General features: G+C 63.9%; 425 protein-coding genes, 4 tRNA genes, 3 rRNA genes, 1 other RNA gene and 6 pseudogenes (1 of these 439 only partly in view). 259 read left to right on the forward strand and 180 right to left on the reverse strand.

Annotated features, from left to right (window positions below):
• From eccCa to OLW90_RS02005, 9 genes are all read left to right on the forward strand, one after another.
• A protein-coding gene (eccCa, locus tag OLW90_RS01965) for a type VII secretion protein EccCa (RefSeq protein ID WP_319650799.1) crosses the window boundary here: on the forward strand, positions 1–225 show its final stretch. It extends 3294 nt beyond the left edge of the window; 225 of the gene's 3519 nt are visible here — the last part of the coding sequence; the start codon falls outside the window, past its left edge; its stop codon occupies positions 223–225.
• Positions 222–1361: a type VII secretion-associated protein gene (locus OLW90_RS01970; protein WP_319650803.1), complete on the forward strand. Its 1140-nt coding sequence runs from the start codon at positions 222–224 to the stop codon at positions 1359–1361. The genes eccCa and OLW90_RS01970 overlap by 4 nt, the downstream gene beginning before the upstream one ends.
• 174 nt (positions 1362–1535) lie before the next feature.
• Positions 1536–1853: a WXG100 family type VII secretion target gene (locus OLW90_RS01975; protein WP_319650808.1), complete on the forward strand. Its 318-nt coding sequence runs from the start codon at positions 1536–1538 to the stop codon at positions 1851–1853.
• A gap of 48 nt (positions 1854–1901) precedes the next feature.
• On the forward strand, positions 1902–2189 hold the full coding sequence (locus OLW90_RS01980) for a WXG100 family type VII secretion target (protein ID WP_319650811.1): 288 nt from the start codon (positions 1902–1904) through the stop codon (positions 2187–2189).
• Between the two features lie 261 nt (positions 2190–2450).
• Positions 2451–2894 (forward strand): 50S ribosomal protein L13, encoded by a 444-nt coding sequence (gene rplM, locus OLW90_RS01985; protein ID WP_319650812.1) that lies wholly within the window; start codon positions 2451–2453, stop codon positions 2892–2894.
• Positions 2891–3430, forward strand: coding sequence for a 30S ribosomal protein S9 (gene rpsI / locus OLW90_RS01990; protein WP_319650814.1), 540 nt, complete (start codon positions 2891–2893; stop codon positions 3428–3430). The genes rplM and rpsI overlap by 4 nt, the downstream gene beginning before the upstream one ends.
• A 104-nt stretch (positions 3431–3534) precedes the next feature.
• Positions 3535–4878: a phosphoglucosamine mutase gene (glmM, locus tag OLW90_RS01995; protein WP_319650816.1), complete on the forward strand. Its 1344-nt coding sequence runs from the start codon at positions 3535–3537 to the stop codon at positions 4876–4878.
• 89 nt (positions 4879–4967) lie between these two features.
• Entirely contained in the window at positions 4968–5282 is a 315-nt protein-coding gene (locus OLW90_RS02000; protein ID WP_319650821.1) for a hypothetical protein, read from the forward strand.
• Entirely contained in the window at positions 5279–7135 is a 1857-nt protein-coding gene (locus OLW90_RS02005) for a hypothetical protein (protein ID WP_319650824.1), read from the forward strand. The genes OLW90_RS02000 and OLW90_RS02005 overlap by 4 nt, the downstream gene beginning before the upstream one ends.
• Positions 7136–7510: 375 nt before the next feature.
• Here OLW90_RS02005 and OLW90_RS02010 read toward each other — a convergent pair whose 3' ends face one another.
• Positions 7511–8356, reverse strand: coding sequence for a dienelactone hydrolase family protein (locus tag OLW90_RS02010; RefSeq protein WP_319650827.1), 846 nt, complete (start codon positions 8354–8356; stop codon positions 7511–7513).
• A gap of 184 nt (positions 8357–8540) precedes the next feature.
• On the opposite strand from OLW90_RS02010, the gene glmS reads away from it, so the two are divergent.
• From glmS to OLW90_RS02065, 11 genes are all read left to right on the forward strand, one after another.
• A complete protein-coding gene (gene glmS, locus OLW90_RS02015; RefSeq protein WP_319650829.1) occupies positions 8541–10403 on the forward strand; it encodes a glutamine--fructose-6-phosphate transaminase (isomerizing) in 1863 nt (620 codons plus the stop codon).
• A gap of 158 nt (positions 10404–10561) precedes the next feature.
• Entirely contained in the window at positions 10562–11689 is a 1128-nt protein-coding gene (alr, locus tag OLW90_RS02020) for an alanine racemase (protein ID WP_319651805.1), read from the forward strand.
• The gene (tsaE, locus tag OLW90_RS02025; protein WP_319650834.1) at positions 11686–12186 is read left to right on the forward strand and encodes a tRNA (adenosine(37)-N6)-threonylcarbamoyltransferase complex ATPase subunit type 1 TsaE; all 501 of its coding nucleotides are present in this window, start codon (positions 11686–11688) and stop codon (positions 12184–12186) included. Before alr ends, tsaE begins: the two co-directional genes overlap by 4 nt.
• Before the next feature lie 74 nt (positions 12187–12260).
• The gene (locus tag OLW90_RS02030) at positions 12261–12881 is read left to right on the forward strand and encodes a vitamin K epoxide reductase family protein (RefSeq protein WP_319650835.1); all 621 of its coding nucleotides are present in this window, start codon (positions 12261–12263) and stop codon (positions 12879–12881) included.
• 216 nt (positions 12882–13097) lie between these two features.
• Positions 13098–13952, forward strand: a complete 855-nt coding sequence (gene efeU / locus OLW90_RS02035) for an iron uptake transporter permease EfeU (RefSeq protein WP_319650837.1) — start codon at positions 13098–13100, stop codon at positions 13950–13952.
• 17 nt (positions 13953–13969) lie between these two features.
• Positions 13970–15148 carry an iron uptake system protein EfeO gene (gene efeO, locus OLW90_RS02040; RefSeq protein WP_319650842.1) on the forward strand — a complete coding sequence of 393 codons (1179 nt, stop codon included), beginning with the start codon at positions 13970–13972 and terminating at the stop codon, positions 15146–15148.
• The gene (gene efeB, locus OLW90_RS02045; protein ID WP_319650845.1) at positions 15148–16365 is read left to right on the forward strand and encodes an iron uptake transporter deferrochelatase/peroxidase subunit; all 1218 of its coding nucleotides are present in this window, start codon (positions 15148–15150) and stop codon (positions 16363–16365) included. The genes efeO and efeB overlap by 1 nt, the downstream gene beginning before the upstream one ends.
• A 24-nt stretch (positions 16366–16389) precedes the next feature.
• Complete coding sequence (gene tsaB / locus OLW90_RS02050) at positions 16390–17076, forward strand: tRNA (adenosine(37)-N6)-threonylcarbamoyltransferase complex dimerization subunit type 1 TsaB (protein ID WP_319650853.1); 687 nt, start codon at positions 16390–16392, stop codon at positions 17074–17076.
• Entirely contained in the window at positions 17055–17522 is a 468-nt protein-coding gene (gene rimI / locus OLW90_RS02055) for a ribosomal protein S18-alanine N-acetyltransferase (RefSeq protein WP_319650855.1), read from the forward strand. The genes tsaB and rimI overlap by 22 nt, the downstream gene beginning before the upstream one ends.
• The gene (tsaD, locus tag OLW90_RS02060) at positions 17519–18562 is read left to right on the forward strand and encodes a tRNA (adenosine(37)-N6)-threonylcarbamoyltransferase complex transferase subunit TsaD (RefSeq protein ID WP_319650857.1); all 1044 of its coding nucleotides are present in this window, start codon (positions 17519–17521) and stop codon (positions 18560–18562) included. Before rimI ends, tsaD begins: the two co-directional genes overlap by 4 nt.
• Before the next feature lie 39 nt (positions 18563–18601).
• The gene (locus OLW90_RS02065; protein WP_319650861.1) at positions 18602–19573 is read left to right on the forward strand and encodes an ABC transporter ATP-binding protein; all 972 of its coding nucleotides are present in this window, start codon (positions 18602–18604) and stop codon (positions 19571–19573) included.
• A gap of 506 nt (positions 19574–20079) precedes the next feature.
• Here the strand turns inward: OLW90_RS02065 and OLW90_RS02070 are convergent.
• Positions 20080–20382 carry a hypothetical protein gene (locus tag OLW90_RS02070; protein WP_319650863.1) on the reverse strand — a complete coding sequence of 101 codons (303 nt, stop codon included), beginning with the start codon at positions 20380–20382 and terminating at the stop codon, positions 20080–20082.
• On the opposite strand from OLW90_RS02070, the gene OLW90_RS02075 reads away from it, so the two are divergent.
• From OLW90_RS02075 to OLW90_RS02085, 3 genes are all read left to right on the forward strand, one after another.
• A complete protein-coding gene (locus OLW90_RS02075; protein ID WP_319650866.1) occupies positions 20381–21079 on the forward strand; it encodes an ABC transporter permease in 699 nt (232 codons plus the stop codon). The two genes, OLW90_RS02070 and OLW90_RS02075, sit on opposite strands and share 2 nt — an antisense overlap.
• A 123-nt stretch (positions 21080–21202) precedes the next feature.
• A complete protein-coding gene (locus tag OLW90_RS02080) occupies positions 21203–21583 on the forward strand; it encodes a hypothetical protein (protein WP_319650870.1) in 381 nt (126 codons plus the stop codon).
• Positions 21584–21835: 252 nt separating this feature from the next.
• Complete coding sequence (locus tag OLW90_RS02085; protein ID WP_319650874.1) at positions 21836–22375, forward strand: GNAT family N-acetyltransferase; 540 nt, start codon at positions 21836–21838, stop codon at positions 22373–22375.
• Between the two features lie 133 nt (positions 22376–22508).
• Here the strand turns inward: OLW90_RS02085 and OLW90_RS02090 are convergent, their stop codons facing one another.
• A complete protein-coding gene (locus OLW90_RS02090; RefSeq protein ID WP_319651806.1) occupies positions 22509–23885 on the reverse strand; it encodes an amino acid permease in 1377 nt (458 codons plus the stop codon).
• A 221-nt stretch (positions 23886–24106) separates the two neighbouring features.
• Between OLW90_RS02090 and groES the strand changes: the two genes are divergently transcribed.
• The 3 genes from groES (at position 24107) to OLW90_RS02105 (ending at position 26532) form a co-directional block, all read left to right on the forward strand.
• Positions 24107–24406 carry a co-chaperone GroES gene (gene groES, locus OLW90_RS02095; protein ID WP_055175727.1) on the forward strand — a complete coding sequence of 100 codons (300 nt, stop codon included), beginning with the start codon at positions 24107–24109 and terminating at the stop codon, positions 24404–24406.
• Positions 24407–24416: 10 nt separating this feature from the next.
• Entirely contained in the window at positions 24417–26030 is a 1614-nt protein-coding gene (groL, locus tag OLW90_RS02100; RefSeq protein ID WP_319650879.1) for a chaperonin GroEL, read from the forward strand.
• Positions 26031–26196: 166 nt separating this feature from the next.
• Positions 26197–26532, forward strand: a complete 336-nt coding sequence (locus tag OLW90_RS02105) for a pentapeptide repeat-containing protein (RefSeq protein WP_319650881.1) — start codon at positions 26197–26199, stop codon at positions 26530–26532.
• Positions 26533–26588: 56 nt separating this feature from the next.
• Here the strand turns inward: OLW90_RS02105 and OLW90_RS02110 are convergent, their stop codons facing one another.
• Both OLW90_RS02110 and OLW90_RS02115 read right to left on the reverse strand, forming a co-directional pair.
• The gene (locus tag OLW90_RS02110) at positions 26589–27362 is read right to left on the reverse strand and encodes a MurR/RpiR family transcriptional regulator (protein WP_319650883.1); all 774 of its coding nucleotides are present in this window, start codon (positions 27360–27362) and stop codon (positions 26589–26591) included.
• Positions 27363–27433: 71 nt separating this feature from the next.
• A complete protein-coding gene (locus tag OLW90_RS02115) occupies positions 27434–29086 on the reverse strand; it encodes an alpha-glucoside-specific PTS transporter subunit IIBC (protein WP_319650887.1) in 1653 nt (550 codons plus the stop codon).
• A 300-nt stretch (positions 29087–29386) separates the two neighbouring features.
• On the opposite strand from OLW90_RS02115, the gene OLW90_RS02120 reads away from it, so the two are divergent.
• On the forward strand, positions 29387–30214 hold the full coding sequence (locus OLW90_RS02120) for an endonuclease/exonuclease/phosphatase family protein (RefSeq protein WP_319650891.1): 828 nt from the start codon (positions 29387–29389) through the stop codon (positions 30212–30214).
• A 5-nt stretch (positions 30215–30219) separates the two neighbouring features.
• Positions 30220–31989, forward strand: coding sequence for an alpha-glucosidase (locus OLW90_RS02125; protein ID WP_319650895.1), 1770 nt, complete (start codon positions 30220–30222; stop codon positions 31987–31989).
• Here the strand turns inward: OLW90_RS02125 and OLW90_RS02130 are convergent.
• Positions 31911–32270, reverse strand: coding sequence for a WhiB family transcriptional regulator (locus OLW90_RS02130; protein ID WP_319650899.1), 360 nt, complete (start codon positions 32268–32270; stop codon positions 31911–31913). The genes OLW90_RS02125 and OLW90_RS02130 overlap by 79 nt on opposite strands.
• 264 nt (positions 32271–32534) lie before the next feature.
• Between OLW90_RS02130 and OLW90_RS02135 the strand changes: the two genes are divergently transcribed.
• The 3 genes from OLW90_RS02135 to OLW90_RS02145 are packed head-to-tail and all read left to right on the forward strand — an operon-like array spanning position 32535 to position 33975.
• Positions 32535–33098, forward strand: a complete 564-nt coding sequence (locus OLW90_RS02135) for a sigma-70 family RNA polymerase sigma factor (protein ID WP_319650900.1) — start codon at positions 32535–32537, stop codon at positions 33096–33098.
• On the forward strand, positions 33098–33346 hold the full coding sequence (locus tag OLW90_RS02140) for a hypothetical protein (RefSeq protein ID WP_319650903.1): 249 nt from the start codon (positions 33098–33100) through the stop codon (positions 33344–33346). Before OLW90_RS02135 ends, OLW90_RS02140 begins: the two co-directional genes overlap by 1 nt.
• Positions 33343–33975 (forward strand): hypothetical protein, encoded by a 633-nt coding sequence (locus tag OLW90_RS02145; RefSeq protein WP_319650907.1) that lies wholly within the window; start codon positions 33343–33345, stop codon positions 33973–33975. The genes OLW90_RS02140 and OLW90_RS02145 overlap by 4 nt, the downstream gene beginning before the upstream one ends.
• A 23-nt stretch (positions 33976–33998) precedes the next feature.
• On the opposite strand, the gene OLW90_RS02150 is transcribed toward OLW90_RS02145, so the two are convergent.
• Positions 33999–34370 (reverse strand): DUF5319 domain-containing protein, encoded by a 372-nt coding sequence (locus OLW90_RS02150; RefSeq protein ID WP_319650911.1) that lies wholly within the window; start codon positions 34368–34370, stop codon positions 33999–34001.
• Positions 34371–34516: 146 nt separating this feature from the next.
• Between OLW90_RS02150 and guaB the strand changes: the two genes are divergently transcribed.
• The 8 genes from guaB (at position 34517) to OLW90_RS02190 (ending at position 41462) form a co-directional block, all read left to right on the forward strand.
• Positions 34517–36034 (forward strand): IMP dehydrogenase, encoded by a 1518-nt coding sequence (gene guaB / locus OLW90_RS02155; RefSeq protein ID WP_319650915.1) that lies wholly within the window; start codon positions 34517–34519, stop codon positions 36032–36034.
• Positions 36035–36058: 24 nt separating this feature from the next.
• Positions 36059–37201 (forward strand): GuaB3 family IMP dehydrogenase-related protein, encoded by a 1143-nt coding sequence (locus tag OLW90_RS02160; RefSeq protein ID WP_319650918.1) that lies wholly within the window; start codon positions 36059–36061, stop codon positions 37199–37201.
• A gap of 877 nt (positions 37202–38078) precedes the next feature.
• On the forward strand, positions 38079–38264 hold the full coding sequence (locus OLW90_RS02165; protein WP_319650922.1) for a hypothetical protein: 186 nt from the start codon (positions 38079–38081) through the stop codon (positions 38262–38264).
• A 30-nt stretch (positions 38265–38294) separates the two neighbouring features.
• Complete coding sequence (guaA, locus tag OLW90_RS02170) at positions 38295–39863, forward strand: glutamine-hydrolyzing GMP synthase (RefSeq protein WP_319650932.1); 1569 nt, start codon at positions 38295–38297, stop codon at positions 39861–39863.
• Between the two features lie 3 nt (positions 39864–39866).
• Complete coding sequence (locus OLW90_RS02175) at positions 39867–40328, forward strand: DIP1984 family protein (protein ID WP_319650935.1); 462 nt, start codon at positions 39867–39869, stop codon at positions 40326–40328.
• A 258-nt stretch (positions 40329–40586) separates the two neighbouring features.
• A complete protein-coding gene (locus tag OLW90_RS02180; RefSeq protein ID WP_319650939.1) occupies positions 40587–41003 on the forward strand; it encodes an imm68 putative immunity domain-containing protein in 417 nt (138 codons plus the stop codon).
• A 1-nt stretch (position 41004) separates the two neighbouring features.
• Entirely contained in the window at positions 41005–41205 is a 201-nt protein-coding gene (locus OLW90_RS02185) for a hypothetical protein (protein ID WP_319650941.1), read from the forward strand.
• On the forward strand, positions 41202–41462 hold the full coding sequence (locus tag OLW90_RS02190) for a hypothetical protein (protein ID WP_319650947.1): 261 nt from the start codon (positions 41202–41204) through the stop codon (positions 41460–41462). The genes OLW90_RS02185 and OLW90_RS02190 overlap by 4 nt, the downstream gene beginning before the upstream one ends.
• Positions 41463–41885: 423 nt before the next feature.
• On the opposite strand, the gene OLW90_RS02195 is transcribed toward OLW90_RS02190, so the two are convergent.
• Together OLW90_RS02195 and OLW90_RS02200 are read right to left on the reverse strand one after the other, a co-directional pair.
• Entirely contained in the window at positions 41886–42320 is a 435-nt protein-coding gene (locus OLW90_RS02195; protein ID WP_319650951.1) for a hypothetical protein, read from the reverse strand.
• 18 nt (positions 42321–42338) lie between these two features.
• Positions 42339–42980 carry a hypothetical protein gene (locus tag OLW90_RS02200; protein ID WP_319650954.1) on the reverse strand — a complete coding sequence of 214 codons (642 nt, stop codon included), beginning with the start codon at positions 42978–42980 and terminating at the stop codon, positions 42339–42341.
• 74 nt (positions 42981–43054) lie between these two features.
• On the opposite strand from OLW90_RS02200, the gene OLW90_RS02205 reads away from it, so the two are divergent.
• The 3 genes from OLW90_RS02205 to OLW90_RS02215 are packed head-to-tail and all read left to right on the forward strand — an operon-like array spanning position 43055 to position 45684.
• On the forward strand, positions 43055–43624 hold the full coding sequence (locus OLW90_RS02205; protein ID WP_319650960.1) for an ATP-binding cassette domain-containing protein: 570 nt from the start codon (positions 43055–43057) through the stop codon (positions 43622–43624).
• Positions 43625–44716: a hypothetical protein gene (locus OLW90_RS02210; protein WP_319650962.1), complete on the forward strand. Its 1092-nt coding sequence runs from the start codon at positions 43625–43627 to the stop codon at positions 44714–44716.
• 56 nt (positions 44717–44772) lie between these two features.
• Positions 44773–45684 (forward strand): sucrase ferredoxin, encoded by a 912-nt coding sequence (locus OLW90_RS02215; RefSeq protein ID WP_319650965.1) that lies wholly within the window; start codon positions 44773–44775, stop codon positions 45682–45684.
• Here OLW90_RS02215 and OLW90_RS02220 read toward each other — a convergent pair.
• From OLW90_RS02220 to OLW90_RS02255, 8 genes are all read right to left on the reverse strand, one after another.
• Positions 45658–46302 carry an ABC transporter ATP-binding protein gene (locus OLW90_RS02220; protein WP_319650967.1) on the reverse strand — a complete coding sequence of 215 codons (645 nt, stop codon included), beginning with the start codon at positions 46300–46302 and terminating at the stop codon, positions 45658–45660. The two genes, OLW90_RS02215 and OLW90_RS02220, sit on opposite strands and share 27 nt — an antisense overlap.
• Positions 46303–46314: 12 nt before the next feature.
• Positions 46315–48300 carry a hypothetical protein gene (locus tag OLW90_RS02225; protein WP_319650969.1) on the reverse strand — a complete coding sequence of 662 codons (1986 nt, stop codon included), beginning with the start codon at positions 48298–48300 and terminating at the stop codon, positions 46315–46317.
• A gap of 73 nt (positions 48301–48373) precedes the next feature.
• Positions 48374–48673, reverse strand: coding sequence for a lactococcin 972 family bacteriocin (locus tag OLW90_RS02230; RefSeq protein WP_319650973.1), 300 nt, complete (start codon positions 48671–48673; stop codon positions 48374–48376).
• Between the two features lie 182 nt (positions 48674–48855).
• Positions 48856–49533, reverse strand: coding sequence for a methionine ABC transporter permease (locus tag OLW90_RS02235; RefSeq protein WP_319650977.1), 678 nt, complete (start codon positions 49531–49533; stop codon positions 48856–48858).
• Positions 49530–50606, reverse strand: a complete 1077-nt coding sequence (locus OLW90_RS02240; protein WP_319650984.1) for a methionine ABC transporter ATP-binding protein — start codon at positions 50604–50606, stop codon at positions 49530–49532. Before OLW90_RS02240 ends, OLW90_RS02235 begins: the two co-directional genes overlap by 4 nt.
• Before the next feature lie 131 nt (positions 50607–50737).
• Positions 50738–51598, reverse strand: a complete 861-nt coding sequence (locus OLW90_RS02245) for a MetQ/NlpA family ABC transporter substrate-binding protein (RefSeq protein ID WP_319650987.1) — start codon at positions 51596–51598, stop codon at positions 50738–50740.
• 177 nt (positions 51599–51775) lie between these two features.
• Positions 51776–53086, reverse strand: coding sequence for an alpha/beta fold hydrolase (locus OLW90_RS02250; protein ID WP_319650991.1), 1311 nt, complete (start codon positions 53084–53086; stop codon positions 51776–51778).
• Between the two features lie 90 nt (positions 53087–53176).
• The gene (locus OLW90_RS02255) at positions 53177–53650 is read right to left on the reverse strand and encodes a tRNA (cytidine(34)-2'-O)-methyltransferase (RefSeq protein WP_319650993.1); all 474 of its coding nucleotides are present in this window, start codon (positions 53648–53650) and stop codon (positions 53177–53179) included.
• 34 nt (positions 53651–53684) lie between these two features.
• Here OLW90_RS02255 and OLW90_RS02260 point away from each other — a divergent pair, with 34 nt between their 5' ends.
• Both OLW90_RS02260 and OLW90_RS02265 read left to right on the forward strand, forming a co-directional pair.
• Positions 53685–54542, forward strand: a complete 858-nt coding sequence (locus OLW90_RS02260; protein WP_319650997.1) for a bifunctional methylenetetrahydrofolate dehydrogenase/methenyltetrahydrofolate cyclohydrolase — start codon at positions 53685–53687, stop codon at positions 54540–54542.
• Positions 54532–54858 carry a DUF3017 domain-containing protein gene (locus OLW90_RS02265; protein WP_319651001.1) on the forward strand — a complete coding sequence of 109 codons (327 nt, stop codon included), beginning with the start codon at positions 54532–54534 and terminating at the stop codon, positions 54856–54858. Before OLW90_RS02260 ends, OLW90_RS02265 begins: the two co-directional genes overlap by 11 nt.
• On the opposite strand, the gene metX is transcribed toward OLW90_RS02265, so the two are convergent.
• The 3 genes from metX to OLW90_RS02280 form a co-directional block, all read right to left on the reverse strand.
• Positions 54855–56036, reverse strand: a complete 1182-nt coding sequence (gene metX, locus OLW90_RS02270; protein ID WP_319651003.1) for a homoserine O-acetyltransferase MetX — start codon at positions 56034–56036, stop codon at positions 54855–54857. The two genes, OLW90_RS02265 and metX, sit on opposite strands and share 4 nt — an antisense overlap.
• An 84-nt stretch (positions 56037–56120) precedes the next feature.
• Complete coding sequence (locus OLW90_RS02275; protein WP_319651007.1) at positions 56121–56570, reverse strand: PaaI family thioesterase; 450 nt, start codon at positions 56568–56570, stop codon at positions 56121–56123.
• A gap of 129 nt (positions 56571–56699) precedes the next feature.
• The gene (locus OLW90_RS02280; RefSeq protein WP_319651011.1) at positions 56700–58016 is read right to left on the reverse strand and encodes an O-acetylhomoserine/O-acetylserine sulfhydrylase; all 1317 of its coding nucleotides are present in this window, start codon (positions 58014–58016) and stop codon (positions 56700–56702) included.
• A gap of 164 nt (positions 58017–58180) precedes the next feature.
• Here OLW90_RS02280 and OLW90_RS02285 point away from each other — a divergent pair.
• From OLW90_RS02285 to OLW90_RS02300, 4 genes and pseudogenes are all read left to right on the forward strand, one after another.
• Positions 58181–60378 (forward strand): annotated as a pseudogene (locus OLW90_RS02285) (carbon starvation CstA family protein).
• A complete protein-coding gene (locus OLW90_RS02290; RefSeq protein WP_319651013.1) occupies positions 60375–60557 on the forward strand; it encodes a YbdD/YjiX family protein in 183 nt (60 codons plus the stop codon). The pseudogene OLW90_RS02285 and the gene OLW90_RS02290 overlap by 4 nt, the downstream one beginning before the upstream one ends.
• A 59-nt stretch (positions 60558–60616) precedes the next feature.
• The gene (locus OLW90_RS02295) at positions 60617–60859 is read left to right on the forward strand and encodes a type II toxin-antitoxin system Phd/YefM family antitoxin (RefSeq protein WP_319651015.1); all 243 of its coding nucleotides are present in this window, start codon (positions 60617–60619) and stop codon (positions 60857–60859) included.
• On the forward strand, positions 60853–61125 hold the full coding sequence (locus OLW90_RS02300) for a Txe/YoeB family addiction module toxin (protein ID WP_319651017.1): 273 nt from the start codon (positions 60853–60855) through the stop codon (positions 61123–61125). The genes OLW90_RS02295 and OLW90_RS02300 overlap by 7 nt, the downstream gene beginning before the upstream one ends.
• 63 nt (positions 61126–61188) lie before the next feature.
• Here the strand turns inward: OLW90_RS02300 and OLW90_RS02305 are convergent, their stop codons facing one another.
• Positions 61189–63408 (reverse strand): NADP-dependent isocitrate dehydrogenase, encoded by a 2220-nt coding sequence (locus OLW90_RS02305; RefSeq protein ID WP_319651021.1) that lies wholly within the window; start codon positions 63406–63408, stop codon positions 61189–61191.
• Between the two features lie 83 nt (positions 63409–63491).
• A complete protein-coding gene (locus OLW90_RS02310; RefSeq protein ID WP_319651025.1) occupies positions 63492–64430 on the reverse strand; it encodes a siderophore-interacting protein in 939 nt (312 codons plus the stop codon).
• A 102-nt stretch (positions 64431–64532) separates the two neighbouring features.
• On the opposite strand from OLW90_RS02310, the gene OLW90_RS02315 reads away from it, so the two are divergent.
• From OLW90_RS02315 to OLW90_RS02325, 3 genes are all read left to right on the forward strand, one after another.
• Positions 64533–65444: an exodeoxyribonuclease III gene (locus OLW90_RS02315; RefSeq protein WP_319651032.1), complete on the forward strand. Its 912-nt coding sequence runs from the start codon at positions 64533–64535 to the stop codon at positions 65442–65444.
• The gene (locus tag OLW90_RS02320; protein WP_319651047.1) at positions 65444–66322 is read left to right on the forward strand and encodes a trimeric intracellular cation channel family protein; all 879 of its coding nucleotides are present in this window, start codon (positions 65444–65446) and stop codon (positions 66320–66322) included. Before OLW90_RS02315 ends, OLW90_RS02320 begins: the two co-directional genes overlap by 1 nt.
• A gap of 72 nt (positions 66323–66394) precedes the next feature.
• On the forward strand, positions 66395–66571 hold the full coding sequence (locus tag OLW90_RS02325; protein ID WP_319651050.1) for a hypothetical protein: 177 nt from the start codon (positions 66395–66397) through the stop codon (positions 66569–66571).
• A gap of 68 nt (positions 66572–66639) precedes the next feature.
• Here the strand turns inward: OLW90_RS02325 and OLW90_RS02330 are convergent, their stop codons facing one another.
• Genes OLW90_RS02330 through OLW90_RS02340 form a run of 3 tightly spaced genes read right to left on the reverse strand, consistent with a single transcriptional unit; the run spans position 66640 to position 68496 of the window.
• Positions 66640–67284: a hypothetical protein gene (locus OLW90_RS02330; protein ID WP_319651055.1), complete on the reverse strand. Its 645-nt coding sequence runs from the start codon at positions 67282–67284 to the stop codon at positions 66640–66642.
• Positions 67284–68093: an ATP-binding cassette domain-containing protein gene (locus tag OLW90_RS02335; RefSeq protein ID WP_319651057.1), complete on the reverse strand. Its 810-nt coding sequence runs from the start codon at positions 68091–68093 to the stop codon at positions 67284–67286. The genes OLW90_RS02330 and OLW90_RS02335 overlap by 1 nt, the downstream gene beginning before the upstream one ends.
• Entirely contained in the window at positions 68068–68496 is a 429-nt protein-coding gene (locus tag OLW90_RS02340; protein ID WP_319651059.1) for a GntR family transcriptional regulator, read from the reverse strand. The genes OLW90_RS02335 and OLW90_RS02340 overlap by 26 nt, the downstream gene beginning before the upstream one ends.
• 123 nt (positions 68497–68619) lie before the next feature.
• On the opposite strand from OLW90_RS02340, the gene OLW90_RS02345 reads away from it, so the two are divergent.
• The 3 genes from OLW90_RS02345 to OLW90_RS02355 all read left to right on the forward strand — a co-directional run bounded on the left by OLW90_RS02345 (position 68620) and on the right by OLW90_RS02355 (position 71323).
• Positions 68620–68967, forward strand: coding sequence for a hypothetical protein (locus tag OLW90_RS02345; RefSeq protein ID WP_319651060.1), 348 nt, complete (start codon positions 68620–68622; stop codon positions 68965–68967).
• 80 nt (positions 68968–69047) lie between these two features.
• Positions 69048–70100 (forward strand): tryptophan--tRNA ligase, encoded by a 1053-nt coding sequence (gene trpS, locus OLW90_RS02350; protein WP_319651062.1) that lies wholly within the window; start codon positions 69048–69050, stop codon positions 70098–70100.
• Positions 70101–70252: 152 nt separating this feature from the next.
• A complete protein-coding gene (locus tag OLW90_RS02355; RefSeq protein WP_319651063.1) occupies positions 70253–71323 on the forward strand; it encodes a YhjD/YihY/BrkB family envelope integrity protein in 1071 nt (356 codons plus the stop codon).
• Positions 71324–71327: 4 nt separating this feature from the next.
• Here OLW90_RS02355 and OLW90_RS02360 read toward each other — a convergent pair whose 3' ends face one another.
• The 4 genes from OLW90_RS02360 to OLW90_RS02375 all read right to left on the reverse strand — a co-directional run bounded on the left by OLW90_RS02360 (position 71328) and on the right by OLW90_RS02375 (position 75191).
• Entirely contained in the window at positions 71328–72668 is a 1341-nt protein-coding gene (locus tag OLW90_RS02360; protein WP_319651064.1) for a D-alanyl-D-alanine carboxypeptidase family protein, read from the reverse strand.
• 78 nt (positions 72669–72746) lie between these two features.
• The gene (locus OLW90_RS02365; protein ID WP_319651065.1) at positions 72747–73976 is read right to left on the reverse strand and encodes a hypothetical protein; all 1230 of its coding nucleotides are present in this window, start codon (positions 73974–73976) and stop codon (positions 72747–72749) included.
• 10 nt (positions 73977–73986) lie between these two features.
• Positions 73987–74904 carry a C40 family peptidase gene (locus OLW90_RS02370; RefSeq protein WP_319651067.1) on the reverse strand — a complete coding sequence of 306 codons (918 nt, stop codon included), beginning with the start codon at positions 74902–74904 and terminating at the stop codon, positions 73987–73989.
• On the reverse strand, positions 74901–75191 hold the full coding sequence (locus OLW90_RS02375) for a hypothetical protein (RefSeq protein WP_319651072.1): 291 nt from the start codon (positions 75189–75191) through the stop codon (positions 74901–74903). Before OLW90_RS02375 ends, OLW90_RS02370 begins: the two co-directional genes overlap by 4 nt.
• Positions 75192–75311: 120 nt before the next feature.
• On the opposite strand from OLW90_RS02375, the gene upp reads away from it, so the two are divergent.
• The 10 genes from upp to OLW90_RS02425 all read left to right on the forward strand — a co-directional run bounded on the left by upp (position 75312) and on the right by OLW90_RS02425 (position 87958).
• Positions 75312–75947 carry a uracil phosphoribosyltransferase gene (upp, locus tag OLW90_RS02380; protein ID WP_319651075.1) on the forward strand — a complete coding sequence of 212 codons (636 nt, stop codon included), beginning with the start codon at positions 75312–75314 and terminating at the stop codon, positions 75945–75947.
• Between the two features lie 166 nt (positions 75948–76113).
• Positions 76114–76548 (forward strand): helix-turn-helix transcriptional regulator, encoded by a 435-nt coding sequence (locus OLW90_RS02385; protein WP_319651079.1) that lies wholly within the window; start codon positions 76114–76116, stop codon positions 76546–76548.
• A gap of 120 nt (positions 76549–76668) precedes the next feature.
• Entirely contained in the window at positions 76669–77853 is a 1185-nt protein-coding gene (locus OLW90_RS02390) for an amidohydrolase (RefSeq protein ID WP_319651082.1), read from the forward strand.
• A gap of 111 nt (positions 77854–77964) precedes the next feature.
• A complete protein-coding gene (locus tag OLW90_RS02395; protein WP_319651088.1) occupies positions 77965–79404 on the forward strand; it encodes an NAD(P)H-quinone dehydrogenase in 1440 nt (479 codons plus the stop codon).
• A 122-nt stretch (positions 79405–79526) separates the two neighbouring features.
• Positions 79527–81041: a 2-methylcitrate dehydratase PrpD gene (gene prpD, locus OLW90_RS02400; protein WP_319651092.1), complete on the forward strand. Its 1515-nt coding sequence runs from the start codon at positions 79527–79529 to the stop codon at positions 81039–81041.
• Positions 81042–81968 carry a methylisocitrate lyase gene (gene prpB / locus OLW90_RS02405; protein ID WP_319651095.1) on the forward strand — a complete coding sequence of 309 codons (927 nt, stop codon included), beginning with the start codon at positions 81042–81044 and terminating at the stop codon, positions 81966–81968. It begins immediately after the preceding gene.
• 8 nt (positions 81969–81976) lie between these two features.
• Positions 81977–83119 carry a bifunctional 2-methylcitrate synthase/citrate synthase gene (locus OLW90_RS02410; protein WP_319651096.1) on the forward strand — a complete coding sequence of 381 codons (1143 nt, stop codon included), beginning with the start codon at positions 81977–81979 and terminating at the stop codon, positions 83117–83119.
• Between the two features lie 205 nt (positions 83120–83324).
• Positions 83325–86735, forward strand: coding sequence for a pyruvate carboxylase (locus tag OLW90_RS02415; protein WP_319651098.1), 3411 nt, complete (start codon positions 83325–83327; stop codon positions 86733–86735).
• A 75-nt stretch (positions 86736–86810) separates the two neighbouring features.
• On the forward strand, positions 86811–87098 hold the full coding sequence (locus tag OLW90_RS02420) for a helix-turn-helix domain-containing protein (protein ID WP_055122159.1): 288 nt from the start codon (positions 86811–86813) through the stop codon (positions 87096–87098).
• Positions 87099–87238: 140 nt separating this feature from the next.
• A complete protein-coding gene (locus tag OLW90_RS02425) occupies positions 87239–87958 on the forward strand; it encodes an NYN domain-containing protein (RefSeq protein WP_319651100.1) in 720 nt (239 codons plus the stop codon).
• Here OLW90_RS02425 and OLW90_RS02430 read toward each other — a convergent pair.
• Complete coding sequence (locus tag OLW90_RS02430) at positions 87951–89705, reverse strand: acetyl/propionyl/methylcrotonyl-CoA carboxylase subunit alpha (protein WP_319651102.1); 1755 nt, start codon at positions 89703–89705, stop codon at positions 87951–87953. The genes OLW90_RS02425 and OLW90_RS02430 overlap by 8 nt on opposite strands.
• Positions 89706–89908: 203 nt before the next feature.
• Entirely contained in the window at positions 89909–90796 is an 888-nt protein-coding gene (locus OLW90_RS02435; RefSeq protein WP_319651103.1) for a sulfurtransferase, read from the reverse strand.
• A 281-nt stretch (positions 90797–91077) separates the two neighbouring features.
• On the opposite strand from OLW90_RS02435, the gene OLW90_RS02440 reads away from it, so the two are divergent.
• A complete protein-coding gene (locus tag OLW90_RS02440) occupies positions 91078–92142 on the forward strand; it encodes a Cj0069 family protein (RefSeq protein ID WP_319651105.1) in 1065 nt (354 codons plus the stop codon).
• 11 nt (positions 92143–92153) lie between these two features.
• The gene (locus OLW90_RS02445; RefSeq protein ID WP_319651107.1) at positions 92154–92771 is read left to right on the forward strand and encodes an alpha-ketoglutarate-dependent dioxygenase AlkB; all 618 of its coding nucleotides are present in this window, start codon (positions 92154–92156) and stop codon (positions 92769–92771) included.
• A gap of 12 nt (positions 92772–92783) precedes the next feature.
• Here the strand turns inward: OLW90_RS02445 and OLW90_RS02450 are convergent, their stop codons facing one another.
• From OLW90_RS02450 to OLW90_RS02470, 5 genes are read right to left on the reverse strand one after another with little or no spacing between them, the layout of a single operon-like run.
• Positions 92784–93194, reverse strand: a complete 411-nt coding sequence (locus tag OLW90_RS02450) for a DUF3151 domain-containing protein (RefSeq protein WP_319651109.1) — start codon at positions 93192–93194, stop codon at positions 92784–92786.
• Between the two features lie 10 nt (positions 93195–93204).
• Positions 93205–94425 carry a DUF418 domain-containing protein gene (locus OLW90_RS02455; RefSeq protein WP_319651110.1) on the reverse strand — a complete coding sequence of 407 codons (1221 nt, stop codon included), beginning with the start codon at positions 94423–94425 and terminating at the stop codon, positions 93205–93207.
• An 8-nt stretch (positions 94426–94433) separates the two neighbouring features.
• Positions 94434–95033 carry a nucleoside triphosphate pyrophosphatase gene (locus OLW90_RS02460; RefSeq protein ID WP_319651111.1) on the reverse strand — a complete coding sequence of 200 codons (600 nt, stop codon included), beginning with the start codon at positions 95031–95033 and terminating at the stop codon, positions 94434–94436.
• 33 nt (positions 95034–95066) lie between these two features.
• A complete protein-coding gene (locus OLW90_RS02465) occupies positions 95067–95276 on the reverse strand; it encodes an acyl-CoA carboxylase epsilon subunit (protein ID WP_319651113.1) in 210 nt (69 codons plus the stop codon).
• Between the two features lie 9 nt (positions 95277–95285).
• A complete protein-coding gene (locus OLW90_RS02470) occupies positions 95286–96884 on the reverse strand; it encodes an acyl-CoA carboxylase subunit beta (protein WP_319651115.1) in 1599 nt (532 codons plus the stop codon).
• 115 nt (positions 96885–96999) lie between these two features.
• On the opposite strand from OLW90_RS02470, the gene OLW90_RS02475 reads away from it, so the two are divergent.
• Together OLW90_RS02475 and OLW90_RS02480 are read left to right on the forward strand one after the other, a co-directional pair.
• Entirely contained in the window at positions 97000–97755 is a 756-nt protein-coding gene (locus OLW90_RS02475; protein WP_319651117.1) for a biotin--[acetyl-CoA-carboxylase] ligase, read from the forward strand.
• A 12-nt stretch (positions 97756–97767) separates the two neighbouring features.
• Complete coding sequence (locus tag OLW90_RS02480) at positions 97768–98226, forward strand: hypothetical protein (RefSeq protein ID WP_319651120.1); 459 nt, start codon at positions 97768–97770, stop codon at positions 98224–98226.
• A gap of 31 nt (positions 98227–98257) precedes the next feature.
• On the opposite strand, the gene OLW90_RS02485 is transcribed toward OLW90_RS02480, so the two are convergent.
• Together OLW90_RS02485 and OLW90_RS02490 are read right to left on the reverse strand one after the other, a co-directional pair.
• Positions 98258–100228: an ABC transporter ATP-binding protein gene (locus tag OLW90_RS02485; protein ID WP_319651125.1), complete on the reverse strand. Its 1971-nt coding sequence runs from the start codon at positions 100226–100228 to the stop codon at positions 98258–98260.
• Between the two features lie 2 nt (positions 100229–100230).
• Positions 100231–102012, reverse strand: a pseudogene (locus tag OLW90_RS02490) (ABC transporter ATP-binding protein).
• Positions 102013–102106: 94 nt separating this feature from the next.
• On the opposite strand from OLW90_RS02490, the gene OLW90_RS02495 reads away from it, so the two are divergent.
• From OLW90_RS02495 to OLW90_RS02505, 3 genes are read left to right on the forward strand one after another with little or no spacing between them, the layout of a single operon-like run.
• Positions 102107–103351 (forward strand): 5-(carboxyamino)imidazole ribonucleotide synthase, encoded by a 1245-nt coding sequence (locus OLW90_RS02495; protein ID WP_319651130.1) that lies wholly within the window; start codon positions 102107–102109, stop codon positions 103349–103351.
• 40 nt (positions 103352–103391) lie between these two features.
• Entirely contained in the window at positions 103392–103892 is a 501-nt protein-coding gene (gene purE / locus OLW90_RS02500) for a 5-(carboxyamino)imidazole ribonucleotide mutase (RefSeq protein ID WP_319651136.1), read from the forward strand.
• Positions 103893–103899: 7 nt separating this feature from the next.
• A complete protein-coding gene (locus OLW90_RS02505; RefSeq protein ID WP_319651142.1) occupies positions 103900–104373 on the forward strand; it encodes a YdcF family protein in 474 nt (157 codons plus the stop codon).
• A 113-nt stretch (positions 104374–104486) separates the two neighbouring features.
• On the opposite strand, the gene OLW90_RS02510 is transcribed toward OLW90_RS02505, so the two are convergent.
• On the reverse strand, positions 104487–105140 hold the full coding sequence (locus tag OLW90_RS02510) for a TIGR03089 family protein (protein ID WP_319651146.1): 654 nt from the start codon (positions 105138–105140) through the stop codon (positions 104487–104489).
• Between the two features lie 21 nt (positions 105141–105161).
• The gene (locus OLW90_RS02515; protein ID WP_319651152.1) at positions 105162–106847 is read right to left on the reverse strand and encodes an LCP family protein; all 1686 of its coding nucleotides are present in this window, start codon (positions 106845–106847) and stop codon (positions 105162–105164) included.
• A 139-nt stretch (positions 106848–106986) separates the two neighbouring features.
• Here OLW90_RS02515 and rfbD point away from each other — a divergent pair, with 139 nt between their 5' ends.
• The 4 genes from rfbD to OLW90_RS02535 all read left to right on the forward strand — a co-directional run bounded on the left by rfbD (position 106987) and on the right by OLW90_RS02535 (position 110592).
• Positions 106987–107850 (forward strand): dTDP-4-dehydrorhamnose reductase, encoded by an 864-nt coding sequence (rfbD, locus tag OLW90_RS02520; protein ID WP_319651157.1) that lies wholly within the window; start codon positions 106987–106989, stop codon positions 107848–107850.
• Positions 107847–108764 carry a glycosyltransferase family 2 protein gene (locus OLW90_RS02525; RefSeq protein WP_319651162.1) on the forward strand — a complete coding sequence of 306 codons (918 nt, stop codon included), beginning with the start codon at positions 107847–107849 and terminating at the stop codon, positions 108762–108764. The genes rfbD and OLW90_RS02525 overlap by 4 nt, the downstream gene beginning before the upstream one ends.
• Positions 108765–108903: 139 nt before the next feature.
• Positions 108904–109983, forward strand: coding sequence for an NDP-sugar synthase (locus OLW90_RS02530; protein WP_319651169.1), 1080 nt, complete (start codon positions 108904–108906; stop codon positions 109981–109983).
• 318 nt (positions 109984–110301) lie between these two features.
• Positions 110302–110592 (forward strand): WhiB family transcriptional regulator, encoded by a 291-nt coding sequence (locus tag OLW90_RS02535; protein ID WP_413464497.1) that lies wholly within the window; start codon positions 110302–110304, stop codon positions 110590–110592.
• 75 nt (positions 110593–110667) lie between these two features.
• Here the strand turns inward: OLW90_RS02535 and OLW90_RS02540 are convergent, their stop codons facing one another.
• Complete coding sequence (locus OLW90_RS02540) at positions 110668–111186, reverse strand: hypothetical protein (RefSeq protein WP_319651180.1); 519 nt, start codon at positions 111184–111186, stop codon at positions 110668–110670.
• Positions 111180–111635, reverse strand: coding sequence for a metallopeptidase family protein (locus OLW90_RS02545; protein ID WP_319651184.1), 456 nt, complete (start codon positions 111633–111635; stop codon positions 111180–111182). Before OLW90_RS02545 ends, OLW90_RS02540 begins: the two co-directional genes overlap by 7 nt.
• A gap of 85 nt (positions 111636–111720) precedes the next feature.
• Here OLW90_RS02545 and OLW90_RS02550 point away from each other — a divergent pair, with 85 nt between their 5' ends.
• The 4 genes from OLW90_RS02550 to manA all read left to right on the forward strand — a co-directional run bounded on the left by OLW90_RS02550 (position 111721) and on the right by manA (position 115924).
• Entirely contained in the window at positions 111721–112161 is a 441-nt protein-coding gene (locus OLW90_RS02550; protein ID WP_319651188.1) for a DUF3499 domain-containing protein, read from the forward strand.
• 225 nt (positions 112162–112386) lie between these two features.
• Positions 112387–113760, forward strand: a complete 1374-nt coding sequence (locus tag OLW90_RS02555) for a phosphomannomutase/phosphoglucomutase (protein ID WP_319651194.1) — start codon at positions 112387–112389, stop codon at positions 113758–113760.
• Between the two features lie 19 nt (positions 113761–113779).
• Complete coding sequence (locus tag OLW90_RS02560) at positions 113780–114715, forward strand: hypothetical protein (RefSeq protein WP_319651199.1); 936 nt, start codon at positions 113780–113782, stop codon at positions 114713–114715.
• Positions 114716–114745: 30 nt separating this feature from the next.
• Positions 114746–115924, forward strand: a complete 1179-nt coding sequence (manA, locus tag OLW90_RS02565; RefSeq protein WP_319651204.1) for a mannose-6-phosphate isomerase, class I — start codon at positions 114746–114748, stop codon at positions 115922–115924.
• A gap of 5 nt (positions 115925–115929) precedes the next feature.
• On the opposite strand, the gene OLW90_RS02570 is transcribed toward manA, so the two are convergent.
• Positions 115930–116910: a hypothetical protein gene (locus OLW90_RS02570; RefSeq protein WP_319651208.1), complete on the reverse strand. Its 981-nt coding sequence runs from the start codon at positions 116908–116910 to the stop codon at positions 115930–115932.
• Between the two features lie 254 nt (positions 116911–117164).
• Here OLW90_RS02570 and OLW90_RS02575 point away from each other — a divergent pair, with 254 nt between their 5' ends.
• The 9 genes from OLW90_RS02575 to secA all read left to right on the forward strand — a co-directional run bounded on the left by OLW90_RS02575 (position 117165) and on the right by secA (position 128006).
• Positions 117165–117518: a DUF4259 domain-containing protein gene (locus OLW90_RS02575; RefSeq protein WP_319651211.1), complete on the forward strand. Its 354-nt coding sequence runs from the start codon at positions 117165–117167 to the stop codon at positions 117516–117518.
• Between the two features lie 88 nt (positions 117519–117606).
• A complete protein-coding gene (gene ahcY / locus OLW90_RS02580; protein ID WP_319651217.1) occupies positions 117607–119046 on the forward strand; it encodes an adenosylhomocysteinase in 1440 nt (479 codons plus the stop codon).
• Positions 119046–119669 (forward strand): dTMP kinase, encoded by a 624-nt coding sequence (locus OLW90_RS02585; protein ID WP_319651219.1) that lies wholly within the window; start codon positions 119046–119048, stop codon positions 119667–119669. The genes ahcY and OLW90_RS02585 overlap by 1 nt, the downstream gene beginning before the upstream one ends.
• A 4-nt stretch (positions 119670–119673) precedes the next feature.
• On the forward strand, positions 119674–120354 hold the full coding sequence (gene mtrA / locus OLW90_RS02590; RefSeq protein WP_319651220.1) for an MtrAB system response regulator MtrA: 681 nt from the start codon (positions 119674–119676) through the stop codon (positions 120352–120354).
• Positions 120355–120363: 9 nt separating this feature from the next.
• Positions 120364–121911: an MtrAB system histidine kinase MtrB gene (mtrB, locus tag OLW90_RS02595; protein ID WP_319651807.1), complete on the forward strand. Its 1548-nt coding sequence runs from the start codon at positions 120364–120366 to the stop codon at positions 121909–121911.
• Positions 121908–123815 (forward strand): LpqB family beta-propeller domain-containing protein, encoded by a 1908-nt coding sequence (locus OLW90_RS02600; protein WP_319651221.1) that lies wholly within the window; start codon positions 121908–121910, stop codon positions 123813–123815. The genes mtrB and OLW90_RS02600 overlap by 4 nt, the downstream gene beginning before the upstream one ends.
• A gap of 2 nt (positions 123816–123817) precedes the next feature.
• A complete protein-coding gene (locus tag OLW90_RS02605) occupies positions 123818–124423 on the forward strand; it encodes a ComF family protein (protein WP_319651222.1) in 606 nt (201 codons plus the stop codon).
• A gap of 160 nt (positions 124424–124583) precedes the next feature.
• Positions 124584–125255 carry a ribosome hibernation-promoting factor, HPF/YfiA family gene (hpf, locus tag OLW90_RS02610; protein ID WP_319651223.1) on the forward strand — a complete coding sequence of 224 codons (672 nt, stop codon included), beginning with the start codon at positions 124584–124586 and terminating at the stop codon, positions 125253–125255.
• 177 nt (positions 125256–125432) lie between these two features.
• Positions 125433–128006, forward strand: a complete 2574-nt coding sequence (gene secA, locus OLW90_RS02615; RefSeq protein WP_319651224.1) for a preprotein translocase subunit SecA — start codon at positions 125433–125435, stop codon at positions 128004–128006.
• Positions 128007–128075: 69 nt separating this feature from the next.
• Here the strand turns inward: secA and OLW90_RS02620 are convergent, their stop codons facing one another.
• Entirely contained in the window at positions 128076–128480 is a 405-nt protein-coding gene (locus OLW90_RS02620; RefSeq protein WP_319651225.1) for a hypothetical protein, read from the reverse strand.
• A 98-nt stretch (positions 128481–128578) separates the two neighbouring features.
• Here OLW90_RS02620 and OLW90_RS02625 point away from each other — a divergent pair, with 98 nt between their 5' ends.
• Both OLW90_RS02625 and OLW90_RS02630 read left to right on the forward strand, forming a co-directional pair.
• Positions 128579–128989: an HAD-IA family hydrolase gene (locus OLW90_RS02625; protein WP_319651226.1), complete on the forward strand. Its 411-nt coding sequence runs from the start codon at positions 128579–128581 to the stop codon at positions 128987–128989.
• Between the two features lie 4 nt (positions 128990–128993).
• Positions 128994–129500 carry a DUF6912 family protein gene (locus tag OLW90_RS02630; RefSeq protein WP_319651227.1) on the forward strand — a complete coding sequence of 169 codons (507 nt, stop codon included), beginning with the start codon at positions 128994–128996 and terminating at the stop codon, positions 129498–129500.
• On the opposite strand, the gene rsgA is transcribed toward OLW90_RS02630, so the two are convergent.
• Complete coding sequence (rsgA, locus tag OLW90_RS02635) at positions 129497–130492, reverse strand: ribosome small subunit-dependent GTPase A (protein WP_319651228.1); 996 nt, start codon at positions 130490–130492, stop codon at positions 129497–129499. The genes OLW90_RS02630 and rsgA overlap by 4 nt on opposite strands.
• Positions 130485–131777: a 3-phosphoshikimate 1-carboxyvinyltransferase gene (aroA, locus tag OLW90_RS02640; protein WP_319651229.1), complete on the reverse strand. Its 1293-nt coding sequence runs from the start codon at positions 131775–131777 to the stop codon at positions 130485–130487. The genes rsgA and aroA overlap by 8 nt, the downstream gene beginning before the upstream one ends.
• Positions 131778–131856: 79 nt before the next feature.
• Here aroA and OLW90_RS02645 point away from each other — a divergent pair, with 79 nt between their 5' ends.
• Both OLW90_RS02645 and OLW90_RS02650 read left to right on the forward strand, forming a co-directional pair.
• Positions 131857–132471, forward strand: a complete 615-nt coding sequence (locus tag OLW90_RS02645) for a sigma-70 family RNA polymerase sigma factor (RefSeq protein WP_319651230.1) — start codon at positions 131857–131859, stop codon at positions 132469–132471.
• Positions 132468–132725, forward strand: a complete 258-nt coding sequence (locus OLW90_RS02650; protein ID WP_319651231.1) for an anti-sigma factor — start codon at positions 132468–132470, stop codon at positions 132723–132725. Before OLW90_RS02645 ends, OLW90_RS02650 begins: the two co-directional genes overlap by 4 nt.
• Before the next feature lie 88 nt (positions 132726–132813).
• Here the strand turns inward: OLW90_RS02650 and OLW90_RS11630 are convergent, their stop codons facing one another.
• Together OLW90_RS11630 and OLW90_RS02655 are read right to left on the reverse strand one after the other, a co-directional pair.
• Entirely contained in the window at positions 132814–132888 is a 75-nt protein-coding gene (locus OLW90_RS11630; RefSeq protein WP_370513925.1) for a 50S ribosomal protein bL37, read from the reverse strand.
• A 123-nt stretch (positions 132889–133011) separates the two neighbouring features.
• Positions 133012–133269 (reverse strand): WhiB family transcriptional regulator, encoded by a 258-nt coding sequence (locus OLW90_RS02655; protein ID WP_055122122.1) that lies wholly within the window; start codon positions 133267–133269, stop codon positions 133012–133014.
• Positions 133270–133932: 663 nt separating this feature from the next.
• Between OLW90_RS02655 and OLW90_RS02660 the strand changes: the two genes are divergently transcribed.
• Positions 133933–134346 (forward strand): hypothetical protein, encoded by a 414-nt coding sequence (locus OLW90_RS02660; protein WP_319651232.1) that lies wholly within the window; start codon positions 133933–133935, stop codon positions 134344–134346.
• A 36-nt stretch (positions 134347–134382) separates the two neighbouring features.
• On the opposite strand, the gene OLW90_RS02665 is transcribed toward OLW90_RS02660, so the two are convergent.
• Together OLW90_RS02665 and OLW90_RS02670 are read right to left on the reverse strand one after the other, a co-directional pair.
• On the reverse strand, positions 134383–135621 hold the full coding sequence (locus tag OLW90_RS02665) for a hypothetical protein (protein WP_319651233.1): 1239 nt from the start codon (positions 135619–135621) through the stop codon (positions 134383–134385).
• Positions 135618–137036 (reverse strand): DEAD/DEAH box helicase, encoded by a 1419-nt coding sequence (locus OLW90_RS02670; protein WP_319651234.1) that lies wholly within the window; start codon positions 137034–137036, stop codon positions 135618–135620. Before OLW90_RS02670 ends, OLW90_RS02665 begins: the two co-directional genes overlap by 4 nt.
• A 150-nt stretch (positions 137037–137186) precedes the next feature.
• Here OLW90_RS02670 and OLW90_RS02675 point away from each other — a divergent pair, with 150 nt between their 5' ends.
• The 7 genes from OLW90_RS02675 (at position 137187) to OLW90_RS02705 (ending at position 148820) form a co-directional block, all read left to right on the forward strand.
• Positions 137187–137414, forward strand: a complete 228-nt coding sequence (locus tag OLW90_RS02675) for a DUF3107 domain-containing protein (RefSeq protein WP_319651235.1) — start codon at positions 137187–137189, stop codon at positions 137412–137414.
• Positions 137415–138290, forward strand: a complete 876-nt coding sequence (locus tag OLW90_RS02680) for a DUF3152 domain-containing protein (RefSeq protein WP_319651236.1) — start codon at positions 137415–137417, stop codon at positions 138288–138290. It begins immediately after the preceding gene.
• The gene (locus OLW90_RS02685) at positions 138287–139153 is read left to right on the forward strand and encodes a TIGR02569 family protein (RefSeq protein WP_319651237.1); all 867 of its coding nucleotides are present in this window, start codon (positions 138287–138289) and stop codon (positions 139151–139153) included. Before OLW90_RS02680 ends, OLW90_RS02685 begins: the two co-directional genes overlap by 4 nt.
• A 2-nt stretch (positions 139154–139155) precedes the next feature.
• On the forward strand, positions 139156–142242 hold the full coding sequence (locus OLW90_RS02690) for an ATP-dependent DNA helicase (protein WP_319651238.1): 3087 nt from the start codon (positions 139156–139158) through the stop codon (positions 142240–142242).
• On the forward strand, positions 142232–145618 hold the full coding sequence (locus OLW90_RS02695) for an ATP-dependent helicase (RefSeq protein WP_319651239.1): 3387 nt from the start codon (positions 142232–142234) through the stop codon (positions 145616–145618). Before OLW90_RS02690 ends, OLW90_RS02695 begins: the two co-directional genes overlap by 11 nt.
• Before the next feature lie 131 nt (positions 145619–145749).
• Positions 145750–146775: a potassium channel family protein gene (locus OLW90_RS02700; RefSeq protein WP_319651808.1), complete on the forward strand. Its 1026-nt coding sequence runs from the start codon at positions 145750–145752 to the stop codon at positions 146773–146775.
• Entirely contained in the window at positions 146772–148820 is a 2049-nt protein-coding gene (locus tag OLW90_RS02705; RefSeq protein ID WP_319651240.1) for an ATP-dependent DNA helicase UvrD2, read from the forward strand. Before OLW90_RS02700 ends, OLW90_RS02705 begins: the two co-directional genes overlap by 4 nt.
• Here the strand turns inward: OLW90_RS02705 and OLW90_RS02710 are convergent.
• Complete coding sequence (locus OLW90_RS02710; RefSeq protein ID WP_319651241.1) at positions 148817–149659, reverse strand: hypothetical protein; 843 nt, start codon at positions 149657–149659, stop codon at positions 148817–148819. The two genes, OLW90_RS02705 and OLW90_RS02710, sit on opposite strands and share 4 nt — an antisense overlap.
• A 67-nt stretch (positions 149660–149726) precedes the next feature.
• On the opposite strand from OLW90_RS02710, the gene OLW90_RS02715 reads away from it, so the two are divergent.
• Complete coding sequence (locus OLW90_RS02715; RefSeq protein WP_319651242.1) at positions 149727–150245, forward strand: M48 family metallopeptidase; 519 nt, start codon at positions 149727–149729, stop codon at positions 150243–150245.
• Positions 150246–150248: 3 nt separating this feature from the next.
• Complete coding sequence (gene mmuM / locus OLW90_RS02720) at positions 150249–151151, forward strand: homocysteine S-methyltransferase (RefSeq protein WP_319651243.1); 903 nt, start codon at positions 150249–150251, stop codon at positions 151149–151151.
• Here the strand turns inward: mmuM and OLW90_RS02725 are convergent.
• Positions 151148–152524, reverse strand: a complete 1377-nt coding sequence (locus OLW90_RS02725; RefSeq protein WP_319651244.1) for a zinc-dependent metalloprotease — start codon at positions 152522–152524, stop codon at positions 151148–151150. The genes mmuM and OLW90_RS02725 overlap by 4 nt on opposite strands.
• An 81-nt stretch (positions 152525–152605) precedes the next feature.
• Here OLW90_RS02725 and OLW90_RS02730 point away from each other — a divergent pair, with 81 nt between their 5' ends.
• Entirely contained in the window at positions 152606–153658 is a 1053-nt protein-coding gene (locus tag OLW90_RS02730) for a PDZ domain-containing protein (protein ID WP_319651245.1), read from the forward strand.
• Between the two features lie 52 nt (positions 153659–153710).
• On the opposite strand, the gene OLW90_RS02735 is transcribed toward OLW90_RS02730, so the two are convergent.
• The gene (locus OLW90_RS02735) at positions 153711–154373 is read right to left on the reverse strand and encodes a hypothetical protein (RefSeq protein WP_319651246.1); all 663 of its coding nucleotides are present in this window, start codon (positions 154371–154373) and stop codon (positions 153711–153713) included.
• A gap of 58 nt (positions 154374–154431) precedes the next feature.
• Positions 154432–154953 (reverse strand): PPA1309 family protein, encoded by a 522-nt coding sequence (locus tag OLW90_RS02740; protein WP_319651247.1) that lies wholly within the window; start codon positions 154951–154953, stop codon positions 154432–154434.
• A 181-nt stretch (positions 154954–155134) separates the two neighbouring features.
• On the opposite strand from OLW90_RS02740, the gene OLW90_RS02745 reads away from it, so the two are divergent.
• The 5 genes from OLW90_RS02745 to OLW90_RS02765 all read left to right on the forward strand — a co-directional run bounded on the left by OLW90_RS02745 (position 155135) and on the right by OLW90_RS02765 (position 163175).
• Positions 155135–158101, forward strand: coding sequence for a UPF0182 family protein (locus OLW90_RS02745; protein WP_319651248.1), 2967 nt, complete (start codon positions 155135–155137; stop codon positions 158099–158101).
• 124 nt (positions 158102–158225) lie between these two features.
• Positions 158226–158302 (forward strand) — tRNA-Met (locus OLW90_RS02750).
• Between the two features lie 745 nt (positions 158303–159047).
• On the forward strand, positions 159048–159632 hold the full coding sequence (locus OLW90_RS02755; protein ID WP_319651249.1) for a hypothetical protein: 585 nt from the start codon (positions 159048–159050) through the stop codon (positions 159630–159632).
• Between the two features lie 828 nt (positions 159633–160460).
• Positions 160461–161876: a helix-turn-helix domain-containing protein gene (locus tag OLW90_RS02760; RefSeq protein WP_319651250.1), complete on the forward strand. Its 1416-nt coding sequence runs from the start codon at positions 160461–160463 to the stop codon at positions 161874–161876.
• 783 nt (positions 161877–162659) lie between these two features.
• Entirely contained in the window at positions 162660–163175 is a 516-nt protein-coding gene (locus OLW90_RS02765; protein ID WP_319651251.1) for an HNH endonuclease family protein, read from the forward strand.
• Positions 163176–163657: 482 nt separating this feature from the next.
• On the opposite strand, the gene OLW90_RS11635 is transcribed toward OLW90_RS02765, so the two are convergent.
• Together OLW90_RS11635 and OLW90_RS02770 are read right to left on the reverse strand one after the other, a co-directional pair.
• The gene (locus OLW90_RS11635; protein WP_413464483.1) at positions 163658–164023 is read right to left on the reverse strand and encodes a ribbon-helix-helix protein, CopG family; all 366 of its coding nucleotides are present in this window, start codon (positions 164021–164023) and stop codon (positions 163658–163660) included.
• Positions 164024–164633: 610 nt separating this feature from the next.
• Positions 164634–165065: a pyridoxamine 5'-phosphate oxidase family protein gene (locus OLW90_RS02770; RefSeq protein ID WP_319651252.1), complete on the reverse strand. Its 432-nt coding sequence runs from the start codon at positions 165063–165065 to the stop codon at positions 164634–164636.
• A gap of 163 nt (positions 165066–165228) precedes the next feature.
• On the opposite strand from OLW90_RS02770, the gene OLW90_RS02775 reads away from it, so the two are divergent.
• The 6 genes from OLW90_RS02775 to OLW90_RS02800 all read left to right on the forward strand — a co-directional run bounded on the left by OLW90_RS02775 (position 165229) and on the right by OLW90_RS02800 (position 173099).
• Positions 165229–166137 (forward strand): TIGR01777 family oxidoreductase, encoded by a 909-nt coding sequence (locus tag OLW90_RS02775; RefSeq protein WP_319651253.1) that lies wholly within the window; start codon positions 165229–165231, stop codon positions 166135–166137.
• A 15-nt stretch (positions 166138–166152) separates the two neighbouring features.
• Positions 166153–166611, forward strand: a complete 459-nt coding sequence (locus OLW90_RS02780) for a pyrimidine dimer DNA glycosylase/endonuclease V (protein WP_319651809.1) — start codon at positions 166153–166155, stop codon at positions 166609–166611.
• Positions 166612–167136: 525 nt separating this feature from the next.
• Positions 167137–167787: a DUF3710 domain-containing protein gene (locus OLW90_RS02785; protein ID WP_082422172.1), complete on the forward strand. Its 651-nt coding sequence runs from the start codon at positions 167137–167139 to the stop codon at positions 167785–167787.
• Positions 167784–170915, forward strand: a complete 3132-nt coding sequence (locus OLW90_RS02790) for a hypothetical protein (protein WP_319651254.1) — start codon at positions 167784–167786, stop codon at positions 170913–170915. Before OLW90_RS02785 ends, OLW90_RS02790 begins: the two co-directional genes overlap by 4 nt.
• Before the next feature lie 90 nt (positions 170916–171005).
• The gene (locus OLW90_RS02795; RefSeq protein ID WP_319651255.1) at positions 171006–171932 is read left to right on the forward strand and encodes a cutinase family protein; all 927 of its coding nucleotides are present in this window, start codon (positions 171006–171008) and stop codon (positions 171930–171932) included.
• An 870-nt stretch (positions 171933–172802) separates the two neighbouring features.
• Entirely contained in the window at positions 172803–173099 is a 297-nt protein-coding gene (locus tag OLW90_RS02800) for a hypothetical protein (protein WP_082422215.1), read from the forward strand.
• Positions 173100–173152: 53 nt separating this feature from the next.
• On the opposite strand, the gene OLW90_RS02805 is transcribed toward OLW90_RS02800, so the two are convergent.
• On the reverse strand, positions 173153–173446 hold the full coding sequence (locus OLW90_RS02805) for a hypothetical protein (RefSeq protein ID WP_319651256.1): 294 nt from the start codon (positions 173444–173446) through the stop codon (positions 173153–173155).
• 468 nt (positions 173447–173914) lie between these two features.
• On the opposite strand from OLW90_RS02805, the gene OLW90_RS02810 reads away from it, so the two are divergent.
• A complete protein-coding gene (locus tag OLW90_RS02810) occupies positions 173915–174238 on the forward strand; it encodes a hypothetical protein (RefSeq protein WP_319651257.1) in 324 nt (107 codons plus the stop codon).
• 361 nt (positions 174239–174599) lie between these two features.
• Positions 174600–175313 (forward strand): BglII/BstYI family type II restriction endonuclease, encoded by a 714-nt coding sequence (locus OLW90_RS02815; RefSeq protein ID WP_319651258.1) that lies wholly within the window; start codon positions 174600–174602, stop codon positions 175311–175313.
• On the opposite strand, the gene OLW90_RS02820 is transcribed toward OLW90_RS02815, so the two are convergent.
• A complete protein-coding gene (locus OLW90_RS02820) occupies positions 175285–176139 on the reverse strand; it encodes an MT-A70 family methyltransferase (RefSeq protein WP_319651259.1) in 855 nt (284 codons plus the stop codon). The two genes, OLW90_RS02815 and OLW90_RS02820, sit on opposite strands and share 29 nt — an antisense overlap.
• 694 nt (positions 176140–176833) lie before the next feature.
• On the opposite strand from OLW90_RS02820, the gene OLW90_RS02825 reads away from it, so the two are divergent.
• The 5 genes from OLW90_RS02825 (at position 176834) to OLW90_RS02845 (ending at position 180364) form a co-directional block, all read left to right on the forward strand.
• Positions 176834–177457 (forward strand): hypothetical protein, encoded by a 624-nt coding sequence (locus OLW90_RS02825; protein WP_319651260.1) that lies wholly within the window; start codon positions 176834–176836, stop codon positions 177455–177457.
• Between the two features lie 317 nt (positions 177458–177774).
• Positions 177775–178005 carry a hypothetical protein gene (locus tag OLW90_RS02830; RefSeq protein ID WP_319651261.1) on the forward strand — a complete coding sequence of 77 codons (231 nt, stop codon included), beginning with the start codon at positions 177775–177777 and terminating at the stop codon, positions 178003–178005.
• A 38-nt stretch (positions 178006–178043) separates the two neighbouring features.
• Complete coding sequence (locus OLW90_RS02835) at positions 178044–178475, forward strand: hypothetical protein (RefSeq protein WP_319651262.1); 432 nt, start codon at positions 178044–178046, stop codon at positions 178473–178475.
• Positions 178476–178780: 305 nt separating this feature from the next.
• Positions 178781–179962: a hypothetical protein gene (locus OLW90_RS02840; protein WP_319651263.1), complete on the forward strand. Its 1182-nt coding sequence runs from the start codon at positions 178781–178783 to the stop codon at positions 179960–179962.
• Positions 179963–180025: 63 nt separating this feature from the next.
• Positions 180026–180364: an Lsr2 family protein gene (locus OLW90_RS02845; RefSeq protein WP_319651264.1), complete on the forward strand. Its 339-nt coding sequence runs from the start codon at positions 180026–180028 to the stop codon at positions 180362–180364.
• A gap of 56 nt (positions 180365–180420) precedes the next feature.
• On the opposite strand, the gene OLW90_RS02850 is transcribed toward OLW90_RS02845, so the two are convergent.
• From OLW90_RS02850 to OLW90_RS02870, 5 genes are all read right to left on the reverse strand, one after another.
• Positions 180421–181062: a trypsin-like serine protease gene (locus tag OLW90_RS02850; RefSeq protein WP_319651265.1), complete on the reverse strand. Its 642-nt coding sequence runs from the start codon at positions 181060–181062 to the stop codon at positions 180421–180423.
• A gap of 90 nt (positions 181063–181152) precedes the next feature.
• Positions 181153–181857, reverse strand: coding sequence for a halocin C8-like domain-containing protein (locus OLW90_RS02855; RefSeq protein WP_319651266.1), 705 nt, complete (start codon positions 181855–181857; stop codon positions 181153–181155).
• Between the two features lie 261 nt (positions 181858–182118).
• A complete protein-coding gene (locus tag OLW90_RS02860; RefSeq protein WP_319651267.1) occupies positions 182119–182325 on the reverse strand; it encodes a hypothetical protein in 207 nt (68 codons plus the stop codon).
• A 2-nt stretch (positions 182326–182327) separates the two neighbouring features.
• Positions 182328–183077, reverse strand: coding sequence for a class E sortase (locus tag OLW90_RS02865; RefSeq protein WP_319651268.1), 750 nt, complete (start codon positions 183075–183077; stop codon positions 182328–182330).
• A gap of 915 nt (positions 183078–183992) precedes the next feature.
• Positions 183993–184799, reverse strand: coding sequence for a helix-turn-helix transcriptional regulator (locus OLW90_RS02870; RefSeq protein WP_319651269.1), 807 nt, complete (start codon positions 184797–184799; stop codon positions 183993–183995).
• A 234-nt stretch (positions 184800–185033) separates the two neighbouring features.
• Between OLW90_RS02870 and OLW90_RS02875 the strand changes: the two genes are divergently transcribed.
• From OLW90_RS02875 to OLW90_RS02900, 6 genes are all read left to right on the forward strand, one after another.
• Positions 185034–185663 carry a hypothetical protein gene (locus tag OLW90_RS02875; protein ID WP_319651270.1) on the forward strand — a complete coding sequence of 210 codons (630 nt, stop codon included), beginning with the start codon at positions 185034–185036 and terminating at the stop codon, positions 185661–185663.
• A 140-nt stretch (positions 185664–185803) separates the two neighbouring features.
• Positions 185804–187657: a cutinase family protein gene (locus OLW90_RS02880; protein ID WP_319651271.1), complete on the forward strand. Its 1854-nt coding sequence runs from the start codon at positions 185804–185806 to the stop codon at positions 187655–187657.
• A gap of 46 nt (positions 187658–187703) precedes the next feature.
• The gene (locus OLW90_RS02885) at positions 187704–188345 is read left to right on the forward strand and encodes a DUF6668 family protein (protein WP_319651272.1); all 642 of its coding nucleotides are present in this window, start codon (positions 187704–187706) and stop codon (positions 188343–188345) included.
• A gap of 44 nt (positions 188346–188389) precedes the next feature.
• Positions 188390–188698: a hypothetical protein gene (locus OLW90_RS02890; RefSeq protein ID WP_319651273.1), complete on the forward strand. Its 309-nt coding sequence runs from the start codon at positions 188390–188392 to the stop codon at positions 188696–188698.
• 517 nt (positions 188699–189215) lie between these two features.
• Positions 189216–189929 carry a DNA methyltransferase gene (locus OLW90_RS02895; RefSeq protein WP_319651274.1) on the forward strand — a complete coding sequence of 238 codons (714 nt, stop codon included), beginning with the start codon at positions 189216–189218 and terminating at the stop codon, positions 189927–189929.
• Positions 189929–192565: a DEAD/DEAH box helicase family protein gene (locus OLW90_RS02900; RefSeq protein WP_319651275.1), complete on the forward strand. Its 2637-nt coding sequence runs from the start codon at positions 189929–189931 to the stop codon at positions 192563–192565. Before OLW90_RS02895 ends, OLW90_RS02900 begins: the two co-directional genes overlap by 1 nt.
• Positions 192566–193084: 519 nt before the next feature.
• Here the strand turns inward: OLW90_RS02900 and OLW90_RS02905 are convergent.
• The 4 genes from OLW90_RS02905 to OLW90_RS02920 all read right to left on the reverse strand — a co-directional run bounded on the left by OLW90_RS02905 (position 193085) and on the right by OLW90_RS02920 (position 196401).
• Positions 193085–193594 carry an IS1595 family transposase gene (locus tag OLW90_RS02905; protein WP_319651276.1) on the reverse strand — a complete coding sequence of 170 codons (510 nt, stop codon included), beginning with the start codon at positions 193592–193594 and terminating at the stop codon, positions 193085–193087.
• 261 nt (positions 193595–193855) lie between these two features.
• A complete protein-coding gene (locus OLW90_RS02910) occupies positions 193856–194197 on the reverse strand; it encodes an Lsr2 family protein (protein ID WP_319651277.1) in 342 nt (113 codons plus the stop codon).
• Positions 194198–194360: 163 nt separating this feature from the next.
• Positions 194361–195047 carry a TrkA family potassium uptake protein gene (locus tag OLW90_RS02915; protein ID WP_319651278.1) on the reverse strand — a complete coding sequence of 229 codons (687 nt, stop codon included), beginning with the start codon at positions 195045–195047 and terminating at the stop codon, positions 194361–194363.
• Positions 195040–196401: a TrkH family potassium uptake protein gene (locus tag OLW90_RS02920; protein WP_319651279.1), complete on the reverse strand. Its 1362-nt coding sequence runs from the start codon at positions 196399–196401 to the stop codon at positions 195040–195042. The genes OLW90_RS02915 and OLW90_RS02920 overlap by 8 nt, the downstream gene beginning before the upstream one ends.
• 323 nt (positions 196402–196724) lie before the next feature.
• Between OLW90_RS02920 and OLW90_RS02925 the strand changes: the two genes are divergently transcribed.
• On the forward strand, positions 196725–197417 hold the full coding sequence (locus OLW90_RS02925) for a S1 family peptidase (protein ID WP_319651280.1): 693 nt from the start codon (positions 196725–196727) through the stop codon (positions 197415–197417).
• A gap of 200 nt (positions 197418–197617) precedes the next feature.
• The gene (locus OLW90_RS02930) at positions 197618–198724 is read left to right on the forward strand and encodes an esterase/lipase family protein (protein ID WP_319651281.1); all 1107 of its coding nucleotides are present in this window, start codon (positions 197618–197620) and stop codon (positions 198722–198724) included.
• Between the two features lie 111 nt (positions 198725–198835).
• Here the strand turns inward: OLW90_RS02930 and OLW90_RS02935 are convergent, their stop codons facing one another.
• The 4 genes from OLW90_RS02935 to OLW90_RS02950 are packed head-to-tail and all read right to left on the reverse strand — an operon-like array spanning position 198836 to position 200954.
• Entirely contained in the window at positions 198836–199177 is a 342-nt protein-coding gene (locus tag OLW90_RS02935) for a hypothetical protein (RefSeq protein ID WP_319651282.1), read from the reverse strand.
• A 39-nt stretch (positions 199178–199216) separates the two neighbouring features.
• Positions 199217–199468, reverse strand: a complete 252-nt coding sequence (locus OLW90_RS02940; protein WP_150114358.1) for a hypothetical protein — start codon at positions 199466–199468, stop codon at positions 199217–199219.
• A 2-nt stretch (positions 199469–199470) separates the two neighbouring features.
• Entirely contained in the window at positions 199471–200073 is a 603-nt protein-coding gene (locus OLW90_RS02945; protein WP_319651283.1) for an AAA family ATPase, read from the reverse strand.
• Entirely contained in the window at positions 200070–200954 is an 885-nt protein-coding gene (locus OLW90_RS02950) for a tyrosine-type recombinase/integrase (RefSeq protein WP_319651284.1), read from the reverse strand. The genes OLW90_RS02945 and OLW90_RS02950 overlap by 4 nt, the downstream gene beginning before the upstream one ends.
• A 362-nt stretch (positions 200955–201316) precedes the next feature.
• On the opposite strand from OLW90_RS02950, the gene OLW90_RS02955 reads away from it, so the two are divergent.
• On the forward strand, positions 201317–202381 hold the full coding sequence (locus tag OLW90_RS02955) for an AAA family ATPase (RefSeq protein ID WP_319651285.1): 1065 nt from the start codon (positions 201317–201319) through the stop codon (positions 202379–202381).
• Here OLW90_RS02955 and OLW90_RS02960 read toward each other — a convergent pair.
• The 4 genes and pseudogenes from OLW90_RS02960 to OLW90_RS02975 form a co-directional block, all read right to left on the reverse strand.
• Positions 202378–202731: a GNAT family N-acetyltransferase gene (locus OLW90_RS02960; RefSeq protein ID WP_319651286.1), complete on the reverse strand. Its 354-nt coding sequence runs from the start codon at positions 202729–202731 to the stop codon at positions 202378–202380. The genes OLW90_RS02955 and OLW90_RS02960 overlap by 4 nt on opposite strands.
• A pseudogene (locus OLW90_RS02965) lies at positions 202731–203767 on the reverse strand (pirin family protein). The gene OLW90_RS02960 and the pseudogene OLW90_RS02965 overlap by 1 nt, the downstream one beginning before the upstream one ends.
• 82 nt (positions 203768–203849) lie before the next feature.
• Entirely contained in the window at positions 203850–205460 is a 1611-nt protein-coding gene (locus tag OLW90_RS02970; protein WP_319651287.1) for an inorganic phosphate transporter, read from the reverse strand.
• A 121-nt stretch (positions 205461–205581) separates the two neighbouring features.
• Complete coding sequence (locus OLW90_RS02975; RefSeq protein WP_319651288.1) at positions 205582–205764, reverse strand: hypothetical protein; 183 nt, start codon at positions 205762–205764, stop codon at positions 205582–205584.
• Between the two features lie 160 nt (positions 205765–205924).
• On the opposite strand from OLW90_RS02975, the gene OLW90_RS02980 reads away from it, so the two are divergent.
• Entirely contained in the window at positions 205925–206803 is an 879-nt protein-coding gene (locus OLW90_RS02980) for a GDSL-type esterase/lipase family protein (RefSeq protein WP_319651289.1), read from the forward strand.
• 4 nt (positions 206804–206807) lie between these two features.
• Here OLW90_RS02980 and hisN read toward each other — a convergent pair whose 3' ends face one another.
• Together hisN and OLW90_RS02990 are read right to left on the reverse strand one after the other, a co-directional pair.
• A complete protein-coding gene (hisN, locus tag OLW90_RS02985) occupies positions 206808–207581 on the reverse strand; it encodes a histidinol-phosphatase (protein ID WP_319651290.1) in 774 nt (257 codons plus the stop codon).
• Positions 207574–208464 (reverse strand): inositol monophosphatase family protein, encoded by an 891-nt coding sequence (locus OLW90_RS02990; protein WP_319651291.1) that lies wholly within the window; start codon positions 208462–208464, stop codon positions 207574–207576. The genes hisN and OLW90_RS02990 overlap by 8 nt, the downstream gene beginning before the upstream one ends.
• Before the next feature lie 289 nt (positions 208465–208753).
• Here OLW90_RS02990 and OLW90_RS02995 point away from each other — a divergent pair, with 289 nt between their 5' ends.
• From OLW90_RS02995 to ssrA, 7 genes are all read left to right on the forward strand, one after another.
• Entirely contained in the window at positions 208754–209281 is a 528-nt protein-coding gene (locus tag OLW90_RS02995; protein ID WP_319651292.1) for a hypothetical protein, read from the forward strand.
• Between the two features lie 130 nt (positions 209282–209411).
• Positions 209412–210509 carry a peptide chain release factor 2 gene (gene prfB / locus OLW90_RS03000; RefSeq protein ID WP_319651293.1) on the forward strand — a complete coding sequence of 366 codons (1098 nt, stop codon included), beginning with the start codon at positions 209412–209414 and terminating at the stop codon, positions 210507–210509.
• Between the two features lie 176 nt (positions 210510–210685).
• Positions 210686–211375 (forward strand): cell division ATP-binding protein FtsE, encoded by a 690-nt coding sequence (gene ftsE, locus OLW90_RS03005; RefSeq protein ID WP_319651294.1) that lies wholly within the window; start codon positions 210686–210688, stop codon positions 211373–211375.
• A 24-nt stretch (positions 211376–211399) separates the two neighbouring features.
• A complete protein-coding gene (ftsX, locus tag OLW90_RS03010; protein ID WP_319651295.1) occupies positions 211400–212302 on the forward strand; it encodes a permease-like cell division protein FtsX in 903 nt (300 codons plus the stop codon).
• Between the two features lie 26 nt (positions 212303–212328).
• The gene (smpB, locus tag OLW90_RS03015; RefSeq protein ID WP_319651810.1) at positions 212329–212826 is read left to right on the forward strand and encodes an SsrA-binding protein SmpB; all 498 of its coding nucleotides are present in this window, start codon (positions 212329–212331) and stop codon (positions 212824–212826) included.
• Positions 212823–213215 (forward strand): DUF488 domain-containing protein, encoded by a 393-nt coding sequence (locus tag OLW90_RS03020; RefSeq protein WP_319651296.1) that lies wholly within the window; start codon positions 212823–212825, stop codon positions 213213–213215. Before smpB ends, OLW90_RS03020 begins: the two co-directional genes overlap by 4 nt.
• 39 nt (positions 213216–213254) lie before the next feature.
• Positions 213255–213632: a transfer-messenger RNA gene (gene ssrA / locus OLW90_RS03025) on the forward strand.
• 168 nt (positions 213633–213800) lie between these two features.
• Here ssrA and OLW90_RS03030 read toward each other — a convergent pair.
• Entirely contained in the window at positions 213801–214178 is a 378-nt protein-coding gene (locus OLW90_RS03030; protein WP_319651297.1) for a helix-turn-helix domain-containing protein, read from the reverse strand.
• A 62-nt stretch (positions 214179–214240) separates the two neighbouring features.
• Between OLW90_RS03030 and OLW90_RS03035 the strand changes: the two genes are divergently transcribed.
• From OLW90_RS03035 to OLW90_RS03080, 10 genes are all read left to right on the forward strand, one after another.
• Positions 214241–214588 carry an alcohol dehydrogenase catalytic domain-containing protein gene (locus tag OLW90_RS03035; RefSeq protein WP_319651298.1) on the forward strand — a complete coding sequence of 116 codons (348 nt, stop codon included), beginning with the start codon at positions 214241–214243 and terminating at the stop codon, positions 214586–214588.
• Positions 214578–215243 carry an NADP-dependent oxidoreductase gene (locus OLW90_RS03040; protein ID WP_319651299.1) on the forward strand — a complete coding sequence of 222 codons (666 nt, stop codon included), beginning with the start codon at positions 214578–214580 and terminating at the stop codon, positions 215241–215243. The genes OLW90_RS03035 and OLW90_RS03040 overlap by 11 nt, the downstream gene beginning before the upstream one ends.
• Positions 215244–215342: 99 nt before the next feature.
• Complete coding sequence (locus tag OLW90_RS03045) at positions 215343–216353, forward strand: siderophore ABC transporter substrate-binding protein (RefSeq protein WP_319651300.1); 1011 nt, start codon at positions 215343–215345, stop codon at positions 216351–216353.
• Between the two features lie 71 nt (positions 216354–216424).
• Positions 216425–217360: an iron chelate uptake ABC transporter family permease subunit gene (locus tag OLW90_RS03050; RefSeq protein WP_319651301.1), complete on the forward strand. Its 936-nt coding sequence runs from the start codon at positions 216425–216427 to the stop codon at positions 217358–217360.
• The gene (locus tag OLW90_RS03055; RefSeq protein ID WP_319651302.1) at positions 217357–218346 is read left to right on the forward strand and encodes an iron chelate uptake ABC transporter family permease subunit; all 990 of its coding nucleotides are present in this window, start codon (positions 217357–217359) and stop codon (positions 218344–218346) included. The genes OLW90_RS03050 and OLW90_RS03055 overlap by 4 nt, the downstream gene beginning before the upstream one ends.
• The gene (locus OLW90_RS03060; protein ID WP_319651303.1) at positions 218343–219098 is read left to right on the forward strand and encodes an ABC transporter ATP-binding protein; all 756 of its coding nucleotides are present in this window, start codon (positions 218343–218345) and stop codon (positions 219096–219098) included. The genes OLW90_RS03055 and OLW90_RS03060 overlap by 4 nt, the downstream gene beginning before the upstream one ends.
• 419 nt (positions 219099–219517) lie before the next feature.
• A 16S ribosomal RNA gene (locus tag OLW90_RS03065) occupies positions 219518–221041 on the forward strand.
• A gap of 249 nt (positions 221042–221290) precedes the next feature.
• Positions 221291–224363 (forward strand): 23S ribosomal RNA (locus OLW90_RS03070).
• 94 nt (positions 224364–224457) lie between these two features.
• Positions 224458–224576: ribosomal RNA gene (rrf, locus tag OLW90_RS03075) — 5S ribosomal RNA — on the forward strand.
• Together the 16S, 23S and 5S rRNA genes form the textbook arrangement of a ribosomal RNA operon.
• A 91-nt stretch (positions 224577–224667) precedes the next feature.
• Positions 224668–225795 carry an aminotransferase class I/II-fold pyridoxal phosphate-dependent enzyme gene (locus OLW90_RS03080; protein ID WP_319651304.1) on the forward strand — a complete coding sequence of 376 codons (1128 nt, stop codon included), beginning with the start codon at positions 224668–224670 and terminating at the stop codon, positions 225793–225795.
• A 32-nt stretch (positions 225796–225827) separates the two neighbouring features.
• Here OLW90_RS03080 and OLW90_RS03085 read toward each other — a convergent pair whose 3' ends face one another.
• The 3 genes from OLW90_RS03085 to OLW90_RS03095 are packed head-to-tail and all read right to left on the reverse strand — an operon-like array spanning position 225828 to position 230314.
• Positions 225828–226463, reverse strand: a complete 636-nt coding sequence (locus tag OLW90_RS03085; protein ID WP_319651305.1) for a DUF3239 domain-containing protein — start codon at positions 226461–226463, stop codon at positions 225828–225830.
• Positions 226464–226473: 10 nt separating this feature from the next.
• On the reverse strand, positions 226474–228105 hold the full coding sequence (locus OLW90_RS03090) for a DNA repair helicase XPB (RefSeq protein WP_319651306.1): 1632 nt from the start codon (positions 228103–228105) through the stop codon (positions 226474–226476).
• 40 nt (positions 228106–228145) lie between these two features.
• Positions 228146–230314 (reverse strand): helicase-associated domain-containing protein, encoded by a 2169-nt coding sequence (locus tag OLW90_RS03095; protein ID WP_319651307.1) that lies wholly within the window; start codon positions 230312–230314, stop codon positions 228146–228148.
• Between the two features lie 61 nt (positions 230315–230375).
• On the opposite strand from OLW90_RS03095, the gene OLW90_RS03100 reads away from it, so the two are divergent.
• Positions 230376–230567 (forward strand): hypothetical protein, encoded by a 192-nt coding sequence (locus OLW90_RS03100; RefSeq protein WP_319651308.1) that lies wholly within the window; start codon positions 230376–230378, stop codon positions 230565–230567.
• A gap of 57 nt (positions 230568–230624) precedes the next feature.
• Here the strand turns inward: OLW90_RS03100 and OLW90_RS03105 are convergent, their stop codons facing one another.
• Positions 230625–231377, reverse strand: coding sequence for a resuscitation-promoting factor Rpf1 domain-containing protein (locus OLW90_RS03105; protein ID WP_319651309.1), 753 nt, complete (start codon positions 231375–231377; stop codon positions 230625–230627).
• A gap of 343 nt (positions 231378–231720) precedes the next feature.
• Here OLW90_RS03105 and OLW90_RS03110 point away from each other — a divergent pair, with 343 nt between their 5' ends.
• The gene (locus OLW90_RS03110) at positions 231721–232101 is read left to right on the forward strand and encodes a cold-shock protein (protein ID WP_319651310.1); all 381 of its coding nucleotides are present in this window, start codon (positions 231721–231723) and stop codon (positions 232099–232101) included.
• Here OLW90_RS03110 and OLW90_RS03115 read toward each other — a convergent pair.
• Positions 232098–232637, reverse strand: a complete 540-nt coding sequence (locus tag OLW90_RS03115; RefSeq protein WP_319651311.1) for a DUF2771 domain-containing protein — start codon at positions 232635–232637, stop codon at positions 232098–232100. The genes OLW90_RS03110 and OLW90_RS03115 overlap by 4 nt on opposite strands.
• A gap of 44 nt (positions 232638–232681) precedes the next feature.
• Between OLW90_RS03115 and OLW90_RS03120 the strand changes: the two genes are divergently transcribed.
• The 3 genes from OLW90_RS03120 to OLW90_RS03130 are packed head-to-tail and all read left to right on the forward strand — an operon-like array spanning position 232682 to position 235608.
• The gene (locus OLW90_RS03120) at positions 232682–233380 is read left to right on the forward strand and encodes a DUF3027 domain-containing protein (protein ID WP_413464484.1); all 699 of its coding nucleotides are present in this window, start codon (positions 232682–232684) and stop codon (positions 233378–233380) included.
• Between the two features lie 26 nt (positions 233381–233406).
• Positions 233407–234816 carry an NCS2 family permease gene (locus tag OLW90_RS03125; RefSeq protein ID WP_319651313.1) on the forward strand — a complete coding sequence of 470 codons (1410 nt, stop codon included), beginning with the start codon at positions 233407–233409 and terminating at the stop codon, positions 234814–234816.
• 3 nt (positions 234817–234819) lie between these two features.
• On the forward strand, positions 234820–235608 hold the full coding sequence (locus OLW90_RS03130; RefSeq protein WP_319651314.1) for an RNA methyltransferase: 789 nt from the start codon (positions 234820–234822) through the stop codon (positions 235606–235608).
• On the opposite strand, the gene OLW90_RS03135 is transcribed toward OLW90_RS03130, so the two are convergent.
• From OLW90_RS03135 to serC, 6 genes are all read right to left on the reverse strand, one after another.
• Entirely contained in the window at positions 235553–237682 is a 2130-nt protein-coding gene (locus OLW90_RS03135) for an FtsX-like permease family protein (protein ID WP_319651315.1), read from the reverse strand. The genes OLW90_RS03130 and OLW90_RS03135 overlap by 56 nt on opposite strands.
• 3 nt (positions 237683–237685) lie before the next feature.
• Positions 237686–238366, reverse strand: a complete 681-nt coding sequence (locus OLW90_RS03140; protein WP_319651316.1) for an ABC transporter ATP-binding protein — start codon at positions 238364–238366, stop codon at positions 237686–237688.
• On the reverse strand, positions 238363–238866 hold the full coding sequence (locus OLW90_RS03145) for a PadR family transcriptional regulator (RefSeq protein WP_319651317.1): 504 nt from the start codon (positions 238864–238866) through the stop codon (positions 238363–238365). Before OLW90_RS03145 ends, OLW90_RS03140 begins: the two co-directional genes overlap by 4 nt.
• Positions 238867–238953: 87 nt before the next feature.
• Positions 238954–239751 (reverse strand): DUF6928 family protein, encoded by a 798-nt coding sequence (locus tag OLW90_RS03150; protein WP_319651318.1) that lies wholly within the window; start codon positions 239749–239751, stop codon positions 238954–238956.
• Positions 239748–240455: a septation protein SepH gene (gene sepH / locus OLW90_RS03155; protein WP_319651319.1), complete on the reverse strand. Its 708-nt coding sequence runs from the start codon at positions 240453–240455 to the stop codon at positions 239748–239750. Before sepH ends, OLW90_RS03150 begins: the two co-directional genes overlap by 4 nt.
• A 41-nt stretch (positions 240456–240496) precedes the next feature.
• Positions 240497–241597 (reverse strand): phosphoserine transaminase, encoded by a 1101-nt coding sequence (serC, locus tag OLW90_RS03160; protein WP_319651320.1) that lies wholly within the window; start codon positions 241595–241597, stop codon positions 240497–240499.
• A 165-nt stretch (positions 241598–241762) separates the two neighbouring features.
• Here serC and OLW90_RS03165 point away from each other — a divergent pair, with 165 nt between their 5' ends.
• Together OLW90_RS03165 and OLW90_RS03170 are read left to right on the forward strand one after the other, a co-directional pair.
• Positions 241763–243058 carry a citrate synthase gene (locus OLW90_RS03165; protein ID WP_319651321.1) on the forward strand — a complete coding sequence of 432 codons (1296 nt, stop codon included), beginning with the start codon at positions 241763–241765 and terminating at the stop codon, positions 243056–243058.
• Positions 243059–243179: 121 nt separating this feature from the next.
• Entirely contained in the window at positions 243180–243539 is a 360-nt protein-coding gene (locus OLW90_RS03170) for an FKBP-type peptidyl-prolyl cis-trans isomerase (protein WP_319651322.1), read from the forward strand.
• 10 nt (positions 243540–243549) lie between these two features.
• Here the strand turns inward: OLW90_RS03170 and OLW90_RS03175 are convergent.
• Positions 243550–244221, reverse strand: a pseudogene (locus tag OLW90_RS03175) (DUF1906 domain-containing protein); the annotation flags it as partial.
• Between the two features lie 40 nt (positions 244222–244261).
• Here OLW90_RS03175 and OLW90_RS03180 point away from each other — a divergent pair.
• The 3 genes from OLW90_RS03180 to OLW90_RS03190 all read left to right on the forward strand — a co-directional run bounded on the left by OLW90_RS03180 (position 244262) and on the right by OLW90_RS03190 (position 245610).
• Positions 244262–245062 carry a thymidylate synthase gene (locus tag OLW90_RS03180; protein WP_319651323.1) on the forward strand — a complete coding sequence of 267 codons (801 nt, stop codon included), beginning with the start codon at positions 244262–244264 and terminating at the stop codon, positions 245060–245062.
• Positions 245062–245517: a dihydrofolate reductase gene (locus OLW90_RS03185; protein WP_319651324.1), complete on the forward strand. Its 456-nt coding sequence runs from the start codon at positions 245062–245064 to the stop codon at positions 245515–245517. Before OLW90_RS03180 ends, OLW90_RS03185 begins: the two co-directional genes overlap by 1 nt.
• A 17-nt stretch (positions 245518–245534) precedes the next feature.
• Positions 245535–245610: transfer RNA gene (locus OLW90_RS03190), tRNA-Arg, on the forward strand.
• 7 nt (positions 245611–245617) lie between these two features.
• On the opposite strand, the gene OLW90_RS03195 is transcribed toward OLW90_RS03190, so the two are convergent.
• Positions 245618–247105 carry an MFS transporter gene (locus tag OLW90_RS03195; protein WP_319651325.1) on the reverse strand — a complete coding sequence of 496 codons (1488 nt, stop codon included), beginning with the start codon at positions 247103–247105 and terminating at the stop codon, positions 245618–245620.
• A 330-nt stretch (positions 247106–247435) separates the two neighbouring features.
• On the opposite strand from OLW90_RS03195, the gene OLW90_RS03200 reads away from it, so the two are divergent.
• From OLW90_RS03200 to OLW90_RS03235, 8 genes are read left to right on the forward strand one after another with little or no spacing between them, the layout of a single operon-like run.
• Positions 247436–259531 (forward strand): non-ribosomal peptide synthetase, encoded by a 12096-nt coding sequence (locus tag OLW90_RS03200; protein ID WP_319651326.1) that lies wholly within the window; start codon positions 247436–247438, stop codon positions 259529–259531.
• Complete coding sequence (locus OLW90_RS03205; protein ID WP_319651327.1) at positions 259528–261615, forward strand: Gfo/Idh/MocA family oxidoreductase; 2088 nt, start codon at positions 259528–259530, stop codon at positions 261613–261615. Before OLW90_RS03200 ends, OLW90_RS03205 begins: the two co-directional genes overlap by 4 nt.
• Positions 261615–262373 carry a thioesterase II family protein gene (locus OLW90_RS03210; protein ID WP_319651328.1) on the forward strand — a complete coding sequence of 253 codons (759 nt, stop codon included), beginning with the start codon at positions 261615–261617 and terminating at the stop codon, positions 262371–262373. The genes OLW90_RS03205 and OLW90_RS03210 overlap by 1 nt, the downstream gene beginning before the upstream one ends.
• 2 nt (positions 262374–262375) lie before the next feature.
• Positions 262376–264100, forward strand: coding sequence for an ABC transporter ATP-binding protein (locus OLW90_RS03215; RefSeq protein WP_319651329.1), 1725 nt, complete (start codon positions 262376–262378; stop codon positions 264098–264100).
• Complete coding sequence (locus tag OLW90_RS03220; RefSeq protein ID WP_319651330.1) at positions 264097–265833, forward strand: ABC transporter ATP-binding protein; 1737 nt, start codon at positions 264097–264099, stop codon at positions 265831–265833. Before OLW90_RS03215 ends, OLW90_RS03220 begins: the two co-directional genes overlap by 4 nt.
• Positions 265834–265853: 20 nt before the next feature.
• Complete coding sequence (locus tag OLW90_RS03225) at positions 265854–266435, forward strand: MptD family putative ECF transporter S component (RefSeq protein ID WP_319651331.1); 582 nt, start codon at positions 265854–265856, stop codon at positions 266433–266435.
• A complete protein-coding gene (locus tag OLW90_RS03230) occupies positions 266422–267087 on the forward strand; it encodes an energy-coupling factor transporter transmembrane component T (protein WP_319651332.1) in 666 nt (221 codons plus the stop codon). The genes OLW90_RS03225 and OLW90_RS03230 overlap by 14 nt, the downstream gene beginning before the upstream one ends.
• A gap of 3 nt (positions 267088–267090) precedes the next feature.
• The gene (locus OLW90_RS03235) at positions 267091–268449 is read left to right on the forward strand and encodes an ABC transporter ATP-binding protein (protein WP_319651333.1); all 1359 of its coding nucleotides are present in this window, start codon (positions 267091–267093) and stop codon (positions 268447–268449) included.
• On the opposite strand, the gene OLW90_RS03240 is transcribed toward OLW90_RS03235, so the two are convergent.
• The 3 genes from OLW90_RS03240 to OLW90_RS03250 form a co-directional block, all read right to left on the reverse strand.
• Complete coding sequence (locus OLW90_RS03240; RefSeq protein WP_319651334.1) at positions 268406–268549, reverse strand: hypothetical protein; 144 nt, start codon at positions 268547–268549, stop codon at positions 268406–268408. The two genes, OLW90_RS03235 and OLW90_RS03240, sit on opposite strands and share 44 nt — an antisense overlap.
• Before the next feature lie 38 nt (positions 268550–268587).
• Entirely contained in the window at positions 268588–268824 is a 237-nt protein-coding gene (locus OLW90_RS03245; protein ID WP_319651335.1) for a hypothetical protein, read from the reverse strand.
• Between the two features lie 190 nt (positions 268825–269014).
• A complete protein-coding gene (locus OLW90_RS03250; protein ID WP_319651336.1) occupies positions 269015–269752 on the reverse strand; it encodes a 3'(2'),5'-bisphosphate nucleotidase CysQ in 738 nt (245 codons plus the stop codon).
• Between the two features lie 34 nt (positions 269753–269786).
• Between OLW90_RS03250 and OLW90_RS03255 the strand changes: the two genes are divergently transcribed.
• Together OLW90_RS03255 and OLW90_RS03260 are read left to right on the forward strand one after the other, a co-directional pair.
• Positions 269787–273704, forward strand: coding sequence for a DEAD/DEAH box helicase (locus tag OLW90_RS03255; RefSeq protein WP_319651337.1), 3918 nt, complete (start codon positions 269787–269789; stop codon positions 273702–273704).
• A gap of 1022 nt (positions 273705–274726) precedes the next feature.
• Positions 274727–274966 (forward strand): annotated as a pseudogene (locus tag OLW90_RS03260) (HNH endonuclease signature motif containing protein); the annotation flags it as partial.
• 152 nt (positions 274967–275118) lie between these two features.
• On the opposite strand, the gene pgi reads toward OLW90_RS03260, so the two are convergent.
• Positions 275119–276678 carry a glucose-6-phosphate isomerase gene (gene pgi, locus OLW90_RS03265; RefSeq protein WP_319651338.1) on the reverse strand — a complete coding sequence of 520 codons (1560 nt, stop codon included), beginning with the start codon at positions 276676–276678 and terminating at the stop codon, positions 275119–275121.
• Positions 276679–276683: 5 nt separating this feature from the next.
• On the reverse strand, positions 276684–276935 hold the full coding sequence (locus OLW90_RS03270; RefSeq protein ID WP_055122710.1) for a chorismate mutase: 252 nt from the start codon (positions 276933–276935) through the stop codon (positions 276684–276686).
• A gap of 42 nt (positions 276936–276977) precedes the next feature.
• Between OLW90_RS03270 and OLW90_RS03275 the strand changes: the two genes are divergently transcribed.
• The gene (locus tag OLW90_RS03275) at positions 276978–279092 is read left to right on the forward strand and encodes a UvrD-helicase domain-containing protein (protein WP_319651339.1); all 2115 of its coding nucleotides are present in this window, start codon (positions 276978–276980) and stop codon (positions 279090–279092) included.
• On the opposite strand, the gene OLW90_RS03280 is transcribed toward OLW90_RS03275, so the two are convergent.
• Positions 279087–279845 (reverse strand): M23 family metallopeptidase, encoded by a 759-nt coding sequence (locus tag OLW90_RS03280; RefSeq protein WP_319651340.1) that lies wholly within the window; start codon positions 279843–279845, stop codon positions 279087–279089. The genes OLW90_RS03275 and OLW90_RS03280 overlap by 6 nt on opposite strands.
• Before the next feature lie 122 nt (positions 279846–279967).
• Here OLW90_RS03280 and OLW90_RS03285 point away from each other — a divergent pair, with 122 nt between their 5' ends.
• From OLW90_RS03285 to purH, 3 genes are read left to right on the forward strand one after another with little or no spacing between them, the layout of a single operon-like run.
• Positions 279968–281026 carry a DUF6350 family protein gene (locus tag OLW90_RS03285; protein ID WP_319651341.1) on the forward strand — a complete coding sequence of 353 codons (1059 nt, stop codon included), beginning with the start codon at positions 279968–279970 and terminating at the stop codon, positions 281024–281026.
• Positions 281023–281574, forward strand: coding sequence for a phosphoribosylglycinamide formyltransferase (gene purN, locus OLW90_RS03290; RefSeq protein WP_319651342.1), 552 nt, complete (start codon positions 281023–281025; stop codon positions 281572–281574). Before OLW90_RS03285 ends, purN begins: the two co-directional genes overlap by 4 nt.
• Positions 281571–283103 (forward strand): bifunctional phosphoribosylaminoimidazolecarboxamide formyltransferase/IMP cyclohydrolase, encoded by a 1533-nt coding sequence (gene purH / locus OLW90_RS03295; protein ID WP_319651343.1) that lies wholly within the window; start codon positions 281571–281573, stop codon positions 283101–283103. The genes purN and purH overlap by 4 nt, the downstream gene beginning before the upstream one ends.
• On the opposite strand, the gene OLW90_RS03300 is transcribed toward purH, so the two are convergent.
• From OLW90_RS03300 to OLW90_RS03335, 8 genes are all read right to left on the reverse strand, one after another.
• Positions 283075–283746: a helix-turn-helix domain-containing protein gene (locus tag OLW90_RS03300; RefSeq protein WP_319651344.1), complete on the reverse strand. Its 672-nt coding sequence runs from the start codon at positions 283744–283746 to the stop codon at positions 283075–283077. The genes purH and OLW90_RS03300 overlap by 29 nt on opposite strands.
• 12 nt (positions 283747–283758) lie before the next feature.
• Entirely contained in the window at positions 283759–284451 is a 693-nt protein-coding gene (locus OLW90_RS03305) for a hypothetical protein (RefSeq protein ID WP_319651345.1), read from the reverse strand.
• Between the two features lie 76 nt (positions 284452–284527).
• Positions 284528–284776 (reverse strand): 30S ribosomal protein S18, encoded by a 249-nt coding sequence (gene rpsR, locus OLW90_RS03310; RefSeq protein WP_018119127.1) that lies wholly within the window; start codon positions 284774–284776, stop codon positions 284528–284530.
• Between the two features lie 13 nt (positions 284777–284789).
• A complete protein-coding gene (rpsN, locus tag OLW90_RS03315) occupies positions 284790–285095 on the reverse strand; it encodes a 30S ribosomal protein S14 (protein ID WP_319651346.1) in 306 nt (101 codons plus the stop codon).
• Between the two features lie 3 nt (positions 285096–285098).
• Positions 285099–285263, reverse strand: coding sequence for a 50S ribosomal protein L33 (gene rpmG / locus OLW90_RS03320; RefSeq protein ID WP_055122719.1), 165 nt, complete (start codon positions 285261–285263; stop codon positions 285099–285101).
• Positions 285264–285265: 2 nt separating this feature from the next.
• A complete protein-coding gene (rpmB, locus tag OLW90_RS03325; protein WP_018119125.1) occupies positions 285266–285502 on the reverse strand; it encodes a 50S ribosomal protein L28 in 237 nt (78 codons plus the stop codon).
• A gap of 95 nt (positions 285503–285597) precedes the next feature.
• Positions 285598–286200, reverse strand: a complete 603-nt coding sequence (locus tag OLW90_RS03330; RefSeq protein WP_319651347.1) for a response regulator transcription factor — start codon at positions 286198–286200, stop codon at positions 285598–285600.
• Positions 286181–287215 carry a sensor histidine kinase gene (locus tag OLW90_RS03335; protein WP_319651348.1) on the reverse strand — a complete coding sequence of 345 codons (1035 nt, stop codon included), beginning with the start codon at positions 287213–287215 and terminating at the stop codon, positions 286181–286183. Before OLW90_RS03335 ends, OLW90_RS03330 begins: the two co-directional genes overlap by 20 nt.
• A gap of 96 nt (positions 287216–287311) precedes the next feature.
• Between OLW90_RS03335 and OLW90_RS03340 the strand changes: the two genes are divergently transcribed.
• The 5 genes from OLW90_RS03340 (at position 287312) to OLW90_RS03360 (ending at position 290675) form a co-directional block, all read left to right on the forward strand.
• Positions 287312–288199, forward strand: coding sequence for a CPBP family intramembrane glutamic endopeptidase (locus OLW90_RS03340; RefSeq protein ID WP_319651349.1), 888 nt, complete (start codon positions 287312–287314; stop codon positions 288197–288199).
• A gap of 83 nt (positions 288200–288282) precedes the next feature.
• Positions 288283–288555, forward strand: coding sequence for a type B 50S ribosomal protein L31 (locus OLW90_RS03345; RefSeq protein ID WP_152822718.1), 273 nt, complete (start codon positions 288283–288285; stop codon positions 288553–288555).
• Positions 288556–288575: 20 nt separating this feature from the next.
• Positions 288576–288749 carry a 50S ribosomal protein L32 gene (rpmF, locus tag OLW90_RS03350; protein WP_055122723.1) on the forward strand — a complete coding sequence of 58 codons (174 nt, stop codon included), beginning with the start codon at positions 288576–288578 and terminating at the stop codon, positions 288747–288749.
• A gap of 146 nt (positions 288750–288895) precedes the next feature.
• A complete protein-coding gene (locus OLW90_RS03355; RefSeq protein WP_319651350.1) occupies positions 288896–290116 on the forward strand; it encodes a S1C family serine protease in 1221 nt (406 codons plus the stop codon).
• Positions 290117–290147: 31 nt separating this feature from the next.
• On the forward strand, positions 290148–290675 hold the full coding sequence (locus tag OLW90_RS03360; RefSeq protein ID WP_319651351.1) for a MogA/MoaB family molybdenum cofactor biosynthesis protein: 528 nt from the start codon (positions 290148–290150) through the stop codon (positions 290673–290675).
• Positions 290676–290806: 131 nt separating this feature from the next.
• Here OLW90_RS03360 and mscL read toward each other — a convergent pair whose 3' ends face one another.
• Genes mscL through OLW90_RS03375 form a run of 3 tightly spaced genes read right to left on the reverse strand, consistent with a single transcriptional unit; the run spans position 290807 to position 292426 of the window.
• Entirely contained in the window at positions 290807–291244 is a 438-nt protein-coding gene (gene mscL / locus OLW90_RS03365) for a large-conductance mechanosensitive channel protein MscL (protein WP_319651352.1), read from the reverse strand.
• Between the two features lie 25 nt (positions 291245–291269).
• Positions 291270–291860 carry an SAF domain-containing protein gene (locus tag OLW90_RS03370; protein WP_319651353.1) on the reverse strand — a complete coding sequence of 197 codons (591 nt, stop codon included), beginning with the start codon at positions 291858–291860 and terminating at the stop codon, positions 291270–291272.
• Positions 291839–292426 carry a 5-formyltetrahydrofolate cyclo-ligase gene (locus OLW90_RS03375; RefSeq protein ID WP_319651354.1) on the reverse strand — a complete coding sequence of 196 codons (588 nt, stop codon included), beginning with the start codon at positions 292424–292426 and terminating at the stop codon, positions 291839–291841. Before OLW90_RS03375 ends, OLW90_RS03370 begins: the two co-directional genes overlap by 22 nt.
• Before the next feature lie 61 nt (positions 292427–292487).
• Between OLW90_RS03375 and OLW90_RS03380 the strand changes: the two genes are divergently transcribed.
• From OLW90_RS03380 to OLW90_RS03405, 6 genes are all read left to right on the forward strand, one after another.
• The gene (locus OLW90_RS03380; RefSeq protein WP_319651355.1) at positions 292488–293399 is read left to right on the forward strand and encodes a UTP--glucose-1-phosphate uridylyltransferase; all 912 of its coding nucleotides are present in this window, start codon (positions 292488–292490) and stop codon (positions 293397–293399) included.
• A gap of 117 nt (positions 293400–293516) precedes the next feature.
• Complete coding sequence (gene glp, locus OLW90_RS03385) at positions 293517–294779, forward strand: gephyrin-like molybdotransferase Glp (RefSeq protein WP_319651356.1); 1263 nt, start codon at positions 293517–293519, stop codon at positions 294777–294779.
• On the forward strand, positions 294776–295375 hold the full coding sequence (locus OLW90_RS03390) for a GNAT family protein (protein WP_319651357.1): 600 nt from the start codon (positions 294776–294778) through the stop codon (positions 295373–295375). Before glp ends, OLW90_RS03390 begins: the two co-directional genes overlap by 4 nt.
• Before the next feature lie 114 nt (positions 295376–295489).
• Positions 295490–296530: a gephyrin-like molybdotransferase receptor GlpR gene (gene glpR, locus OLW90_RS03395; RefSeq protein WP_319651358.1), complete on the forward strand. Its 1041-nt coding sequence runs from the start codon at positions 295490–295492 to the stop codon at positions 296528–296530.
• 54 nt (positions 296531–296584) lie between these two features.
• A tRNA-Ala gene (locus OLW90_RS03400) sits at positions 296585–296657 on the forward strand.
• A 140-nt stretch (positions 296658–296797) separates the two neighbouring features.
• The gene (locus OLW90_RS03405) at positions 296798–298219 is read left to right on the forward strand and encodes a RelA/SpoT domain-containing protein (RefSeq protein WP_319651359.1); all 1422 of its coding nucleotides are present in this window, start codon (positions 296798–296800) and stop codon (positions 298217–298219) included.
• 363 nt (positions 298220–298582) lie between these two features.
• On the opposite strand, the gene OLW90_RS03410 is transcribed toward OLW90_RS03405, so the two are convergent.
• Positions 298583–298912 carry a hypothetical protein gene (locus OLW90_RS03410; protein ID WP_319651360.1) on the reverse strand — a complete coding sequence of 110 codons (330 nt, stop codon included), beginning with the start codon at positions 298910–298912 and terminating at the stop codon, positions 298583–298585.
• 4 nt (positions 298913–298916) lie between these two features.
• Positions 298917–299483 (reverse strand): hypothetical protein, encoded by a 567-nt coding sequence (locus OLW90_RS03415; RefSeq protein WP_319651361.1) that lies wholly within the window; start codon positions 299481–299483, stop codon positions 298917–298919.
• A gap of 83 nt (positions 299484–299566) precedes the next feature.
• Here OLW90_RS03415 and OLW90_RS03420 point away from each other — a divergent pair, with 83 nt between their 5' ends.
• Positions 299567–299902 carry a hypothetical protein gene (locus tag OLW90_RS03420; protein WP_319651362.1) on the forward strand — a complete coding sequence of 112 codons (336 nt, stop codon included), beginning with the start codon at positions 299567–299569 and terminating at the stop codon, positions 299900–299902.
• A gap of 12 nt (positions 299903–299914) precedes the next feature.
• Here the strand turns inward: OLW90_RS03420 and OLW90_RS03425 are convergent, their stop codons facing one another.
• Positions 299915–300520, reverse strand: a complete 606-nt coding sequence (locus OLW90_RS03425) for a DNA-3-methyladenine glycosylase I (protein ID WP_319651363.1) — start codon at positions 300518–300520, stop codon at positions 299915–299917.
• Between the two features lie 83 nt (positions 300521–300603).
• On the opposite strand from OLW90_RS03425, the gene OLW90_RS03430 reads away from it, so the two are divergent.
• Genes OLW90_RS03430 through OLW90_RS03440 form a run of 3 tightly spaced genes read left to right on the forward strand, consistent with a single transcriptional unit; the run spans position 300604 to position 302867 of the window.
• Positions 300604–301803 carry an MFS transporter gene (locus OLW90_RS03430; RefSeq protein ID WP_319651364.1) on the forward strand — a complete coding sequence of 400 codons (1200 nt, stop codon included), beginning with the start codon at positions 300604–300606 and terminating at the stop codon, positions 301801–301803.
• Between the two features lie 3 nt (positions 301804–301806).
• Positions 301807–302199: a DoxX family protein gene (locus tag OLW90_RS03435; protein ID WP_319651365.1), complete on the forward strand. Its 393-nt coding sequence runs from the start codon at positions 301807–301809 to the stop codon at positions 302197–302199.
• Positions 302196–302867 (forward strand): zf-HC2 domain-containing protein, encoded by a 672-nt coding sequence (locus tag OLW90_RS03440; protein WP_319651366.1) that lies wholly within the window; start codon positions 302196–302198, stop codon positions 302865–302867. The genes OLW90_RS03435 and OLW90_RS03440 overlap by 4 nt, the downstream gene beginning before the upstream one ends.
• An 85-nt stretch (positions 302868–302952) precedes the next feature.
• Here OLW90_RS03440 and OLW90_RS03445 read toward each other — a convergent pair whose 3' ends face one another.
• Positions 302953–304515 carry a dolichyl-phosphate-mannose--protein mannosyltransferase gene (locus OLW90_RS03445; protein WP_413464498.1) on the reverse strand — a complete coding sequence of 521 codons (1563 nt, stop codon included), beginning with the start codon at positions 304513–304515 and terminating at the stop codon, positions 302953–302955.
• A gap of 56 nt (positions 304516–304571) precedes the next feature.
• Here OLW90_RS03445 and rsmI point away from each other — a divergent pair, with 56 nt between their 5' ends.
• The 8 genes from rsmI to OLW90_RS03485 all read left to right on the forward strand — a co-directional run bounded on the left by rsmI (position 304572) and on the right by OLW90_RS03485 (position 314187).
• The gene (gene rsmI, locus OLW90_RS03450) at positions 304572–305459 is read left to right on the forward strand and encodes a 16S rRNA (cytidine(1402)-2'-O)-methyltransferase (RefSeq protein WP_413464485.1); all 888 of its coding nucleotides are present in this window, start codon (positions 304572–304574) and stop codon (positions 305457–305459) included.
• A 190-nt stretch (positions 305460–305649) separates the two neighbouring features.
• Positions 305650–307473: a BCCT family transporter gene (locus tag OLW90_RS03455; RefSeq protein WP_319651368.1), complete on the forward strand. Its 1824-nt coding sequence runs from the start codon at positions 305650–305652 to the stop codon at positions 307471–307473.
• 5 nt (positions 307474–307478) lie between these two features.
• Complete coding sequence (gene metG / locus OLW90_RS03460; RefSeq protein WP_319651369.1) at positions 307479–309317, forward strand: methionine--tRNA ligase; 1839 nt, start codon at positions 307479–307481, stop codon at positions 309315–309317.
• A gap of 338 nt (positions 309318–309655) precedes the next feature.
• Positions 309656–310093 (forward strand): CAP domain-containing protein, encoded by a 438-nt coding sequence (locus tag OLW90_RS03465; protein ID WP_319651370.1) that lies wholly within the window; start codon positions 309656–309658, stop codon positions 310091–310093.
• Positions 310094–310144: 51 nt separating this feature from the next.
• Entirely contained in the window at positions 310145–310984 is an 840-nt protein-coding gene (locus tag OLW90_RS03470) for a TatD family hydrolase (RefSeq protein WP_319651371.1), read from the forward strand.
• A 247-nt stretch (positions 310985–311231) separates the two neighbouring features.
• Entirely contained in the window at positions 311232–312362 is a 1131-nt protein-coding gene (locus OLW90_RS03475; protein WP_319651813.1) for a transglycosylase family protein, read from the forward strand.
• Between the two features lie 2 nt (positions 312363–312364).
• Positions 312365–313231 (forward strand): 16S rRNA (adenine(1518)-N(6)/adenine(1519)-N(6))-dimethyltransferase RsmA, encoded by an 867-nt coding sequence (gene rsmA, locus OLW90_RS03480; protein WP_319651372.1) that lies wholly within the window; start codon positions 312365–312367, stop codon positions 313229–313231.
• Positions 313228–314187, forward strand: a complete 960-nt coding sequence (locus OLW90_RS03485) for a 4-(cytidine 5'-diphospho)-2-C-methyl-D-erythritol kinase (RefSeq protein ID WP_319651373.1) — start codon at positions 313228–313230, stop codon at positions 314185–314187. The genes rsmA and OLW90_RS03485 overlap by 4 nt, the downstream gene beginning before the upstream one ends.
• Here the strand turns inward: OLW90_RS03485 and OLW90_RS03490 are convergent.
• The 3 genes from OLW90_RS03490 to OLW90_RS03500 all read right to left on the reverse strand — a co-directional run bounded on the left by OLW90_RS03490 (position 314184) and on the right by OLW90_RS03500 (position 318304).
• Positions 314184–314795 (reverse strand): ABC transporter ATP-binding protein, encoded by a 612-nt coding sequence (locus OLW90_RS03490; protein ID WP_319651374.1) that lies wholly within the window; start codon positions 314793–314795, stop codon positions 314184–314186. The two genes, OLW90_RS03485 and OLW90_RS03490, sit on opposite strands and share 4 nt — an antisense overlap.
• An 8-nt stretch (positions 314796–314803) precedes the next feature.
• Entirely contained in the window at positions 314804–316798 is a 1995-nt protein-coding gene (locus tag OLW90_RS03495) for a hypothetical protein (protein WP_319651375.1), read from the reverse strand.
• Positions 316799–317044: 246 nt separating this feature from the next.
• Complete coding sequence (locus tag OLW90_RS03500) at positions 317045–318304, reverse strand: hypothetical protein (RefSeq protein ID WP_319651376.1); 1260 nt, start codon at positions 318302–318304, stop codon at positions 317045–317047.
• A gap of 78 nt (positions 318305–318382) precedes the next feature.
• Here OLW90_RS03500 and OLW90_RS03505 point away from each other — a divergent pair, with 78 nt between their 5' ends.
• From OLW90_RS03505 to ppk2, 5 genes are all read left to right on the forward strand, one after another.
• A complete protein-coding gene (locus OLW90_RS03505; protein ID WP_319651377.1) occupies positions 318383–320242 on the forward strand; it encodes an ABC-F family ATP-binding cassette domain-containing protein in 1860 nt (619 codons plus the stop codon).
• Entirely contained in the window at positions 320242–321927 is a 1686-nt protein-coding gene (locus OLW90_RS03510) for an alpha/beta hydrolase (protein ID WP_319651378.1), read from the forward strand. Before OLW90_RS03505 ends, OLW90_RS03510 begins: the two co-directional genes overlap by 1 nt.
• 65 nt (positions 321928–321992) lie before the next feature.
• Positions 321993–322469, forward strand: a complete 477-nt coding sequence (locus tag OLW90_RS03515) for a Panacea domain-containing protein (protein ID WP_319651379.1) — start codon at positions 321993–321995, stop codon at positions 322467–322469.
• 46 nt (positions 322470–322515) lie between these two features.
• A complete protein-coding gene (locus tag OLW90_RS03520) occupies positions 322516–322839 on the forward strand; it encodes a putative quinol monooxygenase (protein WP_319651380.1) in 324 nt (107 codons plus the stop codon).
• A gap of 32 nt (positions 322840–322871) precedes the next feature.
• On the forward strand, positions 322872–323723 hold the full coding sequence (ppk2, locus tag OLW90_RS03525) for a polyphosphate kinase 2 (protein WP_319651381.1): 852 nt from the start codon (positions 322872–322874) through the stop codon (positions 323721–323723).
• Here the strand turns inward: ppk2 and OLW90_RS03530 are convergent.
• Positions 323710–325029 carry a PTS transporter subunit EIIC gene (locus OLW90_RS03530; RefSeq protein WP_319651382.1) on the reverse strand — a complete coding sequence of 440 codons (1320 nt, stop codon included), beginning with the start codon at positions 325027–325029 and terminating at the stop codon, positions 323710–323712. The two genes, ppk2 and OLW90_RS03530, sit on opposite strands and share 14 nt — an antisense overlap.
• Positions 325030–325127: 98 nt before the next feature.
• On the opposite strand from OLW90_RS03530, the gene OLW90_RS03535 reads away from it, so the two are divergent.
• Both OLW90_RS03535 and OLW90_RS03540 read left to right on the forward strand, forming a co-directional pair.
• Entirely contained in the window at positions 325128–325364 is a 237-nt protein-coding gene (locus OLW90_RS03535; RefSeq protein WP_319651383.1) for a glucose PTS transporter subunit EIIB, read from the forward strand.
• On the forward strand, positions 325361–325804 hold the full coding sequence (locus OLW90_RS03540; RefSeq protein ID WP_319651384.1) for a PTS glucose transporter subunit IIA: 444 nt from the start codon (positions 325361–325363) through the stop codon (positions 325802–325804). Before OLW90_RS03535 ends, OLW90_RS03540 begins: the two co-directional genes overlap by 4 nt.
• Here OLW90_RS03540 and OLW90_RS03545 read toward each other — a convergent pair.
• Entirely contained in the window at positions 325801–326586 is a 786-nt protein-coding gene (locus OLW90_RS03545) for a Cof-type HAD-IIB family hydrolase (RefSeq protein ID WP_319651385.1), read from the reverse strand. The two genes, OLW90_RS03540 and OLW90_RS03545, sit on opposite strands and share 4 nt — an antisense overlap.
• Positions 326587–326634: 48 nt before the next feature.
• Between OLW90_RS03545 and OLW90_RS03550 the strand changes: the two genes are divergently transcribed.
• Positions 326635–327666, forward strand: coding sequence for a 3-hydroxyisobutyryl-CoA hydrolase (locus OLW90_RS03550; RefSeq protein ID WP_319651386.1), 1032 nt, complete (start codon positions 326635–326637; stop codon positions 327664–327666).
• 15 nt (positions 327667–327681) lie between these two features.
• Here OLW90_RS03550 and OLW90_RS03555 read toward each other — a convergent pair whose 3' ends face one another.
• The 5 genes and pseudogenes from OLW90_RS03555 to OLW90_RS03575 all read right to left on the reverse strand — a co-directional run bounded on the left by OLW90_RS03555 (position 327682) and on the right by OLW90_RS03575 (position 332839).
• Positions 327682–327996, reverse strand: coding sequence for a DNA glycosylase AlkZ-like family protein (locus OLW90_RS03555; protein ID WP_319651387.1), 315 nt, complete (start codon positions 327994–327996; stop codon positions 327682–327684).
• Positions 327997–328072: 76 nt separating this feature from the next.
• Positions 328073–328654 (reverse strand): annotated as a pseudogene (locus tag OLW90_RS03560) (DNA glycosylase AlkZ-like family protein); the annotation flags it as partial.
• Positions 328655–329716: a DUF6882 domain-containing protein gene (locus OLW90_RS03565; RefSeq protein WP_319651388.1), complete on the reverse strand. Its 1062-nt coding sequence runs from the start codon at positions 329714–329716 to the stop codon at positions 328655–328657.
• A 33-nt stretch (positions 329717–329749) separates the two neighbouring features.
• On the reverse strand, positions 329750–330334 hold the full coding sequence (locus tag OLW90_RS03570; RefSeq protein WP_319651389.1) for a TetR/AcrR family transcriptional regulator: 585 nt from the start codon (positions 330332–330334) through the stop codon (positions 329750–329752).
• Between the two features lie 12 nt (positions 330335–330346).
• Positions 330347–332839 (reverse strand): MMPL family transporter, encoded by a 2493-nt coding sequence (locus tag OLW90_RS03575; protein ID WP_319651390.1) that lies wholly within the window; start codon positions 332837–332839, stop codon positions 330347–330349.
• Positions 332840–333056: 217 nt separating this feature from the next.
• On the opposite strand from OLW90_RS03575, the gene OLW90_RS03580 reads away from it, so the two are divergent.
• Positions 333057–333746, forward strand: coding sequence for a hypothetical protein (locus OLW90_RS03580; protein WP_319651391.1), 690 nt, complete (start codon positions 333057–333059; stop codon positions 333744–333746).
• Here OLW90_RS03580 and OLW90_RS03585 read toward each other — a convergent pair.
• On the reverse strand, positions 333716–334291 hold the full coding sequence (locus OLW90_RS03585; protein WP_319651392.1) for a TetR/AcrR family transcriptional regulator: 576 nt from the start codon (positions 334289–334291) through the stop codon (positions 333716–333718). The genes OLW90_RS03580 and OLW90_RS03585 overlap by 31 nt on opposite strands.
• A 26-nt stretch (positions 334292–334317) precedes the next feature.
• On the reverse strand, positions 334318–335808 hold the full coding sequence (locus OLW90_RS03590; protein ID WP_319651393.1) for an MFS transporter: 1491 nt from the start codon (positions 335806–335808) through the stop codon (positions 334318–334320).
• A 137-nt stretch (positions 335809–335945) separates the two neighbouring features.
• Between OLW90_RS03590 and OLW90_RS03595 the strand changes: the two genes are divergently transcribed.
• Positions 335946–337205 carry an NRAMP family divalent metal transporter gene (locus OLW90_RS03595; protein ID WP_319651394.1) on the forward strand — a complete coding sequence of 420 codons (1260 nt, stop codon included), beginning with the start codon at positions 335946–335948 and terminating at the stop codon, positions 337203–337205.
• A gap of 11 nt (positions 337206–337216) precedes the next feature.
• Here the strand turns inward: OLW90_RS03595 and OLW90_RS03600 are convergent, their stop codons facing one another.
• From OLW90_RS03600 to OLW90_RS03615, 4 genes are read right to left on the reverse strand one after another with little or no spacing between them, the layout of a single operon-like run.
• Positions 337217–337834 carry a GntR family transcriptional regulator gene (locus OLW90_RS03600; protein ID WP_319651395.1) on the reverse strand — a complete coding sequence of 206 codons (618 nt, stop codon included), beginning with the start codon at positions 337832–337834 and terminating at the stop codon, positions 337217–337219.
• 7 nt (positions 337835–337841) lie between these two features.
• Positions 337842–339599 carry an acetyl/propionyl/methylcrotonyl-CoA carboxylase subunit alpha gene (locus OLW90_RS03605; RefSeq protein ID WP_319651396.1) on the reverse strand — a complete coding sequence of 586 codons (1758 nt, stop codon included), beginning with the start codon at positions 339597–339599 and terminating at the stop codon, positions 337842–337844.
• On the reverse strand, positions 339592–341175 hold the full coding sequence (locus OLW90_RS03610; protein ID WP_319651397.1) for a carboxyltransferase domain-containing protein: 1584 nt from the start codon (positions 341173–341175) through the stop codon (positions 339592–339594). The genes OLW90_RS03605 and OLW90_RS03610 overlap by 8 nt, the downstream gene beginning before the upstream one ends.
• Before the next feature lie 10 nt (positions 341176–341185).
• Positions 341186–341941: a 5-oxoprolinase subunit PxpA gene (locus tag OLW90_RS03615; protein WP_319651398.1), complete on the reverse strand. Its 756-nt coding sequence runs from the start codon at positions 341939–341941 to the stop codon at positions 341186–341188.
• A 211-nt stretch (positions 341942–342152) separates the two neighbouring features.
• Here OLW90_RS03615 and OLW90_RS03620 point away from each other — a divergent pair, with 211 nt between their 5' ends.
• The gene (locus OLW90_RS03620) at positions 342153–342620 is read left to right on the forward strand and encodes a CAP domain-containing protein (protein WP_319651399.1); all 468 of its coding nucleotides are present in this window, start codon (positions 342153–342155) and stop codon (positions 342618–342620) included.
• Positions 342621–342684: 64 nt separating this feature from the next.
• On the opposite strand, the gene OLW90_RS03625 is transcribed toward OLW90_RS03620, so the two are convergent.
• Together OLW90_RS03625 and OLW90_RS03630 are read right to left on the reverse strand one after the other, a co-directional pair.
• Positions 342685–343044, reverse strand: coding sequence for a hypothetical protein (locus tag OLW90_RS03625; RefSeq protein ID WP_319651400.1), 360 nt, complete (start codon positions 343042–343044; stop codon positions 342685–342687).
• 2 nt (positions 343045–343046) lie between these two features.
• A complete protein-coding gene (locus tag OLW90_RS03630; RefSeq protein ID WP_319651401.1) occupies positions 343047–344681 on the reverse strand; it encodes a peptide chain release factor 3 in 1635 nt (544 codons plus the stop codon).
• A gap of 282 nt (positions 344682–344963) precedes the next feature.
• On the opposite strand from OLW90_RS03630, the gene OLW90_RS03635 reads away from it, so the two are divergent.
• The 4 genes from OLW90_RS03635 (at position 344964) to OLW90_RS03650 (ending at position 348523) form a co-directional block, all read left to right on the forward strand.
• Positions 344964–345665, forward strand: a complete 702-nt coding sequence (locus OLW90_RS03635) for an ABC transporter ATP-binding protein (protein ID WP_319651402.1) — start codon at positions 344964–344966, stop codon at positions 345663–345665.
• The gene (locus OLW90_RS03640; protein WP_319651403.1) at positions 345662–346903 is read left to right on the forward strand and encodes a hypothetical protein; all 1242 of its coding nucleotides are present in this window, start codon (positions 345662–345664) and stop codon (positions 346901–346903) included. The genes OLW90_RS03635 and OLW90_RS03640 overlap by 4 nt, the downstream gene beginning before the upstream one ends.
• Before the next feature lie 44 nt (positions 346904–346947).
• On the forward strand, positions 346948–347520 hold the full coding sequence (locus tag OLW90_RS03645) for a hypothetical protein (RefSeq protein WP_319651404.1): 573 nt from the start codon (positions 346948–346950) through the stop codon (positions 347518–347520).
• A 106-nt stretch (positions 347521–347626) separates the two neighbouring features.
• The gene (locus tag OLW90_RS03650) at positions 347627–348523 is read left to right on the forward strand and encodes a GDSL-type esterase/lipase family protein (RefSeq protein WP_319651405.1); all 897 of its coding nucleotides are present in this window, start codon (positions 347627–347629) and stop codon (positions 348521–348523) included.
• Between the two features lie 13 nt (positions 348524–348536).
• Here the strand turns inward: OLW90_RS03650 and OLW90_RS03655 are convergent, their stop codons facing one another.
• The 3 genes from OLW90_RS03655 to OLW90_RS03665 are packed head-to-tail and all read right to left on the reverse strand — an operon-like array spanning position 348537 to position 350970.
• The gene (locus OLW90_RS03655) at positions 348537–349145 is read right to left on the reverse strand and encodes a hypothetical protein (RefSeq protein ID WP_319651406.1); all 609 of its coding nucleotides are present in this window, start codon (positions 349143–349145) and stop codon (positions 348537–348539) included.
• Between the two features lie 3 nt (positions 349146–349148).
• Positions 349149–349943: an ABC transporter ATP-binding protein gene (locus tag OLW90_RS03660; protein ID WP_319651407.1), complete on the reverse strand. Its 795-nt coding sequence runs from the start codon at positions 349941–349943 to the stop codon at positions 349149–349151.
• The gene (locus OLW90_RS03665; RefSeq protein WP_319651408.1) at positions 349936–350970 is read right to left on the reverse strand and encodes a hypothetical protein; all 1035 of its coding nucleotides are present in this window, start codon (positions 350968–350970) and stop codon (positions 349936–349938) included. The genes OLW90_RS03660 and OLW90_RS03665 overlap by 8 nt, the downstream gene beginning before the upstream one ends.
• An 812-nt stretch (positions 350971–351782) precedes the next feature.
• Here OLW90_RS03665 and OLW90_RS03670 point away from each other — a divergent pair.
• Positions 351783–352358: an NAD(P)H-dependent oxidoreductase gene (locus OLW90_RS03670; RefSeq protein WP_319651409.1), complete on the forward strand. Its 576-nt coding sequence runs from the start codon at positions 351783–351785 to the stop codon at positions 352356–352358.
• A gap of 26 nt (positions 352359–352384) precedes the next feature.
• Here OLW90_RS03670 and pth (OLW90_RS03675) read toward each other — a convergent pair whose 3' ends face one another.
• Positions 352385–352993 (reverse strand): aminoacyl-tRNA hydrolase, encoded by a 609-nt coding sequence (pth, locus tag OLW90_RS03675; RefSeq protein WP_319651814.1) that lies wholly within the window; start codon positions 352991–352993, stop codon positions 352385–352387.
• A gap of 52 nt (positions 352994–353045) precedes the next feature.
• Here pth (OLW90_RS03675) and OLW90_RS03680 point away from each other — a divergent pair, with 52 nt between their 5' ends.
• A complete protein-coding gene (locus OLW90_RS03680; RefSeq protein ID WP_319651410.1) occupies positions 353046–354071 on the forward strand; it encodes a nitronate monooxygenase family protein in 1026 nt (341 codons plus the stop codon).
• A gap of 62 nt (positions 354072–354133) precedes the next feature.
• Positions 354134–355213 (forward strand): 3,4-dioxygenase subunit beta, encoded by a 1080-nt coding sequence (locus OLW90_RS03685; protein WP_319651411.1) that lies wholly within the window; start codon positions 354134–354136, stop codon positions 355211–355213.
• On the opposite strand, the gene OLW90_RS03690 is transcribed toward OLW90_RS03685, so the two are convergent.
• The 5 genes from OLW90_RS03690 to OLW90_RS03710 form a co-directional block, all read right to left on the reverse strand.
• Positions 355170–355586 carry a hypothetical protein gene (locus OLW90_RS03690; protein WP_319651412.1) on the reverse strand — a complete coding sequence of 139 codons (417 nt, stop codon included), beginning with the start codon at positions 355584–355586 and terminating at the stop codon, positions 355170–355172. The two genes, OLW90_RS03685 and OLW90_RS03690, sit on opposite strands and share 44 nt — an antisense overlap.
• Positions 355587–355589: 3 nt before the next feature.
• Complete coding sequence (locus OLW90_RS03695; protein ID WP_319651413.1) at positions 355590–355982, reverse strand: hypothetical protein; 393 nt, start codon at positions 355980–355982, stop codon at positions 355590–355592.
• Complete coding sequence (locus tag OLW90_RS03700) at positions 355982–356821, reverse strand: fumarylacetoacetate hydrolase family protein (RefSeq protein ID WP_319651414.1); 840 nt, start codon at positions 356819–356821, stop codon at positions 355982–355984. Before OLW90_RS03700 ends, OLW90_RS03695 begins: the two co-directional genes overlap by 1 nt.
• 6 nt (positions 356822–356827) lie before the next feature.
• On the reverse strand, positions 356828–357352 hold the full coding sequence (gene pth / locus OLW90_RS03705; protein WP_319651415.1) for an aminoacyl-tRNA hydrolase: 525 nt from the start codon (positions 357350–357352) through the stop codon (positions 356828–356830).
• A 71-nt stretch (positions 357353–357423) separates the two neighbouring features.
• On the reverse strand, positions 357424–358068 hold the full coding sequence (locus OLW90_RS03710) for a 50S ribosomal protein L25/general stress protein Ctc (RefSeq protein WP_319651416.1): 645 nt from the start codon (positions 358066–358068) through the stop codon (positions 357424–357426).
• Positions 358069–358355: 287 nt separating this feature from the next.
• Between OLW90_RS03710 and OLW90_RS03715 the strand changes: the two genes are divergently transcribed.
• A complete protein-coding gene (locus OLW90_RS03715; protein WP_319651417.1) occupies positions 358356–359177 on the forward strand; it encodes a hypothetical protein in 822 nt (273 codons plus the stop codon).
• Positions 359178–359240: 63 nt separating this feature from the next.
• On the opposite strand, the gene OLW90_RS03720 is transcribed toward OLW90_RS03715, so the two are convergent.
• Both OLW90_RS03720 and glmU read right to left on the reverse strand, forming a co-directional pair.
• The gene (locus OLW90_RS03720; protein ID WP_319651418.1) at positions 359241–360218 is read right to left on the reverse strand and encodes a ribose-phosphate diphosphokinase; all 978 of its coding nucleotides are present in this window, start codon (positions 360216–360218) and stop codon (positions 359241–359243) included.
• A gap of 11 nt (positions 360219–360229) precedes the next feature.
• Positions 360230–361720, reverse strand: coding sequence for a bifunctional UDP-N-acetylglucosamine diphosphorylase/glucosamine-1-phosphate N-acetyltransferase GlmU (gene glmU, locus OLW90_RS03725; RefSeq protein WP_319651419.1), 1491 nt, complete (start codon positions 361718–361720; stop codon positions 360230–360232).
• A 101-nt stretch (positions 361721–361821) separates the two neighbouring features.
• Between glmU and OLW90_RS03730 the strand changes: the two genes are divergently transcribed.
• Both OLW90_RS03730 and OLW90_RS03735 read left to right on the forward strand, forming a co-directional pair.
• On the forward strand, positions 361822–363348 hold the full coding sequence (locus tag OLW90_RS03730) for a multicopper oxidase family protein (RefSeq protein WP_319651420.1): 1527 nt from the start codon (positions 361822–361824) through the stop codon (positions 363346–363348).
• Positions 363349–363845: 497 nt separating this feature from the next.
• Positions 363846–364172 (forward strand): hypothetical protein, encoded by a 327-nt coding sequence (locus OLW90_RS03735; protein WP_319651421.1) that lies wholly within the window; start codon positions 363846–363848, stop codon positions 364170–364172.
• A 32-nt stretch (positions 364173–364204) separates the two neighbouring features.
• On the opposite strand, the gene OLW90_RS03740 is transcribed toward OLW90_RS03735, so the two are convergent.
• The 8 genes from OLW90_RS03740 to OLW90_RS03775 form a co-directional block, all read right to left on the reverse strand.
• Positions 364205–364600, reverse strand: a complete 396-nt coding sequence (locus OLW90_RS03740; protein WP_319651422.1) for a hypothetical protein — start codon at positions 364598–364600, stop codon at positions 364205–364207.
• Between the two features lie 1747 nt (positions 364601–366347).
• Positions 366348–367034 carry an ABC transporter ATP-binding protein gene (locus OLW90_RS03745; protein ID WP_319651423.1) on the reverse strand — a complete coding sequence of 229 codons (687 nt, stop codon included), beginning with the start codon at positions 367032–367034 and terminating at the stop codon, positions 366348–366350.
• Positions 367034–367408: a hypothetical protein gene (locus OLW90_RS03750; protein WP_319651424.1), complete on the reverse strand. Its 375-nt coding sequence runs from the start codon at positions 367406–367408 to the stop codon at positions 367034–367036. Before OLW90_RS03750 ends, OLW90_RS03745 begins: the two co-directional genes overlap by 1 nt.
• A gap of 168 nt (positions 367409–367576) precedes the next feature.
• Complete coding sequence (locus tag OLW90_RS03755) at positions 367577–370114, reverse strand: acyl-CoA reductase (protein WP_319651425.1); 2538 nt, start codon at positions 370112–370114, stop codon at positions 367577–367579.
• The gene (locus tag OLW90_RS03760) at positions 370111–371295 is read right to left on the reverse strand and encodes an acyl-protein synthase (protein ID WP_319651426.1); all 1185 of its coding nucleotides are present in this window, start codon (positions 371293–371295) and stop codon (positions 370111–370113) included. Before OLW90_RS03760 ends, OLW90_RS03755 begins: the two co-directional genes overlap by 4 nt.
• Positions 371292–372320, reverse strand: a complete 1029-nt coding sequence (locus OLW90_RS03765) for a GNAT family N-acetyltransferase (RefSeq protein WP_319651427.1) — start codon at positions 372318–372320, stop codon at positions 371292–371294. The genes OLW90_RS03760 and OLW90_RS03765 overlap by 4 nt, the downstream gene beginning before the upstream one ends.
• The gene (locus OLW90_RS03770) at positions 372317–373528 is read right to left on the reverse strand and encodes an MFS transporter (protein ID WP_319651428.1); all 1212 of its coding nucleotides are present in this window, start codon (positions 373526–373528) and stop codon (positions 372317–372319) included. The genes OLW90_RS03765 and OLW90_RS03770 overlap by 4 nt, the downstream gene beginning before the upstream one ends.
• Positions 373525–374787 (reverse strand): AMP-binding protein, encoded by a 1263-nt coding sequence (locus tag OLW90_RS03775; protein WP_319651429.1) that lies wholly within the window; start codon positions 374785–374787, stop codon positions 373525–373527. The genes OLW90_RS03770 and OLW90_RS03775 overlap by 4 nt, the downstream gene beginning before the upstream one ends.
• Positions 374788–375416: 629 nt before the next feature.
• On the opposite strand from OLW90_RS03775, the gene OLW90_RS03780 reads away from it, so the two are divergent.
• The 11 genes from OLW90_RS03780 (at position 375417) to OLW90_RS03830 (ending at position 389867) form a co-directional block, all read left to right on the forward strand.
• The gene (locus OLW90_RS03780; RefSeq protein WP_319651430.1) at positions 375417–376079 is read left to right on the forward strand and encodes a trypsin-like serine protease; all 663 of its coding nucleotides are present in this window, start codon (positions 375417–375419) and stop codon (positions 376077–376079) included.
• 119 nt (positions 376080–376198) lie between these two features.
• Positions 376199–376420, forward strand: coding sequence for a hypothetical protein (locus tag OLW90_RS03785; protein ID WP_319651431.1), 222 nt, complete (start codon positions 376199–376201; stop codon positions 376418–376420).
• Positions 376421–377714: 1294 nt separating this feature from the next.
• Positions 377715–381290, forward strand: coding sequence for a transcription-repair coupling factor (mfd, locus tag OLW90_RS03790; RefSeq protein ID WP_319651815.1), 3576 nt, complete (start codon positions 377715–377717; stop codon positions 381288–381290).
• Between the two features lie 246 nt (positions 381291–381536).
• Positions 381537–382979 (forward strand): arginine-ornithine antiporter, encoded by a 1443-nt coding sequence (gene arcD, locus OLW90_RS03795; protein WP_319651432.1) that lies wholly within the window; start codon positions 381537–381539, stop codon positions 382977–382979.
• Positions 382980–383025: 46 nt separating this feature from the next.
• A complete protein-coding gene (locus OLW90_RS03800) occupies positions 383026–384276 on the forward strand; it encodes an arginine deiminase (RefSeq protein ID WP_319651433.1) in 1251 nt (416 codons plus the stop codon).
• A 35-nt stretch (positions 384277–384311) separates the two neighbouring features.
• The gene (gene argF / locus OLW90_RS03805) at positions 384312–385310 is read left to right on the forward strand and encodes an ornithine carbamoyltransferase (protein ID WP_319651434.1); all 999 of its coding nucleotides are present in this window, start codon (positions 384312–384314) and stop codon (positions 385308–385310) included.
• A 23-nt stretch (positions 385311–385333) separates the two neighbouring features.
• Complete coding sequence (gene arcC, locus OLW90_RS03810; RefSeq protein ID WP_319651435.1) at positions 385334–386272, forward strand: carbamate kinase; 939 nt, start codon at positions 385334–385336, stop codon at positions 386270–386272.
• 102 nt (positions 386273–386374) lie between these two features.
• Positions 386375–386842, forward strand: a complete 468-nt coding sequence (locus OLW90_RS03815; RefSeq protein ID WP_319651436.1) for an arginine repressor — start codon at positions 386375–386377, stop codon at positions 386840–386842.
• A 138-nt stretch (positions 386843–386980) separates the two neighbouring features.
• A complete protein-coding gene (pyrR, locus tag OLW90_RS03820; protein WP_319651437.1) occupies positions 386981–387601 on the forward strand; it encodes a bifunctional pyr operon transcriptional regulator/uracil phosphoribosyltransferase PyrR in 621 nt (206 codons plus the stop codon).
• Positions 387601–388527 (forward strand): aspartate carbamoyltransferase catalytic subunit, encoded by a 927-nt coding sequence (locus tag OLW90_RS03825; protein WP_319651438.1) that lies wholly within the window; start codon positions 387601–387603, stop codon positions 388525–388527. Before pyrR ends, OLW90_RS03825 begins: the two co-directional genes overlap by 1 nt.
• 20 nt (positions 388528–388547) lie before the next feature.
• A complete protein-coding gene (locus tag OLW90_RS03830; protein ID WP_319651439.1) occupies positions 388548–389867 on the forward strand; it encodes a dihydroorotase in 1320 nt (439 codons plus the stop codon).
• A gap of 4 nt (positions 389868–389871) precedes the next feature.
• On the opposite strand, the gene OLW90_RS03835 is transcribed toward OLW90_RS03830, so the two are convergent.
• Together OLW90_RS03835 and OLW90_RS03840 are read right to left on the reverse strand one after the other, a co-directional pair.
• Positions 389872–390372, reverse strand: coding sequence for a hypothetical protein (locus tag OLW90_RS03835; protein WP_319651440.1), 501 nt, complete (start codon positions 390370–390372; stop codon positions 389872–389874).
• An 83-nt stretch (positions 390373–390455) separates the two neighbouring features.
• Positions 390456–391940 (reverse strand): amino acid permease, encoded by a 1485-nt coding sequence (locus OLW90_RS03840; protein WP_319651441.1) that lies wholly within the window; start codon positions 391938–391940, stop codon positions 390456–390458.
• Between the two features lie 106 nt (positions 391941–392046).
• Between OLW90_RS03840 and OLW90_RS03845 the strand changes: the two genes are divergently transcribed.
• The 5 genes from OLW90_RS03845 (at position 392047) to OLW90_RS03865 (ending at position 395996) form a co-directional block, all read left to right on the forward strand.
• Positions 392047–392247 carry an antitoxin gene (locus OLW90_RS03845; RefSeq protein WP_319651442.1) on the forward strand — a complete coding sequence of 67 codons (201 nt, stop codon included), beginning with the start codon at positions 392047–392049 and terminating at the stop codon, positions 392245–392247.
• A 5-nt stretch (positions 392248–392252) separates the two neighbouring features.
• The gene (locus tag OLW90_RS03850; RefSeq protein WP_319651443.1) at positions 392253–392861 is read left to right on the forward strand and encodes a MazG nucleotide pyrophosphohydrolase domain-containing protein; all 609 of its coding nucleotides are present in this window, start codon (positions 392253–392255) and stop codon (positions 392859–392861) included.
• Positions 392851–393636, forward strand: a complete 786-nt coding sequence (locus tag OLW90_RS03855; protein WP_319651444.1) for a lytic transglycosylase domain-containing protein — start codon at positions 392851–392853, stop codon at positions 393634–393636. The genes OLW90_RS03850 and OLW90_RS03855 overlap by 11 nt, the downstream gene beginning before the upstream one ends.
• A gap of 159 nt (positions 393637–393795) precedes the next feature.
• Positions 393796–395073, forward strand: a complete 1278-nt coding sequence (eno, locus tag OLW90_RS03860; protein WP_319651445.1) for a phosphopyruvate hydratase — start codon at positions 393796–393798, stop codon at positions 395071–395073.
• A gap of 302 nt (positions 395074–395375) precedes the next feature.
• Positions 395376–395996 (forward strand): trypsin-like peptidase domain-containing protein, encoded by a 621-nt coding sequence (locus OLW90_RS03865; RefSeq protein WP_319651446.1) that lies wholly within the window; start codon positions 395376–395378, stop codon positions 395994–395996.
• A gap of 103 nt (positions 395997–396099) precedes the next feature.
• On the opposite strand, the gene OLW90_RS03870 is transcribed toward OLW90_RS03865, so the two are convergent.
• Entirely contained in the window at positions 396100–397467 is a 1368-nt protein-coding gene (locus OLW90_RS03870; RefSeq protein WP_319651447.1) for a lipase family protein, read from the reverse strand.
• On the opposite strand from OLW90_RS03870, the gene OLW90_RS03875 reads away from it, so the two are divergent.
• The 7 genes from OLW90_RS03875 (at position 397466) to OLW90_RS03905 (ending at position 401917) form a co-directional block, all read left to right on the forward strand.
• Complete coding sequence (locus OLW90_RS03875) at positions 397466–398128, forward strand: metal-dependent transcriptional regulator (protein WP_319651448.1); 663 nt, start codon at positions 397466–397468, stop codon at positions 398126–398128. The two genes, OLW90_RS03870 and OLW90_RS03875, sit on opposite strands and share 2 nt — an antisense overlap.
• 7 nt (positions 398129–398135) lie before the next feature.
• Complete coding sequence (locus OLW90_RS03880; RefSeq protein WP_319651449.1) at positions 398136–398681, forward strand: septum formation initiator family protein; 546 nt, start codon at positions 398136–398138, stop codon at positions 398679–398681.
• A gap of 10 nt (positions 398682–398691) precedes the next feature.
• Positions 398692–399237, forward strand: a complete 546-nt coding sequence (locus OLW90_RS03885) for a DUF501 domain-containing protein (RefSeq protein ID WP_319651450.1) — start codon at positions 398692–398694, stop codon at positions 399235–399237.
• Between the two features lie 13 nt (positions 399238–399250).
• Positions 399251–400195 carry a Ppx/GppA phosphatase family protein gene (locus tag OLW90_RS03890; protein WP_319651451.1) on the forward strand — a complete coding sequence of 315 codons (945 nt, stop codon included), beginning with the start codon at positions 399251–399253 and terminating at the stop codon, positions 400193–400195.
• A 136-nt stretch (positions 400196–400331) separates the two neighbouring features.
• Positions 400332–400405, forward strand: a tRNA-Leu gene (locus tag OLW90_RS03895).
• Between the two features lie 367 nt (positions 400406–400772).
• Complete coding sequence (locus OLW90_RS03900; protein ID WP_319651452.1) at positions 400773–401630, forward strand: ATP-binding protein; 858 nt, start codon at positions 400773–400775, stop codon at positions 401628–401630.
• An 89-nt stretch (positions 401631–401719) separates the two neighbouring features.
• Entirely contained in the window at positions 401720–401917 is a 198-nt protein-coding gene (locus OLW90_RS03905; RefSeq protein ID WP_319651453.1) for a hypothetical protein, read from the forward strand.
• Here OLW90_RS03905 and OLW90_RS03910 read toward each other — a convergent pair.
• Both OLW90_RS03910 and OLW90_RS03915 read right to left on the reverse strand, forming a co-directional pair.
• The gene (locus tag OLW90_RS03910; protein WP_319651454.1) at positions 401897–402652 is read right to left on the reverse strand and encodes a lipase/acyltransferase domain-containing protein; all 756 of its coding nucleotides are present in this window, start codon (positions 402650–402652) and stop codon (positions 401897–401899) included. The genes OLW90_RS03905 and OLW90_RS03910 overlap by 21 nt on opposite strands.
• Before the next feature lie 128 nt (positions 402653–402780).
• Positions 402781–404022, reverse strand: a complete 1242-nt coding sequence (locus OLW90_RS03915; protein ID WP_319651455.1) for an Nramp family divalent metal transporter — start codon at positions 404020–404022, stop codon at positions 402781–402783.
• A 158-nt stretch (positions 404023–404180) separates the two neighbouring features.
• On the opposite strand from OLW90_RS03915, the gene OLW90_RS03920 reads away from it, so the two are divergent.
• Complete coding sequence (locus OLW90_RS03920) at positions 404181–404975, forward strand: Bax inhibitor-1/YccA family membrane protein (protein WP_319651456.1); 795 nt, start codon at positions 404181–404183, stop codon at positions 404973–404975.
• A 96-nt stretch (positions 404976–405071) separates the two neighbouring features.
• On the opposite strand, the gene OLW90_RS03925 is transcribed toward OLW90_RS03920, so the two are convergent.
• The 3 genes from OLW90_RS03925 to OLW90_RS03935 are packed head-to-tail and all read right to left on the reverse strand — an operon-like array spanning position 405072 to position 406577.
• Positions 405072–405557: a hypothetical protein gene (locus tag OLW90_RS03925; protein ID WP_319651457.1), complete on the reverse strand. Its 486-nt coding sequence runs from the start codon at positions 405555–405557 to the stop codon at positions 405072–405074.
• 30 nt (positions 405558–405587) lie between these two features.
• Positions 405588–406112 carry a transcription elongation factor GreA gene (gene greA / locus OLW90_RS03930; RefSeq protein ID WP_319651458.1) on the reverse strand — a complete coding sequence of 175 codons (525 nt, stop codon included), beginning with the start codon at positions 406110–406112 and terminating at the stop codon, positions 405588–405590.
• A 24-nt stretch (positions 406113–406136) separates the two neighbouring features.
• Positions 406137–406577: a DUF4307 domain-containing protein gene (locus tag OLW90_RS03935; RefSeq protein ID WP_319651459.1), complete on the reverse strand. Its 441-nt coding sequence runs from the start codon at positions 406575–406577 to the stop codon at positions 406137–406139.
• Between the two features lie 171 nt (positions 406578–406748).
• On the opposite strand from OLW90_RS03935, the gene mca reads away from it, so the two are divergent.
• From mca to OLW90_RS03955, 4 genes are read left to right on the forward strand one after another with little or no spacing between them, the layout of a single operon-like run.
• Positions 406749–407627, forward strand: a complete 879-nt coding sequence (gene mca, locus OLW90_RS03940) for a mycothiol conjugate amidase Mca (protein WP_319651816.1) — start codon at positions 406749–406751, stop codon at positions 407625–407627.
• Positions 407628–407671: 44 nt separating this feature from the next.
• Positions 407672–407968, forward strand: a complete 297-nt coding sequence (locus OLW90_RS03945) for a hypothetical protein (protein ID WP_413464499.1) — start codon at positions 407672–407674, stop codon at positions 407966–407968.
• Positions 407969–408022: 54 nt separating this feature from the next.
• A complete protein-coding gene (locus OLW90_RS03950) occupies positions 408023–408796 on the forward strand; it encodes an isoprenyl transferase (RefSeq protein ID WP_319651460.1) in 774 nt (257 codons plus the stop codon).
• A gap of 11 nt (positions 408797–408807) precedes the next feature.
• Positions 408808–409341 carry a flavodoxin domain-containing protein gene (locus OLW90_RS03955; RefSeq protein ID WP_319651461.1) on the forward strand — a complete coding sequence of 178 codons (534 nt, stop codon included), beginning with the start codon at positions 408808–408810 and terminating at the stop codon, positions 409339–409341.
• Between the two features lie 23 nt (positions 409342–409364).
• On the opposite strand, the gene OLW90_RS03960 is transcribed toward OLW90_RS03955, so the two are convergent.
• The 3 genes from OLW90_RS03960 to coaA all read right to left on the reverse strand — a co-directional run bounded on the left by OLW90_RS03960 (position 409365) and on the right by coaA (position 411467).
• Positions 409365–409913: a PIN domain-containing protein gene (locus OLW90_RS03960; protein ID WP_319651462.1), complete on the reverse strand. Its 549-nt coding sequence runs from the start codon at positions 409911–409913 to the stop codon at positions 409365–409367.
• 6 nt (positions 409914–409919) lie between these two features.
• Entirely contained in the window at positions 409920–410408 is a 489-nt protein-coding gene (locus OLW90_RS03965) for a helix-turn-helix domain-containing protein (RefSeq protein WP_319651463.1), read from the reverse strand.
• A 114-nt stretch (positions 410409–410522) separates the two neighbouring features.
• Positions 410523–411467, reverse strand: coding sequence for a type I pantothenate kinase (gene coaA / locus OLW90_RS03970; RefSeq protein WP_319651464.1), 945 nt, complete (start codon positions 411465–411467; stop codon positions 410523–410525).
• A gap of 107 nt (positions 411468–411574) precedes the next feature.
• On the opposite strand from coaA, the gene glyA reads away from it, so the two are divergent.
• Positions 411575–412867, forward strand: coding sequence for a serine hydroxymethyltransferase (gene glyA / locus OLW90_RS03975; RefSeq protein WP_319651465.1), 1293 nt, complete (start codon positions 411575–411577; stop codon positions 412865–412867).
• Positions 412868–413036: 169 nt separating this feature from the next.
• Here glyA and OLW90_RS03980 read toward each other — a convergent pair whose 3' ends face one another.
• Positions 413037–413444, reverse strand: a complete 408-nt coding sequence (locus OLW90_RS03980) for a DUF5997 family protein (RefSeq protein ID WP_319651466.1) — start codon at positions 413442–413444, stop codon at positions 413037–413039.
• Positions 413445–413469: 25 nt separating this feature from the next.
• Between OLW90_RS03980 and OLW90_RS03985 the strand changes: the two genes are divergently transcribed.
• The 4 genes from OLW90_RS03985 to OLW90_RS04000 all read left to right on the forward strand — a co-directional run bounded on the left by OLW90_RS03985 (position 413470) and on the right by OLW90_RS04000 (position 416783).
• On the forward strand, positions 413470–414153 hold the full coding sequence (locus OLW90_RS03985) for a LysR family transcriptional regulator substrate-binding protein (RefSeq protein WP_319651467.1): 684 nt from the start codon (positions 413470–413472) through the stop codon (positions 414151–414153).
• Positions 414150–414671, forward strand: coding sequence for a hypothetical protein (locus OLW90_RS03990; RefSeq protein ID WP_319651468.1), 522 nt, complete (start codon positions 414150–414152; stop codon positions 414669–414671). Before OLW90_RS03985 ends, OLW90_RS03990 begins: the two co-directional genes overlap by 4 nt.
• A 187-nt stretch (positions 414672–414858) precedes the next feature.
• Positions 414859–416175, forward strand: coding sequence for a PhoH family protein (locus OLW90_RS03995; RefSeq protein WP_319651469.1), 1317 nt, complete (start codon positions 414859–414861; stop codon positions 416173–416175).
• Between the two features lie 56 nt (positions 416176–416231).
• Positions 416232–416783 (forward strand): GNAT family N-acetyltransferase, encoded by a 552-nt coding sequence (locus OLW90_RS04000; protein WP_319651470.1) that lies wholly within the window; start codon positions 416232–416234, stop codon positions 416781–416783.
• A gap of 656 nt (positions 416784–417439) precedes the next feature.
• Here OLW90_RS04000 and OLW90_RS04005 read toward each other — a convergent pair.
• From OLW90_RS04005 to OLW90_RS04015, 3 genes are read right to left on the reverse strand one after another with little or no spacing between them, the layout of a single operon-like run.
• Complete coding sequence (locus OLW90_RS04005) at positions 417440–417805, reverse strand: hypothetical protein (RefSeq protein ID WP_319651471.1); 366 nt, start codon at positions 417803–417805, stop codon at positions 417440–417442.
• A 1-nt stretch (position 417806) separates the two neighbouring features.
• Complete coding sequence (locus OLW90_RS04010) at positions 417807–419309, reverse strand: MDR family MFS transporter (protein ID WP_413464500.1); 1503 nt, start codon at positions 419307–419309, stop codon at positions 417807–417809.
• Positions 419309–419932 (reverse strand): helix-turn-helix domain-containing protein, encoded by a 624-nt coding sequence (locus OLW90_RS04015; RefSeq protein ID WP_319651473.1) that lies wholly within the window; start codon positions 419930–419932, stop codon positions 419309–419311. Before OLW90_RS04015 ends, OLW90_RS04010 begins: the two co-directional genes overlap by 1 nt.
• Positions 419933–420039: 107 nt before the next feature.
• Between OLW90_RS04015 and OLW90_RS04020 the strand changes: the two genes are divergently transcribed.
• The gene (locus tag OLW90_RS04020) at positions 420040–421467 is read left to right on the forward strand and encodes an aldehyde dehydrogenase family protein (RefSeq protein WP_319651474.1); all 1428 of its coding nucleotides are present in this window, start codon (positions 420040–420042) and stop codon (positions 421465–421467) included.
• A gap of 81 nt (positions 421468–421548) precedes the next feature.
• On the opposite strand, the gene OLW90_RS04025 is transcribed toward OLW90_RS04020, so the two are convergent.
• Both OLW90_RS04025 and glpX read right to left on the reverse strand, forming a co-directional pair.
• Complete coding sequence (locus OLW90_RS04025) at positions 421549–422949, reverse strand: class II fumarate hydratase (protein ID WP_319651475.1); 1401 nt, start codon at positions 422947–422949, stop codon at positions 421549–421551.
• A gap of 111 nt (positions 422950–423060) precedes the next feature.
• The gene (gene glpX, locus OLW90_RS04030) at positions 423061–424092 is read right to left on the reverse strand and encodes a class II fructose-bisphosphatase (RefSeq protein ID WP_319651476.1); all 1032 of its coding nucleotides are present in this window, start codon (positions 424090–424092) and stop codon (positions 423061–423063) included.
• A 199-nt stretch (positions 424093–424291) separates the two neighbouring features.
• Between glpX and OLW90_RS04035 the strand changes: the two genes are divergently transcribed.
• Positions 424292–424921 carry a DUF4245 domain-containing protein gene (locus OLW90_RS04035; RefSeq protein WP_319651477.1) on the forward strand — a complete coding sequence of 210 codons (630 nt, stop codon included), beginning with the start codon at positions 424292–424294 and terminating at the stop codon, positions 424919–424921.
• On the opposite strand, the gene OLW90_RS04040 is transcribed toward OLW90_RS04035, so the two are convergent.
• Complete coding sequence (locus tag OLW90_RS04040) at positions 424837–425151, reverse strand: exodeoxyribonuclease VII small subunit (RefSeq protein WP_319651478.1); 315 nt, start codon at positions 425149–425151, stop codon at positions 424837–424839. The genes OLW90_RS04035 and OLW90_RS04040 overlap by 85 nt on opposite strands.
• 10 nt (positions 425152–425161) lie before the next feature.
• Positions 425162–426403 carry an exodeoxyribonuclease VII large subunit gene (gene xseA, locus OLW90_RS04045; protein WP_319651479.1) on the reverse strand — a complete coding sequence of 414 codons (1242 nt, stop codon included), beginning with the start codon at positions 426401–426403 and terminating at the stop codon, positions 425162–425164.
• An 88-nt stretch (positions 426404–426491) separates the two neighbouring features.
• On the opposite strand from xseA, the gene OLW90_RS04050 reads away from it, so the two are divergent.
• The gene (locus OLW90_RS04050) at positions 426492–427445 is read left to right on the forward strand and encodes a 4-hydroxy-3-methylbut-2-enyl diphosphate reductase (RefSeq protein ID WP_413464538.1); all 954 of its coding nucleotides are present in this window, start codon (positions 426492–426494) and stop codon (positions 427443–427445) included.
• Positions 427446–427696: 251 nt separating this feature from the next.
• Here OLW90_RS04050 and OLW90_RS04055 read toward each other — a convergent pair whose 3' ends face one another.
• From OLW90_RS04055 to OLW90_RS04065, 3 genes are all read right to left on the reverse strand, one after another.
• On the reverse strand, positions 427697–428503 hold the full coding sequence (locus OLW90_RS04055) for a DUF6542 domain-containing protein (protein WP_319651819.1): 807 nt from the start codon (positions 428501–428503) through the stop codon (positions 427697–427699).
• 20 nt (positions 428504–428523) lie between these two features.
• Positions 428524–429861: an AI-2E family transporter gene (locus tag OLW90_RS04060; RefSeq protein ID WP_319651480.1), complete on the reverse strand. Its 1338-nt coding sequence runs from the start codon at positions 429859–429861 to the stop codon at positions 428524–428526.
• A gap of 107 nt (positions 429862–429968) precedes the next feature.
• Positions 429969–430340, reverse strand: a complete 372-nt coding sequence (locus tag OLW90_RS04065) for a hypothetical protein (protein ID WP_319651481.1) — start codon at positions 430338–430340, stop codon at positions 429969–429971.
• Between the two features lie 48 nt (positions 430341–430388).
• On the opposite strand from OLW90_RS04065, the gene OLW90_RS04070 reads away from it, so the two are divergent.
• The 4 genes from OLW90_RS04070 to OLW90_RS04085 all read left to right on the forward strand — a co-directional run bounded on the left by OLW90_RS04070 (position 430389) and on the right by OLW90_RS04085 (position 433289).
• The gene (locus OLW90_RS04070) at positions 430389–431057 is read left to right on the forward strand and encodes a hypothetical protein (protein ID WP_319651482.1); all 669 of its coding nucleotides are present in this window, start codon (positions 430389–430391) and stop codon (positions 431055–431057) included.
• Positions 431054–431359: a hypothetical protein gene (locus OLW90_RS04075; RefSeq protein WP_319651483.1), complete on the forward strand. Its 306-nt coding sequence runs from the start codon at positions 431054–431056 to the stop codon at positions 431357–431359. Before OLW90_RS04070 ends, OLW90_RS04075 begins: the two co-directional genes overlap by 4 nt.
• Before the next feature lie 25 nt (positions 431360–431384).
• Positions 431385–432470 carry a redox-regulated ATPase YchF gene (ychF, locus tag OLW90_RS04080; RefSeq protein WP_319651484.1) on the forward strand — a complete coding sequence of 362 codons (1086 nt, stop codon included), beginning with the start codon at positions 431385–431387 and terminating at the stop codon, positions 432468–432470.
• A gap of 231 nt (positions 432471–432701) precedes the next feature.
• Entirely contained in the window at positions 432702–433289 is a 588-nt protein-coding gene (locus tag OLW90_RS04085; RefSeq protein WP_319651485.1) for a hypothetical protein, read from the forward strand.
• A 281-nt stretch (positions 433290–433570) separates the two neighbouring features.
• Here OLW90_RS04085 and OLW90_RS04090 read toward each other — a convergent pair whose 3' ends face one another.
• Together OLW90_RS04090 and OLW90_RS04095 are read right to left on the reverse strand one after the other, a co-directional pair.
• Complete coding sequence (locus OLW90_RS04090) at positions 433571–435121, reverse strand: PTS ascorbate transporter subunit IIC (RefSeq protein WP_319651486.1); 1551 nt, start codon at positions 435119–435121, stop codon at positions 433571–433573.
• Positions 435122–435134: 13 nt separating this feature from the next.
• Complete coding sequence (locus OLW90_RS04095; protein WP_319651487.1) at positions 435135–435944, reverse strand: PTS sugar transporter subunit IIA; 810 nt, start codon at positions 435942–435944, stop codon at positions 435135–435137.
• A 575-nt stretch (positions 435945–436519) separates the two neighbouring features.
• Between OLW90_RS04095 and OLW90_RS04100 the strand changes: the two genes are divergently transcribed.
• Both OLW90_RS04100 and OLW90_RS04105 read left to right on the forward strand, forming a co-directional pair.
• Positions 436520–440341 (forward strand): hypothetical protein, encoded by a 3822-nt coding sequence (locus OLW90_RS04100; RefSeq protein WP_319651488.1) that lies wholly within the window; start codon positions 436520–436522, stop codon positions 440339–440341.
• Between the two features lie 268 nt (positions 440342–440609).
• Entirely contained in the window at positions 440610–441062 is a 453-nt protein-coding gene (locus tag OLW90_RS04105) for a VOC family protein (RefSeq protein ID WP_319651489.1), read from the forward strand.
• A gap of 106 nt (positions 441063–441168) precedes the next feature.
• On the opposite strand, the gene OLW90_RS04110 is transcribed toward OLW90_RS04105, so the two are convergent.
• The 4 genes from OLW90_RS04110 to betT form a co-directional block, all read right to left on the reverse strand.
• Positions 441169–441705, reverse strand: a complete 537-nt coding sequence (locus tag OLW90_RS04110; RefSeq protein WP_319651490.1) for a GyrI-like domain-containing protein — start codon at positions 441703–441705, stop codon at positions 441169–441171.
• 117 nt (positions 441706–441822) lie between these two features.
• On the reverse strand, positions 441823–443388 hold the full coding sequence (locus OLW90_RS04115; protein WP_319651491.1) for a GMC family oxidoreductase: 1566 nt from the start codon (positions 443386–443388) through the stop codon (positions 441823–441825).
• A 1-nt stretch (position 443389) separates the two neighbouring features.
• Positions 443390–444868, reverse strand: a complete 1479-nt coding sequence (locus OLW90_RS04120; RefSeq protein ID WP_319651492.1) for an aldehyde dehydrogenase family protein — start codon at positions 444866–444868, stop codon at positions 443390–443392.
• Positions 444865–446937 carry a choline BCCT transporter BetT gene (betT, locus tag OLW90_RS04125; protein WP_319651493.1) on the reverse strand — a complete coding sequence of 691 codons (2073 nt, stop codon included), beginning with the start codon at positions 446935–446937 and terminating at the stop codon, positions 444865–444867. Before betT ends, OLW90_RS04120 begins: the two co-directional genes overlap by 4 nt.
• 178 nt (positions 446938–447115) lie before the next feature.
• On the opposite strand from betT, the gene OLW90_RS04130 reads away from it, so the two are divergent.
• Positions 447116–448393, forward strand: coding sequence for an ATP-binding protein (locus OLW90_RS04130; protein WP_319651494.1), 1278 nt, complete (start codon positions 447116–447118; stop codon positions 448391–448393).
• A gap of 7 nt (positions 448394–448400) precedes the next feature.
• Here the strand turns inward: OLW90_RS04130 and OLW90_RS04135 are convergent, their stop codons facing one another.
• From OLW90_RS04135 to OLW90_RS04145, 3 genes are all read right to left on the reverse strand, one after another.
• On the reverse strand, positions 448401–449462 hold the full coding sequence (locus tag OLW90_RS04135) for a lipoyl protein ligase domain-containing protein (protein ID WP_413464535.1): 1062 nt from the start codon (positions 449460–449462) through the stop codon (positions 448401–448403).
• Between the two features lie 197 nt (positions 449463–449659).
• Positions 449660–451111, reverse strand: a complete 1452-nt coding sequence (locus OLW90_RS04140) for a hypothetical protein (protein WP_319651496.1) — start codon at positions 451109–451111, stop codon at positions 449660–449662.
• Positions 451111–451824, reverse strand: coding sequence for an ABC transporter ATP-binding protein (locus OLW90_RS04145; protein WP_319651497.1), 714 nt, complete (start codon positions 451822–451824; stop codon positions 451111–451113). The genes OLW90_RS04140 and OLW90_RS04145 overlap by 1 nt, the downstream gene beginning before the upstream one ends.
• Positions 451825–451890 lie beyond the last annotated feature (66 nt).

The following is a 451890-nucleotide window of genomic DNA, read 5'->3' on the forward strand; positions in this document are numbered from 1 at the left end:
TCCGGGGGCATCAATAGGGCGCTGTACCAGCCCTTCCTTGCCGCGCTGCGGGATCAGATTCCCACCGTGCTCCTCTTGGACGCGGATAAGGAAGAAGGCGCTATCTGCGGGATGAAGCCAGTGGCGCAGCCTCCCGGGCGGGGGAGATGGCTAGAGCAAGGGGCCGAGCCAATAACAATGCAGGTGGCCTGCGTGGAGAGGCACGGGGACGAGGGGGAGATGTGAGCAGTTTGGTTATCACGATTCTGGAGGAAGCCACCGTCTTTGAGGGCGCGGATACCGTGTACCGCTATGACCTGGTGCCGCCGGTGCTTACCGAACCGTGGGCCTTGACCGCGGTGGTGGAACAAGCCCAGGCGGTGTTGCCCGAGGATGGGGAGCCGGTGGAGGTGCGGGTAACCATGGAACTCGCCCCGGACGCCCCGGACGCGCCGGGACGGGAGGAGGCGGGCCTGGCGGTGGAGGCGGTGCAGGCGGCGTTACGGGCCGGGTTACCGACTGCATTACCGGAAGCCGTGCAGGAAGTGGGGTTGGGGGTGCGGGAGGGGGAACCAGTGGTCGAACCGGGGGACGTTGGGGACTCAGGGGACGCTGGGTACGCGGAGCGCCCTGAGCCCACGGAGATTCTTTACCCCTCTCTGCCGTCGCGGACATCGCCGGTTAATGGATCGTCGGCCAGTGGGCGGGACGCCCTTGCCTTGATGAAAGGGAGAACCGGGAAGCATACGCGCGGGGGTGATGAGCCGCTGTGGCGACGTTTTACCTGGATACACCTGGCGATGGTGGGGATTATCGCTGCCGTGGTGGGGTTATCGTGGTGGACGATGGGGAGGAGCACGACTCTGGGCACAGAGCCCAAGGCGCAGGGGATCGTGGGGAGTCCCGTGCCCGTAGCGGCGGAGGAGTCTGAGGGGGCGGCGGCAAGCCCGCAAGGGCCAGCGTCTTCCTCGCCACCCATCGTGGTGCACGAAATCGGACGGGTGCGGGCCTCCACCACTGCCGGTTTCCGGGGAGATATGGAGGGGGAGGATGTGGTTTTCCGGGGTGAGGATGAGGCACTGAGGATAAGGGTGTCCGCCGATCCGGTGTTCGGGGTGCCGGCGGAAGCGGTGTTGCGGGAGGTAATGGAAACGGTGGAACACGATCCCACGTTGAGCGGGGTGGAACCGGGTGCGCCTCCCCAGGGAGAAAAGGAAAAGGTGCGATACCGGGAGGAACCGGGTGATGGCTCGGTGGTGGAGTGGGTGACGTGGGTGGAGGCGGGGCACCACGTAAGCGTGGGGTGCCATACCCGGGAAGCCTCTACCGTGGTGCAGCGGGCTGCGTGTCGCATTGTGGAGGAGTCCACGGGGGTGCTGTAGGCGCGGGTGGTAGTCGGTCCTCGGGGTGCTTAGCGACGGTGGCGGCAACAAACTTTTATCCGCGAGGGAACCGATGGAGCGCGGGAGCAGTCAAAGATAAGTGGAAGGTTCCACCACGGTGGGACTTTCCGCTCTAGGACTATTTGTTGCCGATCTTTTCAAGAAGGGGGAGAGATGTCAGGAATGTTCAGAACGGAAGCTGACGTCATGGTCGCCACCGCAGGCCGCGTGGACGATACCAATAGCCAGGTGCAATCGGAATTGACCAGATTGCAGGGCGTGGTGGACGGGGTACGAGGCTCCTGGGCGGGTAACGCACAGGTGAGTTTTGACAACCTCATGGAGAGGTGGAACACCTCGGCCCGGGAGTTGCGTGAGGCGCTGGGATCTATCAGTGAGAATATTCGGTCCAATGCCCATCACTTTGAGGACATGGAAGCGCAGAATGCCCAGGCCTTTAGCGCCGTGGGCGGATCGGGTCTTGCCCTGTAGCGGGGTGGGGTCAGACCAGGAAGAATAAAGAAAAAAGGGGGTTTAACGATGGATCACATTAAGTATTCGTTCGGGGCCATTGAGGCTGCCGCCGGTGATATTCACGCCACCTCGGGCAGAATCAATGGGTTGCTGGGCGAACTCAAGGCGCTGCTGCAACCGATGGTGGCGGCGTGGGAAGGTGATTCCGCAACGGCGTATCAGGCCGCGCAGGAAAAATGGGATCGCTCCGCTGAGGATTTGAATCAGATCCTTGACACCATTTCACGCACGGTTACCCAGGGCAATGACCGCATGGCGGATGTCAATCGCGCCGCAGCGGCCTCGTGGGGATAGCACGTCGTTAGGGCACTGAGCCGCTGAGGCGCAGATCACGGTGATGGGGGTGCGTGTCATCGCAGGATGGACACGGGCGCGATGGGGCAGCGCTTCTATCACCGTGGTTTTTGCTTTGTGGGTGGAACGGCGTAAAGTTAAACGCCTGTGTGTCACACGTATGTATGGCCGATCCCGGGTCTCCACCGGCCGCCGCGATCGCCGTGGGACGCGCTTGTTGGCCGGCAGTCCTGTAGATAAGACCTCCAAGGAGTCACTTAAGTGTCTACTTATCACCCGAAGAGCGGTGACATCACCCGCAAGTGGTATGTCATCGACGCCACTGACGTGGTTCTGGGTCGTCTTGCCACCCACGCTGCAAACCTGCTGCGCGGAAAGGGTAAGCCCCAGTTCGCCCCCAACGTTGATTGTGGCGATCACGTCATCATCATCAACGCTGACAAGGTTGCTGTCAGCTCCAACAAGCGCGAGCGTGAAATGCGCTACCGTCACTCGGGCTACCCCGGTGGCCTCAAGACCATGACCCTGGGCCGCGCGCTTGCCGATCACCCGGCACGCACCGTGGAGGAGTCCATCCGGGGCATGATGCCGCACAACAAGTTGTCCAACGCTTCCATCAAGAAGCTGCATGTTTACGCTGGCGCTGAGCACCCGCACGCTGGCCAGAAGCCGGAGAACTACGAGATCAAGGTGGTGGCACAGTGACCGAGCCGAACAACAACATCGAGAACAACGTCGCAGACGCCGAGGACTTGGCTGCCGCTGCGGCCGCCACCGAGGAGTTCACCAACACCATCGGTGACCACCTGGTTTCTGAGACCGAGGTTGAGGTCGAGGTGGAGCAGGCTGGCGTCGAGGGTCCCATTCAGACCGTGGGCCGCCGTAAGCGTGCCATCGTGCGCGTGCGCCTGGTTCCGGGCTCCGGCGAGTTCGTGTGCAATGGCCGCACGCTGGAGGACTACTTCCCGAACAAGATTCACCAGCAGACCGTGAAGTCCCCGCTGGTGCTTCTGGATCGTGAAGGCCAGTTCGACATTCAGGCAAACCTGAAGGGTGGTGGCCCCACCGGCCAGGCCGGTGCTTTCCGCCTGGCCATTGCCCGTGCGCTTAACGCCTACGCTCCGGCGGATCGCGCGGCGCTGAAGAAGGCTGGCTTCCTCACCCGTGACGCTCGTGCCGTCGAGCGCAAGAAGGCCGGTCTGCACAAGGCACGTCGTGCCCCGCAGTACTCCAAGCGCTAAATCTTTTATTGCGCGCCTGCGCCGCTCCTGGTTTTCCAGGAGCGGCGTTTGCCGTTGTGGGGCGCCTCCCCGGTGGCGGGGCCTAGGCGGGCATAATGGAGCGCATGACTCGACTTTTTGGCACTGATGGTGTGCGCGGCTTGGCAAACGAGGCTTTGACGGCCTCCCTGGCATTGAGGTTGGGGGCGGCGGCAGCGCAGGTGCTCACGGCTGAGAAGCAATCCTCCAAGCGTCGCCCGCTCGCTATCGTGGGCCGTGATCCGAGGGTATCGGGGGAGATGCTGGCGGCGGCGCTGGCGGCGGGCATGGCGTCGAGAGGCGTCGATGTGCTGCGCGTGGGGGTGCTGCCCACGCCCGCCGTGGCTTTCCTGACCGATGATTATGGTGCGGATATGGGCGTGATGATCTCCGCCTCGCACAATCCCATGCCGGATAATGGCATCAAGTTTTTCTCCGCCGGTGGGCGCAAACTTCCGGATACCGTGGAGGATGAGATTGAGGCCGTGATGGCTCAATTGAAGGAGGAGGGACCCACGGGGCACGGCGTGGGGCGCGTGATCGAGGAGGCCACGGACGCCCACGAGCGCTATCTGGCTCATCTCAAGGAGGCGGTGAAGGCCGATCTCACGGGGCTGCGAGTGGTGGTGGACGCCGCTAACGGTGCGGCCGCAGAGATCGCCCCGGAGGCTTATCGGCGCGCCGGTGCCGAGGTCATTGCTATTCATAATGAGCCGAACGCCTATAACATCAACGATAACTGCGGTTCTACGCACATCGAGCAGACCCAGCGCGCGGTGCTGGAACACGGTGCCGACCTGGGATTGGCACACGACGGCGACGCGGATCGCTGCCTGGCGGTGGACGCGCAGGGGCGGGTGGTCGATGGGGATCAGATCATGGCGATTCTGGCGGTGGCCATGCGGGATAACAACGAGTTGAAGAAGAACACCCTCGTGGCCACCGTGATGAGCAACCTGGGGCTTCGCCTGGCGATGGAGGAGCAAGGGATCACCGTGGTACCCACCAAGGTGGGGGATCGCTACGTACTGGAGGAGATTAACGCCTCGGGCTTTAGCCTGGGCGGTGAGCAATCGGGACACATCATTATCCCCGAATATGGCACCACCGGCGATGGGGTTTTGACGGGACTCAGCCTCATGGCGCGCATGGCGGAAAAGGGTGAATCCCTGGCGGATCTGGCCTCCGTGATGACGGTTCTGCCCCAGGTGCTCATCAACGTGCCCGTTTCCAATAAGAGCGTGATCGCCCAGAATGATCAGGTGATCGCGGCTATCGAGGAAGCGGAGGCGGAGCTGGGGGAGACGGGCCGGGTGTTGCTGCGGCCCTCGGGGACGGAGGAGTTATTCCGCGTGATGGTGGAGGCCGCGGAAGAGGAGCAGGCCCGCAAGGTGGCTGGAAAGCTCGCCGCGGTGGTGGCCGCAGTATAAGCGGCAATCTTTTTGGGGTTCGGGGGAACCGGCGGGGTGGTGATCCGAGTCAAAGAGAAAGAGCATCGTTTTCTTTGATTTGGATCAGCATGAGGGGGATCAGCGTGGAGGACATCTCTATCGCCCCGCAAGCCATTCGCGCCATGGTCAAGCGGGGGCTTGAGGAATTAGAAGAGCGGATAGGCGCGCACGGCGCGGCACCGCCAGCCTTGCCGACGCACGCCGTGGGCCAGGCATTCCGCGAACAGGCGGTGCGGCTTTCCGAGGTGTACCGGAGCATGCACGCGGAGGAGATAACAAGAATGCAGCGCCTTTCTGCGTTATTGCGCGACGTATTGCGCGATATTGACCGCGTGGAGGACACGGATCGGGAGCACGCGCGGGATATGGAGCGATGGGGATGACGAGCGTTCAGCATTACGACGACGCCGTGGCCGAACTCCGAGAGGCCGCGAGAGGGCGCTACGCGGGGCCGACGGTTCCAACGGCAGACCTGGCTCAGGCGGTAGATGGTATCGAGGGCTTAGACACCCAGGAGATTGCTCATCACATGAAGCGCGCCTTGGGCTCCACGGATACCGCTGGGTTGAGTAAGGTTTGGCTCGGTGGCCTGCTGCAATTGCTCAAACACCTTGCCTTTGGCCTCATCGGAGACACCGTGGCGGAGGGAATACGGGGGTGGTGGCGGAACCGCGATGACGCCAAGGAGTTAGGCACCCAAACCGGGCAGGCCACGGAGGCTCTTGATGATATAGCCCGTACCTCCGATACCGCCGTGATGGAGATTCTCTCCGCGCTCTCGCAGAGCGTGGCGGCCTTGAGCGCCCATCTCCGGTGTCTTGATCCACAGGCAAGCCCGGAGCATGAGGCGGCGTTTCAATCCTCTTTAGGTTCAGCCGCCGCCCTGGTGGATCAGGCGGCGCAATCCGTGACGCAACTGTGTCAGGAACGGGATCAGGCGGTGCGCGGGTGCGTGGCAGAATTGGAAAGGCGGGCCGTGTCCATGTGTGAGGGGGATCAGCCACGGGTACCCGCGGCCGTGATGGACTCGTCCTGCGCCTCGGAGACTACCCGTGCCGCGCGAGCCACCCAGGTTTCCCCCAGTGCGCCCGGGCAAGGACCGTCGGAGGCTCCCGCCCCACCGCAAGGCGAGCAACCGGGAACCACCGCAGCGCCCTCTGCGCCGTCGGTTTCTCAGCCGACTGCGAAAGCCCCGGTCGCGGGAGTACCCACTGTGGCCACGACCGCGCAGTGTGCTCCCCAGGAGGCACCGGCCTCGGAAGCGGGGCGCGCAGCGGAACGGCCCGCCGCGCAGCAGGTGCCCACGGGAGGGGCGGAGTCACCCACCCCGCAAAAACCGTCCTCCCAGCCGTGTGAATCCGGGAGGGGCGGCGCGGTGGGGCCAGTGGCGAGCGCGGATACGTCCCTCACACCTCAAGGGGAGGCTCCGCCGGAGACGTCGTGCGCGGATCTCCCAGCGCCCCATAAGGCACCTGTGGCGAGCTCACCCATCACCGATGAGTGCTCCCCGGTGCAGACGATCGCGGCGCAGGCCACGGCGGCGGGCCTAGAGGCGGTGAAGCAGGGGCTGGGGTTGGCCCAGCAGGTGAGCGCAGGCGTGACCGAGGCCGCCGGTGCTTTCTTGGAGTCCCTGACAGAGGAGGTGGGGTCTACGGAGACGGGTGTGAAATTAGGGGAGAAGCCCGTGTGCGAGAGCACATGCGAACAACCACAGCAGGAGGCCCAGCCGTGCCCGCCCCCAGAAGCGGAAACACCTGCCCCGGAGCCGGTGCCCACGGAACCAGCGAGGGCAGCAAAAGTGGAGGAATGCCCCGTACAAGAGCCCGTGAGCGCTGAACAACCGACCCAGGAATGTCCGCCGCCTGAACCATCGGAGCCACCGGAGCCACCAGAATGCCCGGAGACAGCGCCTCAACCCCCAGCGGAGACGCTCACCAATGAGCCCCTACCCGAACCCGCACTACCCGAACCACCAGTGGAGGACTTGGCCCGAGTACCGGAGCCGGAGCCACCGGCGGAGAAGTTAGCGCACATGAATGAGGCTGCGGCCGTGCCGCCCGCTGCTAGCGGGGAAGGCACGGACCACACGGTGAGCACGGACAGCAGAGAAACATCAACTACGGGTGAGTCAAAGGAAATGGAGGAGGCCGCCGCCCAGCAGGAATCTGCACCGGAACAATCAGAGCAGCCGGAAGAGACACAACCAAGCGGTGCGAGAAAGGCAGGTGCGTGGTAAATGGAGTTTGAGGAGTTTGCCCGGCGATTTAGGGAACGCGCGGCGAAGAGAATGTTGGAGTTCGAGGTGGCTCTGGAACAAAGCCGCCGCGATCTAGAAAAGGCCGCAGAAAAGAAACCGGAAACGCCGCACGGTGGATCGACACGGCCCGCAGCGCAGAGTGAGACTTGGGGAGCGTGGGAGACGCGGCCTGCGGCACCCGGTGTGACGGCTATACCGCCGACCACCCTGTCATCCCTAGAGCAAACGGAAGGGGCAGGTCATCGGAGGGTACCGGAGCACCGGCCTCCCCGTGGGCCGGTGCAGGGGGTGTTAAAGAGAAACTGATAAGCGTGAGGATTCCGGCGAGGCGGCCTCGGGAAAGCCTAAAGCCCGCTACAGCGGGAGAGATACCTTGCGGTGCACGTTGGCCTTGTCCTCGATCTCTTCCGGGGTAAAGGACAATACCTTTTTTGCCGTGGCGTCCGGCTCGGAGAACCCGGAGTATTTCTTTTCCCCGGCCAATTGGTGGAGTAGAAACCCGGTGATAAGCCCGCGCGCGGTTTCCTTGGCGGAATGCTGAGGGCCGCTGGCTCCCACGAGGAGCTTGCGCATGGTGTCCTCGCTGAACCCGTGTTGGGTGCCGTTTTCTAATTCTCGGTAGGCCACTTCGCCTTTCCAATTGTGCGCCACTCGCGCGGGATTCCCGGATTCCAGGAGGCTATCGCGTCCCGAGGCCAGAACAAGCCCGGGGGCCGCCACCGCGCGGGCCGCTTCCTCCGAGGAGGGGGAGGTAACGGCGGGGTAGGCGCAGGCGAGGGCGCGAACCTTGTCCTCGTTGGCGGAGGCGAGGATCGCGGCACCGGCTCCCATGCCGTGCCCCACGAGGCCGAGTTTCCCCGGGGAGACGGTGACATTTCCATGCCCCAGCTTCACCCCGGCGAGGATCTGCATGCAGGTGTTGAGGTCGGCGGCGAGGCTGCGATGGTCGGGATTAAAGCCGGTCTGGGTATCCGGGGCCGCCACGGCGATGCCCCAACTGGCCAGGTGGCGCAGGGTGACGCGGTATGCCTTGATGCCGGTAAACCAGTCGTGGCCAAAGGCCACGGCGGGAATGCCATTGCCCTCGGCGGGGGTGTACACCTTGCCGGGCAGTCCGGCATAAGCGAGGTCGCCCACCAGGACGCGGTGGGGGCCGCGCTTGGAAAGCTTGGAGAGGTGCTTGTTCAGATTCTCAGACACGCCTACAGGATAGTAAATAGGACAGCGCCGTTGTGTTTCCTCCGTCGGCCAGCGAGCATAAAGGCCGGGGAATCCCGTGGCGAATCCTGCTGCGTGCGGGAGGGGCGGCGTCGATAAGCGGGCGATGAACTGCGCAAACGGGGGGTTATGGTGCCTGGTTGATCCGTACACTATCCTGGCGGCTATGTGTGGAATTGTAGGATACGTCGGTAACCGCCAGGGCCTGGGTGTGGCCCTCGATGCGCTGCGCCGCATGGAATATCGGGGTTATGATTCGGCGGGTATCGCCGTGGTGGATTCCGGCGAGCTGAACTTTGCCAAGCGCGCCGGGAAGCTGGCCAACCTCGAAGATAAGATCGCGGAGATCGGTGAGTCCAGCATGGCGGGCACCACGGCCATCGGGCACACTCGGTGGGCCACGCACGGTCGCCCCACGGACGAAAACGCGCACCCGCACCTTTCTTATGACGGCAAGGTGGCTATTGTCCACAACGGGATTATTGAGAACTTTGCCCCGCTGCGCCAGGAGATTGAGGCGCGGGGAATTGAGATGGCCTCGGAAACGGATTCGGAGACCGCCGCGCACCTCATCGCCCTGGCCTATAACGAGGGCGATACGGCGGGCGATATTCGTGCCAGCGCACTGAAGGTGCTGCGCCGCCTGGAGGGTGCGTTTACCCTGCTGGTGCTGCATGCGGATCACCCGGATCAGATTATTGCCGCTCGTCGCTCCACCCCGCTGATCGTGGGCGTGGGCGAGGGGGAGATGTTCCTGGGCTCCGATGTGGCGGCCTTTATCGAGTACACCAAGAATGCGGTGGAACTCAATCAGGATAACGTGGTGGTGATTACCAAGGACGATTATGAGATTTTGAACTTTGATGGTTCACAGGCTCAGGGGCGTCCTTTTACCATTGATTGGGATTTGGAGGCTGCGGAAAAGGGCGGTTATAGCTCCTTCATGATGAAGGAGATTCACGAGCAGCCCGCCGCCGTGCGCGATACCCTGGCCGGGCACTTCCGGGACGGGCGCATCGTGCTCGATGAGCAGAATCTCTCCGATGAGGATCTGCGCGCCGTGGATCAGATCTTTGTGGTAGCCTGCGGCTCCGCCTATCACTCCGGCCTGCTGGCCAAGTACGCCATCGAGCACTGGGTGCGTATCCCGGTGCAGATCGAGGTGGCCAGCGAGTTCCGTTACCGCGATCCGGTGCTCGGCGCGCGCACGCTGGTGGTGGCCGTCTCCCAGTCCGGGGAGACGGCGGACACCCTGGAGGCGGTGCGCTATGCCAAGGCCCAGGGGGCCAAGGTGCTGGCGGTGTGCAACACCAATGGCTCGCAGATTCCGCGCGAGTCGGACGCCGTGCTGTACACCCACGCCGGCCCGGAGATCGGCGTGGCCTCCACCAAGGCCTTCCTGGCGCAGGTGGCGGCCAATTACATCGTGGGCCTGGCGCTGGCGCAAGCCAAAGGCACCAAGTACCCGGATGAGATCAAGGAGATCTGGGAGGCTTTGGAGTCGATCCCGGCCAAGGTGGAAACCCTGCTGCCCGCTGCGGAACAGTGCCGCAGCATCGCCAGCACGCTGGGGGCCATTCCCACGATGCTCTTCCTCGGGCGCGGTGTGGGCTTCCCGGTGGCGTTGGAGGGCGCGCTCAAGCTCAAGGAGCTGGCCTATATTCACGCCGAGGGCTTCCCGGCGGGCGAACTCAAGCACGGTCCCATTGCCCTGATCGAGGACGATCTTCCGGTGGTGGTCGTGGTGCCCAGCCCCCGAGGCGTGAAGTTGCTGCACTCCAAGGTGGTGTCCAATATCCAGGAGATTCGCGCGCGCGGGGCCAAGACCATCGTGATCGCGGAGGAGGGCGATACCGCCGTGGAGCCCTTTGCCAACTGGCTCATTCGCCTGCCGGAGGCCTCCACCCTCATGCAGCCGCTGCTGGCCACGGTTCCCCTGCAATTCCTGGCGGCCTATATCGCCCAGGAGTGCGGTAACGAGGACATTGATAAGCCGCGTAACCTCGCCAAGTCCGTGACCGTGGAGTAATACGCGGAGTTGAGGCAGGCGGGGAGTGGGCGCGCGGCTGGGAAAGGAGTGGCCGGGGAAAGGATCGGCTGGGTGGAGGCGAGGTGAAGGCGGGTGGGGCGTCGATAAGCCCCCGCGCAGCCGAGCCCGTGCGGTACGAGGTGGCACAATGGGGCTTCATGGACCTGCTCACCGCCCGCATTGATCTGGGGGCCATTGCGCATAACACCCGCGAGATGGCGCGCCGGGTGGCCCCCGCCCGGCTCATGGCCGTGGTCAAGGCCGATGGTTATAACCACGGAGCCGTGGAGGTGGCGCGCACCGCGCTGCGCCACGGCGCGAGGGAACTCGGCGTGGCCACCCTGGACGAGGCGTTGCACCTGCGCGAGCAGGGAATTGTTGCCCCGATCACGGCGTGGCTGTGGTCGCCGGAGCAGGACATCGCAGAGCCTTTGCGCCAAGGCGTGCGCCTGGCGGTGACCTCCCCGGTGCATGCGAGGGCGCTCATTCACGTTGCCCAGGCTCTCCCACGGCGGGGGGCCGCGATGCCCCCGTGCGAGGTCACGGTCAAGGTGGAAACGGGTATGCACCGCAGCGGCGTGGACCCCCGGGATTGGGCGGAGGTTTTTGATTTGCTGGCGGCCTGCCCCGCCGTGCGCGTCACGGGTTTGATGAGTCACCTCTCCTGCGCCGATGAGCCGGATAACCCGGCCACGGACGCGCAGGCCGCGCAGTTTGGCCGCGCCATCGCCTGCGCTCGGGAACGCGGCCTGGAGGTGCCCGTTAATCACCTGTGCAATTCCCCCGGTGCGCTCACCCGTCCGGATCTGCACCATGAGATGGTGCGCGTGGGGGTGGCCCTCTACGGCCTGGAGCCGGTGCCGGGCCGGGAGCACGGGCTCATGCCCGCGATGACCTGGCAGGCTAGCGTGCTGCTGGTCAAGCCGGTGCGCGCGGGTGAGGCTACCTCCTATGGCCTGACGTGGAGCGCGCCGAGCGATGGCTTCTTGGCGGTGATACCTGCCGGATACGCGGACGGATTGCCGCGCGCGGCGCAGGGCCATCTGGAGGTGACCATCAGGGGGCACCGATACCCGCAGGTGGGGCGCGTGTGCATGGATCAGTGTCTGGTGTGGCTGGGGGAGAACCCACGGGGAATCGCTCCGGGCGATGAGGCGATTCTCTTTGGCCAGGGCGGCATGAGCGCCACGGAGTTGGCGCAGCGCAGCGGCACGATCAATTACGAGGTGGTGTGCGCCCCCCGGCGACGCACCCGCAGGCAATACGTGGAGGAGACGGCGGAATGAGGGAGAGTTTTCCCCAGCAGGGCTCGCGGCGGTGCGAGTTCTTGGAGGATACCCAGGGCCTTGGCGCGGAGTTAGGCGCAGCGCTGGAGGCCGGGGACGTGGTGCTTCTCGACGGCCCCCTGGGCGCGGGCAAGACCGCGCTGACCCAGGGGATCGCGCGGGGCATGGGAGTGCGCGGCCGGGTGACCTCCCCGACGTTCATCATCGCCAGGGAACACCGCCACCCGGAAGGCGGCCCCACGCTCATTCACGTGGACGCCTATCGCCTCCTGGGAGAGGGGGGAGAGAACGCCGCCGATCCGGTGGGCGCCCTGGACTCGCTGGATCTGGACTCCGCCTTGGCGGAGGCCGTGGTGGTGGCGGAATGGGGCGGTGGCCTGGTGGAGCAGATCGCCGGGGAGTACCTCTTTGTGCACGTGGATCGCACCACCGCGGTAGCGGAGGACCCGGACTCTGAGGCCAGGATCATATCGTGGCAACTTCGGGCCGGGGCATGAGGGGAGCCTAGTATGGGAGGGGATGAAAAGCGCACGCGCTGCGCACGGCCGGAAGTACATTAAGGGACGGGAAAATGGTGGACGCGCAGGCAAGCACCACGGCAGAGGAGAACCGGGGTGCGGCCCCCTCGGTGGGGTGGGGGTGGTTGTTTGTCCTGGGCGGGATCATCGGCATCGTGCTGTCCGGGATCATCATGGTGGAAAAGATGAAGTTGGCGGAGGATCCCTCCTACACCACCACCTGCGATCTCAGCGCGGTGGTGTCCTGCGGCAACGTCATGCGCTCGGTGCAGGCGGCGGCCTTTGGGATTCCCAACCCCCTGATCGGCCTGGTGGGCTTTGGCATGGTGGCCCTCATCGGGGCGGCGGTGGCGGCCGGGGGGCGTTTTGCCGGGTGGTTTTGGTTTGGTGCCCAGGCGGGAATGACCTTTGCCCTGGTATTTGTGCACTGGCTGTTTTTCCAGGCGGTGTACGTGATTAATGCCCTGTGTCCCTACTGCATGGGGGTGTGGGCGGTGGTAATCGTGCTCTTCGTGTACGTCACGGCCTTTAACCTGCGCACCTATGGCGATTCCGGGCAGGGCGCGGGCTCGGCGGCGATCCGCGCGTGGGACCGCTGGAAGTTCCTCATCGCGGCGGCGTGGATCGCGGTGATCGGGGTGGCGATCCTGGTGGAGTTCTGGTCGTACTTCTAAGGAGATAGCGCGTCCCCGGCGGGTGGAGGGGTTGCCCGCCGGGATTATTGCGCGGCTGTGAAAAATAACTCACTCGGGGGTGAATAGTGGGGTTATCCCATTGACCCTTCAGGCAAGCCAAGGCTAATTTTCGGGGTGGAGAGGGAATGTCGTTCCCCCTCGTCACCTGGTCATCTGGGGTCCGTTACCTGGGCCTGGAAGGGGCGGAATGGGATCGTGTTTCTTGCCAATTTTTTGATCGCCCTGCGCGAGGGGGTGGAGGCCTGCCTCATCGTGGGAATCCTGGTGGCGAGCCTGGTGAAGATGAACCGCCGGGACATGCTGCCGCACCTGTGGCTGGGGGTGGGCCTGGCCGCCGTGGTGCCCCTGGTGGCGGGAGCGGCGATGACGTGGGGGCCGTACACGCTCACGTTCCAGGCCCAGGAGATCGTGGGCGGGGTTTTATCTCTGGTGGCCGCGGCCATGATTACCTGGATGATCCTGTGGATGTCGCAGCACGCGGGGCACCTCAGCGCGGATTTGCGCGCCCAGACGGCCACCGCCGTGGAGAACTCCTCGGCCTGGGCGCTCGTGTGGCTCGCCGCGCTGAGCGTGGGCCGCGAGGGGCTGGAAACGGCGGTATTCGTGTGGGCCACGGTGCGCGCCACGGCCGATGGCGGGTTGTGGCAGCCCACGCTGGGCGTGGTCTCCGGGCTCGCGGTGGCGGTGGTGATCGGTTGGTTGATCTATCGCGGCACCGCGCGGATTAACCTGGGCAGATTCTTCACCGTCACCGGCTATCTCCTGGTCCTCGTGGCGGCGGGCATTGTGTCCTATGGCCTGGGCGATCTCCAGGAGGCCGGGGTGATCCCGGGCTGGGGCGTGAGCGCCTATGACCTCTCCGGTTATTTCGATGGGCATATCCCCGGTGTGCACCCTGGCGCGTGGTGGTTCGTGCTGGCGGAAGCCATGTTCAACGTGAATCTCGCGCCCACGGTGGTGCAGGTGGTGGGGTGGGTGTCCTACCTCCTGGTGGTGCTGCCGCTGTTGTGGCGGCAGCGGCGCCGTACCCAGAAGCGGTATCAAAAGTAAAGAGAGGGCTTAAAGCCATGAAGTTTGCTCGTATTGTTCCCGTCCTTGTGCCCGCCGTGGCGCTGAGCGCCTGCGTGGCGAATAACCCCGAGGGGGCGTCGGAAGCCCAGGGCGCGGGTGATCCCATCGAGGTACGCATCACCGACGATACGTGCGAGGTATCTTCCGCCGAGGTTCCCTCCGGGCGGGTGACCTTCCACCTGAAGAACGAGGGCACGGTGCGCAATGAGTTCGAGATCCTCGCGGAGGATCGTCTGCGCATCGTGGGCGAGCGGGAGAACCTGGGTCCCGGCACCACCACGGATTACACGGTGCTGCTGGAACCGGGAAGCTACGTCACCGCCTGCAAGAAGAACATGGTGGGCGCGCTCGTGGACGCGAGGGACTTCACCGTCACCCAGGGCGAGGAGGTGGAGGTCTCCGCCGATGAGCGGGAGCTTATCGACGCCGCCGTGACCAACTACACCGCATACGTGCGCGATCAGGTGGGCCAACTGCTCGCCGCCACCGAGGACTTTGCCGATCTCTATCGCAACGGCGATGAGCAGGCCGCGCGGGCCGCCTATGCCCCCAGCCGCATGTTCTTCGAGCGGATCGAGCCCACCGCCGAGGCCTTTGGTGACCTCGATCCCGCCCTGGACGAGCGCGAGGCGGATTACCAGGCCTCCGAGGAGGCCGACACCCGCCCGTGGACGGGTTGGCACCGCATTGAAAAGGATCTGTGGCGGCCCGAGGGCACCCCGGCGGCCGGCACGGAGGAGCGCACTGACCTGGCCAAGCAATTGGTGGACGATACGCAGGAACTCTATGACCTGGTGTATTCCGCTGACTTCTCGGTGAGCATCGCGGATATTTCCAACGGTGCCATCGGCCTACTGGAGGAGGTGGCCACCACTAAGATCACCGGCGAGGAGGAAGCCTTTAGCCACACCGATCTCTACGATTTCCAGGGCAACCTGGAGGGCGCGAGGGTGGCCTACGGCACGGTGGAGGCGCTGGCCAAGCGTAACGATGAGGAATTGGCCAAGACCATTACCTCCCGCTTCGAGGCCCTGCAAGAAGCCCTGAACAAGCACCGGGAGGGCGAGGGTTTTGTGTCCTACGATTCCCTGGACGATAAGGCCCGCCGCGAACTCTCCGATCGCGTGGACGCGCTGCGTGTGCCCCTGGCCACGCTCACCGAGGCGATCGTGTAATGACCACGCGGATTAGCCGCCGGGCCATGCTCCTTGGCACCGGCGTGAGCGCGGGCACCGCCCTGGGCGGATTTGCCCTGGGCCGGGGAACGGCTCCCGAGGGTGCTGCCGCCGGGGAGACGGTGGAGTTCCGCGGGGAACACCAATCCGGGATCATCACGCCCGCGCAGCAGCAGATGCTGATGGTGGCCTTTGATATGGTGGCCGCGCGCCGGGAGGACCTGGTGGCGCTGCTGGAAAAGTGGACCCTGGCGGCGGAGCGAATGCAGGCGGGGGAGCCGGTGAACGCGCCCAAGGCCCGTGATGATGTTCCCCCGGACGATACCGGCGAGGCGATGGGCCTGGGTGCCGCCCGGTTGAGCATCACCTTTGGCTTTGGGGCCAGTCTTTTTAGGGACGAGTTCGGCCTGAGCGAGCGCTGCCCGGAGGCCCTGCGCCGGGGGATTCCGCGCATGGCTGCGGAGAAGATCGACGAAGAGCGCTCGCACGGCGATCTGGTCATTCAGATCTGCGCGGAGGACCCAATGGTGGTGCTGCACGCCATGCACCAGTTCAAGCGCCTGGCCTTTGGCACGGCGTCGGTGCGCTGGATGCAGGTGGGTTATGGCCGCACGGCCTCCACCTCCACGGAGCAGGAAACCCCGCGCAACCTCTTTGGCTTCAAGGACGGCACCGCCAATATCAAGGCTGAGGAGCCCGCAGCGGAGTTGAACAAGCACCTGTGGATTCAGCCCAAGGACGAGGCCGGGGATTGGGCCGCCGGTGGCACCTACCTGTGCATGCGCAAGATCCACATGATGATGGAGGTGTGGGACGAACTGGTCCTGTCCGAGCAGCAGCGGATCATCGGGCGGGAGAAGGTGCAGGGCGCGCCGATGTCCGGCGGCGGGGAGTTTACCGCGCCGGACTTTGGGGATAGCCGCATTGATGCGCACTCGCACCTCTCCACGGTGCACCCCGATCACAACCAGGGGGCGCGCATGCTGCGCCGGGGCTATAACTACACCGAGGGGCTAACGGAACTGGGCCGCTTGCAGGCGGGGCTATTCTTCATCGCCTACGTGCGCGATCCCGGCACCCACTTCATTCCGGTGCTCTCCCGCATGGCCGATGATCTGCTCACGGAGTACTTGCAGCACATCGCCACGGGGCTGTACCTGATCCCGCCGGGCATCCGGGAGGGGGAGTCCTACGTGGGGCAGCGTCTGCTGGGCTAGGAACCTGGGGTTATCCTGGTGAGCGTGTTAGTTCTTGCCATTGATACCGCCACGGCGGACCTCGTGACGGGCATTGTGGATACCGCCACGGGAGACGCGGTGGCGGAACGCATTGTGCGCGGAACCCGCTCCCATAACGAGCTCTTGGTGCCCACGATTCGGCAGATGCTGCGCGAGCAGGGACTGAGCCTGGTGGATATTCAGGCGATGGTGGTGGGCTGCGGCCCCGGCCCCTTTACCGGTTTGCGGGTGGGCATGGTGACCGCGGAGTCCCTGGGACATTCCCTGGGCCTGCCGGTGCACGGGGTGTGCTCCCTGGACGCCATCGGGTACCAACTCCGCGAGTACCCCGTGGCCCTGGTGACCACGGACGCGCGGCGGCGCGAGGTCTATTGGGCCACGTACCGCCACGGCGAGCGGGGGGAGGGGCCGGATGTGGTGGCCCCGGCGTCGTTAAGCCCCCGCGAGGCGCCGCTGCACCTGAGCGTGCCGGAGCACCTGGTGGAAAAACTCCCCGCGAGCCTGGCCGATATTCCGCGCAGCCACCTCGGCCCCACGCCTGCCTCCCTGGTGGCGGTGGCGGACATGGATTCCACCCCGGAGCCGCTGCGCCCCCTCTACCTGCGCCGTCCCGACGCCGCCGAGCCCAAGCCGGTGCCGCGTTCTCCCGCGATCCCGGAGGTGAACAAATGGTGGGGCTGCGGAGGCTAACCACGGCGGACGCCGCGCGCTGCGCGGAATTGGAGCAGGTGCTGTTTCCGGGGGATAGCCCCTGGCCACGGCAGGCCTTTGAAAAGGAGATCGCGCACCCCTCGTCCTTTTATGTGGGGGCGCAGGACGGCGATCTGTTGGTGGGCTACGCGGGCCTGGTGGTGCTGGGGCCCAGCGATAGCCCGGAGTGCGAGGTCTACACGATCGGCGTGGACCCCGCCTACCAGGGCCGGGGGCTGGGCCGGGAGTTGCTGGAACAACTCCTGCACACCGCCGACCTCCTGGAGGCCCCGGTATTCCTGGAGGTGCGCACGGATAACGCCCCGGCGATAGGCCTTTACGAGAGCAAGGGATTCACCATCACCGGCACCCGCCGCAACTACTACCAGCCCTCCGGGGCCGATGCGTACACCATGATGCGCGAGGCTACTGTTAAACCATCATGATTATCCTTGGGATTGAAAGTTCCTGCGATGAAACCGGCGTGGGCATCGTGCGGCTGCACGAGGACGGCCGCGTGGAGGAGATGGCCAACGTGGTGGCCTCCTCGATGGAGCAGCACGCGCGCTTCGGCGGGGTAGTACCGGAGATTGCCTCCCGCGCGCACCTGGAGGCGATGGTGCCGGTCATGCGCGAGGCCCTGGCTCAGGCGGGCATCGAGAGTGCCGACGCCGTGGCCGCCACCGTGGGACCCGGCCTGGCCGGGGCGCTGCTGGTGGGGGCCTCGGCGGCCAAGGGCTACGCCGCCGGGTGGGACGTGCCCTTCTACGGCGTGAATCACCTGGGCGGACACGTGGCCGTGGCAAACTTGGAGGGCGATCCGCTGCCGCACTCCGTGGCGCTGCTGGTATCCGGCGGGCACACTCAATTGCTTGAGGTGGAGGCCGTGGGCAAACCCATGCGGGAGCTGGGCTCCACGCTTGACGACGCCGCCGGCGAGGCCTACGACAAGGTTTCCCGCCTGCTGGGGCTGGGATACCCCGGCGGCCCGGTGATTGATCGCCTGGCCAGCTGGGGCAACCCGGCGGCCATCGCCTTCCCGCGCGGACTGACCAAGCGGGTGGATGAGGAACGCGGGCACCGGCACAACTTCTCCTTCTCCGGGCTCAAGACCTCCGTGGCGCGCTACGTGGAGGCCGCCGAGCGCGAGGGGAGGGTGATCTCCGTGGAGGACGTCTGTGCCTCCTTCCAGGAAGCCGTGTGCGACGTGCTCACCATGAAGGCCGTGCGCGCCTGCCGGGATACCGGCGCGGGGGTGCTGCTGCTGGGTGGCGGGGTGGCCGCTAACTCGCGCCTGCGGGAACTGGCGCAGGAGCGCTGCGCGGCGGAGGGGATAGAACTGCGCGTGCCCAGCTCCGCCCTGTGCACGGACAATGGGCTGATGATTGCGACGGTGGCCGCGCAACTTATCTACGAGGGCGCACAGCCCTCCGGGTTGGACGCGGGTACCGATCCCTCCCTGGAGGTGGAGATTCCGCTAGTGTAGCCCTTGATTGTGAGAGGTGGATCACTATATGGTTCCTCTATGGGCTCTCATTCCGTATTGCGCGTTGATTCCTTGACCAGGGATTTCTCTGATGGGGCGCGCCGGGTTCTGGATGGGGTGAGTTTTACCGTTGCGGCCGGGGAGATCGTTGGCTTGCTCGGCCCCAATGGCGCGGGGAAAACCACCACCGTGCGGGTGTGCTCCACGCTGCTTAAACCGACGTCGGGAACCGTGGAGGTATGCGGCATCGATGCCGTTCGATTCCCGCGACGGGCGCGCCGCCACATCGGTGTGGTGCTGGGCGGGGAACGCGGCTTTTACCTGCGGGCCACGGCGCGGGATAATCTGCTCTTCTTTGCCGATATTCTGGGCGTTCCCGGCGCTCGGCGCAGGCAGCGGGTGGATTGGGCGCTGGATATGGTGGGGCTGAAAGATAGGCAGCGCGATCTCGTGGAAAACTATTCCAGGGGAATGCGGCAGCGCCTGCACATTGCGCGGGGTCTGCTGAATGAGCCGGATCTGCTTCTCCTCGATGAGCCCACCAATGGCGTTGATCCCGATGTAGCCGAGGGGATCATCGCCCTTATTGATTCCCTCGCCCATGAACACGGCACGGCGATTCTGCTCACCACACACCTGCTCGGGGAGATGGAAAAACTGGCGGATCGTATTCACGTCTTGCTCGATGGCACCCTGGGCGTTTCGGGCTCCGTGCGGGAAATAGCGCAGGCCGCCGGGGTACAAAGCATCTCCACCTTTAGCCTGAACGCGGGGGTAGGGGAGCGGCGGTGCCTCCGCCTGCGGGAAAACCTGGAGACGATGGATAGCGTGCTTCAAGCTCGTTTCCGCAGGGTAGACGCCCGCTTTCTCTTCTCCGTCTCATGGGCGGATGCGGCCTCGGAAGATCACCTGGCGGGGACTGCCCGGGCGCAGGGCCTTGATCTGGATGATATGGTCACCCGCCCGCCGAGCTTGGAAGAGGGGTATTTGGCTCTGGTGAGGCAGCGATGATGGCTATGGCGCGGGCGCTTCTTTTTCATCTTCGTCTTTTTGCCCGGACCTCGTATTTTGTGCAATTGGCGGTCACCTCTACCCTGTCCATTTACGCCCTGCAATCCCTGGGGGCGCGGTATGCGGGCGGCGCGGAGGATGACATATGGTTGCGCTCCGCGCTGGTGGGGGTATGGACGGTGAGCACGGTTTCCGCGGGGATCATTGGCTTTCAGCGCTTTCAGGGAACGCTGGCCTACCTACTATTGGGGCCCGGCCATCCGATGAAGGCGATCCTCCCCCTGGTGGCGGCTAGTTCCACCTTTGGCCTGGTGTCTTTCCCGCTGGCTTGGATATGTGCTCTCATTGCTGGCTCCGGGGTGACATATCCCAGCGGCGCGGTGGCGCTTGGCGTTATGGTGTATTGGATTTCCTGCGTGTCGGTGAGCCTGGTTATTGCTCCCCTCTTTGTGCTTACCCCGCACGCCATTACCTATGAGCCGCTGCTCAATATCCCCGTGGTGCTTTTAAGCGGGATTCTTGGATACGGTGCGGTTTCCGGCGAATTTGCCCATGCGGGCAAGATAATTCCCATCTTTTGGGCCGCCCGGGCGGTGCTGCATGGATACCGCCGCCGTGCCAATAGCCTGCGTGGTGGCGGCGGTATGGGGAGCGGGAGCCATGTTGTTGCTCCGCTTCATGGTCCACCGGGCTACCGTGCGCGCTTCCCTGGAGGTGGTGGGGTAAATGGAGTGGAGAGAATCTCCTGTGGCCGTGGCATTGCGGGTAGCGCGCGTGAGCGCTCCTTCCATGCGAAGCGCCGGAACCATGCTCACCACCCTGGCCTTTGTTCCGCTCCTGGAGGTGGCGCTCTTGGTGACGGTGGCGCGCTCCTTTGCGGTGCCGGAGGCGGCCACGGTGGCTTACGCGGGCTTTATCGTCTCCGCCCTGGCCCTGGTGGTGGCCCAGGTGGTGGGGGCCGTGGTGCGCGATCGCGGCATAGGGGTGCTGGAGGAGACTTTGGCGGTATCTCCTTGGTCGGCGGTGTATTGGGGTGGGAAACTCCTGTTCCCGGCGGCCACGGCTCTGGTTACCTCCGCGCTGGGCTGCGTGGTGGTGTGGGCGGTGGAACCTGCCCATAACGCGGATCTACTAGGAATGGCGCTGCTGGGGATCCTGATGGCTGTCCTCGTGGGGTGCTGCGTGGGATTGGGGTGCTCGGTAGCGGCCGTGGCGGGCCGCGATCCTTTCTTCGCGGCCAACGTGCTCACCGCGCTGCTTCCAGTCACGGCTGGGGTGATCGCCCCGCTATCTGCTTACCCGGCTTGGTTGCAGCCGGTTAGTGCGGTGCTTCCGGGAACGTGGTTGGTGCACTGGCTGCGGGAATCTGGTGCCGGACAATTCAGTGGCTGGCCGTTGCTCCTTGAGGGGCTGATCACCGCCGCGTGGGCCTGCGGTGGAGTGGTGGGGCTGCGTATGGCGTGGGGGCGTATGCGCTCGGGCAGCGGTAGCGCTGAGGTGCTGTGATCTTTGTTGGCGTGCGGTGGAGGCCGGGCACGGTCATGCCTTTGGTGCACGGGAAGTAAACGGTAAATGAAATTTTGGTGGAAACTCTGGTGCGGGTAACGCACAGCCTTTAATCTCACAAGCGTGACGCAAGGAATCCTCATCACCCCGCACTTCACCCTCCGCGACGTGACGGTGGACACCCACCAACTCCGGCCGTCGGAGGCCATTCCCGTGGCCTTTGGTGATTCCCTCGATTACCTGGGCTATCCCGTGGAGGACGATGGCACGCCTAACCCGGCGGCCTCCCTGGCGCGTAATCAGAAAGCCACCGGCAACCCGGCCTTTTTTGCCGACCCCACCTCGGCGGTGCGGGGAGACGTGGTGTGCGTGCGCGCCGATGGCGCAGACCTTACGGGAGAGGATCGCGCCGCCGCCGAGGAAACCGTGCGGGCAGCAAAGGTGTACTGCGAGGACTACCCGGAGGAGTATGCGCTTTGGCACAGCGCGGCGGGGTGGAGGTGAGAATATGGCGGAAGAATACATCGGAGGAATCCCGCAAGAACTCTGGGACGAGGGGGAACTGCAATCGGGGCCTTATGCTTGGTGCCTTGAGGTTTTGACTGAGGAACAGTTCCGAGAGATAGCGGAGCGTGCCCGGAGGGAGGGGCGTAGCTTTGATCGGATGCTTGACGAGGTGGCGAGGGGATTACCTGGAAGATAACTAACCCTGCGGTGCTTGCCCGCTACCAGTATTTTCCCTTACGATAATTCTGCATGATTCTGAAAACGGAAAGATTGTTGCTTCGCCCCTGGGCGGAATCCGATAGCGCCGATTTATTCTGCTATGCCTCCGATCTGAGGGTGGGCCCCAGCGCCGGTTGGCCCGTTCACGAGAGCGAACAGGACAGTAAGGACAGCATCTCCGGTGTGCTCAGTACCCCGGAGACTTATGCGATGGTTCTGTGGGAAAGTAATGCCGCCATCGGTTCGATCGGCCTGAAGATGGGGGACTCTACCCAGCTGACGCAGCGCAGTGATGAGTGCGAACTGGGGTATTGGGTGGGCGTTCCGTATTGGGGCCGGGGATTTGTGATGGAGGCTGCGCGGGAACTTCTGCGCCATGCCTTTGGGAATCTGGGCATGAACGCGGTGTGGTGCAGTTCCGCCGAGCAGAACGTGCAATCTCAGCGGGTGCAGGAAAAACTTGGTTTTTCTTTCCATCACACCCGCGAGGATGTGTTGGTGCCGCTATTGGGCGAGTATCGGAATATTCGGGTGACTAAGTTAGAGCGGCCTGGGGCCGCTTGCGGTTAGCCGGGTTAGGCCGCTAGGCCGGGCGGCCCGGTTTCCTCGGTGCTTTGCGCCTGCCGTCCCCGGGGCAGGGGCTTCTCACCGGCCCTACCGTCCCTCACCGCCCCCGACCCGGCGGTGTCGATACGCGATTGCCCTAGGCGCGCTTCCTATCGCGCATGATTCCCACGGCGCAGATCCCGGCTACCCACACGAGCGCCGCGATCAAGCCGCCGCGGGTATCCGCCGCTAGGGAGAGGGCCACGCACATGAGGGCGAAGAATACGAGCAGGCCGATCGCAGCGGTGCTGCCGCCGGGGGTGGGGAAGTGGGAGCGCTCGTGTGCCTGGGGCTCGCGGCGGCGATACACCAGGTAGGAGCAGATGATGGCCGTCCACACGGCGAGGAAGAGCGTGGCGGACATGGAGGTGACCATGGTGAAGGCTTCTAGCACGCCGTCGCCAGTGGCCATGAGGATGAGCGCGGAGAGCAGGAAGATGCAGGAGAGCGTGAGCGCATTGCGCGGCACCTGGCGCGGGGAGAGTTTGGCAAAGACGCGGTGGGCGTCGCCGCTTTGGGCCAGGCCGTAGACCATGCGGGAGGTGGAGTAGATGCCGGAGTTGGCGGAGGAGGCCGCCGAGGTAATTACCACGAGGTTCACGATGGTGGCTGCGGCGGGCAGGCCGGTGAGCGCGAACATGGTGACAAAGGGGGAGTTCTCCGGCACGATCTCGTTCCAGGGGGTGACCATCATGATGACGGCCAGGGAGCCGATGTAGAACAGTCCGATGCGCAGCGGAATGGAATTAACGGCCTTGGGCAATACCTTTTCCGGGTCCTTGGTCTCGGCCACGGTGGTGCCCACGAGTTCCACCCCCACAAAGGCAAAGAGCGCGATCTGGAAGCCGGTGACAAAGCCGCTGAAGCCGTTGGGGAAGATGCCGCCGTGCTCCCAGAGGTTGCTCACGGCGGCGGTGGAGCCGGAGTTATTGGTAGCACCAAGGCACACCAGCACGATTCCCACCACGATGAGGGCCACGATGGCGATAATCTTGATGAGGGCGAACCAGAACTCCGTTTCCCCGAAGGCCTTAACGGTGAGCGCGTTGAGCACAAAGAGCAGGGCGATGGTGCCCAGAATGGGGATCCAACTGGGCAGGTCCGGCCACCAGAAGCGGAAGTATCCGGTGATGGCGATGAGGTCGGCCACGCCGGTGACGATCCAGCACAACCAGTACGTCCAACTCATGGCAAAGCGCGCCCAGTTTCCCAGGTACTTTTCCGCGATGTCGGAAAAGGAGTGGAAGTGGGGATTGGCCAGCAGGAGTTCGCCCATGCAGCGCATGAAGAGGAAGAGCGCCGCGCCAATGATGGCGTACACCAGCAGGATGGAAGGGCCGGCCAGGGCGATGGTCTTTCCCGAGCCCATGAACAGGCCGGTGCCGATGGCTCCGCCGATGGCGATGAGCTGAATATGGCGGTTGGTGAGTTGCCGCTGTAGTTCGCGCGGCTGGCTTGGTGGGGAGGCGGTCATGGCGTAGCCGTTTCTATCAGGCAAATGGTTTTTTCAAACTCTAGCGCATGGGGGTGAGGTGCGTGTCAAAAATGGGGTGGGAATGGTTGAATGCTGGCACTCGCGGGGGTAGAGTGCCAGTCAGGTTGTGAGACACACAGTTGTTCACCCGCGACGACGGCTGTGCTGGATAGCAGCAACCGGCACAATCAAGTAAGCACTTATCCAATGGAGGAATAACAGTGGCAAACGTCAATATCACCCCGCTTGAGGACCGTATCTTGGTGCAGATCGTCGAGGCGGAGACCACCACCGCTTCCGGCCTGGTGATCCCGGACTCCGCCAAGGAGAAGCCGCAGGAGGCCACCGTCATCGCCGTGGGCGCGGGCCGCTTTGATGAGAAGGGCGAGCGCATTCCGGTAGACGTCAAGGAGGGCGATACCGTGATCTTCTCCCGTTACGGCGGCACCGAGATCAAGTACGAGGGCCAGGAGTACCTGATCCTTTCCGCGCGCGACGTCCTCGCCGTCGTAAGCAAGTAGGGGATAACGCATGGCAAAGCTGATTGCATTTGACCAGGAATCCCGCGAGGGTATCCTGCGCGGCGTCGATACGCTTGCCGACGCCGTGAAGGTCACCCTGGGCCCGCGCGGCCGCAACGTGGTGCTGGACAAGGCCTTTGGTGGCCCCACCGTCACCAACGACGGCGTGACCATCGCCCGCGACATCGACGTTGAGGACCCCTTTGAGAACCTGGGTGCCCAGTTGGTGAAGTCCGTGGCGATCAAGACCAACGACATCGCCGGTGACGGCACCACCACCGCCACGCTGCTGGCGCAGGCGCTCATCACTGAGGGTCTGCGCAACGTGGCCGCCGGTGCCAACCCCATCGAGCTGAACCGGGGCATCGCCGCAGGTGTGGAAAAGGTGGTGGAAGAACTCAAGGCTCGCGCCACCGAGGTTTCCGCCGCCAAGGACGTGGCCAACGTGGCCACCGTTTCCTCCCGCGACGAGATCATCGGTGAGATGGTTTCCGGCGCGATGGAGAAGGTGGGCAAGGACGGCGTGGTCACGGTGGAGGAGTCCACCTCCATCGAGTCCTCCCTGGACGTGACCGAGGGTGTGTCCTTTGACAAGGGCTTCCTCTCCCCGTACTTCATCACCGACACCGAGGCTCAGCAGGCGATCCTTGAGGACGCCGTGGTGCTGCTGGTGCGCAACAAGATCTCCTCCCTGCCGGACTTCCTGCCGATCCTGGAAAAGATCGCGGAATCCGGCAAGCAGGCGCTCATCATCGCCGAGGACATCGAGGGCGAGCCCTTGCAAGCCCTGGTGGTGAACTCCATCCGCAAGACCCTCAAGGTCGCCGCCGTGAAGTCCCCGTACTTTGGGGAGCGCCGCAAGGCCTTCATGGACGACCTCGCCGTGGTCACCGGGGCCACCGTGGTGGACCCGGAGGTAGGCGTGAACCTCTCCGAATCCGGCACCGAGGTGCTGGGCGGGGCGCGCCGCGTGACCATCACCAAGGATCAGACCGTGATCGTGGACGGCGCCGGAACCGCCGAGGCCCTGGATAACCGCCGCGAGCAGATCCGCCGGGAGATCGAGAACACCGATTCCTCCTGGGACAAGGAAAAGGCCGAGGAGCGCCTGGCCAAGCTCTCCGGCGGCGTGGCAGTGATCAAGGTGGGCGCCGCTACCGAGACCGAGGTGGGCGAGCGCAAACTGCGCGTGGAGGACGCCATCAACGCCGCCCGGGCCGCCGTGCAAGAGGGCATTATTGCTGGTGGTGGCTCCGTGCTGGTGCAGATCGCTCACGAACTGGAGGCCTTTGCCGATCAGTTCGAGGGCGAGGCCAAGACCGGTGTGCTGGCACTCTCCCGCGCCCTGGTGAAGCCGGCCTTCTGGATCGCGGAAAACGCCGGTCTGGACGGTGCCGTGGTGGTGGCTCGCACCGCCGAGCGGGCCAATGGCGAGGGCTTCAACGCCGCCACCCTGGAGTACGGCAACCTCATCGAGCAGGGCATCATTGACCCCGTGAAGGTGACCCACTCCGCCGTGGTCAATGCCGCCTCCGTGGCGCGCATGGTTCTCACCACGGAGGCCTCCGTGGTGGAGAAGCCCAAGGAGGAGGAGCCCGCCGCTGGTGGGCATCACCACCACTAGGGTGGCTGTAGCGTGAGCCTCCTATAGGGGAGAAGGCTCCCTCACACCGCCATGAGCGGTGTGAGGGAGCCTTTGTGGTTCAAAGGGTGGGCGGGCGTGGGGTTTCGGGGTACTATAGTTTTCACTGAATAAGCGTGAGATAATTTTATTTCTTGTGGGGTGACGTATGACTGTACCGCTCATTGAAAATGTCAATATGCATAATATTGATTTTTCGGGACAGCAGCTTGAGGGGCTGAACGTGTATTGGTCGAACTTCTGGAATGTGAGCTTCGAGGGGGCAAAACTGGCAGGGGCGGAATTTATTGAGGATGAATTGCACAATGTCTCATTCGCGTACGCAGACCTGCGGGGCGCGAGGTTTTATGTCTCAACCATCTTTGCTTGCGATTGTCGCGGCGCGGATCTTCGCGGGGCCGCGCTGCCTGGCTCGTATGAGGAGCATTATGCCCATCAAGAGGGGATGATTTGTGATAACACTACTAGGTTCGAAGTGTGGTAAAAGATCGGGTTAATATCCGGTCAGTGTCAGGGAAGGGTAAATCCCCACTATTATCCCTACCCCTCGGCGCTCTCTTCTCCCAGGCGATACTCCATGTACGCCCGGATCACGTAGTCCAGCGCCACGTTCAACCCGATGAGCGAATGATACTCGCCCACGTGCCAGGAGGGGTGCAGCGCGGTGGAGCAGTAATGGATATTCCACCGTGAGGCCGCCGCCAGGGGATTGCTGCTTAACCGGGTCACCGCCAGGGTGGGCACCCCACGCAGCGAGGCGGCTCGGGGAATCTCCGCAAAGTCCGGGTTGGTGCCGCCCAGGGAGATGATGACGAGGGTGTCTCTGGGGCCCATCATGGGCAGGCTAACTTTCATCTCGGTGAGGTCGGTAATCACCGTGGCCTGCTTGCCATTGGCCATGAGAGATTTGGCGAACTCCGAGGCCGCCAGGCGCTGCGAGGAGCCGGTGCCCAGGCAATACACGGCCCGAGACTCGTAGAGCCGGGAGACGATGGGCTCCACGGCGGTGGCTTCTAAGTGGTCGAGAGTGGCGAGGAGGTCGTGGCGTTGCGCCGCCACGGGGTCGGGGGTATCGCGCTCTGCCGCCTCCCGCAGCGAGGTGCGGATAAAGTACTTCATCTCCGCGAATCCGGAAAAACCCAGCCTCTTGGCCAGCCGCATGACGGACGAGGTGGAGGTGTAGGTGCGCTGCGCGATCTGCTGCACGGAGGAATCTGCGGCCTCGGCCTGATGGGCAAGCAGGTAGGTCAAAATATCGCGCTCGGTATCGTTCCAGGTGCCCTGCGTGGAGGCCACGATACTGTCCAGGTTCACCGTTCCTCCCAAAAGCGCGGCGTTATTATGCCTGGTTAGCATAGCAACGCCGCGTTTATCCGGGGAATTGGTTAAGAGGAAGCCCCCATGAGGTTTTCAAACTTATCGCGCACCTGGGGCACGTCCATGCCCACGATCACCTGGATCGCGGTGCCCTTATTCACCAGGCCTAGCGCGCCCGCCTCCTGGAACTCATCGGCGCTGGCTACCTTCTCCGGCTCGGCTACGGAGACGCGCAGGCGGGTGGCACAGTTGTTCACGGAGGTGATGTTCTCCGCCCCGCCGAGGAGCACGAGGAAAACGGTGGCGCGCTGGATATAGGGGTCGGTAGGCTCCGCGATGGCTACCGACGCCTCCGGGGCCTCCTCGGCGCTGGCCTCCGCCGTCGGTGCGGCAGGGGAGGCGTCGTTAGTAGAAGCCTTTTTGGCTTCCCGGTATTCCTGCTTGGAGTACAGTTTGACGTCCTTGGCGTCCTCGCGGCCGGGGGTTTTCAGGTTGAGTTTGAGAATGAGGAAGCGGAAGAGCACAAAGTAGATCACGGTAAAGCACAGGCCCACGCCGATCTGCATGATGTAGGTGGCGTGGTGCTGCGCCCACAGCGGCACCCAGTTTTGGGCGATGAAGTCGATGAGCCCGCCGCCCATGTTTCCGGCTAGGCCGAGTTGGTACATGATGGCCGTCATCAGGCCGGAGAGCACGGCATGCACCGTGAACAGTAGCGGGGCCACGAAGAGGAAGGTGAACTCCAGGGGTTCGGTAATGCCGGTGAGCATGGCGGTGAGCACCACGGGGATAAGGAGTGCCAGGGTGGCCTTGCGCTTTTCCGGCTTGGCGGTGGTGTAAAAGGCGGCGGCGATTCCCAGGGGAGCAAAGACCTTGGGGTTGCCGTGTAGGGCAAAGCCGCCTCCGGGGAATTGCTCGTTGAGCGGGGCGCTGGATTCCGCGTACGTGGTGAGGTTATTGACCCAGTGTGCCTGGCTTCCTTCCGGCACCACGGCGGGGCCGAACACAAAGGGCGAGTACACAAAGTGGTGCAGGCCGGTGGGAATGAGAATACGCTCCAGGAACGTATAAAGCCCCACTCCGATGGAACCGGAGGTCATCAAAATGCCCTGGAGGGAGGAAATACCCAGTTGCACCTGGGGCCACACGAAGCACACGATCAGCGCCAGGGGCATCATGAGGAAGAGGCCCACGATGTACACGAATTGGCTACCTTGGAAGATACCTAGGAACTCCGGGAGTTTCTTTTCAAAGTAGCGGTTATGAATCCACACGGCCACGGCGGAGATGAAGATGGCGCCCAGAATACCGGTGTCCAGGGTCTTGATCCCCGCGATCATCTTTAGCCCGGAATTGCCACCGGGCTCGGCGGCGTAATCAATGCCAAAGGAGGAACCAAAGACCTCCAGGAAGCCCGCCACGAAGTAATTGAACGTGAGGTAGAGCAGCGCGGCCTCGAGGACCGCGCGGGCATTGGCCATCTTGGCCAGGGCGATGGGTAGACCCAGCACAAAGAGCAGTTCCATCTGGTTGAACACGGTCCATGCGCCGGATTCCCAGACCTTCCAGAAGTTGCTCCACCAGGTTCCGGGGGCCGCCAAGTCCCCCATGAGTTGCTGGTTTTGCGCGATGATGGCCAGGGCTACGGCCAGGCCGGCCACGGCGAAGAGCAGCACCGGGGCGAGCATGGCGCTGCCGAACCTCTGCACTTTTTCCATCATGGTTCACGTACCTTTTCTTCTCTCACGATCTTCCTCGTGGCCCCTCCCACGAGAAGCGGGATAGGGGCGCTGCGATCACTCTAAGCCCGCTGCCAGCGAACAATGCCCTCCTCGGGGTATTGCGGCATAAGTTCCGCGCTTTTGGCACAGATTCCGCGCCTTGGTGGCTCGTGTGCCGGGGAAAGCGGCGGCCCAGAACCTAGGCTTGGAACGCGCGGCTAGCGCTGAGAAAGCGATGGCCAAGAAAGCGATGATCGCCCTATGCGCCCAAACCCACGCGCCCCAAGGAGGAGACCCGCCGTGAAAGTTCTGAGCCTCAACGCGCACAGTTGGTGCGAGTCGGATCAGATAGCCAAGATCAGGGATACCGCGCGGCTCATCGTGGATGAGGGAGTGGACGTGGTGGCGGTGCAGGAAGCCAATCAACTCCAAGGCGGGATACCCTGGCGCTCCGAGAGGTACGGTGGCCCGAGCGCCCTGCCGGTGGGAGCGGATAACTACGTGCAGGTATTAGCGGAGATGTGCGCGCACCTGGGCGCGGAGTACCGCTGCTATTGGGCGGAGGCTCACCAGGGATTTGGCAAATATGACGAGGGTGTGGGCCTGCTGGCACGGGCGGATTCCGTGACGGAGACGCACCCCCTGGTTCTGGCGGATTATCCCTATACTGACGTGCGCCGTCGGGTGGCACTGGCGGCGAGGATACGCGGCTGGGGCTGGGTGATCTCGGGGCATTTCTCCTGGTGGGAGGTGGAGGGCCAGCGGCTTTTTGAGGGGGAGTGGGGAGCGATCGAGCGCTTTGTGCGGGAGCACCCCGGTGAGCGGGTCTGCGTGGCGGGTGACCTGAATAATCCGGCCACCGTGGTCGGGGAGGGGTACAGCTTGATCCGGGAGCGTGGTTGGTGGGATACCCGCGATCTGGCGCGGCGAGCCGAGGGGCATGACACCATCGCAGGCAAGATCTCCGGCTGGGAGAAGGCACGGGGTGGTGCGCGGATTGATTATGTACTGATAAACCAGCGGGTGTGGGTATCCGAGCACCGGGTGGTGTTCACGGGGGAGGAATCGCCGGTGGTTTCGGATCATTATGGAGTGCTGGCCCACGTGGGCGAAGCGGAAGGAGAATAAGGATCATGCAGAAGAATGAACGCCAGTGGTGGCATGACGCGGTGGTGTACCAGATTTATCCGCGCAGTTTCCGCGATTCCAATGGCGATGGCATAGGCGATATTCCGGGGATCATGCAGCAGTTGCCCTACCTCAAGGAATTGGGGGTGGACGTGATATGGCTGTGCCCGGTGTATCGCTCGCCCAATGACGATAATGGCTACGATATTTCCGATTATCGGGACATCATGACGGAGTTTGGCACCCTCGATGATTTTGATGCGCTGCTTGCCGCCGCCCACGATCAGGGCTTGAGGATCATGATGGACCTGGTGGTCAATCACACCTCGGACGAGCACGAGTGGTTCCTGCACTCCCGGGAAAGCAGGGATAACCCCTACCGGGATTACTACATCTGGAAGGACCCGGCCGGATACGCGGAGGACGACACGCCGCTGCCGCCGAATAATTGGGGCTCGGAGTTCGGTGGTTCCGCTTGGGAATGGGACGCGCACACGGGGCAGTTTTACCTGCACATGTTCTCCCGCAAGCAGCCGGATTTGAATTGGGAAAACCCGGCGGTGCGCGAGGAGATCTTTGAGATGATCCGCTGGTGGCAGGATCGCGGCGTAGACGGCTGGCGGGTGGATGCCATTGGTACGGCGGATAAGCCCGAGGGTTTCCCCGATGATCCCTACCAGGAGCCGGGTCGGGTGACCTCCTCCATGCGCTTTGTGAACAACCGGCCTAAGGTGCACACCTGGCTGCACATGATGAACCGTGAGGCTTGGTCGCGCGGCGGAAGCGCAGGAGAGGCGTCGATAAGCAACACCGGAATCGTGACCGTGGGGGAACTTGCCGGGCCCACCCCGGAGGACGGCGTGCTGTACACCGCCCCGGAGCGAGAGGAACTCAGCCAGATCATTCACTTTGAGCACGTGAGCCTGGGCAACGATCCGCGCTTTGATAAGTGGAGCCTTCAGCGCCCCGGCCTGGTGGAGCTAAAGCGGGTGCTGGATTCCTGGCAGCGGGGGCTGCACGGTAAGGGCTGGAACGCCCTGTACTGGGATAATCACGATCAGCCCCGCGCGGTTTCCCGCTTTGGCGACGATCGCCCGGAGTTCCGGGAGGCATCCGCCAAGGCCCTGGCCACGGCGCTGTACCTCCAGCAGGGCACGCCGTACATTTATCAGGGCCAGGAACTGGGCATGACCAACGTGGAGTTCCCGAGCATAGAGGATTATCGTGACCTCGATAGCGTGAATTGGTACCGCACCGTGGTGGAGGAGCGCGGGGAACTCAGTGCCGAGGAGGCATTGGCCCGCGTGCACGCCCGGGGGCGGGATAACGCGCGCACGCCCATGCAGTGGAACGCGCAGCCGCAGGCGGGGTTCAGCGGGGAGGTTCCGCAGGTGCAGCCGTGGATCGCGGTGAATCCCCGGTACCCGGAGATCAACGCCGCAGCCCAGCAGGACGATCCGGCCTCGGTGCTGAATTACTATCGACGCCTCCTGCGCCTGCGCAAGGGCACCCTGCGCGAGGTGGTGCGCGAGGGATCCTATGAGCCCCTGGCAGCCGACGACCCCCGGGTGTACGCCTACCAGCGCGTGTGGGGAGGGAAACGGCTGGTGGTGGCGGTGAACTTCACCTCGCGGGAGGCGGCGTGCCCGCCCGAGGTACACGCCGCCCTGGGGGAGGATGAGGCGCTGCTGAGCAACTACGAGGAGGCCGCTACGACCTCTGCCCTGCGCCCCTGGGAGGCGCGGGTGGTGCTGCGCGAGGCACGCGAGGTGTAGGAGGGGCGATTCTTGCGCAGCAACGTCATGCGCTCGGACTCGCTCATGCCGCCCCAGATTCCGTAGGGCTCTGCCGCGCGCAGCGCGTGGTCGCGGCAGAGGTCCATCACGGGACAGGTCTGGCAGATGGCCTTGGCCTTGTTCTCGCGCAGGGTGCGAGCGCGGCCGCGCTCACCATCGGGGTGATAGAACATCTCGGAGTTCTTTCCGCGGCAGGCTCCGTGGAGCTGCCAATCCCATAGGTCTGCGTTGGGGCCAGGGAGAAGGTGCGGCTGGGACATGAAAAAGATCTCCTTGAGCAGCGGATCAATGGTCAGCAGCGAGTGTGAACCTTCTAGGTGAACAAAAAGTAGACGGCGGGTTACGGGGATATGGATTCTCGGTATGCAAAACGGAAACAGCGAGGTTATTGCGCATTTTTTGGCGGATGAAAACCCGGGAGAACGCGGGGTTGCTGCGTATGTCCGGCACCTAGACCATGAGTGCCCTATGGCTTAAAGTATGCTGAATCCGGTATCCCATCACCGCGAGGAAAAGAGCAGGAAGTGAGCGAAGCTGAACAAGAATTACAGGCGCTCGTACCCGCTGCGGTGACGGGGGATCGCGCCGCCTTGCAGCGAATCCTGGAGATCATTCACCCGCTTGTGCTGCGGTACGTGCGGGCCCGGATCAGCAACGGGCGCATCCCCGGGGCCGATGACATCGCTCAGGACGCCTGCCTGGCGGTGGTCCATTCCATCGAGCGGTACACCGATCGCGGGCGGCCCTTCATGGCCTACGTGTACGGGGTGGTCAGTAACAAGGTCGCGGACGCGCGCCGTGCTTATGTCCGCGATCAATCCCACCTCACCGACGAGGTCCCCGATTCCGCATCCAGGGAGGCGAATCCCGAGGAAGAAGCGCTGGTCACGGACGGTAGTAACAGAGTGCGCCGACTTCTCGATTCACTTAGCGAGAGATCACGCGAGATCATTACTTTGCGCGTGCTCGTGGGACTATCAGCAGAGGAAACCGCAGACATGGTAGGCAGCACCCCCGGTGCCGTGCGGGTGGCGCAGCACCGGGCACTGGCGAGCCTGCGCAAGGCAGTAGAAGAAGGAGAGCGATAATGAGCGAGCCTCGTGAACAGCGCGAGCTAGAGTTCAGCGATGCCCTCCTCACGGAACTGTCGCAGGGGATCGACCGCAGCGGGGGCACCGACCCCCTGGCCGGGATGCTGCTGGAACTGCGTAGCGACGTCGATAAGCCCATGCCCGAACCCCCGCTTCTACAAGCGCAGGTGATAGACATGCGCTCCCGACGCCGCGTGGGCCCCTCTTTGCCGGTTTGGTGGGTGCGGCCGCCGCGACGCTCGTGATCGCGGGTAGCGGCGCGGTGCTGCTCAACGCCGGGCCTGATTCCCCTCTGTACGGGCTTTCCACCACGCTGTTCCCCCGTCAGGATTCTGCGCCCGATGTGGTGGAACTGGCCGGAACCTTAGAGGAGATGAACAGCCTGGCCGAGCGCGGGGACATGGACGGCGTGCGCCTGCTCATTGAACAGGCGCGGCTCATGGCCAAGGATATGGAGGTGGCTTCCCGCGCGGCCAGCAACGGCGCGCCGGTGGGAGACTCCGCTTCCTCGTCTGGTAACGCCGCGCGCGGGACTAAGGAAACGACAGTGACGGTGACCACCACCGTTCCGGGTGCTCCGCAACCGGCCCCGGGACAGGAGGGCCAGCAGGCTCCCCATGCCCCGGCCGCTAACCACAGCGAGCGCCCCGCAGCAGATCCCCAGGCCACGATCACGGAGACCCAAACGGTGACGGTGACCGCCACCGTCACCGTCGTCCAGGAGCAGGGCACCGGCGGCCCCGTGGAGGCCGGGACGGGGGTGCCGTATTCCGAGCCCACGGCCGCCGCCGTGAATCCCGCGCAGGAGAGCCCCACGCTGGCAGGGTTGGTGCAGGAAGATAGCGGTGCGCAGGCGGAGGGCGCGGGGGAGTAGCCCCGAGTTTTTGCTACCTCTCTTTACCGCTCTCGCAACCCGTCGAGATAGCCCAGGGCGTAGTCCCACGGCACGTAGGCATGGACGTCGGGCGCGGCACCGGGCTCGTGCACGGGGCTGAGGGTGTTTTCCAGGGTGGCGCGCATGTTGGCGGCCAGGATGTCCCAACTGAAGTAGTGGTTTTCCTCGCAGTCCTCGCAGAAGAAAAAGATTCCCAGGATTCCCTTGGGGCCGAGCACGGCCTTGAACTCCTGCACCAGTGCGAGGTCGCGTTCGATGCCGGCGCGTTCTTCGTCGGTCAGCGGCGGCATGGGTTCGTCTCCACCGAGGAACGAGGCGGGGTCGTTCGGATCATCGGCAAAGGGATCAAGCGGCATCTGAGAGTCGAAGTTCACACCGCCGATCCTATGATTAGCCCCCACATGCTGGCAATTCTTCCCCGTTACCCTGGCGTGGAAGATCTGGTTAGAGTAGGTGGTTAAAGTAAGGGAAAGGCGTACACCCTGCGGGGCAGGCACATCAACAGTGAGGAGAGTTTTACATGGTGCAGCAGGTATCTACTGGTGGGGACGATCCTAATAAGGTACTGCTGCGAGGCTTGACTTTCGACGACGTGCTTTTGCTGCCCGCCGAGTCAAACGTGGTGCCCAGCGATGTGGACACCTCCTCGCAGTTCACCCGCAACATCCGCTTGGGCCTGCCGATCGCCTCGGCTGCCATGGATACCGTCACCGAGGCGCGCATGGCGATTGCGATGGCGCGCCAGGGCGGGATCGGTGTTCTGCACCGCAACCTCTCCGCCACCGAGCAGTCCGAGCAGGTGGAGATCGTTAAGCGCTCCGAGTCCGGCATGGTGACCGATCCCGTGACCTGTAGCCCGGAAATGACGATCGCGGAGGTGGACGCGCTGTGCGCTCGCTTCCGCATCTCCGGCCTGCCGGTGGTGGACGAGCAGGGCGTGCTGGTGGGCATTTGCACCAACCGCGATATGCGCTTTGAGCCGGACACCAACCGCCGCGTGAGCGAGGTAATGACCCCCATGCCGCTGGTGATCGCGGAGGAGGGTGTGACCAAGGAGCAGGCCCTGGAACTGCTCAGCGCCAACAAGGTGGAGAAGCTGCCCATCGTGGATAAGCAGGGCAAGCTGGTGGGCCTCATCACCGTGAAGGACTTTGTGAAGTCCGAGCAGTACCCCAACGCTTCCAAGGATGCCTCCGGCCGCCTGCTGGTGGCGGCGGGCATCGGCACCGGCCAGGATTCCTACGATCGCGCCGGGTTGCTCGTGGAGGCTGGGGTGGACGTGCTGATCGTGGACTCCGCCCACGCGCACAACAACCGCGTGCTGGAGATGGTCTCCCGCGTGCAAAAGGACTTTGGCGATCGCGTGGACGTAGTGGGCGGCAACCTAGCCACCCGCGAGGCCGCGCAGGCGATGGTGGACGCGGGCGCGGACGGTATCAAGGTGGGCATCGGGCCGGGTTCGATCTGCACCACGCGCGTGGTGGCGGGCGTGGGGGCTCCCCAGATCACCGCCATCCTGGAGGCCAGCGCGGCGGCCGCTCCCGCAGGCGTGCCGATCATTGCCGATGGTGGCATGCAGTTCTCCGGCGACGTCGCTAAGGCCCTGGCCGCCGGTGCCAGCACCGTCATGCTCGGCTCCATGCTCGCGGGCACCACCGAGGCCCCCGGCGACATCGTGGTGGTGGGCGGTAAGCAGTACAAGCGCTACCGCGGCATGGGCTCGATGGGGGCCATGCAGGGGCGCGGCCTGACCGGTGAGAAGCGTTCCTACTCCAAGGATCGTTACTTCCAAGCGGACGTGAAGAGCGAGGATAAGTTGGTGCCGGAGGGAATCGAGGGGCGCGTGCCCTTCCGTGGTTCCATCGACACCATCACCCACCAGATCGTGGGTGGCCTGCGCGCGGCGATGGGCTACACCGGCTCCGCGACGATCCCCGACCTGCAAAAGGCGCGCTTTGTGCAGATCACCACGGCGGGACTGAAGGAAAGCCACCCGCACGACATCACCCAGACCGTCGAGGCCCCGAACTACCACTAAGCATCAGGAGATCTGAGTACCCCCATGCGCGATTACGTTGAGATTGGTATTGGGCGCGAGGCGCGCCGCACGTACCGCCTAGAGGACGTATCCATCATTCCCTCGCGGCGCACCCGCTCCTCCAAGAACGTGGACACCACCTGGAATATCGACGCCTATACGTTTGATATTCCGGTGATGTCTCACCCCACGGACGCTCTGGCTACCCCGGAGTTCGTGATGGAGATGAGCCGCCAGGGGGGCATGGGGGTTATCAACGCCGAGGGGCTGTGGGGCCGCCACGCTGATCTGGAGGGCGCGATCCAGCGCGTGATCGACGCCGCCGATAATGACGCCGGGCTGGTCTCCGCCGAGGCCACCCGCGTGCTCCAGGAACTCCACGCCGCGCCGGTGGACGAGGATCTGCTCACCGAGCGAATCCGGGCCGTGCGCGCGGAGGGAGCCACGGTGGCGGTGCGGGTTTCCCCCCAAAACGCCCGTGAACTCGCCCCCACGGTGATCGCCGCCGGGGCGGAACTCCTCATCATTCAGGGCACCATGATCTCCGCCGAGCACGTGGCCGAGGGTGGGGAACCGCTGAACCTCAAGGACTTCATCGGTTCCCTCGATGTGCCCGTTATCGCGGGCGGCGTGACGGACTACACTACCGCCATGCACCTCATGCGCACGGGAGCGGCCGGGATCATCGTGGGCGGTGGGGTGAATACCAACGGCCTGGCGCTGGGAATCGAATCCGCCATGGCCACCGCCATCGCGGACGTGGCCGCCGCACGCCGGGACTACCTGGATGAAACGGGCGGGCGCTACGTGCACATTCTGGCCGATGGGGAACTGGAAACCTCCGGCGATGTGGTCAAGGCCATCGCCTGTGGCGCGGATGCGGTAGTGCTGGGCACGCTGCTCGCCCCGGCCGCGGAGGCGGGGGGCAAGGGCTACTTCTGGCCACCCACGGCCGCGCACCCGCGCTTCCCCCGTGGTTTTGTGGCCGAGGCCTACGAGTTTTCCTCCAGCGAGGAGCGGCCGAGCCTGGCGGAGATCCTGCACGGTCCCTCCCGGGAGGCGATGGGGCTGCACAACATCGTGGGTGGTTTGTGCCGGGCGATGGCCAAGTGCGGATACACCGATCTGAAGTCCTTTCAAAAGGTGGGGCTCTCCGTAGCGGGGTAGCGAGAAACTAAGGGGGATAGTGATAGTTCAGGGGGAGAGGATGGTTCTGCCGGAGCCATCCTTTTTGCGGAAAATCGCGGGGATAAGGCCCGTGTGGGTGGAATTGCTCGGGGTGCTGGGGAGCGTTTTGCTGGCGGCGGCCTCCTTTGTACAGGGAGGTTGGCGAACGGGGTTCTTTGGGTTGGGGGTGGTGTGCGTTGTGGGGAGTGTGATACTCCGTGCTTACCAGGAATCTCGGAAGAGGCGTGAACGCGAATTGTGGGATAAAACTCAGATGGATCGATCTAAGAACCTGATGAGTAATCTAAATATGGTGGTGATTCGGGTAAATGCGGCGATGAATGTTGCGGGGAAGCGGGAACGTCAAGAGCATTTGCATGGGGTGCGCATGATGATATTAGGGCTGGCGGGGAACTTGATAGGAGGAGATCAAGGGGTGCGGGTAAGTTACTTTCAGGTAGAGAGTCCCGGGGTGCGGCGCTTGGTGGCGCCGGAGTGGGGCGTTATGGGGAATGTGGCGAGGCCTTCTAGGAGAGTGTTTACCATTCGGGATAAGAGTTTAATCTTGGCTTTGAGAGGGGAGGGAAGATTGGTGGGCGATACACAGAGTCTGTCCGATGATGAGGGAAATCAGTTGAGGTATGGCACTTTTGCAGTGGCTCCGGTTTTGCGGGTAATTGTCTTTACGGTTTGCTGACTGTTGATGCTGAGGCTCCGGGAAGCCTCAGTCAAGTAGACCAAGAGGTCTTGGTTAATTTAGCTTCTGCCTTGGCCGTGACGTTTGTAGGGCAGAAGGAGGTCGCCTGTGTGGATATGACCTAGGTGTCCTGTTCCGGGTAGGGTTGGCTGAGGAACGAGGGATTTGGAGGGGATCCGCATGATCAGTGAAACCGCCGTGAACAGAACTTTTGACGCTACATACTCGGAGCGCTTCCGCCTGCTTGAGTCCGATCCTGAGCGGTATTTTCGTGAGTATCCGGTGAAGCCGCTGCGGGCCGCCGGGGCTGTTGAAAAAACGGGGAAGAAGCGGGGGCTTCGGCGCTTGTTTCCCGGGCTGGGATAACCCGCTACCCCTCGGGTAGGCTTGTGGGCTGTGACTGAAGCGCAGCAGACTCATCTTCCCAGCCCTGTCCTCGTCGTTGATTTCGGTGCTCAGTACGCGCAGCTCATCGCGCGGCGCGTGCGCGAGGCCCGCATGTACTCCGAGGTGGTGCCGCACACCATCACGGCGCAGGAGGTGCGGGAAAAGAACCCGGCTGCCCTTATTCTTTCCGGTGGTCCTTCCTCCGTGTACGCGGAGGGGGCGCCCTCCCTTGATCCCGAGGTGTTTGACCTGGGCCTGCCGGTCTTTGGTATTTGCTACGGCTTCCAGTTGATGACCAACGCCCTGGGCGGCGAGGTGGCCGCCACGGGGCAGCGCGAGTATGGCCGCACGGACATGCAGGTATCCGGGGGTTCCCTGCACCGCGAGTTTGAGGCCACGCATAAGGTATGGATGAGCCACGGCGATTCCGTCTCCCAGGCCCCGGAGGGCTTCGAGGTCACCGCCACCACGGCGGGTGCCCCGGTGGCGGCCTTTGAGAACTCGACCAAGCGCATGGCCGGTGTGCAGTACCACCCGGAGGTGCTGCATTCCCCGCACGGGCAGGAGGTGCTCACGCGCTTCCTCACGGAGATCGCCGGGTTGCCGCAGAACTGGACGCCGGAGAACATCGCGGAGCAGTTGATTGACTCCGTGCGTGAGCAGGTTGGCCCCGAGGGTCGTGCGATCTGCGGCCTTTCCGGTGGTGTGGATTCCGCCGTGGCCGCGGCCTTGGTGCAGCGCGCCATCGGGGATCGCTTGACCTGCATCTTTGTGGATCACGGCCTGCTGCGCCAGGGTGAGCGCGAGCAGGTGGAAAAGGACTTCGTGGCCTCCACCGGGGCGCGCCTGGTCACGATGGACGAGCGCGCGGCCTTCCTGGATAAGTTGTCTGGGGTGAGCGAGCCGGAGGCCAAGCGCAAGGCGATTGGCGCGGAGTTCATTCGTTCCTTCGAGCGCGCCGTGGCCGGTGTGCTGGAGGGCGAGCAGGTGGACTTCCTGGTGCAGGGCACCCTGTACCCGGACGTGGTGGAGTCCGGTGGCGGCACCGGCACGGCCAATATCAAGAGCCACCACAACGTGGGCGGGCTTCCTGACGACGTGGAGTTCACCCTGGTGGAGCCCCTGCGGCTCCTTTTCAAGGACGAGGTGCGCGCGGTGGGCCGGGAGTTGGGCCTGCCGGAGGAGATCGTGAATCGCCAGCCCTTCCCCGGCCCCGGCCTGGGCATCCGCATCATCGGTGAGGTCACCCAGGAGCGCCTGGATATTCTGCGCGCCGCGGACGCAATCGCCCGCGAGGAACTCACCAAGGCGGGGCTAGATGAGCAGATCTGGCAGTGCCCGGTGGTTTTGCTTGCCGACGTCCGCTCGGTGGGCGTGCAGGGCGACGGCCGCACCTATGGTCACCCCATCGTGCTGCGTCCGGTGGCCTCCGAGGACGCCATGACGGCGGACTGGGTGCGTGTACCCTATGAGGTGTTGGAAGTGATCTCCACGCGAATCACCAACGAGGTGGCGGAGGTTAATCGCGTGGTTCTGGATGTGACCTCCAAGCCACCGGCAACGATTGAGTGGGAGTAAACCATGAAGTTGGCGGAAGCCCTGGCGGAACGGGCCGAGGCGCAGCGCCGGTACTTTCAGTTGAAGGAACGCCTTTCCCTCGTGGCACGAGTGCAGGAGGGGGAGGAACCCGATGAGAATCCGGTGGAGTTGCTGGCTGAGGCCGAGCAACTCATGGATCGCCTCACCTGGTTGATCCGCAGGATCAACGCCACCAATACGGCCACCGCCTTTGATGGGGAGAACACACTGACCGACGCCATTGCGCGCCGGGACGCGGCCTTTGCCCGCCGCGATTTATACGCGGACTTGGCTAAGGCGGCGAGCACCCGCCAGGATCGCTATTCCCGCAGCGAGATCCGCTACGTGTCCAGCATGAGCGTGGTGGAGTTGCGGAAGAAGATGGACGAGGCGGCTAAGGAATACCGCCAGTGGGATACCGCTATTCAGCAGTTGAACTGGAGCACGGATTTGATAGAGCGCTAAAGCCGGAAGCAGGTAGCTTAATTCCGGAAGCGCCAGCGAGTATCATGGCTGTGGCCGCGCAGCCTCATCAACGCGGCACTCTCAGTGGCAACCCAAGGGGCATATGGGAATCCGGTTCGAGTCCGGCTATACGGATCAGGCCCACCATAGTGCACAGGGGTACGCTTCACGGAGAATTGAGTATTACCGGATACTGGGGCGCTTCCAGGGAATGAGTGAGGGCGGGTTAGGGGATCTTCTGGCGTAGGGTGGGGTGCTATGAGCGCATCTTTGCAAGACACAGAGGAAATGCGGGCCGTGGTGGGATGGCTGAGCGAACATGCGGCGGCTCCCGTGGGACTCGCGCAGGTATTTGCGGAACTGGGTTTGGAGGAACTCGGCGGGAATTACACCGATACCGAGCTTCCGCATGGTGACGCCTTTTTGCTCGCCGCCGCAGTGGCGGCGGTGGCGGCCAGGGCAAAGAAGAATAGCGATACAGTAGATCTCTCCGAGTGGAATTATTCCGTACAGGTCACGCTGCACAGTGACGTTCCTCGGCTCACGCAACTGGCCACGGCGATGAAGTACTTTGCCCTTGATCCCGAGGAACACCGGGTGGCCCAGCGCTGGGGCGAAGATACCGTGACCGCCCTGGCCGATGAGGCGGAAGCCCTGCGGGGACGGCTGGATTAGGATGAAGAAATTTCAGGTGGAGCCAGGGCGGGCCGTGCTCTTTTCCTTCATCTTTAGCGTCATCGTTATCTTGCAGGGGTCCGTGTCATGGGGATGGTGGTTGCCTTTGATCGTGGGCAGCGCGGGACTCTTCTATGCGGGCAACGTGTTTTACGTGTGGGCGAATAATAAGATTCGCCATCTTGTTCAGGGAGAGCGATGAATACGGTAAAGGTTGTTGCCGCTTATAGTGGGGGTCTTGTGCTGGGATTGCTCTGCGCGTGGCTTTCCTTGCTTTTGGGTCTACGGACTTTCCTGCCGGTGGGATTGGTGGTGTGCGCCGCGGCGATTGTTGGGCTGAGTATCGGGGTATATAAATTATCTGCTCGTAGCGTTGTTATTTCATGGTTCTGCGGCGTGATGACCGCCGGGCTTATTGCGGTGTGGTGGGTTATGTTTGTTCTCGTTCCCTTTGTGTAGTCGATGCGGGATTCATAAATTTGCGGAGCGCCGGACAAAATCGGCAAAGCCGGGGGCGGTGAACTCTAAATAGCCGTGTTGGGGAGAGTCTACGAGTCCCTTGTTCATAAGGGAACGCCGAGCCATGCTGATGTCGGTGGTGTGAGCGCCCAGTGTGGTGGCAATGTCTTTGCGTCGGATGGGGCCGTCGCCAAGCTGTGACATGGCGAGCATGATGTCAATTTCTCGATCCGTAGCCTTCGCCCACCGCGATCGGAATAGGGCTTCCTGGAGCACTCCAAATGCGTCCTTCAAAACGAGGATACGTGGCCAACATGGCGAGGTGCCGCTGAATCGCGGTGAGGTGCTTGTCCCGCCCGATGACCTCGCGGGCCACCGCGCCAGGGGTGTACGGACTCGGCTGCATGGTCTCTTTATAAATCTTTAGTATGAGTTCGGGGCGGGAAGTGCGTAGGCGAGCGCCCGGGTGCCGTCGATATGCGGGAAGGTGAGGTGCAGCCAACCCGCAGCGGCGAGCAGAAGAAGAACGCTAGTCCACAGCGGCGCGGGGGCGAGCAGGGGAGCGAGCATGATGGCGATCCAGAGGAAGAAAAGCGGCAGGAATTGCCAGACCTGGGGCTGGAACGGCACCTGGTGCTCGCGACGGTATTCCCGAATACGGTGGCGGTAAGGGTGGACGAAGGGGAGTACCAGGGCTATGAGGAGAAAGAGGAACGCCAAGATCACCTGGTGCGGCCGGGAGAGATCGGTGCTGAGCATCGCCACGGCGGCCCCGCCGAGGAACGAACTGCTCAGGCGCACCACCGGCGGGGTGGGAATCGGGGTGAGATGGGAGCGCATGGTGGCGTAGGCATTCATGCGCTCCAGGGTAGGGGTTTAGGGGACGAGGTCGATGACGAGGCGGGTGGGATCGTGCAGAACCTGCACGGAATAAGGCACCTTTTTATTTAATCCGATGATGAATTGGGAGCGGCCCTCGAAGGTGCCCACGCTAATCACGTCGGTGATGTTGCCGCCGTCGGAGGGGGTGAGGCGATTGAGGTGAGGTTCCTCAAGCCCGAGTTCAAAGGGATACACGGTGCCGTCGATATTCATCGTGAGGGCGGTGGCACCGTGATACTCGATGGGGTTGCCGGAACCCTGCTGGGAGGGGTGATCCGTGTAGTCCGCGTACCAGCCGGGATCGCCCTGGCCCTTCATTTCAAAGACCACGCGGTCAAATCCCTCGTGGGAGCCGGTGCGCATTTCCGTGACCACCAGTTCGGAGGGTTCGCTGGGGCGCATGGTCTTCATGGTGATGTCCGCGCTGCCCAGAGGAGTCAAGCCTGCGCCGTTCTTCGCCGAGGTAGCGGCGGAATCGGACGCGCTGTGCGAGGCGGGCACGGAGCCCTGAGAGGGGGCAGGCTGAGTGGTATCGTCTCCCGTGCTACAGGAGGCGAGCAGCAGGGTACCCGCCGTGAGCACCGCCGCCACGGTGCGGTGGCGTGGGGAGCGAGGGGCGTCGATAAGCGCTGACATACCCACACCGTATATCGTGCGGGGAAACCTTGTGAAATGTATATGGCAAATTGAGTCCAATTTGTGAGGAAACCGTGACTCTGCGCGTGAATTGCACCTACGGACACACCGCTGCGCTGGGCAGCATGAGCCGGGACTTCCCGCCGGGTATGGTCGCTGCGGTGGCCGGGCCCAATGGGTGCGGGAAATCGACGCTGCTTGCCACCATCGCGGGGGAGATTGCCCCGGTCGAGGGCGAGGTCACGGTGGACGGCACCCCCACCCGAGCGGGCACCACCGGCACGCTCCTGATCGCGGAGCCCGTATTCCTCCCGGATCTCACGGTGGGGGAGCACCTCGATCTATTACGGGTAAACCGGGACGAGGTGGTGGAGGCCTGGGCCCTGCATAACCTCCTCCAGGCACCCCAGTGGGTGCTGTCCTCCGGGCAGCGCCAACGGGCCTACCTTGGTATGCAACTGGCACTGGAGGCCCCGATCATGCTTATCGACGAGCCCGAGCGCCACCTTGACGAGCAATGGACGGACTTCCTTATCTTTCAACTTCATGAGGCCGCCGCGCGGGGGATAAGTATTGTGGTGGCCACACATTCGGCGCGGGTGATCTCAGGGTGCGATGAGGTAGTGCGCTTGGGGGAGAGATAGATGTTTGCGCTGATAGATAAACTGAGCGATTATGTGTATGGGCTTTTCCTCACCGCGCTGGGGGCGGCTTTAGGCGCGGGGGTGATGGTGCGTGCGATGAACCCCCTCGAACCGTATGCCGTGCCTGCTTCCTGGCGGTGGGCGGCGGCGGTGAGTATCGGGGCCGTGCTGGTGGTGCTTGCGGAGCGCCTCACTCCGCTGCGGGGAATCTCACGGGAAAGATGGGTGTGGCGCTATCGACTGGCCCGGCGTTTACCCGGGATAGATCGGGCGGTGATGGTGCAGGGTGCAGCGAGCGCCGTGGTGGGAGCGTTTTTAGGAGCGGTGACGGGATACAGTTTCCTCGCGGTGATAGGCGCCTCCGCAGGATTCATGGTGACGCGCCTGGTGGTGGGGTGGGCGCGTGGGCGTGGCAGCGATCTTCCCGGATTACTCGAGGCGGGGCGCACCCGTTCCCTGGTGGAGAATCTGGCCGGTTTGCAGGATACGGAGTTGGTTTCCGATCTCATGGTGATGAATTGGCTGCGTGGGCGTTCCCGGGCGGGGCGTGAGAAAGACAGGAGAGCGGGCGCGGAGCCAGTGGCCTTGGGGGCTCCGAGGCGGAGGGCACTGGGGTTACTGGGCGTGTTAGGAATACTGGGCGCGCGGCGGCTATGGCGGCGGGGATACGTGCTTTCTTTTGCCGGAGTGGTTGTGGCTTGGCAGGTGGCATTGGCCCAGGCTTATGGGGCGTGGGGCCGTTTGATCACGGTGGTGGCCTGGGGGATCGTGTGTGCAGCGGTGTATCGGGCCACGAACTTTAGCCGGGTGACCCGGGCCCTTGTCACCCCGTGGGGGTACATGCTGGCGTGCGTGGGCTTGGGGATAGCAGTGTATGCAGCATGGGCGGAGAGCGCGGCGGAGGTAGCGGCCGTGGCGGTGATATGGGGATACATGGGGTGGAAACGCGGAAAACCGGCTGCGGAGTATCGCATGTCCTATTTTGATTCCGGCATGGGAGTGAGTTTTTCTCCCGAAATCATGCGGTACTATCTGCGCGGCCTGTGGCCGGTAGCCGTGGCCGCACTCCTCATCGGCAAGGGATATATCTGAATACCCGGTTGAACTAAACCCGGATGGGCACGAGCGGAGCGCTAAAATAACGCCCTATGGCCAGCACACTCACGCGCGATGCCCCACTGTGTTCCGATGTACGTTCCGATCCACACGGGGAACCCCTGGCGGGTACGGCCAAACGCGGTGAGGTCTACGTGCTCTTTGAGTGGCCGGGCGGGTGGTCGCGCGACGTGCTCGATGGCGGTACCTTTGGCCCCGAACTCAGCGCCCGGCTCAAGCGATTCTTCAAGGGCACGGCCAGCCTCCAACTCATTCGCAGGCCGGGCCGCGCGGGCCGCGACGTGGGCCACAAGCACCGCTGCTACCTGGTGTGGGCGCGCACCGCGCGGATGGAACTGGTGCTTCTCGACGCCCCGGAGGACCTACTTCGCCTCGATCTCACCGGCCCCGGTCGCAACGGTGGGGAGGAGATCACCGCCCCCGTGGTGCTGGTATGTACGCATGGCCGCCGCGATCGGTGCTGCGCGATCAAGGGCCGTCCGCTGGCCGCGCGGTTACAGGAGGAGTTTCCCGGCTCGCTGATCTGGGAATCCTCGCACACCAAGGGACACCGCTTTGCCCCCGCCGTTTTGCTCATGCCCTGGGGATACTCCTTTGGTCACCTCAACATCGAGGCCGCGCGCGACCTCACCCGGCACGCCCTGGACGGCCGTTACTTTTATCCTGCAAATCGTGGCAGCGGCCTCTACGGCTCGCGCGGGCAGGTGGCGGAACTGCACGTAGCCCGCATGCTTATCGACGCCGGAGAAACCCTGCACTACGGCGACCTGACCACGGATGATGCCCCGGAGGGCTCCGTGGCCGTTCGCCACCGGGACGGCCGTGCCTGGGCGGTACCCCTAACGCGGCGCACCGTGGAGGGGGTGGTGGCCTCCTGCGGCGGTTCCCCCAAGGCCGCCAAGGTGTGGGTGCCTGATTTAAGCGGGGACGAGGAACCGGCCTAGATCAATGTGCTGATCGGCGGCGTCGCGCACCTCGGCGGCGTGGGTGGCGATCACCACCGTGGCTCCCTGATTGGCCAGGTCACGGAGTTGCTCCACCACATTGTGGCCATTGCGTGGATCGAGCGCCCCGGTGGGCTCATCGGCCAGAATGATCTCCGGCTGTCGGGCCAAGATACGGGCCAGCGCCACGCGCTGCTGCTCACCACCGGAGAGTTCGTGCACCACGCGCTTGCGGTATCCACTTAATCCCACGGTTTCCAGGGCGGTATCAATGCGCGCCTTTTGCTGCTTATTCACCGTGGCGAGGAGGATATTGTATTCCACGGACTTATCGGGAATCAGGGCGTAATCCTGGAACAGGAAACCCAGGTTATTCTTGCGGAACGCTCGACGCTTGCTGCTGGAGAGTTCCTGGATATTCTTTCCCGCCGCCATGATCGTGCCAGAATCGGCGGTATCCAGGGTGCCTATGCAGTTGAGCAGGGTGGACTTGCCGCTGCCGGATGGGCCGGTGAGCGCGGTGATGCTGCCCTGCGGGCAGGAAAACTCTACGTCGCGCCACAGGGTACGGGAACCGAATGTCTTGGCGAGGCCTTGAACGGTGATGGTGGGGGACATGGGGAACCTCCTTTAGCGCGCGGGGGTGCGCGAGTAGATACGGCCAAAACGAGCGGACATAGCCAGGCAGGTGAGTGCCCACAGCAGGGAAATGCCGAGGGTGACGGCCACGAGTTCCGGGGTGACGGCCATGGTGCGCAGAACGTCCCGGGGCATAGCGGTGAGCGCGGCCGCCTCATAATTGCTCTGGCGGTGCCACAGCCATGCGGCGGGAATGAGCAGGAATACCGCCTCGATGAGCAGCAGACCGGCGCGCGCTCGCCAGGGGGAGCGCCCCATGAGATCCGTGACGGTGAGGCGTTGCCGGTGTCGCGCCTGGTACACGGCGGCGGAGCCCACCACGTAGGCAGTGACCACGAGGATAAGAATCGCTAGGTTGATCGCCTGGGAGCGGAACACGGATTGGGCTTTAGCGTATGTTTGCTCCCAATGAGAGAATGCAGTGAAATGCCCGGCGATATAGGGGCCAACTGAGGGATCGGCAATCAGTTTTTCCATAGCTTCCCTATTGGTGGCGAGTACTTTTAGTTGTGTGGTGGGGGCCACGAGATTTTTATCTGCTAGCGTTTCCAAACCACGAGGAAGTACCACGATGGGAATCCCGCTCACCGTGGTCTTAGGGAGAGTAAAACCAAACGAGGGGGCGTAGGTGAACACCTCAGTATCGCCAGCAATGATTTTTTCCCGGATGGTGGGTGTTGGGATACCAGCGTATTCGGCCTCGAAGAGAATCTTTTGATGGGCCATGTCAATGTATTCGGCCCGGGTGCCTTCGGGGATAAGGATCAAGGCTTCGCCAGATTGGGGAGCCTCGTTGGCAGACAGGGACACTTCTTGCTCGGCAAAGAGGGAATTGACAAGGAGCACACTTGGCGTGAAGGAAATATCCTCTGAAACTACGGAGAGCAGAATTTCGCCTCTTCTATCGGCTTCTCGCAGCGCGGGTGCGATGTCACTATCCGTGTCTCCGGTTCGGGTAGAAATGTTGAAGGCCTCTGCCTCTCCATGAGCGCGCCATAGATCTCGTTGAGACTTGTGGAGTTGCATTTCCAGGGCGGTGGAAACCGTCGCCCCTACTGCGGTGAGGGCCACGGTGAGGGCACAGAGTCGCAGAGCATAGGTGCCAAGGGAGACAGGGGCACCTGGAATCTTCCCACTGAGTGCGGGAATGAGTGAAATCAGATGAAGGATAGCCACGCCAATGAGGAGACTCAGGAAGAAAATGAGTCCAGCGGCAAGGAGGAGTGCTGCGCAACATTGTAAGTAGAGTCTCACCATGCTCAGGCCATTGTAGAGATAGAGCGCCAGGGCACTGATTACTCCGAGGATAAGGAAAGAAGAGAGCGCGGTGGGTATAAGATCGCGCAGTTCCTTAACGATGATCCCCCAAAATCCATGTCCGTGAATGCGTTGAATGGAATAGTCTCGTGCTCTTAACAATACCCCGCCCAGGGTGAGAGTGGCGATGAGCAGCAGCATAGCCACGATGGTGATGGTGATGGGATCAGTGAGAAAGTAATCCCAATTAATCTTGTAATCGGTGATCGTAAACCCTAATTCTTCTATATGCCGTTGGAGCGCCTCTTTATTGGTGGAACTCCCAGAAAGGTGGTATACGCCTCCCGCATCTGTGATTGGGGCCTCGGATAAGGGGCTTACGGTGATGTTTACCGTAGGGTCAAATCCGGCGTATCCGGTGCGTAGCCATGTGGCCATGATGGAAGAATTTTCTCCGGCGGCCACGTAGAGGTGGTGAGTAGTGCCTGCGGCGGTGGTCTCAAAGTGCTCAAGTCCTACTGTGATTTTATGGTTCTTGGCGTAGAGAACCAGATCGTCGCGGAATTCGGTGGGGGAGGTTTGTCCGGAGGACTCCGTGATAAGAAAGGCATGGTTGCCAGCGGAACCAAGATCGTCATCAAAGAGATGGGCAAGAGGGAAAGCGACGATAAAACTTAAAAAAATGAGTGCGCCGCTGGAAACACGTAATAGGTGTGGCATAGGAGAGGCTCCTGGCGAAAAGTGCCCCGCCCATGGTGTGAAAATATTGGGCGGGGCGTGAGGGGGTGGGGAATCAGCAGAGGCGGTAGTAGGACTGGTTTCCACGCCACTTCTTTGGAGCGCTGGCATAGGAGGTCAGGCCGGGGTTTACGCAACCGCTATTGGCGGTGATGGTTCCCACGGCAGTGGAACCGTGCCTGGCGGTGGGGTGATAGTAGTTGGAATAGACTTGACCTCCATCGGTCCCATAAGTCCAGATACCGCCACCGACATTGACCTGAGCCGCCAGGGCCGCTGCCGCGCCGCCCGCTACCAGTGCGCCGGAAAGCGCGGTGGCGGCTAGGCCGCGAGAGATCTTCTTACTGAATGGCATGGACTACCTCCTTGAACTGGTGTGAGGGAAGGAACATTTTGTTCCTGACGTAGACCATAGCCATTGACCATCCTCTTGTCTAGACCTTCCTCAAACTTTTTATTGAAGCGGGGGTAAAGGAATACCCCCACCGCAGGGAATCTCTCCCAGGTGCGGTAGGGGCGGCGTCGATAAGCGGGGATTTAGCGCCTCATGATCTTCTTGGACAGCCAGTTACCCAGGAACTGCGCGGCCTGCACCAGAATCACGATGACGATCACGGCCACGTACATGGTTTCCTTATCAAAGGCCCGGTAGCCGTACACAATGGCGAAGTCCGCCAGACCACCGCCGCCGATATAACCCACCATCGCGGACATATCCACGATGGCGATAAAGATAAAGGTATAACCCAGTACCAATGGACCCAGGGCCTCGGGAATAATCACCGAGGTAATGATCTTCCAGGGGCTCGCGCCCATAGAACGCGCGGCCTCGATCACGCCGGGATCAATGGCCACGAGGTTTTGCTCCACAATGCGGGCCACGGTGAAGGTGGCGGCAATAACCATCACGAAGATACCGGCGTCGCGCCCCACGGAGGTACCCATCGCGGCCACGGTGAGGGGTTGCAGGGCCGCGATGAGAATGATGAACGGAATGGGGCGAATGAAGTTCACCAGCACGTTCAGCACGGCATACACCACGGGGTTTTTGAGGATGCCGCCGGAGCGGGTGGTGTAGAGCAGCACGCCCACGGCCAGGCCCAGCAGGCCGGAGAGCAGCATGGTCACGGAGACCATGATGAGGGTATCGGCAATGGCTTCGCGGAAGGTATCGCCCAGGCGGTCCCAGTCTGCGGCGAGAACGGTGGTGGTCATCGGGTGATCTCCTGGATGGTGGTGGTCTGCGCCAAGGTATCGCGGAACGTTTCTACCGCGTCCGTCGGGCCGCTGAGCCGGACGGTCATCTTGCCAAAGCTGTGCTTTTGCAGGGTGGTCACGCCGCCGTGCACGATGGCGATGCGCACCCCGGCGGTGCGCGCGGTGGCGGCGGCAAAGAATCCGGATTCCTCGGTGAGTTCGATGGTGAACAGGCGGCCCTCGTGGGCGAGCAGGTCCGCGGCCTCCACGTTGTCCGGGGTATTGCGTAGCGACGTCGCCACGAAGCGCGCGGCCACCGCCGTGCGGGGCTGGGAGAATACCTCGTACACGCTGCCGTACTCCACCACGCGGCCGCTCTCCATCACGGCCACCTTGTCCGCGATGGCGCGCACCACCTCCATCTCGTGTGTGATGACCACGATGGTAATGCCCAGTTCCTTGTTCACCCGGCGTAGAAGTTCCAGCACGTCATGTGTGGTATCCGGGTCCAGTGCGGAGGTGGCCTCATCGGCCAGCAGCAGGGAGGGGTTGGTGGCCAGCGCGCGGGCGATGCCCACGCGCTGCTTCTGCCCGCCGGAGAGTTGCTCGGGGTAGTTCTGGCCCTTATCGGCCAGGCCCACAAAGCTCAGCAATTCCGCCACGCGGCGCTTGCGCTCCTCTTTGGGTACCCCGGCGAGTTTGAGCGGGTATTCGATATTGCCCGCCGCCGTGCGGGAGGTAAACAGGTTGAACTGCTGGAAGATCATGCCGATCTTGCTGCGCACGCCGCGCAGTTGGCGCTCGGACATTCCCACGATGTCGGTGCCGTCGAGAAGCAACTGTCCGGAGGAGGCCTGGTCGAGGCCGTTAATCAGGCGTACCAGGGTGGATTTACCCGCCCCGGAATAACCGATCACGCCGAGGATTTCCCCCGGTTCCACGGTGAAGGTCACGTTATCCACGGCGGTGGTTTCCTTGGCCTGGTTGCGGGCCTTGGCGGGGAACACCTTGGTGGTATTGCGGAACTCGATCCGGGTTCCGGTTCCGGGGGAGGTGCCGGTGGGGTGGGCGGCGGTGGAGGGATCAGCCATGAGGTTTGTACCTTAATTCTTCCTCGGGATGGGCCAGGGGCCAGGCAACGGGGCGCGACGTGATCCGTTGCGCCCCGTTGCTGGGTCTATTGGTGTTGCCGTGTGGGCTGCTAGCCGCGGTGGTGCGCCCGCTACTTGGCAGCGCGCAGATCATCTTCCAGTTTGTCCAGAACACCCTGGAGTTCCTCGGCGGGGCGCTTCACGGGAACGGAGGTGCCCTTGGAATCCTCCTGCACGGCGGCCTGCACCTCGGGGTCGTGCCAGATCTCCACGAGCTTGGCGATGTCCTCGTTATCCTTATCCTCCGCCTTGGTGACAAAGACGTTGATGTAGGGCTCGGCCAGCTTGTTCTTGGGATCGTCCTGGTAGATGGCGCTGTGGGGATCAATGCCCGCGCGGTCCAGGAAGTTGTTATTGATGATGGAGGGGCGGCCCTCGCCGTAGGTGACGGAGGTCTGGGCGGCGTCCACGGTGGTGACGCTCACCTTGGAGGCGGCCTCATCAATATCGGCCGGGGTGGGATCGAGCAGTTCCTGGGACTTCAGGGTGAGCAGCCCGGCCTGCACCAGCACGTTGATGGCGCGGCCCTGGTTCACGGTGTCATTTGGAATGGCGATGGTCTGGCCCTCGATGCCGGTGAGGGAGGAGTGATCCTTCCAGAACAGCGCCAGCGGCACGATCTCCGTGGAACCGATGGGGGTGAGATCCTGATCCGCGCCCACGTTGTAATTGGCCAGGAACTTTAGGTGCTGGAAGAGATTGACGTCCAGCTCGCCCTGGGCCAGGGCATCATTGGGAGTGCTGTAATCGCCAAACTCGGTGGTCTTGAGGTTGATTCCGGCGTCGGCGGCCTTATCCTCAAAGACCTTCCATGCTCCGCGTGCGGAATCGGTGGTGCCGATGCGGATGGCATCGGAGCTTGAGCAGGCGGCCAGGCCGGTGGTGGCGAGCGTGGCTACCACGCCGGCGGCGATCATGCGGCGAAGCTTCATGGGGCGAGGTCCTTTCCTCGTGTTCCTGAAATGTCTCATAGCACGATAGCAGCCACCGTACCGCTTAGTCTATTAAGGGCAAGGTATGCGGTCTACCAGGAGTGACGAGGGGAAAGGGAAAGGCCCACCGCGCGATCGTGAGGGGCGCGGTGGGCCTGCTATAGGGGGAATCTGCGGTTAAAAAGCGCCGCAGTTGCTGGTGGTGGGAGCGCCGTTGAAGCGATCCTTGATCCAGCTAAAGGACTCCGGTGCGCGGAGATACATGGGGATTCCGTGATTAATTCCGGTGCCCGTGAGGATCGCGGGAGTGCCCTCCGCGCGGAACTCCACATCGCCACCCAGTGCGCAGTAATCCTGCGCCATGCGGCGGGCCTGGCCCACCGGCACGATGTCATCGGCATCATCGTTGATCACAAGCATGGGGGCATTGAGGTTGCGGTGCCCGCGCTCCTGGGCCTCGTAGAACTCGCGGATGATCGGGTCGCGCTGGGCGATCTCCGTGAAGCTCTCCCCGGTGGTGGTCCAATTGCGGGAATCGCGGAAGCCCTGGGTGACCACGCTATCCACGGCGCAGGCATTCAGGCCGTTTTCCACGGCCGCGCGGCCCTGCTCGTTGAGGTAGCCCAGGAATGCCTCGTACGCCTGGGGATTATCCTCCACGGCACCCGCCACCAGGTAGGTTTGCAGGCCGCTGAGCAGGGTTCGGTCAAAGGCCTCCATCGTCTCGATCAGGCCGCTGGTGGGAGCGCCGGCGTAGGTGCCCTTGACGTTGAGCTCGGGGGCGTATTCCGCCGCGTACTCCGCGGCAGCGGCGGCGGAACCGCCACCCTGGGAATAGCCGTAGAAGGCGATGGGGGAGGTGGGCTCCACACCGGCGAAGGCCAGGGTGGCGCGGGCGGCGTCCAGCATGGCGTAGGCCTCGGGCTGATTGTTGAGGTAACGCTGCTGCCCCTCGGTGCCCATGCCCATGTGATCGGTCATGACCACGCGCATTCCCTGGGCCACGGCGGCGTACATGAGCGGAAGCTCGTAGTTCACGGCCACGGAATCGTTTTGGGGGTCAATGGCCGCCAACATGCCCGGCCCCAGGGAGGGGGCGCAGGCGCGTCCCTCGCCGCGGGTACCCGGTCCCATCACCAGGGTGGGGGTGGGGCCCTCCCCGCGCCACGGGGTGAGCGGCTCGATGACCACGCCGGAAACCACGGCGGGGGCGCCGCTGGGGGCGGTGGAGGAGTAGAGAATACGGTGAGCCTTGCCCGGCAGGTTCGGGGTGGGAAGTCCCAGGTAGGCGGCGGTGGAATCCGCGAGGTTGAGCGCGTGCGGGGCGATCTCGCTGCGGATCACGGTGCCCGGTTGCGCGGGAATCTCCGCGGGTGCCTGGTAGAAGGGCTCGGCGGGGTTGAAGATGGGGCTGTTGGCCCCAGGGGTGGGGAAGGGATTCTCGGCAGCCGTGGCGGGGATCGAAGAAACGGACAAAACGGTGGTCATACAGGCCGCGGTTGCACAGGCCAGCTTTGCTCGTAGGTTCATGGTCTACACCATATATAAAAGGAGAAGTATCAACAATTTTTAAGGTTGCTATACGGCCCCGGGGAATCCCACCTGCCGCCAGGCCTCGAAAACGGCGATCGAGGCGGAGTTGGAGAGGTTCATGGAGCGCCGCGCGGGCAGCATGGGAATCCGCACCCGTTGGGTGACCCTCGGGTGCGCCATGTGCTCCTCCGGCAACCCCGTGGGCTCGGTGCCGAAGAGGAGGGCGTCGCCAGGCAGGTAGGACACCGAGGTGTGCCACGTAGACGACGCCGAGGTAAAGGCGAACACGCGCGAATCCGGCAGCGCCGCGAGGCAGGCGTCCAGGGTGGGGTGAATGCGCACGTCCGCGAGGTCGTGATAATCCAGGCCTGCGCGCTTGAGGTGCTTATCGTCAAAATTAAAGCCCAACGGCTCCACCAGGTGCAGCCGCGCGCCGGTATTGGCGCACAGGCGAATGGCATTGCCGGTATTGCCGGGGATCACCGGATTATCAAAGATGATGTGAAAGGGCGCGGGCATGGCGCTCATTCTACGGGGAGGCATAATAGGTGCCGTGACTGCGATCAAACTGGATGGAAAACTCTACCGCGCCGAGCTTATCGACGCCCTGCGCCAGCGCGTGGACGCCCTGCGCGCCAAGGGCATCACCCCCGGCCTGGCCACCGTGCTGGTGGGCGAGGACCCCGGCAGCCAGAACTACGTGCGCATGAAGCACAAGGACTGCGAGGAGGTGGGCATTACCTCCATTCGCCGCGACCTGCCCGAGGAGACCACGCAGGAAGAACTCGAAGCGGTGATCGACGAACTCAACAATGATCCCGCCTGTACCGGCTACATCGTGCAACTTCCCCTGCCCAAGCACCTGGACGAAAATGCCATCCTGGAGCGCATTGACCCCGCCAAGGACGCCGATGGCCTCCACCCCGTGAACCTGGGCAAACTGGTGCTGAACGAGCCCGCGCCCCTGCCGTGCACCCCCAACGGCTCCATTCAACTGCTGCGCCGCTTTGGCGTGGAACTCGACGGCGCCAAGGTGGTGGTGATCGGGCGCGGGGTGACCGTGGGCCGCCCCATCGGCCTCATGCTCACCCGCCGCTCGGAGAACGCCACCGTCACCCTTTGCCACACCGGCACCAAGGACCTGGCTGCGGAAACCCGCACCGCGGACGTTATCATCGCGGCCGCCGGGCAGCCGCACATGCTCACCGCAGACATGATTAAGCCCGGTGCGGCGCTCCTGGACGTGGGCGTTTCCCGCGTGGACGGCAAGACCACCGGCGATGTCCACCCGGACTGCTGGGAGGTGGCCGGGGCGATCTCCCCCAACCCCGGGGGCGTGGGCCCCATGACGCGCACCTTCCTCATGGCCAACATCGTGGAGCGGGCGGAACGCCTGGCCGATGAATCCTAGCGATTACCTGGATAATCCCCACGACGTCGCCCTGCGTCCCTCGCGGCTACCGCTCTGGGCGCAGCGGACCATGATGGGGATTTTTCTGCTTGCGTTAGCCGCCAGCGCGCTTTTTGCCTTCACCGAGCACTGGCGGCGCGCCACCTTTAGCCTGGGTAGCGCGCTGGTGTGGCTGGCCGTGGTGCGCCTGCTGTGCGATTCCCGCCTGGTGGGGATCTTCGCGGTGCGCTCCCGGCGCTTTGACACGCTCTTTAGCACGCTTCTTGGCGGAAGCATGGCCTTTTTGGCGCTTTCGGTGGATTCCCTGGGGAGTTAGGGCAGCGCTTCTGCTTCCGTGTGGTGGGCTGCTGCGCTGTGGGTCGTCGTGCTGTGGGATCCTGTGCTGTGGGCCGCCGCGCGGCCGAGGAAACTCCGAATGATCCGATCCATCTGACGAGTCTCCGCCAGGAAGGCATCGTGCCCCACCGGGGAGACGATCTTGGCCATGCCCAGCAGGTTGCCCAGGTTGCGCGAAAGGTGCTCCTGCTGGTGGTAGGGGTAGAGAATATCTGTGTCCACCCCGGCCACAAAGGTGGGCGTGCCAATTGCCGCCAGTGCCTTGTTCAGCCCGCCCCGCCCCCGGCCGATGTCATGCCGATTCAGTGCGTCCGTGAGCGTCACGTAGGAACCCGCGTCAAAGCGCCGGGCCAGTTTATCCGCCTGATAATCCAGGTAACTCTCCACGGCAAAGCGTTGCTGTGGGCTGCGGAACGCTCCGCAGGGATTCTCCCCCTCCTGAGCGGAGGTGCCAAAACGCTCGTCCAGTTCCAACTCACCCCGGTAAGTGAGGTGCGCGATGCGTCGCGCGGTGGCAAGTCCCCCAAGGGGGGCCGTGCCGGTGGAATAGTAATCCCCGCCGTGCCAGTGGGGATCATTTTCCACCGCCGCGATCTGGGCGGACTGAATACCGATCTGCCAGGCGCTCGCGCGGGCGGACACGGCGAACACGCCCGCAGCGCTGAGGCGTTCCGGGTAAAGAGCAGCCCACTCTAGGGTGCGCGCCCCGCCCATCGAGCCGCCGAGTACGGCGTGCACGCGGTTGATGCCTAGGGCACGCAGGAAAAGGCGTTCCGCGTGCACCTGATCCCTAATAGAGAGGGCGGGAAAACGCGAGCCCCAGGCGGTAGCGGTGGCTTGCGACGCCGGTAGCGGGTTCGGGTGCGGGGAGGAGGGACCGGTGGAACCCTGGCAGCCGCCCAGCACGTTGGTGCTGATCACGCAGTAGCGGCGGGTATCCAGCGCCCGGCCTGGTCCTAAGAGGTCCCCCCACCACTGATCCACCCGGGAATCCCCGGTGAGGGCGTGCTCCACCAGCAGCACGTTGGAGTGATCCGGGGCGGGGGTGCCCCAGCGCTGGTAGGCGATCTGCGCGCCGGGAATGGTGGCCCCGGCTTCCGTGGTGAACGTGCCGATGGGCACGGTGGCGAGGACGCCCTCGGCGGCGAGGTGACTCATGGTGGGGCCTTCCGCTAGACGAATGGTGATAGACAACTCGGTATAGACAGCTTGGTTCGCCATCGTAGCGGAAGGGCGCGCGGGTTAGTGCTTTTTCTTTCGGTAGTACACCTGGCGGCGAATGTGGGCCACCACGTCGCCTTCCTCGTCAATGAGGTCCAGGTCAAACCAGTGTAGATACTTGGAGCCGTCCGCCGTCTTTTCCTTGATGAGGGCGATGGTGGCGTCATCGATGGAAATATCCGCGCTGATTCTGCCGCGCCCCGGCTTGACGAACTTGGCCTCCACGCCCACGTCCCAGATGTAATAGTCCGACCCCAACTGGTACATGGACACCAGCATGAAGAAGGGGTCCGTCATAGACAGCATGGTGCCGCCAAAGGCGGTGCCCACCGCGTTGCAGGTGAGTTTGTTGGGCTTGTAGGTGACCAGGAAGCGGGAGCCGTCCGGGGCGTATTCCTTGATCTTCACCCCGGCCCCCAGAAAGGGGGGCCAAAACGGCATGAAGCGGGCGAGGGTGCGGGGAGAGTACATGGCGGGCCTTTGCTATTCGACGAAAATGTGATCTGGGTCAAGATGATAGCAAGGCGGGTGCGCTATTTTCCCTGCCACTGTGGGGTTGGTGGGGTGCATGGGCTTCACGCAGTGGCAGGGAAAAGTACGTTAGAGCGCCTGGAAGCCGAGGTCGAGGTCGGCCAGAATGTCCTCGATGTGCTCGATCCCCACGGAAAGCCGGATCGTGGCGGGTGAGATCCCCGCGCGGGTCAGACCGTGCTCGTCGGACTGTGAGTGCGTGGTGGTGGCGGGGTGTGCCACCAGGGAGCGCACGTCCCCGATGTTGGCGAGGTTGGAGTGCAGGCGCAGGGCGTCGATAAAGCGCCACGCCTCCTCCTTACCTCCCGCAACGTCAAAGGAAAGTACCGAGCCGGTGTGCGCCAGCCCCAGGCGCTCCTTGACCGGGTACCAGGGGGAATCCGGCAGGCCCGCGTAATTGATCTTGGTCACGGCGCTTTGGCTGGCCAGGTACTCGGCCACCGCGCGGGCGTTGGCGTTGTGCCGCTCCACGCGCAGGCTCAGGGTGTCCAGTCCCTGCAAGGTGATCCAGGCGTTGAAGGGGGAGAGGGCGGCACCCGTATCGCGCAGCAGGCCCGCGCGGGCCTTGAGTCCAAAGGCGACGTCGCCAAGATCGACGTAGCGCAGGCCGTGATAGGCGGGATCGGGGGTGACAAAGTAGGGGAATACCGGCTGGCCATCGCGCTCCACCGTCCAGTCGAAGGAACCGCCGTCCACCAGGATTCCGCCGATCCCGGAGCCGTTGCCGGTGTAGAACTTTGTGAGCGAGGCCACCACCACGTCCGCGCCCAGTTCCAGCGGGCGTACCAGGGCGGCGGTGGCGATGGTGTTATCCACGATCAGCGGCACCTGGTGGGCGTGCGCCACCTCGGCCACGGCGGGAATATCCAGCACATCGGCCTGGGGGTTGGCAAAGGTCTCGCCGTAGAAGGCCTTGGTGTTGGGCTTGACGGCGGCGGCCCAGGAGGTAGGATCATCCGGGTTTTCCACGAAAGTGACCTCGATGCCCAGGCGGGCCAGGGTGGATTGAAAGAGCGTTTCCGTGCCGCCGTAGAGGCGCGGGGAGGTGACGATGTGATCGCCCGCGGCCGCGAGGTTCAAGATCGCGGCGGTTTCCGCCGCCTGGCCGGAGGCAAAGGCCACGGCGTGCGTGCCGCCCTCCAGGGAGGCCAGGCGATTTTCCAGGGCCTCCGTGGTGGGGTTGGTGAGCCGGGAATAGATGGGCCCGGCGTCCTCCAGGGCAAAGCGCTGCTTGGCGTGCTCGGCGGAGTCGAACACGTAGGAACTGGTGAGGTGAATGGGTTGGTTGCGCGAGGCGGTATCGGAGTCCACGGACTGTCCGGCGTGAATGGAGCGGGTTTCAAAGTTCCACCGCGCGGCCTGGGAATTATCGTACTTGGGGGCCATGATCGTGCCTTTCTTTAAGCGGAAGTGTGATTGGCAACCCACCCTAGTGAACCGCTCTGTCTATGTGGAAGATTTATATTCAGCCACGCCCACCCTGTATCTTCGATTGCGATTTGCAGGCAGGGTTAGACGCCTCACACAAGGGGCGGCGGAAGGGAGCGGCGATGGAGGTTCTGCGAAACGAGGCCACGGGGCAACCCGTGGGCGTGGTGGGGCAGCGGCCCTCGGCGGCGTCGAAAGTAATCATGCTGGTCATCGCCATCGTTGCCGCCGTGGGCTGGGCGATAATCGCGCTCCATCGCGGGGAGACCATCAACTCCGTGTGGCTGGTGGCCGCCGCCGTGGGCTCCTACTTCATCGCCTACACCCTGTATTCGCGGCTGATCGCGTACAAGGTGGTGCGGCCCCGCGACGATCGCGCCACCCCCGCCGAGCAGCACGCCGACGGCTGCCCACCGATCGCCGCGTGCTCTTTGGGCATCACTTCGCTGCCATCGCGGGCGCGGGTCCGTTGGTGGGGCCGGTGATGGCGGCCCAGATGGGCTACCTGCCCTCCACCTTGTGGATCGTGCTCGGCGTGATCTTTGCCGGGGCGGTGCAGGATTACCTGGTGCTGTGGGTGTCCACGCGGCGTCGGGGGCGCTCCCTGGGGCAGATGGTGCGCGATGAGATGGGCCGCGTGGGCGGTGCCGCCGGAATCGTGGCGGTGATCGCCATCATGATCATCATCATCGCGGTGCTGGCGCTGATCGTGGTCAATGCCCTGGCGCACAGCCCCTGGGGCGTGTTCTCCATCGCCATGACCATTCCGATCGCGTTATTCATGGGCGTGTACATGCGCTACCTGCGCCCGGGCCGGATCGTGGAGGTCTCCGCCATCGGCGTGGTGCTCCTGCTCGCCGCCATCGTGGCCGGCGGTTGGGTGGCGGAAACCTCCTGGGGTGCGGAGTGGTTCACCCTCTCCCCGGTGGTGCTGGCCTGGTGCCTGATCGCCTACGGCGTGGTGGCGGCCCTGTTGCCGGTGTGGCTGCTGCTGGCCCCGCGCGATTACCTCTCCACCTTCATGAAGATCGGCGTGATCGCCCTGCTCGCGGTGGGAATCATCATCGTGCGCCCCGAGGTGCAGATGCCCGCGATCACGCACTTTGCCCGCGAGGGCGGCGGCCCGGTGTTCTCCGGCTCGCTCTTCCCCTTCCTCTTCATTACCATCGCCTGCGGCGCGCTCTCCGGGTTCCACGCCCTGATTTCCTCCGGCACCACGCCCAAACTGGTGGAAAAGGAATCCCAGATGCGCATGATCGGCTACGGCGGCATGCTCATGGAATCCTTTGTGGCGATCATGGCGCTGATCGCCGCCGTGGTGATCGACCGCCACATGTACTTTGTGATGAACGCCCCCGCCACACTCACCGGCGGCGCGGCGGACAGCGCTGCCACCTGGGTGAACTCCCTGGGGCTGCCCGGAGCCGACCTCAGCGCCCAGCAGCTTAACGACGCCGCCGTGGCCGTGGGGGAGGAGACCATCATCTCCCGCACGGGCGGCGCGCCTACCCTGGCCTACGGCATGTCCGAGATCCTTACCGATGTGTTCGGCAACGCCGCCTTGCAGGCGTTCTGGTACCACTTTGCGATCATGTTCGAGGCGCTGTTCATCCTCACCACCGTGGACGCGGGCACCCGCGTGGCCCGCTTCATGATGACAGACACCCTGGCCGCCGTGCCCGGCTTGGGCCGCTTCCGCGATCCCTCCTGGGCCCCGGGAAGCTGGATCGCCACTTTCCTGGTGTGCGGGCTGTGGGGCTCCATTTTGCTCATGGGCGTGAGCGATCCCCTGGGTGGCATCAACGTGCTCTTCCCGCTCTTTGGCATCGCCAATCAGTTATTGGCCGCCATTGCGCTCTCCCTGGTGCTCGTGGTGGTGATGAAAAAGGGCCTGTACAAGTGGGCCTGGATTCCCGGCCTGCCCCTGGCCTGGGACCTGGTGGTGACCATGACGGCCTCCTGGCACAAGATCTTCTCCTCCGACCCCGCGATTGGCTACTGGGCCCAGCACCGCCGCTTCCGCGATGCCTTCGATCAGGGCCTGGACTCCTTTGGCAGCGCCACCTCGCGGGAGGCGATGGAGGCCGTGGTGCGCAACACCGCCGTGCAGGGCGTGCTCTCCATCGTGTTTGCGGTGCTGGTGATCGTGGTGATCGCCGCCGCCGTGGTGGCCTGCCTGCGGGCGGTGCGGCAGCGTTCGGAGGGGGAGGAGCCGCAGAGCAGCGAGGAACCCTTTGCGCCCTCCAACCTGTTCGCCCCCGCCGGGCTGGTGGCCACGGCGGCGGAGAAGGAGATTGAAAAGGAGGCGCTGCGCTCATGAGGGGCTTGCTACGGAAAGCGTACTGGTACGTGGCGGAAATGCTGGGGGAGAACGCTTACCGGCACTACGTGGAGCACCTGCGCGCCCACCACCCGGAGGCCTCGGTGCCCAGCGAGCGGGAGTTCTGGAAGGAAACCTGGGCGGAGCGGGGGGCTAATCCGGGGGCGCGGTGTTGTTGAGGGACGTTCGAGTGTGAGTGGATTGCCGATGCGAACGTTATTCCGTACGCTTCAGTGTCATGGCAAGCACCACGTCCACCGCCGCCCGAGCTAACTTGTACCGCCTTATTGATGAGGTGAACGAACATTCGGATCCGCTCCTCATCACGGGACAGCGCCACAACGCGGTACTCGTGGGGGAGGAGGATTGGCGGGCCATCCAGGAGACCCTGTACCTGACCTCCATTCCCGGCATGGTGGGATCCCTGCGAGAGGCTGAGGCCGAGGGCGTCAAGGGAGGATCCACGGAGCTGGAATGGTAAGCCAGGAATGGCGGATTGTGTACTCAAAGCCTGCGCAAAAGGACGCTCGGAACCTTTCCGCTGCGGGGTTAAAACCTAAAGCACAGGTTTTACTTCGACTCTTAGAGCGCGACCCTCTGGCCACTCCTCCGCCTTGTGAGAAACTGGTGGGTAATCTTGCCGGGTACTTCTCCCGCAGAATCAATATCCAACACCGGCTGGTGTATAAGGTCCTTGAGGAGGAGAAAACCGTGCTGGTGCTGCGCATGTGGAGCCATTACGAATGAGGCATGAATAAAAGGAGGGCACCCCGAGCGGGTGCCCTCCTTTATCGGGAAAAGAGGAATTGCTTAAGCCTTAATCCCATCAATGATCTCATTGAACGCCGCAGACGGACGCATGATGGCGGTGGTCTTGGCCTCGTCCGGCCAGTAGTAGCCGCCGAGGTCGGCGGGCTGGCCTTGGGCCGCAATCAGTTCGGCGTCGATCTGCTCGGCCTTGTCCGCCAGGGCCTTGGCCACGGGGCCAAAGACCTCGGCCAGGGCGGCGTCCTCGGTCTGCTCCGCCAGGGCGCGCGCCCAGTAGAGGGAGAGCCAGAAGTGGGAGCCGCGGTCGTCGATCTCGCCCACCTTGCGGGAGGGGGACTTGCCCTCGTCGAGAAGCGTCTCGGTGGCGGTGTCCAGGGCCGCAGCCAGCACGGCGGCGCGTTCGTTGTCCCCGCCGCCCTGGGCGAAGTGGCGCAGGGACTCGGCCAGGGCCAGGTACTCGCCCAGGGAATCCCAGCGCAGGTGGTTTTCCTCCTGCACCTGCTGGACGTGCTTGGGGGCGGAGCCTCCCGCGCCGGTCTCAAAGAGGCCGCCACCGGCCATGAGCGGCACGATGGAGAGCATCTTGGCGGAGGTGCCCAGTTCGAGGATGGGGAAGAGGTCGGTGTTGTAATCGCGCAGCACGTTACCGGTCACGGAGATGGTGTCCTCGCCTCGGCGCAGGCGCTCCACGCTGACCTTGGTGGCCTCCACGGGGGAGAGGATCTGAATGTCTAGGCCCTCGGTATCGTGCTCGGCCAGGTACTTGTTCACCAGGTCGGTGAGGTTGCGGTCGTGGGCGCGCTCCGGGTCCAGCCAGAAGATGGCGGGCGTGCCGGAGAGGCGGGCGCGCTTGACGGCCAGCTTCACCCAGTCGCGGATGGGGGCGTCCTTGGTCTGGCAGGCGCGCCAGATGTCCCCGGCCTCCACCTCGTGGGAGATGAGCACCTCGCCGGCGGAGTTGCGCACCTCCACCCGGCCCGCGGCGGGGATCTTGAAGGTCTTGTTGTGGGAGCCGTACTCCTCGGCCTTCTGCGCCATGAGGCCTACGTTGGGCACGGTGCCCATCGTGGTGGGGTCGAAGGCGCCGTTGGCCTTGCAGTCCTCGATCACGGCCTGGTACACCCCGGCGTAGGAGGAGTCGGGGATCACGGCCAGGGTGTCCTGCTCCTGATCGTCCTTGTTCCACATGTGGCCGGAGGTGCGGATCATGGCGGGCATGGAGGCGTCGATGATGACGTCCGAGGGCACGTGCAGGTTGGTGATCCCCTTGTGGGAGTTCACCATCGCCAGATCGGGGCCCTCCTCCAGGGCCTTATCAAAGGCGGCGCGGATCTCTGCGCCGCCCTCCAGGTTCTCCAGGCCGGTGAAGATGGCGGCCAGGCCGTTCTCGCCGTTGAGGCCCGCCTCCTCCAGCACCTCGCCGTACTGATCGAATACGTCCTTGAAGTAGGCGCGTACCACGTGGCCGAAGATGATGGGATCGGAAACCTTCATCATGGTGGCCTTGAGGTGCGCGGAGAAGAGCACGCCCTCCTCCTTGGCGCGGGCCACCTGGGCGATGAGGAACTCATCAAGAGCCTTGGCGGAGAGCACGGTGCCGTCAATGACCTCGCCGGCCAGCACCGGCAGGGCCTTCTTCAGGGTGATCTGGTGATCGTCCGCGCCCACGTGAACGATGGAGAGGGTGTCCTCGGCGGGCATAATCACGGACTTCTCGTTGTGGCGGAAATCGTGATCGCTCATGGTGGCCACGGTGGTCTTGGAATCCGTGCTCCACGCGCCCATCGAGTGCGGGCGCTTGCGGGCAAAGTTCTTCACGGCCTTGGGTGCGCGGCGATCGGAGTTGCCCTCGCGCAGCACGGGGTTCACGGCGGAGCCCTTGACGGCGTCGTACTTGGCGCGTACCTCGCGCTGCTCCTCCGTGGAGGTCTCCTCCGGGTAATCGGGAATATCAAAGCCTGCGGCCTGCAATTCCGCGATGGCGCGCTTGAGCTGCGGCAGGGAGGCGGAGATATTGGGGAGCTTAATGATGTTCGCCTCGGGCGTCTTGGCGAGGTCGCCCAGCTCGGCCAGGGCGTCGTCGATACGCTGCTCGGGGCGAAGTCGCTCCGGGAACTGCGCGAGGATACGTCCGGCCAGGGAAATATCCCGCGTTTCCACCTCAATGCCCGCGGTGGAGGCGAAGGCCTCCACGATGGGCTTGAGGGAATACGTTGCCAGCAATGGCGCTTCATCGGTGCGGGTCCACATGATCTTGGCCATGATTACTCCTCGTCCTTGGGGTTCTCGGTCATCTCAACGGCTATCCAGGGTACCCCTAACCAGCGCGCCAGGTGTGCGGAAACTCAGCTCATGGACACGCCCCGGCGCCAGTAGCCCATAAACGCCACCTGCGAGCGCGCCACGCCCACCTCGCGCACCAGGTATCGTCGCAGGTCTTGCACCACGCCGGACTCCCCGGCGATCCAGAAGTATTCCCCCTCCCCGGTGGCCTCGGGCACCTCCCAGAGTAACTGTGCCTTATCACCCACCAGGTGCGGCTCGGGCACCTTGTGCTTATCGACGCCCCCTTTACCCCGCAGGTGCTCCCGCAGGGATTGACGAAGCAGATCGCCCAGTGGCGCGCCCTCGCGCGGCAGCCAGGTGATAGGGGCGGGGCTGGCGATAGGGAGACAATCCGCGCGGGTGGGTACCTCGATATAGGCGCGGGCGCTGAGATCGGGGTGATGGTGGTGAAGATCCTCCAGGATCCGGGCGATGGCGGGGGCGGCCGTCTCATCGCCGCACAGGGTGATGGACTGCGCGGCTCCCGGGCGGAACTCGATGCCGGAACCGCTATCGACCCCCGCGCGCGGCCCCACCACCAACACCTCCGCGCCGGGGGTGGCCTGGGCGGCCCACTGGGCGGCCGGCCCGGTGGCGGCGGGATCGAGGTGCAGCACGAAGTCCACGATGAGTTCGGGGGCGTCGGTAGTGGACGCGGCGGGGCGCAGTTCCCTGATGGAGTAGGTGCGCATGTCCCCACGTCGATCCTCCGGGAGCGCCAACCAATCCTGGTACCAATTCTGCGAGCCCGCGAGGTCCGGGAGCGCGCCCGTGGCGCGCGGCGGGAAGATGAGCTTAATGCGCTGGTCATACACGGGATTGCCGGTATTGCCGATCTCCGCCATGCCCGGCCCGCCCAGGGTGACGCGCACAAAGTGCGGGGAGAGGCGCTCGGCCCGGATCACCTGGGCGCGGGCCACCGCGTAGGGCGGGCGCGCGGTTTCCTGCTGGCTGCTCATGGTGTGCTCCTCTCCGGGGATAGTTCACCCTAACCTACGTGAAGTTCCCGGAGCGGTGGGGGAGTATTGGCCTGGCTCCCATCGGTGTCTATTGTGGTGCGCATGACGCTGACCATTACCTCCGTGAATGTCAATGGCGTGCGCGCCGCCACCAAAAAACGCAGCGAGGAAAACCTCGGCATGAACGCCTGGCTGGAACAAAACCAGCCGGACGTGGTGCTCCTGCAAGAGGTACGCGCCAGCATCGAGCAGACCCACGCGGCCCTGGCCCCCGCGCTGGAAGCCGGGTGGCACTACGAGGGCGCTCCCGCCGCCGCCAAGGGGCGCGCCGGGGTGGGGATCCTCAGCCGCACCCCGCTGCACGACGTCTCCGTGGGCTTCGGTTCCTTTACCGATTCCGGCCGGTGGATCGAGGCCACGGTGGAGGCGGACTTTGGCCCGGTGCGCGTGGCCTCCCTGTACCTGCCGTCTGGTTCCGAGAATACGGAGAAGCAGGACGAGAAGTACCGATTCTTCGACGAGTTCGACGAGGTACTGGCCCAGCGCGCGCAAGAGCATAAGAATATGGTGATCGGCGGAGACTGGAATATCTGCCACCGCCGCGAGGACCTGAAGAACTGGAAGGGCAACATGAAGAAGTCCGGCTTCCTGCCGGACGAGCGGGCCTTTATGGACTCCCTCTTTGGCACCTTCCCGGACGAGGCCACGCAGGTGGAATCCGGTGTAGGTGAGTTCTTAGGCGCCGTGGACTATACCGGAGGGCGGGCGCGCGCGGCGGCCCAGGAGCCGCAGTGGTTTGACGTGAACCGCCGCCTCAACCCGGAGGGGCCGGGGCCGTACACCTGGTGGACGTACCGGGGCCAGGCCTTTAATAACGACGCCGGGTGGCGCATTGATTACCAGGCCGCCACCGCCGCCATGATGGAACGAGCTCAGAAAACCTGGGTGGACAAGGCGGAGGCGGTGGAACTTCGCTGGTCCGACCACTCGCCGCTCAACGTCGTGTACGCATAATGCTGCTTTCCGTTCTTTACGTAGTAGGCATTACGGCGGAGTCTGTCACCGCCGCGCTCTCCGCGGGGCGGCAAAAGATGGACGTGTTTGGCGTGGTCATGGTGGCCTGCATGACGGCCCTGGGCGGGGGAGTGGTGCGCGATGTGCTGCTCAATAATTACCCCCTGACCTGGGTGGAGCAGCCAATTTACCTCATCATCGTGATCGTGGCGGCGCTGATTACCATCTCGCTGTCCTTCCTCATGTACTACTTCCGGGTGCTCTTCCTGGTGCTCGACGCGGTGGGCCTGGCCACGTTCTCCGTGTTGGGCACCCGGATCGCCCTGGAATTAGGCCACGGCTTTGTCATCGCCACCGTTTCCTCCGTGGCCACCGGCGTGGCCGGAGGCGTGCTGCGCGATCTCATGTCCGACCGCATGCCCCTGGTGTTTGCCAAGGAACTCTATGCCTCCATCTCCGTGCTGGTGACCATCACGTACATGGGGCTCTTGCAGGTGGGGCTATCCGAGCACTGGGTGGTGATTGTGGCGCTGGTGGTGGGCTTTGGTGCCCGGTGCCTGGCGATCTATTACGACAAGGGCCTGCCGGTATTCGAGTACCTGGGGCGCGATCAACCCATCGACCCGCGCGTGCGGCTCTCCTATCACCTGCTGCGGCGGGGCTGGCGCAGCGCCAGGCGACGCTCCGGCTACGACGCCGCCCGCTATGCGCTGCTCAACCGGCAGGCGGGGCGCCACCACAGGAAGCCAAAAAACGAGGACATTCAGTGGTCGCTCACCGTGGAGCTGGATAACAAGAAGCGACGCAAGCACGCCAGGGATAAGGTTCAGGCGTGGTCGCCCAAGAAGGGGAAGCGGGCCGCCCCCGGTGGAGAATAACTGTGGACGTGTCTTATACTTCAACCCGATAAGGCACTTCCCGTTTGATTGGATCTATATATGGTTGCGATAGTGTTATTCGTTCTCGGGCTCGCCGGTGTGGTCGGCGGGTTCCTCTGGGCCGCGGCCGCCGGGCATAGCATCGCCGCGATCCTGGCCGCGCTGGTGATCGCGGTGGGTGGCTCCTTGCTGACCGCCGCCTGGGCCGTGGTGGCGGACAAGATCAGCCCCACCTCCAAGAAGCTCTAAAGGGCGAATAGCGCTAGTAGACCAGCCCCCTTCCGTCACGGGAGGGGGCTGGTCTTATTTTTGTGGGATTAGAGGCCGCGTCGGGCGCTCCAGGCGGTGACGGCGATGGCGGCAAGAAGCGGCGGGAGGGTGAAAATGTACACGCCGGGGACGGGGGCGTGAATGGTGAGATCCGAGGGATATATCTCGGAGGAAACCGCGTACATGAAAGCTAATCCGCCGAACACGCTGAGAGAAATAATCGCGATCATGATCGAACTGAGTCTTTGCGACATGAGAGCGCCGAACATGGTGCCTAGGGCCGCAGCGGTGCCGATCAGACAGAAAAAGATCGTGAACGTGAGCGCGAGGCTGCTCGCGGGGCTGATCGTGGGTTCGATGGTGAATGTGGAGGGGATGGAACGTACCATGAGGGAGCTATGGGGATTGCCGATATAGGCGGTGACGGCCCCGATGGCGGAAAGAGGGATGGTGAAACCGGCGATGGTGAGCAGGTTGCTGCCAAACCACTTCTGCCAGGGAACGCCGAGGGAGAGGTGGGCCCGAAGATCGGTGGCGGCCGCCCAGAACAGGGCAAAGGTGGCGGGGAGGAGAAGCATATTCCACGTATCGGCATCGGGGAAAAAGCGGTTGCTCAGTCCTAGCACGAGAGCGATGAGCGCGGTGCCGATGAGGAAGAGGCGCTGGGAGGAGCGATAAAACACTTTCCACATTAGGAGCGATTCCTTTCCTGATAGACCAGGGTGTCGATAGCGGCGGCGTCCTCGGGGTATTCCACGGTGACCCCATGGGGGACGTGTGCGGGCGTGCCGCTAAGGGTGAGGCGGGTGAGATTGCCGAGGGTTTGCTCGCGCAGAACGGGTAGGGAACCGGCGGCCTGCCGAACCTCCGTGGTGGGCCCGCTGAGAATGGGGAAGCGGGCGCGAAGATCGTCGAGGGAATACGTGCCGCCCAGGTGGCCTCGATGGATTGGGGTGGCGTCCTCCACCAGGCCTGCGAGGTCCTCGGCGCGGTGCGAGGTGATGATGATCGTAAGTAGCGGGCTTCCCTGAATGAGGCCCAGCAGCGCGGCGCGCAGGCCCTCGCGCGCGGTGACGTCGAGGCCGGTGAAGGGTTCGTCGAGAAGCATGAGCGGGGCGCGGCTGGCCAGCGTGGTGGACACCGCCGCGAGTTGCCTCCCGCCCACGCTGAGTTTGCGGGTGGAACTGTGTGGGGTGAGGTCGAGGGGTTCGAGGAGCCTTTCTGCCAGCGCGTGATCGAACTCTGGGTGCACGAGCGCGGCGGCGGAAAAGTGATGGTACAGGCGCTCCCCGGCAAAGGAAATATCATTGCCCGTCATGGACATGGCGGCGGCACTCACATCCCGGCTACCGGAGCGTAGTGGAGTGAGGCCCGCGATGGTGCGCAGCAGCGTGGTCTTGCCGGAACCATTGGGGCCGATGAGGCCGTGCACGCCGGGTTCTAGTTCCCACGTGGTGGGGGCGAGGAAACCTCGCCTATCCACGGCTTGGTGAATCTTCATGGTTATTCCTTTCTTGCTCGGTGGCTGCGTGTTCAGTGGTCTCGCGCTCGATGGCCTCGTGCTTAATGGTGGCGATGAGATCGCTGAGGCTAAGCCCCAGAGCTGACGCCTCGCGCAGAAGCGGGCGAATGTAATCGCGGGCTAGGTGTGCGCGCCGCTGCTCGAGGATTTGCTCGCGGGCCGTGGGGGTGACGAACATGCCTAGCCCGCGCCGCTTTTCCACCAGGCCCTCCTGATGAAGGGCGGTGAGCGCCTTGGCGGCGGTGGTGGGATTGACGGAGTGGAAGGCGGAGAGTTCGTTGGTGGAGGGGGCGCGTTCCCCTTCCTTGAGGGTGCCGGCGGCGATGTGATCGCGGAGTTCATCGGCTATGCGCTGGTAGAGGGGTCGGGGATCGGTGCTCATGTCATGGGTACCTCCTTCGGTGGGTGAGTTTACCACTTATGTGGGTAACCATGTAGGTGGTGTGGAATGGTGGGGTAGCGTGGGGCGCAGCATATCCGCAGAAATACCGCTCAAGGAGGGACAATGGGACTCTTGCGTGGCCCGATATGGGAGATGAGGGACACGGGGAGCGCTGACACTGACAGCACCTTTATCCGAATCCGGCTCTGCGGCGACGTCGCCGTGGCCGAGTTCTTCCTCACGGAGTTATGCAGTTTTTTCGGAATTGACGGGCTTGATTGTCTGCAAAGGCAATTCCGCGTTTGGTACGAGGAAGAGTGCTTTTCCTGGGACCCGGTGGAGAAAATCCATGTGGAGCAGAGGCCCTTTTCCCACTACTTCCCCTCCACCAGGGTTCCGGGCTGTTATGCCCCGCAGCCGCTCCCCGAGGCCATCGACGGGAAGATCATGTGGGGAATGGCAAAGGAATAAGTCCCAGGGGCAAGGTGGGGTACCAGCACAGGGCAGGCTCCCCGCCAGCCCCCGTGGGGAAACCTCTACACTGATAAGGCATGAGCGAAGAGCACGGCGTATCCCCGGCGACCCCCGCCGATGGCACCCCCCAGCGCGTCCTTTCCGGTATTCAGCCCACCGCGGATTCCTACCACCTGGGCAATTACCTCGGAGCGCTGAAGCAGTGGATTGACCTCCAAGACGGCTACGATGCCTTCTACTTCATTCCCGATCTCCATGCGATCACCGTGGAACAGGATCCCGAGGAGTTGCGCGCTCGCACCCTGGCGGGTGCCGCCCAACTCTTAGCCCTGGGGATTGACCCGGAAAAGTCCACGCTCTTTGTGCAGTCGCAGGTGCCCGCTCACGCGGAACTCACCTGGGTGCTCACCTGCCTCACCGGCTTTGGGGAGGCTTCCCGCATGACGCAGTTCAAGGACAAGTCCGCCAAGCAGGGCTCCGAGCGCACCTCGGCGGGCCTTTTTGCCTACCCCATGCTCATGGCGGCCGATATTCTCCTGTACCGCCCGCACCTGGTGCCGGTGGGAGAGGATCAGCGTCAGCACCTGGAACTCACCCGCAACCTCGCGGAGCGCTTTAACCACCGCTACGGATCCACCTTTGTGGTGCCGGAGGGCTTCATTCCCGAGGGGTCGGCCAAGATCTACGATCTGCAAGACCCCACCTCCAAGATGTCCAAGTCCGGCGCTAACCCCAAGGGCCTGGTGAATCTCCTGGACGATCCCAAGACGTCTGCCAAGCGAATCCGCTCCGCCGTGACGGACAACGACGGCGTGATCGCCTATGACCGGGAGAACAAGCCCGGTGTGTCCAACCTCCTGGGTATCCAATCCGCGCTCACCGGCACCCCCATCGCGGACCTGGTGGCTTCTTATGAGGGCAAAGGCTACGGCGTGCTCAAGGTGGACACCGCCGAGGCATTGGAGGCCTTTACCACTCCGCTGCGGGCGCGGTACGAGGAGTTCATGGGGGATCGCGCTGAATTGGAGAATATCCTGGCCAAGGGGGCGCAGCGCGCCTCCGAGGAGGCCGCGCCGCTGTTGGCCGAGGTGTATGACAAGATGGGCTTCCTGCCGCCGCGTTCCGCCTAGCTGGAGGGGGACGGTAGACGTGCGGGGACGTCGATAAGCGTCACCTTAAGTGTGGAATCGTAGGCGCGGACACGGGCATGGTTTACTGTGGTGTCGGTGGGCACCACACGCGCCCGCGCAACCGCTAACCGCCTACGAGAGGAGCCTGTACCGTGGCCACCGTCACCAGCGCCGATAAGCGCGATACGGATGAATACGGCATTGAACGTATCCGCACTGACGAGCCAGGCTTGATTGATAAGCTCCGCGAAAAGTGGGGATGGTTCGATCACGTCATGCTCATGCAGGAGCGCTACAGTCTGATGGGCGGTAACCAGTACTCCGCGGGTATTACGTACTTCTCCGTGCTGGCGATGTTCCCGATCCTCATGCTCAGCGTGGCCATCGCGGCCACCGTGCTGGCGGCCAACCCGGATCAATTGGAGCGTCTCCAGGACCAGATCGCCGGGAATCTGGACGGCCAGATGGGCGATATGGTCAATGAGATTTTGGATACCGCCATCGCCCAGCGCGGTACTGTGGCCGGAATCGGTGCGGTGACCGCCTTGTGGTCCGGGCTGGGGTGGATGAACAACCTGCGCTACGGCGTGTCCAAGATGTGGAGGGTAGATCCCACGGACGGCAACTTTGCCGTGAAAAAGGCCTTTGACCTGGTGGGCCTGTTGGGTCTGCTGCTTTCCTTCGCCGTGGCCTTTGGCATGACCGCCGTGGGCTCCTCCGGGGTGACCACGAGGCTTCTGGAGATGGCCGGGATTGATGACGCCCCCGGCATGCAGTACGTGATTCAGGCCGTGGCGCTCCTGGTGGGCCTGCTGGCGAACTTCCTGGTCATGGCCTGGATGATTATTTTCCTGCCGCGCACGCACGTGCCGCGCCGTTCCGGGCTCAAGGCGGCGGTGATCGGCGCTGTGGCCTTTGAGATCATCAAGCAACTGGGTTCGGTCTTTGCCTCCAACGCGCTGAATAACCCCGCCGGTGCCACCTTTGGCCCGATCATCGGCCTCATGGTGATCATGTATCTGATCTGGCGCGTGGTGCTCTATGTTTCCGCATGGGCGGCCACAACGGAGGAATCCCTGGCCGAGACCCCCGTCCCCGCGCCGGAACCCGCGGTGATCCGGGTGCGCAACGAGATCCGCGAGGAGACGTTCTCGCCTAAGGTCCTGGGGGCGGGCGCGGCGCTGGGGGCCACCGCCGCGTGGCTGCTGCGTCGCCGCAAGTAACTGCTTATCGACGCCGCCGCAGGCTCAGCAGCGCGAGAACGGCCGCGGCGGCCAGCACGATTCCCGCCACGACGGTGCCGATGAGGGCGCCGCGCTGCGCGATCGAGGAGGACTCGGGACTATCGCCCGGCTGCGGAGCTGGGGAGGGGGCGGCGGAGGATTCCGTCTTGTTTGGTTGCTGATCCAGGTTGCCTACGTTTGCCCCGCGCGGCAGCGCGTAGGCGGCGTGGAGAAGCTTCTGGGCCTGCTCCCACGGGCGGCCCTTATCAATGGTGGTATCCAGCAGCACGGCGGCCAAGCGGCGGCCCCCGCGATCCATCGCGCCCACGAAGGTGTGGTTGGCGTCATCGGTATAGCCGGTCTTGCCACCAATGCCATCGGGGTCGTTGAGGAAGAGCCCGTTATCGTTCCACACCTCGTAGCCGGGATATTCGTCATATCCGGGGAGATTCCAGAACTCCGTGTTCACAATCGCCGCAAAGGCCGGATTCCGCCACGCATAGCGATACATCTTGGCCAGGTCGGTCACGGAGGTCATTTGCCCGGCGGCATCCAGCCCGGTGACCGAACCCACGTGGGTGTCGGTGGCCCCGATCTGGGCGGCCAGGTCATTGACCTTGCGCAGCGCCACGGCGTCCCCACCCAGGGCCTCCGCGAGCGCCTGAGCGGCGTCATTTCCGGAGGCCAGCAGGAGGCCGTGCAGCAGATCCTCCGTGGTGTACCGCCCCGTGGTGCCGATCCCCACGGCGGAGCCCTCCATTCCGGCGGCCCGCTCACTCACGGGGATCACGGCGTGATAGTTCAGGTCGCGCAGGGCCACCAGGGCCAGCAGCACCTTGATCACGCTGGCGGGGCGGTATCGCCCGTGCGGATCCTTTTGTGCGACTACCTCGCCGGTATCCAGGTCAAATACGAGCCACGAACTCGCGGTTTGCTCCTGGGGAACCTGGTACCCCAGCGCTGCGGTAATGCCGCAGGAACCCTGGTACGTCACCGGGGGTGGGGTGGGGGCCGTTTGTCCGGGGGCCAGGACCTCCGAGGTGGTGATGGGATCACCCGGGCGCAGCGCATGGGGGCAGGACTGAGTATCGGGGGCCGCCGTGCGGGTGGGGGTGGGGGCGTCCGACTCGGAGGCGTTATCCTCGGCATGATCCGCCGAACTATCGACGCCCTCTGGACCCGGAACCGTCGCGCCGGGGACGCCAAGACCGGGATTCGTGGCACCGGGGGTGGCCGGAGGGAGCGGCGGGCTGACCTGCGCTGCGGCGGGGAGAGCCACGCCACAATGAAGCGGAATGAGCATGCAGGTGGCTGCCAGAACGCGACGAGAGGTAAAAGATAACATCGCGGTATATGTTAGACGGCCAACGCCACGTTCCCGGTATCACCACGGCGTGTGCGGCCAGCAAAAATTATGCGCCGATTAGGTGCGTGAGAAGCGCTTGACCAGCATTTGTTCCATTTCCTTCCAATCATTGGAGTGCTGGGTAAACGGAGCGGAGGGCACATATCCCACGGTCTCGGAGGAGCCGAGCATGTAGGAGATGTAATCCTGCATGCGCGGGTGTGCAAGGAAGAAGGAGTTGAGGGAATCGTCTCCGGCCCAGTCGGCGGCATCGGCAAGCAACTCGTAGCAGCGAGCCATCTGAGCCGTGTCCACGGCGTCCACGCTCTTGGCGATGGCGCGCTCCATGCCGTTGAAGGAGTACACGTTGTCCGCGTGCACGGTGACCTCTAGTTCCCCGGCGTTGGCGGCGGAGAGCACGTCCTCCCAGGTGGAGACGGTGGCGAGATCGTGGGTGTCATTGGCGATGAGCCACCGCACCAGGGCCTTGCGGTTATTGAAGGTGAAGATCTCCCCGTAGCGGCCCAGGAACACCGGAACGCCGCGCAGGTAGGTGCGCAGGGTATAGAGCGTGCTGCCGTCGATGGAAATCTTGATGGGGTCAATGCCCGCGGCGGCCCACACGGTGGAGTCATAGGGATCGGCGGCCTCCTTGGCTTCCTTCTCCCGTTCCTCCTCCTGGCGGCGGCTCTCCGCGGCGGCGCTCACGGCGGCGTCGAGGCGCTCCTTGGCGCCGGATACCGCGCTTTCCTTCGGCTGTACCACCTCAAAAATACCGTCGAGGCTGTGCACCACCTGCTGCCAGTTGTGCAACACCACGCGCCCCACGCCGGACCACTCCTGCTCGCCGTGCTCGCCCCGGTAGTGCTCGATGCCGCGTTCCAGGTTGCTCAGGATGGAGTGGGAGCCAAAGAACCCGGCGGCCTCCTGCGCGCCGCCGACCTCCGCGAGGGCGCGCGCCACCCGCATGGTGGCGGCCACGGTGGAAACGTGATCGTAGGAGGGGCGCTCGGCCAGGGTGGCGGGCATGCCGATGATGTCAAAGTACTCGCGCTCGGAGGGCTCCACGCGGTTTTCCGGCAATGCGGCAAAGGCCTGCCAGCGCGGGTGATCGAGCAAATCGTGCTGCGTGCCGGATTCTAAGAACGCCAGCATGGCGGCGGTGGATTCAAAGAAATAGAGCTTCTCCCCGGCACCGAGGAAGCCCTGCCACTTGGCGCCGTGCTCGCGCCACTCGGGGGCCCACAAGGTGTAATAATCGCCCTCGGTCAGGGATAACTTCACGGGGAGGATGGCTCTCATGCTCATGGCGGGGATTCTACCCGAGCGCCTCACCCGTGGGGCGGTAGAACCCCTTAAAGGTCATGCCCATGTTTGACGTGCGCAGCGGGTTCTCCTGCACGGGGTCCCCGGCCTCGATGAGCATTCCGTCCCCGGCGTACATCGCCACATGGCCGTCCCACACCGCGAGGTCTCCTGGTTGCAATTCCTCGGCGCTCACGGGAGTGCCCACCGTTTGATCCTGGGCCAGGCGCGGCAGTTCCACACCCGCTTGCCGCCAGGCCCACTGAGTGAGTCCGGAGCAATCGAATCCCTGCGGGGTGGTGCCGCCCCAGGAATACGGAGTGCCGATGGCGCTGCGCGCGGCAGCCACGGCCTGCTGCCCGGCCGTGTTATCGGAAGCGCCCGCGGGGTTTTCCTCCGTTGGCTGGGGCGCGGCCTCCGCGCTGGGCGGAGGGGGAGGCGGAGTGTTTCCGCTTTCCGGCCCTGCGCTCGTTGTGGGAGTCGCGGCCAGTGTGCCCTCGGCTTCCGGGGGCGGTAACTGGGCGGCGGCGCGTTCCAGGTCTGACTCCAGCTCCGCGCTGCGGCGCTGGGCCTGCGCCAGCGCCTCTCCGCCCCATAGATGTGCTTGAGCGATCAGGGCGGGCCAGGCGGTGGGATTGGTGGCTTGCGCGAATCCCTGGTGAACCCGGTGCAGGAGGTTGAGGGAAATCTGGTGAAAATCCTGGCTCGCCGCGCCGATCATGCCATTGGCGGTGCCCGTGGCCAGGAGGGTCCGCGCGTGATCCTGGGCCAGGCGCTGGGCACGATCGGCAAGGGAGACGGGATCGGGCCGGAAGTATCGCCCCAGCCGATCCGCCGCGTGGACATCGGGAATCTCGCGCAGGGGAGGCGGGGTAATGGGGGCGGGAACGAGCCGCGCGATGGCGAGAAGATAAGGGACGAGGGGAATCATGGCCGTGCTTCCGTGGAACCAAGACCGGCGGCGAGGCGGGAATCCGCCTCCTCGATTGCGGATACGGAGGCTAGCGAATCCTCCGCGAGGCGGTAACCGAGGGCCGCGAGGGCGTCGTGACGCTGATGGAGCGCGGAGACGCTGCCGCGAAGCCGCTCGTGGAAAGCCGCGGTGGCGGGGACGTCCTGCTGCGGTGGAACCTCGGGCGCGGGGCTGGGTGCGCAGCAGCGCGCTAACTCCGCGGCGAGGAGGCGGGCGTGGGAACAGTCAATGTGAAGATCCGTCATACGTGTATTGGACTGCGCGCGCCGGGGTTTGGTTCCCGCTTTGCTTCCTCGGGGGCCTGCGAAGCGGAGCCGTGAGGCGGCACGCAGGAAAACACACAGAAGCTGCTTAGGATAGAACTCATGGATATTACCGTGATCGACCACCCGCTCGCCGCCTCCCGCCTGACCATCATGCGCGATCGTCGCAGCGATAACGCCGCCTTCCGCGCCGCCCTGGCGGACCTGGGCGCCATGCTCATCTACGAGGCCTCCCGGGCTCTGCCGGTGGAGCACTTTGATACCGAGACTCCGGTGGCCACCGCACGCGGTACTCGCCTGGAAAACCCACCGATCATCGTCCCCGTGATTCGCGCGGGCCTGGGAATGGTCGATCCGGCGCTTTCCATGATTCCCGACGCCCAGGTGGGGTTCATCGGCCTGGCCCGCGACGAAAAGACGCACGAGCCCGTGCCGTACCTGGAGGCACTGCCGGAGGACCTCAGCGGCAGGGCGGTATTTGTGGTCGATCCCATGCTGGCCACGGGTGGCTCCCTGCTGCACTCCGTGCGGTTACTCGCGGAGCGCGGAGCCACGGATATTACGGCGGTGTGCATGGTGTCCTCCCAGGTAGGAGTGGATGCGCTGGCGGATTCGGGGCTGCCGGTGCGGCTGGTCACGGCCACGATTGATCCCGGTTTGAACGAGGACGCCTACATCGTGCCGGGCCTGGGCGACGCGGGTGACCGGCTCTATGGCCCTCGAAACATTGACCTCTGAGTGTGGCGGGTCGCTTCGGCGGCGTTGCGACACCGACGCCTTGGCCCGGGAAACGCCGGGGCTTGGGAGATCGAGGAACGCTCCTGGGTGACCAAAATGCTACGGAAAGGAGCCTGCACAATATATTTGGCGGCTCATTCCCGGTGTAGTGGGCAGGGTGGTCGCTATGAGCAGCGATCAGAACTGGGTCCAATGGGCGAGTTACGGGCACGCCCTGGCCCGCAACCTCAAGGATTTGCGGTTCATGCGTGGACTTAGTCAGCAAGACCTCGCGGATTTGGCTGGGATCAGCAGAAACCAGGTGAGCAACCTGGAACGCAATGAGAACACCAGCACCAAGTCCTCCGACCCGGTGCTATCCACCGTGTACAAGCTGGCTCGTGCTTTGCAGGTACCGCCCGCAGTGTTGCTCCCCGGCGTTGGGCATAACGTGGACATTATCTGTCACCCGCGTCAAGGAATCGAGGTGAGCTTTGAATGGCCCGCCACCGAGGAGGACACGATGGCCTTCCAGCCGCGCGAGTTGATGGGCAGGTGGCAGGGCGAGGCTCCGCAATGGCACGCCGCGCAGCGCTCGCGCCGGGAGCAGGGCAAGCGATAACGCAGGGCAGGGGATAAAAGCCAGGTTGAGGTTCGAGTCCTGGTGGGGAAGAACGGGGCGGTACTATAGCGAGAAGATATTTTCTGCCGCGTACCTCATGTAAGGAGGCTCGGGATACCCGTGCGCATTGTGGATCACGTGAACACATGGCTGGCCGCTCACCGCAGCGAGGTCGTGGGGTGGCGGCGTCACCTGCACTCCCACCCCGAGGTGGCCCACAGTGAACACGCCACCACGTCCTTCCTGGCAGAGGTGCTGCGCAAATACGGCCTGAGTCCCCGGCTGTTGCCCGGGACGGGCTTGACCGTGGACATCGGCGCGGACGATCCGCTGCGCCCGCGCCTGGCGTTCCGCGCCGATATTGATGCCCTCCACGTCGCGGAGGCCACCAACCTGCCCTTTTCCTCCACCGTGCCGGGAATCTCGCACGCCTGCGGGCACGACGTTCACACCACCATCGCGGTGGCTCTGGCCTGCGCCCTGGCCGATCTCCTCGCGGAACAGGGGGAGAAACTGCCGCCGGTGCGCGTGATCTTCCAGCCCGCCGAGGAAGTGCTCTCCGGCGGGGCCTCCGAGGTGATTGAGGCCGGTGCCCTGGAGGGGGTGGGCTCTATTTACGCCCTGCACGTGGAACCGAAGTTGCCGGTGGGCAAGGTGGGGCTGCGTAACGGGGCGATCACCTCGGCCACGGACCTTTTGACTATCGACGTCTCCGGGCCCGGCGGGCACAGTTCCCGCCCGCACCTTTCCGCCGACGTGGTGTACGCCCTGGGCAAACTGGCTACCGATCTTCCCGGGCTGCTCTCGCGCCGGGTGGACCCGCGCACGGGGACGGTGCTGGTTTTTGGTTCCATCGAGGCCGGCGATGCCGCCAACGCCATTCCGCAGTCCGGCCGGATTCGTGGAACGTTGCGCACCGCGGACATGGGGGTATGGCACGGGGCCGAGGTGCTCATCAAGGAACTGGTGAGCCAGGTGCTGGCCCCCACGGGGTGCGCGCACCACCTGGACTATCTGCGCGGCGTACCGCCGGTGTTCAACGACACCGCCGCCACGGCCATTCTGGCGGAGGGGGCCAAGGTGCTGGGCAAGGAACCCGTGGTGGAGGCCCCGCAGTCCTCGGGCGGCGAGGACTTCTCCTGGTACTTGCAGGAGGTGCCGGGCTCGATGGCGCGCCTGGGCTGCTGGTCAGGGCAGGGCGATCCACAGGATCTGCACCAGGGCGATCTGCGGGTGGACGAGCGCGCGCTGGACATGGGGGTACGGCTTTTCGCCTCGGTGGTGGAGCAACACGCGCGCGGGTAGGCGTGGTGGGGGACGGGGGCGTCGATAAGCAGCGGAGCCGGTTACCGGGAGGGATAGCGCCCCGGTGGGTTAGACTTGCAGGCGCACTGTGACTCTGTGAAATACCCGAGAATGACAACAAATAACTGTGGAGGTTTCCCCTTGTCCAAGCGTATCGTCATCATCGGCGGCGGCCCGGCGGGCTACGAGGCAGCCCTGGCGGGAGCGAAGTACGGCGCGGAGATCACGCTGGTGGAAAGCGAGGGGCCCGGCGGCTCCGCGGTGATCCATGACTGCGTGCCCTCCAAGTCCTTCATCGCCGGTGCCAACATTAAGACCGATCTGCGTCGCGCGGACGCGATGGGTCTGGGCAAGGACGTCACCGAGGCCCTGCTCGACGTGGACGCGCTGAACAAGCGCGTGCGCTCCCTGGCGGGGGATCAGTCCACCGACATCCGAGCCCAACTGGAGCGCATCGGCGTGCGGGTGATTGACGGCCTGGCGCGCTTCGACGATTACAAGCCCAAGCAGACCACGCACTACATCAAGGCCACCCATGCCGCGGACGGCACCGAGGAGATCCTGGAGTGCGACCTCGTGCTGCTGGCCACCGGCGCGCACCCGCGCGTGCTGCCTGGTGCCCGCCCGGACGGCGAGCGCATCTTCACCTGGCAGCAGATCTACGATCTGGAAGCCCTGCCCGAGCACCTGATCGTGGTGGGCTCCGGCGTGACCGGCGCGGAATTCGTCTCCGCCTTTGCCGAGCTGGGCGTGCAGGTGACGATGGTGGCCTCCCGTGACCGCATTTTGCCTCACGACGACGCCGACGCCGCCGACGTGCTGGAAACGGTGTTGGCCGAGCGCGGCGTGAAACTGGTGAAGCACGCCCGCGTGGACGAGGTGGTCAATACTGGCTCCGGGGTGCTGGTGCGCACCGCCGACGGCCGCGAGATCGAGGGCTCGCACGCCCTGATGACGGTGGGCTCGGTGCCGCGCACCAAGAAGCTGGGCTTGGAGAGCGTGGGCGTGGAGGTGACCCCCTCCGGGCATATTCATGTGGATCGCGTCTCGCGCACCAACGTGGCGGGCATCTATGCCGCCGGTGACTGCACCGACCTCTTCCCCCTGGCCTCCGTGGCGGCCATGCAGGGGCGCATTGCCATGTATCACGCCCTGGGCGAGGGAGTGTCCCCGCTGCGCCTCAAGACGGTGGCCACGGCGGTGTTTACCCGACCGGAGATCGCCTCCGTGGGCGTGACGCAGCACCAGATCGAATCCGGTGAGGTACGGGCGCGCAGCATTACGCTGCCCTTGCAGACCAATCCGCGCGCCAAGATGCGCTCGCTGCGCCACGGCTTTGTCAAACTGTTCTGCCGCGAGCACTCCGGCATCATCATCGGCGGGGCCGTGGTGGCCCCCACGGCCTCGGAGCTGATCCTGCCCATTTCCGTGGCGGTGAATAACAACCTCACGGTGAACGCCTTGGCGGACTCCTTCGCGGTCTACCCCTCCCTCTCCGGTTCCATCACGGAGGCGGCGCGCCGCTTGGTTTCTCACGACGATCTCGGCTAGTCACGGCCCCGCTCCTCCCCTGAATGGGGGTGGCGGGGCCTTTGTGTGATCGTGGGCATACTTTTTCTCTTACTATGGTGCATGGCTCATAATCTTTCGCACTGTTAGGAGATGTGTCTGCGATGATCCAGCACACTGTGAGGTCCCGTCGCTCCGCCGAGGAGTTCCCCCAAACCGAGCACCTGGCCTATAAGGTCGCCGCCGTGGCCGCCGATGAGGTGGAGGTGCCGCAGGATACCGCCGAGATGATCGTGAACCGGATCATCGATAACGCCGCCGTATCCGCAGCCTCGGTGCTGCGCCGCCCGGTGAGCGTGGCTCGCGCCCAGGCGCTGGCACACCCGGTGAGCAAGGGAGGCGCCGCAGTCTTTGGCGTGCCGGGCCAGTTCTCCGCCGAGTGGGCGGCCCTGGCCAACGGCACGGCGGTGCGCGAACTCGATTTCCACGACACCTTCCTGGCCGCCGAGTACTCCCACCCCGGCGATAACATCCCGCCGATCGTGGCGGTGGCCCAGCACCGAGGCTCCACGGGTAAGGATCTGATCCGTGGCATTGCCACCGGTTACGAGATCCAGGTGAACCTCACCCGTGGCATGTGCCTGCACGAGCACAAGATCGACCACGTGGCCCACCTCGGCCCCTCGGTGGCGGCGGGCCTGGGTTCCCTCCTGCACCTGGACGTGGAGACCATTTATCAGGCGGTGGGCCAGGCCCTGCACACCACCACGGCCACCCGCCAGTCCCGCAAGGGCCTGATCTCCTCCTGGAAGGCCTTTGCCCCGGCCTTCGCCGGGAAGATGGCCATTGAGTCCGTGGATCGCGCCATGCGCGGCGAGGGCGCGCCGGCCCCGATCTGGGAGGGCGAGGACGGCGTGATCGCCTGGCTGCTCGGCGGCCCGGAGGCCAGCTACACCATTCCGCTGCCGGAACCGGGCGAGGGCAAGCGCGCGATCCTGGATACCTTCACCAAGGAGCACTCCGCCGAGTATCAGTCCCAAGCCCCCATCGACCTCGCCCGCCGCATGCGCGAGCGCGTGCTGGAGGCCACCGGCGGCGATCTGGGCAAGATCGAGTCCATCGTGCTGCACACCAGCCACCACACCCACTACGTGATCGGTACTGGCTCGCAGGACCCGCAGAAGTTTGACCCGGATTCCTCCCGTGAGACGCTGGATCACTCCATCATGTACATCTTCGCGGTGGCCCTGGAGGACGGCACCTGGCACCACGAGGATTCCTACGCCCCCGAGCGCGCCCACCGCCCGGAGACCGTGGCCCTGTGGCGCAAGGTCTCCACCACGGAGGACCCGGAGTGGACGCGCCGCTACCACTCCACCGATCCCGAGGAAAAGGCCTTTGGCGCTCGCGCGGAGATCACGCTGGCCGATGGCACCGTGATCGTCGATGAGCTGGCCGTGGCCGATGCGCACCCGCTGGGCGCGCGTCCCTTCGGGCGCGAGAACTACATCGAGAAGTTCCGCACCCTGGCCGAGGGCGTGGTTTCCGAGGCCGAGCAGGAGCGGTTCTTGCAGGCCGCGCAGTCCCTGCCGGACCTCGATGACCTGAACGAACTCAACATCGAGCTGGAGGCCGATGTGCTGGAGCGAGCCCCGAAGCTGCCGGAGGGGTTGTTCTAAATGGGTGACCTCTATTCCAGCGCGGTGACCCCCACGCAGCGTCGAGAGGCATTCCGCGAGGGCCTGAACTCCGGGACGATCCAGCGCCTGCCGGGAGCCTTCTCCCCGCTGTGCGCCAGGGCGATCCAGGAGGCGGGCTTTGAGGGCGTGTATGTCTCCGGCGCGGTGGTCGCCGCCGACCTCGCCCTGCCGGACATCGGCCTGACCACGCTGACGGAGGTGGCGGGGCGCTCGCGGCAGATCGCGCGGGTGACCGACCTGCCGGTGCTCGTGGACGCCGATACCGGCTTTGGCGAGCCGATGTCCGCCGCCCGCACCGTCTCTGAACTGGAGGACGCGGGAGTTGCTGGGTGCCATCTGGAGGATCAGATGAACCCCAAGCGCTGCGGGCACCTGGACGGCAAGGAAGTGGTGCCCACGGACGTCATGCTGCGGCGCATTAGCGCGGCGGTGGGGCAGCGGCGCGATCCCTCCTTTGTGATTTCCGCGCGCACCGACGCCGCCGGGGTCGAGGGCATGGACTCCGCGATTAACCGGGCCAAGGCCTACGCGGATGCCGGTGCGGACCTCATCTTCGTGGAGGCCCTGCACACCCCGGAGGACTTCGAGCGCTTCCGCAAGGCCGTTCCGGAGGTGCCGCTGCTGGCGAACATGACGGAGTTTGGCAAGACGGAACTTCTACCCGCCCACGTTTTACAAGACCTCGGCTATAACGCGGTGATCTACCCCGTGACCACCCTGCGCGTGGCGATGGGCCAGGTGGAATCCGCGCTCAAGGAGATCGCGGAGACCGGCACACAGACCGGCTGGGTGGATCGCATGCAGCACCGCTCCCGGCTCTATGAGTTGCTGCGCTATTCCGAATACAACTCCTTTGACCAAAAAGTATTTACCTACTCGGTGGACAACTACGATCCCCGCTCCTAGGAGGAATCATGACTGATCAAACCGTGTACAAGGGCCTTGCCGGGGTGGTGGCGGATTACACCGCCGTGTCCAAGGTGATGCCGGAGACCAACTCTTTGACCTACCGAGGCTATCCCGTCCAGGAGCTCGCCAGGTATTGCACCTTTGAGGAGGTGGCGTACCTGCTGTGGAACGAGGAACTGCCCACCCCGGACGAGTTGCGCCGCTTCTCCGTGCGGGAAAAGGCGCTGCGCCACATCGACCGTGGCCTCATCGACTTGGTGCGCTCCATGCCGCTGTCCTGTCACCCGATGGACGTGCTGCGCAGCGCCGTGAGTTATATCGGCGCCCAGGATCCCGAGTCCTACACCCGCGACTCCGATCACCTGCGCCGCAGTTCCCTGGAGCTCATGGCCAAACTGCCCACCGTGGTGGCCCTGGATATTCGCCGCCGCAAGGGGCAGGACTACATCGAGCCCTCCGTGAAGAAGGGCTTTGCGGAGAACTTCCTCTACATGGTCTTTGGCGATGGCCCGGAGTCCCCGGCTTCCAACCGCGCGGACGTGGAGGCCTTTGATACCTCGCTCATTCTCTATGCCGAGCACTCCTTCAATGCCTCCACCTTCACCGCTCGCGTGGTCACCTCCACGATGTCGGACGCCTATTCCGCCGTCACCGCCGCGATCGGCGCGCTCAAGGGCCCGCTGCACGGCGGCGCGAACGAGGCCGTAATGCACGCCATGCTGGAGATTGACGATCCCGCTCGTGCCCGCGACTGGGTGAACGAGAAGCTCGATTCCAAGCAGCTCATCATGGGCTTCGGGCACCGCGTGTACAAGAACGGCGATTCCCGCGTGCCCACGATGGAGGCGGCGTTCAAGGAACTGGCGGCGCAGCACGATGGCCAGCGCTGGGCGCAGATGTATGACGAGATGGCGGACGCCATGACCAGCCGCACGGGAATCAAGCCCAACCTGGACTTCCCGGCGGGCCCGGCTTATCACATCCTGGGCTTTGACGTGGAGTTTTTTACCCCCATCTTCGTGATGGCGCGGATCACCGGGTGGACGGCGCACATCATCGAGCAGAATGAGAATAACTCCCTCATTCGCCCGCTTTCCGCCTACAACGGCAGCGAGCAGCGCGCGGTGCCCACGCAGTCGCTGGAGTAAATCTGGGGAGTAGGTCGGGGAGGACTCGTGTCGCCCCGGGGCTTGTGACCCGGGGCGGCTTTCGACGGCTCCCGGTTACGGTTGCCCGCTTACGGGGTGTGGAGGCCTCTGGTTGAACCTTTGCGAGGGCGCGTCCCGGTGGTGAGTTACACTGCATGTGTCTCGTAATACCGCTCACATTCAACCTGTGAGGAAGGAACACACCGTGGTAGCACCAACCCTGCCCACCTTTGAGAAGATCCTCGTGGCCAACCGAGGAGAAATTGCCGTGAGGGCTTTCCGTGCCGCCTACGAGGTGGGCGCGGAAACCGTGGCGGTGTACCCCGCCGAGGATCGCAACTCTTTCCACCGCTCCTTTGCCTCCGAGGCCGTGCGCATCGGGGCCGGGGATTCCCCGGTCAAGGCGTACCTCAACATTGATGAGGTCATTCGCGCGGCGAAGCAGACGGGAGCGGATGCCATTTACCCCGGTTATGGCTTCCTTTCGGAGAACGCCACGCTGGCGCGGCGCTGCGCGGAAAATGGGCTGACCTTCATCGGCCCGCCGCCGGAGGTGCTGGACCTCACCGGCGATAAGGCCGCCGCGGTGGAGGCCGCGCGTCAGGCGGGGCTACCAATCCTGGATGATTCCGAGCCCTCCGAGGACATCAACGAACTCGTGGAGATGTCCAAGGGACGGGACTTCCCGATCTTCGTCAAAGCCGTGGCCGGCGGCGGTGGGCGCGGTATGCGCTTTGTGGGCTCCCCGGAGGAACTGCCCGCTCTGGCCGCAGAGGCCTCCCGCGAGGCGGCCGCCGCCTTTGGCGATGGTCGCGTGTACCTGGAGCGCGCCGTGGTCAATCCCCAGCACATCGAGGTGCAGATTCTGGGTGACGCCGCGGGCAACGTGATCCACCTCTACGAGCGCGATTGCTCCTTGCAGCGCCGCCACCAAAAGGTGGTGGAGATCGCCCCCGCGCAGCACCTGAGCGAGGAACTGCGCGAGCGCATCTGCGCGGACGCGGTGGCCTTTGCCGAGCACATCGGCTACCAGGGCGCGGGCACGGTGGAGTTCCTGGTGGATGATCAGGCCAACCACGTGTTCATCGAGATGAATCCCCGTATCCAGGTGGAGCACACGGTGACCGAGGAGGTCACCCAGGTGGATCTGGTGAAAACCCAGCTGCGCCTGGCGGCCGGGGCCACCCTGGCCGATCTGGGGCTGAGCCAGGAGGTCATCACCACGCACGGGGCGGCCCTGCAATGCCGCATTACCACCGAGGACCCCAATAACGGCTTCCGCCCGGATACCGGCACGATCACCGCCTACCGCAGCCCCGGCGGAGCGGGCGTGCGCCTGGACGGAGCGGCCATGCTGGGCGGCGAGATCACCCCGAACTTCGATTCCATGCTGGTGAAGATGACCTGCCGTGGTTCGGACTTTGCCACCGCCGTGGCCCGAGCGCAGCGCGCCCTGGCGGAGTTCACCGTTTCCGGCGTGGCCACCAATATCGGCTTCCTGCGCGCGCTGCTGCGCGAGGAGGACTTCCAACACAAGCGCATCGCCACCTCCTTCATCGCGGATCACCCCTGGTTGTTGCAGGCCCCGCCCGCCGACGATGAGCCCTCGCGGATTCTGGATTACCTGGCGGACGTGACCGTCAATAAGCCGCACGGCGCACGCCCCACGGACCTCAACCCGCTGGATAAGTTGCCCGAGCTATCCGATGAGCCCTTGCAGCGCGGTTCCCGCGACGAGTTGCTGCACTTAGGCCCGCAGCGCTTTGCGGAGAAGTTGCGTGCGCAGGACGCCCTGGCGGTCACGGACACCACGTTCCGCGACGCGCACCAGTCGCTGCTGGCCACCCGCGTGCGCAGTTCCGCCCTGGTTCCAGCGGCCAAGGCCGTGGCGCGGCTGACCCCGCAACTGTTCTCGGTGGAGGCCTGGGGTGGTGCCACCTATGACGTCGCCATGCGCTTCCTGCACGAGGACCCCTGGGCACGCCTGGATGCCCTGCGCGAGGCCATGCCCAATGTGAATATCCAAATGCTGCTGCGCGGGCGTAATGCGGTGGGGTACATGCCCTACCCGGATTCCGTGTGCCGTTCCTTTGTCCGCGAGGCGGCCTCCTCCGGCGTGGACATCTTCCGCATCTTCGATGCCCTCAACGACGTCAGCCAGATGCGCCCGGCTATCGACGCCGTCCTGGAAACCAACACCGCCGTGGCCGAGGTGGCGATGGCCTACTCCGGCGATCTGAGCAACCCTGCGGAGGACCTCTACACCCTGGATTACTATCTGCGCCTGGCCGAGCAGATCGTGGAGTCCGGGGCGCACATTCTGGCGATCAAGGACATGGCGGGCCTGCTGCGGCCATCGGCGGCAAAGAAACTGGTGGGGGCGCTGCGCAAGGAGTTCGACCTGCCCGTGCACGTGCATACGCACGATACCGCCGGTGGGCAGCTGGCCACCTATCTGGCGGCGGCTGAGGCCGGGGCGGACGCCGTGGACGGCGCCTCCGCGCCGATGTCCGGCACGACCTCGCAGCCCTCGCTCTCGGCCATCGTGGCCGCCTTTGCCCACACCTACCGGGACACCGGGATCTCCCTGGACTCGGTGGGGGACATGGAGCCCTACTGGGAGGCCGTGCGCTCCCTCTACGCACCGTTCGAGTCCGGTATTCCCGGCCCCACCGGGCGCGTGTACCACCACGAGATTCCCGGCGGTCAGCTTTCCAACCTGCGCACCCAGGCCACCGCGCTGGGACTGGGCGATCGTTTTGAACTCATCGAGAACACCTACGCGGATGTCAATGCCATGCTGGGGCGGCCCACCAAGGTCACCCCCTCCTCCAAGGTGGTGGGCGACCTCGCTCTTTCCTTGGTGGGCACCGGCGTGACGGCCGAGGAGTTCGCGGCCGACCCTCGCGCCTACGACATTCCCGATTCCGTGATCGCCTTCCTGCGCGGCGAACTGGGCACGCCCCCCGGTGGCTGGCCGGAGGAGCTGCGCGATAAAGCCCTGGCGGGGCGCACGACCGGCCAGGGCGACCACGCCGAGGTTCCCGCCGAGCAGCAGGAACGGCTGGAATCCAAGGACCGAGCGGATCGCCGCTTGGCCCTGGATTCGCTGATGTTCCCCAAGCCCGCCGCCGAGTTCGAGGAGCACCGCCGCCGCTTCGGCGACGTCTCCGAGCTGGGCGACCGCGAATTCTTCTACGGCCTCGTGGAGGGCGAGGAGGTCTCCATCTCCCTGCCGGGTTCCGCGCGGAACATGCTGGTGCGTCTCGACGCCGTGGGCGAGCCCGACGATAAGGGCCTGCGTTCCGTGGTGGCCACGGTCAATGGTCAGGTGCGCCCCATGCGCGTGCGCGATCGCTCCGTGGAATCCGTGACGGCCTCCGCGGAAAAGGCCGATCCCTCGGTGGCGGGGCAGGTGGCCGCGCCGTTCTCCGGGGTGGTGACGGTGAACGTGGCCGAGGGAGACGAGGTCAGCGCCGGGGACCCGGTGGCGGTGATTGAAGCGATGAAGATGGAGGCCACCATCTCCGCCACGATCGACGGAGTGATCTCCCGCGTGGTGCTCACCCAGCCCACCAAGGTGGAGGGTGGCGATCTCATCGTCGAGGTGAGCTAGTTTTACTGTGACGAGCGGGTTCGTCACATTGTGGTGATGTGACGAACCCGCTCGTCATAGGTATTGTGGGGGATCATGGTGGGATACCGGATTAATCGCCAACTCACGGAACTGGGGGAGCACGTGCGGGGATGGCGCATGGTGCTGGGGCTGACCGCACAGCAGGTATCCGAGCGGGCCGGGATTACCCGGGATACCCTCCGCAAGATCGAGACGGGCAACCCGAACGTGCATTTCACCAGCGTGGCCCAGGTGCTGCGGGCGCTGGGGCTGCTTGACCGGGTGGTGGACACCGTGGACCCGCTCAACAGCGATATTGGGCGGTTACGGGCCGGGCGGCTGGAGAAGAAGCGGGCGAGGTGAGGCTGCCGCATTAGGCCTTGACGATTGTTTGGTCTGAGGTGTAATATACTTTCAATAAGTCTTTGCCGTTGACCCTCCGGGATAGGGAGAGTGCCGATGACAAGGACTTATATCATTAGTGTTTACGGGGTGGGGAAATTATGCGGTCTGTGGTGACGGCAATTCTTATCGATGGTGGCTTCTATCGTAAACGGGCGCGGGTTCTATTTGGTGAGAAATCTCCAGAGAGGCGCGCCGATGAACTTATACAGTACAGTCGCAGGCATATCGAGCGGGCAGGCTCAAGCCTCTATCGTATTTTTTATTATGACTGCGCGCCCTCGGAGCGGGTGGTGTATCACCCGCTGACCCAGCGGCACATTGACCTGGGAAAGAGCGATCAGTATGAGTGGATGAAGCGCTTTTTAAAGGAATTGATTAGTAAACGGAAAGTGGCTCTCCGCAGGGGAGAGGAACTGGCTACCCAGGGTGGTTATGTATTGCAGGGGAGGGGGTTGAAACGATTGTGCCGTGGGGAGATAGGCGTGGCGGAGTTATCGGAGGGAGATTTTCGCCTGGACATCGTGCAGAAGGGGGTGGACATGAAAATTGGTCTGGATATTGCGGCGTTATCGGAGAGCAGGGTGGTCAATCAGATCATCATGATCTCCGGGGACAGTGATTTTGTTCCAGCGGCCAAGCATGCGCGCCGTTGCGGCATTGATTTTATTCTTGATCCAATGTGGTCGCCTATTGCGGAGAGTCTCAAAGAGCATGTTGATGGTTGTTGGGAATGCGTGGCGCAGCCGCCGGGGAATGAGGAGGATCCCCTTTATGCTCCTCAAACCCTGATCAGCGGTGAAAAGGCAACCGCTACTTAATCTCCAGCATCTGCTCACCCTTGGTCACGCCCGCCCCGGCGGACACGGAAAGGCCCGTGACCACGCCGGATTTGTGCGCTTTCACCGGGTTCTCCATCTTCATGGCCTCCAGGATCACCACGATCTCTCCCTCGGAGACTTCCTGGCCGTCCTCGACCTCGACCTTGATGACGGTTCCCTGCATGGGGGCGGTCACGGCGTCGCCAGATACCGCCGCCGCGGCGCCCCTGCTACGGCGACGCTTCGTGCGCTTCTTAGCGCCGCCCAAGCTAAAATTTGCGGGAAGCGCGACCTCCACGCGGCGGCCGTCGATCTCTACGGTCATGCGGTTGCGGGGGGTGGGCTCGGCGGGGTCGGCGGCCTCGGAGTCGTCGAAGGGTTCCACGGGGTTATCCCAGGCCTCCTCGATCCATTTGGTGTACACCTCAAAGCCGGTTCCGGTGCCGATGAATGCCGGGTCCTCCACGATGGCGCGGTGGAAGGGGAGCACGGTGGGCATTCCCTCCACGGCGAACTCCGCCAGGGCGCGTCGGGAGCGGGCCAGGGCCTGCTCGCGGTCCTGGCCGTGGACGATGAGCTTGGCGAGCATGGAATCAAATTGCCCGCCGATCACGCTGCCCTCGCGGATACCGGAGTCCACGCGCACGCCGGGGCCACCGGCCTCGCGGTATCGGGTGATGGTGCCGGGGGCGGGCATGAAGTTGGCCCCGGCGTCCTCGCCGTTGATGCGGAACTCAAAGGCGTGGCCCTGGGGGGCGGGGTCCTCGGTGAGGCTCAGGGGCTCGCCCGCGGCGATGCGGAACTGTTCCTGCACGAGGTCGATTCCGGTGGTGACCTCCGTGACGGGGTGCTCCACCTGGAGCCGGGTATTGACCTCGAGGAAGGAGATCAGGCCATCCGCGCCCACCAGGTATTCCACGGTACCCGCGCCGTAGTACCCGGCCTCCTTGCAGATGGCCTTGGCGGAGGAGTGAATGGCGTAGCGCTGCTCATCGCTGAGGTAGGGGGCCGGGGCCTCCTCCACGAGCTTTTGGAAGCGGCGTTGCAGGGTGCAGTCGCGGGTGCCCACCACCACCACGTTGCCGTGCTTATCCGCGAGCACCTGGGCCTCCACGTGGCGGGCCTTATCCAGGTAGCGCTCCACGAAGCATTCGCCCCGGCCGAAGGCGGAAACGGCCTCGCGGGTGGCGGACTCATAAAGATCCGCCACCTCCTCCTTGGTGTAGGCCACCTTCATGCCGCGCCCGCCGCCGCCAAAGGCCGCCTTGATAGCGATGGGCAGGCCATGCTCCTCGGCAAAGGCCAGCACCTCCTCGGGGCTGGATACCGGATCCTTGGTGCCGGGGGCCATCGGGGCGCCGGCGCGCACGGCGATGTGGCGGGCGGTGACCTTATCGCCCAGCGCCGCGATGGCCTCGGGGGATGGGCCCACCCAGGTCAGCCCGGCGTCGATGACGGCCTGGGCGAAGTCCGCGTTTTCGGAGAGGAAGCCGTAACCGGGGTGTACGGTATCGGCCCCGGCCTTGTGGGCGGCGTCGATAAGCTTGGGGATATTGAGGTAGCTCTCCGCGGAGGTTTGCCCGCCCAGGGCGAAGGCCTCATCGGCTAGTTCCACGAAGGGGGCATCCGCGTCCGGTTCGGCGTAGACCGCCACGGTGGAGTAGCCGGCTTCGCGGGCCCCGCGGATGATGCGCACCGCGATCTCGCCGCGGTTGGCCACGAGCACCTTGGATATTTCTCCTGCCACTTGGGTCTAAGCCTCCTGATTAGCGGGTTCTGCGTATTGTCGGATACATCGGCGCCACGCCGCGCAATGTTTCAGCACCTGTTTTAGGCAGGCGAAATGATGTGCGGCGTGAGCGCGCACAGGGGAACATGCTACACACCCGGCGGGGCGAAATGGGAAGTAAAAGAAAAATAAGGTACGAAAGACCCCGTTGTCCCAAGGGGCTAGGATTCGCCGCCGATGGTGATGGGCATGCGGATCATGTTGCCCCACTCGGCCCAGGAGCCGTCATAGTTGCGCACGTTCTGGAAGCCCAGCAGGTACTTGAGCACGAACCAGGTGTGCGCGGAGCGGTCGCCCAGGTGGCTGTAAATGATCGTGGGCTGGGCCGGATCGAGGGAATGGTACTGGCGCTCCAGCTCCGCGCGACCCCGGAAGTTGTTATTGGGGTAGATGGCGTTTTCCCAGGCGATGTTGATGGCCGTGGGAATGTGGCCTGCGCGCAGCGCGGATTTCTCCGCAGGGTTGTGGGTGGGGAGCTGGCGGATCTCGCCGGTGTAGTGATCGATGCCACGGACGTCGATGAGCGTGGTCTTGGTGCTGCATGCGGACCCCAGCACTTCCTCGACGAAGGCGCGCCCGGAGGCGTCGTTACGCTCCACCACGGGGTAGTCCGAGGGCGGGTAGGAAGGCACGGTGAAAGAGGTATCGCGCTCCTCGGCCATCCAAGCGTCGCGCCCGCCGTCGAGGAGGCGGACGTCCTTATGGCCAAAGAGCTGGAATACCCACAGCGTATAGGCGGCCCAGCCGTTGGACTTATCGCCGTAGATCACCACGGTATCGTCGCGGGAGATGCCCTTGCTGCGCATGAGGGCGGCAAAGCCCGCGCCGTCGATGAAGTCTCGGGTGATGGGATCGTTGAGATCGCGCTGCCAGTCGATGCGCACGGCGGTGGGGATATGGCCGATGTCGTAGAGGAGGGAGTCCTCGTCCGACTCCACGATCCGCAGTCCGGGAACGCCGATGCGGGCGGAGAGCCAGGAGGCGGATACCACGCGCTCGGGGTGGGCATAATCCTGGAACGCTGGGTGGGGATCTGCGGGGACGGGCATGGTGATTCCTCTGCTTTCTGGTGCCATGTGGGCAATAGATTTGTGGGGGTACTAGCGGAATACACAATCATAGTGTCTGTGCCGAATCATCACCACCGGGGGGAGATTGTGGCATTGGATACATTGGCCTCGCTGTGGGTGAGGCGATCACGCCACGGGCCTAGACTGGCTGGTGGGGCTGGAACAATACAGTCCCGCGTCACCTGCGGTTGGCCGGGTATCTGATCGGCTGGTGCTGCCGGTGATGGTTCCCCGTAGCGGCTCAGAAAGGGTTTTCCTCCGTGCATAAGGCAATTGTGGTTTTTGAGGTCGAAGGCGGCTCCGACAAATACTTCGATGGACACCGCAAGGACACCATGCCCATCGTCAAGGCAATCCAGAACGCTGGGTGGCGCTCCGAGGTGGTGTACTTCCGCCCGGAGTGGGCGGAGGATCTGTTTGAGTATGTGTCCCAGAACTTTGATGCCTATATCTCCCGCGTGAACCCCGGCAATATCCCCGGCGGGGAAAAGGGATACTTTGACCTCCTGACCAAGCTCTCCGGTGCAGGCCTGGTGGGCATGTCCACCCCGGAGGAGATGATGGCCTACGGCGCCAAGGACGCCCTGGTCAAGCTCAACGATACGGACCTGGTGCCCTCCGATACCGCCGCCTACTACGACGTGGAATCCTTCCACCAGACCTTCCCCACCTCCCTTTCCTACGGCGAGCGCGTGCTCAAGCAAAACCGTGGCTCCACCGGTTCCGGCATCTGGCGCGTGCGCATCGCGGACGACGCCGTGGCCAACTCCGTCACCCCCGGCACCGCCCTGCCGCTGGACACCAAGCTCAAGTGCACCGAGGCCGTGGATAACCACACCGAGGAGCGCGAACTGGGCGAGTTCATGGACTTCTGCGACCAGTACATCGTGGGCGATAACGGCATGTTGGTGGACATGCGCTTTATGCCGCGCATCGTGGAGGGGGAGATCCGTATTCTGCTGGTGGGCCCGGACCCCGTGTTCGTGGTGCACAAGAAGCCCGCCGAGGGCGGCGAGAACTTCTCCGCCACGCTCTTCTCCGGCGCCAAGTACACCTACGATTCCCCGGAGGCGTGGCAGGAACTGGTGGACCTCTTTGCCGAGGTGCGCCCCGTGATCGCGGAAAAGCTCGGCGGCGATAATATCCCGCTGATCTGGACGGCGGACTTCATGCTCGATACCGCCGAGGACGGCAGCGACACCTACGTGCTGGGCGAGATCAACTGCTCCTGCGTGGGCTTTACCTCGGAGCTGGACATGGGTATCCAGGAGAAGGTGGCCCGCGAGGCTATCTCCCGGGTAGAGGCTGTAGAGTCTAAGGCCTAAAATCCACCGCGATGATTGACATACCCATTGGGGATTGCTCGGTGATCCTCGGCGGAGCCATCTGGGCCACCGACGCCCAGATGGGTGCCCTCATCGCGGGGGTGGTGCGGCAGGTACCCTTCCGACACCAGATCACCCTGGGCGGAAAGAAAATGTCCGTGGCCATGACCAGCTGCGGGGATTATGGCTGGTGCACCGGGCCGCAGGGGTACCACTACGCCTCGCGTGATCCCCACACGGGCAGGCCCTGGCCGCCCATACCGGATCTGTGGAAAGAGATGGCGGATCACTTCTCCCGCCGCGCCGGACTTGGCCCCTTTATCCCGGACTCCTGCCTCATCAATAGGTATTCCAGGCAGGCCTCCATGTCCCTGCACCAGGACCGCGATGAGGCCACCTTTGACTGGCCCATTGTTTCCCTCTCCCTGGGGCTGAGCGCGCGCTTTGCCTTTGGGGGATTCGACCGTGCGGATAAACCACAGCGCCATGACCTACACAGCGGGGACGTGGTGGTGTGGGGTGGGTCGGATCGGCTCCGCTACCACGGAATCGAGAGCATCAAGGGCCCGGCGGATCCCACGTTCCGAGCGTTTCGCTATAACCTGACGTTCCGCCGCGCCGGGGACTAGTCAAGCAAGGGACTAGCCGAGCAGGGCGGCGACGGAGGCCGGGTCGGCGTCGGAAAGCATCTGACGGCAGCGGTCGTACTCGTTATCCTCCCCGATGGCCCGGGCCGCCAGGGCCAGCGCGGCGATGGCGCGCAGCACCCCCTGGTTGGGCTCGTGGGAAAAGGGCACCGGGCCCCAACCCTTCCAACCGTGGGCGCGCAGGCGGTCGAGGCTGCGGTGATACCCGGTGCGGGCAAAGGCGTAGGCCACCAGGCGGTCGGGATCGCTCGCGGCCTGGGCAAGGGCCTCCTCCGCGCGCACGGCCCACACCAGGGGACTATCCGGGTGGTGGAGGGCGGTGGCGGTGGCGTGGGGATCGGCCCCCTGGGCGGGGTCCTCCGGGAGCTTCACCGGCGGGGGAGCGAGCATGTCATTCATGTTCATGCGTACCACTCTAACGTCGGTGCCGAGTCCGGGGCGCGGGAAGCGAGGATACGCGAGAGAGGGGCTTCAACGCCCAGTACATGAGTTGCTCGATGGGGCCACGGCGGAAGAGCCGGAACCAGATCATGGCAAAGACGATGGGGCCGAGCAGGTTGGCCAGGGCGTATTGGGGTTCCGCCATGTTGTGACCGTTGGCGTTGAGGTACCCGATGGCGAGGATGTGGCCCACGTAGGCCGTCAGCGGCATCTTGCCCAGATCGCGCAGCGGATAGACCAGATCGTTAAAGAGCACGTTGCGGCAGGCGATCAGGCACAGGCCGATGATAAAGAGCGCCAGGCCGGTGGAGGAGAGGATCTCCGCGATGGAACCGGAATGCGGCACGTACAGGAATAGCCAGGTGTACCAGTCCGTGGGCGTGACGCCGGGGGCGTTATTGAGCAGATAATCCGTGGCCTCCGCACCATCGGGATGGAAGGCGCTGTAGCGCTCGTGGAAATCGCTGAGGTGGAGGTAGAGCCAGGAACCGCCGTAGCCGAGGAGGAACAGCGGGGCACCGATGACCACCAGCCACCGGGCAGCCTGATCCGTGGCAAAGAGGAACTTGCCCGCCGCCACCCCGGCAAGGAACACGGGAATCCAGGACATCAGCGGGAAAAGCCCGGTGATAAAGAGATACTGCCAGAACTCCGACCACTGCCCGTTCTCAATGTGACCGAGCGTGGGAATAGCACCAAAGCCTGGGGGATCGGGCAGCATCCGGCGTATCTCGAAGGAGAACAGCGGCAAGAACAGCGCCGAGGCCGCCGCCGCGATGGTGATGCTGAAGAGATTCAGCCGGAACACCAGGGGGGCGACGAGAATATAGAGGAAGCCGTACGTCACCAAAATGACGATGGGCCCCACCGAATCCAGGGAAATGGCCAGGCCGATCAGCACCAGAATGATGCCGCGTCCCACCAATTGCAGCACCGAGGTGAGCGTATCGCGGGACTTGGTGAGCAGTACCACCGAGACGCCCGCGAGCACGGCGAAAAGAATGGAGGAGCGGCCGTCAAAGGCGTTGCGCAGGAGATTATCACCCCACAGGTGCCCCCAGGTGTGCATATAGAACATGCCGATGATGGCCAGCGCGCGGGCGAGGTCAATACCGTCGAGGCGGTGTGACTTGGGGCGGCTGAGCCGGGTGCGATACGTAAAACGGGGGCGGGTAAGCGCGTGTGTGGGGGACATAGGTGGTTTTAAGATTCCCAGAAGTTGGAGACGGTCAAGCCGAAAGAATAAAGGGCGCGGCGCACGAATGGAAGCGAGAGCCCGATGACGGAGGAAGGATCGCCCTCGATGCGGTCAATAAACCACCCGCCCAGGGCCTCCAGGGTGAAGGCCCCGGCGCATTCCCAGGGCTCCCCGGTGGCGGCGTAGGCGGCGATGTCCGCCTCCGAGGCCCGGGCGAAAGAGATGGTGGTGCGGGTGGCCTCCACCACGGATTTCCCCTGCGGGCCGATCACGCAGTGGCCGGTGAGCAGTTCCGCCGTGCGGCCCGCCTGGGCGCGCCAGCGGCGTATCGTTTCCGCCTCCGTGTGGGGCTTTCCTTGTAGCTGCCCATCGAGCAGCAGCATGGAATCGCAGCCCACCACTACCTCGCCGGGATAGTGCTCGGCCACGGCCTGGGCCTTGGCCTTAGCCAGCGCGCAGACCACCTCCGCCGGGGTGGAATCCTCGGGGAGGGAGGCGCGCACGGCCTCCTCGTCCACGTGCGCGGGGTGCAGCACGGGTTCCACGCCCGCCGAGCGCAAGATGGCGCGGCGGGAGGGGGATTGCGAGGCCAAGATCAGGCGCATGGGCGGGGCTCCTAGCGGGGCAAGCGGCATGGATTAGTGGTAAGGCACCGCGCTAAAGGCGCGGGGATTGAAGGGGCGCGGGGAGAAGTAATCGTCCGGGCGGCCCCAACGGTCGGCGTCGATAGTGCTCTTGAGGTGTTCCTTGCGGGCGAGTTCGCCCAGCGCCTGGCGCAGGGCCTCAATTTCTACCTCGTCCGGTGCCCCGGAGAGAACCCGCAGGCGGGGGGTGAAAGCGTCAGCCATGAATCCTCCTTAGAGCGCGATATTGCCGTGCTTCTTGGCGGGCGGGTAGGTGACCTTGCGATCCAGCAAGCGCAGGCCCTCCACCAACTGACCACGGGTGTGCTCCGGGGGAATCACCGCGTCCACCATGCCGCGCTCGGCGGCCTGATAGGGGGAAAGATGGCGCTCGTTGTACTCGGCGGCGAACTTCTCCCGCAGGGCCTCCACGTCCTTCCCCTTGCGCTGGGCCTTGGCCAGTTCCGCGGCGTGAATCTCCGGCACGGCCGTCTCGGCGTGCATGGCGGCGATTTGCGCGGTGGGCCAGGCGAACACCAGGTCCGCGCCGAGATCCTTGGCGCCCATGACCACGCTGGCCGCGCCGATGGCGTGGCGAGTGATCACGGTGAGGGTGCCCACGGAGGCCTCCGCGTAGGCATAGGCGAGCTTGGACACGCTGCGCACCGCGCCGCCGAGTTCCTCGGACGTGCCGGGAACAAAGCCCGGCACGTCCACGAAGGAGATCACGGGGATATTAAAGGCATCGCAGGTGCGGATGAAGCGCGCGGCCTTGGTGGCGGCGCGGGAATCCACCCGCCCGGAATCCTGGGTAGGCTGATTGGCCACGATTCCCACCGCGCGGCCCTCGATGCGGGCAAAGCCGGTGAGGATATTGGTGGCGTACCGGGATTGGGTTTCCAGGAACTGCTGGCCGTCCACCACGCGGGTGATGACCTCGCGCATGTCGTAGGGGGCCTGGGGATCGTCCGGTATCAGGGCGTTGAGCTGGGTATCCGTGGCGGAGATATTCTCCGCGATGGAGCCGGTGATTCGGGCCTCCACCGGGCGGGGAGCCTCGGCGCGGTTATTGGAGGGCAGGTAACCCAGCAATTCGCGCAGAGCCTCGATGGCCTGGGCATCGGACTCGGCCACCAGGTGTGCGGTGCAGGAGTGCTCGGCGTGGGCCTCCGCACCCAGGGGCTCCTCCCCGGAATCTGCGGAGGCTGCGTCGGCGGAGGCAGTATTGGCGGTAGCGGTGAGCCGCAGGTGGGCCTGGCCCGCCACCATGAGGGTGAGGTCGGCTGCACCCGCGAGCAGGGCGTGCGGGCCGGTGACCTCCCCGGTGAGCACCGCGAGGTGCGGGATCACGCCGGAGGCCTGCGTGGCCTCCGCGAGAATGCGGGCGTAAAAGGACAGCGCGGCGGTGCCCTCGGCGGCGCGCGCCCCGGCGCCTTCGATGAAGGCGATCACCGGCACGCCGGTCTTGATGGCCAGGCGGTAGATTTTGAGGATCTTTTCGCCGTAGACCTCGCCCAGGCGGCCGTCGAAAATGCTGGCGTCCTGCGCGTACACGCAGACCTTGCGCCCGGCCACGGTGCCGTAGCCCGCCACCACGCCGTCGGTGGTGGGGCGGGTGGAATCCAGCCCGTACTCGGAGACGCGGTGGCGGGCCAGGGCATCGACCTCGACGAAGGAAGAGGCGTCGAGAAGCGCGCCGATGCGCTCGCGGGCGGTGAGCCGCCCGGCCTCGTGGGCCTCCGCAATGGCGCGATCGCCCACCGGGGCCTGCGCCTCGGTGAGGCGGGCGGTGAGGTCTGCCAACTTTCCGGCAGTGGTGGAAAGATCAGTCATGGTTGTTCATTCTAGGGGGTGCCCGTGGCGGACAGTCGCGCGCGGCTCCGCTGCCGCGCAGCGAGGGGCCGAAAGTGGGGTGGGCGGCGCACCCCCGGTGGGTATGGTGGTGGGCATGGATGAAACAGTGCTCCGGGAACGCCTGGGCGAGCGGGCAGGAATCTACCCCCAGATACGGGTGGTGGCGCAGACGGGTTCCACCAACGCGGACCTCCTCGCGCAGGGCGATACCCCCGATCGCGCCGTGCTCATCGCGCGTCATCAGACCGCCGGGCGGGGTCGCCTGCACCGGCACTGGGAGGGCGCACCGGACAAGCAACTGGCCCTATCTGTGCTGTATAGGCCGGGGAAAAGGCTCGTGGAGCGGCTGGGGCTGCTGCCCCTGGCCGTGGGGCTGGCGGTGGTGGATACCGTGCCCCGGGCGGAGTTGAAGTGGCCCAATGACGTCCTCATCGGGGGGCATAAGGTCTGCGGAATCCTCGTGGAGGCGGCCGACCTCGACGCCGATCCGCGCGTGGTGGTGGGCTGCGGGGTGAACCTCAGCCTGGAACGCGAGGAACTTCCCGTGGCACACGCCACTTCCCTGGCGTTGGAGGGAATTGCCCACGATCCGGCGGATATTGCGGCCGGGCTTCTCGACGCCCTGGAGCGCCGCGTGCAGCAATGGGCCTGCGCCGACCCCGCGCTGCTGGGCGACTACCGCGCCAAATGCACCACCCTGGGGGCCGAGGTGCGGGTGGAGCGCTGGGAGGAAATTATCGAGGGCACGGCGGTGGACGTGACCCCCACGGGCTCTCTGATCGTGGACACCGAGCGCGGGCGTCAGGAGTTTTCCGCCGGAGACGTCACCCACCTGCGGCGCGCCGCCTAAGCCCCCGCGATCATGGGAACCTTTCGCCCCGGCTCCAGGGAACGAGTGGTGGTGGACGTCTCCGCACCGCTGAGCACACTGATCTTCCCCGCGCTGGAAGCGATCCTGCTCACCGGCGTGGCCTGGATCGTCATCGGCTACGTGGATCGCCCCGAGGTATCCGTGAGCATGAACCTCCGCAATGCCCTGGTGGGAGTGTGGGCGCTGGGCGTGGTGTGGCGGCTGCTGCTGCCGATCCTGCGGGCGCGCCGCCAGCGCTTCATGGTGACCACCCAGCGTATCGTGGTGCGCGGGCCGGGCCTGGGGGCGCGCACCGATGAGATCTCGCTGCGGCAGGTGCGCGGTGCCCGGAAGTATGGCCGTGGGCGGGTGGCCCTGGGGCTGATCGGCTATGACCGTCCCGTGGTATTTGCTCGGCTGCCCCGGCCCAAAAAGGTGGCCCAGGCGATCACCGGGCTAGTGCGGTGGTAAGCGCCTGGGCCACCTGGGTGGGAACGATCCCTTAGGATTCCTCGCCAAACTGCGCCGCGTTGAGCCGCGCGTAGGCCCCGCCCCGGGCCACGAGTTCCTCGTGGGAACCCTGCTCCACGATGTCCCCGTCCTCCATCACCAGGATCACGTCCGCGTCCCGGATCGTGGAGAGGCGGTGCGCGATCACAAAGGAAGTGCGCTCCGCGCGCAGGGCGTTCATGGCCTCCTGCACCAGCACCTCGGTGCGGGTGTCCACGGAGGAGGTGGCCTCATCGAGGATGAGCAGCGCGGGCTGGGAGAGGAAGGCCCGCGCGATGGTGATGAGCTGGCGCTCTCCGGCAGAAAGCGCCCCGCCCTCGCCGTCGATGCGGGTGCGGTAGCCCTCGGGGAGGGTACGCACAAAGCGATCCACGTAGGTGGCCTTAGCGGCGGCGATGACCTCCTCGTCCGTGGCGTCCAGGCGGCCGTAGCGGATATTGTCCGCGATGGTGCCCTCAAAGAGCACTGCGTCCTGCAACACCATGCCCACCTGGGAGCGGAGATCCTGGCGGGAGAGTTCCCGAATATCCGTGCCGTCCAGGGTGATCCGCCCGGAATCAATCTCATAAAAGCGCATGATGAGGTTCACCAGGGTGGTCTTGCCCGCCCCGGTGGGCCCCACGATGGCGGCGGTCTGCCCCGGGGTCACGCGCAGGTTCAACCCCGTGATCAGCGGCTTTTCCGGGGTATAGCCAAAGGCTACGTCCTCAAACTCCACCAGTCCGCGCGCCCGGCCCGCCACCTGGGCGGTGGGGCGATCGGGGTCCTGTTCGGGGGCGTCGAGAAGCTCAAACACGCGCTCCGCGGAGGCCACGCCGGACTGCAACATCTGCATCATGCTGCCGAGTTCCCCGAGCGGCTGGTTGAACTGGCGCGAGTACTGGATAAAGGCGGTGGCATCGCCCAGCGTCATGGAGCCGGAGGCCACCCGCAACCCGCCGAGCACGGCGATTCCCACGTAGGAGAGGTAGGAGATGAACTGCATGATCGGCATCATCATGCCGGAGAGGAACTGCGCGGTGGAACTGGAACGGAAGAGCTCCTCATTGCGCTCCTCGAACTCCGCCACGGCGGCGTCCGTGCGGCCGAAGATCCGCAGCACCTCGTGCCCGGAGAAGGTCTCCTCCACGTGCCCGTTGAGCAGGCCCGTGGAGCGCCACTGGGTGGTGAACTGCTTTTGGGAGCGGGAGCCGATCACCGCGAGTACGATGCCCGTCAGCGGCAGGGAGAGCAGGGCCACCAGGGCGAGTTGCCAGGACACCCAGAACATCATCGCGGTAATGCCGATGACGGTGAGCAGGGCGTTGAGCGCCTGTGCCAGGGCCTGTTGCAGGGCCTGCTGGATATTATCGACGTCGTTGGTGGTGCGCGAGAGCACGTCGCCGCGCTTGCTGGTGTCGAAGTAGGACAGCGGCAGACGATTGATCTTGGCCTCCACGTCCCGGCGCAGGCCATAGACCGCGCGCATGACCAGGCGGTTGAGGATGAACCCCTCCAACCACATGAACACCGAGGCAGCCAAGTACAGGCCCAAGATCGCGGCGATCAGCCAGCCCAGGCGGGAGAAGTCGATGCCCGCGCCGGGGGTGACGTCCATGCGGGTCAGCATGTCCGCAAAGGTGTCATTCCCCTCCGCGCGCAGCCCGGTGATGATCTGATCCTTGGGCACCCCGCCTGGCAACTGGGAGCCGATGGCCCCGGAGAAGATCACGTCCATGGCGTAGCCGGTGACGCGCGGGGCGTACACGTTGAGTGCCACGGAGAGGGCCACCAGGCCAAAGACCAGGGCGAGTTGAGCCTTGTAGGGGGAGAGCAGGCCGAGTAGGCGCGCGGCCCCGGCTCGGAAATTCTTGGCCTGGCGCGGTGCGGAGCCGGACCAGTCATCCACGCCCACCTTTTCCTGGAGATCGAGGAGTTCCTGCTCGGAAAGGTCGGCGGTAGGGGTGGTATCTTTCTGGGCCATGATTAGCGCACCTCCTCGGTGTTGCTCGGGGTGGATGGGGCAGGGGTTTCTTCGGCCGTGGCCTGGGAACGGACGATCTCGCGGTACGTCTCGGAGGAATCCAGCAATTCCTCATGGGTGCCACGGGCCACGATCTCCCCGGCCTCCATCACCAGAATCTGATCGGCCTCCCGGATGGAACTCACCCGCTGGGCCACCACGATCATCGTGGACTGCGCCACCTCCGGGGCCAGGGCTGCGCGCAGGCGTGCGTCCGTGGTCATATCCAGGGCGGAGAAGGAATCATCAAACAGATACACCGCGGGCTTGGCCACGAGCATGCGGGCGATGGAGAGGCGCTGGCGCTGCCCGCCAGAGACGTTGGTGCCGCCCTGGGCGATGGGCATGTCCAGGTCCTGCACAAAGTCCGCCTGGGCGGTGCGCAGCGCCGCCCACATCTCCTCCTCGTTGGCCCGGGGATTACCCATCGCCAGATTGGAGCACACGGTGCCGGAAAAGAGGTAGGGCTTCTGCGGCACCATGCTCACCCGCTCCACTATGTCCTCCTAGGCCATCGCGGTGATGTCGGTGGCGTCGATAAGCACCCTGCCCTCGGTGGCCGTGTACAGGCGGGGGATCAGGCCCAGCAGCGTGGTCTTGCCGGAGCCGGTGGCACCGATGATGGCGGTGACTTGGCCGGGGCGGGCGGTGAAGGAAATATCGCGCAGCACGGGGGCCTCCGCGCCGGGGTAGGAGAAGCTCACCCGATCAAACTCCACGGTGCCGGGGTTGCCGGGGCCGTCGAGAGCCTCAAATGAAGCGGGGCGCTGCGGCTGGGCGGGCTCGCTAATGGAGGGGGTGTGTTCTAGGACCTCGGTGATGCGGCCCGCGCAGACCAGGGCGCGCGGCAGCATCATGGCCATGAACGCGCCCATCATCACGGCGGTGAGGATCTGCATGAGGTATTGCAGGAAGGCGGTGAGCGCGCCCACCTCCACGGCCCCGGCATCCACGCGCTGCCCGCCGAACCACATCACCGCGCCGGTGGCCAGGTTCAGGATCAGCATGATGACGGGGAAGAGCAGCACAAAGAGGTTACCGATCTTCACCGAGAGGGCGGCGAGTTCCGTGTTGGCACGGTCGAAGCGCTCGGCCTCGTGCTCCTCGCGGGTAAAGGCGCGCACCACCCGGATGCCGGTGATCTGCTCGCGCAGCACGCCATTGATGGCGTCGATCTTGTGCTGCTGGCCGGTAAACAGCGGCATGAGGCGGGCGATGAGGAAGGCCACGGCGGCAAAGAGCACCAGCACGCTGACCACCACCAGCCAGGACATGCCGGGGTCCTCGCGCACGGCCATGATGATTCCGCCCACCATCATGATGGGGGCGGGGGCCATGAAGTTCAGCATCATCATGTACGTCATCTGCACCTGCTGGACGTCGTTTGTCCCACGGGTAATCAGAGTGGCCGAGCCAAAGCGGCTGACGTCCTCCGCGGAGAAGCGCGCCACGCGGCGGAACACGTCCCCGCGAATGTCGCGCCCCGTGCCCATCGAGGTGCGCGCGCCGAACCACACGGCGATGCACGCCGAGATCACCTGCACGAACGCCACACCCAGCATGATCGCGCCGAGCCGCCAGATAAGGTCCACGTCCCCGCGCGAGACGCCCTCATCAATGATGCGGGCATTGAGCGAGGGGAGGTACAGGGTGGCCAGGGTCGAGATGGTTTGCAGGATAAGAATGGCAATGAGGGCACCGGAGTAGGGGCGCGCCCGCGATCCGATGAGGCGTAAAAAGTTCACTCGGCAAGGCTAGCAGCGTTTTATCGTGGTTTCCTTGGGAAATGGTCTTGGGAAACAGCTTTGGGAAACCGGGCGCATACTATAGTTGGGCAGCGTGACGGACACCGAGAAGAACACCCACGGAAACCCCGCCGCCCACGCCCCCGGACAACCCGTGGTGGCCGTGATCGGAGACGGGCAATTGGCCCGCATGATGCAGACCGCCGCGATTGAACTAGGACAATCCGTGCGCCTGCTCGCCGGCGCCCCCGAGGCCTCCGCCGCCCAGGTGGCCGCCGACGTTCTCCTTGGGGATTACCGCGACCTTGACGCCCTGCGCGCCGCCGCCGAGGGGGCGAGCGCGGTGACCTTCGATCACGAGCACGTCCCCAGCGAGCACCTGCGCGCGCTTATCGACGCCGGCGTGAGCGTACAGCCGCGCCCCGAGGCGCTGCTGTACGCCCAGGACAAGCTGGAACAGCGGCGGCGGTTACGGGAACTGGGCTTCCCGGTGCCGCGCTTTAGCGCCGTGACCTCCGTGGCCGAGGCCTTGGCCTTCGAGCAGGAGGTGGCGGGCCAGGTGTGCCTCAAGGCCTGCCGGGGTGGTTATGACGGGCACGGGGTGTGGTTCCCTGCCGATCGCGCCGAGCTGGAGGAACTGGTGGCCGATCTCCTGGATAAGGGGGTGGGCCTCATGGCGGAGGAAAAGGTGCGCTTTGACCGCGAACTCTCCGCGATGGTGGCGCGCACCCCCTCCGGGGAGGTGACGGCCTGGCCGGTGGTGGAATCGGAGCAAAAGGACGGCATTTGCCACCGAGCCATCGCCCCGGCCCCCGGCATGAGTGCCGAGGACGACTCAGCCCTGCGTACCCTGGCCGAGGAAATCGCGCAGCGCCTGGGCGTGACCGGAGTGCTGGCCGTGGAACTCTTTGACCAGGGCGGCCAGTACTGGATCAACGAACTAGCCATGCGCCCCCACAACACCGGCCACTGGACCCAGGACGGCTCCACCACCAGCCAATTCGAGCAGCACCTGCGCGCCGTGCTCGATATGCCGCTGGGGGACACCAGCCCCATCGCGCCGGTGACCGTGATGGTCAATACCCTGGGCGCACCCGAGGAACCCGCCGAGCCGGTACCCAGCCGCATGAGGCAGGTGTGGCGGCGCTTCCCCGGAGCCAAGATCCACCTCTACGGCAAGGATCACCGCCCCGGGCGCAAACTCGGCCACATCAACCTCGTCGGCTCGGACGTCTCCGCCACCGTGCGGGAGGCCGATCTGGCCGCGCACTACCTGGTGCACGGGCGCTGGGCCGATGGTTGGGCGCCCGTCGAGGACGCGGCCGCGCAGCCCAAATAAGAGGTAGCCCCAATAAAAGACGGAAAGGATTGACACACACATGACCCCCCTCGTTGGCCTCATCATGGGCTCCGATTCCGACTGGGACACCGTGGCCCCCGCCGCCGAGGTGCTCGCGGAGTTCGGCGTGCCCTTTGAAGTGGGCGTGGTATCCGCCCACCGCACCCCGGAGCGCATGCTCTCCTACGCCAAGAACGCCCACCACCAGGGCATCAAGGCGATCATCGCCTGCGCCGGGGGAGCCGCGCACCTGCCGGGCATGGTGGCGGCGGCCACCCCGCTGCCGGTGATCGGCGTGCCGCGCGCGCTCAAGGACCTCGACGGCATGGATTCCCTGCTCTCCATCGTGCAGATGCCCGCTGGGGTGCCGGTGGCCACCGTCTCCATCGGCGGGGCCAAGAACGCCGGCCTGCTGGCCGTGCGGATTCTCTCCGCCGGGGATGACTCCCTGCGCGAGAAGATGGTGGCCTACCAGGAGAATATGGCCGCCGAGGTGGAGCGCAAGGACGCCGCCCTCAAGCAACGCCTCATGGGGGAATAGCCCACTCATGCCGGTGTTGGTGCTGGGTGCGCGCCTACGCAAGGGGGCCGTGGGGCCGATGCTGGAGGCGCGCCTGCGGGCGGCGTTGGCCCGGTACGAGGCCGCAGCACCGGGAAGCAAACCCATCGTGGTGGTCAGCGGCAAGGGGGAGGCCCCCGCTATGGCGCGGTGGTTGGCGGAGCGCGGCGTGGCCTCGGAGCACCTCGTAGCGGAGGAGCGGGCGGAATCTACCAATGAGAACCTGGAAAACGCCCACGCCCTCATTCCCCACGCCGGACGGTGGGTGGTGGTGACCAATGGCTTTCACGTATGGCGCACCCGCCTGTGGGTCTGGCACCTGCGGCTGCCCATGCGGGTGGTGGCAGCCCCCACCGTGGGGCGGAGAAGGCCGGTGACCTACGCCCGGGAGGTGGCGGCCGTGGTTCACTCCTCCGCGCGGATTGCGTGGCGGCGGGCGGTGCGGCGCTGGGCACGCCGGTGATACCGTGCGGGTGATCTCGCGCCGGTTACTTTCCCCGCCACTGTGTGACGGGTGTGATTACCGTGCGTCCCGGAGAGCCCCTTAGAAGCGCAACTTCGGAGCTTCTCAGAGCCTCAGAGCCGCAGGGTGGTCTTTTCCATCTCCGCGATGGTGCCGAGCCGTTCCTCGGCGACCATGCCGGAGACCACCACGGCGGAGCCGCCCACCGCCAGGGGCTCGAGAACGGTGCGATGGAAGCCGGGGGTGTCGATCCAGCCGGTGGAGAGCACGCGCGCTTCGGCGGGAAGATCGCTGCGCGCGGCGAGGTCCGCCAGGCGCGGGGTGGGGGAGAGGAATTGCTCCCCATAAAAGCGCACGGTGGGGCCAAAATCCACGGTGCCCGGGGGCAGGGTGCCCCCGGTTTCCACCACGCCCCGGCCAAAGGGGTCGTCGGTGACCACCACCAGGTCGCCCACGGGGTTATCCGGCACGCGGTCTATGGTGCAGAACTCCACCTCGGCGTCGGTGGCGTCGCCAAAGGCGTAGTCCACCCCGGCGGTGATCGCGCCCAGGGCGATCACGCAGGATTGCCAGCCGCAGGGCAGCGAGATGTTGATCTGGGAGCCGGGGGCGAGGTCTAACTCCTCATAAAGCATGTTGCCCACCTTGGCCGCCCAGTTGTCCAGGGTCTGGGCGGAAAAGTCGAGGCGGGACTGGGTGTGCTCGTCGTAGACGGTGAACCGGGGGCGCGCGGGGTCCGCCGTTAAGAGGTGGGCGAGGAGTTCCATGCCCACGATGGTAGGCGAACTCTAATTCACGCAGCGCGGCCCGGTGCCGCCGGCGTCGATCTCCGGGGCCACCTCGGCGGTGCCAAAGTCCGCGCCGGGTTGACCCACGGCGTCCTCCTCGCGGGGTGCTGTGGCCTGGGTGGTGGCCCCGGTGCTTGGGGTGGCCTCCGTGGAATCGGCGGAGTCGGCGGAATCGTCCCGGGGGCCCGCGTAGTCCTCGGCGGTGACCACGATGAGGGTGCCGGGGCTGAGAGTCTCGTTCACCACGATGGGCATATCGCCCAGTTTGCGGGAGAGTTCCAGGGCGGCCTCATCCTCCGTGTGCGGGGCCACGATCTGGCTGGTGGTATAAACCCCCGGCACCGCATTGGTGGTTTCCGCCACGGTGTATCCGGCGGAGGTGAGGTAGGAGGAGACGGAACCGGCCAGGCCAGCGATGGTACCGGCGTTGAGCACGGTGAGGGTGGCGGGGTGCTCGGGCGCGGAGGAGTCGGAAGAATCAGCCTCCGAGGTATCGGGCTCGTCCGTGGCGTGCCCGGCAGAGTCGGGATCGTCCTCTCCGAGGAGGGTGCGCATGAAGGCGTGAACCTGCGGGGGATCCACGGTGACGATGGATTCGCCGTAGTCGCCCACGCCGTCGATGGAGGTCACCGGAATGGTGTTGAACACCACGTTGCCCCCGGCCAGGTTGGAGAGCTGGGTGGCAAAGCTCATGATGTCCATGCTCTCGTCGAGCACCACGGAGCGTTCCACGGCCTGGCTCATGTCGCCCAGGCGGGCGGGATTGGTGAGGGTACCTGCGGAGAGCACCTTATTGACCATCGAGGCCATGAAGGCCTGCTGGCGCACCACTCGGTCGAGGTCGCCGCGCGGCAGGCCGTGGCGCTGGCGCACAAAGGCCAGCGCCTGGTGGCCGTCGAGGGTTTGCCGCCCGGCGTGGAAGTTGGCGCCGGAGAACTCGTCATTGACGGCCTCGTTGAGGCATACCTCCACGCCGCCCACGGCGTCGGTAAGCAGCACGAAGCCCAGCAGACCAACCTCGGCGTAATGATCCACCTCGATGCCGGTGAGGTCGGAGACGGCGGAGATGAGCCCGGCGCGCCCTGCCTCGGTGGATTGCTTGTCAATGCGCTTCTCGTCGGTCATGCCCTCGGCGCGCAGTTCGTCCTCCTCGGCGGTCTTATAGCTGCTGAATACGCCGTTGATCTTGAGGTTGCCGTAGGAGTCATCGTGAATATAGGTATCGCGGGGGATGGACACGGCGGTGGCGGAGGTGCCGTCGTTGGGCACGCGGATGAGCATGATGGTGTCCGTGTTGTAGGCGCCGTCCTCCACGCCGGCGCGCAGGGCGTCGAGTTCCTCCCGGCTCAGTGGTTTGCCCTGGGCGTCGGTGCGCGAGTCTGAGCCCACCAGGAGGATGTCGGTGGCGCCGTCGGGTGCGGAGCCCTTGGAGGTGTTGCCGCCCAGGTGGAGGTTTCCGGCAGAGGCCAGCTGGGAGCCCAGGCGGCCCACGGCAAAGTACCCCAGGGCGGAGATGAGCAGCACGAGCGCGGAGAGCACCGCGAGGGTGGTCTTGACCGGCCGCGAGCCCGCCTGCGCGAGGTTGATCCGGGTGCGCGGGGGTGCCTGGATATTGCGCGAGGGGCGCGGCGAGGACGCCCTTGATGAGGAGGACGAGGACGGTTGCGGCCAGGAATGTTTAGTCACTGCTCACGCTCCAAGGTGCTCCGGGGGACGGGTGGGGCCGGTGCGCGGGGGTTGAGGCCGGTGCGCAGCGGCGGCGCCGACGGAGTATAAGATCCGAGGCATATTCCCATAAGAATCTACTCCCAAGGAGTCTATCGCCGTGAAGGTGGTTGTCACAGGAGCAGCGGGGCAACTGGGGCGCTGCCTCCGGCTGAGCGCGCCGCGCACGGCCCGGGTGACCTGGTGCGACCGGGGGCTTCTCGACGTCACGGACCCCCGGCAGGTGGCGGACTCCCCGCTGCTGAGCGGCGCGGACGTGGTGATCAACACCGCCGCCTTTACCGCCGTGGACGCCGCGGAGGAGCAGCGCGAGGCCGCCACCGCGCTCAATGCCCTGGCTCCGGAGTACCTGGCGCGGCGCTGCGTGCGGGAGGGGGCGCACCTGGTGCACGTCTCCACCGATTACGTCTTTGGGGCCGCGCGCGCCGGGCGGGCGCTGATCCCGGCCGATCCGGTGTGTCCCACGAGCGTTTACGGCTCCACCAAGGCGGCGGGGGAGGCGGCTATCGACGCCGTGGCCACCGCCAATCCGCAGTGGCGCGGCTACACGGTGGCGCGCACGGCCTGGCTCTTTAGCGGCCGCCTGCTGCCGGAACACCGGGACTTTGTGAGCACCATGCTGCGTCTGGCGCAGGAGGGGGTGAACCCGAGGGTGGTCAGTGATCAGACCGGCAGCCCCACCTTTGCCCTGGATCTGGCGCGCGCCCTGTGGGAGGTGGTGGGGGCGACCCCGGCGGGGATCGTGCACCTGGCCGGTTCCGGCCGGGCCACCTGGTACGACCTCGCGCGCGCCACCTTTGAGCTGGCGGGGCATGATCCTGAGCGGGTGCGACCGGTGAGCACGGCGGAGTATCCCACGGCGGCGCGGCGGCCGGAGTGGTCCGTCCTGGCCTCGCAGAAGGAATTACCCGAGTGGCGCGATGGGGTGGCGCGCGCCCTCGCCGCTACACTTTTGGCACCATGAGCCCCACCACGCCCGCCCCCACGCAGGACTCTGCCCCGCTCGCGGTGATGACCGTGACCTTCTCCCCGGGGCGGCACCTGCCCGCTCTGCTGGATTCCCTGGAGCCCGCCACGCGCCAGGCCACGCGCGTGGTCATGGCGGATAACGGCTCCACCGATGGTGCCCCGCAGGCTGCCGTGGCGCCGGGGGTGGAATTGCTGCCCACCGGGGGAAACCTCGGTTATGGCCGGGCAATCAACGCGGCGGCACGCCACCTCATGCCGCTGCGGGAGCGCGGCGAGATCAACGGGGAGTTCTTCCTGGTGGTCAATCCCGACGTGGAGTTCACCCCCGGTGCCATTGATGAACTCCTCGCGTGCGCGCGCCGCTGGCCGGAGGCGGGGGCCGTGGGGCCCCTGATTAGGCAGGCTGATGGCAGCGCCTATCCCTCGGCGCGGGCCGTGCCCTCCCTGCGCACCGGGATCGGGCACGCGCTCCTTGGCGGCGTGTGGCCGAATAACCCGTGGACGCGGGCCTATAAGGCGGGGGCGGACATGTCCACGGAGCGCCCCGCCGGGTGGCTTTCCGGTTCCTGCCTGCTGCTGAGGTGGGCGGATTTTGAGGCCCTGGGCGGGTTCGATGAGCGTTACTTCATGTACATGGAGGACGTGGACTTGGGCGATCGCCTGGGGCGTGCCGGGCGGCTCAACGTGCTGTGCCCCACGGCGGTGATCGAGCACGATCAGGGGCACGTGGCCCGGCGCTACTCCGCGGTGACGGTGCCCGCGCACCACGCCAGTGCCTATCGCTTCCTCGCGGATCGGCTGCCGGGGTGGTGGCGCGCGCCGGTGCGCGCGGCGCTGTGGGCGGGGCTGCGCGCGCGGGCGGAGATGCTGCGGTGGGGCGCGGCGGTGGGGTCGCGGCGGCGTCGATAGGCGTTTTGCTTGGGTGAATCGGCGTGTCCCGTCACATGAGAGGGGGGCGGGCCGTGCGAAAATAATCCCCGTTGTGTCCCGCCGATCGTGGTAGGGCGCGTGATGTCGTTGTAGTAATAAGGAACCACAAAGTAGCGCTATGCCGAATCCCAAGCAGACCGACGCCGTGATCCTCGTGGGGGGCAAGGGCACCCGCCTGCGCCCGCTGACCACGAGTACCCCGAAGCCCATGCTGCCCACGGCCGGGTTCCCCTTCCTGGAGCACCTGTTGGCGCGGATTCGCGCCGCCGGAATCGAGCACGTGGTGCTGGGCACCTCGTACCGCGCGGAGGTCTTTGAGGATTACTTTGGCGATGGCTCGGACTTTGGCCTGGACATCGAGTACGTTGTGGAGGAGCAGGCCCTGGGCACCGGCGGCGGCATCCGCAACGTCTACGAGCGGCTGCGCCATGATACCGCGATGGTCTTTAACGGCGACGTGCTCAGCGGCATGGATCTGGCGGCCCTGCTGCGCACGCACGAGGAGCGCGAGGCGGATCTCACCCTGCACTTGGTGCGCGTAGCCGACCCCAGCGCCTTTGGCTGCGTGCCCACCGACGAGCAGGGGCGGGTGCAGGCCTTCTTAGAAAAGACGGAGGACCCGCCCACCAATCAGATCAACGCGGGCTGCTACGTGTTCCGCCGCGAGTTGATCGAGCAGATTCCGGCTGGCCGGGTGGTGTCCGTGGAGCGCGAGACCTTCCCCGGCCTGTTGGCGGAGGGCAAGCGGGTATTCGGCCACGTGGACGCCGCCTACTGGCGGGATATGGGCCGCCCCGATGACTTCGTGCGCGGTTCCTCCGATCTGGTGCGCGGGATCGCCCCCTCGCCGCTGCTGGCGGGGCGCACCGGAGAGCACCTGGTGGACCCGTCCGCGGGAGTGCGCGATGGCGTGATCCTGGTGGGCGGCACCGTGGTGGGACGCGGCAGCGAGATCGGCGCGGGATCGCGCATTGATGATTCCGTGATCTTTGACGGCGTGACCGTGGAACCGGGGGCGGTGATCGAGGATTCCATCATCGCCTCCGGCGCGCGGGTGGGGGCCAACGCCCGGATTAAGGGCTGCGTGATCGGGGAGGGCGCGCAGATTGGGGCGCGCTGCGAGCTTCTCGACGGCATGCGGGTGTGGCCCGGCGTGGTGATCCCCGACGGCGGGATTCGCTTCTCCACGGACGCCTGAGATGGGCTTTGAGGCTTGGGTGGTGGCCGATAGTCCGCCGCCCGCTGTCACGCCGCATGTCTGATATTTCAGTCGTAGGCTAGTTTTCTGTGGGTAGTGCACAGAAAACTAGCCACCACTACATGTAGTACCCCTGGCGGCCACCCCCTGCGTGTAAATGCTGTGACTAATGTGGTTAATGGTGTTGCTGACGTGCCCGAATGGAAAAGGGGTGGCAAAAAGGCGGCATATGGCTTGACGATATGTAGTGACGTGGTGTTGAATCTCAACGTTGTAAGCAACTGTTGGGTACGGAGAAGGGACCGTGGCGTGGAAGACATGGCCGATGACGCCACACTCCGTGGCGGAACCACCGCCAAGCTCACTCTTGATGATCTTTTCGGGGCGGTAGAGCAGGAATGGCAGGATCAGGCGCTGTGTGCGCAGACCGATCCCGAGGCGTTTTTCCCGGAAAAGGGCGGTTCCACGCGGGAGGCAAAGCGCATTTGCCGTGCCTGCGGGGTGCGCGATGAATGTCTGGAATATGCCCTGGAGCATGACGAGCGCTTTGGTATCTGGGGCGGGCTTTCTGACCGCGAGCGCCGCCGCCTAAGGCGTGAGATTTCCTGAGTAAAAATAGGGTGTGAGAAAACGCCGTCCCCGCCGCATTATGCGGTAGCGGGGACGGCGTTATTTTCTTGCGCTTTATTTATCGGCCCGCTGATTGGCCCGCTGATTGGCCCCTGCGCGGCGGGCCAGATACATGGCCGGAATGCATCCCAGGAAAAGGGGCACGCCGCACAGTACCCAGGTGACTATGATCCCGGCCAGCCAGAAGCCATCGGGATCGTGATAAGAACTCCCGGTCATAAAGAAGATCGGGTTGTACAGGCTCACCCCCAAGGTTGCGCCCAGGGCGGCGGCGAGCGGCCCGCCGATGGTGCGCCGGGCCAGTCGCGCGGTGCCCAGCAGGGCAGCGAGCAGGATCAGCGCGACGTAGAGGAAGGGGTGTGGCCAGGGGAGGAAGTTAAAGACCGCGATGCCGGTGACCAGTCCCGCCAGCGTGCCGTATATTCCCAGCAATGGGGAGGAAACCGTGCCGCGCGCGGAAACGGCCCGGGGAGTCTTGGCCTCCACCCGGGCGATGAGGGAGCCGAGAATAACGCCGGGAATCACGGTGAGAATGAGGGAACCGAGGGCGGGGGCGAGGCCGGAAATTACCATTGGAATCCGGGGTCAATATCGCGTGGGTCAATGTTGAGGTACCCGGCCACGAGCGCGGTGAGAATGGTGGAAAGGAGTTCCTGCAATTCCTCGGTGCTTTCCACCCGGTGCTCGATGGGCATGCGAAATAGCACGATCCGGGAGCGGGTGGGGTTGCCCGCCGCGTCCACCCCGGCGGGAATGATCCGGCCCAGGGGAACCGGGCCGTCGGCCACGATCTCGGGGGGCAGCACCGTGAGGTCGGGGCGCAATTGCATGCGCGGCACGGTGTCCACGGCCACGTCGAGGTTGGCTAGTTGCTCGTAGAACTGGGTGGCGAGGGGGGCATAGGCTTCGAGCACGGCGGCGTCGAAAAGCTGCCCCCTGCGGCGGTAACGCGGCAGGGTGGAGGGAAGCAACGGGCCGCGCAACCCCCGGTCGCGGCGATCCCGGAAGGCCCTGGTGTACATGGGCGCAAGCCTACGTGGGACGCGCGGGGATGTGGCCGGGGCGCGCCGGTGGGGTATTCAAATCTCAAGTTGAGGTCTAGACTCTATGGGCGTGAATCAATTTCGTCGCTGTTCCCGCCCCGGCTGCGGCAAACCTGCGGTAGCCACGCTTACCTATGCCTACGCGGAATCCACGGCGGTGGTGGGGCCCCTGGCGCCCTCCTCGGAGCCGCATAGCTGGGATCTGTGCGCGCACCATTCCGAGCGGATTACCGCCCCCCTGGGCTGGGAGATGCTGCGGGTGGAGGGAATCGAGATGGACGAGGACGAGGACCTCACGGCCCTGGCCGAGGCGGTGCGCGAGGCGGGGCGCTTTTCCACCGGGCTGGTGGGTGGGCACGATCCGCGCGGCGAGGAGGCCGCCGATCACGCGCTGCGTCCGGACACCTCGGTGCACCCGGTGCATCGCTCCAAGCGGCTGGCGGAGGAAAAGCAGCGACGGCGCGCCCACCTGCGGGTGGTGCGTGATGACGAAGTGCCGGAGTAAATAGGGACTGAACGTATCGGAGGTATCGGCGCGCGGCGTGATGGCCGGCGCGGTGCGCGGCGCGGCGCCGGGGCAGGGGGCTCGGGAGGGGATGCCGCTACACTTGAGGCGGTATGGCAATGCGCACCGCTGCGCTAAGCAGGGCCTGGGCGAGGGCCCGGCCGGGCGGGTGCGCCAGATAAACCAGGGAAAACACCAATAACTTCCAGGAGGAATCCCCTTATTATGCGCACCCGTGAATCCGTGACCGCTGTGATTAAGGCCTATGACATTCGAGGCGTGGTGGGGAGCGATATTGACGCGGAGTTCGTCCGCGATGCCGGTGCGGCCTTTGCCCACCTGCTGCGCGAGGAGGGGGAGACCACCCTGGCAGTGGGGCACGATATGCGCCCCTCCTCCCCGGAATTGGCGCGGGCCTTTGCGGAGGGGGCCACCAGCCAGGGCCTCAACGTGGTGCTGCTGGGCCTGACCTCCACCGACGAACTCTACTTCGCCTCCGGCTCCCAGGAATGCGCGGGCGCGATGTTTACCGCCAGCCACAATCCGGCGGAATATAACGGAATCAAGCTGTGCCGCCGGGGCGCGCGCCCCGTGGGGCAGGATACCGGCCTGGCCGAGATCACCGAGGCTCTGGTAAACGGCGTGCCGGAGTACGCGGGGGAGCGCGGCACCGTCTCCGAGCGCGACGTGCTGGGGGAGTACGGGGCCTACCTGCGTTCCCTGGTGGATCTGAGCCAGATCAAGCCGCTGGTGGTGGCGGTGGACGCCGCAAATGGCATGGGTGGGCTGACGGTTCCGGCGGTGTTTGAGGGCCTGCCCCTGGATATTCGCCCCCTGTACTTTGAGCTGGACGGCACCTTCCCCAATCATGAGGCTAACCCCCTGGAGCCGAAGAACCTGGTGGACTTGCAGCGCTTTGTGGTGGAGCAGAAGGCGGACATCGGCCTGGCCTTTGATGGGGATGCGGATCGGTGCTTTGTGGTCGATGAGCAGGGCAATCCCGTCTCCCCCTCCGCGATCTGCGCGCTAGTGGCCCAGCGCTACCTGGGCGAGAACCAGGGAGCCACGATCATTCACAATCTGATCACCTCGCGCACCGTGCCGGAGGTCATCGAGGAAAATGGTGGCACCGCCGTGCGCACCCGCGTGGGGCACTCCTTCATCAAGGCGTCGATGGCGGAGCACGGGGCGGTATTCGGCGGCGAGCACTCCGCGCACTACTACTTCACGGAGTTCTTCAACGCGGACTCGGGTATCCTGGCGGCCATGCACGTCCTGGTGGCCCTGGGCGCGCAGGAGGCGGGACAGCCACTTTCCGAGTTGATGGCCCAGTACAGCCGCTACGCCGCTTCCGGGGAGATCAATTCCACGGTGGCCGATCAGCAGGCCGCCACGCAGGCCGTGGTGGAGGCGTTCAAGGACCGCACCGAGTCCATCGACACCCTCGACGGCGTGACCATTCAGCTTTCCGGCACCCCCGCCTGGTTCAACGTGCGCGCCTCGAATACCGAGCCGCTGCTGCGCCTCAACCTTGAGGCCCCCACCCAGGCAGAGGTGGATACCCTCGTGGCGGAGATTCTGGACATCATTCGGGCCTAAGCGCGCTATCTTGGAGGGCATGACCACGCCGTCCGCCGAGACCATGCGCTTTACCAGGGTGGCCTACGAGGGTGCCCAGGTGCGCACCGCCGCCCAACTCGTCAGCGTTCCCGATCTCCTCGGCGCGCGGCCCCGCAGCGTGGTGGTGCTGGCTACCGACACCATCGCCCAAGCCAGCGCCCGGCTCCTCGTGGCGCTCAGGGAACCCCTGCGCGTGCCGGTGGTGATCGTCCACGAACTCCCCGGTTACCTGGGCGCGCTGGATACCCTCGTGGTGGTGGGCAGCCGTCCCGAGGACGAGCGGGCCGCCCGCGCCATGTCCGTGGCCACCCAGCGCGGGGCCACGGTGATCTACGCCGGGCCCGCCGAGGGGCCGCTGCGCACGGAAGCACCCGAGCGCGCGGTGCTTCTCGACGCCCCGCAGGCCGCCCCCGCGCTCTCCCCGGCGCGCACCATCGCCGCGCTCTCTGCCGTCCTGGATCTCACCGAGGACGATCCCCGCCTGGTGGCCTCCCGGATGGAGCACCTGGCGGACACGATGGATGAGGAGATCGCCCGCGTCCACCCGGATCGGGACGAATCCGTGAACCCGGCGCGCAACCTCCGCTCCTGGGTAGAGGGGGCGCGGGTCATGCATACCGGCTATGGCGCGGTGCCCCTGGCCTTAGCCGAGGTGGTGGCGCGCTCGTGGAGCGCCTATGAGATTCCCGGCGGGGTGGCCGAGCCGCAGGACGTGGCCGGTGCGGTGGCGCAGCGCGATCTGTTCTTTGACCCCCTCCTCGACGGAGAGGGGGAAATGCTACCTTTGAAGGTCGTTGTGTGGGCGGCGGAGGAGGCCCACTTTCCGGGCGGGTTGGCGCAGTCCGCGCCCGCCGTGGCGCACGGCCCCGTTGCGGAGGCGCTGTGCCTGATCGTGCGCGCGCTCGCGGCCACGGTGCCGCTGGGCGCGGCGTAGACCAAGCAAATTGATGGAGGAGAAAACCGCATGGACAAGCTCAACGGGGTGATTCGCGCCTATCCCTGGGGATCGCGCACCCTGATCCCCGGCCTGCGCGGTGAGCCAGTGCCCTCCACGAACCCCCAGGCGGAACTCTGGTACGGGGCGCACCCGGCTTCCCCCTCCACGCTGGTTGCCACCCAGGAGGCCCTCGACGCCGCCATCGCGGCCGACCCGGAATCTCACCTGGGCCCCCGGGTGCGCGGGGCATTCGGGGATCGGCTGCCCTTCCTGCTCAAACTACTGGCGGCCGCAGAACCTCTCTCCCTTCAGGCTCACCCCTCCAAGGAGCAGGCGGAGGAGGGCTTTGCCCGGGAAAACGCCGAGGGCATCGCCCTGGAGGCGGCAAACCGCAACTACAAGGACGATAATCACAAGCCGGAACTCATCGTGGCGCTCACAGAGTTCACCGCGATGGCGGGGTTCCGGCCGCTGGCGCGCACCCTGGAACTCTTCGCGGTCCTGGATTGCCCGGAGGTGGAGCGCTACCTCACCATGCTCGATCCCCAGGGCGATGAGGCGGTGAATCTGCGCGCGCTTTTCACCACGTGGATCACCATTCCCCATGCGGTGCGCACGGCGTTGATCCAGGCGATCGTGGAGCGCGCCCGGGCTGTGGCGGGGCGCGGGGATTGGATTGGCGATGTGCTGGCCACCGTCCTGGACTTGCAGGAGCGCTATCCCGGCGATATTGGCGTGCTGGGGGCCCTGCTGCTCAATCACATCCACCTGGAACCCGGCCAGGCGATTTACCTGGACGCGGGCCAGTTGCACGCCTACGTCAAGGGCATGGGCGTAGAGATCATGGCGAACTCCGATAACGTGCTGCGCGGCGGGCTGACTTCCAAGTACGTGGACGTGCCGGAATTGGTGCGGCTGCTTACCTTTGATTCCCTGGCCGAGCCCACCGTGGAGTGCGATTCCCAGGGGTATTATGCGGTGCCCTGCGCGGAGTTTCACCTCAGCCGCCACCGGATCGAGCCGGGTGACTCGGGCATGGTGGTGGAGCACGATGGTCCCTCCATCGTGATGTGCACGGGGGGGCAGGTGCGAGTGGGGGAGCAGACCATCGCGGCCGGGGAGGCCGCGTGGATTCCGGCCTGCGAGCCTGCCGTGTGGTGCAGCGTGGAGGGTGGCGCGGCCGAGGTGTTCTGGGCGCGCGTGTAAGTTTCTTAGGAACCCGGCGTGCTGGTGGGGGTGGCCTGGGCGGTCCGGGCGGGGGCCTCGGCAGCGGGCTCGGCTGGCTGCTCGGCCGTGGGGTGCGGTTCCGCGCTGGCCTGATCCTGGTTGGTCTTTTCCTGGGCGTTCTTTTCCCAGGTGGCCTGATCCGCGTCCCCGCGATCGGCATCCCCGTGATCCGCGCGGCGGGGTGCCATGTCCTCGCTCGGTTCCGCGTCCTCCGCACCGGCGGGGTCCACGGGCTCCTGGGTGGCGGGAGCGGCGGTATCCTCCGGCTCGGCCGAGCCCTCTGGTTCCTCCGTCCGGGTTTCCTCATCGAGGGGGAGGAGGGAGGCCCCGGGAAGCTGGGAGAGTTCCTCCTGGGCGTGCTCTAGAGCCTCGGAGATTTCAGGGATGACCGGGAGGTTATTGCGCCGTCCGTCCTCGGTGGGGTTCGCGGTGCCGTCCTGTGCGGCGGAGGCGGTATCGGTGGGGCTTGGGGAGGCCGGGGCCACCGCCTCGGCGCCCGCGCGGGGATTATTCACCGGGGTACTTGCGGTGGGCACGGCGTCGGTGCCTCCCCGCGCGCCCTGGGCCAAGAGGGTATCGGCGGCCTGATCGGTGTTCTCGGCGCGCTGCGCGGAGACGCTATCGGGGCGGTAGATCTTTGTGGGCTCCGCGCGCAGCACCGTGGGGGATTCCGCCAGCGCCTCCTCGGGTTGGCGCTGGTGCCCTCCGCGACGCTGCGCGGCGGCGAGCGTTGCCGGGGCGTCGTCCGCGTCGGCGTTCCCCTCGGTGTCCTCGTGTTCCTCGCGGGTTTTCTCCGAGGAGGTGGGGGTGAGGGAGGTGGCATCGGCGGCGGCCGAGTGCCGGGGCTGCGCCTGGGGGGCGGGGCCGGAGGGAATGGAGACGCGCCACACGAGGAAGCCGATGGCCGCCGCGGCGAGTATGCCCACGGCGATGAAAGCCATCACCTTGCGTGTATCCTTGCTCACCTTGCGTGCGCCTCTTCCCGCGGTGTCGGTATGGGGGTAATCTTCGGACGTGGATATGGCGGGTGCGCTACCGCCCCGCCGGGTATAGGTATAACCTCAACCTCGTAATGTCACAACCTGGTAACGAACTTATCAGAACTAGGTATGAAAGCAAGGGCATATTATTCCCTCGCGGGTGGTCAGGGGGTACGGCGCGGTATCCCGGCACCGGGCGCGCGGGGAACACAGCCCGGTAACGGAAAGGCGGCACGATCGTGGGCGCATGGGACATCGCTATTTTTGCGCAGCAGGAAAACGAGGACTTCCTGGAGGAACTGGGAAACCTGGAGGGGCAGGAGGTGGTGGAGGCCATTCGTGATGCCTGCGTGCTGGCGCAGGGGGAGGGTGTGGTGAGCGAGGAGGAGCGCCTCAACGGCCTGGCTGCCGCCACGGTGGCGGCGATCTGGGCGGGTGCGCCGTTTTCTGCGGGGGACGTGGCGGACGCGCACCCCTTCCTGCGCGATCTCATCGGTTCCGGGGACGAGGAACTGCGCGAGGCGGCCGCGGACCTGCTGGAAAACGCGGACGTGGAGGAGGATCTAGAGGTGTACGTGGAGGCGTTATCCTAGCGTTCCCGCGCTAAGGTGGTGTCCGTGGGGCAGCGCTCTGCGGGCCTGCCTTAATCGACGTTCCCATGAACCCAAGGAGAAGCCTCCCGTGAGCACCCCTTTGACCCATAAGGTGGCGGACCTCAGCCTGGCGGAGGCCGGCCGCCACCAGATTCGCCTGGCCGAGCACGAGATGCCGGGCCTGATGGCCCTGCGCCGCGAGTACGCCGAGGAGCAGCCCCTGCGCGGCGCGCGCATCGCCGGTTCCATTCACATGACCGTGCAGACGGCGGTGCTCATCGAGACGCTCACGGCCCTGGGCGCGCAGGTGCGCTGGTCCTCCTGCAACATCTTCTCCACTGACGACGCCGCCGCAGCCGCCGTGGTCGTGGGCACCGGCACTCCGGAGGACCCTCAGGGCCCGGCGGTATTCGCCTGGAAGGGCGAGACGCTGGAGGAATACTGGTGGTGCCTGGATCAGATCTTCGACTGGGGTGAGGGCCAGGCCCCGAACATGATCCTGGACGATGGCGGCGACGCCACGATGGCCGTGATCAAGGGCAGCGAGTACGAGCGCGCGGGCGCGGTGCCGGAGGACCTCCCCGGTGACTCGGACGAGGAGATTGCCTTCCGTGCCATGCTGCGCCGGGTGCTGGCCCAGGACGCACGCAAGTGGAGCCGCACGGCGGAGACCGTGCGCGGCGTCACCGAGGAGACCACCACCGGGGTGCACCGCCTCTATCACTTTGCCCAGCAGGGTTCCTTGCCGTTCCCGGCGATGAACGTGAACGACGCCGTAACCAAGTCGAAGTTCGACAATAAATACGGCACCCGGCACAGCCTGATCGACGGCCTCAACCGCGCCACGGACATGCTCATGGGCGGAAAGAACGTGCTCATCTGCGGCTACGGGGACGTGGGAAAGGGCTGCGCGGAGGCGATGAAGGGCCAGGGCGCGCGGGTGAAGGTCACGGAGGTGGACCCGATCAACGCGCTCCAGGCCCTCATGGAGGGCTTCCCCGTGGTTACGGTGGAGGAGGCCATCGCGGAGGCGGACATCGTGATTACCGCCACCGGCAACCTGGGCATTATCACCTTCGAGCACATGCTGGAGATGAAGGATCACGCGGTGCTGGGCAACATCGGGCACTTTGACAATGAGATTGACATGGCCTCCCTCCTGCACCGGGAGGACGTGACCCGGCAAAACATCAAGCCGCAGGTGGACGAGTTCACTCTGCCCAATGGGCGTTCCATCATCGTGCTCTCGGAGGGGCGCCTGCTCAACCTGGGCAACGCCACCGGGCACCCCAGCTTTGTGATGTCCAACTCCTTTGCGGATCAGACCATCGCCCAGATCGAGCTATTCCAGAACGCGGAGAACTATCAGAAGCAGGTGTATCGCCTGCCCAAGATCCTGGACGAGAAGGTGGCCCGGATTCACGTGGAGGCCCTGGGCGGTGCGCTGACGGAACTGACCAAGGAGCAGGCCGATTACATCGGCGTGGACGTGGCGGGTCCCTTCAAGCCGGAGCACTACCGCTACTGATGATTATCTCCATCGAGGGCATCGACGGCGCGGGGAAGAACACCCTGGTGGGGGCGATCCGCGCGGAACTAGGAGCCGAGGTACTGGCCTTTCCCCGCTATGAGCAGTCCGTGCACGCGCGCCTCGCCCAGCGCGCCCTGCACGGAGAGATGGGTGATCTGGTGGATTCCGTCTACGGCATGGCCACCCTCTTTGCCCTGGATCGGCGCGGCGCGGCGGCGGAGTTACGCCCCTACCAAAGCGGTGGGATCGTGGTACTGGATCGCTACGTCGCCTCCAACGCGGCCTACTCGGCGGCCCGCCTGGCCGCCGATCCGCGGCGCTCGGAGGAGGTGGTGAAGTGGGTGCGGGAACTGGAGTTTGAGCAGTTCGGTCTGCCCGTGCCGGACCTCCAGGTGCTGCTGGATACGCCGCCGGGGGAGGCGTCGGCACGCGCCCAGGCGCGGGAGCAGCGCGACACCTCCCGTACCCGCGACCGCTACGAGCGCGACGGTGGCTTGCAGGAGCGCACCTACGCCGCCTACCGGGAGCTGGCGCGGCGGCAGTGGGCGGGGCCGTGGCTGGTAGCCTCAGAGCCACAAGAGGTAGTCCAAGCAGTGCGCGATCTCGCGGAGGAAAGATAAAAACATGGTGCCCAAGATCCTGGTGGTGGACGATGATCCCGCGATCTCCGAGATGCTCACCCTGGTGCTAGAGGGAGAGGGCTTTGACACCGTGGCGGTGATGGACGGCGTGGAGGCCGTGCCCACCGCCCAGCGCGAGGCACCCGACCTCATTCTGCTGGACCTCATGCTTCCCGGCATGAACGGCGTGGATATCTGCCGGGCGATTCGGCAGGAATCCACCGTGCCGATCGTCATGCTCACCGCCAAGACGGACACGGTGGACGTGGTGCTGGGCCTGGAATCGGGGGCCGATGATTACATCACCAAGCCCTTCAAGCCCAAGGAACTGGTGGCCCGGATCCGCGCCCGCCTGCGCCGCACGGAGAACGAACCCAGCGAGGTCCTGGAGGTGGGTTCCGTGGTGATCGACGTCCCCCGGCACTCCGTGCGCCGCGACGGCGAGGAGGTATCCCTCACCCCCATCGAGTTCGACCTGCTGGTGGAGATGGCCCGCAAGCCCGGCCAGGCCTTTAGCCGCGATGAACTCTTAGAGCGGGTGTGGGGCTACCGACAGTCCGCCGATAGTCGCGTGGTGAACGTGCATGTGCAGCGCCTGCGCTCCAAGATCGAAAAGGATCCGGAGAACCCCACCATCATTCTCACCGTGCGGGGAGTGGGGTATAAGACGGGCTCGGGGGAGTAACGCGGCTTGTTGAGGCAAAAACTCGCGCGGTGGCAGGAATCCATCGCGGAATCCTGGCGCACCTCGCTTCAGGTGCGGGTGATCGGCTCCATGCTGGTGTCCACCTCCGTGGTCATGCTCATCCTGGGCCTGGCGATGATCTCGATTGTCACCCAGCGCCTGGTGGACAGCAAGATCAACACCGCGGACTCGGAGATCGAGCGCGTGCGCCTGGCCGTGGAGCAGCAGATCGCGGCCACCTCGCCCAATAATTCCGTGCAGGTGCGCCTCAACTCCGCGCGCGCCGCGCTGACCAACCGCGCCAGCGCGGAGGCCGATACCTCCCCCTATGAGCCGGTGCTCGTGGTGGCTCACCACGAGGAGGCGCAAGTTTCCGCCCCCCAGGGCTTTGACATTCCCTCCGGGCTGCAAAAGTTCGTCAGCGAGGGGCAGGTGTCCACCCAGTTTCACGAGGTGGGCCGCAGCGACGGCACGCACTATAACGCCCTGATCATCGGCAGCCCCACCAGCTCCGATATTCCCGGCTTGCAGGTGTATCTGGTGCTCTCCATGGAGGACGACGAGGAGACGATGGCCCTGATACGTGGCCTGATCTCCGCGGCCGCCGTGATCGTGGTGGTGCTGCTCATTGGCATCGCCTGGCTGCTGGCCCAGCAGGTGATTACCCCGGTGCGCTCGGCCTCCCGGATCGCGGAGCGCTTGGCTGCGGGCCACCTGCGCGAGCGCATGTCCGTGGAGGGCGAGGACGAGATGGCGCGCCTGGCCATGAGCTTTAACTCCATGGCGGAATCCCTGTCCAAGCAGATTCAGCAACTCAAGGAATACGGCGACCTCCAGCGCCAGTTCACCTCGGACGTCTCCCACGAGTTGCGCACCCCCCTCACCACGGTGCGCATGGCGGCGGACATGATCGCCATGCACGCCGACGAGTTCGATCCCGGCACCCGCCGCGCCACGGAACTGATGATCAGCGAGCTGGATCGCTTCGAGGATCTGCTCACCGACCTGCTGGAAATCTCCCGGCACGACGCCGGCGTGGCGGACCTCAGCGAGTCCCGCCTGGACATCCGCATGTGCGTGAACGAGGCCTGGCAGCAGGTGGAGCACCTGGCCGCGGAGATCGGCGTGGAGGTGAATATCCACACCCCGGAGGAGCCGCTGTATCTCACGGCGGATTCGCGCCGGGTGGAGCGCGTGCTGCGCAACCTGCTGGCCAATGCCATCGACCACTCGGAGGGGAACCCGGTGGAGGTGCGCCTGGCGGGCAACGAGGAGGCCGTGGCGGTGACGGTGACCGATCACGGCGTGGGCCTGCGCGAGGGCCAGGAGGAATTGGTGTTCAACCGCTTCTGGCGGGCCGACCCCTCCCGCAAGCGCCACTCCGGGGGCACCGGCCTGGGGCTGGCCATTGCCCAGGAGGACATCGTCTTGCACGGCGGGATTCTCGACGCCGCCGGAACCGAGGGCGTGGGCTCCCAGTTCCGCGTGGTGCTGCCGCGTAGCCCGAAGGCGAAGGTGGACAACAGCCCCTTGGAATTGGAGGCACCGCAGGCATGATTTCCCGGAAGAACCCCCAGGCCGTGCTCGGCCCGCACACCCGTCAGTCCGGCCAGCCTTGGCAGAACCCGCAGGTTCCGCGAGGTCGTCGCAAAGCATGGCGCACCGGAGTGGCCATCGTGTGCTGCGCGAGCCTGCTGGGTGCGTGCAGCACCTTGCCGCGTAACTCCGAGCCCCGAGCCCTGCGCGCCTTTAGTTCCGCACCGCAGGAGCCGGAGCAGACCGTGGTGCCGGAGCATGACGCCGACCCCGGCGTGCTGCTGCGCGATTTCTTCCAGGCCTCGGCCAATCCCTCGCAGAACTATCAGTCCGCGCGCGCCTTCCTCTCCTCCGATGTGGCCCCCTCCTGGCCCAAGCAGCAGAGCATCCGCGTGATCGAGGGCATGGAGACCAGCACGGAGCCGGGTTCCACCGATTCCAAGCACACCCTGCGCATCAGGGCCAACGTGATCGGGGAGATGGACTCGGAGGGTTCCTTTGTGCCGCTCAACGAGCGCATGGAAACCTCCGTGGTGTTCGAGCGCAACGAGGACGATCAGTGGCGCATGACCACCCTGCCCGGCGTGGTGATCATCGAGCGCACGGATCTGCGCAACCACTACGAGCCGCGCACCCTGTACTTCCCGAGCAAGAACGGCAAGAATCTGGTGGGTGATCGCCGCTGGGTGTATCGCGGCCAGGAGGATATGCGCGATACCCTGCTGGGCATGCTGCTCCACGGGCCCAGCGAGACGATCCGCCCCGCTGTGCGCAGCGATATTCCGCAGAATGCCTCCCTTTCCGTGAGCACCAGCGGCATGCTGCGCTTTGCCGGAATGAGTGGCCTGGATAGGGAACAGCGCATTGCCTTTGCCGCGCAGGTGGTGTGGACGCTGGCCGGGGCCAACATTGGCGGGCCTTATTCCATCGAGGTCGATGGCGCCCCCGTGGAGGAGGGCCTGGAGGAGATCACCACTGATGACGTGGCGGATTATAACCCCGAGGTGGGCTCGACCACCGTCACCCCGCTGTACGCCATATCCGAGGACGGCGCGCTGGTGACCGTCTCCGCGAACATGGCCGAGCCGGTGCCGGGCCCCCTGGGCTCTGCGGGTTCGATGGAGCAGGCGGACATCACCGCGGACGGCCACATTGCGCTCACCCGCGAATCCGGGGAGCACACCCGGCTGTACCTGGGCAAGATCGACGGGGGAGTGGAGGAGGCCTTAGAGGCGGGGACCGTCACCCGGCCCTCCTTCGAGCAGGGCACCTCGGCGGCTTGGTCGGTCATCGACGGCTCCGAGGTGGTGCGCGTGGTGCGCTCGTCGAGCACGGGAGAGTTGGTGCACACCACCGTGAATACCTCGGCGCTTTCCGCATTGCGGCGGGAGGAATCGGCCAATACGGACTCCGAGGCCGGAAGCGCGAGCGCAGGGGCCAGCGAGGCGGCGGCCACCAGTACCCACAACACCCCGGAACCGCCCCGGGCGCCCATGACGGAACTGCGCCTTTCCCCCTCCGGGGCTCGCGCCGCCATGATTATTGATTCCCGCGTGTACGTGGGCATCGTGGACAAGGGCGAGGCGGGTGGTCGGGCCATCGTGAACCCGATGGAGGTTTCCCCGCAGTTGGCGGGCCGGGTGACCGCCGTGGATTGGGGCACCGATGGTTCCCTGTTGGTGGGCACCAACGAGGCCGGAAGCCCGCTCTTTAGGGTGGAACAGGATGGCTCGGAGACGGCCGCCATCGCCTCCTCCACGATCTCGGCCCCGGTGATCGCCGTGGCGGACTCCGGGGACAAGCTCTACCTCACGGACTCCCTGGCCATGCGCATGATGCCGGACGCCCCCTCGGGCGAGGAGGGCTACTGGCGCGAGGTACCCGGCCTGCAAGGCACCCGCGCCACCCCCATCGTGGTGCACTAGCGGTGGAACTGCTGCTGCCCCGGCGCTGCGCGGGGTGCGGGGTGGCCGGGGAGGTGCTGTGCCCCCGGTGTCGGCTGGTGTGGGCGCAGCCGCCGCAGCGCGTCACCGCCTCCTTGGACCCGCTGGTGCCGGTGTGGTCAATGGGCGTTTATGGCGGCCCGCGCCAGCGCACGATCGTCAGCCTCAAGGAACGCGGCAACCGGGCGGTGGCCGGTCACATCGGCGCGGCCCTGGCGGCGGGCCTCGAATATCTGCGGGCGCGGGGCGAATTGCCCGAGGAGGCCGTGGCGCTGCCCGCCCCCACCCGCGCGCGCTCGGCGCGGCTGCGCGGCGGGGATCACGTCACCGCCTGCTGCCGGGCCGCCGGTATCCCGGTGGCGGCGGGCAGGCTGCGTTACCGGGGCGGGGTGCACGATTCCGTGGGGCTCAGCGCCCAGGAGCGGCGCCGCAACGTGGCCGGGGCGGTGCGGATTGGCGGGGTGCTGCCGCCCCGGGTGGTGCTTATCGACGACGTCCTGACCACCGGCGCGACCATCGGCGCGGCGGCCGCACTGCTGCTGGCCCAGGGGATCGAGGTGGATGGGGCCGTGGTGTGGGCGCATGCTTAGGCGATGGATGATTCTTGGATTGATTCTTGGACGCTGTGTGCCGGAGAGTAACCGCAACGTAAACATCGGGTAAACAAAGTCCCTCCGGCAGGTGCTGGATCCGCGTATCATGGGCGGCGGACGCATGATGTCCACCGCCTATGTCTAGGGAGGTAAGAAGATGTCCACTGATGTCAATGGCCACGAGTCCTTGAGCCCGGAGGCGCAAGTTTCCATCACCGGGCGCAACGTGGAGGTTCCCGAGCACTTTGCCGAGCGCGTGAACGCCAAGCTCGCCAAGATCGAAAAGCTCGATCCCACGCTCACCTCGTTCCACGTGGAATTGCAGCACGAGCCCAATCCGCGCCGCGAGGCCCAGAGCGATCGTATTCAGATCACCGCCTCGGGAAAGGGGCACATCGCCCGCGCGGAGGCCAAGGAAGATAGCTTCTACGCTGCCTTAGAGACGGCCCTTGCCCGCATGCAGCGCTCCCTGCGCAAGGTTAAGGCGCGTCGCTCGATCTCCCGCTCCGGGCACCGCGCGCCCAAGGGAGTGGGCGAGGTGGCCGCCGATCTGGTGGCCCAGGCCGATAAGGCCAAGCAGGAACAGGGCCGCTTTGACGTGGACCCGTATGCGGATTCCGTGGAGGACGTGCTGCCGGGCCAGGTGGTGCGCACCAAGGAGCACCCGGCCACGCCGATGTCGGTGGATGATGCCCTCTCGGAGATGGAGCTGGTGGGCCATGATTTCTATCTCTTCGTCGATGAGGAGACCGGCCGCCCCTCGGTGGTGTATCGCCGCCACGCCTTTGATTACGGCCTGATCTCGCTCACGGAGGCTACCCAGGATTAAGGGCGTTCCGCCCCGCGCGTGCCCGCCTGGCGCGCGCCGAGGGGCGTCGAAAAGCACCCCATGCACCGCCGTCCGTCACCCCGACGGGCGGCGGTGTTACACGTCCTGCCAGTCCCGCGTACACTGTCTGAGGATATTTCTATAAAACCGCCCTCTTCAGAGTAAGGACTGTGGGAAGTGCTAGGACTGTCGAAGTTGCTCCGCGCCGGTGAAGGCCGCACCGTGAAGCGTCTGGCAAAGATCGCTGACGACGTTATTGCCCTGGAGGACACGTATGCGGCGCTCAGTGACGAGGAACTCAAGGCAAAGACCGCCGAGTTCCAGGGTCGCCTGGAGGAGGGCGCGAGCCCGGACGATATTCTGCTCGACGCCTTTGCGGTGGCCCGCGAGGCCTCCTGGCGCGTGCTGGGCCAAAAGCACTTCCGCGTGCAGATCATGGGCGGTACCGCCCTGCACTTTGGCAACGTGGCCGAGATGCGCACGGGTGAGGGCAAGACACTGACCTGTGTGCTCCCGGCGTACCTCAACGCCCTGTCCGGCAAGGGCGTACACGTGGTCACGGTGAACGATTACCTGGCCAAGCGCGACGCCGAGTGGATGGGCCGCGTGCACCGCTTCCTGGGCCTGGAGGTGGGCGTGATCCTCTCCGAGATGCGCCCGGAGGAGCGCAGGCAGGCCTACGGCGCGGACATCACCTACGGCACGAACAACGAGTTCGGCTTTGATTACCTGCGCGATAACATGGTGCGCTCCCTGGAAGAGGTGGTGCAGCGTGGCCACCACTACGCCATCGTGGACGAGGTGGACTCCATCCTCATCGACGAGGCCCGCACGCCGCTGATTATCTCCGGCCCGGTCAATGGCACCTCCCAGTACTTCAACGTCTTTGCACAGCTCACCCCGCGCATGCGCGAGGGGATTCACTACGAGGTGGATCACCGCAAGCGCACCGTGGGTGTGCTGGAAGAGGGCGTGGAGTTCGTGGAGGATCAGCTGGGCATTGAGAATCTCTATGCCCCGGAGCACTCCCAGCTGGTGAGTTACCTCAATAACGCCATCAAGGCCAAGGAACTCTTTGAGCGCGATAAGGATTACATCGTGCGCAGCGGGGAAATCCTCATCGTGGATTCCTTCACCGGCCGCGTGCTTTCCGGCCGCCGCTACAACGAGGGCATGCACCAGGCCATCGAGGCCAAGGAGGGCGTGGAGATCAAGAATGAGAACCAGACCCTGGCCACGGTGACACTGCAAAACTACTTCCGCCTCTATGACAAGTTGGCGGGCATGACGGGTACCGCCGAGACCGAGGCCGCGGAACTCAACCAGATCTACAAGCTCAACGTGGTGCCCATTCCCACCAACCGTGAGAACGCGCGCGTGGATCACTCCGACCGCATCTACAAGACGCAGGAGGCCAAGTTCGCCGCCGTGGCGGAGGACATCGCCCAGCGCCAGGCGGCGGGCCAGCCGGTGCTGGTGGGTACCACCTCGGTGGAGCGCTCCGAGTACCTCTCTCAGCTGCTTCAGGCCAAGGGCATCAAGCACAACGTGCTCAACGCCAAGCACCACGAGCAGGAGGCGGAGATCGTGGCCCAGGCCGGGCTGCCGGGCGCGGTGACGGTGGCCACCAACATGGCCGGCCGCGGCACGGACATCGTGCTGGGTGGCAACCCGGATATTCTGCTGGACATTCAGCTGCGCGAGCGCGGCCTCGATCCGGTGGACAACGAGGAGGAGTACCAGGAGGCCTGGGAGCGCGAGTTGCCCAAGGTCAAGGAGCGCTCCCAGGAGCTTGGCGACGCAGTCCGCGAGGCCGGTGGCCTCTACGTGCTGGGCACCGAGCGCCACGAGTCCCGCCGCATCGATAATCAGCTGCGTGGTCGTTCCGCGCGTCAGGGTGATCCGGGCGAGACGCGCTTCTACCTCTCCATGCGCGATGAACTCATGGTGCGCTTTGTGGGGCAAACCATGGAGAACATGATGAATCGCCTTAACGTGCCGGACGATGTGCCCATCGAGGCCAAGATGGTGACCAACTCCATCAAGGGCGCGCAGGCGCAGGTGGAGAACCAGAACTTTGAGATGCGCAAGAACGTGCTCAAGTATGACGAGGTGCTCAACGAGCAGCGCAAGGTGATCTACCGCGAGCGCCACGACATCCTGGAGTCCTCGGACATCAGCGAGCACATCCAGTCCATGATCGACGAGACCATCGGGGCCTACGTGGAGGGTGCCACCGCCCAGGGTTATGTGGAGGATTGGGATCTCACCGCCCTGTGGCACGCCCTGGAATCCCTCTATGGCCCCACGATCAGCGCCGAGGATCTGGTGCAGGGCACCGAGTACGGCTCCGCCGGGGAACTCACCGCCAGCCAGTTGCGCGAGGCACTGCTTGCCGACGCCCACGCGCAGTACGCCGACCTGGAGCAGAAGGTGACGGAGGTCAGCGGCGAGACCCAGATGCGCGACCTGGAGCGCATGGTGATCCTCCCGGTGATCGACCAGAAGTGGCGCGAGCACCTCTACGAGATGGATTACCTCAAGGAGGGCATCGGCCTGCGCGCGATGGCGCAGCGCGACCCGCTGGTGGAGTACCAGAAGGAGGGCGGCGAGATGTTCCAGGCCATGAATGACGCGATCAAGGAAGAAACCGTGCGTCAGCTCTTCATGCTGCGCAAGCAGTTCCTGGGGGCCCAGGAGGAGGCCGCGCAGGGGGAGGCCGTGCAGGAAGCCTCGCAGGAAACCGAGTAACGCTCGGGGCCAAGCGGGCGGTGGGTGTTTTTAAGGTACCCCGCCCGCTTTTTCTATTTCCCTGTGGTCCTAGCGCAGGACCTTAAAGCCCGCTATCTTCCCCTTGCTTACCCAGCCGGTGAAGCCGTAGCGCTCGCCACCGATCTCGCAGGTGCCGTAGAACTCCGGGTGATCGTGGTGGCGATCCCGCAGGTGCAGGGAGCGCAACCGCACGGCCTGCGGCCCGGTGCGGGGAAAGCCAGCCTGGGCGATCACGGCCGGGGCGTAGGCGAGCGGGCTGAGTTGGCGCGGCGGGCGCTGCCTGCACAGCACCTCCAAGAGGACGAGCACGCGGGCGCGCAACCGCTGCGGCGCGTTCTGCTCGTCCTGTGGGAGGGGAAGCGCGGCATTATCCGGTTGCGGAGCGTGGTCGGGGTCGCCTGGGCCTCCGACGTGGACTTTCAGGTGGCTGTATCCGGGTACGGGAATGAGCATGGCGATCTGGCCTCTCTGGTGCGAGGGCGCAGGACAGACACGGACGGGGCTGAGTATCATTGTGGCACGAAAGCGATACCGAGAGAAGGGAAGAGGGCGTGCGAGGGCTCATTGTTGATTACGCGGGTGTGTTAGACGGCTCCGAGGACGATCAGCGCCGCTGGCGCAATCTTTTTGCGGCGGCGAAGAAGAACGGCGTGGCCACGGCCATTTTGTCCAACGATCCGGGCGGCCCCGGCGCGGAGCCGATCCGCGAGTGGGAGTATCGCGGCATCGTGGACGCGGTGCTGCTCTCCGGGGAGATCGGCGCGGAGAAGCCCGACGAGCGCGCCCTGAGCATCGCAGCGGACACCCTGGAGTTGCCCATGCGCGACTGCGTGCTCATTGATGATTCCATCGTGAACGTGCGCGCCGCCGTGGAGGCGGGCCTGGTGGGCGTGCTCTACCAGTCCTTTGATCGCACCGTGGTGGAGATCGTGGGTCTCTTTGACATCGAGGGGGAGTTTTAGGCCCATGCGCGTGTATATCCCCGCCACCTTTAGCACCCTGCGCGGGCTCAACGAGTCCCGCGTGGTCACCGCGCGTTCGGGTTGGGCCTTTGCGGTGACTCCGGCCCTGCGCGAGTTCTACACGGAGGGCGATGAGGAGGAGATCGCGCACGCGGCCTTTCAGGACGCCGCCGAGGCCTCCCTGCGCCTGCTGGCGGTGGGGGATGAGGAGGATTTTCCGCACCGTCGCGTGGTGATCTCCGCCGACGTGCCCGATCACCACGCCACCACCACCCCGGAGAACGGGGAATCGGTGGTGAAGCTGAACCCGGCCCAGATCAATCTGGTAGACGTGGCGGCCATTCACGTGGACGTGCCGGAGTCCGAGGAGGCCACGGCCAAGGCCATCGCGGCTATCGACGCCGCCGACCTCGGTGACGAGGACGCCGAGCTCACCGTGGGGGACGCCCTGGATAACTTCCTGGCCTGGTATGACCCCAGCGAACTCCCGGTGCTGGTGGAGTTGCTTTAATCCCAATCCACGTTGGTGCGCAGCGCCGTGAGCAGGGCGCGCACGGCCTGGGTGCGGCGCGCACTGGCCCCGTCGAGGGTATCCAGGGCGCACTCGGGATCGGCGGGTGGGCCCATGTGGGTGCAGCCGCGGGGGCAGTCCTGGGCCACCTCCGCGAGGTCCTCAAACACCCCCACCACGGTATCGGCCTCCACGTGGGCCAGGCCAAAGGAGCGAATACCGGGGGTATCAATGATCCAACCGTCGGCATCTCCCGGCAGCCGCAGCGCCACGGACTGCGTGGAGGTGTGGCGGCCCTTGCCCACCTCGGAGACCTCCCCGGTGGCGCGCTCGGCCTGGGGTACTAGGCGATTGACCAGGGTGGATTTGCCCACCCCGGAGTGCCCGATCACGGCGCTGGTGTGTCCGCCGATGGTGTCGAGGAGTTCGTCCAGGGAATCGTCCACCCCGCAGGTGAGCACGGGCACGTGGAGGTCCGCGAACTCTGCGGCAAAGGCCCGATGATCCGCGAGGTCCGTCTTGGTCAGGCACAGCACCGGGCGCAGCCCGCCCACGAAGGCCGCGATGAGGCTGCGCTCTACAAACCCCGCGCGCGGCGGGGGATCGGCCACGGCGCACACGATGAGCAGGAGTTCGGCATTGGCCACCACGATCCGCTCGTAGGGGTCGGTGTCATCGGCGGTGCGGCGCAGCACGGAGGAGCGCTCGGTGAGTTTCACGATGCGGGCCAGGGTTCCGGGCGCGCCGCTGGTATCGCCCACCACGCCCACGCGGTCGCCCACCTCGATGGGGGTGCGGCCCAGTTCCCTGGCCCGCATGCACACCACGGGGGCATCGGTGCCGTCGAGTACCACGCCCCAGCGGCCGCGATCCTTGGTCACCACCATGCCAAAGAGGGCGTCGCGGTGCTCGGGGCGATTCTTGGTGCGCGGGCGCGAGCCCTTGCCGGGGCGCACGCGCACGTCGGACTCGTCGTAGCGCCGCCTAGCCACGCACCATCGCCTCCCACATCCGGGCAAAGCCAGGCAGCGTCTTGGCGGTGGTGTCCACGTCATCCACGATCACGCCCGGTACCCGCAGGCCGATGATTGCCCCGGCGGTGGCCATGCGGTGATCGTCATAGGCACGCCAGGGCCCGCCGTGGAGTTCCTCTGTGGGGCGAATGTGCAGGCCATCGGGGGTTTCGGTGCAGTTACCGCCCAGGGCGTTGATCTCGGCGGCCAGGGCGGCCAGCCGGTCGGTCTCGTGCCCGCGCAGGTGGGCGATGCCACGCAGGTGGGAATCCGTCTCGGCCAGGGCGGCCAGGGCGGCCACGGTGGGGGTGAGTTCCCCGATCTCGGACATGTCCAGATCCAGGCCCTGCAACCTCCCGGTGGCCGGGCCGGTGATGGCCAGGGACTCGGGGGTGCTCATCACGGTGCCGCCCATCTGGGTGGCGATGCGGCGGAAGGCGTCGCCCGCCTGGGTGGTGGCGGCGGGCCAGTCGGGAATCCGCACCGTGCCCCCGGCCACGAGCGCGGCGGCCAGGAAGGGGGTGGCGTTGGAAAGATCCGGCTCGATCTCCCAGGTGCCCCCGGCGATGGGGCCGGGGTGTACCGTCCACTCCTCGTGGCCCGCCTCCACCGTCACCCCGGCGCGGCGCAGCATGTCCACGGTCATCTCGATGTGGGGCAGGCTGGGCAGGACGCCGCCTCGATGCCGCACGGTGATCCCGTGCTCAAAGCGCGGGGCGCTGAGCAGCAGACCGGAGACGAACTGGGAGGAACCCGAGGCATCCACCTCCACGGTGCCGCCCTCCGGGGTGCCGGTGCTCTCCACGCGGAAGGGGAGGGCCTGGCCGGTGATGTGCACGCCGAGGGTGCGGAGGGCGTCGAGAAGCGGGCGCATGGGGCGCTGGCGGGCGCGGGGGTCGCCGTCGAAAGCCACCGGCTGCGCGGCGAGCGCGGCCACGGGTGGGAGGAACCGCATGACGGTGCCCGCCAGCCCGCAATCCACCTCGGTGCCGTGGAGGGGCGCGGGGGTGAGGCGGATGGTGGTGGGATCGTCCTTTTCGATGGCGATGTGGGTGCCCATTGCGCGCAGCGCGGCGCACATGAGATCGGCGTCGCGGGAACGCAGCGCCCCGCGCAGGGTGGAGGGGCCCTCCGCGAGGGCGGCGAGCACGAGCGCCCGGTTAGTCATGGACTTGGAGCCGGGGACGCGCTGCGTCCAGTCCAGGGGGCCGGTGGCGGTGGGCGCGTGCCACGGGGCGGGCGAGGAGGGGTTTGTATCACGCACACTCCCATCATAGAGATGGCGCGGGGCTTACAATAGGGAGCGTTATCCGCACGACCGATGGAAAGGCCGCACCCTGATTATGGCGGACGCTGAGTTACGCGAGCTTCACCAGCGCTTTGAGGAGGAAGCCCTGCCGCTGCTGGATCAGCTCTACGGCGGCGCGCTGAAAATGACCCGGAACCCCGCCGACGCGGAGGACCTGGTGCAGGAGACGTACATGAAGGCCTTTCAGGCCTTTGATCGCTTCCAGCCCGGCACCAATCTCAAGGCCTGGCTGTACCGGATCATGACCAATACCTACATCAACTCCTACCGCAAGAAGCAGCGCCAACCCGCCCAAACGCCCACCGAGGAGATCACGGACTACCAGCTTTATACCACCTCCTCCCACGATTCCACGGGCCTGCTCTCCGCCGAGGTGGAGGCGCTGAAGAGAATGCCCAACCAGCAGATTATCGACGCCCTCGATCAACTGCGGGAGGATTACCGCATGGTGGTGTACTACTCCGACGTGGAGGGGCTGGCCTATAAGGAGATCGCGGAGATCATGGATACCCCGCTGGGCACGGTGATGAGCCGCCTGCACCGAGGAAGAAAACAACTGCGCGGGTTGTTAAAGGAAGTGGCACAGGAACAGGGGATCGGCCTCGACCACCCTGAGAACAGCAAAGACGCTCAGAAGGTGAAGAAATGACGTCCGAAAAAGAACCATGCGGCTGCCAGCGCGATACCATCGAACAGGCGCTTGCCACGCTCTTTGATAATCCCCGAACGGCGGAGGAGTGCGCGGCGCTGAGGGAGCAGATCGCGCGCTGCCCGGAGTGTTTCTCCCGCCTAGAGCGCGAGGAGGCCATGCGGGCCCTCATGCGAGGGTGTTGCGGCACGGACTCCGCCCCGATGGTGCTGCGCAGTAGGATCAGCGCGCAGCTTCGCATCATTCGGGAGTAAGCCCGCGAGAAAAGGCGGTGCCCGGTAGCGAAACCTCTCAGAGAGGCGCTACCGGGCACCGCCTTGGTGCGTAAGAGAACTGCCTTATTTAGGAGTTCGGACGCTTGCCGTGGTTAGCGGACTTCTTACGACGATCCTTGCGCTTGCGACCACGCTTGCTCATGATGACTCCTTGGGGTCGTATCGGTGTATTGAGGATAACCCCGCCGATTTTAGTGGCGGGGCGGCGGGGGAGGAAATTGGCTCCCCGTCCAGCCGCTCCGTTCCGGAGCCGGATGGGGAAACCTTAGACGGTCATGCGCACGCGGCGGCCGCGGTTGTTGCGGCGCTTGAGCGCGCGGCGCTCGTCCTCGGAGAGGCCGCCCCACACGCCGGCGTCCTGGCCGGTTTCCAGGGCCCAGCGCAGGCACTGGGAGGTGACGGGGCAGCGGTTGCAGACGATCTTGGCCTTGGCGATCTGAGCGAGGGCGGGGCCGGAGTTGCCCACGGGGAAGAACAGCTCGGGGTCCTCGTCGCGGCAAACGGCTTCATGGCGCCAATCCATAATGGTTCTCCTTACATACGTTTTGTGGTGGTCCGCAGGGGCGTGCGGGCGGTGGAGCGATGAGGGCACACCAGAAGAAACCCGTGAAGGTTCAAAAAGAGTGGGGTAGCGCGGTCACCCGGGTGGGCGGCTGCGGTGTTCACGCCGCCTTAACCTGCCGGTGACCTCACGTTCACGCTCCATTAACGAGCTAGTCGTTTTGGTTACCTGGAGATAATGGCACGCATCAACAATCTTGGCTAGGGTTACGGGGCAAAAAGTAACATATATCACATATTTTCGTGGATATTTCACCCCTGGCGGCGCGCTGACGGGGTGTTCATTTTAGTGAGCCTACCCTTATTTTTATCGCTGTGCTGGGCTTTTAGGGGGAAGCGAAAGAAACTGCGGGGAACATATAAGTCAAATCACTCACCCGGTGCGTAGCCCCATTCGTTGCTCCTCGCTGCCTTGGTTTGCTCATTTAGTTTGTCCCCCCCCGGAGTTCCCCCGGAGTGTGGCTTGAGGTGGGGTGCAAAGTGGGGTTCGGAGTAGGCCCCGGAGCGGTGCGAGGGCCGCACCAGGAACGGGTACCCGGAACAAGACCTGCGCGGGTACTTAAAACTCAGGCCTCCGGCGGCGTAAGGCCGAGGGATCGGACGCGATAGAATTGCCTCCGTGAGCATGACACCGCCTCCCCCCGTCCGCTGGTCCGCCATTATTTCCCTGCTGCAATCCCTCATCGGGATCGGCTACGCCCTCCTGCTCATCGTGCGCCAGGTCAGCGGCGAGCGCGATGCGGCCATCGTCAGCGAGAGCGCCAACGCCTCCTGGGTGGGGTTGGGCACCGCCGTCTTTTTCCTCATCATCTTCGGCACCGTGCTCGCCGGGGGAATCGCGGTGCTGCGCTCTCGTGGACGCTGGGGGCGCGGGCCGGTGATTATGCTCAATCTGATCCTGCTGCCCATCTCTTTTAGCATGTGCGGCGCGGGGGCGTGGCTGATGGGCATTGCCACGGGGCTCTCCGCCGTCGCGGTGCTGGCCATGATGTTTAGCCCCCGCGCGGTGGCCTGGGCCAGCCGCATGTATGAGGGCTAATCGGGGCGTCGATAAGCGGCAGATAAGCCGGAGCCGTTAGGGGGTGGCGCGCAGCCCCACGAGGTTCCCGTCGCGTCGCTCCACCACGGTATCGCCCACCACGGCCAGCGCGATCACGGAAGCCTCCTGCGGGCGGGCCACCTCCACGGTGCGCTCGGTGTGGGTGCCCTCGGCGTCGGCAATGGCGATGCCTGCGGCGGTGGGGTAAAGCAATCGTTCCGCCAGTGCGGCCCCGGTACCTATGGCGTCCTCGATCACCTGGGAGACGGAGAGGTCGTTGGGGTGGAAGAGGTAGAGCCGCTGGCCATCAAACCAGCTCATGCGCGAGGGGAGGTCGGCCGTGCGGGGGGAGAAAATCTCCTCCGCCGGGGCCTCCTCGATCAGCGGGGAGGGCTCCACCTCGCGGGAGGCGAGCTCCACCCCCGCCGTGTCAAAGGAGGCAATGCGCGGGCGTTGCCCGGGGATATACACCGCCGCCGCGCTCTCGCCCACGGACACCAGCCGCACGCCCTCCTCCGGGAGCAGCACCTCGCCGGTGATCTCCGGCTCGCGGGAGGACTCCGGGGTGGCCTCCTGCATGCGCAGCCAGGTGCCCTCCTCACCGGGGCAGACCTCGGTGACGGCCAGCACGTCCTTGCGGGTCAGCGCCGAGGTGATCGAGCACTCCTCGTGGGGCTGCAACTCCGGCTCCTGCTTGGCTTCCACATCGCCGTACTCCACCGTGCGCACCAGATCCGAGCGCCACAGTTCCACCCGCTCCGGGCTCACGGTGCCGATCCGATCGTTCGAGGCCACGGCGGCGGTGTCCGCGCTGTTCAGCGCGGAACGGGTGTGCTCGTACTCGCCGGTCTTGGCGTCCAGCGCCACCGCATCTCCGCACCCCCCGCCGTTGCGATAGGTGATCACCACCGAGCCCCAGGCGGTGCCCAGGGAGCAAATCTCGTGATCGTCGCGGCCATAACTCCACAGCACCTCGCCGCGATGATCCCGGGCATACACCGTGTGATCGTCGCGGCTAAAGGTCAGCCCGTAGGCGTACAGCGGGCGGTTCACCCCCGGCGTGGGCACATCGGGGGCCTCCCACTCCTCGACGAAGGCGGCGGGTACCGCGTCTAAGGAGGGGGGCGCGGAATACTCGCCCGCGTAAGGGTTTGGGTGGGCGCTGCGGATCGGGGAGGTCAGCGCCACCCCCGTCACTGCGGCGATCCCCAGCACCGCCAGGGCCGCCGTGGCTATCAGATCGCGCCGGGTGCGGCGCAGAGGAGGCCTGCTCACCGTTCGCGCCGCCTCCCTCGCGTGCTTTTCGACGCCCCCGCGCGGCCGTGGGGCTCGCGCCTGCCGGTATCGCGCCGCTCTGAGCCGCGCCGCCCGGTGCGTCGTGGTTCGGCCCCGCGAGGTTCGGCTCCGCGCCGGGGCGTGGCGCGCCGTCGCCCGGCCTGCTGTGCGGCGGGCCCGCCGAATACGCGGCGCGGGGTGCCCACGGTGTCTCCCACCTGCGGGGAGAGGTCAAAGGCCTCGCTGAGTTCCGGGGAGGTGGAAAACCACTGCGGAGGTTCGGAGAAGCCCAGGGAGTGCTCCTCGTCGATGATCTTCCACTTATTCACCTCGTCGTATCCCACCAGGGTCACGGCGGTGCCGCTGTGGCCCGCGCGCCCGGTGCGGCCGATCCGGTGAATATAGGTCATGGGATCATCGGGAACCTGATAGTTGATCACGTGGGTGACGTCATCGACGTCGATGCCGCGCGCCGCCACGTCCGTGGCCACCAGGATCTCAAAGCGGCGATCCCGGAACGCCTGGAGCGACTCCTCGCGCAGCACCTGCGGCAGATCGCCGTGTACCGCCCCCACCGTGAATCCCGCCTGGGCCAGGTCCTCGGCCAGCGTGGCCGCCGCGCGCTTGGTGCGGCTAAAGATGATGGTGCGGCCCCGGCCCGGTGCTTGCAGGATCCGGGCGGTCACGGCAAGTTTATCCATGCGGTGCGCCTGGAATACCACCTGGCGAATCCGATCGTGGGTGGGCTTATCCTCGTCCATCTCCGCGCGAATATGCAGGGGCTGATCCATGAAGCCGCGCGCGAGCGCCAGGATCGCGCCGGGCATGGTGGCGGAAAAGAGCATGGTCTGGTGCGCGTGGGTGAGCGCGGCCATGATTTTTTCCACGTCGGGTAAAAAGCCCAGGTCCAGCATCTCGTCCGCCTCGTCTAGCACCAAGATGGCCACGCGGCTGAGATCCAGGGAGCCGGAGGAATGGAGATCGAGCAGGCGGCCGGGGGTGCCCACCACCACGTCCGCACCGTTTTTCAGGGCTGCTATTTGCTCCTCGTAGCCGCGCCCGCCCACGATGGTGGTCACCGTCAGTGGGAGGTGAGTGGCGGCCAGGCGCAGGTCCTCGCCCACCTGATCGGCCAACTCCCGGGTGGGGGCCACCACCAGGGCGCGGGGGGAGCCGTCGAGTTCGGGAATGTCTGCGGAGTCAAAGACGCGGTCGAGGAGGGGAACGCCGTACCCGTATGTCTTGCCCATGCCGGTGCGCGCCTGGCCGATGATGTCGCGGCCGTCGAGAGCACGCGGCAGGGTGTATTCCTGAATGGCAAAGGTGCGCTCGATGCCGTGCTGTTTTAGCGCGTCCGTGATCTCCACGGCCACGCCGAGTTCTGCGAAGGTTGGGCTGTTGTTTCCTACAGACACACCTTAGATACTATCGACACCTGACTATGATGGTTCCATGACCGTCGGGACCGCCGGGCCGCTCGGCATGGATCGCGGTGGACGGTGGCGGAACATGGTCGCAAGAATTGAGAAAGCACGCACGCGAACGAGGATTTAAAGGCAGACGCTATGGACATCAAGATTGGCTTTCAGGATTCCCCGCGCGAACTGGTAGTGCACGTGGCGGAGGATAACGCCGAGCTGAAGGAGCGGATCGCGCAGAATCTGAGCAGCGGCGAGGGCGTGCTGGAATTGCAGGACGCCAAGGGGCGCACGTACCTGGTGCGCAACGCCACCATCGCCTACGTGGACATGGGCACCGCCGCGCCCCGTGCCGTGGGCTTTGCCGGGGCCTAAATGGCCTCTCATCAAGGCTCGGAAGGCGCGTTGGTGCGCTTTGCCCGCGATTACGGCTGGCGCGCTTATGCCATTCCCGTGCTCGCGGTGATCACGGTGTGGGTGCTGTGGGACATGGTGGCGGCCCCCTCCGGGGAGAACACCACCGCGCGGGAAACCACGGCGAGCAGCACGCACACCGAGGACGGGAAGCGCGGCCCGGTGCCCTCCGACGAGGAACTCACCACGGCAACCGATGAACTTCCCGCCGGTGGGGCCTATACCGAGCGCGGAAACGGCAAGTACCGAGTGATCGGCACCCCCGGCATGACGGCGGGGGAGGGGCGGGAAAAGGTGGTGCGCTACGTGATCGAGGTGGAAGGCGGCGTGGATACCGCCAGCCTGGGCGGCGATGACGCCCTGGCCTCCATGATCGACGCCACCTTGTCCAATCCCAAGGGCTGGACGCACGATCCCGCGTACCGCTTCGAGCACGTCTCCGTCTCGGATAACCCCACCATGCGCATTCAACTCACCTCCGTGGGCACCACGCACGAGTTGTGTGGGACAAACCTGGCGATGGAGACCAGTTGCTTTTATTCCGAGGGCAACCGCGTGGTGGTTAATGAATCCCGCTGGGTGCGCGGGGCCACCCCGTTCCAGGGCGACCTGGGCAGCTACCGCCAGTACCTCATCAATCACGAGGTGGGGCACGGCCTGGGCTTTGCCGAGCACGAGCCCTGCGGGGGCGAGGGTGAACTAGCCCCGGTGATGATGCAGCAGACGCTGAGCTTGAATAATTCCCAACTCGCTGGCTTCGATCCAAGCGAGGTCTACCAGGACGATAACGCCACGTGCATGTACAACCCGTGGCCCTACCCCAAGGTGGCACCGTGAATAAGGCTATGAAAACAGCACAGTCCGCACAGTCCTCCCCGTTTGCGCCGCGCCCGGAGCACCTCCCCGATCAGGTGGCGGCGGTCTTTCATGCGGACGACGGCGCGCCGGTAGCCCTGGGCAGCGCCTGGGATCACGGCTGGCGCATTGGCGACGTCGCCCTCTCCCGCGCCGTGGGCCCGCACGTGGCCTGGTCGGCGCGGGTGCGCGACCGGCTCACCGTTCCCGGCCTGGCGGTGGCGCGCCCGGTGCGCTCCACCGACGGGCGCTTTGTGGCTGGTGGATGGCGCGCCTCCACCTTTGCGGAGGGTTCCCTGGTGCAGCGCGTGGACGAGACGGTGGTGGCCGCCCTGCGCCTGGAGACGGCCCTGGCGGGGGTGGAGGAACAGCCCGATACCAGCGGCGACGATATTTTCTCCGTGGCGGATCGGTGCGCGTGGTCGCCGGACGTGGGCGCGGTGGATATGGGGCTCAAGGACGCGCGCCTGCGCGAGGTCATCCAGTCTCTGCGCGCCGCGCGCGAGGATATTACCTCGCCCGCGGGAATCGGGCACGCGGACATGTTGGGCACCACCGTGTACGCGGAGGGCTCGGGCCCGGTGCTCACCGATCTGGTGGGGGTGGTGCGCCCGCACGGCTACACGGCGGCGCAGGTAATGGTGGACGCCCTGCTGATCGAGGCCACCGACGAGGGAATCTTTGAGCGCTTTAGCCACATTCCCGATCTGGAGCAGTTGGCGGTGCGCGCGGTGCTGTACCGGGCCTACGTGTGTGCCCAGGTGGAAGGCGTGGAACCGAACATAATTTCGAATGTGGAGAGGGTTGCTCGCCTGGTACTGTCCCGGCTATCTGCCACAATGTGAGCATGGAGGAAACATACGGCCTTGCTCCCACGCCCGAGGTGGTGCTGACCTCACCGCAGCGGGGGATGGGGGAGCGAAACTGGGATTTCTTAGCGGGGGGATTGCCGCAGCGGGGGAACTGGCGGGTGACGGGGCCCGCTGGCTCGGGGGTCAGTTCCTTGCTGGTGGACATCGCGGTGGAATCCATAGACCGCCACCGGCGTTCCTCGGGCGTCCTGGTGATTACCGCCGCCAAGGATTCCGCCGGGCGCCTGCGCCGCGAGATTCATGATCGCCTACTGAGCCGGGGGGAAAGATACGCCACGGAGGAACCCGTGGCGCGCTCCCTGCACTCCTTGGCCTTTGCCCTGCTGCGCCGGGTGAGCGCGGAGAAGATTCGGCTCATCACGGGAGCGGAGCAGGATGCGGTGATCCGGGAACTCCTGGCGGGCCATGCCGAGGAGGGGCGTGGACCCTGGCCCGCCGAGCACGTTCCGGCGCTGGAATTGGTGGGGTTTGCGCGGCAACTGCGAGATTTCCTGTTGCGCGCCGCCGAGCGCGGGGTGGGCGCGCAGCGTCTGGAGGAACTGGGGGAGGCGTATAAGCGCCCCGCCTGGGGTGCGGCGGGCACCTTCCTGCGTGAGTACGAGCAAACGATGGCTCTCAGTGGGGCGCACTCCTATAGCGCCTCCGAGCTGGTGAACGTGGCGCTGCGGGCCCTGTGCCAAGACCCTTCGGTGCTCGATGGCCTCTGGCACACCGTGATCGTGGACGATGCCCAGCACCTCGACCCCCTCTCCGGGGAATTGGTGGAATTGGTGGCGCAGCGCGCTGATCTGGCCGTGGTGGGGGGAGACCCCGAGCAGTCCATCTTTCATTTTCGCGGGGCCTCCCCGGAATTTCTGCGGAGCTTTCCCGCAGATGGTGAGGTGGTCTTGCCCGCCACCCGGCGCGTGCCGCGCGCCAGCGCATACATCGCGGACTCCCCGGTGGCGGAACAGGCCCGTTACACGGACGCTATTCGCCGCGCGCACCTGCTTGGCGGCGTGCCGTGGAGCCAGATCGCGGTGATCGTGCGTTCCTCCGGCATGATCGACCCCGTGCGGCGCGTGCTCCTGAGCGCGGGGGTACCCGTGCACATCGAGGCCACGGATACGGTTTTGGCTCAACAACCCCTGGTGGCCGGAATCATCTTGGGCGTGCGGGCACTCAGCGAGGACCTGAGCGCCCACGAGTGGGAGGCCCTGCTGCTGGGGCCGGTGGGTGGCGCCGATCCCGTCACGCTGCGCCGCCTGCTGCGCGGTTTGCGCCGCAGCGACATGAGCACGCGCGCGATGGTCACGCTCAGCCGTCTCATTGACCCCGCGCGAGCCGTGGACGAGGAGGAGGAAGCGCGGCTGCGTGAGATTTTGACCGAGCGCGAGTGGGACATTCTTGATCGCATGCGCTCGGTGCTCAGCGCGGCGCTGCGGGCCAAGGAGGCCGGGGGCTCGGTGGAGGAGGTGCTGTGGGAGTTGTGGAACGCCACGGGGCTGGCAGATCGCCTCTCCGCGGCGGCCCTGCGCGGCGGGGCCGCAGGCTCCCAGGCGGATCGAGATTTGGACGCCATGATGACGCTTTTCGACGCCGCCGGGGATTACGTGGAGCGCCGCCCCCACGCCAGCGTGGATTCCTTTATCCGCCACATCGAGGAACAGGAACTCCCCACCGGGGTGCGCGATCGCCGCTCGGCGGCGCCCGAGGCAGTGACGGTTCTCACCGCGCACGGCGCGGCGGGTCGCCAGTGGCACACGGTGGTGGCGGCCGGGGTGCAGGACGATACCTGGCCTGCCCTGGGGGAGACGGGCACGCTCTTTGAGCAGGAGGAATTCATCGACCTGGTGGATTCCGGCATCGACCCTGATCTGATTATCGGCCGCACCAAGGAAAAGGTGGCCGAGGAACGCCGCCTATTCCACGTGGCCACCACCCGGGCCACCGGCCGCCTCCTAGTCACCGCCGTGGCGGAGGAGGCCGATGAGGTGCGCGAGCCCTCGCGCTTTATCGAGCAGTGGGTGACGGAACAGGAGATCACCAGGGAGGCCGCCGAGGTGGCGGGGGAGACGGTGGAAGCCGAAGCGGACCTACCGGAGGCACGCCCGCGCTTTGCGGTGCTTTCCGCTCCGGCGGCGGTGGCGGAACTGCGCCGCGCGGTGTGCGGGGCGCAGACCCCGGAGGCCACGCGGCGCCAGGCCGCCCGTCAACTCGCTCGCCTGGCCCAGGCCGGGGTGCCGGGTGCGGACCCCGATCAGTGGTGGGGCGCGCGCGGCCCCTCCACGGAGGAACAACTAGTGGCTACGGAGCGCGTGCATGTTTCTCCCTCCAATATCGAAAAACTCCACGAGTGCCCCCTGCGGGCGGTGGGAGAGAGGTTCCTCACCAGCGAGGAATCCCCGCACATGCTCAAGGGAACCCTGGTGCACGCCTACGCGGAGGCCCTGGATCGTGGCGTGGCGGAGGAAAGAGCCAGGGAGATCGTCACCCGAGCGTGGACGGAACACCACGCGGTGCCCCAGTGGCGGCAGGAACAGGACTCCGCAGAGTGGGAGCGCGTGCTCGATCGCACCCGCTCGTGGATTGAGGCCAGGGGCAAGGCTGTGGGTGTGGAGATGAAGATTCAGGTGCCTATTGGGGACGAGGTGACGATTACCGGGCGGGTGGATCGCCTGGATAAGGACGCCGCGGGCGATCACTACATCGTGGACTTCAAGACCGGCACCTCGGTGCCCACGCAGCAGGCGGCGCAGGAGAACATGCAGCTGCGGGCCTATCAACTCGCCCTATCCCGGGGGGAAATTCACGGCGAGGCCGTGGTGGCAGGGGAAAACCACCCGCGCCTGGGCGGGGCGGTGCTGGTGTATCCGGCCAGCGCGAGCAAGAAGGTCGCCAGCAGGGAGCAGGCCGCTCTGACCCCGGAGGAGCAGGAGGAGGTGGCTGCCCTGCTGCCCGTGCTTGCCACGGAACTGCGCGGCCCGAGCCTGCTCGCGCGGGTCAATTCCGGCTGCGATACCTGCGCGCTACGGAGCGTGTGCCCGGTGCAACCAGAAGGGAAGGCCACCATTGAGTGCTAATCAGATCAGCCCCAAGAGGCTCGCCGCGCTGCTTGGTAAACCCGGCCCCACCGCCCAGCAGGCGGAGGTGATTGCCGCCCCGCCCGGCCCCATGCTGGTGGTGGCCGGGGCGGGCGCGGGCAAGACGGAAACGATGGCCTCGCGCGCGGTGTGGCTGGTGGTCAATGGGCTGGTGCAGCCGGATCAGATCCTGGGCCTTACCTTTACCCGCAAGGCGGCGCAGCAGTTGCGCCAGCGGATCAGGGATCGCCTGCGCTACCTGGCCCTTAGCCCCGCGCTGCGGGAGGTGGACCCCAGCGGGGAACTGGCCCGCAGCCTGGATAACGCCCAGCCCACGGTGCTTACCTATGACGCCTATGCCGGGCGCCTGGTGCAGGAGTACGGCCTGCTCGCTCCCGTGGAGCCGCACGCGCGGCGCATCACGGAGACGGAACTGTACACCATCGCCGCACAGATCGTGGCGGATTATCAGGGCCGCCTGGACGTGGAGAGCGCCCCGGACACGGTGATGGATAACCTCCTGGCCTTGCACGGTGACATGCTCAACCACCAGGTCACTCCCCAGCAGATCAGGGAGGAAACACAGCCCTTGGTCAGCCTCATGCAGGAACTTCCCCCGGGCAAGAGGCAGAGCAAGGAACTCAATCAGACCATGCGGAAGTGGTTGAATGCCCAGGAACACCGCCTGCATTACCTGCCGCTAGTGGAGGAACTGCGCGGAGAACTCTCGCGCCGGGCGGTGGCGACCTTTGCCGATCACATGTCCGTGGCCGCGCACCTGGCCAGCACCCACGCGGCGGTGGGAGCCACACAGCGGCGCAGATACCGGGTGGTCATGCTGGACGAATACCAGGACACCAGCCATTCCCAGCGCGTGCTGCTGCGGGAACTCTACGGCAAGGGGCGCGACCCGGAACTCACTGTCAATGCCGTGGGCGATCCCATGCAGGCCATCTACGGGTGGCGCGGGGCCACGGCGGCCAACCTTGAGGCGTTCCGTGAGGATTTCCCGCAGGGAGAAAGGCCAGCGCCTAAGAAGGAACTCACGGTGAGTTTCCGCAACCCCTCGGGGGTGCTGGCCCTGGCCAACGCCGTGTCCACCACGGTGCTGGGCCCGCCGGAGAACCCCCAGCGTACGGTGGCCCCCCTGAGCGCCTTTGGGGAGGAACAAGGCTCGGTGGCGCTTTCCTGGCGGGCCACCATCGAGGAGGAGCGCGCCTGGGTGGCCGATCAGATGGCGGCCTACTACGAGGAGGCGCAGCGCGCGCAACGTTCCTTTACCGCCGCGATCCTCGTGCGCGCCAATAAGCACAGTGCCCCGCTCGCGGTGGAATTAGCCGCGCGCGGTGTGCCCTGCGAGATCGTGGGCCTGGGTGGGCTGGTGGATGTTCCCGAGGTAGCCGATGTGCTTGCCGTGGCGCGCCTGCTCATTCGTCCCGCCGAGGATCAGGCCGCGATCCGCCTGCTCATCGGCCCCGCCGTTGGACTGGGCTGGGCGGACGTGCGGGCGCTCTCGCGCCGGGCGCGCAACCTCGCGGGCCGGGCCCGCACGGAACGCGAGGAGCCGCAGGGGGAGCAAGACCCGGAGGAGAAACTGCGCCGCACCGTTGCCGAGGCGCTTCCGGTGGACCAGGAACAGATCGCGGGCCTTGGCGACGCCGTAGCGGACCTGGGCGAGGGTGCCGATCTGAGCGAGGAGGGGCGGCGTCGCATAGCAGCCTTTGCCGGCGTACTCCGGCGTTTGCGTACCCGCAGCCTGGGAAAGCCCCTGGTGGAGATCCTCAGCGATATTGAGCGGGAACTGGGCGTGCGCACGGAGGTGCTGGTGCGCCAGAACCCCTTTGCGGAGGGAGCCGTGGGCACGGTGCACCTGGATCGCCTGCTGGAGGAGGCGGCGGGCTTTGCCGCCGTGCCGGGTGCCACGCTGGGCGGCTTCCTGGATTACTGCGACCTCGCGCGGAAGCGGGATCGCGGCCTGGAGCCGGGGACGGTGACGGTGCGCAGCGATCGCGTGCAGATCATGACGGTGCACAAGTCCAAGGGCCTGGAATGGGAATACGTGGCGGTGCCGCACGCGGACGAGGGCACCTGGAAAGTGCAGGCGGAGACCTTTCTCACCCAGGTCAAGCGGATTCCCGCCACCCTACGCGGCGAGGTGCAGGAGGCCACGAGCGCGAGCGAGGATAGCCCCGTGTTTCTCCCGGAGGCGGCGGAGGATCGCAAGCAATTCGAGGACGAGGCCAAGGATTATATTTCCCGCGTGCGGGAGGCGGAGGCCGAGGAGGCCACCCGCCTGTTTTATGTGGCGCTGACCCGCACGGAGCGGGTGCTCATGGTCAGCGGCAGCGCTCTGCGGGGCGAGACTAAGCCCGTGGCTCCCTATGAGCACCTGGAAGCGCTCAAGGCGCTGGCCCCCGATGCCGTGGCCCACTGGTATGGGGAAAACGGCGCGGGGGGAGAAACCCCGGAGGATCTCCCCGCCAGCCCCCCGCCAGCTCAGGCGTGCTTCCCCCAGGCTGAGGCGCCTGCCAACCTGGCGGACGGGGCGCAGCGGGTGCGCGAGGCCCTTGCCGATCTCCCCCCGGTGGCGGAGGGGGAACTCTTTAGCCAATGGGAGGCCGATGCCACGGCTCTGTGCGAGGAGCAACGCGCCCTGGACACCCCGGTGGTGGAGGTGGAGTTGCCCGGCGAACTCACCGCGAGCGATCTGGTGAATATCAAAAAGGACCCGGTGCAGTTTGCCCGCCGCCAGCGCCGTCCCGTGCCCTTCAAGCCCAATTCCTATGCCAAGCGTGGCACGGCCTTCCACGAGTGGTTGGAGGAGCGCTTTGGCGGCCAGGCGCTCCTGGACGAGGATGAACTGCCGGGCCTGGGCGAGCCGGAGGTGAGCGCCGCCGATCTGGATAGGCTCAAAGAAGCATTCCTGGAAAGCCCCTGGGCGGAGCGCACACCCGTGTACGTGGAACACCCCTTCGAGGTCACTCTTGGGGAGGCGGTGGTGCGCGGCCGCGTGGACGCGATCTTCCGCGACCCGGACACGGGCGGCTGGATCATCGTGGACTGGAAAACAGGCGCCCCGCCCGTGGGCCCGGAGCGGCGCGCGGCGGAGATTCAATTGGCGGTGTACCGGGTGGCGCTGAGCGATCTGCTGGGGGAGAGCGATGTGCGCGCGGTGTTCCATTACGTCGCCTGGAATCGGACGCTGGAGCCGGAGCAGTTGCCGGGGCGGAAGGAACTGGCGCGGTTGATCGCGCGCTCCACTCAGGATAGTTCGACACAGGGCGGTTCGCCCCAGCACAATTCCACTCAGCGTAATTCGAACCAGGTACGCCCCGCCCAAGCTCAGCCACCCGAGGGACACCGGCAGGGAGACTAAGGTGTCGGGGACTAAGGTGTCATGGGGCAATGCCACGGGTGAGAACCAGGGCAGGAATATAACGCACGAAGGAGAAGGCCGTGGCTAAGAGGTTTCGGGAGCGCTTCCGCGCCGAAGGGCAACTCAACGCCATGCCGGTGCACGCGCTGCTCGGTGTGATCTCCATTCCGGGCAAGCCGCGCAGCAGCCCCTGGGTGCTCATCGGCACTCGGGTGGGGTACGCGCTCTTGCTTCTGCTCCTGGTGGCGATCATCGTGTACCTGGACAAGGACGGTTATTCGGAGCCGCTGACGTTCATCGACGCCCTTTATTACTCGGCTGTCTCGCTGTCCACCACCGGGTACGGGGACATCACCCCGGTCACCCAGGGCGCGCGCGTGGTCAATATCCTGCTCATCACCCCCATGCGCATCGCCTTCCTTATCATCTTGGTGGGCACCACGCTCTCGGTGCTCACGGAGGAATCCCGCAAATCACTGCAAATACAGCGTTGGAGGAATCGCGTGCGCAATCACACCATCGTCGTGGGCTACGGCACCAAGGGGCGCTCCGCCGTGGCGGCCCTGCTTGCCGACGGCGTCCCGGCGAATCAGATCGTGGTGATTGATACGGACAAGGTGGCGCTCAGCCGCGCCGAGAACCAGGGCCTGGTCACGGTGCATGGTTCCGCAACCAAGGCGGACGTGCTCAAGATCGCCGGGGTCAATCGCGCCCGCTCCGTGGTGGTGGCCCCCAATCTGGACGATACGGCGGTGCTGGTCACGCTCTCGGTGCGGGAGTTGGCCCCCAGCGCCATGATCGTGGCCAGCGTGCGGGAATCGGAAAACCAGCACCTCCTGGAGCAATCCGGCGCGGACTCGGTGGTGATCTCCTCGGAGACGGCGGGCCGCATGTTGGGCCTGGCCACGGTCACTCCCTCGGTGGTGGAGATGATGGAGGATCTGCTTTCCCCGGATGAGGGCTTTTCCGTGGCGGAGCGCCCCGTGGCGGAGGACGAGGTGGGCGCGCACCCGCGCCACTTGGCCGATATTGTGCTGGGCGTGGTGCGCTCCGGCGAGTTGTACCGCATCGATTCCCCGGAGGCGGAGGCCGTGGAGCCGGGAGATCGCCTGCTTTATGTGCGCCGGGTGACGCGGCAGGACGTGGATAACCAGTGATTAATCTTGATGCTCTTGACGATGATCAGCGGGTGGCGGCCTCCGCCCCGCGCGGCCCGGTGTGCATCCTGGCCGGTGCGGGCACGGGTAAGACCCGCACGATCACCTATCGCATCGCGCACCTCATCGACGGCGGCTTTGTGGCCCCGCAGCGGGTGCTCGCGGTGACCTTTACCTCGCGCGCGGCGGGGGAAATGCGCGATCGCCTGCACCACATGGGCGTGGGCGGAGTGCAGGCCCTGACCTTCCACGCCGCCGCGCGGCGGCAACTGCGCTATTTCTGGCCCCAGGTGGCGGGCGATTTGCCGTGGAAACTGGTGGATAATAAGTTCCCGCTGGTGGGGCGGGCGGCACGCGCCGCCAAGGTGGAACCCACCACGGAAATGCTGCGCGATCTGCTCGGGGAGATCGAGTGGGCCAAGGCCTCCCTGGTGAGCGCGGAGCAGTACGCGGAGAAGGTGGCGGGCACGCACCGCACCCCGCCCACCTCCGCGCAGAAAGTGGCGGAGGTGTATCGCCGCTACGAGGAGTCCAAGATCACGCCCGAGGGAATGTTGTTGGACTTTGACGATCTGCTGTTGCACACCGCCGGTGCCCTGGAGAACTCCCAGGCGGTGGCGGAGGAGTTCCGGGAGCGCTACCGCAGCTTTGTGGTGGACGAGTATCAGGACGTCACGCCCTTGCAGCAGCGGGTGCTCGATGCCTGGCTGGGGCAGCGCGATGACATCACGGTGGTGGGGGACGCCAATCAGACCATCTATTCCTTCACCGGGGCCAGCCCGGAGAGCCTGCTGCGCTTTTCCCGCACCTATCCCCACGCCACGGTGGTGAAGTTGCAGCGGGATTACCGTTCCACACCGCAGATCACCGACCTGGCCAATGAGGTGATTGAACAGGCCTCCGGCAGGCTCGCGGGCACGCGCCTGCGTCTGGAGGGCATGCGCAAGCCCGGCCCGGAGCCGGAATACCATTCCTATCCCGACGAGCCGACCGAGGCCCGCGAGGTGGCCGGGCAGATCCTCACCCTGCTCAGCAGGGGGGTACCCGCCTCCGAGATCGCGGTGCTCTACCGGATTAACTCCCAGTCCGCGGCCTTTGAGCAGGCGCTATCCGAGGCCGGGATCGTGTACCAGGTGCGCGGCGGCGAGGGATTCTTCCACCGCGCGGAGGTAACCCAGGCGATCAGCCAGATGGTGCGCGTGGCGAACTCCCAGGACGTGCCCGATCTTCCCCTTGGCCCCCTGGTGCGCCGGATTCTCGCGCCGTTGGGACTCACCGATACCGAGCCCAGCGGTGCCCAGGCTAGGGAGCGCTGGCAACTTTTGGGAGCCCTGGCGGACCTCTCGGAGGAGTTGGCGCGGGATATGCCGGGCCTCGATCTGAACGGTCTGCTCAGGGAACTGCGCAGGCGGGCGGATTCCAAGCAGCCGCCCACGGTGCAGGGCGTGACTCTGGCGAGCCTCCACGCGGCCAAGGGCCTGGAGTGGGACGCAGTGTTCCTGGTGGGCCTCACGGATAACATGCTGCCCATCAGCCACGCCATCAAGGCCGGTGCGCACCAGATCGAGGAGGAACGCCGCCTGTTTTACGTCGGGATCACCCGCGCCCGCGAGCACCTGCACCTTTCCTGGGCGCTGGCCCGCCAGGAGGGCGGGCGGGCCTCGCGCAAGCGCACCCGCTTCCTCGACGGGATCACCCCGGAATTAGATGTCCGCGAGGTGCCCCCGCGCAGCACCAAGGCCAAACGCTGCCGCGTGTGCGGCAGGCCGCTGCACGGGGCCACGGAGAAAACCCTGGGCAGGCACGAGGATTGTCCCTCGGACATGGATGCCGCGGTATTTGAGGGGCTGCGCGCCTGGCGCAGCGCGCTTTCGCAGGAAATGCAGGTGCCCGCGTACATCGTGTTTACCGATGCCACCCTGGTGGCCATCGCGGAGGCGCTGCCCGCCACGGAGCAGGAATTGCTTTCCATCTCCGGGGTGGGGCCGGTGAAGGTGGAGCGCTTTGGGGCCTCGCTCTTGGCGGAGTTGGCCCGCTACCGTTAGTCCACCGAGCCCCGGCACCACGCGCAGCGCGGGTGCGGACCGAGGATCTCGCGCCGCTCCATCGGCGCGGGGGAGTAGGGATCAAGCCGCAGCACCTCGCCGGGGGTCAATTCCATATCGGGGTGTCCTGGAGGCTCGGGCTGCCCACCGGCGAGCCAGGCGGCGCAGGCACACAGCCGCGCGGCGGTGGCGTGCAGGGCGGCAACCGGGGCATGGGCGGCCTCGTGAACCTGGCCCTGGGCCTGCGCGAGCACGGAGAACCACTTTGGGTCCTCCTCGTGGTGGTGGAGCACCTGGCACAGGGGGCACGCGCCTACCCCGGCGATGCGGGCGGGGCCGATGAGCCCGTGGGCGTCGATAAGCAGCGCCGGGAGGAACGTGGGGCAGTGCCGCAGCAACAGGGGAGTAAGGCGCGCGTAGTGGGCGGCGCAGTCCACCACCAGCACGGGGCCGGGGGCCTGGCGCAGATCGGCGGGGTCGGCGGAAAAGGGGCGGCGCACCCGCCAACCCTCCTCGCGCAGCAGGGCGGCGCTGAGCCGCGCCAGCGGGCTGCGGCCCAGGATGGTGATCGCCACCTCCGCGCCGGGAGGGCGGCGCAGCACCCGATAGTCCTCTAGTTCCTGCACCAGAGCGGTGGCCGCGAGGTCGGGCATACCCGTAGCCCGCAGGCGCGCGATCAGTTCCGCCCGGGGCAGGGGCTGGCGGGCAAGGCAGAGCACGGCGGCCACGGCGGCGGGCCGGGGTACCTCGATGATGCCAACGCGGCGGGAATCCACCCCGCATTGCACGGCGGTGTCATCGCGCACCACCACCGTGGCGGCGGAAGCGAGCATGAGCATGGCGCAAAACCTTTCCCCCGAATCTCCCCTGACCTTCTCCATTGCAGCATAGGTACACTGCCGTGTCATGTCCCTCGATCCTTCCGCTACCCCCGAGGTGGAGGTTATTGCCTCCCCGCGGCGTCGTAAGTCCGTGCAGGCTCGCCTGGTTGGGGGCCGGATTCAGGTGCGGGTGCCCGCCGCGATGAGCCCGGTGGAGCGGGATAAGGCCGTGGCACGGGTGGTGGCCTCGCTGCAACGTAAGGTGCGCACGGGCTATAGCGATACCCAGTTGCGCGAGCGCGCCCGGCACCTCAACGCCGCCTATCTGGAAGGGCGCGCGCACGCGGAATCCGTGCGGTGGGTGAGCAATCAGAACCACCGCTGGGGCTCCTGCACGGTGAGCACCGGGGACATTCGGATCAGCGACCGCCTCCGCGACGTCCCTCCCTACGTGCTCGACGCCGTACTCATTCACGAGCTGGTGCACACCTTTATTCCCGGTGGGCACAGCGCGGAGTTCTATCGCTGGGCGGATCGCGCGCCCAAGGCCGAGCGCGCCCGGGGCTTTCTGGAGGCGTATCAGCGCTACGGCCGGGGGGAATGAGCGGTGAGCTTCCTCGATCATCTGCGCCGCGCCCGCCCGGGTCGGCCCCTGCTTCTCGACGGCGGCCTGGGCACCCACCTGGAGCGGCGCGGCCACGATCTTAACGGGCACCTGTGGTCCGCCCGCGTGCTGGCCGATTCACCGGAAGAGGTGCGCGCCGCCCACGAGGACTTCTTTGATGCCGGGGCGCAGATCGCCACCACCTGCTCCTACCAGGTGACTTTTGAGGGCTGCGGCCAAGAAGGTCTGCGCGCCGAGGCTCTGCTTGACCGCAGCGTGCGCCTGGCCCGAGAGGCCGCGCACGGTGCGGAGGACGCCACCGGCCAGCCGCGCTGGGTGGCGGCCTCGGTGGGGCCCTATGGCGCGGGGCCGGGAGCAGGCACGGAATATGACGGTGCCTACGGCTTGAGCGCCCCGGAGCTCGCCCGCTGGCACCGTCCCCGCGCGGAGGTTCTTGCAGCCGCCGGGCCGGATCTCCTCCTTGCGGAGACCATTCCCTCCCTCCCCGAGGTGGAGGCGCTCGCGGAGGTATTCTCCGAGGTCACCCTGCCCGTGGCGCTGAGCCTGAGCGTTACCGGGGAGCGCCTGCGCGATGGTTCCCCCTTGCGCCTTGCCGCCCAGGCGGCCGCCGAGATTCCCGGCCTGTGCGCGCTGGGAATTAATTGCTGTTCCACGGCGCAGGCCCGCCGGGCCCTGACCACCCTGCGCGAGCACGCCGCCGTGCCGCTGCTGGCATACCCCAACTCCGGGGAGAGGTGGGATGCGACGGAGCGCCGCTGGAAGCAGCGTCCGCAGGAATCGCCGGTGGCGCTTATCGACGCCCCCGTGGTTCTCCTCGGCGGTTGCTGCCGGGTGGGCCTACGGGAGATAGCGCGGCTCGCGGAGGCGCGGGCGGCAACTAATTAGTTCTCCTTATCGCCCTTATCTTCCTCGCTGCCCTTATCCTCCTCGGCCAGGCGCTTTTCCAGCTCCTCGATCTCGCTGATGGGATCAAAGCCGTGCACCCCGCCCTCGTCCAGCAGGCCGTCGATGAACTCGGCGGAGTTATCCAGATCCTCGGCGGTGGGGAGGAAGTCCGGGTGATCCCATACGCGGTCGCGGCGCTCCATGCCCACGGCCGCGTCCACGCGCCGCCACAGTTCCATCGCCTCGCTGACCTTGGGCGCGGCAAATTCGATGCCCACCACCTTGGCAAAGGCCTGCTCGGCGGAGCCGCCGGTGGCGCGGCGGCGGCGCCACGCCTCGTTCATGGCGGAGGTGGAGGGAATACGCTCGCCCATCGCCTGGGTGACCACGTATTCCACCCAGCCCTCCACCAGGGCCAGCAGCGTTTCCAGCCGGGAAACCGCGCCCGCGTTGCGGGAACTGATCTTGGGGCTCATGTCCATGTCCTGCAACTGGCGCATGGCGTCCTGAATGGCCTGGGGATCACCGGATTCCAGGTTGAGGCCGCGGGCGGCCTCCTCGATGTGGGAGGTATCAATCACCAGGCCCTGGGCGTATTCCTCCACGGAGGAGACCAGGCGCTCCACCAACCACGGCACGTGCTGGAAGAGCCGCTGGCGGGCCACCTCGCGGGCGCAGATGTACATGAGCACCTCTTGGGGGGCCACGTTGAGATCCTTGGCCACGGACTCGATCGTGGTGGGCAGCACCGCCGTCACCCCGGCCGGGGCCACCGGCATGCCAAAGTCGGAGCCGGTGAGGGCCTGGCCTGCCAGATCACCCAGGGCGTGCCCGAGCTGCATGCCAAAGTTCATGCCGGACATCTGCTTCATCATCTGGCTCATCGGGCCCATCATCTGGCGGGCCTCCTCCGGCAGGGAGTCCAGTTGCGCCTGGTTCATGTTCTCCGCCACGGGGGTGACCATGCGCTTCCACATGGGCATGGTCTTATCCAACCAATTCTCTGGTGTCCAGGATTCCACCGTCGCCTGGGCGGCGGGGAGCACGGTGGCGTCGCCAAGCCATAATTCCGCCAGGCGCGCGGATTCCCGCACGGCCTCGGCCTCCTTCTGCGGAACGGATTGGGGCTGGCCGCCTAGTTGCTGGCGGGCAATGCGCTGTGCGAGGTCATAATTGACCGGTCCGGCCCCCTCCGGGGAGTTCATGGAGGAACCCATGCCGGAGAGCATGGAGCCAAATTGATTCAAAATATCGCCCAGGCCCCCGCCGCTAAAGCCAAAGGCACCAAAGGGATTATTGTCTCCCCGGCGCTTATTCTCATCGTCATCGTCGCCGCTATTGCCAAAGGAAAAACCAAAACCGCCGTTATTCATAGCACCAACCTACCGGCGTCTCCGCCCCTTGAGCCATCGGGAGTGCAACGCTGAGAGCGAACACGGGTAGCCTAAAGCGATGTGAACCGCCGAATCCGAACCCTCGCCTGGGGAGCGCTGCCCGTGCTGGCGCTCACCGCGCTCGTATCCGCCGACCACATTCCCGGTACCAATATCGCCCTGACCGTGCCCTATGCGGCCGAGGGAACCGGGCCTAGCATCGACACCCTGGGCGAGGTGGACGGCACCGAGGTGGTGGCGGTGGACGGCGCGCGCACCTATCCCACCGCCGGGCAGCTGAACATGACCACGGTCTCGGTGCGTAGCAACATGACCTTGGCGCAGGCTACCGCGCGGTGGCTGTTCACGGACGATACTCTCGTGCCCATCGAGCAGATCTTTCCCCCCGGGGCCACCCCGGAGCAGGTGCAGGAGACGAACCAGGCGGCCTTTACCGCCTCCGAGGCCAGCGCCACCGTGGCGGCGCTCAAACACCTGGGCCTGCCGCTTCAGGTCACGGTGGCGGGCGTGATTGAGGACAGCCCCGCCAGCGGCCAGGTGAACGAGGGCGACGTGATCGTGGCCGTGGACAAGACCCCGGTGGATCAGCCCAGCCAGGTGCGCGACCTCATCGGGCAGCACGCCCCCGGCGAGGAGGCGACGGTGACCGTGCGGCGCGGTTCGGAGGAGATCACCATGCCGATCACGCTGGGGGAGGACCCGCAGGAGGCGGGCAGGCCGCGCCTGGGCGTGCTCATGGGGTCCGAGTCCGCCAACGGCGTGAGCGTGGAGTACAACCTCAGCGACATCGGGGGGCCATCCGCCGGCATGATCTTCTCCCTGGCCGTGGTGGATAAACTCAGCGAGGGCGACCTCACCGGGGGCAAGTTCGTGGCGGGCACCGGCACCATCGCGGAGGACGGCACCGTGGGGCCCATCGGCGGGATTAAGCACAAGGTGCGCGCGGCCTCCGGCATGGGCGCGGAACTCTTTTTATCCCCGGCCGCCAACTGCCAGGAGGCGCTCTCCGGGAACAACGGCGATACCGTGATCGCCTCGGTGGAAACGCTTGACGACGCCATCTCGGCCATGTCCGATTTCGCCGCAGGGCGGGAGGTTCACACCTGCGGGTAGGCGATCCCCCCCCATGTGTCGCCGTGGCTCCCCGGCCACGGCGGGGCAGTGATTAGTCTTTCTCCGGGGACTCCTGCGGGGCAGTGGTCCCCTCCGCTCCGGTGGGGGCTGCGGCTTCCGTTTCTTCCGCCTCCGCGAGGCCCAGTTCCACGATCCGCTTCTCCGGATCCACCTTGTCCGAGGACACCAGTTGTTGCAGCACCAGCCCCTCCTTGTTATCCACCACCGTGATCACGGCGGAGGTGCCCAGGGTGGACCAGCCCACCACGATGTCCCCGGTATCGCGCATGACGTGGGAACTGCGCAACTGCGTGAGTTGCTGGGTGCTAGAGGTGGCCTTGGCGGAGGAATCGTAGAACTGGAACTGGCCCACCTTGGCACCGGAGCACTCGTGTGAGCCCTCGATGCCGTTGGGGGTGCAGGAATCGAACTGCTCGAAGAGCTCCGTGGGGGCCAGGGAGGCGTAGGTCTTTGCCACCTGAGCCACGGCGTCCTTGGGGTCATCGGAGTCCTTTTTCTCCTTTGACTCCCTGGCGGCGGTGGACGTCTCCTCGGCCGGGGAGGAGGTGGCGGACGGGGTGGGCGCAGCGGTGGCCTCGGGGCTTGCGGGGGCGTCGGTAGCCTCAGCGGCGTCCTCGGAGCCGGAGGAGCAGGCGCTGAGAACCAGCCCTGCGGCAAAAATGAGGGGGAGGGCCTTCCACGGGCTGCTGCTCACGGCTATTCTCCTCTGATCCTGGCGTGGTTTTTGCTGGTGTGATTTACCGCCCTTCATCTTAAACATCAAAAGCCTCGGGGTCCTGCTCCAGGCCATACCGTAGGGCAAGGATCACCTCCGGGGCCACGGAATCGCCGCCGCGCAGTTCCACTTCGTCCTGGGCAAAGGCCCCGGCCGCCGCCAACTCCTCCTCCGTGGGGCGGCGCTGCACCAGGGTGAGTTCCTCCCCGGTGCGCAGCACCCCGGAGAACAGGCGCGCCGGGCGCGGGGAAGCACCCTCGCCCTCGGCGGTATCACGGAAGCGAATCTCCTGGGCCAGGATCACCCCGGCCACCTGGGGCGGCCAGGCGATCCGGGAGAGATAATCCGCCAGTTCCGGCGAGCCGGGGGTAAGGCCGGGCAGGGAGTCCTGCACCACGAGGGTGAGCGGGGCATCGCCGGAATCGTCCACGTGATCGGGAATGTACTCGCTGGGCACCAGGCCAAAGAGGGTGGGCGGGGCGTCCCAGCCCTCGGCGTGAATGAAGTCCACGGCCTCCATCATGGCGCGGTTGAGTGCCTGCTGAGTTTTCTCCGGCATGGTGTCCTTTCCATCGTGGGGTCTGTGGGGTCTGCGGGGGCGTCGATAAGCGGCCTGCACCTGGCTGGAGTTACCGCTGTGGCCAGGTTTCCTCCTGCTTCCGTATGGTAGGAGACTAATGCGTATATCTCGTAATACACGCTGGCAATAACAGATATATATACGGTTAAAGGAGCCCACGTTGGCGAACGCTTTTTCCCCACCGTCTACTCCCCGGAGGCGACCTCCCAAGACCATCGGCTGGATCGTGGGAATCCTGGCACTGGTGGTCATGATCGCCCCGATCGCGGTGGGCTTTTATACGGACTGGTTGTGGTTTGGCGAGGTAGATTTCCGCGGGGTGTTCTCCACCGTGATCATCGCCCGCATTGTTCTCTTTTTCCTCTTTGGTCTGGTGGCCGGTGGCATCACCTGGGCCGCGGGATACTTCACCTGGCGCAACCGCCCGCAGGATCTCTACGGGCATGACCTCAATTCCCCCGTACACCAGTACCGCAAGGTCATCGAGCAGTCCGTGCGCGGGCTGCTGCTGATCGTGCCCGTTTTTGTGGGTATCCTCGCGGGCTTTGTGGGGCAGAGCACCTGGCGCACGGTGCTGCTCTTTATCAACCGCGCCCCCTTTGACACCACGGACCCGCAGTTTGGCAAGGACCTCGGATTCTATGCCTTTGATCTGCCGCTGCTGAGCATGGTGGCCTCCTCGCTCTCGCTGCTGCTGATCGTGGCCTTCCTGGTGTCTGCCGTGGGTTTTTACCTGCTGGGCGGTATCCGCGTGGGCAACCAGGCCGCGGGCATGAAGGGGCAGATCAGCCGCCCCGCGCGGATCCAATTGGCGGTGATCGCGGGCCTGTGGATGCTGGTCAAGGTGCTGGGGTATTGGCTGGAGCGCTACACCCTGATGTACAACTCCAATGAGACCTTCACGGGCGCCAGTTACACGGACATCAACGCTCACCTGCCCGCCCGCATTATCCTCATGATCATCTCCCTGGTGGTGGCGGCGGCGTTCTTCTCCGCCGTGGTGATCAAGGATCTGCGTATTCCCGCCCTGGGCGCGGTGCTGCTGGTGGTCTCCTCCCTGACCATCGGCACGGCCTGGCCGCTGCTCATGGAGCGCTTCTCCGTGAACCCCAACCGTGAGGCCAAGGAGCGCGAGTACATCGCCCGCAACATCGAGGCCACGCGCGAGGCGTATGGGCTTACCGACGATAAGGTGACCTACCTCAACAACTGGGGTGCCGAGGGGGCTGGCGATGACAAGGTGGCCGCCGACGAGGCCACCATCTCCAACATTCGCCTCCTGGACCCGGACGTGCTCAGCCCCACGTTCACCCAGCAGCAGCAACTGCGTAACTTCTACGGCTTCCCGGAGACCCTCTCCGTGGATCGGTACGCCGTGGACGGCCAGATGCGCGATTACGTGGTGGCCGCCCGTGAGCTGAATCCGAACTCCCTGCGGGAGAACCAGGCGGACTGGATCAACCGCCACACGGTGTACACCCACGGCAACGGTTTCATCGCCGCGCCGGCCAATAAGGTTGATGAGGTGGCCCGCGATGTGGGCTCCACCCGTGGCGGCTACCCCGTGTACACGGTGTCCGATCTTCAGACCAACGCCAATACCTCCGGCAACGAGGCCGCCGAGAAGCTCGGCATGAAGGTGGATCAGCCGCGCATTTACTTCGGCCCCGTGATCGCCTCTGCGCGCGACGGCGCGGATTACGCCATCGTGGGCGATACCGGCAACGGCCCGGTGGAGTATGACACGGACGATCAGAGCTACACCTACTCCGGCCAGGGCGGCGTGGACGTGGGCAACTGGGCCAACCGCGCGGCCTTTGCCCTGAAGTACCAGGAGATGAAGCTCATCCTCTCCGACCGCGTGGGTGCGGACTCCAAGATCCTCTTTGACCGCGATCCCCGCCAGCGCGTGGAAAAGGTGGCCCCCTGGCTCACCACGGACTCCAAGACCTACCCGGCGGTGATCGACGGCCGCGTGAAGTGGATCGTGGACGGCTACACCACCCTGGACTCCCTGCCGTACTCCACGCGCACCTCCCTGCAAAACGTCACCGAGGACGCGCTCACCCCGGACGGCACCACCCAGCGCCTCATCAACAACGAGGTGGGCTACATCCGCAACTCCGTCAAGGCCACCGTGGACGCTTATGACGGCACCGTGGAACTCTATGAGTTCGATACCAAGGATCCTGTGCTTAAGGCGTGGCAGGGTGTGTTCCCGGACGCGGTGAAGCCCAACTCCGAGATCAGCCCGGAACTGCGCGAGCACCTACGCTACCCGGAGGACCTGTTCAAGGTGCAGCGCGAACTGCTGGCCCGCTACCACGTGGACGATCCGCACGTGTTCTTCACCAACGATGCCTTCTGGTCCGTGCCCGCCGACCCCACCGATGACAGCGGCAAGGAACTGCCCCAGCCGCCGTATCACATCGTGGCGGCCGATCCACAGACCGGCAAGCCCTCCTTCCAGCTCATCACTCCGTTCCGCGGCTTGCAGCGCCACTTCCTTTCCGCGCACATGACGGCCACCTCCGACCCGGATAATTACGGCCACATCACCGTGCGCGTGCTGCCCACGGACACGCTCACCCAGGGCCCGCGCCTGGTGCAGGATACGATGTCCTCCTCCGACCAGATCTCCCGCGACCGCACCCTGTGGGAGGGCACCAACGACCTCAAGGACGGCAACCTGCTCACCCTCCCAGTGGGTGGCGGGGAAATCCTGTACGTGGAGCCGCTGTACTCCCAGCGCAAGAACCAGGATTCCGCCTTCCCCAAGTTGCTGCGCGTGCTGGTGAGTTACAAGGGCTCCATCGGTTATGCGCCCACCATCTCCGAGGCGCTGACGCAGGTGGGCATCGACCCGCGCGCCGCGCAGGAGATCCGCGAGGTGGATGGTGATTCCGCGAGCGAGCAACCTGCGGAGGAGCAGCCGACCGAGGAGGGAAGCGCGCCCACGCCCCCGGCGAGCGCGTCCGGCTCGGAGGGGGAGGCCATCGGCAAGATTAACGACGCCCTCCGCAAACTAGAGAGCGCCCGCGACGGCTCCTTCGAGGAGTACGGCAAGGCTCTCGACGAACTCGACCGTGCGGTGGAGGGGTACCGCTCGGTGGAGGGACAGAACTAATACAGCGCCCCTGGTTTGCCGCCATGCCGAAGTGCTGCGGTGACCAGGGGGTTTGTCCTTTTGGGGGATCGTGCGTATAGTTTCAACACGTCGCCAAGGCGGCGCGATACTGAAAAGTATTCGACGCGGGGTGGAGCAGCTCGGTAGCTCGCTGGGCTCATAACCCAGAGGTCGTAGGTTCGAATCCTGCCCCCGCTACCATCTTCCGGGAATCCCCTGAGACTACGGTCTCGGGGGATTCTTGCATGTCTGAGGCTACCACGCGGCGGGGGAGCAGATCAGTGATGTCCACACCAAAAAAATCAGCGGCCGCAAAAAGCTCATCCATCTTCCATGACGTCTGCCCATAAATTTTCCGACTGACGCCTTGTGAGGTGATCGCAAGAGCGCTTCCTAGTGCCTTGCGCGTGGATCGCTGTCGCAGCAGGAGCTGACTCACCTTGAGGCCAATAGCCTCGTCTGCGCTCATGGGTGAATCCATTGTCTGTGTCATGTCTGTAATCGTACAGTACAAATGAAACGGTTGCAACATTGCATTGCATGTGTAACGGGGTGCGGCTATCCTGGCCGCTATGAGTGAAACAAAAATAGACAAAAATGGCCATAATGTTACATGGTTGTCCCCTGACCAGGTGGGCGCGAGGATCCCTGGTGGTCTCGGTGGCGCTGCTGTGCGTGGATGGTGCAGAAAAGGACTTCTGCCTGGTGCAGTAAGGCTCCCCAATGGGCATTGGCGTATCCCGGTGTCTGCGGTGGAGGCGATCATCGCGGGGGAGGCGGCAGTATGACCACATCTGCTGCGGCACTGCTGACCGAGGTGCCAGAACTTTCGGCTCTAACCTCGCTAGGGGAGGGAGGCCAGCACCAGCGTCCCGCTCCGCATCTGTCCCGAGTAGAGCTTGGGCCTCCTGACGTTATCGCTGAGACGCACCCGCTAGAGGGCTCCATGGCCCCTGCCTATCGGCTAGCGCATCGCGTCTGGCACGGCTGGGCGCCATACCGCTGGGATCGCATCATCACGACTGTCGCACTGACCTATCCTGATGATGCGGACTACTACGAGCCTCTTCAGGCTATTGGTGCTCGGCTGGCCGCTGAACATCTCATGCCAGGGCTGCCAGATATGGCCAGCGTGATTGTCGATCCCATATCGGCAACCTACACCTACCCACAGGCAACTGAAGACCACAGCGGCGACTTCAACGACTACTGGCACGCTCTCCTTCGCCCAGCATTGTTCCCTGTGCGGCAAGAAGGTCTTATCGGTTTTTTCGCCGATAGTGATGACTATCGACTACCTCAAACCCGAGACCTCATAGGCCTGGGGTGCTACTGGACTGATCGGCAGTGGGCCTACGAGGCCTGTTTTGTGCCCCTGTGTCAGGGGGCACCGCGTGCGTGGCTATCGCGCCCCTACGCCATCGGTGCTGATGACCAGCTTCCTCTGGGTGTTCATCTATGGCCCCACTTTTTCGTGTGGGCACCTGATCGGCTCGCAGTGATGCTGCACCGCTATCGATTGCCTCGCTAGGACGCTGTGCGGCCGTGGCAAAAGGGCAACCCCGGTGGGCACTGTTTTGAAGAGCCGCACCGGGGTTACCCAAGAGACGAAAGTGATTCCCATTATCAATAAGGGTGTATGTTATGTCAAATGCTCAGCTCATGACGGTATTTTCCGATCAGTGCCGGTATCTCGATGCCGTCACGGGAAGGAAACAACAGGGGATGTATCTGCGGTGCAGGTGGCAGGACTACCCGTATAGTCCAGCACCGCCAGGGCTGGCGCGACAATTCCACCACATGTTCTTGGCGGATGAGTATGACCTTGCCTGCGGTCTTGCGGTACTGCGATTAGTTCGCCAGATTCCCGCCCGAGCGCACATGGTTGAGGGGTGTGACTACGTGTATCAGATCGATCTTCGATCTGGGGTAGCGACCCGACAGGTAGGGCTCGCCTCGACTATCGCCGGTAGGGACCTCGGTGAGGTGTGGAGGATAGTATCTCCGGCTCCGCAGACAACTGCGGTGGGGGTTGTGCTCGCCTGTGAGGAGGACGGGCAGAATCATCGCTTGCCACAGGAGATCTACGCGGTGACATGTTCTTGGGTTGATGCGGTTAGTGGGTTGGTATATGAGGCTTTGTTATGGCCTGTTGATACGGCTAAAGGGGATTTTTCCGCTGTCGTGGGTCAGTATTTTTCTTTCACCCAGTCAATCGTGTGTGGGTGTGTATCCGTCAACAGCAATGTGCCGTTAGTGCACCGGTAGCAGGTGGATATGTCGCACCGATAGCGGATACCCCTGAGATCGTCGGGGATTTTATGGCTGCAGTGCAGCAGCGCGTGAAAAGGGGCTCATAATGGGATTCGTTGAAATGGGCATCGTCGTTGAACATGTCACCACCCTTAAGCCCGGGCCGAAGTTTACTCTTGCCATGCTTGCGGATCGCGCAGATCGTAAAGGGCGCACTGATGGGAAAGTGGAGTGCTGGCCGAGTATCCGGGAGTTGGTGCGCCGCACTGCGCAGTCGAAGTCTACCGTGCTGCGTCAGCTGAGCTACCTCAACGAGATAGGAATCATCGACGTTGAGAAGCGGTGGTACACCGATGAAAGCGGGCAAGCTCGCCAGGCAACCAACAAGTACATCATTAATCTCCCTGGCATCCAGCAGGGTGACTTCATGGAAATCACTGCCACCGAGGTCGAAGATTCGGCCGGTTCGACCGACTCGAGGCCTATGGGTGTCAAAATGACACTCAAACCCAAAACCCCAGGTCAGGGTAAGGGTGTCAATCTGACACCCAAAGGCGAGTATGGGTGTCAAAAACCCCAGAGTTTGGGTGTCACTGGTGACACCCCTAGAAAGATAAACATAAATACCAACCCCTCCCCCTCCGCCCCCCTCGGCGATGCCGACGAGGAGCCCGGGTTCGGGGCGGGCGGCGCTACCGCGCCTGGGGCGGGAAAATCTCCCATCGCTGAAACACCATCGGTGGCTCACGAGAACCAGATCGCTGATGATGCCGGTGCGCCTAACGGCCCAAGCCTTGATGGTCCTCAGGGTGCCCCTGAAGCCATCTCGCGTGGTACCCCGGCAGGCTTGCTCGACCTCTCGTCCTTGGAGGGGGCGCGCGGCGAGAATCCGGCGTCTGGCGGATCACATAGTGCATCTGGGGAGGATTTCTCCCGCTCTGATGGCTCAAAAACTCACCAGAAGGCCCCTCTGGCGGACGAAACGCCCTCCGGTGGTACAAACACCCATCTGGAGGGGTTCGGGGCCGGAAATCGGGACTCTCGTGAATTGCATGACGATCAAGGGTCGGGTGAATCTGCATCCTCGGATCGGGAGCTATCCCGGGACTGGGAGTTGATCTACCAAGCGCTGCCGGAATCCATGCAGGACCTACCACCACGGGAGGTCCCTGCTATCGCCGAGATGATCCGCCTGCGTCTTCGGGGCGGCTGGTCACTGGCATGTTTGCGCAAGACTTTGGCGTCTAGGGCTTTGCCTAGCGAGGTTCGCTATCTTCCTGGCCTGGTCAAAGTGCGTTTGCGTGATGATGTGCCGCCGCATGCTGCACCCCCGAGGAAGGGAAACCGTCGTGGGGATGGGCCTACTGCGCACCGCGCGGCTACTTCGCCGCGCCCGGATGAACTTTTAACCCCGCAACAGCGTGTGCAAGCTCGCCAGTATCGACGAGCGCTTATCGACCAGGCGCTGTCGAAAAAGCAGCACCACCAGCGCAATCAACAACAAGAAGGAGAGGCGGGATGACCGGCGCTCGTGTTTGTTGTGCCTTGTGGTTCGCGGAAGGATGTGAGCGCCTTATCGGACGTGGTTTGGTGGTCGTGATATGGCTGCTTCGCCCTGTCCTTGGGAAGCGGAAAAGTGTCTTAGCTTGCCAGTATTGCCAGGTATGGTTCCATTTATTCCCGCAGGATTTGTTCTCCAGCAGGGATTATGACGTAGTGCCACCGGGAACTTTGATAGGGGACAGCCTGGGGTCAGGCATTATGCTGAAGATGAGTAATGGGATGTGGAAAGACATGACCGACAATGAGGGCCTGTTGGTTCCTGGTTCTTGTCTGTGTCAGTGCGGTCCGCATCATGTTTATGGTTGGGGAGAAACATGGGCGTGAGAGATATGTACACCACGTATGCGGTCTATCGAGGGGCTGATGGTGGTGTGGTAACACAGGTGTATCGTGGAAAAGATTATCGCAAGGCTCAACAAATCGCTCGAGTATGGTCACAACGCAACGACATCAAGTGCGTACGAGTACTTCGGCATGATGAACGTGAGATCCAGCGTTTTCGTCGTGCGCGAGTTGGGCGTGTAGGTAGGGGAGCATGAGCGTCAAAGTTGTGGCTATGCGTATGGGGATGACTGTTGTTGCCGTGATCGTGATGCTTGCGGCGTGGTCGTATGGTTCAACGATGACACCTCGAGAAGGCGAGGAAGTTTATGCTGAGATGTCATCACTGCCTGATGGAGTACCTTCTGCTGAGACAACGCAAGAAGAACTTGACTTACTTCCGGTTAAGGGGCGTGCGCCTATGACGGGTTATTCTCGTGAGGCCTTTGGCCAGGCATGGTCCGATGACGTGGAGGTAGAAGGCGGGCACAATGGCTGCGATACCCGCAACGATATTCTCCGCCGTGACTTAGCCGAGGTGGTGCTCAAGCCTGGCACGCATGGGTGTGTGGTGGCCTCGGGGGTGCTGCATGATCCCTATTCCGGGCGGTCCATCGACTTTGTTCGCGGGGTGGATACCTCGCGGGTAGTGCAGATTGATCATGTGGTGGCCTTGGCGGATGCGTGGGTGAAGGGTGCGCAGCAGTTAGATGAGGTCACCCGGCGAAACTTGGCTAATGATCCGCTGAACCTTATGGCGGTGGACGGGGGGTTAAATGCGCAGAAGGGCGCGGGGGATGCGGCGACGTGGTTGCCGCCGAATGTGGGGTTTCGGTGTGATTATGCGAGGCGGCAGGTGGCGGTGAAGCAGCGGTATGGGTTGTGGGTGACTCAGGCGGAGAAGGACGCTCTGCGCGGGCTGCTCGCGCAGTGCTAGGTCAAACCAACAGAAAATGAAAGAAGAATAATACACAATCACGATTTTTATGGAGCAAACTTCACCCAGAAAAGGTGATTTACATCCCTTTTTCTACGTTAAAAAATGTGTGGGGGTGTGGTAAAAATAATCACATCCCCACACATGTAGAACATAACTGGGAAATCTATGTCCATATCAAGTTAAAGATTGATATTTTACACAATTTCCCAGTCGAGGCTACAGGCCTGAACGAATTACCGCTTCGTTAAAGAATTTTCCACACTTTCCAGGTGGGAACTTATATCTTTCCTCAATTCCATTGACAATTCCCTCTGTGTGGATCCTCCAAGGACCCGATAGCGCTTAGCGCGCGGCGGATTCTCCGCGAGATCTGCGGGTCAAGTTTGTTCAGCGTCCGCGCTGATTTCCTAGAAAGTTCAACATTCCACTTCACCGCAGATCATCCATATCTGGCTCACCAGGGTCTCCCAGCTCCGCGTTCAACTCTGCCAGCGGGATCGTGTCTGCGCGTCCAGCCCGAATGTCTGCTGCCGTTGCAGCCACCCGGTACTCCCACTCGAGCGTATCGATCTCACGCTCAAGTGCCTCCTGAGTATGTCACTGCGAGAGCGCCGCCCAGCAGTGGCCAGCGCGTTGACTCGGGCATGCAGTTCATCAGAGAGCCGCACAGCGAGTGCAACACCAAGCCTTTGCGAAGAGGCGTCATTCATCGTCATGTAAACAATGATTACATGATCGTACGGTAACAAGCAGCGGCATGACTCGCGGTGTAATAGCCGGAGACATACGAACGGAGTACTCGGATTTTCTAGAGACTTTTCCCAGATGATCTTTTTATGATCCATAGCAGCCCGCAGAACGCCAAAAATCTTTTGACTGTTCTTGTTTAGTTCTAGGGCCTCTGGAGGGCTTCTAGAGGCCCTAGAGGGATCGGTGCTGCGCTGAACGCAGAGTGGGGAATATAATTCATCTGGCCAGGGTTTCCTGGCTCCTCCTGGTGGTGCGCATGTCTCCACCACCCAGTGGAGGCACGCACCCCGAGGTGTCGCCTTCGACTGTGTGGGAGGAGGTGAGATGAATGGCCCGTCATCGCCGCGCAAGCGGAGATAGAGGAAACCGCCGCCGGAGTTACAGCTCCATGCGGCGGTTCCTGGGGCGGCTGGCAGGAAACGTAATCGCTAGGGTGATTGCCGATGCGATTACCGACTTGCTCAGCTAGTCTCACGAGAGGTCTCACTTGCTTTACCCGGCGGGTGAGGCCTCTCACTTTTGTGACAGTCTCTGGGGTGGGCTGTCACCGTCTAGTATCCCCTCATAGGGCGGGGGCGTCAAGCTGGATGCGATTCATCCGGCCGGTGCAATCCGGCTCCCTCATGCGGTGCGATACGACCACCGCGAGGTGGGGACATGTGCCGCATGGCCTGTTCCCTGCCGTGGTGGGGTGTGAGCGACGAGTTACTGGTTCGTGTTGAAAGAAATGGTCTGTGAATCGTTGTTGGTCTGTGAATCCCAACGCTTTGCCGTTTCGGTTTGGAACTTCAACAGTGCTACAGCAGGGTCCTCTTTTCCTTGAGGGAACCAGTCTGCCACGGCAGTGCTCCACAGTTGATCGATTTTTTCTTTATCATCTACTAGGGTTGCGGTACCGGAAAAGGAAATCCATGATCCTTTTTCTGATACGGCAAGATTGACCTCAGGCTTATGCTGGGTAGCTTTTGCGAGATCACTGTCAGTGTTCAAGAAAAACCAGACAGTTCCATCATCAGTGATCTTTTGGGCTGCCATTGGCTGTGCTTGCAGTGCGCCATCAGTGTTTGTTGCCGTGAGCATGACAAGACGGTTGCGTCGAAGGATGTCAAGCGCTGAGAGGTGTTCGGTGTAATCCATGTTTGTCCTCCTGGAGGTATATCGGCATGATTTGCTCTCAATGTTGAGAGTAATTGAAGAGCCTGTTGGTATTCATCTTAGCTGAAGTTTTCACTTCGGGGGAGTGGCGTTGTGCTACGGTTGTGGTGCGGGTTTCCTCGTAGCTTAAGGAAGGTGTTGGATTATGGTCGATGTCAATGCGGCCCAGCGTAGCATTGCTTTAACAGGTGCCTCTGGTCTTGTGGGGAGTAGACTCCAGAATCTTCTGGAGCAACAAGGCCATCATGTTATCTCCTTGGTGCGGAGCGATCCGAGGGAGGGGGAGCGCTTGTGGGATCCGATGAGGCCTGATCCTGCTCTGCTGGACGGTGTAGATACGCTCATTCATATTGCTGGGGCCCCGATTTTTGGGCGTTTTACTGATAAGCATAAAAAGAAAGTCCGTGACTCCAGGGTAGGCCCTACTCATAGGCTTGCTGAATTGGCAGCAAAGACTCCTGGTGTGAATACGATGATCACGGCCTCAGCTGTGGGGTACTACGGGTACCAAGCTGATGAGATTGTTGATGAGTCCTCGCCTCGGGGGCAGGGCTTTTTGGCTGATGTCTGCGATAGCTGGGAGAGGGCCTGTGAACCTGCCCGACGGGCAGGGCTTCGTGTCGTTAATATCCGTACTGGTCTTGTCCTTGATGGCCGAGGTGGGATTTTGAAAGTTCTTGCGACCTTAGCTAAGACGGGGCTACTGGGTCCTCTTGCTGGTGGGCAACAGTGGTTTGCGTGGGTCGCAGGTGAGGATCTTGTCAGGATTTATGCGCATGCGGTGGTTGATTCTGATCTTCACGGTCCGGTTAACGCGGTAGGCCCGGAGAAGGTGACGAATAAGCAGTTTACCAAGATGCTTGCTGACGTGGTGCGGCGTCCTGCGATTATCCCTGTGCCGGGGTTTGCTCCTGCGCTTATTCTTGGTGGTCAAGGGGCTCAAGAGCTGGCTCTTGCCAGTCAGCACGTTAAGGCAAGGGTGCTAGGTGAACGGGGTTTTGAGTTCTCTTATCGAGATGCTCGTTCGGCGATACGTGCTGAATTAGCTTCCTAGAAGAGGCGGTGTGTGGTGCGGTTGTGGTCTGTTGACCCGTCGATTCTTGATCAGCGTGGTCTCGTGGCTTGCTGGCGTGAAGGGCTCTTGGCGCAGAAGGTTCTTCGGGGGCTGACCAAGGGATATAAACATCATCCGCAGCTACATCGATTCGCCAGACACGATGCCCCCATTGCTGCTGTGTGCGGTTATCTGCACGGTATCGCTGATGAAGCTGATAGGCGATCATATAATTTTGATCGGTCTCGTGTGGTGATGAACGTTTGGGAGTCGCGTGTTCCGGCTATACCTGTCACGCGTGGTCAGCTTGAGTATGAGCTGGCATTTCTTAAGCAGAAGATTGCGCGGCGTGATCCATCATGGCTTGCTTTACTTGATGAATCTATCCCTACGTTCATGGATGGGGGGACTGTACGGTGTCATCGAAGTTTTATCCCTATTGATGGGCCTGTGGAGTCCTGGGAGAAAATATAGCGGCGACATGTAGGCGCTCTAGGGGGTACGTGTCGACTTGTTGGGGTAGGTAGGTGCCTGCCTGTCGGCAAGGTGGTTTGTCAGCAAGGTGAGGTGCTGGCTATACGGCATGCTGGATTGGTGGCAAGGGGTGGTGAGGGGAAGCCCGGGCGTGAGAGTGCTCTACGCCCGGGCCGTGGTCTTCTCAGGAAATGAGGTGGATTTCCTGCTGTGCCTCCTGAGAAGACCACGTGTCAAACGGAAGGTAGTTATCGTGTTGACGCGAAGATGATGATATATGACCAATTATTCATCGGTCAAATGATGTTATAGCAAGAGCGCTCAGGGCAGGTGGGGAGCTGGCTTCCTGGGCGCTCTTGCCGCTATCTTAGCAGTTCTGTGCGCTTTCTACCACTTGACCTTGCCGTTCCTAGCTGAAAAAATATCTTTGTTTTTCTGTGCTAGGATCGTGCTTTTTTGCTTGTGGTGGGGTAGTTTTATGTAGTGAGCAGGTGAGGCATCTGTCAATGTGTGAGGAGGTAGTCGATGCGTGCCTTGATGGACGTGCGTGCCGAAGAGATGGCTGTGGGTGCTCGTGATGAGTTTTCGGTGGTGGGTCCATGGGATTCGGCTGTGGTTCCTGAATCGGTGGTTGCGTGTGACCGTCATTGGTTGGGTGCGTATGTGCATACTGCGTGTGCGCAGTTTCATGTCCCTCGGGGGGCTCGGGTTATTGAAGAGCGTCCTGCAGGTGGCCGTGCTGATGGGCTTCATGTGGTGCTTGGTGATGTCCGTGTGGTGATCAGTGTGCATGGTGCTGCGAAGTCCGAGCCGTTGTGGCAACAGCATCGAAACTTCATGATCGAGGAGATTGCGGCTGCTGGTGGTGATGTTTCGGTGGTGCCGGGGGTTGGTGGTGAGCGTATTTGCGCCATGCTGCCTGGTCAGGAAATTGTTGCTGCTGGTGTTGATGGGCCGCGATGGATGGTGCGTGCTGTGGCTTATGGATACGACTTTGATGGTTGTGATGTGCATGGTCTCCTGGATGATCTGTTGGCGGATTTTGTAGTCTTTCGCGGTGCTGGTCCTGTAGGGCCGGGGTTGCCATTGGATATGACTGTGTATGCCTCTCCTGTTCGTCACGTGACGACACCTTTTTCTGGGGTGATCGACAATTCTCAAGAGAGGTTGATATGACACTTGTAGTGGTAGGTTCTCGTCGTCGGTTGCGGCGAGATGTTCACACGATGGATGTGCGGCGTCCTGGTATTGCTGCTGCAGCGGCGTTCGCGGCTGCTGGAGCGGGGGTAGCTGGGGCATCTCCGGCGCATGCTGATGTGTTGGCGGATGCTAATAGGCTGGTTGATACGGCTGTGGGGACGGTAACTGGTCAGGTGCCCGCCCCGGCACCGTCGTTGCCGGAGCTTCCCATACTGCCGGAGTTTCTTTCCCAGATTCAGGGTGTGATGCCATCGAATCTGCTGCGTAAGAACACGCTGGCTGCTGGTGATAATGTCGAAGCGCCGCCTCAGGATGATCCAGGCCAGCTGCCGGTTGCTGCCGGAGCAGCTGCGGGGGCTCCTGCCGGTGTGGTGGCTCAGTCTCCGCAGTTCGGGGTGGATTCTTTGATGGCTGCAGGTGAGGAGAATGTTATTGGGCAGCTTGCGGGTGTGGCAGCGGTGCCTTCGGGGGATAATCTTGGCCAGATAGTCTCGGATGTGACCACGGTGGTCGGCAAGATCACCAGTGGTGAGATCCTCACGGATGCTCAGGACGCTATCGAGCGTACGTTAGCCTCTCAGGAGTTTGTCGCTTGGCGGGATAGCCAGGTGAGCCTGGAGAGCCTTGATCAGCAGGGCGTGGTTGGTATTGATCGTGCTGCTGCGGGTATTGGGTTGATCATCGACGGGCTCTCGGCAGATCCGATTGGCACGGTGACTGCGCTGATCGAGTCTGGTGGTGGTACCGGTCGGCTCCTGCGTGATCCGGTGGGTTTTGGTGCTGATGTGCTTACCCGTGTGGTGGGCCCGGAGATGATGGTGCAGGTCCATGATCTTCTCGGTGAGATTGCCCAGCAAGGTGTGGAGGGTTTGATCAAGGCGGCACCTGCGGCGTTGATCCCGTTTGCTACGGCGATTCCGGGCATCTTGGCAGGTATTCCCCTAGGTGGTCTGCATGGCAGTGGGATTGGGGCGCTTGCAGGTGCTTTGAATCCGTTGAATCTCTTAGGAGCGATCCCTGGGGCGCTTCTTGGGGCACCTCTTGGTGGGCTTGCCACTGGTATTGCGGGTTTGGTCGGCTCGTTGCTTCTCACGCTTCCCGTGACGGTTATGGCTCCGCTGATTGGTGCTGCTGGTGGTTCGGTTCTTGCTCTTGCGGCGTGGGCTACGGCCGTATTCGGCACCTATGGGGTGTTCTACGCTCTTAGTGCGGGGGTGATCATCCTTGGTTCCTTGGCTGCGGGTACGGCAGCAGGGTTAGGTGGGTGGGCACTGTCGCTGTTTAACCCCTTTGCTATCCCGTTTGCCTTCTTCTTCGGTCTCGGTGTGGCCTTAGAGCTGATGTTCTTGGGTGGTCTGGGGTTGGTGATTACGACGGCCTGGATCCCGATTGCGATCTATGCGTTGGGTTTCATCCCGGTGCTGCTGGCAGGCATGCTTCCCGGTCTGGGTCTGGGTACGTTGATTGGTCTTGCAGTTCCGCTGATCGGTGTTCCCTTGTTGACCGCGCTTTCGGCACTGCCCGGGATGGTCATCGGTGGTGTGCTCGGGGCCTTAGCAGGGTGGGGTATCACCACGTTAATTGATACGTTGCTGGGTGCTGGTATCGGTGGCGTGGTAGGTGCGATCCTTGGTGGCTTGCTTGGAGGCTTGGCCGGTTTTGGTGCGGGCATCCCCGTGGCGTTTGGAGTAGCGGGGGTGATCCTGGGTAACCAGTTCGGGGATTGGTTTGCTCGTAGCTGGGCTGATCCGACCTCTCCGCTGGGGCAGCTGCGCCAGGCGGCGGAGCAGGGGTGGAACCGATCCCTGTTGAAGGGGCTGGTGGACCGCTTTGCCGACAACTTCGGTCGTACCGGTAGTGGTGAGGTGATCTTTGATCTTGTTGGTCGTATCACTGCGTTGGGGGAGATCCTGGCGTTTCTTGATGGGCGCAGGTTTAGGGAGATGCTGTTGCGGGGTGCGCTTTTAGGCGCGGTTCCTGGTGGGATTGGTGGGGGAATCCTTGGCGGAATCCTGGGTATGATGGCCGGTTTGCTGAACCCGTTGAATCTGCTTAATGGTATCCAGGGTGCGCTGGCGGGTCTGATCCCGGGTGCGTTGTTGGGTGCGCTGGGTGGTGGGCTTTTAGCTCCGCTGTTGGGCACGCTTGCAGGACTGGGATCGATCCCGTTGACGTTCCTGCCGAATCTGGCGTTGCTGGCACTGGGTCTGGCTGCCTTGCTGACCCCTTTGGCGTTGGCTGCGGGGGCGGCAACGATCATCCCGCCGTTGGTGATTGCTACGGCTGTGACCTTCCTTGCGACGTTCTTGCTGGCAATGCCCTGGAGTGTGCCGTTGTTCCTGTTAGCCGGTGCCATGAGTTTATTTGCTCTGGTGATGGCGAATCCGCTGTTGTGGATTCCGACGCTGGGTATCGCGCCCTTGGTGTCTTTTATCGTGGGGTCTGCTGCTCTCGCGATCGCAACGGGCAACACTCTGGCGGTTTTGGGATTGTTGGGTGTGATGGCTTTAACGGTCGGGGTGGGCACCTTCTTGGTTACGCTGCCGTTCTTCGCGTTCCCAGCGTTGGGCTTAGGTCTGGCAGGGCTTGCTTCCTTGCCGGGTCTGTTGCCGATGGCGCTGGGAATGTCGCTGCTGGAGGCCATTGCTCTTGGTACTGGGGTGACCGCCTTGTCATCGCTGCTGACCGTTCCTGTAGGCGGCATTCTTGGTGGTCTGCTAGGTGCGGGTGTCGGTGGCGTGCTAGGCACGATCATTCCTGCTGTGGTGCGTGCTGTGGTCTACGGCCTGGGCGGGAGTGGGCTGGGTGCCGGTCTGGGGGCTGGTTTTGGTGGTCTTCTGGGTGGCCTTGTGGCTTTGTTGACGCACCTGCGCGGTGATGGTGGGGTTGTCCCTGGTGATCCGGAGACGGCTTTTGGTGATCTGCGTGTGCTCAACCACGGGGGATTTGGTGACTCCTTGTCGTGGATTCCTGGTCTGACTGGGGCCAAGGAGCCTGAGCGGGTAGCAGTGCCTGCGATTGCGTCGCCAATGTTTGGTGTGCGTGGTGGTCAGGGGAGTGTGGATCGTTCCCTGACGGATGTGACGGCGCTGGTGTCGGCATAAACGCTGTTGTGCTGACAGAGCCGTGTGTGTGCGGTGACAACGACTATCCCCGCAGATGTGGGGAAGCAGGTGGGGACTTGCTTATAGCACATGATCGATAGATATAAGGATCAGATTGCGATGTCGTTGAAGAAAAAATATATCAATAAGTTCATGCGATTCGTGCTGGCTGCGTGCACAGCGACAAGCATGACCAGCGTGGGGGTTGCTGTAGCTGGGGAGTCCTCGTCTGGTTCGTCGCTTCCGGTGGGAGGATGCGCATCGAATCTCGTGTTTGTGGTGCCTGGTAGTGCGAATACAGCGTCGTTTTTCCCTGAGACGGTACCGCATGGTGCGGGAACGACGGGGATTGCATACCGTTTGAATGCAACTCCAGGGGTTTCTGCTCGGATGATCCCGTTTAATTCGGCATGGCCGGTGGGGGTGGTTTCGTATTCTGATTCTTATGCGATGGGGTTGGATAAGGCTATGGGGATTATCGCTCGGGAAGCGCAGGCGTGTCCTTCGGCAAGGATAAGTCTGTTTGGGTATTCCGAGGGGGCGGATATTGCTGCGGGGGTAGTTGAAGCGATCAATGCTCATCGTGGCCCGGTGGGGCCTGAGCGGTTTGGGTCGGCAGCGTTAATGGCGAATCCTTCTCGGGGGTTTAATGGTGCTTTGGCGTGGGGTTCAGCTTCTCCGGGTGAGGCGTTACGTCCGGTGAAAGACTACGGAGTGTTGGCCGAGCGTGTGTTGGAGATTTGCAATGCCGGTGATGTGGTCTGCGATACCGATCATGTCGCGCCGACGATGAATGCGATGAATACTCCGGTGTTGCAGGATTCTGCGTTGCTGCGGGGTCAGGTTGCTTGGGACAAAGTCGTAGAGTGGTTGGGGTCAGCAGGTCCTGCGACGTTGCCGGCGATGGTGGCAGAGACTCCGGGGATGTTGGTGGGGTGGGCGGTTCATGGGAGTTATCTCATGCCTGGTGATGGGTTGGATGCGGGTGAGTCTTTTCTTCGGGCGCATTTTGTGTAAGTCACGTTGGTGGCAGATGATATAGGGGTAGGTGAGGTCATCGTCGATCATCGATGATGACCTCGGAAAGATTGCTGGCATGGTGGCTTGCTGACAAGGTGACATGGTGGTGTGGTGGCTTGTTGGCAAGGTGGTATGGGTGGTATAAGCCAGGCTGGACGGCAGCTTATCTGGCATTAGGTGCACGTCAGCCCTGTCTTTGTGTGGGGTTGTGGTGATGTGGATTTGCTTGCCCAAGCAATCTCTACATGGGTGAATGGGCTCATTGGTTGCGTGGATAGTCAGTATCCTCGCCGTCTGATGAGGATCGAGATCAACTTGAGAGTAGAACCATATCTCTCCCATATTGCCCATCAGGGGGTAAAGACCCGCAGTCCAGGTCTCCTAGCAGGTAAGTCCTAATCTAAACCCATGGGTGACAACACCTGCTGGGTTGTGGTCTTCGCGCCTTCCTCTGGGGGATCTTGCTGAGGGCGTTTTTGTCACCCCAGGCTCTAGCGGGGAAACGTCCCGCAGCCTGGGGATTCTCGTTTTCCCCTCGTGGTGAGTGCGGCGAAGCATGGCCAAATACGGTCGTGAATGTAGTCAATTGCAGTCAAGTTTTTTCGTCACGCCAGCACGGGTAGTTGCAGGTCAGGCTATCTGGTCCAAAGGGAAATCTGGAAGTTCCTCCGCCGGGAGCGGCCCTATATTGGACACTTCGCTAGAGGGTGGACGCTGGGCATGCTTGGGCTGCGCAGGCATCAGATGCCGGGAATCGTTGTCGGTGTTATTGACACCGATTCCATTATTGATATCTTATCGAGAATGTCCTTACAATGGACTCGCCCCCTCAATAAGGACACCCAGTTAGAAGAAGGAGAGCAGCACATGACGCAGACGTGCCTTGCCCACAAAGACCACGATCACCAGCATGGCCCTAACTGTGGGCACGTCGCGGTCCCTCACGGAGATCACGTGGACTACATCCATGATGGACATATCCACAAGGAGCACAACGGTCACTGGGATGAATGTGAAAATAATGAGCACCAGGCTCATGAACCCCACGATCACCAGCATGGCCCCAACTGTGGGCATGTCGCCATCCCCCACGGAGACCATGTGGACTACATCCATGACGGACACCGCCACGCCGCACATGAAGGCCACTGGGATGAGCACTAACTAATCCTCGTAAAAGAACGCCCCCACCCCGTCTCGGGGTGGGGGTCATCTTCTTATTCCGTGGGGAGGTTGCCACGTAGTGTCTCAGGCAGCCTTTCTAGCCCACCCTGCTGCATTAACGCCGATGAATCCCCCTCCAACAACGCAGTCAACACCGTCCTAGAGCGACGAGCTTTCTCACGCTGACTCACACCACCAGCAGCAACCTCCCACTCCTCCACCACAGCATCGGCATACCCCAGCGCAGACTCCCACACCGCAACCGGCACATGCGCCTTGAAAAACTCCTCAACAACCTGCACATCACGGTCGCGAGCGATAGCTGGATCAAGCAGAGTGTCGGCCACCAGGAGCTAGTAGTGGATGGATACGCGGCTAGCTGTTTATGACCCTCGGTCGGTACCGGCGCGCGGAAAAGAAGTGGGCTACTGGCTGGAGGCGGTTGCAGATGAGCTAGAGGTAGAGGTTTATCTAGTGGAGGTAGGGTGACGGCTCTGGTGAGCGGAGCGGATCATCGACGCCGGGTGAACTCTCCGGGATTCCTAGCTGGTTTGCTTGTCTGTTACGGTCCCTTTGATTGGCCTGATTGAGCCATCTCATGGGAAGAAATGCAATATGGATAAGCCCGACGAAGTAATAATCTGCAGTAGCGATGACGGCTTAGCGAAAGTTGCACTCCAAGTAAGAAATGGGCCGAGAAGAACTCCGCTGCGCGGGTGCGGGGGTTTTACCCTAGCTTGCATCAGCTGAGCTGGAGTATAATACAACTACGCCTCTACGCACATGTAGGGGTGACCCCGATCTAGGAGGACTATATGTTCCGTAAGACTGCTATTGCGGCTGCAACCCTTGCTGTTGCCGCGACTACCGCTGTTGCCCCCGCAATGGCTTACGAGGTTGACAACGGCGCAGCCGCCATCCCGGATAACGCTCCCGTTGTGGAGAAGCCGGCGTTTGACCTGTCCACCATCAAGACCGATGTGAAGCCGGCCCTTCCTGGCAAGAGCCATGAGGAGCAGGTTCAGCAGGCTGATTTGACCGGCAAGCGCCTCGACAACGCCAAGAAGGGCGTGGAGACCGCTAAGACCATCGTGGACACCCTCGGTGGCCTCGGTGGCCTGTTCGGTTTTGGGAAGTAACCCAACCCCAGCCATAGGTTAAAGCCCCCGCAGTTCACGACATACTGCGGGGGCTTTAACCTATTGTTACCCTTTTTTCAACACCCAATCTGTAAAGGAGTTCTTCAAGTGTAACACGGTTTCCATCACTACGTCTCGCACCTTGCCGAAGAGCTAGGCGTCTGGGATGAGGTTCCGGAACACCTGCACTCGTACTTCGATATTGACGCTTGGTGGCGCGACGAGCGACACGACTACACGATCTGCGACGCCTCTGACGGAGGCGTCTACGTCTTCCGTTCGCGCTGAGAACAAGACCCCGGTCACCACACGGTGACCGGAGTTCCTTCTTCCGACCTGTCAGCGCTGGTAACCTTAGTAGATGGACTTCACGCATTCGTACGAGGCGGTACTGCCTGAAGATGTGCGGGCTCGCTACGAGATTCGAGAGACTCGCAATGCTGCGGCGATCTTCAAGGCGACGAATCCCGGTCTCTTCGACGAGCTTGTCAGTTCTCTCAACTCCTTCGAGATCGAAGCCGATGATCTCTTGCTTGCGGGCGGTCAAGAGTCGACTCTCGCAAGGCGTTTCAACGATGCTTTCCGGTCTCGCGGCTGGCGTGAAGCGAGAGTCGATACGGATATTGAACTGAAGCTCAAGATCATGCCATACAAGCCCGCAGGTGAGAGGGTGGTTCGCGAACGTTCGACGCCTGTGAGTAACAAGGGGTACAAGGTCGACAACTTCAAGGGTCGTGTTGCGCTCGATCTGGAGTGGAATGCCAAGGACGGCAATCTTGATCGCGACATCGGCGCCTACCGTGCGCTCTATGATGCCGGGTTCATTGACCTTGGGATCATCGTCACCCGCACTCAAGACGAGCTTCGCGCTTTCGCGACCCAGCTAAGGCTCTCGCACGGCATGGAGGAGCGTGAAGCGAAGAAGATGCTGGCAACGACCACGACGACGAACCTGGAAAAGCTCATGCCGAGGCTGACTCGTGGCGATGCCGGCGGTTGCCCGATCCTCGCTCTTGCCATCTGTAGTCGCACCTTCGAGAACGCCATCACGCAGACGGGGGCTCGGCTTTCTTAGGTCGTCCTCGTCCTCGAAGGGTGACGCCGCCTTTGGCGAGCAGAGTGCGCACGCGAGCGATTGAGTAGCCGGTCTGAGTCGCAAGTTGCTGGACGGAAGCGCCAGCTCCGTATTCTTCGGCCAGTACGCGGGCTACTCGATCTGAGAGCCAGTCGCTCATCCGCTCGTTCGGCTCCAGTAGGGGGAGTCGTTCGATTTCTCCGCCGCCGTACCCTCGCTGGGCCTTGCCTTGCGGTGTCACGTCATCCTCTGATTCGTTGCCCCACACAGACCATCCGGGCCTGGCGTAGCGCGCGAACATCTCTAAGTAGGGGCCGGGAGAGCATGACTCGATGAGGTCGTACTGCTCATCCGGTTTGCGCGAGTGCTCGCGCTTTCGGGTCTCGATCATGTTCACGGTCGACCTGCCGGGCGCGAGGGTGCGCATCGAGCCGCGTACCCCGAACAAGATCGGCTCGGTGACATTGCGGAAGTAGAAGCCGACGCCACGTCCGTCCGGTCCGCCATCCTTCCGTCGCTTCGCCCAGATGATGTTCGAGACGTACCGGAAGCCCCAGGACTCCATGACTGCGATGCCTTCGGGTAGGAGTGCGTTAGGTACCCACAGGTACAGGTGGGCGTCCTTCGCGACGACATCGCCGACTGGCAGGGCCTTGATCTCGTCGAGTGCCATCGTGCCGTATCGCCCCAGGCGGCGGTGTTCTGGGGCAACTTTTCCCGTTCGGTTGGCGAACCGCCACGGAGGATCGGCGAGGATTGTCTTGAACCCTCCCTCTGTGGTTGGGAGCGGTGCAATCTCCTCGCTGGGGCTTGTCTTCATCGTCATGTGGCCAGTCTAGCAGTTAAAGATCTAATCGGCGCAAACTAGATCTTATCTGATAGCTTCGCTACTGTCGCGAGAGCGTCACACGTAGATTCCCACGTTCGGCGTGTCCCGGCAGTGATCTGCCGGGCTCTGGAGCCGTCATTGTCGGTGTCGTCGTCGGTCTGCAAGTCCGTGGTGGGGCTCGGCTTTGAAGTCACATCGCTTTAGGTCCAGGCTCGTGTGGTTGGCGATGTAGACCTGCTTGTCGGTGTTGGTCTGTGTGGTGCTGGGTGTGCTGATTTCTTGGGGTGTGGGCAGTATGCCGTTGCCGGTGTGCTTGTTTTCCTAGATGTACGCATGATCTTGGCGATGGTAAGTGGGGGTAAAGAGTGCTTTGAGGCGTGGATTGCGCTGGGGTATGACCGACGAGGTTCATGATTGGTGCGGGTGTGCCTGTTGGGCTGCTGGAGGTGACACAGGGGCAACTATTCTGTAATAATATTATCGTAATTTTTTTCATGAACCACTCTGTGCTGGAATTTTTCCAGATATATGTGTTTTTGTGTTTGTGGTTGTTGACTGTAGGAGGTATGGAGTGATGGTTGGTCATGATGAGCTTGTGCGGCGGTTTGCGGCTCGGTGTTTCTCGGAGAATTGGCCGGTGGTGCTGGGTGTAGCGGAGGCGATTCGTTCTCAGGGGCGGGTAGTTCCGCAGGTGAGTGATGTGCAGGTTGTTGAGGAGTTTTTCAAGGCGCATGTGCCGGTTGCGGTGTGGGAGTCTGCGCTGGGGTATGCCGATGCTGTGGTGGAGGAGTGGGAGGTTGCTGCTGGTGGTGTGAGTCAGCGTGAGAAAGCTCGTCGCTCTAGGACGGTGTTGACTGCGTTGTTGGAGGGGGATTCATCGGCGTTGATGCAGCAGGGGGTCCATGGTGGGCTAGAAAACGCCCAGATGGAGCTGATGGCGGCGAAGGCGGCGGTGAGTCAGGCGAAGGATCATCGTCAGCGGGCAGAAGCTGAAGCGAAGGTGGCGAAGGCACAGGCACGGGTGCAGGAGCATCAGGATAAAGCCCGTGCGCGGCGTTTGGCGGCGTTGATGGTGGTGTTGGGTCGTGAGTATAGCTTGGCGGAGGAGTACGAGCAGGTGGTAGCGCTTGCGGATGGGTGCGTTGATCCTGATGATGCTAGGGGAGATGACCAGCAGCATGGGGAGGATGAAGCTGATCAGGATGTGGCTGCTTTTATCTCGGGGGAGGTGCCTACTTTAGAAAAGCAGTCGGAGGGTGATGGTTCGGCGGCGAAGATGCAGGGTTCGATCCTGCCGAAGTTTCTTAAGAAGTAATCCTTGGAAGATGTATAGGTAGGTAAGAGGCCAGCGTCGAGATGAAAAAACGCACTCATCGTAGGCACATGTTGGAATTAGATGATCGGGAGATCAACCAGCAGCGTGTATGGGCTAGGGGGGAGCACGTTGAGGAGTCACGGTGGGTGTCTCTTGATCCTGATGATGTAGCAGGTAGGCAGCGGTCTGGTTGGTGGGAGAAATCCCACGTGTCAGTATCATCTCGGTCTCGGCGGGGGCTGCGGGAAGATGATGGGCGTCTGCGTTCGCGGTGGCGGGGTCTTGCGGTGGTGATGTGTGCTCTGGGGGTGGCGTCGATGGCCTTACTTCCCGTCTTGTTGCATGCGTATTTAGGTGGTTGGGTGATTCCTTCTGCGTTGTGGGTGGTCTGTGCTGGTGTGGTGGTGGTTCTTGCAGTGGTGATCATGGTGGCTTCTCCGCAGGGTTCGTGGCGTTTCCTGGGAGGAGGTTTTGTTGCTGTGTTGGTATGCGTGGCGGTGGTGTGTGCGGGCTTGTTTTCGGCGCAGATTTTCGGGTTGACCAGTTGAGATAGATATCTCGACGAGAGTTAAGGAGAAGTCGTGTCATGGTAGGTAATGCAACGGTTCTTTGCTGTGGCGGGCTTTTCTTTTCTGCTTCAGTTCTGTTCTGGTTGCGGGCGCAGGTGTGCGTTTCTGTAACGGTGAAGCTGGTGCGTGGTGATATCGATCAGGAAGCGTGGCTAGGGCATGTTGAGATGTTTTTTGCTGCATTGAGGTGGTTACGAACTGCTGTGGTGGTGGTGGTCTTTGTGGTGCTTTGTTCATGGCTGGTGGTCACTGTGGCGTTCGTTCTGGCTCAGATGTCAGGTTCTCAGGTGATGAGAGTAGATATTGTTCCTTCGATGTGGGCTGTCAGTATGACGGCGGTGATGGTGTGTCTCGGCGTGGGGATGTTATGGATCGGGGATCAGCGGTGGGATTACTCGGAGAAGATCGTCACCGGAGAGAAGAACCTCGGGGGAAGACAGGGAGTGTAGTTTTCTTCTACCGAAAAATATCTATGAATAGGAAGAAGATGATGGGTGTCCACGATCAACAGTCCACAACGCGTCCGCAGCAGTATGGTGTGACATCTCGATGGGGTTTGCGTGCAGGGATAAAAATAACGGTAGGTGTGTTGGGGGTGGGGTGGCTTTTTGTTGTTGGTTTGGGATTGATGGGAGTGCCGTGCTGTGAGGGAATCGCCCTGCATAGTTGGTACTGGATGAGGCGGTGTCTTCAGGTGATAGGTGATGTGGTGTCGCTCGTTTTCTTCCCGGGATTATGGGGATAAGGAGCATTGATGAGAGGGAAAAAGATCATCGTGGCATCGGTGTTGGTAGGGGTACCTGCTGTGTTGGGTGGTGCGGTAGCGGTGATGACTACGTCGGGGCGCATGGTGATCGATCAGCAGGCGGTGGATGTCTTTCATGCTCATGTCGATGAACAGGTGTTGGGGTATTACGACACAGTATGTAGTGAAATTACGAAAACGCAGGGTGTTTCTCGTGATTTCACTATTACTGCGCAGGATGTGGTGGGTCTTGCACCTAGTGACGCTGCGGTGATGTGGAAAGAACGACTAGGGGAAGCTGCGGATGACCTGGTAGAGATCACGCGGCGTCTTCAGCAGGTGGACGCTGATGCTCCTGTGAAGGTTCTGCGCCCAGATGATGGGGTAGAGGGAACTGATTTTCGTGGTGCGTTAGTTCCACTGGTGCAGGTGGTCGGTGATGGGGCAGCGCGGGTTCATGGTGTGGTGGGTGATGATCGTTGGGCGGGTGTGGAGGATCCGGTAATTCATCAGGAGGTGGTGTCGGAAGCGATGGGGGTTGTAGCGGGGATTCCGGGGGAGGTTGTTGGTGTGTTGGATCAGGTTGTTGGTGGTGCTCGGGTGTTTTCGGAGGCGACGAAACAGGCGGTGGAACAGCGATCTTCGTGTGGTTCGTTGTTGTCTCCGCGTGTGGATCAGGATGTTGTTTTTGCTGAGGTAGTTGAGGCTTATGGGTTGGTTCGCCGTGTGCATGAGCGTTTTGGTGAAGCAATGGAGCAGGTTGAAGGTCTTGAGTCCCTGACTGGTGAGGATCTTGTGGCTGCGCGCCACCAGATCGCCCAGACGTGGAGCGCTGTGGCAGAAACCGCCGAGGAAAATCGGTGGGAGCTTGACCAGTGGGAAAACACCCGAGAACCAGATACCCCGGAATGGAAGGCTGTCCAACAAGTCCAGGTTCTCGTAGAGGAAGCCTCCAGTGTGTATCGCGACGTGGGCGTTTGGGCACGCGAACAAGAAAACACGGCGGCGCAGACCGAGCTTTCCCTGGCAGGGCTTCAGGGCGTGCTTAACACTGCAGTGGAGGGTTTGCGGGACCAGCAGATCTCGGAAGCCCGCGTGGTGACGAAAGCATTAACGACGATGCCGGTACCTAATGAAGCAACCCGAGATGCATTAGAAGATAATGGGGAAGACGGCGAATCCTCCGACTAAGACTTTCATGTATGTTTTTGATAGTATGAATATTGATTTTCTTAAACAGAAGGGATAGGAAATATGGCACGCAAGGAAGTTGCCCAGTACTTTGACGATCTGAGCGGCACTCCTTTGGATGTGAATGAGGTGAATGTCGTCCGTTTTGCTCTTGATGGCACGGACTACATCATTGATCTTTCCGCCGAGAACGCCGAGAAGTTCCGTGAGATGTTCCGCCCCTATCTAGCGGTGGCTCGCAAGCACGCCGCTCCTGTGAGCGGTCGCCGTAACAGCGGCGCGGCCCGCAACAGCAAGGCCCGCGAAATCCGCCAGTGGGCTCTTGACCAGGGCAAAGACATCGCCCTACGCGGCAAGATCCCCTCTGAAGTAATTGAAGCCTATAACCAGTCGCACCTATAAACGGAAATGGTCTTGGGCGCCACATTTAGATCGGAATCATTTTCCGATCTAAATGATCATTTTGTCCACGCATCTATAGCGTCTATACTTAGAACATGGACAGGTGCGTATTTTCCGGTTTGTTTAGGGTCGTAGCATGCCGGATATTTATCCCTATGCACTCCTTTTGTGACAATCCCTATGATCTTCCCGTCCTTCAACACTGGTGATCCAGAGTCGCCAGGGCCGGAGCATAGAGATGAAATCCATCCGTCTTGATCGTGTTGTAGTATCTTGCCACAAGAATATCCCGATATTCCCCCATGTGAGCATACCTCATCTCCTACTTTGATGGATTGGGTTTCTCCTTTAGGTATGCTTACTTGATTTCCAATATCCACATTTTCGTCTGTGCGTACTATAGAATAATCATATTTATCCCCTTCGTATATGACAGTTCCATAATCTATCCACCTGTCATCAATTTTAACCTTTACCTTACTTCCTTCTACTGAGCAATGTTTTGCTGTTATTCCAATCCCTGGATGGGGGTAATTATTTGCAATGGTGCAAAGATTACCTTCAATATTGGCCAGGGTTGAAATTTTTCCACCCATGCTAGGTTCGGAGTGGGATTCTGTAATGGAAGCGAATATTATAAAAATGGTGGAAAGTATCGGAAGTATAATCCGATACTTTCCGCTCGACTCAGCGACCATCTCTCTTTTGTGATTTCAGGTAGAGAAGTGTTATCACTACCGAATAGATGAATAGAAATATTGATACTGCCTGCAAAGCCATGATATTCCTTATCCGCAGATTTTATTTGTTGCGGCTATGCATCCGATAGATGCAATCAAACTACACGCTGTTGCGCAAGCGAGGCCGCTCAGCTTCTCGACTAGTCCAAGTGCTAGACAAATTCCATAGCACCCCGCTCCTCCGCCTGTTCCACACAGAATTCCCATGGCCCATTCGCAGCCACCATACTCCTGTTCAGAAGGGTCAATTTCGCTATCGTTATACGTGGTGATGTTTCCATCGGCGTCAACAGTACCGTGCCATAGCTCTTCTTTATCGAACAGAACCCATGCTTCGTGTTCTCCTGCTGCATTCTCTGATCCAGATATGACATATGTTTGTGCTCCGGCAACAGTGTCAGCTTCAAGATCAACTGCAACTCGGTGAAAAACGACATCCCGAGATGAGTTGTCGGGTATTAATACCCAGGCTTTTCCTTCGAATGGGCCTTGTACAACGAATCGATCTTTATCGTATGCTATACCAACACGGTCGAGGTGTGACTTTGCTAGCGATACAGCTTCTTCTGACTCTTCAGGGCTGGCTGTAGGTTGATATATAGATTGATCACCGGAGCAAGAATCACATGTGTCATTTTGTACGTTTTGGCTGTATGCATACGATTTGACGGGAATGATGATGGACAGAATCATGATTGCTGCCACTAGCGCGGTTGCATAAACGAGCAGTCTGTGCTTGCTGATGGTTTGCATGCATGCTTCCTTTCGATGATTGGGGATGATCGTCTCACCCTGTTGGAAGTGAACATCACCAATGGTTTGCGGTAATTGGTGATGCTTAGAAGATCGCACGATAAGCCTTAGCTGTCAATAGATGTGAAAAATCTGAATATTTTGTACCAACCCGTGTATTGAGTTTGGAGGTTTACTCCGGTGTTTGATGCTGGGCGAACGGCATCTTTTGGTCTATATTTAGTTTTCTCTGTATGTATCTATAAAAGTCCATGTGAACGCTTAAAAGGTTGGCAGCTTGTAGATCATTTGCTCTAGGTGGGGGAAGACGGTTATGGAGCCAAGAATCGTCAAGAGGAGCAGTCCGGCGAGGAGGATCACGCTTTTGATGGCGGGGGTAGCGCGGGGGTGGCGATTGGCGAAGCGGGGTTGCTCGTTATCGGGGTTTTTGCGTGGCGGGATGTGGTTCCAGATCCAGATGGTGAGCATAGTTAGTTCCTTCCGTGGGCTTGGGTGAGGATGGCGTGAACGATGATGCGTTGCGCGTTTGAGAAATGGGGGTGGCAGGAGGTCAAGGTCAGCCACGCGGCCGTAGCGGGTACATCTGCGGCTTCGCCGGGGGTGGGGTTGACGACTTGGACGGTGGTGGGCTCGACGATGCGTTGGCCGGGGATGGTGCCGTCGATGATCTCGGGGTGGTGTTCTGCGGCCTTGGGGGCGCAGTGGGTGAAAGCGTCGATCTCGGATGGGTCGGTGGTTAAGGGTAAGACGGTGTAGGTGTAGGTGCCGCCTTGGGTGTTGATGGTGATGTCATCGCAGGTCTGGAGGGTATCGATGTTAGCGAAGGGGGCGGTGGAGCCATCGCGGTGGGCAGCGAGGGAGAAGTTTCCTGTTTCTCCTGGTAGTGCGGTCAGGGAGTACCAGGCGATGCCGGTGCGGAGGTTTTCTAGGCTGGTGGTGGCCTTGATGCTGTATTCCCAGTCGTCACCTAGTCTAGGGATGGATGCGGTGGCGAAGGTGTCCCCGTATTCCGGGGTGGGGATGGGGTCGGGTGGGGTGAGAGGATCGGGTTTCTTCCATTGCTTGTTGAGTGTGGCCACGGTGTTGGATTCGTGGCGGGCACCGGTATGCGGGGTGATGAGGAATAGATGGATTGTGAGCATCGTGATCAGTACGCAGGTGGTGACAGCGAGATCAAGGAGGATGCCGCTGAAGTAGTGGAGTGCTTTTTTATGCATCATCCTTCTTTCAGGGTCAAGAAAAAGGACCAACACGTCGCGGTGGCGTGCTGGCCTTGTGAAATGGTGTGGTGTTATGCGGTGGCTCGGTGGAGGCCAGCGGCAACGCCGGCGATGGCAAGGGCGCTGATTCCTGCGGCTATGGCTCCTACACCGCCACCGGTTTGTGCTAGCTGCGGTGTGGGGGCAGCGACTGCTTTGGGTGCAGCAGGGGTAGCCGGGGCTGTTTGGATTGGTGCAGCCACCTGTGCGGGGGAGCTGATGACGGGGGCCTGAGGGGCGGAGGCCTGGGGGGCGGGGGTTTGGTATTGCGGTGTGGAGTGCGTGGGGGCTTGATAGTTTTCTACCGGGCCTGGTGTTTGGGTAGTGCCGGTAGGTTCTTCGGCTTGTGGTGCCGTGTTGGTTACTTCGGGGACGCTTTCAGTATCGGTGACTGCGGTGTCGGGTTGAGGTGATTCCTCAGCAGCGTCGGGTTGGGTGGGCTGATCCTCGGTTGTGGTGCCTGGTTGGGCGGTATCGGTTCCAGGAGCTGTGCCTGGTTGGGTGATATCGGCTTCGGTGGTGGTACCTGGCTGAGACGTGGTGTCATCGGTGACGGTGCCCGGCTGGTGTGTAGTGAGATCGGTTGCCGGTTGGCTTTCGTCGGCTGTGGCCATCCCTACGGGAAGGGCGACGAGGGCGCTTGCTGCCACAGCGGAGAAGAGAGAACGAGATCGCATAATAATTACGGTCCCCTTTCACTGGTAGAGTGATACTGTTCTTTCTGTGAATATAACACGAATAACAGTATGGGTAAAAGGGGTGGCCACTGCGTTTGTTCTGGGTATCGTCCCAGCTCATATGCCATTTTTTTGGCAATCTGGATATGTGTCAATATGGCATGCTGGCATGCTGGATTGGCGGCAGTGTGGCGTGTTTTTACTTTCTATTCTTTTTTTGTCGGAGGATGAGGGGGTTGTTTTTGAGGCATTCATGTGTCTGGGATAGGAGGATGAGATGGTTTTGTGCTTCGGTGCGGTTGAGTAGTGATGTGATGGGGAGGTGGAGGTACGTTGCGTAGGCCATTGTGGTGCGGGTGGGTAGCTCGGTAAAAGGTGTTCCTTGGTCGAGGGCGTCGATGTGGTCTGGTTCGGTGCCAAGGTGGTGGTGGACTGTGGTGATATCTTCTGGTGTTGTCCAGGGGAGGCAGATGAGCTGGTGCAGTGTTGTGAGGAGGTCAATGTCTTTTTCTGGCGGTGTGGGTGCAGTGGAGTAGGAATAGTCCAGTGCGGGTAACTGTGTTGCTGCCCGGAGGGTCTCTTCGGCTGCGGCGGCAATGAGTATGAGGGGGGTGTCGTAGGCCTTGCTGAGGGCGGAGAGTTCCGTTTCGTTTGGGGTGCGGTGTCCATTTTCGATCCGTGTGAGTGTGGCGGTGGAAAATGGTAGGTCCTGGGAGGCTTCCGCGATGTCCTTCTGGGCAAGATAGCGGTAGCTGGAGAGATTTAGTGGTCCGACGGGGTAGAAAAGGTCGCGGGGGCTATAGCCTAAGACGCGGGCGATGTCGCCGATGCGTAGCGTTGGCCGGTAGAGGCGATCAGCGTCTTGTGTGTAGGGGGTGCTGTGTTCCCAGGCCCGAAGTGTTCCGTGGGTGACGCCGCTTAGTTCGCTTAGTTGTACTTGTTTGAGGCCTAGCATGGTGCGGCGCTCGATGATCTTTTTTCCGTTGATCCGCAAGTTTGAGTCCATGGGTATCAGGATAGCGTGCTGATTTTCTCTTGCCTGCCTTGTGACTGCTGATGACGCTGTGGCAAAAGGGAATCATGGCGAGTGTCCGATTTTTCATCATCGTCCAACGTTGGGGGAGTGGATGATCTGGTGGTGCTGTAATGCTTGTTTGGTCTTGTCTCGTGCCTCCTTGCTGTAATAATATTACATATAGTCTGTTTTATTTTTAGCTCTGCTGTGTGGAGGAGGTGCGGGGTGGACTGGTTTGATGGTGTTGACGGTGGTGGTGAAGGAACGCCTTCTGAGCCTCGGTCGGGTTGGGTTGATCGTGTTGAAGAGCCTGATGCTGTTCAGCAGGGCAAAGAGCGCAAGGCGGGAAAGATGCCGCCGGTCAACTGGTGGGTTGTCGGTGGTTTATGTGTCTTGGTGGTCGTGGTTGTAGGCGGTGGTGGGGTTGTTATGTCTTTGTCGTCTGGTTCCTCGGAGAGGGCAGGAGATGGGGTGTCGTCTGCGGTGGCGGCGAGCTCATCGGTAGGGGAGACGGCCTCGGTGGCGGTGTGTGACCAAGTCGATGCGCGTGCGGATGATCCTCAAGGCGTGGTGGTGGCGTTTCAGCAGGCGTATTACTCCGGGGATGTCGCTGGGCTTGAGGCGTTGCTTGCTGATGATTCTGCGTTGCGTGCGACGAATTGGGAGGAAGTGCTTCGCGCGGTACCGCAGGCGCAGGTATGTACCACGACCACGGTGATGTCTGATGAGGCGGTCGCAGCAGATGTGGTGGTTACTGATGAGGTCGGGAGGAATGTGTACTTGCAGGAATATCACTTAGAGGAAAGTAAGGGCGGGTTTAAGATCATGGAGATTTCAGATAGGAGCAAAAAGTGAATAGGTCAGTTAGTTCTAGGCTGAAGATTTTTCTGGCTCTGGGGAGTGTGGTGAGCCTGGGTGGGGTGTGTGGGGGGGGTGCAGGAGCGCAGGAAGTCTCGGAACCGCAGTGGGATTTTGGTACGTGCGGGAAGATGCACATGATTGCGGTGAACTCTGCGCAGGATTCTGTCTTTGATCGTAATTCTGATGAGGATGCGGGATTTTTTGCGGATAATATTACGTTGCCGGTGTTAGAGAGGGTTGGTCAACCAGTTTCTGGTGATGGTTCTGGTGGTATCACTGATGACCGGGATACTGATTGGGGCCTGCGTCGTGGGGAGACGTCATGGTCCTCGTCGCAGGATTGGTGGGGGGAATCTACCACTAGTGCTGATGTTCCTGAGCTGGAGGAAGAGCAGCAGGACGCCGATTTTTCATCGCGACAGGAGAGCGATGATTTTTCTCGTGAGGGTGGTGCAAGTGGGCAGGATAATGATGGGAAGTGGTTGACCAGGACGTACATTAATATTGAATCGGTCGGGGATGAGGTTGATATTGATGGTGCGGTTGTAGCTGTTAATGAAGCCTTGGGTAAGGTGGAGCGTTCGTGTCCTGATACCAGGGTGATTTTGACTGGCTTTTCTGAAGGCGCGCAGGTGGCCTCCATGGTGGCGCGTCAGATTGGTTCTGCTGAAGGGGCTGTTGCACCAGAAAAAATTGCTGGTGTGGCGCTTTTTTCTGATCCGTTGCGTGATGATGGTCAGCCTGTGGTTGCTTCGGGGGCTGATACTCCGGAGGGAATGCCGGTGGGGGCTTTGGGGCAGGAATCTTTTCATGATGTGGATGTCGACGATATTGCCGCTTCGATGAGTGCTCTGGCGACTGTGGGTCCCGAAGAAGGTGATGACGTTGCTGTTTCTACGACGAGTTCACGGCATGGTGATGAGGCGACCACTTCGGTCAGTGTGACGAAATCGGCACGGCCGAGTGTGGTACATACTGATGTGTCTAGTTCGGTGGTTCCGCGTTCTTCTGTGGAGTTGCCGGCGGGTATTTCCTCTTTGCCTCGTAGCGCCCCGGAGGGCTATGGCAGTGGTGATGGTGGTGCTGCGGGCTTGTTGCTTGGAAGTTTTGCGCGTCCTCAGGGCCCGGTTGCTGGCGGTGGTATTGCAGGTTTGACGTCGGGTGTGGGTGATTTTGGTGCTTTGGCTGCGAAGACGGTGTCGTGGTGTATTGACGGGGATCTTGTTTGCGGGATGCCGGAGGGATCAGCCACGCGCACCATCGTGAATGCGGTGGCCCCGGATTTGGATACGGATAACCCGGTGGCGTCGTTGATGGCAGTCGCGGACACGTTAGGCCCTGCTGTGGTTCTTGGTGGTTTGGAGTCTGTGGCAGACGGTGTGAGCTTTGGTCCTGGTGGTTTTGAGATCGCGCGGGCGATGAATCCGGATGAGACATTGATTGGCCGGATTGCTACGGAGGCACAGCGTTCAGATTCGCGTTCGTTGGGGGAGATGGGGGCGCGGGTTTTGGCGGCGTCGTCGAAGATTGCGGGTATGGGGTTGGCTGCGGGGATTACGGTGGCGCGTAAGACGTTGACGCCGGGAAACCTGGCTGCGATTTCCGCAGCTGGTACTAGTGATCCCTTGGTGGGGATTGGTGTGGCTGCTGCGAAGTTTGCGGAGGCTGCATTAGAGACGGTTAGTTTCGAGACTGCGACGGGGGCGGCGGCTCGGGTTTTTGATGAGGTGCAGGCTGCGGGGCTTAATGAGCAGGCGGTGGTGTCGGTAGCCACGGATGCGGCGACGTGGGCGCGGTTGGCGTCAACGGATTCGTATGCGCAGGTGCCGATGACTGCTGATGGGCGTAGTGCCACGGATGCCACGGTGGATTGGATTTCTGCTTTGGCTGGTGGTGATTCTACGGTTCCGGCGACAGGCCAGATGGTGGGCTTTGATGCTGGTGCAGCTTCTGATTTCTTGACGAATCTGCGCGGGGTCGCGGCGTGATTCCTTGGTGGTAGAGGCAGGAGAGGCAATGGGAGCGTTACGCGCAGTGGACTCACCCGGTGAGCAGGTCGATGTCGAGCAAAACACTGCTCAGGAAGAGGAGGTACAGGCCAAGGGGATTGTGGTTCATCCTTCTAAGTTGAAACTACCTGTGGCGGCTACCTCGCGGGTAGCACCGGGGGAGGATGATCCGGCCGTGTGGCTTGTTGGTGCTCATGGTGGTGCTGGGGTGTCCACGTTATCCCATGTCCTGGCTCCGGCTGGGGATGCGGGGATGATGTGGCCTTCAGGTGAGCGTTCGATGTGCTGTGTGCTGGTGTGCCGTTCGACGGCGATGGGTTTGGAGGATGCTCATGATGTGTTGATCCAAGCCCGCAATGGGTTGGCAGGAGATGTGGTGGTGCTGGGGCTGGTGGTTGTTGCTGATGCCCCAGGGCGTACACCGAAAACCCTGGAGCAGAAAATCGCTGTGCTTAGCCAGATCACTCAGAAGGTATGGCGTGTGCCGTATATCGATCAGTGGCGTGGTGAGATGCGTGAAGATCTGCCTGTGTGGGTGCCGGGAGATGAACTGGCTCGTAAACGTCGCGGAAGGCTGCCTCCTGGAGTGGTACCTCCTGTTGTGGGGGAGATCGGGCAAGAAATTTTTACCTCATTTCAAAGAGTGATGAGGAAAGTGAGAATGTAAAACATTCCATTTTGTAAAATGTGGAGATAGGATAGGTGGGAAATATGATTACGGATATGATTGTCCAATCGCATGATGCGGTGATGGGTTTTGTTGATGTGGTGGCGATGCCTGGGCAGAATATTCGGCCGCAGGCTCCCGGTGAGTTTGGTGCGAAGATTAATAATCTTCTCAACATTGCGACCTGGGTTGCGATTGCTATTTGTATTTTTGGTGTGATTGCTTCGGGTATCACGTTTTTGGTTGCGCGCAACAGGGGGATGTCTGAGGAGGTTACTGAAATGGCGCTGCGTATCGGTGGTGGGTGTTTGCTGGTGGGTAGTGCTAGCGGTGTTGTGCAGATGTTGATGTGATGATGTTGTCTTCGAGTCCTCCGGTTTCTCCGTGGCGTCCGTCGGACGATGTGCTCAACACCATTGTGAGGTGGTTGGAAATAGCGCTCTATGTTGGCTTGGCTTGCTCTATTCTCACGGTCATTATTTTCGGTGCGATGTTGGTTTTGGATCGTGATCGTGGTCAGCCGGTGAGTGCTACTTCTCCTGCAGTGAGGGTGTTTCAGATTGCTCTTGGTGTCTTGGTGATGACAAGTGCTGGTTCTATAGCGAAAGTCTTCTTCTGAGGAAAAATTATCTTTCCTCATGGGGGAGAGTAGGGAGGTGTTTTGAATGTCTCATTGTATAAGTTTCAAGCCTGTCGGTGTTGTGATGGGGCTGTGTTCTGCGCTGCTTGTGGGGTGTTCCTCGGGTGGGGATGAGTCTTTATCGGCACAGGGGTGGGATACCGGTGTGGCACCGCAGGAGATGACGTGGTCTTCTTCGGTGGGGTGTTTGGTTTTGCGCTGTCCAAAGAGATAGCCGGTACACGGTTTATGTGCAGAATGGGCAGGAGTTGGCATTTTACTCGAAGAAGGTTCGTGAGATCGATAACGAACTTATGCCAAGTATGCAGGTGACAAACATCTGGACCGACACGCCGTACGAGGGGATTGCGTCCGAAGGTGGTGTAACACTGAAGGGAGGGAAAAAGCCAGAAAAGCTCTTGCAGCGTATCATTGCCTTGAATACAGAGCCAGGAGACTTGGTTCTAGATTTTCATTTGGGGTCCGGGACCACTGCGGCTGTCGCGCATAAGATGGGGCGCCGGTACATCGGTATCGAACAGCTTGACTATGGAAAAAACAGCCCGCTTGTACGACTCCGTAGGGTGATTGATGGCGACAAGTCGGGTGTCAGCAAGAGTGTCGGTTGGAAGGGCGGTGGCTCCTTCGTCTACATCGAGCTTGCCGAACTGGGCGAACAATTGGTGAGAGAGTTGCAGGACGCAACAACCACGGATGAGATCCAGCGGGTCCTTGATCGTGCAACTGAGCGCGGTTTGCTGAGGCCTTCTGTCCTACCGGATCAGCTGCTAGACTCCGCATCGGAGTTCGAGCAGCTGTCCTTGGACGCGCAGAAGCGAGCCGTGGCTGAGTTGATCGACAAGAACCGGCTCTATATCAACGCCTCGGAAGCTGAGGATGCGGAGCTTGGTCTGTTAGAGGCTGACATCGCGTTCACGAAGTCCTTCTACGGGAAGGGCGAATAATGAGCACCCCAACGAACCAGAGCAACTTCCTGTTCGAGGAACTCGACGTGCTTCACAGTCGCGGATTTCGCCGCGAGCTGCCAGCCCACATCGAGCAGAATCTTGCCCCGCACATCGAGTTGCGTGAATATCAGGAGCACGCGTTCTCGAACACGCTCGAATACTTGAGTAACGAGAGCTTCTCGAAGAACCGCCAGACGCATCTGCTGTATCACATGGCGACTGGTTCAGGTAAGACCGTGATGATGGCAGGTTTGATCCTGCATTACTACTCGCTCGGCTACCGGAACTTCTTGTTCTTCGTGAATCAGATGAACATCATCGAGAAGACGAAAGCTAACTTCTTGGATTCGGCTTCGGCTAAGTATCTGTTCGCCGAATCGGTCGAGATCGATGGCATGCGGGTTCCTATTAACGAGGTCAGCAACTTTGCTGCCGCTGACCCGAACGGTATCAACCTCTGCTTCTCAACCACGCAAAAGCTGCACATGGACTTCCTCGATCCGAAGGAAAACGTGCTCACGAGCGACGACTTCGAGGATGCCCCGGTGGTGATGATTTCTGACGAGTCACACCACGTGAATACACGCACAAAGAAGGCAACGAAGGCTGAAGATGAGGAAGACCGCTCGTGGGAATACACGGTCAGTTCAGCCTTCCAGGGCAACCGGGACAACGTGTTATTGGAGTTCACAGCGACTGTCGATCTGCGCGACCGCAACATCCTGCAGAAGTACAGAGACAAGATTGTCTTTGACTACCCGCTGGCAGGCTTCCGTGAGTCTGGGTTCACAAAGGACTTCCAGAACTTCCAGTCCGTCCTCGACCCGTGGGGTCGAACGCTGCAAGCACTGATCGTGTCTGAATACCGTCGCGCGTTGTTCGCTGACGGCGGTGTCTACTCGAAGCCCGTTGTGCTGTTGAAGTCGCAGCGGATCGATGATTCAAAAGCGTTCTACGACGAGTTCTTCCAGCGACTCCAACGCCTCACCGAGAACGAAATCCTCGACATGGCCACCGCCGGTCTCATGAAACAAGCCATTGGCTACTTCCAAGAGAAGGATTCGAGCCTGCGCTCCCTGCGCTCAAGCATCCAGCAGGGGTTCGCGGAAGAGAACGCCATCATTATGAACGGCTCGACGGACAACTCGACTGAGAAGCAGCTGGCAGTGAACTCGCTCGAAGATCACTCCAACCCATATCGGATCATCTTCACGGTGGATATGCTCAACGAAGGCTGGGACGTTCTCAACCTCTATGACATCGTCCGCCTGTACGAGACACGGCAGGGCGGCAAGGCAGGCAAGCCTGGCGCGTACACGATCAAGGAGGCACAGCTGATTGGTCGTGGAGCTCGGTATTTCCCGTTCTTGCTTGACAACGAGTCCGTGGATCGCGATCCGGCAGATAAGTTTGTCCGCAAGTACGATCACGACCTCGACAGCCCGAACCGGCTCCTTGAAACTCTGCTCTACCACTCCAAGGAGGACTCGAAGTACATCACCGAGCTACGCCTCGCGCTACGTGAAACCGGCTTGCTGCCCGATGAAGTCACCGAAGTCACCTACGAACTCAAATCCTCGTTCAAACAGACGGACTTCTACCACAACGCGATGGTGTTCAGTAACAGCCGAAAGGAAGTCTCCCGCGAGGAGGTCACCCAGCTGGACAACCGGGTGAAGTCAGCGATCTACCAACTCGATGTCCGCCACGCACCCTCACGGCTCGTGAGCCTCTTCGACACCGACAGCGGGCAAACAGAGGCATCCAAGAGTCCGAAGGTGCATACGATCCGCCGCAAGATCAACAAGATGTCGTTGAACGTGGCGTTGGGGTCGCTGGCGCGTTACGACGCACTACGTTTCGAGGCGCTCAAGCACTATTTCCCGCACCTGGAGTCGACCCGCGAGTTCATCACTTCTAGCGACTACCTCGGCGAAACTGAGATCACCTTCCAAAGCGACACAGAAGATCTCACAGCGAGCGACCTGCGAACGGGCTTGGACAAAGTCTTCCGAGCCGTCGCCACCTACCTGGCAGGCATCAAGGTCACCTACCGAGGCACGGACCAGTTCGAAGCCAAACGGCTGAACGAGGTGCTACGCAACAAGCGCCTACAGATCGCAAACCCGGTCGAAGGAGGGCTCGGCACCAGCCAAAACAACGACCCCGACTCCAACCGCCGTATCAACCTCGAAGACGCAGGCTGGTACGTCTACAACGACAACTACGGCACCAGCGAAGAGAAGTCCTTCGTCAAGTACTTCTCGACGGTTGTCGACGACCTCAAACAGCGCTACGACGAGGTCTACCTGGTGCGCAACGAACGGCTGGCTCCGCTCGTCATCTACTCGTTTGCCACCGGCGAGCGATTCGAACCTGACTACCTTATCTTCCTACGCAAGAAGGGCCAGGCTTACAAGCAGCAACAGATCTACGTGGAGCCGAAGGGCACGCACCTGCTACAAACCGACAAGTGGAAGGAAGACTTCTTGCTCGCCATTGAACAGAACGCCATCCCTCACACCATCTACGTCGACAACACCGACTACCGCATCATCGGCCTACCGTTCTACAATCAGGAAAACCGCATGTCTGAATTCCGGGAGGCGCTCAAAGCTGCAACCCTCATCTGACCAAGGTGAATAGCAAGTCGTAACCGGCACTACTATTTGGCGCTTGGCGCACCTTTTGGCGCTACGCGTCTAGTTGTGCCCGCCTTGGTTCATGATGCTTGGCTACGCCTGCCCTCCACGGTGGATGCCGGAGCCGTGTCGTCCAGGTAGGCCGCTCGACGGCAAGCACCACGGCGCGCTCTGCTTAGTGGCAGGCTGGTTTCGCCTAATCCATGTCATCCACGCCCCGCCCGGCGTTGTATCTATCTCGGTACTGTCTGCGATGTGTGCGCTGGCTTAGGGTCGTTCCTGGTGAAGGCCATGAGCAATTACAACTATTATTTATGTCTCACGCACCACCTGTTTGTAGGTGATCCTTGTGCCTACCATCACTGCTAGTACATCTTTTACCTGTTGCTTAAGGCTCATACGGCAGCGGGAGAGTCGGAAGCTGAACTCTGCAAGGTATAGCTGAATATGAGTAAGGCTCACGACATGGTACACACCTGTGATGCGCGCTTGAGTACTGACCATACGGATTCAATGCCGTTGGTGTGGATTAACTGCTTCGCGGACTGGTTCACGCTGCCGTGGTTGTTCCATCCTGCGGTAGGCAGGGTGCTCATCACTGTAGAGGGTTGCTGTCTGGTCAATGCTACTGGTGAGAAATTCCATGATCGTAGCAGTAGTGGTATTTGGAAGATGCCTAGCTACAACCTTGCCATCACGAGTGCGTACACCCACAACAGCAGCCTTCCCCTTGGCCCCGCGACCATCATGATTCTTCTTTGACTCATGCTTATTGCGTTCTTTGCTGCCGATATAGGTTTCATCTGCTTCTACCACGCCGGTAAACAGATCAAGGGCTTCTGCTTCGCACGCAGCGCGGAGGCGTTGCAGCATGAACCATGCGGACTTCTGTGTCACCCCAATCTGGCGAGACAACTGCGCTGAGTTGATTCCCTTGCGAGAGGATACAAACAGATAGACCGCGAAAATCCACTTATGCAAACCAATATGAGAGCGTTCCATCACCGTCCCAGTACGCACAGTAAACTCCGCCCTACATGAGGCTTCCCGACACGGGAAATGCCCAGGTCGAGACTCAAGCACATACGGAACTCTTACCACCCCACATACAGGGCATGCGTTCGGGAGTCGATCTTCACCCAGCGCTGAGTCTCCAGAAACATCCGTGCTGCCTCTTGGTTGGGGAACCGCTCAAACAAATCAACCAAGCTCAGATGCTTCATGAACAGTCCCGCCTGGTTGGTGTTGAGCGGGACTGTTCATGAAATATAGGATCTCTATTTATTTGTGGGCGGTGTTATACGCCTCGATGATTTCCGTGGGGATCTTGCCCCGCAGGGAAATTTCCTTGCCCTGGTCGATTGCCCACTGGCGAATCTCGCGTGCACGACCGTTAGCGGTTACACCACGGGTACGACGGATTTTCTGAGTGGGGGCGACATGCTTACGAGCTACCTGGATATAGGGTTGCAGGGTCTCGCGGAATTTTTCGGCGTTTTCCTCGGAGAGGTCAATGATGTATGTGTCGTTGTCCACTCCGAAGATGACAGATTGAACCTCTTCTGCGCTGAGGGGGTTGCCGGAAAGATCATCGAAGAATTGAGTAACTTCCTTGCGTGCCATGGAGGCGTCCTCTTTCTTTGGGGATATTTTGACGTTGGCATGCTACGTTACTTTAACGGTTGGTTCACATGCAAATGAAGCAGGGGCGTGTATGTCGTAGCGTGTTGGTGTTGCAGTTTTTCTGGGGCCTTTTACTCTTTCCTCCTTAGCGGCTGCGTTGGGTTTACTGGGCAGGGATCTGCTCTAATTTCGTTGGTTTGCCAGCGAGAATAACGAGGTCGTCCTTTGTGAGCGTGGCGCCTGGTTGGACAGGTCCCCATACTCCGTTAACCCTGGCTGATACGATGTGGACACCATACTTTTGTATGAGGTAACCGTTATCGACTCTCTGTATGCGGAGGAACTTGGGAGGGACCATCTTGATCATCCCATAGTCATTGTCGAACTCTGCGAACTCTTGGAACTTTCCGGCAAGGAGGTGAGCAACGCGACGACCTGTTTCACGCTCGGGTCGGACGACATGGTGTACGCCTACTTGGCTAAGGATACGTGCGTGTGCATTGGAATCGGCCTTTGCCCAGATATCCTTTGCGCCAAGTTCGACTAAATTGGATGCGGTGAGGATCGAGGCCTCCAGGTTGCTGCCAATGCCGATCACAACTTTGTCGAAGTTCAAAGCGCCTAGTTGAACCAAGGTTTCAGTTTCGGTTGTGTCGGCTACGATTGCTTCTGTGAGCTGTATGCGATGCTCTTGAATGATGCGTGTGCTGGTATCGATTCCTAGTACATCAACCCCGTGGCTGATTAATTCATCGGCAACGGCAGAGCCGAAGCGTCCTAACCCAATGACCATGACGGAGTCGAGGTCAATTTTGTTATGACGGCTGAGAATTTTTCCTAAGTTAGCCAATGAAGGGCCTTTCTTCAGGATAGGAGAACTGTCGTTGTGAGGACTTCGCTGCTAAAGAAGCTACGAGTGTTATGGGACCAATGCGGCCGAGGTACATTAAAGCGCAGATGATGATTTGGGAAGCGCCGGAAAGATTGGCAGTGATTCCTGTTGATAGTCCCACTGTGGAGAATGCTGAGATGACCTCGAAGGAAATTTGGTCGGCAGAAAATTGAGGTTCTAGGACCCTTAGTAGGCCAACGGAGATTGTGACAGAAATGATTCCGGCGGCGAATACTGTTAGTGATTGTCGTGTAACTTCATTGGGTATTTTCCTTCCATGTATTGTGGTATCGTGGTGCCCCCTGAATTGGGCTATCATGGCGGCGCAGAGAATGGCAAAGGTTGTTATCTTTACGCCTCCTGCTGTCCCGGCGGACCCGCCTCCAATGAACATGAGGATATCGGTGCCCATCAAAGTGGTGGGGTGCATGGATCCGTAGTCGATGGAATTGAAACCAGCGGTCCTGGGAGAGGCTCCTTGAAAAAATGCAGCTAAAATTTTCGACCCTGTGGGCAGGTGGTGTAGTGCTCCTGCCCATTCAAGGGTTGCTACCATCATGGTTCCCGCTGCTATGAGGATTGCCGTTCCGGTAAGTGAGATCCTTGCGGTTAGAGAAAGGCGGTTGAATGTTTTTCTTCCGGTTTTCCGCCAAGCCGTTATTTTGTCGATGATCTCAATGACGACGGGGAAGCCTATTCCTCCTATTATGAAAGATAGGGATAGGGGGATGATGATCCATATGTCGGAAACATAGCGGGTGAGGCTGTCTGCCTCGAGGGCGAACCCTGCGTTGTTAAAAGCAGATATTGAATAGAATATTCCAGACCATAGTGCTTCATGAAAAGATTGCCCATAGGATATGGCCATGCGTGTTGCGATGATGCTCGCCGTGGTGAGTTCGCAAAAAACTGTAAGGAAAAAGGTGGCGATGAGTATTTTTTTAACATCGGCGGTAGTGAGGGAACGCCCTTCCGCTGTTGCGGTAACGCGCCACCGCAGACTCATGTGGCCGGTGATGATCATCCCTGCTAGTGAGGTAAGGCCCATGATTCCGAAGCCGCCGATCTGGATAAGCGCGATTATTACGGCTTGTCCAGTGCCGCTCCAGTGGGAACTGGTGTCAACTACTGCCAGTCCAGTCATTGATACAGCTGAGGTGGCGGTAAAAAACGAGGTGAGTAGGGAGGTGGAGTGGTGTGACGCTGATGCGAACGGCAGGGATAAAAGCACAGACCCGACTGCGATCGTGGCGAGAAACCCAATGGCGACCAGTCTAGCTGGGTGCCGATGAGGTAGCTGTGTTTTAAGCACTACTAAGATTGTAGTCTTTGCTTTCTGGGATACAAGTCTTAACTTTATTTTCTACAGATTTTTCTGATAGTTTTGGTTCTCAATTGGCGGGACTGTGCTGTGGCGATGTGCGTTGAAGTAGGGCTTTCATGGGTAGACCTTTGGGTGTGGTGTGATTCTGCATCGATTTTCCAGTTGTGAGGAGGTGTGGCGGTAGCCATGGCTGAAGGGTAGGTGCTGAAGTGGATGCTCTGGGTGCATGGAACGTTGGTTGCTAGGTCATGTTTTATGCGGGTGTGCTGGGAACTTAGGTAATCTTTGCTTTGATGTAGTTAGATGGAGTTGTGAATTTTTTCAAAAAGCTAGCTGTGGTGGCTACCTGCGCCGTGTCAACGTCGATAGTGCCGGTGGCTGGAGCTGTCGAAGGTGGCCATGATGCCGTGGATACTCCTTGGGCAGCTAAGGTTTTGGTCTCTGGTCTGTGTAGCGGATCTGTTGTCGCACCTAACTGGGTGCTCACCGCACAGCATTGTGTGGGTGATCAGCAAAATGGAACCGTCAAGCTTGGGGAAAGAGCGGAAGGCGATTACCAGATTGATAGGATAGTCGTTCATCCTTCTGGGGCAGATGTTGCTTTGGTGCACACTACGGAAGCGATGCCTGTGGCGCCTGCTGTGCTGTCTCCGATGATTCCGTCTACTGGTCATGTAAGTCAGATCAGTGGATGGGGCGCTGGTCGCTATCCGCTCCAGCAAGGCACTGCGGAAGTTATTGGTCACTATGACGATAATGATGGCCGTGGGAATGCGAAGATGTTTGTGACCCGAGGGATTGTTGGGAACCAGGAGCCGGGCGACTCCGGCGGACCGTTCCATGATGGGCGGCTTGTTTATGGCGTGATTTCTGCGGTGGGTGGCAAGGATGAAGGGGGGCACATCGCAGCTAACTACACTGCAGTTGCCCCGATCTTGCCGTGGGTGTACGGGACTATCGCGCTCCCGGGTCAGATTTCTACAGGTTCCGTGGGATCTGTCTAGCCAGTTTTTGTCCATATGAGTAGGCCGGCACTTTAAAGTGCCGGCCTTTTTTCGTTGCAGTAATAATGCATATTTTCATGTAGTAAAAATTACATTTGTCACATATAGCTGCTTTGCTGATCATAGTTATTTTGGGTATGGTGTTCTTGGCCTTGCGTATGCGGGCAGTCTCTATTTTCTTGAAAGGTGTGAGGTAGATCGTGAAAATTTCACGTATATCGGCCGCATGCGTTGCGGCTTTAGCTCTTTTTGCTGGTAGTGCCCAGGCTGGAGCTGTGCCGGGATCGAGTGGTCAGCCTGCTGTTGGTGGTGAGGTGCTGGAGTGGACTGGCATGGGGCCGCAGGGGGAGAGGGTCCCCGGTTTTGCTGATGTGATGCTCAAGCAGGGACTGACGGAAGATATTAGCCCGTTAGGGTCTAATGTCGCGTGTACGCCAGAGCCTGGGGAGAATCCTGTCATCCTTTTGCATGGGCTTAACTCCAACTCGTATCAAACGTTTGCAGCCATGGCTCCTGACCTGGCTGCGATGGGGAAGTGCGTGTACGCATTTAACGTCGGTAAGCTTCCTGGTACTCCTACTCCTGAGGGAAGCTCGCTTTTGGGCTCTATTCCTACGTTCCGCGCTATGGCACCTATCTCTCAGTCGGTAGAGCAAATTACTGAGAAGATAGCCCAGGTCAAAGCGATGACTGGTGCGCAGGCTGTGGATATGGTTGGTCATTCTGCTGGTGCCACCATTGCTACTGCGTATGCCAAGCAGGTAGGTGGTGAAGGGGTTGGTACTATTGTGTCAATCTCTGGTGTGCTGAATGGCACTGGTTTGTTAGGTGTTGGGTATGGCCTGGAGAAGCTGAATGCACTCAATGGTATGGGAAATCTCATTACTGAGTTGATTGCTAGCCCGAGTGTCCGTGATTTGCTTCCTGACAGTGAGTTTAACAAGAAGCTTCATGATGGCCCTATTGAAGTTCCTGGGGTGAAGTATGTTTCTATCTCTACCCTCTTTGATGAAGCGGTAACTCCTTTGTCTGCAAGCCAGTACACTGCAGAAGGTGCAGAGAACTATGTTTTGCAGGATGGGTGTAGCTTGGACGCTTCGGAGCATCTTGGTATTACCTATTCTCCCCGTGCGATTGCCATGACTGCTAACGCTTTGGGGCGTGATGTTGCTGTTCCGTGTGCTCCGATGACGGCCTCTTCGGAGAATAGTGCTCCGGGGGTTGGTCCTGTTAACATTCCGTCTCTTCCGGGCGTTTCTGATGGGTTCAGCCCGATAGACGAGATGTCGTCTAAGCTTTCTTCGTAAGCTGGTTTGCTGGCAAGTAGTCAATGAGGGGGTCTGACTTGCCAGCAAGCTGATTGCTTGACCGGGGTGGGTAGCGGCAGGAGGATTGCTGGGGGTGTATTTGTATCCTCCTTATTCTTGGTAAGAGTTCTCGTTGGGGTCGGATGTGGGGGTGGGGATGAGTGTTCCTTCTCCTGATTCGAGGACGTTTTTGTTGTGGAGTTCGGTGTAGTTTTCGTTAGTTTTTTCTATGATGGCACCAGAGAAAGCGAAAACCATTCCGAAGAATCCCCAGCCGAAGGCGAGAATTGCGGAGAAGGGGAGGATGAATATTGCGGCGAGGAAGCGTGAGATGATGCCTTTTGCTTTGATAAAGGCGACGATGGGGATGCCGAGTAGAATGGCCCAGAAGATGAATCCGTAGAGGTTGGCCGTCGCGGATGGTAGGTCTAGTGCGTGGATGGTAGTGGTCATGATGTCACCTTTCGGGGTGGGGCGTTGTTGGGTGGGCGGTTAATTCTTGGGTGGGCGGGTGTTTGAGATATAGGGTGCTGTGTGTTCTTCTAGGTATTCCTCGATGAGTTGGTTGAGAAATTGTTCCATGGTGATTCCATGGAAGCTGGTGTAGCTTTTGAGGTTTCTTCGTGTTTCTGGATCAACACGGAAGGTGATTTTGGGGCGTGGGTCAGTGGCTTTGCGCATGGTGTCTTCTGCGCGGACAGCGCTGCGGGTGGGGCGACGTCGTTGGGGGAGCATGGGGTTCATGGTTAGGCGGTCTCCTTCAGTGCGATGTTTTCTGTGATGGTGTTGGCTAGTGTGTCGTAGCCGTAGAGCATGCCTGTGGGGTTTGTGCCCCACATTGCTTTGATTTTTTGTCGGAGGGGGATGATCGTCCGGTAGGTGGGGATATGCTCGGTGCGTAGTGCTTTTTGGATGTCGGTGAGTGCGGTGGTGCCGAGGCGAGCACTGGTGATGAGCACATGAGTTGGTTTAGTGGTGGAGAGGCTTAGTGTGTCCCACATGCGGTCCACTTCTATTTCGCTGGGGCTGGTAGGGATGATGATTTCATCGGCTGCGTTGATCGCTGCGTTGATGGCAGTGCTTCCTCCGGGAGGGCAGTCGATGAGGACGTAGTCTGTTCGGGGGCGTAGGCGGTTGAGGGTGGCTGGGTTGGCGACGGTGACGGGAAAGTTAAGGGGTGTGTTGTTGTCGGCGGCGAGTGCTGCCCATTCGGATGCAGATCCTTGGGGGTCTGCGTCGTAGACGGTGACGCTGTATCCGAGGTTGGTCAAAGCGGTGGCGAGCAGGATGGTGGTGGTTGTTTTTCCGGTGCCGCCTTTGAGGTGGCAGACGGTGATGATGGTGCTCATGGTTTTTTCTCCTTCGGGGGTCGTGCGTTGGTGAGCTTGATTTCTGTGGCGTTGGTGATCTTGATGAGGCCTCGAGGTTCTATTTGGGTGTATCTGCGTGTGGTGTTTAAGGAGGCGTGTCCGAGTGCTTCTTGGACTGCGATGATGTCGTTTGTGTCGTGGTAGGCGCTGGTGGCGAATCGGTGGCGTAAGGTGTGCAGGCTCCATCCGTCTGGTAGTGCGGTGGACGCAATTTTTCCGATTGCTGCTGGTGAGAGGTGTCCATCGGTGTTTCCTGGGAAGAGCCAGTATTTGTCTTGTATGTATGTCGTGATGTGTTTGTGGAGTGAGCGTGTGAGGGGAAGCGTCCGTGTTTTTCCTCCTTTGCCGTGGACGATGATGTATGGCTGGTCATTGGTGACGGTGATGTCTTTGGCGCAGATGATTGCGATTTCTGATCGGCGGAGGCCGAGTTCTGCTGCAAGTCGGACGATGAGGCTTGTTCGTGGTGGGGTTTCATAGAGAACCTCTCTTAAGATTTCTTCGGGGATTGGTCGTGGTCTTCCCTGGTTTCGTCGTACCGCAGGGAGGTTTGTTGCGGGGTTGTTGTCGTGTCCGTACCAGGTGCAGCGCCAGGTGAAGAAAGCGCGGATTGATGTGTAGTGGGAGTGTCGTGTTTCCGGGGACCAGTTTTTCTCGCCTAGCCAGAGGGTGAGGTCACGTTCGGTGACGTTGTTTGGGGCTTTGTAGATTTCTCGTGCGAGGTAGCGGATGTGGCGTATGCGTGTGTCAACGGATCGGTGACGGATCCCGGATGTGTGCAGATGTATCTCCCAGGTGCGGATTTCATCGTGCCAAATCTTGGGTATGGGTAGGAGGTAGGGGCTATCAGAGATGAGCATGTGCTATAGGTTACTATTTATCTCGTTGTGTGACATTTATTGGTTCCGGGTTGATGGCGTGCTGCGTTGCCGGTCTGGCGGCTTGCTGGCTTGTGGGCTGTTTTTATAGATCCAGAGGTCGTAGGTTCGAATCCTGCCCCCGCTACCACGTTAAGCGCGGTATCCAAGGAAATTTCCTGGATACCGCGTTTTTTCTTGTGCGTTGTCCTGAAATTCATAAGAATTCATAAATTTCATAACCATTCATAAGCCCCTCGGCTATGCTGTGGGCATGAACCGTCGGCGGAACCCCTTTAAAGCAAGCCTCGGCACCACGCCGCCGGAGTTGGTGGGCCGGGATCAAGTGGTGGAAAACTTCGGTTATGCCCATCAAGGATGGCCCCGGTACCCACGAGCGGGTCTCCCTCGTGGTGGGGCCGAGGGGAATCGGGAAAACCGTTCTTCTTAATGCGCTGGAAGATGAGGCGGAGGCGCGGCATGGTTGGCGAGTGATCAGTGAGACCGCCACTACCGGCTTTGTTCGGCGGTTACGCGATAAGATCGTGCGTTTCCTGACGCAGAACAAGAGCAAGGTGCGGGGATTCCAGCTCACGCTCTTTGGCATGGGCGGCGGAGTGAACTGGGAGTCCGCTGCGCTCAATGATCCCACCTATACTCTGCGCGAGGCCCTCAAGGATCTTTTGGCTTATAAGAGGGAAGAAGACCGTCGTGTGAATCAAGCCCCCACGGGCGTGTTCATTACCCTCGATGAGATGCACCATCAGCGCAGCGAGGAGGTCGTGGAGTTCGGCGCGACGATCCAGCACCTCGTGCGGGAGGGGGAGGAGATCGCCGTGGCGATGGCGGGTATCCCCTCCGCGATCAGGCCGCTGCTGGAGGATAAGGGCACCGCTAATCCCGTCACGTTCCTGCGCCGCGCGGAGCGCATAGAACTCGATCGCGTTTCCGCCGCCGCCGTGGAACAAGCCCTGCGTAAACCCCTCCTGGAGATGGGCATGGAATGGGACGAGGCGGCGATAGTCAAGGCCGTGGCGGCCTGCCAGGGCTATCCCTTTATGATTCAGCTGGTGGGCCAGTATTCCTTCAGGAAAAAGGAGGGCAACCGCATCACTCCTGCTGCCGCAGGGGCCGGGGTGGAGATGGCTCAAAGAAAGTTAGGTCAGCTCGTCCACGAGCCCGCGCTATCCGATCTCTCCGAGGTGGATAGGACGTTCTTGGTGCTCATGGCGCAGGATAGCGGCCCCTCGAAAACCAGCGATATTGCCGAGCGCATGGGGGTGTCTGCCTCGTATGCCGGGAACTATCGGCGTCGTTTGCTTGACGCTGAGATGATCGCGGAGACCAGCCGGGGCGAGGTGGATTTTTCCCTGCCCTACCTGTGCGAATATCTCCGCGATCACGCGGCGATCCTGGCGATTAATCCTTAAGAATGCTCGGCCACAAAGGCCAGATCCTCCTCGGTGGGCTGGCGCAGCGGCCCGTCCCATTCCTTTTTGCCCGTCCACGAGCGCACAAAGGGGCACACCGGGATCACGGTCAGCCCGTGGGCGCGGGTATCCGCCAGGGCGTTTTCCACCAGGATTCCCGCCAGCCCCCGGCCCGCGTATTCCTCGCCCACCGTGGTGTGGAAGAAGATGCGCTCCTCACCCCGGTCGAGGAAGTACGTGGCCCCGGCCCAGCGGTCCGCGCCGTCGAGGTAAATGGCGTAGGCATTGCCCTTGGGGGTGACCCGCACGTCCACGGGGGTGCCGGTCTTATCGGTGAGGTTCTGCGTCATTATTCTTTCCTTTGGGGGTAGGGGCGGTAGGGGTCATGCCCGGGACGAGCGATAGCCGCCGGGTTCTTCCTGGCGCTAAGATGAGTGACCGGTATGGTCGGGGCGGGGAGCCTGTCGATGCCTCCCGGCGTGTGCCCCACGTAGCCGGTTACTTCTCCAAAACGCTCGCCGTGGGCGTTCCATTCCTCGCGGAAGGTGCGGATCTCGGCGTCGTTACGCCCGATGAAGTTCCACCACATCACCACGGGCTCGGTAAAGGGCGTGCCGCCCAGGAGAATGAGGCGAGCCTCCTCGCCGCTGGTGTTGCGTAGCGCGAGGGAATCGGAGCCGGTGCCCAGATATGCCAACTCCGTGCGCCGCACGGTGGTGCCCTCCACGGCAATGATGCCGGTATCTACGAGCACTCCGTGTTCGAACTCGGGATTGACCGGCAGGTCAAGTGAGGCTCCAGGGGAAAGCCGAATCTCCGCGCCGAGCAGGGGAGTAAAGGTGGCCACGGGGGAGGTGCTGCCGAGCGCGGAGCCGATGAACACCAGGGCGGAGCCGCCGGGGAAGGTCACGGGCTCGGGAACGTAGTGGTCAAAGCGCCGCTCGCCGTGCCGGGCGGATTCGGGCAGCACCACCCACAGTTGCACGCCGTGGAGTTCGGTGGTGCCCTCGGTGGATACTTCGGAGTGGCAGATGCCCGCACCGGCGGTCATCAGATTGACCTCGCCGGGGCGCACCACCTCGTGTATGCCGTGGGAATCGTCGTGGCGGATTTCTCCGCTAAAGAGCCAGGAGACGGTTTGCAGCCCGGTGTGGGGGTGCGGCGGCACGTCCATGCCGCCGGTCTCCGCCACGGGGGAGGGGCCGTAGTGGTCGCAGAAGCACCAGGCGCCGATGAGGCTGCGGCGTCGTTGGGGCAGAGTGCGGTGCACGGTGAGGGCGCGGGGCCCGCCGAGGGGACGTCGCGCGCGGTGATGATCTCGACGTCGGCGGTGGCTTCTCCGGCGGTGCAGAGGAGGCCGGTGGGGTGGGAATCGGTATTGGACATCGGCTTTTTCTGTTTTTCTGTGTTGGGGGGAGAAAATAAAAAGTGGGGCCAGGGCAGCGCCCGGCCCCATTAAAAGGGAGATCTATCCGAAGATTGCCTGCAAGATCACCACGCCCACGGCGCCCACGCCGGCGGCGGCGGGAATGGTGATAACCCAGGCCAGGGCGATGGGCCGCATGAGCTTCCAGTTGGCGGCGCGGTTCACCAGGCCCACGCCCAGCACCGCACCGATGAGGATGTGGGTGGAGGAAACCGGCAGGCCCAGCAGGGAGGCGCCCATCACCACGGCGGCGGCGGCAAGTTCGGCGGAGAACCCGGAGGCCGGGTGCATCTTGGTCAGGCCGCTACCCACGGTGACGATCACGGTGCGGCCGATGAACCACAGGCCGCACACCAGGGCAATACCGCAGGCCAGCAGTAGCGGGCCGGGAACCTCGGCCTTAGCGTTGATGTCCCCGGTCTTGAGCACGTCGAGCACGGCGGCGAACGGGCCCACGGCGTTGGCGATGTCGTTGGAGCCGTGGGAGAAGGCAAAGGCCGCGGCGGTGAATACCTGCAACCAGGAGAAGAGCAGGAAGGTGGAGCGGTCAAGGTCGTGGCGCTTGAGCGTGCGCGCGAAGATGAACACGGCCATCCACACGGAGGCCCCCACCATGCCCATGATGAGGAAGTTACCCACGTTATCAATGCCCAGGTGCAGGTTCTTCAGGCCCTTGAACAGCATCATGGCGCTGATGATGATGGCGCCAAAGGCGGCCAGCAGCGGTACCCAGCGCTCCAGGGCGCGGTGCGCCTCCACGTCCTCGGCCTTGGCCTCGATGTCGTAGAGTTCGCGGTAGTAGTCGGATTCCAGGTCCTCGCGGGTGTAGTCGCTGCGCTGGGTGGTCACGGCGTCGCGCGCCATGGCGTTGGTGTAGGAGATCTGCTGGATCTCGCTGAGGCGCTCAAAGGCTTCCTTGTGGCGGTTCTTCAGCTCAAAGCGCTCCTGCTTAATCAGGCGCAGTTTGCGGTCGGCCTCCTCGTTGTACACCAGGATGCCGCGCTTGATGGCGCCAAAGAGCAGGTAGGCGGCCACGCCGCCGAGGACGGGGGAGAGGAACCAGGAGATCACGATCTGCCCGATCTGATCCCACTGCACCATCTCCCAGCCGCCGCTGTGCTCGCGGAAGCCCACGCACAGGGCCGCGCCCACGATGCCGCCGATGATGGAGTGCGTGGTGGACACCGGCCAACCCATGCGGGTGGCCACCAGCAGCCACAGCGCCGCTCCCAGCAGGGAGGACATCATGATGTACACGAAGGTCATGGGCTCCATGGAGCTATCCAGGTCCACGATCCCGGAGCGCACGGTTTCGGTCACATCGCCACCGGCGAGGATCGCGCCGCCCACCTCAAAGACGGCGGCGATCATGAGCGCCTGCTTCATGGTCAGGGTTCCGGCACCCACGGAGGTACCAAAGGAATTGGCCACATCGTTACCGCCGATGTTAAAGGCCATGAAGAAGCCGAAGATGATGGTGAGAATCAACACCCCGTAGTGGATGGATTGGTTTACTTCCCCAATCGCCCACATCACAAAGGTGCCAAAGGTCAGGGCCAGGAGGAGGCCAAAGGAAATATGCCACCACTTATCGCTGGTGGTCCGCTGGGCATTATCGCTCAGTTCCCCGGTGGCAGTCGCCGCATCAGACATGGAGAGGGTCCTCAACTAGAAACGGAAGGTATGGAGATGGTTTCTGCTCAAACGTCGAGCCAATCACATACTTATAGTGCGCCAAGGTGAACGCAGGGTGAACGGCGGGCGAAGAGTTTGGTTACTGGAACGTGACCGCGCGGGAGGTGAGCGGGACGAGGCGTTCGATGAAGTACAGCACGTCATCCGCCGGGGAATCCTTGGCTTTCGTTTGCTTTTGTTTGACGACGCCCCCTTCGTCCCTTTGTTCCGCCGCGAGCGCGGGGCTCGCGGCGAGGGTGGCGGAGATGACGGAGATAACCAAGGCCGCGACGGCGGAGGAAAAACCTCATGGCATGTCCTTTGCTCAAGGGAACGGTACCCCTGAAGTTTAGGCGGGAATGTCCAGCTTGGGCAACACTGGTGGGGCTGGTGGGGGCAGAGTGAAAGCCGAAGTGTCAAGACGATGTATTAGGCTTAGCCGGGTGCATAGGTTACGTTCCTCTTTGAAACTAGCGCGGTGGCGGAGCGTCGCCACCGCGAGCGTCTGCGCCCTGGCCGCCGCCTTCGGCGCTCCCGCCACCCAGGCAGCCCCGGTGGGCAACATTGTGACGCTGGGCGATTCCTTTACCGCCAACCCCTCGGCGCTGTACAAGAATTTTGGTGGCGTTGTTCCCGGCCTGGTGCCGGAGGACTATCCCAATCAGGAGGGCTGCTTGCAGGCCCCCGATAACTGGCCGCGCCTGGTGGGCGCGCAGGTGGGTGCCCCGGTGGCGGACTGGTCCTGCACGGCGCAGACCTCCCGCACCATGCTGGAGCGCCTCGATCGCGCGATTGTCACCGGGGATCTCCACGCCGGTACCCGCGCGGTGGTCATGGCCATCGGCATGAATAACTTTGGCCCCTTCGGTGTCAAGGACGGCACCAATCCCCTCGATGGTCTCAGCCACCGCCAGGCCTTCCTCGACGATATCCGCGCGGCCACCGAGCGTATCCGCGCCACCGCCCCGCAGGCCAAGATCGTGCTCTCCGGTATGCCCTCGGTATCCACGGGCCCCTCATTCTGCGCGGTCAATATCCACCCGGATAACCCCGGCCTGCTGCCGGAGGGGCTCCACATTCCGCTGCTAGGCCAGGTGGAGGATGAGAACTCCCTGCGCCAGGCCCAGGCCGCCGCGGAAAACGGAATCGCCTTTGTGAATCTGCGCGATGCCACCAGGAATAACGGCACCTGCGCGCCCAGGGACTCCGAGCGCATGGTGGCCGGAATCGTGGACTTCACCAGCCCGCAGTGGAACATCGTGTTCCATCCCACCGTGGTGGGGTCGCGCTTCATGGCGGATCAGATCGCACCCCACGTCTAGGGCCTTAGTCCCGCAGGGCCGCCAGCACCTCCTCATGCAGCAGGCCGTTGCTGGCCACCGCGTCCCCGCCGTGTGGCCCCTCCTGGCCCGCGAGCGAGGTAAATCGCCCCCCGGCCTCGGTGACCAGGCAGGAGAGCGCGGCGAGATCCCACAGGGAAACCTCCGGTTCGGCGGCGATGTCCACCGCTCCCTCCGCCACCAGGCAGTATGAGAAGAAGTCCCCGTAGCCGCGCAGCCGCCAGGTCTGTTCGGTGAGCGCGAGGAAGGGATCGCGTAGCCCGCGCTCCGTCCACCCGGAAAGGGAGGAGAAGGAGAGGGAGGCATCACTCAGGTCACCCACCCTGGATACCCCCAGCCGGGTGGGCTCGCCTCCGGCGAAGGTGCGCCATGCGCCCTGTCCGGTGGTTGCGTACCAGCGCCGCGCCAGCGCCGGGGCGGAAACCACGCCGAGGGTGGGGTGGCCGTCGATAAGCAGGCTGATGAGCGTGGCCCACACGGGCACCCCGCGCACGTAGTTTTTGGTGCCGTCGATGGGGTCGATCACCCACTGGCGGCCCCGGAAGTTCACGGTGCCCCCGAACTCCTCGCCCAGCACCGCGTCCTCGGGCCGCTCGGCGGCGAGCAGGGCGCGCAATTCCTTCTCGCAGGCGAGGTCCGCGTCGCTCACAGGTGTCATATCCGGCTTGGCGCTCACGGATAGGTCGCTGGATTCAAAGCGGGCCAGGGTGATGGCGTCGGCGGCATCGGCCAACTTCAGGGCAAGGTCAAGATCACTCATGGGTTCCCTCCAATAGTTCTGCGATGTTCTCCACGGCCGTGGGATTACCGGCGATGCACCAGGTCACCCCGCCCGCGGTAACCTCGCGGGTGCTTCCCCCCGCCCCCTCTACCAGGGCCTTACCCGGCAGCCAGTCCCAGGCCGGAACGCTGTGCTGCATCCATGCCCCCAGGGTGCCATCGGCCACGCTGGCCAGGTCCACCGAGCCCGCCCCCAGCATGCGCAGGGTGGCGGCCTGCCGTGCCACGGTGGCCCAGGCGGCGTGCACCTCGCGCCGGGGCAACCAGGTGGGGTGCAGGTACGTGGCCAGGCTGACCTCGCCCAGCGGGGCGGGGGAGAGGTGGGAAACCTCCTGCTGATCCCGCGTGGTGGGCAGATCGGGCCCGCCGCACCAGGTATAACCCATCGCGGGGCGGTGCACGGCACCCAGGATCAGCCTCTCCGGGGCGCTGGGAGAGCCCGCCACCAGGGCGAGGGCGGAGCACCAGTAATCCGAGCCGGAGGCAAAGTTATAGGTGCCATCCACCGGGTCGATCACCCAGGTGCGTCCGCTCTCGCTCGCGCGCTCGGCCCCCTCCTCCCCGAGGACGCCGTCCCGGGGGCGCAGGAGGGCCAGGGCGGCGGTGATGAAGCGCTCGGCGGCGTGGTCGGCGTCCGTGACCACGTCGGTGCGGGAGGTCTTGTAATCGGTCTGCACCCCGCCCTCGCGCATGCGCCAGGCCAGGCGGCCCGCGTTGAACACCAGCGCGGTGGCCAGGCGCTCGTCGGGATCCTCGGCGTGGGCCACGGCAAAGGTCTTGGCCAGGGCGGACACCATTTCCTCGAGGCGTTCTTCCGAAAGGGCTTGTGCTGCGGTTTCCGTGGAGCCGGTGGGGTCAGTCATGGGGTCTATTGTGCCTCAATGGTGCGGCGGAGGGGCCAGGGTGGGCGCGGCGGCACTGGTGGGGCTGCGCAGGGTTGCGCCGGGTTAGGCGGAGCCCACGCCGGGTACTAGGTGGTGGGTACTAGGTAGTACCAGGTAGAGAGCGGCGCGGCCACCCCACCGCTTTGAGAGTTCAACACCGAGGTTTAACACTGAGGTTCAACAACGGGACTCAGCAACGGCGGTACCGTGGTGGCGCGGCCCCGCCCCACCCTTGACGCGGTGCGTTCTGGACATAAGGATAATGGGCATGGGACCTCTCATCTCCGTGCTGGGCGTTATTCTCATTCTGGGCCTGCCCCCACTGGTGGGAGCGCTGATTCTGCGCTCGTACCGGAGGGCGGAGCGGCAGCAGCCGGAGAAGTGGGATAGCGGCGCGGGCGCGGGGTGGCCGGTGCTGTTTGGGCTGGGTTTGCTCGGTGGTGTGGGGTGGATGATCGCCTGGTATAGCTGGGGCGGCGGTCCCGGGAATCAATATCCGCACTGGCAGGTGGCGGCCTCGGTGATCTGCGTGGTGGCCAGCGTGGTGGGGCTGGGCTGCTGGGCGCGGTGGCGGATCAGCGGGCCGCTGGTGGCGGCGATGGGCACCGTGCTGGGCGTGTGCCTGCCCTTTGGTATCCACGGGGCAATGCACGACGATACCGGCCTGTGGCTGGCCGGATTGATGTTCCTGGAGATCGGGGCCAGCGTGGGATTGCTGCTGGTGAGCACGGCGGTGACGGTGGGGCGGCACTGGTGGCAGGGCAGACGGCAGGAGAAGATCCCCGGCGTGGCCTAGCGGTGCTGCTGGGGCGGGGGCTCGGGGCGTCGATAAGCGCGAGCCGGAGGGGCTACCCGGCGTCAGCGGGGAGGATGTGCCATGCACCACCCTGCGGGGAAGCGGGAGAGCAGCGGTAGAATGAGCAACCATGCGACCGGAGATTACGTCAGACCTTCAGGACCTGGATACCACGCTCACCACCATCGAGCGGGTGATGGACCCCGAGGATATGGCGACGCGCGCCCGCGAGCTAGAGGCCCAGGCCGCCGACCCCTCGCTGTGGGACGATCCCGAGCATGCCCAGACCGTGACCACGGAACTCTCCAACGTGCAGGCGCAACTGCGCAGACTCAAGGATCTGCGCGGGCGCCTGGACGATCTCCCGGTGATGTATGAGTTAGCGGAGGAGGAAGAGGACGGCCTGGCCCTGGCGGATCAGGAGCGCGCCGAGTTGCGCGAGGCCATCGAATCCCTCGAGGTCAAGACCATGCTCTCCGGGGAATACGATGCCCGCGAGGCCGTGATCAATATCCGCTCCGGGGCCGGTGGCGTGGACGCGGCGGACTGGGCGGAAATGCTCATGCGCATGTATATCCGCTGGGCGGAAAAAAACGCCCATTCCGTGGACGTTTATGACATTTCCTATGCGGAGGAAGCGGGCATTAAGTCCGCCACCTTTGTGGTGCACGGGGACTATATGTATGGGCAACTCTCCGTGGAACAGGGCGCGCACCGCCTGGTGCGCATTAGCCCCTTTGATAATCAGGGTCGCCGCCAGACCTCCTTTGCAGAGGTGGAGGTGCTGCCGGTGGTGGAGCAGACCGATCACATTGATATTCCCGAGGCCGACGTGCGCGTGGACGTGTACCGCTCCTCCGGGCCGGGCGGGCAGTCGGTGAACACCACGGATTCCGCGGTGCGCCTCACCCACATTCCCACCGGGATCGTGGTGACCTGCCAGAATGAGAAGTCCCAGATCCAAAACCGCGCCTCGGCCATGCGGGTGCTCCAGGCCAAGCTCCTGGAGCGCAAGCGGCAGGAGGAGCGCGCGGAGTTGGACGCCCTGGGTGCGGGTGGCAATGCCTCCTGGGGCAATCAAATGCGCTCCTACGTGCTGCACCCGTACCAGATGGTCAAGGATCTGCGCACGGGTTACGAGGTGGGCGATCCCGCCAAGGTGCTCGATGGCGATATTGATGGGCTGCTGGAATCCGGTATCCGGTGGCGCATGGCGCAGCAGGACTAGCTTTTCGACGCCGCGCCGGGCCGGTGCGCGCCGGGCGGGGCCCGTCCGTGGCGGAAAGCCCCGCCGCCTGGCCTTGCCGCCGAGCCCCGCCGTCTGGCCCCGTCACCCAGCCCTCAACCATTAACATTTTCCCCAGGCGTTTCCTATGTCCTGGGGATTGGCTACACTCATCAAGCGTGATTACGTTCGACTCCGTCACCAAGGTCTACAAGACCTCCACCCGGCCCGCGCTCAATAACATCTCCCTGGAGATCAAGCCGGGGGAGTTTGTATTCCTCATCGGCCCCTCCGGCTCGGGCAAGTCCACCTTCCTGGAACTGCTCATCAGGGAGGAGACGCTCACCTCCGGCAATATCCACGTGAACTCCTTTCACGTGAACAAGTTGCGCGGCAAGCAGGTCAATGAATTGCGCCGCAGCATTGGGTACGTGTTCCAGGATTTCCGCCTGCTGCCCAAGATGACGGTGTATGACAACGTGGCCTTTGCCCTGGAGGTCATCGGCACCAAGCGCCGCGAGATCGAAAAATCCGTGCCGGAAACCCTGGAACTGGTGGGCCTCGCGGCCAAGGCCAACCGCATGCCCGGCGAACTCTCCGGCGGTGAACAGCAGCGCGTGGCCATCGCGCGCGCCTTCGTGAACCGCCCCAAGGTTTTGCTTGCCGACGAACCCACCGGCAACCTCGATCCCGATACCTCGGACGGGATCATGAACCTGCTCACGCTGATTAACCGCACTGGTACCACGGTGATCGCCTCCACCCACAACGCCCGCGCCGTCAATGACATGCGCCGCCGCGTGATCGAGCTGAAGCTCGGTGACCTGGTGCGCGATGATGCCCACGGCGTGTACGGCGAGTCCCGCTAGCGCGATAAGAAAGGTAAAGCCACGATGAACACCGGATTCGTGCTGCGCGAGGCCACCAAGGGCCTCGCCCGCAATATCACCATGACCATCGCGCTGGTGATTACCACCGCGATTTCCCTGGCGCTTTTGGCCACGGGATTCCTGGTGACCAACATGACCTCGGAGACCAAGGAGATTTACCTTGACCGCGTGGAGGTGATGATCCAGTTAGACGAGGACATCTCCAGCGGAGATGAGGACTGTTCTTCCGAGGAATGCCAGGAGGTGTACTCCGCCCTTGACGGCGCCGAGGGCGTGGAGAGCGTGAAGTACCGCTCCCGCGAGCAGTCCTACGAGCGCTTCGTGGAGGTGTTCCAGGACACCGACCCGGAGCTGGTCAAGGACACCGATAAGGACGCCCTGCCCGCCGCTCTGCATGTGCGTTTGACCGATCCCCTGGACACCGCCCCGCTGGCCGCGGTGGAGGATATGCCGCAGGTGGCGGAGATCGTGGACCAGGTGGATGACCTGCGCGGGGCCACGGATAACCTCGACTCCGTGCGCAACGCCACCTTCCTTCTCGCCGCGGTGCAGGCCGTGGCCGCCATCTTCCTCATCGCAAACATGGTGCAGATCGCGGCCTATAACCGCCGCGATGAGATGGCGATTATGCGCATGGTGGGTGCCTCGCGCTGGTACACCCAGGCCCCCTTCATCCTGGAGGCCGTGGCCGCCACCCTGATCGGTGCGGTGTTCTCCACCATCGGGCTCTTCCTGGGCAAGACCTTTGTGGTGGACAAGGCCCTCTCCGGCCTCTACGAGGCGAAACTCATCGCGCCGATTACCAGCTCCGATATTTGGCTGGTGGTGCCCGGCGTGGTGCTCGTGGGCGTGATCTTTGCCGCCCTGACCGCGCAGATCACGCTGAGGGCGTATGTGCGCAAGTAACCCTCCGGGGTAGCATGGCTATCACTATGGCCAAAAAGAAGAAAAAGAAGGTGGTGGGTGGCAGCGGAGTCATTGCCAGCAATCGCAAGGCCCGCCACGATTACACCATTCTAGAAACCTACGAGTGCGGCATCGCGCTCGTGGGCACGGAGGTGAAATCCCTCCGCGAGGGCAAGGCCTCCCTGGTGGAGGCCTTTGCTACCGTCGATGACGGCGAGGTGTGGCTGCGCCACCTCCACATTCCCGAATACTCCCGGGGCTCCTGGACTAATCACTCCCCGCGCCGAGTGCGCAAACTTCTGCTGCACCGCCGCGAGATCGACTCCATCATGGGCAAGGTGCGCGATGGGCGCAAGACCCTCGTGCCGCTCTCCCTGTACTTCAAGGGCGGCCGCCTCAAGGTGGAACTGGGACTGACGGAGGGCAAGCAGGCCTACGACAAACGCCAGAGCATTAAGCGCCGCACCGAGGAGCGCGAGATCGTGCGCGACCTGGGCCGCAAGATCAAGGGAATCCATGCATGAGCGTGACCACGCTCAAGGTTCACGATCTGCTCCAGGGGAGCGCGCATGCTCGGGGGAGCGCGGTGCTGGTGGATCGACTCTGGCCCCGAGGCGTGGCCAAGAGCGACCTCGCCCACGACCTCTGGCTGCGCGAGGTTGCCCCCAGCCCGGACCTGCGCCGCTGGTTTGGGCACGACCCGCAGCGCTTCGAGGAGTTCTCCCGCAGGTACCGGGAGGAACTCGATGAGGGGAACGCGGAGGTGGATCGGCTCGTGGAGATGGTCCGCGCGGGCGACGTGTGCCTGCTCTACGCCGCGCGCGACCGCGAACACAACCACGCCGCGGTGCTCGCGGAGTGGCTTAACGACGCCGCGAGGCTTGCTCCCGGCGATACCGAAACGGTAGAGTAAGCCGGACTGCAAAGAAAGAGCACGACCCGCTTTGCATGAGGGGCCGATTTTTGGTTTCGACTCCGTGAATGTCACCAGGGGAAGCGTGCCGGTGCAGGCTAGAGACCACCGTAAGCGTCGTAGCAACCTGATAAGCGCCGAGAACACTCAGCGCGACTACGCCCTCGCTGCCTAATTAGCGAGCGCGTGTCTGTCAGCCCAGGATGCGTCCCCGTCCTGGAATCTGGCATCGACTAAGGGACTTGCTGTAAGGCCGTGTCAGCGGGGCCTCACAGGACTCCTACCGTTGGCTGGGCTCATCATCTGGACGCGTTCGCCCGATCCAGAGAGCCGAGTAGAGATTCCGCGCGGACTGCGCACGGAGAAGCCCTGGTGAGGTCGCGGAGGACCCGGGTTCGATTCCCGGCGGCTCCACAAAGCCCCTGAACAGCGTTGCTGCTCAGGGGGCTTTTCTTTGATTTAGGGTGTCTGACCTGTGGATATAGCAAGTATGCTATAGCGTTCCATAGGGCGCGGTAAGGCGCTTTCGCGCCCCATTTTTTGGCTTAACCCCATTTTTACCCCACGAACCCCACGGCGGAGTGATTAATGGTGTGGAAGATCGGGCACCGGCGGGTGCTGATTCACTCCCGGTATGTGCTTGATTCCCCAGTTTTGCAGCGCCTCCAGGATGGGGGCGAGGTCGTACCCCTTGGGGGTGAGCGCGTAGGCGGCGCGGGTTCTGCTGCCCTCCTCCTTGTATTCCTCCTTGGCGAGGATCCCGGCCTCCGTGAGTTTGCGTAGGCGCGCGGAAAGGAGATTGCGGGGGCAACCGAGGCTCCGCTCGATCTCGTTGAACTTGGTGTGCCCGAGGTAGAGGTCGCGCAGGATGAGGAGCGTCCATTTTTCGCCCAGGAGTTCCAGGCTTGCGGCTATGGGGCAGGTGTTTTCCTCCGGGACGTTTGTATCTTCCGTGCTTGCCATGCGCCAACCTTTCATCTAAGTTTACTTTTAATACTCATTTACTTTAATGGGGAGCCGGTGCGGTGAAAAGTTATGTTCTGCGATCGTATGATAACGGTGGCCAGTGGGGGTGGGAGGATCGCCCCGTGCCGCAGCCCGGCCCCGGCGAGGTACTGGTGAGGGTGCGCGCGGCGGGGTTGAATCCTTTGGACCGCATGATTGCGGAGGGGCAGTTCAAGCAGCTCTTCTCGTACTCCCTGCCGCAGGTGATGGGGCAGGAACTGGCAGGCATCGTGGAAAAGGTGGGGCCGGGAGTGGCCTCGGATTGGATGGGGGAAAAGATTTTTACGCGCCCCTCCATTCACGCCCTGGGTGCTTTCGCAGAATACGCCGTGGTTCGCGCTGAGGATTATTGCCCCCATGCCGAATAATCTCACCTTTGCGGAGGCGGCGTCGTTACCGCTGGTCCTACTCACCGCCATCCAGGCTTTTACGGAAAAGGTGCAGATTAGGCCCGGGGATAAGGTATTTATTCAAGGGGGTGCGGGCGGGGCCGGTTCCATTGCTGTGCAGGTGTCAAAGTATCTGGGCGCGACGGTGGCCACCACAGTGAGCACGAAGAATGTGGAGTTGGCCAGGCAATTGGGTGCCGATGTGGTGGTGGATTACAGAACTCAGCGCTATGAGGATCATGTGCGGGATTATGATGTTGTGCTCGATACCCTGGGTAAGGGGGAAACGGTGCGGTCGATGAGCGTGTTGCGGCCGGGCGGCACCGTGGTTTCCCTCGCGGGGGATCCCGATGCGGATTTTGCGCGCCAGGTGGGCAGGCCTTTCTTGGTGCCCGTGATGTGGGCATTGGGTGCCAAGGTTCGCCGGGAGGCGAAGAAGCGCGGAGTGAATTATAGGTTCCTCTTTATGCGGGCGCACGGTGGGCAATTGGCGGATTATTCTGCGGCGATAGAAGCGGGAAAGATAAAACCGCTTGTGGGCCACATATTTCCCTTTGCGGAATTGGAGGAGGCCCTGAAACTATCGGCCTCGGGTAAGTCTAACCCCGGCAAAATTGTCGTGGAGATGGAGTGACGGGGGTGGGAGGGGGTGGCGGTCTGGTCTTGCAGGGGTAGGCCATATGCTAGGGTTTCAGGTTAGGCTTGTCTAACAATACTTTCTGGAGGGAATCCTATGATCAAGAAGCGTTCTGCCCTTGCCGCGATCGTCGCGGCAGCCAGCCTTGCGCTGGTGAGTTGTTCTTCCGGGGGCGGGGAGCAGGGCACGAGCCAGGCGAGCGACGCCACCACCGTGTCTGTGGAGGATAACCACGGCACGCAGGAGGTTTCCGTTCCTGCGTCCAAGGTGGCTGCCACGGATAACCGCAGTTTCGAGCTGCTGGATAAGTGGGATGTGGATTTGGTGGCAGCTCCTAAGCCGTTGATTCCTTTTACCGTGACGAATTACGCGAACGATGATTCCATCGTGGACCTGGGCTCGCACCGGGAACCCAATCTGGAGGCTTTGGCCGCGGCTCAGCCGGACCTGGTGATCAACGGGCAGCGCTTTACCCAGTATTACGAGGACATCGTGAGCCTGAATCCCGAGGCCACGGTGGTGGAACTGGAGCCGCGCGAGGATAAGCCGCTGGCGGACGAACTCAAGCGACACACCCTCGCCCTGGGGGAACTCTTTGCCAAGAACAAGGAGGCGCAGGAAACGGTAGAGGCTTTCGACGCCGCCCTGGCCCGCGCCAAGAAGGCTTACGACGGCTCCGCCACGGTGATGGCGGTGAATGTGACGGGTGGCGAGATCAATTACATCGCCCCGATCACCGGGCGCACCTTTGGCCCCATCTTCGAAATGCTGAATCTGAAGCCTGCCCTGGAAGTGGAGAATGCTTCCGAGGATCACCGCGGCGATGATATTGGTGTGGAGGCCATTGCGGAGGCCAATCCCGATTGGTTCTTTGTGCTCGACCGCGATGGTGCGGTGAGCGCACGCACGGAGCCCGGCTTTGTTAAGGCCCAGCAGATCGTGCAGGATAACGCGGTTCTTTCCAACCTCGCGGCGGTCAAGGACAAGCACGTGTACTACGCGCCGCAGGATACTTATACCAATGAGTCCATTCTTACCTACACCGAGATTCTTAATGGCATCGCGGATGCCTTCGAGTCCGGTGCGGGGAACGATGAGACGGCATAGCCGCACCCCGTAATGCGAGGAGCCTGCCCTATGTGGGTGGGCTCTTCCCCTTTATTCTTGTCAGGGTATTTATGCGTACTTTTGCCTTCCCCCTTGCCGTCGGGGTGGTGCTGATCTTATTGGTGCTTTCCCTCTTCAACGGGGAATACAGCATCTTCGAGCATGACGATGGCCGAGAGATGTTTATGCTCACCAGAATCCCCAGGACCGCCGCCCTGGTTCTAGCCGGTGCCGCCATGGCGATGTCCGGCCTAGTCATGCAGCTTCTTACCCAAAACCGCTTTGTGGAGCCCACCACCACGGGCACCACGGAATGGGCGGGCCTGGGGCTGCTCTTTGTGATGTACTTTCTCCCCTCTGCCAGCATTCTGGGGCAGATGGCGGGAGCCGTTCTCTTTGCCTTCATCGGCACGATGGTCTTTTTTCTTTTCCTGCGCCGGGTATCCCTGCGTTCCTCCCTCATCGTGCCCATCGTCGGCATCATGCTCGGCGCGGTGGTCAGCTCCATCTCCACGTTCTTTGCCCTCAAGACGGACATGCTGCAAAGCCTGGGCGTGTGGTTTGCGGGGAGTTTCACTTCGGTAATCCGGGGGCAGTGGGAAGTCCTCTTACTTGTTCTCGTGGTGGTGGCCGCGGTGTTCTTCTTTGCCGATCGCCTCACCGTGGTGGGGCTGGGGCAGGACATCGCCACGAATGTAGGTGTGAACTATAACCGCATGATCCTCGTGGGGACCTCGCTCATCGCGGTGGCCACCGGAGTGGTCACCGTGGTGGTGGGGAACCTGCCTTTCCTTGGGCTCATCGTGCCCAATATCGTCTCCATGTTCCGCGGCGATGACCTCCGCTCCAATCTCCCGTGGGTGTGCCTGCTGGGCGTGGGCGTCGTTACCGTCTGTGATCTGCTGGCGCGCACGGTGATTGCGCCCTTTGAGATCCCAGTCTCGGTGGTTCTCGGCGTGCTTGGATCGGTGGTCTTTACCCTGTTGATTATCAGGAGGACACGATGAGCGTTTTTGCTTCCTCCCGGGCCCGCTATAAGTATTGGCTGATCATGGGGGCGCTATTACTCGTCGGGGGACTCGCAGCCTTTGGCCTGCTGGCCTATAACAACCCCATGCCCGTGGGCTCCGAGGTATTTTGGCGTATCGCGCAGCGGCGCATGGACGCGGTGATCGCGATGGCGATTGTGGCCTTATGCCAAGCGATGGCCACGGTGGCCTTTCACACGGTGACCAATAACCGGATCATCACCCCCTCCATCATGGGATTTGAGTCTCTCTACGTGGCCATTAATACCGCCACCGTGTACTTCTTTGGGGTAACCGGGCTGCTGGAGGCGCGTAATCTCACCATGCTGCTCATTCAGATCGCCCTCATGGTGGGACTTTCCTTGATCCTCTATAGCTGGCTGCTCTCCGGCAAAAATAATCTCCACGCCATGCTGCTCATCGGCATCGTGATCGGCGGCGGATTGGGCTCGCTATCCACGTTCATGCAACGCTTGCTTACCCCCAGCGAGTTCGATGTTCTCACCGCTCGGCTCTTCGGTTCGGTGAATAATGCCGATCCCGCCTATTACCCGGTGGTGATCCCGCTGTGCCTTGGCGCGGCGCTCATTCTGTATCTGCTCTCGCGTCGGCTCAACGTGATCTCCCTGGGGCGCGAGGTCGCCACCAATTTGGGAGTGGGGTATCGGGGGGCCTCGATAGGCATTCTTGTGTTGGTTTCCGTGCTCATGGCGGTATCCACGGCCTTGGTGGGTCCGATGACATTCCTGGGCTTTTTGGTGGCCACGCTGGCCTACCAATTCTCCGATACCTATGACCACCGATACGTATTCCCGATGGCCTTTGTCACCGCTTTTACCGTGCTGACCGGGGCTTACTTCCTGATGAACCACGTTTTCTACGCCCAGGGTGTGGTGTCCATCATCATTGAATTGGTGGGTGGATGCGTATTCCTCGCGGTGCTTTTGAGAAAGGGACGCCTGTGATTGAACTGCGCAATGTGCATAAAAACTACAACGATGAGGTTTCCATCGGCCCGGTGAATCTCAGCATTCCCGCAGGCGGTATTACCGCCCTGGTGGGGCCCAACGGTGCGGGGAAATCTACGTTGCTCACGCTCATTGGCCGCCTCTTGGACATGGACGAGGGGCACATCGAGGTGGCTGGCTATGACATCACGAGCACCAAGTCTGCTGATCTGGCAAAGATCGTGTCCATTCTGCGGCAGGAAAATCACTTCATCACCAAGCTCACCGTGCGGCAATTGGTGGGCTTTGGCCGCTTTCCCTATAACAAGGGGCGGCTCACAGCGCGGGACGATGAGATCATCTCCAGATACATCGAGTTCCTCAACCTCACGGAACTAGAGGGGCGCTACCTGGATCAACTCTCGGGAGGGCAGCGGCAGCGGGCGTACGTGGCCATGGTGCTGTGCCAGGAAACCGAGTATGTGCTTCTCGACGAACCCCTCAACAACCTCGACATTGCTCATTCCGTGGAGATGATGAAGCACCTGCGGCGCGCGGCGGAGGAGTTTGGGCGCACCTTCATCATCGTTCTTCACGACATCAACTACGCCGCGCGCTATGCCGATTACGTGTGCGCCGTGAAGAACGGCTCGGTGGTGGAGTTCGGGCCCACGGAGGAGGTGATGGTGGGGGAGACGCTGACCGAGATCTTTGATTCCCCGATCACCGTGATCGACGGTCCCGACGGTCTACTTGCGTGTTACCACTAGAAAACACCCTCTGACCTGGTTGTTTGTGTGTTGTGGGGTGGGTGTGTAGATTTATCGGAGTCGCCGCGACACCCCCGGGGAAGCATTCACTAGAGAATCTACCCCGTAGGTTATATGGGTTTGTGGCGTGTGTTGTGTGAGAACTCGATAGCGTACCAATGCACAATTACTGAGACAGGACTGTGTGGTTTTGTTTCGGTAGATAGTGTTGTGTTCATCAAGGAACACCCCCCTATTTTTCGCACCCATGTGTTGGGTGTGGGGTGTGTGCCAGTCATGGTCGGCAGGCCATGGGAATATAATCATGTGATGATATTGCTACCACGTCCTTGTGTGGTGTGGTGGTTGGCTGATGAATAGTTTTTGAATCTTTTGTCAGTTTATTTGTTTTGCTAGGTTTGGGCTTTTCACGAGCCTTTTTTGTGGAGAGTTTGATCCTGGCTCAGGACGAACGCTGGCGGCGTGCTTAACACATGCAAGTCGAACGGAAAGGCCCCTTCGGGGGTACTCGAGTGGCGAACGGGTGAGTAACACGTGGGTGATCTGCCCTCAACTTCGGGATAAGCTTGGGAAACTGGGTCTAATACCGGATAGGACCCCTCTTTAGTGTGAGGGGTGGAAAGTTTTTTCGGTTGGGGATGAGCTCGCGGCCTATCAGCTTGTTGGTGGGGTAATGGCCTACCAAGGCGTCGACGGGTAGCCGGCCTGAGAGGGTGTACGGCCACATTGGGACTGAGATACGGCCCAGACTCCTACGGGAGGCAGCAGTGGGGAATATTGCACAATGGGCGCAAGCCTGATGCAGCGACGCCGCGTGGGGGATGAAGGCCTTCGGGTTGTAAACTCCTTTCGCTACCGACGAAGCCCTTTGGGGTGACGGTAGGTGGAGAAGAAGCACCGGCTAACTACGTGCCAGCAGCCGCGGTAATACGTAGGGTGCGAGCGTTGTCCGGATTTACTGGGCGTAAAGAGCTCGTAGGTGGTTTGTCGCGTCGTCTGTGAAATTCCGGGGCTTAACTCCGGGCGTGCAGGCGATACGGGCATAACTTGAGTGCTGTAGGGGTAACTGGAATTCCTGGTGTAGCGGTGGAATGCGCAGATATCAGGAGGAACACCGATGGCGAAGGCAGGTTACTGGGCAGTTACTGACGCTGAGGAGCGAAAGCATGGGTAGCGAACAGGATTAGATACCCTGGTAGTCCATGCTGTAAACGGTGGGCGCTAGGTGTGAGCCTCTTCCACGGGGTTTGTGCCGTAGCTAACGCATTAAGCGCCCCGCCTGGGGAGTACGGCCGCAAGGCTAAAACTCAAAGGAATTGACGGGGGCCCGCACAAGCGGCGGAGCATGTGGATTAATTCGATGCAACGCGAAGAACCTTACCTGGGCTTGACATACACCGGACCGGCGCAGAGATGCGTTTTCCCTTTGTGGCTGGTGTACAGGTGGTGCATGGTTGTCGTCAGCTCGTGTCGTGAGATGTTGGGTTAAGTCCCGCAACGAGCGCAACCCTTGTCTTATGTTGCCAGCACGTGGTGGTGGGGACTCATGAGAGACTGCCGGGGTTAACTCGGAGGAAGGTGGGGATGACGTCAAATCATCATGCCCCTTATGTCCAGGGCTTCACACATGCTACAATGGTCGGTACAGTAGGTTGCGATACCGTGAGGTGGAGCTAATCCTTGTAAAGTCGGCCTTAGTTCGGATTGGGGTCTGCAACTCGACCCCATGAAGTCGGAGTCGCTAGTAATCGCAGATCAGCAACGCTGCGGTGAATACGTTCCCGGGCCTTGTACACACCGCCCGTCACGTCATGAAAGTTGGTAACACCCGAAAACCATGGCCTAACCCTTATGGGAGGGAGTGGTTGAAGGTGGGATTGGCGATTGGGACGAAGTCGTAACAAGGTAGCCGTACCGGAAGGTGCGGCTGGATCACCTCCTTTCTATGGAGTTTTTGTTTTTGGAATCTGGGTGGAGGCACGCCTTTTTTTGTTGTGGGTGGGTGTGGTGGACATGGTTGTTTGGTTGTGTGTTGGTGCGTTGTTGGGTGTCTGGCGCAGCATGTTTGTTGTGTCTTGTGCCCCACTAGCCGGATGGTAGGCCTGTGTGTTTGCTGTTGTGGTGGTGGGGGTGTGTTGTGTGAGAACTGTATAGTGGACGTGAGCATCTTTATTTTTCTGTGTGTTGTGTTTTTGTTGCTTGTAAGGGCGCATGGTGGATGCCTTGGCATGCTGAGCCGATGAAGGACGTGGAAGGCCGCGATAGGCCTCGGGGAGTTGTCAATCGAGCGTTGATCCGAGGGTGTCCGAATGGGGAAACCTGGCCAGTGTCATTGCTGGTTACCCACTGCTGAATGTATAGGTGGTGTGGGGGTTTACGCGGGGAAGTGAAACATCTCAGTACCCGTAGGAGAAGAAAACAATTGTGATTCCGCTAGTAGTGGCGAGCGAACGTGGATTTTTGGCTAAACCTGGTGCGTGTGATACCTGGCAGGGGTTGCGTGTTAGGGGTTGTGGGATGCATGCGTGTCGTATCTGCCTAGTGCGACGCAGAACATCATTGATTAGCGGAAGTGGTTTGGAATGGCCTGCCGGAGTGGGTGAGAGTCCCGTACGTGAAGGTTGGTGGTGTTGTGTGGTGTGTGTTCCCGAGTAGCAGCGGGCTCGTGGAATCTGCTGTGAATCTGCCGGGACCACCCGGTAAGCCTGAATACTCAGTGTGACCGATAGCGGATAGTACCGTGAGGGAATGGTGAAAAGTACCCCGGGAGGGGAGTGAAATAGTGCCTGAAACCGTGTGTCTACAATCCGTCAGAGCCTTTTTGTGGGGTGATGGCGTGCCTTTTGAAGAATGAGCCTGCGAGTCAGCGGCATGTCGCGAGGTTAACCCGTGTGGGGTAGTCGTAGCGAAAGCGAATCCTAATGGGGTGTTGTTAGTGGCATGTTCTGGACCCGAAGCGGGGTGATCTACCCATGGCCAGTGTGAAGCAGCTGTAAGAGGTTGTGGAGGCGCGAACCCACGTAGGTTGAAAACTGCGGGGATGAGCTGTGGGTAGGGGTGAAAGGCTAATCAAACTCCGTGATAGCTGGTTCTCCCCGAAATGCATTTAGGTGCAGCGTCACATAAGCTTGCTGGAGGTAGAGCTACTGGTTGGTTGAGCGGGACTATCATCTTAGCAATGTCAGCCAAACTCCGAATGCTGGTTTAAGTGTTGTGTGGCAGTGAGACTGTGGGGGATAAGCTCCATTGGTCGAGAGGGAAACAGCCCAGATCGTCGGCTAAGGCCCCTAAGGGTGTGCTAAGTGGAAAAGGATGTGGGATCGCGAAGACAGCCAGGAGGTTGGCTTAGAAGCAGCCATCCTTGAAAGAGTGCGTAATAGCTCACTGGTCGAGTGGTTCTGCGCCGACAATGTAGTGGGGCTTAAGTACACCGCCGAAGCCGCGGCAAACATTTTTGTTTGGGTAGGGGAGCGTCGTGCATGTGTGGAAGCATGGGGGTGACCCTGTGTGGAGTGTGTGCGAGTGAGAATGCAGGCATGAGTAACGTTTGGCAAGTGAGAATCTTGTCCGCCGTATAACTAAGGGTTCCTGGGTCAAGTTCGTCTTCCCAGGGTGAGTCGGGGCCTAAGGCGAGGCCGACAGGCGTAGTCGATGGATAACCGGTTGATATTCCGGTACCCGTGTGTGTGCGAAAAGTGGTGAATCGGTGATACTAACCGCCCACCGGCATGCTGTTAATCTCTTTGAGGTTGTGGTGTTGTTGGTGCGTGGGGCCTGAGCTGGTAGTAGCCAAGTGATGGGGTGACGCAGGGAGGTAGCTGGGCCACTTATTGGATTGTGGTGTAAGCGTGTGGCACAGGGTATTGGTAAATCCGTATCTGTTTGTGTGAGGCGTGATGCGTAGCCCTTTTTTGGGTGATGTTGGTGATCCTGTACTGTCGAGAAAAGCCTCTAGCGAGTGCATGTGCGGCCCGTACCCTAAACCGACACTGGTGGTTTGGTAGAGTATACTAAGGCGTTCGGGTGAACTGTGGTTAAGGAATTCGGCAAATTGTCCCCGTAACTTCGGGAGAAGGGGACCCCTACGTGTTGCATCATCTTTGCGGTGGTGTGGTGTGTGGGGGCGCAGAGGATAGAGGGAAGCGACTGTTTATTAAAAACACAGGTCCGTGCGAAGACGTGAAGTTGATGTATACGGACTGACGCCTGCCCGGTGCTGGAAGGTTAAGAGGACCTGTTAGAGCTTTTGTGTTCGAAGCGGAGAATTTAAGCCCCAGTAAACGGCGGTGGTAACTATAACCATCCTAAGGTAGCGAAATTCCTTGTCGGGTAAGTTCCGACCTGCACGAATGGCGTAACGACTTCCCTGCTGTCTCAACCACAGGCCCGGTGAAATTGCAGTACGAGTAAAGATGCTCGTTACGCGCGGCAGGACGAAAAGACCCCGGGACCTTCACTATAGCTTGGTATTGTTGTTTGGTTCGGTTTGTGTAGGATAGGTGGGAGACTGTGAGGCATTCACGCTAGTGGGTGTGGAGTCGTTGGTGAAATACCACTCTGGTCGGATTGAGCATCTTAACCTTGGCCCATGATCTGGGTTGGGGACAGTGCCTGGTGGGTAGTTTAACTGGGGCGGTTGCCTCCTAAATGGTAACGGAGGCGCCCAAAGGTTCCCTCAGCTTGGTTGGTAATCAGGTGTTGAGTGTAAGTGTATAAGGGAGCTTGACTGTGAGAGTGACGGCTCGAGCAGGGACGAAAGTCGGGACTAGTGATCCGGCACCTACTTGTGGTTGTGGTGTCGCTCAACGGATAAAAGGTACCCCGGGGATAACAGGCTGATCTTCCCCAAGAGTCCATATCGACGGGATGGTTTGGCACCTCGATGTCGGCTCGTCGCATCCTGGGGCTGGAGTAGGTCCCAAGGGTTGGGCTGTTCGCCCATTAAAGCGGCACGCGAGCTGGGTTTAGAACGTCGTGAGACAGTTCGGTCTCTATCCGCCGCGCGCGTGGAAACTTGAAGAAGGCTGACCCTAGTACGAGAGGACCGGGTTGGACGTACCTCTGGTGTGCCAGTTATTCTGCCAAGGGTAGGGCTGGTTGGCTACGTACGGGAGGGATAACCGCTGAAAGCATCTAAGCGGGAAGCCTGTTTTGAGATGAGGTTTCGTGTGAGGTTCCCTGTAGATGATGGGGTTGATAGGCTAGGTCTGTAAGCCATGTGAGTGGTGTGGTGACTGGTACTAATTGGCCGAAGTTTTAACAAAAAACATGCGTTGTGTAACGAGCACACAGTTTGTGTGGTGTTTGCGTCTGCTGTGCAGTGTCTGGCATGACACGCCCCTGTGGGGTGGTTGGTTGTGTTGGTGGTTGATGGTGGTGGGGAAACGCCCGGTCCCTTTTCGAACCCGGTAGCTAAGCCCATTTCATGCTGATGGTACTGCATTCGTTGGGGTGTGGGAGAGTAGGTTGCCGCCAACACTAAAAATTCATAAGTAGGAGGGTGGTGTAAGGAAACCAGGAGATGGTTTCTTTACACCACCCTCTTCTTTGTTGTTGCTACCCTAAAGCAATGAACATATCCCAACGCGTTTCCGTTATTGAACAGACGGTCTTTGCCGAGTTATCGGCCAAAGCCGAGCGGACAAAGGCAGTTAATCTGGCCCAGGGCTTCCCGGATGAGGATGGCCCCGCACGCATGCTAGAGATCGCCCGAGGCCAGATAGCCACTGGCCATAATCAGTATGCACCGTTGATCGGCACCCCGGAATTACGCCAGGCCATTGTCAAGGATCGCCGCAAACGCCTGGGGCAGAACTGGGCCCCGGATTCGGAGGTGTGCGTGACCTCGGGGGCCACGGAGGGAATCATGGCGGCGGTGCTGGCTACGGTGAATCCGGGGGACGAGGTGATCGTGATCGATCCCTTCTATGACTCCTACGGGGCGGCCATTTCCTTCGCCGGTGGTATCCGGCGCAGCGTTCCCCTGAACATGACTCAAGAGGGCACCTGGGCCCTGGATTTTCCCGCTATCAGAAAGGCGCTGAGCCCCAATACCACGGCGATCATCGTGAATAATCCGCATAACCCCACGGGCGCGATCTTCTCAGAGGAACAGTTAAGTACCTTAGCTGAACTGGTCAAGGAACATAGCCTCACGGTGATCTCCGATGAGGTCTATGAGCGTCTGCTATTGCCGGGGGAGGAGTTCATCCCCACCGCTAGCGTCGCGGGATTGAGGGAGCAGACCATCACGGTGTCCTCGGCATCAAAGAGTTTCAACGTCACGGGGTGGAAAACCGGCTGGGTGCTGGGCCCGGAGCCCCTGGTGGCGGCGGTGACTAAGGCCAAGCAGTTCCTTACCTTTGTCAGCGCCACGCCTTTTCAGGCGGCGGTCGCCCATGCGTTACGGGAGGAGGAAACATGGGTCACACAGTGGCAGGAAAAAATCACCCGCCGCAGGGCGCTGTTAGCGGATGCCCTGGAAAGCAGCGGCTGGCGGGTACACCCCACGCGGGGATCGTACTTTCTGGTGGCTCGGGAGCCCCACGAGGGGGCGTTGCCGGAAGGCGTGGTGGCGCTTCCGGTGGCCGCGCTAAGCGACTTCCCGGAGCGTTGGGAGGGCTATTATCGCTTTGCCTTTTGCAAGAGCGAGGAAGCAACAGCGGAGGCCGCCCGCCGGATAAAGCAAGGAGGATAACACAGGCCGAATAAAACCGGCTCGATAAAAACTTAGAGCACCAGCAGATTGAACCGCGTGGCCTTGACCTTATCCAGGTTCTTGAGGTTCTTTTCCAGGATGTCCCACTCCTGGTGGGGGATGGCCTTGCGGGCGGCGGTGATCGCGTCGGGGTCGGGGGTGCCCCAGGCGATCGGCATGGGGGTGATCTCGTCCCAGTGGTCCTGGTTGCGGGTGGTGCGCCGCCCGGAGACGGCCACGGCGGGAACGCGGGTGCCGTACTTGCGATCATGCCCCTTGATGGAGGTCACGGTGCGCAGAGCGAGCCCCCAGCGCGGGGGCTTGTGCGGGTCGGCGTTGGTGTTCACCAGGGCCATGAGCACGATGTCGCGCGGATTGACCTCCGCGATGATGGCGGGGGCGAGGGGGTAGGCGTCGTAAAGCTGCTGAGCACCGCCCACCTTGCTGGGGGCGATGATCCCGATGATGACAAAGACGATGGCGAGGACGGCAAAGACCCCGGCCACGATGACCCCGCCCACGCCGCCCACGAAGTTGGCGATACCCAGTCCCGCGGCGAGCAGCACCGCGCCCAGGAGAAAGGCGCTGAGGCGCAGGCGGCGGGTATCGCGCAGTAATTCGTTGTTTTTCTTGGCCCAGGCCTCGTCCACGGCGAAGGAAAATGGCACGGTGTCTCCTCTAGGTCAGGTCGGCGGCGTCGATGATGTGATAAGCGTAGCCCTGCTCCGCGAGGAAGCGTTGGCGGTGTACGGCGTACTGGGCGTCTAGGCTATCGCGGGTGACCACGGTATAAAAGTACGCCTCCCCGCCCTCGGCCTTGGGGCGCAGCAGTCGGCCCAGGCGCTGGGCCTCCTCCTGGCGGGAGCCGAAGGTACCGGATACCTGAATGGCCACGCTGGCCTCGGGGAGGTCGATGGAAAAGTTGGCCACCTTGGATACCACCAGGCGGTCGATCTCCCCGCTGCGGAACTGCTGGAAGTACCGTTCCCGCTTGGCGGTGCCGGTCGAGCCGTCGATAAGCGGGATCTGGTGCCGCGCGGCGATCTGCTCGATCTGCTCGATGTAGGCGCCGATGATGAGGGTGGGCTGCCCGGCGTGCTTGTTCAGCAGCGCCTCCACCACGGCGTCCTTGGATTGGGAGCAGGCGGCGATCCGGTAGTGCTCGCGGGCGGGCGCGGTGGCATATATCATGCGCTCCTCCTGGCTCATCGTGGTGCGCACCTCGGTGCAGTTCGCGGTGGCGATGAAGCCGGAGTTTTCCAGATCCTTCCAGGGGGCCTCGTAGCGCTGCGGGCCGATGAGGGAGAATACGTCTCCCTCGCGGCCGTCCTCGCGGACCAGGGTGGCGGTGAGGCCGAGCCGACGTCGTGACTGCAAATCGGAGGTCATGCGGAACACGGGGGCGGGCAGCAGGTGGACCTCGTCATAGATGATGAGGCCCCAGTCGCGGGAGTCGAAGAGTTCGAGCGCCCGGTATTCGCCCTTGTACTTGCGGGTGACCACCTGGTAGGTGGCGATGGTGATGGGGCGGATCTCCTTTTTCTCCCCGGAGTATTCCCCGATCTCCTCCGGGGTGAGGCTGGTGCGGCGCAGCAACTCATCGCGCCACTGCCGCCCGGCCACGGTGTTGGTGACCAGAATGAGAGTGGTGGCCTGGGCCTTGGCCATCGCCGCGGCCCCCACGATGGTCTTTCCGGCCCCACAGGGCAGCACCACCACGCCCGAGCCACCCGCCCAGAACGCCTCCGTGGCCTGGCTCTGATAATCGCGCAGCTGCCAGTCCTGGGTCAGCGCGAGGGGGTGGGCCTCCCCGTCCACGTAGCCCGCGCGATCCTCGGCGGGCCACCCGGCCTTGAGCAATTCCTGCTTGAGGCGGCCGCGCTCGGAGGGGTGCACGATCGCGCTGGTCCGATCCAGGCGGGTACCCAGCATGGGCGCGATGTTCTTGTGCCGCAGCAGTTCCTCCAGGATCGCCGCGTCCTCCGTCTCCAGAACCAGGCCGTGGGCGGGGTCCTTGTGCAGGCGGGTGCGGCCGTAGCGGGACATGGTCTCCGCGATGTCGATGAGCAGCGCCTGTGGCACGGGGAACCGGGCGAAGCGCTCCAGCACGTCCACGGCCTGCTCGGCATCGTGGCCCGCGGCCCGTGCGTTCCACAGGGCCAGCGGGGTGATCCGGTAGGTGTGAATGTGCTCCGGGGCGCGTTCTAGCTCCGCAAAGGGAGCCAGGGCGGCGCGGGCCTCATCGGCCTGCGGGTGCGCGGTTTCTAGGAGCACGGTCTTATCGGATTGCACGATGAGGGGGCCGGGCACGCGATTCCTTTACTTCCTCTGAGTCCGGGGCATGACCTTTTTATGGTACTAGTTCCACGGAGGTCACGCGGTGCAGGCCGATGCGGTGCGCGGTGCCGGTGGCCGGGTCCATTGCGTCTATGTGCCCGGCGGTGATGCGCAGGGGCCGCAGCGCGCGCCGCACCGCGTCCCCGTGCGCGTCCACATACTCCACGGTCACGGTGCGCGCGCCCCGGGCCGCCGCACCCAGTACCGCCACATGATCCTCCTCCTCGGGGGCCTGCGGGGCGCCCTCGGCGGCAAGGAGCTTATCGACGACCCCCGCTATCTTCTCCTCGGTGAGTTCCGGGGCGGCGGCGCGCGGCCGACGCCGCGAGCCCGAGGCGGTGATCCGCGCGGGTTCGGGGCGCAGATCAATGCTGATGCCCGAGGCATCCTCCGCGGCCGGGCGGAAGCCCGCCGCCTGCAACTCCGCGATGACGTTCCCCAGCGGCACCTCGGAGATCGCCACCGTGGGGGCCAGCGCGCGCAGGGAGGCGCTGGCGTGAACGGCGGCGGCGAGAGTGGTGGGGTCCTCGCAGCGCACGTAGCACAGCGCCGTCCCGCCGCGCAGGGCTCCGTGGCGGGTACCCATCTCCTCGACCAGATAGGTCAGCGCCTGCGGCAGAGGGCCAAGGGAGAGCCGATTGAGGAAGTCGAGGAGATCCCGGGCACTGCGCCCGGCGTCGAAGGCCCGGCGCACCGAGGCCTCGCTGAAGCGATATACCGAGGCCAGCCCCGGCGATTCTAGGTCCGCCATGAGGCTGAGCTCCGCCTCAACCCGGTATTCCAACGGGCCGGGGGCCAGGGCGGTCATGTCCGCTTGAACGATCACCTGATGGACGGTGGCGGGTACCAGATCGGCCAGATTGGCCTCGGGGCGAATGAGCGCGGTGGCGGCGGTGTTTGCGTTTTCTGCGGCGGCAGCAGTGGCAGTGGCAAAAGCAGAGGTGGCAGAGCCACCCGCCAGGACGCCCAGCCACTCGGCCTCCTCGCGCAGGTGGGCCCACGTCTCCGGGCCTATGCCGCTGGCGATCACGGGAGCGTGGAAGAGCGCGGCGCTGGCGGCCTCGACCTCGCTGAAGGCGGCGGGAGCGGTGGGAGCGGCGAGATAGGGGGCGAGCATGATCCCGCGCAGGGTGGGTAGACGGGGGTCCTCCTCGTCGAGAATCTTCTCTTCCGCCCAGTACGCCCAGCGCGAGGAGCGCCACCCGGTGACTAACAGCGTGAGGCGCTGGGCGGGTTCGGCCGCCAGCCAGGTATCCGCCTGCGGGGTGGGGGCGAGGTAGGAGTGATCCTCCTCCGGGAGGCGATCGGGCTCGCCGGCGTCCAGCAGGCCCGTGGCCTGCGCCAGGCAGAGAAGCCTTTTGGCCAGCGGCACCTCGATATGAAGATCGCGGGCCAGGCGGCGGGTCTCTCGGATACCGATTCCCCCGGCCCGCAGCAGCACCAGTGGGCGCTCGCCCAGCGCCGCGATGACCTGAGCGATCAGGCGCACGGCGTCGAGGCCGGCGGAGACTCCGGCCTCGTCCACGCCCCGGGTATCCTCCAGCGGCCTCCCGGTGGGTGGGGTCAGGGGAATGTGCGCGGGGCTGGCCCCGCGCAGCACCCGGCGCACCGCCAGGGGCAGGCGCACCGTGCGCTCGTCCACCCGGATCACTAACCCGGCCTCCACCAGGTTCTCCTCGCGGGTGAGCCCCATGCCCGCAGAGGAGGCCAGGGTATCGAGCATGGCGCGTCGGGTGGGATCGAGCCGGTCGAGTCGGTGGCCGATCTCCTCCTCGGTGAGGTCGGTATCGCCCAGGAGCCGCCAATCCGGGGACAGGCTACCCAGGACCTCCTTGAGGAGCATGACCTCCCCGTCCCCATAGAGCAACCCGGCTTCCGCCAGGCGTTGAAGGGCCGCGGCGGCGCGGTCGGCCCCCAGGTGCGGTTCGAGGCGGGCGAGGATGCGGCCGCGTTCCACCGGCTGAAACTCCGCGCCCAGATCAGCGGCGGCCTCGGCGGCGGAGAGTTCCGCTGCGGTAAGGCGGCGCAGGACGCGAGCCACGGAGGAACGAATCCGCAACCGGGTGGCCAGGGAGGCCACCGTGGGTGGGACGGGCAGGGCGGTATCCGGGCGCAGGCGCAGGAGTGCCGCGAGTTGCTGCGGGGTGCGGGCCTGGAGCCAGGTCTGATAGGAGAGGGGCATGGGTGTAAGGGAGGGGTAGCGCAGAGTTACCTTTTGCGGGGAACTTTGACAGAATAGGCGTATGTCTAAGGTTGAGAAAAAAGGGTACGTCGATCCGGGCTGGCCGCAGCACTTCGAGGGTGAAGGCCATGTGGTAACGGAACTTATTGGCCACTACGCCGGGGCTTTCAGCCCCTTTGGCGATGAGCTTTCGCTCCCGATCCCGCAGGAGGACCTGGGGTACGTCCACCCCTATACCCGGATCAATAAATAGGGAACGTACAAAGGTGGGGCCGCTGTTATCGCAACAGCGGCCCCACCTTTATCTGGATTAGAACAGGGTGATGATCTGCTTCAGGGCGGACTCCAGGGAATCCGTGCCCTCGGCCACGTACTGATCCAGGCCGGTCTCCGCCAGCACGGGCTCGATGACCTCGGAGGCCTCGGCGTAGAAGGCGTCCGCGTCATTGGAGTACTGGAAGAACAGGTCGGTCAGTTCCTCGGGAACCTCCAGTCCGGCCTTTTGCAGGGCGGTGAGGGCCAGGAAGTAGAGCTGGGTGGCGGGAGAAAGCGCCTCGCCGGAGGAGATCTCGGTGATGGTCACCTGCTCGCTCGAAGCCTGGGGGATCGAGGCGAAGTTCTCCGGCACGGAGGGAGCCTCGGCGGGCACGGCCTCTACCACCGGGGTCTCCGCGGGTGCGGAGGGGGCGGTGCGCTCGGTGGGGGCGGAGTTCAGGCCCAGGCGCTGGGAGCAGGCGGGCCATGCGCCCCAACCCTGGCTGGCCAGCACGCGCTCGGCCACCACGATCTGCTCCTCGCGGGTGGCCTGGTTGGCGGTGGGGGCGAACTCGCCGCCGCCGTGAGCGGTCCAGGTCTGCGGGTGGAACTGGAGGCCGCCATGGAAGCCGTTGCCGGTGTTGATGGACCAGTCGCCGCCGGCCTCACACTGGGCGAGGGCGTCCCAATCGGAATCCGGGGCGGCGGAGGCGGCGGGGGCGATCAGGGCCGAGGCGGTGCCCACGGCGATCGAGCCCAGGGCCAACTTGGCAAAGATGGAGCTGGTCATGGCGGTATGGCGTCCCATGGTCTGAGTTTTCCTCTCTGTGGCGCTTTACGCCGTTGAATGGATGAGATCGTGGTACCCGGTGGCACACTCGTTCACAATCAGGCGGCCCGCCGGGGAGGCGAACCGCGCCTGGGGATAGAGGCTAACGATTTATAACGTTTTTGTCACGTTTTTCTGGCCGTGGCGCGATTTTTTCTCGCGGGATGGGTGCTGGATGGGGAAACGGCGCTGGTGAGGGGCGTGAAGAAAGATTGTATGATGTGCGTCACGTAAAAGGTGCGGTGGTGCGGCTGTGACTTGCGGGGTGTATGATGTTTTATTTCGTTAAAAAGTGGTGCCAGAAAGAAAGAGGTGACTGCTCATGCCCGTAGGAAAGATGAAGTGGTACGACGCCGAGCGGGGGTTTGGCTTTGTCTCCAACCCCGGTGACGAGGACGTCTACGTGGGCAAGCAGGTGCTGCCGGAGGGGGTCACGGAACTCTACCCCGGCCAGCGCATCGAGTTTGACTTCGCCTCCGGGCGCAAGGGCCCCCAGGCCCTGCGCGTCAAGGTGCTGGATAAACCCCGCAAGCCGCACCACCGATACAACCCCGATCAGCTCAATAGCATGATCGCGGACGTGGTTTCCCTCCTGGAGGCCCGCGTACAGCCGGACCTGCGTGCCGGGCGCTTCCCGGATCGCAAGACCGGCCACCAGGTCGCGGAGATCCTGCGCGCCGTGGCTAAGGAGCTGGACGCCTAATCGCGCGGAACCTCGGAGTTACCTACGGACCACACGGTGGAAAAGGGCGTGGGCTCCCCCTGATCGTCCGTGCCGATGAGCGCGGAGTTCACCTCCACCACCATTAGGCGCGGGCGGGGGGCACCCTCCTCGGCGGGATCGACGGACCCGGGCACCGTCACGGACTTTTGCTGGTGCCCCTCGTAGATCGTCTCGTCGTTATAGGCGGGGTCATCGTAGATGGTGAGCAGGCTCCAGTGGTGGTCATACACCGGCTCGGGGAGGTCCAGCACCAGCTCATCGTTTTCTCCCACCGCCATCGTGGGCACCTCCCCGCCCTCGCAGGTGGCACCGACCTCGCACACCATGTACGGGGAGAGATCTTTCTTCTCCTCGCCCACGGTGGCGGTGAGCTGAATATCCTGCGGCTCGGGGTCGGGGCGGTCATTCCACCACGTTTGGAACAAGTACAGCGCCACGATCACGATCACCACGGTGATGAGCAGCGCGAGGATCTGCACCAGGGAGCGGTGCTTGCCTTTCTTTCTTGTGGCCATAAAAATCCAGTCTAATTAGTTCGGTGGGGTGCCGGTGGGCGATAATGGGCTTCGTGCCCACCCAACGATACGGAAAGAAAGATCGCACAAAGAACCCGCTGTTCTCGCGGCAGGCTACCGACGTCGCCGCCGAGGCCCTGGCCGAACTGGGGGAGGAGGCCGGAAGTCACGTGGGGGTGCAACCCGTAGACCGCCACGCGGCCATCCATCGCTTTGCCGCCGATATTCCCGGCTATGCCGGCTGGGAATGGCAGGTGGTGGTGGCCTGCGCGCCGGGCAGCCGCAAGGTGACGGTCAATGAGGTATCCCTGGTGCCGGCCCCCCACGGGGAGGCGCTGCGAGCACCCAAGTGGGTGCCCTGGGCGGAGCGCATTCAGCCCGGGGACCTGCACCCGGGCGATCTCATGCCCCCGGAGCCCGGCGATAGGCGCCTGACCAAGACTCCGCAGGGCTATGAACTCAGCGAGGCGGGCTTGAAAGAGGCGGTGCAGCGCTGGCGCACCGGGGACTTCGGCCCTACCAGTGAGTTCGCGGAAAAGGCCGCCCTGCACTGCGGAAACTGCGCCTTTTATCTGAGCATCGGGGAGCAGTGGGGCAAGAACTTCGGGGTGTGCGCCAACCAATACTCCGCCGACGGCCACCTGGTGCACGCCTCCTACGGGTGCGGGGCGCACTCGGAGACGCCACAGGAAAGCTCGCGCCCCACGGCGCGCGCCTTTGACGACGAACGCCCGATTTTTTAATTCATCACCGCACGAGAAAGCACACTATGGCTACCACCTTGGATCGTTACTTTCACATCACCGAGCGCGGCTCCACCCTTGGCACCGAGGTCAGGGCGGGCGTGGTCACCTTCTTCGCCATGGCCTACATCGTGGTGCTCAACCCGCTGATCCTGGGCACCACGGCCGATCACACCGGCACCACTCTCGGGATTCCCCAGGTGGCCGCCGCCACCGCCCTGGCGGCGGGCGTGATGACCATCGCCTTTGGGCTGATTGCCCGCTATCCCTTTGGTATTGCCGCGGGCTTGGGCATTAACACCCTGGTGGCCGTGACCCTGGTGGCGGGGGAGGGGCTGACCTGGCCGGAGGCGATGGGGCTGGTGGTGCTGGACGGCATCGTCATTGTGATCCTGGCTGTGAGCGGCTTCCGTGAGGCGGTGTTTAACGCGATCCCGGCCCCGATGAAGGCCGCCATCGGCGTGGGCATCGGTGCCTTCATCGCGCTGGTGGGCCTGGTGGACGCGGGCTTTGTCACCCGCGTGCCGGACGCTGCGGGCACCACCGTGCCGGTGGGGCTGGGCACGGACGGCTCGATTACCACCTGGCCCACCTTCGTGTTCGTGCTGGGCGTGCTGCTGTGCGGGGCGCTGGTGGTGCGCCGGGTGCGTGGCGGATTGTTCATCGGCATCGTGCTCACCACCGTGATCGCGATGGTGGCGCAGGCCCTGCTCAAGCCCACGGAGGATTGGTCGCTCGCGGTGCCCACCCTCCCGGAAACGCTCGGCGGGTTGCCGGATCTCTCCATCGTGGGGCAGGTGGATCTCTTTGGGGCCTTCGCCCGCATCGGTGCGCTCTCCGCCGCGTTGCTGGTGTTCACCCTGGTGCTGGCGAACTTCTTTGACGCCATGGGCACCATGACCGCGCTGGGCAAGCAGGCGGGGCTCGTCGATAAGCAAGGGAACCTGCCCAACCTCAAGCGTGCCCTCATCGTGGAGGGTGCGGGTGCCGTGGTGGGCGGCGCGGCCTCGGCCTCCTCGAACACCGTCTTTGCGGATTCTGCGGCGGGCGTGGGCGATGGCGCGCGCACCGGGCTGGCCAACGTGGTCACCGGCCTGCTCTTCCTCGCCGCGATGTTCCTCACCCCGCTGTACTCGATGGTGCCCATCGAGGCGGCGGCCCCGGTGCTCGTGGTGGTGGGTGCGATGATGATGGCGCAGGTGCGCGATATTGAGTGGGGGAGCTTCGAGGTGGCCTTGCCCGCCTTCCTCACCATCCTGGTCATGCCCTTTACCTATTCCATCGCCAATGGCATCGGGGTGGGATTTATCACCTTTACCCTCATGTCCGTGGCGGCGGGCAAGGCGCGGCAGGTGCATTGGATCATGTGGCTCGTCTCGGCGCTCTTTGTGGTGTACTTTGCCGTGGATCCGATTATGACGCTGATTCAGGGATAAACCATGAGAATACGCATTGATGATCCAGCCGACCCCCGCCTGGACGATATTCGCCACCTCAACACCGAGCGCACGGACCTGGTGGTGGCCGAGGGGCCGCTGGTGGTGGGCCGCCTGCTGGAATCCGCCTACCCCGTGCGGCAGGTGGTGGGCTTTCCCACCAAACTCGACGCCCTGAGCGTGCCGGAGGAGATCCCGGTGTACGAGGTCAGCCGGGAGACGCTGGCGGCGGTGGTGGGCTTTGATATGCACCGTGGCCTGGTGGCCACCGCCTCGCGCGTGACCGAGCGAACGCCCGCGCAGGTGCTCGATGGCGCGCGCACCGTGGCCGTGCTGGAGGGGGTGGGCGATCACGAGAACATCGGCGCGATCTTCCGCAACGCCGCGGGCATGGGCGTGGACGGGGTGCTCTTTGGCAACGGCTGCGCCGATCCGCTCTACCGGCGTTCCGTGCGCGTTTCCATGGGGCACGTCCTGCGCCTGCCCTTCGCCCACTTTGATGGCACCTTCACCACCTGGCAGCGCAGCCTCGACGAGGTGCGCGAGGCCGGGTTCCGGCTGGTCTCCATGACCCCGCACCCCCAGGCCGTACACCTGGCCGAGGCCCTCGACGGCGCGGAGAAGGTGGCGCTGCTGGTGGGCGCGGAGGGGCCGGGGCTTACCGAGCACGCCATGCGGGCCACCGACGTCCGCGCCCGGATCCCCATGGCCCCGGGCACGGACTCGCTCAACGTGGCTACCTCCGCCGCGATCGCGTTCTATGAGAGGCAGCGGCAGTTATTCCACCGCTAGCCCAGCCGAGCAGCGGCACCGCGATGAGTAGCAGCAACCACAGCGACCACGGAACATCCCCGGCGGAGCCGCCTCGCGCCAGGAACTGAAGGATCAGGATGGCGGCGAACCCGGAGAATACCCCGATGACGGCGATGAGCAGGGATTGCATGGCCGCGATCCGGGAAAGCAGGCGCGGCGGGGCGCCGATGGCCCACATGATGGAAAGATCCGCGCGCGTCTCGCCCACGGAGAGCACGGCGAGCAGGATCATCACCGCCAGGCAGGCGATCGAGAGCAGGGTGAGCGGGATGATGTAGTGCTCCCGGAGCCGGTGGAGGTGATCGGGGAAGAAGGAGACGTCGATGAGTTCCTGATTGGTGCGCCGAGCCGAGAACTCCTGGCGCATGGTGAGTTCCTGGGTGGGGAAGAAGAGGGCGCGATCCAGGTAGGTGCGCTGCCCCTCGCGCGGGGCGGTAATCTTCCCACCGAACTGGCTCTCCACCACCTCGCCGCGCTCCAGGGCGCGCTGGGCCTCGGCGATGCCCTCGGCGTCCAGGTCCGTGGTGGTGTAGCGCAGGTAATCGGGCAGGCGTGCGGGTTCGATGACCTGGGTGCTGTCATCGAGATCCCGGTACACGTACACCGGTGGAACCCCGCCGATGGCCTGGGAGAGCTCCTGAATCTCCTTTTCCACCGGGGCGCTATCGGCCAGGTACGCCTTTGCCTGTGCGTTCACCACGGGCGTGGTGTGGCTTCCGTCCCCCTGAACGTACTGATAGGGGCTGCCCAGGGACATCGCGCCGATGACAAAGCTTAAGCCCAGGATCGCGGCGATCGCGGGGGCGGTGCGGTGTACCTGCCGGAACAGATCGCGCAGGGCCAGGCGCAGCGCCACCGGCCCCCGCGCGGCCCACCGGGAGAGCAGCCACAGCAGCGCCGGGGTGCTGGTCACCGCGCCGATGCCAAAGATGCCGTACCCCATCACGGCCCAATCGGAGGCGGAGATGGCCAGCAGCAGCCCGAGCAGCAGGAGCACCGGGCCGAGGATCATGGGCCAGCGCCAGCGCAGGCGCGCCTCGGACTCCGAGCGCAGGCGCGCGGCCTGCACCGCCGGAATCACGGCGGCGGCCAGGGCGCAGAAGAGCGAGGAGACGATGGCCACGAGGATGATGTCAAAGGGAATGACAAAGCCCGTGATGAGGTAATCACCCAGGGCGGCGGTGAGGAAGAATCCCGCCACGCCGAGCGCGAGGCCGGAGACGATGCCCGCCGTGGCGATCATGAGCGCCTCCAGATAGAGCGCCCAGCGCAGTTGGGCGGGCACGGCACCGTTAATGCTCAGCAACCGCATGGAGTGGTACTGGCGGCGGGCCGCCACGGCGAAGATCGGGGAGATCATGGCCGCCAGCACGATGAGGGCGAGCAACCCGAGGGTGACCAGGCTGGCGGCTTCAAAGGCGGTGGAACCGCTCAGAATATCCCACACGAGGGTGGAGGGCTCCGGCCCGTCCACCATGACGGGGTGGGACTGGACGTCCGGGGTGCTGAGCTCCAGGTTGGGGTTGGGGCTGGACCACTCCACGTAGTCGGGAAAATCGGCGGAGACGATCTCCTCCATCGGCACGGAGAGCCGCAGGGCGGAGCCGTCCTCCTCGAGGCTCACGGCGAAGTCGCGCGGGGTCTCCTCCCAGGGGGCCTGAATCTCCACGGCATCGCCCTGCCCCACACCCAGGGCGTGGGCCATGTCCTCGGAGAGGTTGAGGGTATCCGCGCCGGTGGAGGAGTACACCACGTTCAGGTACGCCGTGGTATCCCCGGAGTGCACGGTGGCCAGGGTATAGGCCTTGACCATCAATTCCTCGTCGGGGAGCACCGCGCGGATCCGCTCCATATCGGTGCCGGTGCCCTCCTCCGCGAGTTCGATGCGGGAATGCTGATCGCCCAGGAAGTACGTGGAGCTGGTGTTCACAAAGCCCAGCAGCGTGACCAGGGCGATGGGCAGGGCGAAAAAGAGCACGGCCACCAGGGAGCGCCAGGGGTGCTTGGCGACGTCGCGCCGGGCGAGACGGGCGGGAACGGTTAAACTAGGCATGATTTACTCCTCTCCCACCACGGCGCCATCGCGCAGGTAGATCGTGCGATCCGCCCAGGCGGCAAAGCGCGGCTCGTGGGTGACCAGCAGGCACCCGGCCCCGGCCTCCACGCGGCTGCGGATAATCCTCATTACGGCCTCGCCGGTGGCGGTGTCCAGGGCCCCGGTGGGTTCGTCGGCAAGCAGGAGCCTGCGTTCACCGATGAGCGCGCGGGCGATGGCGATGCGCTGAGCCTGCCCGCCGGAAATCTCGGCGGGGAAGCGATCCGCCAGGCTGGTCAGTTCCAGTTCCTCCAGCGCCGTCATGGCCTGCTCGCGGGCCTGCGTGCGCTTAGTGCCGCCGAGTTCCAAAGGCAGGGCGATGTTCTCCACGGCGGTGAGGGTGGGAATGAGGTTGAGTTCCTGAAAGACGTAGCCCACGTGTGTGCGGCGCAGCTGTGTGGCGGCGGTGGGGCTGAGGTCCGAGGTGTCCACCCCCTGAATGAGCACCCGGCCGGAGGTGGGAGCATCGAGCGTGCCCGCCACGTTGAGCAGGGTGGACTTGCCGGAACCGGAGCGGCCGGTGATGGCCACCAGTTCGCCCGGTTCCAGGGAGAGGGAAACGGAATCGAGGGCGGTGACGGTGGTGGGGCCGTCCTGGTGGAGTCGGGTGACGTTGTCCAGCGTGAGGGCGGTGGGGTTCATTGCGGTTCTCCTTGAGTGGGGTGGGCCTCGATCAGATCAATCCAGCGCAGCTCGGCTTCGAGCTCCAGGATTTGGCGCTCGCATAGCAACCAACGCGCGCCGGGGGCAGCCTGGGCCTTGTCCCTGATGAGTTCGCGCAGGCGCTTCATGGTGGCTTGGCGTTGGGCATCGAGTATCTCGGTGAGGGAGACCTCTGGGTTGAGGGCGGCCATCGCTACCTTGATGACTAAGCCATCGCGTTCGTTGGGGGTCTTGTTTTCCGGCTGCTGCCACCAGCGGTGCAATTCGGTGCGTCCGGCGGGTGTGAGGGCATAGGCCTCGGGGGAGTCCCCGGTTTTTTCCACCAGGCCATCGCGCTCTAGGCGCTTGATGGTCTGGTACACCTGCCCCACATTGACGGGCCAGGTGCCGGCGGTGGAACTTTCAAAGGTGCTGCGCAGTTGCCCCACGGGGCGGGGGTGCTCGGCCAAGAGGCTGAGCAGGGCATTTCTTATGCTCATAGGCTACCTCCTCGGTGCTTACCGAGTAAGTTACCGGGTAACCTTGGGTTTGTCTAGGCCTCCTGGGAACTTTTTAAGAGCGGAGGGCTAGCGCCGGAACCTCCACCACGAGCGCAGGCGGCGGGTAATCCCCTCCGCCAGGCGGGCGAACTCGTCGCCCTCCTTGTGCCGCTCGTAGTCGTCATACTGCTTATTTGCCGGGCTCAGCCCCAATTTGGCCGTGGCGTCCGCCGCCCATTCCTCCATGCTCATGCGGCTGCCGCTGGGCTCGTCCACCCGGGGTTCCGGGCGTCCGTCGATGGCAAAGCCCGCCACCTGAATATCCGGCCCCTCGGGGGAGACGTTTACCCCCAACCACGAGCGCTGCGCCTCGCGGGCCAGATCCGCCGGGATGAAGGGTAGGGCTATGCCGCCGGGTTGGTCGGCGCGTTCGCCCGCCCAATAAGGCCCCTCAAAGGCCTCGGGCAGGCCAATATCCTCGAATAACTCCTCGCGCCGGGCGCCCAGGCTGCGCTGCAACGTCCCCTCGTGCCAGTGGGCAAAGGCACCAAAGTCCCCCTCGCCGGCGCTAATGGCGTACACATCGCGCGCCGGAATGGAGGTGCGCAGGGAAGCGTCCAGCCGGGAGAGCCGAGAGGCATCCTCCACCAGCGTGTGCACCAGCGCCACCCCGGGAAAGGCCGCGATGTAGAACTCCCCGCGCGAGGCGGGGGCCGAGCGATTAAAGGGAAACTGGCCAATCGGCGTGACTGGCCAAGAGGGATTGAGCTGGGCCAGGTACTTCCGGCCAAAGCCGCGATCGGCGCGCGGCTCCCCCGCGAGCACCGAGGCGGGATCGGGAGCGGAGACGAACCACAGGGTCACCGGCTTTTCATACATGCTCATGACCGGGGGCGCTTGGTGTTCGTGCGCACGCCCAGCAGCACGTCCTCCCAGTGCGGGGTGACGGCCTTGCGGCGCTTCTTTGCCGGTGCGGGCGGTTCTTCCTCCGGCTCATTCACCACGGGGGCGGGTTCCTCCGCCACCGGGGTCAGGCGCGGGGGACTCATCAACTCCGAGGCCAGGGGATTGCGCGCCACGGTGGTGGCCGAGGAGGTGGTGTGATTTTGCAGCGTCCACTCCGCGCGGTGCTCGCCCCAGGTCACCACCACCACCCACTGCCCGGCGGCCTCACGGTGGGCGTCCCAGGTGCTGGTGGAAAGGTCCTCGCCGCGCGCGGCCAGGGCCGTGGCCAACACCTCCCAGAGGCTCAGGCGTGCCGGGCCGTCCTCGCGCACGGGGTGGGAGTTCTTGGCCAGCTCCGCGATCCGTGCGCGTTCCAGCAGCACCGGGTGGGCGTAGGGTTCCACGCGGGCCTCGGTAACGCCCATCTGCTCCGCCACCTGGGCGATGGTGGCCCCGCCGCGAATCCGATCCTGAATATCGCGGGGGCGCAGGGGGAGCGCGCGGGTCTCGCCCTTGTCCTCGGTGGATTTGAGCATGGCACGCACCTCATCGACGGCGAGGCTGAAGCGTTCCCCCTCCGGGGACTCGCTTAGCACCAGGGTGGTGCCCGTGGATTCGCTGCGGACAAGGTGCAGCTCGCGCATCTGGCCTCCTTGGGATGAAGTGCTCACCACACCACTGTAACTTAGATAACCTCGGCTTCCAGGATGGCGTCGATAGCCTTGGTCAGAGTCACCACGTCCTGCGGCTCGATGGCGGGGAACATGCCCACGCGCAGTTGGTTGCGGCCCAGTTTACGGTATGGCTCCACGTCCACGATCCCGTTGGCGCGCAGGGTGGCGGCGAGCGCGGCGGCGTCGATAGTCTCATCGAAGTCAATAGTGCCCACCACCAGGGAACGCGCGGCGGGGTCGGCCACGAAGGGGGTGGCGTGCGGGTGCTGCTCCGCCCAGGAATACAAGGCGCTTGACGACGCCGTGGTGCGCTCCACCATCGCGTCCAGCCCGCCCTCGCGCAGCATCCACTGCACCTGCGCGTCCAGCATGAGGAGGGTGGCCACCGCCGGGGTGTTGTAGGTCTGGTTCTTGCGTGAGTTCTCCACGGCCGTCTGAAAGTCCAGGAACGCCGGAATGAAGCGATCCGCATGGAGCCTGTCGATCCGCTCAATGGCGGCGGGGCTCATCGCGGCGAGCCAGAGGCCGCCATCGGCGGCAAAGCACTTCTGCGGGGAGAAGTAGTACACGTCCGCCTGGGACATATCCACGGGCAGGCCGCCCGCGCCGGAGGTGGCGTCCACCACCACCAGCGCGTCCCCCTCGGGGCGCTGCACCGGCACCATCGCTCCGGTGGAAGTCTCATTGTGTGCCCAGGCGATCACGTCCACGCCCTCGATCGGCTGGGGCTGCGGGGCGGTGCCCGGGGCGGCCTCGACGATCGCGGGGTCCTGCAACCAGGGGGCCTTGCGGGCGGCGGCGGCGAACTTGCCGGAGAACTCGCCATAGGTGAGGTGGCCCGAGCGCTGCTCGATGAGGCCAAAGGTGGCGGCGTCCCAGAAGGCGGTGGCCCCGCCCAGGGACAGCACGATCTCGTAGCCCTCGGGGAGATCGAACAGGGAGCCAAGGCCCTCGCGGATCGAGCCCACCACGTTTTTTACGGCGGGCTGGCGGTGCGAGGTGCCCATGATGGTGGGGGCGGAGAGGGCGTCGATTTGCTCCTGGCGCACCTTGGAGGGGCCGCAGCCAAAGCGGCCATCGCTGGGGAGGAGCTCGGGGGGCAGGGTGAACATGGGCTGACTTTCTATCGGACGGACGGAATGGTTATACCATAGCCCGAAAGGGTGGTGTAGTGGCTATCACAGGGTCTGTTACCCAGTGTAAGGGGGCACCCATCGCCCCAAACTTGATATGAGTGTACGGTTTAGATTGTCCAAGTAATCGAGAAAGGGATAACTGTGGCTACTGACAGCAATGACAAGGCCGTCCTTCACTACCCCGGTGGTGAATTTGAAATGAACATCAAGCCCGCCACCGAGGGCAACTCCGGCATTGAGCTGGGCAAGATGCTCTCCGAGACGGGCTACGTCACCTTCGATCCCGGTTACGTGAGCACTGGCTCCACCGAATCCAAGATTACGTACATCGACGGCGATCAGGGCGTGCTGCGCTACCGCGGCTACGACATCGCCGACCTCGCTCAAAACGCCACCTTCAACGAGGTCTCCTACCTCCTCATCAAGGGCGAGCTGCCCACCGCCGAGGAACTAAGCAAGTTCAACGACGAGATCCGCCACCACACCCTGCTGGACGAGGACTTCAAGGCGCAGTTCCGGGTATTCCCGCGCAACGCGCACCCGATGTCCGTGCTGGCCTCCTCCGTGAACATCCTCTCCACCTACTACCAGGATCAGCTCGACCCGCTGGACGAGGAGCAGCTGGACAAGGCCACCGTGCGCCTGATGGCCAAGGTGCCCATGCTGGCCGCCTACGCCTACCGCGCCTCCAAGGGTGTTCCTTACCTCTACCCGGATAACTCCCTGAACGCGCGCGAGAACTTCCTGCGCATGATGTTCGGCTACCCCACCGAGCCCTACGAGGTAGACCCGGTGATGGTCAAGGCCCTGGATAAACTCCTGATCCTCCACGCCGACCACGAGCAGAACTGCTCCACCTCCACCGTGCGCATGATCGGCTCCGCCCAGGCCAACATGTTCGTCTCCATCGCCGGCGGCATCAACGCCCTGTCCGGCCCGCTGCACGGCGGCGCCAACCAGGCCGTGCTGGAGATGCTGGAGGACATCCAGAACAACCACGGCGGCGACGCCACGGACTTCATGAACCGCGTGAAGAACAAGGAAAAGGGCATCCGCCTGATGGGCTTCGGCCACCGCGTGTACAAGAACTACGACCCGCGCGCGGCCATCGTCAAGGAGACCGCGCACGAGGTGCTGGAGCACCTGGGTGGCGATCACCTGCTCGACCTCGCCATGAAGCTGGAGGAGATCGCGCTCAGCGACGACTACTTCATCTCCCGCAAGCTCTACCCGAACGTAGACTTCTACACCGGCCTGATCTACCGCGCCATGGGCTTCCCCACGGACTTCTTCACCGTGCTCTTTGCCATCGGCCGCCTGCCCGGCTGGATCGCCCACTACCGCGAGCAGCTTGAGATGAACACCAAGATCAACCGCCCGCGCCAGATCTACACCGGCGAGACGCTGCGCACCGTCACCCCGCGCGAATCCCGCTAGGAGTGGCGCGAGGGCCGAGGAGCCTAGTAACCATTTATAATGGTTTCCATGGCTTCTCGGCCCTTTTGCGTATGAATGGGCTGTGAGTTCCTGTACCCAATACCAAGGAGACTTTTATCCAATGGAAAAGCCGCAGATCGACGTCCCGGCTGGCCCTGCCCCCGAGACCCTTCACATCGAGGACCTGGTGGTGGGAGAGGGCGCGGAGGCTCAGCCCGGCGGCACCGTGGAAGTCCACTACGTAGGCGTGGACTTTGAAACGGGGCAGGAGTTTGACTCCTCCTGGGACCGCAAGCAGAGCATCGAGTTCTCCCTCGACCGGCTCATCGCCGGCTGGCAGGAGGGGATCCCCGGCATGAAGGTGGGCGGGCGTCGCCTGCTGGTGTGCCCCCCGGAGCAGGCCTACGGCCCCGCCGGCGGCGGGCACCCCCTCTCCGGCCGCACCCTGGTCTTTGTGATCGACCTGCTTAAGGCTGAATAAGCGGAGCGCGCCACTGACCCCAATCGGTGGCGTACACGTTATTGACGTCCACGGTCACTCCCTCGATCGTGGACTGCCACCCCGCCACCTGATGAATGGTGGCCCTGGGGTGGATTTTTCCGTTTGAGCCCCAATCGTGCTGCCAGAAGAACTCCCCCAGGCCATCGGCCAGGCACCACTCGATCGTGGGATAGTTGGCGTACACGCCCAGCCGGTAGCCTCCCGCCTCAAGCGCGGCCTTGGCGGCGGCGAGGTAGGGGAGAACGAGGCGCTCGTACTCGGCGCGGGAGGGGTTATCGTCGATAGCCATGTAGATGGGGCGATTCCGGGGGCCGCCGGCGGCGGCATGGAAGGCGATGGCCTGGGGAACGTGCTCCGCCGCGCCGAGCGCACCACCGCGCCAGTCCGCCGTCTGCGCCTTGCCGTACTGATACACGCTCGCGGTATCCAGGTGCTGCGTCTCCGCGAGGGTGACCGGCTTGGCCTTCATCCAGGCCTCCCGTGGGCGCGAAACGTAGCGCACCGCGCCGACGTGTCCGGCATTTTTAATGGCCTCGGCGCTAGGAACCCCGGCGGAGAAATCCACCACGGTGCGGTGCGGGGTGGCGGCCAGGGCGCTGGCGCCCGCCAGGGCCACGCCCGCGCCTTTGAACAGAGTACGACGGTTCACGGCTTTCTGCATGGGTATAACTCTAACCGGAACCGGGGTAGGCTTGAGCGCCATGACGATCTCCACCCCCTACGAGGACCTGCTGCGCCGCATCATGGCGGAGGGTACTGATAAGGGCGACCGCACGGGAACCGGAACCACCAGCCTCTTCGGCGCCCAACTGCGCTACAACCTCGCTGACTCCTTTCCGCTGCTGACCACTAAGAAGGTGTACTTCAAAGCCGTGGTGGGGGAACTGCTGTGGTTTCTACGGGGAGACTCCAACGTGCGCTGGCTCCAAGAACACGGCATCCGCATCTGGAACGAGTGGGCGGATAAGGACGGCGAACTGGGCCCCGTTTACGGAGTGCAGTGGCGCAGCTGGCCCACCCCCGGCGGCGGCCACATCGACCAGATCTCCCGGGCGCTGGAGACGCTCAAAACCAACCCGGATTCCCGCCGCAACGTGGTCTCCGCCTGGAACGTGGCGGAACTAGAAAACATGGCCTTGCCGCCCTGCCACCTGTTCTTCCAGCTCTACGTGGCCGAGGGAAAACTGAGCTGCCAGCTCTACCAGCGCTCGGCGGACATGTTCTTAGGGGTGCCCTTTAACATCGCCTCCTACTCCTTGCTCACCCACATGTTCGCCCAGCAGGCGGGCCTGGACGTGGGCGAGTTCATCTGGACGGGCGGGGACTGCCACGTTTATAACAATCACCGTGAGCAGGTGGCCCAGCAACTAGAGCGCGAGCCGCGCCCCTACCCGCAGCTGCGCCTCCGCAAGGCCGCCTCCCTATTTGACTACGACTTCTCCGACATCGAGGTGGTGGGCTACGATCCCCACCCCATGATCAGCGCGCAGGTGTCCGTGTGATGCTCGGAGCGATCTGGGCCCAGGATCGGGAGGGCGTGATCGGTGACGGCCGTGGCATGCCCTGGCACCTCCCGGAGGATCTGCGGCACTTCAAGGAGGTCACCCTGGGTGCGCCCGTCATCATGGGGCGGCGCACCTGGGAATCGCTCCCCATCAAGCCGCTGCCGGGACGGGAGAACATCGTGCTCTCTAGCCGAGCGGCGGGGGAGTGGTCGCGCGGGGCGCGGGTGGCCACGGAGATCCCGGGGAAGGGCTGGATCATCGGCGGTGGGGAGATCTACGCCGCCACCATCGGGGAGGTGGACGTGGTGGAGGTGACGCTGGTGGACACGCGGGCACAGGTGGACACTCCGGTGTACGCGCCCGCCGTGCCCGTAAACATGGTGCGGGTGAGCGATTCGGGGTGGCAGGGCGATGGTCTGCGGTACCGGTTTCTGAGGTACGAGCGCCCATAGAGTAAGCTGCCTAGCAGGCCCCAGTAGCTCAGTGGATAGAGCACCGCTCTCCTAAAGCGGGTGTCGGAGGTTCGAATCCTCTCTGGGGCACCAAAATAGCCTATGCGCTCTCCGGGGTGATGTACCGATCCTTCTGTCGGATCGAGAAGAAGCAGATGAGGGCGCACACCACGGACACCGCGGCACCGGTGACGAGGATCGCATCTAGCCCAGCTATGAAAGCCTCCGTGATCTCCTGAACGCGGGGTTCCGGAAGGGCACCGTGCAGCAGGTCGATCTGTCCGGCGGTCGCGGCCTCCCGGACCGGGGCGGGTACCCAGGCCAGCGCATCGATGCGGGAGGTCAGGATCGCCCCGAACATCGCCACGCCGGCGGCGGTGCCCAGGGGGAAGGCGCTGTTGGCCGCTCCGGTGGCCGCGCCGGCGCGGGAGGCGGGCACGACCCCGATGGCGATGTTCATCATATGAGGCATGGCCATCCCGGCGCCGATGCCCATGACGAGCAGCGGGCCGATCACGGAGCGCCACGTGGTATCCGGCCCAAGGGTGAGAGCTGCCCAGAGCAGGCCGAGGGCGGTGATGAGCATCGCCACCCCCGTGACGATATTGACTCTGCCCGTCTTTTCTAGGGCTGAAGACGGCGCCGCGATGATGACCATCGGCAGGGCGAGCGCGAGGAGGACGAGGCCCACCCCGATCGGGGAGAGCCCCTGGACCCCGGAGAGCCAGAAGATCAGGTACGTCAGCAGGCCAAAGGTCACCAGGCGGCTGGTGAAGGACAGGATAATCGCCGCGCTGAAAGAGGGCACGGCAAACAGGCGGAGATCGAGCAGGGCATCCTCGCCCGCGCGCAGCTGGATGACGGCGAATGTCACGAGGAAAAGGACGGAGGCGACGCCCGCCGCGAGGACGTTCGCGGCCGACCAGCCTGCGTTGGGGGCGGTGATGAGGGCGTAGTTTGCTCCGAATAGTCCGAGGGCGACGAGCGTGGTGGAAACCCAGTCTCTCCCGGTGGTTTTCCGCCGCGCGCCCGCGGTGCCCGGTGCGACGAGAGCCATGACGATGATGGCGATGATGCTGACCGGGATGTTCACGGCGAAGATCCAGCGCCAGCCTCCGCCGTTGACGAGGAACCCACCGAGTAGCGGGCCGAGGGCCGCTGCCGCCGCGCCCGCGGCCATGAACGCGCCGACAGCGCGGGAGCGGGCGGCGTCGTTTCCTTTGTGGGCGTCGGCAATAAGGGGCATGCAGGTGCCGAATACGAGCGTCGCGCCGATAGCCTGGCACACCCGCCCCACGATCAGGATCCCGGCGGAGCCGGACAGCGCGCAAAGCAGGGACGACGCCCCGAAGATGAGGTGGCCGAGTATGAACAGCCGATGTCGAGGTATGTGATCGGAGAGCGCCCCGACGCCGAGGAGTAGTGCGGCAAAGATGAGGACGTAGGCGTTGACGATCCACTGGGTGTCCTCAAGGCCGGTGGAGAACTCTCGGGTGATGTTGGGCAGGGCGATGGTGACGACGGTCATGTCGAGTGTCATGAGTGCCGCCGAGAGGGCGACGACGGCGGTGAGCCAGCGGGCATTCACGTGATCCTCCTTAGGAATGTGTGATGTGGATCAATATTGCTGATTGTGAGGATAGATTCTGATATGATTCTAGATCATTGAATAAATAAATTCATGTACTTGAACTTATTGTTTCGGGGCACTTGCATGCCTGGCGGGGCGTGTCGGTACGGATGGGGATAGATGTGAGCGCTGGCGTGCAACCCCATTGGCGATGTGCACCACAAGAATCTTTACTGTCAAAAGTCATACCGCTTATCGTGTGACTCGTATTTTATATGATGGAGGAATGCTGTGAAGTCACCACAAGCCACGTCTGGCCGTGGTAGTGGCGAGGATCGTGACCATGTCATGAGTCGTCCGCTCACCGGTACGCAAAGGGCGTATCTCTCGGGACGCGAAGAGGATCAGCTCTACGGCGGCGTCGATTGCCTCGCTCTCTTTGAATTCATCGGCGATCCCATCGATGGTCACCGGCTGCGAACCGCCGTCGCCGCTCTGCGCCGCCACCCGGTGCTGCGCTCCACCATCGTTGAGTGCAGGCATATCGATGCCGGCCAGGAGGCGCGTCCGCCGCTGACCATCGCGGAAACCGAGGGGGCGGGCACTCACGAGGAACTCACAGCGTATCTGGCTGGGCACCGTCGGGAGATCCTCGGTAGACACGCCAACCATGCGGCCGGGGAGTCCGGGTGGCTAGACATCCTCCGCTGGCGCACCGATGACGGCCACGAGTGGGGGATTCTTCACATCAGCATCTCTCTCGCGGTCGCGGACCTCGCCGGCACGGGCATTATTGTCCGGGAGTTGGCTGCCGCTTATCGATCCTCCGGTGTGGCTGGGCCGTGGGTGACCTTCGCGGACATCGCTGGGCGCGAGAAAAAGAAAGAAAAGATCACGCCAGCGGGAACGCTGCCTCGGGCTACGGATTACCTTCCCGAGGGCCCGAGCATTCCGCTCGTCGGCACCCCGGAACGGACTGTGACCAGGCACGTCCGCAGGCTTGACCCGGAGTCGTGGGCAAGGATCGGGGCCGTCGCTGAGGCGGCGGGAGCCACCCGATCTGGGCTCCTGCTCGCGGTGTATCGGCATGCGCTCGGTCTGTGGTGCGGAAGCGAGGACTTCACGGTCATCGTTCCCGGCCTCGACGCTCGTGGTACTCCCGGAGACGTCTTGGATCGAACGCGGATGTGGGCTGTGCGCCCGCCATCGGCGATCGGTAGCACCCTTGGGGAGGCCTCCCGGGAGGCGAGCGCCGAGCTGCGCCGCCGTATTCGCAATGGGCTGGATTCCACGGAGGAGGTGCGCGCCCTGCTTCGCCAGGGTGAGGGCCACAGCGGGAGTCTGCCGTTCGTGCTTACGTGTGGTGGGGAAGAGGTGTTATTCCCTCATGACGTGCTGGAAACCTTCGGGCAACTCACGGCGACGGGGTCGGTGACACCGCAGGTTCTCGTCGATCTACAGATCCTCCGCCTCACCTCGGAGGAGGTCTGCGTGGCTCTCGATGTGCGCGACGGCGCTTTCCCCGATACCTTCGGGCCGGAGTTGCTGGGGACGGTAACCGACGCGCTGGATCGGATCGCGGCGTCGGAAAAGCTGGACGCCGGGTGCGATGACCGGCCGATGGACGAGCTCGTGCGGCTATCCGGCACTGAGCGGCGCGATGCCCTGAACTCCGTGCCGCCGGTGGACTCTGCCGCCCCCACCCTCCACGGGGCGTGGCTGCGGCAGGTGGAGGAGCGCCCGGGAGCCACGGCCGTCATCGATTCCGCCCTCGGTGCGAACCTTACGTATGCCGAACTCCACCATGCGGCTCTCCGTCTCGCGGCGGAACTAGCGGGCCGGGTCGCCCCGGGGGATCTCGTGCTGATCCGCCTGCCGAAGGGCCGAGACCAGATCACGGCAGTGCTCGCCACGTTATACCTCGGGGCGGGCTACCTGCCGGTGAGCGTCGATACCCCCGATGAGCGGATACGCGCCATCACGGAGGCCACGCAGCCAGCGGCGGTCATCGACCAGGTGGCCCCCGAGGTGTACACCGTCGGGGAGACCCCGGCTGATTTGCCGCGTGCCGTGGACGGCGAGGACTGTGCGTACGTCATCTTCACGTCTGGCTCGACGGGCACGCCCAAAGGCGTCGTGATGACCCACCGCGCGGCGGCGAACACCGTCGCTGCCGTGGTAGACCGTTACGGAATCGGCCCGCAGGACAGCGTCCTTGCAGTATCCTCCTTAGACTTTGATCTCAGCGTCTTTGATATCTTCGGTCTCCTTGGAGCGGGGGGCACCGTGGTGTGCATCGCGCAGGACGATCACCGCGATGCCTTTGCCTGGTGCGAACTTATTCGCAGACACGGCGTGACCACGTGGAACAGCGCCCCCGCTCTTGCGGAGATGCTCACCGTCGCCGCCGAGGAGGGGTCGGATTTGTCCTTGCGCCTGGTGCTCGTTTCCGGTGACTGGGTATCGCCCACGCTGCCCGCGCGCATCCGCGCCGTCACCGCGATCCCGGGTGGGGCACGCGTCGTTGCTATGGGCGGCGCCACCGAGGGCGGGATCTGGTCGAACGCGCACGTTATCGATGGATCCGAGGATCTTGATCCGGCCTGGCCCTCTGTGCCCTATGGCCGCCCCCTCCCGGGGCAGGCGTACCGGATCGTCGACGCCGCCGGGCGCGACGTGCCGGGTGGCGTAGTGGGGGAGCTGTGGATTGGCGGGTTGAGCCTCGCCACGGGGTACCTCGGCCGGCCGGATCTGACCGCCGAACGATTCATCACCGACACCGACGGTTCCCGGTGGTACCGCACTGGCGATCATGGCTACTGGGGCGATGATGACCTGCTGTTCTTCGTCGGTCGGAGAGACAACCAGGTAAAGATCCGTGGGCACCGGGTGGAACTCGGGGATGTCGAGCACCACCTCCGGGCCCTTGACGGCGTCGAGGCGGCCGTGGTTCTCCCCGAGCCGGGGAACACAGCGTTGCGTGCGCTCGTGGCGGTTGCAGGAAAAGCGCAGACCGCTGACCGAGTGCGTGAGGCTCTCGCCGCGACCTTGCCGGGATTCATGGTGCCGCGCGATGTGACCGTTGTGCCACAATTACGACTCACCGCGAATGGAAAGATCGACCGCGCGTGGGCCGAGCGAGTCCTGACCGCTGAGGAAGGAAAAGACAAAGACGCAGTCCCCCGCGCCCCAGAGGTAGAGGCCGACGTGGCCGCAGCCTGGGCCGCCGTGCTCGGGATCACGGATCATGCTGGGGAATCGAACTTTTTTGCCCTTGGCGGCGACAGCGTCGGTGCGACCTCCGTGTGCTCGCGCCTGCGGACGCTTGGCTACCGGGTGACGGCCGCGGACTTATTCGGCAACCCGACGTTCGACAGGTTCGCTGCCGCCGTGGAGGCGGCGGGACGCATGGAGAACATGGGCGACGAGGAAGCAGAGCGCCCAGACCACATGGCCGATGCCGGCGCCCGGTTTCCCCTCACCCCGCTCCAGCGAGCCTATGCGTTGGGGATCGACGGTATCCGAGGCACAGTCCGCGCCGCCACCGCGTATGCGGCGATCCTCAGTAGCGCCGGCGTCGTTTTCACCTCTGAGCAGGTCAGGGGTGCGGCGGAGGGGCTTGTCACTCGCTGGGCTGGGTTGCGAGTCATCCGTGATGGCGATGATGCTCAGCGCGTCGTGCAGCCCCGCGATGCCCTGCTCGTCACGGTGCTTCACTGCTCTGCAGATCTCCGTGGATACCTTTCCTCCGCCACCCCCAGGGTGCCGCTGGAACTTGTGCTCCCCGGAGAAAAAGCGCGTGAGGTCGGAGTGCTCATCAACTACCTGGCCCTTGATGGACGCAGCCTCGCCGTCATCCTCGGCACCCTCACCGCCGCGTTGTCTGGGGAGAACCCGGATCTGGTAGCGAGGGTGAACCCCTCCGCCGAGGTATTTGCCCGGCACTGCTACGCCCTCACCGCCGAGGAAGACGGGTTTACCGGACTCCAAACGGTCACGCCTGAGCCCCCGGTGCTTCCCATTGCCGCGGCATCCCACCTCGATGCGAACACCCCGCTCGCAACCTTCGAGAGCATCCGGGCGCGCGTTCCTCTCGCTGCTCTCGAACGATCCGAGGCAACCATCTCTGCGGTGGTTCTCTCTGAGTTTGGTTCTCTCCTCGCGCAGCGGTCGGGCATGAAGGAGGTGGGTATCGTCGTCCCGCTGAGCTACCGCCCGGACGGTGATGACCGCGAGGTTCTGGGGGCCTTTTCCCGGTTGGGCGTGTGCGCATGCCCGGCGGTGGCCGATCCTGCCGCGACACACGCCGCACTAGCAGCCGCGCTCACGGGGGGAAGCATGCAGATTGTCAGCAACGGCCGGACAGGCCGCTACCCGGTGGTATTCACGTCCGTGGTGGGGTATGACGCTGCTTTCGTTCCCGCCTCCCGTGAGGTACACGTGGACTGGTCGCTGACGCGGACCCCTGGAGTGCTCATCGACTGCCAGCTCACGACGCTCGACGAAGCGACCGTGGAGATCCGCTGGGACATGCCTGTTGGCGTACTCGACCGGGGCGCAGTAGACGAGATGTTCTGCGAGCTAGTCGGCCGACTAGGAGGCACCGTCTCCCGCACTGAACCCGCTACTGTGTCCGCCCTCCTCAAGGACGCGATGGCGCGTCTCGATGCCTCGACCGACCTCGTGCCCTGGGCGGCACCCGTCGTCGCGGCATGGCGGCGGTTTGTCACCGATGGGCCAGAGGCAGCCCGGTGTGCCGATGCCCCCGTTGCCTGGTCCGCCCAGGATGCACAGTTACTCGCGGACATCGTCCGTGGCCGTGCGCGGCGTTTTGCGATCCTCGATCACCCGGTGCTCTCCCCGCGCGCTCTCGCAGCGGCTCAGCCCACGGTTGCAAGGGCGCTGGACGCCCTGAACGAGCGGGTGCTCCGCCGCGCCGAGCATGGAGATCGAGTAAACGTCGTGGAACTCGGGTACGGGATCGGTGGAGCCACCCCAGAGGGGGCGGATAGCTGGATCGTCGTGGAACCCGACGAGTTCATAGCGGACATCGCTACGGTCAACGGGCGGACGTGCGTCCCCGACGCCGCCGATCTGACTTCCCCTGCGGATGTCGTGGTGGCCTGCGGTACCCTGCACCGGGACCCACGCCTGCGCGCCGGGCTCGCGGCGGTGCCGCTGGCGCGGGGCGCGGAAGTGCATGTCATCGAGGCCGAACACACGACGGCGGCGACGCTCGTTTCCGCGGCGCTGGTGAATCCGGCGATGCTCGGGGACGCCGACGATCGCGGGGGGTTGCTCCCCGCCGCCGAGTGGTCGGCACTGGTAGCCGAGGCCGGCCTGCGCCTTCGCTACCTCGAAGCAGAGGACGGACACAGCGTCATTCTGCGCGCAGTGGCTGCAGACACCGGTGCCGATACATCGGTCGCGACCACGGTTCCCGCGGCGTCGGATCGGCTTGATGTCACCACAGCGCTCGCGGCGAGCTGGCGCCGACACCTGCCCTACCTCCCCGGCGGCGATATCTCCGACGACACGGATTTCTTCGCTGTCGGTGGGGACTCCCTCGCCGCGACGCGGGTGCTTGCGGATCTGCGTGAGGCCGGAGTGACCGGCCTCCGCGCCGTAGACGTCTTTAACAACCCGACCTTCGGTGAGCTGCGTCGCCGGGTGATCGGTGGGCGCCGCGGCGTGGATACGCACCCCCTCACCCGAGTCCAGCAGGCCTACCTGGCCGGTGGAGACAGCGAGCAGCTTCTCGGAGGTGCCCCCGCCCGCTGCCTATTCGTATTCCACGCCCCCGCAGTGGACACCTCCCGCCTGGAGGCGGCCGTGCGCACGGCCGTGCGCCGCCACCCGGTTCTTCGTACGGTCATAGTGGATGGGCCAGACGGCGCGCCCGTAGCCCGAATCACAGCCGAGCATTCCTTGAATGCGTGGGCCGTCACCGACGACGCTGTTGCGGAACTGCGAGACCGCGCGCCCGATCCGCGTGCGGAGGGGCCGCTGGCGGTGCGCGTGTCCCTCGGGCCGGACGGAGCGACCATCGCGGTGTCGATGAATAACCTCCTGCTCGACGGGGCGTCGATGATGCTGCTCATGAACGAGATCGAGGAGCGCTATACCGACCCGAAGGTACGTGGAGATGATACCGCCTCTGCCGCTGCATACCTTTCGGAGCGACCGTGGCTCACCGATCCTGTGGCCCCCATTCCGTGGCAGGGACGGATGCTCAGCCCCACCGAACTGGACGAACGCCTAGACACCGTGATAGAGCAGCTTCCCCCGGCCCCGTTCGTCCCCGATCGCCAGACACTCGCCCAGTTCACCGACTCCTCAATGGCCCGGGTTGGCGCGGATATCGACGCCGCGGCGTGGGAGAAAATCCGCGCGGGCTTCGCCACCCGCCGTATCACCCCGGCGGCCGGTGTCCTCGCCGCCTTCGGTCGTGCCCTCTCCGCAGAGACCGGTGAGGATAGCCACACCATCAACCTCACCCGCTTCGACCGGGATTTGTCCGTGCCGGGCATCGATCGGGTACTCGGAGACTTCACGAGCCTCAGCCTCGCTGTGCTGCATGGCCTGAGCGCCGGAGACCGCGCGGTCGCGGAGCGCTCCGCACAGGACGCGGTAGCCAGCGCAGACGATCCGGCACGCGATACGCTGCGCCTCGCCGCCCGCGCGGTGCAAACCAGCGGCGACCCCGTGGCTGGGCTCTTCCCGGTCGTATTCACGTGCGCCCTGGGCCTTACTTCCCAACCGGAGCGTCCGTTGCGCGAGCGAAGTTTCGGCACTCAGGTTGAGGCGTCCTCCACGACGCCGCAGGTGGTCCTCGATCTCCAGGTCGCCGATGACGGTGGCGGCCTGCACCTCACCGCCGATTATCTCGTCCAGGTTATGCCCGAGGAGGTTGCGCGCCGGGTGGTTCGGCGCACCGTTGCAGAACTCACCGACCTTCCGAGTGGGGATGCGGCGGTTCTCGCCGAGGCTTGGGCGCAGGCCCTGGGGCTCGATCGGGTCACTGAGGACACCAACTTCTTCCGAGCCGGAGGCGACTCGCTTGCCGCCACACGCTGCATCAGTACCCTGCGGGCGCGCGGGATCAACGTCGCGCTTCGCACCCTGCTGACCATGCCCGATTTCGGCACCTTCCGCGACGCGGTGATCGGTACGGTGGGAGAGCCCACCTGCCCAGACGTGCCGGAGGGCTGGTTCGATCTCACCGATGTGCAGGCCAGCTACCTCATGGGCCGTACGACGGCCTACGAGGATGGTGGGGTCGCTTGCCAGGGCTATAGCGAATTCGCGCTGCCCCTTGACCGGCTGGACGCGGCTTCGGCGGCGGATCCCGTTGGGGCGGTGCGTCGCGCGTGGCGGAAAGTAGTCGATGCCCACGAGATGCTTCGGGCGCTCGTCGATCGCGAGGGGCGTCAACGTATTGACCATACCGCCGAGGCTCACGTGCGCGTGATCGACGTTTCTGCCGGGGAGACCGGCACCGGAGTCACCGCACCAGACCCGGAGACTGCGCGAGACATTGTTCGCGCCGAGGCACAGGAACGGAATTTCCCCGTCGGTCAGGCACCGATGGTGGAGCTTACGCTCACCGTCGGCTCCGGTGATCCGGTACTGCATCTCTCGGTGGATCTCATCGTCACGGACTACGTAGGTATCCGGTCCCTTGTCCGGGATCTTGACCACTGCCTACGGAACCCATCCGCCCCCCTCGATGCCCCGGCAATGACATTCAGGCAGTGCCTGGAGGCTCGCGCCCGACACGCAGAAACACCAGAGGGGCGTGCAGAGCAAGATCGGGACGCCCGTTGGTGGCAGGATCGGCTGGATTCCCTGCCGCCGGCGTTGATTTTTTCCCCGGATCCCGACGCGACGGGACTCGGGGGGACGACGCGCCGCAGTCATCGTCTGGACGCGGAAGCCTGGCGTGGACTGTGCGATACAGCCGCTGGGTTGGCGGTCACTCCCTCCGGGCTGGTGCTCGCGGCGTTCGCTACAGCCGCACGGCGGTATGCGGACATCGGGATTAGTGGGTATGCACAAGAACAAGATTCTGCCCTGGTCACCCTCACGACCGTGAACCGCGCTCCCCTGGAGGATGGCCCTTCCGCCGCGGAAATGGAGAGGATCGTCGGTGACTTCACCTCGACTGTGGTCCTCGATTTACCTTTGGGAGGAGAACTCGCGCCAACGGCGCAGGCTCTCCAACGCAGGCTTTTTGATGCCCTCGATCACGCGGCCTACCCGGGTGTGCGCGTCCTGCGCGACCTGCGTCGCGCAGGTGGGGAGGACCGCGGCCGTATCCCCATTGTTTTCACCTCAACCGTGGGGGTGGACACCGCCGAACCCCCGCAGATCCTCCGGGCGGTGCCCGGAACAGCGATCAGTAAGACCCCGCAGGTGCTCCTTGACGTGCAGCTTTCCCCGGACGGAGAGGCGGTCACGATGGACTGGGACTCGCGTGACGGTGGTTTCCACCCAGCGGTGCTGGATGCCCTCTTTGCCGATGTCCAGGACACCCTCGATCGACTCGCCGCAGGGGATCTAGACGCGCCCGCCCCCCGCCAGCCGGAGCCAGTAGTGCGAACCCGGTCGATGAACGGGCGGCTGCTCCACGGCCGGTTTTTGCGCGCGGCGCTCGACGTCCCGGAATCTCCGGCGATCATCCACGGGGATCACACGATGTCCCGGGGCGAGTTGTGCGCGACGGCGGTGCGGATCGCTGAGGGGCTTCCCGGAGGCCGCGCGCCGGTTGCGGTGCTCCTCCCGCCGGGGGAGGAACAGATAGCGGCGCAATTCGCCGCGCTGCTCAGGGGACGTGCCTTCGTGCCGCTCGACCCTGACTGGCCGAAACCCCGGATCCGTGCCGTGCTGGACATAGTGCGGCGGGCATATACGGAGGAAGTTCCAGTTATTGACGATGCTACGCTGTGGGCGGCCCGCGAGGGAGACGCAACAGAGTGGCGGGACGCGGTGCGGAGGGCGCTGGCCGAGCCGCTGACCGACGAACTCGCGTACGTCATCTTCACCTCCGGCTCGACGGGCACTCCGAAGGGGGTGGCGGTAACCCACCGCCAGGTATGCGCAACCCTCGATGAGATGGAGGACCGTCTGGGCCTCACGGACGAAGATCGCGTCCTCGCAGTATCCCGCCCATCTTTCGATCTCGCGATATTTAACATCTTTGGGGTGCTCGGGGCAGGGGGCGCCGTGGTGGTGCCGACGTGCGGGACGGTCCCAGACCCGGAGACGTGGGCGCTGGATCTCCGTCGGCACGGCGTCACGCTGTGGAACTCTGTGCCCGCGCAACTGACGATCCTGCTCGATCATCTGGGCGATGCAGACGGCGCCACCGAAGAGATACCGCTGCGCGCGGTTCTCGTCTCTGGAGATCGAGTACCAGTGGATCAACCCGCCCGCGTGCGGGCCTTCGCCCCGAAGGCGATCATCGACGCTCTGGGGGGTGCTACCGAGGGATCCATCTGGTCAATCGCCCACCGCTGCACCCCGGAGCAGGACGCCACGTGCCGCTCGGTGCCTTATGGGCGCGCGCTCGGCCATCATGCCGTGTGGGTTCTGGATCGGAGCGGTGGTCGCGCGGCGATCGGTCAGCGCGGGGAGATCGTTATCGCCGGGGATGGGGTGGCCGAGGGATACCTCGGCGATCCAGAGCGCACGGAAGCAGCGTTTGGCCGGCATCCCGGTACCGGGGAGAGGTGCTATCGCACCGGGGACATCGGACGGTACCTGCCGGACGGAGAGATCGAATTCTGTGGTCGGGTCGATGATGGCCAGATAAAGATCCGTGGTCACCGCATCGAACTCGGTGAGGTCGAGGCTGGGTTGCGACAGATCGAAGGGATTGCCGATGCTCTTGCCGCAGTGACGGGTGAGGGGGATCGGAAGGAACTCGTTGCCGTCGTCGTGCCCGAGGCCACCTCGCCCCCGGGCGCACTGGCGGCTGCGGTCACCGCCCGGAGCCGGGCGGAGGGACTCAACGAGGACCAGAGCCGGGATTTTCGGCGGATACACGAGTTGGTGACCGCCGCCGCGCTTGACGCCATGACCGCGCAGATTGCACGAGTGACCCTTGATTCCCCAGACGGAACCGCGAGCCGAGATGAGATCGTCGCGGGCACAGGTGCCCAGGCCCGCGGCACTCTCATCGACAGGTGGATAGAGGAGTTGGAGCGCGTGGGCCGCCTGCGGCGTGCTGACGGGCGAGTGTCCGTGGTGGAGCCGGAGATCGCTACGGAGGATCACTGGGCGGAGATTTACCGGCTCGATGAGAGGCTAGGCTACGGCCGTTGCCAGCTAGACTATTTGCGATCCTGCCTGGACGAGCTGCCGGGCTTGCTAGAAGGCAGCGTGGACCCCCTTTCCCTTCTATTCCCCGCAGGGGATATGTCCGTGGCTCGCGCCGCCTACGGGGAAAACCTCCTGGCCTCATACCTCAACCGGGTGTGCGCGGCGGCGGTTGCGCACCATGCGCGGAGCCTTTCTCCGCAGACGTGTCGAATCCTGGAGATCGGTGCGGGTGTTGGTGGGACGACCGCCGAGGTGATCAAGGAGCTACCAGAGATCGGCGTGGACTACCTGTTCACGGACGTGTCCCGATACTTCACCGGGGCCGCCGAACAGGAGTGGCCGCAGGTGCGCACCGCCTTATTCGACATCAACACCGATCCCGAGGAACAGGGTGTGGAGCCGGGATCGGTAGATGTGGTGCTGTGCGCAAACGTGGTGCACAACGCTCGGAATATCGACGACGCACTGGGACGGATCGATCACATGCTTGCCCCGGGCGGGGTGTTCGTCGCCATCGACTCGACGGCGACGAACGCTCCCCTCATGGCCTCGATGGAGTTCAAGGAGGGTCTGGGCGAAGCGACCGATGACCGCCTGATCACGGGTTCGCCGTTTTTCACCCTCGAACAGTGGCGGGAGGCGCTCGACGCCTCACCGCTGACGACTGTCGCGGTGTTTCCGGAACCGGGGTCGGCGTTGGAACTCGGGGCTCAACACGTTTTTATCGCGCGGAAGTCAAACCCCAAGGACGCGCTTGACGCCACGGAAATGTTGCCTGAACAGATGCGACCTCGACGGATCGGGGTGGTTGAGGCCTTGCCCCTGACAGCGAACGGGAAGCGGGATCGCGCCACCGTGGCCGCCCTGGTGTCGGAGACGCGCCCGACCAGCTCGCGGGTAGCCGCGTCGGTGGACCCGGTGACCGATGCCTGGCGGCGAGTCCTCGGCCTCGATCCGTCCGAGCCGTTGACCGGGGACGCTGACTTCTATGATCTCGGCGGCGATAGCCTGCTGCTCGCGCGGTGCATCGGGCAGATGCGCCGCGCGATCGATCGGGAGGATCTACCGAGCTGGGACGAGACGCTGCGTGCCATCGTCGCCGACCCCACAATTGATGGCTGCCGCCGCGTACTGGGGCTTACCGTGCCGAAAGAAACAGCGCACGAGGCGCCGTCTCCCACGGGCGGCCCTCGCCTCACGTGGCTGCTGCCCTGCACCGAGGCCGGGATGACCGATCTCACGGTGATGGTCCACGACGGTTCCGGCGGCATCGCCCCGTACGCGGAGCTCCTCCGGGAACTGACAGAGCGCGGCGCGGGGCCGGTGTTGGGCATCGAGCGCTCCGCCGGAGACAACTATCTCACGACCCCGCCGGAGACGCTATTCCACGATCTTGCCGAGCGGTATGCTGCGAGCGTCTTGGAGACCGAGGCGCAGCGAGTACACGTCATCGGGTATTGCATGGGCGGGCTCCTCGCTGCCGGTATAGCCGACCGTCTCGCCGCGTGCGGGGTGGAGGCCGCCGCGACGGTCATGAGTTCCTACAGGATCCCCTTCACCGTGCGCGATGAGATCCTTCTGGACTTCTCCTTCGCCCGCCTTATGAAGTGCAGGCCGCAGGACATGGGCATAGACATTGACGAGGATGCCCTCGGTGGCGTGCTGCGCGCGGCCCGACGAGACGGGCACGGTGACATGACCGCCGAGGTACTCCACGGCTACGCCAGCGAGAACCTGCGCGCGCAGCTGGCCCGCGTGCCACGGACATCGAACGAGCGGATCGGTAGGTTCCTCCGCACGGAGGCCGGGCGGGCGTGGTCCCAGGAATCCCTCGCCGCCCTGCGGCAGGTGTACGTTCACAGTCTCGCGGCGGTGGCGGCATGGTCCGAGCCGCCGGTGACCGTGCCTGTGACATTCCTGCGGCAGCGGGATCCGCTGTCCTTCCTGCCGGACCTCGGAGAGGATATGACGGCGTTCTGGACTCAAGAGTGCCAGGGCGGCCTTGAGATCATAGACATCGACGGTGACCACTTCACTTGTCTCGACGCCGCGCACGCACCGGCGGTAGCAGACCTGGTGCTGGCGAGGACACCGTGGTGGGGATCGGGGGAGGAGCGATGACCAAAACGGTGCTCGTGAGTGGCGCTACCGGGGCAGTGGGGTCCGCAGCGGCGGCGCGGCTGATCCGCGTGCTTGGCCAGGGGGACCGCGTGGTGCTCCTCGGTCGTGATATCAATCGCCTCGCGGCCACCGCCGCGGCGTGTACCGACGGCCAACCCGGGCCGACCGTGGAGACGGCGTTGCTCGATCTCAAGGATGATCCGAGGTCAGCGCTGGGTGCCACCCTTCTCGAAGGAGACCCGGCCGTGTTCATTAACGCGGTGGGGCCTTCGTCGGTAAGCACCATACCGCTGGCCCGTGCGGCGCTGTCGTTGGGCCTGCACGTCGTGGACGCTCACGGCTCGGAGCGGATCATCGCTGAGCTCGACGGGGCCGCGCTGCGTGCCGGGCGAAGCGTCCTCCTCGGTGCCGGTGTGCAACCGGGATTAACCGGAGCGATGCTGACGGCGGCGCTGCGGCTGGTGGCAGATCCGAGCCGCGCGCGAGTGGAGATCGCCGTCGGCGGGCGCCAGCCGCTGACGACGGCGACGCTGCGCGAATACATTGACTCGCTTTCCGCCGACGGTGGCTGGCCGGGAGCGGTGTGGCGTGATGGTGCCGTGGTCAAGGGTGAGGCCTGCGAACCATCCGCACCAGGATGGCGCCCCCCGAATGGGGCTTCGCTTAGCGTGCATCTCGACGAGGAATACGTGGACGCCGCCCGCATGGCCGGTGTCGCGTATCTGCGGGGAATCAATGTCATGGACGCCCCGGAGACTGTGCGAGAACTCCGCCGTCTTATCGCAGGGGAAGCCACGGCTGAGGATGTTGCCGCCGCATCCCGGAGGGAGAGTGAGCTAGAGCGGTACTTCCGCATCGCCGTGCGCATCCGGGCGGGGCATGAGACCGTGACCGCTGACTATCAATGCGCGGACAGCTACCGAGCGACTGGAAACTTTGCTGCGGAGGCGGCTCTGAAGCTATTCGCTGAGGCGCAGCAGGGAGCCCGGTGGGCGTATGCGAGCGGGGCCGCGTGGACCGGCGACGTGACGTTCACCTACGACCTCGATTCCCGGGGAGCCGTGGTCGTCGGAGCGGGTTTCGGTGCCCGCTACGCGGAGGCGCTCGCGGGCCCTGATTCACCAGTACCGCTGACGGCGATCGTCGGCACTGGCGGGCGAACCGGCCAAACCCTCGCCCGCGATCTGGGGGTACGGTACTTCGCCGTCGGTGACACCACCGAGGTACCGAGCCTTCCCGGATTTCCCCGGGATACGGCAGTGGCCGTTATCGCCGTGCGCAGCGGGGTGGTTGGTGGGCAGGGGGACGCCCTCGCCGCAGGGTTGCTCCGCGCCGGGATCCCTGTGCTCCAGGAGCTGCCGGTTGATCCGGGTACCGTTGCCACGTTGACCTCCTTGGCCCGCGAGTACGATACGACCTATCGGGTCACCGGCTTCTATGAGCACCTCGGTTCCGTCCGAGCGTTCATTGACGCGGTTCGCTCGCTTATCCTACGATCAACCGTCACCCACGTCTTGCTCCGCACGAGCCATCAGGTTCTTGACCGGGCGGCGCTGTTGCTCGCCGAAGCAGTGGGCGCGGTGCCGCTGGGAGACGCGCGCATCGCCCCCGGGGCCGCACCGGGCCGATGGCTTATCTCTGGGATGTGGGGGAGAGTACCCGTTGACATCCTGCTGGATCACCGCATGGATCCACGTGACCCGGACAATCACTCCCAGCCGGTCGCTGCGGCGGTCGTCGAGACTGCCGATGGGGAACTGACGTGGGATGGTGTTGGCACACTCCCTCGCTGGTCGCAGCGCCCGCACATCGCAGGTGGGGCACTTACTGACCCGAACGGCGCGGTTGCGCAGGAGTGGGGGCGGGGACCCGTCCCGCCCACCTGGGGTGAACTCGTGGAAACCGCATGGCCAGAGGGCATTCGCCGTGCGGTCGCCGGGCTCCTCGATGCGGGCGCGGGGGAGAGCCGGCGCACGGTGTTCGTGCTGCGGTGGTGGCTGCGCGTCTCCTCCGCCCTCCCGGCGCCTGTGGACATCCGCTCCACGCCGCCGGTGCGGATGGACCCACCGCAGGAGGCGCGCTGATGAGAAATATCCTCGTCCCCGTGCCGGGCTCGGCGGCACCCTCCTCCACTATCGTGGTCTTCCCCCACGCCGGGGGAAGCCCCCGGCAGTACGCACCGTGGGGCCGGATCGCGGGATCGCAGGCTCGGGTGCTCGGGGTGACGTATCCTGGCCGGGATCATCGGTTGGGCGACGCGCACCCGGCGACGATGCGCGACCTCGCCGAGGAAATAGCCGCCGCTCTCGACGCCGCGTCTCCCCTCATACTCGCGGGCCATTCCCTCGGAGCGATCCTCGCCTATGAGACGCTGCTCGCCTGGCAGCGTGCGGGCGGGGGCGAGGGGACGACGCTCGTCGTCAGCGGGCAGACCTCCCCGGATCACGTGGGTGGCGGCACCCTGCATCTTAGGGCGGACGGCGCCCTCGTTGAGGCGTTGTCTCGCAGCAGCCCGGACACTGCCCGGGCTCTCGCCGAATCCGAGCTCGCGGCGTTGTACCTCCCGGCGATCCGCGAGGACTACCGCCTCATTGAGACATACTCCCCACCACCTCCGGGAAGTGCTACGACCCAATCATCAATCGTTGTGGTGAAAGGATACGCCGATGAAGAGTTGATTACTGCTTCTGTCGCAGGGTGGCAGCGCCTGTCCCCTGACGTCCTCGGACCTGTCCTTGTGCCTGGGGATCACATGCACCATATTGATCGCCCGGAACTAGCCCAGATGTGTTGCGGCGGAGTTCTCCGTCATGCCGCCCGCACCTTACAGAGAAAGAGATAACCATGACCACAACCCGTATCTTGCGCCCGGTGCTGCCCGCCCTCGCAGCCGGCGTGATCCTCCAGGGGATCGGTTCCGCGATGACCATCGTGACTTATGTGGCGTTGGCTACCCTGACTGATCGCCTCCTTGGCGGTGACGTCGCCGTCGCCGGCCCCCTCCTGTGGTTCCTCACCGGCCTTGGGCTCAGCGCTCTCTTTGGTGCCGTGGCCCTGATGATTACGCACTTCGCGGACGTGCGCCTCCAAGCCCGCCTGCGGCTCACGCTCGCGGCGAAGCTGTCCCGGCTGCCTCTCGGGTGGTTCGATGATCGCTCCTCGGGGCGGGTGCGCCAGGCCGTCCAGAATGACGTTGATTCGCTGCACCAACTCGTCGCCCACACCGTTGTGGAGATCGTCGCGGGCGTGCTTACTCCGCTTGCGGGTGTCGTCGTGTGTTTCCTTCTTGACTGGCGGCTTGGCCTCGTAGCCCTGATCCCCGGAGTGCTCTACGCCGTGGTGTTCAGCGTTCTGGCCCGGGGCTCCAACCGGGAGGTCATGGATCGTATCCATGAGGGCCTCGCCGGGGTTTCTGACGCGGTGGTGGAGTACGTCAACGGTGTGGCCGTGCTCAAGATCTTCAACCACGGGGAGGAGGGTTCGCGTCGGTTCACCGAGCGCTCGGATGCCTTCCTGCGCAACTTTGCGGCGTTGGTTGCCCCGCAGATGCGTGCCCAGTCCGTTGCCGTGGTCTTTCTGTCCGCGGCTTTCGCCGGGGCGGTCGAGTTGGCCTTCGGCGCGTGGTTCGTTCACGCGGGGTGGAGCCGTCCGGCGGACGTGCTCGTGGTCACCGTCATCGCCATGCTCCTGCCGGCGAGCCTTCAGACCCTCGCCCTCGGCAACCAGGCCCGTACCCAGGCTATCGACGCCGCCGGGCGCGTTGTCGAGATCCTTGACGAGCCCGAGCTGCCGGTGACCGATTCTCCCCGGCGCCCGGAGCGGCCCTATAGCGTCACCTTGCGGGACGTTACTTTCTCTTATGGCACGGATACCCCGGCGGTGGACGGGGTGACGGCGGAGATCCCCGCTGGTGGCGTCACCGCCCTCGTCGGACCGTCCGGGTCGGGTAAGTCCACCCTGGCCGCCCTTATCGCTCGGTTCCGGGACGCGGACGCGGGCTCCGTGGCCGTCGGCGGTGTGGACGTGCGTGATATGGATCCAGAGGTGCTGCGGCGCACCGTCGGCACCGTGTTTCAGGACACGGGACTGCTGTCCATGTCCGTCATCGACAACATTTGTCTCAGTGCCTCGGGCGCGCCAAAGGAACGGGTCATTGAGGCCGCGCGGGCGGCGAATATCCACGAGCGCATTCTCGCCCTGCCCCGTGGGTATGACTCGGTGATTGGTGAGGACGCCCGCCTCTCCGGCGGCGAGGCTCAGCGCATTGGCATCGCCCGCGCGCTGCTCGCGGACAACCCGGTGCTCATTCTCGACGAGGCCACGTCCGCGACCGACCCCGAATCCGAGACCGCCGTCCAGGAGGGGCTCACTCGACTCACGCGCGGCCGGACGGTTGTGGTCATCGCCCACCGTCTCACCACCATCGCGGACGCGGATCGCATCCTCGTCATGGATCGGGGGGCCGTGGTCGAGTCCGGGACGCATGGCGAGCTTCTGGCTCGCGGCGGCCTGTACGCCCGCATGTGGGAAGACATGGAACAATCCACCGAACAGGAGGCCACCCGATGATCCGCTCGTTGCTTGCCCTTACCGATGGCCAGGATACCCGGCTTATGCACCGGGTCCTCACCCTCGCCGTCGCGGCCGGAATCACGCAGGGCATCGCGATCCTGCTCATGGTTCCCGTTTTCACCGCGCTTTTCCGCGCCGATTGGCCCGCAACTGGCTGGGCGCTCATTGTTCTTGGCGTTGCGGTGCTTCTCCATTCCGTCATCATGGCCGTCGCCACGAGCTCCGGGTTCACCGGTTCGCTCGGCGTGATCCGCTCGATGCACCGGGGCCTGGGGAGTACGCTGCTTCGCCTACCGCTGAGCTGGTTTGGCCCGGAGTCGCAGGGCCGAGCGTCTCACTCCGCGGTGCGGGGAACGCTCTTCGTGGCCACGGCGGCGATGGACGTGCTCGTTCCCCTCACCGTGAGCATCACGGCCCCGGCGACGATCGCCGTTGGTGCGCTGCTGCTGGACTGGCGGGTCGGGTTGGTGCTCATGGCCGCCGGGCCGGTCGTGTACCTGTCCGCCCGGGTTGCTGCCCGATGGGAATCCGCGGGAGAGGAGCGGGTTCGGGGGGTTCGTGCGGATACGGATTCCCGGCTGCTGGAGTTCGCCCGGGGCCAGCAGGTTTTGCGCTCCTCTGGCATCGCTGCGGACTATCCGCCGCTGCACCGGGCGATTGATCAGCAGCGGGAGCTGGGCCGCCGGGCGTTGTGGCTGTCCGTCGGCGGGATGGTGCTCCAGGGGTTTGTCCTCCAGTTCATCCTCGGCGTGGTCTCGGCGCTTGCGGTGTGGACTGCCACCGGAGGTGGCGATGCCGTGACGGCGGTGGCGCTCGTCGGCCTCGTTGCCCTCGCCGTCGGGCCGCTGCGGGTGGTGTCGTCCATGTCCACGGCCCTGCACCAGTCGAAGGAGGAGATCGACGACGTCCGCGCGCTGCTGACCACGCCCGGTCTGCCGGAGCCCGCCGAGGCGGTGGCCTTCCCGGAGCGCGCCGACGTCCGCCTCCGCGACGTTCGCTTCAGCTACGGCGAACACCGGGTGCTCGACGGCGTGGATCTCACGGTCCCGGATCGAACGTACACCGCGCTTGTCGGCCCCTCGGGTTCCGGCAAGACGACCATCGTCCGGCTCATCGCCCGGCTATGGGACGTCGATTCCGGCTCCGTGGAGATCGGTGGCGTGGATCTACGGGATATGACGACGACCGACCTCTATGGCCATATATCGATGATCTTCCAGGACGTCTATCTCTTCGACGACACCCTGTGGGCGAACATCGCCCTCGGTGACCCCTCGGCGAGCCCGGAGGAGATCCGCGCGGCAGCCGACCGGGCGCACGTCACGGAGATCGCCGATCGCCTCGCCGAGGGCTGGGATACCCGCGTCGGTGAGGGAGGAAGCTTACTTTCCGGGGGCGAGCGGCAGCGCGTGTCCGTTGCTCGGGCGCTACTGCGCAAGGCCCCGCTTGTTGTATGCGACGAGCCGAGCAGCGCTCTTGACCCCACGACCCGCCGGGCCGTGACCGAGGCCCTCGCGGATCTATCCCGCGAGGCAACCGTGGTGGTGGTCGCCCACCAGCTAGAGACCATTCGCGGCGCAGACCAGATTCTCCTGCTTGAGGGCGGGCGGATCGCGGCCCGAGGCACCCACGAGGAACTCGCCCGGGGCGACGAGCGCTACCGGCGGTTCTGGTCCCTCCGCGAGGAAGCCGGCCGCTGGAATCTCGCGGCCGATCGACAATCAAACTAGGTACGAAAGGAATCATACCCATGAGAACCCCTCTCTCCGGCCGTGACCTCGTCACCGTCGGTATCTTCACGGTGATCCTCGCGGTCATCAACGTTCTGTGCAACGCCATCGGGGTGTTCGGCCCGGAGGTCCAACCCTTCGGGGCCGTCACCGCGGTCATCATCAATGGCATCCCTTTCGCGCTGTTCATCAGGCGCGTCCAGGGCTTTGGCCTCGTGACTATCACGGCCACGCTGCTGAGCCTCATCTCCGGGCTGCTTGGCGACGCCTTTGTGGGTGTGCCGATTGCCTTCCTCCTCGGCCTCCTCGCGGACCTGATTATCCGCAGCGGGGGCTACCGGGATGCCCGGCGCACGATTCTCGGCTACGGCATCTTTGGCATCTATCCCATCGGTTCTTTGTTGCCTCTGTTGTTCATGCGCGATGACATCGTCGCCCGGTACGCTGAGCACTCCGATCCCGAGTGGGCCCAGCGCTTCAGCGATTTCCTCTCCACGCCGATGATCGTCGCGATGATTGTGATTCTCTTCGTCGCCGCGCTCATCGGCGGGTGGATCGGCCAGCGCGTCCTGCGATCCTATTTTTCTCGTGCGGGCCTTTGATCCTCGCGCCGCCCTCGTTGCCCTTGTTATCATCAACGTCTCCCTGCTGGCCGTGGGAACGGAACCGCTTGAGATGGTCGGGGCGGTGATCGTCGCGGTGGCCCTGCTGTCCGCGAGGCGGCCTGTTCTCGCTGCTATCGTCCTCGCCCTTGAGGTGGTGTTGGTCTACGCCGCCTTGCCTGCCCTGGTGGCCTTCGCGTTCACCTTTACCTACCGCTTCCTCCTCGTGGGGTTGTTGTCGTGGGTGCTGCTCGGCGGGATCACCACCGGCTCGCTCCTCTCGGCGCTGGGGTGGGCGAGGGTGCCCCGGGTGCTGGTGGTTCCGGCGGTCGTCGCTGTGCGGTTTCTGCCGGTGGTCGTGGACGATGCCCGCACTATCCGCGATAACCTCGTCCTCCGGGGCATCGTGTCCTCGGGGCCGGCGTTGTTCCTGCACCCGGTGACGGCGGTTCGCCGGGCGGTGCTGCCGCTCGTGGCGAGTTCCGTGCGCACAGGGGACGAACTTTCCGCCTCTGCGCTGCTTCGGGGCCTGGGAAGCACGCGCACGCCCACCCCCGTCGTGCTCCTGCGGCTGCGGTGGGCGGATGCGCTGCTGCTTCTCGTCGCGGTCGCGGTGGGTGCGCTTGCCGTCCAACAATCCATCGGAGGTTAGAAGATGCATTCATCCCGCCCGGTTGTTCACGCCCGTGGCCTCACCCTCACCACCGAGCAGACCGTCCTCCTCGACGACGTGAACCTTAGGGTCGATCCTGGCGAGGCGGTTCTTATCACCGGGCGCTCCGGGGCGGGGAAGTCCTCGCTACTGCGCGTGCTCAACGGACTCGTTCCGCACGTGTATCCCGGGAGCTTGTCCGGGAGCGTCGAGGTCGGCGGGATCGACCCGGCCACGGCCGACCTCGCCGTCACGGGTCGCATCGCTGCCACCGTGTTCCAGAATCCCCGCACCCAATTCTTTGCCACGGACGTGCTCTCCGAGATCGCCCTTGGGGCATCGAACGCGGGGCTACCCAGGGAGGACATTCTCAGAAGAATAGACGAGGCTGCCGAGCGCTTTGAGCTCACCGGCCTGCTGGGGCGCGGCATGACGGAACTCAGCGGCGGCGAGCGGCAACGGGTGGCGCTTGCCGCCGCCGTGGTGTCCCGGCCGCGGCTCTACCTGCTCGACGAGCCGACCGCGAACCTCGACGCCGCGAGCACCCGCCACTTCGCCGAGGCGGTGCGGGATCTGCGGGAATCCGGGGCGACGCTCATCATCGCCGAGCACCGGCTGCATCACCTCGTGGGCGTGGTGGATCGGGTGGTGCGGATGGAGGGCGGGCGCATCGTCAGTGACCTCCCCGCCGAGGAATTCTGGGCCATGCCCCGGGCGGGGCTTCGCTCATTCGAGGAACCCCCGGAGAACCCGCTTCCCCCGGCGTCGCTCGGCGGGGACGGACTGATTGTGGAGAACGCGCGGTTTCCCCGAGGCGCGGTGACGTGTGTGACGGGCCGCAACGGCGCGGGGAAGTCCACGCTGCTGCGCATGCTCGTTGGCCTCCACAAAGCCAAGGGGAAGGTGCAGCTGGACGGGCGGGAACTTTCTCCCCGGCGGCGCCGGGCGGTGTGTGCGGCGGTCATGCAGGACGTCAACCGCCAGCTATTCGGCGAAAGCGTCGAGGACGAGTTGCGGCTTGGTCTTCGCGGCAGGCGAGACTGCCGAGCGCTGCTCGCCTCGCTTGGATTGGCGGGACTGGAGGATCGGCATCCGCTGAGCCTCTCCGGCGGGCAGCGGCAGCGCCTGGCGGTGGCGACTGCGCGGATCGCGGAGGCGGAGGTCATTGTCTTTGATGAACCGACCTCTGGGCTGGACCTTGAGGCGATGGAACAGATGGCTGAGGTCATACGGTCCTGCGCCGAGCAGGGGGCCGTGGTGATCGTGGTGACGCACGACCGTGAACTCGTGGATCGCGTTGGCGATTATGAGCTGAGGGTTATTGCTCCCCAAACTCTAGCTCGAGCAGATGCAGGGGGGTAAACAGGGAATCGTCCTGCTGGTTGCTCGCGGCAAGCACGCCTACCACGTTGCCGTCTCGATCCATGAGAAGTCCGCCGGAGTTCCCGGCGTAGGTGACCACGTTGGAGTTGATGAGGATGCCGGGGTATTTGTTGTCGCTCAGGATAATGCGCCGGGGCGTGGCCTCCGTGATGATCCCGGTGCTGTAATTATCGGAGGAGCGGAATTACGCGTAGTCGTCGCGGCGGAGTCGCCCCGCCCCACGTGCCCGGTCACCTGGACGTCCGGGTTGAGGGCGATCTGCACGACGTCGAGGGGGAAGGGGAGATCGGACCCCAATCCTGCGATGGTGCCTAGGGCCTTCCCGGTGTGGAGGGAGTAGATGGTATCGTCCACGCTCCAGGTGCTCTTCCCGCAGTGTAGGCGGTGTGCTCATCGACGATGTTGAGCGTGCACATATATCCCTCCATGGCGTGGATCACGGCACCCTGCTGGATAGTGGTGCTGGCGTGCGCGGCGGGGGCGAACGCAGTGATAGCGAGGGCGACCCCGAGGAAAGAACGGGTAATTTTCATGGAAGTTTAAGTTATCCTTGTTGCGCCACCACCTCCAAGATTTCCTCCGCCAATTCAGGGCGGCAGATGAGCAGGTCGGGAATGTAGGTGTCCTTATTGTTATAGGTCAGTTTGCTGCCGTCGAGGCGCGAGCAGTGCAACCCGGCGGCCTTGGCCACACCCACGGGGGCCGCCTGATCCCATTCGTACTGGCCACCGGCGTGCACATAGGCATCGCAATCGCCCAGGAGCACGTGCATGGCCTTGGCCCCGGCGGAGCCCATGGGCAGGAGATCACAGTCCAGGGCCTCGGCCACGGCGGAGGCCACCGCCGGGGGCCGCCGCCGCGAGACCGCGATCTTGCGGGCATAAGGGCCGGTGACGGCGCGGACGTCATTGGAATCAAAAACCACGCCCAGATCCGGCAGCCCCACAGCGGCGTGAATGGGCACTCCGTTTTCCACCAGGGCGATGTGCACGGCCCAGTCCTGGCGGCCGGTGGCAAATTCCTTGGTGCCATCGAGCGGATCGACGATCCACACCCGCTCCTTGCCGAGGCGATCGAGGTCGTCGGAAGCCTCCTCGGAGAGGAACCCATCGCCGGGGCGGTGCTGCTCTAGCACGCGGGAGATCCAGCTCTGGGCCAGCTCGTCCCCGGCGTCGCCAAGGTTGCGTCCCCCCAGCAGCCCCACGTTGCGGATACCCTTGAGAATCTCTGCGGCCCCCTGGGCGAGGTGATGGGTGAGGCGGGCGTCGGAAAGCACAGTCATGCCCGCCATTTTATCCCTTTGGTTAGATTTAGGCATGACCGTTTTCGATCGCTTTCACCCCCGCGTCGCCGCCTGGTTCCAGGACAACCTGGGCGCACCCACCCCGGTGCAGGAGCAGGCGTGGGAGGCGATCGCCCAGGGCCGCAACGCGCTCGTGGTGGCGCCCACCGGATCGGGCAAGACGCTCGCGGCGTTCCTCACCGCGATCAGCAAGCTTATCGACGCCCCTCCCGGCGTCAAGGTCCTCTACATCTCGCCGCTCAAGGCCCTGGGCGCGGACGTGGAGCGCAACCTGCGCCGTCCCATCGAGGAGATGGGCCTGGACATCACGGTGGGGGTGCGCTCGGGCGACACCCCGCAATCGGAACGCCGCAAACTCGTGCGCAACCCGCCGGACATTCTCATCACCACACCGGAATCCGCCTACCTCATGCTGACCTCCCGAGCCTCCGCGATCCTGGGCGCGGTGCACACCGTGATCGTGGACGAGGTGCACGCCCTGGCAGGAAGCAAACGCGGGGTGCACCTGGCGCTGAGCCTGGAACGCCTGGCCGCCCGAGCGAACTTCCAGCGCATTGGGCTCTCCGCCACCGTGCGCCCGCTGGAAACCGTGGCCGCCTTCTTAGGGCAGGACGTGGAGATCATCGCCCCACCCGCGCACAAGCAGTGGAACCTGCGGGTGCACGGGATCGACGTGGAGGAACTAGCGGCCAACGTGTACCGCCAGGTGATGTCCGCCCGTTCCACGCTCGTATTCGTCAATTCCCGGCGCACGGCGGAAAAACTCACCTCCAGGATCAACGAACTCTACGCGGAGCAACACGAACCCGAGGCCCTCGCCGCACCCCTGCGCCGCGATCCCGCTCAACTGATGAAGTCCACGGATACCGCGGGCAGCGCCCCCACCTTCATCGCGCGGGCCCACCACGGCTCCGTCTCCACCGAGGAACGCGCCGAGATCGAGGGCGCGCTCAAGGCCGGGAATCTCCGCGCGGTGGTGGCCACCTCCTCCCTGGAACTAGGCATTGATATGGGCGCGGTGGACCTGGTGATCCAGGTGGATTCCCCGCTGTCCGTGGCGGCGGGATTACAGCGCGTGGGGCGCGCAAGCCACGCGGTGGGAGCCACCTCCACCGGGGAGTTCTACCCCCAGCACCCCGCCGACCTCTTCCGGATGGCCGTGATCGTCTCCCGCATGCGCCAGGGGCTCATCGAGGAGATCCACATTCCGCGCAACCCGCTGGACGTGCTGGCCCAGCAGACCATCGCCGAGGTTTCCCAGCGCGACACCCCGGTGGCGGAATGGTACGCGCTCGTGCGCCGCGCCTACCCCTACCGCGACCTGCCCAGGGAGGCCTTCGACTCCGTCATCAACCTGGTCACCGGCTACTATCCGGCCACGGACTTCGCGGAACTCAAGCCCTACCTGGTGCTCAGCGAGGGCGTGCTCACAGCCCGCCCTGGAGCCCAGCGCGTGGCGGTGACCTCCGGCGGCACCATCCCCGACCGAGGGCTCTTCGGCGTCTTCCTCATCGGCGGCGACCAGGGCGCGCGCCGGGTGGGAGAACTCGACGAGGAGATGGTGTACGAATCCCGCGTGGGCGACGTGTTCACCCTGGGCGCGAGCAGTTGGCGGATCGAAGAGATCACCAAGGACCAAGTGCTGGTGAGCCCCGCCCCCGGCCACACCGGGCGGCTGCCCTTCTGGACGGGGGATGAAACCGGGCGGCCCGCAGAACTCGGACGGGCGGTGGGGGCGGCGCGCCGGGACGCGGCCAGCATCAGCGCCGACCTCAGCGATCAGGCCGCCGCCGACATCGAGGAATACCTGCGCGACCAGGCCGCCGCCACCGGGGTGATCCCCGACGAACGCACCCTGGTGCTGGAGAGATTCCGCGACGAACTAGGCGACTGGCGGGCGATCCTGCACAGCCCCTACGGGCGCGGAGTCAATGCCGCCTGGGCCTTAGCGGTGGGCGCGGAATACGCCACGGACGAAGGGATAGTCATGCGGGTCTCCACCGAGGCCCCACCCACCGCAGACCTCTTTACCCTCCACGACCCCGCCGCCGAGGTGGCCGCCAAGGTCAGCGAATCCGCCCTCTTTGCCGCGCGCTTTAGGGAATGCGCCGCCCGCGCCCTGCTGCTGCCGCGCCGCAACCCCGGACGGCGCTCCCCGCTGTGGCAGCAGCGCCACCGCGCGGCCAAGCTCCTCGACGCCGCCCGCCGCTACCCCTCCTTTCCCATCGTCCTAGAAACGGTGCGGGAATGCCTCCAGGACGTCTACGACCTCCCCGCCCTCGAAGAACTCCACCGGGACCTCGCGCGGAATCGGGTGCGGATCGTGGAGGTCACCACCACCAGCCCCAGCCCCTTTGCCGCCACCATGCTGTTCACCTACACCGGGGCCTTCATGTATGAGGGTGATCGCCCGCAGGCGGAAAGCCACCTCGATTCCGCGCTGCTCGCCTCCCTACTCGGGGAGACGGATCTGCGCGAGATCCTCGACCCAGACATTCTGAACGAGCGGCCCCGTATCCCCGCCACCCCGGAGGAGTTTGCTGACCATCTCCGCGAGGTGGGCCCCGCCCCGATCACCCCGGAGAACATGATTCTGGCCGAGGCGCTGGGGGAGCGGGTGATCCGCATCGACCTGGCGGGACGCCCTCACTTCGCCCAGGCGGCTGACGCCCCGATCCTTCATCAACCGACGCAACTGCTCGCCCGGTGGGCGCGGAACCGTGGGCCCTTCACGGCGTCGGAAGCCTTCCGGGATCTGGGAGTAGGCGAGGAAGTGCTGGCGGAGATACCGCTGGTGCGCGGGCGGTTCCGGCACGGGGTGGAGGAGCAGGAATACTGCGACCCGGACGCGCTGGATCGCCTGCGCCGACGCTCCCTGGCGCGGGCGCGCCGGGCCACCGAGCCGGTGCCGCCGGAGAAATATGCGAACTTCCTGCTGGACTGGCAGCACATCACCACGCCCCTGCGCGGGATCGACGGGGTGTACGAGGTGATCGAGCAACTGGCCGGGGTGAGCCTGACCGCTCGGGAATGGGAGGAACGCGCCCTGCCTGCGCGGGTGGAGGATTACGCCCCACCCATGCTGGACGAGCTGACCTCCTCCGGGGAAGTGCGCATCGTGGGGGCCGGTTCCGGGGTCATGTTGTTGCCCTATGACTACGCCCCCGAACTTCCCGAACTCAGCCCCGAGCAGCAGGAGGTGCTGGCGGCCTTCGATGGCGCCTATCTTTTCCAGGAACTCCTGGCCAAGGTGTCCCTCGATCCTGCGACGCTGCGCAGTACGCTGTGGTCGCTGGTGAGCGCGGGAGCGGTGAGCCCGGATTCCTTCTCCCGGCTGCGCGCCCGAGATACGGGGGAGGTGCGGCGTCGCACGCCCGCCGACACCCTGGGGCGTTGGAGCCGCACGCGCCCCGGCGAGGTCATCATGGAGGACCAGTGGCTGCGGCGCTACGGCGTGGTGGCGCGCGGCAGCGTGACGGCTGAGGGCGGGAACTTCGTCCGCGCGTACAAGGTGCTTTCCCGTTACGAGGAGGCGGGCAAGGCCATGCGCGGCATGTTCATCGAGGGGCTGGGCGCGGCGCAGTTCTCCTCGCCCGCAGTGATCGACATGCTGCGCGACGCCCCCGCCGCGCCCACCGTGGTGCTGGCGGCGAGCGACCCCGCCAATCCGTTCGGGGCGGCGTTGCCCTGGCCCAGGGCGGGGCTGTCCCGTTCTTCCGGCGCGGTGGTGGTGCTCAGCGACGGCCACATGCGGGCATATCTGCGCGGGAAAAGTTTGGTTTTGCTGGGCGATCCGGGGGAGGTGGTGGATGCCCTGAGCGGGAGCGGCGCGGTGGAGAAGATAGATGGAAAGCCTGCTCTCACGCACCCACTTTTGGCCGATTTGCGCGCGGCGGGCGCTCGGATAACCCCTCGTGGCCTGCGGTTTTAAGATTTTTCCGGCTTGCACAATGTAATGGTCAAAGAACCTGTATTCTTGTACCAAAAGATGTTCTACTCTTTGTTCAGCGGGTAGGACGCACCACGGTAAGCGTCCAGCAGGATAAGTCGCGATCTGAACGAGAGGATCGCGAGCGGGGGCAACTCGGGGGACGTTCTGCTGGCTCATATCGTGGAGGGTGGGCAAGGTTGAACTTCGAACACGTGATCGCATGGATCACGGAAATGGGGTATCCTCGTGGGCAGGGGACAACCACGAGGGGGAAACCAATGACCGTCAGTTTTGCCGATGAGGTGCTCGATACCGCGGTGGCGGAGTGCCTGATACCGGATCGGCCGTGCTATCTCTGCACCGTGCCGGAGGACTCGATAGCGCGGCGCTTCGTGCGCATGAACAAGGAGGAACTGGACTTCTGGGAGGCGCTGGTGCCGGACTCGGAGGAATACGAGTTCAGCCAGGCTGTGGAATCGCTCGCTCCACGCATGGGGCGCAGCCCCGCCTTTGTGCGCAACCGCATTTACGCCGCCGCCACGCTGCGGAACCTGCCGCGCCTATACGCCAAGGCCGTCGGCGCGGGGCTGCTGGACATGGATCGGATCGTGGGGGTGGCCCTCAGCCTGCGGGGAATGCCGGAGGAACACTGGGAGGCTATCGACGCCCACCTGGCCGCCTACCTCACCCCGGAGGTGCCCTTACAAGCTCTGCCCACCCGCCGCGCCATCGTGCGCAGGCTGCGCGTCTTTGTGGATTCCCTCGTGCCGGACTTCTACGCGAGGGACACGCCCCCGCGCGTGCTCCGGCATGAATCGGGGTTTTCCCGCTTTGATCTCCGATTGCCCAGGGACCAGGCGCACGCCGTGTATCAGGCGCTCCGGGCGATCTCCCAGCGGGAAAAGTGCTCGCTTTCGGAGGCGCTATTCCACCTCGCCACCGAGGCCGGGGAGTTCCGGGTGAACCTCCACCTCTTTGGCACCGAGGGGAAGCCCATGCACATGGTGGGCGCGGGCGATCTCATGGCCGCGCAGGGGAGGTTCTGGGCCAAACGAATCACCCACCGCAGCGATCTCGGCGCGGCGCGTGAGGCGCCGGGACACGATCCCTCTACGGTGTTAGCGGCGGCGGTGCGCCTGCGCGATGGCGGCTGCCGTTATCCGGGTTGTTCGGCCCAGTGCACGGAGTTGCATCACGTGATTGAGTACGAGGTAGGCGGCCCGACGGCCCTGACCAACCTCGCCTCCCTGTGCCGGAAACACCACAACATGTTGACCTTTGATGAGGCCAGAATGTTCATGACGCACTCCGGGATTTGCCGGTGGACCTTCCGGGACGGTACTACCGCTGCCACGCTCCCGGAGGGGCCGCTGGCGAAGCCCCAGTTTGCCCGGTGGTCCTATAACTGGGGTAATTACTTGCGGCGGCGATACCAGGAGATGAGGTCATCGGTGGAGGAATCGCCGGTATCGGGTTCATCGCGGCCGGAGACGGCGGGGGCCAGATCGTTGGCCTGTTTCTTGCCCAGTTCCACGCCCCACTGATCGAAGGAGTTGATGTTCCACACGGTGCCCTGCACAAAGGTGATGTGCTCGTAGAGAGCAATGAGCGAGCCTAGGGAGTGCGGGGTGAGTTCCTCGGCCAGGATGGTGGTGGAGGGGCGGTTGCCCGGCATCACGCGGTGCGGGGGGAGTTCGCCCTGCGTGCCAAAGGCCAGCACCTTGGTTTGGGCGAAGAAGTTGCCCATGAGCAGGTCGTGCATGGACTCCTCGCCGTCCTTGGGGCGCACGAATCCGATGAAGTCCGCCGGGATCAGGCGGGTGCCCTGGTGCATGAGCTGGAAGAAGGCGTGCTGGCCGTTGGTGCCCGGCTCGCCCCAGAAGATCTCCCCGGTGTCGTGCTCCACGGGGTTGCCCTGTCGATCCACGGACTTGCCGTTGGACTCCATGGTCAGTTGTTGGAGATAGGCGGGGAAGCGGGAGAGATCCTGGGAATAGGGGAGCACCGCGTGAGTCTGGGCACCGAGGACGTTGGTGTACCAGATATTCAGCATGGCCATGAGCACCGGAACGTTGCGCTCAAAGGGGGCGGTGCGGAAGTGCTCGTCCATCGCGTGGAAGCCCTCCAGGAAGCGCATGAAGTCCCGGGGGCCGATCACCGCCATAATGGAGAGGCCGATGGCGGAGTCCACGGAGTAGCGTCCGCCCACCCAATCCCAGAAGCCGAACATGTTGGCGGTATCGATGCCAAACTCGGCCACCTTCTCGGCGTTGGTGGACACCGCCACGAAGTGCTTGGCCACGGCGGAGTCATCGCCGTCGAAGGCGTCGAGAAGCCATTTCTTGGCCACTGCGGCGTTGGTCAGCGTTTCCTGTGTGGTGAAGGTCTTGGAGGCCACGATGAAGAGCGTGGAGTGGGGGTCGAGGCCGTCGAGGGTGGCGGCCATGTCGGCAGGGTCGATGTTGGAGACGAACTCCGCGGTAATACCGGCGGTGGCGTAGGCGCGCAGCGCCTTGGTGACCATCGCGGGGCCGAGGTCGGAGCCGCCGATGCCGATGTTCACGACCTTTTTGATGGTGTGGCCGGTGTGCCCCAGCCAGGCGCCGGAGCGCAGGGCGGTGGCGAAGTCGCGCATGCGGCCCAGGACCTCGTGGACGTCGGCGGCGATGTCCTGGCCGTCCACGGTGAGGTCGGCGGAAGCGGGAAGGCGCAGCGCGGTGTGCAGCACGGCGCGATCCTCGGTGGTGTTGATGTGCTCGCCGCTAAACATGGCCTCGGTGCGCTCGCGCACGCCCGCCTCCTCGGCGAGGGCGAGGAGGTCGGTGAGGGTGGGGGCGTCGATAAGGTTCTTGGAGAGATCGACGTGGAGACCGGCGGCGTCGAAGGTGAGGTGGGCGGCGCGCTGGGGATCGCGGAAGAGCTCGCGCAGGTCGAGGTCGGTGGGGCGGGACTGGAGTTTCTGCCAAGCGTTCATGGGATCTAGCCTAATCTTCCCCGCCCCATGCGCAGCAGAATAGCGGCCAGCGCGGGGCCTTCCTCCCCGATCTCCTCGCGGAAGTGATTGATAATGGCTACCTCGCGGGCGTGGACGAGGCGGGTGCCGCCGGAGTCGCGGCGGGTGCGGCCGATGATCCGGGAGATCTCGGTGCGGCGCTTGACTGCGTCGAGAATCTCCTGGTCCAGGCGGTTAATTTCCTCGCGGTAGCGCTGAATCTCGTCCTCGGTGTTCATGGAACTATACTGCCACGGCCGCCGGGTAGGTTGGTAGATACTATGGAATATTCTCTCAACGAACAGCAGCGCGCGGCGGTGGAGCACACGGGCTCGCCGCTTTTGATCGTGGCGGGCGCGGGCTCGGGCAAGACGGCCGTGCTCACCCAGCGGATCGACTATCTCATGCGGCACCGGGGGGTGCAGCCGGGGCAGATTCTGGCCATTACCTTTACCAATAAGGCGGCAGCGGAAATGCGGGATCGCCTGGGGCCGATCGCGCAGCGCATGTGGGTGTCCACCTTCCACTCGGTGTGCGTGCGGATTCTGCGTCAGCAGGCGGAATTGGCGGGGTTGAAGCAGAACTTCACCATTTATGATTCCGATGATTCCCGCCGCCTGCTGGGCATGATCGCCAAGGAAATGAGCCTGGACCCCAAGCGCTTTAGCCCTCGGGTATTAGGCGCGGCCATTTCCAACGCCAAGAACGAACTCACCGAGCCGGAGGAGGGCACGGTGGCGCAGGTATTCGCGGAATACCAGGCGCGTCTGCGGCAGGCCAATGCCGTGGACTTTGACGATTTGATCGGGGAGGTGGTGCGGATACTCCGGGAGCACCCGCAGGTCACGGATTACTATCGACGCCGCTTCCGCCACGTGCTCATCGACGAGTACCAGGACACCAACCACGCCCAGTACGAGCTGGTATCCACCCTGGTGGGGCGGGGCGAGGAGGCCAGCGAGTTGTGCGTGGTGGGCGATTCCGATCAGTCCATTTATGCCTTCCGCGGGGCGACCATTCGCAATATCGAGGAGTTTGAGCGGGACTTCCCCAACGCGCGTACGGTGCTGTTGGAGCAGAATTACCGCTCCACGCAGACGATTCTGGATGCCGCCAATGCGGTGATCGCGCAGAATGAGAATCGCCGGGATAAGCGCCTGTGGACGGCCCTGGGCAAAGGGGAAAAGATCCGGGGATACGTGGCCGATAATGAGCATGACGAGGCCCGGTATATCGCTGCCGAGGTGGATCGCCTGGTGGACGGTGGAATGAACTATTCCGACATTGCGGTGATGTATCGCACCAATAATTCCTCACGGGCTATCGAGGACGTGTTTATCCGCACCGGGGTGCCCTACAAGGTGGTGGGCGGCACTCGTTTTTATGAGCGCCGCGAGATCCGCGACGTGGTGGGCTATCTGCGGGTATTGGATAACCCGGAGGACACGGTGAGCATGAGGCGCATCGTGAATACCCCCAAGCGCGGTATTGGGGAGCGGGCGCAATCCTTCATCGCCCTGCACGCGGAGCAGGAGAATAAGTCCTTTGGCGAGGCCCTGGAGGACGCCGCGGCGGGTGAGGTGGACATGCTCGGTGCCAGGGGGCGCAACGCAGTGGGCCGCTTTGTGCAGATGATGGCGGGTCTGCGGGAGAACATGTCCGAGAACATCGGGGAACTTATCAGCGAGATACTGGACGTGACCGGCTACCGCGCGGAACTGGAGGGCTCCAACGATCCCCAGGACGGCGCGCGCCTGGATAACCTCAACGAACTGGTCTCGGTGGGGCGGGAGTTCTCCTCCGAGGCCGCACACCGGGAGGACTTTGACGGAAGCCTTCAGGCCTTCCTGGAGCGCGTCTCCCTGGTGGCGGACGCCGACCAGATTCCCGACGAGGAACAGGGCATGGTCACCTTAATGACCCTGCACACGGCCAAGGGCCTGGAGTTCCCGGCGGTATTCCTCATTGGCTGGGAGGACGGCCAGTTCCCGCACCTGCGCTCCCTGGGCGATCCTCGGGAGCTGGCGGAGGAGCGTCGATTAGCATACGTGGGCATTACCCGCGCGAGGGAGAGGCTCTACCTCACCCGCGCCACGCTGCGCTCGGCCTGGGGCAACCCGATTAATAATCCACCCAGCCGCTTTTTGCAGGAGATTCCCTCCGACCTCACGGAATGGAGCGGCGCGGAGAGCAAGCAGCGGGTGGCCCCGCAGCGCAAGAAGAACACCAGCCTGCACCTGGTGGTGGGGGATCGGGTGAATCACGCTAAGTACGGCCTGGGCACCGTGATCGCCGCAGACGGAATGGGGGCACATGCCACGGTGACCATTGATTTTGGGTCGGCCGGGACAGTGCGCCTCATGCTGATCGGCGGGCTGCCGATGGAGAAGTTATAGGGTGATGCCGTGTGCGGCGAGCCACGGCACGGGGTCGATGGCGTCGCCGCCCGCGGGGTGCACCTCGAAGTGGAGGTGGGAACCGGTGGAAAAGCCCAGGTTGCCCATGCCCGCGATGGTCTGACCGGCGGTGACGCGCTCGCCCACGGCCACGGCCAGGGTGGACATGTGGCCGTAGACGGTGACGGTGCCGTCATCGTGGCGGATGCGGATCCACTGGCCAAAACCGGAGGCGGGGCCGGAATCGATCACGGTGCCGTCCAGCACGGCCTTGATGGGGGTGCCCTCGGCATTGGCGATGTCAATGCCCTTGTGGAAGGTGCCCCAGCGCAGCTCGAAGCCGGAGGTGAAGGCGCCGATGGCGGGAGCAACCGCGCCCAGGGCATTGACCACGGCGGTGGAACCTTCTTGGATGGGGGCGGAGGAGGAGGTCTCCACGGGAAGCAGGGCGGCCCTGGCGGCTTCGGCGCGCTCGGAGGCGTACTTCACGGCCTTGCCCAGTTGATCCTCGATCCCGGTGGCGGGCTTGAACTCGGAGATCGCCAGGATCTGGGGGGAGGAAGCGGGGAGGTCCTGGGAATCGTTCGCCAGGGTGTAGTCCACAGAGTGGGTGCTGGTGTGCTGAGCGGCGGCGGCTCCGCCCGCGCCAGCGGTAGAGACAGCGCCCGTAGCCACGGCCATCAGGGCAATGCGACCCTTGGTGGTCTGCGAGGGATTGAATTTGTGGTGCTTGCCCAACTCGTTCACTTCCATCTGCTCGGTGTAACGCCACGTTAGCGAATCGTGACCTTTTCGTTATCTACGAGGTGTAACGATAGCGTCTCGATGGGAGCGGGGCAACCTGTTTTCCCATATTTCAGTTATATGCTGGCACGGTGAGCAAGAAAACCAGCAGTAATCGACGCCCCGGCGGTGGTCGGCGCCGCACCCGCCGCGAGGTCGCCACGCCCACAACGCAGCAGGAAAAGGCCAGGCAGCGCTATCTTCCCACGGTGTTATTGCCGCACCTGGTGGTGCTCCTGGCCATCGTGGTTATCGCCATGACGGGCCTGCTTGTTACCTCCACCTCCCTGGGGGCCATGCCGGCCACCGTGGCGCAGTTATGGCTGATCCTGAATATGGCCCCCATCCGGCTCGACGGCATCACACTCGGCCTCATGCCGCTGCTGCCCGCGATGGGCATGATCTGGTTGCTCAGCCGCGCGCGCCCCACCCGCCGCTTCGAGGTAGGGCTGCTGCTGGGCGTGCCGCTGCTGCTCACCGGGATCGCCTGGCTCATGCTTTTCGACGCCCGCGCGGTCTACCCCGTCGATGTGCCCTCGCCGTGGGCTTTCCTTACCACCTTGATCGTGCACAGCCTGGCGCTGCTGCTGGGCTATCGCCCCTGGCCGCAGTGGGCCAAGGACGCGGTGCGGTATCTTCTCTATCTCCTCGGCGCGGCTGCGGTGGTGTGGATTGCGGTGGTGGCATGGAACTGGCAGGCTACCAGTCCCGGTGCGGTGGCGGTGAGCCTGCTCTACCTGCCCAACGCGGTGATCGCGGCGGCGGCGGTGCTGGTGGGCGCGGAGTTTCACGCGGGGGAGGCGTCGATAAGCCTCTTTAGCGTGCACCTGGTGCCCCTGCCGCCGCTGCCGCTGTTCGCGGTGCCGGGGCAGGCGCTGCCCTGGGCGATGGCCCTGCTGCTGATCCCGGCTGGTGTGGCGGTGGCCCTGTGGTGGCGGCGCGTGCCCACCTGGCGGGAGGCGGTGTATGCGGGCGGCTGCGCCGGGGCGCTGACCCTGGTGGGCACCTACCTGGCCGGTGGTCAGATGGGGGTGTACGGCGCGACGGGCCCGATGGAGTGGCTGGCGGCGCTGCTGGTGTTCGTGTGGGTGGCCGGGGTGGGGGCCGCGGCTGGGCTGGTACACAAAGCGGCGGGTAGGCTGAGCGCGTGACATTTAATATTGTGGTTTTGGTTTCCGGCAGCGGAACGCTGCTCCAGGCGATCCTGGATCACCAGGGGGACTATCGGGTGGCCAAGGTTCTCGCGGATCAACCCTGCCGCGCCCTGGATCGCGCGGAGGCTGCGGGGGTACCCACCGAGGTGGTTCCCATGCAGCCCGACCGCAATGCCTGGAATGTCACGCTTGCGAACGCCGTGGGTGCCCCCGACCTCGTGGTTTCCGCGGGCTTCATGAAGATCCTCGGGCCCGCCTTCCTCGAACGCTTCGGGGGGCGCACCATCAACACCCACCCCGCCCTGCTCCCGGCCTTCCCCGGGGCGCACGCGGTGCGCGATGCCCTGGCCTACGGGGTGAAGATCACCGGCTCCACCGTGCACTACGTGGACGAGGGTGTGGATACCGGCCCGATCATCGCGCAGGAGCCGGTGCGGGTGGAACCGGGGGACGATGAGGCCACGCTGCACGAGCGCATTAAGAACGTTGAACGCCAACTCATTGTGCGGGTGCTGTCCGCACAGCAACAGGAGAATCTCAGATGAGTGAAAGCCGCAAGGGCATTAAGCGTGCCTTGCTGAGCGTCTATGACAAGACCGGCCTGGTGGAACTGGCCACCGCCCTGCACGAGGCCGGGGTGGAGATCGTCTCCACCGGCTCCACCGCCGCCACCGTGGCGCAGGCCGGGCTGCCGGTGACCCGTGTGGAGGATCTCACGGGCTTCCCGGAGTGCCTGGAGGGCAGGGTCAAGACGCTGCATCCGCGCGTGCACGCCGGAATCCTGGCCGATACCCGCAAGCCCGATCACTTGGCCCAACTGGAGGAACTGGGGGTGGAGCCCTTCCAACTGGTGGTGGTGAACCTCTACCCCTTCAGCCAGACGGTGGCCTCCGGGGCGGACTTCGATGCCTGCGTGGAGCAGATCGACATCGGAGGCCCCTCGATGGTGCGCGCGGCGGCCAAGAATCACCCCTCCGTGGCCGTGGTGGTTAATCCGGCCAGTTATGACGAGGTGGCCCGCGCGGTGGCCGAGGGCGGCTTTAGCATTGAGGAGCGCCGCGCCCTGGCTGCCGAGGCCTTCCGCCACACCGCCGAGTACGACATCGCCGTGGCCACCTGGATCTCCGAGGGGCAGTGGGTGGGTTCCTCCTACCGGCTGGCCCAGGAACTGCGCTACGGCGAGAACCCGCACCAGGACGCCGCGCTGTACGTCTCCGGGGGCGGGCTGGCCGGGGCCACCCAGCACCACGGCAAGGAGATGAGTTATAACAACTACCAGGACGCCGATGCCGCCTGGCGCGCCGCCTGGGATCACTCCGAGCCCTGCGTGGCCATCATCAAGCACGCCAACCCCTGCGGCATCGCGGTGTCCCAGGACATCGCGGCCGCCCACGCCGCCGCCCACGCCTGCGATCCGCTGTCCGCTTATGGCGGCGTGATCGCCGCCAACCGCGAGGTGACCCTGGCGATGGCGGAGCAGATCAAGCCGATCTTCACTGAGGTGGTCATCGCGCCCGCCTATGCCGAGGACGCGCTGGAACTACTCAAGACCAAGAAGAACCTGCGCATCCTGGAGGCCGAGGCCCCCGAGCGCGGGGCCAAGGAGATCAAGCAGATCTCCGGCGGCCTGCTGGTGCAGCGCAGCGACGCCATTGATGCCGAAGGTGATGACCCCGCCTCCTGGACGCTGGTGGCCGGAGAGGGGTCGGAGGAACTGCTCAAGGAGTTGGAGTTTGCCTGGCGCACCGTGCGCGCGGTGAAGTCCAACGCCATTCTCATCGCCCGCGAGGGAGCCACCGTGGGCGTGGGCATGGGGCAGGTCAATCGCGTGGACTCCGCCAAGTTGGCCGTGGAGCGCGCCAACACCCTGGGCGAGGGCAACCGCACCGAGGGCGCCGTGGCGGCCTCCGACGCCTTCTTCCCCTTTGCTGATGGCTTCGAGGTGCTGGCTCAGGCCGGGGTCAAGGCCGTGGTGCAGCCCGGCGGCTCCATCCGCGACGATGAGGTGATCGAGGCGGCCAAGAAGGCCGGGGTGACGATGTACCTCACGGGTGCGCGGCACTTCGCGCACTAAGCAGTTCGAGGGTGCGCTCCACGCGCTCCTCGGGCAGGGGGGTATGCAGAACATCGAGGGCGGCGTCCGCCAGCATGACGGCGGTGGGGGGCAGGCCCTCGCCCTGGTGGGGGGCCACGCCGGTATTATCCCGCATCTCGATCACGGACATGGCGATGTGGAAGGGCAGCATGCAGCGGGGGTCCTGGGCCCCCACGATGTCCGCCGCCAGTCCCTCAAAGGTGGTGCGCAGTCCCTCGCGCTGGGCGTGGTACTCCGCGAATTCCTCCGAGGCGGCGATGGGGAGTTGATAGAGACGCCCCACGTTCCACCGGCTGGAGAGCAGCAGGCGGGATTCCGCCGCCACCAGGGACCACAGCCGCTGCGGGGCAGAGGCCTCCGTGGCCCCAAGGTATTCCGCGAGGTCTGCGGAGGGCTCGATGGTGGACTTGAGCAGGGTCAAAAAGATCTCCGCCTTGGAGGGGAAGTGGTAGTACAGGGAGGCCTGCCTGATTCCCACGGCGTCCGCGATCTGGTGGGTGGAGGTGGTGGCAAAGCCCTGCACGGTAAAGAGTTCCGAGGCGGCGTCGAGGATCTCCTCGCGCGCGGTATTGCCGCGACGGCGCGGGCTGTTCTTCCGGGGTCGTCCCACGGCTCCTGCCATAACGGTGGCTCCTTATTCAGCGTCGGTATCGATGGTGATGTTATTGCGTGCGGCCACCGACCGGATCACCAGGGAAACCGATCGGGCGGCGGCGCCAAAGGCGCTGCGTTGCAGGGCCGGTAGGTCGCGCGCGGGGAGGACGGAGGGCACGCGATCGCGCCAGCGCTGCGCCTCTAATTCCATGCCGGTAATCCAGGCCTGATCCAGCGCCTCGGACTCCGCTGGGGTGAGGCTGGCCCCGCAGTGCCGGAGCGCGGTGGCCGGGGCGATGAGGTGCTCCTGGATATTCACGGCGGTATCGAGGTCCGGCAGGCCGTCGATGGTGCGCATGGCCGGGGGGCGCTGGCGGAGCACCTGGGAGAGTTCGGGAGCAGCGGGGCGCTCGCTAAGGTCGCGGCCCATCTCCCAGAACTCGGACTGCGCGCTGGGGATCTGCGGGGCTACCCACAGCAGCGGAGTGGAGGGGAGGGCCTCGCCGCGCGCGAGCGCGCCCACGGGAGCCACGGCTGGCTTATCGGCCAGGGCGGGGGAGCCCAGGAGGCTGATGGTGACGGCGGAATACCATCTGGCCACGTCCACTGCGGCCTCCCCGTGGTGCAGGGCGTTGCGCGCGAGGTCCTGGGATTCCGCGATGAAGCCACGCAGGTGGGCGGGGTCGGCGCACTCGGGGGCCTGGTCTAAGAGATCGGTGAGCGAGGGGTGCATAAGTACAAGCATAAACGGCAGTACCCCGCCCACTCTAGGAGTGGGCGGGGTAACCCGCTGTTGTGATTCTTCCCAGTTAGCGACTGGTGAACGGCAGGAGAGCCATCTCGCGCGCGTTCTTCACGGCGGTGGCGACCTCGCGCTGCTGCTTCGGGGTCAGGCCCGTCACGCGACGCGAACGAATCTTGTGGCGATCGGAGATGAACTGACGAAGGGTGTTGATGTCCTTGTAGTCCACCGTTTCGATGCCCGCTGCCTTGAGCGGGTTCTTCTTGGGGCGGCGGCTCTGCTCAACGCGAGCGCGCTTTGCGTTGTTACGCTTCATTTATGCACAACTCCTACCAGCTGGACTTACGGACACCCGGCAGCTCACCGCGGTGAGCCATCTCGCGCATGCGCACGCGAGAAAGACCGAACCTGCGGAGGTAACCGCGCGGACGGCCATCGTGGGAGTCACGATTACGAACACGGACGGGGGAGGCGTCGCGCGGCTGACGGTTCAGCTCGAACTGCGCGTCCAGGCGATCCTCATCGGACGAGTTCGGGTTCTTGATAATGGCCTTGAGCTCGGCGCGACGCTCCGCGTAGCGGGCGACAATGTCCTTGCGCTGCTCATTCTTGGCAATCTTGGACTTCTTAGCCATGAATTATCGCTCCTCGCGGAACTCGACGTGCTTGCGGGCTACCGGATCGTACTTCTTCAGCGTGATGCGATCCGGGTTATTGCGCTTGTTCTTGCGGGTGACATAGGTGTAACCAGTGCCAGCCGTAGACTTCAGCTTGATGATCGGACGAACGTCATTACGTGCCATCTTTAGATCTTCTCCCCACGTGCTCGAATCTTGGCCACCACAGCCTCAATGCCATCGCGGTCGATGACCTTCAGGCCCTTGGTGGACACGTTCAGGGTGATGGTACGGCCCTCGGAGGGCAGGTAGAACCGACGACGCTGGATGTTGGGGTTCCAACGGCGCGACGTACGGCGGTGCGAGTGCGAGACGGACTTGCCGAACTGCGGCTTGCGTCCCGTGACCTGGCAAATAGCCGACATGGGTGTAACTTTCTCCTAGCCGCCCACGTCAAAGTACTAAAAGTCAGCAGACGGGGGCGAAGACGAATGTTTTTCGACAACAGCAAGCGACAATCTTAATGCCCCCGGCCCAAATCTCCTAATTGTCGGGCTAGGAGGAGGGCGAGGTTGGTGCGATCGCGGGCGCGTAACTTGCGCAGCAGGGCGGAAACGTGATTCTTCACCGTCCCCTCGGCCAGGAACAACTCCCGGGCGATCTCCCGGTTGGTGTGGCCGCGCGCCACCAGCTCCGCGACGCCCCGCTCGGCCCGGGTGAGCACGGTTAGCTCGTTGTGCGCGTAGCGCGCCACCTTGGGATCGAGCGCCAGGCCGCCGCTGGTGGCAGCGCGCATGGCGGATACCAATTCCTCCGGGGAGACCCCCTTGAGGATATAACCGCTGGCTCCGGCCTCGATGAGCGAGGAGACCAGGGCTGCCTGGCCAAAGGTAGTGAGAATGAGCACCGGCGTGGGTAGTGCGGCGCGCAGCACGTCCAGGCCGCTAAAGCCGGGCATGGCGGCGTCCGTGACCACGAGGTCCGGCTGATGTTCCCGGATGAGGGCGGAGATGGTCGCGCCGTTCGTGGTGGCGGCCGCCACCTCCACGTCGGGGAAGGTTTCTAGCACAAGGCGCAGGCCGTGGAGGACGACCTCGTGATCGTCAATAAGCACTACCCGCATGGCACCTCCATGCTGAGCGTGAAGCCCTGCGGCGAGGCGTGCGTGGTGACCTCCCCGCCGAGTTCCCGGGCGCGGCGGCGCAGGGAGGAGATGCCGTAGCCGGGGGTAAAGGAGGTGGGGAGCCGTCATCGCGGATGTCCAGGGAGATGTGTGCGGAGTGGGCGTTGCTATGGCACACCACATTGGCCAGGGCCTCCTGGGTGAAACGCAGGGCGAGCAGGGCCACGGGCTCCGGCGGCTGCATGGTGTTGAGGGTACTGACCTGTACGCGCAGCGCGGTGGCGGAAAAGGATTCCGCGAGGGTGCGCAGCGCCTGGGTGAGGTCTCCCTCGCGCAACTCCACGGGGGTGAGAGCGCGGACGGTGGCGCGCATGTCGTCGAGGGCCTGGGCCGTCATGGCGCGTGCCCGATCTAACTGGGCGTGTGGGGGCAGTGTGCGGCGGCAGAAGTCCAATCTCAGCAGTACGGCGGTGAGGCGGTGCCCCAGGCTGTCATGGAGGGAACGGGCCATGCGCTCGCGCTCGCGGGATAGTAGAAGATCCTGCTGCGTGGCGATGTGCCGGTGCAGGCGCCGGTTGAGCACCATGCCGTGACGTACCTGGGCAGCAAAGGCGTAGCCGAAGCCCAGCAACACGGACACGGCCAGGGCCTCGGTGAATGCGCGCCCGGTGCCGCTGCCCGCATAGAGGTGCGCGCCCGCCGTTACCCCCACCACGACCCCGCAGTACCCCAGCGCGGCTCGGTTACCCAGGCTCAGCAGCAGGGTCAAGACGGCCAGAATGAGCATGGCCACGCTGGATACCCAGTTGGCGGCGAAGTATCCCAGGAGCGCAACCAGGGAAAACGCTAGGCTTGCGGCGCGAGGATAGCGCCCGGTGGCCCACAGACCCCAGAACCCGGCGAGGGGAATCGCCAGCGCCAGACCTGCGGAGGGGTGTGGAAGAAAAGCAAATATATATAGGACAAGGCCCGCCACGAAGAGCGCGTGCAGGTGGCGGCGGGAAACGGAGGGCATGACCTCACGCTACCGCCCGGCCCCCATGACCACGGTCATGATTTTTGGTGACTCCGGGCCCTAGCAGAGCGACGATGTGGTGGCTTGGCTTGAGACATGACCTTTTATTCTTCCCGCATTCCCGTGATCTGGTGGGGCCTGCTTCTGCGTGCAGTGGTGGCGGCGGTGATGATCCTGGGGGCAAACGCCCTGGGTGGCCTCGTGTCCACGGGCCTTGAGGCCTGGGGCTTTGCGACGAGCGGAGCGCGGCAGGCGGTGGCGTTGATCGGGCAGTTCTTCCTGGTGGCGCTGCTGGTGGTGGGCATGGTAGCCGGGTGGGTGCGGTGGGTGGAGCGCGGCAGGCTGCGGCCGCTTCTTGGATCTGCTCTCGCCGGGGGAGGGGCCTTTCGGCTGGGTACCGCCATCATCGTGCCGCTCATGGTGGGTATTTATGTGCTGCGCGGCGCGGTGGCCTACGCCAATGGGCAGCTCACCACGGAGTATTACGCCCAGTACCCCACGGGGGCGGAACTGGCGCTTTCCGTATTGTATGTGCTGACGGTGGCCTACGTGCTCCAGGGTTTTCCCGAGGAACTGATCTACCGGGGCTGGCTGATGGAGGTCACGCGGCAGTGCCCGTGGCTCACCCTGACCTGGACCACGGTGGCCTTTACCGTGATTCACCTGATCTCCTCCGGCGGGCAGGAAAGCTGGGGCGATCGCCTGATCTATCTGATCCTGCCTCTGGGTATGGGATTGCTGGCGGGCGCGCTGCGGATTGTCACCGGCTCTCTATGGGCCGGGGTGGCCACGCACGGCGGCATGCACGTGGTGAATAACCTGGTGCCGCCCGTGGTACCGGTGACGGGATTTGATCTGGCGGGCGTGGTGCTCCCCGGGGTGGCGCAGGCGATGGTGGCGGCGGTGATCCTGTGGCGGTGGCACGGAAGATCGCGGGCGCGCGGTCCTATTTTAGAAAAACCCGCCCATGAGGTAGGGTGCTAGAGGATTTATACGAGCCAACCTGGGCACGATCCTGCCGAATCCGCGGGAACCGACCCAGTGTACAACCTTAGGAATCGAGAGATATGAAGAAGGATATCCACCCGGATTACCACCCGGTGGTGTTCCAGGACGCTGGCACTGGCCAGAAGTTCCTGACCCGTTCCACCGCCACCAGCAACCGCACCGTGGAGTGGGAGGATGGCAACGAGTACCCGCTCATCGTGGTGGACGTGACCAGCGAGTCCCACCCGTTCTGGACCGGCGCTCAGCGCGTCATGGATACCGCCGGCCGCGTGGAGAAGTTCCAGCGTCGCTTCGGTGGCATGGCCCGCCGCAAGAAGAAGACCCAGGCTTAAGGTAAGGAGGGAAGAGGAAAATGGCAGTACCTAAGTTCCGCAAGTCCCGCGCCAACACGCACGCGCGCCGCTCGCAGTGGAAGGCCAACAACGTTGCCCTCCAGGAAGTGACCATCGACGGCCAGACCGTGCGTATCCCGCGCCGCCTGGTCAAGGCCGCTCAGCTCGGCCTGGTGGACGTGGAGCAGTTCTAAGCTCCATCCCTCGTGCCCCCTGCGTATCGCCGCAGGGGGCATTATTTTTTTATGCAGCGACCGTACAGGAAACGTGCAGAATCTCTCATGGAGCCAGGACCGATCTTGCAGCCAAGAATCAGCGTGGGGGTGCATAATCGAGTGCCATGAACAACAACACTGGGAACGGGAACGCCAACCATAACGATCAGAACTGGGGGTGGGAGCAGCCCCGCCGGGAGGATGACACCCTGGTGATAGAGCAGCCCCCGCAGGAAAAGGAACCACGGGAAAAGAAAAGGGCGTCCTTTGGCGTGCTGCCCACCGTGGCCTTGATGACGGTCTCCGCGATCGCGGCGGGCGCGGTCACCGGCGTGGTGGTGAGCAGGCAGCAGGAGGACGCCCAGGTGGTGAACTCGCTCAACCAGCCGAATATGCAGCAGACCGCCAAGCGTGAGGCCCCCGCGGGGTCGGTGGAGCAGGTGGCGCAATCCGTGCTGCCCTCGGTGGTATCTATCCAGGTGGCCAGCATGATGGGCGGGGAGGAGGGCTCCGGCGCGATTATCTCCTCCGATGGCCTGGTGCTCACCAACGCGCACGTGGCCGGGGATCGCAATTCCCAGTTGCAGGTGACGCTTAATGACGGCACTACCCACCCCGCCGACCTGGTGGGCGCGGACGCCGCCACGGACATCGCCGTGATCAAGATTAGGGACGTGAAGGATCTCCCCGCCATTCCCTTTGGGGACTCCGACCAGGTGCAGGTGGGTCAATCCGTGATCGCCATTGGCTCCCCGCTGGGGCTTTCCTCCACGGTGACCACGGGCATCGTCTCCGCCCTGGATCGCCCGGTGCGAGCCTCGGCGGCGGGAGGGGAGTCCTCCCTGATCGACGCGATCCAAACCGACGCCGCCATCAACCCCGGTAACTCGGGCGGGCCGCTGGTGGACATGAGCGGCAACCTCATCGGCATGAACTCCGTGATCGCCTCGCTGAGCACCAGCACGGAGCAGGCCGGTTCCATTGGTCTGGGCTTTGCCATTCCCTCCTCCTTTGCCAAGCGCGTGGCCGATCAACTGGTGCGCGAGGGCAAGGCCAGCCAGCCCATGCTGGGCGTGAGCGTCATGCGCGATGACCTCGGCGTGGTTCCCCAGACCCCAGTCAAGGGCGCGGTGATTAACTCGGTGGTGCCCGATGGCCCCGGTGCACGGGCCGGATTGAAGGAGGGGGACGTGGTGACCAAACTCAACGATCGTCTAATTGATTCCGCAGATTCCCTCATCGCCGCCACCCGCTCCCACGACTTTGGGGAGACGGTGACCCTGGAGGTGCTCTCGCAGGGGGAGTCCGAGCCCCATGCGGTAGAGGTAACGCTCACGGAAAGCTAAGTTATTCGATATGGAACATCGCCTGGCCTCTATGTCTACGCCCCTGCCCGATCTGGAACCGGATCTCAGTTCCCTGCTGGCCGCAGAGCAGGAGGAACAACCGCGCGCTCGCCACAAGGCCCTGGTGGTGCTGGTCAGCGACGAAGAGGATACCGATACCGGCTCCCTGGTGGCCGAGCTGCTGGAGGAGGCGGAGTTTAGCGTGGGCGGGATCGTGACGGTGAAGTCCAAGAAGTCCCGCATCCGCCAGGCCATCGAGACCGCCGTGGTGGGTGGGGTGGACCTGGTGCTCACCGTGGGCGGCACGGGGGTGGGGCCCAGGGATAAGACCCCGGAGGCCACCCGCGCGGTGCTGGATCAATTGGTGCCCGGCATTGCCCAGGCGCTGCGTTCCTCCGGCTTGGGGTGCGGCGCGGTGGACGCGGCCACCTCGCGGGGTATCTCCGGGGTATCCGGCTCCACGGTGATCGTGAACCTCGCCAGTTCGCGCCCCGCGATCCGCGATGGCATGGCCACCCTGGCCCCCCTGGTGCACCACGTGATTGATGAGTTGCCCTAGGCCATGAGGCCCAGGCGTAGAAAGGTGCGCCCTAGTACGGCGCAGAATATTGACCGCCGGGCGGATACCCCGCACCGCGCGTTCTTTGAACCGCGCAGCGAGGAAGAATACCGCCAGCAGCGGCCCCCGCATCACTCGGCGCGGTGAGCGCCGCCCCCGGTGGTGCTTTCCTGCTCCTTGAGCAGGTCGCGGATCTCGGAGAGCAGGCCCGCCTCGATGGAGACCTTCTCCTCCTCGTCCTCCTCGACCCCGTGGCGCTTGGCCTGCATCTCGTTGAGCTTGTTCATCGGGGCCACCAGGATGAAGTACACCACGGCGGCGATGATGAGGAAGTTCAGGCCCGAGGTGATCACGGCGCCGAAGTCGATGCGGGTAGCGGCATCGCCCGCGCGCAGCTCGATGGCCAGGCCATCGACGTCCGGGCTGGTGCCCAGGGCGGCGATCAGAGGGTTGATGATGTTATCCGTAAACGCGGTGACAATCGCCGTAAAAGCGGAGCCGATGACCACGGCCACGGCTAATTCGATGACATTACCGCGCAAAATAAAGTCTTTAAAACCCTTCAGCATGGGTAGCGCCTCCTTGAGAAAATAATTAATCGACAGTGCTATAGCCCACCCGGGTAAAGAATACCGTGAGCGGGGTGGATAGTGCCGCGGACGCCACCCGAGCGGCGTCTTTCTCCGGCAGAGAAAGCAGTACCGTGGGATTATCCGGGCCAGGTGGCAAGAGTACCGTAGCCTGCTCCGCAATGACGTCCGGGAGGTCATTTTCTCCCCGCGCGACCACGGAAACCACATCGCCGTGGTGCATGATCTCGGGTGCGGAAAGCGGCACCGGAACCGCTACTTTGCCCGCTAAAGAGGTAGGAGTGAGCAGCCGGGAGGGGGTGACGGGCTCCCCGGGTACCGCCGGAGCGATGAGTACCTTGCCCAGGGCCTCCTCCGCATCGCGCAGCGCGGTGGCGGGGAGCACCGCCGCAGGTACGCGGCGAATTTCCACGTGTTCGGCGGCGATCTCTTGGCCGGTGCCGACCTCCGCGCGGAAGAAAAGGGCGGGCGTGCCCTGGGGCTTGAGGGCCAGAACCAGGGCGAGGAGGAAGAGGCAGGCCGCCGCGCTGCGGCGCAGCAGGGCGGTGCGCCGCCAACCGGGGGTGCGCAGGATTACGAGGAGGCGGGAGAACATGCCTCCTTGGACTGGGAATACCACCCGCCCGGTTCCACGAGGTAGTCCACGGCCTCATCGTGAGGCTCCACCGGAATATCGGCGCGGATCTCCTCCGGGTAGGCCAGGGCGGCCACGGGAGGGCGCGGCGTGCCCAGGGCGGCCAGGGTGCGGTCATAATAGCCGCCGCCCTTGCCCAGGCGGTGGCCCCGTGGGGTGATGCCGAGGGTGGGAACCAGGATCAGCGCGCAGTCCCGGAGCGCGGAGGTGTCGTGGCGCTTTCCGGTGGGTTCCGAGATACCCAGGGCACCGGGAGCGCTGGCGGCGGGGTCGTCGAAAGCCCAGGCGAGGGAGCCATCGCCAAGCGTGACGGGGAGGAGGATACGGCGGCCGGTGGCGCGCAGCAGCGGAAGCAGGGTGCCGTGGCCGGGTTCGCTGGGCAGCGGGTGATAGGCCGCCACGGGGCCGGGGCCGCAGGATTCCAGCAGGAGCAGGCAGTGGGCGGCGAGGGCGGCGTCGTCACGCTGCTTGTGCGGCCGGTGGCGCCGATTGCGGAGCAGGGTGCGGCGGAGTTCTTCTTTGCTCACTTTCCCCAGGCTACCGTGGCGCTGCATGGTTGGGGGCCACACATGGGTAGGGTGTGAGGTTATGAATGCACCCACTTCGGAACACCCGCACGCGGTCAAGACGGTTGTTGTTCCCGCCGCCGGGCTGGGCACTCGTTTCCTCCCCGCCACCAAGACGGTGCCCAAGGAATTGCTCCCGGTGGTGGATACGCCGGGCATCGAACTCATCGCGGACGAGGCCGCGGCCCTGGGGGCCTCGCGGCTGGCCGTGATCACCGCCCCGCAGAAGGAGGGCGTGCTGGCGCACTTTGCACCCTCCCCGGAGCTGGAGGAAACCCTGCACGCGCGGGGCAAGGACGAGCAGTTGCGCAAGGTGCAGCACGCCAGCGGGATTATTGACGCGGTGCCCGTCACCCAGGAGCGCCCGCTGGGCCTGGGGCACGCCGTGGGCCTGGCCGAGGCGGTGCTGGACGAGGACGAGGACGTGGTGGCCGTCATGCTGCCCGATGACCTGGTGCTCCCGATGGGCGTGATGGAAAAGATGGCGGCCGTGCGCGCCGAATACGGCGGCTCCGTGCTGTGCGCCTTTGTGGTGCCGCACGAGGAGGTGTACAACTACGGCGTCTTTGACGTGCAGGACACCGAGCGCGGCGACGTCAAGCGCGTGGTGGGCATGGTGGAAAAGCCGGACCCCGCGCAGGCCCCCTCGAACTTCGTGGCCACCGGCCGCTACCTGCTGGATCGCGCGATCTTTGACGCCTTGCGCCGCATTACCCCCGGCAAGGGCGGGGAACTGCAACTCACCGACGCCATCGAACTGCTGATCACCGAGGGGCACCCCGTGCACGTGGTGATCCACGAGGGCACGCGGCACGACCTGGGCAACCCCGGCGGCTACATTCCCGCCTGCGTGGACTTTGGGCTCAGCCACCCGGTGTACGGGCCGGGGCTGAAAAAGGCCATCGCGGAGATCCTGGCCCGCCACGAGGGCTAAGGCTTTCGGCGGGTGTCCGGCGGCCCGGTGATCCGGGGCCTTAAGTAGACGCGGGCTTACGGCAGGCGCGGGCAGTCCGGTTAAGATAGGCGAGTCAGTGAGAAAAGGAGGCGGCGAGTGCGGTCCGTGGACGAGCAGTTAGCCCTGGTGGCGGACGCTGCGGTGACGCCGGAGCCGGTGCGCATTTCCATTGCAGACGCGCTCGGCCTCATGTGCGCCGAGGAGGTGCAGGCCACCAACCCGCTTCCGGGCTTTTCCCAGGCGGCCATCGATGGCTACGCCGTGCGCGCCGTGGACGTGGGCGGGGAGCGGGGCCTAAGTTCCTCCGCCGGGCCACTGGTGCCCCTGGAAAAGTCCCTCCCAGTGGTGGGCGAGGTGGCCGCAGGCTCCCAGCAGCCCCTGCGTCTGCAACCCAAGCAGGCCGTGCGCGTGCACACTGGCGCGCCCCTGCCCACGCTTGCCGACGCCGTCTTGCCCCTCGACTGGAGCGACCGCGGCCGCAAGCGAGTCTCCGCCCAGCGCCCCGTGCGCTCCGGGGACTTCGTGCGCCGCGCGGGCGATGACATCAACAAGGGCGACGTGGCGGTTTCCTCCGGGGCGGTGCTCGGCCCGGCCCAGATCGGCCTGCTCGCGGCGGTGGGCCGCTCCAAGGTGCTGGTGTACCCGCGCCCGCGCATCTCGCTCATTTCCGTGGGTGCGGAGTTGGTGGATATTCACCGCGATCCAGGCCTGGGGCAGGTCTACGATGTCAATTCCTATTCCCTTTCCGCCGCCGCCAAGGAGGCGGGTGCGGACGTGCACCGCGTGGGCATCGCGGAGGGGGAGAGCCGCCGCCTGCGCGAGATCATCGAGGGGCAGATGATGCGCAGCGAGATTCTGGTGATCTCCGGGGCCGTGGGCGGCACCGGCTCCCAGCGCGTGCGCGCGGTGTTGGAGGAACTGGGCGATATTGATACCACCCGCGTGGCCATGCACCCCGGCTCCGTGCAGGGCTTCGGGCTGCTGGGCGATGATCGCGTGCCGGTATTCCTGCTGCCCTCCAATCCCGTCTCCGCGCTGGTGATCTTCGAGATGTTCGTGCGCCCCCTGGTGCGCCTGTGCCTGGGTAAGCGCAACGCCCAGCGCCGCGTGGTGCGCGCCCGCGCGCTCAACCACGTGACCTCCATTCCGGGGCGGCGCGGCTTCGTGCGCGCCCGCCTCATGCGCGACGCCGAGACGCACGATTACCTTGTGGAGGGCCTGGGCGGGGCCACCGGCGCGCCCGCGCACCTGCTGGCGGGGCTTTCCGCCGCCAATGCGATGATTCGGATTCCCGACGCCGCCGCGGAGATCCGCCCCGGCGACATCGTGGAGGTCCTCTTCCTCTCCCAGGGCTCATGAGCGTTGTGCTGGCCGACGGCACCGCCGTGGGCCTCCGCCCCCTGCGGCTTGGCGACGGCCCCCGGTGGCGCCAGCAGCGCATCTTCAACGAGCCCTACCTCAAACCCGTGGAACCCACCCTGCGCGGCGACTGGGCCGATCATCACACCCTGTGGCAGTGGTGGCGCTACTACACACAACTGCGCCGCAGCGCCCGGGAGGGGAGCACCGCGCCGCTGGCGATCGAGGTGGACGGGGAGTTCAGCGGGCAACTCACCCTCGGCGGCATCCAGCGCGGCGCGGCCTCCGAGTGCTGGGTGGGCTACTGGGTGGACGCGGCCCGCACGGGTAAGGGAGTGGCCACCGCAGCCTGTGCCCTGGGCACCGACTACGCCTTTGCCACCCTGGGGCTGCACCGGGTGACGGCCACCTACCTGCCCAGCAACCCGGCCTCCGGGAAGGTGCTGCGCCGCAACGGCTTCCGTGAGGAGGGCTACCTGCGCGAGAACCTGCATATCGACGGCGCGTGGCGCGACCACCACTTTGTGGCCCAGGTGGCGGGGGAACACGGGGCCAGTTGCGTGAACCGGCTGCGCGGGATGGGGTTCATTCTCTGAGGCGGGTTTGCTTTTGGCGGAGTTGCTGGGTTTGCCCCGGCGCGCCTCGGAGGTTAAGCCCGCGCGGACGGCTATCCTACAAGCGTTTACCCCTACCCTGGAAGGTGCAATCTCGTGACCGGTGGCTTGCTGATCCTCCTCATCATCGTGCTCTGGCTCTTTGTGCTGATCCCACTCTTGCAGCGAGATAATAAGCCGATCCGCAAGACCGGAGAGGCCCTGGAAGAAACCCGCGTGGTCTACGAGGGCGGCAGCACCATCACCGGGGGAGCGCGCCGCAAACCCAAGATTAAGGCAGAGGACATTCACTACTCCGAGGAAAAGCCCACCGAGGACTACGAGGTGGTGGCCTCCGAGGAGGTGCAGCCCGAGCGCTTTGACCAAGACTCCGTGGACGAGGTGCCCGAGGTGTACCTGGAGGGGGACGTGGTACACGAGTTAGAGGCGGGTACCGACCGCTCGGAGGAGAGCGAGGAAGAGGAGCCCTCGGAGGCGGAGGACGCCGAGGAGGGGGACACCTACGAGGTGGACGAGACGCACACCACCCCGGAGGACCTGCTCTACCGGACGGGTACCGGGGTGGCCGTCGCGGCCTCTGCCTCGGATTCTGCTACTACCTCGGTGGCGGTTGTTTCCTCCGAGGCGGAGGACGAGGCGGAAGATCAGGAAGAACTCAGCGAGGAGGAACTGGAGTTCGCCGCCAGCAGGCGCGGGCGCGGCGGCTGGGACCCGGAAACCGACGCCGCCAACTCCGCCGACCGCTACCAGCGCCGCCAGCGCACCCTCATGGGCCTGGGCGGGATCACGGCCCTGGCCCTGATCCTGGCCGTGATCTTCGGTGGCTGGGTGTGGGCCGCGCCGGGTGCCTTTGCGCTCCTGCTGATTATCTACCTCCTCGCCCTGCGCGCCCAGGTGCGCCAGGAGGAGGCCTTGCGACGCCGCCGCATACGCCAACTGCGCCGCGCCCGCATGGGCGTGCAGCACCGCGACGACGAGGCCCTGAAGATTCCCCGCCAACTCCTGCGTCCCGGTGCCGTGGTGGTGGAGATGGACGATGAGAGCCCAGACTTCTACCACCTGGAGACGCGCTCCCTGACTGCGGAAGAGCGGGGAACCGCACCCGATCGCGGCTATGAGCAGCGGGCTGCGGTGTAGGTGACCTGCGGGTTCGTGGAATCCGTGGGTGGGGGAGTAGAGTACTAGGGCATTGGGGCTATAGCTCAGTTGGTAGAGCGTTGCGTTCGCAATGCAAAGGTCAGGGGTTCGATTCCCCTTAGCTCCACGTTTATTCTCGTACCGCTAAGTAGTGGGAATTTGCATAAAGACACAAGTTTATCATTCTTGATTTTTAAATCCTGACTTAGTATGGATTTAAATTCAGGTCGAAGATTTTCATGAATTTCCAGTGAAGGGTATTCGGGTATGAATGATGTCAATTATGCAAACTGGGATTGGCTCCCCCTTGCGGCAAATGAGATTCGGGACTATTTAAATCGGCTTCTTGTTGAATCTTCTATTAATGCTCACGATGTTTCCGGTCGGGCAAAATCGATATCCTCGTTCCAGAAAAAGTGCCAGGCAAAAGCGGGTAAGTATAACAATCCAATAAAGGAAGTAACTGATATTGTTGCAGCACGGGTAATAACGTATTCTAAAACTGATAGAGATCGTGTTTGTGAACTTATCCGAAATAAATTCGATTGCTCAGAAGATCGAAACCCTGGTAAGGAAAAGGGGGAAGAAGATCAAGGGTATGATTGTTGGCATTTTATTGTAACTAGTGAAAGTAAGGATAATCCATCTGGTTGGGTGATTTCAGGGGGATTGCTTGAGAAGTATTTTGATAATTTTGGTGGATTAGAAATCCAAGTTCGAACGGTGGCCGCTCATGCATGGGCAGAGTTTGAGCATGCACGGCGATATAAAGGAAATCTGTATAATTCTGTTGATGAAAAAGATCAAGAGACAATCAATACATTATTTTCTGCGGCAGCAGATGCCAGGCGTTCGCTAGACTCTGTTTTTGTGGCAATTGATCGGTTGTTGGCAAATCCGTCACTCCAAAAAGGTGTAGAGCCTTCTGGATCGGACGATATTGATTATGATCCCGAAGAGATTGAGCATGATTCTGAAGCTCATGATTCAATAACGGTTATTGATGAAAATACTTTGCAGGATCTTTTAGATAGTAGGTATCCTGATGATTCCAAACCTAGTGAAGCCGGAATTCAATTTGGATGCGAGTTGGTCAAAAAAGCTGGTTTTTCTTCGATTGAGAAACTTTCACGATCGTTATCTCTAGTTGAAGATGATCAGGTGCGTACTTTGATGGAGTATCCGACCACGGTGACCCAGGTGCGTAGGCTTGATGATGACCTTCTTGCTGTTTTGGGTAGCTATTATATCGGCAGCACTAGTGATGCTGGTTCATATTCGTCTAGAGGGATTCAATTAGATTCTCGATATGATCGTTTGAGAAATAAGATTGATATAGTGGGGAATAACTCTTATTTCATTGTTGGGGATGATTGTCCTGATATTGTGAAGGGGGTTGGAATTTCTGCGGCTAGAGCGATGAGGGAACTCGTCGTTATTGTGGCTGAGGAGAAGGGGCTTGAGGCGGTACGTGACATCGTGGGGAAAGTTGTGAGAGTTTCGTTAGATGATATGCCTGAAACTTTCAAACCTGACGAGAGGGTGTTATCCACGGGTGAGGTTATTTTTATAGCGACTAATTATAATAGATCAGGTTTGGAAGCTGTCATGAGAAAGCTAATTGAGATATCCGATCTTGATATTGACGTGATCGGAAAAGGGTGCTCCATTTCGGAAAACGTAAATTAACTATTCATTTACCTGATTATTATTTCGCTAACCGCGATGGTTTTCGCGGTGGAGCGGGATCGCCTCATTGAGTTTGCCATGACCCCTGCCATTACCGTGCTCGTCTTTGTGACCGTGGGCGATCAAGCAGCGAGCTCCCTTTAGTTCCGCAGACGTGGGTCTTCCCGTTCTCGTGGCGATCTTTTTCTCTCCGTGGCCCTGCTGTTATTTTCTTATTCCATAGCTTTCCTTGAGGCGGACCCCTCAAAGATAAGCCAATATGTCGTATCCCTGCTCTGTGGCAGTGTCTTGTTTAGTTTTCAGGGGGCGTTGCGAGAAAAATGAGCCAGGCCAGGCCCGGAGAACCGGGCCCAGCCTGATTTCTTATTTATCCTCGGAGTGAGTTTTGCTTACCGTGGTCTTGGGGTGACTCTCGGCGGTGATCTCCTTGACGTAACGTCCGGTGATGGCGCTGCGGTGGTTCTTCTTCTTTTCTTTCTTGGTGGAATCGCTCATGGCTCTTTTTTCCTCGGGCGATGGTTTCTCCGAGTCTCCACGGTACTTATTTTCTCGTCGCGCGGAGGAGTAGGTGTACGTCATGATTGCCGCGCTAAAGGGGAACATGAGTGCGGTCACGCCGTAGCTTTGAAAAATAATGCTCGTGATGGGATAGGTGATCATAAAGACGAGCAGTGCGCGAAAGTAAGGGGACATGGCTCTAGAAAACGCTCTCGGTGGCATCGGTGGGGAGGATGAAGATTCCGTCGATGAGGTCATTGGAATCAAAGGATACGCGCCCTAGGAACTCCCCGGCCTCAAAGTGGAGGGTGGTCACGCCCACGGCGGAACCCACGATGTTGCCGGAAAGGGGGTCGGTGCCGTTGGTGCGGCTGGCGGTGGTGACGAGGGTATTGCGGCACTCGATAAAGGAGCCGTAGTCTCCAATGCACTTGGCCCAGGCCTCCAGAATGACCTGGGGGGTGAGTTCCGAGCGGACCTCGGGGTGGAGGAGGGTGGTCACGCTTTCCCATTCACCGTCGTTGATGAGGTGGAAGAGGCGTTCCGTGTTGGTGGTGATGGTCGCGGTGGGGCGGGTGGGCATGGGTTCTCCTGTTCTGGGGTCAATGGGTTTGCCAAAGCGTTTGAAGGCTGCTTGGCGGGATACTCCGAGTGCCGCGCCGATCTCTGTCCAGGAGGATCCCCGTGCGCGAGCGGCGTGGACGGCCTGGTGGAGTTGTTGTTGCGCGGCCTCGATGGCCCGTTGGGCCTCCCGTATGCTGTCCATGAGGAGATGTTAACCTTGGGTTGACACTGGCGTCAACTTGAGGTTGACGTAACCCTTGTGTGGCGATCACCGATGAAAGAAGCATGAAGAAGCAACAGCGCTATTGTGCGATGGGCGTGATGGCGGCAAGCCTCATGCTGGGAGCCGCCTTGCCCGCCGGTGCTAAACCGATCAATGAACTCCCGCCCGTGGAAAACCCACTGACGGCCGCCCGGAGAGAAGCCACCACCAAGATCGTTTCCCCCTATGACGGCCCCGTGATCTGCGAAGGATACCGCACCACCAGTATCTGCTGGCAGCAGCGCCCGGATGGACGCTGGGAGACCCTGAGTTTGATCCCAGAATGGAATAAGCCCGGCGGCGGCGATCCCTGGAAAATCTATCCCGTATGGGAGGACCCCGCCGCGCTGAGCAGTTAACGCGCTGAGCAGTTAAGAGGACCCCCACACCCCCGAACTCCCGCGCCGCCACGATCCAACCAGGTGCGTGTCCACCACCCCCACCGCCTCCATGAGGGCATACATGGTGGTGGGCCCCACAAATCGGAACCCCGCCTTTTTCAACGTCGCCGCCAGCGCCTCGGACTCTGGCGAGCGAGTGGGCACCTCTTCCATCGTGCGCGGGGCCGGGGTGGAGGCGGGCTGGAATGACCACACCAGTTCCGCCAGCCCGCCCACGGCCCGCAGGTTCAGGGTGGCCTGGGCGTTATTGATGGTCGCCTCGATCTTGCGGCGGTTGCGCACGATGGTGGCGTCGTTAAGCAGCCTCTCTACCTCCGCGGAACCGTAACGGGCCACGCGCTCCGGGTCGAAGTGCTCGAAGGCGCGTCGGAAAGCGGGGCGCTTGGCCAGGATCGTGGCCCAGGAGAGCCCGGATTGAAAGGCCTCCAGGCTGAGGCGTTCGTACATGGCTTGGTCATCGCGGATGGGCATGCCCCATTCGGTGTCGTAGTAGTCGCGCAGGAGCGCGGAGCCGGTGGCCCAGGGCGGGCGGCGCAGGCCGTCGGGGCAGAGCACGGTGCCGTCGGTGGTGGTCATGTCTGTATAAGACTCCTGAGTGCGACGTGGGGTTCCGGGAGTGCTAGAGTGCGGGGGTACCCAACAAAATACAGGGAGGTATCTTGACCGCACGCCTGGAACAACACCGCGCCCTGATTTTGGCCGTGGCGGTGGGGCTGGCCGCCTTTAACCTGCGCCCCGCGATTGTGGCCGTGGGGGCCGTGCTGGATGAGATTAGCGCGGCGTATCACGCGCCCAGCAGCCTGTCCGGCCTGCTCACGTCCCTGCCGGGGATTTGCTTTGCGCTCTTTGGGGTGGCGGCGGTGCCGCTCTCGCGGCGGCTGGGGCTCACCGGCACGCTGGTGCTGGCGATGTTTCTGGAGGTGATCGGCCAGGTGCTGCGCCCCCTGATGGGGGATATGTGGGGATTCATCGCCCTGACCGGCCTGGTGGTGATGGGGATTGCCCTGGTGAACGTGCTGCTGCCCGCCTGGGTCAAGAGCACGGGCGGGCGCCAGGCGGTGCGCCTGATGACGATGTACACCACCGTGCTGAGCGTGGGCATGTTCTTAGGTCCCCTCTCGCCCATGCTCACCGATTCCTGGCGCGGCGTGCTGTGGATCTGGGCGGGCACGGCGGCCTTGCAACTCCCGGTGTGGCTGTGGCTGCTGCGCTCGGAGCAGGCAGAGCCGCAGCCCTACCGGGCCCCGGCTCCCATCAAGGGCTCCCTGTGGCGCTCCCCGCTGGCGGTGTTCATCATGATGTTCTTTGGCCTGCAATCCATGAACGCCTATATCCAGATGGGCTGGCTGCCCACGATACTGACGGACGCCGGGGCCAGCCCCCAGGTGGCCTCCTTCGGGCTGGCGCTGGTGGGTGGTCTGGGAATCATCGGCGGCATGGTGGTACCCCGCATCGTGGCGCGCAGCGCGCACACCCACTGGGTGATCGTGGGCCTGGCGGCCTGCACGGCCACGGGTTACCTGGGTCTGATCTATGCGCCGCTGGCCGCGCCGTATCTGTGGTCGGCGCTGCTGGGCGTGGGCGGCTTCTGCTTCCTCATGGCCCTGGCGCTCATGCCCGCGCGCACCGCCGCCCCGGAGGTCACCGCGCGGCTTTCCGCCTTTGTGCAATCCACAGGCTACCTCCTGGCGGCGGCGGGCCCGCTGTTGGTGGGCGTGGCGCACGAGGCCGTGGGCCGGTGGGAGCCGATCCTGTGGGTGCTCCTGCTCAGTAGCGTGGCGATGGGCCTGGTGGGTTGGCTGGCTGGCCGCGAGGGGAGCGTTGATACTCAACTGTCCCGCCAGGCGGGTAGCCTATAGGCCATGGACAGGCCGGTGATGCGCGATGGCGCGCTGCTGATTTTTAGGGCGGTGCTGGGGCTTATCTTTGTGGCCCACGGGTGGCAGATCCTCATGGTGGCGGGAATCACGGAAACCACCGGGCAGTTTAGCGCCTGGGGCGTGCCCCAACCGGCCCTTTCCGCCTGGATCGCGGGCATCGCGCAACTGGCCGGGGGAGCGCTGCTGGTGATCGGCCTGCTCACCACCCTGGTGGCCGGGGCCCTGGCCCTGCTGATGGTGGCGGCGATTTACTTTGTGCACCTCACCCCGAGCATAGAATCCCTGGAATACCCGGTGGTCATGCTCGTTTCCCTGCTGATGATCGTGGTCTTTGGCTCCGGGCGGGCCAGCGTGGACGGGGTGCTCACCCGATGATCGCGCACGAGGCCATTCAGGCGGAACTCTCCGCACGGCTCGACGGCGAGGCGGGTCGCCTGGACAGGGACGTGGTGGAGGCCCACCTCGATCAGTGCGAGCAGTGCCAGGCCTACTATCGCCGGGCCGCCCGCCTCCAACCCGTGCCCCCGCCCACCGATCAGGCACCGGGGGAGGAACTGACCCGCGCGATCCTGGCGGAGGTGGAGCCGGAATGGCGGCGGCACTCCGGGGTGCGCCTGGCCTCGCTCACGGTGGCCCGCCTGGTATTAGTACTGGTGGCGGTGCTGCACGTGGTATCGGCGGTGCGCCTGCTGGCCGATACCGGGGGGTTGCTAGAAACCATCGAGGACGGCGCGGTGCTCAGCCCCGCCGCCGATCCCACCCTGGCCCATCTGCTGGCCCAGGCGGCCGCCGTGCGCTTGGCCCTGGCCGCCGCGCTGCTGCTGGGGGCATGGCTGCCGCGCCTGCTGCTGGGGGTGCTGCCGCTTTTGGGGGCGTGGACGATGTTCAGCCTGGGCTTTGGCATGAGGGACTTCCTGCTGGGCAATACCACCAGGGAGCAGATACTAGGGGTGGTGGCCCTGGCGATCACCACGGCCACGGCGGCGTGGGTATGGGTGAGCAGCGGCGGGTGGTCCCGCTGGCGGGCGGGGCTTTTGCACTAGGGCTGCAACCCCCAGGCCAGCAGAAGGACCCAGGGCAGCAGGTGACCAAGGCGCGCCGGGAGCGGGGCGCACCCGGCCGCACCAACTACCGCCAACTGGGCAGCCACATCATCGAGTTGAAGTAACTATCCGGGATCACGTACCCGTAGAACAGCGGCGAGAAGTACAGGAACATGGCGATCACCGCCGCTAGGTACGCGATCACCGCCAGGGTGCCCCGGTGCAGCGCGCCCCCGGCGAGGTCGCGCAGCGAGCCCCAATCCACCTGGCCACCGCGCCCGCAGAGTTGGCCCAGCACCAGCGCGATCATGGCGATGCTAAACGGCACCAGGGGAGCGGCGTAGAAGAAGTACATCTGCCGGTCAAAGGAGGCCAGCCAGGGCAGGAACCCGGCGGCAAAGGCCACCAGGGGCATGAGGAAGCGGTGATCGCGCCGGATGAACAGGCACCACAGCGCCCAGAGCAGCACCGGAATGGTCAGCCACCAGATCGCCGGGGTGCCAAAGAGGTACACCATGCGGCGGCAGGTGCCCGCCCCGCACTCGATGTCCGTGGAGGAGAAGTACAGGATCGGCCGCCCGGATACCAGCCAGGCCCAGGGCTTGGAATCCCAGGGGTGGTGGTGCCCGCCGGAGGAGGTGAGCTGGGCGTGGAAGTCCAGCACGGAGAGGTGATAGTAGAGCCAACTGGCGGCGGTATCGGGGAGGGCGGAGAGCCAGGAGTGATCGGAGGCGGCGATGGTGCCGTCGGCGGCGGCGTGACGGTACACGGAGGTCTCCGAGGCGAACCAGGCTCGCCACGTCCAGAGATAGAGGAGGGCGGGCAGCAGCACCAGGGAGGCGAGCGCCGGGAGGGTATCGCGCAGCAGCGCGCCGAGCACGGGGCGGGTGGCTCCGTAGCGGCGTCGTAAAGCAAGATCCCCGAACACGCTGAGCAGGCCGAAGAACGCGATGTAGTAGAGGCCGGACCACTTCACCCCCAGCGCCAGGCCCAGGGCCACGCCCGCCGCGAAGCACCACCAGCGGTATCCCAGGCGGGGGCCGTAGGGGGAGTCCCCGAGCGCGCCGGTGGCCCAGGCGGTGTGCAGGCGCGCGTGCATCTGGCGGTGATCGAGCACCAGCGCCCAGGCGGCGAGCAGGATAAAGAGCACCTGGAATACGTCCAACATGCCGTAGCGGGAGACCACCAGCAGCACGCCGTCGAAGGTGGCCAGCACCCCCGCAAAGGCCGCGATCTGCCAGGAATTGCTCAGGCTGCGCACAAAGCCCATGATTGCCACCACGATGAGGCAGCCAAAGAGCGCGGCCATGAAGCGCCAGCCCAGGGGGGTGTAACCAAAGAGGCGCTCGCCCAGCGCGATGATCTGCTTGCCCAGCGGAGGGTGCACCACCAGCCCGTAGGCGGGATTATTTTCGATCCCCCCGATGAGCGGATTCACGCTGGTGCGCACCATGTCCCAGGCCTGGGGCACGTAGTGCTTCTCATCGAATACCGGCGTGCCCTTGGCGGCGGTGGAGGAAAGCCCCAGGAAGCGGGTGAGGAGCGCCAGCGCGCCGATGAGGCCAAAGGAATAGGCCTCGGGGCGGCCCCAGGGGCGAGACACCGGCGCGGGGGGATCGGGGCGCTGGAAGCGGGGCGGGGAGGTCAGCGTGCTCACCCGTCAGAGTCTAAGGGGTGGGCGGGTAAATGTGCGATGCTGTACCCATGACGTCCCCCCACAGCCCCATGCAGTCCCCTCACCTTGACGCCGCGCTCTCCGCCCCGCTGCCCACCGGGGTGGTGCTGGCCGCCACGCCGCTGGGCAACATCGGGGACGCCACGCCCCGGCTGAGCCGCCTGCTGGCGGAGGCGGACGTGGTGGCGGCAGAAGATACCCGCCGCACCCGCGCCCTGGCGCAGGCCCTGGGCGTGGAGATCGGCGGGCGCGTGGTGTCCAACTTCGATCACAACGAGGAGCAGCGCGTGGAGATGCTGCTGGCGGCGGCGCGCACCGGCACCGTGGCGGTGGTCACGGACGCCGGCATGCCGGTGGTCTCCGATCCAGGCCTGCGGCTGGTGTCTGCCGCCCTGGACGCGGGCGTGCCGGTGAGTTGCGTGCCCGGCCCCTCGGCGGTGCCCACGGCGCTGGCGCTCTCCGGGCTGGACGTGGGCCGCTTCATCTTCGATGGCTTCGCCCCGCGCCGCGACGGCGCGCGCAGAACCTGGCTGGAATCCCTGCGCGGGGAAAAGCGTGCGGTGTGCTTCTTCGAGTCCCCGCACCGCGTGGCGGATACGCTGGCGCTCGCCGCAGAGATACTGGGGGCCGAGCGCCGGGTGGCGGTGTGCCGGGAACTGACCAAGACCTACGAGGAGGTGCGCCGGGGCCCGCTGGGAGAGGTGGCGCAGTGGGCGGCCGAGGGCGTGCGCGGTGAGGTGACCGTGGTGCTGGACGCCGCCCAGGAGGCGGAGGTGAGCGTGGAGACCCTGGTGCCGGAGGTATTGGAGCGGGTGGAGCAGGGGGAGCGGCTCAAGGCGGTGTGCAAGGAACTCGCCGCCGCGCACGGGGTGCGCACCAGGGAGCTTTACGACGCCGCCCTGGCCGCGCGCGGCTAGTTCAGCCGCGACACAGAAACTCCCAGTAAAACGTGATCTATTTGTTATTTATAGCTGCGCGGTTCCGGGCGTGCGCTGGGGTTTTCTGAGGTCACAAAAGGGTAACGATCCTGGCGGTTATGTTTGTTCAGGCACGCCTATTGTGGCTTTAGGTTTGATATATCGCTCATTCTGCTTAATGGTGGAGGGCATGACGAATCCGCATGACAGTGAAGAAAGGGAGGCCGGAGCGGGTGCCGGGAATACCGCGCAGCCCGCGAGTTCCGCCACGGAGCAACTAGCGGCCATGCTCCAAGGCCACTCCGTGATTAGCGAGGGCCTCGATGAATACGCTGAAGCGGATATTACCCTGGAGTCGGAGGAAGAAACTAAGGGGATCAACTGGCCCGTGGTGGGGGCCGCCGGGGCCGTGGCCCTGGCCATCGTGATCTGGGGCCTGGTGGGCTCGGATTCCTTTGCCACCTTCGCCCAGACCGCCCTGGACTTCGTGGTCACCAACTTCGGCTGGGCCTTCGTGCTCTTTGGCACGGTGTTCGTGGCCTTCGTGGCGGTGATCGCGCTGAGCAAGTTCGGCACCATCAAGCTGGGGCGCATTGATGAGGAGCCGGAGTTTAGCTCCGTGTCCTGGATCGCCATGATGTTCGCCGCCGGCATGGGCATTGGCCTGATGTTCTACGGAGCCTCGGAGCCACTGACCTTCTTCCGTCAGGGCGTGCCCGGCCACCCGGCGGAGGACGTCAATTCCGCGATGGCCTCGGCCATGTTCCACTGGACGCTGCACCCCTGGGCGATCTACGCCATCGTGGGGCTGGCCATCGCGTATTCCACGTTCCGCATCGGGCGCAGGCAGTTGATCTCGTCCGCCTTTACCCCGCTGATCGGGGAGAAGCGCGCCAAGGGCTGGCTGGGTCAGCTCATTGATACCCTGGCGATCTTTGCCACCGTGTTCGGCACCGCCTGCTCTCTGGGCGTGGGCGCCATTCAGATCGGCGCGGGCCTCTCGGCGGCGGGCATCGTGGAATCCCCCGGTACCTGGGTCATCATCGGCATCGTCTCCGTGCTCACCCTGGCGTTTTTGCTCTCCGCGATCTCGGGCGTGGGCAAGGGTATTCAGTACCTCTCCAACGCGAACATGATCCTCGCGGCGATCCTGGCCATCGTGGTCTTTGTGCTGGGTCCCACCGTAGCCGTGCTCAACCTCATTCCGGGTTCCGTGGGCGGATACCTCTCGGAGTTCTTCTCCATGGCCTCGCGCACCGCCACCAACTCCGATGGCGAGTGGCTTTCTAGCTGGACCATCTTCTACTGGGCCTGGTGGATCTCCTGGTCGCCCTTCGTGGGCATGTTCCTAGCGCGCATTTCCCGGGGCCGCTCCATCCGCGAGTTCTGCGTGGGCGTGCTGCTCATTCCGGCCGGCGTGTCCACCGTGTGGTTTGCCATCTTCGGCGGCACCGCCATCACGATGGAGCGCGAGGGCAAGTCCGTGTGGGGCGATGGCTCCGCCGAGAACCAGTTGTTTAACCTCCTGCATAACCTCCCCGGCGGGGAGATCATGGGGATCGTGGCGGTGATCCTGCTGGGCACCTTCTTTATCACCTCGGCGGACTCCGCTTCCACGGTGATGGGCTCCATGTCCCAGTACGGGCGCACGGATGCCAATCCCTTCGTCTCCGCCTCCTGGGGCCTGCTCACCGCCCTGATCGGCCTGACGCTGCTGGTCTCCGGCGGTGATGACGTGCTGACGAACCTGCAAAACGTCACCATCGTGGCGGCCGCGCCCTTCCTGGTCATCGTGATCGCCCTGATGTTCGCTCTGGTGAAGGACCTGCGCAATGACGTGATCTATTTGGACTACCGCGAGCAGCAGCGCTTTGCCCGCAGCCTGGCCCGCGAGCGCCGTATCCACCGCGAGTATGTGCAGCGCGAGCAGCTGCGGGCGCGTCGCCTAGCGCGCCGCACCAAGCGGCAGGAGCGCGCCGGGAGTGGGCGCGCGGGAGCAGATAAATTAGGCTAGAGCGCATGACCAAAACCGTGCTCGTTTCTGTTGCCTGGCCCTATGCCAACGGCCCGCGCCACATCGGCCATGTGGCGGGCTTTGGAGTTCCCTCGGATGTGTTTGCCCGCTATCAGCGAATGCAGGGCGCCGAGGTGCTCATGGTTTCCGGCACGGACGAGCACGGCACGCCGCTGCTGGTGCAGGCGGACAAGGAGGGGGTGTCCGTCAAGGAACTGGCGGATCGCTATAACCGCCAGATCGTCCAGGACCTCGCGGGCCTGGGGCTTTCCTATGACCTCTTCACCCGCACCACCACCCGCAATCACTACGCCGTGGTACAGGAACTATTCAAGGGCCTGTACGAGAACGGCTACATGATCAAGCAGACCACCATGGGCGCAGTCTCGCCCAAGACGGGCCGCACCCTGCCGGATCGCTACATCGAGGGCACCTGCCCCATCTGCGGTGCCGACGGCGCGCGCGGCGACCAGTGCGATAACTGCGGCAACCAGCTTGACCCGGTGGATCTGATCAAGCCGGTGTCCAAGATCGACGGCGAGACCCCGGAGTTCATCGAGACCGAGCACTTCCTGCTGGACCTCCCGGCGCTGGCCGAGGCCCTAGAGCAGTGGCTGAGCACCCGCGAATCCTGGCGGCCCAACGTGCTCAAGTTCTCCCTGAACCTCCTGCGCGATCTCCACCCGCGCGCCATGACCCGCGATATTGACTGGGGCATCCCCGTGCCGGTGGAGGGCTGGCAGGATAACAACGCCAAGAAGCTCTATGTGTGGTTTGACGCGGTGATCGGCTACCTCTCCGCCTCCATCGAGTGGGCCTGGCGCTCCGGGGATCCGGAGGCGTGGAAGAAGTTTTGGCAGAACCCCCAGGCCGAGGGCTACTACTTCATGGGGAAGGACAACATCACCTTCCACTCCCAGATCTGGCCAGCGGAACTCCTGGGTTATGCGGGCAAGGGGGCCAAGGGCGGCTCTCAGCACGCCTACGGGGAGTTGAACCTGCCCACGGAGGTGGTGTCCTCGGAGTTCCTCACCATGTCCGGCTCCAAGTTCTCCTCCTCCAAGGGCGTGGTGATCTACGTCAAGGACTTCCTGGAGGAGTTCGGGCCGGACCCGCTGCGCTACTTCATCGCCGTGGCCGGGCCGGAGAACATGGACACGGACTTCACCTGGGACGAGTTTGTGCGCCGCATCAATAACGAGCTGGCCAACGGCTGGGGCAACCTGGTGAACCGCACCGTATCCATGGCGCACAAGAACTTCGGTGAGGTGCCCGTCCCCGCCGCGCTCACCGCCGAGGACGAGGAGATCCTGCGCCTGGCCCAGGAATCCCTGGACACCGTGGGCGAGTACCTGGGGCAGTCCAAGTTCAAGGCGGGCATCACCGCCGCCATGCACGTGGTGGGGGAGGCCAACGCCTACATCGCGGCCCAGGAGCCCTGGAAACTGGCCAAGGACGAGGCTCAGCGCGAGCGCCTGGCCACTGTGCTGTGGACGGCCCTCCAGGTGGTCAGCGACTGCAACGTCATGCTCACCCCCTACCTGCCCGCCACCGCGCAGCGAGTGCACGAGACCCTGGGCCGCGAGGGCGTGTGGGCCGCGCAGCCCGAGGTCAGCGAGGTCACGGACGACGCCCCCGTGGAACTCGTGGGCACCGGCCTGCCGGAGGAGGGGCAGCGCTATCCGATCATCTCCGGGGATTACGCCGCCCAGCAGGCGCGCTGGGAGCGCGTGGAGGTGGTGCCGGGAACGGCGTTGGCCAAGCCCAAGCCGCTGATCCAGAAGCTCGACCCGGAGTTGGCCGAAACCGGCCCGGCGTGGGCCCCGGTGCAGCCTGCGGAGTAGCGCGCGGTGCTTTTCAGGGGGGGGATCGGGGGCTAGTTTGAGGCCGGGGGGTTAGGTGAGGCGGAGAGATTTTATCCGCCATACCTCCACTGTGGGATTATCAACAGTGATGTGTGCGTATCTCATGTTTTCGGCGGTGGCGGCCGGGGTAGTGGTGGGGAACGTGGGGAAAGACCGGGATAACGGCCATGAATAAAAGCGGCGGCAATAGGTTCTTATTATCCTGCCGTTTTGAATGGCCCCGTACCATAATTTTTTCACGGCGAACCCGTGCTTTTACGCCTAGCCTGGGAATTGTAAAACGGTAAAAATCGTATAAAAAAGGAAGGGGTTATGTCATGATTTCTATTCGTTATTCCGCCGGGGTGTTCTTAGCGGGCGCGGTGGCGGCCGCAGGGGTGGTGAGCCTGGCGCCGAGCCCGGCGCACGCCTTTAACTGCGCGGACTATCACGTGGCCAATATCGTGCGCCTGACCAACGAGTATCGGGAGAGCAAGGGCCTGGAGGCGTTGGGTTGCGATCAACGCCTGGTGGAGGATTCCCAGGCGTGGGCGGACTTCCTGCGCGCACAGGGGGACTTGGAGCATGCGGAGGGGGATTTTGCGGAGAATATCGCCTGGTTTGGCGGCGAGGTGGGCCCGGAGCAGGTGGTGGATGAGTGGATCGAGTCCCCGGCGCACCGGGCCAATATCCTCGATGAGGGCGCGAGCCTGATGGGGGCCGGGTGGAGCCACGGGGAGAGCGAGGGCACCTACGCGGTGCAGCGCTTCGAGTAGGCCGGGAATGAGCCGGAAATAAGGGGCGCGCTTTCTGGTAAGACGGGGAGCATGGCAAAAAAGAAGCCCCGTCCCATTCCGCAGCCCGCCCCTTTTCTTCCACACCTGGTGGACGCGCACACCCACCTGGCCTCCTGCGGGGCGGACACCCCGGAGGCGGTGCGAGCCGTGGTGGAGCGAGCGGCTGCTGCCGGGGTGGAGAAGATCTGCACGGTGGGTGACGGCCTGGCCGAGGCCGAGCAGGCGCTGCGGGCCGCGCACTGGGAGGAGCGCGTGTACGCCGCCTGCGCCATTCACCCCACCCGGGCGGGGGAGCTGGACGAGGCGGCGCGGCGTCGATTAGTGGAGATGGCGGCGGCCCCGCGTTGCGTGGCCATCGGGGAGACCGGCATTGATACCTATTGGCTCAAGCACGACGCCGAGGGAACCGCGCCGCTGGATGTGCAGGAGGAGGCGCTGCGCTGGCACGCGGAATTGGCGGCGCGCAGCGGCAAGGCGCTGATGATCCACAATCGGGAGGGAGACGAACACCTGCTGCGTATCCTGGACGATTCCCCGGCCCCGCCCACGGTGATCCTGCATTGCTTTTCCTCCCCGCTGCCAATGGCGCGCCAGGCTATCGAGCGCGGTTGGGTGCTGAGCTTTGCGGGCAACGTCACGTTCAAGCGCAACGAGGAATTGCGGGAGGCGGCGGCGCTGGCCCCGCGCGGGCAACTCCTGGTGGAAACGGACGCGCCATACATGACCCCGGAGCCGTATCGCGGCGCGCGCAACGAACCAGCCCTGGTGGGGCACACCGCGCGATGCGTGGCCGAGGCGCGCGGCCAGGCCCCGGAGGAATTGGCGGAGGAGGTCTCGCGGACTTTCGACGCCGCCTATGGGGTGGTGTAGGAGGAACCGCACGCTTGGGACTGCTGTGGTTTCTGTGATTCATGTGCCCTGACCTGCGGCGTTCCTCCGCTTGACTCGTGCCGGGCCACGGCGTGGGTGCTGGACAGTGCGGGGGCGTTACCGTATTGTTATTCGGGTTGGAACGGCCCTCGGGATCGAGGGGCACGGGAGAACACGGGAGAATGAGAACACTGTGAAGGCACACAAGCGCACCTCAACGATCCGCCGCATTAATAACAGCCACTCCATGCCGCTGCGCATGGCCACGGGTGGCGTGCTGGCCACGATGGTGGTGGGCGGCGTAGTGGTGGCGCAGGGGCAGAAGTCCGTGGTGCTGGATCTCAATGGCGAGCGCACGGAACTGACCACCATGTCCAAGGATATCGCCGGTGCCCTGGAGGAGGCCGGCGTGGAGGTGGGCGCGGGGGATCTGGTGTACCCGGCTCCCTCGGAAAGGGTGGCGGATTCCGGTACCATCACCGTGCGCACCGCCAAGCCCGTGGCCCTGGTGATTGACGGCCAGGAGCAGGACATTCGTTCCACCGCGCTTACCGTGGAGGATCTGCTCAGCGAGCACCCGGAGATCGATCCCGGCTCAGTGACCACCGCCGAGGGGTCGAGCCCCGTGACCGACGGCATGACCTTAGAGGTCACCTCGCCCAAGATCGTGGCCATTCACGATGGCGGTGCCACCAGTTACACTTCCCTGGCCGCCAAGACCGTGGGCGACGTGCTCGCCCAGCGCGGCATCGAACTGGGAGAGCATGACGTGGTGCGCCCGGCGCTGGATACCCCCCTGAGCAAGAACCTCAGCATCGCAATCGACCGCGTGGAAAAGGTGGAGGAAAAGTTTACCGAGGAGATCGAGCCCCCGGTGGAGTACGTGGATAACGCGGAATTGCCCCAGGGCGAGGAGTCCGTCGTGGAGGAGGGTTCCACCGGCCTGCGCGAGATCACCCGCGCCATCGTGCGCGTGAATGGCAAGGAAAAGGAAAACAAGGTCATTCACCAGGAGGATAAGACCCCCGCCGCACCCCGCGTGATCGCGCGCGGCACTAAGGAGGCCAAGGCCCCGGTGAGCGTGGGATCGCAGGGTTCCTCCGAGTCCTCCTCCGCCCCCGCCGTGGCACAGGGCAGCGTGTGGGATTCCCTGGCGCAGTGCGAGGCCGGGGGCGATTGGTCCATCAATACCGGCAACGGCTTCTCCGGCGGCCTGCAATTTACCCCCTCCACCTGGGCGGGCTTCGGCGGCACCGCCTATGCCCCCGAGGCCCACATGGCCACCCGCGAGCAGCAGATCGCCGTGGCGGAAAAGGTGCAGGCCTCCCAGGGCTGGGGTGCCTGGCCCGCCTGCACCGCCAAGCTCGGTATCCGCTAGGCATGGGGGAGCGCGCCGCCCGGCTGCTCGGGCCCGTGGAGATACGCCACCTCGCGGAGGAACTGGACGTGAGTCCCACCAAGAAACTGGGGCAGAACTTTGTGCACGATCCCAATACCGTGCGCCGGATCGTCGCGGCGGCGGAACTCCAGCCCGAGGATCGAGTGATCGAGGTGGGGCCGGGCCTGGGCTCGCTCACCCTGGCCCTGCTGGATACCGCCAGCCAGGTCACCGCCATCGAGATTGATGAGCGCCTGGCCCAACGCCTGCCGGACACCGCCCGCGAGTTCGCCCCCGATCACGCCGCGAAACTCACGGTGGTACACCGCGACGCCCTGCGGCTGCGCCCCGAGGACGTGCCCGAGCCCCCCACGGCCCTGGTGGCCAACCTGCCCTATAACGTCTCCGTGCCGGTACTGCTGCACCTGCTGGCCACCTTTCCCACGCTGCGCCGCGTGCTGGTGATGGTGCAGGCCGAGGTGGCCGACCGCCTGGCCGCAGACCCCGGCTCCCGCGTGTACGGCGTGCCTTCGGTCAAGGCGAGCTTTTATGGTCAGGTGCGCCGCGCCGGGGCGATCGGCAAGAACGTCTTTTGGCCCGCCCCCCGCATCGATTCCGGCCTGGTGCGCATAGATTGCTTTGGCGCGGATTCCCCCTGGCTTATCACCGAGGACACCCGCCGCGCCGTGTTCCCGCTTATCGACGCCGCCTTTGCCCAGCGCCGCAAGACCCTCCGCGCCGCGCTCTCCGGGGTGTATGGCTCCGGGGCGGCCGCCGAGGAGCGACTGCGCGCAGCGGGCATCGAACCCCAGGAGCGCGGGGAGAAGTTGAACGTGGCGGACTTTATCCGCTTAGGAGACGTGCAGTGAGGCGGCGGGTGGTGCACGCCCGCGCCCACGGCAAGGTGAACGTCTTTTTGGGCGTGGGGGAGGCCCGCTCGGACGGGTTTCACGAACTCTCCACGGTGTTTCAGGCGGTGAGCCTGCACGATGACGTGGCCGTGGAGGCGGTGCCCGCGCGCCGGATAGAAAACGGCCCGCACGTGCGTGGGGTGCGGGTGACGGGCCTGGACGCGCACCTGGTGCCCACCGATTCCACCAACCTCGCGGTGCGGGCGGCCGAGGCCGTGGTGGCGCGCTACCGGAAGCGCCACGGGCTTTCCTGGGTACCGGCCCTGTTCCTGCACCTGCACAAGGGGATACCCACCGCCGGCGGCATGGCCGGTGGCTCGGCCGACGCGGCCGCCGTCCTGCGCGCCACCACGGAGATCTTTGCCTCGGAGTACCCGCCCCTGGCGGAGGAGGAACTCTACGAGATCGCCGCGGAACTGGGCTCGGACGTGCCCTTTACCCTCATGGGCGGCACCGCCTGGGGGCGCGGACGCGGGGAAAAACTCACTCCCGTGCTGAGCAAGGGGGAGTACCACTGGGTATTCGCGCTATCCCCCCAGGGGCTCTCCACCCCGAGCGTGTTCAGGCAACTAGATGAGTTGCGCTACGCCCGCCCGGAGGCCGCGCCTCACCTGGACGTCACCGCCGTGAACAAGGCCCTGGCCAGCGGCGATCCCCTGGCCGTGGCGGTACACATGCACAACGATCTGGAACCCGCCGCGCTGCAACTCATGCCCCGGCTGCGGGTGGCCCACGGCGCGGCGGTGGAACTAGAGGCCCTGCGCTGCGTGGTCTCCGGCTCCGGGCCCACGTTGGCGTTCCTGTGCCGGGACGCCGATTCCGCCGCAGCGGTGGCCGAGGGCCTGCTGGAACAGAACCTGGCCAGCCGCGCGGTGGTGGCCCACGGGCCGGTTCCGGGGGCGCGGGTGCTTTAGGCCAGGGGAATACGCTGATCGCACATACTGGCCAGATTCTCGTCGTGGGTGGCGATGAGCACCAGGGCTCCGGAGCGGGCCCGCTCGCGGAGGAGCGAGGTGACCGTGGCGCGGTTGCCCGCGTCCAGGGAGGCGGTGGGCTCATCGGCGTAGATAACGGAGGATTCCTTGTAGATGGCCCGGGCGATACCCAGGCGCTGCTTCTCCCCACCGGAGAGCGTGGCGGCGGTGGCCTTGGCCTTGTCGGATAAACCCACGCTGGCCAGGGCGGCGTCGGCTGCCGCGCCGCGCCCCCGGCGCAGGGTGACGTTATAGCGCGCGCTTTCCTCCTCGATGATGCCGTAATCCTGATAGATAAAGGCCGCGTGCTCGCCCCAGAAGCGGGTGCGCTCGCGGTCTCGCCAGGAGGTGGTATCCACCCCATCGACGAGCACCTTTCCCGTGGTGGGGCGCTGAATGAGGCCTAGGCACGCGAGGAGCGTGCTCTTTCCATAGCCAGAGGGGCCGGTGAGGGCCACCATGCGGCCTGGTTCCAGACGGAGGTCGAGGTCATGGAGGATGGTGGTGCCCGCGAGGGTGATGCCGAGGCGACGAGTGGTGATCTGCATGGGGACTCCTAGGGGGGACGGGTGACGGTGCGGCGAAACGCCTGGATAGCGGAGGCGCGGTAGAACAGGGCGCTGGCGGCGAGGCTGAGCGCGAGCACCGCAGCGCCGGAGAGAAGCAGAATGAGGGGATCGGGGTGGCGCAGCACAAAGGTGAGCGCTCCGGCGAGGGCCACGGTGAGGGTGGCACGGAGGGCGTCGCCACGCAGCGGTGCGCCGATCATGGAGCGATAGGGGTGCCCCGCGAGGTGGTGCGTGGTGATTCTCCGGGCGTTGCGCGTGGCCCAGAGCGCGGCGTTTTGTGCCCCGCTGAGGAAGATCGCGGCCAGGATAAGCGCGATGGTGAGGAAGTACATGCGGGATTCCTCCTGGAACTTCCGCGCCTGATCCAGGGAGAGTTGCGCGATGGAGTCCACGGAGTAGACGTAAGGGCCAAGACCGTGGCGCGTGAGCGCCTCCCGGAGCGCGCCTTCCTCGGTGGAGACGATATTCCCGGAGGATAAGGAGGGGAGAAGGAAACCGGGGACGCTGAAGGCGGAAAGCGGGGAATCGGTGACCACGAGGAGGGAGTCCGTGGCCTGAACGGTATTACCCCCGAGAGCCACTCCGGCCTCCATCGCGGGAACGGGAGTGGAGCCGTTGAGGTAATAGCGCAGCCCGGCTTCATCGGTGCCGTCGCGGGAGAGGAGGGAAAGTTGCTGATCCTTTCCCAACCAGCCCCGCGCAAAGGTGGGGGCGGCCTGGGGCAGCGAGACTTCCGTGAGGTCGTGGAGGGATATGCCGAAGGCGCGCAGCCAGGCCTCATCGGTGATGATGATGTGCTGGAAGCCGTCCATTTCCTCGCGGGAATAGGCGATGGAGGAATCGAGAATGAGGGAGGTTCTAAGATGCCCGGAGTCGCTGAGTTCTTGCAGCGCCGCCGCCACGTTGCGGGCCCCCTCCGGGGAATCCATGAGTGCGGTGGAATCTGAGAACGATACACGCACCGTGCCCTTCATGGCCTCCCACAGGGCGTGATCCTGGGCCAGGCGGTGCGCGTGGAGCGCGAGGGTGGCGGTGCTGGGTACCACGAGGAGCGCCACCACCAGCGCCGCGCCGTGCAAGACCAGACCCATGCGGCGGAAGCCCTGGGGTATGCGGCGCTCGGCCAGGGCGGCAACGCTGGGCCGCCCCACCACGCTGAGTAATACGAATACCAGGAGGGCTGCGGCAAAGGCCGCCGCCTGCACGAGGAGAACGCGGCCCCAGACCAGGGGAAGTTGCTCCGCCCCGTGGGCGGCGATCACCCAGCACAGGCAGGCGAGGCCGCCCACGAGGAACCCGGGGGCCAGCAGCGCCGCGATGGAGAGGGCGTCCTCGCGGTGAATACGCTGGCTGGGCACGCCGCCGAGGAGGCGGAGGCTGCGCCCGCGCTCCCGCCCCAATAACCACGCGGAGAGCGCGGCGGTGAGCGCGAGGAGCGTGGCGAGGGCGGCGTTTCCCGCCCCATTGTGAATGAGGTACGCATACACGAGGCGGAGAGGAGAAGTGGGCCGCTCCCACTCAATGCTGGCCTGGTGCTCTGGGGCCCAGGCGTCCAGGGCGGCGCGGGCCTCGGGTGAGGGCGAGAGCACGTAGCGCCCGGACAGAGGAGTGGTGCCCAGTTCCGTGTGCGGGTGCAGGGAACCGTGGCTCTGCTGGGAGAACCACTGGATAGAGTCCCCGTCCAGGGCCACCGCAGCAGCCGGTGGGCGAGCGCCAAAGTAGAAAATATCGTGGGCGGTGCCGCCCTCGGGGTCCTCCTGGCTGGTTTCCCGGAGCAGGGAAACGGAGTGTTCCTCGGCCATGCGGTGCAGGCTGGCGGCTACCTCTTCCTTGGGCCGGGTGCTCTCGTTGATGCGCAGGGTCAGCGCCGTGGTGGTGCCAAAGGGCTGCTGTTCCTGTTGAAAGATAAAACTCTGAAGCGCCAGCACCCCGCACACCAGGGAGAGAACCAGGGCAGCGGCGCGAATGATCCACCGAATCATGGTGCTTCCTCTCAAAAAGGAAAATGAGGTGGCGCACGTATTGTGCGTCACCAAAAGGAGGTGAGGAGTTAGCGGGTAGCCCCGTGTGCGGAGGCGGGTGCAGGGCAAAGCGCTGCGTTGCGGGCCTTCATTCTTAGAGGTGACATGCAACTCCTCCCAAAGGATTATTCCGACGCTCCAATGATATGGATCACTTGATGTGACCGTCAATACTCCCTGAAAAGATTTTTCTGCCGCCCACTATCCTCACGCCCCCGTCACCTCCATCTCCACCGGGGCGTTCTCCACCTCGTGCTGGGCCACCACCTCCCCGGAGGCTAGGTCCACCACAAAGATCCCACCGGCGGCGTCGCTCACGTAGGCGGTGGAGTCCGCCACCTTGAGGATCGGCCCGGCCTCCTGCCAATCCTCCTTTTCCTCCCAGGGCTCGATCACCGGAATGCTGCGCAGCACCTCGCCGCGCTCCATGTCGATGATCTTGAGCGTGCCGTCGGTGGCCAGCACCACGCCGTTGCCCTCCTCATCGCGCCCCAGCGAACGGAACCAATAGGAGGCCTCCAGGTCCACGGTGCGCAGGGAAAAATCGCGGGTGTCGATGATCGCCACGGCGGTGGGGTGCTCGTGCTCGGCATCGGCGTCGATCTTGTGATCCGCCAGCACGTAGGGGGAATCAGGGTGGCCCGCGAGGTTCCCGGAGCGCTGGTATTCGTGCTGCGCGGGCACCTTGTGGAACTGCGCTCCGTCAAAGATTACCGGCCCGTTTTCGCAGCCGAACACCACGCGCTCCCCGGCGGCCACGGCCTCCCCGTGCACGCCGGGGCAGTCGGTGGTTTCCGCCTGGGTGGTGCCGGAGGCGTCGATAAGCCGCACGATGGAGCGCGATTCCTCGGTGCCGGTGGTGGTGAGCAGATTCTCGCCCAGGGGCACGGCCACACCGTGGTGGGCGGCCCCGGTGGATATGTGGGTGGGTTCGGCGGGGGAGTCCTTGGTGAAGGAATCCGTGGGTAGGAGGGTGACGGTGCCCTCGCCGTCGGAGAAGAGGGCGGTGTGCGTGCCGTGGGCCACCACGTGCCCGGCGTGCGGGGCGTCGAAGGCGGTGGAGGTGAGCACGGGATCGCCGGAATAGAAGTGGGAGTGATCGCCGTGGTCTACGCGTTGGGCGGCGGTGTCGTAGAGCAGGTACTCGTCGCCCGCGCTGACGAGGAGGGTGCGGCCGTCGCCGCTGGGATTGAGGCGCAGGAAGCCCTCGCGCGAGGTGGTGGCGAGGGTATCGCCGGTGATGACGTCCAGAGTGGTCAGGCCGCCCTCGTGGGTGTAGGTGAGGCGGGGGTGGAGGGCGGAAACCTCGGTGACCTCGGCGGGGCCGTCGTGCGTGGGGCCGTTATGCGTGGGTTTGTTGTGTGTGGGGGAGTCGGTGGGCGTGTCAGTGGGTGCGCCGCCCCCCGCGCAGGCGGTGAGGAGGGCTCCGGTGCTGAGAATGGCGGCGATCGCCGCGGTGCGTTTCATGGAAAGCAGACTAGTTGATAATGGGAATCACTATCAATAATGCGGGGGTGGTAGGGGTGGCTTAGAATGTGATCCGTTATGGCAAACCTCATCAATATGGAGAACGTATCCCTCTCCTACGGCCTAAAAACCCTGCTTGACGGCGTATCCCTCGGCGTGCAAAGCGAGGATCGCATCGGCGTGGTGGGACTCAACGGCGGCGGCAAGACCAGCCTGCTGGAGGTGCTCACGGGGCTGGAAGAACCGGACTCCGGGCGCGTCTCCCACGTCAGCGACCTGCGCATGGCGGTGGTCACTCAGCGCGCCGACCTCGACCCCGCCGCCACCGTGGCCCAGGTGGTGCTGGCCCCGCTGGGCCTGGAGACCTTCGAGTGGGCCTCCAACGCCAAGGTGCGCGCGGTGCTCGGCGGGCTGGGCATGGCAGGCCTGGGCCTGGATACCCCGGTGGGCTCGCTCTCCGGCGGGGAACGCCGCCGCGTGAACCTCGCCGCCGCCCTGGTGCGCGACCTTGACCTCGTGGTGCTCGATGAGCCCACCAACCACCTCGACGTGGAGGGCGTGCAGTGGCTGGCCGCGCACCTGCTCTCCCGCAAGGTGGCGTTGGTGGTGGTCACCCACGACCGCTGGTTCCTCGATACCGTGGCCACCCGCACCTGGGAGGTACACGACGGCCAGGTGGACGTGTACGAGGGCGGGTACAACGACTGGATCTTCGCCCGCGCCGAGCGAGCTCGCCAGGCCGATGCCGCCGAGGCCCGCCGCCGCAATCTCGCGCGTAAGGAACTCGCCTGGCTGCGTCGCGGAGCACCGGCGCGCACCTCCAAGCCGCGCTACCGGATCGAGGCCGCCGAGGCGCTCATCGCGGACGTGCCCGCCCCGCGCGACAGCGTGGAACTCATGGCCTTTTCCAAGCGCCGCCTGGGCAACCGGGTGATCGACCTGGAGGACGCGCGCGTGGAAACCCCCGACGGCCGCGCGCTCGTGGAGGGCCTGACCTGGCGGCTGGCCCCTGGCGAGCGCATCGGCCTGGTGGGGGTAAACGGCTCGGGCAAAACCACCCTGCTGCGCACCCTGGCCGGGGAGTACCCCCTCTCCGGTGGCCAACGCAAGCAGGGCACCACCGTGCGCCTGGGCTGGCTGCGCCAGGAACTCGATGACCTCGATCCCCAGCGTCGGCTTATCGACGCCGTGGAGGACATCGCCACCTACGTACACCTGGGAGACAAGGAACTCTCCGCCTCCCAGCTGGCCGAGCGCCTGGGCTTTTCCGCCAAGCGCCAGCGCACCCCCGTGGGCGATCTCTCGGGTGGGGAGCGGCGTCGATTGCAACTCACCCGCGTGCTCATGACGGAGCCGAACGTACTGCTGCTCGACGAGCCCACCAACGACCTTGACATTGATACCTTGCAGGAACTGGAATCCCTGCTGGACGGCTGGCCGGGAACCCTGGTGGTGATCTCGCATGATCGCTACCTCATCGAGCGCATCGCGGATAGCACCTGGGCGCTCTTTGGCGATGGGGAACTCACCAACCTCCCCGGCGGCATCGAGCAGTATCTTCAGCGCCGCGCGCGGGAGGCCGCCGCCGAGGGGGCGGGCACCCTGAACCTGGGGGAGCGCGGTGCTGCCGGGGCGGCTTCCTCCGCTGCTGCGTCCACTGGGGCCTCCGCGTCTACCGCCGAACCCGCCGCGACCGGGCGGTTGAGCAGCCAGGAACACCGCCAACTGACCAAGAAGATGAACAAATTAGAGCGGGAGATGTCCACCCTGGCGGACAAGATCGCCCGGCACGAGGCCGATATGGCAGAGGTGGCCGCCGCCACGCCCCCGGACACGGCGCGGCTCGCGGAGTTGGACGCCCAGGTGCGCGCGCTGCGCGAGCAGCACGAGGCGGCCGAGGGCGCGTGGCTAGAGGCCGCCGAGGAATTAGAGGGTTGATGATAAAGAAAATCCGGCTGCACCCCTGGGGCATGGTGGGTGCGGCGATCATGTTTGTGCTGGGGCTCACCCCCTCGCTGCTGCCCCGAGACTTCTTCTACCAGGGCCTAGTCTGCGGCCTGGGCGCGGGCATCGGCTACGCCCTGGGGCGCGGGGCCTACCGCATTTGGCACCGCTGGTTCTCCCCGCGCTACGCGCCGCGCCTGCGCGCCCGGCTCGATGCCATCTCTCCCCGCGTGCGCGGGTTCCTGGACATTGCCGTGCCCGTGGCGGCCTGGGTGGGCGTGATCGCCGCGGCCGTATTCTCCCTGCGCTGGCAGCACGGCGTGGCCGAACTCACCGGGGCGCAGGCGTACCCCCTGTGGGAGTTCCTGCTGGTGGTGCCGGTGGGCCTCGTGTTCTTTACGCTCACCCTGGTGGTGGGGGTGGCCGTGCGTGGCCTGGCGCGGCTGCTTACCCGTGCCGCCCCCTCGCGCCTGCGTGCCCCGGTGCGCAGCACCCTGGGCTGGGGCGCGGCGATCTTCGTGTGCCTGCTGCTCATCAATGAGGTGATCCCCGGAGTGATCGTCAGCGCAGGGGAGCGGGCCTTTTCCGTGAGCAACAAGGACCCCGAGGAGGGCGTGGAACAACCTCAGGAGGCGGAGCGCTCCGGCTCCCCGGAATCCACCGTGGCTTTTGACGGCCTGGGCAGTTACGGCATGAGGTTCGTCGATGGCGGCCTGCGGGCGGAGGAACTAGCCGAGGTCACCGGCCAGCCCGCGCGCGAGCCGGTGCGCATTTACGCGGGCCTGCGCAACGAGCCGGAGGTGCGCGACCGAGCCCAAGCGCTTATCGACGAACTAGAGCGCACCGGGGCCCGCGACCGCGAGGCCCTGCTCCTGGTGCTGCCCACCGGCACCGGGTGGGTGAACATGCGCGCGGCCCAGGCCTTTGAATTGCTCTACGGCGGGAACACCGCCGTGGCCGCCGCGCAGTATTCCTACCTGCCCTCGGCCTTCCACTTTTTCGCCGGTGGCGACGCCGTGCAGGAGGCCGGCAAGGCGCTGATTACCCCGGTGGTGGACTGGTGGAACTCCCTGCCCGCCGACGATCGCCCCAAGCTCTACCTCTACGGCGAATCCCTGGGCTCCACGGCGGTGGAATCAGCGTTCTCCGGTATGCGCGATATTTCCTCCTCCGTGAACGGAATCCTGCTCACCGGCCCGCCGGACTTCAATCCCCTGTGGTCGAGTTTTATCGAGCGGCGCGACCCCGGCACCACCGAGGTCAGCCCGGAATATTCCGGGGGATTGGTGGTGCGCTTTGCCCAAAACGCCGAGCAGGTGCGCTCCTTTAGCGGGGATAACGAGCAGTGGGGCCCCACCCGCGTGCTCTACATTCAGCACCCCTCGGACCCGATCGTGTGGTGGTCACCCTCCCTCATGCTGGAGGAACCGGATTGGCTGCGCGAACCCGCCGGGTTTGATCGCCTCCCGGAGATGAACTGGATTCCCTTTATCACGTTCCTCCAGGTGGCGGCCGATCTGCCAGTGAGTCAGAACGTGCCGCAGAGCCACGGGCATAACTATGGCGATGAACTCTTGGACGGCTTTGCCGCCGTGGCGGGCCTGGAACAGCGCCGCGCGCAGGAACTGGAACCGGCGTTGGAGAAGGCCCTGGAGATCACGCAGGACGAGAGGTTTTAGGAGGGCGGGGTTCTTGGTAGCGGCACAGCTGCCGGGTATCCTAGTGCGTAGTCATCCGAAGGATTATGGGGGAGAACATCATGGTGGATACGGGGCTTAGCGCACGGGATATTGCCCAGTGGTTTGTCGTCTGGGCGGAGGAAGCGGAGAACACCGACCTCACCCCGCTCAAGGTGCAAAAACTGCTGTACTATGCCAAGGGCGTTTTTATGAGCAATAGCGGCGGTGTTCCGCTTTTCCTTGAGCACATGCAGGCCTGGTCGCAGGGGCCTGTGGTTCCAGAGGTGTACCACGATCTCAAAAGGTTCGGGCGGAATCCTATCGACCCCGATCAGTTTGTTTCTGATGACTTCGACTGGGACAAGTTCGCTCAGGTGGAGGATTCCCTCGTAGAGACCTGGCAGAGGTATGCCGTCTATTCCGCGTGGGCGCTGCGGAATAAAACGCACCAGGAGTCCCCGTGGATAAATAACTTCACCGATGGTGATCACAACTTTGAGATCACCGACGCGGATCTTAAAGAGTTCTTCTGCAAGCGATGAGCGTACGCGGCAGCAGACAAGAAGCACCTCGCGTACCCTGGCACCCATGATTTTGATTAACGTCGTGTACCGCCCCAAGCCCGAGTACCTGGAGAACTTCCGGGAGAAGGTCGCTGAGTTCACCGAGGCCACCCGCGCGGAGGAGGGCAACATCTTCTTCGACTGGTACCGCAGCACCGACGATCCCGGCGTGTACGTGCTTCTGGAGGCCTTCCAGGATGACGCCGCCGAGGCCCACGTGAACTCCCAGCACTTCAAGGACGCCTGCGAACTCTTCCCCGAACTGCTGCTGGAAACGCCCAAGATCATCAACACCACCATTCCGGGCAAGACCGAGTGGGATCGCATGGCCGAGTTCGCTGTGGACTAGCAGTGGTTTAAGCCCCGCTACACTGGTTACTCATGAACCATGAGGAACCGCACAGCACCAATCCGCCCAAGTTGAACAAGAAGGCCTATGAGAAGGAACTCAAGCGCCTGCAAGCGGAATTGGTGGACATGCAGCAGTGGGTGGTGGAGACCGGCGCGCGGCTGGTGATCGTGATGGAGGGGCGCGATGCCGCGGGCAAGGGCTCCGCCATCAAACGAATCACCCAGTACCTCAACCCGCGTACCTGTCGGATCGAGGCCCTGCCCGCCCCCACCTCCCGGGAGAAGGGGCAGTGGTATTTCCAGCGCTACGTGGAAAAACTCCCCACGGCGGGGGAGATCGTGATCTTTGACCGCTCCTGGTACAACCGCGCCGGGGTGGAGCGTGTGATGGGCTTTGCCACCTCGGAGGAGTATCGCCGCTTCCTGCATCAGGCCCCGATCTTTGAGCGCCTGTTGGTGGAGGACGGAATCATGCTGCGCAAGTATTGGTTCTCCGTCTCCGATGAGGAGCAGATCGCGCGCTTTGAGTCCCGCCGCAATGATCCGCTGCGCCGCTGGAAACTCTCCCCGATGGATTTGCAGTCCATCACCCGGTGGGAGGAGTATTCCCGCGCCAAGGATGAGATGTTCGTGCACACCGATATTCCGGCCGCCCCCTGGTACACGGTGGAATCGGAGGATAAGAAGCGCTCGAGGATCAACGTGATCTCGCACCTGCTTTCCACCGTGCCCTATGAGAAAATCGAGCGCGAGTTGCCGGAAATCCCGGAGCGGCCGAAGTCCAATAATGACTATCAGCGGCCCCCGCGCGAGGACTTCCGCTACGTGCCGGACGTGGCCGCGCAGTTGGAGGCCGGGAAGAAGAAGGCTAAGAAGAAGTAGCCTGCGGGCCTGCGTCGGGCTCACCGCTGCCGTCGCTCGCGGTGCCCCGGGGCGCGGCAGGGGCGGCGTCGGTAGCCGGAGTGCCGGGTGCGGGCTCCGGGTCCTCCTCCGGGTTGCGCCCCGGCGTCATCAGATCGAATTTGGTGATGAGGAAGCGGAAGAGCACGTAATAGAGCAGCCCGTAGCCCAGTCCCACCACCAGGATGAGCCAGGGCCGGGTGCCGATTCCCCAGTTAATCAGGAGGTCGGTGGCCCCGGCGGAGAAGCCAAAGCCCATCTTGGCTCCCAGGAAGTTCATCAGCGCCAGGGAGGTGCCGGTGAGCACCGCGTGCAGGATGTACAGCGGCATGGCGGCGAACATGAAGGAGAACTCGATGGGCTCCGTGATGCCGGTGAGGAAGGCCGTGAGCGCCAGGGAGACCATCGCCCCGCCCACGATCTTCTTCTGCGCGGGCCGGGCCGTGTGGTAAAAGGCCAGGCAGGCGGCGGGCAGGGCGAACATCATGATGGGGAAGAAGCCGGTCATGAAACTGCCCGCCGTGGGATCGCCGGCGAGGAAGCGGGCAATATCGCCGTGCACGATGTCCCCGGATTGGTTGGGGTGGGAGCCCAGGATGAACCAGGGCACGAAGTTGAGCAGGTGGTGCAGGCCCAGCGGGATGAGCGAGCGGTTGGCCAGGCCGTAGAGGAAGCCGCCGATCACGTGGTTATTCTGTGCGGCCTCGCCCGCCCAGGTGAGAGCGGCATCAAAGTAGGGGTAGATCAGCAGCATGGGTATGGCCACGAGTACCGCGCTAAAGCCCACGATCATGGGGACCAGGCGCTTGCCGCTGAAAAATCCCAGCCAGTCCGGCAGTTTGGTGCGGTGAAAGCGCTGCCATTCCAGGGCGGCGATGAGGCCGATGACCACGCCGCCAAACACGTTATAGTTCACCACGGCCTGCTCGCCGTTGGCGTCCGTCACGCCGTCGAGCACCAGTGGGGACATCGCCTCGAAGGTGCCGGTGAGCATGAGGTATCCCACCACGGCGGCCAGGGCGGTGGAACCATCGGCCTTCTTCACAAACCCGATGGCGATGCCCACCGCAAAGAGGATGGGCAGGTTGCTCATGATCGCGTTGCCCGCCCCGCCGAGCAGGTGGGCCAGCCAGTTGAGCACGGTGATCTCCGGCCAGCGGCCCAGCAGATCGGGTTGGCCCGCGCGCGCCATGAGCGCGGCCACCGGCAGGGTGGCGATGGGCAGCATGAGGGAACGGCCCAGGCGCTGAAGCACCTGCATACTCTTTCCCTTTTTCTTGGTGGACATGCGCACTCCTTTTAGTGGGGAGCTTCAACGATGAGGAACATGCTCAGTGTATATGCTGGTACCTGCTATTTATGAGGCGCACACAGAGGAGTTTTGCTATGGCACAGATCAACACCGAGGGCATCATCGCGGGCCTGGGCGGCACGGATAACATCGAGGAGATCGAGGGCTGCATTACGCGCCTGCGCACGGTGGTGAGCGACGCCTCCGTGGTGGACGAGGCCGCCCTGCGCACCGCCGGTGCCATCGGGGTGGTGGCCGCCGGTTCCGTGGTGCAGGTGGTGGTGGGCCCGCAGGCGGAGATGATCGCCGAGGACATCGAGGACCTGCTATGAGCGAGGTTCTTGCGCCCCTGGCCGGCAGCGTGATCGCGTTGAGCGAGGTCAAGGACGAGGTCTTTGCCTCCGGCATGGTGGGCAAGGGGGTGGCCGTGGTGCCGCCCGCGCAGGGCACCATCGAGGTGGTGGCCCCGCTGGGCGGCACCCTCAAGCAGGTGCTCCCGCACGCCTTCATCGTCATGGAGGAGTCCGGCACCGGAATCCTGGTGCACGTGGGCATTGACACCGTGGAGCTAGACGGCAAGGGCTTTGAGGTGCACAAGGCCAAGGGGGAACAGGTGCGCGCCGGGGAGCCGGTGGTGACTATCGACGCCCCCGCCATCGCTGCCGCAGGCTACGACCTCACCTGCCCCGTGGTGGTCATGGCCGGGGAACTCGGTGACGTGGTGGCCTCCGGCGAGGTGGAAGCCGCGGCGGTGCTGTACCGGGTGGGCTAACCCAGAAGTTCTTCTAGCACCGTGAGCACCCCGGCCTCGGTGTTGGGTGGGGCGATGTGGTCGGCCACCTCCTTAATCAGGGGGTGGGCGTTGCTCATGGCGTAGGCGGTGCCCGCGGTGCGCAGCATTTCCAGGTCGTTGAGGTAATCGCCAAAGGCGATCGTGCGCTCTATCGGAATCCCCAGGGCCTCGCTCAGTTGGGAAAGGGCGCGGCCCTTAGTGGCCTCCGGGCTCATCACGTCCACCCAGTGCTTGCCGGAGAGCGTCGGTTGCTCCTCGGGGGCGGCGGCCTTGAGCAGGGGCAGGGCGTGGGTTTCCGCGTCCGCCTCGGAGTAGAGGGCAATCTTGATCACGGTATCGTCCACGGCCTCGTGCAGGTCTGTCACGCTGCGCACGCGGTGGTAATACTTGGCCACTTCGTCGAGAATATCCGGCCTGTTCACGTAGGCCATCGTGGGCGTGCATACCACCAGTTCCATGCGGGTGGGGGCGGTGGCGGCGGCGTCGATAAGCGCGTGGGCGGAGTGCTCCCGCATGGGGGTGGTGGAAACCACCTTGCCCCCGGCATAGACCACGGTGCCGTTTTCCGCGATGAAGTCGAGTTCCGCTCCCAGGGGGCCAAAGAGATCTCGGAGGGTGGCCAGTTGGCGGCCGGAGGCGGGAACCAGAACGATCCCGGCCTGCGCTAGGCGGGGATAGAAATCCCAGAAGCGCTCGGGAATCTTTCCCTGCCCGTCAAGGAAGGTGCCGTCCATGTCTACCGCTACGAGCCGTCGCTCCATTGGTTATTCTCCGTGTCCTACGTCGGGTGATGTGGAACACTGGGAGGCATGACTGATACGACGCCTCCCGTTCTCACGCATGTGGATCAGACTACCGGAATCATTCAGCTCAACCGCCCCAAGGCCCTCAACAGCCTCAACCCGGAAATGGTGCACGCCATCGCGCAGGCCTTGGAGCAGTGGCGGGACAACCCGGAGATCACCCAGGTGCTCATCGAATCCGCCACGCCCAAGGGTTTCTGCGCGGGCGGCGACGTGCGCTACGCCCGCGAGCGGATCCTGGCGGGCGAGGAGCGCCACATCGATGAGTTCTTTGATGAGGAATACGCCATGAACAAGGCCCTGGCGGCGTACCCCAAGCCCTACGTGGCGCTGATCGACGGCGTGGTGATGGGCGGTGGGCTGGGGGTGAGCGCGCACGGCTCGCACCGGGTGGTCACGGAGAACGCCTTTGCCTCCATGCCGGAAATGGTGATCGGCTACATCACGGACGTGGGCATGAGCTGGGTGCTCCAGCATCTCCCCGGCAGCGGTCAGGCCCTGGGTGCCTTCCTGGGGATCACCGCCTGGCGGCTCAACCCCACGGAAATGCTCTGGACGGGCCTGGCCACGCACTACGTTCCCTCGGCGGAACTGGGGCAGGCGCGCCAGGCGATCCTGGATCACGGTGTGGAGCGGGCCCTGGCACGGTGGGAGAACCACCCCGAAGAGGAGAATCGCCTGCTTGACCTGCTGCCTGCCATTGAGGCCTCCTTTGCTCATTCCTCCTGGGGTGAGGTGGAGGCTGCTGCGCGGGAGTACCCCGAGTTGTGGTCGGTGGTGGAGGAATCCCTGCGCGAGGCCAACCCGGCCTCCGTGGTGGCCGCTGCCGCGCTCTTTGCCGCCAATAGCGCGGTGGGGGTGAACGAGGGCATTGATAATGAGGCGCGCCTGGCCTTTGTGCTGCGCCGCGAGGCGAACTTTGCCGAGGGGGTGCGCGCGATCCTGGTGGATAAGGATCACGCCGCCACCTTTGCCCCCTCGGAGTTCGCGGACGTGGACGAGGCCGCCTATGCGCGCCTGCTGAACCCGTCTGCCTAGCCTTGAGGCGGGCTTTTAGGTGGCGCGCAGGCCGGCCACGGCCACCCCGCCCTCCATCACCCAGGGCCAGCTCAGGCCGTTACGGGTGAGCACGTTATCGCGCAGGTGCTCCGGCAGCACCATCTGCTTATTGGCGTATCCCAGCAGGTACTCATCAAAGGCGGGTAGCTCCAGGCGCAGGCGCAGCGCCGCCTCTATCTCCTTAGCGGTGACGTTTTCCTGCCAGGTGGCCAGCCAATAATCCGTGCCCGCGCAGCGCACCCGCGCGGTGCCGTGGGCTTCCCGGAGCGCCGCCGTGGCCTGCGTCTTGGAGAGCTTGGACCACGTCATGAGGTCCGCCACGCTCACCGGCCCCGTGCCCGGCGGCATAGCGCGAGCCCAGTTCCACCAGGGCCTCCTGGCCGGAGTAATCCAGATCGGCGCCGGGCAGGTGATCGACGTGCAGAAAGGTCTCCGCGTTGCCGCGCCGGGGTCCCTGCACCACGTCGCCCTCCCCGCCAAAAATACGCAGTAGGCGGGACCCGCGCCCCTGGCCCGGATCTATGCCCGCCGCGCGGAATACCTCGTAGGCCTCCTTGCGGGGCAGGGGATCGGAGCCGCGTTCCCGGAGCGCGGCGTGCAGGGCGGCGCGGGCGGTGATGACCTCCTTTTCCTCGGCCAGACCCAACCGCGCGGTGCGTGAGATCCTGGGGTAAAGCAGTCGGCTGAGCCAGCGCACGTCCTCGGCGGCGAGGAAATGCAGGGTGCCGCGCTGCGGCCAGGAACGCACCACCCGGAGGGAATCGACCTCGCGGAGCACGGCGGCATCGTCTAGCCCGCAGCGCAGCGCGAGCGCGCGGATACCCGCCGGGTAGGTCTGGCCTTGGAGGGCCAGGAGCCCACGGGTCACGTCCAGGGCGGAGGAGTAACGGGGCCGGGCCGCCGAGTCCGCTAATCCCTGGGCGATGAGCCTGCGGGCGAGGAGTTCGCGTGGAGATACGTCCTCCATCTAGGCCGCACCCCGCGCGGTGGTGTAGGCGCGAAGTGCGCGCTGTTCATCGGCAAAGTCCGGCAGCGGCTGGGCGATGACTTCCCGCTGTACCTCCGTACTCAGCGGCGGCAGGTGGAGGTGCGGGGCCTCCAGGAGCAGCAGGGCCGTCACTCCGGGGGCCAGGCCCGCCACGGCGTGCGTCCACGCCCCCAGAATGGGCTTGGCGATCACCGCGAGGTCCCAGCGGGTGGCCTGAGTCAGGGGAATCCGGGGGCGTACCAGGGGGATGATGCCGTGCTGCTGGCCAAAGGCGAGGAGCGTGCGGCTGGGGGCCTGGGCGGCGGCGGGGAGTTGATCGTCTGCCCAACCCCAGGTGAAGGAATCCCCGTGGAAGATACCCAGCACCCGTGCCCTCATGCCCTCGGCGGTGCCGGAGGCAAGATCCAGGCGCACCTGCTGGGCGGGGTGTTGGGAGTGGAAGAAGAACTGGTGCTCGGCGGAGAGATAGGCGGCGTCCGAATACACCTGGGCCAGGGTGGGGGAGCCGGGGGCGGGAACTTGGAGGGCGGTATCGCCGTCAAAGTAGATGGGCTGCTGCGCGAGGGTGAGGGTATTGCCCGCCTCCACCAGGGGGAGATCGCGCAGCAGGGCAATGCCCCGTACCTCCTCCCGGCCCCGCTCCGGTTGGGTGGCCAGGCCCTCTATCAAGGCCGGGCGCAGGGGCACCCCGGAGGCGTCCAGATGCAGGGCTACCACCATGCGGGAGGCGGAATCTTTGGCGTCCTTGCTGCGGTGCAGGCGCGGGGCGAGGACGGCCGGGGCGGCGTCGAAAAGCAATCCCGCCTGGTCGAGTAGTTCCTGGCGCAGAGGCTCGGTGCCACCGCGCGAGGCGGTGAGCCAACGCCAGGTATCGCCCTGCACCTCGGCCACCCGCGTGCCGCGCAGCGCCGTGCGTCCGGCGAGCACGGAGACGGGGGCGTCGGGGGTGTCATCGGTGGCGGACGGGCCGGTGAACTCCAGGGGGCCGCGAATCTGACGCAGCGCGGCGAGCCCCTGGGCGCGGGCGATGAGATTGCTCATGCCCGCGATGATACGGGGGTCGGGCGGGGAGGATCAGGCCAGGCCGCGCAGGATGGCAAAGGCCTGGCGGATCAGCCGCTCCTCATCGCCTGGTTGGGAATCCGAGTTACGGGCGACGTCCATCAGGGCCACCACGATGGCCTGGGAGGCCGCGCCCAGGGAGATCTTAATTTCCATCTCGCTCAGATCCGGGAAGCATGAGTGCAGCTTCTCGATGAGTCCATCGAACTCCTGCTTCATGGAGGTCTTGATGTCCCCGTTGCCCAGGGCCTCACCCACCTCGCCCAGGCGGGCGATCACGGAGAGGGAGGCAAAGTGGGAGGAATCGTGGTGCAGGCCGCGCACCGCCACCTCCTCCATCGCGCTGAGGAGGGAGAGCCCCGGAGGAAGATTATTCATCTCCTCCATGAGGGCTCTCACCCGGCGCACGAGGGCGTGGAAAAGAGCCTCCTCCCGTGAGGAAAAGTAATTGTGGAAGGTGCGGGGGGAAACCCCGGCGTTCTCCGCGATGGCGGCCACGGTGAGTCCCTCCACGCCCTGTGCCAGGGCGATGGCGGCGGCGGATTCCGCCAGGGCCGATCGGGTGGCGGCCTTCTTGGTTTCCCTCAGACTGGTCATCTCAGTGCTTTCTTACTTGCTTTCCGTAGTTTCCGTGGTCGATCCGGCGGTGGTGTCGGCGGTGGTGCCAGCGCTGGTGGCGGTAGCGGCGGTGGTGCCGGTACCAGCCGTTTCTGCACCGGCAGCGCTCGCAGCACTAGCCGCAGCGTCACCGGCGGACTGCTCCCGGATGGAGGTCAGCGCCGCGCCCTCCACGTCCACATTAGGCAGGATTCGATCCAACCAGCCGGGGATCTTCCAGGCGCGATCGCCCAGCAGGTACATGGTGGCTGGAATGATCATCATGCGTACCACAAAGGCGTCAAAGAATACGGCGGCGGCCAGGGCAAAGCCCATCGTCTTGATGAAGGCGGCGTCCTGCATGATGAAGGCCGCGAACACGGACATCATGATGAGAGCGGCGGCGGTGACCACGCGCGCCCCGTGGCGGAAGCCGCTCTCCGTGGCCTCGGCGGCGCTCATGCCGTGGTGGTAGTCCTCGCGCATGCGGGTGACCAGGAACACCTGGTAGTCCATCGCCAGGCCAAAGACCAGGCCGATGAGCATGATGGGCAGGAAGCTCAGCAGCGGCTGCGGATCGCTGATGATGCCCAGCCAGCCCTCCTGGAAGATGGCCACCGTCACGCCAAAGGTGGCGGCCACGGAGAGGCCAAAGCCCAGGGCGGCGATCAGCGGTACCCACACGGAGCGGAACACGATCATCAGCACCAGGAACGCCAGGGTGAGCACGATGGCGATGTAGGGCAGCAGCACCTCGGAGAGGCGGTCGGACATGTCATCGAAGATCGGGGTGGAGCCGGTGATGCCGTAGCTAGCGCCGGTCTGCTCGCGGAAGTCCGCCTCGGCCTCGCGCAGTTCGGTCAGGGTCGTGGAGGTGGATTCGTCCGTGGCTCCACCGGCGGGGGTGATGAGGACCTGGGCGGCGGTGCCGTCCTCGCTCATGCCCGCGATCTGGGCGTTTACCACGCCCTCGGTGGTGTTGAAGCGCTCCACTGCCTGCGCGAAGGCGGGCATACGGTCTTGCTCGGGGAGGTCACCGGCCTCCACCAGGGCGATCATGGGGGCGTTGCGGCCGGGGCCAAAGGCCTCGGACATCGTCTCGTACGCCTCGCGCTGCGGGGTGCCGGGCGCGGAGGAGCCGTCGGTAGGCATGGCCAGGCGCATGTTCGCCATGGGAATGGCGAGCAGGCCGAGCAGCAGCACGCCGCTGATGAGGGAGAGCCAGGGGCGCTTGCCCACCTGCTGCGCCCAGCGGCGGCCCATCGTGGGCTTGGAGTTATCCGGGTCCGGCACCGAGGGGCCGGGGATACGCCCGGCGAATACGCGGGTGCCCAGCAGGCTGAGCAGGGCGGGCAGGAAGGACAGGGAGATCAACACGGCGATGGCCACGGTGAGCGCGGCGGCCAGGGCCATCCAGGTGAGGAAGGGGATATTGATGATGGAGAGCGCCGCCAGGGCGATAAGCACGGTCAGGCCGGCAAAGACCACCGAGGAGCCGGCCGTGCCGGTGGCCATGCCCATCGCGTGCGCGCGTTCGGACACGGAAAGCCCGCGGATGTGTGCGGAGAGTTCCTTGGGGCTGAGGTCGCCGGTAACGCCGTCTTTGCGCTTGATGAGCGCGATCAGCTCGTTGCGGAAGCGCGAGGCGATGAACAGCGCGTAATCAATGCCCACGGCCAGACCGATCATGGAGGCCAGGGTGGGGGTCATGTCATTGATGTCATCGCTGATTAGGGTGGCCAACTGCACGCCAAGGATGCCGATGCCCACGCCGATGATGGCGGAGACGATGGGCATACCGGCGGCGATCACGGAACCAAAGGTGATGAGCAGCACCACGGCGGCCACGGCCAGGCCGATGAGTTCGGAGGTCATGTCCATCTCGCCCGCGCCGCTGAACACGGTGCCGTTGTAGGTGACCTCAAGGTCATCGCTATTGGCGTTCTTCAGGGCGTTTTCCACGGCCTCCAGGTCGGAGGAATCCACGTCCTGGGTGGTGGGAGCAGCAAAGGTCACGCTCGCGGTGCCGGTGGTGCCGTCCTCGCTTAGGGGGCTGATCGCGGCGATGTTCTCCGCGATCTGCTCGGCGGGCAGGCCCTGCGCCTCAAGCTGCGGGGTCATCTGCGCGGTGAGTCCCTGGGCGGCCAGGGCGGGATTGACCAGGGCGTCCGTATCGGTGAGCGCCCCGGTGTCCTTGAGCTCCTGGAAGAGTTCCTCAATCTGGGCGGCCACCTGGGGATCGTCCAGGGTGGCGCCGTTCTTGGTGTGCAGCACCACGGTGCCGCTGGGGGTGCTCAGGGCATCGCCGGAATCGGGGAAGAGTTCCTGCATGCGCTCCTGGGTTTCCACGGCCTGGAGGCCGGGAATGGAAAAGGAGGAGGAGGGGGACTTGGTAAAGGCTCCGGCGAGCCCGCCGAGGGCCACCAGGATCACCAGCCAGAAGGCGAGGAAGGGCCATTTTTTCCGGTAGGCCAGGTGGCCGAGCCGGTAGAGAAAGCGTGACATGAGGGTCTTTCTGTAACGGGAACAGGAATCTTTGCATAGTGTATGTAAAGATTCTGTACCAGTGCAAGTTTTCTTGAACTGTGCAGATTTGCGGGGCGATGCCTGCTGACGGCACCGCGCGCCGGGGTAATTGCCGGGGTGATTACAGTGGTGGCAGCGCGCCTCCGTCGCCCCGCCCGCCGCATACCCGCCCCGTTTAGCACCGCTAGGAGCACCGTTGATCCTGCAAGCCGCCTCCATGGCCCTGGCCGATTCCGTAAACGTCCTGCTCATCGGCGTTCTGGTGGTGCTCGGCGTGCTCCTGCCGCGCGGCGGACGCTTCGGTGCGGTGGCCACGCTGCTGGTGCTGGGCGATTGGTTGGGCGTATTCCTGTACGCCCTGCTGGTTTTATTGCTTTTCGACGGCCTGGGCGACGTCATCACCACGGCCCTGGAATCCCCGATCTACGCCCTCGTCCTCGTGGCCTTTGGCGCGTTCTCCCTCATCGCCACCGCGCGCAGTTCCGGGGAGGGCACCGTGGCGCTGGTGCGCCGGGTGTTGGGGCCGCTGCGCGGGCCCGCGGCCATGACTCCGGTGGTGGGGTTCGTGCTCGGCGTGGTGCAATCGGCCACCTCCGTGCCGTTCTATCTGGGCATTGGGGTGGTCTCGGCGGGGGACTTTGGTGTGGCCCAGCGCTACCTGGGCATGGTGGTGTACGCCACCATCGCGCTGAGCCTGCCCATTCTCAGCGCCTTCGCGGTGGCCTGGGTGCGCCGATACCCCTATTCCCCGGTGGGGCGGCTTTTTGAATGGGCGCGCATGAACCCGCTGACCTCCATTCGCATCGCGGGCTACGTGGTGGGCGTGTTCCTGGTGGTGCTCGGGGCCTGGACGCTTTACGACGTCACCCTGGGCTCCTCCGGGTAGGTCAGCGCGAGGAGGTCGCGCTCCAGTTCCTCCAGGTCCGCAGGGGTAAGAATGGCTCCCCACAGCGGGCCGGAACTGCTGCCATCGGTGGCGGCGATGATGAGCCGCACGGTGCGCGCGGGGAGGCCGTCGGCATGCAATTGCTCGCGCCATAGGGCGGCGTCGCGCTGGGTGATCTCGTGCAGTTCCGGCTCGGAGAGCAGGTGGGCGGCCAGTGCTAGTTCATCGTGGAGCGCTCCGGGGTTGTGCAGATCCGCGAAAATGGTGCGGATATAGGTGCGGCAGAGGTGTCCGGGGGTAGTATCCCCGGATTGGGCGTCCGCGTGTTCTACGTCATGACGGAAGCGCTGCACAGAGTCTTCGACCAATCCGTGCAGCAGGTCATTCTTGCTGGGAAAGTGATACAGCAATCCACCCTTGGACACCTGGGCCTCCTTGGCGATGGCCGCCAGGGAAACGGTGGGGCCGTGGCGGCGCACCAGGCGCGCGGCGGCGAGGAGGATGAGTTCCCTGGTTTCCTCCGGGGTGCGGGTGGTGCGGGCCATGTGGGGCGTCCTTTCTGGGGGTGGTGTTAGTGCTCCGCCGTCACGGCGGTTTTCTCGTTGGGGATGAGGAAGTAGGCTACGGCCGCAGCACCCAACATAATGCCCGCCGCGACGAGCGTGGTGGACTGCATGGCGGAAACAAACGCCTCCTGGGCTGCGTGCAGCGCGGCGCTGCCGACGTCAAAGACGTGTGCCGCGGTGGCCAGGGAGTCCTCGGCCTGGTTGGCCAGGGTGGCGTCGGTATCGGTGGGCAGGGCGAGGTTGAAGCGGTACAGCACGGTGATGAGCGAGCCGAGAATAGCGATGCCCAGCGCGGCACCGAGTTCGTAGGCCGTCTCCGCGATGGAGGAGGCCGCCCCGGCCTTGCTCGGGCGCACGGCGGAGACTACAGCGTCCACGCTGAGCGTTTCCGCGATGCCCACGCCCAGGCCCAGCGGCATGGTGGCCAGCATTAGCCAGAGCAGATTATCCGCGCCCTCGGTGATGGAAACGAGGGTCAGGCCCACCGCGCCGATGAGCAGGGCCACCGCGATGGCCCGTCCGCGTCCCAGTCGGGTCAGCAGGAAGCCCACGCAGGCGGCGGCCAGCATGGCGGAGATCGCCACTGGTAGTTCCGCCAGGCCCGCCTGGAAGGGGCTGAGTTCGCGCCCCAATTGGAGGTACTGGGAATAGAAGAACAGCGCACCGCTAAGCGCGAACACGGAGATAAGGTTCACCAACACCGCGCCGCTAAAGGCCGGGTTCTTGAACAGGTCCACCTCGATCATGGGCGAGGCCACGCTGCGCTGACGCCGGATAAAGAGGTATCCGCTGATTAGGCCCAGGGCCAGGATCGCGGCCTCGGTGAGGCCGAAGGAACCACCGGCGATCTTCTTGACGGTGTACACCAGCGGAATGATCGCCAGCATGGATAGGGCGCTGGAAACCAGGTCAAAGGGGCCGGGGGAAGGGTTGCGGGATTCCGGCAGCAGCCAGCCGCCCAGGACGATCACGGCCAGGATCACCGGGATATTGATGAGGAACACCGAGCCCCACCAGAAGTGCTCCAGCAGCGCCCCGCCGATGAGCGGGCCGAGCGCAATGCCGCTGGCCGAGGCCGCGGACCACAGCGCGATGGCGCGGGTGCGCTCGGTGGGGTCGGTGAAGATATTGCGGATAAGGGAGAGCGTGGAGGGCATCACGGTGGCTCCGGCCACGCCCAGCAGGAGGCGGGCGGCGATGAGGACCTCGGGGGTGGGGGCAAAGGCCGCTAAGAGGGAGGCGGCGCCAAAGGCGGCGCTGCCGATGAGCAAGAGGCGCTTGCGGCCAATGCGGTCCGCGAGGTTGCCCATCGTGACGAGCAGGCCCGCCAGGACGAGGGAATAAATGTCCCCGATCCACAGCACCTGCGTGGCGGTGGGGGCGAGGTCGCGGGTGAGGGAGGGTACCGCGAGGTATAACACCGTGGAATCAATAACAAGCAGCAAAACGGCGCTGATCAGCACCCCTAGGCTGCTCCATCGTTGGGTGGCGCTCATAAGCACTCCTAAAACTGTACCGTCTGGACGGTTTATTTTTAGCACGCGGGGGTGGCCGATGCAACATGTGGCGTGGCGTTGTGTAGATTGTTCAACAACAATCTCATGCCTCACATCACACCAGGAGGGGAAGTGCTATGAGCGAAACACCGGAGAAGGCCCACGCCCGCGCCGCATCGAAAGCCGAATCCCGCGCTGAAACCCGCGCGCGCAACAGCGCCGGGCGCACCGCCATTCTCGGGGCGATGTTCCTGATGGCCACCAGCGCCATCGGCCCCGGATTTCTCACGCAGACCAGCGTGTTCACCGTGCAAATGGGCGCTGCCTTTGCCTTTGCCATCCTGGTGTCCATCCTGGTGGACGTGGCCATTCAGATGAACGTGTGGCGAGTACTCGGCGTGACGGGCCTGCGCGCCAATGAGCTGGGTAATACCGTGCTCCCGGGCCTGGGCTGGGTGATGGCGGCCTGCGTGTTCGCCGGCGGGCTGGTGTTTAACATCGGCAACATCGCCGGGGCCGGGCTGGGAGCCAATGCCATGCTGGGGGTGGACCCCAAGATCGGTGGGGCCGTATCCGCCCTGGTGGCCGTGCTGGTGTTCCTGTCCAAGCGCGCGGGCATGGCCCTGGATCGGATCGTGGCGGGCCTGGGTGCGCTGATGATCCTGCTCATGCTGTACGTGGCCATCGCCTCGGCCCCGCCGGTGGGGGAGGCCTTAAAGAACACCGTGGCCCCGGCCGAGGTGGACTTCCTGGTGATTACCACGCTGGTGGGCGGCACCGTGGGCGGATACATCACCTTTGCCGGTGCCCACCGCATGATCGATAGCGGCTTCACCGGGCCGGAAAACCTCTCCCACATCACCAGGGGTTCCGTGCTGGGGATCATCGTCACCGGCGTGATGCGCGTGCTGCTTTTCCTGGCGGTGCTGGGCGTGGTGGCCACGGGCGTGACCCTGGCCAAGGACAACACGGCGGCGGACGCCTTCTACCACGCCGCCGGGGAGATCGGCCTGCGGCTTTTCGGCGTGGTGCTCTGGGCGGCGGGCCTGACCTCCGTGATCGGGGCCTCCTATACCTCGATTAGCTTCGTGACCACCCAGTCCACCCCGGCCAAGGTGCGTTCCCTGGCCACCGTCGCTTTTATCGCCGTGTGTGCGGTGGCCTATTTCCTGCTCAACTCCGCCCCGCAGACGCTGCTCATCTTTGCCGGTGCGTTTAACGGCCTGATCCTCCCGGTGGGCTTCGCGGTGGTGCTGTGGGTGACCTGGCGGCGCGGGGACCTGCTGCGCGGTTACACGTACCCGCTCTGGTTGAAGATCCTGGGCACGGTGGTGTGGGTGCTCACCATCTACTTGGGTTGGAACTCGCTGTCCGGCCTGGCCGCGCTGTGGGGATAACGCACCAGGGCTTAGGAGATAAGCCCCAGCACCAACCCGCAGGTGCGCGCTAGGGAATCCCGCAGCAGTTCCGCAGCGCTCGCGTGATCGCCCCCGCGCAGCGCGGTGACCACCGCCCGGTTATTCGCGATGAACTGCGCGTGAAAGTCCGGTTCCAGGCGCTCGGCGGAAAGAAACACCAGCCGCATTTGAGCAAGGATCTGCTGCATCGTTTCCGTGAGCAGGCAGGCCCCGGAGCCCGCCACGATCTCCTGATGAAAGCGCTGGTTGGCCTCCGCCACGAGGGGGAGATCGTGGCGTCGATAAGCAGCCTCCGCCTCGGCCACGGCGGCGTCGAGATCATCCACCGATACCCGGTCGCCCCAGCGCAGGGCGGCGGGTTCGATGATCATGCGCGCGGCGTAGAGCGCGCGGACGTCGGCGGACGTGGGGGAGGCGATGAACACCCCGCGATTCGGCTCGCGCACCACCAGCCCCTCGGCGGCGAGCATGGTGAAGGCCTCGCGCAGGGTATTGCGGGAAATACCCAACTTCTGGGTCATCTCAATCTCGCGGAGTTGATCGCCGGGGCGGTAGCGCCCGGCGGAAATCGCGCGACGCAGCCCGGAGGCTGCCTGCGCTGCTCTCATGTGTCCTCTATTCAATCCGAGCCAGGGCGGTGCCGCGTTCCACGGCCTCGCCAGGGGAGGTTAGGAGATGAATGGTACCGGAGCGCGGCGCGGTCACGTTGGATTCCATCTTCATCGCCTCCACGGTGGCCACGGCCTGCCCCTCGGTGACCTCTGCGCCGTCCTCCACCTTCCAGGCCACCAGCGTGCCGGTATAGGGGCAGGGGATCTCGTCGCCGCTGCTTTGCGACACCCCCGTGGTCGCCGTGGCACCGGGCTGTGCGGAGGCGGCGGGCGCGGCCGGAGCCGCGCTGGTGAATAGGTGAACGGGCAGTCCCAAGGAGTGCAGGCGACCGTCGATCTCGATGGTCACAGTGGTGCGCTCGGTGTAGGCCTCCTCGATGGCCTCGGCGGAGTCCCCAAAGGTGGGGGTGTATTCCTTATCCACCCAGTCCGTGTAGATGTCCAGGCTGTCCCCGATGAGCGCGGGGTGCTCCACGATGTCCCGCTGGAAGGGCAGCACCGTGCGCACGCCCTCGATGCGGAACTCGCGCAGGGCGCGGCGGGCGCGCACCAGGGCCACCTCGCGGGTGGGGCCCCACACGATCAGCTTGGCCAGCAGGGAATCGTACACGCCCGGAATGGTGAAGCCCGCGCGCACGCCGGTGTCCACGCGGATCCCGGGCCCCAGCGGCGGCTCAAAGGCGGTGATGGTGCCGGGGCAGGGCACAAAGCCGTGGGCCACGTCCTCGGCATTGATGCGGAACTCAAAGGCGTGCCCGTGGGAGGTGGGGTCGCCGTCAAAGGAAAGGGGGTGGCCCGCCGCGATGCGGAACTGCTCCGCGATGATGTCCAGGCCGGTCACGGCCTCGGTCACGGGGTGTTCCACCTGCACGCGGGTATTGACCTCCAGGAAGGAGACGGTGCCGTCCTCGGAGACGATGAACTCCACCGTGCCCGCCCCCAGGTAGCCTGCGGCGCGGCAGACCTCGCGCGCGCCCTCGACGATCGCGGTGCGCTGCTCCTCGGTGAGGAAGGGCGCGGGGGCTTCCTCCACGAGTTTTTGGAAGCGCCGCTGCGTGGAGCAATCGCGGGTGCCCAGCACGGCCACATTGCCGTGGCTATCCGCCAGCACCTGGGCCTCCACGTGGCGGGGTTTGGTGAGGAATTTCTCCACAAAGCATTCCCCGCGCCCAAAGGCCTCCGTGGCCTCGCGCCCGGCGGAGAGGAAGGCATCCTCGATCTCGCTGGCCTCGGAGACCACCTTCAGGCCGCGCCCGCCGCCGCCAAAGGCCGCCTTGATGGCGATGGGCAGGCCGTGTTCCTCGGCAAAGTCGCGGGCCTGTTCCCAGGAATCCACGGGATCGGAGGTACCCGGTGCAAGGGGCGCGCCCACGGATTCCGCGATGCGCCGTGCGGAGACCTTGTCGCCCAGGGAGTCGATGGTTTCCGGGCGGGGGCCGATCCAGGTCATGCCCGCCGCGATGACGTCGCGGGCAAAGGCGGAGTTCTCCGAGAGGAAGCCGTATCCGGGGTGGATACAGTCCGCGCCCGCGCGCAGGGCGATGTCGATGATGGCGGCGGCGTTGAGATACGTCTCCGCCGGGGAGGTGCCGGGCAGGCGATAGGCCTCATCGGCGGCCAGAGCGTGCGGGGCCTCGGCGTCCGCGTCGGAGTACACGGCGATGGACCTCATGCCGAGGTCGGCCGCCACGCGGGCGATGCGCACGGCGATCTCGCCGCGATTGGCGATGAGAACGGTGGTCAGGGGGGTAATCTCACTCATGGTCGTGCTCCTCTTTATATTCCTCATACTCCTCGAAGCGCACCGTGGCTCCGGCGGGTAACTGGGCGGCGAGGTCAAGATCCTCGGGGATAACGGTGGCGATCACGGGATAACCGCCGGTGACGGGGTGGTCGCGCAGGAACACCACGGGGGTGCCCTGGGGCGGCACCTGAATACACCCGGCCACCACGCCCTCGCTGGGAAGTTCCCCCTCGTGGGTGCGGCGCAGCGGGGTGCCATCGAGGCGCAGACCCACGCGATTGGAGCGCGGGGTCACCGTCCATTCCTGCTCCGTGAGCGCGGAGAACTCCCCGGCAAACCAGCGGTCGCGCGGGCCCGGTACGCACCGCAGCACGGCTACCTCGCCGGGGCGCACGCGCAGGGGATTGGCGGTGGGCCGCGCGGCTTGCCCGCCGCGATGCGGGTGCACGCGCAGGGTTTGTCCGGCCTCTAGGGGAGCGGGTCCCAGCCCGGAGAGCACGTCCGCAGAACGCGAGCCCAGCACCTGCGGCGCGGCCAGCCCGCCGCGCACGGCGAGGTAGGAGCGCTGGCCCGCGCTGGCCGGGCCGATGCTCAGCGTGGCCCCGGCCGGAAGCAAGCGTGGTGTGCCCAGGGGCACCGGGCGGCCGTTGATGGTGATCTCGGCCTGCGCGCCGGTGACGGCCACGGTGCTCTCGATGAGGGTGGTCAGGCGCAGCCCGCCGATATTCTCGATCACCGCGCTGCCGGTGGGATTGCCCACCGCGCTATTGGCGGCATAGGCGCTGGCGCGATCGGCGGCCCCGGAGCCGGTCACGCCGAGGTCACCGTGCCCACCGCGCCCCTGATCCTGAATGAGGCTGAGCAGGCCGGGATCGTCCAGCCTGAGCGCGGGCTGGTGTATCCCGCTTATCGACGCCTCGGCTGCTGTGTTGGCTGCTGCGGCAGCGTTTGTGGTGGCGGAAACCTCCACGGATTCCCGCACCGCGCGGTAACGCACCGTATCGCCGGGGCGTATCGCCGCGGGTGGGGTGGCGGCGGAATCCCACATAGGGGTGGGGGAGTGACCCAGCAGCCGCCACCCGCCGGGGGAGGTGCGGGGGTAGACCGCAGAAAAGGTATCGGCCAGGCCCACCGCGCCGTGCGGAACCTGGGTGCGCGGGCTGTCCAGGCGGGGCACCCGCCGCGCCCGGGCGGGGTCACTGGGCACGCAGTAGGTAAAGCCGGGGGCGAAGCCACCAAAGGCCGCTCGCCACGGAGTTTCCGTATGCCAGGAGATGAGTTCCTCGGTGGACATACCCAGGAGGTCTGCGGTATCGGTGAGGTCGGGGCCGTCGTAGATCACCTCCACCTCCACCTCGCGCGGTGCCTCGGTGGCGGCCCGTTCCGGTTCCACTCCGGCGAGCAGGCGCGCGGCCTGGTGGGCGTGGCGCGGGGAATCGGTGACCACCAGCACGGTGGCGGCAGCGGCGATCAGTTCCACCTGGCCCGGCACCGGGTGTTTGCTGAGGTGGGCGTGCCAGCGCAGGGCGAGGTCTAGTTCCCCCACCTCCACCAGCAGGGCGCGGGTGCCCACGCGATGAATTGTGGTACTCACGGCATGCTCCTTAGATAAAGCTGCGGATCGTCACGCCGTCCGCGCGCAGGCCCGCCACGATGGCCTGCGTCATCTCCACCGCGCCGGGGGAATCGCCGTGCACGCACACCGATTGCGCGTCCACGGGTACCTCCGTGCCATCGACGGCCGTGATGCTGCCCGTGGCGGCCACCTGGCGCACGCGCGTCAGCACCTCCTCCGCGCTGTGCAGTACCGCGCCGGGCTCTCGGCGGCTGAGCAGCGTGCCATCGGGGTGATAGCCGCGATCGGCAAAGGCCTCGCGGATCACCGTCATGCCCTGTTTCTCCGCCATCTCCACGGCTACCCCGCCGGGCAGCAGCATGAGGGGGAGATCCCCAAAGGCGCGCACCCCGTTGATGACCGCCTGGGCCTGTTCCTTATGGTGAACGATGGCATTGTAGAGCGCTCCGTGCGGTTTCACATAGGAGACTTTGGTTCCGTGTGCGGTGGCCAGGGCGGAGAGAGCACCGATTTGGTAAAGCACCTCATCGGCGAGTTCTGCGGGAGCATAGTCGATGAAGCGGCGGCCAAAACCGGGGGCGTCCTGGTATCCCACGTGCGCGCCGATGGTCACGCGGTTCTCCGCCGCCTGGCGCACGGTGCGGGCGATGGAATGAGGATCCCCGGCGTGAAAACCGCAGGCCACGTTGGCGCTGGAGACGAGCGAGATCATGGCGGCGTCATCGGCCACGGGGTTTCCTGCGGTGGTCTCACCGAGGTCGGCGTTGAGGTCGATGTGGGGCATGGGCGAACCCTCCTCCGAAGATTGTTGAACAATAATTTCGTGTCCTCCGAGTGTAGCCGCACGGCGGCTATTAGTGAAGGGTGTCATAGCCCAGAATGATGTGTGGTGTGACTTTCTCTAGTAAGGTAAGCGTGTCAGTACGCGAAAAATGGCGCGCGCTGGCCGATCCTTATAGAGTATGGGAGGGAGTCCGATGAAAGGGGTTACGACCATGACCAAGAGCTATGTAGCCAAGGGCCTGGCCAGCGCAATCGCGCTGGCCGCCGCACTGAGCGGCACCGCCGTAGCGGGCGCTGAGGAGGCCTCGGCGCGCGATTCTTATCAGTCCAGCGAGCAGTCTCCGCTGGCCTATCTGGCGCAAGAGATTTTTGATCTTACGAACGAGCACCGCGCCGAGCACAACATTGACGCGCTGCGTTACGATTCCTTCCTTGGCTGGAATGCCCAGCAGTGGGCCGAGGAGATGCGCGATAACCAGATCGTGGGTCACGCCGAGGGAACCGAGGTGGAGAACGTCGCCTGGTTCACCAACGCCCCCACCGCAGAAGAGGTGCTGAAGGTGTGGTTGCAGAACCCCGGTGCCCGCGAGAACCTGCTTGACCCCGAGCTGAACAAGATCGGCATTGGCATCGCCCAGGCCGAGGACGGCTCCTACGTGGTGCAGCGCTTCGAGGAGTAAGAGATAACTTCATAGTGCTGAGGGCTCCCAGGTCGGTATGGCCGGGGAGCCTTTTTTATGCCCCTTACTCCGCCACCACCCCCACGTTCGTCCCCGGCACCTCCCATGCGCCGGGCTCTGCGGGGAGGCCGCACACGAACTCCCGCGCCTGGCGGGGCAGGGGAATGAGCCAGCCCTCATCGGGATCGAGGGCCGGGCTGGTATCCCCCTCAAAGAGCGTCACCGGGCGGCCATCCCCGCAGCTAAGGCGCACCGCCGCGCCCGCCGTGAGGGCTTCCCCCGCCTCCCGCAGCGCCGCCGGGGAGGTGGTGAGCACAACCAGGGACTCCGCCGTGTGTACGTGCAGGTGCGCGGCCCGCACCTCCGCGACCTCGCGCGGCGCGCGGGGCAGGGGTGGGGTGGAGCGCCGCCGAAACCACCGCATGATTAATCGTCCGCCACCATCGGTTCCAGGGTGAACTCGGGGTGTTCGCGCTGCACAAAGGCCAGTTTCCACTTATCGCCAAAGAGTGCCACCAGTTCCCCGTCCGCGCGGGTGAAGATCTCCACGCCGCGCTGTCGGCCCAGCCCGGGGGCGGATTCGGCGTCGGTGCGCCGGGCCACCTTGTAGGGCACCGGGTCGGCCTGCGTCTCCACCCCGTACTCGTTGAGCATGCGGGCCTGCATGACCTCAAACTGCATGGGGCCCACCGCAGCCATGACGGGGGCGGCGTCGCCGCGGGCGTCGTTACGCAGAATCTGCACCACGCCCTCGGCGGTGAGTTGATCGAGGGCCTTGCGGAACTGCTTGTACTTGCCCAGGGACTTCGCGCGCAGGGTGCGGAAGTGCTCGGGCGCGAACTGCGGCATGGGCGGGTACTGCACCTTGCGGCCGGAAAAGATCGTATCGCCAGGGGCCAGCGCCCCGGCATTGACCAGACCCACGATGTCACCGGGGAAGGCCGTCTCCACCGTCTCGCGGGTGCGGCCAAACACCGTGAGCGCGTACTTGGTGGAAAAGGAGCGCCCGGACTGCGCGTGGGTGACCTGCATACCGCGCTCGAATTCTCCGGACACCACGCGCATAAAGGCCAGCGTATCGCGGTGATTGCGATCCATACCCGCCTGCACCTTGAACACCACCCCGGAGAACGGGTCGGCCACCTCGCGGTGGGTATCCATCGCGCTTGCCGACGCCGCCACGGCCTTCTCATCGGCGTTCCGCGAGCGGGGGGCGGGGGCCAGGGCGCAGAGGGTATCGAGGATTTGGTGTACGCCAAAGTTCAGCATGGCGGAGGCGAAGATTAGCGGGGAGGTCTCGCAATTTTCAAAGAGCTCCTGGTCGTGCAGAGCGCCGTCGGCCGCCAGCAGTTCCGCTTCCTCCTGGGCGGTGTCCCACACGTCCCCCTCGCGCCCGGCGGCGGCCTCGGGGTCGAAGTACTCCTCCGGGGCGATGCTGGCCCCGCCTGCGGTGCGGGTGAAGTGAATGTATTGGCTCACCTCGCCGGATTCCTCCACGCGGGCCAGGCCCCTAAAGTCCCCGGCCTCGCCCACGGGCCAGAACAGCGGGGTGGGTTGCAGGCCGATCTCGGAGACGATCTCGTCCACCAGTTCCAGGGGGGAGCGGCCCACGCGGTCCCACTTATTAATCACCGTGATAATCGGCAGGCCGCGCGCCTTGCACACGCGGAAGAGCTGGAGGGTCTGCGGCTCGAGGCCCTTGGCGGCGTCGATAAGCATGACCGCCGCGTCCACCGCCATGAGCACGCGGTAGGTGTCCTCGGAGAAGTCCGCGTGGCCGGGGGTGTCCACCAGGTTAATCATGTACGGCTCGCCCTCGTGCCCGTCCGGGGCGTACTCGAATTGCAGGGCGGAGGAGGCGATGGAAATGCCGCGATCCTTTTCCATCTCCATCCAGTCCGAGACGGTGGACTTGCGTCCCGCCTTGCCGTGCACCGCGCCGGCCTCCGCGATCATGTGCGCGTGCAGGGCCAGGGCCTCGGTGAGGGTGGACTTACCGGCGTCCGGGTGGGCGATGACGGCGAAGGTGCGGCGGCGGGAGGCTTCTGCGGCGGTGCTCATAGGGTATTAGGGTACTCAGAGGGGTGGGGCCGGGGGTAGTGGGGTAGCGCGGGGGATAGTGGTATACATCACTTTTTGTGGACTGGTGAGGGGTGGCGCTCTAACGTTAGGGAGGTATTTTTTCTCGCTCGTTGGGGGGATTTACGATGTTAATCAGCAAAAAATATAAGTCAATCGTAGTAGCCGCCGCTGGAGGGTGTCTTATTCGCACTAGCGGCGGGGCTTTCGAGCAGTCCTCGCGCACCACCACGTGCCTCTAGAAAGGGGACTCTTTTGACCTGTGTGAGCATTAGGGGACTCTCCTTCCATTACCGGAAGGCGGAGGTTCTCTGCGGGTTGGACTGGGAGATTGGGAGCGGCGTTACCGTGCTGCTGGGGCCCAACGGGTCCGGTAAGAGCACCCTCATCAAATGCCTAGCGGGTATTCTCCCGGTGCAGGAAGGCGTTATCACCTTTGCGGAGGGCGGTTCTGGCATAGGGTACGTCCCGCAGAACCCCAGCCTGCCGGGGCTCGCGCGGGTGCGAGATCTTCTCAGTTATGCCGCCTGGCTGAGCGGGGTGCCGCGTGGGGAGATCCCGCGCCGGGTAGATATAGCGGTGGAGCGTCTGGATTTGGGCGCACTTCAACGTCGCCGGGTGCGCAGCCTCAGCGGAGGGGAACGGCAGCGGGTGGCTATTGGCGCGGGGGTTATCAATGATCCCTCGCTATTGCTTCTCGACGAACCCACCGTGGGCTTAGATCCCTCCCAGCGCATGAGGACGCGCCGGATGATCGCAGATCTGGGTACCTCCGTGGTGATGTCCACTCACCTCACGGAGGATATTCAGGCTATGGAGGCCCAGGTGGCGATTCTTTCCGAGGGGAGGATTCAGGCTTCCGGCAGTAGCCGGGATCTACTGGCGCAGCAAAATAGCGAGGGCTATGGCTCCTCCTTTGAAGTCTTTTATGAAAGCATTGTTTTTGGGAAAAGAGACGAATCATGAGTTCCCTGCCTAGGGCGCACGTTTTCGCGCCCTTTCTCCTCATGGCGGTGGGAGGTTTCCTGGCCACCGTAGATCTCTTGCGCACGAGTTTCCCGGTGTGGCAGCACCTGTCGGTGGCCCTCCATGAGGGGCTGTGGTTGCCGGGTACCGCACTGGTTGGGCTTAGTGTTTTACTGGCGGTGCTTACCCACCCACGAGGTTCGATGCTGCACACTCCGGTGCATCCCCGCGCAGGGGTGTGGGATTTTCTCGCACAGGCGGGCGTGGTGGCGGCTTCCTCCCTTATCGGGTACGCGGTGGGGCTGCTTCCCGTACTTATCCGGGGTGCGCGTTACGCCTCTTGGGGGCACGTGCACTTTGTGGATGTCATTATTGCGGTTGCGGGTATAGCGCTGCTCGTGGGCAGTGGATATGCCGTGGGCATGTTAGCGGGCCGCATGATGATGATTCCCCTGGCGATGATCGTCACTTTTCTGCTTCTAGGGATCACGGTGGAACCATTGTGGCGGCCCTGGGGGCTGGTGGTTCCCGTGCGCGGCATTGAAGCGGACACCCGATTTGTGACCAGCCCTTTTACCGCTATCTTTGCGGTGCTGGCCACGGCGGTGGCCTTGGTTTTTCTAAGCCACCTGTTGCGGCACCGGTTACGCGGAGGTAGAGGTTACTTCACCTGGGGCCTGGCGCTGTGTGCTGTGGTTACCACGGCCTTTGTGTGGCGCCCGGAGATCTATGTGGTGGATCCTGGGTTGGAGCAGCGGTGCCATGAGGTGCAGGGGACGCAGGTGTGCCTGCACGCCGCGCACCTTCCGGCGCAGGCGGACGTGGATGAGGTGGTGGCTCGCCTGCAACGGGCGGGTTTAGGCGAGAGCCTCCGTGAGGTCAATGATCGCTCCGTGGTGGACCGCGATGATCCTCGCGCGGGGGAGGCTTTTGTGGACATTTTCACCGGCCCCTTTTCGGAGAACACTATTCCTGCTTCCACGGAGGAAGGAGTGGCCTACAGCGCAGTGAATTCCCTTATTACTCACGGCTGCGTGTGGTCGAAGGAGGACGCTCCCACGCAGAACCGTGATGCCGTGATGAACCTCAGAAATAATGCTTTGTACCTGGCCGGGTACGAGGCTGTGCTCGATGATTCCTGGAGCGCCGGAGTGAGATTCTCGGCCCAAGAGGTGGCGTCCATCATGGCCCGCCACGCCGAGGACATTGATGCCTGCCGTTGGGATGGCACCGCATGAGTGGGGTCGTGCGGGGCTTCATCCATGTGCGTGGTATTCCTGCGATGCTCCTGCTCGTGCTGGTAGCCATGAGTGCCTCGGTGGCGTTGGCAACGGTCTCGGTGGGGGTAAGCGTGGAACCTGGTCAGCCTACGCGGGGAGTGGGCGCACCGGAGATCTTTCCGGCCTTCCTCGCTGCGAGCCTGCCGCTGGTGTGTGTTCCGCGTTTCTCCGGCTGGGAGGCGGTGGGTTCTGTGTGGTCACGGGTGGTACACACTGTTTTCTCCGTAGGGGTGGGCTTTCTTCCCAGCCTTGCCACGGTGGCGTGGCACCTTTACGTTGATGCCCGCTACCCAGGTATTCCCCCTCTCTTGCCCTTGTTGGGGACTCCTGTGGTGTTAGGTTTGCTGGGGGTGGTGGCGCTCTACGCCTTTGGTACAGTGTGGTCTGTTCTTGCCCCCGGAGCACTCATGATCGCCATTGTGCTCGCCCAGCATCTTGCTCCAGAGGCTGCGTTCTCTCAGTATTTCTCCACCGCTAAGGAATGGGTGGTTCCTTGGGAACTGTGCCTGGTGCTTTTTGTGCTAGCCACGGGGTTAGCGTGGCGTAGGAATTCTCTTCCCCCGGGCGCGCCGTAGCGGTGATCGCCTGTGGTGAAACGCCCATGGCGTGGGGTCCGTGGAGCTGACGGGGCAAAAGTGGTCTGTGAGGATGCGGGGGGGGCTTTTCCTGTACCATATCGGCGTGAATAGAAACCTTTTCCTGCGCAAGGTGGCGGCCGCAGTAGTGGGCGCGATGATGGCCGCCGCACCCCTTGCCTCCGCTCAGCCCGGCCTTTCCCTTGGTTCCGTCGCTCCCGCCGTATGGGGCACCCCTCCTGCGGGAGCGCAGCAGATAGTGACCTTTGGCGATTCCTTCACCGCCATCGGGCCCGTCGTCCCGGGCAACGGCGAGCACACGGAGCAGGGCTACCAGCTCAAACCCACCTGTAAAAAGGACACCCGCAACTGGCCACACGCCGCCGCCGAGGCCACGAATAAAACCCTGGCGGACTGGTCCTGCAATGGCACGGGCGGCATGGCGCCGCTGCTGGAACTGCCCGCCGTGGTTGAGGAATCGATCCTCGCCGGAAACATCGGTCCCGGCACCGAGCGGGTGGTGATTATGTACGGTGGCCTGGATACCTTCCAATGGGTAGACGTGGCGACGTCGATGGCCAATGCGCAGAACATCGCCCCCAGCGCGATGCAGGGCGTCTATGCCGCGATCAAGAACCGGGTGGCCCAGGCGGCTCCCGACGCCGAGGTGGTCATTGCGGGGTACCCCGAGATGGCGAGCAACGACCGCGTGTGCCTTATCAATCCGATTCCCGATCAGCCGGCGGAACTGCCCGCGCCGGGGGCGGGGCTGGTGCAAGACCACCTACGTAACGCAGCGCGGCACGCCGCCGAGGCCAATGGCCTGCGCTTCATTGACACCCTGGAACTCACCCGAGGGCACGGAACCTGTGCGCCCAAGCCCGAGGACAGGTGGGTGGTGGGCATGTATGACCCGGCGGTGCCCACCAACCTGACCAATCACCCCTCCATTAATGGCAGCGGGGAGATCGGCAGGATCATTGGGCAGGAGTTGTATCGGTAGGTTTTGCTTAGCCTCACCCATCCCACCTAGCGGTATCCACTGCCCCCAAGGCGATCAAAGCGCCGAATAGGAAGATTACGCTCAGCGCAATAGTGAATGGGTTAATGGTGAGTAGCATATTCCACGGCACCGGGTGCTCGCTGTCTTTCCAGGAGTAAAGAAGAAGAAAGAGCAGCACACCCAGGGGCGGTGCCCAGGCCGCCATGCGGGAGGAGAAAGCTACGCTCAGGCAGCAGAGCCCCTGCCAGAGGGCCGTGGCGGAAAGGTATATGGCTACGTCGCGGGCCATGAGGCCGATACCCACGCTGGCCTGTACGGCCGCCATGCTGACGAGGAGCAGCAGAAACTGGGTAAGCATGATCCCGGCGAGGCTGAGCGCGCGTATCCGAAGTAGCCGAGTGGGTGCGGTGGCCTCCATCGCGGGGGCCACCGGGTGTACCGTGCTGGCCGCGAGCGCACCCAACACCACGGGGAGCAGGCGGGTAAGCGGGGTGTCCCGTATGCCATTGGCTCCGTAAATTCCGTAAGACGTAGGGAAAAGAAGAAGTAACAGCACGCAGGCCACGGTGCTAAGAGCGAGGGCGGTATAAACCCGTCGGGAGGAAAGGAAACTGCGGTACATGGCTTAGGCTTCCAGCGTCGTGGTGTCCGCAGCATGTGCGCTACTCTTTGCCCCACCGAGCAGCCTGCGATAGGTGCTTTCCAGGGCGTCGATGGAGCGATCCCCGGAATCGGTGAGCGTGTGTGCCGGGCCGCTATACCGAATGGTGCCCTCGCCCAGCACCAGAATCTGATCCGCGCAGGAGGCCACGTCCTCCACCAGGTGCGTGCCGAGCAGGATCGTGGGGGAATTGTCCAAGCCGCGCAGGCGGGAGAGCAATTGGCGGAACTCATAGCGCTGCTCCGGATCCAACCCGGCGGTGGGCTCGTCCAGGATAATGAATTGAGGAGTACCGGCAATGCTGGCGGCAATGCCCGCTCGCTGGCGCATACCGCCGGAGAGTTCCTTGATCCGCGTTCCGCTACTGTTCTCTAAACCGACGGTAGCGATGGCATATTCGGCGGCCTCGGTGCGCTGGGCGGCGGGGTATTCCCTCATCCACAGGCAATAGAGCACAAACTCTTGCACAGTCATGCGCTCGTCCACGGAGAAGTTCTGCGGCAAGAACCCCAGGTTCCGCCGAATATCATTGCGCTCGGAGCGCAGGGCGGGATTAAGGCCACCCATGCGAATCTCCCCGGCGCTCGGGGTGGAGATAGTAGCCAGAAGCCGCAGTAGGGTGCTCTTGCCCGCCCCATTGGGGCCGAGCAGCCCGGTGATGGAGTGGGCTGGAATCTCAAAGTCAAGGCCGTGGAGTACCTCCTTGCGGCGATAACCGGCGACGATCCCGGTGCAGGAGAAAGCGGGGTGATTATCCATGAGCACGAAACTCCTCGGGGTCATAGGAACAGGTGGCGATGAAGGAGGACAGCGCAGAGGCTAGGCGGGTGAGTTGTTCCGCCTCGCTGAGCCGGGCGAGTTCCTGGGAATAATCCAGGCGGGTGCCATCGCGCTCGGGATCGGAGGTGCTAAAGCCGGTGTAGGTGATGTCTCCGTAAATGAAATTGGTGAGGAGGTCATAGAGAAGATCGGACTGCTCCGGGGACTCGAAAGAGCAGGTATCTGACCAACGGAGAATATCGGCAAAGCTTTGGGCGGCGGGCCAGCTGGGGGTATTGCCACCGAACGCAGAGACATAGGTAAGGAAGTATTCCTGTTTTTCCAGCTCCTCCGGGCTTTTCGCGAGGTTCTGGGGGATACCCGGCTCAATGGCAAGAATGGGCGTGGCGGGTAGCCCCGCCGCTGCGCGCAGATCGCGGGTGCGTTGGAGGTAAGCACGCATATCGTCCCACCTAAAGGAATCCTCCTGCCAAACGCACAGGGTGTCCTCGCCCGAGTCCTCGCAGAGGATATTCTCGTGATCGGTGCGGGCGTAACCGCTGGTCTGCATTCCGCCCATGCTGAAAATCGCGGCGATGGTGAGGGCAGTCCCCGCGATGGAGGTGGTGCGGGAGGCAAGTGCAGTGATGGTGCGACGAGCCGTGGCAAGTGGTACCGCGATGAGCAAGATGAGCGCGCAGATCGCCATGATTTCCCATGCGTAAGGATTGAGTATTTCCCAGGTGTTCACTTCTGCGGCGGTGAGCGCGATATACATTCCCGCGTAGAGGCCGAGGAACAGGGCGATGATCGCGCTGCGCAGGGGGCCGAGACGCAGGTGGGCGGTGAGCGTGCCCAATAAATACAGTATGAAGCTAAAGGCTAGGGCGTAAGCGCCATAGCGAAGATCGAGGTATCCCGGAAGGGAGAGCATGGCCCCGATGAGGAGCATGGCTCCCTGGGAAAGCAGGGTGGGGAGCAGAACGGAAAGGAGGTAGCCTCCGAGGATTTCCCGGAGGCGCACCAAGAACCAGGAGCGCGGTGTGCTCAGCCAGATCGCCGTGCTGTGATGGGCAAGGCGGGTGGCCTCCTGCCAGGCTGCGATGGCAGAGATGACGCCACCGGTAAAAGACCAGGGGAGTCCATAGGGACATGGTGAGACCGTTATAAGAGATCAACCAGACGTCCCTCATGATGAGGCAGAAGATGATCCATATTGCGGGAATGGGTAATCCCGCGATGAGATGAGCGATGAGGCGTGAGCGCACCGTGTTCTCCTTAACTAGCCGTTACTGCCAGAGGGTTTGGCCGCTGTGAACGTTAGCGGCGCAGCCCACTGTGGCGATGCGGGTAACATTTGAACCGGCGCCTACGTAGGACCAACTGCTGACTCGGGTGGGCTGTGCCGTGCACCAGACCTTGGTGGCCACCTGGCCACTCCTTGTGGCCGACTGGCAGTTAGTCCAAGCATCTGAGCCGTGAATATACGTCCGGCAGCCATGCTCCTTGGTGCCGCGGTATCCCTGGGCGGCATACGAGGCAGGGGCAAGAAGGGCGGCAGCGGTGGCTACTGCGATGAGCACAGCGCTGCTCTTTTTGCTTTCATGTCAGGACCTTTCCAGTAGGAGGGATAGGGTGTCCTTATGGACAAAAATTAACTTATGTGGCACAGGGCACCAGGTCAATGGTCTCTGTAAAGTTTCTTAAAAATTACCCCCATTGGGGTGGTATAGTTCGTATATTTTTCCTGCTTATGTTCGTCCTGTGGGCCGCCCCACCCCCTGATCCTTTAACGGGTAGACTAAGCGAGTCGCTATATCGCAGCAGAAAAGGAGTGCCATGAAGATCGGCATCATCGTTGGTTCTATCCGGGAGGGTCGCCTGGGGGATCAGATCGGCCAGTGGGTCGCGCAGGTGGCCCAGGCCCGCGCCGCCGAGGCCATCGAGGCAACAAACGCAACGGCAGCCCCCGAGTTCACCTTGATCGACCTCCGGGACTTTGACCTCCCCCTGTACGCCGCCGAGGTGCTCCCCGCGATGGCCAATAAGCAGTACGCGGATTCTCGCGTGCAGGAGTGGTCCAACGCCATTGATGCCTGCGATGCCTTCTTCTTTGTCACCCCGGAATACAACCACTCCGTGCCCGGTGCGATGAAGAACGCCGTGGATTCCCTCGGCGCGGAGTGGCAGGGCAAGCCGCTGGGCTTCATCGGTTATAGCGCCACCGGCGGTATCCGCGCGGTGGAGCACTGGCGCGCCATCATGGCGAACTTCCAGAGCCGCATGCTGCGCACTCAGCTCGATTTCAGCATTTTCGGTGACGTCACCGAGGGCAAGTTCAGCCCCGCGCAGCGCGCCGAGGATACCCTGGTGCGCATGATCGGGGAATTGGTGCAGGAGGCCGCGCGCGCCTAACCGCGGGCCCTAACAGCCCCCAGCCCCTAGCGCCGGTGAATCTCGTTCTGGGCGCGGGCCAGACCCTGGCTCACGATGAGCCGCGCGGCGTCGGCGGCGTGCTCCACCCCGGAGCGCAGTTCCGGGGTATCGGCCATCTCGCCCAGCACGTAATCCACCACGGGGGTTCCCTTGGGTGGGCGGGAGATTCCCATGCGCACGCGCAGGTAATCGCGCGTGCCTAGTTCCGCGCTGATGGATTTCAGCCCGTTGTGCCCGTTTTCCGCCCCGCCCTGGCGCAGCCGCGTGGTGCCGGTGGGCAGGTCGAGTTCGTCGTGCAGCACCACGATGCGCTCCGGGGGGATACCCAGGGCCGAGGCCAGCGGGGCCACGGCCTGCCCGGATTCGTTCATGTACGTGGTGGAGCGCAGCAGGGCCACGGGGACGGCGTCGATAGTGCTGCGGCAGGCGGTGACGGGCACTCCGGCGCAGGGGAGCAGGGGAGTGGAGCCGCGCAAGGCGTCGAGAGCCAGGTAGCCCACGTTATGCGGGGTGTTCTGGTAGCGCGGGCCGGGGTTGCCGAGCCCGATGATGAGCCATTGCACGCCGTGGAGATCCGCCTCCTGGGGGGAGCGGGGGGAACGGAAGATGTCCATGATCCTGGAAATAAGTGCCACCCGTTTATCCTTTCACATAGTCTTTGAGTGTATGAGCCTCCTTGACGATATTTCCACGCCCATCATCGCGGCCCCCATGGCCGGTGGCCCGTCCACCCCGCAGTTGGTCTCCGAGGCCGCACGCGCCGGGGGCCTGGGCTTCCTGGCCTCCGGGACGATCAGCGCGGAACAACTTGCCCAGGATATGCGGGAGGTCACGGCTCCGCGCTACGGGGTGAACCTCTTTTGCCAGCAGCAGCCGTACCGTGACCTCGGACCGCTGGAGGCACTCAGCGATTCCCTCGCCCCGCTTTTTGCCCGTCACGGCCTGCCCGCCCCGGAACTCCCGGCGGTGGATTACACGATGGGGTGGGACGCCAAACTGGCGGTGCTTATCGACGCCGCCCGGAACCAGCGCGGCCCCGCCGTGGTGAGCAGCACCTTTGGCATTTTCTCCCCGCACGAGGTGGATTGCCTGCACTCCTACGGCGTGGAGGCATGGGTGACGGTGACCAACGAGCGCGACGCCGCCGTGGCCGCGCGCGCCGGGGTGGACGCGCTGGTGGTGCAGGGGCCGGAAGCTGGTGGGCACCGCTCGACCTGGACGGTGCCGGAGGAGCCGGATACCCGCTTGCTGCCGGAACTGGTGGCGGCGGTGCACGAGGCGGCACCGGACATGCCCCTGGTGGCGGCCGGAGGCTTGAGCACCGCGCAGGCGGTGGCCGAGGCTCTGACCTGGCCGGGCGTGCGCGCGGTGTCCTGCGGCACGGCCTTTTTGCGTTCCCCGGAGGCGGGCACCTCGGCGGCGAACCGGGCGTTGCTGGCGCGCGGGGAGGCGGAAACCGTGTCCACCCGCGCCTTTTCCGGCCGGTACGCGCGCGGGCTGGCCACGGCCTTTACCCGCGAGCACGAGGCGGTGCCGCCCGCGTACCCGCCCCTGAACGCCCTGCTCAAGCCGCTGCGCGGGGCGGAGGAGTGTGCCTACTGCCTCGCTGGGGAGGGCTATCGGGAAGCCCAGGAGATTCCGGCAGCAGACATTATGAAACTGCTCGGTGAACTCACAGGAAGTACTCGGTGACTGGGCAGTAACGCCCGTTAGTGTGGGAAACGTTCCGAAAGTAGCCCGAAAGGACGTTTCCCGTGTTCCGTTTCTGCCCCTATCCCTCCGCCGAGGACCGCAGCCCCGCCGCAGACGGCAAAGTACACACCTTTGAGGGCCGCCGCCTCGACCGGCAAAACGAGGGCCCCGAGGATCAGGGCCTGGCCTTTGACCTGGGCACCGTGATGAGCCGCCGCAAGATCCTCGGTAGCCTGGGCCTGGGCGCCGGGGCCTTCGCCCTGGCGGCCTGCACCCCTGGTTCCGGCTCCTCCGGCAGCACCAGTGCCGCCAGCACTACCACCGGGGCAGCGAGTGCCGCCGTTCCCGCCGAGATGAAAGCGGAAACCGCGGGCCCGTACCCCGGCGACGGCTCCAACGGCCCGGACGTGCTGGACATCAGCGGCGTGGAGCGCTCCGATATTCGCTCCTCCATCGGCGGCGGGGCCACGGCCGATGGCGTGCCGCTCACCGTGAAGATGAACCTCATCGACCTCTCCAACGGTAACGCCGCCTACGCGGGAGCGGCGGTGTACATCTGGCACTGTGACGCCGAGGGGCGCTACTCCATGTATGACGACGCCCTGCTGGAGGAGACCTATCTGCGCGGCGTGCAGGTGGCCGATAGCAACGGCACCGTGACCTTCCAGACCATCGTCCCCGGCTGTTACGCCGGGCGCTGGCCGCACCTTCACTTCGAGGTATTCCCCGATTCCGCCTCCATCACGGACGTGAACAATAACGTGCTCACCTCCCAGCTCGTGGTGCCCGAGGAGGTGGCCGCCGCCACCTACGCGGACTCCCGCTACACCGATTCCGTGTCCAACTTCGCCGCGATCAGCCTGGACACGGACAACGTATTCAGCGACGGCTGGGACGATCAGGTGCCCGTCACCAGCGGCTCCGTGCAGGGCGGTTATACGCTTACTATCGACGTCGCCATCGACCCCACCACCGAGCAGGCAATGAGCGACGCCGCGCCCATGCCGGGTTCCGGTGGGCCGGGCGGGGACGGGCAGGGTGGGCCCGGTGGCAATCCGCCGCAGGGTCAGCCCCCGGCGGGCGGGCCGGGGGCTGGTGCTACCCCGCCGAGCGGCCGTCCGCCACAGCCCCCGCAGAACTAGCCGGTGATTCCTCACTGAGCCCCCGAGCCCAGCCGAGGAACCTCGCGTTATTCACCAGCAGCATGAACACCACGGCCAGCCAGAAGAGAACGGTTATCCATTCCCTTCCACCGATGTACAGGGTGGCCATAATCGCGTAAAGCGGGCCGAATACCAGGAACGTCTCCCGAACAAAGTTATCCGGGCGGGTGTGAAAGAGATTGCGCACCGCCCACAGGGTGCTGATGAAAGCCGCCGCCAATGCGAACGCCCCGATGACGGTGGAGAAGGAATGGTATTGTTTATTCATTCCCTCGTTCGCCGTGCCAAAGGATGGTACGGCGATGATTGTGAGCCAGAGGATATTGAATAGGGTTGCCTTGAGATTGTTCATGGTTTATCCCTCCGCTGCCTCCGGTTCGGTATCGGCTTCGAGATTCTTTGCCCAGGTGAGGAAGGCCTCATTGCTGACCAGAAGAGCCCAGATAAGGAATGTGGTGAGCGAAATTCCAATCCAGGACCAAAAACTGATGTTCATGGCGGCAACCAGTAGAAAAATAGGCAAGAGAAAAGTAAACGTCCGCTTGATAAAGAGATCGGCGCGCGTGCTTCTACTGATATAAAGGGCCCAGAGGGCCCACGTCACGGCGGCAACAATGGTGATAATTCCCAACGTGGGAGCCAGGAAATGGCTATGGGCGTCGATACCATCATTCGCCTCGCCCACCAGCATGAGGGATAGCACCAGCACCCAGATCACTTTCGTCGCCATCGCCTTGGAAATACGCATTATGTCCTTTCAAAGATCGTGGTATTGGCAATCTCACCCAGTCCCTCCACGCGCACCCGCACGGTATCGCCGTCGCGGAGATAGCGCTTGGGGGAGCGCGCGTGCCCCACGCCCGCCGGGGTGCCGGTGACGATCACGTCCCCCGGTTCCAGCGGATACAGGTGGCTGAGATATTCGATCAGTGCCTCCGGGCTGAACACCAGATCGTCCGTGCGTGCCTCCTGCATGGGGGCGTCGTTAAGCCAGGTGCGCAAGGGCGCGCCGGGCCGGAAGTCCTCGCGGGTGGTCAGCCAGGGGCCAAAGCCGCTGGACTTTTCCAGGGATTTCCCCTGGTGCCACTGCAAGGTTCGGTATTGATAATCCCGCAGGGAATAATCGTTCATCACCGCGTATCCGGCGATGTGCTCCGTGGCGGCCCGGGCGGTCACGCGCCGCGCCCGCTTGCCGACGACCACCGCCAATTCCCCCTCGAAGTCCGCCGCCTCCTGCGCCCAGGGCGGCAGCAGCACGTCATCGTAAGGCCCGGTGAGGGCCTCGGGGAACTTGATAAAGAGCGTGGGCACGTCCGGGCGCTCGTGTCCCATCTCCTCGATGTGCCGGGCGTAATTAAGACCCACGCAGATGATCTTCCCGGGGCGCGGAATCACGGGCGCGAGGTCGGCGGGCCGCACTATGCGCTGCGGGCCGGTGGCCGTGCGGGCGATCTCCTCCCAATGCTCCTCCTCAAGGAGGTGCCGTACCGTGGGGTAATCGGGCAGCACGGTGGCGGTGGTGAGATCGGAATGGACGCGGGCGGCGTGCGTGCCGCCATCGGGGGATCGCAGTGTGGCCAGGCGCATAGAAACTCAGGCTAGCACTCTTTCCACCTCGTCGGCGGCGTCGGCGCACAGGATCGGCAGGTGCTCCTGCTCCGCGCGGGAGAATGGTTTGAGTACAAAGGCGGCCGGGTCCATGCGCCCCGGTGGGCGGCCGATACCGCAACTAAGGCGCACGTACTCCTTGGTTCCCAGGGCCTTGGTGATGGAACGCAGCCCGTTGTGTCCGTGATCGCCGCCACCGGGGCGGGCCTTGACCTGGCCAAAGTCCAGGTCGAGTTCATCGTGCAGTACCACGATCCGCTCCGGGGGCACGCGGAAGAACTGTGCCAGGCCAGCCACCGGGCCGCCGGAGAGGTTCATCATGGAGCGCGGGCGCGCCAGAATCAGGCCGCCCTGGGAGTACACCTCCGTGTTGGTCTTGCGGTGCACGCTCAGCCGCGCGCCGGGGTGGCGGGATAGCAATTCCTCCAGAACCATGGCGCCGAGATTGTGCCGGGTGCGGGCGTATCGGGGGCCGGGGTTGCCCAGGCCCACCACGAGGGAGGTGTTCATGGGGTTGAGGTTAGCGCAGCCCAAGAAAAATCCCGGTGCGGGGTGCGCACCGGGATAGGGGAGAGGGGGAATTACTCCTCGTTCTCCGCGGCCTCCTCGGTGGATTCGGCACCGGCCTCCGCGCCGCCTTCCTCGGCAGCCTCGGCGGCCTCCTCCAGCTCCTCGTCCACCTCGGGGTAGGTGATGGAGACGATCACGGTGTCCTCTTCGGCCACCAAGGTGATGTCCTCCGGCAGGTTCAGCTCGCCGGCGGTGATCTTGGTGTCCACCTCAAGGCCCTCGATGGAGACGGTGATCTCCTCGGGGATGTTGAGCACGTCGGCCTCCACCAGGAGCACGTCGGCGTCCTGGATGGACATGGTGCCAGCGGCGGGCTCGCCCTCGAGCACCACGGGAACCTCAACCTCCACCTTCTCGCCGCGCTTGATGGCGAGGAGGTCGATGTGGTCGATGTCCAGGGTGAGCACGTTCTGATCCACGTGCTTGACCATGGTGAGGTACTTCTCGCCGTCGATGTCCATCTCCACGATGGCGTTCACGCCGTTGTTGCGCACCAGGGCCTGCATCTCCAGCAGGGGGGCGGCAAAGTGCACGGGCTCGGCCATTTCGGGGCCGTAGATCACGCCGGGGATCTGCCATGCGCGGCGCAGGCGGCGTGCGGCGCCCTTGCCAAACTCGGTGCGGTTCTGGGCTTCCAGGGTGGGGTACTTAGCCATGAGGGGTCTCCCGTCGGTTGTTCTTGAATGGTCTTGAGGGAGCTGGCCGCAATAAAAAACTGCGGCCTACTCGCGCGCTCGCCGAGTCTCCGCAGGATAAAACCCAAGGTGGTACTCACAATCGCGTCGATAACGGCCCGCAGGCCCTCGCCGAGACAAAGATCAAGGGTAGCACTGTCGCTTGCATTGGACAAAGCATCTCCCTGCCCTTGTGGGGTGTGGGCGGTGGCGTTAGCATGACGGGAAAATTGCCTCTTGCTTTTACAGAAAACAGGAATGAATCTACGGTGAGTTTTCAGGATAACGGTGAGTCCATCGCGCAGATGCACGCACAGACGCAAAGGAACGGCAACCTCAATGTGTTGGAGGCCGTGAACTGGGGATTCGCCACGGCCTGGCGCAATCCGCGCGTGTGGCTACTGGGCACGATTTTGATGTTCCTCGCGGTATTTGCCACCCTGCTCCTGGCTGGAGCGGCGATATGGGGGATAGAGAGCCTGCTCGGCCGGGAACTCACCTTTGAGTGGCCCCGGGAGATGGAACTGCCCGATGGTTTTGGTCCCGGTATCTCCCTCCTGCCGCTGCTGATTACGCCCTTTCTGTACGCCGGGGCGCTGGCGCAGGTGAGCCGCGCCAAGATCGGCTACCGGGACTTCTTCCACCGCACTCATTACTGGAAGGTGATCCTGGTGAGCGTGGTGGGCTCGGTGTTCTGGGCGGCGGTGGAGTACCTCTTTAGCGCCGCGCTTCCGGCGGATCAAGGGACCGTGGGGGACACGAGTCTCTGGTACAACCTCGGCGTTATCTTTGGCGGGCTTATACAGGTTGTTCTGGTGATCCTCACCCAACTGCTCACCCTGGCATGGACGTGGTACGTGGCCGATGGCTATGGCATTGGAGAGGCCGTGCAGCAGGGCTCGGCGGCGGTGTGGCGTAACTTCTTCCGCCTCACGGTGCTCTTCTTCGTTGGCACCCTCGTGATGATCTTGGGTATCGTTTTTACCTTTGGTCTGGGTGCGCTGCTGTTGATCCCCGCCTCCCTGCTGATGACGGCGCACCTGTGCCGCCAGGCCAACGGCGGGGCGCTCCCGGAGGCCAACCGCGCATAAAGCCGCACAAGAAAAGGCGGGGAGGGCGCGCGCCCTCCCCGCCTTTTCTTATGTCCGTGAGCGTTAGGCTTGCCCCTCAAAGAGGTGCGTCACGGAGCCGTTTTCAAAGATCTCGTTGATCGTCTGCGCCAGCAGCGGGGCGATGGAAAGCACCGTGAGGTTGCTCCATCCTTCCGTGGACTGCGGCAGGGTATCGGTGGTGATGACCTCCTCGGCCCCACACTGGGAAAGGCGCTCGCGGGCGGGATCGGAGAACACGCCGTGGGTGCAGGCGATCACCACGGAGCGGGCACCTGCCTCCTTGAGGATTCCCACGGCACCGGCGATGGTGCCGCCGGTATCAATCATGTCGTCGATGAGCACGCAGTCCTTGCCCTCCACGTCGCCCACCACGCGGTTGGCCACCACCTGGTTGGCCACGTCCAGGCTGCGGGTCTTGTGCACAAAGGCCATGGGGGCATCGCCCAGCACGTTGGCCCATTTCTCGGCGGTCTTGACGCGCCCGGCGTCCGGGGAGACCACGCACAGGTCCTCCAGGGAATACTTGGCGGAGATGTAGTCCGTGAGGATCGGCATGGCGTGCATGTGATCCACGGGGCCGTCAAAGAAGCCCTGGATCTGATCGGTGTGCAGATCCACGGAGACGATGCGATCCGCGCCCGCGGTGCGCAGCAGATCCGCCACCAGGCGGGCGGAGATGGGCTCGCGGCCCCGGTGCTTCTTATCCTGGCGGGCGTAGGGGTAGAAGGGGAGGATCGCCGTGATGGTGCGGGCGGAGCCGCGCTTGAGCGCGTCGATCATGATGAGCTGTTCCATCAGCCACTTGTTCAGCGGCTGGGTGTGGGATTGCAGGACGTAGCAGTCCGAGCCGCGCACCGATTCCTCAAAGCGCACGAAGATCTCGCCGTTGGCAAAGTCACGCGCCGTGGTGGGGGTCAGTTCAATCCCGAGTTCCTTGGCCACCTCCTGGCCAAGCTCCGGGTGGGCACGCCCGGAAAACAGCATCATGTTTTTGTGGGTTTGCTTCCAGTGAGCAGTCATGGGACTGTGCTTTAACCTTCCTGGTCGGCGCCGGAGTGATCGGAGGCGGACGGTGATTGAGCCTCACGCGCCCGCTGGGCGGCCTGGGCGGCCGGAGAACCGGGCCGCTTGCGCTCCACCCATCCCTCGATGTTGCGTTGGCGCCCGCCGGAGACCACCAACGCCCCCGCAGGGACATCTTCCTTAATTACTGTACCCGCCCCGGAGTACACTCCATCACCCACGGTCACCGGGGCAATGAACATGGTGTCCGAGCCGGTGCGCACGTGATCGCCCACCACGGTGTGATGCTTGTTCACGCCGTCGTAGTTCACGAACACGCTCGATGCCCCGATATTGGACTGTTCTCCGATGGTGGCGTCACCCACGTAGGTCAGGTGCGGGACCTTGGAGCCGCGCCCGATGGTGGCGTTCTTAGTCTCCACGAAGCCCCCGAGCTTGCCCTCCTCGCCCAGGTGGGTGCCGGGGCGCAGGTAGGTAAACGGCCCTACGGCAGCGCGCGGGCCGATGGTGGAGGAGAGCGCGTGGGTGCGCACCACGGAGGCGTTCTCGCCCACGGCGACGTCGGTAAGCGTGCTGTCCGGCCCGATGAGCGCGCCATTGCCCACGCTCGTGGTGCCGCGCAGTTGGGTGCCGGGCTCGATGGTGATGTCCTGGCCCAGGGTGACGGTGACATCAATGCAGGTGGTGGCGGGGTCGATCACGGTCACCCCGCCGCGCATGGCGGCCTCCACGGTGCGGCGGTTGAGTTCCTGGCCTGCGGCGGCTAGTTGCACGCGGTCATTCACACCGGCGAGTTCGCGGGCGTCGTCCGCCAGGTGCGCGCGCACGGTGTGGCCCTCCTCGCGGGCGATCCCCAGCACGTCGGTGAGGTACAGCTCGCCCTGGGCGTTATCGGAATCCAGGTGGGCCAGCCCGTAGCGCAGCACGTCCGCGTCAAAGGCGAACACGCCGGAGTTCACCTCGCGGATCGCGCGCTCGGCGTCGGAAGCATCCTTTTGCTCCACGATGCTGGTCACCTGCCCCTCCTCGTTGCGCACAATGCGCCCGTAGCCGGTGGGGTCCTCCAGTTCCAGGGTGAGCACGGTGACGGCGGTGGGGGATTCGGTGTGCGCCTCGTGCAGCCTGCGCAGGGTTTCCGGGCGCAGCAGGGGTACATCGCCGTTGGTGACGATCACGGTGCCCTGGAAATCGGGGATCGCGCCCAGTGCGCACTGCACCGCGTGCCCGGTGCCCTTCTGCTCCTCCTGCACGGCCTGCACCACCGGGCGGCCCAGTTCCTGCGCGATTGCCTCGGCCGCGGGGCTGACCTGCTCGCGCTGGTGCCCCACTACCGCCACCAGGTGCTCGGGCTCGATGGCTGCGGCGGCGTGCAGGCTGTGGGAGAGCAGGCTGCGCCCGCCGATGGAATGGAGCGTCTTTTGGGTGGCGGACTTCATGCGCGTGCCGGCTCCGGCGGCCAGCACAACGACGGCGCAATCAGGGGTGGAAGCAGTGGTCACGGAAAAGGTACCTCCGAGGAGATAGCGGAAAGCGGTAACCAGCACAGCATAACGCCTGGGGTGGGGGCCGGGGGTAGCCTGGGTGGTGGCAAGACTCGTGCATGGTCAAGGAGGCAGCGGTGGAGAGAAGAACGTTTCTACGCGGGGCTGGCCTGGGAGTGCTCGCCCTGGCGGTGACCCCGCTGTTGCCCGCCTGCTCCACCGGGCAACCCACCCCGCGCGGCTACTCCGGGCAGGCCCGCCCCCTGCCCATTCCGCCGCTCGCCCAGGGGGAGCTTATCGACGCCGCGCGCACCTTCCACCTGGACGCCGGTGCGGTGGACGCGCAGATACTTCCCGATGCCACCACCCCCGCCTGGGGCTTCAACGGTGGGCACCTGGGCCCCACCCTGCGCCTGCGGCGCGGCGAGGACGTGCGCATGAACGTCCACAACGGTCTGGATGAGATGACCACGATCCACTGGCACGGCATGAAACTCCCCGCCATTGCCGATGGCGGCCCACACCAGCCCATCGAACCGGGGGAGACCTGGACGCCCCAGTGGCGGGTGGAACAGCCCGCCGCCACCCTCTGGTATCACCCGCACCCGCACGAGCGCACCGCCCTGCACGCCTACCGGGGCCTGGCGGGCATGATCCTCATCGAGGACGAGGTTTCCGACTCCCTGGCGCTGCCCTCCGAGTACGGGGTGGACGATATTCCGCTGGCGATTATGGACCAGAAGTTCCAGGACAACGGACACCTCGACGAGGTCTCCGATCCCGACCTCGGCCTTATGGGAGACACCCCCACCATTAATGGCATCACCCACGCCTACTTCGACGCCACTACCTCCACCCTGCGGCTGCGCCTGCTCAACGCCGCCACCATGCGCTTTTACCGCCTGGGCTTTTCCGACGACCGCCCCTTCCGCGTGGTGGCTACGGACTCCGGCTTCCTGCCCCAACCCATCGAGGTCACCCACCTGCCGATTAGCCCCGGCGAGCGCGCCGAGATCGTGGTGGACCTGGAGGCCGGGGAGACCGTCACGCTTAGCTCCACGCCCTTCCCGGATAACTTCGGTGTGCCGGAGGATGAATACAGCCTGGACTTTGGGCTTCAAGATTCCTTTGATCTGCTGGAGATCAGAGCGGCGGATCGCCTTGCTGCGTCTTTGGCGTTGCCCGATACCTTGGCCCCCGACGCCGCCCGCGAGGTGGCAGTGAACGGTGCCGTGGAACGGGAGTTTGTGCTCAATACCTTCCAGATCAACGGGCAATCCATGGACATGAGCCGCGTGGACGTGACCATCGACCACGACCGCCCCGAAATCTGGACGGTGACCAATGAGAACGCCGACTGGATCCACAACTTCCACATTCACGACGCCACTTTCAAAGTGCTCTCTCTTGACGGTACGGACGTGGAGGTATTCACCTCCGGGTGGAAGGACACCGTGGCCCTGCCACCCGGAGCCACCGCGCGGCTGGCGGTGGAGTTTGGGTACTACCCCGATCCGCACTGGGCGTACATGTACCACTGCCACATGCTCCTGCACGAGGACTCCGGCATGATGGGGCAATTTGTGATCGTCCCGCCGGGGGAGCGGGCCGCGCTGGCGATGGGTGCGGGGCATGGGCATGGGTAGTGAGTGGTAGTATTCTCCTAAAAAATGGGGGTTCGGGGATATGGAGAATGTTTACTGGCTATGGCCTGCCGTGGGAACACGGCGCAGGGATGTTTCGGCGAGCGATCCTCGTCCTGTTGTGGGAGAGAAAGAAGCACGGCATGTGCTAGATGGAGAGCCCGGTGATGAGCGTAAGGGTGGGCACCGACACGGGGTGAACCGAGTAGGGAAAACGGAGTTTCCGTTGGCCTGGACAGATGAAGATGTCATGAAAGCAGTGCGTAGCACACTGCGGTTCCCTGATTGGAGTGTCTTACGGGGAGACCGGAGGACGTTACGGAAGATGGTCGTGCTCAAAGAACACAGGGTGATGGTGGAGGCACAGTATTACCACCGACATGGGCAGATTATATTCCGGACAGCCTATCCTGTGATGGGTGACGGAGTATTCTTGAATCTGGATCGAAACGTGAGAGTGGAGGTTCCCCTCCGCTTAGAGCGTGGTACGGGAGGACAACATGGATAGCATTAACCTGATGAACCAGCCGAGGACGCGGGATCGCCTCGCGGAATTGTATGCCGATGATTTGGTGGCTTTAGCGGCCTTGCAATATCTCTGGGATATTCTCAGCGAGGAAGAAAAGGGGGAGGTGATGCATAACGGTGCTTACGGGGATACCTGGTACGGCCTTGACCTGGGAATGTGGGTGGCCGCCCAGCGCAAATACCACGTTCCTGAGAAGTTATTAGCGGTCATTGAGGCGGAAATGCTCCGCCGCGATGATCTGATCCGCATTGATGAGAGCATTGCGCGGCTGCGTGATCTTCCCGCCGGGGCCGCCTGAGCGTTTCCGCCGTGCGGGAGACCGAAATACCCTTACTCCGACCGCAGATCGGCCACGTCCACGCGGTTGCGTGCCGCGCGAGCCGCAATGCGCGCGTACATCATCCCGGAGAGCAGCGCCACTGCGCCCGCGATGAGGAGAGGCTCAGTGACCTGACCGGGGTCAAGAACCTCGCTGATCTCCACCACGTTGATGAATGCGATGTCCGTGATGGTAGCCGTGATCGCACTGATTCCTGCCGCCACCACCAGGGGAACCAGGGCGTAGAGGAACCAGGCGCGGCGTTGCAGTGAGGCACTGATACCCACCACACCCAGGGCGGCGGTGAGCCGCCTGCGCCCGGACGCCGTGGTGGCGGCCGCGACGATGGTGAACACGGTGCAGGCGGCCACTGTCCACCAGCCCGCTATGCGGTATAGCTCGATCACGTGGCCGCGCCCGTAGAGACGGGCGGCGTCCTGAATTGGTTTCGAGTCTACGAAAGCTAGAGGATCTATGCGCAGTAATTTGTCTATCTGTTTCGAGGAGAGCTCGGGGTAATAGATCAAGTTGGCCTCGTGTGGTGAAACTGGTCGATCCAGAAGGGTGAAAGATGCTGAGAATATCCCTGTTGGGTAGGGAAGTATGTCTGGCCTTTCTACTTTGTCTATATTTACGATTTCTTCTGCTTTGCAGTGTAGGTCTACTTTTTTTGCTTTGGCTAACATGCTGCAATCGGCAATAAGTGGAGAGTCGGGCAACATAGGGTCTTGTATGGGTACTCCTCCGGGAATCTTTTCCATAATACTCTCTGCATTATGTGTGGCTACAACGGGGCCTGGACCATTTTCATTTGGTATATCTATAAGGTAGGTGGTTAGTTGTGTGGTTATCACGGTGGTTAGTGATGCGGCTAGGATGGCTAATCCCACTGCAGCGGGCCCACGCGAAGCTGAGACGTGCTCGGCTTCTAGGCGAGTTCCTGCTAGGAGTGCTGAGGGTGATTGTGGGGTTATTTTGTGTGCTATGGAAGCGGTGAAAAAGGAAATGGTTCCACGCAGACTCAGGGCGCATAGAATTAACCCAGCGATTCCAAGGTAAAGGGGAGAACCTCTGAGGATTTCTACGAGTAGATCTTGGAAGATCCAGGCTGTTATGATGAAAAAAATGCCTAGAGACCATGCTGCGATAGGGTGTTTTCGAGAGGTGTGTGGGGTGGTACTTTGGAAATAGGCGCTTGCTGTGCACCACATGATAGAAGCGATAGCTACACCGAATACTGGCCAAGAGAACAAGTGTAGTTCTCCGGAGAACCATTGTGAGTCTTCGGGCACTAGTCTTCGTATAATGGGGGAGAGGATCTTAGCACTGAGTATGCCGCTGATCCATCCGGTTATCTGGATGTATAGGGTTTCCGTGGCTGCGATGATTCTGCTAGCGCGGTGGGAAATGCCAGAGGAAACCAGTTTGGTTAATGAGAGATACCGCTGTCGTGCGATGAGTGAACTGGCAGTGGTGGCTGCGATAAGACAGGGCAGCGCAGCAAGGAGGGCGCAGACCAAGAGTAGCGATTTTACTGAACTATCTAAGTCGAGATTATAAATTTGATACTGAGAGGAAGGTAAATTTTTTGAGTGCCCAAAGCCATGGGCTTTGGTTGTCATCGGTGTAAACAGTGGAGAAGCATAAGCTACTTCTGAAAGATTAAGTGCTTGTGATTCCACTCCTACCCACGCTACCGGTTCGTTGGGGTAACGCAGCCCTTCTTCGCTCACCGTTCCTACCGGTATGCCGGGGAGTGTAACGTCCCCGCTATCTAGGAGTTTTTGCAGGCCGGGAGAGACTACGTAGGTACCGGGCGTGGGGAGCTGTTCGAGGCCAGGCGGTGGTGGGACTTCTGTTACGGGGGCGTTTCCGGGTGCCACGAAGAAAGTGGTGGTCTCGTTCTGGCCGGGGAGGGTGAGTCGGGAAGAAACCTGTGCGTAGGGAATATCGTCTTCTGCGAGGAACTCGGTGCGCGGTAGGCGAGCTTCAGCTCGTTCCTCGCGGTCCGAGATCATTTGCGGCAGTGCGGAGGCGAGGCACAGAAACAGCACCGCCACGGCGGTTGCGGCGATGACCGCCACGCGGCTGAGGGAACGGGAACGTCGGCTGATGGTGGTGCCCAGGAGTATCGATCGCCACGTCAAACTGGAGCTATGTGACTTTCTCATGGAGTCTCCCTTCTCGGAGTTCCAGGCGGCGGTGCGTTGTGCGGCTGACCTCCTCGTCGTGTGTCACAATGATGAGGCATGTTTCCATGTTCCCTGTCTGCTCCAGTAGTGTGGTGAGTACGGACTCGGAGGTCGCGGGGTCGAGGGCACCCGTGGGTTCGTCAGCGAGCAGAATAGTGGGCTTGATAGACAGGGCGCGCGCAATTGCCGCCCGCTGCGCCTGGCCGCCGGAGACCAGAGCGGGGCGACGGTGCGCGGTGTCGGGGTCGATGCCCACACCCGCCAGCAAATCCAGTGCGTCTCGCTGCACCTTCTTTCGAGGCTCTCCACGGACGTAGCGGGGCAGCATGACGTTTTCTATTAGGGTGAGTTCCGGGACTAGTTCGGAGAACTGGAACACGTAGCCGATCTCGGACAGGCGCAGGGCGTCGTGCTCCCCGGTAGGCAGTCCAGAGAGATTGCGTCCGTTGACGTACACGTTGCCTTCCTCTGGGGTCAGCAGTCCGGCGAGTGTGTGTAGCAGCGTTGTTTTGCCTTCGCCACTGCGTCCCACGATGGACACGCTTTCCCCTGTGGAAGCGGAGAAGTCAAGATGCGAGAGGACGGCTGCGCCGTCGAGGCGGACTGTTACGTTGCAAGCCTCGACGGCGGGAAGCTGTTTTTCTTTCATTAGAGATGTATTGGTACTTCAGGTCCAACTCCATCGGGCAGGGTTCCCTTATCTTCCACAACCTTGAAGTTAAACACTCCCTGGGTGGCGAAAGTGTAGGAAAAGTTCCCGGTCGCCCCTTGGTCCATTACATTATCTTTACCGCTCTTTCCGGGTCCAGTCCATTCAATGCGTGTTGTATATTTGTCAACGACGCGGTCTTCTACTGTGCAGTAGACGATTTGCCCTGCTCCGTTGGGTTCGACACGACACTCGGCATAGGATCCTGGGGTATCGGAGTGGTCTGCTGTTTTTGCATATGCCATTGGCATTGTGAGAATACTTACCAGCACTGGGGCTGCGATCGCGATTGACCGCGTTCTCTTTGAGCTCATGACTTCTCCTGGAGGTACTTAGATGGTGTAGGTCAGCGGCCGGTATTGCCACTAGCTTAGAGTGTATGCAAAGGATTATCAGTCTGCAAGGCTTTTCTGGGATTTTCTTGTGCTTGGTCTTTGAGGTTGTTCAGAAAATTGGTTCAAACCTTAAGGGAAAAATGTGTTTCACCTGTGTCGATGCTTGTTGCATCTTCTGTCTATTACTCGTTTTATTTTCTGGCTGGAGGCTGTGCGGGTGAATGTGCTGGAATGGATAATGTTTACTACTACACTCATTAGTCCCTCCTTACAGGCAAGCCCAAGATACGGCACCGCCTCAATCAGTGCGCACCGCGCGGTGTCTGCGGAGAGGGAGCAGGCGGTGGCGTCGATAAGCACCACGATGTGCTCGCGGTCGCCGCGCCACTCCACCTGTACCTGCACGTCCCCGGCGTAGCCGCAGCGCCGGGCGAGCGCGTCCACGAACGTCTGGTAATGGAAGGAGCGGCTGCCCACGCGGATCACGTCCCCATAGCGGCCCAGGAGTTCCACGCGCGGTAGCAGGCTGCCGCAGGGGCAGGGCTCGGGCAGGAGGCGGCCGATGTCCCCGATCTCGTAGCGGCGCAGGTTTTGGCCGGTGCGCACCAGGGAGGTGAATACGAGCCTGCCCGGCTTTCCGGGGGCCACGGGTTCGTCGTGATCAAGGTCGATCACTTCCACGTCAAGCAGGCCGGAATGGATGTGATGAATGGAGCCGGTGGAGTGCTGGCACTGGTACCCCAGGGGCCCAAGATCAGTGCTGCCGTAGGTGGCGGAGCGAATGGTAGCGATCCCAAACTCCTCGCGCAGCACCTCGCGCTGGGCGGGGTGCAGGTGCTCGCCGCCGTAGTACAGGGCGCGGATACCGCCGTAGCGCAGGAACTCCTCGCGCCGCTCGTGGAGCAGCCGCCACAGGTGGGAGGGCATACCGAAAAGCGCGGTGGCGCGGTGGCGAATCACCATATCCGCGATGTGAGCATAGTTCGGGTCGGCGGGCATTGCGATGGGCAGTTGCGCGGCCCCCAGGTGTTCCAGGGCGGTGAAGAAACTTAAAAAGCCGCCGTACATGTTCCCGCCCACAAAGAGGTTGGCCACGCGCTCCGTGGCGGGGTCAAAACCGGCGGCGAGCAGGCCATCGGCCACCGCGCGCATCTGATCGGTGTAGTCCCGGTAGGTGTAGAGGGATAGCGCGGGTGCGCCGGAACTGCCCCCAGATTGGAAGAAGAGTTGGGCGGCCCGGGAGGGCAGGTGCGGCAGGGAGCGCTGCACCTCTTCCTTGCCGATGAGCGGGAGCCCCTGGGGCCGCACCGGCTTCGGCTGCGGCATGAGGTCGCTCAACGCCGCGATGGTGCGATACTCCTGCTCGGTGCGGTGTACCGAGACCCGCCGAGCGTAGCGCTGGAGGGGATAGAGGCCATCGTGCGGCTCGCCCGGATAGCCCTCGATCATGCTGCCGCAGGAGGTCACGCGGGTGACCCCGGCGGTGAAAAGGCGCTGGGAGAGGTCCGCCACCTCGGGCGGGGTACCGGCCACGGCGGCGGTTTGCAGGTAGCGCCGCATGGGGTACAGCACCTCCACGATCCGCTCGCGGGGCAGGGGCTTGACCCACAGGCTGCGGTACAGCGGGGAGGCGCTGAGCGCTTGGCGACGATCCGCGATCACGCGCCACCGCCCGGCCGCGTCGGCGTAGACCCGGGTGAGCCCCAGGTGTTGCTCCAACTCCGCCACGCGCTGCACCGTGGTAATCTCCGCGCGTTCGACCTCGGTGGGAGCAGCGGGGCCAGCCGTCTCGGTGGGAGCAGCAGAAGCAAGGGCGGCAGAGGCGCGGTGAAGCCTGGCCGCCAACCGCTCGCTGAAATCCGCGACCTCCTCGAAGTCCTGGGTATCCAGGTACACCACCTGCGGGCTGGAACACGCCTGCTGGTTCAGGGCGCAGGTATCCGCCACCACGGCGTCCAGCGTGGCCTCCTCGCGCGCGGCCCGCGCGGTGAGGTAGGCAAAGGAAATGCGGTGCCCCCAGGCCACCACGCGGCACCCGGCCGGGGCCAGGTCGCGCAGTGCGTCGATGGCCTCCTCCCCGCCCCAGGCCGCGAGGCCGTCGGCGTGCTGGCAGAGCGCGGCCAGCCAGTCCCGCTGCCGGGAGGAAAAGGAGAGCACGATGATACGCCGCGCGAGGATTCCCGTGGGATCGGCCTCTGCCAGCGCGGAGAGAATCACCACGGAGGATTCATGCTGGCCACGGGCGTTTTTGAGCACGTTCATATTCCCGGTGAGCAGACCCTCCACTACGCTGAGCGCACCCACGGCGGGGGCGTTACCGGGGGCCACGTGTACGAGCAGGCCCAGGGGAGCCCAGGCCTCGTAGGCGGTGCGGTGCGCGTCCGGGCGGCGCAGCCTGGCGGGGTCTATGCGATCCCCCAACTCCCGGTGCAGGCGACCCTCCAGGGTGCTGCGGGAGAGGGACACCACCAGCGCGTCCAGCGTGGCGGAATCGAGAAACCCCAGGCGGGCGCGCACCGGGGAATCGGGGCGGGCGATCTGCTCGCTGAGCGCCGCGCAGGCATCGAGTACCACGCGGGCGGGCAGCGGGGTGGCGAGTTCCTGGCGGGTGAGGGCGTCGAGGTCGCTTAGGCGGGAAAAGGCCTGTTCATCGGTGAGGGGCTGGCCCTGCCACAGGTGAGTCATGCGCGTCCTTTCAATAGTTCGGCGGCGGCGATGGCACAGCTGCGGTTGCGACTCACCCCGGCACGTCCGTGCAGAATGATCCAGTCCGTCTGCGCCCCGCAGCCACACTCGTCGGCGGGGTGGGCGCTGGCGATGTCCCCCATGAGCACGCTATGCGCCGGTACGGAGGTGATGTACGGGCTGATGAGGTGCAAGAACCCGCGCCGCCCGTGGGGCAGGGGATCAAGCGTGGCGACGTCCCGGATCACCGCGCGCGACCACACCGGCAGGTGCAGCCGGTGCCGGGTGCACTCCACCACGGGCACGCAGTGTTCCACGGAGCCGAAGCTATCCCGGATGCGCTCGGGCGCGATGCCCAGCGTGCGGCTGATCAGGGCGCGCAGTTCCGTTTGGGGGATCTGCTGATCCGCGTGGTTTTTCCACCCGCCGCCCAGGAACACCAGGGATTCCGGGGCCAGCCGCAGTGGCGGGTGCCCCAGGGCTTCCCGGCGGCGAAGCAGGGCGGCGAGAAAGGCCGGAAAGCCAAAGATCCGCAGGGGAATACCGTCCGCGGCGGCGCATTCGATGGCGCGCAGGGAGCCGAAGGGATCGAACTCGTGGGTGGGGCTTTTCGACGCCCCCTCGGTGCCCGGCGCCGAGGTGCCCCGCGCCGAGGCACACCGCAGGGCGTAGGTGATGTGGCGGGCGGGGGCGAAGTCGCAGAGATACGTATTGGTAAAGGAGGTGCCCACCTTGAGGTCGCGCTGGGGCTCGTAGCTGAGCAGCAGGTAATCCACCTGGGCGTCCGGGGTGTGCCAGCCGTAGTGCGCAAAGATGCGTGCCACCATGCGCTGGGCGGCGTTGATGGTCCAGTGATCAAAGAACATCTGCGATTTCTGCCCGCTGGTACCGGAGGAGGTCAGGTGCAGGGCTATGTTCTCGCGGGGAACGGAGAGGGCCTCGTGTCGCTTGAAAAAGGCCGCCGGAATGGGAGGGGCGGGGGAGGTATCCGTGTTGGTGAGGGCTCTCCAGAACTCGTTGCGCTGGCGGTGCCAGGCGTTGATCTCCGTCATGGCGAGGTCGAAGAGGCGCTGGGTATCCGGGGTGTGCGCATAAGGTTCGCGCAGGTCGCAGAGTTCCTGGAGGTGTGGCAGCGCCTGCGCGTCGGGCACGCGCAGGGTTCCTAAGTACGAGGGGGTCATACCGTTTCCTTCACGGGGAGAAAGGCGGCGATCTCGGGGCAGGGGCGCACCGAGTCCGGTTCCACGGGGGTGCCGTGGGCGAGTAATACGAGGTCGTGGAGACGGCCCGCGCGCGGTCGCGCGGCGGGGTAGTAGGCCGCGGGGGCCATGCCCGCCGCGAGATATTCCTGCGCCGTGTGCCCTTCTTGCGCGTCGTACAGCGGTACGGCGGCCTCCACATAGGCGACGCCCAGGTGGGCCAACTGCTCGTAGAGCGCCGGGGCGATCTGCGGCAGCGCGCCGGGCCGAGCCTGCACCGAATACAAGCGGGCGCTGCCTGCGGTGAGGTTGAGATCGAGGATCAGGCGCGCGGAATGATGGTCCGCCGTGGCCACGTAGCGATGAGCGCAGGTGCGGCGCAGCGAGACAGCGATCGGGTTTGAGGCGGGAATGGGGGCCTCCGGGGTGATCTCCGGTGGGCGGGTATCCGCGATGTCGAGGCTACTCAGGGCGCGCCGGTAGAGCGGCCACAGCGCGGCGGGGAGCAGCGATGGCGCCGATCTGCTCGTGAGGGCATGCGGTGCGTATCGAACGAAGAACCCCAGGCTCTCGCGCCGGGTGAGCATGGCCGCGCCGGGAAGAACCCCGGTGGGGCGAAAACCCTGGTGAAGCACCACCTCCTGGGCATGCGGGGAGCACAGCCGCACGGTGGAATAGGCGGAATCGAGGGAGCCGCCGCCAAAGGCCGCCGTGCAGGCAGCGGCGGAAACCCGGTGCGCCAGGCCCTTTCCGCCGTGGTCGGGGTGCACGGCGATACCGCCGAGCACACCCACCCGGGGCGTGGTATCACCGAGGACCACGGCGGAGGCGATGATCTCGCCTGCTGCGTCACGAATAACGCGCCAGTGGGTCGAGGGGAGGGCCAGCAGGCGTTGCGTCTCAGTCAGATCGCGGCCCAGGGCCAGGGGGTAGTGCCCGCCGTAGACCTCGCGGAAGAGGCGGAGGAGTGCGGGGGCGTCGGCAGTGGTGGCAGCGCGGACGGTCATGAGCGTTCCTCCGAGGGAGTATCCAGGTGCGCGGCCACCCGCCAGGCGGCCCAGGCTACGGGGAGCAGTCCCGCCCCCTGCACCAGCAGGAGCAGGCGCACCGGAACCACATCGCCCAGGGCACCAAAGACGAGGGAGGAAACCGGCAGAGTGGCGCTGATGAGGGCCTGCATAATCGCAAAGAATGCGGGCTTATCCTGCGGTGGAACCCGGCGCTGGAAGTAGGAGACAAAGCGCACCCCGATCGCCCCGATGCACACCCCGGCCACCACGAGGCCCAGCGCCGCCACCCACGGGTGGGGCACCAATCCCGGAGCGGCCAGCCCCAGGGAGGTGGCCGCCAGCCCCGCGCCGCCGACGGTGCGCAGCCGCAGGGGCAGCCGGGGGCCGAGCGCGGCACCCGCGATGGTGCCAGCGCCCAGGGCTGCCTCCAATGCGGAAACCGTGGCCCCGCCGGACTGCAAGGTGCTGCGGACAAAGAGCGGCATGAGCACGAATACCGCCGTGCTAAAGAAGTTCGCGGCCGTAAAACACAGCAGCATGTGGCGCACGGAGGGGAGCTTGCGCAGCACGTGGCGGGAGCCTTGAGGTTGGGTGCTCGTGGCCGGTGCGGGTGGTTGGTGGGGGAAGCGGTGCGCGATGATGAGCACTGCGGCCAGCAGGTATGCGCTGGCGCAGGCCCCCAGCAGCCCCGTGGTACCTATGGCTTCCACCACCAGGGGGCCTAAGAAACCCCCGGTGAGCCCGGCTATGGACTGGGTGGCCAACTGAAACCCGGTGGCGGATTCAATATCCTCATCCGCCACCAGTTCCGGGATGGAGGTGGTGAGGCAGGGATCAAAAACGGCCTGGCAGCAGGCCATGAGAAGTGCCAGCGCGCAGATAATCCCCAGCGGTAGCGCCCAGGTGGCACTCAGCGCCGCACCCACCGCCGCGAGCGCACCCGCCGTGGCGGCCGTGAGGGCGAGCAGAAGCCGGTGATCGCACCGGGAGATCAGCCGGGAGACCACCGGCACCAGCGCCACGGCGGGAATGGTGGCGGACATGAGCACCAGGCCGGACTGCCTGCCGGGGCTATCCCCACCGACGATTCCCACCAGCCACCACACCATGCCCACCTGGAACACGCGGGCGGATGCCTGGGTGAGGAACTGCCCCGCCCACGCGGCGGCAAAGCTGCGGTTGCGCAGGATCACGGGCGCGCTCATGCCAGCGGCCTCTGATCGATCACGCGCAGGAGTTTCCCGGAGCGCGGGTGGGTGGCCAGGTCGCGGTGGTGGACCCATTCCACCGCCAGGGGCAGCACCTGGCGGTGCGCGGTGGCCTCGGCATAGGCCGGGCGGGCCTGCAACACGGCGGCGATGATCTCCCGGGCCAGGGCGGCGTGGCGGTGGGGATCGGGATTTACGGTGGCGGCGCGCAGGATCAGGCCGTCGAGCCCCTCTTTGTGTACCGCCACTAATTGCAGGGCGGTGATCTGCTTTTCTGCGTCCACTCGGGAGACCACGGCGTGCACGTCCTCGGTGTACATCGTCACGTAGGCGATCCGCAGGGCGTCGCCCGTGCGCCCCATGAGGCGGAACGTTCCCGCTGCGTAGTCCACCCATTGCGCCCGATCCCCGGCGGGGTAGCGCACGATGGGCATGAGGCGGCGTCGTAAGTCCGTGACCACCAGCCTGCCGGGTATTCCCGGTTCGGTGATGGGAGCGTTGGTCTCCTCATCGAGGATCTCCGTGTGGGTATAGGGGTGCCAACTTTGATGCACGCGCAGGTCACCGCCCGGAACTGGCCGCCCCAGCAGCCCGGCATCCACGCTGGCATAGCCCACCGAACCGACGCGCGTGTGGGGGAATGCGGCGCGCAGCAGGGGAAGGCGATCATCAAAGAGGAGTTCCCCGCCCACCAGGATTAGTTCCACCTCCGGCAGGGTGCGGCCCGTGCTCGCCAGGTGTTCCGCGAGGGTTATCACGGTGCTGGGCAGCGCGGCGATAGTGGTGATGCGGAACTCCGCCAGGGCCTGGGCCAGCTGCTCGGTGGGCAGGCCGCCGCCAAAGGGAAAGCGTGTGGTGGCAAGGGGGCAGTAGGCCAGGGAATCCAGCACAAAGGTGAAACTGGCGTACAAATCGCCGGCATAAAAGAGGTTGGCCACCCGAGCCCCGGGTTTCATACCCGTTCCCACCAGCCCCTGACCAAAGGCGCGGCAGAAGCCCCGCCATTCCTGGGTGGACCACCAGGAAAACTTCGGCGCGCCCGTGGTGCCGCCGCTGCGCAGCACTAGGGCGTCCGAGGGCGGCGCGGTGAGCACGGAATTATGCTCCGGGTGATTGGCCTGCCAAAACTCCGCCGTATCCACCACGGGGAGGTCGCGCACCTCTGGGCGCGGGGGAAGATCGCGGTAGAGGCGGCGATAGTAGGGGGAATGGGTGCGGACAAACTCGATGTGTTCCGCCACGGGAGCGATGGACATGGTGCTTCTTTACTCTTTTGTTACTTATTGGGGGCGCTATGCGCAGGGCACTATATTCCTCGCAGTGCCCGGCGAACGCACGCGGGAGACTAAGGGGAATACCCCCGCCAGCGCCCGGAGTGTGGTGGCAATCAGACATAATTGCGTTATTGCTTTGGTTGGCTGAGAATCTTGGGAGAGTCACGACGCCGCGCCGGGTATCCGATCGTTCCACGGTGGCGGCGGAGAGGGGCGAGGGGAGCGGGTTGGGTGTGCGTTATGCCTGGCAGATGGGATGTTTTGCGGCGTGAGTGTGGGCTGCGGGGATTCTGTGCCGTGGAGTGGGGGACGTTACTTCCGAGGCGAGCTTTCTGGCTGTGCTCCTGCTGTGAGTTTTGGTATAGCCGGACGTTTTACCCCCGTTGGTGTGGGGTGGAGGGGGCTATTCTGGGGATTGTTAGATGGATTAAAGGGATGATTGTCCTAGACCTCTGTTGTAGGTATTGGGTAAATGAATTATGTGGTGTAGGGTGGGCCACGGAAAGAACGAGAGCTAGATTTTCAAGGCTCGCAATACAGGAAACATCGGAGAATCCTGGCCGGAGAATGGCTGGAAACCGGATGAGCTTTATGGGAGAAAGGTGATCGACATGGGAGCTGCACTGTTGTCCAAGGAGAAGCGCACCTCGCGCACGGCGGGCCTGGTGGCTGCCCTGGCCGTGGCCCTGACGCCGCTGGCCACGGCCGCCACCGCGCAGGCGGCGGTGCCGCTGCGCCAGGGCGCGGCCATTGAGGCGAACGGTGGCGGCGGATGCGCGCTGAGCATCGCCGATACCTCCACCGCGTACACCGCCCTGCACTGCGGTGACGGTGAGTGGCAGGTGGGCGATGAGATCAAGTCCCGCACCGGCCGCACGGTGGGCACGATCTCCGCGCTCGGCTCCGACCTGCCCGAGGATAAGCAATTGGACGTGGCGAAGATCGACCTCGTGCCCGGCGTTCAGATCAACGGCGCTTACGCGGGTGCGGGTGACTCCGCCGCCCTGAAGAATGGGGATCGTGTGACGTTCTACGCTCCCGGCAACCGGGGTGAGGGTGTGATGGTGAACGTCACCCCCAAGCGCATGACGCTGGGCAATGATGGTAAGTTCCCCTCCTTCCTCTTTACTGCGGACATTCAGACCTTTGGTGGTAACTCCGGAGGGGCCCTGCTGAACTCGCAGGATGAACTGGTGGGCGTGCTGGCGGGAGGCAACCGCAAGGATCGTTCCGATTACACTCCGATCAACGTGATTAGGGAACTGCTTGGTTAAGCGCTTAACGGGGGAGAGGACCCCACCGCACCCTAGGGGGTGTGGTGGGGTTTCGTTGTGGGGATAGTGATGTGGTGCTATTCTTGCCAGCAGCATGTGAAGAAAAAGGGGGATAATCTATGAGCGACTTGAAGTTTCAGCGGGTTACGGATGAGCAGCTCCGTGAGCATCGGCGGGTCTTGGAAGCCAAACTTGATGTTGCCTCCTACCTGGGGGTTGAGGGGGAGTCCCTGAGCTATCGTGACCTATACGATCTTGCGAACCTCGGTATCCTGACGGAGGAAGATCGCGTGATCTATGATCGGCTTCTTCAGATTGAATTTATGCTTGGCGAGCGATAATGAACGCGGTTGTATCGTGGGAAGATCGTGCCGCTGAATTTTTCCACGAGGCATGGGATACATTGCAGGGATGTCTGCCCACATTTAACCGAGAACCAGTGATTTTTCTTGGAGAGGGGCGCAGGCGAGATTCCTTTGAGGTATCTATACCACTGGCATTTCAGGGAAAACAGGAACAGCCGTCTGATCTTTATTCCGTGAATATACAAATCGGACTTTGTGAGAGTCGTGATGGTAACGCCATAGCGGTTCACAGTTCTCAGTATGCACTGCGTATCGGTACTGCTGCGATCGTCCGCTTTGAGTATGACCGGGATAGGAGTGGAGCACACCCAGCCGCTCATGCCCATGTGCATGGGGCAGGAACCTGGCTGAGTCCGGCGTTGATGAAGAATCGTCCCGGTAGTAGCAGGAAAGCGCGTGAACATGCTCGAAAGGGGGAGATTGAAGTTCTACACTTTCCCATGGGTGGGCACCGATTTCGTCCTTCGATGGAGGACTTCCTGTTTTTTGTTATCGGAGAGTGCGGATTCCACGGTGTAAAAGGCTGGGAAAAGAGGCTCCTTGCCACACGCGAGGGGTGGCTGGATATTCAACTGGCAGCGGCGGTGGGGGATAAGCCGGAGATAGCGGCGGAGAAGCTGAGGTGCCTGGGTTATCGGGTGGCGGAGCCTCCCGGTGGTCCGTTGCCGTGCCGCCGGTATCCGGGCTGGTAGGCCGCTTGCACACACTGCAAGAGGGGTAAGAGCAGCAAGTGCCGTAAGCGCACGATAAACCCCAGCCCGCCGGTATTTTACCGTCTGAACTGGGGTTTTATTTCGCTTCCCCACCAGGACTCGAACCTAGAATGACGGTACCAAAAACCGTAGTGTTGCCGATTACACCATGGGGAACCGCGAGTGAACGGTGTGCCACGCGCGCTTATACACTGTAGCGCATAAGGCGCTGCCGAGCGTAACCGCCTGGGGCGCGACCTCGCTGAGGCGTAGGGTAGAGCGGGTTTGCGCGGTGGCGTGGTATTCCGACGCCAAAGCCCTCGTGGCCCTCGTGCGTGGCCCATGCGCGCGGGTTCGTCGTCAAGCAAAATTCGTCGCCAAGTAAAAGCCAAGTAAAAACGGAAAAACTGGGTGGCGTCGGAAGGCCTGCGTGCGGCCCCCTAGCTGCGCTCGGGGAACAGCAAGAAACTATGAGAAGAAAGTAAGGAATATTCAAGGTGGCAGACCACGGTATTGCGCACGCTCCCGCCCTGGCGGGCCTGCTCAAGGTTGTTAGCGAGGACCCCAAGATTCGGGGAATGCTCTCTCATGTGGGGGAGCAGGAGTTGCACCTTACCGGCCTGGATCAGGTGCGCCCGTGGGCGGTGGCGGCGCTATCGAAGAAGACCCCGGTGATCGTGGTGACGGCCACGGGCCGCGAGGCGGAGGATTTGAGCGCGGAGTTGCGCGCCATGCTGGGGGATAAGGTGGCGTGGTTCCCCTCCTGGGAGACGCTGCCGCACGAGCGTTTGAGCCCGGGGGTGGATATTGTGGGTCGCCGCGCGGAGGTGGTGGAGAACTGGGGGGAGAATGGTGATCGGTATCGGGTGATCGTGGCCGCCGCCAGGGCGATGAGCCAGCCCTTTCTTAAAGACGTGGAGGGCCGTAAGCCGGTGCGCCTGCGCGAGGGCGCGGAGCATTCCCTGGGGGACCTCACGGAGCAGTTGGTGCTGCGGGCCTATGAGCACGTGGATATGGTGGCCAAACGCGGGCAGTTTGCGGTGCGCGGCGGCATCTTGGACGTGTTTCCCACCACCGGGGATTACCCGGTGCGCGTGGAGTTCTGGGGCGATGAGGTCTCGGATATGCGTCAGTTCTCCGTGGCAGATCAGCGCACCCTGCCGGATAGCCGGGTGCCGGAGGTAGAGGTGTATCCGGCGCGCGAACTTCCCATCACGCCCCAGGTGGCGGCGCGGGCGGAGGAGTTGGCCAGGCGGTATCCGGGTAATCCCACCCTTGTGGAGTTGCTGAGCAAGATCGCCGCGGGGCAGCCCGCCGATGGCATGGAGGCTTTGCTTTCCGTGCTCAGCGATTCCCCCTTGGCGGTGTTGCCGGATATTGCTCCTCGGGGTACGCACATGGTGTGGGTGGCCCCGGAGAAGATTCGTTCCCGCATCGCGGATCTGGAGGCCACGGATCGGGAGTTTTTGGAGGTCGGCTGGGAGGCGGCGGCGATGGGCGCGCAGGGGGCGGCCCCGATCTCTGCGGAGGGGCTGGATCTCACGGCGAGTTCGTATCGTTCCTTTGAGTCCCTGCGGGCGAGCGCAGCCAAGGCCGGGGCGCCGTGGTGGACGTTTTCTCCCCCCGGAATGTTGGAGGGCCTAGAGGAAGATACCCTGCCCCTGGAGTTTGAGGCGGCCCCGGCCCCGCGCGGCGATCTGCCCAAGATCGAGGAGATGATGGCGCTGCTGCTGGCGCACACCAATGGCGGCGGCCGCGCGGCATACATCACGCCCACGCGCGGGGCGATTAAGCGCATGGTGGAGCGCTTTGCGGAGCAGGGGATCCGCACGCATGTGGCCACGCCCGCCTGGGAGCCGCGCGCGGGGGAGGTGACGCTGTATCAGGCGTTGAGCCACGCGGGCCTGGTGTTCTCCGAGGCGGTGGTGCTCACGGAGACGGATCTCACGGGCAATCGCGTGGGCGATATTGCGGGGGCGAAGCGTCGCCCGGCACGGCGTCGCAATCGCGTGGATCCGTTGGCGCTTAAGACGGGCGATTATGTGGTGCATGAGACGCACGGCATCGGCCGGTTCATCAAGATGGCGGAGCGCACCATCAAGGCGGGCGATGAGACCTCGCGGCGTGAGTACATCGTGCTGGAGTACGCGGCGTCGAAGCGCGGCCAGCCCGCCGATCAGTTGTGGGTGCCGATGGATTCGCTGGATCTGCTGAGCAAGTACACCGGCGGCGAGGCCCCCACGTTGTCCAAGATGGGGGGCTCGGACTGGAAGAACACCAAGAAGAAGGCGCGCGCGGCGGTGCGCGAGATCGCCAGCGAGCTGGTGGAACTCTATGCCAAGCGGCAGTCCGCCCCCGGCCATGCCTTTGCCCCGGATTCCCCGTGGCAGCGGGAGATGGAGGATAACTTCCCCTACGTGGAGACGGAGGACCAGATGGCGGCTATCGACGCCGTCAAGGAGGACATGGAGCGCTCCACCCCGATGGATCGCGTGGTGGTGGGCGACGTGGGCTACGGCAAGACCGAGGTGGCGGTGCGCGCGGCGTTCAAGGCGGTGCAGGACGGCCGTCAGGTGGCGGTGCTGGTGCCCACCACGCTGTTGGCGCAGCAGCACCTCAAGACCTTCGAGGATCGCATGGATGGCTTTGCGGTGAATATCCGGGGGCTATCGCGCTTTACCTCCACTGCGGAGGCGCGCGAGATCATCGCGGGGCTTGCCGACGGCACGGTGGACGTGGTGGTGGGCACGCACCGGCTGCTGCAAACGGGCGTGAACTGGAAGAACCTGGGGCTCATCGTGGTGGACGAGGAACAGCGCTTTGGCGTGGAGCACAAGGAACACATCAAGGCGCTGCGCAGCCACGTGGACGTGCTCACCATGTCCGCTACGCCGATTCCGCGCACCCTGGAGATGTCCATGTCCGGGATTAGGGAGATGTCCACCATCTTGACCCCGCCGGAGGATCGCCACCCGGTGCTCACCTATGTGGGCGCGGAGGAAAGCCAGCAGGTGGCGGCGGCCATTCGGCGCGAGTTATTGCGCGATGGCCAGGTGTTCTTTATCCATAACAAGGTGCGCGATATTGAGAAGAAGGCGCGGGAATTGCGGGAGTTGGTGCCGGAGGCGCGCATTGTGGTGGCGCATGGGCAGATGAGCGAGGAGATTCTGGAGCGCACCGTGCAGGGGTTCTGGGATCGGGAATATGACGTGCTGGTGTGCACCACCATCGTGGAAACGGGCCTGGATATTGCCAATGCCAATACCCTCATCGTGGAAAACGCGCACCACATGGGCCTTTCCCAGTTGCACCAGTTGCGCGGCCGGGTGGGGCGCTCCCGCGAGCGCGGTTATGCGTATTTCCTTTATCCGCGCGGGGTCACGCTCACGGAAACCTCCTATGATCGCCTTTCCACCATCGCGCAGAATAATGATTTGGGCGCGGGCATGGCGGTGGCCATGAAGGATTTGGAGATGCGCGGTGCGGGTAACGTGCTGGGCGCGGAGCAATCCGGGCACATCGCTGGGGTGGGCTTTGACCTATACATGCGCCTGGTGGGGGAGGCGGTGGAGACCTATCGCGCCCTGGCCACCGGCAAGCCCCTGGACGCCACGGATCGGGGGCCCAAGGAAATCCGCATTGATCTTCCGGTGGATGCGCATATCCCGGAGGGATACATCAATTCCGAGCGGCTGCGGCTGGAGGTGTATCGCAAGATCGCGGCCTCGGCCACGGAGGAGGATCTGCGCGCCGTGGTGGCAGAAATGCGGGATCGCTTTGGTGAGGTGCCGCGCGAGGTGTTGCGCCTGCTCGCGGTGGCCCGGCTGCGCCACCAGGCTCGCGCGGCGGGAATCTCTGATATTGGGGTGCAGGGTACCCGGATCAAGGTGCATCCGGTGCAGTTGCCGGATTCCAAGCAGGTGCGGCTGCGGCGGCTTTATCCGGGGGCCACGTATCGGGCGGCGGCCAAGGCTATCCAGTTGCCCTTCCCCAAGGCTGGGGCCAAGGTCACCGATCCGCGCCTGCGCGATGAGGACTTGTTGCAGTGGGTTGCGGACGCGCTGACCTCGCTCTTTGACGTCCCCGCGACCGACGTGCGCGGCGGCTCCGCGGCGGGCCCCAAGGGGCGGGTGGCGGTGTCCGTGAGTGAATAGGAACGGATACTGATTGATGTGCCCTATCGCTCATTATGGGTAGGGCTTATCTATCTTTCCATCGCTAGGGGGTGGTGGCGGGCCGGGGATGGGGGTGCGGGCTGGATGTATTTCCATTTTCCTGCATGATATTCCTCCGTTTTATCAATTTTTCTCTTTACCTTTTTTGCGGGCGTTGCCGCTGGGTATAGCGTTATTTATGAACCGCCCGCGAGGGGCGGAAGGTAAAGGAAAAGGAGAAGCGCCGTGCAAACGGAAAATGATCATAAGGGCTTGTCTTTCTTTGCCCTCCTGGCGCTCGTGGTGGGTTCGATGATTGGTGGTGGAGTGTTTTCTCTGCCGCAAAACATTGCCGCCGCTGCGGCGGCGGGCCCGACCATCATCGGCTGGGTCATCACGGGCGCGGGCATGATCTGCCTGGCCCTGGTGTATCAGTTCCTCTCCCTGCGCAAGCCTCACCTGGATAACGGGATCTATGCCTATGCCCGCGCGGGCTTTGGCAGTTATATGGGGTTTAATTCCGCGTGGGGATATTGGCTTTCGGCCCTCATCGGTAATGTGGGATATTTGGTGTTGCTCTTTTCCACCCTGGGGAAGTTCTTTCCCATCTTTCATGGCGGAAATACCATTCCTGCGGTGCTGGGGGCGTCGATACTGCTCTGGCTCACGCACGCGCTGATCCTGCGCGGTGTGCAGACGGCCACCCTGGTCAATACCATCACCACGGTGGCCAAGGTAGTGCCGCTGGTCACGTTCATCGTGATCGTGGCCATAGGCTTCCACTATGACCTCTTTGTGCATGACTTTTGGGGTCAGGAATCCGGCCTGGGCAGCGTGGTAGAGCAAACCAAGGCCATGATGATGGTCACCGTGTGGGTGTTCATCGGCATCGAGGGCGCCTCCATTTACTCGCAGCGGGCGCGGCGTCGCAGCGACGTCGGCAAGGCCACCGTCGTGGGCTTTGTGTTCATGCTCGCCGTCCTCATCGCCGTGAACCTCTTGTCCCTGGGAATCATGGAGCGCGCGGAACTCGCGCAGCTTCCCGACGCCTCGATGGGCGACGTCCTCGCGGAGGTCGTGGGCCCGTGGGGTTCCTGGTTCATCAGCGCGGCCGTGGTGATTTCCCTGATGGGCGCGGTGCTGGCGTGGATTCTCCTCTGCGGGGAAACCATGCAGGTGCCGGGTTCCGATGGCACCATGCCGGAGTTCTTCGGCCGCCTCAACGATCAGGGTGCCCCCTCCCGGGCGCTGTGGGTGACCAACATCGTCACCCAGGTCTGCCTGGTGCTCACGCACTTTTCCTCCGACGTCTACCTCAGCCTCGCCACCTTGGCGGCGGCGCTGATCCTCGTGCCGTACCTGCTTTCCGCGCTCTATGCGCTGCTGGTCACGCTGCGCGGGGAGGGCTATGCGCCGGAGGAGCGCCGGGTGCGTGGGCGAGACACCGCCGTGGCCGCCGTGGCCACCGGGTACGGAATCTGGTTGGTGTACGCGGCCGGAACGCAGAATCTCCTGCTAGCGGCGCTGCTCTACCTGCCGGGCCTGGGGGTGTACCTCTGGGCTAAGAAGGAGGCCAAGACGCGCCCGTACCTCACCAGGTGGGAATACCTCATCCTCGCGGCCCTCATCATCGGGGCGGCGCTCGGAGTGGCGGGCATCGCCAACGGCAGCATCACGCTCACCCCATGAATCAATCCCCAGTGAGAAAATGAGCAAAAGAAAGGTTTGTAAGGAAATGTCTATTGCGATGGGTGCATGGTCGGAGGTGGGCAAGCTCCGCCGAGTGATGGTCTGCGAACCCGGCCTTGCCCATGAACGACTCACCCCGAGCAACGCCGCCGACCTGCTTTTCGACGACGTCCTCTGGGTGGAAAAGGCAGTGGAGGATCACCGCCGCTTTCAGCAGGAAATGACCTCCCGGGGCATCGAGGTCCTGGAAAAGCACGCCCTGCTGGCCGAGGTTCTGGCCCAGCCCGAGGCCCGGGCCTGGCTGCTGGAGCGCAAACTCTCCCGCAACCAGGTGGGCTACGGCGTGGGTGCGGAACTGCGTGCCTGGCTCGATGAGATGGCCCCGAAGGACCTCGCGCGATACCTCATCGGCGGAATCGCCTATGCGGATCTGCCCGAGGACTTCTCCGGGCACATCACCGGGGAGATCGCCAAGGCCCACCAGGGCACGGAGTTCCTGCTCAACCCGCTGCCCAACACCCAGTTCACCAGGGATACCTCCGCGTGGGTATTTGGCGGGGTATGCCTCAACCCCATGTTCTGGCCCGCACGCCGCCAGGAAACCCTGCTGGATCAGACGATCTACCGCTTCCACCCGCTCTTTACCAAGGAGGAGTTCGAGGTCTGGTACGGGGCGGACTCCGCCGAGAACCAGGATCAGGGCCTTTCCACCCTGGAGGGTGGGGACATCATGCCGCTGGGCAAGGGCGTGGTGCTGGTGGGCATGGGAGAGCGGTCCTCCTGGCAGGCCATCTCCCAGATGGCGGCCGCGCTCTTTGACAAGGGAGCGGCGCAGCGCGTGATCGTGGCGTCGATGGCCCCGGATCGCGCCTCCATGCACCTGGATACGGTGTTCAGCTTCCTCACCGCCGATACCGTCACCGCGTACACGGGGGTGGTGGATTCCATCCGCCCCATCAGCCTGTACCCGGCCGAGGACGGCGGGGTGGAGGCCCGCGCGGAGACCGCCCCCTTTGTGGAGGTGGTGGCCAAGGCCCTGGGCCTGCCGGAGCTGCGCGTGATCCCCACCGGCGGTAACCCCTTTGCCGCTCAGCGCGAGCAGTGGGACGACGGCAACAACGTGGTGGCTCTGGAACCCGGAGTGGTGGTGGGCTATGACCGCAACGTGCACACCAATGCCCTGCTGCGCGAGGCCGGGATCGAGGTCATCGAGATCGGCTCGGCGGAATTGGGCCGTGGCCGCGGCGGTGGACACTGCATGACCTGCCCAATCACTCGCGAACCTATCGAATACTAGATAATCTATATACGCTTTCCCTGAAAGGAGACACCATGCCTGTCAATCTCCGTGGCCGCCACTTCCTCACCCTCCTGGATTACACCCCGGAGGAGATCCACCACCTCATTGACCTCTCCCGCCAGTTCAAGCAACTCAAACTCGCCGGCACCCCGCACCGCTACCTAGAGGGCAAGAACATCGTTCTGCTCTTTGAAAAGACCTCCACCCGCACCCGCTGCTCCTTTGAGGTGGGTGGCATGGATCTGGGCATGGGCGTGACGTACCTGGAGCCCGGCAGTTCCCAGATGGGCAAGAAGGAGTCCATCAAGGACACCGCCCGCGTGCTGGGGCGCATGTACGACGGCATTGAGTACCGTGGCTTTGACCAGGAGAACGTGGAAACGCTCGCCGCCCACGCCGGAGTGCCGGTGTGGAACGGCCTGACCACGCAATTCCACCCCACGCAGATGATCGCGGACATGCTCACCATCAGCGAGAACTTCCCCCAGGGCCTCAAGGGGCTCAAGGTGGTGTTCATGGGCGATGCGCACAATAACGTGGCCAACTCCTTGATGGTGGTCTGCGCCAAGTTGGGCCTGCACTTTGTGGCCTGCGGCCCGCAGGCGCAGATGCCGGAGTCCGACCTGGTGGAGAAGTGCCGCGAGGTGGCTAAGGCCAGCGGCGGTAGCGTCACCCTGACCGAGGACCCGGAGGAGGCCGTGACCGGGGCGCACGCCGTGTACACGGACATCTGGGTTTCCATGGGCGAGGAGTCGGAGGAACTGTGGAAGGAGCGCATCGCGCTGCTGGAGCCCTACCGGGTGACCGCGGACCTCATGGCCAAGGCCCGGGAGGACGCCATCTTCCTGCACTGCCTGCCCGCCTTCCATGACACCGCCACCACCGTGGGCGCGGAGATCGCGGAGAAGTACGGGATCACGGAGATGGAGGTCACCGACGAGGTCTTTGAGGGGCCGCAGTCCAGGGTCTTTGATGAGGCGGAGAACCGCATGCACTCCATCAAGGCCATCATGTACGCCACCCTCTCTTGAAGTGGAAAGGGGAGTGTACGGCGATGAGCGCGCAAAGAATGGTGATCGCCCTCGGCGGTAATGCCCTGGGCAATAGCCCCGAGGAACAGTTGCGGCTGATTAGCACCACCGCCCAGGCGATCGTGGACCTCATCGAGGAGGGCCACCAGGTGATTATCACCCACGGCAACGGCCCCCAGGTGGGAATGCTGAAGGTGGCCACGGATTATTCCGCCCAGCACGGCGGCGGCACCCCGGCGGTGCCGTTCCCGGAGTGCTCCGCGATGTCCCAGGGCTACATCGGCTATCACCTGCAACAGGCCCTGGAAAACGAGTTATCCCGGCGCGGCATGGATTATCCCTGTGCCTCCGTGATCACGCAGACCGTGGTGGCCGCCAGCGATCCCGCCTTTGAGAACCTGACCAAGCCCGTGGGTGGGTTCTACACCAAGGAGGAGGCCGCCCGGCTCGCGGCGGAAACCGGCCACTGCTACGTGGAGGATTCCGGGCGTGGGTGGCGCCGCGTGGTGGCCTCGCCGCAGCCCCGCAGGATCGTGGAGTCCTCGGTGATCGAGGGTCTGGTGGAAAGCGGCACTGTGGTGATCTCCGCCGGTGGCGGCGGAATCCCCGTGGTGGAGGGCCGCGAGGGCCTCACCGGCGTGGCGGCCGTGATCGATAAGGATCGCTGCGCCGCCGTGATCGCGGAGCAGGTGCACGCCGATGTGCTGGTGATTCTCACGGCCGTGGAGCGGGTGGCCCTGGACTTCCATACCCCGCAGCAGCGTGACCTCACGCAGCTCAGCGCGGCTAAGGCCCACGAGTACATCGAGGCCGGGCAATTCGCCCCCGGTTCCATGCTGCCCAAGGTGGAATCGTGCCTGCAATTTGTGGAGGGCCATCCCCGGCGCAAGGCCATTATCACATCGCTGGCCTGTGCCAAGGAGGCACTCAGCGGCACCACCGGCACGGTGGTCACCGCGTAGATTACCCGCCCGGGGCTGGGGGCCGCGCACGATGCGCGGCACCCCGGTTTCCCGGAGTGTATTCCTCGCGATGTCATAAAACTCTTTGGAGAATAAAAGACAATGCCAGAAACGCCAACGAGGATGGCTCGGCATTCCATGATTATCCGCCTGGTGGAGCGTCACGACGTGACCAGTCAGGCACAATTATCGCAATTATTAAGGGAGGTGGGAGTTCGCGTAGCCCAGGCGACTTTATCCCGCGATTTGGAGGAATTGGGCGTGCGCAAGGTGAAAAACGCTGCCGGGCACGCCGCGTATGTGCAATGCGAGGCGGACGCCGCCCTGCACTGCGCTGGCCCCAGGGAGCGGCTGCGCAAACTGGTGGGCCGCACCATGATTGGCCTGGAAGTGGTGAGCTTCGGGGTATTGCTGCGCACCCCGCCGGGAGCGGCGCAGTACCTGGCCAGCGGGATTGACACGGCGGGCCTGCCGGAGGTGGTGGGCACGATCGCTGGGGACGATACGATCTTGGTGGTGGCGCGCGAGCCACTCACCGGAAAGGATCTGCGCGAGATCTTTATTCATTGAGAGATAAGCCATGATTAGTGGTGTGGGATAAAGCGCTGTGCTAGCGTGAAGTTGGTCGAGGAAAGGTGTGTTATTTTCTCGCCCTATATAAGGACATCCTTTAAATAGCCGCACAGAGAGGCGGGGAAGGAGGTCACGATGAGCACACACGGACACGAGGTAGAGCTGCTAAGCGCAGCGGACATCAAGCGCACCGTGGCGCGCATCGCGCACCAGATCATTGAAAAGACGGCGCTGGGCTCGGAAAAGAGCGATCGGGTGGTGCTGCTGGGGATTCCCACCAGGGGAGTCCCGCTGGCGCAGCGTCTGGCCCAGTGCATTGAAGAGTTCTCGGGGGAAAAGGTGGCCGTGGGGTCGGTGGACATCACCCTGTACCGCGATGACCTCTCCACCGGGCCGCACCGCACCCTGCACCGCACGGACATTCCCGCCGAGGGCCTCGATGGCGCCACGGTGGTGCTCGTGGACGACGTGCTGTTCTTCGGGCGCTCGGTGCGTGCCGCGCTCGACGCCCTGCGCGAGCTGGGGCGGCCCGAGGCCGTGAAGTTGGCGGTGCTGGTGGATCGCGGGCACCGTCGCCTGCCCATTCGCGCGGACTTTGTGGGCAAGAGCGTGCCCACCGCGCTCAGCGAGGACATTGACGTCCTCCTCGATGAGGTCGATGGCCGTGACGCGGTGCTGCTGCACCGCCCCGATACCACCCCGGATCGCGAGGGTGCTACCCCGCAGTCCACCGATGAGCGCGAGGAGAACGCCTGATGAAGCACCTACTCAGCATTGCGGACCTCAGCGCGGAGGAGATCACCTCCCTGCTTGATGAGGCGGATAACTTTCAAAAACTCCTCTCCGAGCGCGAGGTGAAAAAACTCCCCACCCTGCGCGGCAAGACCGTATTCACGCTCTTTTATGAGAACTCCACGCGCACCCGTTCCTCCTTTGAATTGGCGGCCAAGTGGCTCAGCGCGGATACCGTGAATATCTCCGCCTCCTCGTCCTCGGTGCAAAAGGGCGAATCCCTGCGCGATACCGGCCTTACCCTCAAGGCCGTGGGGGCCGAGGCGATCATCATGCGCCACCCCTGCTCCGGGGCGGCCGCGCAGTTGGCGCAGTGGGTGGCCCCCGGCGGCGATGGCCCGTCCGTGATCAACGCCGGTGATGGCCAGCACGCCCACCCCACCCAGGCGCTGTTGGACGCGCTGACGATCCGCCAGAAACTCGGCAGCCTCAAGGATCGCAAGGTGGTCATCGCGGGCGATTGCCTGCACTCGCGCGTGGTGCGCTCCAACGTGGAACTGCTCAGCAAGGTCGGCGCCCAGGTGGTGCTGGTGGCCCCGCCCACGCTCATGCCGGTGGGCGTGGAGACGTGGCCGGTGCAGACCTCCTACGACCTGGATTCGGAGATCGCCGATGCCGACGCCGTGATGATGCTGCGCGTGCAGCAGGAGCGCATGCGCGGCGGATTCTTCCCCTCCGCCCGCGAGTACGCGGCGGGCTACGGGCTCAACGAGCGTCGATTGGCAAAGATGCCCAAGGGCGCGCTGGTCATGCACCCCGGGCCCATGCTGCGCGGCATGGAAATTGGCTATGATGTAGCGGATTCCGAGCAGGCCGTGGTGCTGCAACAGGTGACCAATGGCGTGCACGTGCGCATGGCCGTGCTCTTTGCCACCGTTCTGGGCGAATAATACAAGGAGAAAATCACATCATGGCAACTGATTACCCGCAGACCGGCCCGCTGAACGCGCCGGAGTCCGGTACCCTGCTGATCCGCGAGGTCCGCGTGTACGGCGAGGGCGAGCCGGTGAACGTTCTGGTCACCGACGGCGTGATTTCCTCCCTGGACGCCGGGGACGCCACCGCCGATCGCGTGGTGGAGGGCAAGGGCGGCGTGCTGCTGCCCGGCCTGGTGGACATGCACGTGCACTTCCGCGAGCCGGGCCGCGAGGACGCCGAGACCATCGCCACCGGCTCCCAGGCGGCCGCGCGCGGCGGCTTCACTGCCGTGTTCACCATGGCAAACACCACCCCCGTGATCGACCAGCCCGTGCTGGCGGACAGCGTGTGGGCTAAGGGCCAGGAGGCCGGGCTGTGCGACGTACACCCGGTGGGTGCGATCACCAAGAACCGCGAGGGCAAGGAACTGGCGGAGCTGGGCATGATGGCCCAATCCCAGTCCCGCGTGCGCGTGTTCTCCGACGACGGCACCTGCGTGGATAACTCCGCGCTCATGCGCCGGGCCGTGGAGTACTCCAAGGCGCACGACGTCCTGCTGGCCCAGCACTGCGAGGACCCGGTGCTCACCGAGGCCGCCGTGGCGCACGAGGGCCCCACCGCCGCGCGCCTGGGCCTGCGTGGCTGGCCGCGCGCCGCCGAGGAATCCATCGTGGCGCGCGATCTGCTGCTCAGCCGCGATTACGGCGGCCGCGTGCACATCTGTCACGCCTCCACGGCGGGCACCGTGAGCCTGCTCAAGTGGGCCAAGGAGCAGGGGATCGAGGTCTCCGCCGAGGTCACTCCGCACCACCTGCTGCTCACCGACGCCCGCCTGGAAACCTACGATCCGGTGAACAAGGTCAATCCGCCCCTGCGCGAGGACTCCGACGTAGCGGCCCTGCGCCAGGCGCTTCTCGACGGCGTGCTGGACTGCGTGGCCACCGACCACGCCCCCCACGCGGCGGTGAATAAGTGCTGCGAGTTCGACCACGCCCTTCCCGGCATGCTGGGGCTGGAAACTTCCCTGGCGATCATCGCGGAGATCTTTGTCCGCGAGGGCCTGGCGGATTGGCGCTGGGTGGCCAAGGTGATGAGCGAGCGCCCCGCGCAGATCACCAAGTTGCCCGGGCACGGCCGCCCCCTGGCGGTGGGCGAGCCCGCCAACCTCACCGTGGTGGCCGAGGATCAGCCCTGGACGGTGGAGCCGCGCGAGTTGGCCTCTAAGGCGGAGAACACCCCCTTTGCCGGAATGGAGTTCCACACCAAGGTGGCCGCCACCGTGCTGCGCGGCAAGGTCACCCACGAGGGGTAGGACGTTATTGCGGGGAAGCGAGGGGGTCGGTTCCGGTGGCGGTGAGCCACCAGTCCGAATTGGGCGAGGAGAGGTCTCGGTTATCGCGGACTGAGACGGTCTCCTCGCTCAAGCGATAGGCCGGTGCGTTGCTGCCGCTGCATAGCAGCAGGGTTTCGGTGGGGTGAACCTCGGCCTTGACCTCGGAGCCCTTGATCCGCAGCAGGGCGTTCTCGTCCTGCTGCAATTCCGGCACGTCGCCTTCTTCTATTCCCAGCGCCTGTGCCACCAGGTCGCGGGGAGCCTCGGGGCAGAGCGCGGCGTACTCCTCCCACCGATCGCCGTAGACCGCGGTCAGGGTAAGAATCACGCTATCGGTGTCTCGCTCCCGGACGGCCTCTTGGGCGGCGTCCAGGAGGGGTTGATCGCTCTCGGTGGTGCAGGCGGCAAGTGCGGCCGTGGAGAAAATCCCTGCGCACAGGAGGGCAGCGAGGTGGGGGCGTCGTATGTGCGTTTCTCGTGGCATTGCGGGGTCACACCCTTAAAAGTTGTGATCTATCTCCCTTACGTTGGCCACTATAGGCGAAAGCACGCCCTGGTGTCGCCGCCCTACAGGCTCAGCGCCCCCGTGCCGAGCCCCCACACCGCCACGGCAGAGGCCAGCACCACCACCGCTACCACGGCCCACTCGAAGGGACTAAACAGTGGCTCGCGGCGGCGCAGCCGGGTGAGAACGTAGGGGATCAGGCCGGGTAGCAGGGCGAGCGCCCCGAAGAGCACGTAGGTGGGGTCGGCGGCGTAGAAGAGCCACAGGGAATACACCAGCGCAATGCCGCCCACCAGCAGGTGCCGCTGGTTATCCCGCGCGCTCATGGCGGGGCCGGAATCGTTAAAGGCGATGCCCGCCCGGGGGTGGGTCAGGCCGCGCCCCCGGGCGGCCAGCAGCACCAGGTACATCGCGGAAAACAGGTAGGGCAGCAGGTACAAGATGGTGGCCAACTGCACCATGGATACGTAGGTGGTCTCGTTGAGGAAGAACACCACCACGAACATCTGGATCACGGCGGTGGAAACCAACTGGGCCATCCAGGGCGCGCCCGCGGAGTTGGTGGCGCTCACCTTGCGGGGCAGGAGGCCGTCGGCAGCCATGAGCATGAGCGGCTCGGCGCAGAGCATTTGCCAGGAGACGTAGGCTCCCAGTACGGAGAGGCATAGGCCGGCGGAGATGAGCGCCGCGCCCCACGGCCCCACCACGGCTTCCAGCACGGAGGCCATCGAGTTATCCGGCAGGGCGGCCAGTTCCTCCTGGGTGAGCACGCCGAAGGAGAGGGCAGACACGCTGACCAGCAGGGCGAGCACGGAGAGGAAGCCGATCACGGTGGCGCGGCCGATGTCGCGCCGGGAGCGGGACTGGCGGGAATACACCGAGGCCCCCTCGATGCCGATGAATACCCACACGGTAAAGAGCATGGTGCCCTGAATCTGCTCGAACACGCTGGCCCCACTGTTTTGCCCCCAGAAGTCCAGGGTGAAGCGGTCCCAGCTAAAGCCGATGAAGGCGGTGAGCACGATGAAGGCGAGGATGGGAAGGAGTTTGGCCACGGTGGTCACCGTGTTCAGCAGCGCGGCCTGCTGCACCCCGCGCGCCAGCACGGCGAAGATGATCCAGGTGAGCGCGGAGACCGCCAGCGCGGTGGTCAGGCGGTGCTGCTCGGAGAAGATGGGAACGTAGTGCCCCAGGGTGGTGAAAAAGAGCGTGGCGTATCCCACCTGCGCGATCACGGAACCCAGCCAGTACCCCCAGCCGGAGGCGAACCCGATGAAATCCCCCAGCCCGGCGCGGGCGTAGGCGTACACCCCGGAGTTGAGGTGGGGTTTGCGCCGGGCCAGGATGTGGAACACAAAGGCCACGGAGAGCATTCCCACCCCGGCGATGGCCCAACTGATCAGCATGGCGCCGGGGGCGGTCACGGAGGCGATGTTCTGGGGCAGGGAGAAAATACCGGCGCCCACGGTGGAACCGATGATGAGCGCCACGAGCGTCCACATGGGGACGGAGCGGGTGCTTTCTTCCTGGGGGTTTCCTAGAGTCACCCACCCAATTTATCGGAATGACCGGGTGGAGATAAACCCGCCTGCGCACAATCCCGTACCGTGGTTGGGTGTTAGTGCATAAACACAAGGAAAGGATGAATACCTCATGGGTTTCCTGGATGAGGCTAAGCAGAAGGCCACCGAGTTCCTGAACTCCGATAAGGCCGAGGAGCAGACCGATCAGGTGCTGGACAAGGCCGCCGATTTCGCCAAGGACAAGCTGGGCGAGGACAAGGCCGATCAGGTGGATAAGGTCCGCAACGCCATCGATGACAAGATCGGTGGCAAGGGCCAGGAGCAACAGTAAGCAGCATGTTTGCCGTGCTTCTCGACGCCCGCTGGCCCACGCAGATTCCCCTGGAAGCATGGGAGCGCTGCGAGGGGCCGGTGCGCGGCACCGAGGAGATTCCCGGCGAGGTGATCGGGGGCCTGGGGGAGCGCTTAAAACCGGGGCGGGGAACATTACTGACCACGAGGCAGGGGGAGATACCTCACGATTGCGAGGTGATCGTTGCCCCCAGCCGCAGCGACGCCCTGTGGCAGGCCCGCGCCGTGATGGCCCGCGCCCGCGAGATCGGCCAGTGGGAGCAGGAGCAAACCCACGCCAGCCTCATTCCCTATTTGCTGGAAGAGGCCGCCGAGGTGGCCGAGGAGGTGCGCTGCGGCGGCGGCGATGCGGCCCTGTGCGCGGAGCTTGGCGACGTCCTGCTTCAAGTGCTCTTTCACGCCCGGATCGCGGAGCAGCGCGGGGCCTTTGACTTCGATGACGTAGCCATGAGCTTTGTGCGCAAAATGCGCTCGCGCGCACCTTACCTCTTCGACGGCACCACCTCGGTGGTTCCCGTGGCCGAGCAGGATCGGCTGTGGGCGGAGGGAAAGCAAAAGGAGCGCTGCGCTACCATCGACCGTCATGGCGAATGAGGGCAGAAGAGCGGCAGGCTGCGGGTGCAGCGTTATTCTGGCCGTGATCCTCATCATCGCCCTTGTGGCCTGGGCTTTTTCCGTATTTGGGGGCTCCGAGGGGGCGCGTACCCTTCAACCCGTGCCGGATACCACTCCGCCGAGCGCAGGGGCCGAGGTGCCTGTGATCGACGTGCACGCGCCGGGACGCACCTCGGACAAACTGGGTTTTTGGGCCAAACCCCTGGCCGAGCAGACGGGTATCCCGGAGTCCGCCCTGCGCGCCTACGGCAACGCGGAACTCATTGCCACCGAGGCCTGGCCCCAGTGCCACCTGCGGTGGACCACGCTCGCGGGGCTGGGTTATGTGGAGACCCGCCATGGAACGTACTCCGGCAAGTGGTTCAACCATTCCAGCATCGGGGAGGACGGCGTGGTGGACCCGCCCATCGTGGGCATCGCGCTCGACGGCTCTCCGGGAGTGGCGGAGATCCCCGATACGGACGCTGGCCGCCTGGACGGCGATACTGAGTATGACCGCGCCGTGGGGCCCATGCAGTTCATCCCGGAGTCCTGGGGCCGCTTTGGGCTCGACGCCAGCGGGGACGGCAAGGCCGATCCGCAGCAGATCGACGACGCCGCCCTCTCCGCCGCGAAGTTGCTGTGCCATGGCCGCGACCTCAGCCAGGCGGATCAGTGGGTGGACGCGATTCACGCCTACAACATGTCGCAGGATTACCTCATCAAGGTGCGCAACGCGGCCAACTCCTACGCGCTGGGGCAGCCCGCTCCCTGATTCTCGGGCCCGGTGGGCGTCGAGAAGCCAAACATGTTCGGGCATACCCAGACACACCCACGCGCGGCGATTTTCTGGAACAATTGAGCCGGGAGGCGCGCTCATGGGGTGCCTCGTGAAGAAGTAACGTACCGCTTGATATGGCAATAGGAGGCCACGGTGGCTGACATCATGCACGTTTTTGCCCGCGAGATCATGGATTCCCGCGGTAACCCGACCGTTGAGGCAGAGGTATTCCTGGACGACGGCGCTCATGGCGTAGCCGGTGTGCCCTCCGGTGCCTCCACCGGCGTTCACGAGGCGCACGAGCTGCGCGACGGCGGCGAGCGGTACCTGGGCAAGGGCGTGCTCAAGGCCGTGGAGAACATCAACGAGGAGATCGCGGACGAGATCGCGGGCATGGAGGCCGACGATCAGCGCCTGATCGACCAGGCCATGATCGCCCTCGACGGCACCGAGAACAAGTCCCGCCTGGGGGCCAACGCGATCCTCGGCGTCTCCATCGCCACCGCCAAGGCCGCCGCCGAGTCCGCCGGACTGCCGCTGTACCGCTACATCGGTGGCCCGAACGCTCACGTGCTGCCGGTGCCCATGATGAACATCGTCAATGGCGGTGCGCACGCCGATTCCGGCGTGGACGTGCAGGAGTTCATGATCGCCCCCATCGGTGCGGAGACCTTTGCCGAGGCCCTGCGCATGGGCGCGGAGGTGTACCACGCGCTGAAGTCCGTGATTAAGTCCAAGGGTCTGTCCACCGGCCTGGGCGATGAGGGTGGCTTTGCCCCCTCCGTGGGCTCCACCAAGGAAGCCCTGGATTTGATCGTGGAGGCCATTAAGAAGGCGGGCTTCGAGCCGGGCAAGGAGATCGCCCTGGCCCTGGACGTAGCCTCCTCCGAGTTCTACAAGGACGGCGCGTACCACTTCGAGGGTGGCCAGCACTCCGCCGAGGAGATGGCCAAGGTGTACGAGCAGCTCATTAGCGAGTACCCGATCGTTTCCATCGAGGACCCGCTCCAGGAGGATGACTGGGAGGGCTACACCACCCTGACCGCCGCGATCGGGGACAAGGTACAGATCGTGGGCGATGACTTCTTTGTCACCAACCCCGCTCGCCTGCGCGAGGGCATTGAGAAGAAGGCCGCTAACGCCCTGCTGGTGAAGGTGAACCAGATCGGCACCCTCACCGAGACCTTCGACGCCGTGGAACTGGCACACCGCAACGGCTACCGCACCATGATGTCCCACCGCTCCGGCGAGACCGAGGACACCACCATCGCGGACCTGGCCGTGGCGCTGTCCTGCGGCCAGATCAAGACGGGCGCCCCGGCGCGCTCCGAGCGCGTGGCCAAGTACAACCAGCTGCTGCGCATCGAGCAGGAACTGGGCGAGGCCGCCGTGTACGCGGGCCGTGATGCCTTTCCGCGCTTCCAGGGCTAGCCAAAGCCAGGAGGCCGAGGGCGCGGCTGGTTTTTACTGGTTGCCGCCCCGCCGCCTCTAAATTGTGTGCCTCTTCCCTTGGAGAAGGGGCATTTTTTCATGAGAAGATCTTTTTTTGCGCGGGCTTGGCGGGCGCGTGACATGCCGCAAGATCCCACACGGAACCCGGGTATGAGAGTCGGGTGCTGGTGCAGGGAATCGCTGGTGAGGGGGTTTGTTCCGGGTGCCTTGTGCGGCTATTGTCTGTGATTGATTTACGTGTCTATCCACCCGATGATCGGATATATTTCAGAATGATGACGATGAAGCGCGTGACGGCGGCCGGTTTGGCCGCTGTCATGGCCACGCTGTGCTCTGTTGCTCCCGCCTCGGCCCGCCCCGGCCCCACCTTGCATCAGGGCGGGATGATCAAGACCCTCATTTCCAATTGCTCCGTGACCTTGGTGTCCAACAAAACCGCCTACACCTCGAAGCACTGCGGCAACGGAGTGTGGACGGAGGGCACGCGGGTCACCAACATGCGCGGGCAGGTGATCGGCACCATAGACGGCATTGGCTCCTCTACCGGCCGTGAGCCCATTGATGCCATCCGCATCAGGATCGCGGATAACGTCCGGGTGGTGGGTGCGGCCCCCACGCGCGACGCCTCCACGATGAAGGTCGGTGAACGAATCCAGGCCGTGGGCAGCATGAGCCGCGCCACCGGACGATTCTCCGATACCCGCCGGGTGCTGGTGAATAACACCAACTATCCCAGCGTGGTCATCAACTCCGACGTGGTCAGCGTCGGCGGGGATTCCGGCGGGGCCATTTTGGATGGCCAGGGGCGCGTCATCGGCATCATTAAGGGTGGAAAGACTGCCCGCGATACGTACTTTGTGCCCATCGACCTGGTGGAAAAGTACCTGCCTGCGCATTCTTAGGGGCTAGCGGCCGCGAGGAACCCCGGGGAGCAGGCGGGATTGGCGGGCAGCGGCCGCTTTTCGCTGGCGCCCTTTTCAGCGCACGCCTTTTATTGGGCGCCTTTCATGGGGGCCTAATGGGGTAGATTGTGGCAGTTATTCGGGGCGGGGCTCCCCGGAAGCGCTCTAACAGATAGGTGAGGCTGGATTCCATCCCGCTGAAAAAGGGCAGCATATGGTTGAGGGTGGTACCGGGCACCGTGGTGGGCAGGGGATCGGTGGTATAGGCAACGGGTACCCCGGAGGCGCAGTAGGTGGCGGCGAGGTCGCGCACCTGGTGGTACGGGATGGTGTCATCGTTGGTTCCCGCGTGGATCATCACCGGCCCGGTGGGGGTGGTCTGACCCAGGTTCTGCGCGGTGAGTGCTTCCCACAAGATGGGGGAGCGCGCCGCCACCTCGGAGAAGGATTCCCCGGTTGTGGTCAGTTCCCGGCTGTGCCGCCTGCCCCAGGCCAGCATCGCGTCCGGCAGACACATCTCGGGGGTCTGGTCAAAGTACCGCCGCCCCTCCTCGTTGAGCAGAGGTTCGATCTCCTCGCGGAAAATCACCGGGTTGCGCTCGGCAAAACCCGCCACCGCCATGCCGAGCACGCCGAAGATGGCATTGCCCTCGATGGAATTGATCACTACGGGCAGATTGGCGGGCGGGGCACCGGCAAAGGTGCCCGCGATGTTGAGCTCCGGCGCATAGGTGGCCGCGAGTTCCGCTGCCGCGCCGGTGGCCCCGCCGCCCTGGGAGTATCCCCACAGGCCCACCGGGGTATCGGCGGGCGCGTCGGCGGCGCGCAGGGCCACGCGGGCGGCGTCGAGTACGGCGCGGCCCTCCTCCCGGTTATGCGCGTAGGTGTGCGCGCCGGGCGTGCCCAGCCCCATGTAATCCGTCATGACCACGCGCACCCCGGAGAGCAGTGCCAGATGGGCGATGGGTAGCTCGTAGTTGATTCCCAGGGCGGAGGTTTGGGCGTTGATGGAGATCAGACCACGCGAGGGGGCGCAGGCGTCGGCGGCCCCGCGCGTGCCGGGGGCGATGACGAGCACGGGCCGAGGGCCGGGCCCATTCCAGGGCAGAGTGGGTTCCAGGAGTGTGCCGGACACGGCGGCGGCTTCTCCGGTGATGAGGGTGGAAGAGTAGAGGATGCGCTGCGTGGCGGCGGGCCAATCCTGGGGCTGAAGATCGGGGGCGGGGGCGCTGCGAATGAGGGTACCGGGTGTGGCGGGGAGATCGGCAGGGGGAAGGTAGAACGCGTCGTGGGGATTGAACAGGGGTGAGGCCTGTGCCGTGACCGGAGAGAGCAGGAGGGTCAGGGCGGTGAGGAGCGATGTAACTTTCTTTCTGGAAAGAATGTCCATGCGTGAATTATGATCCACGTCATAGGAATAATCAAGGGTTGCGGCGGAATCGCCGGTGACGCTCGATACAATGGCGGCCATGCATATCACTGACCTGCCGGAACGATCCCAGGACTACCTGAAAACGATCTACGACCGGCAGGAGTGGGACGGGCAGGGGGCCACGCTCTCCGACCTCGCGGACGCCCTGGGGCAGCGGCGCTCCACGGCGTCGGAAGCCATCAAAAGGCTGGTGGCCTCCGGGTTCGTCGATCACGCGCCCTACGGGGACATCACCCTGACCGAGCAGGGCCACCGCCTCGCGGTGCAGCTGGTGCGCCGCCACCGGCTCATCGAGTCCTTCCTGGTGCAGTACCTGGGCTATCGCCTCGACGAGGTACACGACGAGGCCGAGGTGCTAGAACACGCCGTCTCCGACACCTTCGTGGAGCGTATCGACGCCGCCTTGGGGCACCCTCAGCGCGACCCGCACGGCGACCCCATTCCGGGGGCCGACGGCGCGGTGGAGAACCCCGGCACGGTGCCGCTCTCGGGGATCGCGCCGGGGGAGGAGATCACCGTGGAGCGGGTGCGCGACCGCGACCCCGCCCTGCTGCGCTACCTCAGCGATCATGGGGTGCTGCCGGGGGCACGGGTGCGGGTGCTCACCCCGCCCTATCCCGGGATGGCGCTGCTCAAGGCGGGGGCGCGGGAAGTGAGCGTGAGTGCCAGCGCGTTGGATTCCATCCTCGCGCTAAGATGAAAAATCTATGGCACCCACCGACCGGAAACCCAAGCGCCAGCGCGGGCGCGTTCCGGTAGCGCACCGCAGTTCCGATTCCGATAGCCCGCGCGCCCGCCTCCGTCTGCCTAAAATGCGGCTGAGCATTGCGGAGAGCGCGGTGATTGTGTTGGTAGCGATCCTGATTCTGGGGGCCGTGGCGGTGCCGCTGCGCAATTACTTCCAGGGGCGCACCGATATTGCGCGCACCACCGAGGCCATCGCGCAGAAGCAGGAGGAAAAAGACCGCCTGCTGCGCGAGGTGGACAGGTATAACTCCGAGGCCTATCAGCGCGAGGAGGCGCGCAAGCGCCTGGGCGTGATCGAGGAGGGGGAGACGGCCTTCCGTATCCTCGATCCCGCCATGAGCACCGGCGCGGACCCCGCCCAGGCCGAGGAGGAGCAGGGCCCGCAGGAATGGTGGCGGGTGCTGTGGGATTCCATTGCCGTGCCCGGTGCCGCCAATCCCGCCCCGGAGCCCCTGGAGGCCGGGGAGGTGGACACGCACATGCCCATCGAGGGGGACGTCCCCTAGACTGATCGGCATGACAGCTAGCGACGCCGACCTCGCCACCGTCTCCCAGCAATTGGGACGCACCCCCCGGGGGGTGCTCGACATCTCCTATCGCACCCCGGACGGCGAGCCCGCCGTGGTGACCACCGCGCCCCGCCTTGAGGACGGCACCCCCTTTCCCACCCTGTACTACCTCACCGACCCGCGACTCACCGCCGAGGCCTCCCGCCTGGAAGTAGCCCACGTGATGACCTGGATGACCGAGAGGCTGGGGGAGGACGAGGACCTGGCCGCCGATTATCGCGCGGCCCACGAGCACTACCTTGCCACCCGCAACGCCATCGAGGACCTTGGCACCGACTTCTCCGGGGGCGGCATGCCCGACCGAGTGAAGTGCCTCCACGTGCTTATCGCCTACGCCCTGGCCGAGGGGCCGGGCAGGCTGCGCCTGGGAACCGAGGCCGTGGCGATGGCCGCCGATCACGGCGGCCTGCGCGGCACCGCCATTCCCGCCGATTGGCCCACCACCGAGGAACTGGGCATTGACCTTGCTCAGTTCGACTTTTCCCGAGCATAGGAGCACACAGGACATGGGACGACTAGCCGCCATCGACTGCGGAACCAACTCCATCCGCCTCCTCATCAGCGAGATCGTGGGCGGCGTGCCCAGGGAAATCCACCGCACCATGGAGATCGTGCGCCTGGGTCAAGGCGTGGACGCCACCGGGGAACTCCACCCCGACGCCCTGGAACGCACCCGGGCGGCCCTGGAAAACTACGTGGACATCATGAAGTTTGAAAAGGTTGAGCGGGTGCGCATGGTGGCCACCTCCGCCACCCGCGATGCCGAGAACCGCGAGGCATTCTTCTCCATGACCGCCGAACTCTTAGGCCAGATTCAACCCGGAGCCCAGGCGGAGGTCATCTCCGGGGAGGAGGAGGCCTTTCTCTCCTTCCGCGGGGCCGTACACGATCTTCCCGCCGCCAAGGAACCATTCTGCGTGATCGACCTCGGCGGTGGCTCCACGGAGTTCGTGGTGGGCACCCACAGCGGCGAGATCGTCGGCTCCACCTCCGTGCAGATGGGCTGCGTGCGGCTCACCGAGCGCATCATGCGCAGCGATCCGCCCACCCCCTCCGAGATCGAGGTGGCCCGCGACTATATCCGCGAACGTCTGGACATGGTGACCACGCTGGTGCCCATTTCCCAGGCCATCACCTTTGTGGGTTGCGCGGGTACCTTTACCACGCTCTCCGCCCTTGCCCAGGGGCTAGAGCGCTACGAGCCCTCCATGATTCACTGCTCCGAGCTGAACTTTGACGCCCTGCGGGTGCTCACCGACCAACTGGCCGCCACCCCCTCCGCCGAGCGAGGCATGAACCCGGTGATCCACCAGGGGCGGGCCGATGTGATCGGCTCCGGCTCCATCATCGTCCAGGAGATCATGGCGATGATTCAGAGAGAAACCCAGGCCAGGGGCTTTGTGATCTCCGAAAAGGATATTTTGGACGGGATCATCGACAGCCTGCGTTAGCCCGTGTGAGGCTTGCATGAGGCCTGCTTGCAGGTGCGGCGCGCGCACGCGCTATACTCTATCGAAGTGCCGCGCACTGTGGTCTTGTGTTCCTGTGTCCTTGGGAACGGGAGCAGGCTGAGAAGCGTGCGCTGAGGCTCCTATAGCCCAATTGGCAGAGGCAGCAGACTTAAAATCTGCTCAGTGTGGGTTCGAGTCCCACTGGGAGCACTGTGACCAGGGGAAGTGTTCGGGGGGAGGGACTAAAAACGGCTCTAGGTGTCCAGAAAGTGTCCAAAAAGAAATCGGCTTGCTGAGCACAGTCCCGATACGGCCTAGGGCGAAAGCCCTTATATGCTTGGCAGTACCGTCTCCTGATTGCTCCGCTGCTGCCGTGCCGACGGGGTGTTCAGGGACTCGATCTTTATGTTTACTATATCGGTCATGGTGCTGAGGCGATGGAGGGTTGTCCTTGGGTAGGGCATCCAGGTTTATGGGGCAGCCCGATGTCCCGTGCACTTCCCCTTTTCCCGCACTTCTAAAAGATCTAAAATGATCGTGGAGTTCTAAAAGATCTAAAATTGCTTCCGGGGGAGCTATGATTCCTGAGAAAAACCCGTTCCGGCCCAGCTTCGGCACCTCGCCGCAAGAACTCATCGGGCGTGGCTTTGAGCTTCATTCTTTCCTCACCGGCCTCTATGAGGGGGTGGGGAGCATGAACCGTGCGGTGCTGGTCAGCGGTGCTCGCGGGGTGGGTAAAACGGTGCTGCTCAATGAGTTTGAGGAGGTAGCCCGGGGCATGGGCTGGGTGGTGGTGCGCGCCTATGCCGATGATTCCCTGGTTAATCGCCTCGTGCGCACCACCATTCCCCAGGCCCTCGCCGCGCTGGACTATGGTGAGGCTGCGGGAGGCGTAAGGCGCATGGTAACGGGCTTTTCTCTCGCCGGGATCGGCTCGATCAGTAGCGAGGTGGCTCGTAATCGCCCCAGCCCCGAGCCCTCCTTGATCGGGGAGTTGCGCGCCTTGGCTGCGGCGGCGCGTCAGCATGAGGCCGGAGTTCTGGTGACTCTCGATGAGATTCAGGCCGCGCACCCGGAGCAACTGGCGCACCTGGCCACGGCTATTCAGGATCTCATGCGGGATGAATACGATGTGGCCTTTGCTGCCGCGGGGCTCACGGCCGGGATTGAATCCCTGCTGGAGCACCCCGGAACAACCTTTATGCGGCGGGCGAATCGCCTGGAGTTGGCTTGCTCGATGAGACGGAGGTGGCGCAGGCGCTCACCGCTACGGCCAGGGCACACGGGAGGCCTTTTGACCGCGCGGCGGCGCAGCGAGCGGCCGCGTTATCCCAGGGGTACCCATACCTGGTTCAATTGGCGGGCGCTCTTAGTTGGACACGCGCCGCCGTGGAGCGGTCAAGCGAGATCACCCTTGGCCACGTGGAGGCGATAGCTCTCGATCTCCCCCGGCACATGGGAAACCAGGTGCACAAAATTGCCTTGAAAGGAGTGCCGCACGGGGAATTAGGATTTTTGCGGGAGATGGCGCGGCTGAGTGGGAAATACGGGAGCAATATCCCCACCGGGGAGATTGCTCGAACGATGGGCAAAACGCCCTCCGGCATTTCCGTGTGGCGGCGCAATCTCATTGAGCGGGATCTCATCGTCCCCGGCCCCTACGGGCATGTGAGATTCGCGCTGCCCTATTTGGGGGAATACCTAGATTCCGTTGGGGAATAGGGTGTCCTTGGCCGCGATGGTGTCAATATCTTCGGTGACGTATTCCCCGGTGCAGGTGCCGTTGAGGGCGGCAATCACGGCCCCGGCGGTTTCGTGTTGCAGCGGCTCGATGGAGTGGTGGAATCCGCCGCCGAGGAACGGCATGGGCAGGGGAATGGGGGTCATGCGGCACTGACCGCCGTCGAGCCGACCATCGGCCCATTCCCGTTCCGATCGCAGGGAATAGTAGGCGGTATCGCCGGGGGTATCGTCCTGATCGTTGAGTTCGCGCAGGAAGTCCGAGCCGGGGCAGAGGTCGTGGGCGGGGCCGGGTTGGAGGCAGGCGCTGGGGCTGCCGTATTGGGGGCTGCCCAGGGCAATATAGTTGCTCACCTGGGAGTGTCCGCCGAGGTTCTTGAGATAGTGGCGCGCGCTCATGCCGCCGGCGCTATGGCCCACCAAGGAGATGGTCGCCTGCGGGTGTTCGGCGTGCGCACGCTCAACCTCCTGGGCGAGGTGGGCGGCGTCGGCACGCAGGTCGGTGCCCTGAAGATCGAGGGTGCGGGCATCGAAGCCGCTGGCTCGCAGCGCGGCTTGGAGCAGGCCGTAGGGGAGGGCGCCCACGCTTTGCCCGGGGAGGATGAATACCACGTGGTGGCCCTCGTGAGCGGCGGCAGCGGGGATAGCGGTGGCGCAGAGCGCAATAGTGGCAATGCCAGCGGCCGCTTTCTTCATGGAACGTTTAATGAGAAACATTAGGCTAGACTAGCCTGTCATTCCCGTTAAGGGAATGTTGTATTTCTCACATTTAAATGGTTTATTCCTCGCCCCGTAAAAGCCTATAAAGCAAGCCGGAATGGTACGGGGCGTCGATAAGTAAAACTCTAAGCTTGCCCGGTGAGGGTGAGCCAGATGAGTGCGATATTGAGCGCCACAATGGCCGCGCATACCACCGTCGCGGCGATATTGAGGGGGGTGGGATTAGCCCACTTGCCCATCACTTTGGTGCGTGCCGTAAGCCAGGCCAGCGGAATGAGGGCAAAGGGAATGCCAATGCTCAAAACCACCTGGCTGAGCACGAGTGCCCAGGTGGGTTCCGCGCCGGAGGCCAGGATGATGAGCGCGGGCAGCAGGGTAATGCAGCGGCGCACCACCAGGGGCACGCGGAACTTGAGGAGATCGCGCATGACCATATCGCCCGCGTAGCAGCCCACGGAGGTGGAGGCCAGGCCGGAGGCGAGCAGACCGATGGCGAAGATCACGCCGATGCCCGCGCCCAGGTGCTCGGTGACGGCCCTGTGGGCGCCCTCGATGGTGTCCGTGCCCTCCACGCCGCGCAGCGCCTGGGCGGCCAGGCAGAGCATGGCGATGTTCACGCTGCCCGCCACGCTGAGCGCAAGGCCCACGTCGATCTTGGTGGCGCGCAGGTGGTGGCGCATGCCGTGCTCGCCCTCGGGACGGAAGCGATGATCGCGCACGAGCCCGGAGTGGAGATAGATGGCGTGCGGCATGACGGTGGCGCCGAGCATGCTGGCGGCCAGCAGGATGGTGGGGGTGCCCTGGAAGCGGGGAACCAGGCCCTCGGCCATGCCGCGCAGATCCAGGCCGGAGACGAAGAGTCCGGAGACGAATCCGATGGTGATGATCGCCAGGAAGCCCACGATCACGGCCTCGAAACTGCGCTGGGTGCGCCCGCCTTGCAGGATCAGCATGGTCAGTGAGACGGCGGAGACGATGATTCCGCTCAGGAGCAGCGGGGTGCCAAAGAGCAGGTGGAGGGCCACGGCCCCGCCGATGACCTCCGCGATGTCCGTGGCCGCGACGATGATCTCCGCTTGGCCCCAGTACAGCCAGCGCGGGGCTCGTGGCAGGCGCTCCGCGAGTTCCGCGGTGAGGCTGCGCCCGGTCACCAGCGCGAGTTTGGCGGAAAGGTACTGCACGAGCGCGGCCATGAGGTTGGCGAGCACGAGCACCCACAGCAGCAGGTAGCCGTACTCCGCGCCGGCGGAGAGATTGGCGGCTACGTTGCCGGGATCGACGTAGGCGATGGCGGCCACGAAGGCGGGGCCGAGCAGGCTTGCGAGGCGCGGCTGGGGCCGCGCGGGCTTATCGACGGAGGTTGTCACCACGTTTCACCTTAATTTTCTTCAAAGTTCAAGTCGTTGAACTCATGTTAGTTTGGGTGACCTCAGCAGGCAAAACGGCGGTCCGGGAACTTTTAAGGTGTGCGTGGCGTTCAAGACAGTGACATGCTTCAAGCTAAGGAAAGGACTGGGGAACCGCTATGAGAAGCAGCAACCCGGTATTTAGTAATCTCACCGAATCCACCGAGCACGAACTGCGCGAGGGCGGCTATCAGCAGGCCAGCGCTGAGCGCCCCATGACTATCGACGACGTGGTGTCCAAGACCGGCATCACGCTCGCCATTATCATCGCCCTGGCCGTGGTGAACTTCACCATCGGCATGAGCAACCCGAGCCTGGCGATCCTGCTCACCGGAGTGGGTGCCATCGGCGGCTTCATCACCGTGCTGGTCTCCGCCTTTAGCAAGAGCTTCGGCTCCGCCGCGATCACCCTCATCTACGCCGCCTTTGAGGGGCTCTTCGTGGGTGGGTTCTCCTTCCTCTTCGCCAACACCGGCTTCGCCGCCGGGGCGACGGGCTCCGCAAACGCGGACATGGCGATCATCGGCCAGGCGATCCTGGGTACCGTGGGCGTGTTCATCGGCATGCTGGTGGTCTACCGCACCGGCGCGGTGAAGGTCACGCCCAAGTTCAACCGCATCGTCACCGGCGTGATCGTGGGCATCGCGGTGCTGGCCCTGGGTAACCTGCTCACCGCCCTGATCTTTGACTTCAACCCGCTGCGCGACGGCGGCCCGCTGGCCATCGTGTTCTCCCTGGTGTGCATCGTCCTCGCGGCGCTGTCCTTCCTCCAGGACTTTGACCAGGCCGATCGCCTGATCCGCGCGGGTGCCCCGGCCAAGAACGCCTGGGGCGTGGCCCTGGGCCTGGCCGTGACCCTGGTGTGGCTCTACACCGAGATCCTGCGCCTGCTCAGCTACCTGCGCAACGATTAATCGGTTTCTCGCAGTACGGTTAAAGCGCTGCCCTCCTTGAGTTGGAGGAGCAGCGCTTTTCTTGTTTCTTGTGGGCTCCGGTGCGCCGGGAAGATGCTAGGAGGCGGCTAGCGGCTGCCCGTTCAGGCGTACCTGGGAGAACACCTGGGCACCATCCATGGAGACGGGCTCGCTGAGTTCCAGGGTGGCGTCCTCGGTGGAGCCGTTCGGGTTGATCTGGATTCCACGGCCGGTGGCGGAATCATCCTCCCACTCCCATTCCAGGGCGGTGATCTGGTTGGTGCCAAAGCAGTTGAGCTGCACCTGGCTGGGCTCCACGGTGGGGGTCTGGGTGCAGTCGATGAACTGCGTGGCGTTGGCGCGCGCCTCCGAAGGGGAGGCGCTGGTGGAGGGCGCGGCGTGCGAGGCCGTGGTGGCCGGGGCGGAGGCGGAGGCCGCCTGCTGGGGAGCCGCAGCGGAGAAACTCGTGGCCGTGGGTACCTTGGCCTCGGAGTCCTGCTGATTGGGCGGGCTGCACGCGCTGATCGCCAGGGCGGAGGCGGCCAGGGCGGCCGCGAGGGCGGTGGAACGGGAGAAAGTCATGGCTGGAAAGTCCTCTCGGGGAAAGAACGTTTACTGGGCGGAGCGGGGAGTGGCGGCCTTATCGGAGTCATAAGGAGCCGCGGAGACGATGGTCACGGTCAGGGTGTTTCCGTTGGGGGCGGTGTACTCGCGGGTCTCGCCCTCCTGGGCGCCCACGATGGCCGCACCCAGCGGGGACTGCTCGGAGTAGGTCTCCAGGTCCTTGTTATCGGAGGCCGCGGCGCGGGTACCGATGAGGAAGGTCTCCTTATCGTTCTCATCGCCGTTGTAGTACACGTGCACCACGGAACCCACGTGGGCCACGCCCTCGATCATGCTGGATCGTTCCGTGGTGGAGTTGGCCAGGATCTCGGAGATCTGCTTGATGCGGGCTTCTTCCTGATCCTGCATCTCGCGGGCGGCGTCGTAGCCGGCGTTCTCCTTGAGGTCACCCTCCTCTCGGCGCTCGTTGATCTCGGCGGCCACCACCGGGCGGTGGTCGATGAGGGCTTGCAGCTCGGACTCCAGCTTGGCCTTGGTTTCCGGGGTGATGTATTGCTTTTGCTCTTCTGCCATGAGGTGCGTCCTTTCGCTTAAAGTTTAAAGATCCATGTAGGCGGGAATCTGGGTGGAGCAGCCGTAGACGCTGCCGGAAACGGCGCGATCGCGCGTGGGAATCTCCACGGCCATGCGCTGCGTCTCCGGCCCACCGGCCGGGATCAGAACCTCCCGGCGGCCCACCTCGGCCTTGTCATAATTCATCGCGGTGACAATGCAGTAACTGGGCACATCGGGCTGGTTGCGCGTGACGTCAATATCCAGGTGCATGGTGGAATCATCCACCCGCTCGAAGTTGCTCATGGAGGCCTTGACGGTGGCGTCGTCGCGCGTGGCCAGGAAACGTGCCACCACGATGACGAGCGCGATGAGCAGCGCCACCATCACGATGGCGACGATCTTCCCGCTGATGCCGCCGGAACCCTGAGCGGGGCGCGCGGCACCGTACCGGGATTGCGGACGCTCAAAAGGCTGTGAGGCCATAGTTTCCCACCACCAGTGCAAAACGTGTGCGGACAGTCCCATCTAGACTAGCCGATTTATATGGGTGCTAAGGCAATCGAGGGGCCTATTATAGGGGGCCGATACCCCTGATGTATCAACTGAACTGCGGGCACGCCGATGAAAAATCAATGAGAGAGGAAAGTGAACACCGTGAGCGGACTGCGCCTTTTGGCTATCCACGCCCACCCCGACGATGAGGCCTCCAAGGGGGCGGCCACGATGGCTAAGTACGCCGCCGAGGGCCACCGCGTGATGGTGGTGACCTGCACGGGCGGCGAGCGCGGCGATATTTTGAACCCCGCGATGGACCGCCCCGGAATCCGGGAGCGGATTCATGAGGTGCGCCGGGAGGAGATGGCGGAGGCCGCCCGGGTCTTAGGTGTGGAACACCGTTGGTTGGGGCACGTGGATTCCGGCCTGCCCGAGGGCGATCCGCTGCCCCCGCTGCCGGAGGGCTCCTTTGGCTTAGAGCGCGGCGAGGATATTGCCGCTGAATTAGTGGAGATTATCCGGGAGTTCCGCCCGCACGTGATTATTACGTACGACGAAAACGGTGGTTACCCGCACCCGGATCACCTCAAGGTGCACGAGGCCTCCATGATCGCCTGGGATAAGGCGGGCGACGCGGAGTTCCGTACCACCATCGACGGGCAGGAGCAGCAACCCTGGGAGCCGCTCAAGCTCTATTACACGCACGGCTTTGTGTACGAGCGGATCAAGGCTTTCCACGATCTGTTGGTGCAGCGCGAGTTGGAAAGCCCCTACGCGGAGATGCTGGCCATGATGGAGGAGAACAAGGTGGACATCATGGCCAGGGTGACCACGCAGGTGCCCTGCGCGGACTACTTTGAGGCTCGCGACGCCGCCCTGCGCGCCCACGCCACCCAAATCGACCCGGAGGGTGGGTTCCTCATCACCAACGCCGAGGATCAGGCCGACTTGTGGCCCACCGAGGAGTTTGAACTGGCAGCCACCAGGGTATCTAGTACTCTGCCGGAGAACGATCTCTTTGCGGGCATTGCGGAATAACAGGCTTGGACTAGGGCGAGACGGGCAATAGACTGTGGGGCGTGATGATGGTGTCTGATCTTTCTGCTCACGCCGCCGCCGTGATAACGCTGGCTCAGGACGGCAACGGCCCCCTGGGTGCGGACTTTGGTAAGGCCTCGCCCATCGGCCTGCTGGTGCTGGTGGTGCTTTTTGTGGCCGTGCTCTACATCGGCTGGGCCTTTCACCGTCGCTTTAGCCGCATGAATCGCCGCCGTATGTTTGCGGAATCGCACGGCATCGACCCCTTTGATGAGGAGACCCTGGACAAGGCCATGGCCGAGGCCGGGGTACTGGATCGCAAGAAGAAATACTGGCTCTAACCACGGCCGTGACCACCGCGCTCCGGGGGAGGGAAGAGGGGTACACTGGTGCGAGTGAATGTCCTTTCGAGTCGCCTGCTTTACCCGCTCTACGAGGCGCGGCTACGCCTGGAACTCAAGGGACTGCCGCAGCCCCGCCACGTGGCCGTGATGTGCGACGGCAACCGACGCTGGGCGCGGGAGGCGGGCTTTGAGGACGTCAGCCACGGGCACCGCGTGGGGGCGCGCAAGATCGGGGAAATGGTGCGCTGGTGCCGCGATACCAAGGTGGAACTGGTCACCGTGTATTTGCTTTCCACGGAGAACCTGCGCCGCAGCCCGGAGGAGCTGGGAATGCTTCTGGACATCATCGCGGACGTGGTGGATGAATTAGCGCAGCCGGATAATAATTGCCGCGTGCGCCTGGTGGGGCACCTTGACCTACTACCAGCCGAGGTTGCCCAGCGTATTTCTCACGCGGTGGAAACCACCCGGGACCACACCGGGGTGTCCGTGAACGTGGCGGTGGGATACGGGGGCCGCCAAGAGATCGTGGACGCCGTGCGGGACCTGGTGGAACACGAGGTGGCAGCGGGAACCCCGGCGGAACAGATCGCGGACAAGGTCACCGTGAACTCCATCTCCCGGCACCTCTATACCTCCGGGCAACCGGACCCGGACCTGGTGATCCGCACCTCCGGGGAACAGCGGCTTTCTGGCTTTTTGCTATGGCAGGCCGCGTACTCGGAGATTTGGTTTACCGATACGTACTGGCCGGCCTTTCGCCGCATTGATTTTCTGCGGGCCCTGCGCGAATACTCCAAGCGCACCCGCCGATTTGGAAAGTAGGTTTTCTCGCCGTGATACCGCAGGCACAGGTACTCTACGAATCCACCTACGGTGCCACCCGCCGCTACGCCGAGGCCCTGGCGGAGCGACTGGGCACCACCGCCCAGAGAATCCCGGAAACTGAGCCTAGCCCGCAGGAAAACACCCCGCTCATCGTGCTTTCTCCGGTGTTCGGCCCCAGTATCGCGGCGGCGTCCTACGTGGCCCGCCACGACCTCGGGGAGCGCCCCGTGGCCTGCGCGGCCGTGGGTATGACCCTGGTGGGGGAGGCCCGCCGTAAGGATCAGATGGCCGGAATCCTCGGGGCCAAGGCGGAGCGCACTCAGCGCTTTTACCTCCCCGGTGCGCTGTATTATTCCCGCATATCCACCGCGCACCGCCAGATCATGCGTGGCATCGTGGCGGCGCTGCGACTCAAGCCGGGAAAATCGGAGAACGAGCGCGCGATGATCCAGGCGTATAACAAAGACGTGGATCGGGTGGACCTCGGCGAACTTGAGCCTCTGGTGGAGTGGGCGCGAGAGGCGGGGGCTGCTATCTGTTAGCCGCGGTTGAGGAGCAGTGAAGTTTACCAGTGACGACTCAGCTCGTCGGCGAAGTCAGGTACCCCGCACCTGCGTAGCGACGCAAACAGCTCATCGGCTGACTTGGGAGGGTATTTATTGTCGTCTACCTGGTTCTTGAGGGTATCCAGTACTTTCCGGGGACTGAGATCCAACTGGCTTAACAGGAACTGGTCTGGGTGGACGGCTTCAATCCCCCACGGATCCAGGCTCTCCGGTGGGAAGTCCTTGAGGTTGTTGGTGACTATGGTGTGTGCGTCAGAACGCACGGCGGCAGCGAGAACATGGCGATCCTTGGAGTCATTGCTCATCACAGGGATGAGATTCTCGTATCCCTTGATGTCTGCGAAGGGGAATGCTTCCCGCATGGCTCCAATGCGTTTGTCGGCTGTGTCTGGGGGTAGGTTGAACTTCCCGATCATGTTGCGCCTGACCTCTTCCATGATGTCAGTGGACCAGCGGACGCCGAAGCATCTAGCCTCGGCAAGCCTGAGGATGGAGTCGTTAAGGGTGGCAGGGAGGATCACGCAGGAATCCAGAACCACGGTGAACATTCAGGTTCAGTCCTCGTCTACTGTGGTGTCGAGGATGTCGTAAATGCCATCGGCCTGGCCTTGGCTCTGCATACGATCCAGGGCCTCAGCACGGCGTGTCTGTAGGGCTTCCTGATAGTTGATGACGTGTTGCAGCCGGATTCTCCGGTGGCTTCCCCGCATCTCAAAGGGGATTGCTCCCTCGTCAAGGATTTTGATGAGCGTGGGGCGGGATATATTGAGCATGTCCGCTGCCTCTTGGGTGGTAAGCAGGCGGTGCCGGGCAACGATGGTCACCCCTTGGCCATTGGCGAGAGTTTTGGCGGCGGAGAGGAGAATACGGGAGAGGTCACCGGGAATGTCGTGGCGGGTTCCGTCCGCAGTGATGATGGCGGGTTGGGCTTCGATCGTCTCACCGCGATCCTCCAAGGCCTTCACTAGGTCGAGTATCTGGGCGGATTCGGCTTCGTTGGGGAGGGTGGTTTCGATGGAGGAGTGACGGACGGCGGTGCTCATAAGTGAAATTATCGCAAGGCGTGCGGGTTTTTGTCGAGCGGTACTTTCGCTAGGTCTCTCTATCAGAAGAAAGTGGAAGAAAAGACGAGCTTTTGATGTCTCCCCGTTATGGCCCTAAATCTTCCGCAACCGCACCCTCTGCACGCGGTGATCGCTGTCCTTGGTGAGTACCAGGGAGGCGCGCACGCGGGTGGGCAGGATATTTTCCACCAAGTTGGGCAGGTTGATGGACTGCCAGATTTCGCGGGCGGCGTGGGTGGCGGCGGCGTCGTCAAGCTCCGCGAAGTGCCGGAAGTGCGCGCCCGGTTTGCGGAAGGCCCCCTCGCGCATGGTGAGGAAGCGGTCGATGTACCACTGCTCGATCACGGAGGTGCGCGCGTCCACGTACACGGAGAAGTCGAAGAGGTCGGAGACCATGAGGGTGGGGCCGGTTTGAAGCACGTTGAGGCCCTCCAGGATCAAAATGTCCGGGCGGCGCACCACGTAGTGCTCGCCGGGCACCCGGTCGTAGAGGTGGTGGGAGTACACGGGGGCCTGGGCTTCCGGCACGCCGGATTTGACCTCGGTGACAAAGCGGAGCAGGGCGCGGCGGTCGTAGGACTCGGGGAAGCCCTTGCGGTTCATCATGCGGCGCTTGCGTAGGTCGGCGGCGGGGTAGAGGAAGCCGTCGGTGGTGACCAGATCGACCTTGGGGTGGGATTCCCAGCGCTGCAAGAGCACTTGGAGTACGCGGGCGGTGGTGGACTTGCCCACGGCCACGGAGCCGGCCAGGCCGATGATAAACGGCGGGTGCTCGTGCGGGTTGGGGGAGCGCTGCGTGCCGTCGAGGAAGGTCTCGGTGGCGTCGCTAAGCTTCTGGCGCGCGGCCACTTGAAGATGAATGAGGCGGCTGAGCGGCAGATATACCTCCGCCACCTCCGCGAGGTCGATGTTTTCACCGATACCGCGCAGTTGCACCACCTCTTCCTCCGTGAGCACCAGTGGCATGGATTGGCGCAGTTGGCCCCACTGGGTGCGATCAAAGTCGAGGTAGGGGCTGGCGACGGTGGCACGCGACATGCCCACCATTGTGCCCTGCGCGCATAAATGAGGTGAGCAATGGGCCGGGATACCGCTACACTTTCAGGGGAAGATTTTTTCAATAAGGAAAGGTGGCTCAGGCCGCGATGAGCAAGGACGTGCGCACAACCCCCCTGGCCGAGGTGGACCCCGAGGTCGCGGCGGCGATCTCGGGAGAGTTGAACCGTCAGCGCAGCACCCTGGAAATGATCGCCTCGGAGAACTTTGTGCCGCGCGCGGTTTTGGAGGCCCAGGGCTCGGTGCTCACCAATAAGTACGCCGAGGGGTACCCGGGCCGCCGCTATTACGGTGGCTGTGAGCACGTGGACGTGATCGAGGACCTGGCGCGCGATCGCGCCACCGCCCTTTTTGGTGCCGAGTACGCCAACGTGCAGCCGCACTCCGGCGCGCAGGCCAACGCCGCCGTGCTGCACGCGGCAGCCCGCCCCGGCGATAAGATCATGGGCCTTTCCCTGGCCCACGGCGGGCACCTCACCCACGGCATGAAGATCAACTTCTCCGGGCGGCTCTATGACGTGGTGGCCTACGAGGTGGACCCGGAGACCATGCGCATTGACATGGATCGCGTGCGCGAGTTGGCCCTGGAACACCGCCCCAAGGTGCTCATCGCCGGGTGGTCCGCGTATCCGCGCACCATCGACTTCGCGGCGTTCCGCTCGATTGCAGACGAGGTGGGGGCCGTGCTGTGGACGGACATGGCGCACTTTGCCGGCCTGGTGGCGGCGGGCTTGCACCCCTCCCCGGTGCCGCACTCGGACATCGTTTCCAGCACGGTACACAAGACCCTGGGTGGTCCGCGCTCTGGCCTGATTTTGGCCAAGCAGGAGTGGGCCAAGAAGCTCAACTCCGCGGTGTTCCCCGGCCAGCAGGGTGGCCCGCTCATGCATGTGGTGGCGGCCAAGGCCACGGCGTTGAAGATCGCCGGAACCGAGGAGTTCAAGGATCGTCAGGCCCGCACCCTGGAGGGCGCGCGCCTGGTGGCCGAGCGCCTCACCGCCGCCGATTGCCGCGAGGCCGGGGTGGACGTGCTCACCGGCGGTACCGACGTCCACCTGGTGCTGGCGGATCTGCGCAACTCCAACCTGGACGGACAGCAGGCGGAGGACCTGCTGCACCAGGTGGGGATCACCGTGAACCGCAATGCCGTGCCCTTCGATCCGCGCCCGCCGGCAGTGTCCTCGGGCCTGCGCATTGGCACCTCCGCGCTGGCCACCCGTGGGCTGGACGCGGCCGCCTTCGAGGAGGTGGCGGACATCATCGGTACCGCCCTGGCTGCGGGCCAGAACGCCGACGTGGAGGCGCTGCGCGCCCGCGTGGGCAAGATTGCCGATCACTACCCGCTCTACGAGGGCATTGAGGATTGGAAGATGTTGGCCTAAGCCGCTTGGGCCGCGCACCCCACTTCACCGCCCCACCGCCCTCACTAGGCGGGGAGGTGGAGCCGCGCGCAAGCCAGCCGATAGCGCAACAAGCTAAGGCATACTAAGGTACGGCGGAGCCCCCGCTCCATAACAGGAACGGGGGCTCTTTTGCATGCTCAGGCCCGCCCTAGGAGGCGTCCTCGGCGTCCCCAGATTCCTCCGTGGCGCGCCCCTCGGCCAGGGCGGTGCGCTCTCGGCCCAACCACTCCGGCTGGTTGGCCAGGAGATCCTTGATTTCCTGCGTGGTCAGCGGCTTATCCAGGTCGTGCCGCTTGAGGGCCGCGATGGTAATGCCCAGTTTTTGGGCCACCACCGGGCGCGGGTGCGGGCCGGTGCGGCGCAATTCCGCCAGCCACTCGGGCGGGTTATTTTGTAATTCACGCAACTGCGCGTGGGTAATGGCGGTGTTCTGGAAGTCCTCCGGGGCCGCCGGGAGGTAAATACCGAGCTTTTTCGCCGCCGTCTGGGCCTTCATGGCGGTGCCGGAGGGGGTGCGGCCGGAGGCGGTGCGCTGATCCTGATGAGATTCGCTCATGGTGTTTCACGGTAGCATTACCGGCATGTTGCGCCTTGCTTTTGTCACCGGCACGGAACCGGGAAAGTGGTTTGACCGCTTTGCGCAGCGCACCCGGCACGGGGGATTGGATCCCCGAGATAGCGATGATCCGCTGTCCCTGCTGGAATCGGGCGAGGTGGACCTTGCCCTGGTGCGTCTGCCCGATGCGCGGGTGAGCGATCACCACCACCGGGTATTGCTCTACGAGGAGGCGCGCGGGGTGGCGGTGCCCAAGGACAGCATCTTTGCGGAGGTGGGGCAAGCGGTTCCGGCCGCCGACCTGGAGGGGGAGATGGTGAATTACCGGATTCCCCCCTCTGGGGAGGTAGATGTGGCGGCGGTGCGCACGGCGCTTCAGGTGGTGGCCGCGAACGTGGGTGTGGTGATAGCCCCGCGCCCGCTGTTGAAGATCCTCAGCCGCAAGCAGGTGGTGCCCCTGGAACTGCGGGACGATTCCGTGCCGCAGACGCAGATCGCCTTGGTGTGGCACAAGGAGCGAGACGGTGACGCGATCCAGGACTTTGTGGGGATCGCGCGCGGGCGCACCGTTAATTCCTCCCGCCAGGCGGCCCCCAAGCGCAGCGCCAGGGAAAAGGCCAAGGCCAAGCAGGATAGAAGAGCACAGCAGAAGCAACCCACCGGGAAAAACCAGGGTAAGCGCGCGAGTCAGCGCAGGAGGAAGCGATGAATAAAACCACGATGACCGTGGCGGCAACGGCGCTGCTGGGGTTCCTGGGTGCCGGCGCGCTGAGCGCGTGCACCCCCACGGAAAACGTGGCGGGGAAAGCGAGTGAGGTTGCCACCAGCACCACCGAAACCACGAGCAGCACCACAGAGACATCTGGGGTACCTGAGGCGTCCGAGGGCGAGGACCTGCCCGCCGAGGTGGCCCGCGAGGTGGACAAGGCGGAGGAGGACGGCGCAGAAGTGCTGGCGGTGACCACCGCCGAGAAGCAGCGCTACCTGGTGGAACTCAGCAACGGCACCTCCCTGGTGTATTCCCCGGAGACGGGGGTGCAGGAGGTGCGCGGCAAACTCGCGGGAATCTGGATGGGCGAGGGGGGACTCAACGCGCCGGTGGGGTTGCCGGTGGCGGCGGAGGAGACGCTGCCGGAGGATCGCGGTTGGGCGCAGGACTTTGAGCGCGGCCGGATCTCCTGGGCGCGCGATGAGGAGGATCAATACCAGGCGGAGGTGCAATCGTAGGGCCGGGGTGGCGTGCGATAGGCGGCGTCGATAAGCAAAAGTTCACCCCGCGTTCAACTGCTATCCATCTTCTGGTCTTAGCCTCGGCGGTGTGCTCACCTCACGCTCTCATCAAGCCCCCGTTGGATACGGGGGCTTTTTGCGTGCGGTGGCTCAACCGTCCCATTAACGCCCGTGAGGAACGCTTATGTGTACAAGTGCCGTCCGCACCTACGTGATTGATACCTCGGTGCTGCTTTCTGATCCCTTTTGCCTGACCAAGTTCGCGGAACACCACGTGATCCTGCCCCTGGCGGTGATCTCGGAGCTAGAGGCCAAGCGCCAGCACCCCGAGCTCGGTTGGTTCGCGCGCGAGGCCCTGCGGCACCTGGAGGAACTGCGCAGCACCTACGCCCGCCTGGATGAGCCGGTGCCCGCCAACGCGGAGGGCGGCACGCTGCGGGTGGAACTCAACCACCAGGATCAATCCGTGCTGCCGCTGGCCCTGCGCGGCGAGGGCGGGGATCAGCGAATCCTGGCCTGCGCGCTCAACGTCCAGCAGGAGGGCCACGATGTCACTCTGGTGACCAAGGACGTTCCCCTGCGCGTCAAGGCCGGGGCGATCGGCCTGGACGCGGACGAATACCACGCGCAGGACGTGGTGCTCACAGGCTACTCCGGCATGGGCACGCTGCACGTTCCAGGAGAGCTTATCGACGCCCTCTTTGTCCACGGCGAGGTGCCCCTGCCGGATGGGGAAACACAGGAGGGAACCCCGGTGCCGGAGTTGCCGCTGCACTGCGGCCTGCGCTTGCAGGCGGCCACGCAGTCCGCGCTGGCGCGGGTGGCGGTGGGCAGGCTGGTGCTGGTGCCGGGGGATCAACAGGCCTTTGGGCTCCACGGGCGATCCGCGGAGCAGCGGGTGGCCCTTGACCTGCTCAATGACCCGGAGGTGGGGATCGTCTCCCTTGGCGGGCGCGCGGGCACGGGAAAGTCCGCCTTGGCGCTGTGCGCGGGCCTGGAGGCGGTGCTGGAGCGCCGCGAACACAAGAAGATCGTGGTGTTCCGCCCGCTGTATGCGGTGGGCGGGCAATCCTTGGGCTTTCTGCCCGGCTCGGAGGACGAGAAGATGAATCCCTGGGCGCAGGCGGTGTATGACACGCTCTCCGGGCTGGTCTCGGAGAACGTGGTGGAGGAGATTCACGCGCGCGGCCTGCTTGAGGTCCTGCCGCTCACGCATATTCGCGGCCGCAGTCTGCACGATTCCTTTGTGATCGTGGACGAGGCGCAGTCCCTGGAACGCAACGTGCTCCTCACGGTGCTCTCCCGCCTGGGTTCCGGCTCGCGGGTGGTGCTCACGCACGACGTCGCCCAGCGCGATAACCTCCGCGTGGGGCGGCACGACGGCGTGCAGGCGGTGATCGAGAAGCTCAAGGGGCACGAGCTTTTTGCCCACATCACCCTGCACCGCTCGGAGCGCTCCGCCATCGCGGAGCTGGTCACGGACCTATTGGAGGATCGCTAACCGGCCCGCGCGGGCCTCGGTTGCGTGCGGCGGTGGAAAGCGTCACAATCGTCATCATGTCACAAGCGTCCTTTAGGATTAGAGCGTTCGAGGAACGGGACTTCCCGCAGGTTCAGGCCATCTATGAACACGGCCTGGACACGGGGCACGCCACCTATGAGCGCAAGGCGCCTACCTGGGAAAAGTTCCGCACCTCCAAGATCATGGAGACCGTCTTTGTGGCGGTGGAGGAGTCCGATGACGCCAAGGTTCTTGGCTGGGTATCGGCCTCGCCCGTGTCCTCCCGCCAGGTATTTAGCGGAGTGGTGGAGGACTCCATCTATATCGGCCCGGAGGCCCGGGGCCGGGGCATCGCCGGGGCCCTGCTGGATCACCTGGTGCAGGCCTGCGCGGACCTGGGCAAGTGGGCCATCCACTCCTGGATCTTCCCGGAGAACGAGGGTTCGGCCAAGCTGCACGAATCGCGCGGCTTTGAAAAGGTGGGCACCTATCACCACATGGCCAAGATGCCCTACGGGGAGATGGCCGGGCAATGGCGCGATACCGACGTGTGGGAGAAACTGCTGCCCAAGCCGGATATTGCGGTGGAGGATTTGCCCGATAACTAATAATGCCCAAGGCGGGGTTGGTTTCTATCTTTAAGGGGAACCGGCCCCGCTTTTCTTTGTGGTTATGTGTGGTGGATGGTGAATTAAGTAGAAATAATTCTTTCCATATATTTACGGCCTGCCTTCATGGCGTGGATGATGAGATGATCGCCAGAATCGAAAGTTAATGCCACGATTTTCTGGCAATCGTCCTGAGTGATCCATTCCGATTATCATCCACCGTCGCGGATCGTTCTCATCATCAAGTGCCCATGAATCAAATACATTCTTAGCAGCGGAGATTACTGCTTCGTCATTGATTCGGTCTCGGTGATAATGTTTCCGGGCGGATGGATGAATTTTGAGCAATGCGTTTTCCAATCCACTTCCGCACTGCTTCTCGGCGGGCTTCTGAGCGTGCAGATATTCCTTTCGGCTTTATCCATCAAAGCTGAGAGGGTGGAGTCATCCAAGCGAACGGAAATGACGGTTCCTGAACCGTCTCTTGAAAGCGGTTGCTTGTGCTGAGAGTTTGGTAGTTTATCTAGGTCGTATCCCACCTCCGCTTCATCGGCTCAGGCTTGAATCTGTTCCTTGGTGATGGTTTTTCCGTGTATCTTGTAGTCGCTTATGTGGTTAGGGTATATGAAAAATCGCTGGTTGTTCGTGCAACTTTTTCACCTACCTCCGTTCCACGTGGCCAGTGACACTGCAAGAAACGCCGCGATCCCTAAGACGGTGCCCACCGGGTCGGGTAGCGGAATCACACCGAGTTCTATGCCCAGGGCCGTCGCCGCGCCGCCGAGCAGGAGTAGGCAGGGGAGCACCCCGCCTCGTGTGTTCCCGGCTGCATGTTTGCTCCACGGCCAGGGGCGTGGGGCGGTGGCGGCGGTATAAAGCAGGATCGCCGTGGTGAGCGCGAGGCTAAGCGCAATCCACCACCCGCCGGAGGCCTGCTGCGCGGCGAGGAAACAAGCCGCGCCACCCACACCGGTGATGGTGATGAGCCACCATGTTCGTTGTGCGGCGGGGGTAGCAGCCATGCTAGGAAATCGTCTCCTTTAACTTATCTTCCTTGACCCATATCAACACTACCGAGCACAGCAGGGCCAGGGGCATGAGTAGCAGGAAGATGGGGGTGAGGGCGTCGTTATAGCTGACCTCGATGGCTTCGCGCAGGGGATCGGGGAGGGAGGAGAGCGCGCCGGGGGTGAGGTGCGCGGTGCTATCGCTATCGAGGCTCTGAGCACTGGGGAGGTTGCGCTGCAATTGGGCGGTGAGGTTGCCCACGAAGAGCCCGCCCACCAGGGCCGAGCCCACCGAGCCGCCGATCTGCCGGAAGAAGTTATTGGTGGCGGTTACCGTGCCCACCATCGTCACGGGGAAGGAGTTTTGCACGATGAGCACCAGGATCTGCATGGAGCAGCCCATGCCGAAGCCGAAGAGGAACATGTACAGGCCCACGATGACCAGGGAGGTATCGGCCTCCAGGGTGGACAGCAGCGTCATGGCTACTGCCACGATGAGTAGGCCCGCGATGGGGAAGGCTTTGTAGCGGCCGAACTTGGATACGAGGTTGCCCACCGCGATGGAGGTGCCCATCAGGCCCGCCATCATGCACAGCAGCATGAGGCCCGCGCGGGTGGGGGACATGCCGTGCACCATTTGGAGGTAGGTGGGGAGGTAGGCCAGTGAGCCGAACATGAATACGCCGATGCCGAAGCCCGCTACGGTGGTGAGTACGAAGTTGCGGTTCTTGAACAGGCTCAGGGGAACCAGGGGATCGTGTGCGCGGGTTTCGATGAAGATGAACAGCGCGCCTACCACCACGGCGGTGGCGATGAGGGTGAGGATTACGGGGGAGTCCCAGGCGTATTCGTTGCCACCCCAGGTGACAAAGAGCACCAACGCGGCGGTGGCGATGGACATGGTGACCATACCCAGCCAGTCAAAGCGCAGTTGCTTGGGCGTGGGTGGGAGTTGGAGCAGGAAGAAGATGGCCACGATGGCCAGCAGGCCGAGGGGAATGTTGAGGAACAGCCCCCAGCGCCAGCCCATGCCGTCGGTAAACCAGCCGCCCAGGATGGGGCCGAGCACGGCCGAAATACCAAATACGGAACCCATCACGCCCATGTACTTACCGCGCTCGCGCGGGGTGGTGACCTCCGCGGTGATCGCCTGGGAGAGGATCATCATGCCACCACCGGCGATGCCCTGGAGTACGCGCGCCACGATGAGCACGTTCATGGACTGAGCGAGCCCGCCGAGCAGGGAGCCGAAAACAAAGAGGGCGTTGGCAAAGAGGAAAAGCCCTTTGCGGCCAATCTGATCGCCCAGTTTGCCAAAGATGGGCAGGGCGATGGTCTGGCCCAGCAGGAAGCCCGTGATCACCCACGTCATGTGGTTCACCCCGCCCAGGTCGCCCACGATGGTGGGCAGGGCGGTGGAAAAGATCATCTGGCTTAAGGAGCTCATCAGCATGGCCAGCATGAGCGCGCCGATGATCCAGGGTAGGCGTTGTTTATTCGGTGTTTCTTGGGTGGTCATCATTCCTTCTCTATTGCTCGTACATCTCTCAGTGCCTGGTGCATGCTGCCGCGCAGCGCTTCCACGGTGCTATCCGTGCCGGTCATCCACTGGCGCATACCCAATTGCACGGCGGCACCGGCCAGGGTCACCACCGCGTGCGCCTCCTGCGCGGTGGGAGCGTCGAGGCGGCGTTGGTGGGGGTGGCTCTCTAAGTAGGCCGCCACCGTTTCCACCACCGCCTGGTGGATCTCGTGGGACTGGGCAAAACGCGTGTGGGACAGTGCGGGATGCGCCTTGCGTATAGTCTTGCGACGTCGCAGCAGTTGCCCGTCGTGCTCGGCCACGAAGGCGTCGAAAAGCGTATCGACGACCGCCGCCACCAGGTCCGCGTGCGTGGTGTGGAGGAAGCGCTGCCGGGCCTCGGGCGGGGGCAGGCGCGCCGGGCGGCCGAATACCGCGATCTCCTTGGACTCCACGTAGTTGAAAAAGGTGCGGCGGGAGATCTCGGCGGCCGCGCAGATGTCCTCCACCGTGACGGACTCGTAGCCGCGCTCCAGCACCAGCAGGGTGGCGTGCTCCTCGATGGCGTGGAGGGTGGCGCGGCGCTTTGCCTCCCGCAGGGAGGGGGATTCTTTCTGCACGATACGCGAATGTACTCCTAACATACACTGAGTGCAAAGTTTTCTGGTTGTGTCCTGCGTCTCAGGGGTCTAGCCTAGTTTTGAAGCAAAACATTCGAGGAGGGAATATGTCCGCACCCGCTATCGACGCCCCCCGCGTTGCCACCGTGGTCACCGCCGCGCGCGAAGCCTTTGACTCCGGGGTCAATGCCACGCTGGAACAGCGCCGCGCCCACCTGATCGCGCTTAGAAAACTGCTTAGCGAGAACCGGGCGGAACTGGTGCGAGCACTGGCGGTGGACCTCGGGAAACCGGAACGAGAGTCCGCGCTTAACGAGATTGATCCCCTCATCGGGGAGATCACCGCCACCCTGCGGAACCTCAAGCGTTGGCTGCGCCCGGAGCGGCTTCCCCTGCCCCTGGTATTTCGCCCCGCGCGTGCCCGCATGGTGCGCGAGCCGCTGGGCACCATTCTGATCATCTCCCCGTGGAACTACCCCCTCACGCTCACCCTCATGCCCCTGGTGGGCGCGCTGGCCGCAGGCAACACCGCCGTGCTCAAGCCCGCCCCGGAATCCGAGGCCACGGCGGCGGCGCTGGCCCGGCTGGTACCTCGGTACTTTTCCGATGGCACCGTGCAGGTGCTCACCGGCCCCATCGAAGTGTCCACCGAGGTGCTCACGCACCGCTTCGACCACATCGTGTTCACCGGCTCCGGGCGGGTGGGGCGCATCGTGATGGAGGCTGCCGCCAAGCACCTCACCCCGGTGACCCTGGAACTGGGCGGAAAATCACCCGTGTGGGTGGATGAGAGCGCAGACCTCAAGGACGCGGCGCACCGCCTGGTGTGGGCCAAGTACACCAACGCCGGGCAAACCTGCGTGGCTCCGGATTACGTGATGATGCCCCCGCATCTCATCGCGGAGTTCACCCGGCACCTTGCGGCGGTGATCCGCTCCTTTTATGGCGAGCAACCCCTGCGCAGCGAGCGCTACGCCCGGATCGTGCACCAGCGGCGCTTTGACCGCTTGGTGGAATTGCTCGATCAGGCGCCGATCCTGCACGGCGGCGGGTATGACCGCGAGGCACTGCGGATAGAACCCACCATCGTGGACGCCAGCGGGTGGAATAGGGTGCTCTCCGAGGGGGCGGACGTGCCGCTGCTGAGCGAGGAAATCTTTGGCCCCATCCTGCCCATCGTGGGGGTGAACACTCCCCGCGAGGCCGTGAACATCATCAACTCCTGGGATAAGCCCCTGGCCCTGTACACATTTGGCTCCGATACCGCCGTGCAGGAACTCTTTGAGCAGGAGACCTCCTCTGGGGCGATCGTGCACAACGGGGCTGTGGTGCACGTCGGCGTGGGCAGCCTGCCCTTTGGCGGGATTGGTCCCTCCGGCATGGGGGCGTATCACGGCCGCTATTCCATCGAGACGTTCAGCCACGATAAGCCGGTGCTATCGCTGCCGGTGTGGATTAATCCCGTGAAACTCATCTCCCCGAATACGCCGAACGCGGTGATCAAGGCCGTGAGGTTTATGCAGCGGCGAGGATAGGGGTTCCAAGGGAAGCATAAAAATGATCCCGGTTGCCTGACCCAATGTGGGACCAGGCAACCGGGATCGTTGGTTTTGCTCTTAGCGCTTATCGCGGTCCGTGTTGGCCATCGCCAGCACGTCCAGGCGCTTATCTAGCTCTTCCTCGGTGAGGTTCTCGCCGTCCACAAAGCCCAGGTCGATCACGGCCTCGCGGATGGTGATCTCCTTGGCCAGGGCGTGCTTGGCCACCTTGGCGGCGGCCTCGTACCCGATCGCGGAGTTCAGCGGGGTGACGATGGAGGGGGAGGACTCCGCCAGCGTCTTCATGCGCTCCTCGTTCGGCTCGATGCCATCCACCAGGCGCTCGGCAAACACTCGCGCGGTGTTGGCCAGCAGGCGGGAGGATTCCAGCACGTTGCGGGCCATCATTGGAATGAACACGTTGAGTTCAAACTGGCCCTGGGTGCCGCCGAAGGCAATGGCGGCGTCATTGCCGATCACCTGGGCGGACACCTGGGTGGCCGTCTCGCACAGCACCGGGTTCACCTTGCCCGGCATGATGGAGGAACCCGGCTGAAGATCGGGCAGGCGGATCTCCGCCAGGCCGGTCAGCGGGCCAGAGCCCATGAGGCGAATATCGTTGGCGATCTTGTACAGGGAGACGGCCACGGTACGCATGGCCCCGGAGTACTCCACCAGGGCGTCGCGCGCAGCCTGGGCCTCAAAGTGATCGCGGGCCTCGCTCAGGTCCTCCAGGCCGGTCAGGGAACGCAGTTCCTCGGTGACCTTGGCGCCAAAGTCCGCGGAAGTGTTGATGCCGGTTCCGGCGGCGGTGCCGCCGATGGCCAGCTCGCCCAGGCGAGGCAGGGTGGCCTCCACGCGCTCGATCCCGGCCTCGATCTGGCGGGCGTAGCCGCCGAACTCCTGGCCCAGGGTTACGGGCACCGCGTCCATGAGGTGCGTGCGGCCGGACTTGACCACGGACTTCCACTCGGCGGCCTTGGCGGCCAGGGAATCGCGCAGCACCTTCAGGCCGGGAATGAGGTCCTTCACGGCGGCCTCGGTGGAGGCCACGTGGGTGGCGGTGGGGAAAGTGTCGTTGGAGGACTGCCCCATGTTCACGTGGTCATTGGGGTGAACCTCCACGCCGGCGGCCTTGGCCAGGGAGGCGATGACCTCGTTGGTGTTCATATTGGAGGAGGTGCCGGAGCCGGTCTGGAACACGTCGATGGGGAACTGATCGTCGTGCTTGCCCGCCGCGATCTCCTTGGCGGCGGCGATGATGGCATCGGCCTTCTCGGCGTCGAGAGCCCCGGAATCCTTGTTCACCTGGGCGCAGGCGGCCTTGAGCAGGCCCATCGCGCGGATCTGGGCGGCCTCCAGGCCGCGACCGGAGATGGGGAAGTTCTCCACGGCGCGCTGGGTCTGGGCGCGCCACAGGGCGTCCACGGGTACCTTGACCTCGCCCATCGTGTCATACTCAATGCGGTATTCGGTCATGTTTGCTATCACCTTTACTTCTTGCGTGCGTTAGTCCATATTCCAGTATGGCGCATAAGCGCTACCGGGGTGGGTGTGATCCTCGCCTCAAAGCCCCTGGAGGGGCCGTTCTCAGAGGCCGGAGGCGTAGTCCACGGCGGAATACTCCTGGAGCTTGGAGAGCTGGTGCCGGGACTCGATGTAGCGCAGGGTGCCGGACTTGGAGCGCATGACCAGGGAGCGGGTGGTGGCGCCGTTGCTGCGGTAGGTCACCCCGCGCAGCATGTCACCGTTGGTCACGCCGGTGGCGGCGAAGTAGCAGTTATCCGAGCGCACCAGGTCATTGGTACCCAGCACCTGGCCGAGCTTATGCCCGGCGGCGATGGCACGGCCCTTTTCCTCGTCGTTACGCGGGGCCAGCATGCCCTGGATCTCCCCGCCCATGCACTTCATGGCGCAGGCGGCGATGATCCCCTCGGGGGTGCCGCCGGTGCCCATCATGATGTCCACGGAGTTGGCCACGTCGTCCTGGGCGGCGGCCACGGCACCGGCCACGTCGCCATCGGAGATGAGGCGCACCTTGGCCCCGGCGCGGCGAATCTCCGCGATGAGGTCCGTGTGGCGGGGACGATCCAGCACCACCACGGTGACCTCGGAGGGGTGAAGCCCCTTGGCCTTGGCCACGGCGTTGATGTTGTGGCCCACGGGGGCCTCGATGTCGATCTTCCCGGCTGCCTCGGGACCCACGGCGATCTTGCGCATGTAGAACACCTCGGAGGGGTCGTACATGGAGCCGCGCTCGGCGGCGGCGATCACGGAGATGGCGTTGGGGCGGCCCTCGGCCATGAGCGTGGTGCCGTCCACGGGGTCCACCGCGATGTCCACCTCCGCGCCAAAGCCGGTACCCACGTGCTCGCCGTTGAAGAGCATGGGGGCCTCGTCCTTTTCACCCTCTCCGATGACCACCACGCCGTTCATGTTCACGGAGTTGATGAGTTCGCGCATGGCGTCCACGGCGGCGCCATCGCCCTCGTTCTTCATGCCACGGCCCACCCACCGGCCGGAGGCCAGCGCCGCCGCCTCGGTCACCCGGACCAGTTCCATGGCGAGGTTGCGATCAGGCCCCTCGATGTTCTTCTGGTTTTCTGGACGGCTTTCATTCATCTGTACTGCGGCCTCCTGTGGGGCAATGTACTACCAAGGAACTCCTACATTGTTGCACTATGGGGGCGGAACCCGGACATATTGCACCCATATGAGGGTAATGGCGCGTACTTTTCCTGCGCTTTTTGGGGCTGGTGGCGCGCGGCGATGCGGGCGATGGGTTTCGGCGCGCGGCGGGGTTAGTGCGATACTGGGGCGCGTGGCAGAAAAACCAAGGCTCTTCCAGGACAGCCGAGACATGATTCTTTCCCTCGGCGCCATCGTGGTGATGATGGTGGTGGGGGTGGGAGCCACGGGTCTGTGCACCTTTGACCCCGGCAACCCGGAAAACGGCCCGGTGCCCACGGCGGACGCCCCGGCCTTTTTGAACATGGAGGCCGCCGGTGCCTCCTATCCGGTGCGCCTGCCGGAGGTTCCGGAGGGCTGGACGGCCAACTCCGCGCGCCGCGCCGCCGTGGGCGGGCAGCCCTCCCCGACGGTGGGATACATCACCGATAAGGAGGGGTACCTGCAACTCACCCAGACCGATCTTCCCGTGGCCGAGGCGGTGCGCGGCTACGACGGCGAGGTGCGCGATCGGGATCAAACTATCGACGTCGCCGGTACACCTACCGAGGTGTACACCTCCCCGGATCGGGAGGTGCGCGACCTGTGGGTGGCCGACCTGGGTGACGCGCGCCTGCTGATCAGCGGCGCGGCCACCGAGGAGGAGTTCCGCACCCTGATCGAGGTCACGGCCAAGGCTCAGCCGTTGCGCTCGGCCTCGGGGGCTGCGGGGTCTGAAGGGCCTGTGGGGGCGGCGTCGGCAGTAGAAACGGAACCGCGCTGAGCCAGCGCCTCCTCCACCTTGGCCGAGGCCCGGGCGAGGTGTTCCTCGCAGCGGGCAGCCAGCGCCTCGCCGCGCTCCCAGTAGGCCAAGGACTCATCGAGCCCCATCTGCCCGAGTTCGAGGATCTTGACCACTTCCACCAACTCATCGCGGGCCTGCTCGTAGCTTAGGGAGGACACCTCGGGGAGTTCAGCGGCCTGGCCGCTGCCAAAGGTATCGGGGTTGCTCATCTTCCTGCTCCTAGTTCGCGGGGGTGGTGGACATTCCGGCGGCGGTGATCGAGCCATCGGCCACGCGGATACGCAACTGGCTGCCGGGCGGCGATTGCTCGATGGTGGTGACCACCTGGGCCTCGGAGCCATCGCGGGGAAGAACCTGCACCACAGCATAACCGCGCGCCAGCGTGGCCGAGGGCCCCAGCGCGGAGACCTGCGCGCGCAGCGCCGCCACCCGGGATTGCTCCGTGCTTAGCAGGTGGGTGACGTCTCGCCGCATGGTGCTTAAGGCCCGCTGGATTTCCTCGCGGCGCCGCTCAATGGGGGTGGCGGGATCCGCCAGCACCGGGCGCGAGCGCACCTGGTGGAGGCGTTCTTGCTCCCGACGCACCCAGGCCCGCAGCGCGGCGGCCGAGCGCGCGCGCAACTCCGCGAGCAGGGCGCGCTGCTCGGCCACGTCCGGCACCACTCGCTTGGCGGCGTCCGTGGGGGTGGCGGCGCGCAGATCCGCCACGTTATCCAGCACCGGGGTATCCGGCTCGTGCCCGATCGCGGAGACCACCGGGGTGCGCGCGGCGGCTACCGCGCGCTGCAAGGCTTCCTCGGAGAAGGGCAGCAGATCTTCCACCGAGCCGCCGCCGCGCGCGATGATGATGACGTCCACCTCGGGGTCCGAGTCCAGGGCGTGCAGCGCCTCGATGATCTCCGGTACCGCGTTCGCCCCCTGCACGGCGGTGTTGATGACCCGAAAGTCCACCTCGGGCCAGCGATCGCGTGCCACGGAGAGGACGTCGCGCTCCGCGGCGGAGCCGCGCCCGGTAATCAGGCCCACGCGGTTGGGGAGGAAGGGGAGGGGGAGTTTGCGGGAGGCGTCGAAAAGCCCCTCGGCGGCCAGCGCGCGGCGCAGGTGCTCGATGCGGGCGAGGAGCTCGCCCACGCCCACGTGGCGGATCTCCGTGGCCCAGAGGGAAAAGGAACCGCGCCCGGCATAAAAGGCCGGCTTGCCGTAGACCACCACGCGATCGCCGTCCTTGAGCGGGGAGGGGGCATCGCGCAGCAGGGAGGTGGGGCAGGTGAGTTGGACGGAGGCCTCCGCCTGGGTATCGCGCAGGGTGAGGTAGGAGAGCTTCCAGGTGGGCTTCATGTTCACCTGGGTGAGTTGCCCCTCCACCCAGATATGGCCCAGGCGCTCGATCCAGCCCTTGACCATTGCATTGACCTCGCGCACCGGCAACGGGGCCTGGGCGGTGGTGACGGTTTTAGCCATGCGTTCCTTATGGTGGCGGACGGGGACGTTCACCCAGTCTATGCCCGCAGACCCGGCTTTGGATACTGTGGTCACCATGACCGCGACCATGACAGACGGAGACAAAAAGGTACTGCTCGCCGCCCCGCGCGGCTACTGCGCGGGCGTGGATCGCGCCGTGGAAACGGTGGAGCGGGCCTTAGAAAAGTACGGTGCCCCCGTCTACGTGCGCAAAGAGATCGTGCACAATCGCTACGTGGTGGATACCCTCTCCGAGCGCGGGGCCATCTTTGTGGAGGAGACCGACGAGGTCCCCGAGGACTCCCACCTGGTATTTTCCGCCCACGGCGTGAGCCCCCAGGTGCGCGGGGAGGCCAAGGGCTTGCAGCTGAAAACTCTCGACGCCACCTGCCCCCTGGTGACCAAGGTGCACAACGAGGTCAAGCGCTTTGCCCGCGACGGCTACCACATCCTGCTCATCGGTCACGAGGGCCACGAGGAGGTGGAGGGCACCGCGGGTGAGGCCCCCGAGGTCACGCACTTGGTGGACGGGCTGGACGGCGTGGACACCCTGCCGGACTTCCTGGACGAGGAAAAACTCATCTGGCTCTCCCAAACCACCCTCTCCGTGGACGAGACCATGCAGATCCGCGAGAAACTGCACCAGCGCTTCCCGCACCTCCAGGACCCGCCCAGCGACGATATTTGCTATGCCACCCAGAACCGGCAGGTGGCCGTCAAGGCCATCGCGCAGCGCTGCCAACTGATGATCGTGGTGGGATCGCAGAACTCCTCCAACTCCAAGCGCCTGGTGGAGGTGGCCCTCCAACACGGCACCGAGGCCGCCTACCTGATCGACTACGCCAATCAGATCGAGGACTCCTGGTTTGACGGGGTAGATACCGTGGGCGTGACCTCCGGGGCCTCCGTGCCGGAGATCCTGGTGCGCGATGTGGTGGAGTCCTTGGCGCAGCGTGGGTACACCTCCGTGGAGGAGATCACCACCGCCAGCGAGAAGATTACGTTTGCCCTGCCGAGGGATCTGCGACCGGCGCGGACATAAGTTCTGTTTTTTGGGGGGTGAGGCGGGGGAGTGCCCTGCCGCTGTGGCCTGGAGTGCTGCGGTGGCGGGGCTTTTTGGGTGTTTTTTGGGGCGGATGGGGTGCCCAGGCGTCACACAGTGGTGGGGAAGGGTACTTTCCTTTGGCTGTGGGACTGGTGTGATTCACTCCCGTCACACAGTGGCAGGGAAAAGTTCGCGGTAGGGCAGAAAAATACCCACCCTGGCTTTGGTTGGTGCCGGGTGGGGCTTTGTTAGCGATCCCGCTGGGGGCGGGTGCGCCGGGCGTTGGGATAGTCCTCCCGGGGTTGGCCCGGATACGGGGAGCGGCGCTGTTCGTGGCGGGCCTCATGGCGGCCATGCGGTTGTTGCCGGTGGGAGTGCTGCCGGGAATGTTGAGTTGTGGAGGGGCGGGGCCGGGAGGACACCCGGGCGCGGTCCGAGGGCCAGGGGGAACCAGCGGGTTCCTCCGGGGGCGCCGCCGTGCGCGGCGGGCGCTGAGGCGTGCGATTGGTGGTGGCGCTGTACCTGGTACGCCGGGAGGCGGAGGTGGAATTGAGCCTGCTGACTGTCTCCTGATTGCGCTGCTCCGCCTTGGCGGTGCGTCGCCTAGATTCCGCCTCCTTTTTCTCCATCTCGGCGGCCTTGCGGCGTAACAAGGATATTCGCAGAAAGGCGATGGCCGCGCTGCCCGAGGTGACGAGGAAGAGCACCGGGAAGAGTTGCAGCAGCGGGTAGACGGCCGTGACCAGCGCGGTGGTGGAAAACCCCGAGATATTGGGGCTGAGCGCGCGCCCGTTGAACCAAGCGGTGAGCACCGTGATCGCCGCAAAGGAGAGCGGAATGGAGGCCACGGTGATAAATAGCCCGCGTACCTCCGTGAACAGAGCCACCACGAGGCTGGCCACCACAAAGAGAATGATGTACGGCGCGCCGATGGTGTGGTTAATCATGCTCAGCAGCAGCCCCGTGAGGAGCGCTACCAGCACGATAGACACGCCGGACCACGTGGGTAGCCCGGCGGCAAAATTGCCGGAGGCGTTGCGTGGTTGATGGGTCATATGAGACACGTCGATCAATTCTAGCGCGCCGTTACATCATCAGAACTGTGGTATTGGGTACGCAGCGCCAAGCCACTCTCCACGCTCATCTCGCCCACGGCGATGCCCTCCTCGGTGACAAAGGGGACGTCGCTTAGCGATTTTTCGCCCGAGCGCAGCATGGTGACGTCCTGAAGATAGCGGAAGAGCACCGCGATCATGGCGGCGGCGGGCACGGCGAGGAACGCGCCGACGATACCGAAGAGGCTGCCGCCGATGGTCACGGAGACCAGGATAATCACCGGGTGCAGATTCATCGCGCGCGATTGCAGGATGGGGGAGAGGATATTGCCCTCCAACTGCTGCACCGCCACCACCACGACCAAGGTGGCCAGCGCCTGCGGCACACCCAGGGAGACTAGCGCGATGAGCACCGCCAGCGCGCCGGCGGTAAAGGCACCGATGATGGGAATGAACCCCGCCACGAAGGTAATCACGGCTAGGGCCAGTGCCATCGGTACCCCGATGATGATGAGGCCCAGGCCGATGAAGATCGCGTCCACCAGAGAGACCAAGGCCTGCGCCCGGATAAAGCCACCGAGGGTGCGCCAGGCACGCGTGAGCACCTCCGTGGCGTGCCACCCCTGACGCTGGCCCGCGACGTCGCGCACCCAGGGCAGGAAGCGGTGGCCGTCCTTGAGGAAGAAGAAGGTGAGCACCAGCACCACACCCAGGGTGACGGCTATCGACGTCACGGTGGATACACCCGAGAGAATCCCGCCCGCGATCGCCCCGGCCTGCTCCTGGAGCCAGGTGGCGGCCTCATTAATCACCACGTCCAACTCCGAGGAACCGATGTTGAGTGGGGGTTGCTCCAGCCAGAGGCGCAGGCGCTGGATGCCGTCGAAGGCCTGGAGATACAGCACGCCGGACTGGCGCACAATGTCCGGCGCGATGAACACAAAGACCGCGCCGATGAGGAGGAAAAAGGAGAGCAAAGTGAGCAAGGCCGCCAGGGCGGCGGGGACGCGATGGCGACGCAGCCAATTGGTGGGGCCGGATAGGACGGTGCATACGATGATCGCCAGGATCACCGGGAGGATGCCCTGCCAGAACTCTCGCAGAATGATCGACCCCACAAAGGCCGTGGCCACGATGATGAGCACCCGCAGGCACAGCCTGGCGGTGGTGCGCAGGGAATCGCTGACGACGACGGAGCGATCCACCGGGGGCGGGGCCTGGGGGCCATCTTCCGGGGTTGCTGAGGTCTCTGAGGTTGTCGAGGGGGCCGGGGCGGGCGAGGGCGAGTCCGCGATGGGCCGCGAGACCCCGGTGGGTGTTTCTTGCGCCTCTACGTCTGCTGCTTCCTTATCCGTCACAGGAGCCATTTTGCCCGATGGGGGTGGAACGGGGCTAGTGGTTTTGTTCGAATGGGTGTGGTGGTGTGTTTGGGGCGACGGGGCGTGCTGTGGACTGTGGCGGTGGGTTAGCGGGCGATCTTGAGGGCGCTCTGAATGAGCGTGGCTTGCAGCGGCAGGCGGAGCAGGGAGATCGCGGCCTTGGTGTGAGACTGCGGCACCCACTGGCGGGCCATCTCGATATTGCCGGGGAACACGGCCACGAACAGCGCGGCTGCTGCCTTGGCCGCGTGCTTGCGGGTGGTGGGGTGACTGAGGCCCGCCGCGATGGCCAGTTCCGCCGCGCCGCTGAGATAGGTGGCTCGGCGGGCGGAACCCGGTACCCAGCCGGGCACGATCCGGTCGAAAGGCTGGGGCTTGAGGAAGTGAAGTACACCGGCACCGGCGAGAACGGCGGTGAGGGCGGGGCGGGAGAGAGTGAGGTTCATGGGGTTGCTCATAGTGTTGAGGGTACTCGGGGTGCGAAGAATGATCGTAGGATGGGGAAAATGAAAGAAGAGTTCCAGGAACTTTTGGAATCCGCTGCGCGGCTTCAATCTGTTATCCCCGATGCCGTGCTAGTTGGTGGAACGGCGGCAGCGCTCCACGCTGGTCACAGGTTTTCCCAAGACCACGATCACGTGGTGCGTGATCTGAAAAATAGGTATCGGGCCTTGGACGATGCTCTAGCGACTATGCCGGGGTGGAGAAAATCCTCGCGCGCTTCGCGTCCGCCTATGACGATCATGGGAACGCTGGACGGCTTTCAAGCGGGTCTGAGGAATCTGCGTAGGGAAAAAGCCCTGGAGGTAGAACAAGTAGCTCTGCCCAGTGGTAGTACGGTGGTGGTTCCCACTTTGCCGGAGACATTAAGGATCAAGGCGTACTTGGTGATGTCGCGTAATCAGGTGCGTGATTACCTTGATGTGGCGGCGTTAGGAAACGCTCGGGGAATTACACAGGCTGGGCAGGTCTTGCGCGAGTTGGATCATTATTACGGCGCAGATAGTAGTACGGGATCGCCGGTGCTGACGGAGACACTGGCGTTGCTGTTTCACCCTGATCCTCGAGATGCGGATGTGATCGACGATATACCTGGGTACAAGGGGATCGACTCGATCTGGAACTGGGAACGAGTGATAGCGGTGTGCAAGAAGATCGCAGAGGCAGCCTCATGATCGACCCGCTGATGTTCCGCAATAGCGCGAGCAAGCCGAGCGATCCCATTGAAACCTGGGGCACGGAGGTATATAACGCCGTGTTGGATTACGGCGGGATAGAGGACTGGCGGCCTTTCTTTACCGCTATCCGGGCCGATCCACATGGGGAGGTGGCGCAGCGCATGGAGCGACTCGTAGCGCGACGCCCCTGGGACGGGGTGAGCGCGGCGTTCACCGTGGTGACCAAGAAAGCGCGTGGCGACGCTGACGCCTTCACTCAGCCCTGGCACCCGCTGGAGGTGGTGGAACCGGACGTGTGAACCAGGCTTGATAGGATAGGTCTCCGTGAGCCTTACTCTTGGAATCGTCGGTCTGCCAAACGTCGGAAAGTCCACCCTGTTCAACGCGCTGACCCGCAACGATGTGCTGGCGGCCAACTACCCGTTCGCCACCATCGAGCCGAACGTGGGACTGGTGGAACTGCCCGATCCGCGCCTGAATCGCCTGGCGGAGATCTTTGGTTCCGAGCGAATTCTGCCCGCCACTGTCTCCTTTGTGGACATCGCGGGCATTGTGAAGGGTGCCTCCGAGGGGGAGGGCATGGGCAACGCCTTCCTGGCGAATATCCGCGAGGCCGACGCGATCTGCCAGGTGGTGCGCGCCTTTGAGGACGATAACGTGGTGCACGTGGACGGCAAGGTGGACCCCGCCGCCGACATCTCCGTGATCCAGATGGAACTGATCCTGGCCGATCTGCAAACCATCGAGAAGGCCCTGCCGCGCCTGGAGAAGGAAGCACGCAAAGACAAGGAAAAGGCCGCGCTGGTGGACGCGACGAAGAAGGCGCAGGCGATCCTGGAAGACGATCGCACCCTTTATGCGGCGTCTGTGGCGGGGGAAATCGAACTGGCTCCGTTGCGGGAATTGCACCTGATGACGGCCAAGCCTTTCCTCTATGTGTTTAACGCGGACGAGGGTGTGCTGACCTCTGATTCCCGGAAGGCCGAGTTGCGGGAACTGGTGGCTCCTGCCGACTGCGTGTTCCTGGACGCCGCTACTGAGGCGGAACTGTTGGAACTAGACGAGGAGGAGGCCATGGAATTGCTGGCCTCCGTGGGGCAGGAGGAGCCGGGGTTGGCGACGCTCGCCCGTGCCGGGTTCGACACCCTAGGCTTGCAGACCTACCTCACCGCCGGGCCGAAGGAAGCGCGGGCATGGACGATTCGGAAGGGATCTACCGCGCCACAGGCTGCTGGTGTGATTCACTCCGACTTTGAAAAGGGCTTCATCAAGGCCGAGATCGTTTCCTTTGCCGATCTGGATGCCGCCGGTTCTATGGTCGAGGCGCGTGCTGCGGGCAAGGTGCGGCAGGAAGGCAAGGAGTATGTGATGGTGGATGGGGACGTGGTGGAGTTTAGGTTTAATGTGTAAGTTTTGTGTACGGGTTTTTTATCTACCGATGATGTCTCATTTGATAGTCGCCTGATTGATATGTTAAGTTAGTATACAATGGCCTGTAATAATTTTTTAAATAAACTCTAAAATTAAATATGGGATTCAATATACGGCCCTTAATGATCTGCGATTTGAAAATATTCCCTTTATCTATTCAAGATTATCCGGATATATTCTTGAATTATCTATAGGGGTGATTAATTTCTAATGGGGAAATATATTCAGAATATCGACAAAGAGGTGGCTAGATGGGTTCATGTATGGGCGGCTGCTGCATTGCATACCTATGAGGTTATAAACTCTATTTCGATCGTAGATTCGCCAGTGGAGGCGATTTCTCAGAAGGATACCATGAGTATGGTGCTGGTGAGTGCGGTACGTAATGTGGTTCGAGGGGCTGAATCATTATTTGGAAAAGATTGTGGTTTGGTCCAAAATTTTAATAGTATGTACCCTCATCTTAAGAAACTTCGTGATGTGTTTGAGCATTATGAGGATTATGTTGTAGGTAATGGAATCTCGCAGCGTGAAGGACGAAAAAGAAATGGACGTCCTTTGGGTTTAGATGTGACGGGGCTTGAAATATCAGCTTCCAGCGGCGGACAGCAGGGGCATCAATTATATATCACTGTTATTGAGCGTGGTAGTGATGGGAAACCGAAAAGGGTGACATATGAAGTATTGTCTAAGGCTATTGCTCTAGCGGCATGTCGGCTTGCTCGTGATGTGATTGATGCGGTGGGAATGCTTGACGAGAGGCATCTTAGTAAATGTAGTATTTGTTCTAAAACTTAGAATGTATGATTATAATTTGCAATATATCGTCCCAACTTCGATGTGGAGTATTGTGGATGCTGCAAACCGGAAATTACTGATTCGTATGGTGGTTAGTACTGTTGTGTGGCGTCCGTTCTGGGCTTGGAACCTTTGGTGATATGGGGCCTGCGGAATATTTCTCGATCGCTATGTGTTATTTACTAATGGCAATTTCCATATTCTAGATCGCCTCAATTTCCGCTCTGCGAATTATAGATTTTAAATAATCTTCTGGGGGAATAATTGGTTATTTGGTTGATTTATTTTGGCGGCACCGGTGCTCCATCTGGCGGCAAAACCTTAGGATACTTCCTAGCTCCAACCTGGCTGTCACCATCAATCGCCTCCCTCAACTCCCCAGCAGCAACCCCACCCCTCCACCTTGCAGGCACCCAATTCCCTTCCACCAGTTTCTTCTGGGAGACCCACCCCAGCGCCAGCATCCCAACCCCCACAGCACCGATCAGTACCAGCCCCATCGCGCCTCCGGCCTGAGAAGCCCACCCCAGCAGCAGCCCGAGCCAGCCGAAGTCCGCGTCCCCAAACGTGGTGTTGGCGGAACCGAACGTGCCAAGCATACCCACCAGGAAAGCCGGTAAGAGGGTGATGATGAGTCCGTTGGTAAACGCTCCCAACACAGCACCCCGCCGCCCGCCGGTGGCATTGCCATACACACCCGCCGCGCCTCCGGTGAAGAAGTGGGGCACCAGTCCGGGGAGAATCAGAGCCACGCCAAACGCAGGATTGAGCCACAGGGAGAGCACACCCAACCCGATCAACCCGCCGCAGAAAGAGGAAATGAAGCCCACCAGCACGGCGTTCTGGGCATAGGGGAACACGATGGGGGCGTCGAGAGCCGGGATGGCCCCGGGCACGACCTTGGCGGCGATGCCCTGGAAAGCCGGTACCAGTTCGCCCAGAATGGTGCGCACGCCAAAGAGAATCACGGCCACGGCCACGCCGAATTGCAACCCCTGGGTGAGTGACTGCATGAGGTAATTGCCCACGCTGGTGGCACCGTCGGGGAAGGCGTCGAAAGCCTGATCCTGACCGGCTCGGGCGAGGAACATTATGGCGAGTATCAGGTACATCAGCGCCATAGAGAGCGCGGTGGCGACCATGGAATCGCGCAGAAAACGCAGCCCCTCCGGAAGTTTGAGATCCTCGGTGGAAGGGGATTGAGAGTTGCCTTTGCCACCCACGAGTGTGCCTACTGCCCCGGCGGCCACGTACCCGGCGGTGCCAAAGTGCCCGATGGCGATGGAGTCGTCGCCGGTAATGCGCCGGGTCCAGGGGTGCGCGATGGCTGGCAGAGAGACCATGAGCACGCCCAGTAGGAGAGCGCCGAGGAGTACCACCAACCAGGAGGGATAGCCCGCTGTGGCCAGGATTATGGTGAGCAGCGTGGCCATGAAAAGTACGTGGTGCCCGGTGAGGAACACGTACTTCATGGGGGTGAGACGCGCGAGGATAAGCGATACCGCGAAGCCCAGAATCATGATCCAGGCGACGCTCCCGCCGAATTGCTCCTGGGCGATACCCACGATGGCCTCGTTGGTGGGAACCACGCCCTGCGCGCCCGTCGCTCCGGTGATCATGGTTCCCAGAGGTTCCAGGGAGGCGGTGACCAGCCCGGCCCCGGCTCCGATGAGTAGGAAGCCCAGCGTGGCCTTAATCGCCCCGCCTAGAACCTGCCCGACACCCTTGTTCATGGCGGCGAGGCCCACGGCAGTGATGATGCCGATGAGGAAAGCGGGAACGGAAAGCACTTCATTGACGAGGAAGTTTGCAATAGACAAAAGAAAGTCCATGATTTTGGGTTCCTTAGACGTCGTAGAGTTCGCGCAGGGCGGAATCAATTTCGGCGGTGGAGGTGAAGTCCTTAATGACGTAAACGGGTACGCCGACGTCGCCAAGCGTTGCGGCAATAGCACCCGAGGTCAGCAGGAAGTCTGCCTCTTGTGCACGTCCCTTTGCGGAGATGGTGTCCGTGGCCTCCACGGTGAGGAACAGGCCCCAACCCCATTCGTCTAATACCTGCTCCAGCGTTTGCTTGAGGAATAGTGAGGTGCCCAGGCCATTTCCGCACACCGTGTAGATTTTGCCTTTGGAGGGCACGGAGTCCGGGTGCTTTTCGAGGGTAGTAGCGGGAGCCGACGTTGTTTCCTTCTTCTGGGGTTTCGCGGCACCGCCCAGGAGCACTCGCCGCAGTTCCTCCTCGGTACCCAGGGCGTTGAGTTGGGCGCGCACCTGCGCGTTACCGAGCAGGGTGGCCAGTTCCTTCATGGCCTGTAGGTGTGCGGAGGAGTCTCGGGCCGCCAGCGCCACGATGAGGCGTACGGGGTCGTGAGCCTCGCTGCCAAACAGCACCGGATCGTCCAGGCGCACCCAGGAAATTGCTGTTTCCTTGACCGCCCCCGAGGGGCGCGCGTGGGCAAGGGCAAATCCCGGGGCCACCACGATGTAGGGGCCGTGTTCTTCCACGGATCGCACCATGGCGGCGGTGTACTCGGGGGTGATTTTTCCTGCCGCTTCGAGCAGACCACCGGCTAGTGTGATGGCGGAGCGCCAGTCGCGCGCCTGGCCGTGTAGGTTCGCGGCGCCGCGCGGGAGCAGGTCATTGAGCATGGACATCCGGGGCCTCCTACCGCCAGCAGCCATGAGGGGAATCGTTGGGTTGATTATAGGCTTTCTGGTTCTTATGTCTCGTGAGGTTGAGGCGGATGGGGATGAGAGAATCTGTGTCAGATGGGGTGGTGATTGAAGTACCAGGGAGCTGGGTGGGCTAGAGCTGCTTAAACGCCATCGCTTGTAAGATGATTTCTGTCGGCTCTGGGCTTGCCGTGAGTATCGCTTGAATATGCTTTTCTGGGATATGATGCGGTTGGGCGGAAGATATGGTTTTGCTGAGGATCTGATTCGAGGAGGAGCTATCTTGAGCTGGAAGTAGGGGCCTTCTGTGAGAACCCTAGTGGTAAGAAAAGTGATGGTAAGACATTATCAAGTATTGATATTTTCCATCTTTACACTTTAGTCAAACGGGAATAATAATTCTACAATATAGGGTTGGGATTTGGATGATAGCACTTGATGAAAAAATATTACAATGCGCGAATATTAATGTGCGATTTGGATATGGGGACCTTGGGGAAGGTCTAGGAATGATATAATTTAAGTATACCAATTTTGCAAGAATGGAGATGTGATTCGTGAAGAGTAGGGCAGGCTATATTGACCGAAGCAAGCTAAAGGCTTGGGCTGATACGCGTCGTGCAGAGTCTGAATTCCCGCGGCTGATTCGCCGTCTAATCCTTGAAACGACACCGGGGTTGGTTCAATTAGGGATGCCCGCAGGTGAGGGGGTGGCTGCTGGTGATTGGGACGGTTTTGTTCAGGCGGCCGAAGCGACGGCTTGGGTTCCAGATGGTTCGTCAGCATGGGAGTTATCAGTTAATTCCAGTCCAAATAGGAAAGCCAATGAAGATTATTCCAAGCGAAGAAAGACTCCAGACGGCACGCCGACAGCTGGATGTACCTATATCGAAGCGATCCTACGACCTTGGACGACGCGGAATGAATGGGCTAAAAATAAGCGAAACGATCAGATTTGGAGAGACGTCAAAGCTTTCGGGCTTGATGATATTGAGACTTGGCTTGAGACGGCACCAATTACATGGGCATGGTTTTCTGAGGAACTTGGATTTTTTCCGCACGGAATATGTACTGGCTTAACCTGGTGGCGTAACTGGGCGTCCCAAACGAATCCAGCGTTGACGCCGGAAGTCGTGCTTGCTGGTCGAACTGATACTGCAAGGAATCTTGAAGAGAGGCTTAGCTCAGTTGGTTCCATCACTACGGTTGCTGGAGCTTCGATTGAAGAGGTATGTGCCTTTATCGCTGCAACTGCCGTCAGCCTTGACTCGAAAGGCGGCGGGCAGATGTTGGCACGACTCGCATTCGTCGATGATGTATCTACATGGAGACAGTTGACAACTTCGGGTCAATCGCTCATTTTGGTTCCTTGCACACCCGAGTTAGCAAGTGAGATTCCCGCTGGTACTGTGCATAACATCTGTGTACCAGTCACATTCAATGAAGGCGCCGACGTCTCACTCTCAGCGTTGGATGCTGCTGAGGTAGCAGTTGCGCTGACGAGTGTCGGGGCCACAGACAAGGATAAGGCTGATGAACTCGGCAGACTCGCACGGCGAAGTTTGACTGCTCTGCGACGAAACTTGGCTGTAAAGGCCGTCCTGCATCGGCCGGCCTGGGCTGGTGCGAGTCTGTCTCGAAATTTCCGATCAATCTTGTTGGCTGGTTCCTTGGAAGATAACGTAGAAGGAGATCGATCGATTCTCGAAATACTCGCAGGAACCGATTATGAATTATTTAGAGAGGCTATTACGGGAATAGCTGATAATGCTGCTGATCCTCTGGTAATCCGCACTAGCGAATCTTGGCATCTTGTCTCACCGGTGAGTGCTTGGAAATTGCTGGTATCGAATCTAAACTGCGATGATATTAAGCGTTTCGAAGTCGTCGTCAATATGGTTCTCGCGGAGGTAGATCCGGCCCTTGTCTTACCATTAGACCAACGATGGAGAGCATTGATTGAAGGTAAAACCCGCCGCTATTCCAAGGACCTTCGTTGTGGCCTTGCTCGGTCGATTGCTTTATTGGCAATTTATGGTGAGACTATCATCGTTCCAGGTGGAGTAGCAGGATCGGATTTTGCAAACTATCTGGTTAAAAACCTACTCGAATTGGCGTCCATGGATGATACTGGAGAAGCGTGGCAATCATTGGCTGATATTTTGCCTCTCCTTGCTGAGGCTGGGCCGGACGCCTTCCTTGATGTGGTCAGTGCAGAAATAGCGGGTGATTCCCCATTATTGTCCATTATGTTTCAGGACGACGCCGACAAATTGGGAATCTTCTCGAGCGGCATTCTTTACAGAAATTTATTGTGTGCACTCGAGTGTGTTTCCTGGTCCCCTGATCACTTCGGACGTGCTGTATTTTTATTGGCAGGTCTTGACGAGATCGATCCGGGAGGGAATATGGCTAATCGTTCTGCAGCTTCTTTGGCTGCGATATTTTGCCCATGGTATCCTGGCACATCTGTCGATTCTGATCGGAGGATCGCAGTGCTCGACATATTACGTCGTAGGTATCCTGATGCTGCTTGGAAACTGGAGTGCAGCATGCTTCCTGATAGGAATGATATGCATTTTCAGATTAGCGCACCTGTGTTCAGAACCTGGAAGCCGGATGACTCATCTGTGACATACGGTGAATTCCGGAAGATGACGACCTTTGCAGTAAAGCGTTGTATCGAAGACGCCGGTGAGGACGCTCAGCGTTGGTCAACAATCCTTTCTCGCACGGTAGATTTGCCAGAAACAGATCGTGCACTAGTGGTGTATGCTCTCGAGTCTATGGCTGACCGGCCGCAAATTACTGATGAATTTCGTGAGAAGGTGTGGCGAACCCTGGTGGATCTCATTGGTTATCATCGAGAGTTTTCAGATGCTACCTGGACGCTTCCTGGTGGGGAACTAGACAAGCTCGATGCATTAGCAGCGCGATACCAGCCAGAATCTGCATATGCTTGTCTAGTCGGTCTCTTTCAATCATGGAATCCGTATATCAAAACTCACAAGCAAGATGATGATGAAGCCTATGACTGTGAGCTTAAGCGCCGACGTGTTGAAGCCGTAGAGATGATCGAGGCCGAAGAGGGGTTTGACGCCATTATGAGATTGGCGCGGGACGCGTTGGTTCCGGGGGCCGTTGGTATTTCTCTGGCGAACTTCGACTCGTTGTATGACGATGCATTGCTTAGCTGGCTAGCATCTGCGGACCTAGATCTCGTTAGAACTGCAATAGAGTACTTCTCCGCTCGTTATTCTGTAGAAGGTTTTTCCCTGGTTGAGAACCTCCTTAAACGGGATGGTCTTGCAGTCGATCAACGTGCTCGAATTCTGCTTGTTGCGAGCGATAACCTGACAGAAGCATGGGCTCTGGTTGCTGTAGACCCGGATCTTGAAACTTGCTACTGGGAGGAATTTAATCCATTCGTTTTGAGTAAAAATCTCGACAAGATCGATGAGATTCTTGAGTATCTGATTCGAGCTGGCCGTCACACCGATGTCTTATATCTTATGAGCGTGTATTTCAGCATTAATAAGGGTGGGCCGCGTCCCCAGGTGGCGCAACTCATTGTACGGGCGTTGGAAGGTCTTCTGGCGGATCAAGCTCGATCTGCGGCTGCTTGTAATCTATCGTCTTCTCATTTTCAAAGGATTTTCACCTATCTCGAGACTATGCGCGATCATCTTGAGCCTGACTGCCTTGTTCGATTGCAGTGGTCTTACCTTCGGGTCCTCGGCTATAATGCGAGAGTTCCAGCGTTATCTGAAAGCCTAGCTGCTGATCCTGCAAAGTTCGTCGAGCTCGTGTGTACTGTTTACCGTGCTCAATCGGGCGATGAGGGTGGAGAAATGACCGAGGACCCCGCTGGCAAGAAACAACGAGATGCTTCTCTGGTGAGCAATGCGTACCGCCTGCTTAATGCTTGGGATACGCCGCCAGGGCTTGTTGATGGCGTTATGAATGCCGAGGTACTTCAAGCCTGGCTTGATCGTGCGATGGAGCTTTTGGCCGAACGGGGCAGGACCGAGGTCGGTTTACAGCATATTGGTCAGGTTCTTGGGCACACCCCACCAGATGCTGACGGAACCTGGCCGGGTAACGTCGTGCGGGATCTTATCGAAGAAGTGCAGCTTGAGTATATAGAAACTGGTTTGTACCTTTATATTGTTAATGGTCGTGGAGTTACTAGTCGTGGTTTGGAAGATGGGGGCTATCAAGAGCTGAAGCTTGCTGAGGAATATCGAGATAAGGCTCAAGCGTTCGTGGATGTTGCCCCTCGGGTAGCTGGTTTGCTTAAGAGAGTTGCTGTTGCTTACGAAAATGAAGCGCGGCGGAATGAGGAGTCTGCAGAACGCTTTCGTTGCGGATTTTATTGAGCGCTATAAATTATGCTATATGATGAGTTTGTAGGGGTTAACTGTTTGATGTATTGTTTTTAACATCGCTTGATGGCTTATGGGGGCATGGGTGGGGTGGAATGGATTGTTTTCTCGGGTAGGTAACAGTTTTAGAATATTCCGCGGGGATGGGCCTTAAGGTTGGGTGTGAATAGCTTCGTCATGTTCCGATCTGGGGATTGTCATAAAATCACTCCTGAACCGAATGTTTTATCCAAACCAGTACTCACCCGGTACCCTTGACCCCATGACCGATTCTATTTCCGCATACGTATCCCTACCCGGCCAAACGGAGGAGGCTTTCACCCTCTGGCACTCCATCTTTGGCGGTGATCTTAACATCATCAAGTACGGCAATCAGCCGATGGAGGGCATGCCGTTCACCCCCGACCCCGAGGCCGTGGCTCACGTCACCCTCCGAACCGAGTCCTGGGGTATTGCCGGGGCCGATCAGGCCATGCCTAATGAGGAATACCCGGTGCGTGGCACGGCATATTCCTTGTTGGTGGAGGTGGAGTCTCCCGAGCGAGGCAAGGAGATCATCGAGCGCTTCCTGGGAGCCGGTGGTGAGATCAACATGCCTTTTGCCCTGGCTCCGTGGGGTGATTGGTATGGCCAGGTGTTTGATCCTTTTGGCGTGATGTGGTCGTTGAGCACCGCGCAGGCGGCGCAGGCAGCACAAACAAATCAGGAGGCCTGAGGGAAGAACTAGCTCGCCTCGAAACAGTCAAGGCAAAAGCAACACCCCAGAACCAGCGCGGGCAGGCACAAAACCAATGCCGCCCCGTCAGCCCACGCCCAGCCCGTCACTCCACCGGAACCACCAACTCCGTCACATTCTCCGCAGGGTCACCCTCTGGCTCGGGCATGGTCACATAGTTCTCCCAGTAGGGCATACCGGGCTTCAAGCCCTGTGCAGCCAAGCCCTCCATGAGCTCCGTCCACGCCTGGGAAAGCAGGTCATACCCGCCGCGCAGCGTGGCAGTGGCGCGCTGACCGCCGGGGAGTTCGCTGGTCTCCGCACCGGCTGCACGAAGCGCCTCGGAGATTGAGGTGGTTGAGGCGGCCGAGGAACTAGAGGCGCCGGAGGTATCGGAGGAATCAACAGGTGCCGCCACCGGGAATCCCACCTCCACGTCCAGCGCCTCCGGGGGAACGCCGTGGTAAAGGGCAAAGGCAGGGCCAGTAGGAATCAGGAGGCCGCGCTGAATCAAAGCACCGAGCGTCCCAAAGGCGGAGTCGAAGAACTCCTCTAATTCCGCAAAGGGAACCCCGGTACCTCGTACCACGACGGTGGGGGTGACCGGGCGGGAAAGCACGCGAATCTCAGAAATAATGCTCACCCGCCCCAGGGTAGCCGCGCCCCCGCCCGGCGGCACCCCAGCAGAACTACGTCTCAGCCCGGAACCACACCCAGAACCCCAGGAACCAGCCGCCAGAACAAAGAACCCCAAAAAAACCTACTCCCCCCGAATCAACTCCGCCGCCCGCTCTCCCATGAGCATGACGGTGATGTTCGGGTTCACGGCGGTCAGCTGCGGCATGGCGGAGGCGTCGCACACGCGCAGCCCCGCCACGCCCTTCACCCGCAGCTCGGAATCAAGGGGAGCCTCGGCGTCGTCCACCGCGCCCATGCGGCAGGAACCGGCCGGGTGGTACACGGTGTTGTGGGTCTTGGCCACGTACTCCGCGATCTCCTCGTCCGTTTGTACGTCCGCGCCGGGGAAGAGTTCCCGCTTCACGTACTTGGCCATCGCGGGCTGGGAAACGATCTCGCGAGCCTTCTTGATCCCTTCCACGGCGATGTGCATGTCGTAGCCTTCGGCGTCGGTGAAGTACCGGGGGTCCACCTTGGGCTTGTCGCGGTAGTCGCGGGAGCGCAGCCGCACGGTGCCGCGCGAGCGGGCGTGGGTGATGTTGGGGGTCAGCGCAAAGGATTCGTCCGCGCTGGGGTAACCGTGGCGGGCGGTGTGCATGTCAAAGGGCACGGAGCCGTAGTGCATCATGAGGTCGGGCAGCGGCAGGTCATCGCCGTCGATGGGGGTGAAGATGCCGATCTCCCACCATTGGGTGGCGTCCCTGGTCATGGGCTCGCTGGCCTCCCAGGAGATCACGGCCTCGGGGTGATCCTGGAGGCCGGAGCCCACGCCGGGGGAGTCCACCAGCACGTCGATGCCCACCGAGCGCAGGTGCTCGGCGGGGCCGATCCCGGAGAGCATGAGCAACTTAGGGGTATCAATGGCCCCGGCGGAGAGGATCACCTCGCGGCGGGCGCGCAGTTCGCGGCGTCGATTGTGCGGGTTATCGCAGTACTCCACGCCCACCGCGCGCGGCTCCTCAGAATCGGAAGCAAAGAGCACGCGGGAAACCCAGTGGTCGGTGAGCACGGTGAGGTTGTCTCGCTCGTCCATCACGGGGTGGAGGTAGGAGACGGAGGAGGAGGAACGAGTGCCGTCCGCCTTGCGGTTGATCTGGAAGAAGCCCGCGCCATTGACCACCGTCTCGCCCTCATTAAAGGTGGCGGTGGGGATACCGGCCTGCGCGCAGGCCTCCAGCAGGGCCACGCCCACGGGGTCATTCGGCGGCACGTCCATGAGGTGCACCGGGCCCTCGGTGCCGTGCTCGCCGCCGCGTGCGTTGTTTTCCAGGCGCTTGATCAGCGGCAGAATGGTCTTTGCGTTCCAGCCGGTAGCACCCAGTTCCTCCCAGAGGTCCATGTCCTCGGCGGGCGGGTGGAAGGCGATGCAGGAGTTATGGGAGGAGCAGCCGCCGAGCACCTTGGCGCGGGCGTGTCGCATGAAGGAGTTGCCGTTGTCCTGCGGCTCGATGGGGTAGTCCCAGTCAAAGCCGGATTCCAGGAGTTCTGGCCAGCGTTGTAGGTCCAGTACCTCCGCCTTATCGACGTCCGTGGGCCCGGCCTCCAGCAGCGCCACCGTCACGGTGGGGTCCTCGCTGAGCCGGGAGGCCAGGGCGGCACCGGCGGAGCCGCCGCCCACCACGATGTAGTCATAGGTTTGATCGGACATATTAATCCTCCTTCACGGGGAACCAGCCGGTCACGGCGGGTTCGGTGTTCTGGTAGATGTGCTTGGCCTCGCGGTACTCGTCCAGGCCGGTGGGGCCCAGTTCCCGCCCGGTGCCGGATTCGCCAAAGCCGCCCCACTCCGCCTGGGGGAGGTAGGGGTGGTAGTCGTTGATCCACACGGTGCCGTGGCGCAGCGCGCGGGAGACGCGGTTGGCCACCCCGGCGTTAGAAGTCCACACCGCCCCGGCCAGGCCGTAACGAGTGTGGTTGGCAAGCCGGATGGCCTCGGCCTCGGTGGAGAAGGTCTCCACGGTGATCACGGGGCCAAAGCCCTCCTCGATCACGGCGGGGTTCTCGGCGGTGCACTGATCGAGCACGGTGGGGGAGTAGAAGTAGCCGTTCTCGTGCTCGGGGCCGCCCCAATCGCCGCCCACGCGCAGCCGCGCCCCGGCGTCGATGCCGCGCTGGACGTAATCGGTCACCTTGTCCCGGTGCTCAGCGGAGATCAGGGGGCCGGTGTGCGCGGCCTGGTCGAAGGGCCCGCCCATCGTAATCTGCCCCGCGCGGGCCACCAGGGCGTCGGTAAAGCGCTCCGCTATGGAATCCTGCACGATCAGCCGGGTGCCCGCCGAGCACACCAGGCCGGAATCCAGGAAGCCGGCGTTGAGGGCGTTATCCAGGGCGGCGTCGAAGTCCGCGTCCGCGAACACGATGTTGGGGTTCTTGCCGCCCAGCTCCAGCGCCACCTTTTTCACGGTGGGCGCGGCGGCGGCCGCGATGGTGCGCCCGGTGACCAGGCCGCCGGTAAAGGAGATCATGTCCACGTCCGGGTGCTCGGAGAGCGGCGCACCGGCCTCCGCGCCCGCGCCGAGCACCAGGTTGGCCACGCCTGCGGGCAGGCCGAGTTTATCGAGCACGTCGATGATGAGGATGGAGGTGTGCGGGGTGAGTTCGGAGGGCTTAAGAATAAAGGTATTGCCCGCTGCCAGGGCCGGGGCGATCTTCCAGGCGGCCTGAAGCAGCGGGAAGTTCCAGGGGGTAATCATGCCGCACACGCCCACCGGCTCGTACACGATCCGGGAGATCACCGCGTTATTCCCCGCGTCCACCAGGCGGCCGGGGTGGTGATCGGCGATCTTGCCAAAGTAACGGAAGCAGGCGGCAATATCGTCCATGTCGCCCTCGGCCTCCACCAGGCGCTTGCCGGTGTCCAGGGCCTCGGCGCGGGCGAACTCGTCGCGGCGCTGCTTGATCTGCTCGGCCACCGCCAGGAGCAGGTCGCCGCGTTCGGCGGCCGGGCGGGCGGCCCACTCCCCGGCGTCGAAAGCCGCCCGCGCGGCGGCGATGGCGCGCTCGGTGTCCTCGCGGCTGGCCTCGGAGACGATGCCCACCTCGGAGCCGTCGGCCGGGCAGGTGATCGTGCGGGTGGCGTTGTTGGTGGCGCCCACCCACTCGCCGTTGATGTACAGGGTCTTAGTCATTCCTTTTCCTCCCATTCCTGCGGCGCGGCGGCATGAACCTCCCCGGTGGGGGTGCCGGCGTCGCCAGTAAGCGTCATGTAATTCAGGTGGGCCTCGTAGGCATCCAGCACATCCGCGATCACCTGATCGCGCGTGTAGCCCATGATGTCATGGCCCCGTGACCCCGTGGCGGAGAAGATCTCCACCCGGAAGTACACATCGCGCACCACGGCCAGGTTAGCGGCAAAGTTGGGCACCGCGTGGGCCACCGGATAGGCCTGGTACTTGAACTCATCGTGATCGGGGAAGCGCACCACCAGATCCGCGTAGGGGATGGGGTAATCCGGGTGCGTGCCGCAGTGGTACCGCACCTCCACGCCCAGTTCCTCCAACTCCGTGCCCACGGCTTCCAGCGCGGGCTGCGCGGTGTCCTCGATGAAGCGCGCGGTGTGTTCGGCGCTGGGGAAGGTCATCTTCTGGGTGAGGCGCTGCTTCCAGGAACCGCGTGGTTCCGCGGTGGGCTGCGCGCCGACGAGCGTATGGCGGCGCGCCTGCGCGGAATATCCCTCCGCGCGCAGCACCCGCCACAGGGAGAACATCAGCAGGTACAGCACCACGGAGAACGGCAACCCGATGAGCACCGTGGCGGCCTGAAGTGTGTATACCCCGCCGATGAAGAGCATGACCAGGGTGAGCAGGCCCGTCATCACCGCCCACACGATGCGCAGCCACGGTGGGCCATCCTGCTCCGTGGCGGAGGAATCACCGTTGTGCTCCGGGGCTTTCGACGTCATGGTGGCCATCACCAGCGAACCCGAGTCCGCCGAGGTGACGTAGAAGAGTAGGCCGGTGAGCACCGCCAGGCCGGTGGTCACGGCGGCACCGGGATACTGCTGCAAGACCTCGTAGAAACCCGAAGCGGGAGTGTCCACGATCCGCTGCGCCAGGGTGGGATCGGAGCCAAAGGCATCCAGGGCGGCGTTGCCGAACACGGAGACCCACAGCAGGATGAAACCGAAGGGAATAATCAGCACGCCCAGAATGAACTCGCGCAGGCTGCGGCCGCGAGAAATACGCGCCAAAAACAGGCCCACAAAGGGCGCCCAGGCGATCCACCAGGCCCAGAAGAAGAGCGTCCAATCCGCCAGCCACTGATCCGCCGGGTAGGCCTCCGTGCCCGAGGTATAGGCAAAGGTATTGAGCATCATCGAGGGGAAGGAACTGAGGAAGTCCCCGATGTTTTGCACCAGGGCGTCCAAAAGATGACTGGTGCGGCCGGAAAGGAGCACCCAGGCCATCAGCCCCACCGCCAGCACCACGTTTAATTCCGAAAGGCGGCGAATACCCTTATCCACGCCTGAGACCGTGGACACGATGGTGATGGCCACCGATAACACGATCAACGCCACCTGCACCGCCGTGCCCGTGGGCAGGCCAAACAGAAAGTTCAGGCCGTAATTAAGAAACACCACCCCGATACCCAGCGAGGTGGCCACGCCAAACACCGTGCCCAGGGTGGCGGCCACCTCTACGCCATCGCCCACCGGCCCGCGAATCCGCTTGCCAAAGATCGGGGCCAGCGCCGAGCGCACCGAAAGCGGCAGGTGATAGCGATACGCAAAAAGACCAAAGGCCATGCCCATGAGCGCATAGAGCGCCCAACCCGGCACGCCATAATGGAACATCGTCCAGATCGGGGCCATGCGCGCGGCCTCCTCGGACAAGGGGGAAACGTCCGGGGGAGTCAGATAATTGGTGGCTGGGCCGGATACCCCAAAGAACATCAAGTCCACGCCAATACCCGCGGCAAAAAGCATGGCCGCCCAGGTGAAAAGATTAAAGCGCGGCTCCGAATGATCCGGGCCTAACTTGGTGCGGCCAATCCGGGAGAGCGCCACCAAAAGCACAAAGGCCACCACGATTCCGGCGGTGAGAATGTAATACCAGCCGAGGTTGGTGGATACCCATTCCATCGCCCCGAAGATCACCCGCTCCGCCTGCCCCGGCGCTAACCACGCCCACACCACGAAGGCGAGAATGAGGGAGGCGGAGGTGGCAAAGACGGGGCGGTTCAGAGGGGAATGAGGCACAGGCGATTCCTTGGTCGGGGGTCGGGGAGCCGGACTTCAATTCCTTTCCACGGTAACGGAAGCCGTGGCTTGGCGCAGGGATAATGCTTGCCGACGCCACCCTAAGCCGGGGAGCGGGGTGGGGTGTGGGTGGGCGAGAGGTAGTTTAGAAAGTGGTCCAAAGGTAGCGTGTAATGCTGTGAACAGGCAATATGATGTTCGGATAGTGGACAGTATTTTGGACGAGTTATTTCCCTACATGGGAGCCTTGGCCTTGGAAGGGGCTAAGGGGGTGGGGAAGACTTCTACGGCCATGGAAAGGGCAGGGGAGGTGGTGCAGCTGACTCATCCAGAAGTTAAAGCACGGGTGGAGGCTTCCTTGCCAGAGGTGCTCCGGGTTGGCGAGCCGCTCTTGATAGATGAATGGCAACTTTATCCTCCGATTTGGGATGCGGTGCGTCATGAGGTAGATGAGGATTCGTGTGGGGGCCGTTTTTTGCTGACGAGTTCAGCGGGGCCTACAAGAGATGTGCGTATTCATTCCTGTGCAGGGCGCATAGTCCGAGTGAAAATGCGCCCTTTGGCTTTTGTTGAGCGGGGACTAGCGGCTCCTACCGTAAGTTTGGCTGCATTGGCTGAGGGGAGGCAAGGCAGGGTGATGGGAAAAACTGGTTGTGGTTTAGCTGAATATGTGCAGGAAATAGTGGGGTCAGGATTTCCGGGTATGCGCCATCTTCCGTCTAGAGCGCGCAAGGCTGCTTTGAATAGTTATATTGATCGCATTGTGCATCATGATGTGGATGAAGCTGGCTATGAAGTGCGCAGAACAGGGGCTCTATACCGTTGGCTATCGGCTTATGCGGCAGCGAGTTCTACCACTGCGAGTTATTCTAAAATTCTTGACGCTGCTACTCCTGGCGAATCGGATAAACCTGCCAAAACCACAGTTCTGGAATATTGGGAGACTCTAGAAAGAATTTTCATTCTAGAACCCGTGCCTGGTTGGGTTTCTGCTCTCACGCCGCTATCTCGATTGGTGCAGGCACCCAAGCATCAGTTGGTAGATCCTGCTTTGGCGGCCCGCCTCGTGGGGGTGGATGAAAATTCTTTACTTACTTATTCCGGCGGACGATTTGTTCCTAAGGATGGTTCCTTATTAGGAATGCTCTTTGAATCTCTGGTTACCCTTTCTGTTCGAGTGATGACTCAGGCAATAGATGGGCGGGTGTACCACCTACGCACCAAGGGGGGCCGCCAAGAAATAGGCCTCATCGTGGAGTTGGATAATCGCAAGGTGCTTCCCATCGAGGTCAAACTTAAGGAAGTCGTGGACGATCACGATGTCCGCCACCTGCACTGGTTAGAGGACAGGATTGGGGATCGGGTGGTGGACAAGGTGGTGGTGACCACGGGCAAGCACGCCTACCGCCGCCAAGATGGCGTGGCCGTGGTTCCCCTTGCTCTCCTCGGGCCTTAAAACTCTCCTACGGCACCCGGTGCGTCCACTCCGGCGTGCTGAACTTCTCGGCCACCAGTTTCTCCGCCGCCGCCATATCCTGAGCACTGAGTTCCCCGGTGCGGGAGGGGAAGCGGTTGCGGAAGGCGTCGATAAGCGCGGCGATGACCTCCTCCCGGCTCACGCCGGTCTGCCTGCGGAGCGGGTCCACGCGCTTGGCGGCAGAGCGAATCCCTTTATCGGAGATCTTCACCTTTCCTATGCGCAGCACCTCCATCATTTTCTCGGCGTCAATGTCATAACTCATGGTGGTGTGATGCAGTACCGCGCCGGAAATACGCTTTTGGGCCGCGCCGCCGATTTTGCCGTGATCCGAGGTAATGTCATTGATCGGCACATACCAGGCGTTTACTCCCAGGGATTGCAGCCCGGCCAGTACCCACTGGTCGAGGTATTCATAGGACTCCACGTAACTTAATCCCCGCACGGCGGCCTCGGGGACGTAGAGGGAATAGGTCACGCAATTGCCGCCCTCCATGAACATGGCCCCGCCGCCGGAAATGCGCCGCACGGGAATAATACCGTATTTTTCTACGCCCTCCTGGTCTAATTCATTGGAATAACTCTGATAAGAGCCAAAGACCACCGCGCGATCCTCCCAATCCCACAACCGCAGGGTGGGGCCGCGCCGCCCGGCGGCGACCTCGTGGAGCAGGTATTCATCGAGAGCCACGTTCAGCGGCGTGGACAGCGGGCCGGGGCGCAGCACCTCCCACTCGTAATCGGTGAGGTGGGTGGCTCCCACCACCGCGCGGCGGGTGGCGGTGGCGATGTCCTTGGTGGAAAAGCCGTGGAGTTGGGCCTGGAGCGGCGCGAGGGCGGAATCCAGGCGCTGCTGCAATTCCTCGGTGGTTTCGGTGATCTTCGCGCCGGTCAGCGCCGTGGAGATGGCGGGGAATGCCTCCTCCGGTTCAAGGAAGAAGTCGCCGGAAATGCGAGCTTGGGTGATGTGCTGGCCATCCTCGGTGATGTCCGCGACCACGAGTTTTCCGCCGGGAACCTTGATCTCAAAGTGATGGTTGGTGGGCATGGTTTTCATAGTAGGAGGGTTGCGGGGTGGGTGGGGTTCACTCCCGTCACTCAGTGGCGAGGAAAGGTGCGGTGGTGGGGCTGGTGGGAATCACAGGGGTAACACAGTGGCGAGGAAAGGTGCGCTTCTTGCGCTGTGGGGCGGGAGTGATTCACACCAGTCACGCAGAGGTGGGGGAATGTGCTTATCGACGCCCTTCAGCGCCCCTCGAAGCGTCGATAAGCATGGCGCACCAACGCGCCCAAGAGAACCATGAGCACCCCACAAGCGCCCAGGGCGATGAGGGGCCGGGTACCCACCAGTGCCGATTCTCCCCAGGAGGGCAGCGCGGCCAGCCACAACGGCGTGGTGGCCAGAACGTCGCCACCCAGGGTGAGGGAGAAGATGGTGAGTACCACCGCGCCACCCAGGGTGAGGGCCACGGAAAACCGCACCACCAGCAGCAACCAGAGCAGAACCAATACCGCTCCGGTGGCGCACCACAGCGCGGAGCGCAGCAGCGCCACCCGTGGCGATTCTCCGGCGATCACCGTGAGCACTGCCGCAATGAGGCTCATCGCGGCGGTCATGAGCAGGGGAAATGACGTGAATGCGCCCCGAAAAGCCGGGTTGTGGGTGACCGATACCTGCCAGGCCGGTGCCGCCCCACCCCAGGCGAGGATCACCGTGATGGCGGTGCCCAGGGGCAGGAACATAAAGGTGGTGAGCCCGGTAAGAACCAGCGGAGGATACGTGAGGGCGGCATAGAAAAGCACGATGAGAGTGAGAATGAAGAGCGGATACACCCCGCGCCCGCGCGGCACAGCGAATGCCGCGCGCAGGGCACCGGCAAAAGTAATGCGGGGAGCTTGGCCGGGGTGGTACACCATGTGAGCGGGGGAATCGGGTGGGGAAGAGGGGAGCCGCCGAGGCCGAGAAACCCGAGTGGGTTCATATACCAGCGCCGTTCCCGGGGATAGCGTCGCAAGGAGCACACAGGCCAAGAAAACCGGCCATACGTTCACTGGTTGTTCTCCCGCGTCCAGCGGAACTAGGTTGGCGTGGCTCTGAAGGCTGGGGAGCAGGAGCCGCACCGCCCAGGCGGGCGGACATAACCACCACAGCGGGGATTCCGCGGACATCGTGCCCAGAACCTGCCACGCCACGGCGGCCAGTAGCGCGGGGATCAGCCCAGCGGCCTTGGCGAGTAAAAGAAACAAACCGAGAATACCCAGTTGCCCTAGCCAACACAGCAGCCCGGCTCGGAGAATCACAGAAGTACTGCTGTACCCCCGAGCCACGGCGAATACCCAGGTGGTGCCAAAAGAGAGGGTCAGGAACACCCCGATCAAACCGGCCAGCACCAGCAGTTGGGCCGTGCGCGGGGCCAAGGGAGCAATGGGCCGCCACGGCGTGCCCCCGGAACGGGTGCGCCGTTCTCGCTGCACTACCAGCCCGGCAAAGAGCGTGGTCAGGGGCGCGGCCATGCCGGTGATGTAGAGGCCCTGCCAGTTCAGCAGCGACTGGACGCTGGGCCCGGAAGCAGCGGAAACATACCAGCCGGAAACCCCGCTGAGCGCGCCGATGAGGATTCCTAGGAGGGGTAGCCACATCACGGAACTGCCCTTGGTGCGTAGCGTTTCCGCACGCAGGCAACGGAGAAGAAGCATCAGTTGTTCCCCTTTCCCGCCAGGGTCAAGGAAAGAAACCGAGACTCCAATTGCCCCGGAGGGGCGAAGTCGGCCAGGGTGCCGGAGTAGGCCGTGCGGCCCTGGGATAAGACCGTGAGGTCATCGGCCATGTGGGCCACCTCGTCGAGTTGGTGGGAACTCATCAGCACCGCGCCGCCGCGTGCGGCCCACTGGCGCAGGAACTCCCGTAGTTCCACGGTGCCCTGGGGGTCAAGGCCGTTGTGGGGTTCGTCGAGAAGCAAAACCTCCGGCGAACCCAGCGTGGCGATGGCTAGCGCCAGACGGGCTTTCATGCCGGTGCTGAATGCGGACGTGTGCTTGCGAGTATCGGGTAGGTCCACGGTGCCCAGGGCTCGGTGGGCTTCGCTGCGGGGCAGGCCAAGCAGGTGACAATGAATCATGAGGTTATCCACCGCGGAGAGGTGTGGGTAGAGCGCGGGGCCATTGATACTGGCGCCGATGTGACGCAGGCTGGCCCGCGTGCGTGGTTTTCCCAGGACGGTGACGGAACCGGAATCGGGGGTGATAAGCCCGAGCATGGCACGGTAGGCCGTGGACTTGCCCGCGCCGTTGCGCCCCACGAGGGCGTGGACGCGACCGCGCCGGGCGGTGAGGTGGAAGCCGCACAGGATGGGCGTGCCGCCGAGATTCACGGCGAGATCCCGGCAGGAGAGGGCGGAATTATCTATCATGCCGCCGATTCTGGCGGGGAATCGTGGCCGTGAGATCCCCGCCGAGGGGGAAATATGGGCGGAGAT

This window comes from Corynebacterium sp. 21KM1197 (genome assembly GCF_033783015.1).
Lineage (GTDB): Bacteria > Actinomycetota > Actinomycetes > Mycobacteriales > Mycobacteriaceae > Corynebacterium.

Coding starts and splice junctions, on each gene's coding strand:
- OLW90_RS02655 (WP_055122122.1), bottom strand. CDS start 133,269: ATGGATTGGCGCCATGAAGCCGTTTGCCGCGACGAGGACCCCGAGCTG.
- OLW90_RS02990 (WP_319651291.1), bottom strand. CDS start 208,464: ATGACTGACCCCACCGGCTCCACGGAAACCGCAGCACAAGCCCTTTCG.
- OLW90_RS11635 (WP_413464483.1), bottom strand. CDS start 164,023: ATGGATCATAAAAAGATCATCTGGGAAAAGTCTCTAGAAAATCCGAGT.
- OLW90_RS02960 (WP_319651286.1), bottom strand. CDS start 202,731: ATGACGCAGAACCTCACCGATAAGACCGGCACCCCCGTGGACGTGCGG.
- OLW90_RS02525 (WP_319651162.1), top strand. CDS start 107,847: ATGAGCCCCACCACGCCCGCCCCCACGCAGGACTCTGCCCCGCTCGCG.
- OLW90_RS03855 (WP_319651444.1), top strand. CDS start 392,851: ATGGCGAATGAGGGCAGAAGAGCGGCAGGCTGCGGGTGCAGCGTTATT.
- OLW90_RS02225 (WP_319650969.1), bottom strand. CDS start 48,300: ATGCCACACCTATTACGTGTTTCCAGCGGCGCACTCATTTTTTTAAGT.
- OLW90_RS03670 (WP_319651409.1), top strand. CDS start 351,783: ATGAAGATCGGCATCATCGTTGGTTCTATCCGGGAGGGTCGCCTGGGG.
- OLW90_RS03750 (WP_319651424.1), bottom strand. CDS start 367,408: ATGAGCTCAAAGAGAACGCGGTCAATCGCGATCGCAGCCCCAGTGCTG.
- OLW90_RS03965 (WP_319651463.1), bottom strand. CDS start 410,408: ATGAGCACCGCCGTCCGTCACTCCTCCATCGAAACCACCCTCCCCAAC.
- OLW90_RS02550 (WP_319651188.1), top strand. CDS start 111,721: ATGGGCGTGAATCAATTTCGTCGCTGTTCCCGCCCCGGCTGCGGCAAA.
- OLW90_RS02700 (WP_319651808.1), top strand. CDS start 145,750: ATGCCGGTGCACGCGCTGCTCGGTGTGATCTCCATTCCGGGCAAGCCG.
- OLW90_RS02215 (WP_319650965.1), top strand. CDS start 44,773: ATGGCCAGCACACTCACGCGCGATGCCCCACTGTGTTCCGATGTACGT.
- OLW90_RS03250 (WP_319651336.1), bottom strand. CDS start 269,752: ATGACTGTGCTTTCCGACGCCCGCCTCACCCATCACCTCGCCCAGGGG.
- OLW90_RS03255 (WP_319651337.1), top strand. CDS start 269,787: ATGACCGTTTTCGATCGCTTTCACCCCCGCGTCGCCGCCTGGTTCCAG.
- OLW90_RS03115 (WP_319651311.1), bottom strand. CDS start 232,637: ATGGCCACAAGAAAGAAAGGCAAGCACCGCTCCCTGGTGCAGATCCTC.
- OLW90_RS03590 (WP_319651393.1), bottom strand. CDS start 335,808: ATGAGCGCCACCCAACGATGGAGCAGCCTAGGGGTGCTGATCAGCGCC.
- OLW90_RS03040 (WP_319651299.1), top strand. CDS start 214,578: ATGCCGAATAATCTCACCTTTGCGGAGGCGGCGTCGTTACCGCTGGTC.
- OLW90_RS02795 (WP_319651255.1), top strand. CDS start 171,006: ATGATCGATAGATATAAGGATCAGATTGCGATGTCGTTGAAGAAAAAA.
- OLW90_RS03815 (WP_319651436.1), top strand. CDS start 386,375: ATGCCAGAAACGCCAACGAGGATGGCTCGGCATTCCATGATTATCCGC.
- rpmF (WP_055122723.1), top strand. CDS start 288,576: ATGGCAGTACCTAAGTTCCGCAAGTCCCGCGCCAACACGCACGCGCGC.
- prpD (WP_319651092.1), top strand. CDS start 79,527: ATGATCCAGCACACTGTGAGGTCCCGTCGCTCCGCCGAGGAGTTCCCC.
- OLW90_RS02890 (WP_319651273.1), top strand. CDS start 188,390: ATGATTACGGATATGATTGTCCAATCGCATGATGCGGTGATGGGTTTT.
- OLW90_RS02470 (WP_319651115.1), bottom strand. CDS start 96,884: ATGACTGATCTTTCCACCACTGCCGGAAAGTTGGCAGACCTCACCGCC.
- OLW90_RS03415 (WP_319651361.1), bottom strand. CDS start 299,483: ATGGACAGCATACGGGAGGCCCAACGGGCCATCGAGGCCGCGCAACAA.
- OLW90_RS04040 (WP_319651478.1), bottom strand. CDS start 425,151: ATGAGCAACCCCGATACCTTTGGCAGCGGCCAGGCCGCTGAACTCCCC.
- OLW90_RS02245 (WP_319650987.1), bottom strand. CDS start 51,598: ATGAAGCTTCGCCGCATGATCGCCGCCGGCGTGGTAGCCACGCTCGCC.
- OLW90_RS03945 (WP_413464499.1), top strand. CDS start 407,672: ATGATGGTGTCTGATCTTTCTGCTCACGCCGCCGCCGTGATAACGCTG.
- OLW90_RS03910 (WP_319651454.1), bottom strand. CDS start 402,652: ATGTTTCTCATTAAACGTTCCATGAAGAAAGCGGCCGCTGGCATTGCC.
- OLW90_RS03745 (WP_319651423.1), bottom strand. CDS start 367,034: ATGAAAGAAAAACAGCTTCCCGCCGTCGAGGCTTGCAACGTAACAGTC.
- OLW90_RS03680 (WP_319651410.1), top strand. CDS start 353,046: ATGAGCCTCCTTGACGATATTTCCACGCCCATCATCGCGGCCCCCATG.
- OLW90_RS03280 (WP_319651340.1), bottom strand. CDS start 279,845: ATGGAAGTGAACGAGTTGGGCAAGCACCACAAATTCAATCCCTCGCAG.
- OLW90_RS03655 (WP_319651406.1), bottom strand. CDS start 349,145: ATGTACCGCAGTTTCCTTTCCTCCCGACGGGTTTATACCGCCCTCGCT.
- OLW90_RS03140 (WP_319651316.1), bottom strand. CDS start 238,366: ATGAACCCCACCGCCCTCACGCTGGACAACGTCACCCGACTCCACCAG.
- OLW90_RS02970 (WP_319651287.1), bottom strand. CDS start 205,460: ATGTCTGATGCGGCGACTGCCACCGGGGAACTGAGCGATAATGCCCAG.
- OLW90_RS02070 (WP_319650863.1), bottom strand. CDS start 20,382: ATGGTTCCGGCGCTTCGCATGGAAGGAGCGCTCACGCGCGCTACCCGC.
- OLW90_RS03555 (WP_319651387.1), bottom strand. CDS start 327,996: ATGACGTGGTCCAAGCTCTCCAAGACGCAGGCCACGGCGGCGCTCCGG.
- efeO (WP_319650842.1), top strand. CDS start 13,970: ATGAAGTTTGCTCGTATTGTTCCCGTCCTTGTGCCCGCCGTGGCGCTG.
- OLW90_RS02480 (WP_319651120.1), top strand. CDS start 97,768: ATGGGAACCTTTCGCCCCGGCTCCAGGGAACGAGTGGTGGTGGACGTC.
- OLW90_RS02740 (WP_319651247.1), bottom strand. CDS start 154,953: ATGCCGGAGAAAACTCAGCAGGCACTCAACCGCGCCATGATGGAGGCC.
- rsmA (WP_319651372.1), top strand. CDS start 312,365: ATGGGGGAGCGCGCCGCCCGGCTGCTCGGGCCCGTGGAGATACGCCAC.
- OLW90_RS03465 (WP_319651370.1), top strand. CDS start 309,656: ATGATTTCTATTCGTTATTCCGCCGGGGTGTTCTTAGCGGGCGCGGTG.
- OLW90_RS03505 (WP_319651377.1), top strand. CDS start 318,383: ATGGCAAACCTCATCAATATGGAGAACGTATCCCTCTCCTACGGCCTA.
- OLW90_RS03030 (WP_319651297.1), bottom strand. CDS start 214,178: ATGGCAAGCACGGAAGATACAAACGTCCCGGAGGAAAACACCTGCCCC.
- OLW90_RS03885 (WP_319651450.1), top strand. CDS start 398,692: ATGACAGCTAGCGACGCCGACCTCGCCACCGTCTCCCAGCAATTGGGA.
- OLW90_RS02845 (WP_319651264.1), top strand. CDS start 180,026: ATGGCACGCAAGGAAGTTGCCCAGTACTTTGACGATCTGAGCGGCACT.
- OLW90_RS04070 (WP_319651482.1), top strand. CDS start 430,389: ATGAAAGAAGAGTTCCAGGAACTTTTGGAATCCGCTGCGCGGCTTCAA.
- OLW90_RS03355 (WP_319651350.1), top strand. CDS start 288,896: ATGAACAACAACACTGGGAACGGGAACGCCAACCATAACGATCAGAAC.
- hisN (WP_319651290.1), bottom strand. CDS start 207,581: ATGAGTGATCTTGACCTTGCCCTGAAGTTGGCCGATGCCGCCGACGCC.
- OLW90_RS02230 (WP_319650973.1), bottom strand. CDS start 48,673: ATGCCATTCAGTAAGAAGATCTCTCGCGGCCTAGCCGCCACCGCGCTT.
- OLW90_RS02220 (WP_319650967.1), bottom strand. CDS start 46,302: ATGTCCCCCACCATCACCGTTCAAGGCCTCGCCAAGACATTCGGTTCC.
- greA (WP_319651458.1), bottom strand. CDS start 406,112: ATGGCAGAAGAGCAAAAGCAATACATCACCCCGGAAACCAAGGCCAAG.
- OLW90_RS03755 (WP_319651425.1), bottom strand. CDS start 370,114: ATGACTCACCTGTGGCAGGGCCAGCCCCTCACCGATGAACAGGCCTTT.
- OLW90_RS04000 (WP_319651470.1), top strand. CDS start 416,232: ATGTCACAAGCGTCCTTTAGGATTAGAGCGTTCGAGGAACGGGACTTC.
- OLW90_RS02115 (WP_319650887.1), bottom strand. CDS start 29,086: ATGATGGAAAAAGTGCAGAGGTTCGGCAGCGCCATGCTCGCCCCGGTG.
- OLW90_RS02510 (WP_319651146.1), bottom strand. CDS start 105,140: ATGGAACTCCTCGCCCACCTCTTAACGGCGGACCCCGCGCGCCCCCGG.
- groL (WP_319650879.1), top strand. CDS start 24,417: ATGGCAAAGCTGATTGCATTTGACCAGGAATCCCGCGAGGGTATCCTG.
- glmS (WP_319650829.1), top strand. CDS start 8,541: ATGTGTGGAATTGTAGGATACGTCGGTAACCGCCAGGGCCTGGGTGTG.
- OLW90_RS02945 (WP_319651283.1), bottom strand. CDS start 200,073: ATGAGCACCATCATCACCGTCTGCCACCTCAAAGGCGGCACCGGAAAA.
- OLW90_RS04055 (WP_319651819.1), bottom strand. CDS start 428,503: ATGACCCATCAACCACGCAACGCCTCCGGCAATTTTGCCGCCGGGCTA.
- OLW90_RS03990 (WP_319651468.1), top strand. CDS start 414,150: ATGAATAAAACCACGATGACCGTGGCGGCAACGGCGCTGCTGGGGTTC.
- OLW90_RS02850 (WP_319651265.1), bottom strand. CDS start 181,062: ATGGTCGCTGAGTCGAGCGGAAAGTATCGGATTATACTTCCGATACTT.
- OLW90_RS03900 (WP_319651452.1), top strand. CDS start 400,773: ATGATTCCTGAGAAAAACCCGTTCCGGCCCAGCTTCGGCACCTCGCCG.
- OLW90_RS02530 (WP_319651169.1), top strand. CDS start 108,904: ATGCCGAATCCCAAGCAGACCGACGCCGTGATCCTCGTGGGGGGCAAG.
- OLW90_RS03170 (WP_319651322.1), top strand. CDS start 243,180: ATGGAAAAGCCGCAGATCGACGTCCCGGCTGGCCCTGCCCCCGAGACC.
- OLW90_RS04085 (WP_319651485.1), top strand. CDS start 432,702: ATGGGGAAATATATTCAGAATATCGACAAAGAGGTGGCTAGATGGGTT.
- OLW90_RS02785 (WP_082422172.1), top strand. CDS start 167,137: ATGCGTGCCTTGATGGACGTGCGTGCCGAAGAGATGGCTGTGGGTGCT.
- OLW90_RS02755 (WP_319651249.1), top strand. CDS start 159,048: ATGGCCCCTGCCTATCGGCTAGCGCATCGCGTCTGGCACGGCTGGGCG.
- OLW90_RS03490 (WP_319651374.1), bottom strand. CDS start 314,795: ATGCAGATCACCACTCGTCGCCTCGGCATCACCCTCGCGGGCACCACC.
- OLW90_RS03470 (WP_319651371.1), top strand. CDS start 310,145: ATGGCAAAAAAGAAGCCCCGTCCCATTCCGCAGCCCGCCCCTTTTCTT.
- OLW90_RS03055 (WP_319651302.1), top strand. CDS start 217,357: ATGAGCGTTTTTGCTTCCTCCCGGGCCCGCTATAAGTATTGGCTGATC.
- OLW90_RS03565 (WP_319651388.1), bottom strand. CDS start 329,716: ATGAGCAATCTCATCGCCCGCGCCCAGGGGCTCGCCGCGCTGCGTCAG.
- smpB (WP_319651810.1), top strand. CDS start 212,329: ATGGCCAAAAAGAAGAAAAAGAAGGTGGTGGGTGGCAGCGGAGTCATT.
- OLW90_RS02290 (WP_319651013.1), top strand. CDS start 60,375: ATGAGGGGCTTGCTACGGAAAGCGTACTGGTACGTGGCGGAAATGCTG.
- OLW90_RS02465 (WP_319651113.1), bottom strand. CDS start 95,276: ATGGCTGACGCTTTCACCCCCCGCCTGCGGGTTCTCTCCGGGGCACCG.
- OLW90_RS04145 (WP_319651497.1), bottom strand. CDS start 451,824: ATGATAGATAATTCCGCCCTCTCCTGCCGGGATCTCGCCGTGAATCTC.
- OLW90_RS02240 (WP_319650984.1), bottom strand. CDS start 50,606: ATGGCTGATCCCTCCACCGCCGCCCACCCCACCGGCACCTCCCCCGGA.
- OLW90_RS03850 (WP_319651443.1), top strand. CDS start 392,253: ATGTTTGCCGTGCTTCTCGACGCCCGCTGGCCCACGCAGATTCCCCTG.
- OLW90_RS02370 (WP_319651067.1), bottom strand. CDS start 74,904: ATGATTCCCCTCGTCCCTTATCTTCTCGCCATCGCGCGGCTCGTTCCC.
- OLW90_RS02935 (WP_319651282.1), bottom strand. CDS start 199,177: ATGACCACTACCATCCACGCACTAGACCTACCATCCGCGACGGCCAAC.
- OLW90_RS02185 (WP_319650941.1), top strand. CDS start 41,005: ATGAAGAAATTTCAGGTGGAGCCAGGGCGGGCCGTGCTCTTTTCCTTC.
- OLW90_RS03080 (WP_319651304.1), top strand. CDS start 224,668: ATGAACATATCCCAACGCGTTTCCGTTATTGAACAGACGGTCTTTGCC.
- OLW90_RS02600 (WP_319651221.1), top strand. CDS start 121,908: ATGATTTCCCGGAAGAACCCCCAGGCCGTGCTCGGCCCGCACACCCGT.
- OLW90_RS02195 (WP_319650951.1), bottom strand. CDS start 42,320: ATGAATGCCTACGCCACCATGCGCTCCCATCTCACCCCGATTCCCACC.
- OLW90_RS02445 (WP_319651107.1), top strand. CDS start 92,154: ATGATTGACATACCCATTGGGGATTGCTCGGTGATCCTCGGCGGAGCC.
- OLW90_RS03180 (WP_319651323.1), top strand. CDS start 244,262: ATGACGATCTCCACCCCCTACGAGGACCTGCTGCGCCGCATCATGGCG.
- OLW90_RS02815 (WP_319651258.1), top strand. CDS start 174,600: ATGGACTTCACGCATTCGTACGAGGCGGTACTGCCTGAAGATGTGCGG.
- OLW90_RS03100 (WP_319651308.1), top strand. CDS start 230,376: ATGTCTAAGGTTGAGAAAAAAGGGTACGTCGATCCGGGCTGGCCGCAG.
- OLW90_RS02125 (WP_319650895.1), top strand. CDS start 30,220: ATGCAGAAGAATGAACGCCAGTGGTGGCATGACGCGGTGGTGTACCAG.
- OLW90_RS03110 (WP_319651310.1), top strand. CDS start 231,721: ATGCCCGTAGGAAAGATGAAGTGGTACGACGCCGAGCGGGGGTTTGGC.
- OLW90_RS03625 (WP_319651400.1), bottom strand. CDS start 343,044: ATGCGGTGGTTTCGGCGGCGCTCCACCCCACCCCTGCCCCGCGCGCCG.
- OLW90_RS01980 (WP_319650811.1), top strand. CDS start 1,902: ATGGATCACATTAAGTATTCGTTCGGGGCCATTGAGGCTGCCGCCGGT.
- OLW90_RS02800 (WP_082422215.1), top strand. CDS start 172,803: ATGACGCAGACGTGCCTTGCCCACAAAGACCACGATCACCAGCATGGC.
- OLW90_RS02340 (WP_319651059.1), bottom strand. CDS start 68,496: ATGAGCACCGATCCCCGACCCCTCTACCAGCGCATAGCCGATGAACTC.
- OLW90_RS03890 (WP_319651451.1), top strand. CDS start 399,251: ATGGGACGACTAGCCGCCATCGACTGCGGAACCAACTCCATCCGCCTC.
- OLW90_RS03440 (WP_319651366.1), top strand. CDS start 302,196: ATGATCGCGCACGAGGCCATTCAGGCGGAACTCTCCGCACGGCTCGAC.
- OLW90_RS03770 (WP_319651428.1), bottom strand. CDS start 373,528: ATGAGCGCGCCCGTGATCCTGCGCAACCGCAGCTTTGCCGCCGCGTGG.
- OLW90_RS03870 (WP_319651447.1), bottom strand. CDS start 397,467: ATGGCCGCCATTGTATCGAGCGTCACCGGCGATTCCGCCGCAACCCTT.
- OLW90_RS02425 (WP_319651100.1), top strand. CDS start 87,239: ATGCGGTCTGTGGTGACGGCAATTCTTATCGATGGTGGCTTCTATCGT.
- OLW90_RS03120 (WP_413464484.1), top strand. CDS start 232,682: ATGGGCTTCGTGCCCACCCAACGATACGGAAAGAAAGATCGCACAAAG.
- OLW90_RS03730 (WP_319651420.1), top strand. CDS start 361,822: ATGGTCAAGGAGGCAGCGGTGGAGAGAAGAACGTTTCTACGCGGGGCT.
- OLW90_RS02075 (WP_319650866.1), top strand. CDS start 20,381: ATGCTCACCACCCTGGCCTTTGTTCCGCTCCTGGAGGTGGCGCTCTTG.
- rimI (WP_319650855.1), top strand. CDS start 17,055: ATGGTGGGGCTGCGGAGGCTAACCACGGCGGACGCCGCGCGCTGCGCG.
- OLW90_RS03880 (WP_319651449.1), top strand. CDS start 398,136: ATGGCACCCACCGACCGGAAACCCAAGCGCCAGCGCGGGCGCGTTCCG.
- OLW90_RS02090 (WP_319651806.1), bottom strand. CDS start 23,885: ATGACCGCCTCCCCACCAAGCCAGCCGCGCGAACTACAGCGGCAACTC.
- OLW90_RS04075 (WP_319651483.1), top strand. CDS start 431,054: ATGATCGACCCGCTGATGTTCCGCAATAGCGCGAGCAAGCCGAGCGAT.
- OLW90_RS02165 (WP_319650922.1), top strand. CDS start 38,079: ATGATCAGTGAAACCGCCGTGAACAGAACTTTTGACGCTACATACTCG.
- OLW90_RS02105 (WP_319650881.1), top strand. CDS start 26,197: ATGACTGTACCGCTCATTGAAAATGTCAATATGCATAATATTGATTTT.
- prpB (WP_319651095.1), top strand. CDS start 81,042: ATGGGTGACCTCTATTCCAGCGCGGTGACCCCCACGCAGCGTCGAGAG.
- ppk2 (WP_319651381.1), top strand. CDS start 322,872: ATGAACCATGAGGAACCGCACAGCACCAATCCGCCCAAGTTGAACAAG.
- OLW90_RS03785 (WP_319651431.1), top strand. CDS start 376,199: ATGAGCGACTTGAAGTTTCAGCGGGTTACGGATGAGCAGCTCCGTGAG.
- OLW90_RS03550 (WP_319651386.1), top strand. CDS start 326,635: ATGACTGATACGACGCCTCCCGTTCTCACGCATGTGGATCAGACTACC.
- OLW90_RS02725 (WP_319651244.1), bottom strand. CDS start 152,524: ATGAATAACGGCGGTTTTGGTTTTTCCTTTGGCAATAGCGGCGACGAT.
- OLW90_RS04090 (WP_319651486.1), bottom strand. CDS start 435,121: ATGGACTTTCTTTTGTCTATTGCAAACTTCCTCGTCAATGAAGTGCTT.
- OLW90_RS02710 (WP_319651241.1), bottom strand. CDS start 149,659: ATGCTCATGCTCGCTTCCGCCGCCACGGTGGTGGTGCGCGATGACACC.
- OLW90_RS02475 (WP_319651117.1), top strand. CDS start 97,000: ATGGATGAAACAGTGCTCCGGGAACGCCTGGGCGAGCGGGCAGGAATC.
- OLW90_RS03735 (WP_319651421.1), top strand. CDS start 363,846: ATGGATAGCATTAACCTGATGAACCAGCCGAGGACGCGGGATCGCCTC.
- OLW90_RS03960 (WP_319651462.1), bottom strand. CDS start 409,913: ATGTTCACCGTGGTTCTGGATTCCTGCGTGATCCTCCCTGCCACCCTT.
- OLW90_RS03695 (WP_319651413.1), bottom strand. CDS start 355,982: ATGCGTATTTCCAAGGCGATGGCGACGAAAGTGATCTGGGTGCTGGTG.
- OLW90_RS03410 (WP_319651360.1), bottom strand. CDS start 298,912: ATGTCCCCTTACTTTCGCGCACTGCTCGTCTTTATGATCACCTATCCC.
- rsmI (WP_413464485.1), top strand. CDS start 304,572: ATGACGTCCCCCCACAGCCCCATGCAGTCCCCTCACCTTGACGCCGCG.
- guaB (WP_319650915.1), top strand. CDS start 34,517: ATGGTGCAGCAGGTATCTACTGGTGGGGACGATCCTAATAAGGTACTG.
- OLW90_RS02760 (WP_319651250.1), top strand. CDS start 160,461: ATGGGATTCGTTGAAATGGGCATCGTCGTTGAACATGTCACCACCCTT.
- metX (WP_319651003.1), bottom strand. CDS start 56,036: ATGAGTCACCTCGCCGCCGAGGGCGTCCTCGCCACCGTGCCCATCGGC.
- mtrA (WP_319651220.1), top strand. CDS start 119,674: ATGGTGCCCAAGATCCTGGTGGTGGACGATGATCCCGCGATCTCCGAG.
- xseA (WP_319651479.1), bottom strand. CDS start 426,403: ATGGCTAAAACCGTCACCACCGCCCAGGCCCCGTTGCCGGTGCGCGAG.
- OLW90_RS03185 (WP_319651324.1), top strand. CDS start 245,062: ATGCTCGGAGCGATCTGGGCCCAGGATCGGGAGGGCGTGATCGGTGAC.
- argF (WP_319651434.1), top strand. CDS start 384,312: ATGCCTGTCAATCTCCGTGGCCGCCACTTCCTCACCCTCCTGGATTAC.
- OLW90_RS02870 (WP_319651269.1), bottom strand. CDS start 184,799: ATGGACTCAAACTTGCGGATCAACGGAAAAAAGATCATCGAGCGCCGC.
- OLW90_RS03765 (WP_319651427.1), bottom strand. CDS start 372,320: ATGACCGTCCGCGCTGCCACCACTGCCGACGCCCCCGCACTCCTCCGC.
- glmM (WP_319650816.1), top strand. CDS start 3,535: ATGACTCGACTTTTTGGCACTGATGGTGTGCGCGGCTTGGCAAACGAG.
- OLW90_RS03435 (WP_319651365.1), top strand. CDS start 301,807: ATGGACAGGCCGGTGATGCGCGATGGCGCGCTGCTGATTTTTAGGGCG.
- OLW90_RS02175 (WP_319650935.1), top strand. CDS start 39,867: ATGAAGTTGGCGGAAGCCCTGGCGGAACGGGCCGAGGCGCAGCGCCGG.
- tsaE (WP_319650834.1), top strand. CDS start 11,686: ATGAGGGAGAGTTTTCCCCAGCAGGGCTCGCGGCGGTGCGAGTTCTTG.
- sepH (WP_319651319.1), bottom strand. CDS start 240,455: ATGCGCGAGCTGCACCTTGTCCGCAGCGAATCCACGGGCACCACCCTG.
- OLW90_RS02545 (WP_319651184.1), bottom strand. CDS start 111,635: ATGTACACCAGGGCCTTCCGGGATCGCCGCGACCGGGGGTTGCGCGGC.
- OLW90_RS02940 (WP_150114358.1), bottom strand. CDS start 199,468: ATGAACCCCATGCTCCCCCAACGACGTCGCCCCACCCGCAGCGCTGTC.
- OLW90_RS03615 (WP_319651398.1), bottom strand. CDS start 341,941: ATGCCCCACATCGACCTCAACGCCGACCTCGGTGAGACCACCGCAGGA.
- OLW90_RS02395 (WP_319651088.1), top strand. CDS start 77,965: ATGACAACAAATAACTGTGGAGGTTTCCCCTTGTCCAAGCGTATCGTC.
- mfd (WP_319651815.1), top strand. CDS start 377,715: ATGCTCTCTCATGTGGGGGAGCAGGAGTTGCACCTTACCGGCCTGGAT.
- OLW90_RS02855 (WP_319651266.1), bottom strand. CDS start 181,857: ATGCAAACCATCAGCAAGCACAGACTGCTCGTTTATGCAACCGCGCTA.
- OLW90_RS03775 (WP_319651429.1), bottom strand. CDS start 374,787: ATGTCCATCGCTCCCGTGGCGGAACACATCGAGTTTGTCCGCACCCAT.
- OLW90_RS03995 (WP_319651469.1), top strand. CDS start 414,859: ATGTGTACAAGTGCCGTCCGCACCTACGTGATTGATACCTCGGTGCTG.
- OLW90_RS03425 (WP_319651363.1), bottom strand. CDS start 300,520: ATGACCACCACCGACGGCACCGTGCTCTGCCCCGACGGCCTGCGCCGC.
- rpmG (WP_055122719.1), bottom strand. CDS start 285,263: ATGGCACGTAATGACGTTCGTCCGATCATCAAGCTGAAGTCTACGGCT.
- OLW90_RS03275 (WP_319651339.1), top strand. CDS start 276,978: ATGGAATATTCTCTCAACGAACAGCAGCGCGCGGCGGTGGAGCACACG.
- OLW90_RS04065 (WP_319651481.1), bottom strand. CDS start 430,340: ATGAGCAACCCCATGAACCTCACTCTCTCCCGCCCCGCCCTCACCGCC.
- glyA (WP_319651465.1), top strand. CDS start 411,575: ATGAGCAAGGACGTGCGCACAACCCCCCTGGCCGAGGTGGACCCCGAG.
- OLW90_RS03540 (WP_319651384.1), top strand. CDS start 325,361: ATGAGCGAGGTTCTTGCGCCCCTGGCCGGCAGCGTGATCGCGTTGAGC.
- OLW90_RS02160 (WP_319650918.1), top strand. CDS start 36,059: ATGCGCGATTACGTTGAGATTGGTATTGGGCGCGAGGCGCGCCGCACG.
- OLW90_RS02255 (WP_319650993.1), bottom strand. CDS start 53,650: ATGCCCGCGCCCTTTCACATCATCTTTGATAATCCGGTGATCCCCGGC.
- OLW90_RS02140 (WP_319650903.1), top strand. CDS start 33,098: ATGAGCGAGCCTCGTGAACAGCGCGAGCTAGAGTTCAGCGATGCCCTC.
- OLW90_RS04050 (WP_413464538.1), top strand. CDS start 426,492: ATGACAGACGGAGACAAAAAGGTACTGCTCGCCGCCCCGCGCGGCTAC.
- OLW90_RS02005 (WP_319650824.1), top strand. CDS start 5,279: ATGACGAGCGTTCAGCATTACGACGACGCCGTGGCCGAACTCCGAGAG.
- OLW90_RS02910 (WP_319651277.1), bottom strand. CDS start 194,197: ATGGCACGCAAGGAAGTTACTCAATTCTTCGATGATCTTTCCGGCAAC.
- OLW90_RS02630 (WP_319651227.1), top strand. CDS start 128,994: ATGCGCGTGTATATCCCCGCCACCTTTAGCACCCTGCGCGGGCTCAAC.
- OLW90_RS02315 (WP_319651032.1), top strand. CDS start 64,533: ATGACGCTGACCATTACCTCCGTGAATGTCAATGGCGTGCGCGCCGCC.
- OLW90_RS03225 (WP_319651331.1), top strand. CDS start 265,854: ATGAGAACCCCTCTCTCCGGCCGTGACCTCGTCACCGTCGGTATCTTC.
- alr (WP_319651805.1), top strand. CDS start 10,562: ATGGACCTGCTCACCGCCCGCATTGATCTGGGGGCCATTGCGCATAAC.
- OLW90_RS03050 (WP_319651301.1), top strand. CDS start 216,425: ATGCGTACTTTTGCCTTCCCCCTTGCCGTCGGGGTGGTGCTGATCTTA.
- OLW90_RS03605 (WP_319651396.1), bottom strand. CDS start 339,599: ATGAGTGAGATTACCCCCCTGACCACCGTTCTCATCGCCAATCGCGGC.
- trpS (WP_319651062.1), top strand. CDS start 69,048: ATGAGCGAAGAGCACGGCGTATCCCCGGCGACCCCCGCCGATGGCACC.
- OLW90_RS04135 (WP_413464535.1), bottom strand. CDS start 449,462: ATGCCCACCAACCATCACTTTGAGATCAAGGTTCCCGGCGGAAAACTC.
- OLW90_RS03660 (WP_319651407.1), bottom strand. CDS start 349,943: ATGGATAATCACCCCGCTTTCTCCTGCACCGGGATCGTCGCCGGTTAT.
- OLW90_RS03720 (WP_319651418.1), bottom strand. CDS start 360,218: ATGACTGCTCACTGGAAGCAAACCCACAAAAACATGATGCTGTTTTCC.
- OLW90_RS03145 (WP_319651317.1), bottom strand. CDS start 238,866: ATGAGCATAAGAAATGCCCTGCTCAGCCTCTTGGCCGAGCACCCCCGC.
- OLW90_RS04140 (WP_319651496.1), bottom strand. CDS start 451,111: ATGCTTCTTCTCCGTTGCCTGCGTGCGGAAACGCTACGCACCAAGGGC.
- OLW90_RS03210 (WP_319651328.1), top strand. CDS start 261,615: ATGAGAAATATCCTCGTCCCCGTGCCGGGCTCGGCGGCACCCTCCTCC.
- OLW90_RS02210 (WP_319650962.1), top strand. CDS start 43,625: ATGTTTGCGCTGATAGATAAACTGAGCGATTATGTGTATGGGCTTTTC.
- OLW90_RS03640 (WP_319651403.1), top strand. CDS start 345,662: ATGAGTTCCCTGCCTAGGGCGCACGTTTTCGCGCCCTTTCTCCTCATG.
- OLW90_RS03595 (WP_319651394.1), top strand. CDS start 335,946: ATGAGCGAAACACCGGAGAAGGCCCACGCCCGCGCCGCATCGAAAGCC.
- OLW90_RS03980 (WP_319651466.1), bottom strand. CDS start 413,444: ATGAGCGAATCTCATCAGGATCAGCGCACCGCCTCCGGCCGCACCCCC.
- OLW90_RS02265 (WP_319651001.1), top strand. CDS start 54,532: ATGAATCCTAGCGATTACCTGGATAATCCCCACGACGTCGCCCTGCGT.
- OLW90_RS03920 (WP_319651456.1), top strand. CDS start 404,181: ATGAGAAGCAGCAACCCGGTATTTAGTAATCTCACCGAATCCACCGAG.
- OLW90_RS02275 (WP_319651007.1), bottom strand. CDS start 56,570: ATGTACTCTCCCCGCACCCTCGCCCGCTTCATGCCGTTTTGGCCCCCC.
- OLW90_RS02775 (WP_319651253.1), top strand. CDS start 165,229: ATGGTCGATGTCAATGCGGCCCAGCGTAGCATTGCTTTAACAGGTGCC.
- OLW90_RS03200 (WP_319651326.1), top strand. CDS start 247,436: ATGAGTCGTCCGCTCACCGGTACGCAAAGGGCGTATCTCTCGGGACGC.
- OLW90_RS02690 (WP_319651238.1), top strand. CDS start 139,156: ATGGAGGAAACATACGGCCTTGCTCCCACGCCCGAGGTGGTGCTGACC.
- OLW90_RS02335 (WP_319651057.1), bottom strand. CDS start 68,093: ATGAAGATTCACCAAGCCGTGGATAGGCGAGGTTTCCTCGCCCCCACC.
- OLW90_RS02505 (WP_319651142.1), top strand. CDS start 103,900: ATGCCGGTGTTGGTGCTGGGTGCGCGCCTACGCAAGGGGGCCGTGGGG.
- OLW90_RS02030 (WP_319650835.1), top strand. CDS start 12,261: ATGGTGGACGCGCAGGCAAGCACCACGGCAGAGGAGAACCGGGGTGCG.
- OLW90_RS02560 (WP_319651199.1), top strand. CDS start 113,780: ATGACCACGCCGTCCGCCGAGACCATGCGCTTTACCAGGGTGGCCTAC.
- ftsX (WP_319651295.1), top strand. CDS start 211,400: ATGAACACCGGATTCGTGCTGCGCGAGGCCACCAAGGGCCTCGCCCGC.
- mscL (WP_319651352.1), bottom strand. CDS start 291,244: ATGCTGAAGGGTTTTAAAGACTTTATTTTGCGCGGTAATGTCATCGAA.
- upp (WP_319651075.1), top strand. CDS start 75,312: ATGGATATTACCGTGATCGACCACCCGCTCGCCGCCTCCCGCCTGACC.
- OLW90_RS03835 (WP_319651440.1), bottom strand. CDS start 390,372: ATGCCACGAGAAACGCACATACGACGCCCCCACCTCGCTGCCCTCCTG.
- OLW90_RS04010 (WP_413464500.1), bottom strand. CDS start 419,309: ATGACCACCCAAGAAACACCGAATAAACAACGCCTACCCTGGATCATC.
- OLW90_RS03345 (WP_152822718.1), top strand. CDS start 288,283: ATGAAGAAGGATATCCACCCGGATTACCACCCGGTGGTGTTCCAGGAC.
- OLW90_RS02830 (WP_319651261.1), top strand. CDS start 177,775: ATGGCCTTACTTCCCGTCTTGTTGCATGCGTATTTAGGTGGTTGGGTG.
- OLW90_RS03455 (WP_319651368.1), top strand. CDS start 305,650: ATGACGAATCCGCATGACAGTGAAGAAAGGGAGGCCGGAGCGGGTGCC.
- OLW90_RS02295 (WP_319651015.1), top strand. CDS start 60,617: ATGGCAAGCACCACGTCCACCGCCGCCCGAGCTAACTTGTACCGCCTT.
- OLW90_RS04020 (WP_319651474.1), top strand. CDS start 420,040: ATGTCCGCACCCGCTATCGACGCCCCCCGCGTTGCCACCGTGGTCACC.
- OLW90_RS03800 (WP_319651433.1), top strand. CDS start 383,026: ATGTCTATTGCGATGGGTGCATGGTCGGAGGTGGGCAAGCTCCGCCGA.
- OLW90_RS02660 (WP_319651232.1), top strand. CDS start 133,933: ATGACACCGCCTCCCCCCGTCCGCTGGTCCGCCATTATTTCCCTGCTG.
- pth (WP_319651814.1), bottom strand. CDS start 352,993: ATGGACATCTTCCGTTCCCCCCGCTCCCCCCAGGAGGCGGATCTCCAC.
- OLW90_RS02435 (WP_319651103.1), bottom strand. CDS start 90,796: ATGCCCGTCCCCGCAGATCCCCACCCAGCGTTCCAGGATTATGCCCAC.
- OLW90_RS02535 (WP_413464497.1), top strand. CDS start 110,302: ATGGCCGATGACGCCACACTCCGTGGCGGAACCACCGCCAAGCTCACT.
- OLW90_RS02810 (WP_319651257.1), top strand. CDS start 173,915: ATGTTCCGTAAGACTGCTATTGCGGCTGCAACCCTTGCTGTTGCCGCG.
- OLW90_RS03570 (WP_319651389.1), bottom strand. CDS start 330,334: ATGACCAGTCTGAGGGAAACCAAGAAGGCCGCCACCCGATCGGCCCTG.
- OLW90_RS02555 (WP_319651194.1), top strand. CDS start 112,387: ATGCGCACCCGTGAATCCGTGACCGCTGTGATTAAGGCCTATGACATT.
- OLW90_RS02000 (WP_319650821.1), top strand. CDS start 4,968: ATGAGGGGGATCAGCGTGGAGGACATCTCTATCGCCCCGCAAGCCATT.
- hpf (WP_319651223.1), top strand. CDS start 124,584: ATGTCCACTGATGTCAATGGCCACGAGTCCTTGAGCCCGGAGGCGCAA.
- arcC (WP_319651435.1), top strand. CDS start 385,334: ATGAGCGCGCAAAGAATGGTGATCGCCCTCGGCGGTAATGCCCTGGGC.
- OLW90_RS03380 (WP_319651355.1), top strand. CDS start 292,488: ATGAATGCACCCACTTCGGAACACCCGCACGCGGTCAAGACGGTTGTT.
- serC (WP_319651320.1), bottom strand. CDS start 241,597: ATGTTCACCCTGCCCCCCGAGCTCCTCCCCAGCGATGGCCGCTTTGGC.
- OLW90_RS02790 (WP_319651254.1), top strand. CDS start 167,784: ATGACACTTGTAGTGGTAGGTTCTCGTCGTCGGTTGCGGCGAGATGTT.
- OLW90_RS02485 (WP_319651125.1), bottom strand. CDS start 100,228: ATGGCCCAGAAAGATACCACCCCTACCGCCGACCTTTCCGAGCAGGAA.
- OLW90_RS03405 (WP_319651359.1), top strand. CDS start 296,798: ATGAATGATGTCAATTATGCAAACTGGGATTGGCTCCCCCTTGCGGCA.
- coaA (WP_319651464.1), bottom strand. CDS start 411,467: ATGTCGCGTGCCACCGTCGCCAGCCCCTACCTCGACTTTGATCGCACC.
- OLW90_RS03520 (WP_319651380.1), top strand. CDS start 322,516: ATGATTTTGATTAACGTCGTGTACCGCCCCAAGCCCGAGTACCTGGAG.
- OLW90_RS03830 (WP_319651439.1), top strand. CDS start 388,548: ATGGCAACTGATTACCCGCAGACCGGCCCGCTGAACGCGCCGGAGTCC.
- OLW90_RS03095 (WP_319651307.1), bottom strand. CDS start 230,314: ATGCCCCTCTCCTATCAGACCTGGCTCCAGGCCCGCACCCCGCAGCAA.
- efeB (WP_319650845.1), top strand. CDS start 15,148: ATGACCACGCGGATTAGCCGCCGGGCCATGCTCCTTGGCACCGGCGTG.
- OLW90_RS03700 (WP_319651414.1), bottom strand. CDS start 356,821: ATGCGCCTGGCCACACTGCGATCCCCCGATGGCGGCACGCACGCCGCC.
- OLW90_RS03510 (WP_319651378.1), top strand. CDS start 320,242: ATGATAAAGAAAATCCGGCTGCACCCCTGGGGCATGGTGGGTGCGGCG.
- OLW90_RS02900 (WP_319651275.1), top strand. CDS start 189,929: ATGAGCACCCCAACGAACCAGAGCAACTTCCTGTTCGAGGAACTCGAC.
- OLW90_RS03710 (WP_319651416.1), bottom strand. CDS start 358,068: ATGGCTAAGTACCCCACCCTGGAAGCCCAGAACCGCACCGAGTTTGGC.
- OLW90_RS02280 (WP_319651011.1), bottom strand. CDS start 58,016: ATGGCCCCCAAGTACGATAATTCCCAGGCCGCGCGGTGGAACTTTGAA.
- OLW90_RS03045 (WP_319651300.1), top strand. CDS start 215,343: ATGATCAAGAAGCGTTCTGCCCTTGCCGCGATCGTCGCGGCAGCCAGC.
- OLW90_RS02460 (WP_319651111.1), bottom strand. CDS start 95,033: ATGCGCCTGATCTTGGCCTCGCAATCCCCCTCCCGCCGCGCCATCTTG.
- OLW90_RS03515 (WP_319651379.1), top strand. CDS start 321,993: ATGGGGGAGAACATCATGGTGGATACGGGGCTTAGCGCACGGGATATT.
- OLW90_RS02320 (WP_319651047.1), top strand. CDS start 65,444: ATGCTGCTTTCCGTTCTTTACGTAGTAGGCATTACGGCGGAGTCTGTC.
- OLW90_RS02585 (WP_319651219.1), top strand. CDS start 119,046: ATGATTATCTCCATCGAGGGCATCGACGGCGCGGGGAAGAACACCCTG.
- OLW90_RS03845 (WP_319651442.1), top strand. CDS start 392,047: ATGGGTTTCCTGGATGAGGCTAAGCAGAAGGCCACCGAGTTCCTGAAC.
- OLW90_RS02835 (WP_319651262.1), top strand. CDS start 178,044: ATGGTAGGTAATGCAACGGTTCTTTGCTGTGGCGGGCTTTTCTTTTCT.
- OLW90_RS04025 (WP_319651475.1), bottom strand. CDS start 422,949: ATGACCGAATACCGCATTGAGTATGACACGATGGGCGAGGTCAAGGTA.
- OLW90_RS03475 (WP_319651813.1), top strand. CDS start 311,232: ATGCCGCTGCGCATGGCCACGGGTGGCGTGCTGGCCACGATGGTGGTG.
- OLW90_RS02840 (WP_319651263.1), top strand. CDS start 178,781: ATGAGAGGGAAAAAGATCATCGTGGCATCGGTGTTGGTAGGGGTACCT.
- OLW90_RS03135 (WP_319651315.1), bottom strand. CDS start 237,682: ATGCCTAGTTTAACCGTTCCCGCCCGTCTCGCCCGGCGCGACGTCGCC.
- OLW90_RS02375 (WP_319651072.1), bottom strand. CDS start 75,191: ATGACGGATCTTCACATTGACTGTTCCCACGCCCGCCTCCTCGCCGCG.
- rpmB (WP_018119125.1), bottom strand. CDS start 285,502: ATGTCGGCTATTTGCCAGGTCACGGGACGCAAGCCGCAGTTCGGCAAG.
- OLW90_RS02765 (WP_319651251.1), top strand. CDS start 162,660: ATGACGGGTTATTCTCGTGAGGCCTTTGGCCAGGCATGGTCCGATGAC.
- OLW90_RS03500 (WP_319651376.1), bottom strand. CDS start 318,304: ATGAAACGCACCGCGGCGATCGCCGCCATTCTCAGCACCGGAGCCCTC.
- OLW90_RS02675 (WP_319651235.1), top strand. CDS start 137,187: ATGGACATCAAGATTGGCTTTCAGGATTCCCCGCGCGAACTGGTAGTG.
- OLW90_RS03020 (WP_319651296.1), top strand. CDS start 212,823: ATGAGCGTGACCACGCTCAAGGTTCACGATCTGCTCCAGGGGAGCGCG.
- OLW90_RS03875 (WP_319651448.1), top strand. CDS start 397,466: ATGCATATCACTGACCTGCCGGAACGATCCCAGGACTACCTGAAAACG.
- OLW90_RS03575 (WP_319651390.1), bottom strand. CDS start 332,839: ATGTCACGCTTTCTCTACCGGCTCGGCCACCTGGCCTACCGGAAAAAA.
- OLW90_RS02250 (WP_319650991.1), bottom strand. CDS start 53,086: ATGACCACCGTTTTGTCCGTTTCTTCGATCCCCGCCACGGCTGCCGAG.
- OLW90_RS02410 (WP_319651096.1), top strand. CDS start 81,977: ATGACTGATCAAACCGTGTACAAGGGCCTTGCCGGGGTGGTGGCGGAT.
- OLW90_RS03530 (WP_319651382.1), bottom strand. CDS start 325,029: ATGTCCACCAAGAAAAAGGGAAAGAGTATGCAGGTGCTTCAGCGCCTG.
- OLW90_RS02860 (WP_319651267.1), bottom strand. CDS start 182,325: ATGCTCACCATCTGGATCTGGAACCACATCCCGCCACGCAAAAACCCC.
- rpsR (WP_018119127.1), bottom strand. CDS start 284,776: ATGAAGCGTAACAACGCAAAGCGCGCTCGCGTTGAGCAGAGCCGCCGC.
- OLW90_RS03585 (WP_319651392.1), bottom strand. CDS start 334,291: ATGGCCCGCACCACCCGCACCCCGGAGGAAACCAGGGAACTCATCCTC.
- OLW90_RS02650 (WP_319651231.1), top strand. CDS start 132,468: ATGACGTCCGAAAAAGAACCATGCGGCTGCCAGCGCGATACCATCGAA.
- OLW90_RS03105 (WP_319651309.1), bottom strand. CDS start 231,377: ATGGGACGCCATACCGCCATGACCAGCTCCATCTTTGCCAAGTTGGCC.
- OLW90_RS03865 (WP_319651446.1), top strand. CDS start 395,376: ATGAAGCGCGTGACGGCGGCCGGTTTGGCCGCTGTCATGGCCACGCTG.
- OLW90_RS04095 (WP_319651487.1), bottom strand. CDS start 435,944: ATGTCCATGCTCAATGACCTGCTCCCGCGCGGCGCCGCGAACCTACAC.
- OLW90_RS02820 (WP_319651259.1), bottom strand. CDS start 176,139: ATGACGATGAAGACAAGCCCCAGCGAGGAGATTGCACCGCTCCCAACC.
- prfB (WP_319651293.1), top strand. CDS start 209,412: ATGCGACCGGAGATTACGTCAGACCTTCAGGACCTGGATACCACGCTC.
- OLW90_RS03825 (WP_319651438.1), top strand. CDS start 387,601: ATGAAGCACCTACTCAGCATTGCGGACCTCAGCGCGGAGGAGATCACC.
- rpsN (WP_319651346.1), bottom strand. CDS start 285,095: ATGGCTAAGAAGTCCAAGATTGCCAAGAATGAGCAGCGCAAGGACATT.
- OLW90_RS02715 (WP_319651242.1), top strand. CDS start 149,727: ATGTCCCTCGATCCTTCCGCTACCCCCGAGGTGGAGGTTATTGCCTCC.
- OLW90_RS03215 (WP_319651329.1), top strand. CDS start 262,376: ATGACCACAACCCGTATCTTGCGCCCGGTGCTGCCCGCCCTCGCAGCC.
- OLW90_RS02065 (WP_319650861.1), top strand. CDS start 18,602: ATGGGCTCTCATTCCGTATTGCGCGTTGATTCCTTGACCAGGGATTTC.
- OLW90_RS02180 (WP_319650939.1), top strand. CDS start 40,587: ATGAGCGCATCTTTGCAAGACACAGAGGAAATGCGGGCCGTGGTGGGA.
- OLW90_RS03935 (WP_319651459.1), bottom strand. CDS start 406,577: ATGGCCTCACAGCCTTTTGAGCGTCCGCAATCCCGGTACGGTGCCGCG.
- OLW90_RS03535 (WP_319651383.1), top strand. CDS start 325,128: ATGGCACAGATCAACACCGAGGGCATCATCGCGGGCCTGGGCGGCACG.
- OLW90_RS02420 (WP_055122159.1), top strand. CDS start 86,811: ATGGTGGGATACCGGATTAATCGCCAACTCACGGAACTGGGGGAGCAC.
- OLW90_RS04105 (WP_319651489.1), top strand. CDS start 440,610: ATGACCGATTCTATTTCCGCATACGTATCCCTACCCGGCCAAACGGAG.
- OLW90_RS03360 (WP_319651351.1), top strand. CDS start 290,148: ATGTCTACGCCCCTGCCCGATCTGGAACCGGATCTCAGTTCCCTGCTG.
- OLW90_RS02620 (WP_319651225.1), bottom strand. CDS start 128,480: ATGCTCATTCCCGTACCCGGATACAGCCACCTGAAAGTCCACGTCGGA.
- OLW90_RS03205 (WP_319651327.1), top strand. CDS start 259,528: ATGACCAAAACGGTGCTCGTGAGTGGCGCTACCGGGGCAGTGGGGTCC.
- OLW90_RS04005 (WP_319651471.1), bottom strand. CDS start 417,805: ATGGCTGCTACCCCCGCCGCACAACGAACATGGTGGCTCATCACCATC.
- OLW90_RS03690 (WP_319651412.1), bottom strand. CDS start 355,586: ATGAACAATCTCAAGGCAACCCTATTCAATATCCTCTGGCTCACAATC.
- OLW90_RS02540 (WP_319651180.1), bottom strand. CDS start 111,186: ATGGTAATTTCCGGCCTCGCCCCCGCCCTCGGTTCCCTCATTCTCACC.
- OLW90_RS02455 (WP_319651110.1), bottom strand. CDS start 94,425: ATGTCCCCCACACACGCGCTTACCCGCCCCCGTTTTACGTATCGCACC.
- purH (WP_319651343.1), top strand. CDS start 281,571: ATGAGTGAAAGCCGCAAGGGCATTAAGCGTGCCTTGCTGAGCGTCTAT.
- OLW90_RS02130 (WP_319650899.1), bottom strand. CDS start 32,270: ATGTCCCAGCCGCACCTTCTCCCTGGCCCCAACGCAGACCTATGGGAT.
- OLW90_RS02645 (WP_319651230.1), top strand. CDS start 131,857: ATGGCGGACGCTGAGTTACGCGAGCTTCACCAGCGCTTTGAGGAGGAA.
- OLW90_RS03340 (WP_319651349.1), top strand. CDS start 287,312: ATGACCTTTTATTCTTCCCGCATTCCCGTGATCTGGTGGGGCCTGCTT.
- OLW90_RS02880 (WP_319651271.1), top strand. CDS start 185,804: ATGATTGCGGTGAACTCTGCGCAGGATTCTGTCTTTGATCGTAATTCT.
- OLW90_RS01975 (WP_319650808.1), top strand. CDS start 1,536: ATGTCAGGAATGTTCAGAACGGAAGCTGACGTCATGGTCGCCACCGCA.
- OLW90_RS03545 (WP_319651385.1), bottom strand. CDS start 326,586: ATGGAGCGACGGCTCGTAGCGGTAGACATGGACGGCACCTTCCTTGAC.
- OLW90_RS02330 (WP_319651055.1), bottom strand. CDS start 67,284: ATGTGGAAAGTGTTTTATCGCTCCTCCCAGCGCCTCTTCCTCATCGGC.
- pgi (WP_319651338.1), bottom strand. CDS start 276,678: ATGAACGCTTGGCAGAAACTCCAGTCCCGCCCCACCGACCTCGACCTG.
- OLW90_RS03390 (WP_319651357.1), top strand. CDS start 294,776: ATGAGCGTTGTGCTGGCCGACGGCACCGCCGTGGGCCTCCGCCCCCTG.
- OLW90_RS03495 (WP_319651375.1), bottom strand. CDS start 316,798: ATGATTCGGTGGATCATTCGCGCCGCTGCCCTGGTTCTCTCCCTGGTG.
- OLW90_RS03130 (WP_319651314.1), top strand. CDS start 234,820: ATGAGAATACGCATTGATGATCCAGCCGACCCCCGCCTGGACGATATT.
- OLW90_RS03335 (WP_319651348.1), bottom strand. CDS start 287,215: ATGCCCTCCGTTTCCCGCCGCCACCTGCACGCGCTCTTCGTGGCGGGC.
- OLW90_RS02365 (WP_319651065.1), bottom strand. CDS start 73,976: ATGAGCATGAGAGCCATCCTCCCCGTGAAGTTATCCCTGACCGAGGGC.
- manA (WP_319651204.1), top strand. CDS start 114,746: ATGGACAAGCTCAACGGGGTGATTCGCGCCTATCCCTGGGGATCGCGC.
- OLW90_RS02200 (WP_319650954.1), bottom strand. CDS start 42,980: ATGTCAGCGCTTATCGACGCCCCTCGCTCCCCACGCCACCGCACCGTG.
- OLW90_RS02995 (WP_319651292.1), top strand. CDS start 208,754: ATGGGACCTCTCATCTCCGTGCTGGGCGTTATTCTCATTCTGGGCCTG.
- OLW90_RS02955 (WP_319651285.1), top strand. CDS start 201,317: ATGCCCATCAAGGATGGCCCCGGTACCCACGAGCGGGTCTCCCTCGTG.
- OLW90_RS03305 (WP_319651345.1), bottom strand. CDS start 284,451: ATGCACCCCTCGCTCACCGATCTCTTAGACCAGGCCCCCGAGTGCGCC.
- OLW90_RS03300 (WP_319651344.1), bottom strand. CDS start 283,746: ATGGCAGGAGCCGTGGGACGACCCCGGAAGAACAGCCCGCGCCGTCGC.
- OLW90_RS02385 (WP_319651079.1), top strand. CDS start 76,114: ATGAGCAGCGATCAGAACTGGGTCCAATGGGCGAGTTACGGGCACGCC.
- OLW90_RS03270 (WP_055122710.1), bottom strand. CDS start 276,935: ATGAACACCGAGGACGAGATTCAGCGCTACCGCGAGGAAATTAACCGC.
- OLW90_RS02085 (WP_319650874.1), top strand. CDS start 21,836: ATGATTCTGAAAACGGAAAGATTGTTGCTTCGCCCCTGGGCGGAATCC.
- OLW90_RS02310 (WP_319651025.1), bottom strand. CDS start 64,430: ATGAGCAGCCAGCAGGAAACCGCGCGCCCGCCCTACGCGGTGGCCCGC.
- OLW90_RS02450 (WP_319651109.1), bottom strand. CDS start 93,194: ATGAACATGAATGACATGCTCGCTCCCCCGCCGGTGAAGCTCCCGGAG.
- pth (WP_319651415.1), bottom strand. CDS start 357,352: ATGAACACCTCCCTCGTGGTGGGCCTGGGCAACCCCGGCCCCCGATAC.
- OLW90_RS04115 (WP_319651491.1), bottom strand. CDS start 443,388: ATGTCCGATCAAACCTATGACTACATCGTGGTGGGCGGCGGCTCCGCC.
- OLW90_RS02190 (WP_319650947.1), top strand. CDS start 41,202: ATGAATACGGTAAAGGTTGTTGCCGCTTATAGTGGGGGTCTTGTGCTG.
- OLW90_RS03620 (WP_319651399.1), top strand. CDS start 342,153: ATGACCAAGAGCTATGTAGCCAAGGGCCTGGCCAGCGCAATCGCGCTG.
- OLW90_RS02865 (WP_319651268.1), bottom strand. CDS start 183,077: ATGATGCATAAAAAAGCACTCCACTACTTCAGCGGCATCCTCCTTGAT.
- pyrR (WP_319651437.1), top strand. CDS start 386,981: ATGAGCACACACGGACACGAGGTAGAGCTGCTAAGCGCAGCGGACATC.
- OLW90_RS02950 (WP_319651284.1), bottom strand. CDS start 200,954: ATGCTCATCTCTGATAGCCCCTACCTCCTACCCATACCCAAGATTTGG.
- OLW90_RS02235 (WP_319650977.1), bottom strand. CDS start 49,533: ATGACCACCACCGTTCTCGCCGCAGACTGGGACCGCCTGGGCGATACC.
- OLW90_RS03150 (WP_319651318.1), bottom strand. CDS start 239,751: ATGAGCATGTATGAAAAGCCGGTGACCCTGTGGTTCGTCTCCGCTCCC.
- tsaD (WP_319650857.1), top strand. CDS start 17,519: ATGATTATCCTTGGGATTGAAAGTTCCTGCGATGAAACCGGCGTGGGC.
- OLW90_RS03235 (WP_319651333.1), top strand. CDS start 267,091: ATGCATTCATCCCGCCCGGTTGTTCACGCCCGTGGCCTCACCCTCACC.
- OLW90_RS03330 (WP_319651347.1), bottom strand. CDS start 286,200: ATGCGGGTAGTGCTTATTGACGATCACGAGGTCGTCCTCCACGGCCTG.
- OLW90_RS02345 (WP_319651060.1), top strand. CDS start 68,620: ATGGGACTCTTGCGTGGCCCGATATGGGAGATGAGGGACACGGGGAGC.
- OLW90_RS02305 (WP_319651021.1), bottom strand. CDS start 63,408: ATGGCCAAGATCATGTGGACCCGCACCGATGAAGCGCCATTGCTGGCA.
- OLW90_RS03905 (WP_319651453.1), top strand. CDS start 401,720: ATGGCGCGGCTGAGTGGGAAATACGGGAGCAATATCCCCACCGGGGAG.
- OLW90_RS03220 (WP_319651330.1), top strand. CDS start 264,097: ATGATCCGCTCGTTGCTTGCCCTTACCGATGGCCAGGATACCCGGCTT.
- OLW90_RS02770 (WP_319651252.1), bottom strand. CDS start 165,065: ATGGATTACACCGAACACCTCTCAGCGCTTGACATCCTTCGACGCAAC.
- OLW90_RS02360 (WP_319651064.1), bottom strand. CDS start 72,668: ATGTTATCTTTTACCTCTCGTCGCGTTCTGGCAGCCACCTGCATGCTC.
- OLW90_RS03420 (WP_319651362.1), top strand. CDS start 299,567: ATGAAGAAGCAACAGCGCTATTGTGCGATGGGCGTGATGGCGGCAAGC.
- OLW90_RS03760 (WP_319651426.1), bottom strand. CDS start 371,295: ATGACCCCCTCGTACTTAGGAACCCTGCGCGTGCCCGACGCGCAGGCG.
- OLW90_RS02680 (WP_319651236.1), top strand. CDS start 137,415: ATGGCCTCTCATCAAGGCTCGGAAGGCGCGTTGGTGCGCTTTGCCCGC.
- OLW90_RS03780 (WP_319651430.1), top strand. CDS start 375,417: ATGGGAGCTGCACTGTTGTCCAAGGAGAAGCGCACCTCGCGCACGGCG.
- OLW90_RS03630 (WP_319651401.1), bottom strand. CDS start 344,681: ATGAGCACCGCCGCAGAAGCCTCCCGCCGCCGCACCTTCGCCGTCATC.
- purE (WP_319651136.1), top strand. CDS start 103,392: ATGACCCCCCTCGTTGGCCTCATCATGGGCTCCGATTCCGACTGGGAC.
- OLW90_RS03125 (WP_319651313.1), top strand. CDS start 233,407: ATGGCTACCACCTTGGATCGTTACTTTCACATCACCGAGCGCGGCTCC.
- metG (WP_319651369.1), top strand. CDS start 307,479: ATGACCAAAACCGTGCTCGTTTCTGTTGCCTGGCCCTATGCCAACGGC.
- OLW90_RS03925 (WP_319651457.1), bottom strand. CDS start 405,557: ATGACTTTCTCCCGTTCCACCGCCCTCGCGGCCGCCCTGGCCGCCTCC.
- OLW90_RS03645 (WP_319651404.1), top strand. CDS start 346,948: ATGCTCCTGCTCGTGCTGGTAGCCATGAGTGCCTCGGTGGCGTTGGCA.
- glpX (WP_319651476.1), bottom strand. CDS start 424,092: ATGAATGAAAGCCGTCCAGAAAACCAGAAGAACATCGAGGGGCCTGAT.
- OLW90_RS02300 (WP_319651017.1), top strand. CDS start 60,853: ATGGTAAGCCAGGAATGGCGGATTGTGTACTCAAAGCCTGCGCAAAAG.
- OLW90_RS04120 (WP_319651492.1), bottom strand. CDS start 444,868: ATGACTAAGACCCTGTACATCAACGGCGAGTGGGTGGGCGCCACCAAC.
- OLW90_RS03370 (WP_319651353.1), bottom strand. CDS start 291,860: ATGTTCTCCCGCCTCCTCGTAATCCTGCGCACCCCCGGTTGGCGGCGC.
- OLW90_RS03985 (WP_319651467.1), top strand. CDS start 413,470: ATGTTGCGCCTTGCTTTTGTCACCGGCACGGAACCGGGAAAGTGGTTT.
- OLW90_RS03600 (WP_319651395.1), bottom strand. CDS start 337,834: ATGAGAGCAGCGCAGGCAGCCTCCGGGCTGCGTCGCGCGATTTCCGCC.